Annotated in this window: 413 protein-coding genes, 6 tRNA genes, 1 other RNA gene, 3 pseudogenes and 1 riboswitch (1 of these 424 cut by a window edge); of the genes and pseudogenes, 232 read left to right on the top strand and 191 right to left on the bottom strand. The window is 72.0% G+C overall.

Going from position 1 to position 453,515, the window contains the following annotated elements; genetic code table 11:
* On the bottom strand, positions 1–1,317 hold the 5' portion of the coding sequence (locus ACIBSW_RS33255; protein WP_354726130.1) for a bifunctional metallophosphatase/5'-nucleotidase. 534 nt of this gene lie to the left of the window's left edge; 1,317 of the gene's 1,851 nt are visible here — the first part of the coding sequence; its start codon is at positions 1,315–1,317; its stop codon lies off the left edge, out of view.
* Positions 1,318–1,559: 242 nt separating this feature from the next.
* Here ACIBSW_RS33255 and pcrA point away from each other — a divergent pair, with 242 nt between their 5' ends.
* On the top strand, positions 1,560–3,956 hold the full coding sequence (pcrA, locus tag ACIBSW_RS33250; protein WP_354726132.1) for a DNA helicase PcrA: 2,397 nt from the start codon (positions 1,560–1,562) through the stop codon (positions 3,954–3,956).
* Between the two features lie 43 nt (positions 3,957–3,999).
* The gene (locus tag ACIBSW_RS33245) at positions 4,000–4,506 is read left to right on the top strand and encodes a hypothetical protein (RefSeq protein WP_354726134.1); all 507 of its coding nucleotides are present in this window, start codon (positions 4,000–4,002) and stop codon (positions 4,504–4,506) included.
* Positions 4,507–4,609: 103 nt separating this feature from the next.
* Here ACIBSW_RS33245 and ACIBSW_RS33240 read toward each other — a convergent pair whose 3' ends face one another.
* The gene (locus tag ACIBSW_RS33240) at positions 4,610–5,374 is read right to left on the bottom strand and encodes a M23 family metallopeptidase (RefSeq protein WP_354726136.1); all 765 of its coding nucleotides are present in this window, start codon (positions 5,372–5,374) and stop codon (positions 4,610–4,612) included.
* A 168-nt stretch (positions 5,375–5,542) separates the two neighbouring features.
* On the bottom strand, positions 5,543–6,256 hold the full coding sequence (locus tag ACIBSW_RS33235) for a M23 family metallopeptidase (RefSeq protein WP_354726138.1): 714 nt from the start codon (positions 6,254–6,256) through the stop codon (positions 5,543–5,545).
* Between the two features lie 437 nt (positions 6,257–6,693).
* On the opposite strand from ACIBSW_RS33235, the gene ACIBSW_RS33230 reads away from it, so the two are divergent.
* The 4 genes from ACIBSW_RS33230 (at position 6,694) to ACIBSW_RS33215 (ending at position 11,244) form a co-directional block, all read left to right on the top strand.
* Positions 6,694–7,098, top strand: a complete 405-nt coding sequence (locus ACIBSW_RS33230; protein ID WP_354726140.1) for a cobalamin B12-binding domain-containing protein — start codon at positions 6,694–6,696, stop codon at positions 7,096–7,098.
* A 471-nt stretch (positions 7,099–7,569) separates the two neighbouring features.
* Complete coding sequence (gene sucC, locus ACIBSW_RS33225) at positions 7,570–8,748, top strand: ADP-forming succinate--CoA ligase subunit beta (protein ID WP_354726142.1); 1,179 nt, start codon at positions 7,570–7,572, stop codon at positions 8,746–8,748.
* A 4-nt stretch (positions 8,749–8,752) separates the two neighbouring features.
* The gene (gene sucD / locus ACIBSW_RS33220) at positions 8,753–9,634 is read left to right on the top strand and encodes a succinate--CoA ligase subunit alpha (RefSeq protein ID WP_354726144.1); all 882 of its coding nucleotides are present in this window, start codon (positions 8,753–8,755) and stop codon (positions 9,632–9,634) included.
* Between the two features lie 161 nt (positions 9,635–9,795).
* Positions 9,796–11,244, top strand: a complete 1,449-nt coding sequence (locus ACIBSW_RS33215) for a DUF6350 family protein (RefSeq protein WP_354726146.1) — start codon at positions 9,796–9,798, stop codon at positions 11,242–11,244.
* A 69-nt stretch (positions 11,245–11,313) separates the two neighbouring features.
* Here the strand turns inward: ACIBSW_RS33215 and ACIBSW_RS33210 are convergent, their stop codons facing one another.
* Positions 11,314–11,571, bottom strand: coding sequence for a DUF4190 domain-containing protein (locus tag ACIBSW_RS33210; protein WP_354726148.1), 258 nt, complete (start codon positions 11,569–11,571; stop codon positions 11,314–11,316).
* Between the two features lie 165 nt (positions 11,572–11,736).
* On the opposite strand from ACIBSW_RS33210, the gene purN reads away from it, so the two are divergent.
* The 5 genes from purN to ACIBSW_RS33185 all read left to right on the top strand — a co-directional run bounded on the left by purN (position 11,737) and on the right by ACIBSW_RS33185 (position 16,960).
* Positions 11,737–12,354, top strand: a complete 618-nt coding sequence (gene purN, locus ACIBSW_RS33205; RefSeq protein ID WP_354726150.1) for a phosphoribosylglycinamide formyltransferase — start codon at positions 11,737–11,739, stop codon at positions 12,352–12,354.
* Positions 12,351–13,910 (top strand): bifunctional phosphoribosylaminoimidazolecarboxamide formyltransferase/IMP cyclohydrolase, encoded by a 1,560-nt coding sequence (gene purH, locus ACIBSW_RS33200; protein ID WP_354726152.1) that lies wholly within the window; start codon positions 12,351–12,353, stop codon positions 13,908–13,910. The genes purN and purH overlap by 4 nt, the downstream gene beginning before the upstream one ends.
* Positions 13,910–14,503 (top strand): pentapeptide repeat-containing protein, encoded by a 594-nt coding sequence (locus tag ACIBSW_RS33195; protein WP_354726154.1) that lies wholly within the window; start codon positions 13,910–13,912, stop codon positions 14,501–14,503. The genes purH and ACIBSW_RS33195 overlap by 1 nt, the downstream gene beginning before the upstream one ends.
* A gap of 102 nt (positions 14,504–14,605) precedes the next feature.
* Positions 14,606–15,556, top strand: a complete 951-nt coding sequence (gene mdh, locus ACIBSW_RS33190; protein ID WP_354726156.1) for a malate dehydrogenase — start codon at positions 14,606–14,608, stop codon at positions 15,554–15,556.
* 189 nt (positions 15,557–15,745) lie between these two features.
* The gene (locus ACIBSW_RS33185) at positions 15,746–16,960 is read left to right on the top strand and encodes an NADP-dependent isocitrate dehydrogenase (protein WP_354726157.1); all 1,215 of its coding nucleotides are present in this window, start codon (positions 15,746–15,748) and stop codon (positions 16,958–16,960) included.
* Positions 16,961–17,255: 295 nt separating this feature from the next.
* Here the strand turns inward: ACIBSW_RS33185 and galT are convergent, their stop codons facing one another.
* From galT to ACIBSW_RS33165, 4 genes are all read right to left on the bottom strand, one after another.
* Positions 17,256–18,347, bottom strand: a complete 1,092-nt coding sequence (gene galT / locus ACIBSW_RS33180) for a galactose-1-phosphate uridylyltransferase (protein ID WP_354726158.1) — start codon at positions 18,345–18,347, stop codon at positions 17,256–17,258.
* Positions 18,344–19,120 (bottom strand): DeoR/GlpR family DNA-binding transcription regulator, encoded by a 777-nt coding sequence (locus ACIBSW_RS33175; protein ID WP_184997549.1) that lies wholly within the window; start codon positions 19,118–19,120, stop codon positions 18,344–18,346. The genes galT and ACIBSW_RS33175 overlap by 4 nt, the downstream gene beginning before the upstream one ends.
* A 92-nt stretch (positions 19,121–19,212) precedes the next feature.
* Positions 19,213–20,127 (bottom strand): glycosyltransferase family 2 protein, encoded by a 915-nt coding sequence (locus ACIBSW_RS33170; protein WP_354726160.1) that lies wholly within the window; start codon positions 20,125–20,127, stop codon positions 19,213–19,215.
* Positions 20,127–21,077: a sulfotransferase gene (locus tag ACIBSW_RS33165; RefSeq protein ID WP_354726162.1), complete on the bottom strand. Its 951-nt coding sequence runs from the start codon at positions 21,075–21,077 to the stop codon at positions 20,127–20,129. The genes ACIBSW_RS33170 and ACIBSW_RS33165 overlap by 1 nt, the downstream gene beginning before the upstream one ends.
* A gap of 62 nt (positions 21,078–21,139) precedes the next feature.
* On the opposite strand from ACIBSW_RS33165, the gene ACIBSW_RS33160 reads away from it, so the two are divergent.
* Entirely contained in the window at positions 21,140–21,925 is a 786-nt protein-coding gene (locus ACIBSW_RS33160) for a WecB/TagA/CpsF family glycosyltransferase (protein ID WP_354726164.1), read from the top strand.
* Positions 21,926–21,964: 39 nt separating this feature from the next.
* On the opposite strand, the gene ACIBSW_RS33155 is transcribed toward ACIBSW_RS33160, so the two are convergent.
* The 8 genes from ACIBSW_RS33155 to cysC form a co-directional block, all read right to left on the bottom strand.
* The gene (locus ACIBSW_RS33155; RefSeq protein ID WP_354726166.1) at positions 21,965–22,963 is read right to left on the bottom strand and encodes a glycosyl hydrolase; all 999 of its coding nucleotides are present in this window, start codon (positions 22,961–22,963) and stop codon (positions 21,965–21,967) included.
* An 8-nt stretch (positions 22,964–22,971) separates the two neighbouring features.
* Positions 22,972–23,700 carry a methyltransferase domain-containing protein gene (locus tag ACIBSW_RS33150; protein WP_354726168.1) on the bottom strand — a complete coding sequence of 243 codons (729 nt, stop codon included), beginning with the start codon at positions 23,698–23,700 and terminating at the stop codon, positions 22,972–22,974.
* Positions 23,697–25,262, bottom strand: coding sequence for an MATE family efflux transporter (locus tag ACIBSW_RS33145; protein WP_354726170.1), 1,566 nt, complete (start codon positions 25,260–25,262; stop codon positions 23,697–23,699). Before ACIBSW_RS33145 ends, ACIBSW_RS33150 begins: the two co-directional genes overlap by 4 nt.
* The gene (locus ACIBSW_RS33140) at positions 25,259–26,137 is read right to left on the bottom strand and encodes a sulfotransferase (protein ID WP_354726172.1); all 879 of its coding nucleotides are present in this window, start codon (positions 26,135–26,137) and stop codon (positions 25,259–25,261) included. The genes ACIBSW_RS33145 and ACIBSW_RS33140 overlap by 4 nt, the downstream gene beginning before the upstream one ends.
* Positions 26,138–27,331, bottom strand: coding sequence for a hypothetical protein (locus ACIBSW_RS33135; RefSeq protein WP_354726174.1), 1,194 nt, complete (start codon positions 27,329–27,331; stop codon positions 26,138–26,140).
* A 32-nt stretch (positions 27,332–27,363) separates the two neighbouring features.
* Complete coding sequence (locus ACIBSW_RS33130) at positions 27,364–28,755, bottom strand: hypothetical protein (RefSeq protein ID WP_354726176.1); 1,392 nt, start codon at positions 28,753–28,755, stop codon at positions 27,364–27,366.
* A complete protein-coding gene (locus ACIBSW_RS33125; protein WP_354726178.1) occupies positions 28,752–30,566 on the bottom strand; it encodes a Wzz/FepE/Etk N-terminal domain-containing protein in 1,815 nt (604 codons plus the stop codon). Before ACIBSW_RS33125 ends, ACIBSW_RS33130 begins: the two co-directional genes overlap by 4 nt.
* A 109-nt stretch (positions 30,567–30,675) precedes the next feature.
* Positions 30,676–32,199, bottom strand: coding sequence for an adenylyl-sulfate kinase (cysC, locus tag ACIBSW_RS33120; RefSeq protein WP_354726180.1), 1,524 nt, complete (start codon positions 32,197–32,199; stop codon positions 30,676–30,678).
* A gap of 157 nt (positions 32,200–32,356) precedes the next feature.
* Here cysC and ACIBSW_RS33115 point away from each other — a divergent pair, with 157 nt between their 5' ends.
* From ACIBSW_RS33115 to ACIBSW_RS33095, 5 genes are all read left to right on the top strand, one after another.
* A complete protein-coding gene (locus ACIBSW_RS33115) occupies positions 32,357–33,694 on the top strand; it encodes a glycosyl hydrolase (RefSeq protein WP_354726182.1) in 1,338 nt (445 codons plus the stop codon).
* A 75-nt stretch (positions 33,695–33,769) separates the two neighbouring features.
* On the top strand, positions 33,770–34,684 hold the full coding sequence (locus tag ACIBSW_RS33110) for an ABC transporter ATP-binding protein (protein ID WP_184997538.1): 915 nt from the start codon (positions 33,770–33,772) through the stop codon (positions 34,682–34,684).
* Complete coding sequence (locus ACIBSW_RS33105; RefSeq protein WP_354726184.1) at positions 34,677–35,540, top strand: ABC transporter permease; 864 nt, start codon at positions 34,677–34,679, stop codon at positions 35,538–35,540. Before ACIBSW_RS33110 ends, ACIBSW_RS33105 begins: the two co-directional genes overlap by 8 nt.
* Positions 35,537–36,448 (top strand): ABC transporter ATP-binding protein, encoded by a 912-nt coding sequence (locus ACIBSW_RS33100; RefSeq protein ID WP_354726186.1) that lies wholly within the window; start codon positions 35,537–35,539, stop codon positions 36,446–36,448. Before ACIBSW_RS33105 ends, ACIBSW_RS33100 begins: the two co-directional genes overlap by 4 nt.
* A 1-nt stretch (position 36,449) precedes the next feature.
* A complete protein-coding gene (locus tag ACIBSW_RS33095) occupies positions 36,450–37,160 on the top strand; it encodes an ABC transporter permease (RefSeq protein WP_354726188.1) in 711 nt (236 codons plus the stop codon).
* 60 nt (positions 37,161–37,220) lie between these two features.
* Here the strand turns inward: ACIBSW_RS33095 and ppc are convergent, their stop codons facing one another.
* Positions 37,221–40,004: a phosphoenolpyruvate carboxylase gene (gene ppc / locus ACIBSW_RS33090; protein ID WP_354726190.1), complete on the bottom strand. Its 2,784-nt coding sequence runs from the start codon at positions 40,002–40,004 to the stop codon at positions 37,221–37,223.
* A 173-nt stretch (positions 40,005–40,177) separates the two neighbouring features.
* On the opposite strand from ppc, the gene ACIBSW_RS33085 reads away from it, so the two are divergent.
* Entirely contained in the window at positions 40,178–41,773 is a 1,596-nt protein-coding gene (locus ACIBSW_RS33085; protein ID WP_354726192.1) for a lysyl oxidase family protein, read from the top strand.
* 40 nt (positions 41,774–41,813) lie between these two features.
* Here ACIBSW_RS33085 and ACIBSW_RS33080 read toward each other — a convergent pair whose 3' ends face one another.
* From ACIBSW_RS33080 to ACIBSW_RS33065, 4 genes are all read right to left on the bottom strand, one after another.
* Entirely contained in the window at positions 41,814–42,896 is a 1,083-nt protein-coding gene (locus ACIBSW_RS33080) for a glycoside hydrolase family 6 protein (RefSeq protein ID WP_354730809.1), read from the bottom strand.
* Positions 42,896–44,845, bottom strand: a complete 1,950-nt coding sequence (locus ACIBSW_RS33075) for a galactose oxidase-like domain-containing protein (protein WP_404799530.1) — start codon at positions 44,843–44,845, stop codon at positions 42,896–42,898. The genes ACIBSW_RS33080 and ACIBSW_RS33075 overlap by 1 nt, the downstream gene beginning before the upstream one ends.
* A complete protein-coding gene (locus tag ACIBSW_RS33070) occupies positions 44,842–46,644 on the bottom strand; it encodes a glycosyltransferase family 2 protein (protein WP_404799529.1) in 1,803 nt (600 codons plus the stop codon). The genes ACIBSW_RS33075 and ACIBSW_RS33070 overlap by 4 nt, the downstream gene beginning before the upstream one ends.
* A 77-nt stretch (positions 46,645–46,721) precedes the next feature.
* On the bottom strand, positions 46,722–48,509 hold the full coding sequence (locus ACIBSW_RS33065) for a hydrogenase maturation protein (protein ID WP_354721098.1): 1,788 nt from the start codon (positions 48,507–48,509) through the stop codon (positions 46,722–46,724).
* A gap of 188 nt (positions 48,510–48,697) precedes the next feature.
* On the opposite strand from ACIBSW_RS33065, the gene mfd reads away from it, so the two are divergent.
* From mfd to ACIBSW_RS33045, 4 genes are read left to right on the top strand one after another with little or no spacing between them, the layout of a single operon-like run.
* A complete protein-coding gene (gene mfd / locus ACIBSW_RS33060) occupies positions 48,698–52,318 on the top strand; it encodes a transcription-repair coupling factor (RefSeq protein WP_354721096.1) in 3,621 nt (1,206 codons plus the stop codon).
* A gap of 51 nt (positions 52,319–52,369) precedes the next feature.
* Positions 52,370–53,146 (top strand): hypothetical protein, encoded by a 777-nt coding sequence (locus ACIBSW_RS33055; RefSeq protein WP_354721094.1) that lies wholly within the window; start codon positions 52,370–52,372, stop codon positions 53,144–53,146.
* On the top strand, positions 53,146–54,111 hold the full coding sequence (locus ACIBSW_RS33050) for a nucleoside triphosphate pyrophosphohydrolase (protein ID WP_354721092.1): 966 nt from the start codon (positions 53,146–53,148) through the stop codon (positions 54,109–54,111). Before ACIBSW_RS33055 ends, ACIBSW_RS33050 begins: the two co-directional genes overlap by 1 nt.
* A 10-nt stretch (positions 54,112–54,121) precedes the next feature.
* Positions 54,122–55,738 (top strand): DUF885 domain-containing protein, encoded by a 1,617-nt coding sequence (locus ACIBSW_RS33045; protein ID WP_354721090.1) that lies wholly within the window; start codon positions 54,122–54,124, stop codon positions 55,736–55,738.
* Positions 55,739–55,744: 6 nt separating this feature from the next.
* Here the strand turns inward: ACIBSW_RS33045 and ACIBSW_RS33040 are convergent, their stop codons facing one another.
* Positions 55,745–56,458 carry a hypothetical protein gene (locus tag ACIBSW_RS33040; RefSeq protein ID WP_354721088.1) on the bottom strand — a complete coding sequence of 238 codons (714 nt, stop codon included), beginning with the start codon at positions 56,456–56,458 and terminating at the stop codon, positions 55,745–55,747.
* 56 nt (positions 56,459–56,514) lie between these two features.
* Complete coding sequence (locus tag ACIBSW_RS33035; RefSeq protein ID WP_354721087.1) at positions 56,515–57,132, bottom strand: hypothetical protein; 618 nt, start codon at positions 57,130–57,132, stop codon at positions 56,515–56,517.
* A 169-nt stretch (positions 57,133–57,301) separates the two neighbouring features.
* Here ACIBSW_RS33035 and eno point away from each other — a divergent pair, with 169 nt between their 5' ends.
* The 8 genes and pseudogenes from eno to ACIBSW_RS32995 all read left to right on the top strand — a co-directional run.
* Positions 57,302–58,585, top strand: coding sequence for a phosphopyruvate hydratase (gene eno, locus ACIBSW_RS33030; RefSeq protein WP_354721085.1), 1,284 nt, complete (start codon positions 57,302–57,304; stop codon positions 58,583–58,585).
* 110 nt (positions 58,586–58,695) lie between these two features.
* On the top strand, positions 58,696–59,334 hold the full coding sequence (locus ACIBSW_RS33025; protein WP_404799528.1) for a septum formation initiator family protein: 639 nt from the start codon (positions 58,696–58,698) through the stop codon (positions 59,332–59,334).
* Positions 59,335–59,835 (top strand): DUF501 domain-containing protein, encoded by a 501-nt coding sequence (locus ACIBSW_RS33020; RefSeq protein WP_354721081.1) that lies wholly within the window; start codon positions 59,335–59,337, stop codon positions 59,833–59,835.
* Between the two features lie 11 nt (positions 59,836–59,846).
* Complete coding sequence (locus tag ACIBSW_RS33015; protein ID WP_354721080.1) at positions 59,847–60,350, top strand: amino-acid N-acetyltransferase; 504 nt, start codon at positions 59,847–59,849, stop codon at positions 60,348–60,350.
* Positions 60,351–60,358: 8 nt separating this feature from the next.
* The gene (locus ACIBSW_RS33010) at positions 60,359–61,273 is read left to right on the top strand and encodes a Ppx/GppA phosphatase family protein (protein ID WP_354721078.1); all 915 of its coding nucleotides are present in this window, start codon (positions 60,359–60,361) and stop codon (positions 61,271–61,273) included.
* 63 nt (positions 61,274–61,336) lie between these two features.
* Positions 61,337–61,855 (top strand): DUF6879 family protein, encoded by a 519-nt coding sequence (locus ACIBSW_RS33005; protein WP_354721076.1) that lies wholly within the window; start codon positions 61,337–61,339, stop codon positions 61,853–61,855.
* Between the two features lie 94 nt (positions 61,856–61,949).
* Complete coding sequence (locus tag ACIBSW_RS33000) at positions 61,950–62,279, top strand: PadR family transcriptional regulator (protein ID WP_184997518.1); 330 nt, start codon at positions 61,950–61,952, stop codon at positions 62,277–62,279.
* A pseudogene (locus ACIBSW_RS32995) lies at positions 62,276–62,452 on the top strand (HAAS signaling domain-containing protein); the annotation flags it as partial. The gene ACIBSW_RS33000 and the pseudogene ACIBSW_RS32995, both read left to right, overlap by 4 nt.
* A gap of 383 nt (positions 62,453–62,835) precedes the next feature.
* On the opposite strand, the gene ACIBSW_RS32990 reads toward ACIBSW_RS32995, so the two are convergent.
* On the bottom strand, positions 62,836–62,901 hold the full coding sequence (locus ACIBSW_RS32990; RefSeq protein ID WP_354721106.1) for a hypothetical protein: 66 nt from the start codon (positions 62,899–62,901) through the stop codon (positions 62,836–62,838).
* A gap of 478 nt (positions 62,902–63,379) precedes the next feature.
* Here ACIBSW_RS32990 and ACIBSW_RS32985 point away from each other — a divergent pair, with 478 nt between their 5' ends.
* The 11 genes from ACIBSW_RS32985 to ACIBSW_RS32935 all read left to right on the top strand — a co-directional run bounded on the left by ACIBSW_RS32985 (position 63,380) and on the right by ACIBSW_RS32935 (position 72,009).
* Positions 63,380–63,916: a hypothetical protein gene (locus ACIBSW_RS32985; protein ID WP_354721074.1), complete on the top strand. Its 537-nt coding sequence runs from the start codon at positions 63,380–63,382 to the stop codon at positions 63,914–63,916.
* Between the two features lie 71 nt (positions 63,917–63,987).
* Complete coding sequence (locus ACIBSW_RS32980; RefSeq protein WP_354721072.1) at positions 63,988–64,725, top strand: uracil-DNA glycosylase; 738 nt, start codon at positions 63,988–63,990, stop codon at positions 64,723–64,725.
* A 46-nt stretch (positions 64,726–64,771) separates the two neighbouring features.
* The gene (locus tag ACIBSW_RS32975) at positions 64,772–65,467 is read left to right on the top strand and encodes a DUF4129 domain-containing protein (RefSeq protein WP_354721070.1); all 696 of its coding nucleotides are present in this window, start codon (positions 64,772–64,774) and stop codon (positions 65,465–65,467) included.
* Positions 65,464–66,057 carry a hypothetical protein gene (locus tag ACIBSW_RS32970; RefSeq protein WP_354721068.1) on the top strand — a complete coding sequence of 198 codons (594 nt, stop codon included), beginning with the start codon at positions 65,464–65,466 and terminating at the stop codon, positions 66,055–66,057. The genes ACIBSW_RS32975 and ACIBSW_RS32970 overlap by 4 nt, the downstream gene beginning before the upstream one ends.
* 12 nt (positions 66,058–66,069) lie before the next feature.
* Entirely contained in the window at positions 66,070–67,080 is a 1,011-nt protein-coding gene (locus ACIBSW_RS32965) for a MoxR family ATPase (RefSeq protein WP_354721066.1), read from the top strand.
* 5 nt (positions 67,081–67,085) lie between these two features.
* A complete protein-coding gene (locus ACIBSW_RS32960; RefSeq protein WP_354721064.1) occupies positions 67,086–68,447 on the top strand; it encodes a DUF58 domain-containing protein in 1,362 nt (453 codons plus the stop codon).
* Position 68,448: 1 nt separating this feature from the next.
* Positions 68,449–69,012, top strand: a complete 564-nt coding sequence (locus tag ACIBSW_RS32955) for a hypothetical protein (protein ID WP_354721062.1) — start codon at positions 68,449–68,451, stop codon at positions 69,010–69,012.
* Positions 69,013–69,138: 126 nt separating this feature from the next.
* Complete coding sequence (locus ACIBSW_RS32950) at positions 69,139–70,494, top strand: NAD(P)/FAD-dependent oxidoreductase (RefSeq protein WP_354721060.1); 1,356 nt, start codon at positions 69,139–69,141, stop codon at positions 70,492–70,494.
* Between the two features lie 69 nt (positions 70,495–70,563).
* Positions 70,564–70,645, top strand: a tRNA-Leu gene (locus ACIBSW_RS32945).
* 132 nt (positions 70,646–70,777) lie between these two features.
* Positions 70,778–71,605, top strand: coding sequence for a Bax inhibitor-1/YccA family protein (locus ACIBSW_RS32940; RefSeq protein WP_354721059.1), 828 nt, complete (start codon positions 70,778–70,780; stop codon positions 71,603–71,605).
* A 92-nt stretch (positions 71,606–71,697) separates the two neighbouring features.
* The gene (locus ACIBSW_RS32935; RefSeq protein ID WP_354721057.1) at positions 71,698–72,009 is read left to right on the top strand and encodes a hypothetical protein; all 312 of its coding nucleotides are present in this window, start codon (positions 71,698–71,700) and stop codon (positions 72,007–72,009) included.
* An 85-nt stretch (positions 72,010–72,094) separates the two neighbouring features.
* Here the strand turns inward: ACIBSW_RS32935 and ACIBSW_RS32930 are convergent, their stop codons facing one another.
* The 3 genes from ACIBSW_RS32930 to ACIBSW_RS32920 form a co-directional block, all read right to left on the bottom strand.
* Positions 72,095–73,339, bottom strand: a complete 1,245-nt coding sequence (locus ACIBSW_RS32930) for an acetyl-CoA C-acetyltransferase (RefSeq protein ID WP_354721055.1) — start codon at positions 73,337–73,339, stop codon at positions 72,095–72,097.
* 67 nt (positions 73,340–73,406) lie between these two features.
* Positions 73,407–74,213, bottom strand: coding sequence for an SGNH/GDSL hydrolase family protein (locus ACIBSW_RS32925; protein WP_354721053.1), 807 nt, complete (start codon positions 74,211–74,213; stop codon positions 73,407–73,409).
* 26 nt (positions 74,214–74,239) lie between these two features.
* Entirely contained in the window at positions 74,240–75,343 is a 1,104-nt protein-coding gene (locus ACIBSW_RS32920; protein WP_354721051.1) for an SGNH/GDSL hydrolase family protein, read from the bottom strand.
* Between the two features lie 187 nt (positions 75,344–75,530).
* Between ACIBSW_RS32920 and ACIBSW_RS32915 the strand changes: the two genes are divergently transcribed.
* Together ACIBSW_RS32915 and ACIBSW_RS32910 are read left to right on the top strand one after the other, a co-directional pair.
* A complete protein-coding gene (locus tag ACIBSW_RS32915; RefSeq protein WP_354721049.1) occupies positions 75,531–75,887 on the top strand; it encodes a YkvA family protein in 357 nt (118 codons plus the stop codon).
* A 48-nt stretch (positions 75,888–75,935) separates the two neighbouring features.
* Entirely contained in the window at positions 75,936–77,294 is a 1,359-nt protein-coding gene (locus ACIBSW_RS32910; protein WP_354721048.1) for a cystathionine beta-synthase, read from the top strand.
* 43 nt (positions 77,295–77,337) lie between these two features.
* Here ACIBSW_RS32910 and ACIBSW_RS32905 read toward each other — a convergent pair whose 3' ends face one another.
* On the bottom strand, positions 77,338–78,225 hold the full coding sequence (locus ACIBSW_RS32905; protein ID WP_354721046.1) for a trypsin-like peptidase domain-containing protein: 888 nt from the start codon (positions 78,223–78,225) through the stop codon (positions 77,338–77,340).
* 227 nt (positions 78,226–78,452) lie between these two features.
* Here ACIBSW_RS32905 and ACIBSW_RS32900 point away from each other — a divergent pair, with 227 nt between their 5' ends.
* The gene (locus ACIBSW_RS32900) at positions 78,453–78,776 is read left to right on the top strand and encodes a hypothetical protein (RefSeq protein WP_354721044.1); all 324 of its coding nucleotides are present in this window, start codon (positions 78,453–78,455) and stop codon (positions 78,774–78,776) included.
* 252 nt (positions 78,777–79,028) lie between these two features.
* Here the strand turns inward: ACIBSW_RS32900 and ACIBSW_RS32895 are convergent, their stop codons facing one another.
* The 6 genes from ACIBSW_RS32895 to ACIBSW_RS32870 all read right to left on the bottom strand — a co-directional run bounded on the left by ACIBSW_RS32895 (position 79,029) and on the right by ACIBSW_RS32870 (position 84,206).
* Positions 79,029–79,553: a GNAT family N-acetyltransferase gene (locus ACIBSW_RS32895; protein ID WP_354721043.1), complete on the bottom strand. Its 525-nt coding sequence runs from the start codon at positions 79,551–79,553 to the stop codon at positions 79,029–79,031.
* On the bottom strand, positions 79,525–80,454 hold the full coding sequence (locus ACIBSW_RS32890) for a ribonuclease Z (protein ID WP_354721041.1): 930 nt from the start codon (positions 80,452–80,454) through the stop codon (positions 79,525–79,527). The genes ACIBSW_RS32895 and ACIBSW_RS32890 overlap by 29 nt, the downstream gene beginning before the upstream one ends.
* 272 nt (positions 80,455–80,726) lie before the next feature.
* Positions 80,727–81,716 (bottom strand): polyphosphate kinase 2, encoded by a 990-nt coding sequence (ppk2, locus tag ACIBSW_RS32885; protein WP_404799527.1) that lies wholly within the window; start codon positions 81,714–81,716, stop codon positions 80,727–80,729.
* Complete coding sequence (locus tag ACIBSW_RS32880; protein WP_354721039.1) at positions 81,716–83,140, bottom strand: CYTH and CHAD domain-containing protein; 1,425 nt, start codon at positions 83,138–83,140, stop codon at positions 81,716–81,718. Before ACIBSW_RS32880 ends, ppk2 begins: the two co-directional genes overlap by 1 nt.
* Before the next feature lie 243 nt (positions 83,141–83,383).
* Positions 83,384–83,707, bottom strand: coding sequence for a hypothetical protein (locus ACIBSW_RS32875; RefSeq protein WP_184997498.1), 324 nt, complete (start codon positions 83,705–83,707; stop codon positions 83,384–83,386).
* A gap of 76 nt (positions 83,708–83,783) precedes the next feature.
* Positions 83,784–84,206: an HIT family protein gene (locus tag ACIBSW_RS32870; RefSeq protein ID WP_354721037.1), complete on the bottom strand. Its 423-nt coding sequence runs from the start codon at positions 84,204–84,206 to the stop codon at positions 83,784–83,786.
* 24 nt (positions 84,207–84,230) lie between these two features.
* On the opposite strand from ACIBSW_RS32870, the gene ACIBSW_RS32865 reads away from it, so the two are divergent.
* The 3 genes from ACIBSW_RS32865 (at position 84,231) to ilvA (ending at position 88,119) form a co-directional block, all read left to right on the top strand.
* Entirely contained in the window at positions 84,231–85,382 is a 1,152-nt protein-coding gene (locus ACIBSW_RS32865) for a cystathionine gamma-synthase (protein ID WP_354721035.1), read from the top strand.
* Positions 85,383–85,402: 20 nt separating this feature from the next.
* Positions 85,403–86,770, top strand: coding sequence for an amidase family protein (locus ACIBSW_RS32860; protein ID WP_354721034.1), 1,368 nt, complete (start codon positions 85,403–85,405; stop codon positions 86,768–86,770).
* Positions 86,771–86,895: 125 nt separating this feature from the next.
* The gene (ilvA, locus tag ACIBSW_RS32855; RefSeq protein ID WP_354721032.1) at positions 86,896–88,119 is read left to right on the top strand and encodes a threonine ammonia-lyase; all 1,224 of its coding nucleotides are present in this window, start codon (positions 86,896–86,898) and stop codon (positions 88,117–88,119) included.
* A gap of 57 nt (positions 88,120–88,176) precedes the next feature.
* Here the strand turns inward: ilvA and greA are convergent, their stop codons facing one another.
* Positions 88,177–88,671 carry a transcription elongation factor GreA gene (gene greA, locus ACIBSW_RS32850; RefSeq protein WP_184997493.1) on the bottom strand — a complete coding sequence of 165 codons (495 nt, stop codon included), beginning with the start codon at positions 88,669–88,671 and terminating at the stop codon, positions 88,177–88,179.
* 115 nt (positions 88,672–88,786) lie between these two features.
* Positions 88,787–89,206 (bottom strand): DUF4307 domain-containing protein, encoded by a 420-nt coding sequence (locus ACIBSW_RS32845; RefSeq protein WP_354721030.1) that lies wholly within the window; start codon positions 89,204–89,206, stop codon positions 88,787–88,789.
* A 132-nt stretch (positions 89,207–89,338) separates the two neighbouring features.
* On the opposite strand from ACIBSW_RS32845, the gene mca reads away from it, so the two are divergent.
* The 4 genes from mca to ACIBSW_RS32825 all read left to right on the top strand — a co-directional run bounded on the left by mca (position 89,339) and on the right by ACIBSW_RS32825 (position 98,705).
* On the top strand, positions 89,339–90,199 hold the full coding sequence (mca, locus tag ACIBSW_RS32840; protein ID WP_354721102.1) for a mycothiol conjugate amidase Mca: 861 nt from the start codon (positions 89,339–89,341) through the stop codon (positions 90,197–90,199).
* Between the two features lie 80 nt (positions 90,200–90,279).
* Positions 90,280–90,573, top strand: coding sequence for a hypothetical protein (locus tag ACIBSW_RS32835; protein WP_354721100.1), 294 nt, complete (start codon positions 90,280–90,282; stop codon positions 90,571–90,573).
* A gap of 259 nt (positions 90,574–90,832) precedes the next feature.
* Positions 90,833–93,388, top strand: a complete 2,556-nt coding sequence (locus ACIBSW_RS32830; RefSeq protein ID WP_354721028.1) for a bifunctional diguanylate cyclase/phosphodiesterase — start codon at positions 90,833–90,835, stop codon at positions 93,386–93,388.
* A gap of 49 nt (positions 93,389–93,437) precedes the next feature.
* The gene (locus ACIBSW_RS32825) at positions 93,438–98,705 is read left to right on the top strand and encodes an SdrD B-like domain-containing protein (protein WP_354721027.1); all 5,268 of its coding nucleotides are present in this window, start codon (positions 93,438–93,440) and stop codon (positions 98,703–98,705) included.
* Here ACIBSW_RS32825 and ACIBSW_RS32820 read toward each other — a convergent pair.
* Positions 98,702–100,003, bottom strand: coding sequence for a DUF4143 domain-containing protein (locus ACIBSW_RS32820; protein ID WP_354721025.1), 1,302 nt, complete (start codon positions 100,001–100,003; stop codon positions 98,702–98,704). The two genes, ACIBSW_RS32825 and ACIBSW_RS32820, sit on opposite strands and share 4 nt — an antisense overlap.
* A gap of 106 nt (positions 100,004–100,109) precedes the next feature.
* Here ACIBSW_RS32820 and ACIBSW_RS32815 point away from each other — a divergent pair, with 106 nt between their 5' ends.
* The 3 genes from ACIBSW_RS32815 to purE are packed head-to-tail and all read left to right on the top strand — an operon-like array spanning position 100,110 to position 103,782.
* A complete protein-coding gene (locus ACIBSW_RS32815; protein ID WP_354721023.1) occupies positions 100,110–102,098 on the top strand; it encodes a thioredoxin domain-containing protein in 1,989 nt (662 codons plus the stop codon).
* Positions 102,099–102,127: 29 nt separating this feature from the next.
* Positions 102,128–103,279: a 5-(carboxyamino)imidazole ribonucleotide synthase gene (locus ACIBSW_RS32810; protein ID WP_354721021.1), complete on the top strand. Its 1,152-nt coding sequence runs from the start codon at positions 102,128–102,130 to the stop codon at positions 103,277–103,279.
* Entirely contained in the window at positions 103,276–103,782 is a 507-nt protein-coding gene (gene purE / locus ACIBSW_RS32805) for a 5-(carboxyamino)imidazole ribonucleotide mutase (RefSeq protein WP_354721019.1), read from the top strand. The genes ACIBSW_RS32810 and purE overlap by 4 nt, the downstream gene beginning before the upstream one ends.
* 21 nt (positions 103,783–103,803) lie before the next feature.
* On the opposite strand, the gene ACIBSW_RS32800 is transcribed toward purE, so the two are convergent.
* From ACIBSW_RS32800 to ACIBSW_RS32780, 5 genes are all read right to left on the bottom strand, one after another.
* Positions 103,804–105,789 (bottom strand): hypothetical protein, encoded by a 1,986-nt coding sequence (locus ACIBSW_RS32800; RefSeq protein ID WP_354721017.1) that lies wholly within the window; start codon positions 105,787–105,789, stop codon positions 103,804–103,806.
* Between the two features lie 111 nt (positions 105,790–105,900).
* On the bottom strand, positions 105,901–106,557 hold the full coding sequence (locus ACIBSW_RS32795) for a nucleotidyltransferase domain-containing protein (protein WP_354721016.1): 657 nt from the start codon (positions 106,555–106,557) through the stop codon (positions 105,901–105,903).
* 157 nt (positions 106,558–106,714) lie between these two features.
* Positions 106,715–107,728, bottom strand: a complete 1,014-nt coding sequence (locus ACIBSW_RS32790) for a pentapeptide repeat-containing protein (protein ID WP_354721014.1) — start codon at positions 107,726–107,728, stop codon at positions 106,715–106,717.
* A 163-nt stretch (positions 107,729–107,891) separates the two neighbouring features.
* A complete protein-coding gene (locus tag ACIBSW_RS32785) occupies positions 107,892–112,985 on the bottom strand; it encodes an SCO7613 C-terminal domain-containing membrane protein (RefSeq protein ID WP_354721012.1) in 5,094 nt (1,697 codons plus the stop codon).
* 128 nt (positions 112,986–113,113) lie between these two features.
* Positions 113,114–114,553: a UDP-glucose/GDP-mannose dehydrogenase family protein gene (locus ACIBSW_RS32780; protein ID WP_354721010.1), complete on the bottom strand. Its 1,440-nt coding sequence runs from the start codon at positions 114,551–114,553 to the stop codon at positions 113,114–113,116.
* Between the two features lie 175 nt (positions 114,554–114,728).
* Here ACIBSW_RS32780 and ACIBSW_RS32775 point away from each other — a divergent pair, with 175 nt between their 5' ends.
* The 3 genes from ACIBSW_RS32775 to ACIBSW_RS32765 all read left to right on the top strand — a co-directional run bounded on the left by ACIBSW_RS32775 (position 114,729) and on the right by ACIBSW_RS32765 (position 117,207).
* A complete protein-coding gene (locus tag ACIBSW_RS32775) occupies positions 114,729–115,883 on the top strand; it encodes an acyl-CoA dehydrogenase family protein (protein WP_354721008.1) in 1,155 nt (384 codons plus the stop codon).
* Between the two features lie 294 nt (positions 115,884–116,177).
* A complete protein-coding gene (locus ACIBSW_RS32770) occupies positions 116,178–116,540 on the top strand; it encodes a hypothetical protein (RefSeq protein WP_354721006.1) in 363 nt (120 codons plus the stop codon).
* Positions 116,541–116,769: 229 nt separating this feature from the next.
* Positions 116,770–117,207, top strand: a complete 438-nt coding sequence (locus ACIBSW_RS32765; protein ID WP_354721004.1) for a nucleotidyl transferase AbiEii/AbiGii toxin family protein — start codon at positions 116,770–116,772, stop codon at positions 117,205–117,207.
* Positions 117,208–117,268: 61 nt separating this feature from the next.
* On the opposite strand, the gene ACIBSW_RS32760 is transcribed toward ACIBSW_RS32765, so the two are convergent.
* The gene (locus tag ACIBSW_RS32760) at positions 117,269–118,564 is read right to left on the bottom strand and encodes a hypothetical protein (RefSeq protein WP_354721002.1); all 1,296 of its coding nucleotides are present in this window, start codon (positions 118,562–118,564) and stop codon (positions 117,269–117,271) included.
* A 59-nt stretch (positions 118,565–118,623) separates the two neighbouring features.
* Between ACIBSW_RS32760 and ACIBSW_RS32755 the strand changes: the two genes are divergently transcribed.
* Both ACIBSW_RS32755 and ACIBSW_RS32750 read left to right on the top strand, forming a co-directional pair.
* Entirely contained in the window at positions 118,624–119,139 is a 516-nt protein-coding gene (locus ACIBSW_RS32755; protein ID WP_354721000.1) for an acyl-CoA thioesterase, read from the top strand.
* A 16-nt stretch (positions 119,140–119,155) separates the two neighbouring features.
* A complete protein-coding gene (locus tag ACIBSW_RS32750; protein WP_354720999.1) occupies positions 119,156–121,099 on the top strand; it encodes an acetoacetate--CoA ligase in 1,944 nt (647 codons plus the stop codon).
* Here the strand turns inward: ACIBSW_RS32750 and ACIBSW_RS32745 are convergent.
* On the bottom strand, positions 121,070–121,798 hold the full coding sequence (locus tag ACIBSW_RS32745; protein WP_354720997.1) for a TIGR03089 family protein: 729 nt from the start codon (positions 121,796–121,798) through the stop codon (positions 121,070–121,072). The genes ACIBSW_RS32750 and ACIBSW_RS32745 overlap by 30 nt on opposite strands.
* Positions 121,799–121,970: 172 nt before the next feature.
* On the opposite strand from ACIBSW_RS32745, the gene ACIBSW_RS32740 reads away from it, so the two are divergent.
* Positions 121,971–123,116 carry a glycosyltransferase family 1 protein gene (locus ACIBSW_RS32740; RefSeq protein WP_354720995.1) on the top strand — a complete coding sequence of 382 codons (1,146 nt, stop codon included), beginning with the start codon at positions 121,971–121,973 and terminating at the stop codon, positions 123,114–123,116.
* Positions 123,117–123,162: 46 nt separating this feature from the next.
* Complete coding sequence (locus ACIBSW_RS32735) at positions 123,163–124,281, top strand: mannose-1-phosphate guanylyltransferase (RefSeq protein ID WP_354720993.1); 1,119 nt, start codon at positions 123,163–123,165, stop codon at positions 124,279–124,281.
* Between the two features lie 9 nt (positions 124,282–124,290).
* On the opposite strand, the gene ACIBSW_RS32730 is transcribed toward ACIBSW_RS32735, so the two are convergent.
* The 3 genes from ACIBSW_RS32730 to cofD are packed head-to-tail and all read right to left on the bottom strand — an operon-like array spanning position 124,291 to position 126,829.
* The gene (locus tag ACIBSW_RS32730) at positions 124,291–124,842 is read right to left on the bottom strand and encodes an NUDIX hydrolase (protein ID WP_354720992.1); all 552 of its coding nucleotides are present in this window, start codon (positions 124,840–124,842) and stop codon (positions 124,291–124,293) included.
* Positions 124,839–125,873 carry a coenzyme F420-0:L-glutamate ligase gene (locus ACIBSW_RS32725; protein WP_354720990.1) on the bottom strand — a complete coding sequence of 345 codons (1,035 nt, stop codon included), beginning with the start codon at positions 125,871–125,873 and terminating at the stop codon, positions 124,839–124,841. Before ACIBSW_RS32725 ends, ACIBSW_RS32730 begins: the two co-directional genes overlap by 4 nt.
* A complete protein-coding gene (gene cofD / locus ACIBSW_RS32720; RefSeq protein ID WP_354720988.1) occupies positions 125,870–126,829 on the bottom strand; it encodes a 2-phospho-L-lactate transferase in 960 nt (319 codons plus the stop codon). Before cofD ends, ACIBSW_RS32725 begins: the two co-directional genes overlap by 4 nt.
* A 117-nt stretch (positions 126,830–126,946) precedes the next feature.
* On the opposite strand from cofD, the gene ACIBSW_RS32715 reads away from it, so the two are divergent.
* From ACIBSW_RS32715 to ACIBSW_RS32705, 3 genes are all read left to right on the top strand, one after another.
* Positions 126,947–127,963: a hypothetical protein gene (locus ACIBSW_RS32715; RefSeq protein ID WP_354720986.1), complete on the top strand. Its 1,017-nt coding sequence runs from the start codon at positions 126,947–126,949 to the stop codon at positions 127,961–127,963.
* A 112-nt stretch (positions 127,964–128,075) separates the two neighbouring features.
* Positions 128,076–130,592 carry a bifunctional FO biosynthesis protein CofGH gene (locus tag ACIBSW_RS32710; RefSeq protein ID WP_354720985.1) on the top strand — a complete coding sequence of 839 codons (2,517 nt, stop codon included), beginning with the start codon at positions 128,076–128,078 and terminating at the stop codon, positions 130,590–130,592.
* 289 nt (positions 130,593–130,881) lie between these two features.
* The gene (locus tag ACIBSW_RS32705; protein WP_015619224.1) at positions 130,882–131,139 is read left to right on the top strand and encodes a WhiB family transcriptional regulator; all 258 of its coding nucleotides are present in this window, start codon (positions 130,882–130,884) and stop codon (positions 131,137–131,139) included.
* Between the two features lie 33 nt (positions 131,140–131,172).
* On the opposite strand, the gene ACIBSW_RS32700 is transcribed toward ACIBSW_RS32705, so the two are convergent.
* Entirely contained in the window at positions 131,173–131,658 is a 486-nt protein-coding gene (locus tag ACIBSW_RS32700) for a metallopeptidase family protein (protein ID WP_377885551.1), read from the bottom strand.
* Positions 131,659–131,833: 175 nt separating this feature from the next.
* Between ACIBSW_RS32700 and ACIBSW_RS32695 the strand changes: the two genes are divergently transcribed.
* The gene (locus ACIBSW_RS32695; RefSeq protein WP_354720983.1) at positions 131,834–132,199 is read left to right on the top strand and encodes a DUF3499 domain-containing protein; all 366 of its coding nucleotides are present in this window, start codon (positions 131,834–131,836) and stop codon (positions 132,197–132,199) included.
* Positions 132,200–132,202: 3 nt separating this feature from the next.
* Here the strand turns inward: ACIBSW_RS32695 and ACIBSW_RS32690 are convergent, their stop codons facing one another.
* Positions 132,203–133,000: a polysaccharide deacetylase family protein gene (locus ACIBSW_RS32690; protein ID WP_354720982.1), complete on the bottom strand. Its 798-nt coding sequence runs from the start codon at positions 132,998–133,000 to the stop codon at positions 132,203–132,205.
* Between the two features lie 154 nt (positions 133,001–133,154).
* The gene (locus tag ACIBSW_RS32685) at positions 133,155–134,591 is read right to left on the bottom strand and encodes an aldehyde dehydrogenase family protein (RefSeq protein ID WP_354720980.1); all 1,437 of its coding nucleotides are present in this window, start codon (positions 134,589–134,591) and stop codon (positions 133,155–133,157) included.
* Between the two features lie 76 nt (positions 134,592–134,667).
* On the opposite strand from ACIBSW_RS32685, the gene ACIBSW_RS32680 reads away from it, so the two are divergent.
* From ACIBSW_RS32680 to hpf, 14 genes are all read left to right on the top strand, one after another.
* Positions 134,668–135,984: a GAF domain-containing protein gene (locus ACIBSW_RS32680; RefSeq protein WP_354720978.1), complete on the top strand. Its 1,317-nt coding sequence runs from the start codon at positions 134,668–134,670 to the stop codon at positions 135,982–135,984.
* Between the two features lie 59 nt (positions 135,985–136,043).
* Complete coding sequence (gene adh / locus ACIBSW_RS32675) at positions 136,044–137,567, top strand: aldehyde dehydrogenase (RefSeq protein WP_354720976.1); 1,524 nt, start codon at positions 136,044–136,046, stop codon at positions 137,565–137,567.
* 3 nt (positions 137,568–137,570) lie between these two features.
* Entirely contained in the window at positions 137,571–137,945 is a 375-nt protein-coding gene (locus tag ACIBSW_RS32670; protein ID WP_354720974.1) for a DUF779 domain-containing protein, read from the top strand.
* Positions 137,946–138,013: 68 nt separating this feature from the next.
* The gene (locus ACIBSW_RS32665) at positions 138,014–138,700 is read left to right on the top strand and encodes an endonuclease V (protein WP_354729203.1); all 687 of its coding nucleotides are present in this window, start codon (positions 138,014–138,016) and stop codon (positions 138,698–138,700) included.
* 80 nt (positions 138,701–138,780) lie between these two features.
* Positions 138,781–140,160 (top strand): phosphomannomutase/phosphoglucomutase, encoded by a 1,380-nt coding sequence (locus ACIBSW_RS32660; protein WP_354729201.1) that lies wholly within the window; start codon positions 138,781–138,783, stop codon positions 140,158–140,160.
* Positions 140,161–140,210: 50 nt separating this feature from the next.
* Positions 140,211–140,393: a Trm112 family protein gene (locus ACIBSW_RS32655; RefSeq protein ID WP_023358964.1), complete on the top strand. Its 183-nt coding sequence runs from the start codon at positions 140,211–140,213 to the stop codon at positions 140,391–140,393.
* Positions 140,393–141,616 carry an SIS domain-containing protein gene (locus ACIBSW_RS32650; protein WP_354729199.1) on the top strand — a complete coding sequence of 408 codons (1,224 nt, stop codon included), beginning with the start codon at positions 140,393–140,395 and terminating at the stop codon, positions 141,614–141,616. The genes ACIBSW_RS32655 and ACIBSW_RS32650 overlap by 1 nt, the downstream gene beginning before the upstream one ends.
* Positions 141,613–142,575, top strand: a complete 963-nt coding sequence (locus tag ACIBSW_RS32645; protein ID WP_354729197.1) for a cation diffusion facilitator family transporter — start codon at positions 141,613–141,615, stop codon at positions 142,573–142,575. The genes ACIBSW_RS32650 and ACIBSW_RS32645 overlap by 4 nt, the downstream gene beginning before the upstream one ends.
* 22 nt (positions 142,576–142,597) lie before the next feature.
* On the top strand, positions 142,598–143,785 hold the full coding sequence (gene manA, locus ACIBSW_RS32640; protein WP_354729195.1) for a mannose-6-phosphate isomerase, class I: 1,188 nt from the start codon (positions 142,598–142,600) through the stop codon (positions 143,783–143,785).
* Positions 143,786–144,505: 720 nt separating this feature from the next.
* Positions 144,506–145,195, top strand: a complete 690-nt coding sequence (mtrA, locus tag ACIBSW_RS32635; RefSeq protein WP_184997454.1) for an MtrAB system response regulator MtrA — start codon at positions 144,506–144,508, stop codon at positions 145,193–145,195.
* A gap of 54 nt (positions 145,196–145,249) precedes the next feature.
* The gene (mtrB, locus tag ACIBSW_RS32630; protein ID WP_354729205.1) at positions 145,250–146,938 is read left to right on the top strand and encodes an MtrAB system histidine kinase MtrB; all 1,689 of its coding nucleotides are present in this window, start codon (positions 145,250–145,252) and stop codon (positions 146,936–146,938) included.
* Positions 146,935–148,752, top strand: a complete 1,818-nt coding sequence (locus ACIBSW_RS32625; protein ID WP_354729193.1) for an LpqB family beta-propeller domain-containing protein — start codon at positions 146,935–146,937, stop codon at positions 148,750–148,752. Before mtrB ends, ACIBSW_RS32625 begins: the two co-directional genes overlap by 4 nt.
* A gap of 9 nt (positions 148,753–148,761) precedes the next feature.
* The gene (locus tag ACIBSW_RS32620) at positions 148,762–149,586 is read left to right on the top strand and encodes a phosphoribosyltransferase family protein (RefSeq protein WP_354729191.1); all 825 of its coding nucleotides are present in this window, start codon (positions 148,762–148,764) and stop codon (positions 149,584–149,586) included.
* Between the two features lie 241 nt (positions 149,587–149,827).
* The gene (gene hpf, locus ACIBSW_RS32615; RefSeq protein ID WP_354729189.1) at positions 149,828–150,448 is read left to right on the top strand and encodes a ribosome hibernation-promoting factor, HPF/YfiA family; all 621 of its coding nucleotides are present in this window, start codon (positions 149,828–149,830) and stop codon (positions 150,446–150,448) included.
* A gap of 42 nt (positions 150,449–150,490) precedes the next feature.
* Here the strand turns inward: hpf and ACIBSW_RS32610 are convergent, their stop codons facing one another.
* Both ACIBSW_RS32610 and ACIBSW_RS32605 read right to left on the bottom strand, forming a co-directional pair.
* On the bottom strand, positions 150,491–151,624 hold the full coding sequence (locus tag ACIBSW_RS32610; RefSeq protein WP_354729187.1) for a GNAT family N-acetyltransferase: 1,134 nt from the start codon (positions 151,622–151,624) through the stop codon (positions 150,491–150,493).
* The gene (locus ACIBSW_RS32605) at positions 151,621–152,760 is read right to left on the bottom strand and encodes a GNAT family N-acetyltransferase (RefSeq protein WP_354729185.1); all 1,140 of its coding nucleotides are present in this window, start codon (positions 152,758–152,760) and stop codon (positions 151,621–151,623) included. Before ACIBSW_RS32605 ends, ACIBSW_RS32610 begins: the two co-directional genes overlap by 4 nt.
* 183 nt (positions 152,761–152,943) lie before the next feature.
* Between ACIBSW_RS32605 and secA the strand changes: the two genes are divergently transcribed.
* Positions 152,944–155,832 carry a preprotein translocase subunit SecA gene (secA, locus tag ACIBSW_RS32600; RefSeq protein ID WP_354729183.1) on the top strand — a complete coding sequence of 963 codons (2,889 nt, stop codon included), beginning with the start codon at positions 152,944–152,946 and terminating at the stop codon, positions 155,830–155,832.
* A 63-nt stretch (positions 155,833–155,895) separates the two neighbouring features.
* Here the strand turns inward: secA and ACIBSW_RS32595 are convergent, their stop codons facing one another.
* The 3 genes from ACIBSW_RS32595 to ACIBSW_RS32585 all read right to left on the bottom strand — a co-directional run bounded on the left by ACIBSW_RS32595 (position 155,896) and on the right by ACIBSW_RS32585 (position 157,333).
* Positions 155,896–156,480, bottom strand: a complete 585-nt coding sequence (locus ACIBSW_RS32595) for an Rv3235 family protein (RefSeq protein ID WP_354719980.1) — start codon at positions 156,478–156,480, stop codon at positions 155,896–155,898.
* Positions 156,481–156,587: 107 nt separating this feature from the next.
* Entirely contained in the window at positions 156,588–156,800 is a 213-nt protein-coding gene (locus ACIBSW_RS32590) for a helix-turn-helix domain-containing protein (RefSeq protein WP_354720156.1), read from the bottom strand.
* A gap of 26 nt (positions 156,801–156,826) precedes the next feature.
* A complete protein-coding gene (locus tag ACIBSW_RS32585) occupies positions 156,827–157,333 on the bottom strand; it encodes an Lrp/AsnC family transcriptional regulator (protein WP_354719982.1) in 507 nt (168 codons plus the stop codon).
* A gap of 93 nt (positions 157,334–157,426) precedes the next feature.
* Here ACIBSW_RS32585 and ACIBSW_RS32580 point away from each other — a divergent pair, with 93 nt between their 5' ends.
* Together ACIBSW_RS32580 and ACIBSW_RS32575 are read left to right on the top strand one after the other, a co-directional pair.
* Positions 157,427–157,849 carry a rhodanese-like domain-containing protein gene (locus ACIBSW_RS32580; protein ID WP_354719984.1) on the top strand — a complete coding sequence of 141 codons (423 nt, stop codon included), beginning with the start codon at positions 157,427–157,429 and terminating at the stop codon, positions 157,847–157,849.
* Between the two features lie 97 nt (positions 157,850–157,946).
* Positions 157,947–158,450, top strand: a complete 504-nt coding sequence (locus tag ACIBSW_RS32575; RefSeq protein ID WP_404799533.1) for a DUF6912 family protein — start codon at positions 157,947–157,949, stop codon at positions 158,448–158,450.
* Positions 158,451–158,456: 6 nt separating this feature from the next.
* On the opposite strand, the gene ACIBSW_RS32570 is transcribed toward ACIBSW_RS32575, so the two are convergent.
* Positions 158,457–159,509, bottom strand: a complete 1,053-nt coding sequence (locus ACIBSW_RS32570; protein ID WP_354719986.1) for a hypothetical protein — start codon at positions 159,507–159,509, stop codon at positions 158,457–158,459.
* A 126-nt stretch (positions 159,510–159,635) separates the two neighbouring features.
* On the opposite strand from ACIBSW_RS32570, the gene pruA reads away from it, so the two are divergent.
* From pruA to ssrA, 9 genes are all read left to right on the top strand, one after another.
* Positions 159,636–161,264, top strand: a complete 1,629-nt coding sequence (pruA, locus tag ACIBSW_RS32565) for an L-glutamate gamma-semialdehyde dehydrogenase (RefSeq protein ID WP_354719988.1) — start codon at positions 159,636–159,638, stop codon at positions 161,262–161,264.
* A 278-nt stretch (positions 161,265–161,542) separates the two neighbouring features.
* Positions 161,543–162,058 (top strand): PadR family transcriptional regulator, encoded by a 516-nt coding sequence (locus tag ACIBSW_RS32560; RefSeq protein WP_354719990.1) that lies wholly within the window; start codon positions 161,543–161,545, stop codon positions 162,056–162,058.
* A gap of 66 nt (positions 162,059–162,124) precedes the next feature.
* The gene (gene prfB / locus ACIBSW_RS32555; protein ID WP_354719992.1) at positions 162,125–163,237 is read left to right on the top strand and encodes a peptide chain release factor 2; all 1,113 of its coding nucleotides are present in this window, start codon (positions 162,125–162,127) and stop codon (positions 163,235–163,237) included.
* Between the two features lie 162 nt (positions 163,238–163,399).
* Positions 163,400–164,080: a cell division ATP-binding protein FtsE gene (ftsE, locus tag ACIBSW_RS32550; protein ID WP_184997442.1), complete on the top strand. Its 681-nt coding sequence runs from the start codon at positions 163,400–163,402 to the stop codon at positions 164,078–164,080.
* A 64-nt stretch (positions 164,081–164,144) separates the two neighbouring features.
* Positions 164,145–165,020, top strand: coding sequence for a permease-like cell division protein FtsX (ftsX, locus tag ACIBSW_RS32545; RefSeq protein WP_354719994.1), 876 nt, complete (start codon positions 164,145–164,147; stop codon positions 165,018–165,020).
* A 122-nt stretch (positions 165,021–165,142) separates the two neighbouring features.
* Complete coding sequence (locus ACIBSW_RS32540; RefSeq protein WP_354719996.1) at positions 165,143–166,405, top strand: M23 family metallopeptidase; 1,263 nt, start codon at positions 165,143–165,145, stop codon at positions 166,403–166,405.
* 57 nt (positions 166,406–166,462) lie between these two features.
* Positions 166,463–166,939, top strand: coding sequence for an SsrA-binding protein SmpB (smpB, locus tag ACIBSW_RS32535; protein ID WP_354719998.1), 477 nt, complete (start codon positions 166,463–166,465; stop codon positions 166,937–166,939).
* Positions 166,940–166,984: 45 nt separating this feature from the next.
* Positions 166,985–167,689 (top strand): cellulose binding domain-containing protein, encoded by a 705-nt coding sequence (locus ACIBSW_RS32530; protein ID WP_354719999.1) that lies wholly within the window; start codon positions 166,985–166,987, stop codon positions 167,687–167,689.
* A 54-nt stretch (positions 167,690–167,743) separates the two neighbouring features.
* Positions 167,744–168,122, top strand: a transfer-messenger RNA (tmRNA) gene (gene ssrA / locus ACIBSW_RS32525).
* A gap of 676 nt (positions 168,123–168,798) precedes the next feature.
* On the opposite strand, the gene ACIBSW_RS32520 is transcribed toward ssrA, so the two are convergent.
* From ACIBSW_RS32520 to ACIBSW_RS32485, 8 genes are all read right to left on the bottom strand, one after another.
* Positions 168,799–169,725 carry an NmrA family NAD(P)-binding protein gene (locus tag ACIBSW_RS32520; protein ID WP_354720001.1) on the bottom strand — a complete coding sequence of 309 codons (927 nt, stop codon included), beginning with the start codon at positions 169,723–169,725 and terminating at the stop codon, positions 168,799–168,801.
* A gap of 178 nt (positions 169,726–169,903) precedes the next feature.
* A complete protein-coding gene (locus ACIBSW_RS32515) occupies positions 169,904–170,554 on the bottom strand; it encodes a TetR-like C-terminal domain-containing protein (RefSeq protein ID WP_354720003.1) in 651 nt (216 codons plus the stop codon).
* A 519-nt stretch (positions 170,555–171,073) separates the two neighbouring features.
* A complete protein-coding gene (locus ACIBSW_RS32510) occupies positions 171,074–171,433 on the bottom strand; it encodes a transcriptional regulator (protein WP_354720005.1) in 360 nt (119 codons plus the stop codon).
* Positions 171,430–172,176, bottom strand: coding sequence for a hypothetical protein (locus ACIBSW_RS32505; protein WP_354720007.1), 747 nt, complete (start codon positions 172,174–172,176; stop codon positions 171,430–171,432). Before ACIBSW_RS32505 ends, ACIBSW_RS32510 begins: the two co-directional genes overlap by 4 nt.
* Before the next feature lie 86 nt (positions 172,177–172,262).
* Complete coding sequence (locus tag ACIBSW_RS32500) at positions 172,263–172,628, bottom strand: GntR family transcriptional regulator (RefSeq protein ID WP_354720008.1); 366 nt, start codon at positions 172,626–172,628, stop codon at positions 172,263–172,265.
* Complete coding sequence (locus ACIBSW_RS32495; protein ID WP_354720010.1) at positions 172,625–173,404, bottom strand: hypothetical protein; 780 nt, start codon at positions 173,402–173,404, stop codon at positions 172,625–172,627. The genes ACIBSW_RS32500 and ACIBSW_RS32495 overlap by 4 nt, the downstream gene beginning before the upstream one ends.
* 150 nt (positions 173,405–173,554) lie before the next feature.
* Positions 173,555–173,827 (bottom strand): Txe/YoeB family addiction module toxin, encoded by a 273-nt coding sequence (locus ACIBSW_RS32490; protein ID WP_354720012.1) that lies wholly within the window; start codon positions 173,825–173,827, stop codon positions 173,555–173,557.
* The gene (locus ACIBSW_RS32485; RefSeq protein WP_354720014.1) at positions 173,824–174,114 is read right to left on the bottom strand and encodes a type II toxin-antitoxin system Phd/YefM family antitoxin; all 291 of its coding nucleotides are present in this window, start codon (positions 174,112–174,114) and stop codon (positions 173,824–173,826) included. Before ACIBSW_RS32485 ends, ACIBSW_RS32490 begins: the two co-directional genes overlap by 4 nt.
* A gap of 242 nt (positions 174,115–174,356) precedes the next feature.
* On the opposite strand from ACIBSW_RS32485, the gene ACIBSW_RS32480 reads away from it, so the two are divergent.
* Positions 174,357–175,451, top strand: a complete 1,095-nt coding sequence (locus tag ACIBSW_RS32480; RefSeq protein WP_354720016.1) for a hypothetical protein — start codon at positions 174,357–174,359, stop codon at positions 175,449–175,451.
* Between the two features lie 151 nt (positions 175,452–175,602).
* Here ACIBSW_RS32480 and ACIBSW_RS32475 read toward each other — a convergent pair whose 3' ends face one another.
* On the bottom strand, positions 175,603–176,292 hold the full coding sequence (locus ACIBSW_RS32475; RefSeq protein ID WP_354720018.1) for a DUF6891 domain-containing protein: 690 nt from the start codon (positions 176,290–176,292) through the stop codon (positions 175,603–175,605).
* A gap of 192 nt (positions 176,293–176,484) precedes the next feature.
* Here ACIBSW_RS32475 and ACIBSW_RS32470 point away from each other — a divergent pair, with 192 nt between their 5' ends.
* Entirely contained in the window at positions 176,485–178,551 is a 2,067-nt protein-coding gene (locus ACIBSW_RS32470; protein ID WP_354720020.1) for a GGDEF domain-containing protein, read from the top strand.
* Between the two features lie 112 nt (positions 178,552–178,663).
* Positions 178,664–179,677, top strand: coding sequence for a lipase (locus ACIBSW_RS32465; protein ID WP_354720022.1), 1,014 nt, complete (start codon positions 178,664–178,666; stop codon positions 179,675–179,677).
* On the opposite strand, the gene ACIBSW_RS32460 is transcribed toward ACIBSW_RS32465, so the two are convergent.
* Entirely contained in the window at positions 179,652–180,458 is an 807-nt protein-coding gene (locus ACIBSW_RS32460) for an S-methyl-5'-thioadenosine phosphorylase (protein WP_354720023.1), read from the bottom strand. The genes ACIBSW_RS32465 and ACIBSW_RS32460 overlap by 26 nt on opposite strands.
* Positions 180,459–180,592: 134 nt before the next feature.
* Here ACIBSW_RS32460 and ACIBSW_RS32455 point away from each other — a divergent pair, with 134 nt between their 5' ends.
* Both ACIBSW_RS32455 and ACIBSW_RS32450 read left to right on the top strand, forming a co-directional pair.
* The gene (locus tag ACIBSW_RS32455; RefSeq protein ID WP_354720025.1) at positions 180,593–181,141 is read left to right on the top strand and encodes a YqgE/AlgH family protein; all 549 of its coding nucleotides are present in this window, start codon (positions 180,593–180,595) and stop codon (positions 181,139–181,141) included.
* 72 nt (positions 181,142–181,213) lie between these two features.
* A tRNA-Ala gene (locus tag ACIBSW_RS32450) sits at positions 181,214–181,286 on the top strand.
* A 534-nt stretch (positions 181,287–181,820) separates the two neighbouring features.
* Here the strand turns inward: ACIBSW_RS32450 and ACIBSW_RS32445 are convergent.
* The 3 genes from ACIBSW_RS32445 to ACIBSW_RS32435 form a co-directional block, all read right to left on the bottom strand.
* Positions 181,821–182,033 (bottom strand): Rieske 2Fe-2S domain-containing protein, encoded by a 213-nt coding sequence (locus tag ACIBSW_RS32445; protein WP_354720027.1) that lies wholly within the window; start codon positions 182,031–182,033, stop codon positions 181,821–181,823.
* A gap of 207 nt (positions 182,034–182,240) precedes the next feature.
* Entirely contained in the window at positions 182,241–183,458 is a 1,218-nt protein-coding gene (locus ACIBSW_RS32440; protein WP_354720029.1) for a hypothetical protein, read from the bottom strand.
* Positions 183,459–183,610: 152 nt separating this feature from the next.
* On the bottom strand, positions 183,611–189,544 hold the full coding sequence (locus ACIBSW_RS32435) for an RHS repeat-associated core domain-containing protein (protein ID WP_354720031.1): 5,934 nt from the start codon (positions 189,542–189,544) through the stop codon (positions 183,611–183,613).
* A 762-nt stretch (positions 189,545–190,306) separates the two neighbouring features.
* Between ACIBSW_RS32435 and ACIBSW_RS32430 the strand changes: the two genes are divergently transcribed.
* Positions 190,307–190,498, top strand: a complete 192-nt coding sequence (locus ACIBSW_RS32430; protein WP_354720032.1) for a hypothetical protein — start codon at positions 190,307–190,309, stop codon at positions 190,496–190,498.
* An 85-nt stretch (positions 190,499–190,583) separates the two neighbouring features.
* Positions 190,584–191,831: a hypothetical protein gene (locus ACIBSW_RS32425; protein WP_354720034.1), complete on the top strand. Its 1,248-nt coding sequence runs from the start codon at positions 190,584–190,586 to the stop codon at positions 191,829–191,831.
* Here the strand turns inward: ACIBSW_RS32425 and ACIBSW_RS32420 are convergent.
* A complete protein-coding gene (locus tag ACIBSW_RS32420; protein WP_354720036.1) occupies positions 191,820–192,314 on the bottom strand; it encodes a pyridoxamine 5'-phosphate oxidase family protein in 495 nt (164 codons plus the stop codon). The genes ACIBSW_RS32425 and ACIBSW_RS32420 overlap by 12 nt on opposite strands.
* A 227-nt stretch (positions 192,315–192,541) precedes the next feature.
* Here ACIBSW_RS32420 and ACIBSW_RS32415 point away from each other — a divergent pair, with 227 nt between their 5' ends.
* The 5 genes from ACIBSW_RS32415 to ACIBSW_RS32395 all read left to right on the top strand — a co-directional run bounded on the left by ACIBSW_RS32415 (position 192,542) and on the right by ACIBSW_RS32395 (position 195,053).
* Entirely contained in the window at positions 192,542–193,147 is a 606-nt protein-coding gene (locus ACIBSW_RS32415; RefSeq protein WP_354720038.1) for a hypothetical protein, read from the top strand.
* Between the two features lie 4 nt (positions 193,148–193,151).
* Entirely contained in the window at positions 193,152–193,508 is a 357-nt protein-coding gene (locus tag ACIBSW_RS32410; RefSeq protein ID WP_354720040.1) for a hypothetical protein, read from the top strand.
* Positions 193,509–193,599: 91 nt separating this feature from the next.
* Positions 193,600–194,028 (top strand): YbaB/EbfC family nucleoid-associated protein, encoded by a 429-nt coding sequence (locus ACIBSW_RS32405; RefSeq protein ID WP_354720042.1) that lies wholly within the window; start codon positions 193,600–193,602, stop codon positions 194,026–194,028.
* A gap of 4 nt (positions 194,029–194,032) precedes the next feature.
* A complete protein-coding gene (locus ACIBSW_RS32400; protein WP_354720044.1) occupies positions 194,033–194,344 on the top strand; it encodes a hypothetical protein in 312 nt (103 codons plus the stop codon).
* Between the two features lie 7 nt (positions 194,345–194,351).
* A complete protein-coding gene (locus ACIBSW_RS32395) occupies positions 194,352–195,053 on the top strand; it encodes a hypothetical protein (RefSeq protein WP_354720046.1) in 702 nt (233 codons plus the stop codon).
* Positions 195,054–195,057: 4 nt separating this feature from the next.
* Here the strand turns inward: ACIBSW_RS32395 and ACIBSW_RS32390 are convergent, their stop codons facing one another.
* Positions 195,058–195,438, bottom strand: coding sequence for a hypothetical protein (locus ACIBSW_RS32390; protein WP_354720048.1), 381 nt, complete (start codon positions 195,436–195,438; stop codon positions 195,058–195,060).
* 92 nt (positions 195,439–195,530) lie between these two features.
* Here ACIBSW_RS32390 and ACIBSW_RS32385 point away from each other — a divergent pair, with 92 nt between their 5' ends.
* Positions 195,531–196,436: an LLM class flavin-dependent oxidoreductase gene (locus ACIBSW_RS32385; protein ID WP_354720050.1), complete on the top strand. Its 906-nt coding sequence runs from the start codon at positions 195,531–195,533 to the stop codon at positions 196,434–196,436.
* 7 nt (positions 196,437–196,443) lie between these two features.
* Here ACIBSW_RS32385 and ACIBSW_RS32380 read toward each other — a convergent pair whose 3' ends face one another.
* Positions 196,444–197,091 (bottom strand): GntR family transcriptional regulator, encoded by a 648-nt coding sequence (locus tag ACIBSW_RS32380; RefSeq protein ID WP_354720052.1) that lies wholly within the window; start codon positions 197,089–197,091, stop codon positions 196,444–196,446.
* 74 nt (positions 197,092–197,165) lie between these two features.
* Here ACIBSW_RS32380 and ACIBSW_RS32375 point away from each other — a divergent pair, with 74 nt between their 5' ends.
* On the top strand, positions 197,166–198,467 hold the full coding sequence (locus tag ACIBSW_RS32375; RefSeq protein ID WP_354720054.1) for a PQQ-binding-like beta-propeller repeat protein: 1,302 nt from the start codon (positions 197,166–197,168) through the stop codon (positions 198,465–198,467).
* A gap of 7 nt (positions 198,468–198,474) precedes the next feature.
* Here ACIBSW_RS32375 and ACIBSW_RS32370 read toward each other — a convergent pair whose 3' ends face one another.
* The 13 genes from ACIBSW_RS32370 to ACIBSW_RS32310 form a co-directional block, all read right to left on the bottom strand.
* A complete protein-coding gene (locus tag ACIBSW_RS32370) occupies positions 198,475–199,983 on the bottom strand; it encodes an RICIN domain-containing protein (RefSeq protein ID WP_354720056.1) in 1,509 nt (502 codons plus the stop codon).
* Positions 199,980–200,651, bottom strand: coding sequence for a prepilin-type N-terminal cleavage/methylation domain-containing protein (locus tag ACIBSW_RS32365; RefSeq protein ID WP_354720058.1), 672 nt, complete (start codon positions 200,649–200,651; stop codon positions 199,980–199,982). Before ACIBSW_RS32365 ends, ACIBSW_RS32370 begins: the two co-directional genes overlap by 4 nt.
* A complete protein-coding gene (locus tag ACIBSW_RS32360) occupies positions 200,651–202,432 on the bottom strand; it encodes a putative Ig domain-containing protein (RefSeq protein WP_354720060.1) in 1,782 nt (593 codons plus the stop codon). The genes ACIBSW_RS32365 and ACIBSW_RS32360 overlap by 1 nt, the downstream gene beginning before the upstream one ends.
* Positions 202,433–202,490: 58 nt before the next feature.
* Entirely contained in the window at positions 202,491–202,718 is a 228-nt protein-coding gene (locus ACIBSW_RS32355) for a hypothetical protein (RefSeq protein WP_354720062.1), read from the bottom strand.
* Positions 202,719–202,720: 2 nt separating this feature from the next.
* Complete coding sequence (gene pilO / locus ACIBSW_RS32350; protein WP_354720064.1) at positions 202,721–203,323, bottom strand: type 4a pilus biogenesis protein PilO; 603 nt, start codon at positions 203,321–203,323, stop codon at positions 202,721–202,723.
* Positions 203,323–204,033, bottom strand: a complete 711-nt coding sequence (locus tag ACIBSW_RS32345; protein WP_354720066.1) for a PilN domain-containing protein — start codon at positions 204,031–204,033, stop codon at positions 203,323–203,325. The genes pilO and ACIBSW_RS32345 overlap by 1 nt, the downstream gene beginning before the upstream one ends.
* Positions 204,033–205,058, bottom strand: a complete 1,026-nt coding sequence (gene pilM, locus ACIBSW_RS32340; protein WP_354720068.1) for a type IV pilus assembly protein PilM — start codon at positions 205,056–205,058, stop codon at positions 204,033–204,035. Before pilM ends, ACIBSW_RS32345 begins: the two co-directional genes overlap by 1 nt.
* 17 nt (positions 205,059–205,075) lie before the next feature.
* Entirely contained in the window at positions 205,076–205,861 is a 786-nt protein-coding gene (locus tag ACIBSW_RS32335; RefSeq protein WP_354720070.1) for a prepilin peptidase, read from the bottom strand.
* 71 nt (positions 205,862–205,932) lie between these two features.
* A complete protein-coding gene (locus ACIBSW_RS32330; RefSeq protein WP_354720072.1) occupies positions 205,933–206,421 on the bottom strand; it encodes a prepilin-type N-terminal cleavage/methylation domain-containing protein in 489 nt (162 codons plus the stop codon).
* Between the two features lie 98 nt (positions 206,422–206,519).
* Positions 206,520–207,749: a type II secretion system F family protein gene (locus ACIBSW_RS32325; RefSeq protein ID WP_354720074.1), complete on the bottom strand. Its 1,230-nt coding sequence runs from the start codon at positions 207,747–207,749 to the stop codon at positions 206,520–206,522.
* A 3-nt stretch (positions 207,750–207,752) separates the two neighbouring features.
* Entirely contained in the window at positions 207,753–208,889 is a 1,137-nt protein-coding gene (locus ACIBSW_RS32320; protein ID WP_354720076.1) for a type IV pilus twitching motility protein PilT, read from the bottom strand.
* A gap of 127 nt (positions 208,890–209,016) precedes the next feature.
* Positions 209,017–210,699 carry an ATPase, T2SS/T4P/T4SS family gene (locus ACIBSW_RS32315; protein WP_354720078.1) on the bottom strand — a complete coding sequence of 561 codons (1,683 nt, stop codon included), beginning with the start codon at positions 210,697–210,699 and terminating at the stop codon, positions 209,017–209,019.
* Positions 210,700–210,720: 21 nt separating this feature from the next.
* Positions 210,721–211,704, bottom strand: a complete 984-nt coding sequence (locus ACIBSW_RS32310) for a GlxA family transcriptional regulator (protein WP_404799526.1) — start codon at positions 211,702–211,704, stop codon at positions 210,721–210,723.
* Positions 211,705–211,760: 56 nt separating this feature from the next.
* Here ACIBSW_RS32310 and ACIBSW_RS32305 point away from each other — a divergent pair, with 56 nt between their 5' ends.
* Both ACIBSW_RS32305 and ACIBSW_RS32300 read left to right on the top strand, forming a co-directional pair.
* Positions 211,761–213,080, top strand: a complete 1,320-nt coding sequence (locus tag ACIBSW_RS32305; protein ID WP_354720160.1) for an MFS transporter — start codon at positions 211,761–211,763, stop codon at positions 213,078–213,080.
* Between the two features lie 98 nt (positions 213,081–213,178).
* A complete protein-coding gene (locus tag ACIBSW_RS32300) occupies positions 213,179–213,709 on the top strand; it encodes a snapalysin family zinc-dependent metalloprotease (protein WP_354720082.1) in 531 nt (176 codons plus the stop codon).
* Between the two features lie 34 nt (positions 213,710–213,743).
* On the opposite strand, the gene ACIBSW_RS32295 is transcribed toward ACIBSW_RS32300, so the two are convergent.
* On the bottom strand, positions 213,744–214,046 hold the full coding sequence (locus ACIBSW_RS32295; protein ID WP_404799525.1) for an STAS domain-containing protein: 303 nt from the start codon (positions 214,044–214,046) through the stop codon (positions 213,744–213,746).
* A gap of 117 nt (positions 214,047–214,163) precedes the next feature.
* Here ACIBSW_RS32295 and fxsT point away from each other — a divergent pair, with 117 nt between their 5' ends.
* Complete coding sequence (gene fxsT, locus ACIBSW_RS32290) at positions 214,164–216,584, top strand: FxSxx-COOH system tetratricopeptide repeat protein (protein ID WP_354720086.1); 2,421 nt, start codon at positions 214,164–214,166, stop codon at positions 216,582–216,584.
* A gap of 9 nt (positions 216,585–216,593) precedes the next feature.
* On the opposite strand, the gene ACIBSW_RS32285 is transcribed toward fxsT, so the two are convergent.
* The 3 genes from ACIBSW_RS32285 to fxsA all read right to left on the bottom strand — a co-directional run bounded on the left by ACIBSW_RS32285 (position 216,594) and on the right by fxsA (position 219,961).
* Positions 216,594–218,222, bottom strand: coding sequence for an EAL domain-containing protein (locus ACIBSW_RS32285; RefSeq protein WP_354720088.1), 1,629 nt, complete (start codon positions 218,220–218,222; stop codon positions 216,594–216,596).
* Positions 218,223–218,331: 109 nt separating this feature from the next.
* Positions 218,332–219,798, bottom strand: coding sequence for an aKG-HExxH-type peptide beta-hydroxylase (locus tag ACIBSW_RS32280; protein ID WP_354720091.1), 1,467 nt, complete (start codon positions 219,796–219,798; stop codon positions 218,332–218,334).
* 7 nt (positions 219,799–219,805) lie between these two features.
* On the bottom strand, positions 219,806–219,961 hold the full coding sequence (fxsA, locus tag ACIBSW_RS32275) for an FxSxx-COOH cyclophane-containing RiPP peptide (RefSeq protein WP_354720092.1): 156 nt from the start codon (positions 219,959–219,961) through the stop codon (positions 219,806–219,808).
* A gap of 277 nt (positions 219,962–220,238) precedes the next feature.
* Between fxsA and ACIBSW_RS32270 the strand changes: the two genes are divergently transcribed.
* Both ACIBSW_RS32270 and ACIBSW_RS32265 read left to right on the top strand, forming a co-directional pair.
* Positions 220,239–220,406, top strand: coding sequence for a hypothetical protein (locus tag ACIBSW_RS32270; protein ID WP_354720094.1), 168 nt, complete (start codon positions 220,239–220,241; stop codon positions 220,404–220,406).
* On the top strand, positions 220,396–220,791 hold the full coding sequence (locus ACIBSW_RS32265) for a hypothetical protein (RefSeq protein ID WP_354720096.1): 396 nt from the start codon (positions 220,396–220,398) through the stop codon (positions 220,789–220,791). Before ACIBSW_RS32270 ends, ACIBSW_RS32265 begins: the two co-directional genes overlap by 11 nt.
* Positions 220,792–220,849: 58 nt before the next feature.
* Here ACIBSW_RS32265 and ACIBSW_RS32260 read toward each other — a convergent pair whose 3' ends face one another.
* Positions 220,850–221,134 (bottom strand): DUF427 domain-containing protein, encoded by a 285-nt coding sequence (locus ACIBSW_RS32260; protein ID WP_354720098.1) that lies wholly within the window; start codon positions 221,132–221,134, stop codon positions 220,850–220,852.
* Between the two features lie 154 nt (positions 221,135–221,288).
* Here ACIBSW_RS32260 and ACIBSW_RS32255 point away from each other — a divergent pair, with 154 nt between their 5' ends.
* Genes ACIBSW_RS32255 through ACIBSW_RS32245 form a run of 3 tightly spaced genes read left to right on the top strand, consistent with a single transcriptional unit; the run spans position 221,289 to position 224,376 of the window.
* Positions 221,289–221,873, top strand: coding sequence for a hypothetical protein (locus ACIBSW_RS32255; RefSeq protein WP_354720100.1), 585 nt, complete (start codon positions 221,289–221,291; stop codon positions 221,871–221,873).
* Positions 221,870–222,934, top strand: coding sequence for a hypothetical protein (locus ACIBSW_RS32250; protein ID WP_354720101.1), 1,065 nt, complete (start codon positions 221,870–221,872; stop codon positions 222,932–222,934). The genes ACIBSW_RS32255 and ACIBSW_RS32250 overlap by 4 nt, the downstream gene beginning before the upstream one ends.
* Positions 222,931–224,376: a hypothetical protein gene (locus ACIBSW_RS32245; protein ID WP_354720103.1), complete on the top strand. Its 1,446-nt coding sequence runs from the start codon at positions 222,931–222,933 to the stop codon at positions 224,374–224,376. The genes ACIBSW_RS32250 and ACIBSW_RS32245 overlap by 4 nt, the downstream gene beginning before the upstream one ends.
* 3 nt (positions 224,377–224,379) lie before the next feature.
* Here the strand turns inward: ACIBSW_RS32245 and ACIBSW_RS32240 are convergent, their stop codons facing one another.
* Both ACIBSW_RS32240 and ACIBSW_RS32235 read right to left on the bottom strand, forming a co-directional pair.
* Positions 224,380–225,234 carry a bifunctional DNA primase/polymerase gene (locus ACIBSW_RS32240; RefSeq protein WP_354720105.1) on the bottom strand — a complete coding sequence of 285 codons (855 nt, stop codon included), beginning with the start codon at positions 225,232–225,234 and terminating at the stop codon, positions 224,380–224,382.
* A 23-nt stretch (positions 225,235–225,257) separates the two neighbouring features.
* A complete protein-coding gene (locus tag ACIBSW_RS32235) occupies positions 225,258–226,265 on the bottom strand; it encodes a beta family protein (protein WP_354720107.1) in 1,008 nt (335 codons plus the stop codon).
* Positions 226,266–226,375: 110 nt separating this feature from the next.
* Here ACIBSW_RS32235 and ACIBSW_RS32230 point away from each other — a divergent pair, with 110 nt between their 5' ends.
* A complete protein-coding gene (locus ACIBSW_RS32230) occupies positions 226,376–227,689 on the top strand; it encodes an AAA family ATPase (protein WP_354720162.1) in 1,314 nt (437 codons plus the stop codon).
* Here the strand turns inward: ACIBSW_RS32230 and ACIBSW_RS32225 are convergent.
* Entirely contained in the window at positions 227,667–228,938 is a 1,272-nt protein-coding gene (locus ACIBSW_RS32225) for a hypothetical protein (RefSeq protein WP_354720108.1), read from the bottom strand. The two genes, ACIBSW_RS32230 and ACIBSW_RS32225, sit on opposite strands and share 23 nt — an antisense overlap.
* Before the next feature lie 140 nt (positions 228,939–229,078).
* Here ACIBSW_RS32225 and ACIBSW_RS32220 point away from each other — a divergent pair, with 140 nt between their 5' ends.
* Genes ACIBSW_RS32220 through ACIBSW_RS32210 form a run of 3 tightly spaced genes read left to right on the top strand, consistent with a single transcriptional unit; the run spans position 229,079 to position 231,749 of the window.
* Positions 229,079–229,465 (top strand): hypothetical protein, encoded by a 387-nt coding sequence (locus ACIBSW_RS32220; RefSeq protein ID WP_354720110.1) that lies wholly within the window; start codon positions 229,079–229,081, stop codon positions 229,463–229,465.
* Positions 229,462–230,628: a hypothetical protein gene (locus tag ACIBSW_RS32215; RefSeq protein ID WP_354720112.1), complete on the top strand. Its 1,167-nt coding sequence runs from the start codon at positions 229,462–229,464 to the stop codon at positions 230,626–230,628. Before ACIBSW_RS32220 ends, ACIBSW_RS32215 begins: the two co-directional genes overlap by 4 nt.
* Positions 230,625–231,749 (top strand): S8 family serine peptidase, encoded by a 1,125-nt coding sequence (locus ACIBSW_RS32210; protein ID WP_354720114.1) that lies wholly within the window; start codon positions 230,625–230,627, stop codon positions 231,747–231,749. Before ACIBSW_RS32215 ends, ACIBSW_RS32210 begins: the two co-directional genes overlap by 4 nt.
* On the opposite strand, the gene ACIBSW_RS32205 is transcribed toward ACIBSW_RS32210, so the two are convergent.
* Complete coding sequence (locus ACIBSW_RS32205) at positions 231,724–232,956, bottom strand: hypothetical protein (RefSeq protein WP_354720116.1); 1,233 nt, start codon at positions 232,954–232,956, stop codon at positions 231,724–231,726. The genes ACIBSW_RS32210 and ACIBSW_RS32205 overlap by 26 nt on opposite strands.
* 384 nt (positions 232,957–233,340) lie before the next feature.
* Between ACIBSW_RS32205 and ACIBSW_RS32200 the strand changes: the two genes are divergently transcribed.
* The 4 genes from ACIBSW_RS32200 to ACIBSW_RS32185 all read left to right on the top strand — a co-directional run bounded on the left by ACIBSW_RS32200 (position 233,341) and on the right by ACIBSW_RS32185 (position 239,502).
* Entirely contained in the window at positions 233,341–233,973 is a 633-nt protein-coding gene (locus tag ACIBSW_RS32200; RefSeq protein ID WP_354720117.1) for a hypothetical protein, read from the top strand.
* An 83-nt stretch (positions 233,974–234,056) separates the two neighbouring features.
* A complete protein-coding gene (locus ACIBSW_RS32195) occupies positions 234,057–234,803 on the top strand; it encodes an SDR family oxidoreductase (RefSeq protein WP_354720118.1) in 747 nt (248 codons plus the stop codon).
* 49 nt (positions 234,804–234,852) lie between these two features.
* Complete coding sequence (locus ACIBSW_RS32190) at positions 234,853–239,082, top strand: AAA domain-containing protein (protein WP_354720120.1); 4,230 nt, start codon at positions 234,853–234,855, stop codon at positions 239,080–239,082.
* Between the two features lie 36 nt (positions 239,083–239,118).
* Complete coding sequence (locus tag ACIBSW_RS32185; RefSeq protein ID WP_354720122.1) at positions 239,119–239,502, top strand: cupin domain-containing protein; 384 nt, start codon at positions 239,119–239,121, stop codon at positions 239,500–239,502.
* 3 nt (positions 239,503–239,505) lie between these two features.
* Here ACIBSW_RS32185 and ACIBSW_RS32180 read toward each other — a convergent pair whose 3' ends face one another.
* Positions 239,506–241,095 carry a restriction endonuclease gene (locus ACIBSW_RS32180; protein ID WP_354720124.1) on the bottom strand — a complete coding sequence of 530 codons (1,590 nt, stop codon included), beginning with the start codon at positions 241,093–241,095 and terminating at the stop codon, positions 239,506–239,508.
* A gap of 368 nt (positions 241,096–241,463) precedes the next feature.
* On the opposite strand from ACIBSW_RS32180, the gene ACIBSW_RS32175 reads away from it, so the two are divergent.
* The 4 genes from ACIBSW_RS32175 to ACIBSW_RS32160 all read left to right on the top strand — a co-directional run bounded on the left by ACIBSW_RS32175 (position 241,464) and on the right by ACIBSW_RS32160 (position 245,558).
* Entirely contained in the window at positions 241,464–243,230 is a 1,767-nt protein-coding gene (locus ACIBSW_RS32175) for an EAL domain-containing protein (RefSeq protein ID WP_354720126.1), read from the top strand.
* An 18-nt stretch (positions 243,231–243,248) separates the two neighbouring features.
* On the top strand, positions 243,249–243,638 hold the full coding sequence (locus ACIBSW_RS32170; RefSeq protein WP_354720128.1) for a cupin domain-containing protein: 390 nt from the start codon (positions 243,249–243,251) through the stop codon (positions 243,636–243,638).
* A gap of 241 nt (positions 243,639–243,879) precedes the next feature.
* Positions 243,880–244,965 (top strand): S-(hydroxymethyl)mycothiol dehydrogenase, encoded by a 1,086-nt coding sequence (locus tag ACIBSW_RS32165; protein WP_354720130.1) that lies wholly within the window; start codon positions 243,880–243,882, stop codon positions 244,963–244,965.
* Entirely contained in the window at positions 244,965–245,558 is a 594-nt protein-coding gene (locus ACIBSW_RS32160; RefSeq protein ID WP_354720131.1) for an MBL fold metallo-hydrolase, read from the top strand. Before ACIBSW_RS32165 ends, ACIBSW_RS32160 begins: the two co-directional genes overlap by 1 nt.
* Positions 245,559–245,561: 3 nt before the next feature.
* Here ACIBSW_RS32160 and ACIBSW_RS32155 read toward each other — a convergent pair whose 3' ends face one another.
* Both ACIBSW_RS32155 and ACIBSW_RS32150 read right to left on the bottom strand, forming a co-directional pair.
* Positions 245,562–246,908: an MGH1-like glycoside hydrolase domain-containing protein gene (locus tag ACIBSW_RS32155; RefSeq protein WP_354720133.1), complete on the bottom strand. Its 1,347-nt coding sequence runs from the start codon at positions 246,906–246,908 to the stop codon at positions 245,562–245,564.
* Positions 246,909–247,023: 115 nt separating this feature from the next.
* Entirely contained in the window at positions 247,024–248,094 is a 1,071-nt protein-coding gene (locus ACIBSW_RS32150) for a DNA polymerase ligase N-terminal domain-containing protein (RefSeq protein ID WP_354720134.1), read from the bottom strand.
* Between the two features lie 72 nt (positions 248,095–248,166).
* On the opposite strand from ACIBSW_RS32150, the gene ACIBSW_RS32145 reads away from it, so the two are divergent.
* The gene (locus ACIBSW_RS32145; protein WP_354720136.1) at positions 248,167–248,829 is read left to right on the top strand and encodes a helix-turn-helix transcriptional regulator; all 663 of its coding nucleotides are present in this window, start codon (positions 248,167–248,169) and stop codon (positions 248,827–248,829) included.
* Here ACIBSW_RS32145 and ACIBSW_RS32140 read toward each other — a convergent pair.
* Positions 248,822–249,205: a VOC family protein gene (locus ACIBSW_RS32140; protein ID WP_354720138.1), complete on the bottom strand. Its 384-nt coding sequence runs from the start codon at positions 249,203–249,205 to the stop codon at positions 248,822–248,824. The two genes, ACIBSW_RS32145 and ACIBSW_RS32140, sit on opposite strands and share 8 nt — an antisense overlap.
* 141 nt (positions 249,206–249,346) lie before the next feature.
* Here ACIBSW_RS32140 and ACIBSW_RS32135 point away from each other — a divergent pair, with 141 nt between their 5' ends.
* Positions 249,347–250,456 carry an FAD-dependent monooxygenase gene (locus ACIBSW_RS32135; protein WP_354720140.1) on the top strand — a complete coding sequence of 370 codons (1,110 nt, stop codon included), beginning with the start codon at positions 249,347–249,349 and terminating at the stop codon, positions 250,454–250,456.
* 123 nt (positions 250,457–250,579) lie between these two features.
* The gene (gene ctaD, locus ACIBSW_RS32130; protein WP_354720141.1) at positions 250,580–252,337 is read left to right on the top strand and encodes a cytochrome c oxidase subunit I; all 1,758 of its coding nucleotides are present in this window, start codon (positions 250,580–250,582) and stop codon (positions 252,335–252,337) included.
* A gap of 1,269 nt (positions 252,338–253,606) precedes the next feature.
* Here ctaD and ACIBSW_RS32125 read toward each other — a convergent pair.
* From ACIBSW_RS32125 to ACIBSW_RS32110, 4 genes and pseudogenes are all read right to left on the bottom strand, one after another.
* Positions 253,607–254,821, bottom strand: a pseudogene (locus ACIBSW_RS32125) (MFS transporter); the annotation flags it as partial.
* A gap of 68 nt (positions 254,822–254,889) precedes the next feature.
* Positions 254,890–255,465, bottom strand: a complete 576-nt coding sequence (locus ACIBSW_RS32120) for an isochorismatase family protein (protein ID WP_354720143.1) — start codon at positions 255,463–255,465, stop codon at positions 254,890–254,892.
* Positions 255,466–255,476: 11 nt separating this feature from the next.
* On the bottom strand, positions 255,477–256,763 hold the full coding sequence (locus tag ACIBSW_RS32115) for a nicotinate phosphoribosyltransferase (protein ID WP_354720145.1): 1,287 nt from the start codon (positions 256,761–256,763) through the stop codon (positions 255,477–255,479).
* Between the two features lie 46 nt (positions 256,764–256,809).
* The gene (locus tag ACIBSW_RS32110; RefSeq protein WP_404799524.1) at positions 256,810–259,344 is read right to left on the bottom strand and encodes a LuxR C-terminal-related transcriptional regulator; all 2,535 of its coding nucleotides are present in this window, start codon (positions 259,342–259,344) and stop codon (positions 256,810–256,812) included.
* A gap of 348 nt (positions 259,345–259,692) precedes the next feature.
* On the opposite strand from ACIBSW_RS32110, the gene clpS reads away from it, so the two are divergent.
* Complete coding sequence (gene clpS / locus ACIBSW_RS32105) at positions 259,693–259,983, top strand: ATP-dependent Clp protease adapter ClpS (protein ID WP_184997366.1); 291 nt, start codon at positions 259,693–259,695, stop codon at positions 259,981–259,983.
* A gap of 20 nt (positions 259,984–260,003) precedes the next feature.
* Positions 260,004–260,510 carry a DUF2017 domain-containing protein gene (locus tag ACIBSW_RS32100; RefSeq protein WP_354720149.1) on the top strand — a complete coding sequence of 169 codons (507 nt, stop codon included), beginning with the start codon at positions 260,004–260,006 and terminating at the stop codon, positions 260,508–260,510.
* Here the strand turns inward: ACIBSW_RS32100 and ACIBSW_RS32095 are convergent.
* Positions 260,507–261,367 (bottom strand): aldo/keto reductase, encoded by an 861-nt coding sequence (locus tag ACIBSW_RS32095; RefSeq protein WP_354720151.1) that lies wholly within the window; start codon positions 261,365–261,367, stop codon positions 260,507–260,509. The two genes, ACIBSW_RS32100 and ACIBSW_RS32095, sit on opposite strands and share 4 nt — an antisense overlap.
* A gap of 87 nt (positions 261,368–261,454) precedes the next feature.
* On the opposite strand from ACIBSW_RS32095, the pseudogene ACIBSW_RS32090 reads away from it, so the two are divergent.
* From ACIBSW_RS32090 to ACIBSW_RS32080, 3 genes and pseudogenes are all read left to right on the top strand, one after another.
* Positions 261,455–261,957 (top strand): annotated as a pseudogene (locus tag ACIBSW_RS32090) (Mov34/MPN/PAD-1 family protein).
* Between the two features lie 63 nt (positions 261,958–262,020).
* Positions 262,021–262,356, top strand: a complete 336-nt coding sequence (locus ACIBSW_RS32085; protein WP_354720153.1) for a MoaD/ThiS family protein — start codon at positions 262,021–262,023, stop codon at positions 262,354–262,356.
* A 3-nt stretch (positions 262,357–262,359) separates the two neighbouring features.
* Positions 262,360–263,325: a cysteine synthase gene (locus ACIBSW_RS32080; RefSeq protein ID WP_354720154.1), complete on the top strand. Its 966-nt coding sequence runs from the start codon at positions 262,360–262,362 to the stop codon at positions 263,323–263,325.
* A gap of 34 nt (positions 263,326–263,359) precedes the next feature.
* On the opposite strand, the gene ACIBSW_RS32075 is transcribed toward ACIBSW_RS32080, so the two are convergent.
* Positions 263,360–263,782 carry a hypothetical protein gene (locus ACIBSW_RS32075; protein ID WP_354729869.1) on the bottom strand — a complete coding sequence of 141 codons (423 nt, stop codon included), beginning with the start codon at positions 263,780–263,782 and terminating at the stop codon, positions 263,360–263,362.
* A 304-nt stretch (positions 263,783–264,086) separates the two neighbouring features.
* Here ACIBSW_RS32075 and ACIBSW_RS32070 point away from each other — a divergent pair, with 304 nt between their 5' ends.
* From ACIBSW_RS32070 to rdgB, 4 genes are all read left to right on the top strand, one after another.
* Complete coding sequence (locus tag ACIBSW_RS32070; RefSeq protein WP_354729867.1) at positions 264,087–264,833, top strand: MBL fold metallo-hydrolase; 747 nt, start codon at positions 264,087–264,089, stop codon at positions 264,831–264,833.
* A gap of 66 nt (positions 264,834–264,899) precedes the next feature.
* Entirely contained in the window at positions 264,900–266,108 is a 1,209-nt protein-coding gene (locus ACIBSW_RS32065; RefSeq protein WP_354729871.1) for a glycosyltransferase, read from the top strand.
* 24 nt (positions 266,109–266,132) lie between these two features.
* Positions 266,133–266,861, top strand: a complete 729-nt coding sequence (gene rph / locus ACIBSW_RS32060; RefSeq protein WP_354729865.1) for a ribonuclease PH — start codon at positions 266,133–266,135, stop codon at positions 266,859–266,861.
* Positions 266,858–267,469 (top strand): RdgB/HAM1 family non-canonical purine NTP pyrophosphatase, encoded by a 612-nt coding sequence (gene rdgB, locus ACIBSW_RS32055; protein ID WP_354729863.1) that lies wholly within the window; start codon positions 266,858–266,860, stop codon positions 267,467–267,469. The genes rph (ACIBSW_RS32060) and rdgB overlap by 4 nt, the downstream gene beginning before the upstream one ends.
* Here rdgB and hutH read toward each other — a convergent pair whose 3' ends face one another.
* The 6 genes from hutH to ACIBSW_RS32025 are packed head-to-tail and all read right to left on the bottom strand — an operon-like array spanning position 267,470 to position 275,081.
* The gene (hutH, locus tag ACIBSW_RS32050; protein WP_354729861.1) at positions 267,470–269,005 is read right to left on the bottom strand and encodes a histidine ammonia-lyase; all 1,536 of its coding nucleotides are present in this window, start codon (positions 269,003–269,005) and stop codon (positions 267,470–267,472) included. It lies immediately after the preceding gene.
* Positions 269,002–270,150, bottom strand: a complete 1,149-nt coding sequence (gene hutI / locus ACIBSW_RS32045) for an imidazolonepropionase (RefSeq protein WP_354729859.1) — start codon at positions 270,148–270,150, stop codon at positions 269,002–269,004. The genes hutH and hutI overlap by 4 nt, the downstream gene beginning before the upstream one ends.
* On the bottom strand, positions 270,147–271,421 hold the full coding sequence (locus tag ACIBSW_RS32040; protein WP_354729857.1) for a formimidoylglutamate deiminase: 1,275 nt from the start codon (positions 271,419–271,421) through the stop codon (positions 270,147–270,149). The genes hutI and ACIBSW_RS32040 overlap by 4 nt, the downstream gene beginning before the upstream one ends.
* Positions 271,418–272,593, bottom strand: a complete 1,176-nt coding sequence (locus tag ACIBSW_RS32035; protein ID WP_354729855.1) for an allantoate amidohydrolase — start codon at positions 272,591–272,593, stop codon at positions 271,418–271,420. The genes ACIBSW_RS32040 and ACIBSW_RS32035 overlap by 4 nt, the downstream gene beginning before the upstream one ends.
* Positions 272,590–274,221, bottom strand: coding sequence for a urocanate hydratase (gene hutU / locus ACIBSW_RS32030; RefSeq protein WP_354729853.1), 1,632 nt, complete (start codon positions 274,219–274,221; stop codon positions 272,590–272,592). The genes ACIBSW_RS32035 and hutU overlap by 4 nt, the downstream gene beginning before the upstream one ends.
* 11 nt (positions 274,222–274,232) lie before the next feature.
* Positions 274,233–275,081, bottom strand: a complete 849-nt coding sequence (locus ACIBSW_RS32025; RefSeq protein ID WP_354729851.1) for a MurR/RpiR family transcriptional regulator — start codon at positions 275,079–275,081, stop codon at positions 274,233–274,235.
* Between the two features lie 149 nt (positions 275,082–275,230).
* Between ACIBSW_RS32025 and ACIBSW_RS32020 the strand changes: the two genes are divergently transcribed.
* Both ACIBSW_RS32020 and ACIBSW_RS32015 read left to right on the top strand, forming a co-directional pair.
* The gene (locus tag ACIBSW_RS32020) at positions 275,231–276,034 is read left to right on the top strand and encodes an MOSC domain-containing protein (RefSeq protein WP_354729849.1); all 804 of its coding nucleotides are present in this window, start codon (positions 275,231–275,233) and stop codon (positions 276,032–276,034) included.
* Positions 276,035–276,077: 43 nt separating this feature from the next.
* The gene (locus tag ACIBSW_RS32015; protein WP_404799523.1) at positions 276,078–276,992 is read left to right on the top strand and encodes an expansin EXLX1 family cellulose-binding protein; all 915 of its coding nucleotides are present in this window, start codon (positions 276,078–276,080) and stop codon (positions 276,990–276,992) included.
* Between the two features lie 3 nt (positions 276,993–276,995).
* Here the strand turns inward: ACIBSW_RS32015 and ACIBSW_RS32010 are convergent, their stop codons facing one another.
* Together ACIBSW_RS32010 and ACIBSW_RS32005 are read right to left on the bottom strand one after the other, a co-directional pair.
* Positions 276,996–277,514, bottom strand: a complete 519-nt coding sequence (locus tag ACIBSW_RS32010; protein WP_354730418.1) for a GNAT family N-acetyltransferase — start codon at positions 277,512–277,514, stop codon at positions 276,996–276,998.
* Between the two features lie 73 nt (positions 277,515–277,587).
* Positions 277,588–277,671: transfer RNA gene (locus ACIBSW_RS32005), tRNA-Leu, on the bottom strand.
* A 140-nt stretch (positions 277,672–277,811) separates the two neighbouring features.
* Here ACIBSW_RS32005 and ACIBSW_RS32000 point away from each other — a divergent pair.
* A complete protein-coding gene (locus ACIBSW_RS32000) occupies positions 277,812–278,186 on the top strand; it encodes a nuclear transport factor 2 family protein (RefSeq protein ID WP_354730416.1) in 375 nt (124 codons plus the stop codon).
* Positions 278,187–278,256: 70 nt separating this feature from the next.
* Here ACIBSW_RS32000 and ACIBSW_RS31995 read toward each other — a convergent pair whose 3' ends face one another.
* The 6 genes from ACIBSW_RS31995 to ACIBSW_RS31970 all read right to left on the bottom strand — a co-directional run bounded on the left by ACIBSW_RS31995 (position 278,257) and on the right by ACIBSW_RS31970 (position 283,261).
* The gene (locus ACIBSW_RS31995; RefSeq protein WP_354730414.1) at positions 278,257–279,909 is read right to left on the bottom strand and encodes a methyl-accepting chemotaxis protein; all 1,653 of its coding nucleotides are present in this window, start codon (positions 279,907–279,909) and stop codon (positions 278,257–278,259) included.
* A gap of 76 nt (positions 279,910–279,985) precedes the next feature.
* Entirely contained in the window at positions 279,986–280,456 is a 471-nt protein-coding gene (gene bcp / locus ACIBSW_RS31990; RefSeq protein ID WP_354730412.1) for a thioredoxin-dependent thiol peroxidase, read from the bottom strand.
* Positions 280,453–281,433, bottom strand: a complete 981-nt coding sequence (locus tag ACIBSW_RS31985; RefSeq protein WP_354730410.1) for a hypothetical protein — start codon at positions 281,431–281,433, stop codon at positions 280,453–280,455. Before ACIBSW_RS31985 ends, bcp begins: the two co-directional genes overlap by 4 nt.
* On the bottom strand, positions 281,430–282,161 hold the full coding sequence (locus ACIBSW_RS31980) for a thioredoxin domain-containing protein (RefSeq protein ID WP_354730408.1): 732 nt from the start codon (positions 282,159–282,161) through the stop codon (positions 281,430–281,432). Before ACIBSW_RS31980 ends, ACIBSW_RS31985 begins: the two co-directional genes overlap by 4 nt.
* Complete coding sequence (locus ACIBSW_RS31975; protein ID WP_354730406.1) at positions 282,158–282,649, bottom strand: MauE/DoxX family redox-associated membrane protein; 492 nt, start codon at positions 282,647–282,649, stop codon at positions 282,158–282,160. The genes ACIBSW_RS31980 and ACIBSW_RS31975 overlap by 4 nt, the downstream gene beginning before the upstream one ends.
* Positions 282,650–282,721: 72 nt before the next feature.
* Positions 282,722–283,261 carry a sigma-70 family RNA polymerase sigma factor gene (locus ACIBSW_RS31970; RefSeq protein ID WP_354730404.1) on the bottom strand — a complete coding sequence of 180 codons (540 nt, stop codon included), beginning with the start codon at positions 283,259–283,261 and terminating at the stop codon, positions 282,722–282,724.
* A 146-nt stretch (positions 283,262–283,407) separates the two neighbouring features.
* On the opposite strand from ACIBSW_RS31970, the gene ACIBSW_RS31965 reads away from it, so the two are divergent.
* The 6 genes from ACIBSW_RS31965 (at position 283,408) to ACIBSW_RS31940 (ending at position 292,625) form a co-directional block, all read left to right on the top strand.
* Positions 283,408–285,093 (top strand): copper resistance protein CopC, encoded by a 1,686-nt coding sequence (locus tag ACIBSW_RS31965; protein ID WP_354730402.1) that lies wholly within the window; start codon positions 283,408–283,410, stop codon positions 285,091–285,093.
* A gap of 144 nt (positions 285,094–285,237) precedes the next feature.
* Positions 285,238–288,885: a hypothetical protein gene (locus ACIBSW_RS31960; RefSeq protein ID WP_404799522.1), complete on the top strand. Its 3,648-nt coding sequence runs from the start codon at positions 285,238–285,240 to the stop codon at positions 288,883–288,885.
* A gap of 300 nt (positions 288,886–289,185) precedes the next feature.
* Positions 289,186–289,776, top strand: coding sequence for an oligoribonuclease (gene orn, locus ACIBSW_RS31955; RefSeq protein WP_354730192.1), 591 nt, complete (start codon positions 289,186–289,188; stop codon positions 289,774–289,776).
* Positions 289,777–289,885: 109 nt separating this feature from the next.
* Positions 289,886–289,961: transfer RNA gene (locus tag ACIBSW_RS31950), tRNA-His, on the top strand.
* Positions 289,962–290,132: 171 nt separating this feature from the next.
* Entirely contained in the window at positions 290,133–290,366 is a 234-nt protein-coding gene (locus ACIBSW_RS31945) for a hypothetical protein (protein ID WP_354730190.1), read from the top strand.
* A gap of 12 nt (positions 290,367–290,378) precedes the next feature.
* Complete coding sequence (locus ACIBSW_RS31940; protein ID WP_354730188.1) at positions 290,379–292,625, top strand: tetratricopeptide repeat protein; 2,247 nt, start codon at positions 290,379–290,381, stop codon at positions 292,623–292,625.
* Between the two features lie 17 nt (positions 292,626–292,642).
* On the opposite strand, the gene ACIBSW_RS31935 is transcribed toward ACIBSW_RS31940, so the two are convergent.
* The 12 genes from ACIBSW_RS31935 to ACIBSW_RS31880 all read right to left on the bottom strand — a co-directional run bounded on the left by ACIBSW_RS31935 (position 292,643) and on the right by ACIBSW_RS31880 (position 308,699).
* Positions 292,643–293,473, bottom strand: coding sequence for an MHYT domain-containing protein (locus tag ACIBSW_RS31935; RefSeq protein WP_404799521.1), 831 nt, complete (start codon positions 293,471–293,473; stop codon positions 292,643–292,645).
* 170 nt (positions 293,474–293,643) lie between these two features.
* The gene (locus ACIBSW_RS31930; RefSeq protein ID WP_354730184.1) at positions 293,644–295,035 is read right to left on the bottom strand and encodes an FAD-dependent oxidoreductase; all 1,392 of its coding nucleotides are present in this window, start codon (positions 295,033–295,035) and stop codon (positions 293,644–293,646) included.
* 2 nt (positions 295,036–295,037) lie between these two features.
* The gene (locus tag ACIBSW_RS31925) at positions 295,038–295,838 is read right to left on the bottom strand and encodes an ABC transporter permease (protein WP_354730182.1); all 801 of its coding nucleotides are present in this window, start codon (positions 295,836–295,838) and stop codon (positions 295,038–295,040) included.
* Positions 295,835–296,698 (bottom strand): ABC transporter permease, encoded by an 864-nt coding sequence (locus tag ACIBSW_RS31920; protein WP_354730180.1) that lies wholly within the window; start codon positions 296,696–296,698, stop codon positions 295,835–295,837. Before ACIBSW_RS31920 ends, ACIBSW_RS31925 begins: the two co-directional genes overlap by 4 nt.
* A gap of 4 nt (positions 296,699–296,702) precedes the next feature.
* Positions 296,703–297,956 (bottom strand): spermidine/putrescine ABC transporter substrate-binding protein, encoded by a 1,254-nt coding sequence (locus ACIBSW_RS31915; protein WP_354730178.1) that lies wholly within the window; start codon positions 297,954–297,956, stop codon positions 296,703–296,705.
* The gene (locus ACIBSW_RS31910) at positions 297,956–299,089 is read right to left on the bottom strand and encodes an ABC transporter ATP-binding protein (protein ID WP_404799520.1); all 1,134 of its coding nucleotides are present in this window, start codon (positions 299,087–299,089) and stop codon (positions 297,956–297,958) included. Before ACIBSW_RS31910 ends, ACIBSW_RS31915 begins: the two co-directional genes overlap by 1 nt.
* Positions 299,090–299,098: 9 nt before the next feature.
* The gene (locus ACIBSW_RS31905) at positions 299,099–300,535 is read right to left on the bottom strand and encodes an aminobutyraldehyde dehydrogenase (protein WP_404799519.1); all 1,437 of its coding nucleotides are present in this window, start codon (positions 300,533–300,535) and stop codon (positions 299,099–299,101) included.
* 223 nt (positions 300,536–300,758) lie between these two features.
* Positions 300,759–302,819, bottom strand: a complete 2,061-nt coding sequence (locus ACIBSW_RS31900) for a cellulose binding domain-containing protein (protein WP_354724425.1) — start codon at positions 302,817–302,819, stop codon at positions 300,759–300,761.
* Between the two features lie 83 nt (positions 302,820–302,902).
* Positions 302,903–303,868, bottom strand: a complete 966-nt coding sequence (locus tag ACIBSW_RS31895) for an acetylxylan esterase (RefSeq protein ID WP_354724423.1) — start codon at positions 303,866–303,868, stop codon at positions 302,903–302,905.
* On the bottom strand, positions 303,862–304,347 hold the full coding sequence (locus ACIBSW_RS31890; RefSeq protein ID WP_354724421.1) for an NUDIX hydrolase: 486 nt from the start codon (positions 304,345–304,347) through the stop codon (positions 303,862–303,864). The genes ACIBSW_RS31895 and ACIBSW_RS31890 overlap by 7 nt, the downstream gene beginning before the upstream one ends.
* A gap of 12 nt (positions 304,348–304,359) precedes the next feature.
* The gene (locus ACIBSW_RS31885; protein WP_354724419.1) at positions 304,360–307,554 is read right to left on the bottom strand and encodes an ATP-binding protein; all 3,195 of its coding nucleotides are present in this window, start codon (positions 307,552–307,554) and stop codon (positions 304,360–304,362) included.
* Between the two features lie 44 nt (positions 307,555–307,598).
* The gene (locus ACIBSW_RS31880) at positions 307,599–308,699 is read right to left on the bottom strand and encodes a phytanoyl-CoA dioxygenase family protein (RefSeq protein ID WP_354724417.1); all 1,101 of its coding nucleotides are present in this window, start codon (positions 308,697–308,699) and stop codon (positions 307,599–307,601) included.
* A gap of 72 nt (positions 308,700–308,771) precedes the next feature.
* On the opposite strand from ACIBSW_RS31880, the gene ACIBSW_RS31875 reads away from it, so the two are divergent.
* Positions 308,772–309,800, top strand: a complete 1,029-nt coding sequence (locus tag ACIBSW_RS31875) for a LacI family DNA-binding transcriptional regulator (protein ID WP_354724415.1) — start codon at positions 308,772–308,774, stop codon at positions 309,798–309,800.
* 25 nt (positions 309,801–309,825) lie between these two features.
* Positions 309,826–310,008 (top strand): hypothetical protein, encoded by a 183-nt coding sequence (locus ACIBSW_RS31870; RefSeq protein WP_354724413.1) that lies wholly within the window; start codon positions 309,826–309,828, stop codon positions 310,006–310,008.
* Between the two features lie 6 nt (positions 310,009–310,014).
* On the opposite strand, the gene ACIBSW_RS31865 is transcribed toward ACIBSW_RS31870, so the two are convergent.
* On the bottom strand, positions 310,015–311,628 hold the full coding sequence (locus ACIBSW_RS31865; RefSeq protein WP_354724411.1) for a methyl-accepting chemotaxis protein: 1,614 nt from the start codon (positions 311,626–311,628) through the stop codon (positions 310,015–310,017).
* A 402-nt stretch (positions 311,629–312,030) separates the two neighbouring features.
* Here ACIBSW_RS31865 and ACIBSW_RS31860 point away from each other — a divergent pair, with 402 nt between their 5' ends.
* Both ACIBSW_RS31860 and ACIBSW_RS31855 read left to right on the top strand, forming a co-directional pair.
* Positions 312,031–312,459 carry a CAP domain-containing protein gene (locus ACIBSW_RS31860; protein WP_354724409.1) on the top strand — a complete coding sequence of 143 codons (429 nt, stop codon included), beginning with the start codon at positions 312,031–312,033 and terminating at the stop codon, positions 312,457–312,459.
* A 121-nt stretch (positions 312,460–312,580) separates the two neighbouring features.
* The gene (locus ACIBSW_RS31855) at positions 312,581–313,045 is read left to right on the top strand and encodes a hypothetical protein (protein WP_354724407.1); all 465 of its coding nucleotides are present in this window, start codon (positions 312,581–312,583) and stop codon (positions 313,043–313,045) included.
* Here ACIBSW_RS31855 and ACIBSW_RS31850 read toward each other — a convergent pair.
* The gene (locus tag ACIBSW_RS31850) at positions 313,031–313,975 is read right to left on the bottom strand and encodes a LysR family transcriptional regulator (protein WP_354724405.1); all 945 of its coding nucleotides are present in this window, start codon (positions 313,973–313,975) and stop codon (positions 313,031–313,033) included. The two genes, ACIBSW_RS31855 and ACIBSW_RS31850, sit on opposite strands and share 15 nt — an antisense overlap.
* A gap of 93 nt (positions 313,976–314,068) precedes the next feature.
* On the opposite strand from ACIBSW_RS31850, the gene ACIBSW_RS31845 reads away from it, so the two are divergent.
* Genes ACIBSW_RS31845 through ACIBSW_RS31835 form a run of 3 tightly spaced genes read left to right on the top strand, consistent with a single transcriptional unit; the run spans position 314,069 to position 315,866 of the window.
* Entirely contained in the window at positions 314,069–314,875 is an 807-nt protein-coding gene (locus ACIBSW_RS31845) for an alpha/beta hydrolase (RefSeq protein WP_354724403.1), read from the top strand.
* Positions 314,876–314,929: 54 nt separating this feature from the next.
* Positions 314,930–315,511, top strand: a complete 582-nt coding sequence (locus ACIBSW_RS31840) for a hypothetical protein (protein ID WP_354724401.1) — start codon at positions 314,930–314,932, stop codon at positions 315,509–315,511.
* Between the two features lie 28 nt (positions 315,512–315,539).
* Positions 315,540–315,866, top strand: coding sequence for a TraR/DksA C4-type zinc finger protein (locus ACIBSW_RS31835; RefSeq protein ID WP_354724399.1), 327 nt, complete (start codon positions 315,540–315,542; stop codon positions 315,864–315,866).
* On the opposite strand, the gene ACIBSW_RS31830 is transcribed toward ACIBSW_RS31835, so the two are convergent.
* Positions 315,867–316,277: an MmcQ/YjbR family DNA-binding protein gene (locus ACIBSW_RS31830; RefSeq protein WP_354724397.1), complete on the bottom strand. Its 411-nt coding sequence runs from the start codon at positions 316,275–316,277 to the stop codon at positions 315,867–315,869.
* 19 nt (positions 316,278–316,296) lie between these two features.
* The gene (locus tag ACIBSW_RS31825) at positions 316,297–317,379 is read right to left on the bottom strand and encodes a hypothetical protein (protein WP_354724395.1); all 1,083 of its coding nucleotides are present in this window, start codon (positions 317,377–317,379) and stop codon (positions 316,297–316,299) included.
* 41 nt (positions 317,380–317,420) lie between these two features.
* Between ACIBSW_RS31825 and ACIBSW_RS31820 the strand changes: the two genes are divergently transcribed.
* Genes ACIBSW_RS31820 through ACIBSW_RS31810 form a run of 3 tightly spaced genes read left to right on the top strand, consistent with a single transcriptional unit; the run spans position 317,421 to position 319,663 of the window.
* The gene (locus ACIBSW_RS31820; RefSeq protein WP_354724393.1) at positions 317,421–317,984 is read left to right on the top strand and encodes a 3'-5' exonuclease; all 564 of its coding nucleotides are present in this window, start codon (positions 317,421–317,423) and stop codon (positions 317,982–317,984) included.
* Positions 317,985–318,038: 54 nt separating this feature from the next.
* Positions 318,039–319,094, top strand: a complete 1,056-nt coding sequence (locus ACIBSW_RS31815; protein WP_354724391.1) for a calcium-binding protein — start codon at positions 318,039–318,041, stop codon at positions 319,092–319,094.
* 59 nt (positions 319,095–319,153) lie between these two features.
* The gene (locus tag ACIBSW_RS31810; RefSeq protein ID WP_354724389.1) at positions 319,154–319,663 is read left to right on the top strand and encodes a DinB family protein; all 510 of its coding nucleotides are present in this window, start codon (positions 319,154–319,156) and stop codon (positions 319,661–319,663) included.
* Between the two features lie 122 nt (positions 319,664–319,785).
* Here ACIBSW_RS31810 and ACIBSW_RS31805 read toward each other — a convergent pair whose 3' ends face one another.
* Together ACIBSW_RS31805 and ACIBSW_RS31800 are read right to left on the bottom strand one after the other, a co-directional pair.
* Positions 319,786–321,246, bottom strand: a complete 1,461-nt coding sequence (locus tag ACIBSW_RS31805) for a calcium-binding protein (protein ID WP_354724387.1) — start codon at positions 321,244–321,246, stop codon at positions 319,786–319,788.
* Positions 321,247–321,364: 118 nt separating this feature from the next.
* Complete coding sequence (locus ACIBSW_RS31800; RefSeq protein ID WP_354724385.1) at positions 321,365–322,105, bottom strand: arylamine N-acetyltransferase; 741 nt, start codon at positions 322,103–322,105, stop codon at positions 321,365–321,367.
* Positions 322,106–322,162: 57 nt separating this feature from the next.
* Between ACIBSW_RS31800 and ACIBSW_RS31795 the strand changes: the two genes are divergently transcribed.
* The 5 genes from ACIBSW_RS31795 (at position 322,163) to ACIBSW_RS31775 (ending at position 324,959) form a co-directional block, all read left to right on the top strand.
* Positions 322,163–322,690 (top strand): hypothetical protein, encoded by a 528-nt coding sequence (locus ACIBSW_RS31795; protein WP_354724383.1) that lies wholly within the window; start codon positions 322,163–322,165, stop codon positions 322,688–322,690.
* Between the two features lie 140 nt (positions 322,691–322,830).
* Positions 322,831–323,079 (top strand): hypothetical protein, encoded by a 249-nt coding sequence (locus tag ACIBSW_RS31790; RefSeq protein ID WP_354724381.1) that lies wholly within the window; start codon positions 322,831–322,833, stop codon positions 323,077–323,079.
* Positions 323,080–323,173: 94 nt separating this feature from the next.
* A complete protein-coding gene (locus tag ACIBSW_RS31785; protein ID WP_354724379.1) occupies positions 323,174–323,854 on the top strand; it encodes a helix-turn-helix domain-containing protein in 681 nt (226 codons plus the stop codon).
* 5 nt (positions 323,855–323,859) lie between these two features.
* Positions 323,860–324,555 (top strand): MIP/aquaporin family protein, encoded by a 696-nt coding sequence (locus ACIBSW_RS31780; protein WP_354724377.1) that lies wholly within the window; start codon positions 323,860–323,862, stop codon positions 324,553–324,555.
* Positions 324,552–324,959, top strand: coding sequence for an arsenate reductase ArsC (locus tag ACIBSW_RS31775; RefSeq protein WP_354724375.1), 408 nt, complete (start codon positions 324,552–324,554; stop codon positions 324,957–324,959). Before ACIBSW_RS31780 ends, ACIBSW_RS31775 begins: the two co-directional genes overlap by 4 nt.
* A 3-nt stretch (positions 324,960–324,962) precedes the next feature.
* Here ACIBSW_RS31775 and ACIBSW_RS31770 read toward each other — a convergent pair whose 3' ends face one another.
* On the bottom strand, positions 324,963–328,139 hold the full coding sequence (locus ACIBSW_RS31770; RefSeq protein ID WP_354724373.1) for an HAD family hydrolase: 3,177 nt from the start codon (positions 328,137–328,139) through the stop codon (positions 324,963–324,965).
* Positions 328,140–328,445: 306 nt separating this feature from the next.
* Between ACIBSW_RS31770 and ACIBSW_RS31765 the strand changes: the two genes are divergently transcribed.
* Positions 328,446–328,823 carry a hypothetical protein gene (locus ACIBSW_RS31765; protein ID WP_354724371.1) on the top strand — a complete coding sequence of 126 codons (378 nt, stop codon included), beginning with the start codon at positions 328,446–328,448 and terminating at the stop codon, positions 328,821–328,823.
* Here the strand turns inward: ACIBSW_RS31765 and ACIBSW_RS31760 are convergent.
* Positions 328,820–329,428: a hypothetical protein gene (locus tag ACIBSW_RS31760; RefSeq protein ID WP_354724369.1), complete on the bottom strand. Its 609-nt coding sequence runs from the start codon at positions 329,426–329,428 to the stop codon at positions 328,820–328,822. The genes ACIBSW_RS31765 and ACIBSW_RS31760 overlap by 4 nt on opposite strands.
* Positions 329,429–329,619: 191 nt before the next feature.
* Here ACIBSW_RS31760 and ACIBSW_RS31755 point away from each other — a divergent pair, with 191 nt between their 5' ends.
* The 4 genes from ACIBSW_RS31755 to ACIBSW_RS31740 all read left to right on the top strand — a co-directional run bounded on the left by ACIBSW_RS31755 (position 329,620) and on the right by ACIBSW_RS31740 (position 332,327).
* Positions 329,620–330,225: a lytic polysaccharide monooxygenase gene (locus tag ACIBSW_RS31755; RefSeq protein WP_354724367.1), complete on the top strand. Its 606-nt coding sequence runs from the start codon at positions 329,620–329,622 to the stop codon at positions 330,223–330,225.
* A 74-nt stretch (positions 330,226–330,299) separates the two neighbouring features.
* Positions 330,300–330,875: a hypothetical protein gene (locus ACIBSW_RS31750; protein ID WP_354724427.1), complete on the top strand. Its 576-nt coding sequence runs from the start codon at positions 330,300–330,302 to the stop codon at positions 330,873–330,875.
* A gap of 56 nt (positions 330,876–330,931) precedes the next feature.
* Positions 330,932–331,279 carry a PadR family transcriptional regulator gene (locus ACIBSW_RS31745; protein WP_354724365.1) on the top strand — a complete coding sequence of 116 codons (348 nt, stop codon included), beginning with the start codon at positions 330,932–330,934 and terminating at the stop codon, positions 331,277–331,279.
* A 31-nt stretch (positions 331,280–331,310) separates the two neighbouring features.
* Positions 331,311–332,327: a hypothetical protein gene (locus ACIBSW_RS31740; RefSeq protein ID WP_354724363.1), complete on the top strand. Its 1,017-nt coding sequence runs from the start codon at positions 331,311–331,313 to the stop codon at positions 332,325–332,327.
* Between the two features lie 42 nt (positions 332,328–332,369).
* Here the strand turns inward: ACIBSW_RS31740 and ACIBSW_RS31735 are convergent, their stop codons facing one another.
* From ACIBSW_RS31735 to ACIBSW_RS31725, 3 genes are all read right to left on the bottom strand, one after another.
* Positions 332,370–332,570 carry an NUDIX domain-containing protein gene (locus ACIBSW_RS31735; protein WP_354724361.1) on the bottom strand — a complete coding sequence of 67 codons (201 nt, stop codon included), beginning with the start codon at positions 332,568–332,570 and terminating at the stop codon, positions 332,370–332,372.
* Between the two features lie 9 nt (positions 332,571–332,579).
* On the bottom strand, positions 332,580–333,542 hold the full coding sequence (locus ACIBSW_RS31730) for a hypothetical protein (RefSeq protein ID WP_354724359.1): 963 nt from the start codon (positions 333,540–333,542) through the stop codon (positions 332,580–332,582).
* 121 nt (positions 333,543–333,663) lie between these two features.
* A complete protein-coding gene (locus ACIBSW_RS31725) occupies positions 333,664–334,644 on the bottom strand; it encodes a WYL domain-containing protein (RefSeq protein ID WP_354724357.1) in 981 nt (326 codons plus the stop codon).
* A 101-nt stretch (positions 334,645–334,745) separates the two neighbouring features.
* Here ACIBSW_RS31725 and ACIBSW_RS31720 point away from each other — a divergent pair, with 101 nt between their 5' ends.
* Positions 334,746–335,147, top strand: a complete 402-nt coding sequence (locus ACIBSW_RS31720; RefSeq protein WP_354724355.1) for a RidA family protein — start codon at positions 334,746–334,748, stop codon at positions 335,145–335,147.
* 26 nt (positions 335,148–335,173) lie between these two features.
* Entirely contained in the window at positions 335,174–336,001 is an 828-nt protein-coding gene (locus ACIBSW_RS31715; RefSeq protein WP_354724353.1) for a hypothetical protein, read from the top strand.
* Positions 336,002–336,023: 22 nt separating this feature from the next.
* On the opposite strand, the gene ACIBSW_RS31710 is transcribed toward ACIBSW_RS31715, so the two are convergent.
* Positions 336,024–337,355 carry an MFS transporter gene (locus ACIBSW_RS31710; protein ID WP_354724351.1) on the bottom strand — a complete coding sequence of 444 codons (1,332 nt, stop codon included), beginning with the start codon at positions 337,353–337,355 and terminating at the stop codon, positions 336,024–336,026.
* A 183-nt stretch (positions 337,356–337,538) separates the two neighbouring features.
* Here ACIBSW_RS31710 and ACIBSW_RS31705 point away from each other — a divergent pair, with 183 nt between their 5' ends.
* The 4 genes from ACIBSW_RS31705 to ACIBSW_RS31690 all read left to right on the top strand — a co-directional run bounded on the left by ACIBSW_RS31705 (position 337,539) and on the right by ACIBSW_RS31690 (position 339,878).
* Positions 337,539–338,639, top strand: coding sequence for a hypothetical protein (locus tag ACIBSW_RS31705; protein WP_404799518.1), 1,101 nt, complete (start codon positions 337,539–337,541; stop codon positions 338,637–338,639).
* A gap of 105 nt (positions 338,640–338,744) precedes the next feature.
* Positions 338,745–338,906: a hypothetical protein gene (locus ACIBSW_RS31700; RefSeq protein WP_354724347.1), complete on the top strand. Its 162-nt coding sequence runs from the start codon at positions 338,745–338,747 to the stop codon at positions 338,904–338,906.
* 115 nt (positions 338,907–339,021) lie between these two features.
* The gene (locus ACIBSW_RS31695; RefSeq protein WP_354724345.1) at positions 339,022–339,279 is read left to right on the top strand and encodes a hypothetical protein; all 258 of its coding nucleotides are present in this window, start codon (positions 339,022–339,024) and stop codon (positions 339,277–339,279) included.
* Between the two features lie 2 nt (positions 339,280–339,281).
* Positions 339,282–339,878, top strand: a complete 597-nt coding sequence (locus tag ACIBSW_RS31690) for a hypothetical protein (RefSeq protein ID WP_354724343.1) — start codon at positions 339,282–339,284, stop codon at positions 339,876–339,878.
* An 86-nt stretch (positions 339,879–339,964) separates the two neighbouring features.
* Here the strand turns inward: ACIBSW_RS31690 and ACIBSW_RS31685 are convergent, their stop codons facing one another.
* Positions 339,965–341,353: a hypothetical protein gene (locus ACIBSW_RS31685; protein ID WP_354724341.1), complete on the bottom strand. Its 1,389-nt coding sequence runs from the start codon at positions 341,351–341,353 to the stop codon at positions 339,965–339,967.
* A gap of 114 nt (positions 341,354–341,467) precedes the next feature.
* Complete coding sequence (locus ACIBSW_RS31680) at positions 341,468–342,409, bottom strand: hypothetical protein (protein ID WP_354724339.1); 942 nt, start codon at positions 342,407–342,409, stop codon at positions 341,468–341,470.
* A gap of 244 nt (positions 342,410–342,653) precedes the next feature.
* On the opposite strand from ACIBSW_RS31680, the gene ACIBSW_RS31675 reads away from it, so the two are divergent.
* Positions 342,654–343,172: a sigma factor-like helix-turn-helix DNA-binding protein gene (locus ACIBSW_RS31675; protein ID WP_354724337.1), complete on the top strand. Its 519-nt coding sequence runs from the start codon at positions 342,654–342,656 to the stop codon at positions 343,170–343,172.
* Entirely contained in the window at positions 343,169–344,323 is a 1,155-nt protein-coding gene (locus ACIBSW_RS31670; RefSeq protein WP_354724335.1) for a hypothetical protein, read from the top strand. Before ACIBSW_RS31675 ends, ACIBSW_RS31670 begins: the two co-directional genes overlap by 4 nt.
* Positions 344,324–344,357: 34 nt before the next feature.
* Here the strand turns inward: ACIBSW_RS31670 and ACIBSW_RS31665 are convergent, their stop codons facing one another.
* From ACIBSW_RS31665 to ACIBSW_RS31655, 3 genes are all read right to left on the bottom strand, one after another.
* Entirely contained in the window at positions 344,358–344,834 is a 477-nt protein-coding gene (locus ACIBSW_RS31665) for a DUF4352 domain-containing protein (protein ID WP_354724333.1), read from the bottom strand.
* An 869-nt stretch (positions 344,835–345,703) separates the two neighbouring features.
* Positions 345,704–346,978 carry a hypothetical protein gene (locus tag ACIBSW_RS31660; protein ID WP_354724332.1) on the bottom strand — a complete coding sequence of 425 codons (1,275 nt, stop codon included), beginning with the start codon at positions 346,976–346,978 and terminating at the stop codon, positions 345,704–345,706.
* 220 nt (positions 346,979–347,198) lie between these two features.
* Entirely contained in the window at positions 347,199–347,606 is a 408-nt protein-coding gene (locus ACIBSW_RS31655) for a hypothetical protein (protein WP_354724331.1), read from the bottom strand.
* Between the two features lie 189 nt (positions 347,607–347,795).
* Between ACIBSW_RS31655 and ACIBSW_RS31650 the strand changes: the two genes are divergently transcribed.
* Positions 347,796–348,512 (top strand): site-specific integrase, encoded by a 717-nt coding sequence (locus tag ACIBSW_RS31650; protein WP_354724329.1) that lies wholly within the window; start codon positions 347,796–347,798, stop codon positions 348,510–348,512.
* A gap of 35 nt (positions 348,513–348,547) precedes the next feature.
* Complete coding sequence (locus ACIBSW_RS31645) at positions 348,548–348,703, top strand: hypothetical protein (protein ID WP_354724327.1); 156 nt, start codon at positions 348,548–348,550, stop codon at positions 348,701–348,703.
* A 138-nt stretch (positions 348,704–348,841) separates the two neighbouring features.
* Here ACIBSW_RS31645 and ACIBSW_RS31640 read toward each other — a convergent pair.
* Positions 348,842–348,917: transfer RNA gene (locus ACIBSW_RS31640), tRNA-Lys, on the bottom strand.
* Between the two features lie 156 nt (positions 348,918–349,073).
* Here ACIBSW_RS31640 and ACIBSW_RS31635 point away from each other — a divergent pair.
* Both ACIBSW_RS31635 and ACIBSW_RS31630 read left to right on the top strand, forming a co-directional pair.
* Positions 349,074–350,333 carry an Ig-like domain-containing protein gene (locus ACIBSW_RS31635; RefSeq protein WP_354724325.1) on the top strand — a complete coding sequence of 420 codons (1,260 nt, stop codon included), beginning with the start codon at positions 349,074–349,076 and terminating at the stop codon, positions 350,331–350,333.
* A 139-nt stretch (positions 350,334–350,472) separates the two neighbouring features.
* Positions 350,473–351,720: an Ig-like domain-containing protein gene (locus tag ACIBSW_RS31630; RefSeq protein ID WP_354724323.1), complete on the top strand. Its 1,248-nt coding sequence runs from the start codon at positions 350,473–350,475 to the stop codon at positions 351,718–351,720.
* Between the two features lie 125 nt (positions 351,721–351,845).
* Here the strand turns inward: ACIBSW_RS31630 and ACIBSW_RS31625 are convergent, their stop codons facing one another.
* The 3 genes from ACIBSW_RS31625 to ACIBSW_RS31615 form a co-directional block, all read right to left on the bottom strand.
* On the bottom strand, positions 351,846–354,623 hold the full coding sequence (locus ACIBSW_RS31625; RefSeq protein ID WP_354724321.1) for a tetratricopeptide repeat protein: 2,778 nt from the start codon (positions 354,621–354,623) through the stop codon (positions 351,846–351,848).
* 151 nt (positions 354,624–354,774) lie between these two features.
* Positions 354,775–355,119, bottom strand: a complete 345-nt coding sequence (locus tag ACIBSW_RS31620) for a hypothetical protein (RefSeq protein WP_354724319.1) — start codon at positions 355,117–355,119, stop codon at positions 354,775–354,777.
* A gap of 40 nt (positions 355,120–355,159) precedes the next feature.
* Positions 355,160–355,591 (bottom strand): response regulator, encoded by a 432-nt coding sequence (locus tag ACIBSW_RS31615; protein WP_354724317.1) that lies wholly within the window; start codon positions 355,589–355,591, stop codon positions 355,160–355,162.
* 269 nt (positions 355,592–355,860) lie between these two features.
* Between ACIBSW_RS31615 and ACIBSW_RS31610 the strand changes: the two genes are divergently transcribed.
* Entirely contained in the window at positions 355,861–358,494 is a 2,634-nt protein-coding gene (locus tag ACIBSW_RS31610) for a transglycosylase domain-containing protein (RefSeq protein ID WP_404799517.1), read from the top strand.
* Here ACIBSW_RS31610 and ACIBSW_RS31605 read toward each other — a convergent pair.
* A complete protein-coding gene (locus ACIBSW_RS31605) occupies positions 358,443–358,793 on the bottom strand; it encodes a DUF2750 domain-containing protein (RefSeq protein ID WP_354728356.1) in 351 nt (116 codons plus the stop codon). The two genes, ACIBSW_RS31610 and ACIBSW_RS31605, sit on opposite strands and share 52 nt — an antisense overlap.
* Positions 358,794–358,910: 117 nt before the next feature.
* On the opposite strand from ACIBSW_RS31605, the gene ACIBSW_RS31600 reads away from it, so the two are divergent.
* The 3 genes from ACIBSW_RS31600 (at position 358,911) to ACIBSW_RS31590 (ending at position 361,029) form a co-directional block, all read left to right on the top strand.
* Positions 358,911–359,396, top strand: a complete 486-nt coding sequence (locus ACIBSW_RS31600; protein WP_354728354.1) for a GNAT family N-acetyltransferase — start codon at positions 358,911–358,913, stop codon at positions 359,394–359,396.
* Positions 359,397–359,505: 109 nt separating this feature from the next.
* The gene (locus ACIBSW_RS31595; protein WP_404799516.1) at positions 359,506–360,378 is read left to right on the top strand and encodes a hypothetical protein; all 873 of its coding nucleotides are present in this window, start codon (positions 359,506–359,508) and stop codon (positions 360,376–360,378) included.
* 153 nt (positions 360,379–360,531) lie between these two features.
* Positions 360,532–361,029: a hypothetical protein gene (locus tag ACIBSW_RS31590; RefSeq protein WP_354728350.1), complete on the top strand. Its 498-nt coding sequence runs from the start codon at positions 360,532–360,534 to the stop codon at positions 361,027–361,029.
* A 25-nt stretch (positions 361,030–361,054) separates the two neighbouring features.
* Here the strand turns inward: ACIBSW_RS31590 and ACIBSW_RS31585 are convergent, their stop codons facing one another.
* The 5 genes from ACIBSW_RS31585 to ACIBSW_RS31565 form a co-directional block, all read right to left on the bottom strand.
* Positions 361,055–363,640 carry a lipopolysaccharide biosynthesis protein gene (locus ACIBSW_RS31585; RefSeq protein WP_354728348.1) on the bottom strand — a complete coding sequence of 862 codons (2,586 nt, stop codon included), beginning with the start codon at positions 363,638–363,640 and terminating at the stop codon, positions 361,055–361,057.
* A 231-nt stretch (positions 363,641–363,871) separates the two neighbouring features.
* Complete coding sequence (locus ACIBSW_RS31580; protein WP_354728359.1) at positions 363,872–364,378, bottom strand: GrpB family protein; 507 nt, start codon at positions 364,376–364,378, stop codon at positions 363,872–363,874.
* The gene (locus tag ACIBSW_RS31575) at positions 364,375–365,478 is read right to left on the bottom strand and encodes a magnesium and cobalt transport protein CorA (protein WP_354728347.1); all 1,104 of its coding nucleotides are present in this window, start codon (positions 365,476–365,478) and stop codon (positions 364,375–364,377) included. The genes ACIBSW_RS31580 and ACIBSW_RS31575 overlap by 4 nt, the downstream gene beginning before the upstream one ends.
* A gap of 162 nt (positions 365,479–365,640) precedes the next feature.
* On the bottom strand, positions 365,641–366,378 hold the full coding sequence (locus tag ACIBSW_RS31570; protein ID WP_354728345.1) for an ABC transporter permease: 738 nt from the start codon (positions 366,376–366,378) through the stop codon (positions 365,641–365,643).
* A 3-nt stretch (positions 366,379–366,381) separates the two neighbouring features.
* Positions 366,382–367,353 carry an ATP-binding cassette domain-containing protein gene (locus ACIBSW_RS31565; RefSeq protein WP_354728344.1) on the bottom strand — a complete coding sequence of 324 codons (972 nt, stop codon included), beginning with the start codon at positions 367,351–367,353 and terminating at the stop codon, positions 366,382–366,384.
* 62 nt (positions 367,354–367,415) lie between these two features.
* Between ACIBSW_RS31565 and ACIBSW_RS31560 the strand changes: the two genes are divergently transcribed.
* The 4 genes from ACIBSW_RS31560 (at position 367,416) to ACIBSW_RS31545 (ending at position 370,537) form a co-directional block, all read left to right on the top strand.
* A complete protein-coding gene (locus tag ACIBSW_RS31560; RefSeq protein WP_354728342.1) occupies positions 367,416–368,372 on the top strand; it encodes a YafY family protein in 957 nt (318 codons plus the stop codon).
* Positions 368,373–368,565: 193 nt separating this feature from the next.
* A complete protein-coding gene (locus ACIBSW_RS31555) occupies positions 368,566–369,117 on the top strand; it encodes an NADAR family protein (protein WP_354728357.1) in 552 nt (183 codons plus the stop codon).
* A 31-nt stretch (positions 369,118–369,148) separates the two neighbouring features.
* Entirely contained in the window at positions 369,149–369,991 is an 843-nt protein-coding gene (locus ACIBSW_RS31550) for an LLM class flavin-dependent oxidoreductase (RefSeq protein WP_354728340.1), read from the top strand.
* Between the two features lie 57 nt (positions 369,992–370,048).
* Complete coding sequence (locus ACIBSW_RS31545; RefSeq protein ID WP_354728338.1) at positions 370,049–370,537, top strand: NUDIX domain-containing protein; 489 nt, start codon at positions 370,049–370,051, stop codon at positions 370,535–370,537.
* 6 nt (positions 370,538–370,543) lie between these two features.
* On the opposite strand, the gene ACIBSW_RS31540 is transcribed toward ACIBSW_RS31545, so the two are convergent.
* A complete protein-coding gene (locus ACIBSW_RS31540) occupies positions 370,544–371,083 on the bottom strand; it encodes a GNAT family N-acetyltransferase (RefSeq protein WP_354728336.1) in 540 nt (179 codons plus the stop codon).
* Positions 371,084–371,195: 112 nt separating this feature from the next.
* Between ACIBSW_RS31540 and ACIBSW_RS31535 the strand changes: the two genes are divergently transcribed.
* The 3 genes from ACIBSW_RS31535 (at position 371,196) to ACIBSW_RS31525 (ending at position 375,910) form a co-directional block, all read left to right on the top strand.
* On the top strand, positions 371,196–372,695 hold the full coding sequence (locus ACIBSW_RS31535; protein ID WP_354728335.1) for a beta-N-acetylhexosaminidase: 1,500 nt from the start codon (positions 371,196–371,198) through the stop codon (positions 372,693–372,695).
* 118 nt (positions 372,696–372,813) lie between these two features.
* The gene (locus ACIBSW_RS31530) at positions 372,814–375,249 is read left to right on the top strand and encodes a M48 family metalloprotease (RefSeq protein ID WP_354728333.1); all 2,436 of its coding nucleotides are present in this window, start codon (positions 372,814–372,816) and stop codon (positions 375,247–375,249) included.
* A 196-nt stretch (positions 375,250–375,445) separates the two neighbouring features.
* Complete coding sequence (locus tag ACIBSW_RS31525; protein ID WP_354728332.1) at positions 375,446–375,910, top strand: hypothetical protein; 465 nt, start codon at positions 375,446–375,448, stop codon at positions 375,908–375,910.
* On the opposite strand, the gene ACIBSW_RS31520 is transcribed toward ACIBSW_RS31525, so the two are convergent.
* The 3 genes from ACIBSW_RS31520 to ACIBSW_RS31510 are packed head-to-tail and all read right to left on the bottom strand — an operon-like array spanning position 375,886 to position 378,713.
* Positions 375,886–376,959 (bottom strand): YafY family protein, encoded by a 1,074-nt coding sequence (locus tag ACIBSW_RS31520; protein ID WP_354728330.1) that lies wholly within the window; start codon positions 376,957–376,959, stop codon positions 375,886–375,888. The genes ACIBSW_RS31525 and ACIBSW_RS31520 overlap by 25 nt on opposite strands.
* Before the next feature lie 56 nt (positions 376,960–377,015).
* Positions 377,016–378,065, bottom strand: coding sequence for a hypothetical protein (locus ACIBSW_RS31515; protein WP_354728328.1), 1,050 nt, complete (start codon positions 378,063–378,065; stop codon positions 377,016–377,018).
* 12 nt (positions 378,066–378,077) lie between these two features.
* Positions 378,078–378,713 carry a hypothetical protein gene (locus tag ACIBSW_RS31510; RefSeq protein ID WP_354728327.1) on the bottom strand — a complete coding sequence of 212 codons (636 nt, stop codon included), beginning with the start codon at positions 378,711–378,713 and terminating at the stop codon, positions 378,078–378,080.
* A gap of 428 nt (positions 378,714–379,141) precedes the next feature.
* On the opposite strand from ACIBSW_RS31510, the gene ACIBSW_RS31505 reads away from it, so the two are divergent.
* Genes ACIBSW_RS31505 through ACIBSW_RS31490 form a run of 4 tightly spaced genes read left to right on the top strand, consistent with a single transcriptional unit; the run spans position 379,142 to position 383,471 of the window.
* On the top strand, positions 379,142–382,096 hold the full coding sequence (locus ACIBSW_RS31505; RefSeq protein ID WP_354728325.1) for a nitrate- and nitrite sensing domain-containing protein: 2,955 nt from the start codon (positions 379,142–379,144) through the stop codon (positions 382,094–382,096).
* A complete protein-coding gene (locus ACIBSW_RS31500) occupies positions 382,096–382,515 on the top strand; it encodes a roadblock/LC7 domain-containing protein (RefSeq protein WP_184997136.1) in 420 nt (139 codons plus the stop codon). The genes ACIBSW_RS31505 and ACIBSW_RS31500 overlap by 1 nt, the downstream gene beginning before the upstream one ends.
* Positions 382,505–382,891 carry a DUF742 domain-containing protein gene (locus ACIBSW_RS31495; protein ID WP_354728323.1) on the top strand — a complete coding sequence of 129 codons (387 nt, stop codon included), beginning with the start codon at positions 382,505–382,507 and terminating at the stop codon, positions 382,889–382,891. Before ACIBSW_RS31500 ends, ACIBSW_RS31495 begins: the two co-directional genes overlap by 11 nt.
* Positions 382,872–383,471 carry an ATP/GTP-binding protein gene (locus ACIBSW_RS31490; protein WP_354728321.1) on the top strand — a complete coding sequence of 200 codons (600 nt, stop codon included), beginning with the start codon at positions 382,872–382,874 and terminating at the stop codon, positions 383,469–383,471. The genes ACIBSW_RS31495 and ACIBSW_RS31490 overlap by 20 nt, the downstream gene beginning before the upstream one ends.
* 18 nt (positions 383,472–383,489) lie before the next feature.
* On the opposite strand, the gene ACIBSW_RS31485 is transcribed toward ACIBSW_RS31490, so the two are convergent.
* Complete coding sequence (locus ACIBSW_RS31485) at positions 383,490–385,184, bottom strand: BTAD domain-containing putative transcriptional regulator (protein WP_404799515.1); 1,695 nt, start codon at positions 385,182–385,184, stop codon at positions 383,490–383,492.
* A gap of 165 nt (positions 385,185–385,349) precedes the next feature.
* Here ACIBSW_RS31485 and ACIBSW_RS31480 point away from each other — a divergent pair, with 165 nt between their 5' ends.
* The 3 genes from ACIBSW_RS31480 to ACIBSW_RS31470 all read left to right on the top strand — a co-directional run bounded on the left by ACIBSW_RS31480 (position 385,350) and on the right by ACIBSW_RS31470 (position 389,245).
* On the top strand, positions 385,350–386,159 hold the full coding sequence (locus ACIBSW_RS31480; protein WP_354719576.1) for a hypothetical protein: 810 nt from the start codon (positions 385,350–385,352) through the stop codon (positions 386,157–386,159).
* A gap of 77 nt (positions 386,160–386,236) precedes the next feature.
* Positions 386,237–387,295, top strand: coding sequence for a lactonase family protein (locus tag ACIBSW_RS31475; protein WP_354719578.1), 1,059 nt, complete (start codon positions 386,237–386,239; stop codon positions 387,293–387,295).
* Between the two features lie 246 nt (positions 387,296–387,541).
* On the top strand, positions 387,542–389,245 hold the full coding sequence (locus tag ACIBSW_RS31470) for a substrate-binding domain-containing protein (RefSeq protein WP_354719579.1): 1,704 nt from the start codon (positions 387,542–387,544) through the stop codon (positions 389,243–389,245).
* Positions 389,246–389,297: 52 nt separating this feature from the next.
* Here ACIBSW_RS31470 and ACIBSW_RS31465 read toward each other — a convergent pair whose 3' ends face one another.
* Positions 389,298–390,413 (bottom strand): PP2C family protein-serine/threonine phosphatase, encoded by a 1,116-nt coding sequence (locus ACIBSW_RS31465; RefSeq protein WP_354719581.1) that lies wholly within the window; start codon positions 390,411–390,413, stop codon positions 389,298–389,300.
* Positions 390,414–390,462: 49 nt separating this feature from the next.
* On the opposite strand from ACIBSW_RS31465, the gene ACIBSW_RS31460 reads away from it, so the two are divergent.
* Entirely contained in the window at positions 390,463–390,933 is a 471-nt protein-coding gene (locus tag ACIBSW_RS31460) for a MarR family transcriptional regulator (RefSeq protein WP_354719583.1), read from the top strand.
* Here ACIBSW_RS31460 and ACIBSW_RS31455 read toward each other — a convergent pair whose 3' ends face one another.
* Positions 390,934–392,103, bottom strand: a complete 1,170-nt coding sequence (locus ACIBSW_RS31455) for an ROK family protein (protein ID WP_354719772.1) — start codon at positions 392,101–392,103, stop codon at positions 390,934–390,936.
* A gap of 89 nt (positions 392,104–392,192) precedes the next feature.
* Here ACIBSW_RS31455 and xylA point away from each other — a divergent pair, with 89 nt between their 5' ends.
* Genes xylA through ACIBSW_RS31440 form a run of 3 tightly spaced genes read left to right on the top strand, consistent with a single transcriptional unit; the run spans position 392,193 to position 396,246 of the window.
* Positions 392,193–393,380: a xylose isomerase gene (xylA, locus tag ACIBSW_RS31450; protein WP_354719585.1), complete on the top strand. Its 1,188-nt coding sequence runs from the start codon at positions 392,193–392,195 to the stop codon at positions 393,378–393,380.
* A 21-nt stretch (positions 393,381–393,401) separates the two neighbouring features.
* Positions 393,402–394,817 (top strand): xylulokinase, encoded by a 1,416-nt coding sequence (gene xylB, locus ACIBSW_RS31445; RefSeq protein ID WP_354719586.1) that lies wholly within the window; start codon positions 393,402–393,404, stop codon positions 394,815–394,817.
* A gap of 10 nt (positions 394,818–394,827) precedes the next feature.
* Positions 394,828–396,246: an MFS transporter gene (locus ACIBSW_RS31440; protein ID WP_354719588.1), complete on the top strand. Its 1,419-nt coding sequence runs from the start codon at positions 394,828–394,830 to the stop codon at positions 396,244–396,246.
* On the opposite strand, the gene ACIBSW_RS31435 is transcribed toward ACIBSW_RS31440, so the two are convergent.
* From ACIBSW_RS31435 to ACIBSW_RS31405, 7 genes are all read right to left on the bottom strand, one after another.
* Positions 396,224–397,855: a glycoside hydrolase family 13 protein gene (locus ACIBSW_RS31435; RefSeq protein ID WP_354719590.1), complete on the bottom strand. Its 1,632-nt coding sequence runs from the start codon at positions 397,853–397,855 to the stop codon at positions 396,224–396,226. The genes ACIBSW_RS31440 and ACIBSW_RS31435 overlap by 23 nt on opposite strands.
* A gap of 19 nt (positions 397,856–397,874) precedes the next feature.
* Positions 397,875–398,570: an HD domain-containing protein gene (locus tag ACIBSW_RS31430; RefSeq protein ID WP_354719592.1), complete on the bottom strand. Its 696-nt coding sequence runs from the start codon at positions 398,568–398,570 to the stop codon at positions 397,875–397,877.
* A gap of 66 nt (positions 398,571–398,636) precedes the next feature.
* On the bottom strand, positions 398,637–399,563 hold the full coding sequence (locus ACIBSW_RS31425) for an MHYT domain-containing protein (protein WP_354719593.1): 927 nt from the start codon (positions 399,561–399,563) through the stop codon (positions 398,637–398,639).
* A gap of 155 nt (positions 399,564–399,718) precedes the next feature.
* Positions 399,719–399,862: a GPGG-motif small membrane protein gene (locus tag ACIBSW_RS31420; RefSeq protein WP_184997106.1), complete on the bottom strand. Its 144-nt coding sequence runs from the start codon at positions 399,860–399,862 to the stop codon at positions 399,719–399,721.
* Between the two features lie 44 nt (positions 399,863–399,906).
* Positions 399,907–400,650: a metallophosphoesterase gene (locus ACIBSW_RS31415; RefSeq protein WP_354719596.1), complete on the bottom strand. Its 744-nt coding sequence runs from the start codon at positions 400,648–400,650 to the stop codon at positions 399,907–399,909.
* Complete coding sequence (locus ACIBSW_RS31410) at positions 400,647–400,901, bottom strand: hypothetical protein (RefSeq protein ID WP_354719598.1); 255 nt, start codon at positions 400,899–400,901, stop codon at positions 400,647–400,649. Before ACIBSW_RS31410 ends, ACIBSW_RS31415 begins: the two co-directional genes overlap by 4 nt.
* Before the next feature lies 1 nt (position 400,902).
* Positions 400,903–401,487 (bottom strand): nucleotidyltransferase family protein, encoded by a 585-nt coding sequence (locus ACIBSW_RS31405; protein WP_354719600.1) that lies wholly within the window; start codon positions 401,485–401,487, stop codon positions 400,903–400,905.
* A 171-nt stretch (positions 401,488–401,658) separates the two neighbouring features.
* Here ACIBSW_RS31405 and ACIBSW_RS31400 point away from each other — a divergent pair, with 171 nt between their 5' ends.
* On the top strand, positions 401,659–402,471 hold the full coding sequence (locus ACIBSW_RS31400; protein WP_354719602.1) for a dTMP kinase: 813 nt from the start codon (positions 401,659–401,661) through the stop codon (positions 402,469–402,471).
* Between the two features lie 7 nt (positions 402,472–402,478).
* Here ACIBSW_RS31400 and ACIBSW_RS31395 read toward each other — a convergent pair whose 3' ends face one another.
* Positions 402,479–403,162: an SDR family NAD(P)-dependent oxidoreductase gene (locus ACIBSW_RS31395; protein WP_354719604.1), complete on the bottom strand. Its 684-nt coding sequence runs from the start codon at positions 403,160–403,162 to the stop codon at positions 402,479–402,481.
* A 550-nt stretch (positions 403,163–403,712) separates the two neighbouring features.
* Here ACIBSW_RS31395 and ACIBSW_RS31390 point away from each other — a divergent pair.
* Positions 403,713–404,714 (top strand): sigma-70 family RNA polymerase sigma factor, encoded by a 1,002-nt coding sequence (locus ACIBSW_RS31390; RefSeq protein WP_354719606.1) that lies wholly within the window; start codon positions 403,713–403,715, stop codon positions 404,712–404,714.
* Positions 404,715–404,795: 81 nt separating this feature from the next.
* Here the strand turns inward: ACIBSW_RS31390 and ACIBSW_RS31385 are convergent, their stop codons facing one another.
* From ACIBSW_RS31385 to ACIBSW_RS31375, 3 genes are all read right to left on the bottom strand, one after another.
* The gene (locus ACIBSW_RS31385) at positions 404,796–405,755 is read right to left on the bottom strand and encodes an NlpC/P60 family protein (protein WP_354719608.1); all 960 of its coding nucleotides are present in this window, start codon (positions 405,753–405,755) and stop codon (positions 404,796–404,798) included.
* Between the two features lie 12 nt (positions 405,756–405,767).
* Positions 405,768–405,893: riboswitch (cyclic di-AMP (ydaO/yuaA leader) on the bottom strand.
* Positions 405,894–406,113: 220 nt separating this feature from the next.
* The gene (locus tag ACIBSW_RS31380) at positions 406,114–406,440 is read right to left on the bottom strand and encodes a DUF3817 domain-containing protein (protein ID WP_354719610.1); all 327 of its coding nucleotides are present in this window, start codon (positions 406,438–406,440) and stop codon (positions 406,114–406,116) included.
* A gap of 17 nt (positions 406,441–406,457) precedes the next feature.
* Positions 406,458–406,883 (bottom strand): hypothetical protein, encoded by a 426-nt coding sequence (locus ACIBSW_RS31375; RefSeq protein ID WP_354719612.1) that lies wholly within the window; start codon positions 406,881–406,883, stop codon positions 406,458–406,460.
* Between the two features lie 91 nt (positions 406,884–406,974).
* On the opposite strand from ACIBSW_RS31375, the gene ACIBSW_RS31370 reads away from it, so the two are divergent.
* Both ACIBSW_RS31370 and ACIBSW_RS31365 read left to right on the top strand, forming a co-directional pair.
* Positions 406,975–407,232 (top strand): DUF6158 family protein, encoded by a 258-nt coding sequence (locus tag ACIBSW_RS31370; RefSeq protein ID WP_354719613.1) that lies wholly within the window; start codon positions 406,975–406,977, stop codon positions 407,230–407,232.
* 574 nt (positions 407,233–407,806) lie between these two features.
* Positions 407,807–408,619 carry an ANTAR domain-containing protein gene (locus tag ACIBSW_RS31365; protein WP_354719615.1) on the top strand — a complete coding sequence of 271 codons (813 nt, stop codon included), beginning with the start codon at positions 407,807–407,809 and terminating at the stop codon, positions 408,617–408,619.
* Positions 408,620–408,623: 4 nt separating this feature from the next.
* On the opposite strand, the gene ACIBSW_RS31360 is transcribed toward ACIBSW_RS31365, so the two are convergent.
* The 5 genes from ACIBSW_RS31360 to ACIBSW_RS31340 all read right to left on the bottom strand — a co-directional run bounded on the left by ACIBSW_RS31360 (position 408,624) and on the right by ACIBSW_RS31340 (position 412,831).
* Positions 408,624–408,926: an antibiotic biosynthesis monooxygenase gene (locus ACIBSW_RS31360; RefSeq protein WP_354719617.1), complete on the bottom strand. Its 303-nt coding sequence runs from the start codon at positions 408,924–408,926 to the stop codon at positions 408,624–408,626.
* 56 nt (positions 408,927–408,982) lie between these two features.
* Positions 408,983–410,716, bottom strand: coding sequence for an MDR family MFS transporter (locus ACIBSW_RS31355; RefSeq protein WP_354719619.1), 1,734 nt, complete (start codon positions 410,714–410,716; stop codon positions 408,983–408,985).
* Entirely contained in the window at positions 410,713–411,198 is a 486-nt protein-coding gene (locus ACIBSW_RS31350; RefSeq protein ID WP_354719620.1) for a MarR family transcriptional regulator, read from the bottom strand. The genes ACIBSW_RS31355 and ACIBSW_RS31350 overlap by 4 nt, the downstream gene beginning before the upstream one ends.
* 61 nt (positions 411,199–411,259) lie before the next feature.
* A complete protein-coding gene (locus ACIBSW_RS31345; RefSeq protein ID WP_354719622.1) occupies positions 411,260–411,880 on the bottom strand; it encodes a 50S ribosomal protein L11 methyltransferase in 621 nt (206 codons plus the stop codon).
* An 87-nt stretch (positions 411,881–411,967) separates the two neighbouring features.
* Positions 411,968–412,831 carry a BTAD domain-containing putative transcriptional regulator gene (locus ACIBSW_RS31340; RefSeq protein ID WP_354719624.1) on the bottom strand — a complete coding sequence of 288 codons (864 nt, stop codon included), beginning with the start codon at positions 412,829–412,831 and terminating at the stop codon, positions 411,968–411,970.
* A 240-nt stretch (positions 412,832–413,071) separates the two neighbouring features.
* Here ACIBSW_RS31340 and ACIBSW_RS31335 point away from each other — a divergent pair, with 240 nt between their 5' ends.
* Positions 413,072–413,734 (top strand): response regulator transcription factor, encoded by a 663-nt coding sequence (locus ACIBSW_RS31335; protein WP_354719626.1) that lies wholly within the window; start codon positions 413,072–413,074, stop codon positions 413,732–413,734.
* Positions 413,735–414,017: 283 nt separating this feature from the next.
* Positions 414,018–415,304, top strand: coding sequence for a hypothetical protein (locus ACIBSW_RS31330; RefSeq protein ID WP_354719628.1), 1,287 nt, complete (start codon positions 414,018–414,020; stop codon positions 415,302–415,304).
* Positions 415,305–415,321: 17 nt separating this feature from the next.
* On the opposite strand, the gene serA is transcribed toward ACIBSW_RS31330, so the two are convergent.
* Positions 415,322–416,533, bottom strand: a complete 1,212-nt coding sequence (serA, locus tag ACIBSW_RS31325; protein ID WP_354719630.1) for a phosphoglycerate dehydrogenase — start codon at positions 416,531–416,533, stop codon at positions 415,322–415,324.
* Positions 416,534–416,734: 201 nt separating this feature from the next.
* Between serA and ACIBSW_RS31320 the strand changes: the two genes are divergently transcribed.
* Positions 416,735–417,712 carry an ATP-binding cassette domain-containing protein gene (locus tag ACIBSW_RS31320; RefSeq protein WP_354719632.1) on the top strand — a complete coding sequence of 326 codons (978 nt, stop codon included), beginning with the start codon at positions 416,735–416,737 and terminating at the stop codon, positions 417,710–417,712.
* Positions 417,709–418,557 (top strand): ABC transporter permease, encoded by an 849-nt coding sequence (locus ACIBSW_RS31315; protein ID WP_354719634.1) that lies wholly within the window; start codon positions 417,709–417,711, stop codon positions 418,555–418,557. Before ACIBSW_RS31320 ends, ACIBSW_RS31315 begins: the two co-directional genes overlap by 4 nt.
* Here ACIBSW_RS31315 and ACIBSW_RS31310 read toward each other — a convergent pair.
* Positions 418,542–419,030, bottom strand: a complete 489-nt coding sequence (locus ACIBSW_RS31310) for a MarR family transcriptional regulator (protein ID WP_354719636.1) — start codon at positions 419,028–419,030, stop codon at positions 418,542–418,544. The genes ACIBSW_RS31315 and ACIBSW_RS31310 overlap by 16 nt on opposite strands.
* Before the next feature lie 89 nt (positions 419,031–419,119).
* Between ACIBSW_RS31310 and ACIBSW_RS31305 the strand changes: the two genes are divergently transcribed.
* Entirely contained in the window at positions 419,120–420,367 is a 1,248-nt protein-coding gene (locus ACIBSW_RS31305) for an FAD-dependent monooxygenase (RefSeq protein WP_354719638.1), read from the top strand.
* Here the strand turns inward: ACIBSW_RS31305 and ACIBSW_RS31300 are convergent.
* Entirely contained in the window at positions 420,336–421,463 is a 1,128-nt protein-coding gene (locus tag ACIBSW_RS31300) for a HAMP domain-containing sensor histidine kinase (protein ID WP_354719640.1), read from the bottom strand. The genes ACIBSW_RS31305 and ACIBSW_RS31300 overlap by 32 nt on opposite strands.
* A complete protein-coding gene (locus ACIBSW_RS31295) occupies positions 421,460–422,116 on the bottom strand; it encodes a response regulator transcription factor (protein ID WP_354719642.1) in 657 nt (218 codons plus the stop codon). Before ACIBSW_RS31295 ends, ACIBSW_RS31300 begins: the two co-directional genes overlap by 4 nt.
* Positions 422,117–422,240: 124 nt before the next feature.
* Between ACIBSW_RS31295 and ACIBSW_RS31290 the strand changes: the two genes are divergently transcribed.
* Genes ACIBSW_RS31290 through ACIBSW_RS31270 form a run of 5 tightly spaced genes read left to right on the top strand, consistent with a single transcriptional unit; the run spans position 422,241 to position 426,469 of the window.
* Positions 422,241–422,834 carry a hypothetical protein gene (locus ACIBSW_RS31290; RefSeq protein WP_354719644.1) on the top strand — a complete coding sequence of 198 codons (594 nt, stop codon included), beginning with the start codon at positions 422,241–422,243 and terminating at the stop codon, positions 422,832–422,834.
* On the top strand, positions 422,831–423,874 hold the full coding sequence (locus ACIBSW_RS31285; RefSeq protein WP_354719645.1) for a peptidoglycan-binding protein: 1,044 nt from the start codon (positions 422,831–422,833) through the stop codon (positions 423,872–423,874). Before ACIBSW_RS31290 ends, ACIBSW_RS31285 begins: the two co-directional genes overlap by 4 nt.
* Entirely contained in the window at positions 423,871–424,530 is a 660-nt protein-coding gene (locus tag ACIBSW_RS31280; RefSeq protein WP_354719647.1) for an ABC transporter ATP-binding protein, read from the top strand. The genes ACIBSW_RS31285 and ACIBSW_RS31280 overlap by 4 nt, the downstream gene beginning before the upstream one ends.
* A 2-nt stretch (positions 424,531–424,532) precedes the next feature.
* The gene (locus ACIBSW_RS31275; protein WP_354719649.1) at positions 424,533–425,714 is read left to right on the top strand and encodes an ABC transporter permease; all 1,182 of its coding nucleotides are present in this window, start codon (positions 424,533–424,535) and stop codon (positions 425,712–425,714) included.
* A gap of 59 nt (positions 425,715–425,773) precedes the next feature.
* Positions 425,774–426,469: an MOSC domain-containing protein gene (locus ACIBSW_RS31270; RefSeq protein ID WP_354719651.1), complete on the top strand. Its 696-nt coding sequence runs from the start codon at positions 425,774–425,776 to the stop codon at positions 426,467–426,469.
* 68 nt (positions 426,470–426,537) lie between these two features.
* Here ACIBSW_RS31270 and ACIBSW_RS31265 read toward each other — a convergent pair whose 3' ends face one another.
* A complete protein-coding gene (locus ACIBSW_RS31265) occupies positions 426,538–427,182 on the bottom strand; it encodes a class I SAM-dependent methyltransferase (protein WP_354719653.1) in 645 nt (214 codons plus the stop codon).
* A 39-nt stretch (positions 427,183–427,221) separates the two neighbouring features.
* Between ACIBSW_RS31265 and ACIBSW_RS31260 the strand changes: the two genes are divergently transcribed.
* From ACIBSW_RS31260 to ACIBSW_RS31250, 3 genes are all read left to right on the top strand, one after another.
* Positions 427,222–427,944 carry a hypothetical protein gene (locus tag ACIBSW_RS31260; protein WP_354719655.1) on the top strand — a complete coding sequence of 241 codons (723 nt, stop codon included), beginning with the start codon at positions 427,222–427,224 and terminating at the stop codon, positions 427,942–427,944.
* A gap of 98 nt (positions 427,945–428,042) precedes the next feature.
* Positions 428,043–430,640, top strand: coding sequence for a rifamycin-inactivating phosphotransferase (gene rph / locus ACIBSW_RS31255; RefSeq protein ID WP_354719657.1), 2,598 nt, complete (start codon positions 428,043–428,045; stop codon positions 430,638–430,640).
* A gap of 18 nt (positions 430,641–430,658) precedes the next feature.
* Entirely contained in the window at positions 430,659–431,372 is a 714-nt protein-coding gene (locus ACIBSW_RS31250; protein ID WP_354719658.1) for a VOC family protein, read from the top strand.
* Positions 431,373–431,409: 37 nt separating this feature from the next.
* Here ACIBSW_RS31250 and ACIBSW_RS31245 read toward each other — a convergent pair whose 3' ends face one another.
* Positions 431,410–431,640 carry a hypothetical protein gene (locus ACIBSW_RS31245; protein ID WP_354719660.1) on the bottom strand — a complete coding sequence of 77 codons (231 nt, stop codon included), beginning with the start codon at positions 431,638–431,640 and terminating at the stop codon, positions 431,410–431,412.
* Between the two features lie 69 nt (positions 431,641–431,709).
* Between ACIBSW_RS31245 and ACIBSW_RS31240 the strand changes: the two genes are divergently transcribed.
* The gene (locus ACIBSW_RS31240; protein WP_354719662.1) at positions 431,710–432,342 is read left to right on the top strand and encodes a TetR/AcrR family transcriptional regulator C-terminal domain-containing protein; all 633 of its coding nucleotides are present in this window, start codon (positions 431,710–431,712) and stop codon (positions 432,340–432,342) included.
* A gap of 92 nt (positions 432,343–432,434) precedes the next feature.
* Entirely contained in the window at positions 432,435–432,755 is a 321-nt protein-coding gene (locus ACIBSW_RS31235) for a hypothetical protein (RefSeq protein ID WP_354719663.1), read from the top strand.
* A gap of 67 nt (positions 432,756–432,822) precedes the next feature.
* On the opposite strand, the gene ACIBSW_RS31230 is transcribed toward ACIBSW_RS31235, so the two are convergent.
* From ACIBSW_RS31230 to ACIBSW_RS31220, 3 genes are all read right to left on the bottom strand, one after another.
* Positions 432,823–433,683, bottom strand: coding sequence for a hypothetical protein (locus ACIBSW_RS31230; RefSeq protein ID WP_354719665.1), 861 nt, complete (start codon positions 433,681–433,683; stop codon positions 432,823–432,825).
* A 552-nt stretch (positions 433,684–434,235) separates the two neighbouring features.
* Positions 434,236–434,308 (bottom strand) — tRNA-Arg (locus ACIBSW_RS31225).
* 69 nt (positions 434,309–434,377) lie between these two features.
* The gene (locus ACIBSW_RS31220) at positions 434,378–435,385 is read right to left on the bottom strand and encodes an alpha/beta hydrolase (RefSeq protein WP_354719667.1); all 1,008 of its coding nucleotides are present in this window, start codon (positions 435,383–435,385) and stop codon (positions 434,378–434,380) included.
* A gap of 169 nt (positions 435,386–435,554) precedes the next feature.
* Between ACIBSW_RS31220 and ACIBSW_RS31215 the strand changes: the two genes are divergently transcribed.
* The 11 genes from ACIBSW_RS31215 to ACIBSW_RS31165 all read left to right on the top strand — a co-directional run bounded on the left by ACIBSW_RS31215 (position 435,555) and on the right by ACIBSW_RS31165 (position 449,469).
* The gene (locus ACIBSW_RS31215; RefSeq protein WP_354719669.1) at positions 435,555–436,484 is read left to right on the top strand and encodes a single-stranded DNA-binding protein; all 930 of its coding nucleotides are present in this window, start codon (positions 435,555–435,557) and stop codon (positions 436,482–436,484) included.
* Positions 436,485–437,449: 965 nt separating this feature from the next.
* Positions 437,450–438,418: a cobalamin biosynthesis protein gene (locus tag ACIBSW_RS31210; RefSeq protein ID WP_354719671.1), complete on the top strand. Its 969-nt coding sequence runs from the start codon at positions 437,450–437,452 to the stop codon at positions 438,416–438,418.
* A 73-nt stretch (positions 438,419–438,491) separates the two neighbouring features.
* Complete coding sequence (locus ACIBSW_RS31205) at positions 438,492–440,045, top strand: cobyric acid synthase (RefSeq protein ID WP_354719673.1); 1,554 nt, start codon at positions 438,492–438,494, stop codon at positions 440,043–440,045.
* Positions 440,042–440,650, top strand: a complete 609-nt coding sequence (locus ACIBSW_RS31200; protein WP_354719675.1) for a hypothetical protein — start codon at positions 440,042–440,044, stop codon at positions 440,648–440,650. Before ACIBSW_RS31205 ends, ACIBSW_RS31200 begins: the two co-directional genes overlap by 4 nt.
* Before the next feature lie 40 nt (positions 440,651–440,690).
* Positions 440,691–441,764: a M48 family metallopeptidase gene (locus ACIBSW_RS31195; RefSeq protein WP_354719677.1), complete on the top strand. Its 1,074-nt coding sequence runs from the start codon at positions 440,691–440,693 to the stop codon at positions 441,762–441,764.
* A gap of 60 nt (positions 441,765–441,824) precedes the next feature.
* Entirely contained in the window at positions 441,825–443,174 is a 1,350-nt protein-coding gene (locus tag ACIBSW_RS31190; protein ID WP_354719679.1) for a dipeptidase, read from the top strand.
* A gap of 1 nt (position 443,175) precedes the next feature.
* On the top strand, positions 443,176–444,645 hold the full coding sequence (locus tag ACIBSW_RS31185) for an FAD-dependent monooxygenase (protein ID WP_354719681.1): 1,470 nt from the start codon (positions 443,176–443,178) through the stop codon (positions 444,643–444,645).
* Positions 444,646–445,144: 499 nt separating this feature from the next.
* Complete coding sequence (locus ACIBSW_RS31180) at positions 445,145–446,476, top strand: MFS transporter (RefSeq protein WP_354719683.1); 1,332 nt, start codon at positions 445,145–445,147, stop codon at positions 446,474–446,476.
* A gap of 211 nt (positions 446,477–446,687) precedes the next feature.
* Positions 446,688–446,894, top strand: a complete 207-nt coding sequence (locus ACIBSW_RS31175) for a hypothetical protein (RefSeq protein WP_354719685.1) — start codon at positions 446,688–446,690, stop codon at positions 446,892–446,894.
* Between the two features lie 495 nt (positions 446,895–447,389).
* A complete protein-coding gene (locus tag ACIBSW_RS31170) occupies positions 447,390–448,952 on the top strand; it encodes an ATP-dependent DNA ligase (protein ID WP_354719686.1) in 1,563 nt (520 codons plus the stop codon).
* Between the two features lie 172 nt (positions 448,953–449,124).
* Positions 449,125–449,469 carry a cupin domain-containing protein gene (locus ACIBSW_RS31165; RefSeq protein WP_354719774.1) on the top strand — a complete coding sequence of 115 codons (345 nt, stop codon included), beginning with the start codon at positions 449,125–449,127 and terminating at the stop codon, positions 449,467–449,469.
* 15 nt (positions 449,470–449,484) lie between these two features.
* Here the strand turns inward: ACIBSW_RS31165 and ACIBSW_RS31160 are convergent, their stop codons facing one another.
* Positions 449,485–449,916, bottom strand: coding sequence for a hypothetical protein (locus tag ACIBSW_RS31160; RefSeq protein ID WP_354719688.1), 432 nt, complete (start codon positions 449,914–449,916; stop codon positions 449,485–449,487).
* A gap of 10 nt (positions 449,917–449,926) precedes the next feature.
* Positions 449,927–450,751, bottom strand: a complete 825-nt coding sequence (locus ACIBSW_RS31155; RefSeq protein ID WP_404799532.1) for an SURF1 family protein — start codon at positions 450,749–450,751, stop codon at positions 449,927–449,929.
* 105 nt (positions 450,752–450,856) lie between these two features.
* Between ACIBSW_RS31155 and ACIBSW_RS31150 the strand changes: the two genes are divergently transcribed.
* Together ACIBSW_RS31150 and ACIBSW_RS31145 are read left to right on the top strand one after the other, a co-directional pair.
* A complete protein-coding gene (locus ACIBSW_RS31150; protein WP_354719691.1) occupies positions 450,857–452,317 on the top strand; it encodes a cobyrinate a,c-diamide synthase in 1,461 nt (486 codons plus the stop codon).
* Between the two features lie 491 nt (positions 452,318–452,808).
* A complete protein-coding gene (locus ACIBSW_RS31145; RefSeq protein WP_354719693.1) occupies positions 452,809–453,411 on the top strand; it encodes a TIGR03086 family metal-binding protein in 603 nt (200 codons plus the stop codon).
* Positions 453,412–453,515: the final 104 nt, after the last annotated feature.

The following is a 453,515-nucleotide window of genomic DNA, read 5'->3' as shown; positions in this document are numbered from 1 at the left end:
GTCGGCGATCACGTCGCCCAGCGGGGACTCGCCGTTGGCGCCGGCGGTGCGGGTGATGTCGCCCGTGATGGCGCCGACCACCCGGTTGGCGATCGGGGCGACCGCGGTGCGGTACTTGTCCGCGACCGCCTTCGCCTTCGCGTCGACCGTGGCCGGGTTCTTCAGGAACACGCCCGCGGCGTCCTTCAGCCAGCCGCCGTTGCCGTCGGGCACGCCGTTCTCCACGACGACGTTCTTGGCGGTGACCTCGGCGAAGCGGCCCGTGCGCCGGTCGACGGAGTAGTCGATGTCGGTGATCAGCTGGCCGTTGGTGCCGGCGCTGGTCACGACCGAGGTGCCCGCGGAGTTGGGCAGCGTGCACGAGTAGAACCGGTGCGTGTGGCCCGAGACCACCAGGCTGAACTCCGGGTTCAGGCCCGCGACGATCGGCACGATCGGGCCGGAGAAGCTGTTGCAGTCCGACGCGCCGGGAACCGGGACACCCTGGGAGGCGTTCTGCTGGCCGCCCTGGTGCACGAGCAGCACCTGCGCCTTGACGCCGAACAGCTTCAGCAGGTTGCCCCACTTGTTCGCGGTCGCGACCTCGTTCTCGAAGCGCACGTTCTTGATCCCGGCCGGGTTGACGATGCCGGGGGTGCCCTCGAGGGTCAGGCCGACGAAGCCGACCGGCACGCCGCCGACGAACTTGATGTCGATCGGCGGGAGGATCGGCAGGCCGGTCTTCTTGTTGATCGTGTTGGCGGCGAGGTAGGTGAACTTCGCGCCCTTGAAGCCGTCGCCGTCCTGGCAGCCGTCGGTCGGGTGGCAGCCGCCCCGCTGCATGCGGATCAGCTCGTCGACACCCTCGTCGAACTCGTGGTTGCCGACCGAGCTCACCTGGAGCCCGATCTCGTTCATCAGCTCGATCGTGGGCTCGTCGTGGAACGCCGCGCTGACCAGCGGGGTGCCGCCGATCAGGTCGCCGGCGCCGACGGTCAGCGTCGACCGGCCGTCCGCGGCCGCCTCGGAGCGCAGCTTCTTCAGGAAGGTCGCGAGGTATTCGACACCGCCGGCCGGCGTGCCGTTCACGGCCGCGCCGCTGCCGCCGGGCGGGTCGATGGCGCCGTGGAAGTCGTTGTAGCTCAGGAACTGGCCCTTGACCGTCTTGCCGGACAGTCCGTACGAAACGCTGGCGGGCGCCATGCCGGGCAGGTGCTGCGCGGCGGGGGCGGGATTCTCGGAGCGCGTCATCGGCAGGGTGGCGACGACGGCTAGAGCGAGGGCCGGTACGGCGAGATGACGCGTCGCGGCCCAGCCGCGGAGGCGGGGGTGGTCCATAGTATTCGGTCTCCCGATCGGGTCACGGATCAACCAACTGAGACAGCCTCGTGTATTGACGCTGGTCAGCGCTACTACTTCCGGGTGACAGCTTGGTTGCGGCGGCACCACGATGACCGGTCGGAAGACATTTGTCCGACCCCGTGGACCGCCCGGCTGCCCCGGGGAACATTGTCGGTGGTGCGGCATAGACTTGTCCGGCGATGCGAGCCCTTCCGGAAAATTCCCAGCCCCTGTTCGCAATGCCGCCTGTCCAGGACGGCGGATCGCCGGACCAGGGCGGTGCGCCCAAGCGGGCGGCGGCCCGCCGGCTCGACCCCGAGTCGCTGCTCGTCGGCCTCAACACCCCGCAGCGTGACGCCGTCACGCATGCCGGGTCGCCGCTGCTGATCGTGGCCGGCGCCGGGTCGGGCAAGACCCGGGTGCTCACCCACCGGATCGCCTATCTGCTGGCCGAGCGGGACGTGCATCCCGGCCAGATCATCGCGATCACCTTCACCAACAAGGCCGCCGGCGAGATGAAGGAGCGGGTCGCCGCGCTGGTCGGGCCGCGGGCCCGGCTGATGTGGGTGTCGACGTTCCACTCGGCGTGCGTGCGCATCCTGCGGGCCGAGCACGAGCACGCCGGGCTGAAGAGCACGTTCTCGATCTACGACGCCGACGACTCGCGGCGGCTGATGCAGATGGTGGCCCGCGAGCTGGATCTCGATCCGAAGCGCTACACCGCCCGCGGCCTCGCCGCCCAGGTGTCGAACCTGAAGAACGAGCTGGTCGAGCCCGAGGATTTCAAGAACCGGGCGAAAGGCCCCAACGAGCGCGCCGTCGCCGAGGCCTACGTGCTCTACCAGCGCCGCCTGGCCGAGGCGCACGCGCTGGACTTCGACGACATCATCATGGCGACCGTGCACCTGCTGCAGTCGCATCCGCACGTCGCGGAGGCCTACCGGCGCCGCTTCCGGCACGTGCTCGTCGACGAATACCAGGACACCAACCACGCGCAGTACATGCTGGTGAAGGAGCTGGCCGGGCCCGTCGACGGTGACGTGGCGCCGGGCGAGCTCTGCGTCGTCGGCGACGCCGACCAGTCGATCTACGCGTTCCGCGGCGCCACGATCCGCAACATCCTCGAGTTCGAGCGCGACTACCCCGATGCGCGCACGATCCTGCTGGAGCAGAACTACCGCTCCACGCAGACGATCCTGTCCGCGGCCAACGCGGTGATCGACCGCAACACCTCGCGCAAGCCCAAGCGGCTCTGGAGCGACCAGGGCGCCGGCGAGCAGATCGTCGGCTACGTGGCCGACACCGAGCACGCCGAGGCCGACTGGGTGGCCCGCGAGATCGACCGGCTCGGCGACAACCACGAGGTGCGCCCCGGCGACGTCGCGGTCTTCTACCGCACCAACGCCCAGTCGCGCGTCTTCGAGGAGGTGTTCATCCGCGTCGGCCTGCCCTACAAGGTGGTCGGCGGGGTGCGCTTCTACGAGCGCAAGGAGGTCCGCGACGCGCTGGCCTACCTGCGCGCGGTGGTCAACGACGACGACACGGTGAGCATCCGGCGGGTGCTCAACACCCCGCGCCGCGGCATCGGCGACCGGGCCGAGGCCTGCGTCGAGGCGCTGTCCACCCGCGACCGCATCTCGTTCGGCCAGGCCCTGCGCGGCGCCAAGGACGCGCCGGGCATCTCGACCCGCGCGGCGAACAGCATCGCCGACTTCGTGCGGCTCCTCGACGACCTGCGGGAGCAGTCCACGACCGCGCCGCCCGAGGAGGTGCTCGAGGCGGTGCTTCAGCGCTCGGGCCTGCTGTCCGAATTGGAGGACAGCCTCGATCCGCAGGACCAGGGCCGGGTGGAGAACCTGCAGGAGCTGGTCAGCGTCGCCCGCGAATACACCGAGCGGGTCGAGGCGCAGGCCGAACAGGACGACGCCGCGCCGGCCGCGACCCTGGCCGGCTTCCTCGAGCAGGTCGCGCTCGTCGCCGACGCCGACCAGATCCCCAGCGACGACCCGGAGCACCAGGGCGTGGTCACCCTGATGACGCTGCACACGGCGAAGGGCCTCGAGTTCCCGGTGGTGTTCCTGACCGGGCTCGAGGACGGCGTGTTCCCGCACATGCGCGCGCTCGGCGACAACGCCGAGCTCGAGGAGGAGCGCCGGCTCGCCTACGTCGGCATCACCCGGGCCCGGCAGCGGCTCTACCTGTCCCGCGCGGTGACCCGGTCGGGCTGGGGCCAGCCGCAGTACAACCCGCCCTCGCGCTTCACCGACGAGCTGCCGGCCGAGCTGGTGCGCTGGGAGCGCACCGCGGGTTCCTACACCTCGTGGTCCGGCACGGGCGGCGGCGTCGGCGGTCGCGGTGGGGGAGACCGCGGGCGCGGCGGAGGCTTCGCCGGGGGTACGCCCAAGGCGCAGCAGCTGGCCTCGCGGCTCGGTGTCGACGCCAGCAGGCTGACGACGGCTAGCGAGATGAAGCAGACGCCGAAGGTGGCGGCCGGCGACCGGGTCAACCATCAGCGCTACGGCCTCGGCCGGGTCGTGACGGTGGAGGGCCACGGCCCCGGCGCGCGCGCCCAGATCGACTTCGGTGACCAGGTCATGTGGCTGGTGCTACGCCACGCCCCGGTCGAGAAGCTCTGAATCGGGCAGTATTCCGGTTGACCGGGTCCAGCAAGATTCGAGCATGTCATCAGATATCGAAGGAATCATCACCACGACGGACCCGGCCGCCGGCCCGGAACTGCCGGCCGGTACCCGCGCGGTGCCGCTGTCCCGTCCCGGGCTGTGGTTCATTCCTCTCACCGACCCCGTGGTCGCGGCGCTGTCGGTCACGCCGGAGGACGCGGAGCTGGTAGCCGGCTTCTACCGCCTGACCGAGGGCGTCGCCCGCTGGGCTCGTGCCCTGTCCGAGCAGGGTCCGGTGCTCTATGTGCAGGGCGAGACCTGGGCCGGCGAGGGCTTCCAGGCCGCCATCGGCTGGGACCGGGGCAAGGTCTGCTACGACGCGGACTTCACCCGCGACCGGGACGGCGAGGGCGAGTACTGGTACGAGATCGTGGACCACTGCGATTCGGCGATCAACACCGGCCTGCGCTCGCTCGGCGTTCCGGTCGAGGAGGGTGACCACGACGAGTTCGACACCGCCGGTCTGACGCTGCATCGCAGCACCACCGGTTGGCTCACCCCGTGAGGTGAACTCGCTTCAGCGGACCAAAGCCCTTCACCAGCGGTGACGGGCTTTTCTCATGCCGAGGGCCCCGGCGAAGTGCGGTCGCGCGCCGGCAAACCAGGCCTTAGCCGCGGGAGGCGCAGCCGCCGAGGTCGACGCCGTGCTGCTGCATCCAGCGGGTCGGCTCGATGGGGTTCTGGTAGCTGCCCTTGTGCACCTCGAAGTGCAGGTGCGGGCCGGTCGAGTGGCCCGTGGAGCCCTCGTTGCCGATCTGGTCGCCGGCCTTGACGGTCTGGCCCGTCTTGGCCGTGATCGCCGACAGGTGGCCGTAGTGGGTCAGGTAGCCGTTGCCGTGGTCGATCAGCACCGCGTTGCCGTAGCCGTCCTCCGCGCCCGCCGACACGACCCGGCCCGAGCCCGCGGCGCGGATCGGGGTGCCGTGCGGCGCGGCCAGGTCGACGCCCGCGTGCAGGCGACCCCAGCGCGCGCCGAAGCAGGACGTCACCGAGCCCTCGGGCATCGGGTCGACCCACGGCCGCGGCTTGGGCTTGCGGCTCTGCGCGACGGCCGGCAGCCCGGTCTCCAGCGACAGCCCGTCGCCGGCGGCCCGCAGGCCGGCGTCGGCGTCGGACGCGAGCGGGATGCTCATCGGCTCGGAGGTCTTCAGCTGTGCCGCGGCCTGCGCGCGTTCCTTGGCGGAGGCCGGTGCTGACGAGGCGCTGTAGTAGACGCCCCCGACGCCCGCGGCGCCGATGCCGGCGACGAGCGCGGCCGCGATCAGGTACTGGCCCTTGCGGACGACCGGACCGGCCGGGTCCCGGTGGCTGTGCGAGTCGGCCGTCCGGCGGTGGCGACCCCAGATGTTCCCGTTGGCTCGATGCTGCTGCACGACGGGTTGATCCTCCAAGGGTCTCGGCGTCCGACACATGCCTGTCGGCACCGCACCGCGGATCTTGAGAAGAATGGGCGCGCCGCTACCGCCGGGGTTGCGGAGCGGGTGCGGGCACACGAAAACGCGGCCGGACCGTGAGGTCCAGCCGCGACGGGTCGTGCGGGATCAGGAGGCGCCGACTCCGTAGACCGACTCGATCCGGAGCTTGATGTCGACGCCCTGGTCGCGCAGGAAGACGATCGGGTCGGTCGGCGATCCGTCGACGTGCACCTCGAGGTGCAGGTGCGTGCCGTAGGAGTAGCCGGTGTTGCCGACCTCGCCGATGATCTGGCCGGCCTTGACGGTGTCGCCGGCCTTGACCATGAGCCGCCGGGAGTGCGCGTAGATCATCTCGGTGCCGTCGGAGTGCTTGATGGTGATGGCGTAGCCGTAGCCGCCGTTGTAACCCGCGGCGGTCACCTGGCCCGCGTGCACGGCCTTGTAGGGGGTGCCCTCGGGCGCCGCCAGGTCGATGCCGGCGTGCAGCTTGCCGAAGCGGACCCCGTAGGGCGAGGTGAACTGGTAGTCGTCGAGCGGGAGCAGCCAGGCTTCGGCCTCGGCCTGCTCGTCGGAGATCTTGGTGCTGGCGGTGCGGTCCTCGCCACGCGACGCGCGGTCGCCGGCCGAGCGGTCCGCCAGGGCGTCGCCCGCCTCGAGGTTCTGCAGGACGGACGGGTTGATGGTCTTGGCGTCCGGCAGCTGCGAGGCGGCGCCGAGGGCCACGACGCCGGCGCCGACGAAGGCGGAGGTGACCACGACCGCGTAGCGGCTGCGCGGAGGTGTGGGTACGCGGCGGCGGCCGCGATAGCGGTCGGGCTCAGACGACAAGCGCTGACGCACGAACAACCCTCCGTCGGTGGCAAAGAGCGGCAACCGCCAAGCTGGAACAGGTGCTGAACGGTGGTTTGCCGGGCGGTCGGTCCGGGGTTAACCAGTTGACAGCCGTGGGCCACGGTAACGAAACGCAACCCGAGTCACAAGTCGCAGCGCCAATTCCCTGACAGTTACGTGTCGGCATTCGGGGGCGATTGTCCGAGTTGGTTGCATTTCTGAGTAGGGGCGATGTTGGCTCTCCGTAACCGTGTTTTCAACACAAAGTCATGTGACGTGGAATACCTTTAACGGTGCTTGCTTAGTGGGGTCGGATGCTCTTGTGCCGGCAGGTAGTACGAGGCCGCGGCTTCCAGGGTTCAACCGCGGCGGGTTACCGTTCGTTCAGGTGGCAGTTCAGATGGGTCGGCCGGCAGCGCGGCCGGTATGCGCCGAAGGGGTCGCAGATGCAAGCACGAATCAGGGTCGTTGTGGCGAAGCCGGGGCTGGACGGGCACGACCGCGGCGCGAAGGTCGTGGCCCGGGCGTTGCGGGACGCCGGCATGGAGGTCGTGTACACCGGCCTGCATCAGACGCCCGAGCAGATTGTCGAAACGGCGATCCAGGAGGACGCGGACGCCATCGGGCTGTCCGTGCTCTCCGGTGCGCACATGACGTTGTTTCGGCGCGTAGTGGAACTGTTAGCGGAGCGTGATGCGGCCGATATCGTGGTATTCGGCGGCGGCATCATTCCAGCCGACGACATTGCCGAACTCGAGAAGATCGGCGTCGCGCATATCTTTACGCCGGGCGCCACAACCGCATCCATCATCGAATGGGTACGCGCCAATGTGGCCACGCCTGTAGCGTGACCATTTAACTGCGAAGAGTTAAGGGGAGAGGCCGGACGCACCCCTCACACGTCCGGCCTCTCTATGCACGATGCCCCGCCGCCACCCCTCGACCGACAGGGCATCGGCCGCTCTCATCGGCCGCTCAGCGCTCCGACATCACACTCAACGACGCCTCCTGGGCGGGGTTACGCGACCAGGGGCCACTTTTTCCCGTTTTTCCCGGACGCCCGCGCGAGGCCCCCGGTCGGCGCGCAGTCGCCGACTTCGCTGCGGACGGCGCCCGACTGGCGTAGAACTCGACCTGTGCCGTCTTGCACACCGCGCACCCGCGGCGGTGCGACCGGCGGCCGGGTGGCTAGGCTGCGAATTGAGGCCCTAGGGCCGACATTTCTCTCACGCTGGCGGCGACGCAACGACGCGCCGCGGACATCAGGTCGGGACGCAGGTACGCGGCTTGCCGGGGCAAGCGTCGCGAGCGAAAGGAGACACGTGGACCTGTTCGAGTATCAGGGGCGCGACCTGTTCGAACGGCACGGGCTGCCCGTGCTGGGCGGCGGCGTCGCCGAGACCCCGCAGGAGGCCCGCGCGATCGCCGAGCGCCTCGGCGGCCGGGTCGTGGTCAAGGCCCAGGTGAAGGTCGGCGGCCGTGGCAAGGCCGGCGGCGTCAAGCTCGCCGCCGACGCGGACGAGGCCGAGGCCCGCGCGGGCGACATCCTCGGTATGGACATCAAGGGCCACACCGTGCACAAGGTGATGCTGGCCGAGACGGCGGACATCAAGGAGGAGTACTACTTCTCCTACCTGCTGGACCGGGCCAACCGCACCTTCCTCTGCATCGCCAGCGTCGCCGGCGGCATGGAGATCGAGACGGTCGCCGAGGAGGACCCGGAGCGGGTCGCCAAGATCGCGATCGACGCCAACGAGGGCGTGAACGAGGCCAAGGCGCGCGAGATCGTCGCCGCCGCTAAGTTCCCGGCCGAGGTCGCCGAGCACGTCGTCGACATCGCGGTGAAGCTCTGGCAGGCCTTCGTGGCCGAGGACGCCACCCTGGTCGAGGTCAACCCGCTCGCCAAGGTCGGCGACGGCCGGGTGCTCTGCCTGGACGCCAAGATCACCCTGGACGAGAACGCCGGCTTCCGGCACGCCGACCACGAGGCGCTGGTCGACCAGTCCGCGGTCGACCCGCTGGAGCAGGCCGCCAAGGCCAAGAACCTCAACTACGTCAAGCTCGACGGCGAGGTCGGCATCATCGGCAACGGCGCGGGCCTGGTCATGTCGACGCTCGACGTGGTCGCGTACGCGGGCGAGGGGCACGGCGGCGTCAAGCCGGCCAACTTCCTCGACATCGGCGGCGGCGCCAGCGCGCAGGTCATGGCGAACGGCCTCGAGATCGTGCTGGGCGACCCGGCGGTCAAGTCGGTCTTCGTGAACGTCTTCGGCGGCATCACCGCGTGCGACGAGGTCGCCAACGGCATCATCCAGGCGCTCGCCCTGCTCGGCGAGCGCGGCGAGGCGGTCACCAAGCCGCTCGTGGTGCGCCTCGACGGCAACAACGCCGAGGCCGGCCGGGCGATCCTGGACTCGGCCGACAACCCGCTGGTGCAGCGGGTGGACACGATGGACGGTGCGGCCGAGCGTGCCGCCGAGCTCGCGGCTGCGGGGAAGTGACGACATGGCTATCTGGCTCACCAAGGACTCCAAGGTCATCGTCCAGGGCATGACCGGCTCGGAGGGTTCCAAGCACACCCGCCGGATGCTCGCCGCGGGCACCAATGTGGTCGGCGGCGTCAACCCGCGCAAGGCGGGCACGAGCGTCGACTTCGACGGCACGTCGCTGCCGGTCTTCGCCTCCGTCGGCGAGGCGATCAAGGAGACCGGCGCGGACGTGTCGGTCATCTTCGTGCCGCCGGCGTTCACCAAGGCCGCGGTGCTCGAGGCGATCGACGCCGAGATCCCGCTCGCCGTGGTGATCACCGAGGGCGTGCCGGTGCAGGACTCGGCCGCGTTCTGGGCGTACAACGTGGCGCAGGGGCAGAAGACCCGCATCATCGGCCCGAACTGCCCCGGCATCGCCTCGCCGGGCGCCTCCAACGCCGGCATCATCCCGGCCGACATCACGCCAGCCGGCCGCATCGGCCTGGTCAGCAAGAGCGGCACGCTGACCTACCAGCTCATGTACGAGCTGCGCGACTTCGGCTTCTCCACCTGCGTCGGCATCGGCGGCGACCCGATCATCGGCACCACGCACATCGACGCGCTGAAGGCGTTCCAGGAGGACCCGGACACCGACGCGATCGTGATGATCGGCGAGATCGGCGGCGACGCCGAGGAGCGCGCGGCCGAGTTCATCAAGGCCAACGTGACCAAGCCGGTGGTCGGCTACATCGCCGGCTTCACCGCACCGCCCGGCAAGACCATGGGCCACGCCGGCGCGATCATCTCCGGCTCGGCCGGCACCGCCGACGCCAAGAAGGAGGCCCTCGAGGCCGCCGGCGTCAAGGTCGGCAAGACCCCGAGCGAGACCGCGCGGCTCATGCGCGAGGTCATGAGCTGATTCGGGTACGGCAACAGGCGCGCCGCCGCGCGGATCTTCGGATTCCGTACGGCGGCGCGTCGCCGTTATGGGCGTTAGCGCCCCCGCCTGAGGAATCGTTAGGCGGCGCGCCGCCGTTTCTGCGTCGCCGCAGGCCGCCCGGCGTGGAAAAGTAGGCCGCGATGCCGACCACCCCCGACCTTCCCGATGGTCGACCCGCCGGCTCGGAGGACCAGTTCGAGGCCGCCGAGGCCGTTCACCTTGCCGCGCGCGAGACGGTGCCGGTCGATGTGCGCCCCTCGGCGCCCGCCGGCCATCCCACGGTGCGCGTCGATCCGGGTGACCGCGCGACCGTGCAGATCGACCCGCGCAACCACAAGACGGTCAGGCTGCCCGCCCAGCGCCGCCCGATCGACTCGCGGCGCCGCGCACCGCTGCTGGTCGCGGCCGCCTTCGCGACGTTCTGGGCCGCGCTGGTGTCCTACGTCCCGGTCGCCGCGGTCGTCGGGCTCGCCCGCACGCTGGAGGGGCAGGGCGGGCTCGGCGGCGCCTCGCACGCCGGCCTGGCGGGCTGGCTGCTCGGCCACGGCGTGCCGATCGGCACCTCCATCGGCCCGCTCGGCGTCGCGCCGCTGCTGCTGACCCTGCTGGCCGGCTGGCGACTCAACCGCGCCGGCCTGCACGTGACCCGCGCGATCGGCGCCCGGCGCCGCGGCTCGCCCCGGGCGGCGCTGCTGGTGGCGGCGACGATCGGCCTCGCGTACGCGCTGCTCGGCGCGGGCGCGGCGCTCGTGGTCGACGGCCGGGGCACGGAGGTGTCCGCGGGCCGCGCCGCCCTGAACTTCTTCCTCGCCGGGCTGGCGTTCTCCCTGATCGGCGCGCTGCGGGGCTCGGAGGCGCTGGTCGTGACCGCCCGCCGGATCCCGCCGGCGCTGCGCCACGGGCTGCGCGCCGGCGTGGTGTCGGCGCTGCTGATCCTGGCGGCGGGCGCGGCCTTCGCCGGGCTGTCGGTGGCGGTCGGCGGTGGCCAGGCCGCGGACATGATCTCCGCCTACCGGACCGGGGTGGCGGGTCAGGCCGGCATCACGCTGCTCAGCCTCGCCTACGGCGCGAACGGCGTGGTCTGGGCGGCGGCGTACCTGCTGGGTCCCGGCTTCCTGCTGGGCACCGACTCGGCGATCCGGCTCACCGAGGTGACGGTCGGGCCGCTGCCGACGCTGCCGCTGCTGGCGGGCCTGCCGGACGGCCCGATGGGCGCGAGCGGCGCGGCCCTGCTCGCGGTGCCGGTCCTCGCGGCGATGGCCTCGGGCTGGCTGCTCACCCGCCGGCTGGTCGGCGTGCACCGCGCCGCCGACGGCCACCCGGCACCGGGCCGCGGCCCGGGCGAGCCGGCGCCGGCCGAGCCGGCCTGGTCGCTGGTGCTCGGCGCGGCGGTGCTGTCCGGGCCGGTCGCCGGGCTGGTGCTCGGCGTGCTGGCCTGGATGTCGGGCGGGCCGCTCGGCAACGGGCGGCTCGCCGAGATCGGGCCGGTGCCGTGGCAGGTCGCGCTCGTCGCGACCATTGTGGTCGCGGTGTCCGCGAGCATCGGCGCGGCGGCGGGCCGGGCCTTCCGGGCCCCGACCGGCAAGTAGCGCGCGACCCCCGAACGACGACGGGCGCCCGGGCCGACGGCCCGGGCGCCCGTTGCGGCGCTACAAACGTCAGGCGCCGGTGATGTTGTCGTAACCACCGGTGGCGTAGAAGATGATCTGAACGACGAGCAGCACGGCGATGATGCCGAAGCTGACGAAGGCCAGGGTCGGCTGCTTGCCGACCTTGCGGGCCTCGAGCAGGCTCAGGATCGCGAAAACGATCGCGAGCGGGGTGCAGCAGAACGCGAACACGATGCCGAGGACGCCCCAGAGCGTCGTCTTGTCGTTGGCCGCGGGGGCCGGCTGTCCGTAGGGCGGTGGCGTCACGGCGAATCCTCCAGATAAATCCGTGCAGTGCGGTATGTGATGAACCAGGTGCGCACGTGGGCCATCACGTGAGCGGCCCGCAGCCTAACCGATGATCAAAGGTTTCCGCTGTCCTTGAAACGACCCGTTTACCGGCCCGAACCTGCTCGGCGATAGGGTGCTCGGGTGACAGACCCCGCGCCCGCCCGCCTGGTCGTCCTCGTCTCCGGCTCCGGCTCCAACCTGCAGGCCCTCCTCGACGCCGCCGCGGATCCCGCGTACGGCGCGAGGGTCGTGGCCGTCGGCGCCGACCGGGACGGCACGGTCGGACTCGACCGGGCGGAAAGAGCTGGCATTCCCACGTTCGTGGACTCGGTGAAGGCCTACCCGACCCGGGACGACTGGGACGCCGCCCTCGCCGACCACGTCGCCGCCCACAAGCCCGACCTGGTCATCTCGGCCGGCTTCCTGAAGCTGGTCGGCAAGGAGTTCCTGGCCGCGTTCGGCGACCGCTACGTCAACACGCACAACGCGCTGCTGCCGTCGTTCCCGGGCATACACGGCCCGCGCGACGCCCTCGCGTACGGCGTGAAGATCGCCGGCGCGACCCTCTTCTTCGTCGACGCGGGTGTCGACACCGGACCCATCATCGCCCAGGTCAGCGTTCCCGTGCTCGACGACGACACGGAGGAGACGCTGACCGAGCGGATCAAGGACGCCGAGCGCCGGCAGCTGGTCGAGTACGTCGGCCGGCTGGTCCGCGAAGGCTGGACCATCACGGACAGGAAGGTCTCCATCCCATGACCGCCGACGAAGGCCGCCGTTCCATCAAGCGGGCGCTGCTCAGCGTGTACGACAAGGCCGGGCTGGTCGAGCTCGCGCAGGCGCTGCACGCGGCCGGGGTGCAGGTCGTCTCCACCGGCTCGACCGCCTCGACCGTCGAGGCCGCCGGCGTGCCGGTGACCCGGGTCGAGGAGCTGACCGGCTTCCCGGAGTGCCTGGACGGCCGGGTCAAGACGCTGCACCCGAAGGTGCACGCCGGACTGCTCGCCGACCTGCGGCTGCCGGCGCACGAGGCGCAGCTCGCCGAGCTGGCGGTCGAGCCGTTCGACCTGCTGGTCAGCAACCTGTACCCGTTCACGCAGACCGTCGCCTCCGGCGCGAGCGTCGACGAGTGCGTCGAGCAGATCGACATCGGCGGCCCGGCGATGGTGCGCGCGGCCGCTAAGAACCACCCGTCGGTCGCCGTGGTGACGGCCGTCGCCGCGTACCCGTTGATCCTGGACGCCCTGCGGGACGGCGGTTTCACGCTGACGCAGCGCAAAATGCTCGCGGCCCGCGCCTTCGCCGACATCGCGGAGTACGACGTCGCGGTCGCCAACTGGTGCGCGACCACCCTCGCGCCGGCGGAGTGGCCGGAGTTCGCCGGGCTGGCGCTGCGCCGCGAGAGCGCGCTGCGCTACGGCGAGAACCCGCACCAGCAGGCCGCGCTCTACCTCGACCCGAACGCGCCCGCCGGGCTCGCGCAGGCCGAGCAGCTGCACGGCAAGGAGATGTCCTACAACAACTACGTGGACGCGGACGCCGCCTGGCGCTCGGCGAACGACTTCACCGAGCCGTGCGTGGCGATCATCAAGCACGCCAACCCGTGCGGCATCGCGGTCGGTGCCGATGTCGCCGAGGCGCACCGCAAGGCGCACGCGTGCGACCCGGTGTCGGCGTTCGGCGGGGTCATCGCGGTCAACCGGCCGGTGACCGTCGAGCTGGCGAACCAGCTCGACGGCATCTTCACCGAGGTCATCGTCGCGCCGTCGTTCACCGACGAGGCGCTCGCGGTGTTCCAGGGGAGGAAGAACCTGCGCGTGCTGGTCGCGCCGGCCTGGAGCCCGCCGCCCGCGGAGGTCAAGCAGATCGGCGGCGGCGTGCTGGTGCAGCTGTCGGACCGGATCGACGCCGCGGGCGACGACCCGGCGAACTGGACGCTGGCCACCGGCGAGGCGGCCGCGCCCGAGGACCTCGCCGACCTCGCCTTCGCCTGGCGGGCGATCCGGAGCGTGAAGAGCAACGCGATCCTGCTCGCGCACGACGGCGCGGCCGTCGGCGTCGGCATGGGCCAGGTCAACCGGGTCGACGCCGCGCACCTCGCGGTGAGCCGGGCCGGCGCGGACCGGGCCAAGGGCAGCGTGGCCGCCTCGGACGCGTTCTTCCCGTTCCCGGACGGCCTCGAGGTGCTGATCGCGGCCGGCGTCAAGGCGGTCGTGCAGCCCGGCGGGTCGGTGCGCGACAACCTGGTGATCGAGGCGGCCGAGAAGGCCGGCGTCACCGTCTACCTGACCGGCACGCGGCACTTCTACCACTGATGGACGTGGTCCGGAACGAGACCTTCTCCGGCGAGGACTGGGCCCTGGCCGAGGTGGAACGCGCACACTACGAGGACTGCGCGTTCCACGACGTCGACTGGTCGGAGGCGAAGCTCACCGGCTGCACGTTCACGCACTGCGAGTTCGGCAACGTGCGGTTCAACGCCACCGAGCTGACCGACTGCGCGATCATGCAGTCGGTGGTCCGCCGCAGCTCGTTCTTCGACGCGACGCTCGCGGGCTGCAAGCTGACCGGTACCCAGTTCCTCGACTGCGGGCTCCGGCCGCTCACCGTCGACGGCGGGGACTGGGGTTTCGTCTCGCTGCGCGGTGCCAACCTCACCGCCGCGCGGCTCGGCGGCCTGCGGCTGCGCGAGGCGGACCTCACCAACGCCGACCTCACCAGGGCGGACCTGCGCGGCGCGGACCTCTCCAACGCCCGGCTGCAGGGCGCGGTGCTCAAGGGCGCGGACCTGCGCGGCGCCGACCTGGACGGGGTCGCGCTGCGCGACGTGGACATCGACGGCGCGCAGATCGACCTGACGCAGGCGATGCAGTTCGCCGCCGCGTTCGGTGCGCGGGTGAGCGGTTAACGGAGTGGCTTACCTCGCCTATTCGGCCCTCCCGGGTAATGGACCGTTAACCGGCTGATACGGTCCGGAAAAAGTCGTCCCGCCGACTGGGAGTGAAGAGACATGGGCAAGAAGGTCACCGTCGTAGGCGCCGGTTTCTACGGGTCCACGACCGCACAGCGACTCGCCGAGTACGACATCTTCGAGACCGTGGTGCTCACCGACATCGTCGAGGGTAAGCCGGAGGGCCTCGCGCTCGACCTCAACCAGTCGCGGCCGATCGAGGGCTTCGAGACCAAGATCGTCGGCGCCACCACCGGGCCGAACGGCGAGGGTTACGAGGCCATCGAGGGCTCCGACGTCGTGGTCATCACCGCCGGCCTGCCCCGCAAGCCGGGCATGAGCCGGATGGACCTGCTCGGCGTCAACGCCAAGATCGTGCGCCAGGTCGCCGAGAACGTGGCGAAGTACGCGCCGAACGCCGTCGTCATCGTGGTGTCGAACCCGCTCGACGAGATGACCGCGCTCGCGCAGATCGCCACCCAGTTCCCGAAGAACCGGGTGCTCGGCCAGGCCGGCATGCTCGACTCGGCCCGCTTCACCAACAACGTGGCCGAGGAGCTGAAGGTCCCGGTGTCCAGCGTCACGACGCTGACGCTCGGCTCGCACGGCGACACCATGGTGCCGGTCCCGTCGAAGTCCTCGGTCAACGGCAAGCCGCTGGCCGAGCTGCTCCCGGCCGACAAGGTCGAGGAGCTCGTCACCCGCACCCGCAACGGCGGCGCCGAGGTCGTGGCGCTGCTCAAGACCGGCTCGGCGTACTACGCGCCGTCGGCCGCCGCCGCCCGGATGGCCAAGGCCGTCGCGGAGGACTCCGGCGCGGTCATGCCGGTCTGCGCCTGGGTCGACGGCGAGTACGGCATCTCCGGCGTCTACCTGGGTGTCGAGGCCGCGATCGGCGCCGAGGGCGTCAAGCGGGTCGTCGAGACCGAGCTGACGGCCGCCGAGCTGGCCGGCCTGAAGGAGGCCGCCGAGGCCGTCCGCGCCAAGCAGGCGGACGTCGCCGACCTCTGATCCACCGCAAGCGTGAAAGGCCAGGGCCGACGGCCCTGGCCTTTTTTGCGGCCCGCCGGACCGGCGTCGCGGCGGTAGCGCGATGATGGTGAGCGGACCCACAGCGCAAGGGCCGGGGGCGATCTCTCACCGGCCTGCAGTACGCTCGTACTGCTAAAACATGTGTCCCGGGAGAGGAGCGCCAGGTCGATGGCGAAGATCAAGGTCAACAACCCGGTCGTGGAGCTTGACGGCGACGAGATGACCCGGATCATCTGGAAGCAGATCCGCGATCAGTTGGTGCTGCCGTACCTCGACGTCAACCTCGAGTACTACGACCTGTCGATCCAGCACCGCGACGAGACCGACGACCAGGTGACCATCGACTCCGCCAACGCCATCAAGCGGCACGGCGTCGGCGTGAAGTGCGCGACGATCACCCCGGACGAGGCCCGCGTCGACGAGTTCGGCCTGAAGAAGATGTGGCGGTCGCCGAACGGCACGATCCGCAACATCCTCGGCGGCGTCGTCTTCCGCGAGCCGATCATCATGTCGAACGTACCGAGGCTGGTACCGGGCTGGACCAAGCCGATCATCATCGGCCGTCACGCGCACGGCGACCAGTACAAGGCGACCGACTTCGTGGTGCCGAGCGCCGGCAAGCTCACCGTCACGTTCACGCCCGAGGACGGCTCGGCGCCGATGGAGTTCCACGTCGCGGACTACCCCGGCGGCGGCGTCGCGATGGCGATGTACAACTACGACGAGTCGATCCGCGACTTCGCGCGCGCCTCGTTCCGCTACGGCCTGGCCCGCAACTACCCGGTCTACCTCTCCACGAAGAACACGATCCTCAAGGCGTACGACGGCCGGTTCAAGGACCTGTTCGCCGAGATCTTCGAGACCGAGTTCGCCGAGCAGTTCAAGGACGCCGGCCTGACCTACGAGCACCGGCTGATCGACGACATGGTCGCCGCCGCGATGAAGTGGGAGGGCGGCTACGTCTGGGCCTGTAAGAACTACGACGGCGACGTGCAGTCCGACACGGTGGCGCAGGGCTTCGGCTCGCTCGGCCTGATGACCTCGGTGCTGATGACCCCGGACGGCCAGACCGTCGAGGCGGAGGCCGCGCACGGCACCGTCACCCGGCACTACCGGCAGTGGCAGAAGGGCGAGAAGACCTCGACCAACCCGATCGCCTCGATCTTCGCGTGGACCGGCGGCCTCAAGCACCGCGGCAAGCTCGACGGCACCCCGGCGGTCACCGAGTTCGCCGAGACGCTCGAGAAGGTCTGCGTGGACACCGTCGAGGCCGGTCAGATGACCAAGGACCTCGCGCTGCTGATCTCCCGGGACGCCCCGTGGCTGACCACGGACGAGTTCATGAACGCCCTGGACGAGAACCTGGCGCGCAAGCTCGCCTGATCCCAGGTCCCAGGTCCCAAATGAGGAAAGACCGCCGGCGGAACGCCGGCGGTCTTTTTTTGCGATTCGGATGAATGCGGTAAATCGCATGTTTAGGATGCGTTACCAAGGGGCAGGGCATTCGTTCTCCCTGTAGAACGGATGACGGTCGCGTCGCTTCGCGAGTCGCCCGCCGGTCTGGCTGCCTCGTCCCGGGCGCCGACCGGTTTCTCGAAGCCGGCGCGATCAGTAGGCGCTTACGCCTGCCGTCCTTCCCTGCGGGGGGCCTTTGTCCCAGGCCCCCCGCCCCCCACACCTAGCGCGCGTCGCGCAGCAGCTGGGCCGCGGTCTCCGGGACGATGTCGTTCACGAAGGCGCCCATCGCGGACTCGGAGCCGGCCAGGTACTTCAGCTTGTCCGCCGCCCGGCGGATGCTGAACAGCTGCAGGTGCAGGTAGCCCAGTTCGCGGCCCGCGCCGGTCACCGCCTGGTGCCAGGCCGAGATGTAGGGCATCGGCCGGTCGAAGAGCGCGTCGAAGCGCTGCAGTATGTCCAGGTAGATCGGGCCGAACGCGTCGCGCTCCGGGTCCGTCAGCGCCGGGATGTCCAGGACCTGCCGGTTCGGGGCGAGCTGGATCTCGAACGGCCAGCGCGACGCGGCCGGCACGTACGCCGTCCAGTGCTCGTTGGCGGCCACCACGCGGACCTGAGCCTTCTGTTCGGCCTCGAGCACATCGGCATACAGGTTGCGGCCGCCGGTGCGCTCCGCGTGCCGCTGAGCGGCCCGGAGCGCGGCCTGGGTGTGCGGGGGGACCATCGGGTACGCGTAGATCTGCCCGTGCGGGTGGCTCAGCGTCACGCCGATCTCGATGCCGCGGTTCTCGAACGGGAAGACCTGCGCGACGCCCGGCAGCGTGGACAGCTCCGCCGTGCGGTCGGCGAGCGCGTCGACCACCGTGCGTACGCGCGCGGGCGTCAGCGCGCCGAAGGAGCTGTTGTGGTCGCTGGTGAAGCAGACGACCTCGCAGCGCCCGACGCCGGGCCGGACCGGCACCAGGTCGGTCAGCTCGGTGATCTCGTCCGCGTTGACCCGGTCGCTGAACGACGGGAACTGGTTCTCGAAGACGACCACGTCGTAGTCCGGCGCGGGGATCTCGCTCGCGAAGTCCGGCGTCGACGGGCAGAGCGGGCACTTGTCGCTCGGCGGCAGGAACGTGCGGGTCTGCCGGTGTGCGGCGACCGCGACCCACTCGTCGAGCAGCGGGTCGTACCGCAGCTGCGAGGTCGGCGGCGGTGGTGGCAGCCGCCGGGTGTCCGGCCACCCGCCCCGGTCGGCGTCCGGCGTCTCGTCGAAGTAGATGAGCTCGCGGCCGTCGCAGAGCGGGATCGCGGTCCTCTTGAGGATCATTGAGCGGTTACCACCATCAGCTCGTTCACCTGTTCCGCGAGGACCGCGCGCGCGGCCTCGTCCAGCTGGTCGTCCGTGATCACGACGTCGGCGCGGTCGAGCGGCACGATCGAGGAGATGCCGACCGTGCCCCACTTGGTGTGGTCGGCGAGCACGACCAGCCGCTCGGCCGCCTCGACGAGGGCACGGTTGACGTCGGCCTCCATCAGGTTCGGGGTGGTGTAGCCGGCCCGCTCGCTCATGCCGTGCACGCCGAGGAAGAGCACGTCGAGGTGGAGCGTGCCGATCGCGGCGACCGCAACCGGGCCGACCAGCGCGTCAGACGGCGTGCGCGTACCGCCGGTCAGCACGACGGTCTGGTCCGGGCGGCCGGCCCGGTAGAAGATGTCGGCGACCGGGATGGAGTTGGTGACCACGGTCAGCGCCGGCACGTCGACGAGCCGCTGCGCCAGCCCGGCGGTCGTGGTGCCCGCGGACAGCGCGATGGCGTCGCCGGGTGAGACCAGCGCGGCGGCGCGCATGGCCATCGCCGCCTTCTCGGCGCGCTGGCGCACCGACTTGGCCGCGAAGCCCGGCTCGTGCGCCGAACCAGGGCTCACCGTGGTGGCGCCCCCGTGTACCTTCGCCAACAGGCCCCGGTCAGCCAGGGACTCCAGGTCGCGGCGGATCGTCATGTCCGACACGCCGTACTCGACGGCCAGCTCGCTGACGCGTACGCCGCCCGCCGCCCGCACCCGGTCCAGGATGGCCGCCTGGCGCTGCTGGGCGAGCATCAGCACTCACCCGCATTGAGTCGTTCTAACCGCACGAATTCGAACACGTGCGAACACTACCTGCTGATCGGGTGTGCGCAAAAGAGTGTGTGTTAGATACCTCGGCCACGCTTGTGCAGCGCGGAGAGCACGTTCTCCACCCGCACCGCCCCCGCGATGGCCGCCAGGGCGATCGCGGTGCGCGGTTCCTTCCAGTTCGCGCGGACCGCCTCCTTGCTGAACTGCCAGGCCTGGCCGCGGTTGCCGGACGCCGCCGACCAGCACGCCAGCTGGCCGTAGACCCGGGCGGCGCCGGGCCGGCACCCGCTGATCTCCGGGTGGCGCTGCATCATCCAGCGCAGCGAGGAGATCTTCGTGGCGTACTCGTACGCGTAGTGCGAGGTCCGTCCCCAGAGCACCCGGACCAGCGGCTCGTCCAGGTGCACGATCGGCGCCCGGCGTGCCGCGCGCAGCAACAGGTCCCAGTCCTCGTTCTGGCTGCCCGGCGCGTCCTCGGCGACCAGCCCGATCGCGGACTCGGCCAGCGACTCCCGGCGCACCACGAACGACGACGAGTGCAGCATCGCCATCCGGGAGCGGGCCAGCTCGTCGACGGTCACCCGGCTGCGGCCGGCCAGCCGCGGGTTGGTCCTGCCCTCGTACTCGACCTCGATCGCGCAGGTGGCGAACTCGGAGTCCGGCTCGGCGAGCAGGGCGGCGATCTGGCGGCGCAGCTTGTCCGGCGCCCACCGGTCGTCGTCGTCGCAGAAGGCCACGTACTCGGTGTCCAGCGCCAGGATGCCGGTGTTGCGGGCGCCGGCCAGGCCGGAGGTCCGCCAGTTCGTCAGCACCAGCACCTGGGTGCCCTCGGTGGAGGCGAGCAGGTAGTCGGGCTCGGTCTGGTCGTAGACGACGACCACCTTCAGCTCGCCGGGGTAGCGCTGCTCGCGTACGGCGGCGATCGCCTTGCGGACTAGTTCGGGGCGGTTGCGGGTGGGGATAACGACACCGACGGACGGCCAGTTCATCACGCCTCCTGGAGCATCTCTGCGGGGTTGAGCGGGTAGCCGTACGCGCGCAGCATCGGCGCGCACACCGCACCGACGAGGCGCCGCTGCCCGCTGGGCAGCGAGCGCATCCAGGCGTCGTCGCGGCGCAGCGGCAGCCGCCCGACGCTGAAGCGCATCGGGTTTCCGGCGGCGCTGTGCCCGACCCGCAGGTCGGCGTACCCGTCGCCGAGGAAGGCCAGGTCGGCGTCGCTGACCGGGATGCCGGCGTACTCGGCCAGCCCGCGCAGCGCGGCCCGCGGGTCGGTGAGGAACTGTTCGTAGCGGATCCGCCGTACCGGGACGCCGCGCCGGGAGAGCAGCCCGAACGCGGCGTTGTGCGCGTTCCAGAGCAGGGCCGAACGGCCGGGGGAGTAGCGGGTCATCTCGTCGTTGCCGTCGGTCTCCGGCCGGGTGACGGTCTTGGTCCACGAGTACGCGACGCCGCGCGCGTCCCGGACCACGTGCACCACCCGCAGGTCCACGTCGTCCGCCCAGCGCAGCACGTGTGCGAGGGCGCTGTGCTTGGAGGAGTCGACGATGACCGCGGCGCCGGAGACCTCCGCGGCGGCCGCGTAGACCCGGGCGTAGTAGCTCGCGTATTCGCGTACGTCGGCGCGCTGCGCGGCGGGCAGGCCGGCGCTCGCCAGGCGGGGGATGTGCCGGGTGCGCTCCACGACGTCGCGCAGGGCGTGCACCCGCTCGACGTCCACGTTGGCCCAGCCGCCGAAGGCCGTGAGGCCGACGCGCCGCCAGAACGTGCAGGCGGAGAAGCGGGCGCCGCAGCCGCAGCGTTCGTCGTCGCGGATGTCGCGCTGCCACAGGTGGACGATTTCGCCGAGTGCGCACACGGAGGGGAGTTCGCCGAGGAGGCGTTCGACGAGAGTTGTCCCGCTTCGCCCTAACCCACCCAAATATAGAATTCGTGCCACTTTCGCCCGCCTTCGCTCGTTTCGCTCCTATAACGAGCGAGCAGGGCTGAAGGAGGCGTTGCATGACCATCGAGGCTTTCGACCGCGTCCAGCTGGACGGCACGGGAATCGACCGCATCACCGAGGAGGAGGTCGTCGCGGTCGTCCGCGAGGCGATCACCCACGGCCGGGGCGGACGCATCATCACCCCGAACGTCGACATCCTGCGCCGGGCGCAGATCGACCACAACGTCCGCGTACACCTCGACGACGCCGACCTGATAGTCGCCGACGGCATGCCGCTGGTCTGGGCCAGCAAGCTCACCGGAACGCCGCTGCCGGAACGGGTCGCGGGCAGCAGCCTGATCTGGTCGCTGTCCCGCGGGCTCGGCTACGACCGCCGGTCGATCTTCGTCATCGGCGGCGCACCCGGCGTGGACGGCGCGCCGGACGGCGCGACCCGGGCCGCCGACCGGCTCGCCGGGGAGTGCCCCGGGCTGCGGATCGCCGGCACCAGCTGCCCGCAGTTCGGCTTCGAGCGGAAGAAGCGGACCTACGCCAAGTTCCTGGCCGGGGTCGTCCGCGCCCAACCCGACCTGGTCTTCGTCGGCCTCGGCTTTCCCAAGCAGGAGGCGGTCATCACCCGGCTGCGCGCCGAGATGCCCAAGGCCTGGTTCATCGGCTGCGGCGCGGCGGTCAACTTCGTGGCCGGCGACATCGAGCGGGCGCCGCGCTGGATGCAGCGGACCGGTCTGGAATGGGCGCACCGGCTGGGCACCGAGCCCGGCCGGCTGGCGAAGCGCTACCTCAAGCACGACGCCCCGTACGCCATGCGCCTGCTCGCCGGCGCCGCAAGCCGGCGGCGATGAAGCCTGGTCGGACCGGGACCGGGCGTCCCGGTCCAACCGTCAGCTCGGATTGAAGTACGGGTCCCTCGTCAGCCGCGTGAAGGCGTCGAAGGCCGGCTGATCGCCGGCGAGCTGGAACTGCTGCTTCGGGCCGTTGCCCTCGGGATTGGACTCGAAGTAGACGACGCCCTTGATCTGCGGGTTCGCCTTGAAGGTGCTCGCGGCGTTGCGCAGCCAGGCGGCCCGGCCCGCGGAGCCCCAGGCCTTGGCCACCCCGAACTCGCCGACGATGATCGGCTTCGGCCGCTGGGCGGCCCACTGCAGGAACGGCCCCATCAGCTGGCCGATCGGCTGGAAGAGGTTGCCGGCGTACACGTCGACGCAGGTCCAGTCGACCTGGTCGTCGCCCGGGTAGAAGGCCGGCGCGTCGCCGCGGATGAAACCCTCCGCGGTCGGGCACCACACCCACGACACGTTCTCCACCCGCTGCTGGGCGAAGATCTCCCGGATGTGCTTGTACGCGGCGATGTAGTCCTCGCCGGACCACATCGTCGCGCGTAGGTTCGGCCGGTCCATCTCCCACCGGATCCGCAACAGCACCGGCCGGTCCACCGCGCGGATGGCCCGGGCCTGCTGCCGGATCAGGCGGTCGTGCTCGCCCGCGAGGATCGAGCGGTTGTCGCCGGTCGCCCAGCTCACCATCAGCGTCGCGCCCTGCGCGAGGAACTCCGCGTCCGACTCGGTGCCGACCATCTGCTCGAAGCGCCGGTAGGTGTTGACGATGTCCAGCGGCCGGCCCAGCTCCTCCTCCAGGCCGGCGACGGCCTCGACCCGGCCGACGTGGGTCAGCTCGTCCGGCTTGATCCAGGCGCCCAGGTAGGCGCCGGTCGCCGGCGCCCCGAACGGCCCCGACTCGAACGGTCCCGGGTTGACGGCCACCGCGACCGGCGGGCTGGTCAGGTCCGGTGCCGGCGGGGGCTCGGGCTTGTCCCGCCGGTGCGAGGTGCAGCCGGCGAGCACGAGGATGAGCAGGCCCAGCAGGGCGATGACGCGACGCATGGCAGCGGCTACCTCTTCCGGCGGGCCGTGTAGAGGACGTTGACCGCGAAGCCGTCCGCGCCCGGCAGCCGGCGCACGGCCGCGTCGGCGGCGCGGGCCAGCCGCAGGTTGTCCAGCGACTCGGTCAGCATGGAGAAGCCGCGCCGGTCGATGATCTCGAAGCCGTGCCGGTCGAACAGCTCCTCGACCTCGTCGTGGGACAGCTCGGCGAACCAGCGCTCGCCCGAGTGGCGCCGGGCCCGCAGGTGCCGCAGGGAGCCCGCGTTGCCGTGGTTCTCCACCACCAGTAGGCCGGAGTCGAACTCCGGCAGGGCCTTCGCGGCGAACGCGATCGCCCGGTCCCGCACGTCCGCGTGCACGTTGAGCAGCAGCCGGAACATCGTCACGATCGCCGGGTAACCGGCCGGCACCGGGCTCGGCACCGGGCCGTCCACCGGCACCTGGTGCCACTGCGCCCGCGAGCCGACCTCGGCCGCCTTCGCCATCATCTCGGCCGACGTGTCATAGCCGTGCGCGTCGCTGACCAGGCCGTGCAGCGTGCGGATCGCGCGCCCGGTGCCGCACGCGAAGTCGTGCTGCACCGGCGGGGTGTCGAACTCCCGCTCGACGAGCCGGCGCAGGTAGGCGCGCTGCCGCTCGTTGATCCGCGACGCGTAGCTGTCCGGCGCGTAGGTGACGTGCTCGTACTTGTCGACGGCGTTCGCGTCCTGGAACACCTTGGTGTATTCGGTGGTCAACCGGTCCTCCTCTGGATGAGCTTGCGGGGCTGGAAGGCGTCGAGGGCGAGGCGGCCGCGCAGCAGCCAGACGCCCGCCGCGTACGCGATGACGGCCGTGCCGACGGCCAGCGTGAGGCCGGCCGGCCCGGCGCCGGCCGCGCTGGTGACGAGCCCGGGAATCAGGCCGAAACAGGCGGCGGAGAGCCCGGCCGCGGTGAGCGTGCCCGTGCCGAACGGGTGCAGCCGGGCGGCCCGGCCCACCTGCACGAGCGGCAGCAGGTTGTTGGCGACCATCGCGCACGCCAGGCCGATCGCGGCGCCGAGCGCGCCGTACCGGGGGATCAGCAGCACGTCCAGGCCGATCGTCACGCCCAGCGCGATCAGGACGTTGACGAGGTTCCACGAGGTGCGCCCGGCCATCGCCAGGACCATGTCGACCATGCCGCAGCCGGTGGCGACCAGCATGGCGCAGGCCAGCACGACCACGACGTCGGCGCCCCGGGGGTACGCGTCGCCGAACAGTCCCAGGTAGACCGGCGCGAGCAGGATCACCAGGAAGTTGATCGGCCAGGTCACCAGCACCAGCCACCCGGTGGCGGTCTGGTAGAGGTGGTTGGCCGTCTCCCGGTCGCCGGTCGCGAGGGCCTCGGCCAGCCGGGGCTGCACCGACTGGGAGATGCCTTGGTTGGCGAACTGGATGAGCACCACGAACCGGCCGGCGACGGCATAGATCGCGGCGGCCGCCAGCCCGCCGAGGGCGGCGACCAGGAGCACGTCCACCCGCTGCAGCGCGAGCTGCGCGACGCTGGCCAGGGCCCGCGGGCCGGTGAAGCGCCAGAAGTCGCGGCGCAGCCGCCGGCGCTCGCCGCGCCGGGTCCGCGCCGGGTGCGGCCGGCCGGCCAGGTAGGTCCGGCGCAGCGCGAACGCCGCGAGCACCGTCACCGGCAGATACGGCACGGCCCAGGCGAAGGCGAACGCCGGCAGCGTCGCCACCATAGAGAGGCCGGCCACCCCGACCGCGCCGACGCACAGCAACTGCAGCGCGCTGCGCGTGATCCGGTCGAGGGTCACGGTCGGCCGCATGGCCTTGTACCCGCGGGTCGCGGTCAGCAGGGCGTCGGTGAGCGCGTGCAGCGGCAGGAAGACCGCCAGCACCCGCAGCCCGGTGGTGTGCGCGTCGACGACGTGCGGCGACTCCTGCGCGGTGAGCCCCGCGATCGCCGGCGCGCCGAACCACATCGCGAAGCCGAGTAAGAGGGCGCACCCGACTACGGCCGTGAGGCCGGTGCGCAGGCAGGCGCCGAGCAGGTGATCGTTGCCGGTGGCCCGCAGCCGGGCCGGCCAGTAGACCAGGCCGGTCTGCGTGCCGAGCTTGGCCAGCCCGCCGGCCAGCACGAACGCCGCCGTCGCGGCGAAGAACGCGCCGGCCTGCTCGGCGCCGAGCCCGCGCGCGACCACCCAGGTGACCACGACGCCGGTGCCGCCGGCCAGCGCGGAGCCGACCATGTTGGCCAGCCCGCCCCGCGCGACACCCTGTGTGGCTTTTCGGCGCGGCGGATCGGCGACCGCCGTAGCGGTCATGCCTGGCGCCAGATGGGCACTCGGCCCAGCCAGGTCGTCAAGGCCTCGTCGTGGCTCGCGAAGTAGTTCGTCAGGTCGCGGCGCAGGCCCGGGTCCATGTCGGCCTTGCGGGGCCGGGCGTTGTGCCGCTCGAAGGCCGGGCGCCCCAGGTCGAGGCGCAGCCCGAGGAACGAGCAGACCTCGTCGTAGATCTCCTCCGGCTCGGTGAAGAACCGCTCGCTCTCCACCACGTGGATGCGTTCCCGGCCGACGTGCTGCGCCATCACGCTCAGGTAGCGGGCGTACTCGCCCCGCGCGCGGTAGGCGTGGTGCTGGTGCGCGAACGAGTAGTAGGTCGGGTCGGTCGCCAGCTTGTGCTCCTGGCGGTGCAGCCGGGGCGGCTCCAGCGCGATCGCGTTGCCGAAGTCGCGCTCGTGCTCGAAGCCGCGGGCCAGCTCGTGATGGTGCTGCGAGTACGCCCGCTCCACCGGGTCGCGGACCAGCACCACGAGCTTCGCGTCGGGCAGGTCCGCGGCGATCCGGGCGGCCGCCTGCGGGTGGTACATGTAGTACGGGCTCGACTCGAAGGTCTGCGCCTCGACGCCGTACTTCGCGCGTACCCGATCGGCGCTGCGCTGCAGCGGGAAGTGACCCTTGTACCAGCCCTTGCCGCGCTCGTAGGACACGTCGAAGTAGTGCACGCCCTTGTGCAGCACGGCCTTGAGCACGGTCGGATGCGCGGCCAGCGCGCGATAGAGCGAGGTCGTGCCGCAGCGCTGGCCACCGCAGATCAGGAACGACGGTGTCATCCGCGCGGGCGCGGTGAGCCGGCCGTACGAGCGGGAACCCAGGTGCACGACCCGTTTCACCGGGCTCGGAACCTTGGAGACGTCCATTTACAGCTCCTCGACCCGGCGGATGAGCACCGGGAGCAGCCAGGTGCCGAGGACGCCCAGCCGGGCACCCGCCTCGGCCTGGCGATCGGTCAGATAGCGGGCGGCGAGGTCGATCAGGTACAGCAGGGCGGTGAGCTCGCGGGCCTCGTCGGCGACGCCGAACGCCGCGAGCAGCTCGCCGGCCCGGCGCACGGTCGCCTCGACCGCGTCCGTCGCGTCGCCGGTGGACTGGATCCGGCGCTGCAGCTCGTGATGCACGGCGTCGAAGCCGACGGGCACGCCCCGGGCGAACCGCTCCCAGTCCCAGACCAGCAGCGTGTCGGCGATGTTCGCCATGTTCCACGGTGCCCAGTCGCCGTGCCAGGCGCCGTACCGCAGCGTGTGCTGCCCGGCGTGGGTGGCCAGCAGCTCCGCGGCCGAGGCCAGCGCGGCGCCCTCGGGCCGGTCGCACACGGCCGCGAGCCGGCCACGCAGCTCGGCCCAGTACGCGCTGCCGACCAGGGTCCCGCTGGTGTATCCGTAGCAGCCGGCGATGTCCAGCATCGCCGCGGTCAGCCGGTGCGGGGAGAGCGGCGCGCGCGGCAGCCACACCGGCAGCGCCGACTGGACCAGCACCTGCAGGCCGCGCCACTCACCGGCGTGCAGCACCGTCGGCACGGTCAGCTCGGTGAGCCCGGCGGTGCCCAGCGCCCGCAGCGCGGCGGTCTCGGCCTGCACCAGGTGCTGCGTGAGCGGCCCGGTGCCGAGCTTGCCGAACGCGAACGTCTCGCCCTCGGGGGTGATCAGCTGCAGCACCGGCTTGCGGTTGGCCCGCGCCGGGCCGATGTGGATGCTGATCGCCAGGTCGCGCCCGAGCGCCTCGCGCAGGTGCCCGTCGATGCTCGCGGCGCTCGGGCCGGTGATCCGCACCCGGTCGCGCAGCAGCAGGCTCGACGCGCCGGAGCGTAGCGCGGCCACGACGGCGTCCCGCTTGAGCCGGGCGGTGACCGACTGCGGCTCGGCGTAGCGCCGCACCGCGGCCGCCGCCACCCGCCGGGACGTGTTCGGCACCAGCAGCCGGGGCCGGCGCGCGTCGGGCACCACCAGGTACTCGGCTATCTGCGCGCCCTGTTCGCCGGTGGTGTCGCACGGTGCCGGGTAGAGCAGCGCCAGTACCTCCGCCAGGTACTGCGCGCGCAGTGCCGCGTCTGCCACGGTCAGTTCCGCCGGAGCGGTCTTCACCGGACTCAAGTGCCATCCCCCTCGATCTCGTTACGCCAGAGCAGCGCGTAGGCCAGGAACATGAAGACCAGAGGGGTGGCCAGCGAGTTGTACCAGAGCATGGCCGAGAAGGAGCTCACGATCGCGGCGCTGCCGGCGATGCCGATCGGGGTGCGGTCGCGCCGGAACCGCCACAGGCCGTACGCGAAGAAGCCCAGGTAGGCGACCGTGCCGACGGTGCCGTGCGCGAACAACAGCTGCCAGAACTGCCCGTTGCCGCCGACGGTGAAGTTGCCGCAGCGCTCGCACTCGGAGCTCTCGCCGACCGCGATGGAGTTGCGGCCGCCGATGGTGTTGCGGGTCGAGCCGTAGCCGATCACGGGGGAGTCGATGAAGCCGTCGACCGCGCGCTCGATCAGGAAGGAGCGCACCCCGTTGGACTTGCCGTTGTCGAGCCGTGCGGTCACCGTGTCGCCGAGAGGGGTGGCGAACAGGGCGACCACCAGCGCGGCCGCGGCGAACGCGACCGCGCCGATGATCCAGATCCGGCCCATCAGCACGTACCGGACCGCGACGTAGACGACCACGACGCCGATGCCGATCCACAGGCCGCGGTTGAGCGAGACGACCGCCGGCACGATCGACACGGCCAGGCAGAGCAGCGCGAAGAGCTTGGCGCCGCGGCGCCCGGAGGCGAAGGCGGCGACGACGAGCCAGCCCATCAGCAGGCAGAAGTTGTTGCCCCAGGTGTTGGTGTAGCCCCACGGCGCGGCCGGGCGGGGCTTCTCGCCGCCGACCAGGTCCATGATCTGCGCCGCGTACGGGTGCACCAGCGACTGCACGAAGCCCTTGCTGCGCACGCCGTGCGGCAGCAGCCACTCCACCGGCGAGGTGAACTCGAAGCGCCCGGCCACCATGCCGAGCAGGCCGCCGAGCACCGTGATCACGAAGAGCCAGCCGAGCAGCCGGACCAGGCGCCGGCGGGGCAGCTCGGCCTCGGTCAGGTTGCCCGCGTAGACGAGCAGGACGGTCAGGGACGCGTACAGGCTGAGGCGGTAGACGACCGCGACCAGGCGGTCGGTCGCGGCCTCGGCCACCGTGCCGGAGGGGTCGGCGCCGAGCGCGGCGACGCTGACCACGACCGCCGTGAGGAACAGCAGCCACCAGGCGAAGCCGGGTGGCAGCCGCAGCGGCCGGCCGGCCGCGTGGCGGCGCAGCAGCAGCACCAGCATCGGCGCCGCCATGATCGGAAAGATCAGCACGCCGAGCCCGAGCGCCCACCACGCCGGGTAGAACGCGAGCACGCTCGCGAGCGGCCAGGCGGGCAGCGCGGTCGCCCGCCCGCCCGCGGCCGTGCCCGCGGGCCCGGCCGCCCTTGTGCTTAACGTGCCTGGGCCGCCCGGGACGACCAGCGTCACTTCTCTTCCGGCTGGTCGGTGTGCTTCTCGGCGGTCTTGATCTGCGTGCCGGCCTGCGGTTGCGGCGCGGCCTTGGCCTGCGCCGGCGCGTTGCCCTGCGGCCCCTTCGTGTTCAGGTCGAGGACGGCCGTGGGCTCGTCCATGGCGCCCTCGCGCGGCCGGACCGCCCCGCCGCCGCCCGGCGAGGGTGGCGTCCGCAGCGGCTGGGTCCGGTCGGCGTCCAGGAACGCGGTCTCGTCCGGCCGGGGCTCCCGGCGTTCAGCCTGGAGGGTGACGACCGGCAGGTTCTCCTCGACGCCGCGCATGCCGGTCAGCCGGGGCAGCACGACGGCGCCGAGCAGCGGCGTGCCGACCCGGCTCAGCTGCTCGGCCGCGTCCAGCAGCGCCGGCCGCTTGGCGCGGCGCAGCTCCACCGCGACGATCGCGGCGTCGGCGAGGCTGGCCAGGCTCTGCGCGTCGGCGCTGCTGCTGGTCGACGGTGCCTCGATGACCACGTAACCGGCCTGCCGGCGCAGCGCCTGCAGCGTGTCGCGCAGCCGCTGCGACTGCATCAGGCCCGCCGCCGTCGCGGCGCCGCCGGTCGTGATGACCCGCAGCGACGGGATGCGCGGGGTGCGCTGCATCGCCTTGTTCAGGCCGATCCGCCCGGCCAGCAGGTCGGACAGCCCGGGCATCGCCGAGACGCCGAGCATCCGCGCCAGCGGCGCGGCGTCGACCACGCTGTCCGGCAGGTGCGCGCCGATCAGCACGACGTCGCTTCCGGTACGCGCCAGCGCGGCGGCCAGGTTCGCGGCGACCAGCGTCGAGGCGGAGCCGCGGCTGGCGCCGGTGACGACGAGGATCTGGTCGCCGCTGTTCAGGCTCGCCAGGACCTCGTTGCGCAGCCGGTTGAAGACCCGCCCGCCCGGCCCGTACGGCTGGAGCACGTCGTCGAAGTGCGGCGCGGTCCGCTCGTCCAGCGCCGCGAGCACCGGCATCCGCCCGCGGTCCCGCACGTCCGCCGCGGTCTGCAGGCGACCGTCGAAGCGTTCCCGGGCGAACGCCAGCGCGAGCCCGACGAGCAGGCCGGCCATCCCGCCGGTGGCGATGTTGAGCAGCGCGTTCGGGCTGGTCGGCGCCTCGGGCTCGCGGGCGTCGCTGATGATGCTGCCGGCGCCGACGGTCGCCGTGGTCAGCTCGTTGAGCCGGGCGGTCAGGTTGTTCAGCTGGTTCTGCGAGTTGTTGCGCAGGCTCTCCAGGTTGCTGCGCTCGAAGCTGCCGTTCTCCGCCTTGGCCAGCCGGTTGTTGATGCCGGTCAGGTTCGTGGTGAGCTGCCTGACCTTGAGGGTCAGCGTCTTGATCTGCTGGTCCAGCCCGGCGCGGGCCGTCTCCTCGCGGTTGCGCAGGTACGCCTCCGCGAACGCGTGCGAGCCCTTCTGCGCGCCCGCGGGGGTGTCCGCCTCGAAGCGGATCACCAGGACGGTGGTGTTCGCGGGCACCTCGACGGAGACGTGGCGGGCGAGCTCGAGCGGCGAGAGCTCGGCGCGCAGCAGCGTCGTGGCCTTGACGGCGACCGCGCCGGAGGCGACGAGCTGCGCCTCGGTGTCCAGGTTGATCGTGCCCTTGGTGCGGCCGCCGGAGGCGTTGGTGTCGCCGGAGACGGCCTGCACGAGCACCGACGTGGACGACTCGTAGACCTTCGGCACGGCCTGGGTGACCGCGGCGCCGAGCCCGAGCCCCACCCCGCCGGCGGCGAGAACCACCCACCAGTGCCGGCGGAACACGCCCAGGTAGTGCGAGAGGTCGGCGGATACCGGGCGCGGAGCTTCCATCGGTAAGGCGGCCCTTTCGGGGTGAAGTGAGTACACAGCAATCGGGCTTTTCGCCCCCGAGGGGGTAAACGGCCCGTGCCCTGTTGCGTAACTACTCCACCGCGATCGGTTACTTCATATTTGGTTCCACCCAGCCGGTCTCCACCAGATAGGCCATCACGACATCGATGGCTTCGGGCACCGTCATGTCGGTGGTGTCCAGCGTCAGCTCGGCGTCGGCCGGCTCCTCATAGGGGTCGTCGACGCCCGTCATGCCGCGCAGCTGGCCGGCGCGGGCGCGGGCGTACAGGCCCTTGCGGTCGCGGCGCTCGCAGACCTCGAGCGGGGTCGCCACGTGCACCAGCACGAATCCGGCGCCCGCCTCGGTGGCCATCCGGCGCACCGCGGCGCGCGCGTCCTGGTAGGGCGCGATCGGGCAGGCGATGGACATGCCACGGTGCCGGGCGACCTCCGCGGCCACCCAGCCGATCCGCCGCACGTTGCGGTCCCGGTCGGCGCGGCTGAAGCCGAGCCCGGCCGACAGCTCCCGGCGCACGACGTCGCCGTCGAGGAACGTGACGGTCCGCTCGCCGTCCTCGCGCAGCGTGTCGGCGAGGCCGCGGGCGATTGTCGACTTGCCGGAGCCGGAGAAGCCGGTGAAGAAGACGACCAGGCCGCGGTGCCGCCGCGGCGGGCGCATCCGGGTCAGCTCCTTGGCGACGGCCGGCGGCGTGTGCCACTCCGGCAGCGGGAATCCGCGGTCGAGCAGATCGTCGATCTCGGCGGTGGTCATCGCCAGCCGCCGGTTGCGCGGCGGGATGTCGTCGCGCCAGCGCCACTGGCCGTCGCGGTTGTCGTAGGCCAACTCGCGGGGGACCAGCACGCGCAGGCCGGCGCCGGAGAGCATGTCCCCGGTGGACAGCACGTGGGTGACCCCGTACGCCGTCGCGACCCGGGCGCGCAGCAGCGCGTCGCGCATCTCGTCGTTGCGGGGCATCAGCGGCACCGCGACGATCGTGGCCGGCGGCATCCGGTCGCGGGCCGCGAAGATGGCGCGGACCAGCGCCTCGGGCGGCAGGCCGTCGGGCCCCGGGCCGGTCACCGGGATGATGATGAGCAGGTGCGCGGCGAGGGTGCGCGCGGCGTGCGCGATCTGCGCGAGCTGCGGGCGGTGCAGCGGCCGGTCGGCGATGACGCCGAGGACCCGGCCGGGCGGAAGCAGCGCGTGCACCTCGTCCGGGGTGCGCCGCAGGCGCTGGAACGGGCCGTGCCCGCCGTCACCCATCCGGCGTACCGCGCCGCCGATCGCGTACATGCCCGCGGTGGTCGGCCAGGCGTCGGTCACCTCGATCGCGGCGACCGGCGCGCCCTCGGGGTCGGTGAGCACCACCGTGCGGCGCAGCGGATCGTCGAGGTCGAGGCCGGTGGCGAGCTCGGCCGGTATCTCGCAGGTGACGCCGACCGGCCACGGTGTCCCGTCGGCGAGCCGGCCCCGGCGGCGCAGCGCCGTCAGGTCGGCGCGGCCGAGGAACCCGGTCAGCGGCGCATATGCGCCGGAGAGAAGTAATTCGAGGTCGGCGAGTTCGTGCCCGCGCGGCGTGTACGTCGGCGCGTCACGCAGCACGTCCTCTGGCAGCACAGAACCGTCGTTCACCTAAGACTCCCCCTGCAGCGACTTGAGGGACAGTTTCGCAGCCGGACTCCCCGCGGTCGAGCGGGGCTCGGCAGTCTGTCCGTTCCGGACCTTCGCCACGCGGGCAACCGGGCCGGGTAGTCGACAAAACGGACATTTGATCCAATACTGGGCGACCGTGAGACGTCGACCGCTCCGGGCCAGGCCCTTGCACATCATCGCCATGACGGTGATCTTCGCCCTCTCGCTGGTCGCCACCCTGTCATGGGCGTGGACCGGCGGCGTGGATCAACTCGGACTGCCGTTCGGCCCGGCAGACAATCCGGGCGCGGTGCCCGGCCGCACGCTGCCGCCGCTCGACGGCGGGCGGGTGCCGGCCGCGCCGGGCGCGTCCGCGCTGCCCGGCGCGCCGGGCGCGGTGCCCGGCGCCCCCGGCGCCTCGGGGTCCGCCGCCGTGCCGGGCGATCGCGCCTCCGCCGCGCCCGGCCCGCTGCCGTCGGGTGCCGCTCCGGCGCCGACCGCCGCCGGCGAGACGTGGTCCTCGGAGTCCGGCGCGCGGCGCTGCCGCACCGGCAGCAAGCTCGTGCCGACCTGCGGCGTGCTGTGGGGGGTCGCGCCCGGCGCCTTCACCGACGGGCGCGGCCAGCGGGCGCTGAAGCAGTTCGAGGAGAAGACCCAGCGCCACCAGGACGTCTTCCACGCGTACCACAAGGGCAACAAGCAGCTCTTCCCGACGCCGGCCGAGGCCGCGATCGCCCGCGAGCCGGGCCGCGAGCGCATCCTCTTCCTCAACTGGAAGCCGTCGGGCGCGTCCTGGGCCGCCATCGCCGCCGGCGACCGGGAGACCGACGCGTTCCTGGACCGGCTGGCCCGGCACATCAAGACGACGTTCCCCGAGCGTTTCTTCTTCACGGTGCACCACGAGGCCGAGGACAACGTCCGGGAGAAGGCCGGCTCCGGCTACCGGGCCAGGGACTACGCGGCGATGTACCGCCATGTGGTCGAGCGGCTCCGCGCCCGCGGCGCGGACAACGTGGTCACGGTGCTGGTGCACATGGCCTACGTGCCGCACACCAGCGAGAGCTGGTTCCAGAACATGTACCCCGGCGACGGCGTGGTCGACTGGATCGGCTTCGACACCTACGCCTACGGCGACCCCGGCTACGGGCACGGCGACTTCGCGGAGCTGCTGAACCGGCAGAGCTCGGCGCGCCCGAACTGGCCGGGCTTCTACAACTGGGCCACCCGCCGGCACCCGTCCAAGCCGCTGATGGTCGCCGAGTGGGGCGTCTGGACCTCGAAGCGCAACCCCGGGCACAAGGCGGAGTTCTACCGCGAGGTCGGCCGGCAGATCGCCCGGTTCCCGCGGATCCGGGCGATGGTGCACTTCGACACGCCGCGCAGCCAGAAGGGCCGCGACTCCCGGGTCGACGCGACGGCCGCGTCGCTGCAGGCGTATCGCGAGCTCGGCCGGATGCCGATCTTCCAGGTCGACGTCTCGCCCGCCCTGCCCTGAGGTGTAGGCGGTCTCAGGGGTGAGTCCGGGGTTCACCTGATCCGCAGCGGTGACAGCGCTTCCTAGGCTGTCGCTGTGAGCCTCATCGACACCCAAGGGTTGACCAAGACGTACGGCGGCAGGGTGACCGCCCTGCAGGACCTGACCGTCTCCGTCGAGCCCGGGATCATCGGACTTGTCGGCGCCAACGGCGCCGGCAAGTCGACCTTTATCAAGATCATGCTGGGTTTGATCGCGCCGACGTCCGGGCAGGTCCGGGTCTTCGGCATCGATCCCACCGTCGACCCCGACCGGGTCCGTGCCAAGGTCGGTTACATGCCGGAGCACGACGCGCTCCCGCCCGACGTCTCCGCCGCGGAGTTCGTCACCCACCTCGGCCGGATCAGCGGCCTGCCGCGTACCGCGGCCCGCGAACGCGCCTCCGAGGCGTTGCGGCATGTGGGGCTCTACGAGGAGCGCTACCGGCAGATCGGTGGCTACTCGACCGGCATGAAGCAGCGGGTGAAGCTCGCGCAGGCGCTGGTGCACGACCCCGACCTGCTGCTGCTCGACGAGCCGACCAACGGCCTCGACCCGGCCGGGCGCGACGCGATGCTGGCGCTCGTGCACCGCATCGGTACGGAGTTCGGCATCTCCGTCGTGGTCTGCTCGCACCTGCTCGGCGAGGTCGAGCGGATCTGCGACTCGCTGGTCGCCATCGAGGGCGGCCGGCTGCTGCGCGCCGACCGCATCTCGGCGATGACGGAGGCGAGCGACGTGCTCGCGGTCGAGGTCAGCGAGGGCACCGAGGAGCTGGCCGCCGCGCTGACGGCGCTGGAGCTGCCGGTGACGCGGGACGGCCGGTTGCTGCTCGTTCCGCTCGACCGGGAGGAGACCTACGACCGCATCCTGCGGGCCGTCGCCGACCTGGACCTGCCGCTGCACCGCCTGGACCAGCGACGCCACCGGGTGGCCGAGCTCTTCGCACCGAGGGAGACCGCCGATGTCTGAGTCCAGCGTCATCCACGACATCGGCTATCAGCGCTACACCGGGCCCCGGCTGGGCCGCGGCGCGGTGTTCGGCGCGATCTACGTGCACGGCGTGCGCGCGGCGTACGGCTTCGGCCGGTCTGCCAAATCCAAGATCTTCCCCTGGCTGGTCTTCGGCATCGTCACGCTGGTCGCGGTGATCATTGCGGCGGTACGGGCGCAGACCGGCACGGTGCCGCTCAACTACGTCCAGTTCGCCGACGCGATGAGCTGGCTGATCATCTTCTTCGTCGCGATCGTCGCGCCGGAGCTGGTCTCCCGGGACCTGCGCGCCGGGGTGCTGCCGCTCTACTTCAGCCGGCCGGTGCGCGCGGCGGACTACGTCGGCGCGAAGGTCGCCGCGATGGTGAGCGCGGTCTGGGTGCTGCTGGCCGGCCCGCAGCTGATCATGTTCCTCGGCGCCGCCTTCACCACCAAGGACGGCATGTCGGGCGTCTGGGGCGAGCTCGACGATCTGCTCTGGGGCTGGTCCTACAGCCTGCTCTGGGCGCTGTTGTTCACCGGGATCGGCCTGCTGGTCGCCTCGCTGACCGGCAAGCGCGCCTTCGCGGCCGGCGGCATCGTCGCCGTCTTCCTGATGACCACGCCGGTCGTCGGGGTGCTGGCGACCCTGCCGTCTCGGACCGCGCAGGAACTGGCCTTCCTGGCGAGCCCGATGACCCTGGTCAGCGGCGTCGCGCAGTGGCTGGTCCCGAACGCCAACACCGGCCTGCCCATCGGCCGCTTCGGCCCGGTCTACGCCATCGAGGCGGCCGTCCTGATCGTCACCTGCCTGCTGCTGCTACTGGCCCGCTACCGGAAGGTGGCCTCGCTGTGACCACGGTGGAACTTCAGAACGTGTCCCGCTGGTACGGCAACGTGGTGGCGGTCAACGACATCAGCATGACGCTGGAGCCGGGCGTCACCGGCCTGCTCGGCCCGAACGGTGCCGGCAAGACCACCGTGCTGCACATGATGGCGGGCTTCCTGTCGCCGTCGCGCGGCGCGGCGACCATCGACGGCGCGCCGACCTGGCGCAACCCGGAGATCTACCGCCGGCTGGGCCTGGTCGCGGAGCGCGAGGCGGTGCACGGCTTCCTCACCGCCCGCGAGTTCGTACAGGCCAGCGCCAAGATGCAGAAGCTGCCGGACCCGGCGGCCGCGACCGAGTGGGCGCTGCAGATGGTCGAGATGACCGACGCCGCGGACCGCCGCATCGAGACGTACTCCAAGGGCATGCGCCAGCGCACCCGGGTCGCCGCGGCGCTGGTGCACAACCCGCAGGTGCTGCTGCTGGACGAGCCGTTCAACGGCATGGACCCGCGGCAGCGGATGCACATGATGGACCTGCTGCACGAGCTGGGCGAGCGGGGCCACACGATCCTGTTCAGCTCGCACATCCTCGAAGAGGTCGAGCAGGTGTCGGGCACCGTCCAGGTGATCGTCGCCGGCCGGCTGGCGGCCTCCGGCGACTACCGCAAGATCCGCCGCCTGATGACGCACCGCCCGCACGTCTTCGCGCTGCAGTCCTCGGACGACCGGCGGCTGGCGGTGGCGCTGATCGGCGAGAAGTCGGTCACCGGCGTGGAGATCGACAACGTCGGCCTGACGGTCCGCGCCGGCGACTACGGCGGCTTCACCCGCGCCCTGCCGCGCATCGCCCTGGAGGAGGGCATCCGGCTGCGCAAGCTGCTGCCGTCCGACGAGTCCCTGGAGAGTGTCTTCTCCTACCTGCTGGAGGCCTGACGTGTCGACCGTTGCGTGGATCACCGCCCGCGGATTGTTCGGCCGGCGCCGGGTGCTTCTCCTGCTGCCCCTTCCGGCGCTGCTGATCGGCCTGGCCCTGCTCTGCCAGGCGTACGACGTCGACCCGGCGGAGTGGGGCGAGCCGGTGCTGGTCGGCCTCGGCCTGGCCGTGGTGCTGCCGGTGGTGTCCCTGATCGTCGGCACCGGCGTGCTCGGCTCCGAGGTGGACGACGGCACGATCGTGCACATCCTGACCAAGCCGCTGCCCCGCCGCGACATCATCCTGGCGAAGCTGGGCGTGGCGATCGTGGTGAGCGCCGTGACGGCGGCGGTGCCGCTCTTCGTGGCGGGCACCCTGGCCGGCTCGGCGCGCCTCGGCGCTTCCCTCGCGATCGCGGCGGTGGTCGGCGCCTGCGCCTACTCGGCGTTCTTCCTGCTGCTCAGCCTGCTGACCCGCCGGCCGGTGCTGCTCGGCCTGGTCTACATCCTGATCTGGGAGGGGCTGCTGAGCAGGTTCATCAGCGGCACCCGGGTGCTGTCCATCGAGCAGTACGTGATCACGATCGCGGACAAGATCGCCCCGACCGCGCTGTACGAGGCCGAGGTGTCCCTGACGGTCGCGGTCGTCATGTCCGCGATCTTCGTCCTGGGCTGCACCCTGGCCGCGGTCGACCGCCTCCGCAGCTTCAGCATGGCGGGCGAGACCAGCTGACCGGACGGCGACGGCCGGGCACCGCGAAGGGTGCCCGGCCGTCGATCGTGCGGGCGCGGATCAGCCGGTGTTGCGCATGCCGGCGGCGATGCCGTTGACCGTGGTCAGCAGGGCACGTTCCAGGGCCGTCGCGTCCGACGGCGACCGGCGGGCACCCGGCGCGCCGTCGGCGTCGTTCAGCTCGCGGTACTGCCGCAGCAGCGCCACCTGCAGGTGGTGCAGCGGCTCCAGGTAGGTGTCGCGGACGCTCAGCGTGCGCGACAGCTCCGGCTGGCTGGAGAGCAGCTCGTCGTGGCCGGTGATGGCCAGGATCTGCTCGACCGTCTTGGCGTACTCCCGCTCGATGGTGGTGAAGATGCCCTTGAGCTCGGCCGGCACCAGGGTGTCCACGTAGCGCCGGGCGATGTTCAGGTCCGTCTTCGTCAGCATCATCTCCACATTGGAGATGAACGTGCGGAAGAACTGCCAGTTCGCGAACATCTCCTTCAGGACGTCGGCGTGGCCGGCCTCGCGCACCGCGGCGAGGCCGGTGCCCACGCCGAACCAGCCCGGCACGATCTGCCGGGTCTGCGTCCAGCCGAAGACCCACGGGATCGCCCGCAGGCCGCCGAGGCCCGCGTCCGCGTTCGGGCGCTTCGCCGGGCGGGAGCCGATGTTCAGCGCGCCGAGCAGCTCGGTCGGCGTCGCCGCCCAGAAGTACGCCGGCAGGTCCGGGTTCTCCACCAGTGCCCGGTACGCGCCGAACGCGGCGCCCGACGCCGTGTCCATCGCCGCGTCCCAGCGGGCCAGCGAGGAGAGGTCGACCGACGGCGTGGTGTGCAGCAGCGTCGCCTGGAGCACGGCCGCGACGGTCAGCTCGAGGTTCTCCCGCGCCAGGATCGGCAGCGTGTACTTGTCGGAGATGACCTCGCCCTGCTCGGTGACCTTGATCGCACCGTCGAGCGTGCCGTACGGCTGCGCCAGGATCGCCTCGTGCGTCGGGCCGCCGCCGCGGCCGACGGTGCCGCCGCGGCCGTGGAACAGCCGGAGCCGGACACCGTGCCGGGCCGCCACGTCGCGCAGCGCCCGCTGGGCCTTGTGGATCGACCACTGGCTGGTGGTGATCCCGGCCTCCTTGTTGCTGTCGGAGTAGCCGAGCATGACCTCCTGCAGGTCGCCCCGGGCCTTGACGATCTCCCGGTAGGCCGGCAGGGAGAGCATCTCGTCCAGCAGGTCGCCGCCGGCGTCCAGCTCCGCCGGGGTCTCCAGCAGCGGCACGATGCCGATCCGGGCGCGGCCGGTGTGAATGTCGATCAGGCCGGACTCGCGGGCGAGCACCGCGGCGGCGAGCACGTCGTCGACGCCGAGCGTCATCGAGATGATGTACGACTCGACGACGTCCGCGCCGAACCGGTCCTGCGAGTCGCGGATCGTGTTGAACACGTCGAAGGTCTTGCGCGCCGAGTCGGTGAGCGGGGTGTCGGCGCTGGCCAGCGGTCGGCGCCCGGTCAGCTCGGTGGCGAGCAGCTTGGTGCGCTCGGTGCGGTCCAGCGACAGGTAGTCGTCCACCTCGCCGACCCGCGAGTACATCTGCGCGAGCACCTCGTGGTGCTTCTCCGCGTGCTCGCGCACGTCGAGCGTCGCCAGCCGCAGGCCGAAGGCGGAGACCGCGCGGATCGCCGACGCGACAGTGCCGACCGCGGTGAGCTGACCGGAGTTGCGGGCCAGCGAGGCGCGGATCAGCTCGAGGTCGGCGATCAGCTCTTCGCTGCCGAGGTAGTCGCGCCCCGGCACGTGCGCGGTGCCGCGGTGCAGGCGCTCGCGGGTGTTGGCGAGCTTGGCCTTGATGCAGCGGACCTTGAGCCGGTACGGCTCCTCGGCGTTGGTGCGGCGGAACCGGGGCGCGACCTCACGCAGCGCGTCGAGGTCGTTGGCGAGGCTGGCCGAGAGGTCGAGCGAGACCCCGCGCAGCCGGCGGGACACCGACAGCTCGTCGATGAGCGCGTCCATGGCCGCCTCGGTGGCCTGGATGCCGTGCTCGTGCTGGATCATCAGCACGTCCCGGGTGACGGCCGGGGTGACGAACGGGTTGCCGTCGCGGTCGCCGCCGATCCAGCTGCCGAACGTCAGCGGCCGCGCCGTCGGCGCGGTCTCCACGCCGAGCCGGCGCAGCGTCTCGGCGAGGTCGTCGAGCACCTGCGGCGCGGCGTCCGCGTACAGGTCCTTGAGGTAGTAGACCGCGTTGCGGGCCTCGTCGGTCGGGTCCGGCCGGTCCAGCCGCAGCTCGTCGGTCTGCCAGAGCAGGTCGATCAGCTCGGCGAAGCGCCGCGTCGAGGCGGTGGTGTCCGAGGCGCCGTACAGGACCGCGGCGCTCGCCTCGGCGTCCAGCGAGTCGGCGAGCTGGCGCAGCTTGGACAGGATCGAGCGCCGGGCGGCCTCGGTCGGGTGCGCGGTGAAGACCGGGCGGACGGCCAGCCGGCGCGCGGCGGCGGCGATCTCGTCGGCCGGCACGCCCTGCTCGGCGATCCGCTTGGCGGCCTGGTCCAGCCAGCCGCCGTCGCGGGCGCGGCGGCGCTGCAGGTCGCGGGCGCGGTGCACCTGCTCGGTGATGTTCGCGAGGTGGAAGTAGGTCGAGAACGCCCGGGCCAGCTTGGTGCCGGTCGTGACGTCCAGGGCGGCCAGGCGCTCGGCGGCGGCCGGTGCGTCGGCCCGGACCAGCGCCCGCACCTCCTCGACCAGGTCGAGCAGCGGCTTGCCCTCCTGCCGGGCGAGGGTCTGGCCGAGCAGGGTGCCGATGCGCCGGATATCGGCGCGCAGTGCCGCGTCGGGGCCGTCGGGGTCGAGCTGGCCGTGCTGGTCCGTCACCGGAGCGCTCCTTTTGCATCGCGTGCGGAAGGACGGCGCTGTCCCGACTCTGCCGATCGTATCGGTGAGCCGCCCAGCCTGCGTGTTTTGAGGTAAGTCTCATACGTCCTTACGTCCGCTTCACGCCTTTCGGGATTACCTGTGCGACACAAAGGTTTCGGGGAGGAAAAAGCATGACAAGCAGGACCCGAGTTCTGGTGGCCGGGGCCGTGGCCACCGCCGTCGGCCTGACCGCCGCCGGCATGGGGGTGGCGAACGCGGCCACCGATCCGCCGCCGCTCGCGTTCACCCGCGCCGCCGCCAGCGTGGTCGCCGAGCGCTACGTCTGGGGTGAGGACAGCTACCTCAACTTCGATCTGGGCGTACACGTGATCGCGGGCCAGGACCCGTTCGAGATCCGGGCGGCCCGCAAGTCCTACGCCGATCCGATCGTGGCCGAGCAGGTCGTGGTGAAGAACGGCAAGAAGAAGAACGTGGCGCTGCCCGCCGGGATGGTCACCGGCTGGGGTGGCCTGAAGGACTTCACCACGGTCACCATCAAGACCGCGGCGGGCGCCGAGGTCGCGAGCTACTCGACCGACTTCTGCCCGAACTCGTACGAGTCGGCGCGGACCCGGCGGGACGCGCCCGCCGAGACGCCGTACCCGCAGGGCTGCTCCGAGGACAACCCGTTCACGCTCGGCTCGGTCTGGGGCATCCAGGCCGGCTGGAACGCGCCGACCGCCAGCCTGCCCCGCACCGGCGACGTGCAGATGCCGGACGGCGACTACACGGCGACGGTCACGCTCAACAAGGTGTACCGGGACTACTTCAAGATCGCTGCGGACTCCGCGACGCAGACCGTCAACGTCAAGGTCGAGACGATCGACGAGGGTGAGGGCGCGCGGGCGGCCAAGGCACCCGCGTCGTTCAAGGCACGGGCCAAGGCGGCGCGGGCGGGCGACGACCCGACCGAGGCGGCCGCCGTCGCCGCGCACAGCGCGCACGCCGGCGAGGGCGACGAGTCCCGGCAGATCTCCGCGTACAAGCCGGAGTTCCGGCCGCCGGCGAAGAAGCCGAAGGCCGTCAAGGCCGCCAGCATCCCCAAGGGCCCGCGGCCCGACCTGCGCTCGCTGCCCGCCTGGGGCATCTCGCTGTCGCAGGAGGAGGACGGGAAGTCGTACGTCAACTTCGGCGCGACGGTCTGGAACGGCGGCACGTCGCCGCTGCTGGTCGACGGATTCCGGCAGACCGGCACCGAGCTGATGGACGCGTACCAGTACTTCTTCGACGCCAAGGGCAAGGAGGTCGGCTCGGTCGCCGCCGGCACCATGGAGTGGGACCCGCGCGAGGGGCACCGGCACTGGCACTTCACCGACTTCGCGCAGTACAACCTGCTCTCCAGCGACAAGAAGCAGACGGTGCGCAGCGGCAAGGAGGCGTTCTGCCTGGTGAACACCGACGCGGTCGACTACACCATCCCGAACGCCAAGTGGCGCCCGCAGAACACCGACCTCTCCAGCTCGTGCGGCCAGAACACGGCCGTCGCGGTGCGCGAGGTGCTCGACATCGGTAACGGCGACACCTACTCGCAGCAGCGGCCCGGCCAGTCGTTCGAGATCACCGACCTGCCGAACGGCACCTACTACATCGAGGTCAAGGCCAACCCGGTCAACCGCCTGACCGAGCTGAGCACGACCAACAACTCGTCGCTCCGGAAGATCGTCCTGGGCGGCACGCCGACCGAGCGCACCCTCGAGGTGCCCGCGGTCAACGGCATCGAGGGCTGACACGGCACCGGCCGGTCGCGGCACGCCGCGACCGGCCGGGTCAGGACGCCGGACGGGCGAGATCTAGGGCGTACCGGTCCCACCACTGCCCGGCCGGCGGCGCGCCGCTGCCGCAGGCGCCGTCGGACTCGCCCGGCCGCTTGACCCACAGGAACGCGTCGGCGAGCGGCACCCCGGTCCGGGTCGTCGGATCCTCGCCGAGTGCCCGCCCCGGCGGGTTGCACCAGTGCCGGTCGCCCGCGCCCTTCTGCGCGGGCCCGTTGCCGTTGCGGCTGGTGTCGACCACGAAGTGCGCGCCGCCGAGCAATGTGGACAGCCGGCTGCCGTACGCGATGTTGTCCGCGGTCGTCTCGAAGTTGGCCACGTTGAGCGAGAACCCGTACGCCCGGCCCAGGCCGGACTTGCGCATCGCGGAGACCAGCCGGGCCGGCTGGGTGATCCAGGTCGGGTTGCCCGCGTCGAGGTAGACCAGCACGCCCGGCACCGCCCGCAGCGCGTCGACCGCCTCGCCGAGCAGCGCGTACCGCTGCTCGGCATCCGCCTCGCTCAGGCAGCCCTGCACCGCCTGCGGGATCGCGTCGGGCTCGAGCACGATCAGCGCACCGTGCCCGCTCAGCGCGCCCGCCAGCGTCCGTACCCAGCCCCGGTAGTCCTCGGCGTCGGCCGCGCCGCCCGCCGAGTGGCCGGCGCAGTCCCGGCCGGGGATGTTGTAGAGGGTGAGCACCGGCAGCTGGTCGGCCGCGGCCGCGGCCGCGACCAGCGCCCGCGCCCGCTGCGCGTAGCCGGGCGCGGCGTCGGCGAACCACGTCGCGGTCGGCCGGTCGGCGATGCGCCGGATGATCCGGGCCTCGCCGGTACGCCCGGCGCGTTCCCACTCCGTGGCCTGTCGCGCGGCCGAGCCGTACGGATCGACGTACAGCCGGCGGTCCGCGAGCCGCCCACCGCCCTGCGGGACCTCGGTGACGGGCTCCCGCTGCTGCGCGGTCACCGCGGGACCGGTCACCACCGGCGAGTCCGCGCCGCGCATCGAGAGGGCCGCGATGGCGGCGATGACGAGCGCGAGGGAGAGGCCGGCGGCCAGCAGCGGCCAGCGCAGGCGTATCGAGCGGAGGTCCGGTGACATCAGCGCACCCGGACCCAGCGGCCGGTCGACGGCACGCCCTTGTCGTCGATCAGGAACAGCATGTACCAGCCGGCGGGTACCAGGCCCTTGGCCTGCGGGACGGTCACGGTGACCCCGCCGGGGGAGCGCACCAGGTCGAGGGCGACCGAGCGCTGGTCGACGTCGGTGACGTGGGTGACGGCGCCGGGCCGCAGCAGCCGGGCGGCGCGGACCCGCCCGGCGTCCGGCGTGGCGAAGTCGGCCTTCGCGCCCCGCTGCAGGGTTTCCGGCCCGGCGCCGACGGCCGGCCGCGGGCCCTTGAACAGGTACGGCGGCGAGTAGACCTCGATGCGCTGCTCGAACGTGCCGGGGTCCTGGCCGGCCCGGTCGTAGAGCGGGTCGCTGCCCAGGGTGATGACCCGGCCGTCGGGCAGCAGCAGCGCCTCGGAGTGGTAGTTGCGCCCGACCGTCGACTCGGCGGCCGTCTCGAACCGGTCCCGGGAGGGCCGGTAGATCTGCGCGTTGAACAGGTCGCTGCGGGTCTGGCCGCGGTACTCGCCGCCGCGGTAGCCGGAGGAGCCGCCGGTGGTCAGCACGGTGTCGTCGGGCAGTAGCACGGTGCTCAGGTAGCGGGCCGGCTGTGGCAGGTCCGGGCCGGGCCGGTAGGCGGGTTTCGGTTCGTCCAGGTCGGCGATCGCGGTGCGCCGGGTGGAGACCGGCGATTCGCCGATCTCGCCGCCGCCGAAGATCATCACCTTCTGGTCCTGTGCGGGTGGGAGCAGCACCGAGGAGCTGGTCTCGGTCATCCGCGCGTCGGGCAGTCCGGGTACGACCTGGAACTTGTTGTTCGTCAGGTCCCACAGCCCGGGCGTGCGGCCCTCGGTGTCGGAGCCGTAGCCGGAGTTCGAGCCGGAGAAGAAGAGCCGCCCGTTCTGCATGAGATGCAGGCCGGGGTAGGTGGGGAAGACCCGCTTGAGCTTCGGCGCGGCAACCCAGCGCTTCTGCGCCCGGACGTAGGTCTCGTTGTCGCCGGGCAGGATCCGGCCGAACTCGTCCAGCCCGGACACGGCCAGCACGTCGCCGTTCGGCATCTCGGCCAGCGTCGGGTACCAGCGGCTGCGGACCATGTCGCCGGTGCGCACGTAGCGCTCGGTCTGCGGGTCGAACTCGTACGACGTCTTGTCGCCGCCGTACTCCTGCTTCTCCCGGGTGATCTTGTCGGAGAGGCCGTAGATGTTGCGCTGGTCCAGGCCGGTCAGGCCGGCGACCGTGTACTGCGCCGGGTGGTCGACGATCGAGGCGTCGCCGGCGGCCTCGGCGTCGACCCAGACCTCGGCCGCGCCGGCGTGCGTCATCACCTTGTCGCCGTGCTTCATCGCGGTCGCCGCCGGGACGGTCACGTCGTCGCGGGTCAGGTAGGCGCGGCCGTCCTTGGCGGTCAGCCGGGTGCCCTTCGGGAAGACCCTCGGCCCGCCCGTCGGCGACTCATTCTTGATCTTCATTACCCCGGCGGCGTGCGTGATGTCCTTCTCCAGGACCTCGTACGACTTCGTCCCGCCCGCCACCAGCAGCTTGCCGTCGGGCAGGAAGGTGTGCCCGGCGCAGAACACGTCGGTCGGCGTCGGCACCTCGGCGAACGAGTCCCGGGCGGGGTCGTACAGGATCGACCGGAACGTGCCGGCCTCGAAGTTCTCGCGGTTGTTCCCGCTGCCCGCGATGATCAGCACCTTGCCGGTGCGCAGCAGCGCCGCGTGGATCGCGTTGACCCGGAAGTGGTGCGGCACCGGCAGCCGGGCCCAGTGCCCGTACCGCTGCTTGTACGCCAGCCGGTTGATGTTGAAGTCGTGCAGGGCGTCCGAGCCGAACGCCACCATCGGCTGGTTGACGAAGACGAGCAGGCCTAGGACGACGAGTCCGATCGCTCCGCTCAGCAGGCGGCGGGCCGTCGACGGGCGGGGACGGGGCTTCATGCGTACGACTCCACGGGTTCCTCGGCGGGTTTCTCGCTCGCGGGCGGCGGTACGGCCCGGCGGCGCTGGTGTTCCTGGCCGACCCAGATCGCGGGCGGCACCAGGCAGATCACGAGGTTGATGGCCGGCCAGGCCCACATCGCGCCGTGCACATGCGCGCCGATCGGCGCCGAGATCAGCAGCACGACGTAGAACGCGGCCCAGCGCAGCCCCGGCGCGAACGTCAGCAGCCGGTCCGGGCTGGCCGAGTCGCCCTTGGGCGTCACCACGAAGCCGGCGTTGCGGCGCAGCAGCGCGCCGAGGAAGGACGAGACGTACACCGGCGTGGACAGCGTCGACATGAGCATGCCGGCCAGCCCGGACGAGCCCGCGTCCTCGTGCGGGCTGGTGTTGTGCCGGCGGTTCCACACGTAGAGGCCGACCTGGAACAGCGCGGCGTCCACATAGAGCATCAGCCAGACGTGCATCGGCACCTGCACACCCTTGGCGCCCAGCACCAGATAGCAGACGGCGTTGGCGGCGCCGAGCAGCCAGGCCAGCGCGGTCAGCGGGTAGTACGACGTCAGCAACGCGTAGTGCAGGCCGCGCCGGAAGCCGAGCCGCCACATGAACTTCGCGAACGACGTGACGATGACCTCGTCGGTGCCGCGCGACCAGCGGTGCTGCTGGGTGAAGTAGTCGGTCCAGGACGAGGGGCCCTCGCCGACGGCGAGGACGTCGGGGGTGTACACGGAGCGCCAGCGTGCGCCGGTGTCGGGGTTGCGTCCACTGTGTACGACGAGGCTGGTGGCCATGTCTTCGGTGATGGAGTCCTGTAGGCCGCCGATGCCGCGGAGTGCGGAGATGCGTACGGCGTTGTTGGTGCCGACGAGCATGGAGACGCCGAGGCGGTTGCCGGCGCGCTGCAGCAGGGAGTGGAAGAGGTATTGCTGGGATTCGGCCCAGCGGGTCACGACGTTGTCGTAGTTGCCGTAGATCTGTGGTCCGACGACGAAGGCGACGTCGGGGTCGCGGAAGTAGCCGAGCAGCCGCTCGCAGAAGTTGGGTAGCGGCACGTGGTCGGGGTCGACGGAGACGAAGACGTCGTACTGGTCGCCGTTGGCGTCGACCCAGGAGTTGTAGTTGCCGTGTTTGGTCTTGGCTTTGAAGGCGCCGGCGGGGGTGTTGTACTCGGCCCGGCCTTTGCGGCTGAAGTGCAGCACGCCGATGCGTTCGCACATCTGCCGGACCTCGTCGTCGTTGCCCTCGTCGAGCAGCCAGACGTCGTAGCGGCCGGCGTGCCGGATCGCCCGGGCGGCGCGCAGGGTGCGTTCGACCATGTCGACGGGTTCCTTGCCGGGCACGATCGTGGTCAGGAACGCGACCCGCAGGGCACGGTCCGGGACCATCGGCACGGGATCGCGGGCCCAGAGCGTGGCCAGACACAGCGTCACCACGTTGACCAGCCGGAACAGCTCGATCAGCGCGGTCGCCACGATCATGACGACGGTGGCGGCGTACAGCCAGGTGTGCAGCCGCGGGTCCGGCACCTCGATCGAGGAGAGCAGCCAGGCGAAGAACGTGCTCTCGAACGCGAACGCGAAGAGCGTGATCAGCACGGTCGCGAACGGCCGGCGCCGGGCCAGCGGCCGCATCCTGACCCGCTGCGGTCCGTCGCCGGGCAGCTCGGCCGGCCCGGCCAGCACGCTGTAGCTGCTGTACTGGTACCGGCCGGGCAGCAGCACGGTCGGTGTGTTCAGGGCTCGCGCGAGCGCGGGGTCGACCGCTGCTCTGGCCGCGGCCATTCCTTCGCCGCTCATCGGCGTCCTCTCAAGCTTGGACCCGGCCATGGTGTTCTGGGCGTTCGCCCGCGGGCGAACGCCGTGCTCCGGTGTGCTCAGGCCGACATCGGCACGGCCGAGCGCACGCGCACCTCGGCCTCGGCCGCCGGTGCGCTCAGCGGGCGGCTCAACTGACGCGGACGCGCGGAGTGCTCCGCGTGCCGGGTCAGGAGCAGGCGTGCGGGGCTGTCCGCCGGCCGGGCCTTGCCGACGAATGCGCGCCGGGCGGCGGTGAAACCGGACCGGTCGCCGAACATGTCGCTGCTCATCTCCGCGAGCTCGCGGGCCTCGTACACGTCGAGGGGCACGCGCTCGCCCGCGAGCCGCTTCGCCTTGGCCGCCTGGCGGCGCCGCGCGTCCCTGGCGTCGGCCTGCCCGACGGCGAGCGCGGTCAGCCACTCGCCGTACGCCTCCGGGTGCCGGGGCCCGACCTCGTCGACCAGCCCGAGCGAGCCGGCCTGCTCGGCGCTGACCGGCAGCTTCGCGTCGATGAGCGCCTGCGCGGTGTCCGGCCCGACCCGCCGGGGCAGCGTGAAGGTGTGCAGCTCGGAGCCGTACAGGCCCATGTCGTAGTACGGGTTCAGGACCACGCCCTGGCGGGCCGCGACGATGTCGGCGCCCAGGCCGAGCATCACGCCGCCGGCGCCGGCGCTGCCCGCGTACGCGGCGATGACGACCTGCCGGGTGCAGGTGATGATCTCCCGGCACACCTCGTTCATCGCCTTGATGTTCGCCCAGGCGGCCACCGCGGGATCGCCGGCGGCGTCGATGACGTTGAGGTGGATCCCGTTGCTGAACGTGTCGGTGCCGCCGCGCAGCACCAGCACCCGGGTGTCCTGCGCCGCGGCGTGCCGGAGCGCGGCCAGCAGCCGGCGGCAGTGCCCGGTGGACATCGCGCCGTTGTAGAAGTCGAACGCCAGCCAGCCGACCGGACCGGAGCGCCGGTAGCGCACCTGCCGGTACGACGGCCCCTCGGGCTCGGTGCCCGGCGGCAGCGGCGAGTCGGCCACGCCGCGCAACCGCTTGCCGAGCAGGGTGGTCGCGGGCAGCTTGATCTGCCGGGACTGCGTGGCGTCACGCAGGTGGCCGAGCCAGACGCTGCCGTCACCGGTGCCGACCAGCACGGCACCCTGCCGCCGGCCGAGCAGCGCACCCGGGCGGGCGCCGCGGGCCAGCCCCGGGTGCGCGTCGTAGGCGAAGACGTCGAGCCCGGCCAGCGTCGTGCGCACGCCGGGCGCGCCGTCGGCGGCCCGGATCCGCCGGATGATGTGCTCGGTCGGCTGCGTCCAGTCGAAGGCGCGGTCCGCCTGCTGCATCGCGGGCCGGCTCCGGGCGCCCTGCACCTCGACGGTCAGCTCGGTCGCGGGCGACGGCCGGAACGCGGGATCCCCGGCCTTGGCGATCACCTCGAGGACGCACTCGACGGCCGCGTCGGCGACCGGTCCGTTGTAGAGGGAGGACTTGCGCGGCGCGGCGAGCGGCATCGGGAACGTGCGGGAGGCCCAGACCGGCCCGGCGTCCAGCTCCTCGACCGCCTGCAGGGCGGTGACGCCCCAGGTCGGCGCGCCGTCGGCGATGGCCCAGTCCAGCGACGACGGCCCGCGGTCGCCGACCGGGCCGGGGTGGATGATCACCGTGCGGTGGTGCTGCCAGACGGCGGCGGGCACCCGGTCCCGTAGGTACGGGCAGATGATCAATTCCGGCTGCGCGGCCTGCACACCGTCGACGATGTCCTGCGGTCCCGTGGCGAACAGGACACCGACGTCGTGGCCCGCCTCCCGCAGCGCGCACCAGACCCGCTGACTCAGACCGTTGAACGCCGAAACGAGCAGCAGAACCCGCACATTGCCTCCCCAGACAATTCCCCCATGGCGAACGGCAGCTTCCGCTACCTGTGCGATGCCATGTCGGACATGCGGTCCGATAACGGTCCGTCGTGCCGGAGTTGCCGGTAGGCGGACTAAGCTTGGGGCATACCCCCCGTCCAACTGGCGCCGGGGGTTTTCGATGTGCCTTCCGGGGGTCTTTTTCCATGCAACTCAGTGGCCTGATCCCGGCCGCCCTGCGTGATCGCGGGCTGGCCCGGGCCCGCGACCTTGCACACAAGGGCGGTGCCGACTCCGACGCGCTCGACCTGACCGCCCCCGCCTCCCTGCGCCCGTTCGTCGTGGCCGCCGTCGCCGGACCGGCAGAGACGGGCGGCGCCGGCCGCCCCGTGCTCGCCGTGACCGCGACCAGCCGCGAGGCCGACGACCTCGCCGAGGCGCTCGGCTGCCTGATCCCGCCCGACCAGGTCGCCGTCTTCCCGTCCTGGGAGACGCTGCCGCACGAGCGGCTCTCGCCGCGCTCCGACACCGTCGGGCGCCGGCTGGCCGTGCTGCGCCGCCTCGCACACCCCGGCGCCTCCGGCGCCGCGCCGGTGCAGGTCGTCGTCGCGCCGGTCCGCAGCCTGCTGCAGCCGCAGCTCAAGGGCCTCGGCGACCTCGAGCCGGTCGAGCTGACCCCCGGCGGCGACGCCGAGCTGGAGGGCGTCGCCCGGCGCCTGACCGACATGGCCTACGCGCGGGTCGACCTGGTCACCAAGCGCGGCGAGTTCGCCGTGCGCGGCGGCATCCTCGACGTCTTCCCGCCGACCGACGAGCACCCGTCCCGGGTCGAGTTCTGGGGCGACGAGGTGGAGGAGATCCGCACCTTCGCCGTCGCCGACCAGCGCACCATCGACGCGGTCGAGCGGCTCTGGGCGCCGCCGTGCCGCGAGCTGCTGCTGACGCCGTCGGTGCGGGCCCGGGCCGCCGAGCTGGCCGAGCAGCACCCCGAGATCGCGGAGATCCTCGACAAGCTGGCCGAGGGCATCCCGGTCGAGGGCATGGAGTCGCTGGCGCCGGCGCTGATGCAGGGCACCGACTCCATGGAGCTGCTGATCGACTGCATGCCGCGCGGCACCCACGTGCTGCTCTGCGACCCCGAGCGGATCCGCACCCGGGCGCACGACCTGACCCGTACCTCGGACGAGTTCCTCGAGGCGAGCTGGGCCGCGGCCGCCGTCGGCGGCGAGGCGCCGATCGACGTCGGCGCCGCCGCCTTCCGGACCCTCGCGGACGTACGCGCCCACGCGGCCGTCCTGCACCAGCCATGGTGGACCGTCTCGCCGTTCGGGCTGGCCGAGGCCGAGCCCGTCGAGTCCGAGACGCCGTGGCTGGAGACGCCGGCCGTCGACGTGTCGCCCGACGCCGGCGACGCCATCGCGCTGCCCGCCCAGCCGGTGCCGCTCTACCACGGCGACACCGCGCGGCTCACCGCCGACCTGCGGCGCTGGGCGGCCGACCAGTGGGCGATCGCGCTGGTCTTCGAGGGGCACGGCACCGCGCAGCGCGCCACCGAGCTGCTGCGTGACGCCGGCCTCGGCGTCACGCCGGTCGACGCCATCGCGGACCGCATCGAGCCGGGGCAGCTGCTGGTCACCTGCGGCGGGCTCAACCACGGCTTCGTCGACGAGGTTTCGCGACTCGCCGTCATCACCGGCAACGACATCAGCGGCGGGCGCGGGGCGTCCACCAAGGACATGCGCAAGATGCCGAGCCGGCGGCGCAACACGATCGACCCGCTGGAGCTGAAGCCGGGCGACTTCGTCGTGCACGAGCAGCACGGCATCGGCCGCTACGTCGAGCTGGTGCAGCGCACGGTCAACGGGGCCGAGCGCGAATACATGGTGATCGAGTACGCGGCCTCCAAGCGCGGCCAGCCCGGCGACCGGCTCTTCGTGCCGACCGACCAGCTCGACCAGCTCTCCCGCTACGTCGGCGGCGAGTCGCCCACCCTGCACAAGATGGGCGGCTCCGACTGGCAGAAGAGCAAGGCCCGCGCGCGCAAGGCCGTCCGCGAGATCGCGGCGCAGCTCATCCAGCTGTACGCGGCCCGGCAGGCCTCCAAGGGCCACGCGTTCGGACCGGACACCCCGTGGCAGCGCGAGCTGGAGGACGCGTTCCCGTACACCGAGACGCCCGACCAGATGGCCGCCATCGTCGAGGTCAAGCAGGACATGGAGCTGGCCGTACCGATGGACCGGCTGATCTGCGGCGACGTCGGCTACGGCAAGACCGAGATCGCGGTCCGGGCGGCGTTCAAGGCGGTGCAGGACGGCAAGCAGGTCGCCATCCTGGTGCCGACGACTCTGCTCGCGCAGCAGCACTTCAACACGTTCGCCGAGCGGATGAGCCAGTTCCCGGTCGCGATCAAGCAGCTGTCCCGCTTCCAGACGCCGAAGGAGGCCGCGCAGACGCTCGAGGAGGCGGCCAACGGGACCGCCGACATCGTCATCGGCACGCACCGCCTGCTGGCCGCGGCGACCCGCTTCAAGAACCTCGGCATGGTCATCGTCGACGAGGAGCAGCGCTTCGGCGTCGAGCACAAGGAGCAGCTGAAGACGCTGCGGGCTTCCGTCGACGTGCTGACCATGTCGGCGACGCCGATCCCGCGGACGCTTGAGATGGCGATCACCGGCATCCGGGAGATGTCGACCATCGCCACCCCGCCGGAGGAGCGGCACCCGGTCCTGACGTTCGTCGGCGGGTACGACGACAAGCAGGTCGCCGCGGCCATCCACCGCGAGCTGCTCCGCGACGGCCAGGTCTTCTTCCTGCACAACCGGGTGGAGTCGATCGACAAGGCGGCCCGGCGGCTGCGCGAGCTGGTGCCCGAGGCCCGGGTCGCGGTCGCGCACGGGCAGCTGGGCGAGGAGGCGCTCGAGCGGGTGATGGTCGGCTTCTGGGAGAAGGAGTTCGACGTCCTGGTCTGCACGACCATCGTGGAGTCCGGCATCGACATCCCGAACGCCAACACCCTCATCGTCGAGCGCGCCGACCTGCTCGGCCTCTCCCAGCTGCACCAGATCCGCGGCCGGGTCGGCCGCGGCCGCGAGCGGGCGTACGCGTACTTCCTCTACCCGCGCGAGAAGCCGCTGACCGAGACGGCGCACGAGCGGCTCGCCACCATCGCACAGCACACCGAGCTCGGCGCGGGCATGTACGTGGCCATGAAGGACCTGGAGATCCGCGGCGCCGGCAACCTGCTCGGCGGCGAGCAGTCCGGCCACATCGAGGGCGTCGGCTTCGACCTGTACGTGCGGATGGTCGGCGAGGCGGTCAGCGCCTTCAAGGGCGAGCGGCCCGAGGAGGAGCCGGAGGTCAAGGTCGACCTGCCGATCGACGCGCACCTGCCGACCGAGTACATCGCGGTGGAGCGGCTGCGCCTGGAGATGTACCGCAAGCTGGCCGAGGCCCGGGACAACGCCCGCCTCGACGAGGTGGTCGCCGAGATGACGGACCGGTACGGCGCGCCGCCGGACCAGGTCGCCAACCTGATCGCGGTGGCCCGGTTCCGGCTGGTCGCCCGCGCGTACGGGCTGACCGACGTCTCCGTGCAGGGCCGTCACCTGCGGTTCTCGCCGCTGCCGCTGCCGGACTCCAAGCAGCTGCGGCTCAAGCGCTACCACCCGGACTCGGTGTACAAGCAGGCCACCGATCAGGTCAGCGTGCCGCGCCCGAACACCCGCCGGGTGGGCGGCGAACCCCTGCGCGACCAGGCGTTGCTGCAGTGGTGTGGCCAGCTGCTCTCCGATGTGCTCGGCCAGGCCCCGGCCCGGGCGCGCGCATGACCGGAATTTCCGGGGGCGAGCGGTACCGGGCATACGGGGCGTGAGAGAGTCATGACCATGCAGCGTGCCCGCCGACTCGCATCCACCGCCGTCGCCGCCGCCCTCGTCGTGTGCGGCCTGTCCGCCTGCCAGGCCCAGCCCGACGTGGCCGCCTACGTGGGCAGCCTCGGCACGATCATGGCGGACGAGGTCACGGCGATGTACGACCAGGCGGAGCAGGACCTGACCGCTACCCGCGACGAGGTGCAGCAGCAGCAGGCCGGCGCGTCCGCCGAGCCGGTGCCGCCGGTGCAGGTGCCCTTCCAGCAGCAGGACGTTCTGAGCAACCTGCTCACCGTCGACATCCTGCAGAAGCTGGCCGCGGCGCACAACGTGCAGCCCGCCGCCGAGCCGACGGTCGACCAGGTCGCGAAGGCCACCAGCTACTCGCCCACCTGGGCATACACCGAGCTCTACGCGCAGGCATACCGGCTGCGCTCGGCGCTGCTGCCGGCGGTGGCGCCGGCCGAGCTCACGGACGCCGAGCTGCGCGCCGTCCACGACACGCTCAGCGCCGCCGCGCCGGGTCAGCTGGCGCCGTTCGAGCAGTTCAAGACCGAGCTCTCCGCGGAGAACAAGAAGGCGCTGCAGCAGAGCCTCGGCCTGCGCGACGAGGTCGAGAAGATCGTCGCGGCCGAGAACGTGACGCCGAACCCGCGCTTCGGCACCCAGGAGCTGGTCCTGCTGTCCGCGCCGACCGGCAACGAGACCCCGATCCCGCTGGTCACGGCGTCGCTCGACGCCGGGACCGGCCCGTCCGAGGCACCGTTCGTCACTCCCGCGTCCTGATGTCCACGGCCGGGCGCATCGTCCTGCTGGTCACCTCGCCACGGCTGCCGGCCGGTCTGCTCACGGCGACGGCCTGGGACCTGCTCCGCGCGCATCCCGTCTTCACGGCCGCCGACGGCGACCAGGTGCGGGCGCTGCGCTCCGCGGGCGTGACCGTCAGCGTCGTCGAGCCCGACCCGGAGGCGCTGATCGCGGCGCTGGCCTCGGATCCGACGGTGATCTGGCTGGGCGGCGCGGCCGGCGACGAGGACTTCGCCCGGCGCCTCGGCCTGCGGCTCGCCCGGGAGCCGGCCCTGGCCGAGCTCGAGCTCTGCTACGGCTCGTGGGACCCGCCCGGCGCCAGGCTGCTCGACGCGGTGGCCGTGATGGACCGGCTCGCGTCGCCCGGCGGCGACCCGTGGAAGCAGCAGCAGACGCACGAGAGCCTGGCGCAGTACCTGCTGGAGGAGAGCTACGAGGCGTACGACGCGATCGCCTCCGGTGACCTCGCCGCGCTGCGCGAGGAGCTCGGCGACGTGCTCCTGCAGGTGGTGCTGCACGCCCGGCTCGCCGAGAACCTGGGCCCCGACGAGCGCTGGAGCGTCGACGACGTGGCCGGCGACCTGGTCGACAAGATGGTGCGGCGCAACCCGCACGTCTTCGCCGGCGAGAGCGTCGGCAGCGTCGAGGACATCATCGACAACTGGGAACGCATCAAGAAGGCCGAGAAGTCGCGGGACTCGGTCCTCGACGGGATCGCGCTGAGCCAGCCCGCGCTGGCGCTGGCCGCGAAGATCTTGGAGCGGGCGTCCCGGGCCGGGCTGGACGTGCCGCTGCCGCCGGGCGCGGACCTCGGCGCGACGCTGCTGCGCCTGGTCGCCGGCGCCCGGGCGGACGGCCAGGACCCGGAGGCCGCGCTGCGGCAGGCGGCGCTCGCGCTCGCCGAGGAGATCCGCACGGCGGAGGTTGTCGCACCCCCCGAGTAGATTTCTCTGCATGCCGGAGTTCGTGCCGCTCGCGGAGCGCATCGTCGACGCCATCCTGGAAACCGATCCAGCGCTGGCGTCCTTCGCCGGTGACCACCGCTTCGATGATCGGCTGCCCGATCTGTCACCCGGCGCGGTCGCCGACCGGGTGGCAATGCTGCGCGACGCCGCCGACACGCTGGCCGGCATCGACCCCGACGCCTTCGACGAGCAGGATCGGGTCGACCACGCCATCCTGTCCGCGGTGGTCGAGCGCGGCATGTTCGAGCTCGGCGACATCCGCGAGCACGAGTGGAACCCGCTCGAGCACAATCCCGGCCCGCTGCTGCACACGCTGCTGGCCCGGCCGTTCGCCCCGGTCGAGGAGCGGCTCAGCAGCCTCGGCGGCCGGCTGGCCGCGATTCCCGACGCGCTCGCCACCGCCCGCGCGGTCCTGCGCGACGTGCCGCGGCTGCACGCCGAGGTCGCCATCGGCCAGTTCGCCGGCACGGCCGCCCTGATCCGGGGCGAGTTGCCCGGCCTGCTGGCCGGGGTCCCGTCCCTGCGCGGCGCGGTCGAGCCCGCGGCGGCCGCCGCGCTGGACGCGCTCGGCGAGTTCGACCGCTGGCTCAGGGCCGGCCTGGAGACCGGCGATCCCGGCCGCGATCCGCGGCTGGGCCGGCCGCTGTGGGAGGCCCGGCTCTGGCACACCCTCGACACCGAGCTGCCGGCCGCCGAGGTCCTGGCCCGGGCCGAGCGCAACCTCGACGAGGGCGGCGAGCGGCTCCGCGAGGCCGCCGCCGAGCTGATCGGCGGCCCGCCGACCGACGAGACGGTGCGCCGGGCGCTGGACACCCTCGCCGAGCGGCACCCGGACGACGAGACGATCGTCGACCTGGCCAAGGTGACGATGGCCGAGGCGACGGAGTTCGTCCGCGAGCACGACCTGATGACGCTGATCGACGACCCCTGCGTCATCGAGGAGATGCCGGAGTTCGCCCGCGGCGTCGCGGTGGCCTACTGCGACCCGCCGGGCCCGCTGGAGACGGCGGACGTGCCGACGTTCTACTGCATCGCGCCGGCGCCGGCCGACTGGCCGCGGGAGCGCGTGGAGTCGTTCTACCGCGAATACAACGATCACATGATGCGCAACCTGACCGTCCACGAGGCGATGCCGGGCCACTTCCTGCAGCTGGCGCACTCACGCCGGTTCCGCGCCGGCACCCGGGCGCGGGCGCTGGGCTTCTCCGGCCCGTTCGTGGAGGGCTGGGCGGTCTACGCCGAGGAGCTGATGGCCGGCCTGGGCTTCGGCGGCGCGCCGGTGCGCCTGCAGCAGCTCAAGATGCAGCTCCGGATGTCCCTCAACGCGATCATCGACCAGCTGGTGCACTGCGAGGGCCTCGGCGAGCAGGAGGCCATGGCGATGATGACCGGCCGGGGCTTCCAGGAGGTCGGCGAGGCGGCCGGCAAGTGGAAGCGGGCGCTGCTCACCTCGACCCAGCTCTCCACCTACTTCGTGGGCTACACGGAGGTGTCGGCGATCGCGGCGGCCCGCCCGTTCGGCGCAACGCCGAAGGCCTGGCACGACGCCATGCTGGCGCACGGCTCACCGCCGCCGCGCCACCTGCGCACGCTGCTCGGCGTCTGACGGGCGCTACGGCCGGTCGGCGCCCGCCTGGCCGCGGCGGTCCACGAGCTTCGCCCGCTTCGGCACCTCGAACATCTCGTCGGCGACCTTCTCCGCGTAGTGGGTCATCGCCACCTCCACCCGGACCGAGTTCAGGAAGCCGCTGAAGCTGCCGAGCGCGCCCTCGTTGGTGATGCACGTGGTGAAGTCGCGGGTCGCCGCGCCGTCCACCCCGGCGAGCCGCACGCACGTGGCGTGCCTTCCCGCGATGGTCGTGTCGTGCTGCACCACTTCGACGTCGTTGTCCAGTACGGCCGCGTTGAGCAGCGCCAGCACGGTCGACGGCAGCACCATGCCGGTGGCGTCCGCGCCCTCGAACACCTTGGCCGGCGGCGGGCTCGTCGGCGTCGCCGGCGCCGTCAACGTGCACGTCGTCGCGTTCGCACCGGTCTTGCACCGGGTCGTCGCGTCCGCCGTGACGGTCACCTTGCCGCCCGGGTACACGTACGCCGAACGGGTGGGCTGCTGCGCCTGCGCGACCGTCGCCGTACCGCCGCCGGACAGGTGGTAGCTCGCCTCGTAGGTGAGCGCGGCCGCGCCGGACATCTGCGCGGCCAGGTCCGAGACCAGGTCGTTGCGGGCCAGGCCCTGGCCCGGATCGTCCAGGTCCGAGCAGCCCGCCGTGGTGGCGGCGCACAGCGCGAGCACGGCCGCTACGGCCCGTCGGCGGGAGAGAAGCACGTGCCCACCTTTGCCGATGGCCGCAACCTCGCGCAAACCGGTATCCAGGGCGGAACCTACGCGCGGGTGCGGGACAGCAGCTGCTGCCGCATCACGTAGCGGCGGATTATCCGGGCCTGGCTCTCGTCCGGCTCGAAGACGGCCACCATCTCCACCGACATCGGCCCCGGCGGCACCCGCTGCGGCAGCGCCGCGACCTTGGTCGCGACCGCGTCGAGCACGACCAGCTCGGTGCCGAGCTGGATCTCCAGCCGCAGGTCGTCCCCGCCGTTGACCTCGGCACCCGCGAAGTGGCCACGCATGCTGTGCTCGCTGATGTCGCGGATCCAGCCGCTCGCCTCGGGGAAGCCCGCGCGGCGCAGGCGCACCTGCTCGCCGCCGCCGCCGCGGACGAAGTTGCGGTGCTGCTCGACGACGGGCTGCCGCTGCGCCTCCACCTCGATCATGTTCTCCTCGACGTCGAGCACCCGGCACGACAGGGCGTACCGGCCGCGCGGCGCGGCCGACCAGCGCAGTGCGACGGCCGAGCCGACGCCGGGAACGGCGTCCCGCGGTGCCGACAGGATGAGTCGCGCGCCCTCGGCGTCCACGACACGGACGCGGGCGGTCGGCTCGTCGGAGACGGACATCTCGACGTACGAGCCGGCATCGGGGAGGAGCGGAAGTGTGGTCATGGCGATTAGCGAGATCGGCAGTTTCGCGACCCGCTTGAGGCATGTGACGGCTGAAGTTCACCGGCCGCCGCCACGGCGGCCACAGCGAGTCGATACGCTCTAGCGCGTGGTGGGCCGCAGGGTCGCGGTCTGGAATCTATTCATACGAGCATGAGGAGCGACACGACACATGGCCACCATTGAAGCGATCGTCGCCCGCGAGATTCTCGACTCTCGGGGCAACCCGACCGTCGAGGTCGAGGTGGGTCTTGACGACGGCACGATCGGGCGCGCCGCGGTGCCGTCCGGCGCCTCCACCGGCGCCTTCGAGGCGATCGAGCTGCGCGACGGCGACAAGGGCCGCTACCTCGGCAAGGGTGTCGAGAAGGCGGTCAGCAACGTCGAGGACAAGATCGCCGACGAGCTGCTCGGCTACGACGCCAGCGAACAGCGCCTGATCGACGAGAAGATGCTCGCCGTCGACGGCACCGCCGACAAGTCGGAGCTGGGCGCCAACGCCATCCTCGGCGTGTCCCTCGCGGTCGCCAAGGCCGCCGCGCTCTCCGCCGAGCTGCCGCTGTTCCGCTACGTCGGCGGACCGAACGCGCACGTGCTCCCGGTGCCGATGATGAACATCCTCAACGGTGGCGCGCACGCCGACTCGAACGTCGACGTGCAGGAGTTCATGATCGCCCCGATCGGCGCGCCGTCCTTCCGCGAGGCGCTGCGCACCGGCGCGGAGGTCTACCACGCGCTCAAGTCCGTGCTGAAGAAGAAGGGCCTCTCGACCGGCCTGGGCGACGAGGGCGGCTTCGCGCCGAGCCTGCCGACCAACGCCGCCGCGCTGGACCTGATCGCCGAGGCCGTGCAGGCCGCCGGCTTCAACCTCGGCACCGACATCGTGCTGGCGATGGACGTCGCGGCGACCGAGTTCCACAAGGACGGCGCCTACGTCTTCGAGGGGTCGCCGAAGTCGACCGAAGAGATGATCAACTACTACGCCAAGCTGGCCGAGACCTACCCGATCGTCTCCATCGAGGACCCCCTCGACGAGGAGGACTGGGCCGGCTGGACCGCGCTGACCTCGCAGATCGGCGGCAAGGTGCAGATCGTCGGCGACGACCTGTTCGTGACCAACCCGACCCGCATCGGCCGGGGCATCGCCGAGGGCGCCGCGAACGCGGTCCTCGTCAAGGTCAACCAGATCGGCTCGCTGACCGAGACCCTCGACGCCGTCGACCTGGCGCACCGGGCCGGCTTCAAGACGATGATGAGCCACCGCTCGGGCGAGACCGAGGACACCACCATCGCGGACCTGGCCGTCGCCGTCGGCAGCGGGCAGATCAAGACCGGCGCGCCGGCCCGTTCGGACCGGGTCGCCAAGTACAACCAGCTCCTGCGCATCGAGGAGGAGCTCGGCGATGCCGCGCGGTACGCAGGGGCGGGCGCGTTCCCCCGTTACCGCACCGCGTGACCCTGCGTCGATAGATCATGGAGTTGTGGCTCCGCGTTTCGTGGGCATAGTGTCCTGAGGCAGGTGCCGCAACTCCATGGTCGTGGCGAGCTCCGGGGGAGGGGCAGGGTATGACGCAGCGCCGCATGCCCAACTCCCATGGGCTCAGCGGACAGGGGCCGTCGCGGCGGTCCACCGGACACGCGGGACGGCCCGGTAGTCGTGCGACCGCCCGGCCGAGCCGCACCCGCGACACGTCGGACACCCGGATCGAGCCACGCCGGACACCCGCCGCCCGCAACACGGCCGGCATCCGCTCCGGCAGCCGGCCCGCCACCGCGCGCCGCACGGCCGCGACGGGCGCCACCAAACGCACGGTCGCGACCCGGCCCCGCGCCTTCACCGGCCGGGCGACCGTCCTGATCGTCGTGCTGGTCACCCTGGCACTGGCCTACACGTACCCGGTCCGCGTCTACCTCGCGCAGGAGTCACAGATCGCGCAGATGCAGGCCGATCAGGCCGCGCAGCAGGCCAAGATCAAGGGCCTGAGCGACGAGGTCGAGAAGTGGAAGGACAACGAGTACGTCCGCATCCAGGCCCGGGAACGGCTCTTCTACGTGCGCCCGGGCGAGGTGCCGCTGCTCGTGCTGAACGACCCCGAAGGCGCCGCCCGCGCCGCGGGCAGGACCTCGGCGTCGGACGCCCCCGACCGCTGGTATGACACGCTCTGGGGCAGCGTCACCGCCGCCAACGCAGAATCCCGAAAGTAGATGACGACTCCTTCCGAGGCCGATCTCGAGACCGTCGCCCAGCAGCTGGGCCGCACCCCCCGAGGCACCCGCGCCGTCGCGCACCGCTGCCCCTGCGGCAACCCGGACGTGGTGGAGACCTCGCCGCGGCTCGACGACGGCACCCCGTTCCCCACGCTGTTCTACCTCACCTGCCCGCGCGCGACGGCGGCCTGCAGCCGGCTGGAGTCGGGCGGCGTCATGCGCGAGATGCAGGACCGGCTCGCCACGGATCCGGACCTCGCGAAGCGGTACGCCGAGGCGCACGAGGACTACCTGCGGCGCCGCGAGGCGGTGGAGCACGTCGAGGAGATCGGCAAGGTTTCCGCGGGCGGCATGCCCGACCGGGTGAAGTGCCTGCATGTGCACCTCGGCCACGCCCTGGCGGCGGGGCCGGGCGTGAACCCGTTCGGCGACGAGGTCCGCGAGGCGGTCGGGTCGTGGTGGACAGGCGGTCCGTGCGTACGGCCGCAGGCTGAATAAACTCTTCTCTCATGCAGGTCGAGATCCGTCGGGCGCGCACCTCCGATGTCCGGGCGATCCGGGCGCTGGTGGACACGTACACCTCGGATCGCCGGCTGCTCAGCAAGGCCACCGTCACGCTGTACGAGTCCGTGCAGGAGTTCTGGGTCGCCGTGGACACCGACGGCGACCGGGTGGTCGGCTGCGGCGCGCTGCACGTGATGTGGGAGGACCTGGCCGAGATCCGCACGGTCGCGGTCGACCCGGTCTGCCGCGGCCTCAAGATCGGCCACCGCCTGGTGTCGGAGCTGCTCGGCGTCGCCCGCGAGCTCGGCGTGGCCCGGGTCTTCTGCCTGACGTTCGAGACGCGCTTCTTCGGCTCGTTCGGCTTCACCGAGATCGACGGCGCGCCCGTCCCGCACGGCGTCTACGAGCAGCTGCTGCGCTCGTACGATGAGGGCGTCGCCGAGTTCCTCGATCTTGAGCGGGTGAAACCGAATACCCTCGGCAACACCAGAATGCTCCTCCACCTCTAGGAGAACGTGTGCGGGTCGCGGCCATCGACTGCGGAACCAACTCGATCCGGCTGCTCATCGCGGACGTAGGCGGCGGGCCCGGCGGCGGACTGTCCGATGTGGCGCGCCGGATGGAGATCGTCCGGCTTGGCGAGGGCGTGGACCGCACCGGCCGGCTGGCGCCGGAGGCGATCGAGCGCACCCGGCGGGCCCTGCTCGGTTACGCGGCGGAGATCGCCGAACTGGGCGTCTCCCGCGTGCGCATGTGCGCGACGTCGGCCTCCCGGGACGCGTCGAACGCGGCGGACTTCGCGGCGATGGTCCGCGCCGTCCTCGGCGTCGACCCGGAAGTGATCACGGGGGACGAGGAGGCCCGGCTCACCTTCGCGGGCGCGGTGAACGGCCTGGCGGTGCCGGCGCCCTACCTGGTCGTGGACATCGGCGGCGGCTCGACCGAGTTCGTGGTCGGCGAGGCCGAGGTCGAGCACGCGATCTCGATGGACATCGGCTGCGTCCGGATGACCGAGCGTCACCTGCACGGCGACCCGCCGACGCCGGCGGAGATCGCGGCCGCGGAGGCGGACATCACCGCGGCGGTCGACACCGCCCTACGCGCCGTGTCGGGCCGCGGCGCGGCGACGCTGGTCGGCCTCGCCGGTTCGGTCACCACCGTCGCGGCCCTGGCGATGCACCTGCCCGGCTACGACGCGGCGCGTATCCACCACTCCCGGATCGCCTACGACGACGTGGCGAAGGTGACGTCCGACCTGCTCGGGTCGACGGTGGCGGACCGCCTCGACCTGCCGGTGATGCACCCGGGCCGGGCCGACGTCATCGGCGGCGGCGCCCTGATCCTGCGCACCATCATGGAACGCGCGGGCATGACGTCCGTGGTGGCCAGCGAACACGACATCCTCGACGGCATCGCCTTCTCCCTGGCGTAGCCGACCACCACGGCCGATCCGCGGCCTGTATCGAGGTCTGAAGGCTATGGAAGGAGACCTAGGGTGCGTCTGCTTCAAGGCCCGGACTTCGAGGAGCTGTTCCGGACGTTTGAGCACTCCGCGTTCCACCTCGAAGTCGAGGATGCGTATCACACGCCGGAGGAGTCGGAACCCTTTCAGAAGTTCCTGGCCGGTGAGCCTGACGACTTCACCTGGCACGGCTCGTGGCTGGATCTGATCCGGAAGGCGACGGCGACCGGACGACGGGTAGAACGCGTCCGGATTGTTTCGGTGCCGCACGTCGACTACACGCGATGGGGGCTGACCGTGGCTCCGCTGAACATCGAGGCCGGCGAGGACATCCGATGGCTGCCGCGTCATCGGTTAGGTCAGCTCGATGTGACTGCTGACGACTTCTGGCTGATCGACCGGCAGCGGGTCGTCTTCACCGTCTTCGCCTCGGACGGGACGTTCTCCGGCGGTGCCGAGACTGTGGATCCAGTGATCGTGGACCGCTGCAACCAGGTCCGTGATGCGCTCTGGTCAATCGCGATTCCGCATGCCGACTACGTGAAGAGCTGAGCGGACCCGTTGGTCACAGGCCACGGCAGCGCCGGGTAAATCTGCGGGTGCCGATCTTTGACACTACTTCGCATCGCGAAGTAGTGTGCATCGCGTGGATACCACACAGCTCCTCAAGGGAGTGCTGGATCTCGCCTGCCTCGCCGCCCTTCGCGAGGACGACGGCTACGGCTACGACATCCTGCGCCGCCTGCGCATCGCCGGACTGACCGACGTCGGCGACGCCTCCGTGTACGGGACCCTGCGCCGGCTCTTCAACGCCGGCCTCCTCACCACCTACGTGGTGCCCAGCGACGAGGGCCCGCACCGCAAGTACTACGCGCTCAACGCCGCCGGCCGCGCCGAGTTGCAGCGGTCCGGCAAGATCTGGCAGGGCTTCGCATCCACGATGAACGATCTGCTTCGCGAGCGGGAGACGCCGTGACCACCACAGCTCAGGACGAGATCAACCTCTACGTGTTCGCGGTCCGGTCGGCGCTCGGCGACCTGCCGGAGTCCCTTCGGGACGAGCTGCTCGAGGACCTGCCGGAGCACCTGGCCGAGGTCCTCGCCGACGGCGGCGGCACGCTGGCCGAGCGGCTCGGCAGCCCGGAGGCCTACGCGGCCGAGCTGCGCGGCACCGCCGGCTTCGTCGGCGGGTTTCCCGACCCGCCGAGCCGCACACACCAGCTCTTCGAGCTGCGCGACCAGGCCCTGGTCCGGCTGAACGCCGTCGACGTGCGGCTCGGGCCGCTGCTCGGGTATGCCAAGGTCAGCGAGTTCCTGGTCCTGCTCCGGCCGGCCTGGTGGGTCCTGCGCGGCTACCTCGCGGCGATGGTGCTGGCCTGGATGCTCGACGACAGCGGACAGCCGATCGGGCTGCTGCCGCGGATCGGCGGCAGCGAGGTCGTCGCCCTGCTGCTGCTCGGCGCCGGCGTCCTCGGCTCGATCTGGCTCGGCCGGCGTTCGCAGGGGCTGACCAAATGGCCGCGCATGTCGCTCTACGCCGCGTCGGTGATTCTCGTGCTGGTCGCGCTCGGCGGATTCACGTCCGCCGACAGCAGCACCCGCGATTCCTACTACACCGACGTCAACTACGACAATCCATACAGCAACATCGAGGACCTTTTCGTGTACGACGAGCAGGGGCGCCTGGTCGACAACGCGCGGATCTTCGACCAGAACGGCGAGCCGTTGCGCCTCGGCAACCCGTACTGCACCGACGAGAACGGCGTCTACACCGAGGTCGAGACGCTCACCTATCCGTATTGTCCGAGTCGGGCGCCGTACCGGCTGCCGGCGCCGGCCGATCCCGCGGCCAGCGCCGGTCCCGCCCCGAGCGCCGAACCGGTCGAAGAGGCGTCGCCGGGCGGCTCCCGGGTCAGCCCTTCGGCCACTCCCGAACCGGGTCCTTCGGCCAGCGCGGCGGCACCTTCGGTCGCGCCGAGATGAACCTGGGGTGACGGGGTCGCGGGGTGGCCTGCCAATCGCTAGGTTGTGCTGCGATCGGCCGACCCCCTCGGCCGGACCTCGAAAGGAACCATTGTGAGCAACCCGGTTGCGTCTCCGCCCCCTGCCGGCGACGGCTTCCCGCCGCCCGTTTCCGAGGGCGCCGGCGCTCCCGTGCCGAACCAGCCGTTCGGCGCCCCGGCCGAGGGTCAGCCCGTCGGCGACCCGGCGCAGCAGGGCTTCGGCACCCCGGCGACCTTCCCCGTCGAGCCGGAGAAGAAGAAGAGCACCGCCGCCAACCTTGCCCTGCGCATCGTGGGCATCATCGTCGTCGCCGTGATCATCTTTGTCGGCAAGACCTACCTGTTCGGCGACAAGGCGAAGGACGCGGCGGTCGGCGACTGCGTCGCCTCCTCGCAGGACGTCAAGGTCGACGAGGAGACCGAGGCGCAGGCCGAGGTCGTCGACTGCGCGTCGAAGGAGGCCGCGTTCACCGTGGTCGGCCGGGTCGAGGGCGAGACCAACACCGACAGCAAGTCGTGCGAGAAGTACTTCAAGGAGAACGAGGAGTACTACGTCTACAGCAGCACCGCCGGCGGCGGCTACCTGCTCTGCCTGCGCCCCAAGGCCTGATCTTCACCCGTACGGCGGGAGCATCCACCCCGGGTGTTCCCGCCGCTGCGTGCGGTGCTGTGCTTGACCGCGTGCACAGCCGTACCCCGCAGGAGGTCGCCGCCCACGCGGCCGCGGCGGCCGACCTGCCCGCCGTCGACGCCGGCGTCGCCGACTGTTTCGCCTGCCCGCGCCTGGTCGCCTGGCGCGAGGAGGTCGCGGCCGTCAAGCGGGCCTCCTTCCGCGACCAGGACTACTGGGGCCGCCCGGTGCCGGGCTTCGGCCCGGTCGACGCCACCATCGCGATCCTCGGCCTCGCGCCCGCCGCGCACGGCGGCAACCGCACCGGCCGCATCTTCACCGGCGACCGCTCCGGCGACGTGCTCTTCGCGGCCCTGCACCGGGCCGGCCTGGCCAACCAGCCGACGAGCGTCGCCGCCGACGACGGCCTGGCCCTGCACCACACCCGGATCTTCGCGGCGGTCCGCTGCGCCCCGCCGGACAACAAGCCGCTGCCCGCCGAGCGGGACGCCTGCGCGCCCTGGCTGCACCGTGAGCTTGATCTCATCCGGCCGACGTTGCGGGTGGTGGTCGCGCTCGGGGCGTTCGCGTGGGCGGCCTGGTGGCCGGCGATGACCGCCGTCTACGGCGTCCGGCCGCCCGTGCCGCGCCCAGCCTTCGGGCACGGCGCGCAGGTCAGCGTCGCCGGCGCGCCCGACCTGCTCGGCTGCTACCACGTCTCGCAGCAGAACACGTTCACCGGCCGGCTGACACCCGGCATGCTCGACGATGTCTTCGCCGATGCGAAACGCCGCGCGGGCCTGGCATGATGCGGAGTCTGCCGAAATTTCGGAGCATCGAAACCTAGGGCTCGAATTGGACCTCGCCGCACTCCGTCGCTGGTGGCCGCTGGCCGCCGTCCTCGGGCTGCTCTTTCTCGCCGCGCTGGCGGCCACCCACTCGGCGCCGCAGCTCGAGCGCTTCAACCCCGACGCCGCCCCGGCCACCGAGGCCCCGCCGCTGCTGCCACCCTCGCGGGAGGCGGTCGTCCGCCCGTCCGCCGAGCCGGTGGCCGGCGGCGACCTGCCCGACTGGGTCGGCCGGGTGGCGCTGGTCGTGCTCGGGGTCCTCGCCCTGGCGGTTCTCGGGCTCGTCGTCTGGGCCGTGCTGCGCCATCAGCTGGGCCGTCGCGGCACCCGCAAGGGCCGGCGCGACACCCGCCGCCCGGAGCCGCGCACCGCGGAGGACCTGGTCGCCGCCCTCGACGCCGGCCTGCAGGAGCTCTCCGACACCGACCGGGATCCGCGCCGGGCGGTGATCGCCTGCTGGGTCCGGCTCGAGGACGCCGCGGCCGCGGCTGGCACGCCGCGGCACGCCGGGGACAGCCCCACCGACCTGGTCGCCCGGCTGCTCGCCGAGCAGCGGGTCGACGCGGCCGTGCTCACCCCGTTCGCGGCCGTCTACCGGCAGGCCCGCTACGCGACGCACACCGTCGACGACCAGATGCGCCGCCAGGCCCGCACGGCGCTGGAGCGCCTGCGCTCCGACCTGGGCGCGGGGGTGCCGTCATGAGTTCGGGCGGGCTCGAGGAGCTGTTCGGGGGGCGCGCCGACGACGTGTTCGTCGAGGAGCCCGTCGAGGTCGTCGAGAAGCCGCGCTCGAGGGCCGGATGGATCTTCCGCAACGTTGCGCTGATCGCGGTGGCCACCGTCGTCACGGTCGCCGGGCTGCGGTCCCGGGGCATCAGCGTCTCGATCCTGCTGATCGTGGCGGCTTTCGTGTCGCTTCGCCTGCTGATGCTCGCGGTGTCCGAAGTGGCCCCACCGGTGCTGCCGCGCCGCTCCGGGTCGCGCGGCGCGGACGAGGCCGGCCACCGGTCGGCCGGCATCGACACCCTGCGCGCCGCGGTACGCCGCTGGGAGCGGCAACTGGACTGGTCGCAGAGCGACGCCGAGGCGTTCTCGCGTAACGTCCTGCCCGTGCTCGCCGAGCTCGCGGACGAGCGGCTGCGGCTCAAGCACGGCATCACCCGGTCGTCGGATCCGCGGCGCGCCCGGGAGCTGCTCGGCGAGCCGCTGTGGGAGTTTCTCGGCGCGCCGGGCCGGCGCGGGCCGAAGGCGCGCGACCTCGCCACCTACGTCGATGCACTAGAGAGAATCTGAGAGGGTGGTTCGGTGACGGACGCGAGCGTGGAGATCCTGCCGCCGTACGAGGTGCACAGGCTGGCCGGCGCTGTCCTGGACTCGGTCGGCAGCGTCGTCGTCGGCAAGCGGGACGCCCTCGAGCTGGTGCTGGCGGGCATTCTGGCCGGCGGCCACGTGCTGCTGGAGGACCTGCCCGGTCTCGGCAAGACGCTGACCGCCCGGTGCTTCGCGCAGGCGCTCGGGCTCGACTTCCGGCGGCTGCAGTTCACCCCCGACCTGCTGCCGGCCGACGTGACCGGCTCGTTCCTCTATGACCAGCGCAAGGGCGACTTCGCCTTCCGCGCCGGCCCGGTGTTCACGAACATGCTGCTTGCCGACGAGATCAACCGGACGCCGCCGAAGACGCAGGCGGCACTGCTCGAGGCGATGCAGGAGAAGCAGGTCTCGGTCGAGGGCGTCACCTACCGGCTGGACCCGCCGTTCCACGTCCTGGCCACGGCCAACCCGATCGAGTACGAGGGCACGTACCCGTTGCCCGAGGCGCAGCTGGACCGCTTCATGCTGCGCGTCTCGTTCGGCTACCCGACCCGGGACGAGGAGTGGGAGGTGCTGCGCCGCCGGATGTCCCGCCGCCAGGAGGACGCGCAGCTCGCGCCCGTCGTCGACGCCCGGCGGCTGATGGCCATGCAGGCCGCCCTCGAGCACGTCGCCGTCGAGGACTCGATCGGCCGCTACATCGTCGCGCTGACCTCCGCGACCCGCGAGCACGCCTCGGCGCTGGTCGGCTCCTCGCCGCGCGGCTCGCTGGCGCTGCTGCTGCTGGCCCGGGCCCGCGCGGTCATGGCCGGCCGCGACTACGTGGTGCCCGAGGACGTCAAGGACGTGGCCGTGCCCGCGCTCGCGCACCGGATCACGCTGCGGCCGGAGATGTGGCTGCGCCGCGTCGACCCGTCCTTCGTGGTCCAGGAGGTGCTCCAGGCGGTGCCGGCGCCGGCCAGCGGCGCCCTGCCCACGTACGCGGGCGGGTACGCCGAACAGTGACGACCATGGAGCCGCCGCCGCTGCGTGCCGCCGTACCCCCCGGGGTGGCGGCGGCGGAGGAGGCGTGGGCGGCGCCGGCCTGGGTGCCCACCCGGGCGCTCGGCCGCACGGTCCTGCTCACCGGCCTGCTGCTCGTGCTCGGGGTGGCGCTGGGCCGGGTCGACCTGGTGCTGATCGCGGCGCCGTTCGCCGTCGGCGCGGCCATCGGCCTGCGCCGGATGCCCCGCTCGGCGCCCGAGCTGACCATCGAGGCGGCCGAGGAACACGTCGTCGAGGGCGGCCGGGTCGAGGCCGGGCTGACCGTCGCGAACCCCGACGTGATCACCTACGACCTGGTCGTGGTCCGCGCCCGCACGTCGCCGTGGCTGGAGCTGGAGAACTCCGACCGGCCGTTCGCGATCACCGTCGCGCCGGACGGCTGGACCGGCGTCGAGCTGCCCGGCCCGGCGCTGCGCTGGGGCCGGCACGACGTCGGGCCCGCCGCCGCCCGGGTCGCCGCCTGCGGCGGCCTGCTCGCCTGCCGGCCGGTGGTCACGCCGGCCCGGGGCGTGCGCGTCTTTCCCGAGACCGAGCCGTTCGCGGCCACCGAGGCGATGCCCGCGGCGGCCGGCCTGGTCGGCAACCACCGGTCCCGGCGGCCTGGCGAGGGCGGCGAGCTCGCCGGCGTGCGCCCGTTCGCGCCCGGCGACCGGCTGCGCCGCATCGACTGGCGGGTCTCCCTGCGCACCCGGGACCTGCACGTGGCCTCGACGCTCTCGGACCGCGACGCCGAGGTGCTGCTCCTGCTCGACGTGCTCGGCGAGGCCGGCGCGTCCGAGGGGGTCAAGGGCCGGGCGTCGGTGCTCGACACGACGGTGCGCGCCGCCGCCGCGATCGCGGAGCACTACCTGCAGCGCGGCGACCGGGTGTCGCTGCTGGAGTACGGCTCCACCGCACGCCGGCTGCGGGCGGCGACCGGCCGCCGGCAATACCTGACGGTGCTCGAGTGGCTGCTCGACGTGCGCGCCGACAACAACGACGCCGAGGGCCCGCACGAGCACGTCTTCGGCGCGCACCACGTGTCGCCGGACGCCCTCGTCGTGGTGCTCACGCCGCTGGTCGACCCGCGCTCGGCCGACATGCTGGCCGGGCTGACCCAGTCGGGGCGCTACACGGTGGCCGTCGACACGCTCCCGGCCGATGCCGCGCCGCCCAGCCGCGGTCCGTGGACGCCACTGGCCACGCGGCTCTGGCGGATGGAGCGGGAGAACGTGCTCGGCCGGCTGCGCGAGCACGGCGTGCCCGTGGTGACCTGGGCCGGGACCGGCAGCCTCGACCTGGTGCTGCGCGACGTGTCCCGGCTCGCCTCCGCACCCCGGGGGCGCTGACATGCTCAGAGGCGTCAACCGGCGGATCGAGCGGGCGCGCACGGCGGCGGTCCGCGCCACGGTGCTGCCCCTGCTGGTCCGGTGCGGCATCGGGCTGGTCCTGTTCGCCGCGATGGCCGTCGCCTGGCCCGCCGGCCTGGTGGCGAGCCGCTACCTGGTGCTGCTCGGCGTCGTCGCCGTCTACCCGGCGTTCGCGCCGCGCGGCCGCGGCGTCACCGTCGCGGTCCTGGTGGTGGTCGGCGGCTGGATCCTCGACACCACCTGGGGCGACGCCCGGGTCGCGCTCTGGCGGGTGCTGAGCATCGCGACCCTGCTGTACCTGGGGCACACGCTGGCGGCGCTCGCGGCGGTCCTGCCGTACGACGCGATCGTCAACGTCGACGTGGTCGCCGCCTGGCTGGGGCGCGCGCTGCTGGTGGTCCTGATCTCCGCGGTGCTGACCGTGATCGCGCTCGGCCTGACCGCGGAGCTGGCCGGGGGCGCGTTCGTCATCGCCACCCTGGTCGGGCTCGGTGCGGCCGTCGGCCTGACGCTGCTGCTGGCCCGGATGCTGCGCCGAGCGTGATCATGAGGCAACCCTAAGTTCACAGTGAAATGAAACCGAAACTTGTTTGTTACGGCGCTTGACGGACGGGTTTGTCATTGGTCACAGCGCGAGGCAACTGGGCGCCCCAACCGGGAGAATGGATCCGTGAAACCGCAGCGGATCGTCGTCGTCGGGGCAGGTCACGTGGGGCTCTACGCCGCACTGCGCCTGTCGAGGAAGCTCAGCGCGCGCCAGGCCGAAGTGATCGTCATCGACCCTCAGCCGCACATGACCTACCAGCCGTTCCTGCCGGAGGCCGCCGCGGGCAACATCTCCCCGCGTCACTCGGTGGTGCCGCTGCGCCGCGAGCTCAAGCGCTGCCGGATCGTGTCCGGCGAGGTCACCAGGATCGAGCACGCCCGCAAGACGGTCACCGTCCAGCCGATCGAGGGCCCGGTCAAGGAGATCGCCTACGACCACGTCATCGTCGCGCCGGGCTCGGTGTCGCGCACCCTGCCGATCCCCGGCCTGCGCGAGAACGGCATCGGCTTCAAGACCATCGGCGAGGCCATCTACCTGCGTAATCACATCCTCGACCGGCTCGACATCGCCGCCGTCACCCCGGACCCCGAGGTGCGCCGGGCGTCGCTGACCTTCGTCTTCGTCGGCGGCGGCTACGCGGGCATCGAGGCGCTGGCCGAGATGGAGGACGTCGTCCGCGACGCCTTGAAGTACTACCCCGAGCTGCGCAAGGACGAGGTCCGCTTCGTTCTGGTCGAGGCGACCAACCGGATCCTGCCCGAGGTCGGACCCGACATGGGCGCATACGCCGCCCGGCAGCTCGACCGGCGCGGCATCGACCTGCGCCTGGACACCCGGCTTGAGTCGTGCGCGGGCGGCCTGATCAAGCTCTCCGACGGCGACACGTTCCGCGCCGAGACCCTGGTGTGGACGGCCGGCGTCAAGCCGTCGCCGATGCTCGACAACACCGACCTGCCGCGCGGCCCCCGCGGGCACCTAACCTGCCTGCCGACGCTGCAGATCGTGGACGGCGACACGGTCCTCGACGGCGCGTGGAGCGCGGGCGACTGCGCGCAGGTCCCCGACCTGGCCAACCCGGGCGCCTGGTGCTCGCCGAGCGCGCAGCACGCGGTCCGGCAGGCGTCGCAGCTGGCCGACAACATCCGCGCCGTGGTCATCGGGGCCACCCCCAAGAACTACCGCCACAAGTACGCGGGCAGCGTCGCCAGCCTCGGCCTGTACAAGGGCGTCGCGAAGATCTACGGCATCAAGCTGAAGGGCTTCCCGGCCTGGCTCATGCACCGCACCTATCACATGAGCCGCATCCCGTCGTTCAACCGCAAGGTGCGCGTGCTGGCCGACTGGACGCTGGCGTTCGTGCTCAAGCGCGAGGTCATCTCGCTGGGTCAGCTCCACGCGCCCCGCGAGGAGTTCACCCACGTGACGCCGCCGCTGGGCGACGGCCGCGCTGCGGAGCCGGTGGGGGCCGGCACCCGCTGAGCGACCCGGCAGGAGTCCGGCGTTCTGCGGGGCTGACCGCACCGGCTACGGTGAGCAGCAGAGCATCCCGCCCGGGTGGTGGAACGGCAGACACGGCCGCCTTAAAAGCGGCTGCCCAAAAGGCGTGCGGGTTCGAGACCCGCCCCGGGCACGCTCATCGCCGCGGTCAGTTCATGTTTTCAGGCTGCTCACAGCGATCACGCACGCCATCGGGTCGCCGATGCGCTTACCCTGGTAGCGCACGCCCCTTACGTGCCTCAACCTCAAAGGGAGGCTGGACACAGTGAAGACTTCAAACCCGGTGCTCTCGCGCCTCGGCGAAGCGGCCGAGCGCGAGCGGTCGGCCGGCTACAACGCGGCCGGACCGTACGGACCGGCCGCCGGTCAGCCGGGTTACGGTCAGCCGTACCCGACGGCCGAGGGATTCCCGGCCATGGCGCCGGCCGTACAGCCCATGACCGTCGACGACGTCGTGGTGAAGACCGTGACGCTGCTGGGCATCACCGGCGTCTCCGCCGTCGCGGCCTGGAACCTGGTTCCGGACTCGCTGCTCGGGCCGGCCTGGATCGGCACGGCGATGGTCGGGCTCGTTCTGGGCCTCATCATCTCGTTCTCCCGGGTGGCGAACCCGGCGCTGGTCGTCACGTACGCGGTGATCGAGGGCGCGTTCGTCGGCCTGGTCAGCAAGACGTTCGAGTCGCTCTACAACGGCATCGTGCTGCAGGCGGTGATCGCCACCTTCGGCGTCTTCTTCGTGATGGCCATGCTGTACAAGGTCAAGGCCATCCGGGCCACCCCGAAGTTCCGGCGCGGCATGTACGCGGTGATGTCGGGCCTCTTCGCGGTCATGCTCATCAACTTCGTCCTGTCCCTCTTCGGCGTGACGACGGGGCTGCGCAGCGCCGGCGCGCTGGGCATCGTCTTCAGCCTGGTCTGCATCGTCGTGGCGTCGCTCAGCTTCATCCTCAGCTTCAACGAGGTCGAGGAGGGCGTCCGGCTGGGCCTGCCCCAGCGCTACTCGTGGACGGCGGCGTTCGGCATCCTGGTCAGCCTGATCTGGCTGTACATCGAGATCCTGCGCCTGCTGAGCTTCCTGCAGGGCGACGACTAACCGTCGCGAACAAAGCGTCTGACCCGGCAGCGCCCGGCCGTCTCCCCACGGCCCGGGCGCTGCCCCTTTTCGCGCCCGGATAGGGTCCGTGGGTGGACGACTTCCAAGCGGCGGTGCAACGGCTGCTGGCCCAGGTGAGTCACTGGGAGGCGGGACGCTGGGGCGCGGTCGCGGGCACCGCCGGGTGCACCCGCGGCGACCTGATGCACGGCCTGGTGCAGCGCCTCGCCGACCTCGGCGCCGCCGCGGAGAACCGACGGCACCGGCCGGTGCCGCGCCTGGCGGACACCACCCTCCCGGACCAGGTCCGGGTCATGGCCGACGACCTGCTCGCGGCCGGCCCGCCGCAGGAGACGCTGGCCGCCGCCGCCGAGGCGGTCTCCACGACCCGCGCGGGCCTCTGAGCCGGCCGCCACCCGGGGCGGAAATGAAATCCGCCGGGCCCGACGCCGTAAAGGCAGTCGAACCCGGCGGGGGATACAGAGAGCGTCAGCTCAGCCGCTCGAGCACCATCGCCATGCCCTGGCCGCCGCCGACGCACATCGTCTCGAGGCCGACGCTCTTGTCGTGCCAGTCGAGCGAGTTCAGCAGCGTTCCGGTGATCCGGGCGCCGGTCATGCCGAACGGGTGGCCGATCGCGATCGCGCCGCCGTTCACGTTCAGCTTGTCCAGCGGGATGCCCAGCTCCCGGTAGGAGGGGATGACCTGGGCCGCGAAGGCCTCGTTGATCTCGACCAGGTCGACGTCGTCGATGGTCATGCCGGCGCGCTTCAGGGCCTGCCGCGTCGCCTCGACCGGGCCGAGGCCCATGATCTCCGGCGACAGGGCGGTCACGCCGGTGGAGACGATCCGGGCCAGCGGGGTGATGCCCAGCTCGCGGGCCTTGGTGTCGCTCATGATGACCACGGCGGCCGCGCCGTCGTTCAGGGGGCAGCAGTTGCCGGCCGTGATCCGGCCGTCCGGGCGGAAGACCGGCTTCAGGCCCGTCACCGCCTCCACCGTCACGCCCGGGCGCGGGCCGTCGTCGGCCGAGACGACCTTGCCGTCCGGGGTGGTGACGGGGGTGATCTCGCGCTCCCAGAAGCCGTCCGCGATCGCCTTCTCCGCCAGGTTCTGGCTGCGGACGCCGAACTCGTCCATGTCCGCGCGGCTCACGTCGTACGCCTGCGCCAGGTTCTCCGCCGTGTAGCCCATGCCCAGGTAGATGTCCGGGAGCTGGCCGTCCTCGCGGGGGTCGTGCCACACGCCGCCGTTCTTGACCGCCGCCGTGTTGCGGGCGCGGGCCTCGGCGAACTTCGGGTTCTCCCAGCCGCCGCCGACCAGGGCCTGCGCCTCGGGCGGGAGGCCGTCGGAGTTGCCGCGGGCGAAGCGGGAGACGGTCTCGACGCCGGCCGAGACGAAGATGTCACCCTCGCCGGCCTTGATCGCGTGGAAGGCCATCCGGGTGGTCTGCAGCGACGAGGCGCAGTACCGCGTCACGGTGGCGCCCGGCAGGCCGTCCAGGCCGAGCAGGGTGGCGACCACCCGGGCCATGTTGAAGCCCTGCTCGCCGCCCGGCAGGCCGCAGCCCAGGTACAGGTCCTCGATCAGGGCGCGGTCCAGCTGAGGCACCTTGTTCAGCGCGGCATCGACGATCGTGGCGGCGAGATCGTCGGGGCGGAGGTCCTTCAGCGAACCCTTGACGGCGCGACCGATGGGGGAGCGTGCGGTGGCGACGATGACAGCTTCCGGCATGCGACCAACGTTAACGCCCCGGTAACTTAACGGGGAAGCGTTACTTCGTCACACCGAAATGTCGGATTTATTCGAGTGCGGTGCGGCGGCCCGCGGCCTGCGCCGCGTCCAGCACCGCCGGGAAGAGGGCGTGCGCCCACACCCGGTAGCCGTCCGCGGACGGGTGGAAGCCGTCGTAGCAGAGGGTTCCCGCGTCGGCCCGGAACACCGCGCCGGTCTCGCCGGCGAGGTCGACCACGACGCCACCAGCGGAGGTGACGGCGGCGCTCTGCGCCCGGGCCACGCGGCGCCCGACCCAGCCCGTGAGCTGGCGCAGCGGCGGCGCGATCGAGCGGACCGCGCCCAGGTCGGGGCAGGTGCCGACGACGACCCGGACGCCCGCGTCGCGCAGGCGGCGCACGGCGTCGCCGAGGTGCGCGCCGGACTCCTCGGGGCTGTGCAGGCCGGTCGCGTCGTTCGCGCCGATCAGCACGACGGCCACGTCGGGGCGCTCGCCGAGCAGGGCCCGGGCCACCTGGGTGGCCAGGTCGGCCGACCGGGAGCCGGCCACGCCGACGCTGGAGAGCAGCACGTGGCGCTGGCCGGCCTCGGGGGTGCCCTCGGCGAGCAGCCGGGCGAGCTGGCCGCCGACGGTCTCCGACAGCCACTCGACGCCGACGCCGACCGCGGCCGAGTCGCCGAGCAGCACGAGCCGCAGCGGTGGCGCCGCGGACGGGCCCATCGAGGTGCGCAGGGCCAGGCCCATGGTCGGCTTGGCGTACCGGCGGGTGCGCGCCGCGATCGCCTCGCCCGCCAGCAGCGCGACACCCCCGACGGCCCCGGCGAACAGCGCGGCCGCCGTAGCCCTGCCGACCCGTCCCGCCAGGCTCGTCATGTCGCCTCCCTGCCGCAGTAGACCCGTCAGTCGACGGCTGCTGGATGATCCTCAGGTGTCCACCCTACGGCGCTCGCGGCCGACCGGCCGGACGCGCTGACAACACGCCCCTGCTCCGGCTCCGGCCGGGTCGCGCGGTGGCCGAAGCGCAGCCGGGGCTCGCCGAACCAGGGGTGCCGGCGCAGCAGTGCCCAGCGGCCGGCGGGACCGCGCTCGCTGCCGTCGACCTTCACCGCGCTGACCTCGGTGCCCGCCGCGCGGACCGCCTCGTGTGCCGCCTGCGGCAGGCTGCGCACGCCGTCGGGGCCGGCGGCCGGGGCCCGGTCGTCCTCGCCGAGGGTCGCCATCAGGGTCGGCATCATGACCGCGGCCGCCCGGGCGTACCCCTCGACCGAGGGGTGGAAGCGGTCCGAGCCGAACATCCGGCCCGGGTCGGCCTCGAACGCAGGGCCGAGCAGGTCGCCGATCGACACCGTCCGGCCGCCGGCCTCGACCACCGCGACGGTCTGCGCGGCCGCCAGCTGCCGGCTCCACCGGCGGGCCAGCCAGCGCAGCGGCGGCTTGATCGGCTGGATCGCGCCGATGTCGGGGCAGGTGCCGACGACCACCCGGCAGCCGACGGCGCGCAGCCGGCGGACGGTGTCGCTGAGGTGACGGACGGCGGCCGTGCGGGCCGAGAAGTGGGTGACGTCGTTGCCGCCGACCAGGATGACGGCGATCTCCGGCTGGTGTTCCAGGGCGGCGTCCACCTGGTAAGGCAGGCCGGACGACATCGAGCCGACCACGGCGAGCCGGTGCAGCCGGACCGGCCGGCGCAGCCGCCGGGAGACGCCGGTGGCCAGCAGCGCGCCGGGCGTCTCCCGCGGCCGGTGCACGCCGTAGCCGGCCGCGGAGGAGTCGCCGAGGACGACCATGCTCAGCGGGCGTCCGGGGAACTTGGGGCCGTACAGCCCGTCGCCGCGCGGCGGGGGAGCCTCGGCCATCGGAATGACCTTGCGGACGCCGGCCGCCTGCCGCAGCAGCACGCCGGCCGACAGGAGGGTGAGGCCCGCCGCGGCGCCGGTGACAGCGCCCGCGATCCGGCCGGCCCGCCGGAGTCGCCGCCGGTCCGCCTCCGTCCAACTGCGCACCTGAGCCACGCTGTCCCTCGCTCTCGCTCGGTGGGGAACTGCCCGTCAGCCGTCTATGAAGGCCCGGCCGCCGGCGATGGTGGGGCCTTCGAGGTTAACGCGCACATGCGACAACAGTCTGAACTCCCCGCCGAGCGGGTATGTCTGGCGGGTAGTCGTCATGCTGGTACTAGCGAAAGGGGACGACATGGCCAGGAAGCTGCACCGTACCGCCGCCTTCACGGCGCTGGCGAAGGCCCTCACCTCCGGGGCGCGCGGCGGGCCGTCGATCGGCAAGCGGCTGGCCGCGTTGCCCCGGATGTTGAAGGCCACCGCCAAGGGCCAGTACGACGGCGGCATGCGGGTGGCGATGATGGCCGCCGCGACGGCGTACATCGCCTCGCCGATCGACGTGATCCCCGAGGCGGCGCTGTTCGTCTTCGGGCTGGGCGACGACGCCATCATGATCACGTGGCTGGCGGGCGCGGTGCTCGCCGAGACCGGGCGCTTCCTCGAGTGGGAGAAACAGCGTGATGCGGTCCTGCCCGGATCGGTGGTCGACTGAGCCGTAGGCTGACGCGGTACAGGTCAGCACCCAGAAGGGCACAGCGACGTGCGGTACTACGACAATGTCGTCGACATCATCGGGGACACCCCCCTGGTTCGGCTGCGCAACGTCACCGAAGGCATAGCGGCGACAGTCCTTGCCAAGGTCGAATACATGAACCCGGGCGGATCCGTGAAGGACCGCATCGCGCTGCGCATGATCGAGGACGCCGAGAAGGCGGGGCTGCTCCGCGAGGGCGGCACGATCGTCGAGCCGACCAGCGGCAACACCGGGGTCGGGCTGGCGCTGGTCGCGCAGCTGCGCGGGTACAGGTGCGTGTTCGTCTGCCCTGACAAGGTCAGCGAGGACAAGCAGAACGTGCTGCGGGCGTACGGCGCGGAGGTCGTGGTGTGCCCGACCGCGGTGGCGCCCGAGGACCCGCGCTCGTACTACAACGTCTCGGACCGGCTGGCCCGGGACATTCCCGGCGCCTGGAAGCCGGACCAGTACAGCAACCCGGCGAACCCGCGCTCGCACTACGAGGAGACGGGCCCCGAGCTGTGGAAGCAGACCGAGGGCCGGATCACCCACTTCGTCGCGGGCGTCGGCACCGGCGGCACGATCAGCGGCGTCGGCCGCTACCTCAAGGAGCAGGGCGAGGTGCGGGTCGTCGGCGCCGACCCCGAGGGCTCCGTCTACTCCGGCGGTACCGGCCGGCCGTACCTGGTCGAGGGCGTCGGCGAGGACTTCTGGCCCGAGACCTACGACCGGGGCATCTGCGACGAGGTCATCGAGGTGTCCGACTCGGACTCCTTCGAGATGACCCGCCGGCTGGCCCGCGAGGAGGGCCTGCTGGTCGGCGGCAGCTGCGGCATGGCCGTGGTCGCGGCCCTCGAGGTGGCCCGCAAGGCCGACCCGGACGACGTGATCGTCGTGCTGCTGCCCGACGGCGGCCGCGGCTACCTGTCGAAGATCTTCAACGACACCTGGATGGCCCGCTACGGCTTCCTGGCCACCGGCGACGGCGAGGCCACGGTGGCGGACGCGCTGGGCGCGAAGAGCGGCGCGATGCCGCCGCTGATCCACGTGCACCCGACCGAGACGGTCCGCGACGCGATCGACTACATGCGCGAGTACGGCGTCAGCCAGCTGCCGGTGCTCAAGGCCGAGCCGCCCGTCGTCACGGGCGAGGTGGCCGGCTCGATCGCGGAGAAGGCGCTGCTGGACGCGCTGTTCACCGGCGCGGCGCACCTGCACGACACGATCGAGCGGCACATGGGCGACCCGCTGCCGATGATCGGCGGCGGCCAGCCGGTGAGCGCGGCGGTCGCGCTGCTGGAGAAGGCGGACGCGGCGATGGTGCTCGTCGACGGCAAGCCGGCCGGCGTACTCACCCGGCAGGACCTGCTGGCGCACCTGTCCTGAGCCCGAAGCTGACCGGCCCGCTCGCACCGCGAGCGGGCCGGCGCTATGCGAGCTCGGTCGGCACCGTCACCACGTCGACGAAGGCGTTCTTGCGCAGGACGGTGACGGGCAGGTCGGCGCCGATCGTCGGGCCCAGCATCAGGCGCTGCAGGGCCTGCACGGACTGCACCGGCTCGCCGCCCGCGGTGACCAGGATGTCGCCGAGGTAGATGCCCGCCGTGCCGGCCGGGCTGCCCGGCACCACCTCGACCACCCGCAGGCCCAGCTTCTGGCCCAACCGCCCGGCGACCGGCGGCGGCAGCGGCACGGGCACCCCGGCGACGCCGAGCCATGCCCGGCGTACCCGGCCCGAGGCGACCAGCTCGCCGATGATGTGCCGGGTGGTCCTGTTGATCGGCACGGCCAGGCCGAGGCCGTAGCCCGCGACCGCGGTGTTGACGCCGACGACGGCGCCGGTGAAGTCGGCCAGCGCGCCGCCCGAGTTGCCCGGGTTCAGTGCCGCGTCGGTCTGGATGACGTTGTCGATGATGCGGACCCGGCGGCCGTCGCGGGCCGGCAGCGACCGGCCCAGCCCGGAGACGACGCCGGCGGTGACGGACCCGGCCAGGCCCATAGGGTTGCCCACCGCCACGACCAGCTGGCCGATGCGCAGGCCGTCGGCGTCGCCCAGCGGCGCGGAGGGCGCGCCCGGGCTGTGCACCCGGACGACGGCGAGGTCCGAGAGCGCGTCGACGCCGACCACGTCGAACCGGGTCTCGGTGCCGTCGGCGAAGTCGGCGGTGCCGCCGCCCGCGCCGGCGACCACGTGGGCGTTGGTGAGCAGGAATCCGTCGTCGGTGAAGGTGACCGCCGAGCCGGCGCCGTTACCCCGTGGGGTGCGGACCGACAGGGCGGCGACGGACGGCAGGAGGTTGGCGGCGACGCCGGTCACGACACGGCTGTAGGCATCGAGTGCCTCGGCTTCGACACCCGTGTGTTCGGTATCCATGCTCGGCAGAACGCCGGGCCGTCGCCATCGATGCCCGTGCGGCGTCCGCCCACGGCGAAAAGAGACCGTCACAGATAGTTGCGAAGGTCGCACAGACAGTCCGACCGGCGGTGGGCGTGCGGGGGTTGTATGTGTAGCGACAGAGCTGACCAGACGGGAGGGTGGATTGAATGGTCATCGCCGACCAGGCTGTACCGGCCGACATCGTGGACCGCCTGCTCTGGGACGAAGCGCAGCGGATGCTGGGCCGGCACGCCGAGGCCGGTCATGACGGCAACTGTGTCTGGTGTGGATGGCGATGGCCCTGCGCGCCCCGCCGCGTCGCCGAGCGCGCCGAAACCGCCGCCCGCCGCCCGTGGCGGGAGGCCTGGACGCTGCGCCACGACCTGAACAGCATCCGCGGCATACCGGGAGTCCGCCTCGGGCTGGAGGACAACCGAATCCGCCGCGAAAACCCCAAGACCGACGAACTTAATCGAGGCTGTTTCGACTGAAGACCATGAACGTCAGCCGGTAGCTTGACCGTCCCCCGGCAAGAAACCGAACCATCGGATCGGCCGACGTTCGACCGCGGTGATGTCGCTGTGCCCCGCCAGCACACCGGCGTCCCGCGCCCGGACCCGCCCAAGAACCGTTTCGACCGGCACGCCTCCGCCGGTCGGCGCCTCCGGCCAGGCGCCAAATCCGGTTCGGGCGGGCGCGGTTGGCGGGAGTGCGTGACCACAGGTTCCCCCGCATTCACTCGGTCATGCACTCCCGCCCGCCACCCCGGCGACCCGCCGGCCGTAGCGGACCTGCGGCACCGGCTCGCCGCCCATCTCCTCGGTGCGCGTGACACCGTCGGCGACCCAGCCGCCGCGCTCGTAGAAGCGCCGGGCGCGGGCGTTGGCGGCGAGCACCCAGAGCACCGCCCGGTCGCCGATCAGGGCGAGCGCGGGCAGCGCGTCGCGCATCAGCAGCAGCCCGACGCCGGTGCCGACGTAGGCCGGGTCGGCGTGGATCGCCGACAGCATGCCGACGCCGTCCTCCTCGCTCGGGCCCAGGTAGGTGAAGCCCGCCAGCGTCACGCCGTCGACCGCGACCGTCAACCGGTGCGTCTCCCGCTCCCACTTCCACCGCTCGGCCCACCACTCGCCCAGCGCCTCGGGCGAGCCGTACGCCAGCGCCGCGGGGGAGAGGATGTCGGCGTACGCGGTCGCCCGCGAGTGGAAATGCAGGGCGCCGATGGCGGGCATGTCGCCGTCAGCCGCGGGACGAAGGCGCACGCTCATTGTTCGAACCTAGCCGCGGCGGCACCGGCACCCGCAGCAGGTCCTCGGCGAGCACGATGTCGCCGTCGAACTCCGCCCGGGCCTCGTCGAGATAGCGCGCGCTGTCGGCGTACCGCTGGGAGAAGTGGGTGAGTACCAGCGTGCGTACGCCCGACTGCCGGGCCACCGACGCGGCCTGGCCCGCGGTCAGGTGGCCGACCTGCGCGGCCATCGCGGTGTCCTCCGCCAGGAAGGTGGACTCGATGACCAGCAGGTCCGCCCCCTCGGCCAGCCGGAACACGTTGTCGCACATGCCGGTGTCCATCACGAAGGCGAAGCGCTGGCCCGGCCGGGGCACGCTGACCTGGTCGAGGGTCACCCGGCCGGCGGAGCCGGTGCGCTGCAGCTCGCTGATCGCCGGGCCGGCGATGCCGTGCGCGGCGAGCAGCGACGGGACCATGCGGCGGCCGTCCGGCTCGGCCAGGCGGTAGCCGTAGGTCTCGATCGAGTGGCGCAGCGGCAGGGCCGTGAGCAGGCCCGCGGAGGTCTCCGCGCGGAAGTCGCCGGAGACCGGGGCCGGCCGGACGTCGGCGACGTCGTAGAAGCTCGTGGCGTGCCGCAGCCGGTCGAAGTACTCCCGGCCGCCGGCCGGGAAGTGCACGGGTACCGGGTGCCGGACCTTGTCGAGCGAGATCCGCTGGATGATCCCGGGCAGGCCGAGCGAGTGGTCGCCGTGGAAATGGGTGATGCACACCCGGCGCAGCGGGGTGACGGCCAGCCCGGCCAGCAGCATCTGGCGCTGGGTGCCCTCGCCGGGGTCGAAGAGGATGACCTCGTCGTCCCAGCGCAGCAGGTAGCCGTTGTGGTTCCGGTGCCGGGTCGGCACCTGGCTGGCGGTGCCGAGGACGACGAGCTCGCGCATGATCACCCCTCGGGCATGAAGCGACCCCCGGGGATTTCCGCGCGCAGCGCGGTCCGGTCGGACTGGGCCGGATCCCCGGGGGTCGGGTGGCTACCTGAAATTCGCCGCACCGCTGCCACACGGTCTCGACGCTCGTACGAAGCTGTCAAGGACAGCGGCTAGCGGACAGCCACCTCACGAGTCCCGTTGCTATACAACTTCGGACCACCTCCCTTCACGTGTACGGCCACGTTAACCACTCCGGCGCCGGCGGTACAACGCTTTAATGGTCACTAGAGACGGGGGAATACCCGTGGGGACATCTCGGTTCCCTCCACCGCCAGCGAGGCGGGCCCCACGATCTGCGGGTCCGGGGTGCCGATGACGTCGGTGTCCTTGTCGTCGTAGTCGAAGCGGTCGAGTACGAACCGGATCGCCTCCAGCCGGGCCCGCTTCTTGTCGTTGCTCTTCACCACGGTCCACGGTGCGTCGGCGGTGTCGGTGTAGAAGAACATCGCCTCCTTGGCCTCGGTGTAGTCGCCCCACTTGTCCAGCGACTCGAGGTCCATCGCCGATAGCTTCCACTGCCGCACCGGGTCGACCTGGCGGATCGCGAATCGGGTGCGCTGCTCGCCCTGCGACACCGAGAACCAGAACTTGATCAGGTTGATGCCCGAGCGCACCAGCATCCGCTCGAGGTCCGGTGCCTGGCGCATGAACTCCAGGTACTCGACGCGGGTGCAGAAGCCCATGACCCGCTCGACCCCGGCCCGGTTGTACCAGGAGCGATCGAAGAGCACGATCTCCCCGGCCGCCGGCAGGTGCTTGATGTAGCGCTGGAAGTACCACTGGTTGCTCTCGCGCTCGCTGGGCTTGCCCAGCGCCACCACGGACGCGCCGCGCGGGTTCAGGTGTTCCATGAAGCGCTTGATCGTGCCGCCCTTGCCGGCGGCGTCGCGGCCCTCGAAGAGGAACACCATCCGCTCGCCGGTGCGCTTGCACCACTTCTGCAGCTTGAGCAGTTCGATCTGCAGCAGGCGCTTGTCATGGTCGTATTCGGCCCGGGCCATCCGGGCCTCGTACGGGTAGTCCTCGCGCCAGGTGTCGACCGGGCTGCCGTCGGAGTTGAGCAGCACCGGGTCGTCGTCATCGTCGTCGGCGACCCGGAAGCCGGCCAGTTCGGCGATCGGGCCCTGGTAGGGCCTGGTGACCTGCTCGGCGTCCCACTGGTGCCCGTTCGGCTGCTGTTGCTCCTCGGCCTGCATGGGCTCTGCCTTACCCATCAGCGCAGCCAGGCACGCACCTTCCCGCGGCGGGAGGCCTTGATCGCGGCCGGTAGCTCGCGCAGGGTCGCCTCGCCGACCTGCTCCTGCCGGCCGTAGAGGACGCCGTAGCCGAACGCGTCCGGCGCGGTCCGGGCCACGTCGCGCAGCACCTCCCGGGCGACCACCGAGTCCTGGTGCCCGCCCAGCACGTCCTGGAGCCCGGTCAGCGCCTTGACCAGGCGCCTGCCCGGCTTGCCGGCATCCCCGGCGTAGACCTCGACGCCGTACCGGGCCTGCTTGTATGCCTTGCGGGCCTCGTGCAGCTCGGCGTCGACCCCGTCGGCGGTGGCCTCGTCGAGCAGCCGGTCGGCCTTGCGCAGCGCCTTGCCGGCGCGGCGCGGCGCGTCCTCGTCGTCCGGCGCCGGGTCGTCGACGAGCTCGTCCATCGCGTCGAGCAGGGCCAGGTAGCGGTCGCTGTCCAGGGCCGCGACCAGCTCCTCCTTGCCGCGCGCCACATCGGCCTCGAGGCGCTCGCGGATGCCCGCCGCGACCTCCGGGAACTCGCCCGCCATGGCCAGCAGCTTGTGGCTGAGCACCTGGCCGTCGCGGACGGCGCCGAGGCGGTCGGCGAGCCACTTCAGCTCGGCCTTGAGCGCCGTCGCGCGCTCGGGGTCGAACGAGCCCTTGAACGTCTTCAGCGTGCTGCGCAGGCGGCGGGTCGCCACCCGCATCTTGTGCACGGACTCGGCCGCGCCCGCGCGTACCCCGGCGTCCTCGTTCTCGACGGCCTCGCGCTGCTCCCGGGCGTACCGGAGCACGGGGTTGATCTTCTTGTCCGTCCTGCCGGGTGCCGCGAGGCGGTCGCCGAGCGCGCGGGCCAGCTTCGACGGGCCGGCCGCCGGGGTGGCGCCGGCGGCGCACAGCAGAGCTTCTAGGGCGTCGAGCACCTCCGGGCCGCCGTCGACCAGCTCCACCTCGAGCTCCTGCCAGCGCTGCTCGCCGTCGTCGGTGTCCGCGCGGACGTCGTCCTGCGCGATGAGCGCCAGGGTGCGGTCGTCGGCGTCGCGCAGCGACGTCTCCACCCGATGCGTGCGCAGCCGGGCGACGGGCCGCAGCGGCCGGGTCCGCACGATGGTGCGGACCTCCGCGATCAGCTCGGCCGGCACGTCGTCGCCGTCGGTCAGCGGCAGCCGGTACTCGGTGCGGCTCGCGCCGTCTCCCGGGGTCTTGAGGTGCCAGCCGGCGTCCTCGCCGCCGGTGCGCCGGCGCAGGGTGCGACGGTGGTGTGCCAGCCGCAGATCCTCGGTGTCGAAGTAGGTCGCGTCGAGTTCGTGGGTGTCCGCCGCGCCGCGCCGGAGGACCCCGGCGGCGCCGTCGAGCGGCGGCAACGTGAAACCGGCGGGGACGTCGTATTTGCGTTCGGTTTCGGTCGCCGTCTGCATACCTTTCAATATGCCTGGTGTGGTGGTGGCTGAGCTATCTCTGCGGCGAAACGGCCCGGGATTCCCAGGTCATTCTGGGCTTCGATCCAGCGGTTTCCCAGGCAACGACCGCACACTGGAGCCAGGCCCCTCTGGGGTCCGGCGCTCGTCCCCCGTGCGAGCGCCGGGTCCCTCAGGCCTGACGAGAGCGCCGCCCCGACCGCCGCCCCGGTCCGGGGTGGCGCTCTTTCTTCGTCCGCGGCGTCAGACCGCCGCCTCGTCGCGGCTGCGGAGGTACTGCGCCCGCGAGTAGTGCGCGGCCGCGGCGCCGTAGTACATCGTCGCGAGCGTGACGTGGAAGCTGTTGTCGGTCAGGGCGTTCTTCGCGTTGGCGGTCTCCGACCAGCGGATCTCCGCGTCCGAGGCGCTGATGCCGCGCCGGGCGCAGCGCTGGCTGTACAGCTCCTTGCCCTGCCGGAACGTCTCGAGCGCGCTCTCGGCCTGCTTCATCATCGCCCGGGCCGTCTCGATGAGGGCCTCGGCAAGAGTCCAGGCGGCGCGTTCGTCCTCGTTGTTGAACCTGGGCACGGTGTACCTCCCCTGCCGACCCTCCTGATTTGTCCTCTTGTTCAGTGTGTGAGCGGCGTCGGAGCCTGTCGATCTTTTACACCCGCAAGAAGGACGAGGCCGCTATCCGGTCGGCGTACGACCGGGCCTCCTCGTCGGAGTCGTACCTGTGCCGGGGCCAGAAGAAGCCACGCAGGCCGTCGCCCTTGGTCCGGGGCACGACGTGCGCGTGCAGGTGCGGCACCGACTGCGACACCACGTTGTTCATCGCCACGAACGTGCCCTGCGCGCCGAGCGCCGCCGGCACCGCCGCCGCCACCCGCTGCACCAGGGCGAAGAAGCCGGGCAGCAGCTCGGCCGGTAGTTCGGTGAGCTGTGAGACGTGCGTGCGCGGCACCACCAGCACATGGCCCTTGAAGACCGGGCGGATGTCGAGGAAGCCGACGCCGTCCGGTGAGTCGACGACCTTGAACGCGGGAACCGTGTCCGCCACGATCGGGCAGAAGAGGCAGCCGGGCATCAGGGCAGACTAGCCTTGCGATTCATGACGGGTAACACGTACGGCTTCGACACCCTTGCCATCCACGCGGGGCAGGATCCCGACCCACGGACCGGGGCCGTCGTGCCCCCGATCTACCAGACCAGCACCTACGCGCAGGACGCCGTCGGCGCGCCCCGGCTCGGCTACGAGTACAGCCGCTCGGGCAACCCGACCCGCGACGCCCTGCAGGAGTGCCTCGCCGCGATCGAGGGCGGCCGGCGCGGCCTCGCCTTCGCCAGCGGTCTCGCGGCCGAGGACACGCTGCTGCGTACCGTGTGCCGGCCCGGCGACCACGTGGTGATCCCGGACGACGCCTACGGCGGCACCTACCGGCTCTTCGCCAAGGTCGCCGAGAAGTGGGGCATCGACTGGACCGCTGTGCCGCTCGGCGACCTGGACGCGGTACGCGCCGCGTTCCGGCCCGGGCACACGCGGCTGATCTGGGCCGAGACCCCGACCAACCCGCTGCTGAACATCGCCGACGTCGCCGCGCTCGCCGGGCTCGCGCACGAGTACGACGCGCTGCTGGCGGTCGACAACACGTTCGCCTCGCCATACCTGCAGCAGCCGATCGGCCTCGGCGCCGACGTCGTCATCCACTCGACGACCAAGTACCTCGGCGGGCACTCCGACGTGGTCGGCGGCGCGCTGATCGCGGCCGACGACGGCCTCGGCGACGAGCTGGCCTTCCACCAGAACGCGATGGGCGCGATCAACGGCCCGTTCGACGCCTGGCTGACGCTGCGCGGCATCAAGACCCTCGGCGTACGGATGGACCGGCACTGCGACAACGCCGAGCGCATCGTCGGGTACCTGCGCGACCACCGCTCGGTCGGCCAGATCCTCTACCCCGGGCTCGAGTCGCATCCCGGACACGAGACCGCCGCGAAGCAGATGTCGCGCTTCGGCGGCATGATCTCGTTCCGCGCGGCCGGCGGCCCTGAGCAGGCGATCAACATCTGCAACCGGACAAAGCTCTTCGTGCTCGCCGAGTCGCTCGGCGGCGTCGAGTCGCTGATCGAGCACCCGGGACAGATGACACACCTGTCAACAGCCGGTTCCCCGCTTGAAGTACCCGCCGATCTCGTGCGACTGTCTGTCGGCATCGAAACCGTTGACGATCTGCTCGCGGATCTGGAGCAGGCGCTCGGCTAGGTCTACAGACGGAGCGGGCCATGGAAAACCTGGCGACCACCTGGGTGGGTGCCACGGCGAAGCAGATCTCGCGCGCGGTCCGGCGCGGTGACACGACCGCGACCCAGGTCGTCGCCGATCACCTGGAGCAGATCGCGATCTCCGATCCCGCGCTCAGCGCGTTCCGGGTGGTGCGCGCCGGCGAGGCGATCGCCGAGGCCGAGAAGGTGGACGACCAGGAGGACCTGGCGAACCTGCCGCTCGCCGGGGTGCCGGTCGCGGTGAAGGAGAACACGCCGGTCGCGGGCCTGCCGACCTGGCACGGCTCGGCGGCGGCCCGCACGGCCGTCGCCGAGGACGACCACGAGGTGGTGCGCCGGCTGCGCGGCGCCGGAGCGGTGGTCGTCGGGGTCACCCGGATGCCCGAGATGGGCCTCTGGGCGACCACCGACGGCCCGGACGGCCCGACCCGCAACCCCTGGTCGCTGGACCGCACGCCCGGCGGCTCGTCGGGCGGCTCGGCCGCGGCCGTCGCCGCCGGCCTGGTGCCCATCGCGCACGGCAACGACGGCCTCGGCTCGGTGCGCATCCCGGCGGCCTGCTGCGGCCTGGTCGGGCTCAAGCCCGGCCGCGGCGTCGTGCCCTGCGACCTCGGCGTCGACGGCTGGCTCGGCCTGGTCGAGAACGGCATCCTGGCCACCACCGTGTCCGACGCCGCGCTCGGCTTCGGCGTGATGGCCGGCCGGGCCCCGGCGAAGCTCGTTCAGCCGAACCGGCTGCGGGTCGGCGTCTCGCTGCGCTCGCCGGTTTCCGGGGTACGCCCGGACGGGCCCAACCGCGACGCCGTCGCCACCGCGGCGAAGCTGCTCGTCGCCGCCGGGCACGACACGGTCACCGCGGATCCGGCCTACTCGACCGGCACCGGCCTGAGCGGCCTGGCCACGTGGTTCGCCTGCGCATACCGCGAGGCGCAGGCGTCCGGGGTCGACACCAAGACGTTGCAGCCGCGCACCCGGCGGCACATCCGCCTGGGCGGGCTCATGGAGAGGCGGGACTGGGCGCGGCAGGGGCCCCGCGACGCCTGGCGCGAGCAGAGCATCCGGTTCTTCGCCGACCACAACGTCGACGTGCTGCTCACCCCCGCGCTGGCGGCGACGCCGCCGCCCGCGGACGGGCACAGCACCGGCAGCTGGCAGCGCAACATGCGGGTCAACATGCGGTACGCGCCGTACGCCGCGCCCTGGAACATCGCCGGCCTGCCCGCGATCGTGGTCCCGGTCGGCCTGCGCCCGGACGGGCTGCCGGTCGGCGTGCAGCTGGTCGGCCCGCCGGACTCGGAGCTGCTGCTGCTCGCGATCGCCGGACAGTTCGAGGTGGCGAACCCCTGGCCTCGTCACGCCTTCGTCTGACGGTAGTGGCACGATCGAGGGCATGAGCGACTGCACCGCAGCGAAGCAAGGGCCAGGAGCGCATGCCGAAGATGGCACAGCATGAGCGACTGCACCGCAGCGAAGCAAGGGCCAGGAGCGCAGGCGTGAACGAACTGTTGGAGCTGGCCGACATCGAGGCCGCCCGGGACCTGCTCGCCGGGATCGTGAAGACGACCCCGCTCGAGTACTCCATGCCGCTGAGCACCAGCCTCGGCGTGCCGGTCTGGCTCAAGTGCGAGAACCAGCAGCGTGCGGGCTCCTACAAGGTGCGCGGCGCGTACACCCGGATCTCCCGGCTGACCGACGCCGAGCGCGCCCGGGGCGTGGTCGCCGCCAGCGCGGGCAACCACGCGCAGGGTGTGGCCCTCGCGGCGGGCATTCTGGGCGCGAAGTCCACGGTCTTCATGCCCGAGGGCGCTCCGCTGCCGAAGGTCTCGGCCACCAAGGGCTACGGCGCCTCGATCGAGTACGCCGGCACCACCGTCGACGACGCGCTGACCGCGGCCCGGGAGTTCGCCGCGGCGACCGGGGCGGTCCTGATCCACCCGTTCGACCACCCGGACGTCATCGCCGGGCAGGGCACCGTCGGGCTGGAGATCCTCGAGCAGTGCCCCGACGTCGGCACGATCGTGACCGCGGTCGGCGGCGGCGGGCTGATCTCCGGGGTCGCGGTCGCGGCCCGGGCGCTGCGGCCGGACATCCGGATCATCGGCGTGCAGTCCGCGGGCGCCGCCGCCTATCCGCCCTCACTGGCGGCGGGGGAGCCGCAGACGCTCGAGCGGTCCGCCACGATCGCCGACGGCATCGCGGTCATGCGCCCGGGCGTGCTGAACTTCGCGCACGTCAGCAAGCTCGTCGACGACGTGGTCACGGTCACCGACGAGGACCTGTCGGCCGCCCTGCTGGTGCTGCTGGAGCGGCACAAGATGGTGGTCGAGCCGGCCGGCGGCGCGTCGGTCGCCGCCCTGCTCACCGGCAAGGTCGAGTTGCGGCCGCCGATCGTGGCGATCCTGTCGGGCGGCAACATCGACCCGATGCTGCTGCTCCGGGTGATCGAGCACGGCCTGGTCTCGGCCGGCCGCTTCCTGCGGCTCTCGGTGCGCACCGGCGACCAGCCCGGCGAGCTGGCCCGGCTGCTCGCGGAGATCGCCGAGCAGCGGGCCAACATCGTCGACGTCGCGCACTCGCGGCAGAACCCCCGGCTCAGCTTCGGCGAGGTCGAGGTGCAGCTGTCGGTGGAGACCCGCGGCCCGGACCACTCGGCGGCGCTGATCGGCGCCCTGCGCGGCTCGGGCTACACGGTCACCCTGCTGTCCGGTACGCCCTGATTCCCAAAACATGATCCCCGGACCGCCGCGCGGCCCGGGGATCGTTGTTTGTGCCGGTCAGGCCCCGAACGGGGCGAATTCCACCACCGTGACCTTGATGTCGGCGCCGCTCGGCGCGGTGTAGGTGACGGTCTGGCCGGGCCCGGCGCCGAGGATCGCCTTGCCGAGGGCCGACTCGGGGCTGTACACCGTGTAGTCGGTGGTGGCGGCGATCTCGCGGGAACCGAGCAGGAACGTCTCCGTGTCGGTCTTGTCGTCGTCGAAGTAGATCGTGACGACGGTCCCGGGCGCGACGGCGTCGGCGCTGGGCGCGTCGCCGACCTCGGCCTTGCGCAGGAACTCCTTCAGGTAGAGGATCCGGCCTTCCTGCTTGCCCTGCTCCTCGCGGGCGGCGTGGTATCCGCCGTTCTCCCGGAGATCGCCCTCCTCACGGCGGGCGTTGATCTCGGCGGCGACGGCCGGCCGGGCTGCGATCAACTCGTCGAGCTCGGCCTGCAGCCGGTCGTAAGCGTCCTGGGAGAGCCAGGTCTTCGACGCCTCTGAACTGCTCACAGACTCTTCTCCTTGGGGCGAACAGGCGTACGGAGCGAATCACTTAGCTTACCAGCGGTGCGCAGGGTGGCCGGAGAGGCGAAACTTGCCCACGTTCCGCCGAACGGGTGGTCGCTCAGCGCGCGGCCGCGCAGCGCAGGACCTCGCCGACGGCGGCCCGGGCGGTGGTCGGCACGGTCTCGGCCGCCTCGATGACCCGCGCCGAACCCTCGGCGCTGACCGTCACCGTGGCGCGGCCCACCTCGGCGCCGTCGTAGCTGCGCGCACGCAGGCCGCAGGTCGCCGACCCGCCGGCCGGTACCCGGACGGTGAACTCGACGGTGATCCGGGAGTCGGTCACGTCGGACCAGCCGACGATCTGGGCGTCGTAGTCCGGATCGCCGAACCGCCCGTAGAGGCGGACGGCGAGGAATCCGACAGCGATCGCGGCGACCAGGGTGAGTGCGATGGGCGCGAACAACCGGCGGCGCCCGTCGCGGCGCCGCCCGTAGCGGCCCGGCGGGAATACCGGGGTTGTGGCGCGCGTCTCGCTCACCAGAGGGCCCTCTCCTGCGAAAGTTGTCGGTGCGATCGGCCAGAATGGCCAGGTCCATCTTCGCAGCCGGCACCGGGGGTCCTCTACGAGGCCCGGTCGAGGGAGACAGCAGTGGCTGAGCAGTTGCGTCTCATGGCGGTGCACGCGCACCCCGATGACGAGTCCAGCAAGGGCGCGGCCGCCATGGCCCGCTACATCGCCGAGGGCGTCGAGGTGCTGGTCGTTACGTGTACGGGCGGGGAACGCGGCAGCGTGCTCAACCCGAAGATGGACCGGCCCGAGGTGCTCGCCGACATCACCAACATCCGCCGCGCCGAGATGGACCGGGCGCGCGAGATCCTCGGTGTCGAACAGGCCTGGCTGGGCTTCGTCGACTCGGGCCTGCCCGAGGGCGACCCGTTGCCGCCGCTGCCCGAGGGCTGCTTCGGCCTGGTCGACCCGGCCGAGGGCGCGATCCCGCTGATCAAGCTCATCCGCGAGTTCAAGCCGCACGTCATGACGACCTACGACGAGAACGGCGGCTACCCGCACCCCGACCACATCATGTGCCACAACATCTCCGCGGTGGCCTTCGACGCGGCCGGCGACCCCGAGCGGCACCCCGAGCTGGGCGAGCCGTGGCAGCCGCTGAAGCTCTACTACAACGCGGGCTGGAGCCGGGCGCGGATGATGGCGCTGCACGAGGCCATGCTCGCGGCCGGCCTCGAGTCGCCGTACGCGGAGTGGCTGGACAAGTGGGAGGACCGCCAGGACCGCGGTGACAAGATCACCACCAGGGTCGAGTGCGGCGAGTACTTCGAGGTGCGCGACGATGCCCTGCGCGCACACGCGACCCAGGTCGATCCGGACGGCTTCTGGTTCCACGTGCCGATGGACCTGCAGCAGAAGGTGTGGCCGACCGAGGACTTCGAGCTGGCCCGCTCGCTGGTCGACAGCCCGATACCGGAGTCCGACCTGTTCGCGGGCATCCGGGAGCCGGTCGAGGCGCGGTAGGGCGTAACGTGAACGGTGTGAACTTCGTGGTGGCGGTCAACAACTTCGGTGATACCCGATCAGGCGGCCTGGCCGGCCCGATGGGCCTGTTCATCATCGTGCTGATGGCCATCGGCACGGTGCTGCTGATCCGCAGCATGAACAAGCGTCTGCGTCGGCTTCCCGACAGTTTCCCGGATCCGGCCGCCGCCCGGCGTGCGGCCGAGATCACCCGGCTCGAGGCGGATCTTGAAGCCCCCGACGCCGCCCCGCGCGACGCCGACCGGGGTCCGGCTGCCTCTGATGTGGAGAATGTGCCGGAGGAAGCCGAGGTCAAGGCCGCTGAACCGGGCGATTCGCCGCGCGCGAGCGGCGGCCCGGCTGAGCACGCTTAGTTACAGCGCGCCGAATTCCACTTTGTCAAGAGCCAAGTCTGGCCGCGGCCGCCGGGCCGTCCCGGATGGAGCATCGACAGTGCTCTTGCGTCAAGCCCTGTTGCGTTCTGCCGGATTGGCTTAGCCTTCCGCCGGGGGGCTTTGATGTCCCTCAACCCTGCGCGGAAAGGGGGCTGACGGTGACCATCCTCCGCCCCGAACTTCCTCCACTGCAGATGCACGTGCATTCGCCAGTGCCGCTGGTCAGCGGGGGGCTGGCATGACCGGGCAGCCCGCTCCCGTGCCCGCGCAGCGGCGCGAGCGACCCCCCGGCAAGGCCGGCCCGGTGTCTCGACCCAAGGCCGGTCGGGTCCTTACCCGGATCATCGTCGCCGCGGCCGTCGCCGCCTCGGTGCTCGGCGTGATGATCCCCCTGCCGCGGCCCACGATCGTGTCCCTGTCGCCTGCCGGCGGGGTCGGCGTCGCCGTCCTGCTGGTCGCCGCCGCTCAGCTGGCGCGGCTCCGCGCCCGGATCGGCCGGGGCGCCGTCAGCATCACCTGGGGCGAGACCGCGTTCATCCTCGGCTTCGCCCTCGCACCGCCCGGCTGGCTGCCCGCCGCGACCCTGCTCGGCGCGGCCGGCGCCTGGCTGCTCATCACCTGGCTCAACGACCAGCGGATCCTCGCCGACCTCGCGCACCTCGCGGCGTCGGTGAGCCTCGGCGCCGCCGGGGCCACCGCGGTCACCTACGCGATCGCCGGGCCGACGGCGCCGCTCGAGAGCGCCCGGGCGCAGGCCGCGCTCATCGCCGGCTCGGTCGTCTACCTCGTGATCACCCTCGGCCTGGCCGTGCTGAGCCTCTCGCTGCACCGCGACGCCTCGCCGCCGCAGCTCGCCGTCCGTGCCCTGCACGCCAAGCTGCCGATGTTCGTCGGCAACGTGCTGGTCGGTCTCCTGACGCTCTTCGCCCTGGTCAACGAGCCGGTCTGGCTGCTCGCCCTGCCGCCCGCGCTCTGGCTGCTCCAGCGCACCTACCGCTACCACCTGCGCGCCGAGGAGGAGCGCCGGATCTGGGAGGCGTTCGCCCGCGCCACCCGCACGCTCGGCGGCGCGAACGAGCGCGCCGTCGCCGCGGCGGGGCTGCGGGGCGCCCTGGACGTCTTCGGCGCCCGCCGGGTGGAGATCGAGGTGCTCCAGCCGCGCGGCGCCAGCCCCCGGCGGTACGCGGCCGACGGCGCACCGCAGGAACAGACGCCGGGCGCACTGCCGGGACCGGTGATCACCCAGGCGATGACCGTCGGCGGCGCACCGGTCGGCGAGCTGACCGTGTGGCTCGCCGAGCCGACCCTGCCCGTTTCGCGCGACGAGCTGGTCGTCTCCGCGTACGGCGACGCGCTCGCCGGCGCGCTGCACGACGCCGCCGCGCACGAGCGGCTGGCCCGGCTGGAGGCCAAGGTGGCCCACGACGGCGTGCACGACCCGCTGACCGGCCTCGCGAACAGATCCGCGCTGATCGCGGACGGCGACGCGATGCTGCAGTCGCTCCACCGCGACCGGCAGGTGGCCCTGCTGCTGCTCGACCTCAACGAGTTCCGCGAGGTCAACGGCACCCTCGGCCACCAGGCCGGCGACGCCATGCTGTGCACGGTCGCCGAGCGCCTCGCCGACCTGGCCCGCGAGCACGAGCTGGTGGCGCGCCTCGGCGACGACGAGTTCGCGATCCTGCTGCCGACCGTCGCCATGCTCGCCGACTCGGCGACGCCGCTGCACGAGATGCCCAACCCGATGCCGCAGGCCGTGCGCCGGGCGAGCGAGGTGGTCGACCTGCTCGGCCAGCCGATGGAGGTCGGCGGCGTCCGGCTGGTGACCGAGGTCGCGGTCGGCGTGGCCGTGGCCCAGGCGGGCTGCGCGGACCTGGCCGAGCTGATCCGGCGCGCCGGCATCGCCCTGGACCAGGCCAAGGAGCTGAAGGTCGGCGTGGCCGCGTACGACAGCGCCCGCGACGCCAGCAGCACCGACCACCTGGCGCTGACCGCCGAGCTGCACGACGCGCTGGCCGCGGACGACCAGCTCCTGCTCGTGCTGCAGCCCGAGGTCGACCTGGCCACGGGCGCGCCGACCGGCGTCGAGGCGCTGGTCCGCTGGCGACATCCGCGCCGGGGGACGCTGAGCCCCAACGACTTCATCGACACCGCCGAGCACGGCGAGCTGCTCGGCCCGTTCACCCGCTACGTGCTGGACCACGCGCTGGCCGCGGCCGCGGAGTGGACCGGACAGGGCCTGGACATCCCGGTCTCGGTCAACATCTCGGCGCGCAGCCTGCTGGACGCGAGCTTCCCGGCACAGGTCGCGGACGCGCTGCGCCGCCGCGGCATGGGCCCCGGCCAGCTGGTCCTCGAGATCACCGAGTCGGTGGCGGTCAGCGAACACGAGATCGTGGACGAGGTGATCGCCGCGCTGCGCAACCTGGGCGTACAGATCTCGGTCGACGACTTCGGCACCGGCTTCTCGTCGCTCTCCTTCGTGACCCGGGTGACCGTCGACGAGCTGAAGGTGGACCGCTCCTTCGTGACCGGCATGATCGACTCGCCCGCGGCCGCCGCCGTGGTCCGCGGCGCGGTCGAGCTGGGTGCCCGGCTGGGCGCCCGGGTCGTGGCCGAGGGCGTGGAGACCAGCGACCAGCGTGCGGCCCTGCTGGCGCTGGGCTGCATCTCGGCGCAGGGCTACCACTTCAGCCGGCCGTTGCCGGCGGACAAGATCGTCGGCATGCTGCACCAGCTGACCCAGGCCGCCCCGTCGAACATCGTCCCGCTGCGCGCCGATGGGGCTTCCTGATCGGCTATTGTCGCATTTCGGACTTATGTCGTGACTAACGTAACCAGGTGTGATTCGTGCCTTTGTCGCGGACGGCGTCCGCAGGTGCCTTGTTCCGGCGGTCGCGGTAGCCGCCGCGGCGGCGCTCGGCGTGTGCGCTCCCGCCGACCCGGCACGCGCCGAGCGGCCGGCACTGGGCCGAGCCGGAGCGACGCTCGCGGTCGACCTGGTGCACCAGGGCGCGGCGAGCGTGCCCGCCGGCACGACCACGACCTATCTCGTCCGGTACTCCTGCTCATCGGCGACCGTCGACTGCGCCGGCCCGGCGCTGACGGTGACGATCCCGACAACGCTGAACGCCCCGACCGGAATCAGCGCGGGCGCGTTCGTCGGCACCGGCGGGTACAGCGCCGCCACCCGCACGATCACCTGGCCCTTCACCGGACCGATCACGGCAGGCGCGTCGGGCGAGGTGCAGTTCAACGCGCAGATCCCCAACCTGTACACCGGCGCGGACGAGGTGATCACGCCGACCGCGAAGTTGTCGGCGGACAACGCGGCGACGGTCACGGACACCGATCCGATCACCGCCATCGCCGCGATCAAGACGATCCTCAGCGTGACCCCGAGCGTGTCCAGCGCCGTCACCTATCTCGACGCCGCCACGCTGATCACCCTGAGCCCCTGCATCGACACCGACCCGATTCTCAGCGGCACGGTGGCGCTGCAACCGGGCACCCTGACCCTCACCCTGCCGAAGGGCGCCACCGTGTGGAACGCGGACGGCGCGACCGTCAGCGGCACCGCCGCCAGCGGGTTCACCCTCACCTGGGCCGGAGTGGAGGGCACCACCACCTGCCGCACCTCCGCGTACAAGAAGACGCCGCAGATCGCGTTCCCGACCGGGGCCTTCGCCGTCGGGCAGACCTGGTCCGCTCCGGCGCGGTTCGAGGCCGTCGCCTTCGGCGGCACGGACACGACCGTGCTCACCGCGACCGCGGCCGGCAAGCTGAGCGCGTCGCCGCTCGGCACGTTCAGCAAGACGCACAGCGGCCGGGCGAGACTCGACGCGGCCAGCGGCGACACCACGTCGGAGTACGGCTTCCAGAGCAGCGCGCAGAACAAGTCCACCGGGGCGGCGACCAACGTCGTGCTCGACGACCCCATGCCGGAGGACTTCGACCTCACCCGGGTCACCGGCGGGCCTGCGCCCACCAAGGTCGAGTACCAGACCAGAACCGACCCGTCCTGGCGCGCCGCGCCGCTGCCACCGTTCCCGGCCACGAGCCTGAACCTGGGCGCCGGTGACAAGGTCACCCGGGTCCGTCTCACCTGGGCGAGCGTCGCCGGGGGCACGACGGTCTTCATGACGGCCTACGGCACCACGACCGGGCTGCCGGTCGGTGGAAAGATCACCGACTGCACCGACGGCAGCATGGTGCTGTCCGGGCTGACCATCGTGGGCCGGCCCTGCTTCACCGAGGGCATCCTGTCCGCGGTCCCGAACCTCGTCCTCGGCCTCAAGGTCGTCGGGTCGCCGCCGCCGCTGCAGCCGGGCGACCGGCTCGACCTCGACCTGACCAACACCAACCGGGCCTCACCGGACTCGACCATGGCGGTCCTGCCGGCCAACGCGATCGTGCTGCCGCCCGGCGTCACCTATGTCGACGGATCCATGCGGAACGAATGCACCAAGAGCCGGACCCTGAACGTGCCGACGGTCACGGTCACCGACGACTGGAACGGCACCGGCCGGCAGCGGGTGACCTTCACCTATGCGCAGGGCGAGACGCTGGGAATCGGCGTCAGCGAGTGCAAGCGGCTGACCGTCACCGTCCAGCCCGGTACCGCGTTCGGTCCGAAGTCGATCGACACCTACCTGTGGGACCAGAACCGGCCGTGGGGCGCCGAGTTCAACGCCCCGGACGTCGACGACATCAACGACAACAAGAACACCGGCGAGAACGTGGTGAAGGTGAGCACCCCCATCACGATCGCCTCGCTCGGCGCGGTCGCCGCGGTCAAGGGTGTGCGGGGATCGCTGGACACCACCTACATGAGGTACCCGCAGGTCGGTCACTCGCGCCCGGACCAGGCCACGTCGTACTCCCTCGACCTGGTCAACACCGGCACGGTCGCGCTCACCGACGGAGTGGCCTACGACGTGCTGCCGCGTCCGGATGACGGCCGGGGCAGCACGTTCCGGCTCGACCTGACCGCGCTGCCCACCGTCCAGGACGGCCTGACCGTGGCCTACTCCACCTCGGCCAACCCGTGCCGGCCGGAGCTGGGCATCAGCGCCGGCTGCGTCGACGACTGGGACGCGACGGCGAACGACCTCGGCGCGGTCACCGCGCTGCGGTTCACCACCGACCCCGGTGTCGGGATCGCGCCCGGTGCGAGGCTCGGCGCGACCTGGCCGATGCACGTCCCGTCGGGCCTGGCCGCCACCGACACCGCGTACAACTCCGTGAGCGCATCGATCAGCCGCGCCGACGGCATCGGCGGGCCGTTCACCGTGAGCCCGGTGAAGGTGGGCACGGTCGTCGTGGAGTCCGGGCTGTCCGTGAGCGTCCCGGCGGTCGGCGGGCAGCACCATCCAGGCGAACTGCTCACCGTGCCGGTCATCGTGACGAACGCCGGCCCGACGACGTCACCGGGCACCACCCTGACCCTCACGGTGCCGCCGGAACTGACCGAACCTGTCGCGTCCGGCGCGGGGTGGATCTGCCAGCCGCCGGCGGGTGACCAGATCGTCTGCGCCTACTCCGGCGACCACCCGGTCGGCACCACAACGGTCAACCTGACCGGCGTGCCGAGCAAGGCGGCCAACCTCCTCATCGGCGCGGAGCTCACGCAGGCCGGGTACGACCCCGATCTGGCCGACAACAGCTCCAGCACGACGGTGATCATTTTCCAGAACGTCCGGATCAGCGGGCACGTTTTCCACGACGCCGACAACGACGGCGTCCGTGACGCGGGTGAGAGCCCCGCGGGCGGGGTCACCGTCGAACTGCTCAGCAGCACGGGTGCGGTGCTGGAGAGCGTCGGCACCGACCCGGTCGGCTACTACGGATTCGCTGTCGGCGCCGGCATCTACTCCCTGCGCGTGCCGGGTCCCGGTCCCGCGGTCAGCACACCCGGAGGTGCCCAACCGCCGGAGTTCACGCTGATCATGGGCGGCAAGAAAGTCCAGGACTTCGGACTCGCCCCGCCGACGGACCTGAGAGTCACGGCGTCCGGCTCCTCCGGCCGCGTCGGCGATCCGGTGTCCGGCCTCTTCACCCTCACCAACACCGCGGTCATCCCGGCGGCCGGCGTCGCCGTCGAGTTCACCGTGCCGGCGAGCGTCTCGCCGGTGAACGTCCTCGCCACACCCGGTTGGACCATCACCCGTGGCCCGGGGGCAACGTTCACCGCGGTGGCCACCAGCGACCTGGCCGCGGGCGGGGCCGTCACGTTCACCGCGGTGGGTGTCGCCACCGTCGAGGGGGACCACACGTTCTCGGCCGTGGCCACGACCGACACCTACGAGATCGACACCGCTGACAACAGGGCTTCGGCGACCTCGACCGTCACGCCGGCCGCCGACGTCGAGATCACGCTCAGCACCGACGACGTCATCGCGGTCACCGGGGACGTCGGCACCGTCACGGCGACCGTCATCAACAACGGTCCGTCCACCGCGGCCGCCCCGACCATGACCGTCACCCTGCCCGCCGGATTACGGGTCGCGCCGGGCGCGGCCATCGTGGCACCCGCCGGGTGGACCGTTGCCGTCGGTCCCGCGGACGGCGACGTACAGACCGTGACCCTCACCTCCGACCACGGCCTGCGGCGCGCCGAGTCCGAGTCCATCGACATCCCGGCCAAGGCGATGGTCACCGGCCCGTGGTACGTGCGGGCCGTCGTGGCCTCCGCGACCTACGACCGGATCCCGGCCAACAACGAGTACCAGCTGCGGCTGCCGGTCGCCGCCCGGGCCGACCTCGCGGTCACGGTCGACACGGCGAACGCCCCGCGGCTGCGGGGCGGATCCGGATCGCTGTCGGTCGGACTCACCAACCTGGGCGTCGATCCGGCCGAAGGCGCGGTCGTGACCGTCTTCCTGCCGGCCGGACTCGCGCTCGCCGAGCCGCCACAGCCGCCGCCGGGCTGGACCGCCGCGGTCAACGCCCAGCTGGTCACCTTCACCAGCACCGGGGAGGTGTCGGTCGGCCCGGCCGTGGTCTTCACCCTCGCCGTGCGCGGTGTCGCCCCGACCGCGCCGCAAGCGGTCGTGAGCGCCGGCGTCACGGCGACGACGGCGGACCCGGTGAACGCCAACAACACCGCCACCGGTCCGGTGACCGTTCGGCCGGGATCCGATGTCGTCGTGAATCCCGTCGTCGTAGATCCCGAATTCGGCAATCCCGGGGAACCCGACCCTGCCCTGCCCCGGCCGACGGCCGACATGGCGGTCACGCTCACCAAGCCGAAGCCGGTGCGCACCGGCGGTTCGGGCGAGTACACCGTCGTGGTGGCCAACAACGGGCCCAGCGCCGCCGCCACGCCACGGGCCACGGCCACCCTGCCCGCGAAGATCCACTGGAGTGCACCCCGGGTGGCGCCGCCCGGCTGGACCGTCACGGTCGCCGGTAGCACGGTGACATTCGCGGCGGCCTCGCCCATGGTGGTCGGTCGTACCGTCTCGTTCGGCATTCCCTTCGACCATGCCCTGGCCGGCGCTTACGCCATCACCGCCACCGTCGGGTCCGCGACGGACGACCCGGTAGGAGTCAACAACGCGGCCCGTACGTCGCTGTCGGTCGGCCCGATCGCAGACGTCTCGGTGCTCGTCGACACGCACTCCGCGCCGGTGGTGCCCGGTACGGAAGGCTCGCTCGCGGTCACCATCGCCGACGCCGGGCCGGACGACGCCGAGGCCCCGGTGTTCACCATCACCCTGCCCGCCGGACTACACCGGAACGGTCAGGTCACGCCTCCGGCCGGCTGGATCATCACGGACAGCGGCCAGCGGATCACCATCCGGTCCAGCCGGATGGCGACCGGCTCGGCGGTCACGGTCGGCATCGCCGTGGAGGCCGCCAGCGCGGGCGTGCATGCCGTGACCGCCACCGCGCGGTCGACCACCCTCGACACCCGGCCGGCCGACAACCTCGACAGGGAACTGGTGACCGTTGCCGCCGCGCCGGTCGCCGGGAACGGCGGGGGAGCCAGCTCGCTCCCCGTCACCGGTGTCGCGGTCACCGGGATCGGCTGGCTGGCCGTCGGACTGCTCACCGTCGGGTTCGCGCTGCGGGCCGCTGCGGGCCGGCCGCGCCGGCGCCAGGGTTAGGCCTGGCTCATCGGCGTCACGGTCACTTGTTGTGCCCACAAGCTGGCGATTGGTACGGCGACCACCCGTTCGGCCAGCTGGAAGACGCGAGGGCCGGTGTGCAGGACGACACCGGCCGCGAAGGTTGAACCGATGCGTTCGGCGAACCATTCCAGGTGCCGAGCGTCGGCGGCTGAGGGGGCGGCGGTGGCTTTGACTTCGACAGCGATCATTTGGCCGTCTCTGGCTTCGATGAGCAGGTCGACCTCGTGCCGGCCGTTCGCATCGCGATAGTGGAACAGCTCAGCGCCAACAACGCTGGCAGCACACTCGGCTCGCAATTGGGCGGCGACGAGGGTGTCCAGGACGCGCCCGAGGAGGTCGCCATCGCGCAGAACGCGGCGCTGGTCGATGCGGAGCAGCGGGCCGAGCAGGCCTGGGTCGGTGAGGTACCGCTTCGGTAGCCGCACTGCGCGATCCATGCGGTTGCCGGCCCAGGCGGGCACGCGTTGCGTGATCATGAGTGTGTCGAGGAGGTCGTCGTAGCCGACCGCGCTGTGTCGGGTGATTCCGGCGGCGTCGTAGAGCAGTTTGTGGTTCGGCACGCCGGCGGTGTTGGCGGCAAGTGCTTGCAGATATCTACGCATCAAGACCGGATCTCGGGAGATGCCGAGCGCTGCGGCCTCTCTGGTGACCAGATGATCGACATAGCTGGTCAGCCAACGGTCGCGCGCCCGCTCGGTGGGGGCGCGGAGGGCTTCCGGCCAGCCGCTGGTGAGTGCCTCTGCCACATACCGGTGCACGTCCCACTCGGCCGAGGGGTCGCTGAAGCCGTCGGCGCCGTCGGCGAGGATTCGGTCGATCAGTGATGGCGCGGCCGGATCACCATGTCGCTCTCGACCTACGAGCGGGTGCATCGTCAGCCGGACGATCCGACCAGTGGCGGGCCAGCCCGCGGTGGTCAGGTCGGTCTGTGAGGAACCGGTGAGAACGAACCGGCCGGGGCGCGGATCGTCATCGACAGCCCGCTTGACCGCGCCGAGGACCTCGGGGACCAGCTGCCACTCATCGACGAGAATGGGCTCGTCGAGAGCACGGAGTGCGGCGTCGGGGTCGGCCCGAACGACCGCGGCCTGAGCAGGGACGTCCAGCCGCAGGATGGAACGGCACAATCGCCGCGTCGTGGTGGTCTTTCCGCAGGCGCGCGGGCCGACGACGAGCGTGGCGGGATGAGTCGCCAGGATCTCGGCGAGCTCTGTGTCGGCGATGCGAGGGACGTAGGTGTTCAGCGAAGACTCCCGCCAGTGACGATCTAGCACACCCTGCGGTGCCTATTTAGCACACCAGTCACTTCCTATATAGCACACGTCTCCGCGAAGCGTGGCAACGAGCCGGGTACCCATGGCGGCCGTGAGAGGGTGAGGCATGGCCAACCGTCTCGCTCGGGCGACGTCGCCCTACCTCCTGCAGCACAAGGACAACCCCGTCGACTGGTGGCCCTGGTCCGACGAGGCGTTCGCCGAGGCGCGCAAGCGCGACGTGCCCGTGCTGATCTCGGTCGGCTACGCCGCCTGCCACTGGTGCCACGTGATGGCGCACGAGTCCTTCGAGGACGAGGCGGTCGCCCGGCTGGTCAACGACGGCTTCGTCGCCATCAAGGTCGACCGCGAGGAGCGCCCCGACGTCGACGCCGTCTACATGACCGCCACCCAGGCGATGACCGGCCAGGGCGGCTGGCCGATGACGGTCTTCGCGACCCCCGACGGCGAACCGTTCTTCTGCGGCACCTACTTTCCGAAGGCCGGCTTCACGAACCTGCTGGCTTCCGTGGTCACCGCGTGGCGCGACCAGCGCGAGGCGGTGACCACCCAGGGCGCCGCGGTGGTGCAGGCGATCGGCGGCGCGCAGCTGGTCGGCGCGCCGACCGCGCCGATCTCCGCGGGGCTGCTCGACGCCGCGGCGGCCCGGCTCGCCGAGGAGCACGATTCCGCGTACGGCGGGTTCGGCGGCGCCCCGAAGTTCCCGCCGCACATGGACCTGCTGTTCCTGCTGCGTCACCACCAGCGCACCGGCGCGGAGAACGACCTGGAGATCGTCCGGCACACGGCGGAGCAGATGGCCCGCGGCGGTCTCTACGACCAGCTCGCGGGCGGCTTCGCGCGGTACGCGGTGGACAACACCTGGACCGTGCCGCACTTCGAGAAGATGCTCTACGACAACGCCCTGCTGCTGCGGGTGTACACCCAGCTCTGGCGGCTCACCGGCGACGCGTTCGCCCGGCGCATCGCGGACGAGACGGCGGCGTTCCTGCTGCGCGACCTGGCCACCCCGGCGGGCGGGCTGGCGTCGGCCCTGGACGCCGACACCGACGGCACCGAGGGGCTGACCTACGCGTGGACGCCGGCCCAGCTGAACGCGGCCCTGGGCGATCCCGACGGCGAATGGGCGGCCGACCTGTTCCGGGTGACCACCAAGGGCACGTTCGAGCACGGCAGCAGCGTCCTGGTGCTGGCCCGCGACATCGACGCCGCCGATCCGGAGCTGGTCGCCCGCTGGCGGGACGTCCGGGCCCGGCTGCTGGCCGCGCGCGCCGAACGCCCGCAGCCGGCCCGCGACGACAAGGTCGTGGCCTCCTGGAACGGCCTCGCGGTCACCGCGCTGGCGGAGTACGCGCAGCTCACCGGCGGCTCGGGCGCCGAGGCCGTCGAGCTGGCCACGGTGCTGGCGGAGCGGCACGTGGTTGACGGCCGGCTGCGCCGGGTCTCCCGCGACGGCGTGGTCGGCGCCCCGGTCGGTGTGCTGGAGGACTACGGCTGCGTGGCCGAGGCGTTCTGCGCGGTGCACCAGCTGACCGGCGACGGGCGGTGGCTGACCCGGGCGGGCGAGCTGCTCGACGTGGCGCTCACCCGGTTCGCGACCGGGTCCGGCGGCTTCTACGACACGGCGGACGACGCGGAGCGGCTGGTGGCGCGGCCCGCCGACCCGACCGACAACGCCACCCCGTCCGGGCTGGCCGCGCTCTGCGCCGGCCTGGTCGGCTATGCGGCGCTCAGCGGCGAGACCCGGTACCGGGAGGCCGCGGACGCGGCGCTCGAGACCGCGGGGCCGCTGATCCAGCGCCATCCGCGGTTCGCCGGCTACTCGGCGACGGTGGCGGAGGCGATGCTCGCGGGGCCGTACGAGATCGCCGTCGTCACGCCGGACCCGGCGGGCGACCCGCTGGTCGCGGCCGCGCACCGGCACGCGCCGCCGGGGACGGTCGTGGTGGCGGGGGAGCCGGGCCGCCCGGGCGTACCGCTGCTGGCGGACCGGCCGCTGATCGACGGCGCCGCGGCCGCGTACGTCTGCCGGGGTTTCGTCTGCGACCGCCCGGTGACCTCCGTCGCAGAGCTGGTGGACCGCCTGTCCGCATAGGGTGGGCGGCTCGTTAGGCTGGCGGCGAGATGGATACCCGAACCGGTCTGCCCGTAGTCGGCATGGTGGGCGGAGGCCAGCTGGCCCGGATGACCCACCAGGCCGCGATCGCCCTCGGCCAGTCGCTGCGCGTGCTCTCCGAGTCGCCCGACGACAGCGCCGCGCTCGTCGCCGCAGACGTGCGCATCGGCACGCACACCGACCTGGCCGCGCTGCGCGAGTTCGCCAAGGGTTGCGACGCCGTCACCTTCGACCACGAGCACGTGCCGACCGAGCACATCGCCGCGCTCGCCGCCGAGGGGGTCAAGATCTACCCCGGCGCGACCGCGATCCTGTACGCACAGGACAAGCGCCAGATGCGCGAACGGCTGAGCGCGCTCGGCGCCCCGGTGCCCCGCTGGCGGCCGGTGAGCTCGGCACGGGAGATCGCCGACTTCGCCGACGCCGGGGCCGGCTGGCCGGTGGTCGCCAAGGCGGTGCGCGGCGGCTACGACGGCCGCGGCGTGTGGATGCTCGACGATCTCGCCGCCGCGGAGGAGCTGGTCGCCACCGGCACCGAGCTGATCGTCGAGGAGCGGGTGGCGCTGCGGCGCGAGCTGGCCGTGCTGGTCGCCCGGTCTCCGTTCGGGCAGGTGGCGGCCTACCCCGTCGTCGAGACCGTGCAGCGCGACGGCATCTGCGTCGAGGTGCTCGCGCCGGCGCCGGACCTGCCCGAGGCCCTCGCCGTCGGCGCGCAGCAGCTCGCCATCGACCTGGCCAACGCGCTCGGCGTCGTCGGGCTGCTGGCCGTCGAGCTCTTCGACACCGGCACCGGCGTCGTGGTCAACGAGCTGGCCATGCGCCCGCACAACTCCGGTCACTGGACCATCGAGGGCGCCCGCACGTCCCAGTTCGAGCAGCACCTGCGCGCCGTCCTCGACTATCCGATGGGCGAGACGTCGCTGGCCGCGCCCGCCGTGGTGATGGCCAACGTGCTCGGCGGCGAGCCCGGCGGCATGTCCATCGACGAGCGGCTGCATCACCTCTTCGCCGCGGATCCGGGCGCCCGCGTGCACCTCTACGGCAAGCAGGTGCGGCCCGGCCGCAAGATCGGGCACGTCACGGTGCTCGGTGACGACATGGCGCAGGTGCGCGCGCGGGCCGTGCGCGCCGCCCGCTGGCTGCAGGAGGGCAAACAATGACACCGGTAGTCGGCGTGATCATGGGCAGCGACTCGGACTGGCCGACGATGGAGGCGGCGGCGGAGGCCCTCGCCGAGTTCGAGGTGCCGTTCGAGGTCGGCGTCGTCTCGGCGCATCGCACGGTCCGGAAGATGGTCGACTACGCGACGTCCGCGGCCGACCGCGGCCTCAAGGTCATCATCACCGGCGCGGGCGGCGCGGCACACCTGCCGGGCATGGTCGCCTCGATGACGCCGCTGCCGGTCATCGGCGTGCCGGTGCCGCTGAAGTACCTGGACGGCATGGACTCGCTGCTGTCGATCGTGCAGATGCCGGCCGGAGTTCCGGTGGCGACGGTCTCGATCGGCGGCGCGCGCAACGCGGGCCTGCTGGCCGTCCGCATCCTGGCCGCCTCGGACCCGGTGCTGCTCAAGCGGATGCAGGCCTTCCAGGCCGGCCTCGAGCAGGTCGTCGCGGACAAGGACGCGGCGCTAAGGGCCCGCCTGCTACCCGATGCCGGTTAGTCAAGCGGGCCCTGCGCGGGACTAAACCTCCTGGAAGGTGAAGTACTGCCACGCGCCGTAGGTCGTCTGGTTGGCGCTGTCGCCGGAGTCGCCCGTGACGTACACGGAGCGGACCCGGAAGCGGACGTCGCGCGGGTGTGCGCCGGTCAGCTTGGCCACCGACGTGCCGTCGGCGTCGACCGCGACGAACCGCGAGCTCCAGGCGCGCCACTCGCCGTCGGCGTGGAACTGGACGACGAGCTTCTGCCTGCGGCCGGGGTACGCGGTCATCGTGGTTGTGAACTGCGGCGTCGTGTCCCGGTGGAAGTAGTGGTACTCCGTCGACTCGATCATGCCGGTCAGGTAGTGCTCCGAGACGGTCGTGCTGATCGCGACCCGGGTGCGGACGTCGGAGGTCGCCGTGGCCGGCGCGTACCGCGCGTCGCCGGCGAACTTGGCGGTCACCGTGGTGTTGCGGGTCAGCGGGATGCGGGCGGTGATCTTGCCCGCGTCGTTGACGGCCGCCGACTTGATCAGCCGGTTCGGCTTGTCGCCGTACGGGTCGGCCCAGATCTCCACGGTCCGGTTGGTGTGGGTGGCGCCCAGCTGTGCGGTGAAGGCGACCGTGCTGCCGTACGCGAAGACCGCGCCGTCGCGGTTCAGGGTCAGCACGGGCGCCTTCCGGGAAACCGTGACGGTGGTCTTGGCCGAGGCGGCGCCGTACCGCTCGTCCCCGGCGAACGCGGCCGTGTAGACGACCTCACCACCGGCGTTCGGCGTGTCGGTGCAGCCGTACCCGCCGGCGGCGTCGGTCACCGCGGTGCACACCCGGGCCTTGGCGGACTCCAGGTCGGTGCGGCTCACGACGATCTCGGTGCCGGCCGGGAGCGAGCTGGTGCCGCTGACGGTCAGCGGCTGCGCGCGGTCGGCGGCGGCCGGCGCGCTCACCGTCAGCGCCGGCGCCGGCGTCGGCGCCGGCGTCGGCGCCGGGTCGTTCAGCACCCAGAGCCGGAACTCGCCCCGGTACCTGGCGACCGCGAACAGCCGCGGGCCGGCCGGCTCCCAGGCGATGCCCCGGTCCTGGATACCGTCGCGGGGCGGCTCGCCCGAGCCGTCGGGCAGGCCACCGGCCTCGGGCAGGCGAATCGTCTGCGCGGCGGAGGTCTGCTCGCCCTCGAAGACGTAGACGTCGTCCCCGGTCGCCTGATTCGCCACCGAGATCGCGATCCGGCCGTCGGTGTTGACGTCGACGCCGTTGGCCCGGGTAAGCGCCGGATAGGTCACCGTGGTCGCCAGGTCGCTGATCCGAACCTGCGACTCGGTTCCGTCGGCGGCCCGGACCAGGTGACTGCCGTCGGCGGTGAAGGCCGACTCCCGCACCTTGCGCCCGGTACCGTCGGCCCGCCGGGCCTCGCCCTCCGTGCCGGACGAGACGTCGTACACCCAGAAGTCGGCGGAGTCGCGGTCGGACACCACGAGCGTGCCGGGCGCGGCGGCGCTGGCGTGGACGAACGGGTCGGCCTGGAGCCGTTCGGCGGTCAGGCTGTCGGGCAGGTGCACGGTCCCGTCGGCAGGGTCGACCGAGCCGAAGTTGCCGTTGTCGCCCTCCATGAAGCCGAACCACAGCTTGCCGCCGGCGGGCGCGACGGAGTACGGGTACCGGTCGCCCACCGGGTAGCGGGCGGTCTCCCGCACCGTGTCCGTGGCGACGGCCGCGATGGCGTGCCCGCTACCCAGCGCGGCGTACAGCTCGCTGGAGTCGGCGGAGAGGGCGAGGCCGTCCACCCGCCCCATGCCGGTCAACTCGCCGACCACGACGCCCCGGTAGTCGGTGGCGACGATCTTCCCGCCGGTCGGGTCGCTGATGAAGACCCGCTTGTGCACGCCGTCGACGACGACGTCGCCGAACGAGGCGATCGAGAGGTCGACCTGGGAATCGGCCAGCGCGGCACCGGTGGTCGCGCCGAGGGCCAGGATGGACGATCCACAAAGGACCGAGGCCGCAAGCGCGGCCTGCAACTTACGCATATTGGTTCCCCCATGATCAATACAGTGGTCGCAGCCTACGTTCCCATCGAAGGGCATGAGATCGACCAAAAGGACGAGTCGGTTGCGGCTCGTCGTGAGATTCCGCTTAGCTCAGGCCCGATAGCCGTCGAACAGTGGTCCGCCGGCGCGGGCGAGGACCTCGACGGCGAGCGCCGCCGGCTCGTCGCGGGCGGCCAGCCAGCGCGCGGCGAACGCCGGATCCAGCTCCCTGAGCTCCCGCAACAGCCACTTACCTGAGCTGAGCCACCTGCCGGCGAACGCCAGCGCGGCCCGCCCGGCCTCGAACCAGAGCGTCGCGGCGATCACGGACCGTTCGCCCGGATCGGTGGCGTGCCGGTGATCGTCGAGCAGGTCGGTGAGGCCGTACCGGAGCCGGTCCCGCTCGGCCGGGGTCAGCGGCGGCGGCCCGTCGGCGAGCACGCGGGCGCAGCGGGCCGCGAGCTCGCCCGGGTCGCCGACCAGCGGCACGCCGTGGGCCAGCATTCGGTGCGTGCTCGGCTTGCGGGCGGCCAGCTCGCGCTCCAGGAACCCGGCCAGGCGTTCGGGGGTGTGCACGAACAGCTCCACCGGCCAGCCGCGGAAGTGCAGGCTCTCCCGGAATCCCGGGCCCGCCTCGTTGAGCACCACGATGTCCAGATCGGACCCGGCGGTACGGTGCGGTCCGACCACGCTGCCGGTGAGCACCGCCCAGGCGGCATCCGGAAAGCGGCCGGCGACAAGTTCACGGGCAACACCCAGCGGATCCATGGCGAGATCCTGCCGCACCGGACGGCTGGCTGCTCAGGCAATTACAAGCGAACGTTTACCCCCGGGGGGAGTCGAACCTGCGCTATCGCCTCCGGAGGGCGACGCGGCCGAGTTGTCCGCTGCGTCGATGACCAGCGGGGTAGCCGTGGCCCCGGGGTTAGGAACTGGAGCGTGGCTCCCGTTGCAGCAATACGTGCTGGGGTGATTCATGTACACCGGGCGGGGTTGGGTCGCGGCGCGGGTTTCCCGGTGGTGCGAAACCTTCTGGCCACTTGGTGTGCTGGTTCCACCGGGCGCCGGTGAGGTCGGCATCGTCGAGGCAGGCGCCGCTGAGGTCGGCACCGCTGAAGTCGGCGTTTCGAAGGTCTGCGCCTGCGAGGTGAGCGTCGTTGAGTTTGGCGTTGGTCAGGCTCGTGCCCACCATGTGGGCGTTGCGGAAGTCGGTGCCGTTGAGGTACGCGTCGTCGAGGCGAGCGTTGGGCATCCAGGCGTGGGTCAGGTTGGTGTATTGGCAGACGAGCCCGCGCCAGTCTCGGTTGCCCATGCGTGCATGGCTCAGGTCGCTGAAGGACAGGAAGGGATCCCAGGTCTTGTGCGGCTGCGGCCGCCGGGCGATGGCGTAGAGCGCGATCTGGACGTCACCGCCGCGCGTCCCGGGCCACGGCGGGCCTTCGTTGGCAGGAACGGGTTCGTGCTGATGGCTTGTGGGGTTGGCGGCTGTCCACGGCGCTTGAGTACGGATGAACGCGCTGATGATCGCCGTGATGGTGTTCCGGTCCTCGACCGAGTTCTTGGCCACCCGCTCCAGTGCGAAGACGCCGCCGATCCGAGCGTCCATTCTCGCCCCGGCGAGCTGGTCTACTGCCTTGGTGATTCGTTCGGTGATCTGCCCATGGCGGCTGATGTTCACCTGCCGCCAGGTCGCCAACGCGCCCGCGACGAGAATCAGACCGGCGAATGCTTGCAACAGCGTCGCCCGGGTCGCGTTCTGAAGCTGTGCTTGGGCTTGTTGAAGGACTACCCGCTTCTCGGCATCGGTGATCGCGCTGAGGTCGGAGTCGGAGAGGGGCGGGTGTAGCCAGATTGGAACCACAAGGATCGCCGCGAACGCAACGGCAACGGCCACAGAAACAACGACGCCGGTAACGAGCCACGCCGGGGGGCGCTTCATCAATGTGTGCCTTTCCTTGTCGGCTCTGTCTGGATGACGGATGCGGTCTTCGCGGGTGGCGGCACCAGCAGGCTGCGGCCGGTGGTCAGCCAGATCCAGCGATTGCCGTACGTCGAGGTGGCGGGCGTTCGCGTCACGCCGCCTGGGTGCACCCGTCGCTTGGCTAGCGCATGCTGACCAGGGCGCCGCGGACGCGCTCCTGGGTGCGGCGGCGGTTCTCGTTGGTGGCGCCCAGGAAGAGCAGGATCACGCCGACCGGGACCAGGATCAGCCAGGGGCCGACCAGGGTCGCTGCGAAGTGGATTGTCGCGATTGCCGTGGCGACTGCGCCGACCACTACCGGGGCCTGCTGGCGCTGGCGGGAGCCGATGATCAGGGTGGCCACCGCGCCGAGCAGCAGGAGCAGTTCGCGCAGGTCGCCGGCGTCCGTGGCGATCACGATTCCGATCGTCGGCACGAACGCCGCCAGCAGCGCCGGCCCGTACGCCGCCCAGCTGCTCAGGTCCGGGCGCTGGCGGGACTCCAGGATGCCGACGAGCAGGGCGAGGGCCGCGAAGGGCAGCGTGTACGCCTCCGGCAGGGCCACCTCGGCGATCGCGATGAACAGCCAGATGCCGATGATCTCGAAGCCGACGGAGAGCCAGAACAGGTTGCGACGCTGGTTCGGGGTGCGGCCCGGGCGGATCGCGGCGAGGCCGAGCACCGCGCCCCACGCGGCCAGCAGCGCCGCGAGGTGAGCCGGGGAGTTGTAGGCGAGCGCGCCGGCGAGCAGGGCCGACGCGTAGCCGCTCCACTCGACGGTGGTGGCCTCGCGGCGGTACTCGGGCAGGCCGAGCCGCGGCAGGGCGGCCTCGAGCACCAGTAGCACCGCGCCGACCGCCAGCACCCCGAACGCGGCCCACTCCGGGGCCAGCCCGGCGACCAGCGCGACCGTCAGCACGAAGAACTGGCCCATCACCGCGGCGAAGAGCCAGCCGAGGATGCGGGCGTGCTGGCTGCGGCCGACCAGCGCACCCACCAGGCCGACGCCGATCGCCGAGCCCAGCGTGAAGAGGGTGAGCTGCTGGGTGGCGAGGCTGCCGGCCAGCCCGGCGCCGCCCGCGAGCAGGCCGATCACGAAGACGATGTTGCGGGTCGTGCGCAGCAGGGTGGCCCGGGTGGCGACCGGCGGCGGGGTCAGCGCCAGCCCCAGCATCGAGATGGTGAAGACCACCAGCGCCGTGGAGGTCGAGGCCGGCCACTGCGCGTTCAGGGCGATCGGCGCGATCAGCAGGGTGACCGCGAGGCCGGGCAGGATCACCGGTACGGCCTCGGCGGGCTTGGCGCCGAAGCCGAGGGCGGCGAGCGCCGCGGCGATGGTCAGCAGCACCGCGGCGAGCACGCTGGTGCCGTCGACGCTGCCGGGGTCGGGGTTGGCCAGCGCGGCGACCGGACCCTCCCAGATCGCGCCGAGCTGCGCCAGCGGGTCGAAGAGGGCGGCACGCAGCGCCGGCGCGATGGAGATGAGCGCCAGGACTGTCGGCAGGGCTGCGACGAGCACCGCGCCGGTCGCCGGGTCGACCAGCCAGCGGCCGCGCAGCCCGCTCGGCCGCATCTCGGTCCAGCGGGGGCGCACGTAGCCGCGCTCGCTGCGGCGGCGGTTCGGCGCGACGGTGAGCCCCGGCGCCGGGATGGAGCCGCGCAGCAGCTCCGCGAGGACGCCGAGCAGGGCCGCGGTCGCCGCGTACAGGGCGGTGGGGTAGTCGCTCGGCACCGAGGCAAGCGCCGTGATCGTGGCGCCGCCGACCAGCCCGATCGTGGCCCAGGGCAGGTACTGCGGCACCCAGCGGGCCACGAGCGCCAGCAGGGCCAGCATGAGGCTGGAGCCGGCGAGCGCCGCGGTGAGCACCACCTGCGCCGAGTTGCCCTGGTCGGCCGCGATGGCGGCGAGCACGCCGGGGGCCGCGAGCAGCGCGCCCGCGGTGGCGGCGCCGCCGATCTGGGCCCGGTGCCGGGGCATGCCGGTGTCGTCGAGGGCGAGGTTGACCACCTCGTCGCGGTTCGCGGTCTCGGCCCACTCGCTGCGCGCCCCCGGCGACAGGTCGGCCCGCGACATCCAGGCCACCAGGACGCCGGCGAACATGATCAGGCCGAGCGCGATCGCCGTCGACCAGGGCCGGACCAGGCCCGCGCCGACGGCGTGCAGCGCGACGACCGCGGCGACCCCGGCCCGGGTGAGCGCGGCGCGCGGGTCGGTCGCGGCGACCGCGGCGATCCCGTACCCGAGGGTGACCGCGCCGCCGATCAGCAGCGGCGACCACCAGGGCAGGCCGAACGCGGCCGGCGCGCCGATCGTGGCCAGGGCGGCGCAGACCGCCTCGACGTCGTAACGGGTCGGGCGCGGCAGCGCGACGGCGGCCGCCAGCGCGATGATCACCAGCGCGACCGGAGCCTGCCAGGCGCCGTCCGGCGGGGTGGTGGAGTACGCGGTGACGTCGGAGGCCCAGATCGGGCCCGGCGCCGCGATGATGCGCAGCCCGCCGCCGATCGCCTGCCAGCCGGCGATCACCAGGACGACCAGGCCCGCGGCGCCCAGGCCGCGCACCGGCCCGCGGCTCCACTCCTCGGGCAGCGCGCGGACGCCGAACGCCACGATCAGCACGACGATCGCGGCGACCGCGAGCGGCGAGTCGGGGAAGGCCAGCGCGGCGACCCGGGCCAGCGCCCCGCAGACGGCGACGGTGGCCGCGGCGGCGGCGATGTCGGGGCCGTCCACCATCCGGTCGGCGCGCCGGCCGGAGTCGATCGACTTGGCGAAGAACAGCAGGCCCGCGGCGGCCAGCAGCAGCGCGCCGACCCAGACGTCGGGCGCGGTGGCGCCGGGCGCGAACAGCGCGGCGATCGCCATCGCGGCGGCGCCGCCGGCGGCACCGCCGGTCATCGGCAGGCTGATCTCGCGGCGGGCCACCTGGAACACCGCGGCGTAGGTGAGCGTGCCCGCCACGGCCAGGAAGCCCAGCGCCAGCGCGGGTACGGTCACCGCCTCGGTGGGCGGCGGGCCGCCGCCGGGGTCCTTGGTCGCCAGCACGGCGGTCACCACGGCACCCGGTATCGCCAGCGCGGCCGCGCCGGCGGCCCAGTCGCCGACCAGCCAGGCGTACAGGCGTACCGGAATCTGGCGGGCCGCGACCGCGACCATCACGCCCGCGCCGGCGATCGCGGTCAGCACCGCGGCGGTGAGCCACGACGCGCTCAGCGCGGCGCCCGCGCCGAAGAGGCCGACCACCCCGGCGGCCGCGATGTGCGCGATGGCGATCCGGCGGGTCGGCGCGAGCAGGCCTGTGCCGCCGAGGCCGATCGCGGCGAGCACCAGCGGCCAGGGCGCCTCCGACCAGGGCATGCCCAGCGACGCCGGCACGGCGAGGGCGGTCAGCGCGACGCCGGTGACGGCGCCCTCGTGCCGGTACTCGGCGGGCAGGGCGAGCGCGGCGGCGACGGTCAGCAGCAGGGCGCTCAGGGCCAGCAGCCAGCCGGACTGGCCCGCGGCCTCCGCGATGCGCCCGGCATAGGCCGCGGTGTCGGCGTTCCAGACCGGCCGGGCGGCCTCCACCGGTGCGATCGCCGCGCGCAGGACGTCGACCGCGACGAAGAGGCCGATCAGCGTGAGCGCGCCGGCCGAGGCGTACTGCGGTCCGCGGCGGACCTCCTCGGGCACCGTGCGGACCACGGCGCCGGTGACCGCGACCGCCGCGGCGGCCGCGGCCAGGGTCCAGGCCGGCGACGCGACGGTGGCGATCCGGGCGACGGCGGCGATCACGGCCAGCGCCAGCACGCCGCCCGCGATGTTGCGGGCGAGGATCCGCTGCACCAGGCGGGCGGCGGCCGAGATGGTCAGCGCCGCCAGCACCAGGATCAGGCCGGAGCGCACCGCGTCCGGCAGGGCGTCCGCGGTGAGCAGGGCGGCGCCCGCGTAGACGAGCGCGCCCGCGGCGGCGACGCAGAGCAGGCCGAACGTCAGGCCGCGCAGCAGGCCCGCCGACGGCGGCGTGGCGGGCGGGGCGAGCGGCACGGAGCCGGCGGCCGCGGCCCCGGCGGGCCGGGGCCCGGGGAAGATCCTGGTCGGCAGCCACCGCCAGCGGCGGCGGCCGCTCAGCCCGTCGATGATCAGGTCGGGCTCTTCCGGCAGCGACTCGGGCCGCGGCGGCGCGTCCTCGTAGGCGGCCGGGTCGGCCGGGTCGGCGTCCCGGGCGGCGTAGTCCGCCGCGCCGGCGCGCCGCGCGTCGGCCGCGGCGAGGGTCTCGCGGTCGGCCGGGACGGGCCGGCCGAACGGCCAGCGCGGCACCAGCCGGCCGTGGCGGATCACCGTGGTGAGCAGCAGCAGGTCGATCAGCGCGACCGCGGTCAGCGCCAGCGCCCAGCCGGCCGCGCTCTCAATCGCCGGGTACGCCAGCAGCGGCGCGACCGGCTGCACGGCGACCACGGTGGCGTAGCGGGGCGCGGCGAGCCGGGTGACGCCCGCGTAGAGGAACGACACCACGGCGGTGATCAGCAGCGTCACGCCGAGGAACACCGTCGCCGGTATCGCGGCGCCGCCGAACAGGCTGCCGCCGCGCAGCGCGAACAGGGTCATCGGCAGCAGCACGAGGCCGACCGCGGCCAGCGTCTCCGCGGTCGAGGTCAGCCCGCGGCGCGAGATCGCGGGCGCGAGCCCGAGCGCGGCCGCGGTCGCGATGGCGAGGATGAACACCCGGCCGAACGTGTTGCTGGTGGCGCCGGCGAAGACGATGGCGGCGACGCCGAGCACGAGGGCGCTGAGGCCGAGCAGGATGTTCTGCACCGACTGTGAGGAGGTCTCGGGCCCGTGCGCCACATGAAGGTCCGGCTCGGGCGCGAGCGGCGCGACCCGGGGGCGGCGGCGCGGCGGCGGCGGCGGTGGCAGGGCCGGGCGCTCGGTCGGCGGTGGGTCGTCGACCAGCGTGGTCACGCCGTCGGTCGCCTCGCCGGGCGGGCCGGTGCGCGGGGTGCCCGGCTCGGACCAGCCCGGCGCGCCCGTCGCACCCGTCGCCTCGCCGGGCCGGCGGCGGACCTTGCGGGCGGTCTTGGCGGCCCGCTTCTTCTGCTGGTTGGCGTGGGCCAGGATGTCGCGCTGGAACTGCGCCGCCTGGATCTTGCCGGCGATCTGGGTCCGTTCCTTGGCCGCGGCCATGTCCCGGATCTTCAGGTCCGCGATCGACGCGTCGATGCGAGCGAGCTCCTCGTCGTAGCCGTCCTGCGCCACGGCACCTCCTCGACCCGTCACATGCGAAGCAACCGACACCTCATTAGAACAGTCTCAGGCAGGTCGAGATCAATGGAAACGGCCGCGAACCCGACAGGTTCGCGGCCGGAGGCCGTGTCAATACGCCGTCAGAGTGCCGGTGCCGGCCGCCCCATGCCGCGGTACTGCCAGCCGGCCCGCGCCCAGAGCACGGAGTCGAGACAGTTCCGGCCGTCGATGACGCGCCGCTCGGCGACCAGCTCGCCGAGCACCTGCGGGTCGGCGTTGCGGAACTCGGCCCACTCGGTGAGCACGCAGACCAGCTCGGCGCCGGTGACCGCGTCGGACATCGAGCTCTCGTAGTGCAGGCCCGGCTGGGCGGCGCGGGCGTTCTCCATGCCCTGCGGGTCGTACACCCGGACGTCCGCGCCGGCCTTGGCGAGCCCGGCCGCGACGGCCAGCGACGGCGCGTCGCGTACGTCATCGGAGTTGGGCTTGAAGGCGGCGCCGAGCACCGCGATCCGGGTGCCGGAAAGGTCCGGCCCGGCCGGGCCGGAGCGGCGGCCGAGCAGCTCGGCGGCGAGCTGGAGGACCTTGCTGCGGCGGCGCAGGTTGATCAGGTCGACCTCGTGCAGGAAGCGCAGCGCCTCGCCGGCGCCGAGCTCCTGCGCGCGGGCCTGGAAGGCGCGGATGTCCTTGGGCAGGCAGCCGCCGCCGAAGCCGACGCCGGCCTGCAGGAAGCGGTTGCCGATCCGCGGGTCGTAGCCGATCGCCCGGGCCAGCTGGGTGACGTCGCCGCCGGCCACCTCGCACACCTCGGCCATGGCGTTGATGAAGCTGATCTTGGTGGCGAGGAACGCGTTCGCGGCGACCTTGACCAGCTCGGCGGTCGCGAAGTCGGTGACCACCAGCGGCACCTCGCGGTCCTCGGTGGCGGCCAGGTCGAAGACGCCCTTGTGCGCGGCGTACAGCATGCCGTTGGCCCAGTCGGACTTCACGCCGACCACGATCCGGTTGGGCCGCAGCACGTCCTCGACGGCGAAGCCCTCCTGCAGGAACTCCGGCGACCAGGCCACCTCGATGCCCAGCTCGGGGTCGGTGTGCTTGGCGACGAGCTGCTCGATCCACTCGGCGGTGCCGACCGGGACGGTCGACTTGCCGACGATCAGGGCGCGGCGGGTGAGGTGCCGGGCGAGCTTTGTGACGGACGTCTCAACGTACGAGAGATCGGCGCCCATCCCGTCCGCCCGCTGGGGCGTTCCGACGCAGATGAAGTGCACGTCGGCGAAGTCCGCGACCTCCTCGTACGAGGTGGTGAAGCGCAACCGGCCCGCGGCGAGGTTGGACCGCAGCAGGTCGTCGAGCCCGGCCTCGTGGAACGGCATCTGCCCGGCGGCCAGCTTGGCGATCTTCGCCTCGTCGACGTCGAACCCGAGCACCTCGTAGCCGAGCTCGGCGAAGCAGATGGCGTACGTCGCGCCGAGGTAACCCGTGCCGAGAAAGGCCAGGCGGGGCCGGGCGGCGCCGGACGGCGGCTCGACCTCGGGGAAGGCCGGCACGCTCTGATGGGTCGGGTACGGGATGGTCACGAGGAGAAACTCCACTCACAGGGGGCGCCGGAGGGGGTGCCTGCGCCGAAACGTGGCATTCACCTTCTCATGGCGGTGCACGCTCGATCCGTCCACCGTCCGCGGCGAAGGATAGTGCGCGTACCCTACGCGTCGGTAACATGGGACGGGGAGCCGTAGAGGAAGGGCCACAGCCATGTCTGATTTCGACGTTTACCAGCTGCCGGAGGACCACGAGACCATCCGTGCGGCCGTACGCGAGGTCTGCGACGCGCGCGTGGCGCCGAACGCGGCCGAGGCGGACGAGAACGCCGAGTTCCCGAAGGCGTCCTACGACGCCCTGCGCTCCTCCGACTTCCACGCGCCGCACATCCCCGCCGAGTACGGCGGCGCCGGCGCGGACGCGCTGGCCACCGCCATCGTGATCGAGGAGGTCGCCCGCGCCTGCGCCAGCTCGTCGCTGATCCCGGCGGTCAACAAGCTCGGCACGATGCCGCTGCTCCTGTCCGGCTCCCCGGAGATCAAGGAGCGCTACCTCACGCCGGTCGCGGCGGGCGACGCGATGTTCTCGTACTGCCTGTCGGAGCCGGAAGCCGGCAGCGACGCGGGCTCGATGACCACCCGCGCGGTCCGCGAGGGCGACTACTGGGTGCTCAACGGCGTCAAGCGCTGGATCACCAACGCCGGCGTCTCGGAGTACTACACGGTCTTCGCCGTCACCGACCCGGGCGCCCGCTCGCGCGGCATCTCGGCGTTCGTCGTCGAGAAGTCCGACGGCGGCGTCAGCTTCGGCGCGCCGGAGAAGAAGCTGGGCATCAAGGGCAGCCCGACCTGCGAGGTCTACTTCGACAACGTCCGCATCCCGCTGGACCGGATGATCGGAGCCGAGGGCACCGGCTTCGCCACCGCCATGAAGACCCTGGACCACACCCGCGTGACGATCGCGGCGCAGGCGCTGGGCATCGCGCAGGGCGCGCTCGACTTCGCCAAGGGCTACGTCAAGGAGCGCACGCAGTTCGGCAAGCCGGTCGCGGACTTCCAGGGCGTGCAGTTCATGCTCGCCGACATGGGCATGAAGCTCGAGGCCGCCCGGCAGCTGACCTACGTGGCGGCGGGCAAGAGCGAGCGCGGCGACGCGGACCTGACCTACTTCGGCGCGGCCGCGAAGTGCTTCGCCTCGGACGCCGCCATGGAGATCACCACGGACGCGGTCCAGCTGCTCGGCGGCTACGGCTACACCCGCGACTACCCGGTCGAGCGAATGATGCGCGACGCCAAGATCACCCAGATCTACGAGGGCACCAACCAGGTCCAGCGAATCGTCATGGCACGTCAGCTCCTCAAGGGCTGAGCCGGAGGCGTATTGGCAGGTCAGAGCGGTGCTGATCCCCAGGTGGTCAGCACCGCTCGGGGTGTCACGTCGACGGCGCGTAAGTAGCTGACGCGGTGGCTAGTCTGCGCGAAGCGACGACCAGCGAGGTCTTCATCTCTGGCTGGACGGACCGCGCTCCTGCGGCTGTGGGTCAGTCCGGTCCTCCCTCCGCAGGTGCGACTTGCCTGGGAGGCGCAGCATCCGGCGCCGGCGATAGACTCTGGGTCGGATCCTGACCGTTTGCCGGGCACGCGGATGAAGGGTAGCGGGGTTGTGGGCGAGCTGACCGAGCCTGGGCGAGGCGCGCCGCGCGGGTCGCGGTATGCGGATCAGCGGCCGTATGTCGTCAGCGAGCGGCTTGATGATCTGCATGGGCCGGTCACCGGCCAGGTTGTGCTCAGCCAGCGACTCGATTGGTCCGGGCGTGCACGATATGACCTCGAGAATCCGCGCCGGCTAGCCAGCATGTATGAGACCGTCCTGCGTGAAGCGACGACCAGCGAGGATCTGCATCTCTGGCTGGACGGACCGACGCTGCTGCGGCTGTGGGCTGGGTTGGTCCTTCCTCCGCAGGTGCGACTTGCCTGGGAGGCGCAGCATCCGGTGCTTGCCGAAGCCCGCCGAGCAGCCGCGTAGTGCCTCACGAGGCGGAGCCCCTGCACCGTCTTATCGCCGAGATCGGTCTGCGCGCGGGTGGTCCGTTCGGTTTCGCGTTGGCCGGCGGGCACGCCGTCGCGGCGCACGGCATCATCGACAGACCGAGTGAAGACGTCGACCTCTTCGCTGACTGGCAGCGTCGCGCTGACTTCCTACCGCCGTTGACGCGGTCATCGCCGCCTACGAAGGCGAAGGATTCGACGTCATCATGGTCGACCTCCGTTTGGAGACCTTCGTCCGGCTGCACCTCAGTCAAGCCGCCGCCCCGGATCAACAGCACCGGGTTGAACTCGTTGCAAACTGGCGCGCCCAACCACCCGTTGAGATGCAAATCGGTCCGGTCCTGCATCCCGACGATGTGATGGCGGGCAAGATGGACGCCCTTTACAACCGCGCTGCGGCGCGGGACTTCATCGACCTCGATGCCGCCATAACCCGCGGCCGCTATACCTCGGAACAGCTCTGCGCACTGGCCTCGAATGCTGACGCCGGCTTCGACAGGCAGTTCTTCGCACAGATGCTCGGCATGATCGGTCGCTTCGACGATCAGGACCTCCTCGACTACGGACTCGAACCCGCTCAGATTGCGACGATGCGTGAGCGTTTCCGACTCTGGCAGGGCGAGCTTCAGCCGCCATCAGGCTGAGGCGGTTGATCCAACGGCGATGCTGCGGCGCTGCCAGGGTCCGTGGTGCGTGCCTGGACGGTCAGGGCTTGTCTGGGGTGGGTAGGGGTGTTGGGCGGGTGTCGTCGGCGGCCTCGTCGGCGGGGCGTTCGAGGTTGGTCACGGTCATCGCGCGGCGGTCCTGAGTGGGGCCGGTCGGGTCCGGCGCCGGCACACCCAGCTGGGTCGTCGGGTCCGCGCCGGGATCGGGCCGTTCGGTGCCGGCGATCGACATCGGCTTGGTGGTCTCCTCGGTCTTCTCACCGGGCGGGCTCACGACGGTGGCCTCGCCCGGCGCCGGCAGCGTCAGCAGCTCGGTGCGGTCCTCGGGCGGAGCGACGGTGCCGGCCCGGATCACCTGCGTCCGCTCGCCGGCATCGGCGCTGTCCGCGTGCGGCGCGGGCACCCGCAGCACCTGCGTCGAGTCGCCGTCCGCGGCGGCGGGCGCCCGCAGCACCTGCGTCTGCTCCCCGGAATCGGCGCCGGCCGGAACCGGAACCACCAGCCGGGTGGTCGCCTCGCCGTCCGGCTCGGCCGCCGCGCCCGCGACGTCGTGCGTGACGTCGTCCGAGCCGGCCTCGGCGACGACCTCGGTCGGCTCGTCGGCCTCGGCGACAATCTCGGTCGGCTCGTCGCCGGTCCGGAGCAGTGTGGTCGTCTCCTCCGACGGCGGGGCGCCGAGCCGCATGACCGTGGTCTTCTCCTCGTCGTCGTCCACCGCGACGGGCCGGGCCGGCGACAGCAGGGTCGTCGGCTCGGCGGGCACGACGACCTGAGTGGCGTCCGCCGGCGGTGCCCAGGACCGCGGCGGTGGTGGCATCCGGGGCGCCTGGCGCTGCTGGGGGATCACCGACGTCGCTTCCGCGGCCATCGGGGTCCCCGCCACCCGGGCCGCGCCGCGCGCGCCGCCGATCGTGCCGATCAGCAGGATCTGCGGCGGCTCGTATGCCCGCCACCGCCGCGCGCTCAGCGCCGTGCACAGCAGCGGCACGGCCAGCAGCACCGCCAGCCCGTACCCGGGCGTGCTGACGTCGAAGCCCTCCTTGGCCACGTTCGCCGGCCAGACGGCCGCGTAGGAGTCGGGCGCTATCCGGGCCCAGGCGCCGACGGTCGCGAAGACGAGGCCCGCCAGCGCCGGGCCGGCGGGGGAGATCGGGGCGAAGAGCAGGATCGCGTACGCCGCGCCCGCGAGCAGGAGCAGCAGCACGCCGGAGAGCGACTCGATGCCGCCGTTGTCGCGCGCCCGGCCCGTCAGGTCTTGGTCGAAGCCGACGCCGCACAAGATCCAGATCGCGGGGGCGAGCACGAGGGCATAAATGATCGACCGTAGATGGCGCACGCCCGGCACCGTACCCGCCTGCGGCAATGCTCAGAAAGGGCCGCCGTAACGTAGCGGCCATGAGTGACCATCCCGTGGGACGGCTGACCTCGCACTCGCGGGTCACCCTCAGCCGAATAATGATCGCCACCGACGTGAATCTGTACGGCACGGTGCACGGCGGAGTCCTGATGAAGTTCGTCGACGACGTCGCCGGCGCGGCCGCGGCTCGGCACAGCGGCGGCACCGCGGTCACCGCCGCGATCGACGAGATCCTGTTCATGGAGCCGGTGCGGGTCGGCGACCTCGTGCACGCGTACGCGCAGGTGAACTGGACCGGAAGCACGTCGATGGAGGTCGGCGTCAAGCTGACCGCCGAGCGCTGGGACACCGCCGGCGGCGAGCCGCTCAAGGTGGCCACCGCGTACCTGGTCTTCGTCGGGGTGGACGTCTCCGGGCATCCGCGGGCGATCCCGCCCGTGTTGCCCGAGTCGCCGGTCGACGAGCGCCGGTTCCGTGAGGCGATCATCCGGCGGGAGCACCGGCTGGCCCGCCGCAAGGCGATTCAGGACGCTCGGTCTACCCCGGTTGAGTAGACGTTAGGGTGGCGGCATGACGACGGGCACGGTGCTGTGGACCCCGCCGGCGGACGTTCTCGAGACGTCCCGGATGGGGCGGTTCATGACCTGGCTACGGACCGAGCGCGGCGTGGACGCGGCGGACTACGCGCAGCTGTGGCAGTGGTCGGTGACCGACCTCGAGGGCTTCTGGCGGGCGGTCTGGGACTACTTCGACGTCATCGCGCACGCCGAGCCGTCGGCGACGCTGCCCGATGCCGCGATGCCGGGCGCGCGGTGGTTCCCCGGCGCCACGCTCAACTACGCCGAGCACGTGCTGCGGATGCCGGGGCTCGGCGACGACGATCCGGTCGTCATCGCGTACTCGCAGACCCGCGAGCCGGTCACGCTCACCGCGCGGGAGCTTCGTGACCAGGTCCGGCGGGTCGCCGCCGGCCTGCGCCGGCTCGGCGTCGGGCCCGGCGACCGGGTCGCGGCCTATGCGCCCAACATCCCCGAGACGTACGTGCTCATGCTGGCGACCGCCGCCCTCGGCGCGGTGTTCTCGTCGTGTGCGCCGGAGTTCGGCTCGCGCAGCGTCATCGACCGCTGGACCCAGATCGAGCCGAAGGTCCTGGTCGCGGTCGACGGCTACCGCTACGGCGACAAGGCGGTCGACCGCCGCGAGGAGGTCGCCGCGATCCGGGCGGCCCTGCCCAGCGTCGAGCACCTGATCACGATCGGCTACCTGAACGGCGGCGGTGACTGGGACGGCCTGGACGGCGACGAGCCGCTGGCCTTCGCGCCGGTCCCGTTCGACCACCCGCTCTACGTGCTCTACTCGTCCGGCACGACCGGGCTGCCGAAGCCGATCGTGCACGGGCACGGCGGCATCCTGCTCGAGCACCTGAAGATGCTGGCGCTGCACCACGACCTCGGCCCGGGGGACCGGTTCTTCTGGTTCACCACCACCGGCTGGATGATGTGGAACTTCCTGGCCTCCGGCCCGGCGGTCGGCGCGGCGATCGTGCTCTTCGACGGCCACCCCGGTCACCCGGGCCTGGACGCGACGTGGCGGCTCGCCGCGGACGCGGGGGTCACCTACTTCGGCACGTCGGCGCCGTTCCTGATGGCCTGCCGCAAGGCCGGGGTCGTCCCGCCGGCAGGAGCGATCCGCGCGGTCGGCTCGACCGGCGCGCCGCTGCCGCCCGAGGGCTTCCGCTGGGTCTACGAGGTGCTCGGCGACACCCCGCAGCTGCAGTCGCTGTCCGGCGGCACCGATGTCTGCACCGGCTTCGTCGGCGGTACGCCGCTGCTGCCGGTGGTCGAGGGCGTCATCTCGTGTCGGGCGCTCGGCTCGCGGGTCGAGGCGTACGACCCCGAGGGCAAGCCCGTCATCGGCGAGCTCGGCGAGCTGGTCATCACCGCGCCGATGCCGAGCATGCCGGTCGGCTTCTGGAACGACACGGACGGCCGGCGCTACTTCGAGGCCTACTTCGACGTGTACCCGGGCGTGTGGCGGCACGGCGACTGGATCACCATCGGCGAGGACGGCAGCTGCGTCATCACCGGCCGCTCCGACGCCACCCTGAACCGGGGCGGCGTGCGGCTGGGCACCGCCGAGTTCTACTCGGTGGTCGAGGGCGTCGCCGGCGTCGCCGACTCCGTCGTGGTGCACCTCGACGCCGACGGCCAGGACGAGCTGCTGCTCTTCGTGGTCCTGGCCGAGGGCGCCGAGCTCGACGACGAGCTGCGCGGCCGGATCCGGGCGGAGCTGCGTGCCGCGCTCTCGCCGCGGCACGTCCCCGACGAGATCCATCAGGTACGCGCGGTGCCGCGCACGCTGTCGGCCAAGAAGCTGGAGGTACCGGTGAAGCGGATTCTCACCGGCACGCCGGCGGACCGGGCCGCGGCGCGGGGCGCTCTGGCCAATCCCGAGTCCTTGACCGCGTTCGAGGAGCTCGCCGCGTCACGTGAGGCGGTGCGTGACCCGCTCTGACTCGCTGCGACTCTCCACCTTGGCCGGATCGAGGTTGGCGCACAGCACGATGCTCGCGCCGGCGAGCAGCGGCGCCAGCAGCCAGTCCGCCGGGTCCGGGTAGGCGCCGGCGTCGACCAGCACCCGGTCGCCGGGCTTGATGCCCAGCTCGGTGGCGCGCTCGGCGGCGGCCCGGCACACCGTGAGGTGGCTCTCCTCGTACGGGCCGGCCAGCGCCCGGTCGTTGGGGTCCACGGAGGCCGAGGCGACGAACCGGTCGCCGAAGCCGCGCACCTCGACCGTGTAGTCGAGGAAGCCCGCCGGCACCTCGCGCAGCGGGGCGGCGAGCGGCAGCAGGCCCGTCGCGTAGCGGTCGCCGGTGCCCCAGGCCGCCGCCGTGCCGGCCCGCTCCGGGTTGGTGAAGAGCGCCTCCACCGGCTGCGGGTCCGGGCCCAGGTCCGCGGCGAGGCCGGCCGCCCACGCGCCGAGCAGCACGGCCGCGGTCTGCCAGTGCGCCGGCAGCAGGACCGCCACCGCGTCGCCGGAGCCGAGGCCGACCCCGTCGACGAGCAGGTTGGCGGTCTTGGCGACCCAGTTGTCCATGGTCAACCCGGACAGCTCGGTCCGGTCGCCGCTGGCGTCGTCGTACCAGGTCAGCACGGGGGCGGTCGGGTCGCGGCGCACGGCGGCCGCGAGGGCCGCCGGAATCGTCTCAATCATCGCTGCCGACGATAGTCTGTTCACCGTACGTAACGAGATGATCTCGGGTCGGCGTGGCCGCGCGAAGCACGGGCAACGGCGCGATCTCTTCAGGTGTCGCGGTCGACACGGGACCCATCGAGCGGCGTACCCTTGCCAGTGGTCTGGCCCACTGCCCCCGAGGAGTTGCTACGTGACCGCCGGTCGTCCGCCACGAGTCCTCGTCGACGCCACTAGCGTCCCCGCCGACCGGGGTGGTGTCGGCAGATACGTCGACGGACTCCTGGGCGCCCTCGGCGCGATCGGGCCCGACCGCCTGGACCTCGCCGTGGTGGCGCAGCGTTCGGATGCGGAGCGTTACGCCCGGATGCTCACCTCCGCCGAGGTGATCGCCGGCCCGTCGGCGGTCGCGCACCGGCCGGCGCGCCTGGCCTGGGAGCAGACCGGCCTGCCGCTGCTGGCCCAGCAGGTCGGCGCCAAGGTGCTGCACTCGCCGTTCTACACGTGCCCGCTGCGGGCGGGATGCCCGGTCACGGTGACGGTGCACGACGCGACCTTCTTCACCGAGCCGGAGCATTACGACAACACGAAGCGCACATTCTTCCGCAGCGCGATCAAGACGTCGCTGCGCCGCGCCGCCCGGGTCATCGTGCCGAGCAAGGCGACCCGCGACGAGCTGATCCGGCTGCTCGACGCGGACCCCACACACATCGACGTGGCCTACCACGGCGTCGACCAGACGGCGTTCCACGCGCCGACCGAGGAGGAGAAGGCCCGGGTCCGGGCCCGGCTCGGCCTCACCGACGCGGGCTACGTCGCGTTCCTCGGCGCCAAGGAGCCCCGCAAGAACGTCCCGAACCTGATCCGCGGCTGGGCCCGCGCGGTGGTCGACTGGCCGCACCCGCCGGCGCTCGTCATCGCCGGCGGCCAGGGCCACGACGACGACATCGACCGGGCGGTGGCCGAGGTGCCGTCGCACCTGCGCCTGCTGCGCCCCGGTTATCTGCGCTACGCGGACCTGCCCGGCTTCCTCGGCGGCGCGCTGGTGGCCTGCTACCCGTCCTTCGGCGAGGGTTTCGGCCTGCCGATCCTCGAGGCGATGGCATGCGCCACGCCGGTACTGACCACGCCGCGGCTGTCGCTTCCGGAGGTCGGCGGCGACGCGGTCGCATACACCACCGAGGACCCGGACCGCATCGCCGAGGACCTCGCCGACCTGCTGCACGACGAGCCGCGCCGGCTCACGCTGGCCAAGGCGGGCTTCGACCGCGCCAAGGAATTCAGCTGGACGACCAGCGCCGAAATGCACGTCGCGACCTGGAACAGGGTGGCACCGTGAGGGGTTCGACTCCCGAGCCCGTCATTGATCGTTACACTGCGTGCGCATGAGTGAGAACCCGGGAACCCTGTACGCCGTAATTCCCGCAGGTGGCAGTGGTACCCGTCTATGGCCGCTTTCCCGGGCCGGTCACCCGAAGTTCCTTCATCCGTTGACCGGCACCGAGGCGTCGCTGCTGCAGGCGACCGTCACCCGGCTCGGCCCGCTGACCGAGCCGAGCCACGTCCTGATCGTCACCGGGGTCGCGCACGCGGCCGCGGTGGCCCGCCAGCTGACCGAGCTGCCGGAGGAGAACATCGTCGTCGAGCCGTCGCCGCGCGACTCCTGCGCGGCGATCGCCCTGGCCGCCGCGGTGATCGCCCGGCGCGACCCCGAGGCGATCATGGGCGCGTTCGCGGCCGACCACCTGATCTCCGATAACGACCGCTTCCTCGGCGTGATCCGGCGTGCGATGGTCGGCGCCCGGCAGGGCCTGCTGATGACGCTGGGCATCACCCCGACCCGCCCGGAGACCGGCTACGGCTACCTGCAGTGCGGCGGCCCGGTCCTCGACGCGGACGGCGTGCTCGCGGTCGAGGAGTTCAAGGAGAAGCCCACCTACGACGTGGCGGAGAGCTACGTGAAGTCGGGCAACTACCTGTGGAACGCGGGCATGTTCGTCTGGCGGGTCGACGTCTTCCTGGCGGAGCTGGCGCGCCAGCAGCCGCAGCTGCACGCCGGCATCGCCCGGATCGCGCAGGCCTGGGACACACCGTCCCGCGAGGAGGTGCTCGGCGAGGTCTGGCAGACCCTGCCCCGCATCTCGGTCGACTACGCGGTGATGGAGGGCGCGTCCGCGGTCGGCCGGGTCGGCACGGTTCCCGGCGACTTCGGCTGGAACGACGTCGGCGACTTCCACACCCTCGGCGAGGTGCTGGCCGCGGACGGCGCCGGCAACGTGGTGGTCGGCCACGACGTGTCGGCCCGCCCGGACGTGCTGCTCCGCGAGGCGGAGAACCTCGTCGTGGTCCCGAACTCCGGCCGCCTGGTCGCCGCGCTCGGGGTCCGCGACCTGATCATCGTGGACACCCCGGACGCGGTCCTGGTGTGCCCGCGCGACCGGGCCCAGGAGGTCAAGTCCCTGGTGGACGAGCTCAAGGAGAAGGGCGACCTGCACTACATCTGACGGGCCGGGTCACAGCCGGGCGAAGGCGGGCGCGAGCTGCTGCACCACGCCGTCGGCCAGGGGCGTCGGCAGCGCGTCCGCCGTGAACCACGCCAGGTCCGCCGATTCGTCGCTGATCTGCTCGACCGCGCCAGCCGGGCAGACGGCGAGGAACCGCACGTCGAAGTGGTACGACGGCCCGGCCGGCGCGCCGTCGGCCGGCGCGCAGCGCACGGCGTGGATGTCGACGTCGATCGGGTCCGGGTCGAGTCGCAGGCCGGCGATGCCGGACTCCTCGCGGGCCTCGCGCAGCGCGGCTTCCGCGAGGGTGCCGTCGGCGGGCTCGCAGTGGCCGCCGACCTGCATCCACATCCCGAGCCGCCCGTGCAGGCACAGCAGCACCCGGCGCCGCTCGTCGACGATGAGGGCGCTGGCGGTCACGTGCCCGGGCCGGTGCGCCCGGGTCAGCGCGACCGGCCCGGCGCCGAGCAGCTCGAGGGTCCGCTTCCGGGCCAGGTCGGCGGCCTCCGAGGTGGCCCGCCATCGGCCCAGCGTGTCCTGGGCGTCCCGCAGCAGGGTCATCGCGGCGTCCCCACGGTGACGGTGGCGCCGGCGTCCGTGTACGCGACGGCCGACGACAGCCCTTCGGCGGCCAGGGCCGCGCGCAGCCGGTGCAGGTCGGCGCCGAAGCGCATGAGCGCGGCCGCGTTCGCCGCCGGGGCGGCGCAGGTCAGCACGCCGGGCGGTCCGGTATCGATGAGGGTCCCGTCGGCGATCACACCGGACACCTGTGCCCTGGCCCGCTTCACCGCGGCTGCCCAGCCGTCGCCGGAGTCGGCCGGCGCGTCGTCCGGCAGCGTCGCCGCCGCGCGCAGCCCGTCGGCCCGCGCCTCGGCCGTACCCAGGGAGAACATGTCGCTGGCCGCGTCCCGCAGCAGGGCGACCGCGCCGGGGGTCCCGGCCGCGCCCGCGCCCGGATAGCCGCGGACCACCGCGACCGGCACCTGGTCGCACTTGCCCTTGACCAGCTCGCCCGCCGCCGCCAGCTCGTCGATCACGGCCATCTGGGTGAGCTCGAGCTCGTTGCCGTACGGGTCGATCTCGCCGCGGTGGTCGCGGAACGGCTCGATGCCCGCCGCGCCGAGCGCGACGTCCGTCAGGCCGTTGCGCCACGCCCGGCCCATCGTGTCCGACACGATCACGCCGACCCGCAGGCCCCGCGCCGCCAGCGCCGCGTGCAGCGCCCGGGCCGAGGCGTCCGGGTCCGCCGGGAGCAGCACCAGGTGGGTCTTGTCGACGTTCGACGCGTCGATGCCCGCCGCCGCCATCACGAAGCCCTGGTGGGTCTGCACGATCGCGGTCGGCCCGCGCCGGGCCACCACCCGCCGGGTCTGCGAGGCCAGGGCCGCCTCGCGCGCCGCCTCCCGCTCCGGGCCGTCCGCCGGCACCTCGACCAGCCGGCCCTCGGCCTTCGACACGATCTTGCTGGTGACGACCAGGACGTCGCCGTCGCGCAGCCAGTGCGCCTTCGCGGTGATCAGGGCGGCCAGGTCGTCGCCCGCGGTCACGTCGCCGATGCCGCGCACCGGCAGGACCTCGAGGCCGTCGATCAACGCGCCACCTCCGCGAGCTCGAGCGCGTGGGCGACCATCGCCGCCGTCGCGTCCTCGTCCGTCATCCAGAGCGGTACGGCCCGGGTGTGCACTCCGGGCACGGCGGTCGCCTCGTCCGCGGTGTCGACCAGCCAGCCGTCCAGCAGGCCGCCGTCGCGGCGGGCGCCGTAGAGCCCGGCGACCCCGGCCGCGCTCACCTCGGCGCCGAGCGTCGCCAGGCAGCGGTCGGCCATCCCGCGCACCGGGGCGCCGCCGATGATCGGCGAAACCCCGACGACCGGCGCCGGGCCGGTCGCGACGGCCTCCTTGAGCTGCTGTACGGCCAGGATCGGCGCGATGCTGACCACCGGGTTGCTCGGGGCGACCAGCACCACGTCGGCGGCGGCGATCGCCTCCAGGACGCCCGCGGCCGGCTTGGCGGTCTCCGCGCCGACGAAGACGAACCGGTGCGTCGGCACCTCGCCGCGGTGGCGCACCCACCACTCCTGGAAGTGGATCGCCTTGCGCTCGCCGTCGACCTCCGCCACCACGTGGGTCTCCAGGCGGTCGTCGGTGGCCGGGAGCATGGTGATGCCGGGCTGCCAGCGGTCGCACAGCGCGGTGGTGACCGCCGACAGCGGGTAGCCGGCGTTCAGCATCGTCGTGCGTACCAGATGGGTGGCGATGTCCTTGTCGCCCAGGCCGAACCAGGTCGGCTCGGCGCCGTACCGGGTCAGCTCCTCCTTGATCGCCCAGGTCTCGCCGACGCGGCCCCAGCCGCGCTCCGGGTCGGCCGCGCCGCCCAGGGTGTACATGACGCTGTCGAGGTCGGGGCAGATTTGCAGGCTGTGCATTCGCACGTCATCGCCGACATTGACCACCGCCGTAACCTCGGCGCCGATGCGCCGCGCATGTGCGCGCACGCCGATCAGGAACCGGGCGCCGCCGATCCCTCCGGTAAGGACCACGATCCGCATTCGGCCATCCTTGCGCACCGCGACCGGATTCGTGGCCACTGGGTACCGGGTGTGACGTGTGTATCCGGTCTAGGCTGAGCCGACCCGCCCACATCCGAAGCGTCAAGGAGTCCAGCCGTGACCAGCACACCGTCGCCGCAGCCGCCCGGGCGACCGGTCCTCCAGGTGATCCGGCCGCTGCGTGATCTCGCCGCGCTGGCCCTGGTGGGCGCCCCTGCCGTCTGGCTTTTCGTGGCGATCATCCGCCTCATCCCGTCCGGGGTCGGCCAGGACTTCCTGACCCGGACGCAGAACGCCTTCTACAGCTTCGTCAACATCGAGCACATCGTGCTTCCGCTGGCGGCGGTGCTGCTGGCGACGCTGGTGCAGCCGGCGCACAAGCACGCCAAGCTGATCACGGTCGTCGCGCTGGTGGAGTACGCGGTCGCGGGCTTCTTCGGCATCCTCTTCGGCTTCCTGATCGCGCTGGTCCGGCTCGTGGACTGGAGCGTCCGGGTGGCGTTCGAGGAGTTCCTGGTCCGCTCGGCGTGGCTGGCGGTCTTCGCCGCGGCGGCGTACGCGGTGTTCCTGATCTGGCGCAACCTCTACTACACGCCGCGGCCGAAGGCGCAGCCCGGCGTCTACGGCCAGCCGCCGCAGAACTGGCAGCCGCAGCACCAGCAGTACGGCCAGCCCGGCTACCCGCCGCCCGGCTACCCGCAGCCCGGTCAGCCGCCGGCCGGCCCGACCCAGCCGGTGCAGACCCAGCCCGCCTACGGCCAGCCGGGCTACGGCCAGCCGCAGCCGCAGCCCGGGCAGTGGGGCCAGCCGCAGACCCAGCCGGCCTGGGGCGCGCCGCAGGAGACCGTCCCTACGTCGGCGCCGCCGACCCAGCCGGCCTGGGGCGCGCCGCAGAACACCGTCCCCACGTCGGCGCCGCCGACCCAGCCCGTCTCGGCGCAGCCGGCCTCCGGCGGCGCCCCGCCCGGGCCGTTCGCGCCGCAGCCGGGCCACCCGCAGGCGCCCGGCGCCTACGGCCCGCCGTCCTACCCGCCGCCGGGCGGCCCCGCCGATGCGACCCAGGCGATGCCGCATCGCGATGCGGAGGACGACCGCACCCAGATCGTCGGCGAGGAGCATCCGCCCCGCCAGTGACCGGCCCGTCGGCGGCGCCCCAGGCCGGGGCGCCGCCGATCGTGTTCCACGCCACTGCGGCTACCAGGTCGCCTCGAGCGCGGCCGGCATCTTTCCGGCCTAGGCTGCACGGGTGGCAGATGTGACTGAGGCCAGCGTCCGACGCGCGCTCAAGCGTGCCTCCGACGGCAAGGCGGTCGATGCCGACGAGGCGACGGCCCTGCTCGCGGCCGAGGGGCCGCTCCTGGACGACCTGCTGGCGATCGCCGGCGGGGTGCGGGACGCGGGCCTTCGTGAGGCCGGCCGGCCCGGCGTCGTCACGTACTCGAAGAAGGTCTTCATACCGCTGACCCGGCTCTGCCGGGACCGCTGCCACTACTGCACGTTCGCGACCGTGCCGCACCGGCTGCCGGCGGCGTTCCTGGAGCGCGACGAGGTGCTGGCGATCGCCCGGGAGGGCGCCGCGCAGGGCTGCAAGGAGGCCCTGTTCACCCTCGGCGACCGGCCCGAGGAGCGCTGGCCCGCGGCCCGGCAGTGGCTGGACGAGCGCGGCTACGACTCGACCCTGGACTACGTGCGTGCCTGCGCGATCGCCGTCCTCGAGGAGACGGGCCTGCTGCCGCACCTGAACCCGGGCGTGCTGAGCTGGGCCGAGCTGCAGCGGCTCAAGCCGGTCGCGCCGAGCATGGGCATGATGCTGGAGACGACGGCGACCCGGCTCTGGTCGGAGCCGGGCGGGCCGCACTACGGCTCGCCGGACAAGGAGCCCGCGGTCCGGCTGCGGGTGCTGGACGACGCCGGCCGCGTCGGCGTCCCGTTCACCACCGGCATCCTGATCGGCATCGGCGAGACGCCCGCCGAGCGGGTCGACGCGATCTTCGCGATGCGCCACACGGCCCGCGAGTTCGGCCACGTTCAGGAAGTCATCATCCAGAACTTCCGCGCCAAGCCGGACACGGCGATGCGCGGCATGCCGGACGCCGAGCTCCGCGAGCTCGCCGCGACGGTGGCGGTCGCCCGGATCATCCTCGGCCCGCGCGCCCGGATCCAGGCGCCGCCGAACCTGATCGCGGGGGAGTTCGCCCTGCTGCTGCGCGCGGGCATCGACGACTGGGGCGGCGTCTCCCCGGTGACGCCCGACCACGTCAACCCCGAGCGCCCGTGGCCGCAGATCGAGGCGCTGCGGCAGCACTCGGCGCAGGCCGGCTTCGAGCTGCGCGAGCGCCTGACCATCTACCCGGAGTACGTCCGGCGCGGCGAGAACTGGCTCGACCCGCGGCTGGCCGCGCACGTCGCCGCGCTCGCCGACCCGGCGACCGGGCTGGCCCGCGAGGAGGCCATGCCGGCCGGGCTGCCGTGGCAGGAGCCGGACGACGCCTACGCGGCCGGCGGCCGGACCGACCTGTTCGCCGCCATCGACACCGAGGGCCGCACAAGCGACCGCCGCGGCGACTTCGACAGCGTCTACGGCGACTGGGACGAGGTGGCCTCGCACCTGTCCGCGGAGGCGGTCGCCGCCGGCCAGGGCAAGGTGGTGCCGCGGGTCGAGTCCGACGTGCTGGCGGGCCTGCGGCTGGCCGCCGAGGACCCGGGCGCGCTGCTCGACCCGGCGCACGAGGTCAAGGCCATGGCCCTGTTCAACGCCGACGGCTCCGCGCTGGACGAGCTCGTCCGCCTCGCCGACGACCTGCGCCGGCAGGTCAACGGCGACGACGTCACCTATGTGGTGAACCGGAACATCAACTTCTCGAACGTCTGCTACGTGGGCTGCCGGTTCTGCGCGTTCGCGCAGCGCGAGAAGGACGCCGACGCGTACCGGCTGTCGGTCGAGCAGGTGGCCGACCGGGCCGAGGAGGCGTGGAAGGACGGCGCCACCGAGGTCTGCATGCAGGGCGGCATCGACCCGAAGATGCCGATCACCGCGTACGCGGACCTGGTCCGGGCGGTGAAGCGCCGGGTGCCCGGCATGCACGTGCACGCGTTCTCGCCGATGGAGATCGTCACGGGCGCGGCCAAGGCGGGCGTCTCGGTGCGCGACTGGCTGACCGAGCTGCGCGAGGCCGGCCTCGACACGATCCCCGGCACGGCCGCCGAGATCCTCGACGACGACGTGCGCTGGGTGCTGACCAAGGGCAAGCTGCCGGCGTCGGCCTGGATCGACGTGGTGACCACGGCACATCAGGTGGGCCTGCGCTCCAGCTCGACGATGATGTACGGCCACGTCGACCACCCGCGCCAGTGGCTGGGCCACTTCCGGGTGCTGGCCGGGATCCAGGATGTGACCGGCGGCTTCACCGAGTTCGTCGCGCTGCCGTTCATTCACACCAACGCGCCGATCTACCTGGCCGGGATCGCCCGGCCCGGGCCGACCTGGCGGGAGAACCGGGTCGTGCACGCGATGGCGCGGATCCTGCTGCACGGCCGGATCGGCAACATCCAGTGCTCCTGGGTGAAGCTGGGCGACGCGGGCACCACCGCGATGCTCAACGGCGGCTGCAACGACCTCGGCGGCACGCTGATGGAGGAGACGATCTCGCGGATGGCCGGGTCCGAGCACGGCTCCGCCCGTACGGTCGCGCAGCTGAAGGAGCTGGCCGCCGCCGCGGGTCGTCCCGCCGCGGAGCGCACGACCGTGTATGGCCGCCGGTAGTCATCAGGTCACAAAATGGGGTAATTTGGACTCGACGCGCCGACCTCGCGTTACCTTCCGGTGGCCCCGAGAGATAGGGCTGGAACGGGACCACGAGGCGGCGACGGAGCCTCGAGGAAACGGGCCTATTTATCAGGTTCGGCTTGACGACGCACGTCTTACACGCGTGTAATTTCGGTGGGGTTGTGGGAATGACGGGTCGCGAACCGTCACTTTCCGCAAGAAACACGCCGCGTGCGTGGGGGGTCAGCGCGGGCATCGCTGCCGGCGCGGAAAAGGAGGCACGCCGATGGAAGCGCAGGTTGAAGGGGTGGACCTGCTCGGGGATGCGCCCGAGTGGCAGGAGCGGGCGCTGTGCTCGCAGACCGATCCAGAGGCTTTCTTTCCGGAGAAAGGCGGTTCGACCCGCGAGGCGAAGCGGATCTGTGGCCGCTGCGACGTCAAGGCCGAGTGCCTGGAATACGCGCTGGGGCACGACGAGCGCTTCGGCATCTGGGGCGGACTCAGCGAACGCGAACGGCGCAAGCTGAAGCGGCGGGTCGCCTGATCGGAGTATTCCTGCCGACGCCGGGGGGCCGTCTCAGGAAAGCTCGTCAGGATCCACGCCGAGCAGGTTGGCTACCTGCTCGATGATCACATCGTGAACGAGGTCGGCGAGGTCCTCGCGGTCCATCGCCCGGAACTCCAGCGGCCGCCGGTACAGCACGATCCGCGGCGGCAGCTCCTGGCGTCCCGGACGACCCGGCAGCAGCCGGGCCAGGGGCACCTCGCCGTCCTCGAGCACATCCGAGTCGTAGACGTTCAGGTCCGGCGGCACATCCTCGACGGCGAACTCGACGCCCGCCAGCTCCTTGGCATAGCGCCGCTCGAGGCTCTCGACGGTGTCCAGGACCAGGTCGTCGAAGATCTCGGCCTTGGTGCGCGCGAGCGGCACGGTCGCCGGCACCAGGCGGCCGCGGAGCCCACGTCCGTGCCGGTCCCGGCGAGCGGGTCGCCCGGGTCCGGCGGCGCGGGCGGATCGGCCGGGATCCGAGCCGGACCGGCGGCGGTCGGGGCTGGTAGTCACGCCAGCCAGCCTAGCCCGCGCGGGCCGCCGGAGTCGGTCAGGCCGTGCCGGGCGCGTTTCCCCCGGCGAATTCGTCCCATTGGGACGGCGTGTCGGTGCGCCATGTCAAAATCGTGATGGATGGCGGGTCGGCGTGTCGCGGCTGTGCGCCGCCGCGGGGAGATAACGTGCCGCCGTGAGGTCACCACGGCGCTGCTCCCGCAACGGCTGTCCACGACAGGCGGTCGCCACGCTGACCTACGTCTACAACGATTCCACCGCGGTCGTCGGACCGCTGGCCGCCTTCGCCGAGCCGCACACCTATGACCTCTGCGAGCCGCACGCCCGCAGCCTGACCGCGCCCCGCGGCTGGGAGCTGGTGCGCCACGACGGCGACTTCGCCCCGCCCCCGCCCACCACGGACGACCTGGTCGCCCTGGCCGACGCGGTCCGCGAGGCGGCCCGCCCGGCGCCGCCGCCGCGCCCGGAGGCCCACGACCATCTGCCGGGCCACCAGACCGGCCGCCGCGGCCACCTGCGCGTCATACCGCCCTCGCACTGAGCGTCAGGGCAGCGCCACCAGGCGGTGGCGGCCCTTGAGCCAGGGGAGCAGCTGCTCGTAGGCGGCGACCGTCTCCGGCTGCCCGTAGTCGTGCGAGAGCACGATCGCGCCGTCGTGCACGTGCTTCTTCACCGCGCGGACGACCTTCGCCCGGTGCGCCGCGCCCGACTCGCCGCCTCGGTGCTCCCAGTCCCGCGGATCGACCTGCCAGTAGATGGACCGCATGCCGAGGCGGGCGCCGGCCGCGACGAAGGCGCCGGTGAAGTTCCCGCCGGGCGCCCGCACGTACCCGATCCGGGCGCCGGGCACCGCCGCGCGGATGGCGTCGTTGGTGCGCCGCAGGTCCGCCTCGATCACGCCCGGCTTGCGCTTACCGAGAGTCAGGCTGTGCCGCCAGGTGTGGTTACAGAGGGTGTGTCCCTCGGCGGCGATCCGCCGGACCAGGCCGGGATGGGCCGCGACGTTCCGCCCCACCAGGCAGAAGGTCGCCTTCACCCCGTGTTTGCGCAGCAGGTCGAGCAGCCGCGGCGTCTGCACGGGATCGGGGCCGTCGTCGAAGCTCAGCGCGACCCCGGCGTCGCCGGTCCTCATCAGGCTGTCGGCCGGCCCGCGCCGGCCGGCCGGCTTCTTGCGTACCGGCGCGGCCGGCCGGGTGCGGGTCGAGGGCGGGGTCTTCGGCGGGGCCGACGCCTGCGGCGACGCGGACGTCACGGCGCCGACCCGGACGCTCTCGCGGCCCGGGCCGCAGCCGGAGACGGCGGCCAGCGCGAGCCCGATCACCAGCACCATGCGGGTACGCATAACACACGAACTCCGTCCGAGGGGTACAAACGAGGACGGGAACCACTATGGTCCCGCGAACCCCCGGAAACATCGATCACCCGCAGGCGTGGCACTGATCGGGGAGACGACAAAGCGGCGGCCCCCGGGCCGGGGACCGCCGCTCAGCTCCGTCCTACAGGTCCACTCCGGTCAGCACCATGACGCGGGGCTCCGTGTAGTCGTCCATCGCGCTCGCCAGGCCCTCGCGGCCGACGCCGCTGCCCTTCATCCCGCCGTACGGCATCTGATCCGCCCGGTACGACGGGACGTCGCCGACGATCACGCCGCCGACCTTCAGCTCCCGGTGCGCGGCGAACGCCGTCTGGATGTTGTGGGTGAAGACCCCGGCCTGCAGCCCGTACGCCGAATCGTTGATCGCCGCGAAGCCGGCCGCGTCGTCGGCGACCTCGGAGACCACTAGCACCGGGCCGAAGACCTCCTCGGCGACCACCTTGGCGCCGGGCGGCACGTCCGTGAGGACCGTCGGCGGGTAGGTCGCGCCCTCGCGCTTGCCGCCGACGACCACCGTGGCGCCGGCCGCCACCGCCTCCTGCACCCAGTCCTCGACCCGCCGCGCGGCGTCCTCGCTGATCATCGGGCCGACCTCGACGTCCGGGTCGTTCGGGTCGCCGGTGCGCAGCGCGGAGACCGCGTCGGTCAGGCGGGGCAGGAAGCCGGTCAGCCCGGCGTGCACGTACACCCGCTGCACCGAGATGCAGCTCTGTCCGGCCTGGTAGGTGCCGAACGCCGCTACCCGCTGCGCCGCCCAGTCCAGGTCCGCGTCGCTGCCGTAGTCCGCGCAGAGCAGCACGGCCGCGTTGCCGCCGAGCTCGAGCGTCACGTGCTTCTCCGGCACCGCGCGGCGGATCTGCGCGCCGACCGGCCCGGATCCGGTGAACGAGACGATCGGCAGCCGCGGGTCCGCCACCAGCGCCGCGGCCCGCTCGTTCGGGACCGGCAGCACCGAGAACATGCCGGCCGGCAGGTCGGTCTCGGCCAGGAGCTCGCCGAGCAGCAGGGCGGTCAGCGGGGTCGCGGGCGCGGGCTTGAGCACGATCGGCGCGCCGACCGCGATCGCCGGGGCGATCTTGTGCGCGACCAGGTTCAGCGGGAAGTTGAACGGCGAGATGCCCAGCACCGGGCCGCGCGGCACGCGCTTGACCACCGCGATCCGGCCGGTGCCGCCGGGGTCGGTGTCGAGCCGCTGCAGGTCGCCGGCGAACCGGCGGGCCTCCTCGGCCGCCCAGCGGAACACCGACCGGGCCCGGTCGGCCTCGATCCGCGCCCACTTCAGCGGCTTGCCGTTCTCGGCCGTGATCAGCGCGGCGATCTCCTCGCGGCGCTCGGCGAGGCGGGCCGAGACGTGGTCGAGGGCCGCCGCGCGGACGTGCGCGGGCAGGGCCGCGGCCCGGTCGGCGATCTCGGCCGCCGCCGCGACGGCGGCCTCGACCTGCTCCGGCCCGGCCCAGGTGGTACGCCCGACCACCCGGCCGTCGTACGGGTGCGTCACCGTCACCTCGTCGTCGCCGTGCACCGCAACGCCGGCGACATAGAACGCTGTCGTCTCCACCACCGCAGCCTATGCCGCCGCGGACGGTTGTCGCCGGGCGTGATGCAGGACACGATGGACGGGACTGGAGGTGCGCATGTCGAACCCGTGGCTCGCACTCACCCTCGGCGACGACCCGACCGAGCACATCGGCCAGGTGGGCCGGGCACACGAGCGTTTCCTGACCGGCGAGCAGGCCGGGACGCAGGTGCGGCCCGTCGTGGCCGACTCCTGGCGGCGCTCCGCGGGCGCGCTGGTGAGCCCGGACGGCACCGCGCCCATCGAGCTGAGCGACGGCGAGCTCGAGGCCTACCGCGCGGCGCATCCGCTGGCCCGGGTGCTGCCGATCTTCCGGGACCTGCTCGGCGGGCTCACCGACGACGGCGGGCACCTGATGGCGGTCTGCGACGCGCACGGCCGGCTGCTCTGGGTCGAGGGCGCCGCGGGGGTGCTGCGCGGCGCCGAGTCGATGAACTTCGTGCCGGGCGCCCGCTGGGACGAGGCGCACGCCGGCACCAACGCGCCCGGCACGGCCCTGGCCGTCGACCACTCGTTGCAGATCTTCGCCACCGAGCACTTCACCCGCGGCGTGCAGCGCTGGACCTGCGCGGCCGCGCCGATCCACGATCCCGCGACCGGGCGGCTGCTCGGCGCCATCGACGTCACCGGCGGCGACCACCTGGCCAACCCGCACAGCCTCGCGCTGGTCCGGGCCACCGCGCTCGCGGCCGAGGCGTACCTGCGCGCGCACCTGCCGGAGCCGGCGAACCTCGCCGCGACCGTCTCGGTGTCCGGGCGCGAGGAGGCCATCCTCTCGGTGGGCGGCCGGCGGCTGCGGCTCGGGCGCCGGCACTCGGAACTCCTGGTCCTGCTCCTCGTGCACCCGGAGGGCCGGACGGGAGACCAGCTCGGCTTCGACCTGTACGCCGAGGAGCTCAACCCGGTCACCGTCCGCGCGGAGCTCTCCCGGCTGCGCCGCATCCTCGGCCCCGAGCTGCTGGACTCGCGGCCCTACCGGCTGCGCGGGCACGTCGAGGCGGACTTCCTGACCGTGACGCGGCTGCTGGAGCGGGGCAGGGTCGCCGACGCGCTCGACGCGTACGCGGGCCCGTTGCTGCCCTCCTCGGACGCGCCGGGCATCGTCCGGCTGCGCCGGCTGATGGACTCCCGGCTGCGGGCGGCGGTGCTGACCGGCGGCGACCCGCGGCTGATCCTGGCCTTCCTCAGCGCGCCCTGGGGCGCCGACGACCTGGAGATGTGGGAGGCGTACGCGACCGCGCTGCCACCCGGCTCGCCGGCCCGCCCGCTGGCCATGAACCGGGTCGCCCAGCTGGCGGCCGAGTACGGCCTCACCCTGGCCGGGCGGCCCGCCCGTAGCCTCCGTGCAACGTCTGTGCAACGTCTCCGTATCTAGCGTCCTGCATATCCGCGTCGCCCAATGTCGGGCGGCGGCCCAGGTATGGAGGACCCCCCGTGACCATCTACTCCCCACCCGGATCAGACGGCGCGATCGTCAGCTACGAGTCGCGGTACGACCACTGGATCGGCGGCGAATACGTGCCGCCCGCCGAGGGCCGGTACTTCGAGAACCCCTCGCCGGTCAACGGACAGAACTTCTGCGAGATCGCCCGCGGCACCGCCGCCGACGTCGAGCGGGCCCTTGACGCGGCGCACGCCGCGGCCGACGCCTGGGGCCGGACCTCGGTCGCCGAGCGTGCCAACATCCTCAACAAGATCGCCGACCGGATGGAGGCGAACCTCGAGCAGCTCGCCGTCGCCGAGACCTGGGAGAACGGCAAGCCGGTCCGCGAGACGATGGCCGCCGACCTCCCGCTGGCGATCGACCACTTCCGCTACTTCGCCGGCGCGCTGCGCGCGCAGGAGGGCACCCTCGGCGAGATCGACGACGACACCATCGCCTACCACTTCCACGAGCCGCTCGGCGTCGTCGCGCAGATCATCCCCTGGAACTTCCCGATCCTGATGGCGGTCTGGAAGCTCGCGCCCGCGCTGGCCGCCGGCAACGCCGTCGTGCTCAAGCCGGCCGAGCAGACCCCGGCCTCGATCCACCTGTGGATGTCGCTCGTCGCCGACCTGCTGCCGCCGGGCGTCGTCAACATCGTGAACGGCTTCGGCGTCGAGGCCGGCAAGCCGCTGGCGTCCTCGAAGCGGGTGGCCAAGGTGGCGTTCACCGGCGAGACCACCACCGGCCGGCTGATCATGCAGTACGCCTCCGAGAACATCATCCCGGTGACGCTGGAGCTCGGCGGCAAGAGCCCGAACATCTTCTTCGACGACGTCAGCGCCGCCGACGACGACTTCATGGACAAGGCACTCGAGGGCTTCGCGATGTTCGCCCTCAACCAGGGCGAGGTCTGCACCTGCCCGTCCCGGGCGCTGATCCAGCGCGGCCACTACTCCGACTTCCTGGCCGCGGGCGTCAAGCGGATCGAGAACCTGAAGCAGGGCAACCCGCTGGACACCGACACCCAGGTCGGCGCGCAGGCCTCCAACGACCAGCTCGAGAAGATCCTGTCCTACTTCGACATCGGCCGGCAGGAGGGCGCCAAGGTCCTCATCGGTGGGTCCCGCGCCGACCTCGGCGGCGACCTGTCCGGCGGCTACTACGTGCAGCCCACCATCTTCGAGGGCGCCAACTCGATGCGGATCTTCCAGGAGGAGATCTTCGGGCCGGTGGTCTCGGTGACCTCGTTCTCCGACTACGCCGACGCGATCAAGATCGCCAACGACACCCTGTACGGCCTCGGCGCCGGGCTGTGGACGCGCGACATGAACACGGCGTACCGGGCGGGCCGGGAGATCAAGGCCGGCCGGGTCTGGACGAACTGCTACCACCTGTACCCGGCGCACGCCGCGTTCGGCGGATACAAGCAGTCCGGCATCGGCCGGGAGAACCACAAGATGATGCTCGACCACTACCAGCAGACGAAGAACCTGCTGGTCAGCTACTCGCCCAAGGCCATGGGCTTCTTCTAGGCCATGGGCGCCCGAGTAGACGTGACCCCCGCCGCGGCCGAACTCTTGCGGTCGCTGCGGGGGCAGCACGGCCCGCTGATGTTCCACCAGTCCGGCGGCTGCTGCGACGGCAGCTCACCGATGTGTTACCTCGAGGGGGAGTTCCGCACCGGAGCGAGCGATGTGCTGCTCGAGGAGCTGCGAATCGACGGCGTGGACGAGCCGATCTCCTTCTGGATGAGCACCTCGCAGTTCGAGGTCTGGAAGCACACCCACCTCACGGTGGATGTGGTGCCGGGCCGGGGCAGCGGCTTCAGCCTGGAGGCGCCCGAGGGGGTGCGCTTCCTGATCCGCAGCCGCGTGCTCACCCCGGAGGAGTTGGCGGCGCTCGCGTCGTGAGCCCGGGCCGGCCGCGGTGTGGGAAACCACCCCGCGGTCGGCCCGCGGCTGCGCTAGCGTCTGCGCCCGTGACCGGTTCCCCGCGTACGGAAGCAGAGGCCCTGGCCGTGCAGGACGCCCTGCGTCCACAGGTGATCGGCGGGCCCGGCCCGGCCGATCCGGCGACGGTCGCGGGGCTGGACGTGGCCTACCACGAGGACGGCGAGCGGCTCGCCGCGGCGATCGTCGTGCTCGACGCGCGGACACACGCGGTCCTCGACAGCGCGGTGGTGCACGGCCGGCCCGCGTTCCCGTACGTGCCCGGGCTGTTCGCGTTCCGGGAGGTGCCGGCGCTGCTGGAGGCGCTGGACCGGCTCCGCGTCCGGCCGGAGGTGCTGATCTGTGACGGGCACGGCCTGGCGCATCCGCGCCGGTTCGGGCTGGCCTGCCACCTCGGCGTGCTGACCGGGCTGCCGTCGTTCGGCGTCGGCAAGACGCCGCTGGTCGGCGCGTGGGAGCCGGTCGCCGAGCGGCGCGGCGCCCGGTCGGCGCTGGTCGACGGCGGCGAGGCGGTCGGCGCGGTGCTGCGGACCCGGGACGCGGTGAAGCCGGTCTTCGTCTCGGTGGGGCACCGGATGGACCTGGACACCGCGTGCGGGCTGACGCTCGCCCTGACGCCGCGGTTCCGGCTGCCGGAGACCACCCGGGCCGCGGACCGGGCCTGCCGCGACGCACTGGTGTGTGGACCCGCAGGTGTAACGGTCCCGAGACGGTGACGCCGCGTCGTTGGGACCCTTTGGTTACCAACGCTCCGTTACTCTCGGCGAGTCTGAATTGCCGTGCCGAGGAGTGAGCGTTGACTGATCTGTCCCAGCTGGTCAAGGCGTACGACGTCCGTGGCGTCGTGCCGGATCAGCTCAACGAGACGGTGGCCCGCGCGCTGGGCACGGCGTTCGTGGAGATGCTCCGGGATTCCGGCGACGAGGCCGAACGGATCGTGATCGCCCACGACATGCGCGAGACCGGCCCCGCGCTGGCCGCCGCGTTCGCCGCCGGCGCCAACGAGGCCGGCGCGGTCGTCGTGCACATCGGGCTCGGCTCGACCGACCAGCTCTACTACGCCTCCGGCGTGCTGGGGCTGCCCGGCGCGATGTTCACCGCCAGCCACAACCCGGCGCAGTACAACGGCATCAAGCTGTGCCGCTCGGGTGCCCGGCCGGTCGGCCAGGACAGCGGCCTGATCGTCGTCCGCCGGCACGCCGAGGAACTGCTCGACGACGTCGACGCGGTCGGCGAGGTGCCGTCGGCCATCGAGCGCCGCGACCTGCTGGCCGACTACGTCGGGCACCTGCGCTCGCTGGTCGACCTCTCCGGCATCCGCCCGCTCAAGGTGGTGGTCGACGCCGGCAACGGGATGGGCGGCTTCACCGTCCCGGCCGTGCTCGGCGACCAGGTGCTGCCGGCGCTGCCGCTGGAGATCGTGCCGCTCTACTTCGAGCTCGACGGCTCGTTCCCGAACCACGAGGCCAACCCGCTCGACCCGGCCAACCTGGTCGACCTGCAGGCCGCGGTCCGCGAGCACGGCGCCGACCTGGGTCTCGCGTTCGACGGCGACGCCGACCGTTGCTTCGTCGTCGACGAGAACGGCGACCCGGTCTCGCCGTCGGCGGTCACCGCGCTGGTGGCGAAGCGGGAGCTGGCCAAGTTCCCCGGCAGCACGGTCATCCACAACCTGATCACCTCGGCCGCCGTGCCGGAGATCATCAAGGAGAACGGCGGCGTGCCGGTGCGCAGCCGGGTCGGCCACTCGTTCATCAAGGCCGAGATGGCCCGGACGAACGCCGTCTTCGGCGGCGAGCACTCGGCGCACTACTACTTCCGCGACTTCTGGTTCGCCGACACCGGCATGCTCGCCGCGCTGCACGTCCTGGCGGCGCTCGGCGGGCAGCAGCGGCCGCTGTCGGCGTTCGCGGCGGAGTTCGAGCGCTACGTCGCGTCGGGCGAGATCAACTCCAAGGTCGCCGACGCGGCGGCCAAAGTCGCCGAGGTGCGTGCCGCGTTCCCGGACGCCACATTCGACGACCTGGACGGCATGACCGCCGAACTCGCCGACGGCTCCTGGTTCAACCTGCGCGCGTCGAACACCGAGCCCCTGCTGCGCCTCAACGTCGAGGCGGCGAAGCCGGACCGCATGGCGGCGCTCCGCGACGAGGTGCTCGCCATCGTTCGCAGTTAGGATCACCTGGATCCACGACACTGTCCGCGTACGCCTTAAGGAGCCGTTCTGTGGCCCTCGACCCGCAGTTGCTGGAGATTCTGGCCTGCCCGGACACACACCACGCGCCACTGGACTACGACGCCGGTGCGCAGACGCTGACCTGCACGGAGTGTGGTCGCGTCTTCGAGGTGCGCGACGACATCCCGGTGCTGCTGCTGGACGAGGCGACCACGCCCGGAAAGGCCTCTTGATGGCGGGCCCGTTCGACGGTACGGCCGGCCTCACCGGACGCCGGGTGGCGGACGAGGCGCTGCTCGAGGACGAGAAGGCGATGGCCGAGAACGACCCGGGCGGCATGCTGCGGGCCACCGCGTCCGCCGGGGCCCAGGTCCGGGAGTCGGCGGCGCTGGCCGCCGAGGCCAACCTGAGCGCGCTGGCCGACGAGGGCCGACCGCGCGCGGTCGTCGTCGCCGGCATCGGCACCGCCGGCCTGACCGGCGGCATCCTCGCCACCGTCGCGGGTCCGCGCTGCCCGGTCCCGATCATCGGGCACCGCAGCGCGGGCGTGCCCGGCTGGGTCGGCGCGGCCGACGTGGTCATCGCCGTCTCCGCCAGCGGCCGCAGCCCCGAGGCGCTGGCCGCGGCGGACGCCGCGGCCCGCCGCGGCGCGCGGCTGGTGGCGATCGGCAACCCCGACTCCGAGCTGCAGGCGATGGCCGAGCGGGCCCGGGCGCCGTTCATCCCGGTGCCGCGCCGGGCGCCGGCCCGGGCCAGCCTCTGGGGCCTGGCCGTCCCGGTCCTGCTGGCGGCCCGCAGCCTCGGCCTGGTCAAGGTCAACGAGGCCGACCTCGCGGAGACCGCGGCCCGCCTCGACGCCGACGCCGAGCGCTGCCGGGTCAGCGCCGAGTCCTTCGTGAACCCGGCGAAGTCCCTGGCACTCGGCCTGGCCGGCTCGATCCCGATCGTCTGGGGCTCGTCGCCGCTGGCCACGGTCGCCGCCCGCCGCTTCGCCGACACGCTGGCCGCGAACGCCCGCTACCCGGTGATGGCCGGCGCGCTCGGCGAGGCCGGCCGCGGCCGGGTCGGCCTGCTCGACGGGCCGTTCGGCGGCCTGGCCGAGTCGGTGCACGACATCTTCGCCGACCCGGACGCCGAGGCCGAGACGGCCACCCGCCTGCGGCTGGTGGTGCTGCGCGACGGCGGCCTCAACCCGGAGGAGGAGGCCGACGAGCCGGTGGCCGTCGAGGAGCGCCGCGCCGACGCGGTGCAGACCCTCGCGGAACGCCGGGGCGTGCGCTGCGACGTGGTCACCGCCGAGGGCGGCTCCGCGCTGGAGCGGCTGGCGTCGCTGGTCGCGGTGCCCGACTTCGCCTCGATCTATCTGGCGCTGGCGCACGGCCTCGACCCGATGGCGGTCCCGGCGATCAACGAGATGAAGGAACTGAGCAACCCGATACCCGAGGGCCTGCAGTGAGTGCGGGCGGCGGCACCAAGGCGATCGTCGCGGCGCTGGGCGCCAACCTGGGCATCGCGGCAACGAAGTTCGTCGCCTGGGCGCTGACCGGCTCCTCCTCGATGCTGGCCGAGGCCATCCACTCGGTCGCCGACTCCGGCAACCAGGCGCTGCTGCTGCTCGGCGGCAAGCGGGCGACCCGCAAGGCGACACCGCAACACCCCTTCGGGTACGGCCGTGAGCGCTACATCTACGCGTTCATCGTCTCGATCGTGCTGTTCAGCGTCGGTGGCCTCTTCGCGCTCTACGAGGCGTACCACAAGCTGCACGACCCGCACCCGATCGAGAGCTGGCAGTGGGTGCCGATCGCGGTGCTGATCGTCGCCATCGGCCTGGAGACCTTCTCGTTCCGGACGGCGATCAACGAGTCGAACCTGATCCGCGGCAAGGCCTCGTGGGTCTCCTTCGTGCGCCGCGCCAAGGCACCCGAGCTGCCGGTCGTCCTGCTCGAGGACGCCGGCGCGCTGCTCGGCCTGGTCTTCGCCCTCTTCGGCGTCTCGTTGACCCTGGTCACCGGCGACGGCACCTGGGACGGCATCGGCACCGCGGCCATCGGCCTGCTGCTGGTGTCCATCGCGATCGTCCTCGCGATCGAGACCAAGAGCCTGCTGCTGGGCGAGGGCGCGAACCCCGAGGACGTCACGAAGATCGAGCAGGCCGTGCTGGCCGGCTCCGGCGTCGAGCGCATCATCCACATGAAGACGCTCTACCTGGGCCCCGACGAGCTGCTGGTCGCCGCGAAGATCGCGGTGCCGCCGGCGGAGAACGCGGCCGAGGTGGCGCGGCACATCGACGAGTGCGAGGCCCGGATCCGCGAGGCGTTGCCGGTCGCCCGGGTGATCTACCTGGAGCCGGATATCTACCACCCGGAGGCGGCGTCCTCGTCGTCCGAGACCGCCGCGGAACCCGCGACGGCGTAACCGCACAGGAACGAGGCCGGCTGTGGCTGCTGTCTTCCCACTTCGCGGCGTCGTCCGCCCGTACGCCTGGGGCTCTCGTACGTCGATCGCCGAGCTGCAGGGCCGGCCGTCGCCGAGCGACACCCCCGAGGCGGAGCTGTGGCTGGGCGCGCACCCCGGCGACCCGTCGACGGTCACCGGCCCAGACGGCCCGATCAGCCTCGCCACGCTGATCGAGGAGGACCCGAAGGGTCAGCTCGGCGCGGAGGTCGTCGACGAGTTCGGCGCGCGCCTGCCGTACCTGATGAAGGTCCTGGCCGCGGCGGCCCCGCTGTCGCTGCAGGCGCACCCTGACGCGGAGTACGCGCGGCGGGCCTACGCGGCGCAGGAGGCGGACCCGGACGCGCCGCGCAACTACACGGACGCCCACCACAAGCCGGAGATGCTCGTCGCGCTCACGCCGTTCGACGCGCTCTGCGGCTTCCGCGCGCCGGACGTGTCGGCGGCGCTGCTCGCGGACCTGAACATCCCGCGCCTGGCGCCGGTGATCGCGGCGCTGCGGACCGGCCCGGCGGGCCTTCGTGACGCGGTCCGCGACCTGCTGACCTGGCCCGCGAGCGACCGCCCCGCCCTGATCGACGAGGTGGTCGCGGCGGCCCGGGCCGCGGTGCCCGCCACGCGCGGCCACGAGCTGGCGATCGACCTGGCCGGCCACTACCCGGGCGATCCCGGCGTGCTGGTGGCGCTCCTGCTCAACCACGTCCGGCTGGCGCCCGGCGAGGCGATCTGGATGCCGGCCGGCAACCTGCACGCATACCTGCACGGCACCGGCATCGAGATTATGGCCGCCAGCGACAACGTCCTGCGCGGCGGCCTGACCCCGAAACGGGTGGACGTGGAGGAGCTCCTGCGCGTCCTGCGCTTCGAGGTCCTCGACGACCCGATCCTCCCGGCGACGGAGGTGGCACCGGGCGTCACAACCTGGCAGGTCCCGGCCCGCGAGTTCGCCCTCTACCGGCTGACGCTCACGCCGACGACGCCGCCGCTACGCCTGCCGGGCACCGGCCCCCGCATCGTCCTCGGCACCCGGGGCGACGTCTTCGTGGCGGAAGCGGTCGACGGCACGCCGACCGAGGTCCTGCCGGGCACCGCGGCCTACGTCCCAGCCGAGACCGGCCCCGCCACGGTCGCCGGTGTAGGCGAGGTCTTCGTAGCCTGCCCCGCCCCCTAACCAACCACCCCGCCGCCTAGTCCAGACGCCGCCCGCCCTGCCGCCCGGCCGCCCGCCCTGCCGCCCTGCCGCCCGGCCGCCCTGCCGCCCTGCCGCCCGGTCTGCCGTCCGCCCTGCCGCCCGGCCTGCCGCCCGGCCTGCGGACCCGGGGTGCCCGCTTCGCCGCCGGCTTCCCTGCGATCTCTCCGCCTGGCGCGCGCGTTGTCGACGACGAAGGGGTACGAAATAGGAAATTTCCGGATTTGCTTGACAGGGTTGTGTGCGGAGTGTGAATCTATAAACACGCAGCGTCATTGGTGATCGGGGGGTCCCACGGGCGCGCGCGGTACCAAACCGGGGGGATGAACGGGGCGACGGATCTTTGATCCGCCGCCCCGTTCGCTGTGTGGACGATCTCCGCCCGGCGGCCGGTCCCGGTGGCGCGACGCCGCGCTCACCGGCCCGATGTGCCGGTCGACCCGATCCTGCGTCTGTCGACACGCCGCCCGTACCTGATGGTGGTCCGATGTCCGACAAATCCCCGCCCATACCCGATAGTGGCCCGATGTCCGCTCGACCCGCCTCGGACCGCCAACCGCGACATCCACTCTGAGCGCCCCCCTTTGGCCTGGCTTTTTGGGGGTTGGGGGGCAATGATCAGCAGCGCTACCGCCGGCTGATCGTCAGTTGATCGCCGGGCGGTCACACGGGCCGAAAGGGGACAGTGCAATATTGGATCGCATGAGAGCCCGGGTACTCGTCGTCGATGACGACCCAGCGCTGGCCGAGATGCTCGGCATCGTCCTGCGCAGCGAAGGTTTCCTGCCGTCCTTCGTCGCCGACGGCGAGCGCGCCCTCGCCGCGTTCCGGGAGAACCGGCCCGACATCGTCCTGCTGGATCTGATGCTGCCCGGCATGAGCGGCATCGACGTGGCCCGGGCCATCCGGACCGAGTCGGGCATCCCGATCGTCATGCTGACGGCCAAGAGCGACACCGTCGACGTGGTGCTCGGGCTGGAGTCCGGCGCCGACGACTACGTGGTCAAGCCGTTCAAGCCTAAGGAGCTGGTCGCGCGGATGCGTGCCCGGCTGCGCCGGGGCGAGGACGCCGCGCCCGAGCTGCTCACCATCGGGCCGCCCGGCAACCAGATCACCATCGACGTGCCCGCGCACACGGTCGCGCGCGACGGCGAGGAGGTGAAGCTGACGCCGCTCGAGTTCGACCTGCTGGTCGCGCTCGCCCGCAAGCCGCGCCAGGTCTTCACCCGTGAGGTGCTGCTCGAGCAGGTCTGGGGCTACCGGCACGCGGCGGACACCCGGCTGGTGAACGTGCACGTCCAGCGGCTGCGCGCGAAGATCGAACCGGACCCGGAGCGGCCCGAGATCATCCTCACGGTGCGCGGGGTCGGCTACAAGGCGGGAACCGGATAGCGGCCCGGAGGGGCTAACCTTGCCCCCGATATGCATGCTCCCGCCTGGCTCCCGATGCCCGTCCGCCGCACCCTGCGCCTGGTGCGGCGGGAGTGGCGCATCGGCGTGCGCCGGGGCCGGCGGGTCGCCGCGCCCGCGCGCCGGGCCTGGCGCCGCTCGCTGCACCTGCGGGTCGTCACCCTGACGCTGGTCGCGTCGAGCCTGCTGGTGGGCGCGTTCGGGTGGTTCATCGCGAACCGGAGCACGCAGATCCTGCTGGATCGCGCCGAGGACGAGGTGCACGCCCAGATGCTGGGCAAGGTGGAGTACGCGTACCAGCAGCTCACGGTGCACCGGCAGGTGTTCGACCGGACGCTGCCGGCGACGATCATCGACACGGTGAACCGGCTCGCCGACGGCGACTCGGCGGAGAGCGGCGGGGCGATCGTCTCGCTGCGCGCCGACAACTTCCCCGAGCTCAAGCCGGTCACCTCGGTGAAGGTGGACACCACCTCCCTGATCACCCCGGACATGGTGCGCGCCGTCGCCGACGGCCAGGTCGCACAGCAGATCCGGACCGCGACGATCGGCGGCGTGCGGACCAAGTACCTGGTCTACGGGTCGCCGGTGCCGACCAGTTTCGGCCACGTCGAGCTCTACTACCTGGTCCCGCTCACCACCGAGGACCAGGCGGCCAACGAGATCCGGACCACCGTGCTGGTCACCGGCATGACCCTGGTCATCCTGCTCGGGGTGGTCGCGGGCCTGGTCACCCGAATGGTGGTCACCCCGGTGCGGGTCGCCGCGCGCACCGCGCAGCGGCTCTCGGCCGGCCTGCTCGACCAGCGCATGAAGGTCGACGGCGAGGACGACCTGGCCCTGCTGGCGGCCTCGTTCAACCAGATGGCGGCCAACCTGCAGCGCCAGATCGTGCGCCTGGAGGAGATGTCCCGGCTGCAGCGGCGCTTCACCTCCGACGTGTCGCACGAGCTGCGCACCCCGCTGACCACCGTGCGGATGGCGGCCGACCTGCTCTTCTCCGAGCGTGAGGACTTCGACCCGGCGGTGGCGCGCAGCGCCGAGCTGCTGCAGGCCGAGCTGGACCGCTTCGAGAGCCTGCTGACCGACCTGCTGGAGATCAGCCGCTTCGACGCGGGCTTCGCCGCGCTCGACGCCGAATACACCGACCTGGTGCCGATCGTCGAGCGGGTCGCGGAGCGCCTGACCGGGCTCGGCGAGCGGGTCGGGGTGACCATCGACCTGCGGCTGCCGGGGACGCCGGTGATCGCCGAGGTCGACCCGCGCCGCATCGAGCGGGTGCTGCGCAACCTGGTCGGCAACGCCGTCGAGCACGGCGAGGGCCGGCCGGTCGAGGTCACCCTGGCGACGGACGAGGCCGCCGTCGCGGTCACCGTCCGGGATCACGGCGTCGGGCTCAAGCCCGGTGAGGAGCGGTTGGTGTTCAACCGGTTCTGGCGTGCCGACCCGTCCCGGGCCCGGCAGACCGGCGGCACCGGGCTGGGCCTGTCGATCGCGGTCGAGGACGCCCGGCTGCACGGCGGCTGGCTGGAGGCGTGGGGCGAGCCGGGCGGCGGCGCGCAGTTCCGGCTGACCGTGCCGGTGCGCTCCGGCGACCGCCTGGTCGCGGCGCCGCTGCCGCTGATTCCCCGCGACCGCGCCGTCGACGCGCAGCCCGTGGCGCTCGAGGCGGCGCCCGCGCCGGACGACGACGTCGCCGGCGAGCCCGCGGGGGTGGCCCGATGAGGGCCCGCCTGCGCGCCCTGCTGGCCGCGCCGCTGCTGGCCGCGCTCCTGCTCGGCGGCTGCGGCATCCCCGACGGCACGGACGTGCGGCGCATCGGCCCGGGCCCGTCGACCGGGACGTCCGCCGGCGACGACGTCGCGCCGACCCGGCACGGCCGGGAGAGCACCCTGGAGCCGAAGACCTTCGTCCAGTACTACCTCGAGGCCGCCGCGGGGGATCCGAGCGGGGCGATGGAGCGGGTCAAGGAGTTCCTGTCGCCGTCGGCCGCCGCCAAGCTCAGGGCGCCGCTGCCGGACATCCGGGTGGTGCACCTGGTCGAGGACCCGCTGGTCAACCCCGGCAGCGACGCGGTGACCCTGCGCGCGCAGACCATCGGCGTGCTGGGTCACAACGGCACCCTCGACCCGAGCTCGGACGTCCGGAAGATCGAATACAAGCTCACCGTCGGATACATCAGCGGCAAGAACGGGCTGTTCGTGACGAACGCGCCCCCGGTGCTGCTGATCAGCGACAGCGCGCTCAACGCCTTCTACGACCGCCGCAACCTCTACTTCTGGAATCTCGAGCAGACCGGCCTCGTGCCCGACGTGCGGTACCTGTCCAAGGACCTGCCGTCGGAGCAGGCGCCCAACGAGATCCTCAAGTGGCTGATCGAGGGCCCGTCGCAGCTGCTCGAGGACACCGTCGTGGAGCTGCCGGAGGGCACCGCGCTGGACGGCAACGTGCCCGCGGTGAGCGACGACACGCTGCAGATCAACCTCAGCGGCCAGGCGGTGCAGCCCCCCGACGATCCGGACGCGCTGGACCGGCTCCGGCGCCAGCTCATGTGGTCGCTGCGGCCCAACCTGCCCCGCACGCTCAAGCTACGGGTCGGCAGCCAGGAGCAGCACAGCTACGACGGCAACGAGTACCTCACCAGCAACCTGGCGTACGCGCTGGTGTCGCGGCCGGAGCGCTTCCTGATCTACAACGGCCAGGTGCGCCGGATGTCGCGCTTCGCGAACCCCACCGACCCGGTGCCGGTGTTGCGCCCGGAGGCCAACCGCAACGTCCGGGCCGCGGCCCTGGCCGCCTCGGGCGACCGCCGGTTCGCCGCGCTCGTGGTCGACGCCGGCGAGCGGCAGGAGCTGCGCGTCGCCGCGGCGCCGGCCGGCGAGCAGGCCGAGCTGGCCCGGGTGCGCCTGCCCGGCGGCAGCCCCGGCCAGCCGGTCTGGGCGATCACCTCGGACGACCCGCACATCCCCGCGGTCGGACTGATCACCGTCGGCGGGCGGCTGTACAGCTTCGCCTCCGACGGCTCGCCGGTCGCCGCGGTGGCCGTGCCGGGCGCGTCCTCGGGCATCACCGCGGTCGCGGTCGCGCCGGACGGCCGCCGGATCGCGCTGGCGGCCGGCGGCCGGGTCTTCATCGCCGCGCTGGCGACCAACGGCGACGGCGTGCAGGTACGCCAGTCGCGGCACATCCTCACGTCGCCGCTGCGCCAGGTGACCGCGCTCGACTGGAGCAGCGAGACCTGGCTGACCGTCGCCGGCGCCCGGGCGGACCGCAACCGGGTGGCGATCTTCGAGGTGACGATCGACGGCACCCAGGTCTCGGCCCGGCTCGACGACATCGGCACCGCGAACGTCAGCTACCTGGCGGCCTACCCGGTCGGCCCGACGGCGAGCAAGGACAGTTCGGACAACGTGGCCTACGTGGCCAACGGCGCCGCCTTCGACGTGCAGTACGGGCCGGTCCGGATCGTCGTGGGTGATCTCGCCGAGCCGAATCCGCCGTCCGGCGTGGCGCCCACCGCGCCGTTCTTCCTGCGCTGAGCGTGCCGCGTGGTCCGGTCGTGGTCGTCCGGTCTCGGCGCCGACCTGGCCGACCTGATCCTGCCGGGTTCCTGCGCCGGCTGCGGCGCCGAGCGGGTGCCGCTGCGCGCCGGGGTGTGCGCCGGCTGCGTCGCCGCGCTGGAGGCCCTGACGCCCTTTCCGACGGCCCCGGTGCCCCCGCCGCGCGGTATGCCCGCCTGCACGGCCGTCGGCGCGTACGAGGGCGCGCTGCGGGGCGTGCTGCTGGCGTACAAGGAGCGGGGCCGGCACCGGCTCGCCGGGCCGCTGGGCGCGCTGCTCGCCGTCGCGGTCGCCCGGGCCGCGCCGCGGGGCGTGCCGGTGTGGCTGGTGCCGGTGCCGTCGACCGCGAGCGCGGCGCGCGAGCGGCACGGCGATCACATGGCGCGGCTCGCCACACAGGCCGTGCGACGCCTGCGCGCGGCGGGCTGGGAGGCTGGTGTCGGCCGGCCGCTGCGCGCGTTGCCACGGCCGGACTCCGCGTCACTGCATGTAGCGGCCCGGGCCGCCGCGGCTGAGAGTTCCCTGCGAATCAAGGGTACTCGGATCCGCGTTTTGCGACGCCGACCGACGATGAGAGGCACCCTGATAGTGGTTGACGACATCGTCACCACCGGGGCCACGCTGGCAGCGGTAACAAGTCGTCTCCGGGAGGCGGACATGCAGGTCACGGGTGCTGCGGTGCTCGCTGCGACCAGGCTGCGCGGCGGCCGGGCGCCGACCGGGGTACCGGCCGCCGACGGGGCACCGCCAGGGCCGAAAGTCCCCGCGTCCGTTCCCCGAACGAGGGGTGACGAGCGGGCGTCGGCAGGTTAGCGTCTAGTGACGAGGGTAAGCGTCCGCACTTGCCCGCCACCGGCGCGAAGCCCGCGGTCCCTGCAAAGGGTCCGGCCCGCCGCACCGGAAAGGAGCGTCCCCGTCCGCCGATGAGGCCTGATGCGTGGCTCGCTCCGCGATCCGGGCATCGCCGAAGTCAGCACACCACCTCGCAGTACGGCGCCCCCGACACCCCGTCGTCCGGGCGCCCGCAAGATCGAAACGTTGGGGGAGGTCACGAGTGGACATTGTCGTCAAGGGCCGCAACGTAGAGGTTCCTGATCACTATCGGGAACATGTCGCCGACAAGCTGGCAAAGGTCGAACGCTACGACCAGAAGCTGATCAGAGTCGACGTGGAGCTCTTCCACGAACGCAATCCCCGGCAGTCCGACAACTGTCAGCGCGTGGAGATCACCGTGGTGACCCGCGGACCGGTGATCCGCGCGGAGGCCACCGCCAAGGACTTCTATGCGGCACTGGATGTCGCGATCAACAAGCTTGACGGGCGCCTGCGGCGCGCGGCCGACCGCCGCCGAGTGCACCGCGGACGGCACGCGCCGGTATCCGTCGCCGCCGCCACCGCCGGGCTACCCACCGACCTGCCGAGCCTGGCGCAGGCCAACGGGGACTCGCACGCGGCGACCGACCTGATGGAACACGACGACAGCCAGCCCTGGCGCATCGTGCGGGAGAAGGAACACTCCGCCGACCCGATGACCGTCGACGACGCCCTCTTCCAGATGGAGCTCGTCGGTCACGATTTCTACCTGTTCCATGACAAGGAGAGTGGTCGGCCCAGCGTCGTCTACCGGCGTCGCGGGTATGACTACGGCATTCTCAGCCTGGAGAGCACCGGATAGCTGGGAAGAGGCCCCCTGGCTGGCGTGCGGCCATCCCGCGCGTCAGCCGTCGAGGCGCGAACCCTCCGTCAGCAGGTCCTCCGCGACCAGCGCGAACTGCACGTCGTCGTTGCGCCGGCCATCGTTGCCCGGCAGCCGCGACCGCAGGTATGCCTCGCGCTTGAACCCGGCCTTCTCAAGCACCCGCTGCGAGCCCAGATTCGTGGGCAGCGCGCCGGCGATCAGCCGCGCGATGCCCGTCTCGGCGAACGCCCACAACGAGACGAGCTGGGCCGCCCGGGTGGGGTAACCGCGCCCGCGCCAGGCCGGCATCATGCTGTAGCCGATCATCGCCTGGCCGGTGCTCGGCTCCTGGTAGTACAGGCCTATGTCGCCGGTGGGCGTGCCCGTCGCGGCGTCGACGATGACCAGGTCGGCGCGCTCTCCGGCCAGCCAGTGCGATTGCGCGCAGGCGCAGCGCCGGAGGATCTTGTCGCGGCTGGGCGCCACCGGCGGCACGGTGGTCGCCACGACGTCCGCCAGGCCGTGCAGCTCGGCGATGAAGTCCACGTCGCCGGGGACCAGTGGCCGCAGCGTCACCACGCCGTCGGTCAGCTCGCCGCCGGGCAGGTCCGGCAGCGCCCGCTCGGCGGGCCCGGGCTCGTCGCCGGCCAGCCGCGCATAGGCGAGCAGGTCGTCCCGGCCGCCGTCGCGGTTGGGCAGCACGCCGCGGCGCACGCCCTCACACGCGAAGCCGTTGGCGAGCGCGACCCGCTGGCTGAGCGGGTTCTCCCGGTGGGTGAGCAGCTCGATGCGCTCCATGCCGGTGTGGAACGCGTGCTCGGTCAGCGCCCGGACGGCCGCGGTCGCCACGCCGCGCCCGCGCGCCCACGGGCCGACCCAGTAGCCGAGCTCGGCCTGGCCCCGGTTCGGTACCACCTTGTCCAGGCCGATGCCGCCGAGCAGGCGGTCGGTGGCCGGGTCGGCGATCGCGTAGAGCCCGCCGCCAAAGGCGAACATGCCGGGCGCGACGTCGCTGACGTAGGACTCGGCCTGCGCGCGGGTGAACGGCACCGGCAGCGGCGGCAGGAAGCGCTGCACCGCCGGGTCGGCGTAGCCGGCCAGCAGGTCGTCGACGTCGCGTCGCGCGAAGCCGCGCAGGCGCACCCCCTGGCCTGGGATGGTGGGAACGATCATGCCGACTCACCCTTCAACAGCGAACCGACCCAGCAGTCCCGCCGTACTCCGTTGATCTCCAGAGCCTGCCTCAGCATGCCCTCCATCGTGAAGCCTGCCTTCTCCGCGGCCCTTCTCGAGGCAACGTTGCCCACCTCGGCGCGCCACTGGATCCGGGACAGCCCCAGCGCCTCGAAGCCCCAGGCGCAGACGGCCCGGGTCGCGGCGGTCGCGTAGCCGCGCCCGCGCGCCCACGGCGAGATCAGGTAACCGACCTCGGCCACCGCCGGATCGCCGGGAAGGATGTGCAGGTCGACCGAGCCCGCGTACGCGCCGGCCTCGTCCGCTATCGCGAAGACCGCCTCGGTGCCCCGGGCCCACCGGTACGGCACGGTGCGGCCGACGTGCCGGCCGGCCTCCGTCTCCGTGTACGGCTGCGGCACACCGCCCCACCGGACGACCTCGGGGTCGCTGCGGGTCGCGACGATTCGGGACACGTCGCGCTGTTCCGGCGGCCGCAGGGTGAGCGCACCCGCCGGCAGCGTCGGGTGCGCCCCGCCGAACGTGCGCGCCGCCCGGCGTACGGGATCGGGGACGTCCGTGCCCGCGGCGGTGAGGTCGCCGGGCAGCAGGGCCGCCAGCCACCGCTCCCGGCCGGCCCCGCCGTCGGCGGGCTCCTCGCCGATCATCCGGAAGCCGAGCCGGAGCGCGGTCAGCCGGGAGGCGTGGTTGCCGATCGTGGCCCGCCAGTCGACGCGGGCCAGGCCGAGCCCGTCGCCGAAGGCCCAACCCAGCAGCGCCCGGGCGGCGCGCTCGGTGACCCGGTTGCCCCGGGCCCAGGGCGCGGACCAGTAGCCGAGCGCGGCCGTGCCGGCGTCGCGGTCGACCGCGTTCAGGGCGACGCTGCCGGCCAGAGCGTGCTCCCCGCCGGCCGCCGGGTCGAAGATCCCGAGGTGCAGGGCGGTGCCCGCGGCGAGCAGCCGCGGCGCGAGGCCACCGACGAAGGCCTCGGCGTGCGCCGCCTCGTACGGCCAGGGCAGCCCGGAGACCCGGCGGTGCAGTTCGCGGTCCTGACAGGCCCGGTGCACCGCCCGGGCGTCGTCCGGCCGCCAGGGCCGCAGTAGCAGTTCGCCGGCGCGGATCTGGACCGTCTCCACGCGGCCATCCTGCCCGACACGCCCCAGGCCGCCAAAAGGTTGCAGCGCTCCCGCGGATGCGCTCTCAGCGAACTTCTTACCCCTTTTAGACCATTTTGCGAGTTTGGCAGGAGGCTCGGGTCACGGTCGCCCAGAGAAGACGCCTACGATGGTTCGGCAGACCGTCTAGGGGAGCGTTGACCCGTGTCGATTTTGGAAAAATTCCTACGCGCCGGCGAAGGCCGCATGGTGCGACGGCTCAAGGCGATCGCTAACGCGGTCAACTCGATCGAGGACGAGTACACCGACCTCAGCGATGACGAGCTGCGGGACTGTACCCAGCAGTTCAAGGATCGCTACGCCGACGGCGAGTCGCTCGACTCGTTGCTGGTCGAGGCGTTCGCGGTGGCCCGCGAGGGCGCCCGCCGAGTGCTCGGCCAGCGGGCGTACGACGTCCAGCTGATGGGCGGTGCCGCCCTGCACTTCGGCAACATCCCCGAGATGAAGACCGGTGAGGGCAAGACCCTGACCGGCGTGTTCCCCGCCTACCTCAACGCGCTCAGCGGCGACGGCGTGCACATCATCACGGTCAACGACTACCTCGCGCAGCGCGACGCCGAGTGGGTCGGCCGGGTGCACGTCTTCCTCGGCCTGAGCGTCGGCGTGATCCTGCCGAACCGGCCGGCCGCCGAGCACCGCGCCGCCTACGAGTGCGACATCACGTACGGCACCAACAACGAGTTCGGCTTCGACTACCTGCGCGACAACATGGCGTGGGCGGCGAGCGAGCTGGTGCAGCGCGGCCACAACTTCGCCATCGTCGACGAGGTCGACTCGATCCTCATCGACGAGGCGCGTACCCCGCTGATCATCTCCGGCCCGGGCGAGCACTCCGCCCGCTGGTACGGCGAGTTCGCCGCCCTGGTCGGCCGCCTGCAGAAGGGCACCGACGGCGAGGGCGACTACGAGGTCGATCACGCTAAGCGCACCGTCGCGATCACCGAGCGTGGCGTCGCCCGGGTCGAGGACCGGCTCGGCATCGACAACCTCTACGAGTCGGTGAACACGCCGCTGGTGGGCTACCTGAACAACGCCATCAAGGCCAAGGAGCTCTACCGCAAGGACAAGGACTACATCGTCGACGAGAACGGCGAGGTCCTGATCGTCGACGAGTTCACCGGCCGCATCCTGCACGGCCGGCGCTACAACGAGGGCATGCACCAGGCCATCGAGGCGAAGGAGGGCGTGGAGGTCAAGCAGGAGAACCAGACCCTGGCGACCGTCACGCTGCAGAACTACTTCCGGCTCTACAACAAGCTCGGCGGCATGACCGGTACGGCGCAGACCGAGGCCGGCGAGTTCAACCAGGTCTACAAGGTCGGCGTCGTCTCCATCCCGACCCACCGCCCGATGATCCGCATCGACCACCCGGACGTCATCTACAAGACCGAGAAGGCCAAGTTCAACGCGGTCATCGAGGACATCGCCGAGCGGCACGCGACCGGCCAGCCGGTCCTGGTCGGCACGGTCTCGGTGGAGAACTCCGAGATCCTCTCGACGCTGCTGCGCAAGCGCGGCATCCCGCACAGCGTGCTGAACGCGAAGTTCCACGCGCAGGAGGCGACGATCATCGCCCAGGCGGGCCGCAAGGGCGGGGTCACGGTCGCCACCAACATGGCGGGCCGCGGCACCGACATCCTGCTCGGCGGCAACCCCGAGTTCCTCGCGGCGAGCGAGCTGCGCCAGCGCGGCATCGACCCGGTCGAGGACCCGGAGGAGTACGCGAAGGTGCTCGAGGAGATCCTTCCGACCTGGAAGGAGGCCTGCGAGGCCGAGGCCGCCGAGGTGATCACGGCCGGCGGGCTCTACGTGCTCGGCACCGAGCGGCACGACTCCCGGCGCATCGACAACCAGCTGCGCGGCCGTTCCGGCCGGCAGGGCGACCCGGGCGAGTCCCGGTTCTACCTGTCGCTGCAGGACGACCTGATGAAGCGGTTCCGGGCCGGCGCGGTCGAGGCGGTCATGGAGCGCTTCAACATCCCCGAGGACGTGCCCATCGAGTCGAAGATGGTCACCCGGCAGATCCGCAGCGCGCAGACCCAGATCGAGGGCCAGAACGCGGAGATCCGCAAGAACGTCCTCAAGTACGACGAGGTGATGAACAAGCAGCGCATGGTCATCTACGCCGAGCGCAAGCGCGTGCTCGACGGCGAGGACATGCACGACCAGGCCGAGCACATGATCAACGACGTGGTCGCGGACTACGTCAGGGCGGCCACCTCCGAGGGTTACGCGGAGGACTGGGACCTGGACCAGCTCTGGGTCGGCCTCAAGCGCCTCTACCCGGTCGGCGTCACCATCGACGAGCTCGTCGAGGAGTCCGGCGGGGAGCGCGGCACCCTCGACCAGGAGTTCGTGATCGAGGAGCTGAAGAAGGACGCCCTGGCGGCCTACGCGGCCCGCGAGGAGGAGCTGGGCGAGGAGGCGGTCCGCGAGCTCGAGCGGCAGGTGCTGCTCGCGGTGATCGACCGCAAGTGGCGCGAGCACCTCTACGAGATGGACTACCTGCAGGAAGGCATCAGCCTGCGGGCGTACGCCCAGCGCGACCCGGTGGTCGAGTACCAGCGCGAGGGCTTCGACATGTTCAACCAGATGATGGAGGGCATCAAGGAGGAGGCCGTCGGCTTCCTCTTCAACCTCGAGGTGCAGGTCGAGGAGACGCCCACCGTCACGGTCGACCCGACGCAGGCGGTTCCGCTGCCGGGCTCGCAGTCGGCCGACGAGTCCCGCGTCGAGGTGAAGGCCAAGGGCCTCGGTGGCCCCCGCCGGCCGCAGGGCCTGCAGTACACGGCCCCGACGATCGACGGCGCGGCCGGTGCCGGCGCACCGCAGATCCAGGAGCAGCAGGCTCCGGCCCTCGGCCTCGGCGGGTCACCCGTCGTGCCGGCCGGGCCCGCGCACACCGGCGCGCACCGCGCCCGGCCGTCCTCCGGCCAGGCCGAGGCGAGCAACGGCCCGTCCCGGAACGCGCCCTGCTACTGCGGCTCCGGCAAGAAGTACAAGCGCTGCCACGGCGCTCCCGGCGCGGTCTGATCCGTACCGCTTTCCCGGCCCGCAGGCGCTCCGCCTGCGGGCCGGTTCCGTTCCGGGGGCCGCTCAGATCAGCCGGAGTGCGGTCGCCACCCAGGAGGCCTCGTGCAGCTCCAGGCGCAGCGCCATGGCCCAGACCCGGTCGGCGATCATCAGGACCACGGCCGCCTCGACGGCGCCCGCGCGGGGCTCGCACAGCCGCAGCCTGAGCACCGCCACCGGGGCCGGGCGGCGGGGGCGCGCACCGCCGGACGAGGAGGCCAGCCTGACCCCGGCCACTCGCTGCGCGCCCGAGAGGCCCTCCGCCACCACCGTGGCGGCCTCGCGCGCCTGCGCGAACCGGCGCAGGTGCGCCGGCGGGCGGTAGCCGTTGAACACTTCGACGCAGAGCTTGACGAATCGACGGACCGCCAGCTTGGCGTCGGCCGAGACGCCGGAAACGACGGTGCGGATCACGGGCGGCGGTGACTCGGCGGCGGTGGCCGGGCGGGTGTCGCCCGCGATCAGGCGGGCCCAGTCAAGGGCCAGCTGGTCCGGCGACGGCAGGCTCGCCGGGTCCCGTTCGTCGTCGAAGGGCGGCTCGCGGCGGGGCGCCGGGCGGAGTCTTATCGCCGGTCTGGGACCTTGCCTCGTCACCTCGATCGTCGACATGCGCCCGCCAATCCTTGCGTTTGCCTTCGTTTGCCTTCGATAGCGAGTGTGGCCGAGCGGGTCGAGGCGCGTCAATGCCAGGTGCGAGGCTGTGGACAGCGGTCCGTTCAGTCGAGGTCGCGGTCGGTGAGCGGATTGCGCTCGACCCAGGCGGCGGTTTCGGCGTATTTCTGCTCGATGTACTGTTCGAACCGGGCGCGCTCCACCCGCCACTGCCCGCGCCCGCCGACCTTGATCGCGGGCAGCTCGCCGCTGCGGACCATGTGGTAGACCTGCGAGTCCGAGACGTTCAGTTCGGCCGCTACGTCGGACAGCAGCATGAACCTGGACTCCACGCCTGATCTCCCTAATCCTCCGGTGACAGTAGTTTGCCACCGTTTGCCTGCGGTGGCTGTCCTGGTTCCCCCGCCGAGAGCGCGCGACCGGGCAGCGGGCTCGAGTAGACGACGCTGGTCGTCACCGCGCCGAGGCCCGAGATGCGGCCGGTGACCTCCTCGAGGTGGCGCATCGAGCGGGTCAGCACCTTCAGCACGAAGCAGTCCTCGCCGGTCACGTGGTGGGCCTCGATGATCTCCGGCGTGGTCTCCAGGAGGGCGTGGAACGGCCGGTAGTTGCCGGTCGGGTAGCGCAGCCGGACGAACGCCATCACCTGCAGCCCGACGCGCTCCGGGTCCACCGCGGCGCGATAGCCGGCGATGACGCCGGCCTCCTCGAGGCGCCGGACCCGCTCGGCCACCGCGCTGGGTGACATCGCGACGACCCGGGCGAGGTCGGCGTACGAGGCCCGGCCGTCGCGCTGGAGCTCCGCGAGCAGGCGCCAGTCCGTCCAATCGAGCGTGGGATCCACGGGCATGGCGGCAAACTACCGTTGATTCGAGCGCGGGAGCAATCAAACGCAGTGCTCGGGCGGTGCCCCGGGCGTCTCGCCGCCAATACCGTTCTGGACATGAAGATGACCCCCGAGCGGGCCGCCGAGCTCTTCGCCGAGCGGCTCGCCACGCAGACCGACGTATCCGACGTGCAGGCCGCGATGGCCACCCCGGCGCCCGGCTTCGTGCTCGTCGACACCCGGTCGGCCGCCGCCTGGGCGCAGGGCCACCTACCCGGCGCGGTGCATCTGCCGGGCGCCGACATCGCCGAGCGGGCCGCCGAGGTGCTCGACCCGGCGGTGCCGGTGGTGACCTACTGCTGGGGGCCCGGATGCAACGGGGCGACCAAGGCCGCGCTCGCGCTCTCGCTGCGGGGCTACCAGGTCCGGGAGATGATCGGCGGCGCCGAGTACTGGATCCGCGAGGGATTCCCGCTGCGGACGCCGGCCGGGGACGTGGCCCGCGACGCCGACCCACTGGTGATCGCCTGCGGATGCTGAAAAACACCGAAAGGGGCACGACCCGGGAAACGTGCCTCCGGTAGCCTCCCCGGCGGTGTATTACGGGGGACGGGCGACCGCAGGGGGAATTTTGCCGATCACCGATCTGGTCCGGGTCTACGTGCCGGCCACCGTGCCGATGCTGGCCGACATGCGGGTTTCCGGGCAGCTCGGCGCGGGTCCGGCGGTGGCGCACGCGGTCACCCCCGCGCTGCGCGAGTGGTACGCGGAGGGCGACGAGGAGGAGCTGGAGTACGTGGCGTTCACCCGCGCCGCCCAGGCCGCCCTGCAGCTGCTGCGGCACGACCCCGCCGCGCCGCGCCGCCGGGTCGTCGTCTCGGCCGACGTCGCCTCGACCGCGCTGGTGCGCGAGGACGTCGAGCTGGGCTCCAGCACGGTCCGGCTGCCGCAGGCGATCTCGCTGAAGGAGGTCGCGTCGATCCACGTCGACGGGGTCGCCGCCGCGGAGGAGGTCGGCGCGGCCGCCGAGGTCGTCGAGGAGGCCCTGGCCGGCGATCCCGACGCCCAGTTCACCGTCGACGGCGCCGAGGACCACGAGCTCGAGTGGTACGCCGTGAGCGAGCTCGACGAGCTGCTCTAAATCCGCTCAGTCGTCCTTGCCCGACGGCACCTTCTGCGGCTCCTCGGCGCGAGCCTCCCGCTCGATCTCGTCGGGGTCGGCCACCGCCTCGGTCTCCGGCTCGTTCTTCGCCTCGGTCTCCGGCTCCGCCTCGGCGGCCGGCGCGGCGCCCATGGTCCGGCCCACCGCGATGATCGCCGTGAACGCGCCGACGAACGTGACGATCAGGGCGCTGTTGAGACGCGCGGTGCTCAGCATCTGCTGGACGGTCAGCTCCAGCTCGCTGACCTTGCCGGCCAGCTCGAGAACGCGGGAGCCGGCCGTGCGGGTCAGCACCTCGCCGACCATCAGCAGCAGGCCGGGCCCCGCGCCGGCGAGGGCGTACAGCGGCCAGCCGACGTCGTCGCCGGTGCGGGCGCGGGCCCGGCGCAGCACGCGGTAGGCCACGACGGCGCCCGCCAGGCCGCCGAGGACGGACTGGAGCAGGCTGAACCAGCCGGCCGCGCCGGCCTGTGACTCGGCGGTGTCGCCGGCACCGAGCGCCGGCAGCAGCGAGTCCTGCAGGAAGCTGAGCACGACGCCCACCAGGAAGACGGCCACCGCGCCCCAGCACGCCGCCGTGACCACCCGGGTGTGGCGCAGTCCGGCCAGCGCGCCGCCGATCGTCGCCGCGGCCGCCACGGTGCCGCCGACCACCGCGTACAGCCAGCCCTCGGTGTTGATCGTGATGATCGAGAGCGCGCCGAGCGCGCCGATGCACAGCCCGGTGCCGGTCGCGATGGCGAACCGGACGGTGACGCCGAGGGCGCGGCCCGGGCGGGTCAGCAGGGCGAGGACGGCGAGCGCGACGGCCGCGCCCGCGACCAGGCTCGCGGAGACCGCACCCGGCATCGCGTACGCGGTGGAGGTGACCTCCATCTCGGCGTCCGCGCGGCCGGTGATGGTGGCCCGGGCGGACCACAGCATCCCGGCCATCCAGAGGGCGCCGACGCCCGCCAGGAGCAGGCCGTTCGAGGGCGCCCGTTCCGGGCCCCCGTGGGCGCTTGCGGCCGCCTTGACCTCGCTGTCCGCCTCATTCATGGGCCTCAGGGTACGCGGCCCGCGGTGCGCTCCGAGGCCCCGGCCAGGCCGTTGGCTGCGTGCGAGGATGGAGCACGACACACGATGTCACCACAAGCGAGAACCCACGAGGTCGAGGAGTACGTGATGGACGCCCAGCTTGCCGTGCCGGAGCCGAGAAACGAGCCGGTTCGCAGTTATGCACCCGGTAGCCCCGAACGGGATTCGCTGCGGGCGCGGCTGGACGCGCTGGCCGGTGAGCGGCTGGACCTGACCATGACCATCGGCGGCGAGCGGCGGATGGGCGGCGGCGACCGGATCGACGTCGTGCAGCCGCACAAGCACAGCCACGTGCTCGGTGTGGCCGGCAACGCCACCCACGCGGACGCGACCGCGGCCGTGGCGGCCGCCAAGCGCGCGGCGCCGGGCTGGCGCGCCCTGCCGTTCAGCGAGCGCGCCGCGGTCTTCCTGCGCGCCGCCGAGCTCCTCGCCGGCGGCTGGCGCGACACCCTCAACGCCGCGACGATCCTGGGTCAGTCCAAGTCCGTGCAGCAGGCCGAGATCGACGCGGCCTGCGAGCTGATCGACTTCCTGCGCTTCAACGCCGCGTTCGGCCAGCAGATCCTGGGCGAGCAGCCGCAGTCGTCGCCCGGCGTCTGGAACCGCTTCGACCACCGCCCGCTCGAGGGCTTCGTCTACGCGATCACCCCGTTCAACTTCACCGCGATCGCGGGCAACCTGCCGGCGGCGCCCGCGCTGATGGGCAACACGGTGGTCTGGAAGCCGTCGCCGACCCAGCAGTTCGCGGCGCACTTCACCATGCGGCTCTTCGAGGCGGCCGGCCTGCCGCCGGGCGTGATCAACATGGTCACCGGCGACGGGCTCGCCGTCTCCGACGTCGTGCTGGCCGACCCGGACCTGGCCGGCATCCACTTCACCGGCTCGACGGCCACCTTCCGGCACCTGTGGCGCGAGGTGGGGTCGAACATCGACCGCTACAGGACGTACCCGCGGCTGGTCGGCGAGACCGGCGGCAAGGACTTCGTCTTCGCGCACGCCAGCGCCGACGCCGACATGCTGCACACCGCGCTGATCCGCGGCGCTTACGAGTACCAGGGCCAGAAGTGCTCCGCCGCCTCGCGGGCCTACGTGCCCCGCTCCATCTGGGAGGGCGGCCTGCGCGACCGGCTCGCGGCCTCCGTCGCGTCCATCCGGTACGGCGATGTCACCGACCTGTCCACCTTCGGCGGTGCGGTCATCGACGGCCGGGCGTTCGCCAAGCACGCCGCGGCTCTCGACCGGGTCAAGAACAGCTCCTCCTGCACCGTCCTGGCGGGCGGCACGGCCGACGACAGCGAGGGCTACTTCGTCGCGCCCACGCTGGTGGAGTCGTCGGACCCGGCGCACGAGCTGTTCACCACGGAGTACTTCGGCCCGATCCTGGGCGTGCACGTCTACGACGACGGCGGCTTCGAGGCCGCGGTGGCGCAGGCCGAGTCCGTTTCCCCGTACGCGCTGACGGGCTCCATCTTCGCCACCGACCGCACCGTGGTCGACTGGGCCGCCGGTGCCCTGCGCAACGCGGCGGGCAACTTCTACATCAACGACAAGCCGACCGGTGCGGTCGTCGGGCAGCAGCCCTTCGGCGGCGCCCGGGGCAGCGGCACCAACGACAAGGCCGGATCGGTGCTGAACCTGCACCGGTGGGTCTCGCCGCGGACGATCAAGGAAACCTTCGAGGCTCCGACCGAGTGGCGTTATCCCCATATGGGTTGATTATTGCGTTTTGGGGGCCGCTGCGTGTTCTTCACGTGGCGGTCCACCGCGCAGGGGCCCAAAATATGTCTACTTTGTGGTCGTTACCGCCCTGCAGCGCCGTCTGACCGTTTTCGTGAACCATTGTACCGCGCGAGACTCCCGCACACCGAGAAAACGCCCGGTCCCGACCCTCGTGGTCGGACTGTCTGTGCGGGACAGTCGCTTGTGGAGACGCAAATTGGACGGATCGGGCGAAATCCTGGACGCCGCGACGACAAAGTGGCAGCTTAGAAGGCATGCCCGACTCTCAAATCAATCCCACGGCTGCCGCCCTGCTGGGCCTGCTCCACGAGGGCCCGATGACCGGTGGACAGCTCATGGCGGCTGCCGAACGCCGCCTCGGGCCGTACTGGTCGATGACGCGGAGCCAGGTCTACCGCGAACTGCCGGTGCTCGCCGAGATGGGCTTCGTCCGCCTCGGCAAGCCAGGACCACGGTCCAGTCAGCCCTATGCGATCACCGCCGCCGGCAAGCGTGCATTCAGCCGGTGGCTAGCCGAGGCCCCGGGCCGCGACGCGATCCGGAATCCGGTCGCCCTGCGGGTCGCCTTCGGCCAGCAGCACTCCGGCAACCAGCTCAAGACGCTCTACACGGGCGCCAACGAGTATCACTCCGAGGCTCTCGCGATGGCGCGGGAGCAGGCCAAGGAGGCCAAGAAGGCGGGCGACGCCTATGGCGCGGCCGCCCTCGAGTTCGCGGTCGCGTACCACAAGGCGGCCCTGAGCTGGCTCAAGGTTGCCCCTGGCGAGTAACGACGGATTCACGAACTACCGGCCGCCCGGCCGGTTGACCGGCCGGGCGGCGTATTCTCGACAGTCGTGAGTGCAGCCGACTTTCCTGAACAGCTCAAAGCCCTCGACGCCACCCTGCGCAACATCGAGAACGTCCTCGATGTGGACAAGCTGCGCCGTGACCGGGTGGAGCTCGAGGAGCAGGCCTCCGCCCCCGACCTGTGGGACGACCAGGCGCGTGCCCAGGAGGTCAACTCCCGGCTCTCGTACCTGACCGGGGAGATCTCCCGGATGGAGCGCCTGCGGCAGCGCATCGACGACGCGGAGCTGCTGCTCGAGATGGCGCAGGAGGCGGGCGACGAGGACTCGGTCGCCGAGGTCGGCCAGGAGCTCGTCTCGCTGACCAAGGCCGTCGAGGAGATGGAGGTCCGCACCCTGCTGTCCGGCGAGTACGACTCCCGCGAGGCCGTCGTGGCCATCCGCGCGGGCGCCGGTGGCGTCGACGCCGCCGACTTCGCCGAGATGCTGATGCGGATGTACCTGCGCTGGGCCGAGCGCCACGGCTACCCGACGGAGGTCTACGAGACCTCCTACGCCGAGGAGGCGGGCCTCAAGTCGGCCACCTTCGCCGTCAAGGTTCCGTACGCGTACGGGACGCTCAGCGTGGAGTCGGGCACCCACCGGCTGGTCCGGATCAGCCCGTTCGACAACCAGGGCCGCCGGCAGACCAGTTTCGCCGGCGTCGAGGTGATGCCGGTGGTCGAGCAGACCGACCACATCGACATTCCGGACAATGAGCTGCGGACCGACGTCTACCGTTCGTCCGGGCCTGGTGGACAGAGCGTTAACACCACCGACTCCGCCGTGCGCCTCACGCACATTCCGACTGGCATCGTCGTGACATGTCAGAACGAGAAATCGCAGCTTCAGAACAAGGCCTCCGCGATGCGGGTGCTCCAGGCGCGACTGCTCGAGCGCAAGCGCCAGGAGGAGGAGGCGAAGATGGCCGGCCTCAAGCAGGACACCACCGGATCGTGGGGCGACCAGATGCGCAGCTACGTCCTCCACCCGTACCAGATGGTCAAGGATCTGCGCACTGAGCAGGAGACGGGCAATCCTTCGTCGGTCTTCGACGGCGAGCTGGACGAGTTCATCGAGGCCGGCATCCGGTGGCGCAAGCAGGCGCAGATCAAGGGGTGATCATGGGGGTGCGGCGCCTGAACGAACGGTCAGGCGGCGCCCGCCGGGACGGTGGACCGGGCTGCCCGCATGGCGGAGTTCCGCCATGTCGACACCATCCGCACGAAAATCCAGTGACCGCCGGGGTTGGAGTTTTCGTTACACCGCGTAGACTCTCGACCCGTGATTCAGCTCGAGAACGTGACGAAGACGTATCCGAAGGCGTCTCGGCCGTCGTTGGACGATGTCAGCGTCGGTATCGAGAAGGGTGAGTTCGTCTTCTTCATCGGCCCCTCCGGTTCCGGCAAGTCGACGATCATCAAGCTCCTGCTGCACGAGGTGGCACCCTCGCGCGGCCGGGTCGTGGTGAACGCGAAGGATGTCACCACGATGCGGTCGTGGAAGATCCCGCACTTCCGCCGCTCTATCGGCTGTGTGTTCCAGGACTTCCGCCTGCTGCCCAACCGCACCGCGTACGAGAACGTGGCGTTCGCCCTTGAGGTGATCGGCAAGACCAAGGCCGTCGCCCGCCGGGTGGTGCCCGAGGTTCTCGAACTGGTCGGCCTGGGCGGCAAGGAGCACCGCTACCCGCACGAGCTGTCGGGCGGTGAGCAGCAGCGTGTCGCCGTGGCCCGGGCGTTCGTGAACCGGCCGCTGATCCTGCTGGCCGACGAGCCCACCGGTAACCTCGACCCCGACACCTCCATCGAGATCATGCGACTGCTGGACCGGATCAACCGGACCGGCACGACGGTCGTGATGGTCACCCACGACTCCAACATCGTCAACCAGATGCGCCGCCGGGTCATCGAGATCGAGAGCGGACGTATCGTTCGCGACCAGGCCCGCGGCGTCTACGGCTGACAAGCCGGGCACCGACACCCATTGCTTCTTGATGTAAGCCGCGGAGTCCCGGAAGGAACCCCCGATGCGTTTCAAGTACGTCCTCAACGAGGTGCTGGTCGGTCTGTGGCGCAACGTCACGATGACCATCGCGATGATCATCACCATGTCGGTGTCGCTGACAATGCTCGGCGCCAGCGTGTTGATGTACATGCAGGTCGACCAGATGAAGACCTACTACTACGGTGAGATCGAGGTGTCGATCTTCCTGCGTGAGGATGTCACCGACGCGCAGCGTCAAGCGATCGACCAGGCGATCAGCGGCGACCCGCTGGTGCTCAACAAGTCCTACGAGACGCGGGAACAGGCGTTCGAGAAGTTCAAGGTGCTCTGGCGCGACTCGCCCGACTTCGTGAAGTCGGTCGGCCCGGACAGCCTGCCGGAGTCGTTCCGGGTCAAGCTGAAGGACCCGGAGCAGTACCAGGCGTTCTCGGAGCAGATCAAGGGCCTACCGGGCATCCAGGACATCGTCGACCAGCGTGAACTGCTGGACAAGGTCTTCAAGATCTTCAACGCGATCCAGGTGATGGCCCTGGTGGTGGCCGCCTTCATGGCGCTGGCGGCGCTGTTGCTGGTCGGTAACACCATCCAGGTCGCGGCGTACAGCAAGCGGCGCGAGGTCGCGGTCATGAAGCTCGTCGGCGCCTCGAACTGGTTCATCCAGGCACCGTTCGTGCTCGAGGCGGTGGTGGCCGGCCTGATCGGCGCGGTCCTGGGCTTCGTGTTCATCTTCGTCGGCAAGGTCGTGCTGCTGGACGGCCGGCTGCAGGCGCTGACGAACGTGCTCACCCCGATCCCGAACGGCAACGTGTGGCTGATGCTGCCGCTGCTGGCCGCGGTCGGTGCCGGCGTCAGCGCGATCACCGCTTGGATCACCCTGCGGTTCTACATCAAGGTCTGAGGCCTCTCATACCCTGATCGCCGCGCATCCCTTTCGGGTGATGCGCGGCGATTATGGTTTTCCGGCGTTTAACGGCGTGATCTAGCGGATTGTCACTAATAGTCGGAGTACGGTGACTCTTCGTGGAGTCCTCCCGTCGTCGACATCGCCGCCTCACCGCCGCCCTGGCCGCCTGTCTGAGCGTGCTCTGCGCCGCCGGACTCGCACTCGCCGCGCCCGGCGCGGCGGCCGCCGACCCGAAGGACGACGCCAGACGCGCCGCGCGTGCCGTGAACCGGGCGGAGGCGATCCTCGAGACCGCCACCGTCACCGCCCGCAGCGCCGCACGGCGCCTGGAGGCCGTGACCGCCGCCCTGCCGTCGGCCCGGAACAAGGTCGCCGTCTCCCGCGGCCTGGTCGTCGCCGCCTCGGTGGAGGCCGGCACCGCCCGCCGCCGGGCCGACATCGCCCGCGCCACCTACGGCCGCGCCGCCGGCCGCTTCGAACAGGCGCAGAAGCGGCTCGACGTGGCGCACGACCGGGTCGGCGCGATCGCCACCGCGTCGTACAAGGGCGGCAACTTCGCCACCCTCAACGTCCTCATCGGCGCCCGCGGCCCGCAGGACGCCATGGACCGCCTCGGCATGGTCGACCAGGTCATGCGCAAGCAGCAGGAGAGCGTCGACCAGTTCCTCGTGGCGCGCCGGGAGGCCCGTACCGAACAGGACCGGGCCGGGCTCGCCAAGCGGGCCGCCGAGGAGGCCGAGCGCAAGGCCGCGGAGCGGCTGAACGCCGCCAGGACCGCCCAGGTCGCCGCCCAGCAGGCCCGCGCCGCCATCATCCGGCTGGCGCAGAGTCGCCGCGCGGCGCTGACCACCGCCCGCTCGCAGCGCAACGCCGTGCTCGCCCGGTACGAGGCCGCCCAGGCCGAGGAGGCCCGCATCCAGGACGCGCTCCGGGTCTGGGACAGGAAGACCGGGCACGGCGAGTACCTCGGCGGCAAGCTGCTGATGCCCGTGCACGGCTGGAAATCCAGCGACTTCGGCTCCCGCTTCGACCCGTACTACCGGGTCTGGCAACTGCACGCGGGCACGGACTTCGCCGCCGGGGGCGGCACCCCGATCCACGCGGCGGCGAGCGGCCGGGTCGTGCAGGCGGGCTGGAACGGCGGGTACGGCAACTACACGTGCATCAACCACGGCCGGCGGCAAGGCCGGGGCTTCTCCACCTGCTACGGCCACCAGTCCAAGATCCTCGTCCACGTCGGCGAGTTCGTCCGCCGCGGCGAGGTGATCGGCCGGGTCGGCACCACCGGCGCCTCGACGGGCTTCCACCTGCACTTCGAGACGCGCTTCGGCGGCACGCCCAAGAACCCGCTGAACTATTTACCCGGATGCCTCTGCTGAGGGTCCGCGGGTAGCATTCGGCCGGACCTTTCTCTTCACACTCTGCAGGGGGCACCGATGCCGCGCGAACAGGGGCGCAAGGTCGTGGCCTCGAACCGCAAGGCACGGCACGACTACGCCATCCTCGACACCGTCGAGGCCGGCATGGTGCTGACCGGCACCGAGGTCAAGTCGCTGCGCGCCGGCCGGTCGTCGCTGGTCGACGCGTTCGGCCACGAGAACAACGGCGAGATCTTCCTGCACGGGATGCACATCCCGGAGTACACGCAGGGCACCTGGACCAACCACGAGCCCCGGCGGGTACGCAAGCTGCTCCTCAAGCGCGCCGAGATCCACAAGCTGCTGGGCAAGCTCCGCGAGGACGGCCTCACCCTGGTCCCGCTCTCGGTCTACTTCAACAACGGGTACGCGAAGGTCGAGCTCGGCCTGGCCAAGGGCAAGAAGTCGTACGACAAGCGCCAGGACCTCGCCACCCGCGACGCCCAGAAAGAGATCAATAAGGCGATGGGCCGCCGTAGCAAAGGCATGAACTGACGGGTAATGTCGCCGCGGCCACCCGTCGCGCGAAGGGACCGCAGTTTGTCCGCCAAGCACTCCACGCCCTATCCCCTGCGGCGGTACGGCTTCATCGGCGGGGCGTCGACGCTCCTCGTGGTCATGGTCGCCTGGGTCGCCGTACGGGCGGTCGGGCCGACCCAGGACGAGCAGCTCGGTACGCCGCTGATGGTGCAGCCCACCATCGCCGTCGCCGAGACCGACAACGGCCCCACGGTGATCCCCTGGGGCTCCCCGGCGCCCTCAGGGTCCCAGTCCGCGGCACCGACCCTGTCCGTGGCGCAGAGCGCCTCCCCGACGCCGTCGAAGTCCTCGGCCGCGCCGACGACGACCGCGCCGAGGACGGCCACGCCGAAGCCGAACACGCCGAAGCCGACCGAGAAGGCGACGACCAAGCCGGCACCCCCGCCGCCCGCGTCGTTCACCGCCCGGTACTCGGTGGGCGCCAGCTGGGACCGCGGCTTCGTGGCCATGGTGCGGGTGACCAACACCGGCACAACAGCCCGAAACTGGACAGTGACCATTAGTTACGAATCGCGCGCCGAGGTCCGGATCACCAACGCCTGGAACGCCCAGCTCGACCGCCAGGGCGACACCAGCGTGCTCACCGGCGGCCCGCTGGCCCCGGGTGCCTCCTTCAGCTTCGGCTTCGAGGCATCCAAGCAGGTCAGGAACAGGATCCAGCCCACCGGCTGCACCGTCGACGGCACGCCGTGCCGCCTCGACTGATACCGGAGTGAACCGTCGGCCCGGACGCGTTAGAGTTGTGCGGGTACATGACTGGGGGGTGACTGGTTTCGACTTCGTACGTGGAGACAGGGGAAGCGAGCCGAGGAAGCCGACGTCGTCTCGAGAATCGGTCGTCGGAAAACAATAAGCGCCAAGCAGAACAGCGCTGACTCTTACGCTCTCGCCGCCTGAGGCGAGTAGCGGAGTCTGTCGGTCTGGGAGTACCTCCGGCCCAGTAACCGGCATCAGCTAGGAGGTTGGCCAACCGGACCCGGTCGCGGGGTCCGTACGGCGAGATTAATCAGCGACTGGGCCCGTCACGGCAACTTGCTCACGTGATCGCCGGGGCCGAGTAGAGGCATAGTGAGCTGCGCTCGGAGAAGCCCTGACAAAGCAACGAAGGACCCGGGTTCGATTCCCGGCACCTCCACGAGAGAGGGCTTACTTGAACCCGCGACGGCGGGGGAGGGTTCGCTCGAAGCGGCGGCACCACCCACCAGGGTGGCGCCGCCGCTGTCGTTCCTGGCCTCGGCGACCAGCGGCGACACCACCTCGGCCAGTTCGTCCGCCGCGACATACGGGCCGTTCTCGTCGGCTGGCTCGCACTGACGTGGCCCCCTACTACGTGATGGCATTGGGTCGATCCTTCTCGACCGCCTGGCTGCGGCGGGCATCCGGACCTGTGCCGACTACGCCGGCCACCGGATCGACCGCTCCGGAGCGCGCGCCACGGTTTACCTCGTCCGGTCCGATGGTGGGGCGGTTCTGGTGCAGGGCATCGGCCCCGATAAGGCCATAGCTCTCGATGCTTGGCGCGCCGTCCTGTTCCGGGCCCGCTAGCGAAACTCCTGACACGTCGGCACCGATCCTGGACCGAGCGAACAACGGCATCGAAGCGTTCGATGCTGATGCCAGGAGTTGGGTCGGCGGCGACGCGTCCAGGCCGCTGCTCAGGCTGGGGGTGAACCCCGTTGGCTTCGGTCGTGGAAACGGGACCCGAACTGGCGCCTATGGGCCCGCCTTGAAGATGTCGGCGGGATGCTGTCGCGAATGTATGGACGTGGTCGTCCTCGTGCCGTGAGGCGGTGTTGTCGGAGGGCGGCCTGAGTTCAGACAGCGAGGGTGCTCAGGTCGTGGTGCGCTGCCCACTGGTCGAGGGTTGTCGTGGTCAGGCCGTAGCGGGCGGCGTGGTGGGGGCGCGCGGGGTAGCCGACGCGGTCGGTCCAGGTGTCACCCCACGCCGTGGGTGCACCCATGCGCTGCTCCTGCTCTTGCAGGGAGAGGTAGACGGCCTCGACTTTGCGGCCGGCGGCCGTGGTGAGGGTGTCGGCGATTTCGGTGTGCGTCAGCGCGTCGCCGGCCAGGTCGATCTCGGCTTCGTGGAACTTGCCGGGCTCGGCCACGGCGGCGGCCACAGCTGCTCCGAAGTCGTCCGCGCAGATGAGCTGCAGTACGGACTGCGGGCTCGCAGAGGTGACCAGCTTGCCCTGAGGCAGCTCGGGGAACTGGGTTCCCTGCTTGGGCGGTAGGAAGTTGTCCATGAAGAAGGCGGGCTTGAGGATGGTCCAGTGGTCGAGGCCCGCCTGCCGGATCGCGTCCTCCGCGGCCTCCTTCTCGTCCCAATACGCCTTCATCACCGGGTCGGTCACCTCGATGTCCGGGTGCTGGCTGCGCCACCCGGTCGCGGACACCGACGTGTGGATGATCTGAGTGACGCCGGCCCGTTTGGCGGCGGTGGCGATGTTGCGGGCCTTTCGCTGCTCGGCGCCGGGGTCGGCCGGGTCGACGCCCGGGACCTGCACGGAGAAGACGGCGTCGTGTCCGGCGCTGGCCGCCTCCAGGGATGCGGCATCGTCCAAGTCACCGGTCGCGAGGGCGACGCCCTGTTCGGCGAGCGCCTGGGCGGCGGCCGACGAGGGGTTGCGCACGAACGCGGTCACGGGGTGTCCCGCACGCAGGAGTGCCTGGACGGCGGCGCCGCCCTGCATCCCGGTTGCTCCGGTGACCAGCACTTTCGCCTTGTTCTCGGATGTCACAGCACGCCCTGCCTTCGGTTGATCTCGTGGTAGCGGTGTACGGGCACGACGACCCATCAACTAGAGACGCTACAGTATCGAGTCAGTGGCGTATCTAGTTTGTGAGCTGCCTGACCGCAGGTCGGCCGATGGTCGCCGAGCAGGCATGGTGTGGAATCGAGCAGTGAGCCGGAAGGGTTCAGCTGGAGGGGGTGCCGCCGACCAGGGGCAGCAGCACCTGGTCGACCAGGCGAGTAATCCCCTGGACATCGAGAACGGCGCCGAGCAGGTCTTCCTGCAGGACCAGCACCCCGACCACTGCGGCGATCTCCAGCCGGCCCGGCGCCAGTAGAAGCTCAACCCGCTCCGCAGTGAGCTCGCCGCGCTCCTGCGCGCGGCGCAGGCAGGAGACGATTCCCTCGCGCTGTCCGGCGATGTACCGCTCACGCAAAGTGTCGGCAATCTTGGGGTGAGAGGCGGTGGCGGCGGCCAGCACAGCCGAGAAGCGACGCTCGCGGGGGTGCAGGCACGCGGAACTGTGGGTCAGAGTCGCGACCAGGTCCTCGCGCAGTGTCCCGGCGGCCGTCACCTCGGTCGGGACATCAGGAAGCATGATGCTTTCCAGGGCGTCGGCGACCAGGTCCTCGCGCGTGGCCCAGCGACGGTAGACGGTGGCCTTGGCCACCCCAGCGCGCGCGGCCACCGCACCCATGGTCAGGTCCGCGTACCCGCTCTCCACGATCAGGTCGAGGACCGCCTCGATGATGCGGGCATTCCGCGTCTCGTCACGGGCAGGCCCGAAGGCGCCACCGGGACGCTGGCGTCCAGCGGGGCGGGTCGACCTGGTCATACGCGCGACGGTACTGCATCCACCTCCCCTGCCACCCAACCCTCCAGCCCTTACCCACGGGAGGCCGGCGGGCGGCCTTGGCGCCGCCTACTTACACCACAGCATCGAGCGAGGAACCCCTATGTGAAGGTGCCGACTCGACCGCTAACTCGACGCCAGATCAGAGCGGGTCCCAAACTCACGCCCGATGAAATCCGCATGCAGATACCGGGACCCAACCTTCCGCCCAAACGGGTCCAGTACTCGCGCTCAGAACCACCCCGTGATGCCGGATAGTGCGATCGCGTGGCGGGCCGTGCATCACGAATAGTCCCTGAGGCCCTCCTGTCCGCGGAAAGCGCGGACCGGGGGGCCTCGTCATGTCTGCTCCGGGGGCCGAGCCCCCGGAAACCCCGCGGTGTGGTGGTGGCGCTGGTCGTCTCGGATTCAAGTAGGCGGTGCGCTTGTCCACTGCAAGATCAGGTGATGCCCCGGCCGGATAGCCGGGGCATCACCGTGTTGGGCGGACGTTGCCGGTGCTCAGGCGTCCGGTTTCCGGCGGTGGCGGAGCACCAGCGCCTCGAGCGCGCGAAGTTCGGCGGCCAGGGCGTTGCGGCCGGCGGGCGTGATGGCGATCCAGGTTCTCGGCCGGCGGCCCTCGTATCCCTTCGTCACGTCGATCAGACCGGCCTCGGCGAGGACCGCGAGGTGGCGGGAGAGGTTGCCTCCGGTCAGAGCCAGCATGTCGCGCAGATAGGTGAACTCGACGCGCTCGGCTTCCGCCGTGATGGTCAGGATGCCAAGGCGGTGTCGCTGGTGAACGGTGTCGTCGAGTGCCTGGGTCGGGTGCGGCGGCGGATCCGCGTCCGTCACTTCGGAAGAGCCCGGTGGCACGGTCATGCGTGGGTTCGTCGTGCCCGCGTCGTGGCGACAACTCCGGCGGTGAGCAGGACAAGGGCGGGCAGAAGCACGGTCGGAAGATACCCGACACTGGGGAAGTCGTCATTGAATGGTGCTGTGTTGACATACACCGGTGCCAGGGCCAGGGAGACGACCAGCAGTCCGCCGGCTATGGCGAGCAGGCGGCTGCGTTCCAGCCGGGCCAGGACCAGCAGGCCGACCGCGACCACAAGGACCGGAATCAGCCCCAGGTTGAGCAGCACGTAGATCGGGAAGAACACCAGCCGGACGGCCTCCGACACCGCGGTAGCGGTGCCGGTTGCCAGAAACTGCAGTACCGGGCCGAGCGCCAAGCCGCCGAGCACTCCGAAGATCCCGGCAATCAGGTAGTTCCGCGTCGGGGTCTGGACGCCCACTTTGAGTGCGCGCTGGCGGTACCACGCCAGCGTGCCGAGATATCCGACGAGAAGGGCGGCGAGCCAGTACCAGCCGATGGCCTCCGAGTTTTGAAGCAGGTCGCCACCGAGTGCGGCGAGTACGGGATTCTCGTACTGCGGCCGCAGGGTGTCCGGACCGATGGAGTCGAGGTAGAGCGGCGCTGAGGTCAGCGTCAGCGCCCCGAAGGCCAGCAGCGGAAACGCGTTCGCCTGCCGGTCGCGGCGGACGGCACCCCGAATACGCGTGAGATCGGCCAGTAGCTGCTCAGGGTGCCCGGTCTCGCGGTCTCGTGCGAACTCAACCATGTGATGCCTCCTGTGTGCGACTGCAATAAGTTTGGATCGCAAACAAGATGAGCGCAATAGCTTCGTGGCATGACTTTTCAGCGTGGTTATGGGGTCGGGGCGTGGCCTAGTGCTGCTTGGACGATCTGGATTGCTTCGGTGGGGTTGATGCCGAGGCTGGTGGTGACGGCGGCGTAGTCGCGGGCTGCGCGGTGGGCCTGCTCGCGGGCGTGTTCGCCGGCGGCAGAGACGAAGGAGCCGGCTCGGCCTTGGGTTTCGATCAGGCCCGCCTCCTCCAGTTCGCGGTAGGCCCGGCCTACGGTGTTCACGGCTAGGCCGAGGTCGGCCGCGAGTCGGCGAATCGTCGGGAGTCTTGTGCCGACGGCGAGGGTGCGGTCCTGGATCTGGCGCGCGAGTTGGGCGCGGAGCTGCTCGTACGGCGGCGTCGGCGAGGACGCGTCGATGACGATCATCGGGTTGCCAAGGCTCGGCGGGCCGTCGATTCGACGCCCATGGTTCGGAGCTGGATCAGGGCGAACGCGAGGACGCCGGCCACCACGAGTGCCAGGGCGGCCGCGTTCCACCAGCCGAGGGACTCGCCGTACAGGAAGATGGCCGGCAGCGACCACACCAGGCTTGGGGTGACGAGGGCGCGGGCGTCCTCGACCCGCATGATGACGTCGGCCGTGAGGGACGCCTCGTCGTCCGCTACGGCCGGGCTTGCCAGCACCTGGCGCAGCTGCATGACGGTGCCGGCGCCGGCTACGGCGAGGCCGATCAGGACGACCGTCGCCCCGTTTCGCAGGGCCGTGTCCGGAATCGGCAGCACGCTCACCGCGAGCAGCATCGCGGCGGTGAAGGTCGCGATCGTGAAGACGACATAGGGCCAGCGCAGCACCGCCACCCAGCCGAGCTCGACCGGGTGGGCCACCCGCCGGACCAGCTGCGCACCGGCCTGCCGGTCGGCGCGCCGTACCCACCAACCGAGCAGCCACTGTGCCACGAGCAACCCGATCGCCAGTACCGCGAGCGCCGCCAGCTGCGGCCAGGAGGACGTGACGGTGGTGGGCAGTCCCAGCGCGTGGGTGAGCGCCGCGCCGATCAGGAACGCGGCCAGCAGGATGCTGTTGGCCAGCTTGGCCTGCCGTCGCACCGCCAGCCGTGCCGCGAGCAGCGGAGTCGGCTCGGCGTCGGCCAAGCCGTGCTGGGCCAACCACCGTTCGACCTCAGTGTGCTCTGCCGGGTGCATGCCGCCACCTCCTAATGTCGCAATCCTTGTCTCAACAAGATGAGTCATAGCATGCGACAATGTCAACCCCGGCTGCCGACGCAGGCGTCCAACCAGGCTCGCGGGCATGAGCCGTCTCTGGCCTGGGGTGGGGGTGTTCGGGCGAAGCCCTTACTTGTCCGTGTAGTGGGCGTGGCAGGCTGCGATTTCGAGGTCGGTGCCTCGAACTCGGTAGATGAGCCGGTGTTCGTCGTTGATGCGTCGTGAGGACCAGCCGGCGAGTGGGCCCTTCAGCATTTCAGGCTTACCGATCCCGGTCCCTTTTGGATCTCGTTGAACGTCGATGATCAGTTTGCTGATGCGGCGGGCCATCTTCAGGTCCCGCTGAAGCCAGCCGTCGTAGTCCTGCCAGGCGTTCGGGGTGAAGACGACACGCAGGCTCATGCCGCGTCCCGGCCGGCGGCCGGGGGAGTGGACTCGGGGTCGAGCAGTGGGTGCTCCTCCACGAGGCCGGCGTCGGCCTGGGTGATGCTCTCCAGGAGGCGGCGAGCGTTCGAGGCTGGGCCGAGTGCGTGCAGCGTCTCGTTCATGGCGTTCCACTCGTCGAGGGAGACCATGACGACGGCCTTACCGCCGCCGCGCGGGATCACGCACTCCTCGGCGTCATCAATGACTGCATCCACGACGGCGGCCAAGTTCTTGCGAACGTCACTGATCGTCAGCACCTTCATGCCAAGCCCTTCCCGTCGAATAGCGTACTCTTGAACGTACGCCACGACGTACGCTCGTGCAATCGAGGGCCGAAGGTTTGGGCTGACTCGAACGTGAGATCGGAGTCCTGCGGGCGACACGCGTCCGCGAGGTTCGGGCTTGGGATCTCGGGTCTCGTGGGGTCTCCGGGATTCGCAAGATCCTTTACGATGGCGGTCTTGTCGTTCGTTCGGGGAAAATCTTGCGTACTCACATTGGACGGTTGGGCGCGTTGCTGCTCGCCGTCGGATTCCTTATTCCCAGTGGGCCGGCCGCCGCGGCTCCGGCGGCCGGGGGTTCGCTCGCCTACGGCAACGTCACCATCTCCGGGGCGGCCGGTGAGCGGGTTGATGTCGTCTTCGCCGTCCGTAACGACGGTGACTCGCCGATCTATGGCGCGCGCATCGACCTGGCCCTGGGTGAGAACCGGCTCACGCCGCTGTTCGACGCCGCGAACTGTTACCACCCCGAGGCGGCGCGCCTGGCGTGCGACTTCGCCGGGACGTTCGCCCCGCACACCGCGTACCGGCTGGTCCTGCCCTTCCGGGTGGTGGACAGGTATCCGCATCAGATCGTTCCGGGGGTCTATTACTGGGACACCTTGCCGGAGCGGCCGGCGGGCGGGAGCGGGACCGAGCTCGTGCTGGATCCGCCGCTGGGTCCGCTGCCGGCCGACGCGCCGCCGACCGGCCACGGCCCTGGATATTGGGTCCTCATGGACATCACCGGTGGCGCGGCACCGGATGTCGCGGTGACGTCGGAGGCTGGGGTTTCGGCGGCGATCGGCGACGTCATCCGTCCGGTGTTCACGGTGCGCAACGTTGGCGCGATGAGCATCAATCTTCCGCGGCCGTGGCCCGACACGGAGCCGGTCGTCCGGCCGCGGCACCCGCTGCTGCGCGTCGCGATCCCGGACGGCGCCGTGGTCGTCGCCGTCGCGGACGGCTGCGAGCGGATTTCCGAGGACCAGGGCGGGTACGACTGCCGCAGCCCTCGCGAGATCCCCGCGGGCGGCACCGTCGAGTTCCCGTTCGAGCTGCGTCTCGATGCCGACCTGGTAGATGCGGAGGCGGTCGGCACGACCGTCGTTCCCGACGACGGCGTCGCGGCGAACAACGTCGCCCGGTTCATCATCAACCCGACGGCGGGTACTCCCTCCGCGTCGCCGAGTACGCCGTCGGCCGGGCCGACGGGTGCTGCCGGGGGGAGCGGCGGATCGCTGCCGATCACCGGCCCGGGCCCGGTCCTGCCGATCGCCGCGGCGTCGCTCGCCGCAGGCGTCGCTCTGCTCGTCGGGGCACGCCGCCGGCGTAGCTAGGACCTAAACCCGGCCGGGTGGCCCCTGGTCCGCGGGAGCGCGGGCCGGGGCCATTCGTCTTTCTGCCCCGGATGCGTGGAGAGCGGATCCTGATGGTGATCTCGGACCCTGCTCGGCGCTGTTCGCCTCCTCGGTGGTGGCGAACTTTTCCCTACCGGTCGGCGTGAGTGGCGAGCGGCGCGTACCAGTTGGCGCCGGTGAGCAGGATCCGGGTGGCCTGGTCGCGGTCCCATTCGACCCGCATGCCGTGCCGGCGGAGCACCGGAAAGACCAGGTCGTCCAGCATGTGCTCGACGTCGGCCAGGTAGCGGGACCGCTTCTCGTCCTCCGTCAGGGCGTCGTAGGCGGCCTTGTCGAAGTCGGCGGGCGGATATGCGCCGTAGCCGAGGTAAACCGAGCCGTCGGTGCTGGCGACCAGGGACTCGGTGTCCTGCTGGTGGTACCAGAGGTACCCGTGCCAGTGCCGTGACTCGTCGCGCTCGTCGTGGATCTCGGTGGCAGCGCAGGTGCCGCAGCAGGCGAAGTCCTCCCTGGCCAGCACGCCGAGCCGGTTGAGCTCGGCGAAGGCGACCGTCAGGTTGCTCCGCACCTCACCCCACTCGCGCTGCTGGGCCCGGCGGACGTCGAGAGCCTTCTCGTACGCCTCCGTGAGCTCCTCGTCGGTGACGCCCTGGCGGGAGTCGTCGTCCTCGAGGTAGTCCAGGAAGTCCCCGGCGTCGTCCTGTCCGCGTACGACCCAGGACCAGATCTCGTCCTCGATCTCCCCGCGCGCGGGCTCCGCGAACCGGTCGGGCAGGGGACGGAAACCGTCAGGACGGTCGTTGTAGGCCCATTCGCTCACGCGGCGATCATGGCACGAGCGCCTTGATCTGCGCGAATGGGCACTTTCGGCCTGATCACTCCGTTTGTGTCTGCCTGTGCGGTGTCTACGACCGGCGATGCTCCCGCTCTGCTCCCGCGACGCCATTCAGTCGCGGCCTTAGCTACCGATGAGTAGGTCTGAACGGATCTTTCCCAGCGGGAGTGGGTGGACATGACGACGGCGCCAGGGGCCGGTGGCGTTCCGCGCCGCCGCCTGCGTACCGTCCGGGGCGGGGCGGCGCTCAGCATGGTCGTGCCGTTCTGCGTCCTGCCCTACCTCGCCACCACCTGGTCGGCCGGGCACCGCCCGGCCATGCTGGCGATCTGTCTGACGATGCTGCTGCTCGCCGGCGTTGCCTTCGTCCGCGCGCCGATCGTCGAACGGTCGGGGCGCCGCGCCCCGGTCCAGATGACCGGGATCATCCTCAACGTGGTCGGATTCGCCGCGCTCGAGCTGCTCGACGGCGGGCCGCGGACCACCCTCGGCGCGCTGCTGCCGCTCCTGATCATTCTCCTGGCGGTCGGCATGCCGGTGCGGCCGTTCCTGGCCGTCGCGGCGATCGCCGCGGCCGGATACTGGGCGGCCGCGCTGATCGGCGGCCCCGACGAGCACGTGTACGCGCTGATCTACACCATCCACGTCGCCGGCATCTCGGCGCTGACCATGCGGTACTCCGCGGCCATGGTGTCGCTCAAGCGTCGCCTCAGCGACCTGTCCAGGATCGACCCGTTGACCGGCCGCCTCAACCGCCGTGGCTTCGAGGAGCGCCTGACGGCCGAGCTCGCCGAGGCGGACCGCACCGGCGAGGGCGCCGTGCTGCTCCTGGTCGACCTGGACGGATTCAAGGAGATCAACGACCGGTACGGCCACCAGGCCGGCGACGACATGCTGGCGTGGACCGGCCGTACCCTCGTCGATCAGTTGCGCGCGCACGACGCCGTCGGCCGGGTCGGCGGCGACGAGTTCGCCGCGGTGCTCGGCGGCATCGACGCCGACGGCGTGCCCGTGGTGCTCGAACGCGTGCGTGCCGCGCTGCGGTACGGCGCCGGCGCCGGCATCGGGTACGCCTGCTATCCGAGCGAGGCGAGCACCCCGGAGGCCCTGCGGGAGCTCGCCGACCAGCGTGTCTACAGCGACAAGGCCGAGCACGACCGGCGGGTGCCGGCGGAGGCGGCGGTCGCCGGTGTACGCGGCGACGGCCGGCGGCGCCAGTCGGCCACGGTCGCCCGGCACGAGCGCCGCCGCCGCGCGATCACCGACTCCGGGCGGGTCGGCATCTTCACCTCCGTCATCGCGCTGTTCTACCTCGCGCTGTTCGCCGCCGGTGAGCCGCACCGCTGGCTGATGGCCGCGCTGCTCCTGGCCTCCTGCACCGTCGGGCTGGCCACCTGGGCGTGCTCGGCCTGGCTGGCCCGGAACCTGGCCGTCGGGAAGATCATGATGGTGGTCGGGGTGGTGCAGTTCATCCTGTGCATGGCCGTGATCTGCCTCGACGGCGGCGTCAGCGGTACCCTCGGCTTCGGCATGCTCACCTCGATGCCGCTGGTCGCCCTGGTCACCCCGGAGGTCGGCCGTACCCTGCTGCCCCTGACGACGGCCTGCTACCTGGCCGCCGCCGTGCTGGTCGGCGTGCCCAGCCCGTGGTACGTCGTCTCCCACCTCGGCGGCGCGCTGATCGTGTCCCTGGCCTTCGCCGCCCGGGGCCGCGTCGCCGCCGCGCAGCGGCACCGGCTGCGCGAGCTCTCCCGGGTGGACTCCCTGACCCGATGTCTCAACCGGCGCGGCTTCAACGAGCGCTCCGCCGCCGAGCTGGCGCACGCCCGGCGGGCACACCGCGACGTTGCGCTGCTCATCCTCGACCTCGACCGGTTCAAGGAGGTCAACGACACCGAGGGCCACGCGGCCGGTGACGAGTTGCTGTGCTGGGTGGGTGCAACCCTCAAGGAACGGTTGCACCCGCACGACGTGGTGGGCCGCCTCGGCGGCGACGAGTTCGTCGTCCTGCTCGCCTCGCACGCCGCCGAAGAGACCGAGGCCGTGGCCGGCGACCTCGCGGCCGCGCTGGCGGAACGCATCGAGGTCAGCATCGGCGTCGGCATTCTCGGCCGCCATGGTGCCGACCTCGACGAGCTGTACAGCCACGCCGACGCCGAGCTGTACCGGCAGAAGCTGGCCAGGGGGCGTGGGCGCAGCCGCCGCCCGTCGCACCCGTCGGGTGACGGCGTGCTCGCCGCGTAGGTGCGCCCAGGCCTGTTCGCTGAGAGCGAAATTCTGGCCGCCACTGTGCGGATGCGTGGCTCGTTCCATCGGTCGAGTACCCGGTAGCCACTCCACGAGGAGCCCACAGCACATGCTTCGCGCGTTGCTGGCCGCCGCCGTCGCCGGCCTCGTCGCCGGGGCCGCGTTCGCCGCACCGGCCGGCGCCACCCGGCCGGGTCCGCCGCTGTCCGAGCCGGCGGCCCGGCTCGCCGCCTCCCTGCACTGCGTCGGGGATCCGGCCGCCAGTGCCCGCTCCGGCCGTACCCCCGTGCTCATGATTCATGGCACCACGTCGAACTTCCGTGCCAACTTCTCCTGGAACTGGGATCGCGCCTTCGCCGGCGAAGGACGCGCCCGCTGCTACGTCGACCTGCCCGACAGCGGCAACGGCGACATCCAGGTCGCGGCCGAGCACGTCGTGCACGGCATCCGCCGCCTGTACGCGGCCACCGGCTCGCGCATCGACCTGCTCGGGCACAGCCAGGGCGGCATGATCGGCCGCTGGGCGCTGAAGTACTGGCCGGACACCCGCGGCATGGTCGACGACTACGTCTCGCTCGCCGCGTCCAACCACGGCACGACCGTGTTCGCCGTACAGTGTGCGACCACCCCGACCTGCACGGCCGCGAACTGGCAGCAGCGGACCGATTCGAACTTCCTGGCCGCGCTCAACCGGGGCCCGCAGACCTGGCCGGGCATCAGCTACACCCAGATCTACACCCGCCACGACGAGATCGTGGTCCCGAGTGGCTCGTCCTCGCTCCCGCCGGCGCCCAACGTCAGCAACATCGCGGTGCAGGACCTGTGCCGGTACGAGACCGTCGAGCACTTCGGGATGGCCTACGACAACGCCGCGTGGCTGCTGGGCATGGACGCGCTCGTCCACCCGGGCCCGGCGCTCCTGCACCGGACCAGCCCGGCAACCTGCGGCCGGCCACTCATGCCCGCGGTCAACCCGGTGACGTTCCTCAGCGACGCGTCCGCCGCGCTGACACAGTCCGTCGCCTCGACGGCCGCCGCGCCCGTCCTGCCCGAGGAGCCGCCCCTGCGCTGCTACGCGGCCCCGGCCTGTCCCCGGCTCAGGGCAGGTCGAGCGGGAGCTTGATCCCGTCGAGGGCGCTGCCGCAGGCGCAGGCGCGCTCGGTGGGCAGCAGGCCGACGGCGTCGAGCAGCACCCGCCGGAGCTTCGCGGTGTTCTCGTTGAACACCTTGAATACCTCCTCCTGGGTGACACCGTGGCCGCTCTCGACGCCCGCGTCCAGGTCCGTCACGAGCGCGATAGCGGTGTAGCAGAGCGCGAGCTCCCGGGCGAGAACGGCCTCCGGATGCCCCGTCATGTTGACGATGGTGCCGCCGATCGAGGTGAACCAGCGCGACTCCGCCCGGGTCGAGAACCGGGGCCCCTCGACGACCACCATCGTGCCGCCGTCCACCGGGCTGAGCTCCGCGCCGGCCCGCAGGACCGCCCGCCGGCCGTCGGGGCAGTACGGGTCGGCGAACGAGACGTGCACCGCGCCCGCGTCGTAGAACGTCTGCTCCCGCCCGCTGGTCCGGTCGATGAGCTGGTCAGGGACGACGAACGTGCCCGGGCCCAGCTCCGGGAGCAGGCCGCCGACCGCGCAGGGCGCGATGATCTGCCGTACCCCCAGCGAGCGCAGTGCCCACAGATTGGCCCGGTAGGGGATCCGGTGCGGGGGGAAACGGTGATCGCGGCCGTGCCGGGGCAGGAACGCGACGCGCCGCCCGCCGACCTCCGCGACGGTGATCGGATCCGAGGGCGGACCGTAGGGCGTGGACACCTGATGCTCGGTCGCGCCGTCGAGGAGCGCGTAGAGCCCCGATCCACCGATGACGCCGATGTCCGCCTCTAGGGGTCGCTCGTTCATGCGCAGACCTTATCGGTGGCCTGAAACCCAGGCTAATGTGCCAAGCATGGCGTTGACCGAGGGCCTTTCGCGACCGAGGGTGGGCTGCCGTGTTCAGTGAAGAGCAGCGCATCGGAGGTCGGTCTGTGGAGTCGATGACCGGTCAGCTGCTGGTCGCAACCCCGACCCTGAAGGACCCGAACTTCGACCGCACCGTGGTACTGCTGGTCGCCCATGAGACCGGTGGGGCGCTCGGGGTGGTGCTGAACAGGGCGACCGAGGTGCCGGTCGCCGACGTCCTGGGCAACTGGGGCGAGCTGGCCGGCGACCCGGCGGTGCTCTTCGAGGGCGGCCCGGTGCAGCCCGAGTCGGCGATCTGCCTGGCCCGGACCCGCCCGCAGGTGACCAAGCGGGTGTCGGGCTTCCACCAGGTGGCGGGCGCGCTGGGCACGATCGACCTGTCGGCGGACCCCGACCTGCTGCGGGAGAGCGTCGCGGGGATCCGGGTGTTCGCCGGATACTCGGGGTGGTCGCCGGGTCAGCTGGAGGACGAGATCTCCGCCGGCTCCTGGTTCGTGTTCGACGCCCTTCCGGGTGACCCCTTCGTGAACCGGCCCGACGATCTGTGGGCCATGGTGCTCAGGAGGCAGGGCGACATCCTGGCGGCGGTGGCGCATTTCCCGCCGGACGTCTCGCTGAACTGAAGGGGCCTGCGCACGGGGCCGCCGGGCGGTGTGTAATATTCCGTGAGTGCCCGGGAGTCCCGGGGACGACAAGGGGCTGTGGCGCAGCTGGTAGCGCACCACACTGGCAGTGTGGGGGTCAGGGGTTCGAGTCCCCTCAGCTCCACCCTTCTGAGCAGGAAAACGCACCGTTCCTCTATCCTAAGAGGACGGTGCGGTTTTTTTTGTGCACGCATGCGAGCACTGGGCAGGCCTCGGGGGATGCCCGCCGACGAGGCCCACTCGCTCCTCGGAAGCGCATATATATTGGCTCTGACCTGCGGAAACGCTGGTTCTGCGAAGGTGTTCGCAGGTGACCGCAGCTCTTGACGCTCCACCCAGCGGGCGAGATTGAGTGACTCAAATCACATCAGTGGTTGCCTTCAATGGCAGGCGGCCATCCGCCGGGCGACGCGGGGCAGCGACAGCTGCGGCAGTGTGATGGCGGAGGTGCGGCAGGACTACGCGGGACAACCGCAGACCACTATCCCTGCGCCTGCTCCTCGCACAAGATCAGCACAGAGGCGCCACAGTCACTCCTTCCGGTTCCATTCGGATGCATCAAAGAACCGCTTGGAACCCAACTGACCTGGCTATGCAGCTGCCGAACTCTGGCCCAATCCGGGCACGAGACCTGTGGCTAACGCAGGCGTACGGCGTATTAGGCCAGGGGGCAGAACTGGAGAGCGGGGGACGAAATGCCAACAGGCTGCCAGGTCCGGCGGCTGTTCGGCCATCGGGGCGGCGGCCGGGTCGAGGTTGGCGTAGTTCCCGAACCGGACAAGAGCTCGTGCGCCCGGTGCTTGCAGACGTCGTAGAACGCGCGTAGCCGCCCCGACCGGTCGCGGACGAGCGCGATCGGCATGCCCGCCACCGTCGCCGCGACCTAGCTGCCCGCGGCCCGCACCTTCTCGACGTGACAGATCGGCTGCCAGGTCCGGCCGAAGATGGCCCTCATGTCCTCGCGACGCTGACTGCCGCGGCACGACCGTTCAAAGTCGACGGTCGAGCCCGAACATCTGCGTTCCGTCCAGCGCGGTAGCGCTCCCCGGAGCTAATCGGGAGTCAGCGTGCCAGCACCTCAGGCGATCCACGCCTGCAGCGCACGGCGGTCGGCCGGGAGGCCGAAGTGTGCCAGCAGTTGCTTGGCCATCGCGCCGTCTCGCCAGATCTCGCCGTCGACGAGCGCGCGGGCCGCCATCCGCTGCGATTCGGTCAACGCCGTCCCCGGGGTCCCCCGGGGGATCCCGCCGGGAAAGGCGGCGTCGAGCAGCGCTCCGAGCAGGGTGAAGCGATCGTTGCCACGACGCGTGCCAGCTACCCGACGGGACAGCACTTCCACCCGGTCCGGCGCCGTCTCGGGACTCAGCCGCGCCACGGTCAGGGCCGCCATGGTCGATATGTCACCGTCAAGAAACGGCCAGTTGGGCACCGGCGCGTCGGCTTCCAGCATGCAGCTGTAAAGGTCTTCGATCAGGGAACGGTCCGGGCGAGCCAATACTCGCGTAAGGCCGATCACGGCTGACCAGCGCTCTGCGAGGTTCTCCGTGGCGCGCCGGGTGGTGAGCGCGCCGCTCAGGGCGTCGTCGGGCTGCCCGGCACAGAGCCCGGCCGCCACAGAGGCGGTTGCCGCCACGAACGGACTCGGATCACCGGCGATCACCCGGGTCAGCGCCGGGATGATCTGGGCGCTCTCCTCCGGAAACCAGGCCAACAGGTGAGAGGCGTAGAGACGGACCGCCAGGTGCGGGTCGGTCAGCGCCGCCAGGTAGACCGGCACGCCGGCCCGCACGGCGTCGTACGCGGCCAAGTCGATGACCAGCTGGTTGCGGTCCTCCTCGACATCGCCGAAGAGCGCCCGCCTCCTGCGGGCCCGCTGCTCCTGCTCGTCCGCGGCAGCCGCCACCCACTCCGCCTGTTCCTGCTCAAGTTCGTCGACCGTCAACGCGGCCTTACGAGCGACCTCCGCACGCATCGCGGCAATGTCCGCCACCTCGGTGAGCCAGTACTCCTCGTCGCCGATGGCGATCTGAGCTAGCACCTGGCACGCCGCGAACCGGTCCGGGGCACTCTCGTCCGCCACGATGTCGATGAGCAGGCGCGCCGCGACGACGCTGGCCGCGCTGCGCGTGCCCTGCGAGACGAGACGATCGGCAAGCTCTTTGTAGGCCGCCCGCCGGGCAGGCGCATCCGCCGATCGAATGGCTTCAAGCGCCGAGGGAATCTCCCCGGTGTCCCCGTAGATGTCGGGGAGTTCTGCCCAGTTCACAGACGATGCGCGATCTCGCGGGTCAACCACACCGGCACTCTAGCAACGCCGTTCTGCTGCCGACCAACCGTGACGCACGAGTGGGGCCCGCCCATATAGGCCGGGCAGGCCCCACTCTCATTCGAGCGCTATGGCTCGCAACGCAAGCCCGGCATAACGCCGAGAATCGCTAATGCCTAGCCTCAGGCCAGGGGCATCGAATACCCCGACGGAGCCTGACATTCCGGCATGGCGCCGGCATAGTCCACGGCGCAGGGGCCATACCTCGTCACAAAGTACAGATCGCCGAGTATGCCGATGGCACCCATCGCGCCGGCGGCCCTGGGCATGGCTCCCGCAGAGCCCGGAACCTTGCCTCCTCCGGACGGCGCCTTAGCACCCGACGGGGTGCCACCACCACCGGACGGCGGTGCCTTGCTCACGAACGCACGCTTCGGCGCGACAGGTGCCGACTGAATCTTGGCACTGGAGTTGTCTTTGCCGTAGACGGCTTCGTTCCCCGGTCCCGCGCTGTAGACGATTCTGATCTTCATCGCCTTGGAGACCTTGTCCAGGAATTTGTTGCAGCCGAAGGCACCCCCGGTACCAGCGTCGCAGGGCATGACACCTTCCTTGTTGACCTGAATGACCAGCGTGTAACCGGGCTTCAGCTTGCCGTTATCGTCAAAGAAGGCAACGACTCGCCTCTCTACGTGCTGGTCCACCTGGCCGCTCTCACCGGGGAGCATCCCGCCGCCGCTGCGAATCTGCTCGTCCGAGGCGACCAGCTTTCCCTGCTGGTCATAAACGGTCGCTGAGCCGAACAGGGTCTTCTCGGTGACCCGGAATCCCGCGTCCGGGTCGTAGTTGCCGCCCTTCGGTGGCTTCACCGTCTTCCAGTAGTGCTCCATCCAGGAACCCGCCCGCGTCGGCTTCGGCGGCGCATTCACGACCCGCCACTGGCCACCCTTGACCCGCCAGGCCTTGCCCTCCTTCGCCAGCAACTGGCCTTCGTTGCTGCCGTCCCCGATGAGCGGCATACGGCCGTCCGGGTCGGAGAGCGTGGCTGGCGAGTTGTTCGCATACGAGTACGCGTTCCACTGCTGCGGGTCGGTGAGGTCCTGCACCGGGTCGACCGAGATGAACCGGCCCAGGGCGGGGTCGTACTCGCGAGCGCCGATGTGAACCAGGCCGGTCGGATCGTTGTCGCCGCCGACGAAGCCCTTCTGGTTGGGCCAGACCGGGTTTGCGCCACGCGCACCGCCGTACGGCGTCTGTCGCCGGATGCCCACCTGCTGCGTGGCGGCGTTGACGGTGACCTGCTGCGTGCCGTGGTGATCGCTGAAGAGCCAGCTCAGTACGCCGGTCGAGGTACGAGACGCCACGGCCTTGCCCGCGAAGGCGTAGTAACGGGTGGCCGACATCGTGGCCGAGGTGCCGGTGCCGGTACGCCTGACCTCCATGCCGGGCAGGTAAAGGGTGGCGCCGGTGGCGTCTCGCCGGATGAGGCGGCTGCCCTCGGCGTCGTAGATGTTCGTGCCGAGATTGACGCCGTTCTCGGTGACTGAGGTCAGCCGCCCCTCGGGGTCCCATTGCAGGCTCTGAGTCCCCGCCGAGCCGGGCCGGCTCGCCATGTTGCCCATGCCGTCGTAGCCGTAGGACACCGTGGTGCCGGTGGTGGCCCCCGGCGCCGTGGTGGTCATTCCGGTGACCGCGTGCGGGCGCACCACACCCAGGCCGGACGTCGGCACGGCGTAGCTGCGCACGGTGTCACCGGCCGCGGTGTGCGACACCTCCCTGGTCCGATTGCCGACGTCATCGATCGTCCAGTCCAACCAGTACGGTGCCGCTCCGCCCATGGATGCCGTGGACGGAGTGGCGGTCTGGCAGTTCACCGCCGTCGCCGGGGTCCACGCGCCAGTAAGGCGGCGCAGGCGGTCGTGCTGGAAGCACTGGTAGTCCGCCGACCCGACGGCCGGTGTGTCGGCGACGCCGACGATGTTCCCGATCGGGTCGTAGGCGTACTTGCGTTGCGAGACGCTGCCCGTTGCGGTCTCCGGCTTGACGGTGACCGTGTCTACCTGGCGGGTGTAGACGTTGTAGGACATGGCCTGCTCAGTGAAGACACCACCGGCGGTCTTCAGGGTGGTGACCGTCGGTTCTCCGTACGCCGTGTATTGCTGGCCGGTCACGTACGAGGCGACCGAACTCCACCCACTGCCTAGCGTCCTGGGCAACCCGGACACAGCGTCGTATCCGAGGGTGACCTGTTCGTCGGCCAGTCCGCCGGCAAAGGGGAAGCTGATGCTGGTGGGCTGCCCGGTGTACGGCGAATACCCATACCCGAAGACATAGGTCCCGGCGAGCTTCTCCTCGGATGCGGGGATCACATGGTTGACGCCGGAGGGCTGGTAGCGGTCGGTGAAACCGCGAACCTGCCATTTGTAGGCGTCCGAACCGACGTAGCGGATGCTCTGGGTGAGCTGACCACGCACGATGATGCCGGTGTAGAGCCGGTCGTAGATCCACTCGGCCCGCTTGGTGGCTGTGGTGGCCGGTGCCACCGGCGGCACCCAGACAGCGGTCTTACGACCCAGCGAGTCGTAGCTGTAAAGCAGCGTCTGGCCGCCGGCTTCGATATCGGTGAGCTCGTTGGCGTCGTTGTAGCGCGAGATCGTCAGGCCCTTGTCGGGATCCCGGGCCTCGATCTCCCGGCCCTTGATGTCGTACTTGCGGGACCATTGGTTTCCGGCCGTATCGGTGATGGTGAGCGGCTTGTCGCGGTGGTCGTAGGTGTACTTGGTACCGAGGTATGCGCCGGCAGCACCGGACGAGGTGGTGTGCTCACGAAGCTCCACCATCCGGCCCTGGGCATCTTCGATCTTGGTCGTGACGGTTCCACCGGCGGGCGGGATCGTGATCGTGCGGTCGCCCTCGGCGAGGGTGGTGGTGCGCCACCGCTCGACGATGTTGGTGACCCCGTCACCGGACTGGAAGATGCTGTCGGTGACCCGGTCTGCCCGGTCGTACAGGGTGCGGGTCTGCGACGGCACCGACCACTCCGGTTCCCACCACAGCGTCCCGGACGGATCCCCCGGCTCGGCATGGGCGCCGTATTCGAGCTCCGTGCGGCCGTGTGCGTCGTACAGGACATCGGTGACGGTCCGCCCACCGCCCACCGCTGACGCCTGCGTTTGACGCGGACGCAGGAAACCGTCGAGGATTTCGTACGTCGTGAGGTAGTTGCCGTTTGCGTTGAGCGCCTCGGTCTTGGTGTACGGGTATGCGGACCGCGTGGCGGAGTAGACGTAGGTGTAACGCTCCTGCGGCTTGTCCGGGTAGGTCGCGCGCGACCAGCCCGGCCCCCAGACCTTCGAATTGCGACCCAGCGAGTCGTAGACCGTCTCGGTGATCTTCCCGTTGGGGTCGGTCACCTTGGTCGGCGTCCCCCAGTACGGGCTCTGTTGGGTGGTGGTGACCCAGCCAAGATGGTTGGTGCTGGTGACGGTCGTGGTTGGCCCGCCACCTGCGGAGTAGGTCACCGTCGTGGTGTTGTTCTTGATGTCGGTAGCGCTGTTCTCCCGGCCGAAGACGTCAAATCCGGTTTGGCTGACCGTCTGCCAGACGGTGCCGCCGGCAGCGGTCCAGTCCTTCAGGCCGTCGACCCGGGTGGCGTCGCCGTAGACCGGTGCGGTCGCCGCGTCCGTGGCGCCGTCGTAGTACGTCATCGAGTCCGAGATCATGTGGTCCGGGCTCGTTGGTGCGGTACCGCAGGGCAGCGCCGTGGCCGTGGTCCGGCGTGGCAGGGTCACGATGTTCTTGGCGGTGTTGCGGCTGTACGCGAACGTGGTGCACTTCTCGTCGCCGCTCTTGGCGATGTCGCCGTCGTCCTGCGTGCTGACGATCGTGCCGTACGTGTCGTCGAACGTGCTCTGGCTGCTGGTGGTCCGCCATCCCCGCGTGCCGTCGACGCCGAGCGCGGTTGCCTGATAGACGGCCTTGGTGTTCACGAAACGCGCGGTGACGGTGTCGCCGTTGATGGTGCGCGTGGCGGTGGGCGCCGAACGCCACGGGACGAAGACACTCTTGCTGACCGGCTTGTCCGTGCTGCCGTTGTAGGTCACCCGCTCGCGCGTCGTGCCGGCGAACTGATCCTCGTCGTAGACCGTCTCCGACCCGAGCGATGCGGGTACCGTCACCGAGCGGGTGCCTCCCGACGGCGCGAGCTTGTCCCCGTGCATACCGCGCAGGTAGGTCGTACGGGTCAGCGTCTTCGCCGTGTCGCCGACCTGCATCTCCACCGTGCCGAAGCCCCGGTACTGGTTCCAGGTCTTGTACTTCGGCTTGCCGAGGCCGTCATCGTCCGCGAAGTGCCACGCCGGCGAGCCGATGTAGTTGTAGTAGGTGTTCTTGGTCGGCGCTTGATGACCGTCGGCGAGTTGCACGTCGGTCTCGCTGACCTGGCGCACCACGTACTTGTGCCACCACTCGGTGATACTCGGGCCGTCATGGTCGTACGGGTCCGGGCCGATGACCGGGTAGCAGAGCCTGGTGTTGTTGTGCGGCGACTCCGGCAAGTCGGACGCCGAGCAATCCGGCAGCGAATACGTGATCTGAACCAGGGCGCCGGTCTCGGTGCGGATGCCCGCCAGCCGGTGCCAGTTGTTGGTGGTGTTGGTCTGGGTGAGCACGCGGTTCCTCATGGCGACCGGTTCGAAGGTGACCGGCGGCTCGGCCGTCGCGGTACCGGCAAGGCCCGTGTGCACAACCGAGGCGAGCCAGAGGCCGGCCTTCGTCCCGTCACCGGGCGACGGGTAGCTGTGCGTCAGTGTCCACGACTCGACGTCCTGCCAGGCCGGGGTGGTGACGGTGGTGTCCCAGACCCGGGTCGTCACCTTCGCCAGGCGCTTGGTGGACCAGAACGTCGGCGTGAAATCGTTGCAGGTGGTGGCGTCGGCCTTGCACTCCTGGTCCCACGGGACGTCCGGCCACGATCCGTCGTGCTCGGCGCAGTCGGACAGGCACCGGTCGCCGGGGGTGAACACCACCTGTGCCGTCGGCGTGACGGAGCGGTCCGCGCTGCCGTGGTCCCAGGTGCCGTAGTCGATCCGGCTCAGCGTGCCGCCACGCACGTACGACACGTTCTTCGACTCGGTGACCTCGGCGGCGTACTGGTTGGTCTCCTTGGCGTACCAGTAGGACATCGTGTTGCCGCGGGAGTCCACGACGTAGTCCAGATTCCACCGCCACGCCTGCGTGCAGTCGGAGTCCGAGAACGCCGTCGCATGACACGGCTCACCGCTGTGGTTGCCGTATACCGGAACGGTCCACGCCGAGTTGGTGTCCGCCGATTGTCCGGGCAGGTTGTTGAGCCCGAAGTAGTACTGCGTGCCGTCGTTGGTGGTGACTCTCCAGTGCTCGCCGTCATTGTCGCCGTTCGTGCCGCCGGTCAACCGCTCGATCTTCGAGCCGTCCTCGGAGCGGCCGTGCCACCCCTTGCCGGACTCGTAGACCAGCTCGGTGCTCTCACCGTTAAGCGACAGGACGGCGTTATTCGACCGCCAGCACAGGTCGCCCGTCTGCTGCGGGTTGTTCGGCGAGTCAGCCTTGTCCGAGACGCACGGTACGTACCGACGCTCGATGAGGCCCGGCCAGAACTCGAAGCCCTCGCCGATCCAAGACGGCTGGTTGTTCGTCGCGGACGAGCGTCCGTCGACGCTGGACGACGAGTACGACAGACCGGCCTTTGGCTTTAATCCGCCCGCGACGGTCGGCGCGTCCAACGGATACGACCAGCTGAACGCGCCGGACGAGTCACCGGCCGTCCATGACGAGGACGCCGCCAGGCCGGTGGCCGAATAGTCGCCGTCGCTGCCCGCAGGGGCGGCTGCCAGCGCTACCAGCATGGCCGACGATGCCGCCGCCCCTCGTGTCCCGGCCGACTGCGCGGCCTCGACCGATGCCTCGGCGGAGATCACACCACTGGCTGTGTCGTTCCGCGAGTCCAGCGGCGTAGCCGCGCACTCGCGCTTCTCGGGCGTGCTGATCGCGCACTCCGGCAGGCTCCACAGCCGCAGCCGAGACGCCCACTCGGCGCCGTACGCGTGCCGAAAGCCGGAGTAGTCGACCTGCACCACGGCCTCGCCGGCCGAGGTATCAGCCGGTGCGACGACACGGGTGACTACACCATCACGCCACCTGGCCGGGATCCTGGCACGATCCAGCACTTCCACCGAGACGCTGGAGAGTCGATCTCCGGCTGCGCCCTTGGCTCGGCCAACCGAGACCGGTAGGTTGCCGGCCCTGCGCACGGCCGATCGTGTCGCGGTCGCCTTGGCGGCGTTGCCCGGCAGATCGACTTCAACTACGCCCGGCTTCGGCCACACCGGATCCGAAGCCGAAAACTGCCGCACCTCAGCCTGTTTGAAGCCGACACCACGCACCTCGCCGCCGTGCGAGTCGATCTTTTCGACCTGTCCCTTGAGACGCTGCGGCTTCGGCTCTGCGTGCACCGGCGTCGGCGCGAACATCGACCCCGCCAGAGCCCCAACCAGGCTGGCGGCGAGGGCCGCTGTGCCCCATCGGTGGTGTTTCGTTCTTGGTATCGGTCCCGAAATTGACCTTCCACCCATGAGGGCTTCTCCCTGTGACGGTTGGTGAGACGCTGCGCCGGGATCGGGCGCAGCGGGACATGGAGACGAGAGACCGCCGGACCGGCCGGCTCAAGCCCCGCCGGTCGATCGGGCAGTACGCAAAGTGATAGGGGAACAGACAAGCGAGCCAGTCGGTCGATGGACACCGAGGATGATCATCGATTGTTGCCAGCACCTTAGATGATCGGGCGTCGAGTCGGGGGGCACCGAACCTCGGAATTGATCATGGACAGACGTTCTCGGCCGGTGCGTAGAGGACACAACCTCATCGGCGCCGAGTTCGACCTGACCGGCTTGGAGGTGATCTCCTCGCTGGACAAGGCCAGGCGGATCGGCCAGGTCACCATGATGGCTTCGGCGCCGAAGCCGGGCGAGGTCATCTACAAGGCCGCGCTGTTGCGGGTCGCCATCGTCGACAAAGCCGGCCAGCGCCCGTAGCCGCACCCGGTGATGCCCCGGCCGCCGGCCGGGGCATCACCCTGCAAGAGCACGCGGATGGCGTCGCTCTGGGATCATCGGCGCCATGCGCAAGATTGCTGTGGCGTTGGTCCTGGTCCTGGCGGCATCGGGGTGCGCCGTCCCGGGCGGCTCGGCGAAGAACCCGGTGCTCTCCGCGCCCGCCGCCGGCCCGCCGCCCGGAGCCGCCGGCAGCGACGCGCCGTCGCCGGCCGCGTCGGCACCGGCCGCGTCGGCACCGACCTGGCGCCTGGCCGCGGTGCCAGAGCTGGCCGGGCCGACCAGCGGGCTGTCGGACGTCGTGTCGGTGGACGCCACGCACGCGTGGGCCGTCGGCAGCGAGGCCTACTCGCCCGAGCGGCCGGACGACTCGGGTACCCCGCTGATCCTCCAGCGGGACGCGGCGGGCTGGGCGCGCGCGCAGCTGCCGCCGATCGCCTGGCACGGCCGGTTCGGCCTGGTCGCGGCCGACTCGCCGGCGAACGTCTGGGCGGTCGGCAGCACTGCCGCCCCCACCCCCGAGGAGCAGGCGACGCACATCCTGCGTTACGACGGGACCGCCTGGCGCGAGGTGCCGTTCCCGCGCGGCGAGGAGAAGGGGATCCCGCTGATCACCGGGCTGACCGTCGCGGGTGGACAGGCCTGGGTGGTAGGCAATGACCAGAGCGATGTGATCATCGAGCAGTGGGACGGCCGATCCTGGCGGTCGCACCAGTCGCCCGCCGAGTGCCGCACCGGCGGCACGTCCTTCGGCGGCATGCCGAACTTCTGCACCGTCACCGCGGTCAAGGCCTTCGGCCCGGATGACGTCTGGGCCGCTGGCAACGGCGCCTGGAAGGGCTTCAAGGGCCCGCTGCTCTTCCACTGGGACGGCTCGATCTGGCGCACGGTCCAGGTGGGCATCAACGAGCAGGAGTCCTCGTTCGACGCGATCGACGGCCGCTCGTCCGCTGAGCTGTGGGCGGTCGGGGACGGCGGGCTGGCCGTGCGCGGCGGCGGTGGGCTCTTCGAGGTGCTCCGGGACGTGCCCGACGGCGCGCTGCCGGACGTGGCGACGGACCCGGCAGGGGTGCCGTGGCTGATCGAGAACACCCAGGCGCCCAGCGCGAGCCTCGCCGCGTACCGCACGGGCGCGTGGGTCGGCGCGCCCGCGCCGCAGCCGCCGGACGCGGTCGGCATGAGCCTGCACGGCATCGCCGGGACCCCGGGCAGTCCGCTGATGTTCGCGGTGGGCTCGGCGGATCTACCCACCGAACCGCGCTACCTACGGGCCGTCGTACTCGAGTACGTTCCTACCGTTTCGTCAGTTTTGTGACTGTTCCGCGAGCTTCTGCAGGAACCGGGGCAGGCGGCCGGCGTTGAAGTCGTAGAAGCGGGCCCAGCGCGGCGCGATCGCGATGCGGGCCATCTGCGGGTACATCAGGCGGACATTTCGCTCGAACTCGGCCGCGGCCTCGTCGCCCATGGACTTGCGGGCGGCGGCCAGGTACTCCGGGACCACGCCGTCGACGATCTCGATCTCCGCCCGGCCCCGGATCGAGAGGGCGCGGGCCTGGCCGGGCGTGTTCCCGCCGTCGATGGAGAGGGCGACGTCCGGGCGGGCGGTGAGTGCCGAGACCTTCGGCGCGGTCGCGGCGGTGGAGACCACGAACTCGGTGCCGGTCCAGAAGTAGCCGACCGGGATCACCCGGGGCGTTCCGTCCTTGCCGGTGTAGGCGAGGTGGGCGGCCGAGGTGGAGTCGAGCAGTTCCTGCGCTCCGGCCGTGGACAGCTCATCCTCGATCTCCTGCCGTTTCATCCGCGTCCTTCCGCATCGCGAGAACTTCCATATAGGAGGAAACCTACCGGTTGTTAGACTGTGCCGCCTGCGACCACGGCTGCGAAACGGGCAGGACTGTGACGGGTCGACCCAGGGCACCCCACGGCGGCGGGACCGGCGAAGGCGGAGAACCGCCGAGACGCCGGGGATCGGACGGGGACGCGGCGGGGCCGCGCGCGGCCGGCAATGTGGCCCAGGCGCAGCAGATGATCGCCCGGGTCCTACGGCAGGGGCGGGCAACGGCAGACGGCGGCACGCCGGGCCGGGACGACACCGGGCCCTCGGCTCCGGCCGCGCATCCGGACGACATCAGGCTTGCCGAGATCATGCGTCGTCGCGATCAGCTCGGCGCGGATCCGCCGACATTCAACATCGCGGCCAATGACGCTGCTTACGGCAGCCATGGTGCGCACACCGAAGGTCGGCACGGCCCCGGCATTCCGCTGCCGAGAGATCCCGGCCGGCGGACGATCGAGGGCCGGATCTACGGCGACAGTCCCTGGCAGAACCCGGAGAACTGGTCTTACCGGTGGTCCGATCCGTCGACCATGAATCGGACCGTCAACGACTACGTCGAACGCAACTGGGACCGGATCCGCGACGATCTGGCGCTCGAAGGTGCGCACGACAGCAGCTTCGACGCGGGGCACCGTGTCGGTCAGGGGTACTACAACGACGGGATGTACGGCGCCGGACCCCGGAATTCGCACTATTCCGAGACCAGCTTCGTCAAGGTGAGGATCCGGCTCGTCCCAGGGTCGGATCCGCCGGAGCTCTTCATACTCACGGCCTTTCCGCTGGGGATAATGTGAGTTGATGGACATCTCCCGCCTTCCGGAGCCGATGCGCGCGCGAATCGAGGCGCGGAATGCGCTCTCGTCGCTCGACCGGGTCCGCGAGTTCCTGGGTAGCCATGTCCTGGACGCCGACAGCCTCGACGAGGTCCGCGCGGATCTCCGGCGGACGGCGCATTTCGGCACCACGCGGCATCACGGGGATCTGGCCGCCCTCGAAGCTGTCGTGGCAGAGCAACATCCCCCGGGCACGCTGGCGCGGCTGGTCGGGTGGGAGGCGAACTGGGTCCTCGACGATCCGTCGGACGCCGGGGCGGCACTGTTTCTCGGTGATCTCGCCAAGATGCTGCGCGAGGTGATCGGCGAGGTGGAGCGGTAGGGGTCGATCCGGCGAGGGCCCCGCCGCGGGGTGTCGCGTTGGTAGAGTCCAGCCAGTTCTCGTTGGTCCTTCGTGGGTCTGGAGGCGGTGGATGACGACCGGGTTGTCCGATGAGGGCGGCATCCTCGACCCGGACGGGGCGAGGGACTATCTGCGGGACTGGCAGGGCCGTGTCGATCGGATGGCCGTCGACGCGCAGGCCGTGAGCGAGCGCCTCGAGAGCCTGCGGGTCACCGCCGAGGACGCCAACGGGATAGCCGAGGTCACCATCGATTCCACCGGTGCGCTGGTGGACATCCGGTTCAGCGAACGGATCCAGCACGCCCAGCCGGACGTCGTGTCCCGGGCGGTGCTGAGCGCGGTCCGCGAGGCCCGGTCCAGCGCCGCCGACCGGTCCCGGCAGATCGTGCGGGACGTCATGGGTGGCGAGTCGGTGGCGGGGCGGGCGATCGCCGACCGCATGGCCGAGCGGCTGCGCGGCCCGGACGCGGGCGGTGCCGGGCCCGGCGTGGCGGGGTGACGCGGTGGCGGACGAGTTCTCCGTTGACGTGCGGCAGCTGCGGGAGCACGTGGCCAGGGTCGACGCGGTGCAGCGGCGGTTCGGTGCGGTGAAGGCCGCCAGCGCCGCCATCGCCCGGGACGACGCGGCGTACGGGCTGCTGTGCGGGTGGATCTCCGGGATTCTGCAGGGGCGGCATGCCACCCAGGACGAGCTGATCGCGTACGTGGAGGAGAACCTGCGGCTGGCGACGGATGCGCTGGCCGGGGCCGGGCGGGACTACGACCGGGTGGACGAGGCGGCGGCGGAGCGGGTGCACCGGGCCGGGCGGGTCTGAGGCCGCGATGGCCGACGAGTCGCTGGTCGCGGACGTCACGTCGACGCGTACGGCGTGGACGGGGGTTTCGCTGGTCGGCGGCTTTCAGGGGCTGCGGCAGGCGGTGGACGGCGGCGGGTGGGTCGATCAGGCGCTCGCCGGCGGGTCGCTGGCGCTCGAGGCGACCGCGGCCGTGCTCGACCCGTTCAGCACGTTGCTGTCCAGCGGGCTGGGCTGGGCGATGGAGTACTTCGAGCCGCTGCGCGAGATGCTCGACCGGCTCGCCGGGATACCGGACGCGGTCGCCGCGCACGCCGTGACGTGGCAGAACATGGCCGGCGCGCTGGAGGAGATGGCCGTCGACCTGCGGTCGTGTCTCGCCGCGGACCTGCCCGACTGGCGGGGGCCGGCCGCGGCGGCGTACCAGGGGCTGATGGGGAACAACGTCGAGGCGATCGGCGGCCTGGGTGTGCTGGCGGCGACGATGTCCTCGGCGACGCGGGCGGCGGGCAACCTGGTGTCGTTCACCCGTGAGCTGGTGCGCGACCTGATCGCCGACCTGGTGGCCCGGGTGATCGTGTGGGCGGCGGAGTCGCTGCTGGTGGTGACGATCCCGGTGGTCGCCGCGCAGATCGCGTCCGCGGTGGCCAAGTGGGCGGGCCGGATCACCGGCTACACGAGCGCGCTGATCACCAGCCTCACCAACCTCACCCGGCTGCTCGAGGGGTAGCCGGTCAGCAGCGGCCGCGGCCGCGGGTCCGGTCCAGGGCCGCCAGTACCGCGTCCGCCGCCCGCGCCAGGATCATCGCCTCGACCGGGCCGGCGGGGCCGGGCCGCTCCAGCCACAGCGTCACGGTGCCCACCGCGATCGACATCCAGCACGCGTCCGGCGCCTCGGCGCGCCACTCCGTCCGGCCCGCGTGGGTCACCCGGATCCGGACCCGGCGGGCCGGGACCAGCAGCCGGGCGGGGCAGTCCGCCAGGATGGCCGCGCCGCGGATGATCGGCTGCAGCTCCGCCCGCCCACCCGCCAGGGAGTCGAAGTACGAGATCACCCGCAGCGCCGCGCCGGCGTCGGCGTCGATCGCGGCCAGTCGCAGGGCCAGGTCCTCCATGCTGCCGAGGCTAGTGAACGATCACGTACGCCGACAGCGAAACCGGGCCGCCGGGGTCAGCGCGCCGCGGTGCGGACGGCCAGAATCGCGAAATGGCCGACTTCGCGCTCCAGGCTCAGCCCACCTCCGCCGCCGACTGGCTGGACCTCGCCCGCCGCGCGGAGGAGGCCGGCTTCGACACGCTGCTCGCGGCGGACCATCCCGGCTCCTGCGCCGCGCCGTTCGTCGCGCTCGCCGCGGCCGCCGCCGTCACCACGCGCATCCGCCTCGGCTCGAATGTCTCGAACGCCGCCGTCCGCGAGCCCATCCTGTTGGCCGCGGACGTCGCCACCCTGGACGTGGTCTCCGGCGGCCGGGCGGTGCTGGGCCTCGGCGCCGGGCACACGCCCGCCGAGTGGGAGGCGATCGGCCGCAGCCGGCCGGACGTGCGCGGCCGGGTCGAGCGCTGCATCGCCGTCGCGGAGGCGACGATGGCCCTGCTGGCCGGCGACAAGGTCACCGTGGACACCCCGGTGCTCACCATGTCCGGTGCCGAGCTCGCGGCGCCGCGGCCGGTGCAGGAGCGGATTCCGCTGACCATCGGCACCGCGAACTCGCGGCTGCTGCGCTGGGCCGGCGAGCACGCGGACATCGTCGGCCTGACCGGCTTCGGCCGTACGCTGGCCGACGGGCATCGGCACGAGGCCCGCTGGCGGTTGTCCGACATCGACGCGCAGGTGGGGCTGGCGCGCGACGGCGGCGACGCGACCCTGGAGGCGCTGGTGCAGCAGGTCGAGATCACCGACGACGCGGGTGCCGCGCTCGCCGAGAACGCGGGCGAGCTCGGGATGACCGAGGCCGAGCTGCAGGCGGTGCCGTTCGTGCTGGTGGGCACCGCGGACGAGATCGTCGCGGCGGTGCGGGCGCATCGCGAGCGGTGGGGGATCACCCGCTACGTGGTACGCCGGCCGGGGCTCGAGGCGCTCGCCCCGCTGCTGCCGCGGCTGGCCGAGCTGTAGGGCCCGGTCAGTCGTCGAGGAGCACGCGCTCGACCTCGGCGCGATGGTCCACGAAGATCCGGCGGTAGCGTTCCAGCGCACCGGCCGTGTTGCCCGCGTCGAGCAGCTCCAGGATGTCGTCGTGGCCGGTGACCCAGGTCTGCCAGAGGCCGTCCTCCGAGCCCGCCAGGATGCGGGTCGTGCGGGCCACCACCAGGTCGAGCATCACCTGCAGCTCACGGTTGCCGCTCGCCTGGATCACGATGGTGCTGAAGTCCGCGCCGGCCTCGCCGGCCGCCAGCACGTTGCCCGTGCGCACGCACTCCGTGAACTCCTTCTGGCGCTGGCGCATCAGGTCGATGTGCGTCTCCGTCAGGTGGTGCACGCCCCACGCGAAGCCGGCGCAGGCCAGCACCTGCATCACGTCGATCAGCTCGAGCGCGTTCTGCTGGGTCACCCTCGTGACGTGCCGGGTGCGGTTCGGCGCGATGTCGATCAGGCCCTCGACCGACAGCTGGGCGATCGCCTCGCGCACGGGTGTGATGCTGACACCGAGGCGGCCGGCGAGCTCGGCGTCCTTGATCAAAGTCCCGGGAGGCAGCTCTCCGGTGACGATCTCGTTACGCAGCTGGCGGACGACCGCCGCCGTGCGGGTCGGCGGGACCGTGTAGGACATACCGGCAGCCTACCCACAGTGATGATCGGGTTCGAACCGTACCCTGCGCGGGCTTACCGGGGCATGCTTGGCACGTGGCTGACGCCGTACCTCTCATCGATCTCGATGTTGCGCCCCGCGCGCCGGCCGACGCCGAATCGCCGGGACCGCGCATCGCCGTGCCGCGGCCGGCCCTCCTGCTCGGTGTCCTGGTGGCGGCCCTGCTGACGCTAGCGGCGGCCACCGCGCCGCCGCCGGCCATGCGGCCGGTCCTGGCCGCCGGCGGCACCGCCGCGGCGGCCTTCACCCTCGGCCCGGACGCCCTTTACACGGCCGCGTTCGGCCAGAACCCGAACAGCGAGTCCGGGGTACGCCGGTACGCGCTCCCGGGCGGCGAGCAGGTGTGGGCGACGTCGCTGCCGCAGAATGTGCAGAACCTGGTGCTCGACGGTGGGATCCTGCTGGCCCGCTCCGGCGCCGAGCCGCGGGTGTCGTTCCTCGACGCGCGGGACGGCCGGGTCCTCTGGCGGCTGGACGCGCCGAACACGTCGGTGATCACCATGACCGGCGGCCGCGCGCTCCTGCGGGCGGACACCGAGGACGGGGGCACGGAGCTGCGGCTCGTCTCCGCCCGTACGGGTGCGACGGATTGGACCCGGATCATCGACGGCGTCGGCGAGATCCGCAACGACGACCTCTTCGAGGACGACCCGGACCGGATCGTTTTCGTCGGGGTCGACGGCCGCGTCACCACGCTGCGGTTCGCCGACGGGACCGTGCTCGGCGCGGGAGACCTGGGCGTTCGGCTGCCGATGGAGTTCACCGACGACTACCTCACCGGCTTCGTCGGAGTCACCGTCTCCGGCGACCGGCTGTACCTGTCGCGCGGCGACGACGGCCACGCCTCGCTGACGGCGTTCGGGCTGCCGGACCTGGCCGAGAGGTGGCGGACGGTGGACGGGCCGGCCGGGTGGGTGAACGACTGCGGGCCGGTGCTCTGCGTCTCCGACGGCGCCCGGCTCAGCGGCCTCGACCCGGCGGACGGGTCGGTGCGCTGGTCCGACCCGGCCTGGGGCGGCGCCTCGTCGCTGGGCGACGGGACGCTGCTCGCCTACGACCGGCAGGAGGAAGCCGGGTCGGCGATCCTCGACGCCCGCACCGGGGCGGTGCGGCGCGAGCTCGGCCATTCGATCGTGATCGGCGGCATGGAGCTGCGGGCGGACACCGAGATCCTCGGCCGGACCTGGGTCAACGTCGCGGACCCGGCCGCCGGCGACGGCGCGGTGCACACGGTCGGCGCGCTGGACACCGCCGCGCCGTACGGCTGCACGGCGCTGGCGGTGTACCTGGCGTGCCCGACGAGCGCCGGGCCGACGACGGTCTGGCGGATTCCCTGACCCCGGCCTACTTCTCCACGGTGTTGGTCAGGGTGTCCGGATCGGTGAGGTTCGCCGGAGCGTTCCACTTCTGCAGCAGGCTGCCGTCGCAGGCGGCGACCTTCGTCTTCGCCGTGCCGTCGCCGTGGGTGTCGGGGGTGTCCACCGTCAGGTCGGTCGGGGTGAGGCAGTTGCCCTCGAAGTCGACGACGGTGTAGCTGGTGGCGTAGGTGCCGGTGTCGCCGAGGATCTTCCACTTCATGTCGTTGTCCAGCGTGCCGCTCGTGGCGCAGGCCTTCACCGTCACGTACCTGTTCACGGCGGTGGACAGCGGGCTGCGCAGACAGACCCCGGGGCTGCTGGTGCCGGTCGTGCGGATCCGTCCCACGTCCGCACTGGTCTCGGAGGCGGACGGCTTCGGCATGGTCCATCGCTGGTTCCACGAGACGTCGCCGTTCGGCGCCTGCTTGCAGAACCACACGATCATGTACGACATGTTGACGTCGTGGTTGGTGACGTCGAGGCACCGGCTGAACTGCTTGAAGTTGATCAGCTGACCGGTGGCGGACTCGCCCGTCGGGGTCTTGGCCGCGGCCATACCCGCACCCACGGAGGCCTGCGGCCGGAACACCCGCTGGTCGGCGCCGCCGCCGCACGCGCCGATCACGAGCGAGCCGCCGGCCTTGCCGGGAGTGCTGAGGTTGAGGCAGAAGCTGTCGAGATCGACGCCGTTCGTGGTGCTGCGGAAGTTCGAGCTGTTGTCCAGGCTCCACTGCTGGCGCGCGGTCTTCAGGGCCTCGCACGGCTTGAACGTCACGAGGTCACCGGACTTGCGGGGGATCGGAGCGTCGAGGCACATCCCGTTCAGGGCTGTCGGGCTCTCCGAGTTGACCAGCTTGATGTAGAGGAATTCGGTGTACGCGAACCGCTGGTCGGTGCTGATGGTGTACACCAGCTTGCCCTTGCTGTCGAGCTTGCGCTCGCACTCCTCCATCTTGACGGCCGCACCCACGGCCGGCCTCCGGGTGCCGCCGGAGTCCATGCACAGGTACGGGCTCGTCGGCTGGTCGAGCCGGATGTTGCCGCCGCTGATGTTCTCGTTGGTCGTCTTGAAGGTGTACGTCGCGTTCAACGTACGGGTGTCCGAGGCGCCCGTACCGGTCACGGACAGTTGGGCCGTCACGGGTATGGCGTTCGGGGGACAGCCCAGGTCCGCGCCGGACGCACCGAAGTACCTGATGCTCACGGTGTACGGCGGGTTCGTGCCGGCCGGGCTGGCCATCTCGCACGGCGGCAGCTTCGTGTAGTCGCCCAGCGAGGTGCGGATCTGGCCGAGCGCCACGTCGATGCCGCTGCGGGCGGCGTCGAGCGCGCTGTTGCGGCTGGAGACCGTGGCGGTGCTGCCGGCCTGTAGGACGACGATGGGGACCATGACGGCGCTCAGCCCCATGACCACCGTCGTCAGGAGCATCGCCAGGGGCAGCGAGCCCCGGTCGTCGGTGTCGTGGCGCGGTCCCGGCCAGCGTAGGAACCTCATGGCGTCGGCCTTCCCTCACTACATCCGTTGCTCTGTGTGGCCTTCGCGGAATTCACCGCGGAGAAGGTCGTGTCCACCGTGGCGGTGTTGGTCCCGACGCGTGTCGTCAGCCTGAACCGAAGCCGCTGGAAGGCCGTCTTGAAGTCCTGGCCGGCGCTGGCGGTCGCGTACGGCATGGCACCGACGTTCTGGGTGTCGAACGGCGGATCCGTGCCCTCGACGAGATTCGAGGCGATCGTCGCCCACGCGCTGGTGGCAGGCTTCGGGCTGCCCGTCGGCCAGGTGCCCCGGGTCCACCGGATGAGCTGAAGGACCCCGGTGCCGTCCTGTCCGCCGGTCGGTTGCGCCGTCGTGTCCAGGCGCAACCGGTTGCAGCGGGTGGGGTCGGCCTCGGCGAACTCGACATACCAGGTGTGTGAGTCCACCTTCGCGGGTGTGCCGATCCAGGACGCGTAGCGCAGCTCCCGATCGAAGCGCTGGAACGCCACATGCAGCTGCGACTGGGCGACGGCCGAGTTCTCGATCCGGTTGTTCGCCCAGTAGACCTGGGCGATCGCCGTGGTGAAGACCACCATGACGATGGCCATGACGCTCATCGTGACCACCATTTCGATGAGCGTGAGGCCCTCATCGTCGCGCCGCGGCGCCGCCTCGACGTTCCGGCGCATCACTTCACCGTCCAGGTGAACATCAGCACGGAGGTCTTGCTCCCGTTCGTGACGGTGAACCGCACCGGGTAGGTGTCCCGCCGCGTCGGGCTGCCGGTCACCGTGCCGCTGACGGTCATCGACAGTCCGGGCGGCAGCCCGGTGGCGGTCCAGCGCGGCGAGGAGCTGAGCGCCATGTCGGTCTTGGCGGTCAGGTTCACCACGGCGCCGAGCACGGTGGTCTGGTCCGGCATGGACGGGCTCGGCGACGTCACCCGCGCGCCGCCGCAGCGCTTCATCAGCCAGACGACCTCGGTGGACGACTTCTTGCCGGCGCTGTCGGTGACGGTCATCGTGCTGACGTAGCGGGTACAGGAGGTGGGCCTGCCCGTTACCGCTCCGGTGGACGAGTTGATCGACAGTCCGGGCGGTAGGTCCTGCGCCGTCCAGGCGTAGGGCGTCTTGCCGCCCAGTGCGGTCATGGTGATGTTGACACTCGCGTTCAAGTTCACGGTCATCGGGTTCTTACGATTCGCCGTCAGCGCGGTTCCTGGTGGCGGAGTTCCGACGATCCAGACGAACGACGTCGACTCCGTCCTGCCGTTGGCGTCCGTGACGGTGACGGTGACGCTCTGCGCCGACGCCGTCGTGACGGTGCCCGTGATGACCCCGGTCGCCGGGTTGATCGTCAGCCCGGCCGGTAGGTCCAGGGCCTCCCAGGCGTAGGTTGTCCGGCCACCTGCCGCCAGGACGGCCCGATTCACGGTGTCGCCGACCTGGCTCGTCTGGTCGCCGGGGAAGGCGACCGCCAGCTGCGGGTAGACGGTGAGGGTGAGGGTGAAGGTGTCGGACTCGTCCGCGCTGTCGGTCACCTTCACCGGGATCGGGTAGGTGCCGGTCGCCGTCGGGACACCGGTGAACGCGCCGGACTCGGGCACGATCGCCAGGCCGGGAGGCATCTTGGCGGGATCGGCCGACCAGGTGAGCATCCCGGGCGCACCGCCCTTGCTCAGCATCTGCAGGTTCAGTTCGTCGTTCCCGTCCACCTCCTCGTCCACGTAGGCGAACGCGGTGCTGGGACCGAGGATCGTGGGCGGTGGCGTGTTGAGACTGAACACCGGGTCGGCGCCGATGCTGGCGAGCGTCGAGGCGACGTACATGCACTGGTTCGCGGCGGTGTCGTTGCAGCTGTTCGCCGTCCAGGTCACCGAGACCACGACCCGGATGTACTCCGCGTCGCCCGCGTTGGCGGTCTTCGCGCAGTCCTGCGCCGAACCGCCCGCGGACTTGCTCTGCCAGCACCTACCCACGAACCACTGCTGGTCATAGGACTGGCCGGACAGCGACACGCTGACGGGAACGGTGGGCAACGGCGCCCGCACTCCCAGCGGCGGGCTGGCCGCGGAATCCCAGGCCTCTACCATCGTGGCCAGCTCCAGGGCCAGCTTGGTGGGCTTGTCGTCCGGAGTCTTTCCCGCCTTGGCGAGGTCCGACTGTTGCCGGGTCTCCAGCTCGCTGCGCCCCTGCACCAACGACGCGGGTTTGATCGCGCGTACCCGCTCCACCGCGTCGTTGGCCACCTGCACGGCAGACTGCATCGAGCGCTGCTTGCCGACCACGACGACGGATTTCACCATGAACGGTGTGGCGGCGAGCATGACGGTGCTGATGATGGTGAGGGCGATCAGCACCTCCATGAGCGAGAAGCCTTCGTCGCCCGGGCAGGCCGGCGTCAGTCGAGACGACCGGGGCGCCTGGGGTGCCCCGGGCCGCGCGCTGGCGCGGTCCTGGCCGGCTGACATGCTTCTCCGTCCTGTGGTGGCATCGGCGTCGCGTGGCGATCCCGATTTCTCGTGCGACTTATCGGCCGCGCCGGGCCGAACCTGAGTTGGATCTCGGATCGACCTCCACCAGCAGCCGCCGGTCGACGCCGGCCTCGTCGAGGATGCGTTCCACCGCGGCGATGGACAGCCAGTCGATGACGTCCTCGCCGTGCACGATCCGGTACCACCGGGTCTGCCGGCGGCGTACCACCTCGACCCGCCAGGCGCCGTCGGGTGTCTGCATGCCGCCCTCGACGTCAACCACGCTCAGTCCGAGGTGACGACCGGCGCTCCGGCGCCGGGCGGCGGCGCCACGAACGCCTTGACCGTGAGGCTGAGGCTCATCGGCCGCCCGTTGCCCATCTCCTCGCCGCCCTCGCTGCTCAGGTCGGCGGTCTCGATCAGCACCGCCCGCTTCTGCGCGGAACCCTGCAACCGTTGGAGGAAGGCGCCGAGCCGGGAGGCGGTCCCCTCGGCGGTGAGCTGGATCGGCAGTGCCCAGACCCCGGGCGCGGACTCCTCCGCCTCGGGCTGGCCGACGGTGATGCCGCTGACGTCGACGTCGACCACGTTGCCGGACGCCTGCAGCTGGCGCAGGAACGCCGGAACGCCGGAGTCCGGAGGCAGCGCGGTGGCGAGAGCCTTGTACTCCTTGGTCAGCTCGTTGATCCCGGCCTGATCGGCCGCCAGTTTGGCGTTCTGCTTGCGCAGCTTGGCGGCCTGGGTGACGTACGCGTCGGTCTGCTCCTCGAGGTCAGCCGCCTCGGTGTGCTGCGGGTTGACCAGCAGCAGCCAGGTGAGGACGACGAGCAGGGCGACGATGGCTACGCCGGCGATCACCCACAGCCGCTCCGCGTGGCGGGTACCCATCAGTTGCCTCCCTTGCACTCGGTGGTGAACCGGCCGCAGAGTGCCGCCTGCGTGATGTCGGCGGTGAGGCTGAACGAGACACGGTCGTCGTCGTTCTCCTCCTTCGTCACGCTGGTGACGTAGGGGTTCGCCAGCACCGTCTCCTTCGCGAGGGCGTCGACGTATGCGGCGACCGCGCGCTTGTCCGGTCCGGTTCCGGTCACGATCAGGGAGCCGACCAGGGGCTCGGTGCTGGTGCCGGGCAGCGGGTTGGCCTTGGCCGAGCCGCTGCCGTCGGCCGTGTTGAGCCGGCCGTTCACGCCTTCGACCTCGACGCCCGACCGGATGCCGGTCTGGCGCACCCGGTCAAGCAACGCGTCCCAGTCGAGGTCGTTCGCCATCACGGACTCGAGCTGGCCGTTGAGCGTGGCGATCCCGTCCTGTATCCGGACGGTCTCGGAGTACTCGGCCTGTTCGCGCTGCAGGTCCGCGACCGTGACGCTGGCGGCCTCAAGATCCTTCTCGGAGGCCTGCGTCTGCTGGTATGCCGCGGTGAACCAGGCGGCGCAGAGCCCGGCGACGAGGAGGACCACGACGGCGACCCAGAGCCCGGCGCGGCGGGCCCGCCGCGCGGCGGTGATCTCCTCGGGCAGCAGACTCGCCGAGATCGTCAGGATCCGGTTGACCCGCTGCGGGGACACGGCCGGGTCGATCGGCAGCAGGGTGGTCATCAGGCCGCCGCTCCCAGGGTCAGGCCGACCGAAACCGCTGCCGACGGCACGAAACTGTCGAATCCGCGCTGGCGGGCCTCGCGCGTGTCGCGCAGGCGGCCGGCGGCGTCGGCGTACATGACCTGGACGCCGAGTTGCTTCTGGATGTGGTCGGCCAGGCCGGGCATCAGGGCGGTGCCGCCGCAGAGCGACACCCGGGTGACCTGCTTCTGCCGCTCGCCGGACGCGAGGTAGGTGAACGAGCTGCGCAGCTCGTTGATCAGCGGGCGGATCGCGTCGGCGACCGCGACCGCGGTGTCCGGCCGGTCGTCGCCGTGCAGGCCGAAGCGGCACTTGAGCGCCTCGGCCTCGGGCGTGGGGATGCCGAGCCGGGTGGCGATGCTCTCGGTGACCTCGGTACCGCCGCGCGGCACGGTACGCACGATCAGCGGCTCGCCGTCGGCGTGCACGACCACGCTGGTGACCTCGGCACCGATGTCAACGATGGCCTCGACCTGTGCGTCCAGCCGGGAGGCGGCGCGGAGCATCGCGAACGAGGCCAGGTCGACGTCGACGACGTGCAGGCCGGCCTTGTGCACCGCCTGCACCAGCGCCAGCACGGCGTCCTTGGGCATGGCGATGAGCAGGCCGCGCACGGTCGGGTTGTCACCCGGCTCCTCGAGCGGGCGAAAGTCCAGCAGCGAGCGTTCGACCGCCAGCGGCAGCATGTCGCGCACCTGGAACGGCAGCGACTTGCGCATCTCCTTGGCCGGCAGGTTGGAGACGGAGACCTCGCGGACCACCAGCTGCGGGTTGGTGACGCCGAGCACGACCCGCTTGGTGTTGAACTTGCAGGCGGCCCAGAGCTGCTTGAGCGCGGAGGTGAGCGCGATCGGGTCCTCGAGGATGCCGCCCTGGACCGTGCCGTGCGGGAGGGGCACCTGGCCGAAGTTGGTCAACGAGTACTCGTCCTTCGAGCGGCGGACCTCCACGGCACGTATGGACGACGAGCCGATGTCCAGCCCGATCGGATTGACGCCAGCCATCGGTTTCCTTCCTTGGCTTAGGCGGTGGGGATGAGCAGGGACGTGTACCAGTTGGTGATCGGCGCCGCGGCGAAGACCGCCAGGAACGCGCCGGCGAGCATGTACGGGCCGAACGGGATGCGGCTCTTGCGTCCGGCCAGCCGGGTCGCCATCAGCACGACGCCGACGAGGCCACCGAGCAGGAACGCCGCGAACGCGCCGACGGCCACCGGGCCCCAGCCGAGCCAGCCCAGGTAGAAGCCGAGCAGCGGGGCGAGCTTGACGTCGCCGCCGCCCATTCCGCCGAAGTGGGCGAGCCCGCGGTAGAGGATCCAGAGCAGCGCTGCCGCGGCAAGCCCTCGCACGATCGGGGCGAGGCCGTCGCCGAGCAGCGCGGCCGGCACCAGCAGGGCCAGTGCGACCAGGTAGGACGGCAGCACGATGGCGTTCGGCAGCCGCATCACGTCGAGGTCGATGAGGGCGAGCGCGATCGCGATGGCGGCGAGGTAGAGGTAGGCCGGCAGCGCCCAGGAGGGGCCGAACTTCGCCGCTACGGCCACGAAGAGCGCGGCGGTGCCGGCCTCGACCAGGGGGTAGCGGACGCTGATCGGGGCGCGGCAGTCGGCGCAGCGGCCGCGCAGCAGCAGCCAGCCGAGTACCGGCAGGTTGTGCCGGTTACGGACCGCGGCGCCACACTGCGGGCAGTGCGATCCGGGCCGGACCAGGGACTCGTCCCGGGGGACCCGGTGGATCACCACGTTCAGGAAGGAACCCACCGCAAGGCCGAGCAGGGCCACGATGCTGAGCAGCATGGGCTGAGACACGGCGTCCTCCTCGGTGGTGGGAATGGGTGGCGTCACCGGCCGGTGACGCCACCCGTGGCGCTGTTACCCGATCAGCAGGTGGTGGGGTTCATGGTGCCGGTGCCTTCCTTGACCGAACCGCCGGCCGAGCTGTCGTACAGGTACCACTTGTTGCTGCCGCCATCGTTGATCGCGCAGAGCTTGTAGGTCTTGCCGCCGGCGACTGCGACGTAGGCCAGGTGGGTCTTGTCCGACAGGGTGATCGTGGCGTCGGTACCGGCGGCGCTGGCCTTCGGAAGCGTCAGCGTCGACGTCGCGGCGGAGCCGGACTTGTTGTCCTGTTCCTTGCTCGGGGTCGGGTACGTGTTGCCGTTGTTGGTGTAGTACTGCTCCACCGCGCTGACCGCGCCGCGCACGTCGGACTGGGCCGACTTGTCGGCCGCGCCCTGGCGGTAGTTCAGGTAGACCGGCACGGCGATGGCGACCAGCACGCCGATGATGACCACGACCACCAGAAGCTCGATGAGGGTGAAGCCCTCGTCCTGCTTCTTGGCACGCAGCCGGGCGATGATGTCCTGCATTGGGGATGCCTCCAGTAGGCGTCAGGGGTGGGGCGTATCGGTGGGGCTGTTCGGGCTCGGGCGCCCGACGTCGACCGGAGACCGGTCACTCCAGGGGGTCAGCCCTGGATGTTCTGATAGATGGTGAACATCGGTAGGTACAGACAGATCACCATTCCGCCGACCACGGTGCCCATGACGAGAACCATGATCGGTTCGATCGATGCAGTTAGTGAGTCGGCCGCGCTGTCGACCTCTCGGTCATAGAAATCGGCAACCTTGTCGAGCATCTGACTGATCTGACCGCTTTCTTCCCCGACCTCGATCATCTGCGTGACCATCTCGGGGAAGACCTTGTGGTGGCGCAGCGCCGAGGACATCGTCTGACCGTCGCGTACGGCGGACTGGACATCGCGCATGGCGATGTTGATGACCTCGTTGCCGGTGGTCTCGCCGACCACGGACAGTGCCTGCATGACGGGCACGCCGACGTTGAGCAGCAGGCCGAGGTTGCGCGAGAACCGGCTCATCGCGAGCTTGCGGAACAGCGACCCGAAGACCGGCAACCGGAGCTTCAGCCGGTCGACCTTGAGCCGGAAGTCCTCGCTCTCCCGGGACTTGCGCTTGTAGAGGATCGACCCGCCGATGCCGAGTCCCACCACGAGCGGACCGATCCACCACATGTTGTGGCTCGTGTCGACCAGGAACTGGGTGATCGCCGGCAGCTCGCCGCCCAGGTTCTTGAACATCTGTTCGAACACCGGGACGATGAAGATCAGCACGGCCGCGATCAGCACGAACGTGAAGGCGAGCACGATCGCGGGGTAGGTCAGCGCGCTCTTGATCTTGCCGCGGAGCGCGGTGTCCTTCTCCAGGCTCTCCGCGACCTGCTCGAGGGCGCGGTCGATCATGCCGCCGGTCTCGCCGGCGCGGATCATCGCGACCATCAGGCGCGGGAAGATCCGGTCGTGCTTGCCCATGGCGGCCGAGAGCGACACGCCGCCCGCGACGTCCGAGCTGATCTCGCCGACCGCCCGCTTGAGCGCCGGCGCCGAGGACTGCTCCTCGAGGATCGCCAGCGACCGCAGCAGCGACATGCCCGAGGAGGTCATGGTGGCGAACTGTCGGGAGAAGACCGCGAGGTCCTTGAGCTTGACCCGGTTGCCCAGGCCGGGAATCTTGATGTCCGCGTTGAGTCCGACGCCGGCCGCGCTCAGCTCAAGCGGCACCTCGCCGCGCTGCCGAAGCAGCTGCGTCGCCGCGGCCTCGTTCGCGGCATCCACCTTGCCCTTGGTCTTGCGACCGTGCGAGTCGATGCTGCTGTAGCTGAACGTCTTGGTGGCCGGCATACGTCACATCCGTCCGATCAGCCGCTTGAGCTCTTCCGCGGAGTGGCAGATCTCGAGGGCGGCGTTCATCGTGACCAGGCCCTCGCGGACGCGGTCCGCGAGGTGCTGGTCGAAGGCGAGCATGCCGTCGTTGCCGCCGGCCTGCATGAACGACGGGATCTGGTGCGACTTGCCCTCGCGGATCAGGCTCCGGATGGCTGGCGTCGCGGTGAGGATCTCGCAGACCACCGTTCTGCCCTTACCATCGGCGCGCGGCGCCAGCGCCTGAGTGACGACGCCCTGGAGGCTCGCCGCCAGCTGCGCGCGGATCTGGAGTTGCTGGTGTGGCGGGAAGATGTCGATGACGCGGTCGATGGTCTGGGTCGCGCTCTGCGTGTGCAGGGTCGCCAGCACCAGGTGACCGGTCTCGGCGGCGGTCAGCGCCGTCGCTGTCGTCTCGAGGTCGCGGAGCTCGCCGACGAGGATGATGTCGGGGTCCTGGCGCAGCGCGTGCTTGAGCGCCTGCGGGAAGGTCTCCGTGTCGGAGCCGACCTCACGCTGGTTGACCAGGCTGCGCTTGTGCGGGTGCAGGAACTCGATCGGGTCCTCGATGGTGATGATGTGCGCCGAGCGGCTGCGGTTCGCCAGGTCGAGCACCGAGGCGAGGGTGGTCGTCTTGCCGGATCCGGTCGGGCCGGTCACCAGCACCAGGCCGCGCGGCAGGTGTGCGAAGCGGGCGACGGACTCGGGCATGCCCAGCTCGTCCAGCGGTTTGATCTTGTGGGGGATGGCCCGGAAGACGGCGCCGCACGAGTTGCGCTGGATGTAGAGGTTCCCGCGGAACCGGGAGACGCCGACGATGCTGTGCGCGAAGTCCATCTCCTGGACGCGCTGGAACGTCTCCCACTGCTCCGCCGAGACGGCCGCGCGGGCCAGCAGGGCGGTGTCGGCGGAGTTGAGCTTGCCGTAGCCGGGCAGCGGGGTCAGGCTGCCGTCGACCCGGATCATCGGCGGGGAGCCGACGGTCAGGTGCAGGTCGGAGCCGCGGGATTCGACGAGGCTGATCAGCATCTGGTCCAGTACCGCCAGATCACCCCCGCCGGGCGCGGCCGGGTCAACCGGCCCCGCCTGATGCGGGATCTCGTGGTCGAGCGTGTACATGGGCTGCACCGGCAATCTGGTCGTGAAAACTGAATGCCCTTCTCATTCGGCATGCCGCAGAGATGGTTTAGGGTCTTTTTCACGAAAAATGCGCGAGCTTCCGCACGGTGGCGTACTCTCCGCCGGCTCAGATTGCGACGCGGGAGACCTCCCGGATCGACGTGAGGCCGCCGGCCGCCTTGGCCAGGCCGTCCGAGCGCAGCTCGTACATGCCCTGGTCGAGGGCGACCTCGCGGATCTCGTTGGAGGAGGCCCGGCGGATGGTCAGCGACTCGATCTCGGGCGAGATCGGCATGACCTCGTGCAGCGCGAGCCGCCCGCGGTAGCCGGTGTTCGCGCAGTTGCGGCAGCCGACCGGCCGGTAGAGCGCCTCCGGGATCCGGAGGTCCTGCAGCGGCCAGCGGGCGCCCTCCAGCTCCTCCTCGGTCGGCAGGTACGCCTCCTTGCACCAGTCGCAGAGCCGGCGGGCGAGCCGCTGTGCCAGCACGCAGTCCAGCGACGAGCCGACCAGGAACGGCTCGATGCCCATCTCGGTGAGCCGGGTGACCGCGCCGGGCGCGTCGTTGGTGTGCAGGGTGGAGAGCACGAGGTGGCCGGTCAGCGAGGCCTCGGTGGCGATCTGCGCCGTGTTGCTGTCCCGGATCTCGCCGATCAGTACGACGTCGGGGTCGGAGCGCAGGATGGCCGGCAGCACCGCGGCGAAGGTCAGGCCGGCCTTGGCGTTCACCTGGACCTGGTTGATGCCGCGCAGCCGGTACTCGACCGGGTCCTCGACCGTGATGACGTTGATCTCGGGCTTGCTGATCCGGCCCAGCGTCGCGTACAGGGTGGTGGACTTGCCGGAGCCGGTGGGACCGGTGACCAGGACCATGCCGTGCGGCTTGCTGAACGACTCCGCGAAGCGGTTCAGGTTGTGCTGGGTGAAGCCCAGCTTGGTCATGTCGAGGTCGATGCCGCCGGTGTCGAGCACCCGCAGGACGATCTTCTCGCCCCACACGGTCGGCAGGGTCGCGGTACGCAGGTCGACCTGACGGTCCCGGATCAGGACCGTGATGCGGCCGTTCTGCGGCACCCGCTTCTCGGTGATGTCGACGCCCGACATGATCTTCAGGCGCGAGGTCAGCGCCGCCATGCCGCCGCGCGGCACGGTGTCGAGCTCGTGCAGGACGCCGTCGATGCGGTAGCGCACCCGCATCTCGTCCTCGCCCGGCTCCAGGTGCAGGTCGGAGGCGCGGTTCTGGATCGCCTGCTCGATCAGGTTGTTGACGTAGCGCACGATCGGCGCGTCGTCGACGCTGGTCGCCTGCGCGGCCATGGGCTGGTCGTCGAGCGACTGGTCGGCCATGTCGCCGAGGTCGCTGTCCTCGCGCTGCAGCCGCTCGATGATCCGGCGGACCTCGCTGCGGGCGACCACCACCGGGCGGATCGTCATGCCGGTGGAGGCGCGGACGTCGTCGAGCGCCACCACGTCGCCGGGGTCGGTGACGCCGACCACGAGTTCGCCGTCGGCCATCGACAGGCCGAGCACGCGGTGGCGCAGCACGACGGCGAGCGGGATGCGCTTGAGCGCGGCCGGTTCGGGGGTGTAGCCGACCAGGTCGAGGGTGTTGATGCCGAACGCGGCCGCGGCCGCCTCGGTCAGCTGCTCCTCGGTGACGACCTGGTCGTTGATCAGGACCGCGCGCACCGACCGGCCGCTGCGCTGCGCCTCGTCGGCCGCGGCGTCCACCGCGGCCGGGTCGATGCCGATCTGCTTGAGGGCGTCAAGCAGTGGGCGGAAGGTCTGGTCCACGTTCGTCCCATCGGACACTTACCGCGTTATCTGAGGCGGCTACGTCTGACGGAATGTCCGGCGGTAGGCCGTCGGCGGCACCCCGATCGTGGCCTGCAGGTGCTGCCGTAGCGCCGTGGCGCTGCCCAGCCCGGAGCGCCGGGCGACCAGATCGACGCTCAGGTCGGTCGACTCGAGCAGCAGCCGGGCGTGCGCGACCCGCTGCCGCAGCAGCCACTTCTGCGGGCTCAGCCCGGTCTCGTCGCGGAACCGGCGGGTGAACGTGCGCACGCTCATCCGGGCGTGGCCGGCCATCTCCTCCAGGCTCACCGGCTCGGCCAGCCGGCGCAGCGCCCAGGCCCGGGTCGGCTCGGTGCCGCCGCCGGGCGCCGCCGGCACCGGCTGCTCGATGTACTGCGCCTGCCCGCCGTCGCGCCACGGCGGCACCACGCAGCGGCGGGCGGCCTGATTGGCCACCGCGGTGCCGTGGTCGTTGCGCACGACGTGCAGGCACAGGTCGACGCCGGCGCCGACGCCCGCCGAGGTGAGCACGTCGCCGTCGTCGTGGAACAGCACGTCGAAGTCCCAGTCGACCCGGGGATAGAGGCGGCGCAGGCGCCGGGCCCAGGCCCAGTGGCTGGCCGCGGTGCGCCCGTCGAGCAGGCCGGCCGCGGCGAGCACCGAGGCGCCGGTGCAGATCGAGATGATCCGGGCGCCGCGCGCGTGCGCGGCGCGCAGCGCGGCGGTCACCTCCGGGTCGACCTGGCCGGTCGTCAGCACCGGGCCGCCGCTCACGCCCGGCACCAGGACGGTGTCGGCCGTGGCGAGCGGCGTGAGGTCGTGGTCCGGCACGACCTGGAAGCCGCCACGCTCGGGGCGCACCGCCCGGCCGCCCGGCGCGCAGGTGGTGACCGAGTAGAAGGGCCGGTCGCCGGGGTCCCGGGCGGCGCCGAAGACCTGCGGCGGCACGCCGAGGTCGAAGCCGACCACGCCGTCGAGGGCCACCATCGCGATCGCATGGGTCATGGCCTGATTCTTGCGCATCATGGCTCTCCGGCCACTCGTCGGACCGGCTCGCGTTCCGCAGAATTGGTCTGGTGATCACTCGCCGCCCGCACCCCGCCTGGTACGTCGCCGCCGTCGCCTTCGTCGCCCTGGTCGGCGCGGCCGGCTTCCGCGCCACGCCGTCGGTGCTGCTCCGGCCCCTGCACGAGGAGTTCGGCTGGTCGCTGGGGACCATCTCCGCGGCCGTCTCCGTCAACCTGCTCCTGTACGGCCTCACCGCCCCGTTCGCGGCGGCGCTGATGGAGAAGTTCGGGATGCGCCGGGTGGTGGCCGCCGCGCTGGTGCTCGTCTCGGCGGGTAGCGGCCTCACGGTCTTCATGACGCAGAGCTGGCAGCTGGTCCTCTGCTGGGGCGTGCTCGTCGGCCTCGGCACCGGCTCGATGGCGCTCGCCTTCGTCGCGGTCGTGGCGAACCGCTGGTTCGTGGCCCGGCGCGGGCTGGTCGTCGGCGTGCTGACCGCCGGCGGCGCCGCCGGCCAGCTCGTCTTCCTGCCGGTGCTGGCCCGGCTGACCGGCGAGTTCGGCTGGCGGGCCGCGGCGCTGACGGTGGCGGCCGCGGCGTTGAGCGTCGTGCCCCTGGTCTGGTGGCGGCTGCGCGACCGGCCCGCCGACCTCGGCGTGACCGCGTACGGTGCCGGGCCCGGCGACCCGGCCCCGGCGCCGGTGGCGCCCGGCGGCGCGGCCCGAGCGGCGCTGCGCGCGCTCGGCCAGGCCGCGCGGACCCGGCCGTTCTGGCTGCTCGCGGGCGGGTTCGCGATCTGCGGCGCGACCACCAACGGGCTCGTCGGCACCCACTTCATCCCGGCCGCGCACGACCACGGCATGACCGAGACGACCGCGGCCGGCCTGCTGGCCCTGGTCGGCCTCTTCGACATCGTGGGGACGATCGCCTCGGGCTGGCTCACCGACCGGGTCGACAGCCGCTGGCTGCTGGGCGGCTACTACGCGCTGCGCGGGCTGTCCCTGCTGGTGCTGCCGTCGCTGTTCGCCGCGACCGCGCACCCGAGCATGGTCGTCTTCATCCTCTTCTACGGCCTGGACTGGGTCGCGACGGTGCCGCCGACCGTCGCGCTCTGCCGCGAGTACTTCGGCGCGAGCGGCGCGGTCGTCTTCGGCTGGGTCTTCGCGTCACATCAGTTCGGCGCGGCCCTCGCGGCGACCGCGGCGGGGCTGGTCCGCGACCGGCTCGGCGACTACGACGCGGCCTGGTACGCCGCCGGCGCCCTCGCGCTGGGTGCGTCGCTGCTCTCGCTGATGCTGCTGGCGGGCCGGCGCCGCGGCGACGTCGGCCCGGCCGGCCCCGGCATCGGCGTGGCCTACCCGGCGGCGCCCGCCGCGCCGGCGGCCATCACATGACGATGAGGCCGCAACCGGTATGACCTAGCTGCATCGATAATCGTCTCTCAATGGCTACGGTGTGGACACCCGTCCCACCACCCCCAGGGAGGTCATCGATGCTGCGTAAGAGACTGTCCGCCGCGCTGGTAGCCGTCGCGATGCTGATCGGCCTACAGGTCGCCACGGCCGCGCCGGCCGCGGCGGCGGCCCGGATCCTGTACTACGACGCCAGTCAGGCACAGGAGTTCGTGGCGGTCGTCCACCAGGGCGCACAGATCTGGAACAGCAAGGTCACGAACGTCCAGCTCCAGCCGGTCCCGGCGGGCCGGACCCCGAACATCCGGGTGTACGCGGACAACGGCTGGCCGCGTACCTACTCGACGTCGCTCGGCAACGGGCGCTGGTACATGGGCCGGGAGGCCGTGAACGACGGCTACTACACCCCGAGGATCGCGGCGCACGAGTTCGGCCACATCCTCGGCCTCCCGGACCGCCGTACGGGCCTGTGTGCCGACCTGATGTCGGGCAGCAGCGCGCCGGTCGCCTGCAAGAACGCCAACCCGAACGCCACCGAGGCGGCGACGGTCAACAACCTCTTCCGCTCGGCGGCGGCGGTACCGGCCCGCGAGTACGTCTGGGCCGGCTGACGGCACACCCCCGGCCGGGCACCGGGCGCGCGGTTCACTCGCTGAGCTCGACGACCTCGAGCAGGCCGCTCAGCACGAGGATCTGGCGCACCGCGGGGCTCGGCCGGGCGAGCCGGAAGCCGATACCGGCGTCCCGGGCCCGCTGGAAGCCGAAGGTCAGCGCCCCCAGCCCGGTCGAGTCGATGAAGGACAGTCCGGACAGGTCGACCACGATGGTTCGCGGCCGGCTCTCGAGAGCCTCCTCCAGCGAGACGCGGACCTTTCCCACGTTGAGGACGTCCACCTCGCCGCGCAGGGCGACCGTCACCACGTCGTCCTCGCGCTCGAGACTCGTCACAGGTTCCTCGGACACCGGTGCCTTTCCGATCGGCTTTAGCTTCCGCTGTGGTGGCGGTTCCACGTACGGTAGTCGGGACCACGACAGTAGACGGCCGAGTCACCTGGGGAGGGCGGCGTGCCGATCCAGGGTGGCCTGCCGCCGCGCAATCCGCATTTCGTAGGTCGTGAAAGGCTCCTCGTCGAGGTGCGCAACTCGCTCGGCGACGGCCCGGTGGCCCTGCTGCCTGCGGAGGGACACGAGATCGGCGGCAGCGGGCGCACCCAGCTCGCCGTCGAGTACGTCTACCGGTACGCCGACGACTACGACCTGGTCTGGTGGATTCCCGCCGAGCAGACGGCCGGCATGCGCGCCGCCCTCGTCGGCCTGGCCCAGGAGCTGAAACTGCCCGAGGCCCGGGACCTCGAGTCGACGCTGCTCGCGGTGCGCGACGCCCTGAGCCGCGGCGAGCCGCACCGCAACTGGCTGATCGTCTTCGCCAACGCGAACCGGCCCGAGGACATCCGGCCCTACCTGCCGGACGGCGCCGGGCACGTGCTGGTCACCTCCCGCAACCCCCGGTGGTCGGCCGAGGTCGCGCAGGCGGTCCCGGTCGCGGCCTTCGACCGTACGGACAGTGTGGACCTGCTGCGGCTGCGCGGCCCCGAGCTGTCGACCGACGACGCGGAGCTGCTGGCCGAGCGGCTCGCCGACGTGCCGATGGCGCTCGACCAGGCGGCCGCGGTGCGCAGGGCGACGGGCTGGAGCGCCGCGGAGTATCTGCGCCGCCATGCCGAGCGCTCCGAGGAGCTGGCCTTCCCGACGCCGATCCGGGTGGCGTGGGGGCTGTCCGCGGACGCCCTGTCCGAGGCGTCGCCGGCCGCGTACGAGCTGCTCGAGCTCTGCGCGTTCCTGGCCAGCGCCCCGGTGTCGTGGGAGCTGCTCTGGGCCGCCCGGGGCCGGGTCTCGGCCGAGCTGGACCGCACGGTCCGCATCGAGCGGCGGCTCAAGGCCGCGCTGCGCCTGATCGGCCGGTACGGGCTCGCCGACCTCGATCCGCCCGGCGAGAGCGTGCTCGTGCATCCGCTGGTCCGCGGCATGGTCGGCCAGCAGCTCAGCTCGGAGCGGCACGCCGCGCTGCAGCGTTCGGTGCGCGCGATGCTGGCCGCGGCCGACCCCGGCGACCCGGACAACCCGGCGCACTGGCCGCGGTACTCGGCGATCGTCGCGCACCTGGTCCACGCGGACGTGCTCGGCGGAGAGGCCGAGGAGATCCGCCAGCTGGTGATCAACTGCATCCGGTACCTGTACGCGCGGGGCGACTGGGACTCCAGCCGGGAGCTGGCGGCCCAGGCGGTGGCCCGCTGGCGCGACGACCTCGGCGAGGTCGACGAGCAGACGCTGCTGGCCTCGTTCCACCTGGCCAACGCCCTGCGTTCGGTCGGGCGCACGGCGGAGGCCCGGGACCTGAACGCGCGGACGCTGCGCTCGCAGCGCGAGGTGCTCGGCGCGGACGACGAGACCACCCTCGCGACGGCGAACAGTGTCGGCGCCGACCTGCGGATGCAGGGTCACTTCGGCCAGGCCCGCCAGCTCGACGCGGACAACCTGGTGCGCTACCGCCGCCTGTTCGGCGAGAGCTTCCCGACGGCGCTGCGCTGCGCCAACAATCTCGCGGTCGACCTGCGGCTGCTCGGCGACTTCCGGGGCGCGCGGGCGCTGGACGAGCAGGTGCTGCGGCACCGTCAGATGATCTTCGTGGAGGGGCATCCGGAGACGCTGTCCTCGCGGGCCGGGCTGGCGTTCGACCTGGTCGGCCTGGGCGACTACGCCGGCGCGACCGAGGTGCTGAACGGCGGGCACGCCGAGGCACTCGGCCCCGGGCACCCGATGGCGCTCTGGGCCGGCCGGTTCGCGGCGATCGCGGCCCGGCGCTGCGGCCTGCCGCAGGCCCGTGAGCTCGCCGAGGCCAACGTCGAGCTGTTCCGGCAGCGGTTCGGCGACCAGAACGTCGAGACGCTCGGCGCGGTGGTGTCGCTGGCCAACTGCGCCTGGGCGAACGGCGACCTCGACGGGGCGCACCGGCTGCTGGAGCGCGCGGTCGCCGACTACCGGACGGTGCTCGGCGCCGAGCACCCGTTCACGCTGGCCGCGGCGACCAACCTGGCCGGCGTCGTGCGTGCCACCGGCCGGTTCGAGCAGGCACGCGCGATGGACTCGGAGGCGCTCGGCGGGCTGCGGCGCAGTGTCGGCGCGGACCACCCGTTCACGCTGAGCTGCGCCAACGGGATGGCGGCCGACCTGGTCGCGACCGGCGAGGCGCAGCGGGCCCGGGAGATCGCGGTCGACACGCTCGCGCGCTCCCGCGTGCAGCGCGGCGCGGAGCATCCGCACACGCTGGCGTGTGCGTTCAACGTCTCGCTCGACTCCGGCGACGAGCTGTCGACCCAGCTCGCGATCGACGAGCTGCAGAAGTACTGCGGCGACAGCCACCCGCTGCTGACCCGCGCGCTGGCGGGCGTGCGCCTCGAGACGGAGATCGAGCCGCCGCCGCTGTAACGGGTCAGGTCAGGACGAGAGCGCCGACTGGCGGTTCAGCAGCGCGGTCAGGTCGCCGGCCGGCATCGGCCGGGCGAAGTGGTAGCCCTGCGCCTGCGCGCACTCGAGCTCGCGCAGGCGGGCGGCCTGCGCCGCGTCCTCGACGCCCTCGGCGACCGGCGCCAGGTTGAAGGTCCGGGCGATCTGCAGCACGGCCTCGGCGACCGACGCGCCGTTCTCCTGCATGGCCTGCACGAACGACCTGTCGATCTTCACGACGTCGACGGGCAGCCGGCCGAGGTGGCTCAGCGACGAGAAACCGGTGCCGAAGTCGTCCAGCGCGATCCGGACGCCGAGCGTCTTCAGCGCGCTCAGCACCCGCGCCGACTCGGTCAGGTCGACCAGCGCGACCGACTCGGTCAGCTCCAGGATCAGCAGCGACGGCTTGAGGCCGGTCCGCTCCAGCACGGAGCGGACCTCGTCGACCAGGTCGGGCTTGCCGAGCTGGCTGGCGGAGAGGTTCACGTTGAGCTCGAAGCCGGGCATCTGCTCCTGCCACTTCGCGGCCTGCATGCAGGCCTGCTCGAGCACCCAGCCGCCGAGGCGCGGCAGCAGGCCCAGCGACTCGGCCATGTCCAGGAAGGCGGCGGGCGGCAGCATGCCCCGCTCGGGGTGGTTCCAGCGGACCAGTGCCTCGACGCCGACCGTGTTCTCGCCGTTCAGGTCGACGATCGGCTGGTAGTGCACCTCGAACTCTTCGTCGTCGAGGGCGCGGCGCAGGTCGGCCTCCTCGCGGCGGCGCTGCTCGGCCCGGGCGAACTGGGCCGGGTCGAAGCGGCGGGCGACGCCCTTGCCCTCGTCCTTGGCCTGGTAGAGGGCGAGGTCGGCCTCGCGCATCAGGTCGTCGACCGCCATGCCGCTGCCGCGGGTCAGGGCGATGCCGGCGCTGGCCGGGATGGTCAGCACGGTGTCGCCGACCACCAGGGGCTGTGCCAGGTCGCGCAGGATCCGGTTGGCCACCGTGTCGGCGATCGTGTCGTCGGCGAGCCGGGGGAGCAGCACCACGAACTCGTCGCCGTCGAGGCGGGAGACGGTGTCGTTGTTGCGCACGTTCGCGGTCAGCCGCTCCGCCGCGGTGCGCAGCAGCTCGTCGCCGGTCGCGTGCCCGTAGGCGTCGTTGACCTCCTTGAACCCGTCCAGGTCGACCAGGATCACGGCGGTCATGGTGTCCTCGGCGGTCGCCAGCGCGTCGACGGCGTGGTCCAGGAACAGCTTGCGGTTGCCGAGCTCGGTCAGCGGGTCGCGGCTCGCCTGGTGCGCCAGCTGGGCGCGCTGCCGGGTGAGGTCCCGGACGAGGCCCTCGGTGGTGCGGGCGCCGAAGAACTGGCGGAGCAGGATGGTCGCGGCGACGGCGATGACGAGCCAGGTCAGCGCCGGGCTGATGCCGTTCCGGGCGGACCAGTAGCCGGCCATGACGACCGCGCCGGCGACCGGCAGGAACTGCAGCAGCGGCCAGCGGCGGGCGAGGACTGTCACGCCGATGCCGAGGAGGATGACCGTGGCGAGGCCGGCGATCAGGTCGGGCAGGCCGGCGCCCGGTTCGCCCAGGTCGGCGAACATCGCCGGCCACGCGAGCAGCAGCAGCGATGTGAAGATCATGGAGTGGTCGACACCGCGTCGCACACTATCCATGGTCTTGTCGATCGGACCCATGACCCACCTCCAACAGGGGGTCTCATCGGTGCCGCGTTGCCCGATCTGAGCGAACTTACGAAGAAAGCCAGGTCGCGAGCGTGATGGGGTCGACATTTCGGTCGTTCAGCGCGCGGTAGGCGGCCGCGAGGACCTCCGGCTCGGCGCTCAGGCCGCCGGCCAGGACCAGACCCGCCCAGGCCGCGTCGTCACCCGGAACCGACATCAAACTCCCGGCGTACGCGCGCACGGCCGCATCCCGCTCGCCCCGGACGTACGCGAGATCACCGCCCGTCCCGTACGCCGGCTCGCCGCGGAGCACGGCGTGCGCCAGGTCCAGCCGAGCGCTCGCCTCCAGCGCCCGGCGCGGGGCCGCGCGCAGGCGGGACGCGACGCGCGGCGGGGAGTCGCCGCGGCGCCACGCCCCGGCGAGGGCGCGGGCATCCGCGGGGTCGACGCTCAGGTTCCGCAGCCGCCAGCGCAGGCGGTGGTCCGCGTTCGCGCCGGCTGCGAGGCGCGCCGCCGCGGGCGCGACCGGCTCGTCCAGCCAGGGCAGCGCCTCGGCGCGCAGCGCGGTCACGAACCGGCTGCCCGCCGCGGTGAGCCCGCCCCCGGACAGCAGCTCGTCCGCCGCGGTGACCACGGCCGAGCGCCACCTGGCGAACTCGAAGGCGTCCAGCGGATCGTCGGCGTGTGCCCGCCGGAAGCGGGCGACGCTCAGATAGGCATAGGCGCCGTGCAATATTCCGGAGGCGGGGCGGGGGTCGTCGCGCCACGGTGAGTAGCCGAGGGCGTCCGGCTCCTCGTGCAGGTCGAAGAGGTAGTTCACCGCGTTCAGGACGCTGTGCTGGGTCTCGTGCAGCAGCCCGACCGCGAGCGCGGTGGCGTCGGCGGGCTCGGACATGGCGACGGCGCCGAACGCGTCCGCGGAGGTCGCGCTGATGCCCCGGGCGGCCGGATCGGCCTCGACGGGGACGACGCAGTCCAGGACCGCGGCCAGCACCTCGGCCTGCGGCCGGGCCCGGCCGACCAGCAGCCGCCAGGCGCCGGCGAAGAGCTCCTGCCAGCGCGCCGCCTGCGCGTCGGTGAGCCGGCCGGCCGGCGTCAGCCCGAGCCGGGACCGCAGGGGATCCCGGTCCTCGACCCGCACCGAGATCGACAACCCGTCGTGTGCGGCGGTGAGCAGGCGCCCGGCCCGGCCCGGCGCCGCGGCGAGGTCCGCCAGGTATCCGTCATCTGCCTTTTCGGGCAGACTTCCGACCCGCAGCGCGCTCAGGTAACTCGCCGCCCACACCCCGGTCAGCGGCCGGGCGAGCAGTTCGCGTACCCGCGGGGGATCCGAGCGCTCCTGCGCGACCAGGCTCGCGAGCCCCGGCGCCGGAGCGGTCGCGGCGATCTCGCGCAGCAGCAACAGGTGGCGGCTGAGCTGGGCGCGGCGGAGCTCGCCGACGGTCGCGGCGTCGGGGCGGCCCGCACCGAGCGCGGCGAAGGCGCCGTCGCTGAGCCGGTGCGGGCGCGCGCCGGCGATCCCGGATCGCGTCATGATCCCCTCAGAGCGCCGAGTTGAAGCCGGCGATCGGTTCGCCCGGCCGGACCAGGTCGTCGGCGAGCCGGCGCAGGCAGTTCGCCAGCGCCGAGTCGTCCGCCGGGCCCGGCGCGGCGTCCGCCGCCAGCTCCGCGAGCGACAGCCCGGATACGTCGATCATGGCCGATCGCCACTCGCGTACCGGACCCGTGGTGTTTGTGCCCCCGTCCACGGATACCTACTCTCAGTATTCGTCGACACTGTTTGCCGACCGACAAGTATCAATGTATTGCCGCAACATTACGGCGGTCGTCGGGTCGGGTGATGTCGGCAAGATACCGGAGGCTGCGGTCGCCGGGTTTGACGTGGCGTGATCTCATAGGGACGCCAACACAGCGAAAGTCGGCAACGGAGGACAAACTGTGCTGGGACGGAAAGTGGAGGACGCGGAGGACAGCGTGCGTGAGATCGATGAGGCGGTCGAGCAGACCGCCGACACCGATGCGGCACCGGAGCAGCCGGTGATGCCGTCGCCGCCGTTCCCCACGTTCCAGAGCCGCCCGACGCTGCCGCATCAGGTGCCGGGCGTGGGTTTCGAGAGCGGGCGGGACAGCCGTGCCCGCTGAGGACTCCCCGGCGCGCCTGCCCCGGCGTGGGCCCGCGCCGCCCGTCGACCAGATGGACAACGCGGAGCTGGCCCGCCTGATCGAGGCCGAGCACCCCTATCGCGGCAAGGCGCTCTTCGAGCTGTCGGACCGGATCCCGGTCGACGACGACGCCGCGACGAAGGTGGCGATGCTGAGCCGGCTGACCTCGCTGCGGACCGCGCGGCTCTTCGACCGGGTCTCGCTGGCGTGGTCGGCGATCATCGCCCTGCTGGCGGCGGAGACCCCGCACGCCCGGTCCTCGGCCTACGAGGCGTTCTACGCGCTCGCGCCGGCGGAGCAGGCCGACATGCTGGACTACCTGGAGGTGTCGGCGATCGAGGAGGCCCACCCCCGGATCGGCTAGGCGGCCCGGATCGGATAGGCGGCGCGGACCCGAGTCGAGCCCGCGCCGGCGGTGAGCGTCAGGCTTCGACCTTGACCGTCTTCTTGAATGCGACCCGGTCGCGGACGGCCTTGGCGTCGGGCTTCGGCTCCGGATAGAACCAGACCGCGTCCTGGGTGACCTGCCCGGCGGACTCGAGGGTGTAGTAGGAAGCCTTGCCCTTCCACGGGCAGACGGTGTGCGTATCCGACGGGCGCAGCACGTCCTCGCGCAGCGAGGAGCGCGGGAAGTACGTGTTGCCCTCGACTACCACGGTGTCGTCGCTCTCCGCGATGATCTCGTCGTTCCAGATGGCCTTCGGCATACCCCGAACGTAGCGCGCCGCCTGGGTGCTGTCCGATACGCGCGATTTATTCACCTCCCGTGGGTGAAACGTGCTGACTCGTCCCCACATTGCCTGCGTCCTGTATGAAGATCTAAAGTCGATCCGCAACGAATCCCCCACGGAAGCGGCCGCCATGAACCGCCTGAGCACGCTGCCGAGCGCCCGCGAGCAGGCGCGTCGCACCCTGCTGCTGATCGGTGCGCCCGCCGCCGCGAGCCTGATCGTGGACGTGCACGGCGCGCTCTTCGACGGGGACCTCTCCACCGCCGCGCTGGCCGCGCTGCTGCGCGAGGAGGAGCGGGAGTTCGCCGAGGACGTGCCGGCCGCGTACCGGATCTGCCCGGCCCTGCTGCCGGACCTGACCCCGGCCCGCGGCCTGTTCACCCTCTCGACCTGGCCGGTGACCGGCCGGATCGCGGCGCCGGTCGCCGACGAACTCGCGGCGGTCGTCCGGATCGCCGAATTCATCGCCATGCGCGAAACCGCCGGCCGCGCGGCGGCCGAGCTGCTGCGCCGGCTCGCCGAGCGGGTGCCCGGCGGACCGGAGGCGTACGCGGTGCAGAACCCGGCGGCGCTGGCCGACGCGGCCCGGACCGCCCTCGCCGGCGTAGCGCTCACGCCGCCGCCGGAGGAGACCATCCGGCGGTGGAGCGAACTTCCCGCGCGGCAGCAGCTCTTCGGCGTGCGTGGCCTGCCGCACCAGCGGGGCCGCCGGTGAGCGCCGCGCTCGACCGGCTGCGCGGCGGCGCACCGCCCAAGCGGCACAACGCCCGCACCATCGCCGCGCTCACCGGCAACCCCGGCTGCACCCGCCGGGCCGTGCTGGACGCGGCCGGCGTGGACAAGCCGAAGCTCGCCCAGGCGATCGGCTTCCCCGGCAACTTCGGCCAGTCCCGCTTCGCGCTGGCCCGCGGCAACGGCTTCGAGGCGATGCTCAAGGCCGACGGCTGCGCGCTGCTGCTCTCGGTGCTCGCCGACTGCCTGCGGCTCGAGCCCGCCACGGTCAGCTACGACGACCTCGGCGAGGACGCGGACGACACGCTCGCGGCCCGGCACGGGCGCACCCGCAGGCTGCTCGCGCAGGCCGCCGGTGCCGCGCTCATCGACCACCCGCTGCTCACCCTCGACGTCGCCGGCCAGCGGGTCTTCCTCGAGCCGGACCTGATCGCGTTCCAGGTCGAGGGCCGCCTGCACGTTGTCGAGATCAAGTCGTTCGCGATCGTGGACGGCCAGGCCGACAGCGCCAAGGTCTCCGCGGCCGCCGTGCAGGCCGCCGTCTACGTGCTCGCGCTGCGCCGGCTGCTCGAGGAGCTGGGCCACGACCCGGAGCTGGTCAGCCACGACGTCGTGCTGGTCTGCACCGAGAACTTCTCGCTCAGCCCGGCCGCCGTGGTCCTCGACGTCCGCAAGCAGCTCGCCACCCTCAAGCGCCAGCTCACCCGCCTGGCCTCGGTCTCGGCGCTGGCCGCCGCCCTGCCGGAGTCGGTCAGCTTCGATCCGGTGCTGCCCAGCGCCGACCTGATCGCCGCGCTGGCCCAGGTCGAGGCCAGCTACGCACCGGAATGCCTCTCGGCCTGCGAGCTGGCCGTCTACTGCCGGCACGAGGCCGCCGGGAGCACCGCGGCGCTGGGCCGGCCGGTCCGGGACGCGCTCGGCGGCGTCGGCACCGTCGACGAGGTGCTCGCCCTCGCGACCGGCGACCGGGCGCCGACCGCGGAGCAGGCCGAGGCCGCGGCGCTGCTGCGGGCCGCCGCGCGCCTGCGGGCCGAGCTGGAATGAGTACGCTCACCGCGCTCGCCCGCGCGCAGGCGTACGCGCAGGGCCGGGCGCAGCGCACCGCGACGGTACGCCACCTGCACATACACCCGCGCCCGCTGGTGATCATTCCGCTGGCGATGGCCGGCGAGGCGAACGCGCCGCTGGCGGCGATGGTCGGCAGCGCCGAACGCGATCCCCGGCTGCTGGTGGTGGCGCAGCCCCGCAACCGGGACCACCGCTTCGCGTTCGCCGCCGAGCTCGCCGACGTGCTGGTGCCCTACGTCGACGGCTTCGCGGGTGCGACCGAGCCGGTCGCCGTCGACCGGGGGCGCGACGTGCGGTACCGCTTCACCGACGCGCCGCAGCTCTGGGTGCCCAACACCGGCGGCGTCGACTTCCTGCGCCTGTTCGGCCGGTCGACGCGCTTCCGCACCACCGAGGGCGAGTACGCGGTCCCGCCCTCGGTGCCGCTGCTCGGGCGCTGGCTCACGTTCTTCGCCAACTCCGCCGAGCTGCCGGGGTCGTCGTTGCTGCTCAACGCCGTACAGGCGCTGGGTCTGCACTGGGCGACCGGGCAGAGCGGCGCGGAGGACGCCCAGCTCGCGGCCCTGCTGGGGTGGATCTCCCCGCCGCCGGGCAGCACCGGGGCCGAGGCCGCGCGCGCGGCCGAGGACCCGGCGGTGTCCCCGCCGGCCGGCCCGGCCACCGACCCGTCGTTCGACAACCACGTGCTGGCGCCGCTGATGTCTACGGCGTCGCCGGACGTCGCGGCCCTGACCGAGGTGCTGCGCGCCCAGCTCCTGCCCACCTGGCAACTCATGTGGCGCGCCCTCGACCTGCTGCGCGAACTGCCGCCCGGCTCCCGGGTGGCCGGCCGCTGGGACGGCGACCGCGACACCTACTCGGGCTTCGTGCAGCACCTGGCCGACGGCGGCCCGCCCCAGCCCCGGCGCGACGGCGCGGTCGCGGCCGCCGCCCGGCTGCACCGCCTGGAGAACGCCGCCACCCGGTACGCGGTGCAGCGCGCCTTCGACGACCCGCTGGTGATGGCCGAGTACCGGCTGACCGGCGCGGCCTTCGCCGGCGAGGTGACGCTGGCCAAGGCGGACCGGATCGACGACAGCGGCAAGCGCCCGGTGCTGCGCCCCCGGATCATGGTGGTCACCTCCGAGCCGGTACGCGTAGAGAAGGGCGCGACGCTGACCTCGCCGGTCCGGCCGGGCCAGAAGGCGCTGGTCGTCTCGGTGACGGCGGTCGACGACGCCAAGACCGAGGTGCTGCTCGAGCTCTCCGGCGGGATGGGCCGCAAGCTGGTCGCCGAGCCCGGCAGCGTGCCCGGGGTCGGCGAGCGGCTGCTGTTCACCACGCTGAGCGAGGCCTACCGCCCGGGCGGCGCCTTCCCGGACCCGGACCAGACCCCGTGGACACACGGCGGCCCGCCGTCATCGGAGCCGCGCGACTAGCTTTCACGCGACCCTGCCCCGGACCGCGTCCAGCGGCCGGAGCCGGCCCGCGCCGAGGCCGGAGCGGATCGTGCGGGCCGTCTCGGCGCGGCCCAGGCCCGCCCAGCGCGCCGCCGCGGTCAGCTCGCCGGTCACCGCCGCCGCGTCCAGCAGGCCCGCGCCGACGAGCCGGCCGAGCGCGAACGCCGCCCGGTTCAGGGTGTCGTTGCGGGTGCCGACGGGCGCGTTGGCGACGCGGGTCGTCTCGGCTTCCAGGGCGACGGCCGCGTAACGGTCGGGATGGACGATCGCGTCCCGGCCGGCCTCGTGGATCGCGGACGGCGGATCCGGGCCGGCGACCAGGTCCCGCAGCGCCGCCGGGACGTCCGCCGGATCGCCGGGACGCATCACCCAGTAGTAGACGGTGCCGTTCGCGTGCCGCGACGGCGGCGCGATCACGTAGCCGCCCGACCCGCGCCAGTCGACGCCGGGCAGCAGGCGCACGCGGTTTCCGTACCCGATCGGGGAGAACCAGAAGTGCCAGCCGCCGCCGCCCGTCCGGACCTGGGGCCCCCGCGGCAGCTCGCCGCCCAGCAGATGCCGCAGGCCGTGCCAGCCGCCGGGGGAGTCGACGTCGGCGACGTCCATGACGACGCCGGTGCGCAGCCCGACGTTGGCCTCCGGCCACCGCGCCCACCACATCTCGATGCGCCGCGGATCGACACTGGCCTCGGTCAGGCCGTGCCGCAGGCGCGGATGCTTGCCCGGCCGCTCGCAGCCGGCCCGGCCGCAGGAACATGTGCCGTCGGCCGCAGGCGTGTGCACCGGCAGGACGGGGATCCCGTGCCGGGCGTAGGCGAGCGCCGCGTCGAACAGCATTGGCACAAGTGTACGAAAACTCGTCAGGGTGGCGCCAGGGCCTGGAGCACGTGCGCGATGTGGTGCGACGTGCTCCAGGCCATCCAGCTCGCCGGGCTGCCGCCGCCCCGCGCGCTGCGGGCCTGCCGGGCGATCTGCGCGTCGCCCCAGGAGAAGCGCGCGCCGGCCGCCGGCCACTGTGGCGAGGCGACCAGGGTGCGGCACAGGTCGTGGCACCGGTCGTCGCTGCGCCCGCCGCGCCGGGCCCAGCGGTAGATCCACCAGTCGCGGTCGGCGGTGTAGCGCAGCGTCGGCAGCTGCCGGTGGCTGATGCCCAGCCTGCGTACCGGGGAGGTGACGCCGTAGTCGGCGTAGCCGATGCCCGGCTCGCTGAGCCGGGCCCAGACCTGCGCGTCGAGCCGCCCGACCGTGACCGGTTCGTCGGTCGGCAGGTCGTCGAGGTTCGGCGGCATCGCGCCGGCGGCGATGGTGACCGACCGCCAGGGCGACGCCCGCGCCCAGCGCAGCACGCTGCGGGCCCGCTCCTCGAACCGGTTCGCGTGCGCGGTGCAGGCGGTCTCGGCCAGATCGATCACCAGATCGACGCGATCGAACTCGAGGCCGGCCCCGGCGAGCATCCGGTCGGTGAGCGCGGTCGCGGTGAGCGCGTTGCGGGCGTCGAGGTGCGGCTGGAACCGCAGGACGGCACGCATCAGGTGCATGCGCGCGGCCAGCCCGTGCTCCAGCAGCCGGCGCGGACTGTCGTACGCCCGGAGCACCGGCAGCATCGCCACGCCGACGTCGGCGAGCTCCTCGGCGAGGTCGAGCGGCGGCGAGGAGAGCGGATCGCCGGAATCCCCGATGGCGCCCAGGTCGACGGCGATCGCGCCGGTCCGCGGCGGCATCTTGCGGACCAGCTGCGGTAGCTGCTCGGTCGGGGAGAGTTCGATGATGGGCATCACCAGCTTCGCCGCGTCGGCGTCGAGATGATGCAGGGCGGCGAGCTCACCACGACGAGGTCGCAGGATAGGCCTGTAGACACCATCGGTCATTTACTCAAGGTATCGTCGGATACTCGACAGGTAACAATGTGGACGGGTTTACTCACATCTGGTGACGATCCTGCGTCGCGGGCGTGACGGGATACGGTGCGTCGGTGACCCTGTCCTCCGAGACCCCCGCCGCCGAGGCCACCCGCGTGGTGGAGGCGGTGCTGCGGGACCTGGCGACGACCGAGCACCGCGGCGTCGTCGTCGACTCACCGCCCGGCGCGGGCAAGAGCACCCTGGTCGTCCGCGCGGCGGGCGTACTGGCGGCCACCGGAACGTCCCTGATGATCGTGGCGCAGACCAACGAGCAGGTGGACGACCTGATCGCCCGCCTGGGCGCGGCGTCGCCGACCCTGTCGGTCGGCCGGCTGTCGGCGGTCGACTACGCGGCGACGGAGCGGGTCCGCGCACACCCCAGCTGCCGGGTCGGCGCCAAGGTGGCGGACCTGGGCGGCCCGCCGGTGACGATCGGCACGGCCGCGAAGTGGGCGACGGTCACCGAGGGCAGCTGGCCGTGGGCGATCGTCGACGAGGCGTACCAGATGCGCTCGGACGCGCTGCTGCGCGTGGCGCCGCGCTTCGAGCGGGCGCTCTTCGTCGGCGACCCCGGCCAGCTTGACCCGTTCTCGACGGTCGAGGTCGACCGCTGGACCGGCCTGTCCTGGGACCCGATGCAGAGCGCGGTGGCGGTGCTGCTGCGCCACAACCCGCAGCTGCCGGTGCACCGCCTGCCCGTCTCGTGGCGCCTGCCGGCGTCCGCGGCGCCGGTGGTCGCGGCGGCGTTCTACCCGTTCACCGGCTTCCGCTCGGGCACCGGCCCGGGCGAGCGGACCCTGAGCTTCGCGGCGCCGGCCGGCACCGACCTCGACGCGGTGCTGGACACCGCGGCGGCGACCGGCTGGGGCCTTCACGAGCTGCCGGCGCGGTTCACGGTCCGCACCGACGCCGAGGCCGCGGCGGCGTGCGCGGACCTCGCGGCCCGCGCGCTGACCCGGGACGCGGTGGCCGTGTCGGAGGCCGGCTCGGCGCCGCTGACCGCGTCGCGGATCGCGATCGGCGCGGCACACCGGGACCAGGTCGCGGCGATCCGCGCCCTCCTGCCGGAGCACGCGCGGGACATCACGGTGGACACCGCGAACCGCCTGCAGGGCCGCGAGTACGACCTGACGGTCGTGCTGCACCCGCTCTCCGGGCGCCGCGACGCCACCGCCTTCCACCTGGAGTCGGGCCGGCTGTGCGTGCTCACCTCCCGGCACCGGCACGCCTGCGTGGTGGTGGCCCGGGCGGGCATCGCGGAGCTGCTGGACGCGCACCCGTCGACCGAGCCGGTCCACCTCGGCGTGCCGGTGAAGTTCCCGGACGGCTGGGAGGCGAACCAGTCGATGCTCGCCCACCTCGCCGGGCTCACCGCCCCAGCCACGCGTTGATCCTCGGGGCGCAGGCCCGCTCGGCCGCCGCCCAGGACAGGCCGAAGGCCTCGCCCGACGCCTGCTCCGGCCCGCGCCCGCCGTGCGCCATCCGGTCGAAGAAGTCGAGCATCCGCGCCTCACCGAACGTCTCGCTCAGGCAGCGCATCGCGAAGAACCCCATCCCGTAGTAGCCGCTGCGCAGCGCCGACGAGTGCGACCACTCGAGGTCGAGTTGCCGCGTCCAGCGGAGCTTCACCGCCAGCGCGCGGGCGTCGACGGCCCGGTCGTACGCCGACACCGGCCGCCCGGTCCACGCCACGTACTCGGCGATGCCCTCGGTCGCCCACTCGCCGACGCGGGTCGACGGGCCGTACCGGGTGGCGAGGTGCGCCATCTCGTGCCGGAGCACGTTCTCGCCCTTCGCGCCGGGGCGGACCTTGGTCGTGTCGATGACGATGAAGCCGGAGGTGTCGCTGGGGCGCAGCGCGTACCCGAGTACGTCGCGGTCGGTGAAGGCAGAGAACCACGTTCGCCACTCGGACCGGCCGGCCAGGAACACGAGGTAGCTGCCGACCCGCGGCTCGGTCAGGGTGAACCGGTCCGCGACGACGGCCGCTCGCTCGGCCGCGGCCAGCCACGCCTCCGGCCGCGGCCCGGCACGCGGCGCCGCGACGACCACCCGGCGGCCGGCCGCGAAGGTGAGGGTGCCGCGTTCCCAGGGCGTCGGACGGCTCGGCAGCCCGGCCGCGCCGTCGAAGGCGAACCGGGTGAGCACGGCCCGGTTCCCGGCGACGCGCCAGGTGGTGCTCGCCGTCAGGTGGTCGGTGCTCCGCCTCGGGGCGCAGTCCGGGCCGGTGAAACAGACCCGGATCCCGACGTCGGTCTCCCACACCTGGGCGTCCTGGCCGGCGCGGAGGTCGGCCGGGTCGGGCACCCAGCCGGAGATGCGCAGGCCGCGAAGGTTTCGGTACAGGCGGTGCAGCTCGGCGGTCAGGGGCGGGTCGACGTCGCGCAGCCAGGCGCGCTCGTCGCCGGCGATCAGGGCGGCGGCCTGCTGGGCGAGCGTCCTGCGGATGATCTCCTCGGCGTGTACGGCGGACGCTCCGCGCTGCGGCGCCGGGTCGAGGGGGCGGGCGGCGCGGGCGCTGTCCGGCTCCAGGCCGGCATCCGGTCCGGGTAGGCCCAGGCTTCCGGAGACCAGGACCAGGACCAGGGCAAGGAGGGACCACGGGTGGCGTCGCCGACCGTATATCTGGTGCCCACTCACAGTGTTGGACATTACCGTCGGCCTATGGCGAAATCATCCCTCCATCGTGGATCTTCTGGGTAATCGTGGGGCAACGGAATGTCGTAGGCCTTCGGTATTCTGGGCGGGTTCTCGGGCGGGGGCCGGCGCGGGAGGCTGCGATGGGCGACGGATCGATCAACGTGGAGACCGGTGGGCTGGATCAGTTCGCCGGTGACGTGGGGTTCTATGCCGTCGAGGTCGATCCGACGGATGTCGATCGGGCCCGGCGGTCGTTCTCTGCGGGGATCACGTTTGGCCAGCGGAATGCGAGTGTTCCGTTGCTGAGGACCAAGGAGAATTACGGGAAGGCCCTGGCCGACTCCCTTACCAATCTTGGTCGTTTCGTGGAGGCGGCGAGGATTCTGGCGGAGGCCGCCGAGCAGGCGGCGCGGGACTTCCGGGCCGTCGACGATCGGTCCGCGCGCAGCGTCGACAGCATCAACCACCTGCTGACGGCCGCGACCGAGCGGGCACGGACGGTCCGCGACGGCGGGACGACGCCGTGAGCGACGGAGTCTTCGTTCCGAGTGGAGCGACGCCCTGGTCCGCCTACAACACGCCGCGGATCTGGGCGATGGTGGAGGGCGAGGATGATCCGGAGTCGTGGCGCCAGGTCGCGGCGCTCGCCGCGATGGCCGGACTCCTCGACGATCAGCGCAAACGCTTGCAATCGGCCAAGGAATCCTTGGCGCGAGCCTGGCCTCCGGAGCAGAACAAGGCCGCGGCGGCCTTCGTCGACGTGATCGATGACCTGCTCCTCAACATGGCGGAGAACAAGCGGATCGCCGACTCGAACGCGGGTGCTCTGAGCCAAGTGCTTGAGGCGCTGCGGCAGGCGAAGACGGCAATCGAGCCGCTGTATCAGTCATATCTCGACAAGAGCGACGACTGGGTGCCGGGTTGGTGGGACAAGGCCGAGGACGAGCTGGACGAGAAGGCGCGCGAGCAGATGCGCGGGGCCGAAAGGATCGTGGCTCACCCTGACAACACGATCAGGCCACCGGATCTCTATGAGTTCAAGCCGCGCGCCGTTGTCAGTGATCCCGTGGCGGACCCCCGTCAACGCGGATCAGGCCCCGGCGGACCATCGGCGGCCGGAGGGTTGGGCGGCGTTGTCGACGTTCCCCATGATCCGCCTCCTCCGCTGCCGAATTCCGGCTTAGCGGGGCCCAACGGTGCGACGCCAGGACCGGCGTTGGCCGAGGTGATCACCTCGCCGGGTCTGCCGCCGCCGGGCACTGGGACTACGCCGCAGTCATCCCCGGCCCCACCGGGTCTGGTTATTGGTGGCGGTCCGCCAGGTGCAACCGGCATCGGTGGCTTGCCTGGCGCGGTGCGCCCTCCCCTCGGCCGAGGCGGCCAGCGCACGCCCGGTGGTGGAGGTGTTTCGGCCAAACCGGTGCCGCCGTCCTGGTTACCGCAGGGCTCCGGGCCAACCGGTGCTCGTGCGAACGGCCAGCCGAGCCGCGGCGGCGCAGGGCAGGGCGCGGTCCTGCCGGGATCGCCGGCGGCCGGGTCCCGTAGCCGCGGCGGCGAGCGCGGTGAGCCGTCGTCCTTCGATCCCGACAACCCTTGGGTAACCGCGGAGGGGGTTCCTCCCGTGATCGAGCCCTCGCGGGTGCAACCCCGTCACGATCCTGGACCCGGCGTCATCGGTTGGCATGAGTGACGACTCCATTCTCCGGTCGAGCCGCAGCGGCGATCCTGACGTCCCTGATCACACTCGCCGTGTGTTCGCCGCCGGCGCACGCTGATCAGACCCGGGACCAGCAGTGGTATCTGAAGAAGTTGCGCGTGCAGGAGACGCACCTGTCGACCAAGGGAGCAGGCGTCACCGTCGCCGTGATCGACAGTGGGGTCTGGGCTGCACATCCGGATCTGAAGGGCGCCGTGCTGCCCGGGTTCAACGTGTTGGGCAAGGGCGACGGCCGCAACGATCTCGAAGGTCACGGCACGCAGATGGCGGGCATCATTGCTGGCCGAGGACGACCCGGCGGTGACGGAGTTCTGGGTATCGCGCCCGCTGCGAAGATCCTGCCGGTGTCACCGGCCGGCAGCCCATTGGTAGTCAGCAAGGCGATCGATTGGGCGGTCGAGCACGGAGCCAAGGTAATCAATATGTCGTTCCTCACCGTTGGAAGCGACGGTTTGGCGGCGGCGATCAAGAAGGCCGCCGACGCGGATGTCGTGCTGGTCGCCGGCGCGGGAAACAACCGCGAGGCCGACGCCGACAGCGTGTATCCCGCCGCATACCCCGAGGTGGTTGCCGTCGGAGCCACAGACCGCGCGGGGAAACACGCGTCCTTCTCCCGCGAGGGTCCACAGCTCGATCTTGCTGCACCCGGTGCTGATGTGGTGGTGGCGAACGGCGACGAGGACAAGCCGTATGAGCGGGTCGAGGGCACGAGCGTTTCGGCCGCGATCGTTTCTGGGGCCGCTGCTCTGATCAGGTCCGAATATCCCGAGCTGTCCGCCGCCCAGGTCGTGAAGGCCTTGGAGTCCGGCGCCGTGGACAAGGGGCCCGCCGGCCGCGACGACGCCTACGGCTACGGCGAGTTGGATCTGGTGGCCGCGCTCGACGTGGCCGCCTCCCTGACACCCGGCTCCGCCGCCTCGGCATCGAGCGCCGCCCCGCCCGCCGCCGGCCCGGCCGAGGACGATTCCGGTATCCCGCCGGTCGTCATCGCCGGTGTCGGTGTCCTGGTTCTCGCGGGCGTAGCGCTGGCGTTCGCGCGGCGTCGCTCCCGGTCCGCCAGATCCCGGATCAGCGGTTCACCCAGCCCGCGATGATCGGCCGGCAGGCGCGCTCCACCGCATCCCACGGCACACCCAGCGCCGACCGCGAGGCCTCCTCCGGCGACTCGCCCCGCCGTACTACCTCCGTGAAGAACCTGAGCAGCCTCGGCTCGCCGTACTCCTGCGCGATGCAGCGCATGGCCAGGAATCCCATCGCGTAGAACCCGAACCGCTCCGAAGGGTCCGTCGACCACTCGAGATCCAGCCTGCCGCGCCAGCCGGTGTGCTCGACGTGCCAGCGCGCGTCCAAGATGAGCTCGTAGGACTTCACCGGCCGGCCCGCGTACGCGATGTACTCGGCCATCCCCTCGACCGCCCACTCGTCGCCGTTGTCCAGCGTTCCGAGCAGCGTCGCGATGTGGCCCAGTTCGTGGCGGAGCAGGATCTCGTCCGCGAAGTCCGCGCCGAGGCCGGTCGCGTCGACCACGGCGAACGCCGTCGATTCGCTGGTTCTGTCGACGAAGGCGGCGGCCTCGCGGTCTGTGCCGACCGCCGTGTTCCACTCGCGCGCCCCGGCCAGGAACACCAGGTAGCGGCCCGGTTTCGGGTCGGTCAGGGCGTACCGGTCGGCGACCTGGGCGGCGCGTTCCGCGGCGGGCAGCCAGCGCGCCGGCTCGGCGCCCGGCAGGTGTTGCGGCGCGGCGACCACCACCCGCGTGCCGGTGGCGAACGTCAGCGTCTCGCTCTTCCACGGCACCGGGCCGTCGGTCGTGGACTGCTCGAAGCCGGTCAGGACCGCGCGGTCCCCGCTCACCGTCCATTTCGTACGGGCGGAGATGACGTCGCCGAGCGGAACGTAGGTCTCCGGCGTTCGGGTGCACGTCGGCGCCGCGAAGCAGACCCGGATCTGTACCTCCGCGTCCCACACCGGTCCGCCCGCGACCCCCCGGGTGCGGGGCAGCCAGCCGGACACCTGCAGTCCGCGCAGGTTCGCGTACAGGCGGGCCCAGTCTCCGGAGAGGGGCTCCTCGACGGTGCTCAGCCATGCGGTCCGGTCGCCGCGCAGCAGCGCGGCGCCCTGGCGGTCGAGGGCGGCGCGGATCGATCTCTCGGCGCTCTGCGAGCGGGACGCGGCGGCGCGGCTGTAGGTCAGGCTGAGGGCGAAGAGGCCTCCGCAGAGCAGCGCCAGCACCCCGAAGGCGGCCACCCAGCGGTCTGTGCGCCGGGTGGACGGCCGCGCGATGTTGGCCTCGCCGATCACAGCCGGGCACCCTACCAACTGGCGTGCGCCGCGACGAGGGGTCGAGCACGGTCCGTAGCTGTTTGCAGGACGGTCACCCGCTCGAAATGTGGGAGCGGTCTACTGTCAGATAGAGGACAGATCAGCGATCTCACATGCAACTTGCACGAGCGGTTCGCCGTGCAATTTGCATGTGATGCGGGTCACGGACCTGCTGATCCACCTCTGCGGCAACAGTATGGCTGTCCTGCTTATTTTCATTCATGGATGTTTTTGAAAACTGGTCCTGATTGTCTTCCTGTCGATCTCCGGGAGTGGAACTCTTCTAGCCAGACGTAGCGCCAGCGACACGGACGGTGGTGGTAGCGAATGCGTCCAGACGTTCTGGTCGGTCCTAGTGAGTGGGTGGTCGAGCAATTCGGCGACAAGATTGCCGGGGAGCTCTGGACCCGGGTACCCGAGGCGTTGAGCACAGCCATCGACCGTGAGGTCAACGCTCACCCCGCCACGACGACTACCACGGAACGAGTGTTAGCGAACCCGCGTTGGCCGTTGCCGTACGAGGAGCTGGTCCTCTTCCTCGGCACGCTGCCCGGCGCGGAGGTGATCACCGTCCCCAAGTCCGTCTACCAGCTCGTCGTCATCAACGGCCATGTGGTGGTGCCCTGGTGCTACGGCCAGTCGGCGCGCATGTCGATGCGCGACGCCGAGGTGGGCCGCTCGTTCGGCCGGCTCGCCCGCGAGCTGCTGCGCCGCTTCGGCCCGCCGTGGCGTCGCTCGCAGGCCGAGGCGCCGCTGCCGCTCGACGCGGTCGATGAGCGTGAGGTCGCCAAGATCTGCGCGGCCATCGCGATGATCGAGCCGACGCCCGAGGTCGTGATCGCCGGGTACGCGGGCGCCGCCAACCTCGGGCTGCTGCGGGCCTGCCTCGGTGAGATCAAGTCGACCGCGAACGGCTCGCTGAGCTGGAGCCACCTCGACGACCTGCCCCTGCCTCCACCGGTCATCCCGCGGCCCCGCCGCATGCGTTTCCCCTGACGCGTCGCCGATCCCGTCCGCTGCCCGGCACCATCGGGCGGCGGACGGTCTGCGTTCGGGGCGCCGGGCTGGCTGGCTGAGGCATGGCCTCCTACGTGGTGACCGGCGGCGGGCGCGGCGTCGGCCGGGCGATCGTCGAGCGGCTGGCCGACGCGGGCCACGACGTCGCGGTGCTCGAGTTCGACGCCACCGCGCTGAGCTGGGCGTACGGGCGGATCGTGCCGGTGATCGGCGACGCCGCCGATCCTGCGGTCGCCGAGCGGGCGGTGGACGCGGTGCCCGCGCCGCTCGCCGGCTGGGTCAACAACGCCGCGGTCTTCTCCGACGTGTGGCTGCACGAGGCCGCGCCGGACGAGGTGCTCGCGCTGATCCGCCGCAACCTCGCCCCGGTGGTGGTCGGCAGCGCCGCCGCCGTCCGCGCGTTCCTGCCGCGCAACGCCGGCGCGATCGTGAACGTCTCCTCGCACCAGGCGCAGCGGGTGGTCCGCGGCGCGCTCGCGTACGCCACGGCGAAGGCGGCCGTCGAGGGGCTGACCAGGGCGCTCGCGGTCGACTATGGACCGCGCGGCATCCGGGTCAACGCGGTGGCGCTCGGGTCGATCACCACCGAGCGGTCCGAGGCGTACCTCGCCGGGCTCACCCCGGCCGGTGCCGAGCGCTTCGCGCGGGAGATCCGGCTGCTCCAGCCGCTCGGGCGGATGGGGCGCCCGGAGGAGGTCGCCGATGTGGTCGCGTTCCTGCTGTCGGAGTCGGCGAGCTTCCTCAACGGCGTGGTGCTGCCGATCGACGGCGGTCGCGCGGCGCAGGGCCGGGACCCCGAGGAGGCCTGACCGCGCCGTACCGAGCGGGTGGCTGCGTACGTCGGATAACCTGCGAAGAATGTCCCCGCCGCAGCCGGAGTCGTACACGGTCATCCGGGATCGGGCCGTCTCCGTCGCGGATTACCTGCTCGCCGTCCGCGCGCACATGGAACGCCCCGCGCGTACCGTGCCCGCCGACGCGCACCGCCTCGACGCCCTGCCGGCGCACCCGGCGGTCGAGCTCGGGCCGGCGCCCGACGGCACCGGCTGGCTGCGCGTCGGCCTGCCGGACCTGCCCGGCCCGGTCGCGGTGCCCGCCGAGCTCCGCCGCCGGCTCAACGAGATCAGCGCGACCGACGAACCCAAGGCTGACGACGCCGACGCGGGCTTCGAGGCCTGGCGCGATCAGGTCTGGCGGCCGTGGGCGCTGCTCAGCCGCGAGGCCGAGAAGACCCGCACGCTGCACCGGCAGCTCTTCGACCTGATGCACCAGATCGACATGAACGCCGCGACCACCGAGCTGGTCTGGGGCCACGGCATCCTGGAGACCGCCGTCGGCGACCAGCGGGTCCGCTATCCGCTGGTCGCGACCCCGGTGATCATCGAGTACGAGCCGGACCGCTCCCTGATCACCGTCTCGCCGCAGGGACCGTCCCGGCTGCAGACCGACGCGCTCGCCGGGCTCGACGAGCGCTACCTCGGCCAGCTGCTCGCCCTGGCCGGCCCGGCCGGCACCCTCGAGGTCGACCTGTGGAGCGACACCGAGCGCCGCGAGTTCTTCGAGCGCGCCCTCGGCCGGCTCGGCTACGAGCGCCGGGTGGTGGCGCCCGGCGAGAGCGCGACCGGGCCGCACCTGGTCGACGCCGGGGTCCTCTTCGCCCGGCCCAGGCAACGGCTGCTGCGCGGTTTCCTCGAGAGCCTGCGCGACCGCCTGCTGGCCGGCGAGACGGGCAGCATCGGCGCGCTGGCCGCGATCGTCGCGCACGAGCCGAGCCGGCTCCGGATGCCCGACGACCGGCCCGACGACTGGCACCGGGTCGGCGAGCGGCTGCTCATGCCGCTGCCGACCAACGCGGCGCAGGAGTCGATCGCCCGCCGCCTCGCTCTGCACCGCAACGTCGCCGTGCAGGGCCCGCCCGGCACCGGCAAGACGCACACCATCCGCAACCTGATCTGCCACCTGATGGCCAACGGCAAGCGGGTGCTGGTCGTCGCGCAGAAGGAGGACCCGCTGCGGGTGCTGCGCGACGGCCTCCCCGAGGAGGTTCGGGCGCTCTGCCTGGCCGTCCTCGGCCGCACCACCGACCAGCTGGTCCAGCTGCAGCTCGCCGCGCGCGAGCTCTCCGACCGGGCCGCCACCCTGGACAAGACCGCCGAGGCGGCCCGCGTCGAGCGGCTCACCCGCCGCCTCGAGGGCGCCGAGCGGGACCTGGCGACCGCGCTGGGCGGCCTGCGGGCGATCGCCGAGAACGAGGCCGCGACGTACCGGATCGACGGTGTTGATCTCTCGCCGGCCGACGTCGGCGCCTGGCTGCGGGAGTGGGCCGCCGCCGACGGCGGCATTCCCGACCCGGTGGCGCCCGCCGATCCGCCGCCGCTGTCCGCGGACGAGTTCGCGGCGCTGCTCGACCTCGCCGCGCGCCTCGCGCCCGCGGACCGGGCGGCCGCGCTGCGCCCGCTGCCGGACGTCGCGGAACTGCCCGACGCGCAGACCGCACTGCGGGCGCGAGCCGACCGCGACGCGGCCGCCGACCGCGCGTCGCGCCTGGAGCTGGCCGGCGTAGACACCGATTCCGTACGCGCACAGGGGCCCAGCCTCGTATCCGAGCTGCTCGAGGGGCTGCGGGACGCGGTGGCGTGGCTGCACCGGCGCGAGGGCACGTGGACCGACCGGCTCGGACGCCTGCTGTCCGACCCGCACTGGGCCACGATGTGGACCGACCATGTCCGCGCGACCGGCGAGCTGCAGCGCGCGCTGGCCGAACTCGCCCGTGTCCTCGGCGGGCACCGCGTCACCGCCGCCGACGCGCTGATGGCCGAGCCGAAGCGGCTCCTCGGCGGCCTCGGCGAGCTGCGGCAGCGGTTCGCCGCGGGCAAGGGCGTCAACCGGCTGCTGCAGGCCGGGCTGTGGCGCATCGCCGACGAGGTGCGCGTCGACGGCGAGCCGCTGCGCACGGTCGAGGACGCCGACCTGGCCGCGGCCTGGATCCGCCGGGCGCAGGCGCAGCGCCGGCTGGGCGAGCACTGGGCCGAGTGGATCCGGCGGCTCGGCATCCCCGAGCGCGAGGGCGACCCGGAGGTGTGGGCGGGAACGCTGCTCGCCGAGGCCGAACGCTCCCTCGGCTGGGACGCGCGCCAGTGGCCCGAGCTCTCCGCGCGCCTGCGGGTGCTCGTACCCCAGCAGGAGCTGGAGCTGGACGCGGCCCGGCTGGAGCAGGTCTCGGCCCTGCTGGACGACAGCCCGGTGGTCTTCGAGCTCGACGAGCTGGACGCGTGGGACCGCGCGGTCGCCGACGGCCTGGTGCCGTGGCCGGAACTCGCCGCGGCCTGGTTCGACCCCGAGCTGGCGCAGTGGGACGCCCTGCACGCCGAGGCGCGCCGGCTGGTCTCGCTCCGGCCCGACGCGGCGCGCTACGCCGAGCTGCGGGACCGGCTGGCGCGGGTGGCGCCGCAGTGGGCGGGCCAGGTCGAGGACGGGCTGGTGCCGGCCGTCTCCGGCGCCGCCTGCCTGCGGGCCTGGCAGTGGCGGCAGGCGCAGACCTGGTTCGACCAGGTGGTCGGCAGCGTCGATCCGGCCGTGCTGAACCGCCGGGTGGAGCTGGGCCGCGACAAGATCCGGCGGCTCACCGGCGACCTGGTCGTCGCGTCAGCCTGGCTCGAGGTGGCCCGGGCGCTCGACGACCGGCGGCGGGCCGCGCTGGCCGACTGGACCACCGCCCTTCGCAAGATCGGCAAGGGCACCGGCCGCACCGCGGCGGCCTGGCAGGCGCACGCGCAGAAGGCGATGGCGTCCGCGGTCGAGGCCGTGCCGGTCTGGGTCATGTCGGTGGACCGGGCCATCGAGCAGTTCGCCGGCGGCGCGCACTTCGACGTGGTGATCGTGGACGAGGCGTCGCAGGCCGACCTGTTCGCGCTGCCGGTGCTGTCGCTGGCCGAGCGGGCCGTGGTGGTCGGCGACGACCAGCAGATCGGGCCGCAGCTCGGCTTCGTCGGCTCGGTGTCCGCGCTGATCCACAGCCACCTCGGCGACGTGCCGTCCGCCGAGCACTTCGACCCCGAGTCCTCGCTGTACGACCACGCGGTGCGCCGCTCGCCCGAGCGGATCCTGCTCACCGAGCACTTCCGCTGCGTGCCGCAGATCATCGAGTTCTCGTCCCGGCACTACTACGACGGCAAGATCCAGCCGCTGCGCGCGGACCGCCCGCTGTCGGTCCCGGTGCGCGCGGTCTTCCTGCCCGACGGCGTGCGCCAGCCGCTGGCCCCGTACGGGGACGTGAACCTGGCGGAGGCCGACGCGCTGGTGAAGCAGGTGGCCGCGCTGGTCGCCGACCCGGCGTACCGCGGGCGGAGCATCGGCGTGATCAGCCTGCTCAGCACCAGCGGCCAGGCGAACTACCTGCTGGGCGCGCTGCGGGAGGCGATCGGCGAGGACGAGATGGAGGCGCGCCGGCTGCGGGTCGGCGACGCGTACACGTTCCAGGGCGACGAGCGCGACGTGGTGCTGGTGTCGATGGTGGTCTCCGACAACGACGGGCGGCCGGCCGCGTTCACCAAGCGCGAATATCACCGCCGGGTCAACGTCGCCGCGTCCCGGGCCCGCGACCAGCTCTGGATCTTCCACTCGGTCCGGCCGTCGTCGCTGCTCGCCGACGACGCGCGAGGGCTGCTGCTGAACTACGCCCTGAACCTGCCGGCGCAGACCACGGCGCCGGACCTGGAGCTGCTGTGCGAGTCCGACTTCGAGCGCGAGGTGCTGCGCCGGCTGGTCAAGCGCGGCTACCGGCCGACGCCGCAGTTCCGGATCGGCGGCTACCGGATCGACTTCGTCCTGAACGCGCCGGACGGGCGCCGGCTGGCGATCGAGTGTGACGGGGACGCGTACCACGGGCCGGAGCAGTGGGAGGGCGACATGCGCCGGCAGGCGGTGCTGGAGCGGGTCGGCAACTGCGTCTTCGTCCGCATCCGCGGCAGCATCTTCGCCCGCGAGCCGGAGGCGGCCCTGCGCCCGCTCTGGCAGCGCATCGAGGAGCTCGGCGTCGCGCCCTGGATCCCCGACGAGCCGCCGGCCGGCGAGGACGCGTCTTTCTAGGTTTCCGCGCGGGCCGTCAGGGCGGACGATGGCCGGATGAGTAACGTTCCGATCTCCCTCGCCGCGGCACTCGCCTCGTTCGACGACCTGTGGAGCCCGCGCATCGTCACCCGCGTCAACGACTACGACGTCCGCGTCGCCAAGGTGCTCGGTGAGCACCTGTGGCACACCCACGACGATACCGACGAGTTCTTCCTCGTCCTCGACGGCGAACTGCGCATCGCCCTGCGCGACCGAACCGTCGTGCTGAACAAGGGCGACGTCTTCACCGTGCCGCGCGGCACCGAGCACAAGCCGTCCTCGCCGGGCGGCGCACAGATCCTGATGTTCGAGCCCGCCGGCACGCCGACCGTCGGCGACCGGCACGACGAGATCCCGGACCACGTCGACGCGACCACCGGACACGACCTGCGGCTCTAGGCCCTAGGCCGGGACCGCCTCGATCCGGGCCTTCACCCGTGAGTGCTCGGCGAGCAGGTTGAGCAGCCCGGGACCGTCCAGCAGCTCGACCGGCCGGCCGGCGACCGTCTCGTGCGCGGTCGCCTGGTACCCGTCGAGGGCGACCAGGATCCCCTTGGTCGCCCCGGCGGCGGCCACCCGGTCGGCCAGCTCGGTCACGTCGTCCGGGCCGGCCGGCGTGCCGCGTACGGCGTGGATCACGACCGGGCCGCCGAACAGCGGCCGCCGATCCGTGGCCAGCCAGCGCGGGCCCGGCTCGGCCTCGCCCATCTCCAGGCCGAGGTTGCCGAAAAGGTCGCGGAGCAGCTGCTCGTACTCCCCGGCCGGCATGGTCGCCAGGTTCGGCCGCTCGTCGATGTCGGCGAGCACGTTGAACTCGCCGCCGAAGTCCTGTTCGGCCCCGGCGCCGAACTCGATCACGGGCGGAACGCCCTCCAGCTGATCCGGCCGGGGTGAGATCCCGGCGCGCAGGTGCTCGAGGCAGGCGACCGCGTCGACCCGGCGCAGGTTGATCCCGGCGAACGTGTCCCGGTCGGTGCGGACCGACACCAGGCAGGGGCGCACGAACTGGCCGGTGCGCCGGTCGATGGTGTCCACGATGCCGTTGAACAGCACCTCCGCGACCAGCCCGCCGCGGTCCGCCTCGACGATCTCGTGCACGGTCCGCAGTGCCACCATCGAGATGATCTCGGTGTAGCGCCGCCGGATCTCGGCCTCGTCGCGCGGCACCGCCGTCAGGTCGTCGCGGACCCGGTCGTGGCGGTACTCCTTCACCACCGGGACCACCTCGACCGGCGGCAGGTGGTACTCGACCAGCAGGTGCCGCTGCTCCGGCAGGTAGGCGAGCCGGAAGTGCTGCGGGAAGTCGTCCGGGTAGACCGAGTTGCCCAGCACCATCGCGAAGTACTCGACGACCGAGGCCGGATCGGCGGAGGCCACCGCGGCCGCGAAGCGGTCGACCTCGGCGTTGTACGAGATCAGCTTCGCCTCGTGGCGCCGGCGGTTCTCCTGGTACTGCCGCTCCCGGGCGGCCAGCTGCCGCAGCCGGCGCTGCTCCGCGCCGGCCCAGCGGTCGCGGGCGTCCTGGAACGCCAGCTTCGCCGCGGCGAGGTGCTGCTGGTGGCTGCGCTCGCCGCCCAGGATCCGGCCGACGCCGCGCGGCTCCGGCGGCGTGTAGCTCTCCCACCTGGGCTCGGGCAGCGGCCGGCCCAGCCTGCCCGGATCGAACGGCGGCACCCGCACCGGCTTCTTGAACCGGTCCAGGTCGATGTGGTCGTCGACATCCAGCGTGGACAGCAGCAGCAGGTCGAGGTCGGTCAGCCGGGCCCGCACGTCCGCGTTCGCGGCGGCCGCGGCGGCGGCGCGCGCCTCCGCGTACAGCCGGCGCCGCTCGCGATGCCGGGCCGCGTCGGCGGCGGCCCGCTGCGCCGCGGCCTCGGCGAGCTCGGCGTTGCGCCGGATCAGCTGGCGCTGCTGCTCCGCGGCGGTCTGCGCCCGGTGCGCGGCGGCGTCCTGCGTCGCCTGCGCCCGCTGCATGTCCCGAATGATGCCCATACGTCGTCGTCCTCGCTCATCTGTCCGAAGGGCCACCATATCCACGGCCCGCCGATCTCGTTACGGGATGCATATCCGTCACAGCGTTGTGTACACCTGCGGCCCGAGCGTCGCGGTAGGTTCCACAGTCAACACTGGCAGTGACTGTCTGTCATGGACCCGCAGGTCAAGGGCGGACGTTGCGGCGCTGCATGGCCGTCATCCGATCAGTTAAATTCACACTCTGAACGGTGGAGAAACCGCAGTTCTTTGTTTTGTTGGGCCAGCTACGAAAACATTGTCGCGGGTGTGGGCTGTTACATCGACCCGTGACGGGTCGTAATAGGTCAGGGACATCGGCTCACTCGGGCGGGAGGTAACGGCGGCGCATGACGGCACCTGAGGAAGGCTCACCACGCCCCCGCGCGCTGCGCGACCGTCCCGCCCGCCGTACCCGGATGAGCCCCAACCAGGGCCCTCAGCTGCCGCTGCCCGAGCCGCGCCCGCCCGCCGACGACGAGGCGTGGTTCAGCTACCGGGCGGTCGGCGAGGAGATCGTCTGGTCCGACGGGCTCACCGCGCTGCTCGGCCGGCCCCCGGCGGGCACCGGGCTGAGCCGGCAGATCCTCGCCCGGCACGTGCACGCCGAGGACCACGCCAAGGCGCTCGGCGCGGTCACCCAGGCCTGGACCACCCGTGAGCCGGTGCGCACGACGATCCGGCTGCTGCGCACCGACGGCGGCTGGTTCGACGTGGACTGCCGCCTCGAGCCGATCACCGACCCGGATGGCACCGTGCGCGGCATCCGCGGCCAGCTGCGCGACGTCTCCGTCCGTGAACGCGCCCGGCGCGAGGTGGCCCGGCTCAGCCGCCGGGGCGAGACCGTGCGGGCGTCCGTGGTCGAGCGCGACCCGGCGACCGGGCTGCTGACCCGCGGCCGCTTCGCCGACGAGCTGGACCGGGCGCAGCGGCGCGGCGGCGGGGCGGTGCTGGTCATCCGGGTCGAGCCGGACCACGCCGACGGCGTGCGCGCGGACGGCAACGCCGAACTGCTCCAGCGGGCCGCCCGCCTGCTGGAGGGCCTCGCCCGCCCGGACGACCTGCTGGGCCTCGCCGGGCCGAACGAGATCGCGGTGCTGCTGACCGGCGCCTCGTGGGTGATGGCCCGGCGCCAGTCCGACCTGTTCGTCGAAGCGCTTCGTACGCAGTCCTTCGTGCTGCCGGAGGCCTGGCTGCGCGCCCGCGCCTGGGGCGGCCTGGTCCGGTTCCGCCCCGACGGCGAGGCCGGCAGCCACGACCTGCTGATCGACGCCGACCACGCGTGGCGGCTGGCCCGCGAGGCCGACCGGCCGGTGACCCTGGTCGCCGACCCGGTGGCGGTCCGGGCCCGGCAGGGTTTCTACCGCGACCGGGTGGCCGGCGCGCTCGGCACCGACCGGTTCACGCTCTTCGCCCAGCCGATCCTCGAGCTGCAGACCAACCGGGTGCTCCGGCACGAGCTGCTGCTGCGGGTCCTGGACGAGGCGGGCGCGCCGCAGTCGCCGACCCAGGTGCTCGACGCCGCGGAGCGCCTCGACGCGATCTACGACATCGACCTGTGGGTGGTCGAGCGGGCGCTGGAGCTCGCGGCCGCGCGCGGCGACCTCAGCCTGCAGATCAACCTCTCCGGCCGCTCGGTGGGCGACCCCCGGCTGACCGCCGAGGTGGAGACCCTGATCGAGCGGTACGGGGTGAACCCCGAGCAGCTGACGTTCGAGATCACCGAGACGGCGCTGATCGGCAACCTGAGCGAGGCGCGCCACTTCGCCGACCGGATCCGCGACCTGGGCTGCCAGCTGGCCCTGGACGACTTCGGCTCGGGCTACGGCTCGTTCCGGTACCTGCGGCTCTTCCCCATCGACCTCGTCAAGATCGACGGCGAGTACGTGGTCAACCTCGTGCACAACGCGGAGGACCAGGTGCTGGTCCGGGCGCTGGTGCAGGTCTGCCAGGCGTACGGGATCCACACGGTGGCCGAATTCGTCCAGGACGAGCCGACCCTGCGCATGCTGCGCGAGCTGGGCGTCGACTACGTGCAGGGCTACCTGATCGGCCGGCCGGCGCCAGCCGAGGAGCTGCGCCCGGCCTCGAGACTGCGGCGTTCAAAGCGCACCTGATCTGGGTATCAGTTGGTCATGGAGCACTTCACGATCGCCACCGTTGCCGAGAAGAACCCGGACTTCCGCCGCGTGCTGTGGACGGGCAAGCACACCCAGCTCGTGGTCATGACGATCCCGCCGGGCGGCGAGATCGGCGAGGAGGTCCATGAGGTGGACCAGATTCTGACCTTCGTGAGCGGCGTCGGCGAGGCCGTCGTCAGCGGCGCGACCCGCAAGGTCGTCGCCGGTGATCTCGTGGTCGTCCCGGCCGGCCACAAGCACAACTTCACCAACGAGGGCCCCAACCCGCTCGTGCTTTACACGATCTACGGCCCGCCGGAGCACTCGGACGGCGCGGTGCACAAGACCAAGGAGGAGGCCGACCGGCTCGAAGAGGCGGGCAAGGACGAGCCGCCGGCGGCCTGACACAGGCGCGGACAATACAGCGCCGGGGTCGGCCGAGGCCCCCCAGCCAGCCGGCCCCGGCGCTGTATCGGAGTGGAAAGTCCGTGCGGAACCCTACTCCCGAGGGTTCACGAACGTCGATTGACGTGCCCGATTGTTTGGCCACAGTTTCCCAAAGATTTTTGCGCAAGATCGAACCACCCCGGCCCCCGCCGTCCACTTAGCGGTCCTCGATCGCGGCTCGAGATGAGAAAGTGTGCTCATGAGCCAGCGAGTCAACGGAGTCATCGCCCGGGCCAAAGGCGCGCCCGTCGAGGTTGCCACCATCGTCGTGCCGGATCCCGGCCCCGGCGAGGCCGTCGTCAAGATCCAGGCGTGCGGGGTCTGCCACACCGACCTGCATTACCGCGAGGGCGGCATCAACGACGACTTCCCGTTCCTGCTCGGCCACGAGGCCGCCGGGATCGTGGAGTCGGTCGGCGCCGGGGTCACCGACGTCGCGCCGGGCGACTTCGTCGTCCTGAACTGGCGTGCGGTCTGCGGCAACTGCCGGGCCTGCCGCCGGGGCAAGCCGTGGTACTGCTTCAGCACACACAACGCGACGCAGAAGATGACGCTCGAGGACGGCACCGAGCTCTCCCCGGCGCTGGGCATCGGCGCGTTCGTGGAGAAGACCCTGGTGCACGCGGGCCAGTGCACCAAGCTCGACCCGCGGGCCCGGCCCGCCGCCGTCGGCCTGCTCGGCTGCGGCGTGATGGCCGGCATCGGCGCGGCGATCAACACCGGCGGGGTGACCCGGGGCGACTCGGTCGCCGTGATCGGCTGCGGCGGGGTCGGCGACGGCGCGGTGGTCGGCGCCGCCCTGGCCGGCGCGACGACGATCATCGCGATCGACACCGACGACCGGAAGCTGGAGTGGGCGCGCGGCTTCGGCGCCACCCACACGATCAACGCCCGCGAGGCGGACGTGGTCGAGGCCGTGCGGGAACTCACCGGCGGCAACGGCGCCGACGTGGTGGTCGAGGCGGTGGGCCGGCCCGAGACGTACAAGCAGGCGTTCTACGCCCGCGATCTGGCCGGCACCGTGGTCCTGGTCGGCGTGCCGACCCCGGAGATGACCATCGAGCTGCCGCTGCTGGACGTCTTCGGCCGCGGCGGGGCGCTCAAGAGCAGCTGGTACGGCGACTGCCTGCCGACCCGCGACTTCCCGATGCTGACGGAGCTCTACCTGCAGGGCCGGCTCGACCTGGACGCGTTCGTCTCCGAGGAGATCCGTCTCGACCAGGTAGAGGACGCGTTCGCCAAGATGCACACCGGCGGCGTCCTGCGTTCGGTGGTGCTGTTCTGATGCGGATCGCCCATGGCGTGACGAACGGGACGTTCTCGCTGGACGGCGAGGTTTTCGAGGTCGACAACAACGTGTGGGTGGTCGGCGACGACGACGAGTGCGTGGTGATCGACGCCCCGCACGACGTACCGGCGATCCTGGAGCTTGTCGGGACCCGCCGGGTCGTCGCGATCGTGCTCACCCACGCGCACGACGACCACGTCCGGGTCGCGCCCGAGCTGGCGCGGCGGACCGGCGCGCCGCTGCTGCTGCACCCGGCGGACGAGGTGCTGTGGAAGCTGGTGCACGCGGGCGAGCCGCTGCCGGCGCCGCTCTCCGACGGCCAGGAGATCGCCGTGGCCGGCGGCGTGCTCCGGGTGCTGCACACCCCGGGACACAGCCCGGGCGCCGTCTGCCTGTACGCGCCCCTGCTGGACTGCGTCTTCACCGGCGACACCCTGTTTCAGGGCGGGCCGGGCGCGACGGGCCGCTCCTACAGCGACCGCCCGACGATCGAGCGGTCGATCAAGGACCGGCTGCTCACCCTGCCGCCCGACACGGTCGTGCACACCGGGCACGGCGCGGACACCACCGTCGGAGCGGAGATGTTCTGAGCCTCAGGCGGCCCGGGCGTAGGCCGGGACGCTGCGGTCGGCGAGCAGGTCGAGGCTGAGGGCGGCGGTCCAGCTGAACGTCGGGGCGCCGATGCCCTCGCCGGTGACCGGGTGGAAGTACTCGAAGTGACCGGCGGAGTGCACCAGCCGGACCATGGCCGTCCGCAGGTCCTCGGCCTCGTCGTGGTAGCCGTGCACGAGCATGCCGCGGCGCAGCAGCCAGTTGATGTTGATCCAGATCGGCCCGCGCCAGTACCGCAGCGAGTCGAACTCCGGCGCGGTCCGGTCGTGGCTCGGCACCGGCAGGCCGGTCCGCTCCGGCAGGCCGAAGCGCGGCGACGCGGCCTCGGCCATGATCGCGGCCGCCTGCCCGGCGGGCAGCCCGGGCAGCATCAGCGGCACCAGGCCGTTGACACACCGGGCCGGGCTGAGCGTACGGGTGCGCACGTCACGGGCCCGGAACGTCTGCGTGTGGGCGTCGAACAGGTGCTCCGAGATCGCCTTGGTGATCCGCTCGGCGCGCCGGCGGTGCACCTCCGGATCCGCGCCGACGACCCCGGCGATGTGCACCAGGGCGTGCTCGGCCGCCGCGAGGATCGAGTTGAACGACGGGCACTCGACCACGAACGCGTGCCGGTCCGCGAGGTCGGTGTCCGCGTAGCCGCCGTCGCGGTAGCCGAGGACCAGCCCCAGGTACCGCGCGTAGTCGACGTCGGTCGGCCGGTGCGCCGCGTCCGCGTTCTCGATGTCCCGGCGGGTGTACCGGGTGAGCAGCTCCAGGTCGGCGGGGACGGCCGACATCGCCGCGTCCCAGGACGGGCTGTTGTCGAGCCCCGATTCCCACGGGTGCACGATGCTGGCCAGCCCGTCGCCGCCGGCGTCGCGGCGACCGGTGAGGTACTCCTGCTGTGCGACGAGGCGTGGGTAGAGCCAGGCCAGCTGGTCGCCGGCCGCGCGGGCGCACTCGGCGCCGTGCGAGGCGGCGCGGCGGTAGACCTCCCACGCGGCGATCGCGTGCAGCGGCGGCTGCACCAGCCCGGTGCTGCCGCGCGCGGGGCGCCCGGCGTACGCGGGGACGTCCCAGAAGCCCGGACCCGGGAAGTAGTCCTCCTCGGCCGTGCCGGGGTCGAAGACGATGTGCGGCACCCGGCCGTCGGGCCACTGCGCCTCGAAGAGGCTGCGCAGGTCGCGCCAGGCGCGGGTGGGGTTCACGTAGGCGAGCCCGATCGCGATGAACGCGGCGTCCCAGCTCCACTGGTGCGGGTACAGGCGCCGGGACGGGACCATGTGGTCGTGTGACCAGTTGGTTTCCAGGACCTGGGTGGCGGACTTCCAGAGCTCAGCAGACATGTCCGTGCTCGCAAGGGGGGTCGGGTCGGGCGCCGGGCGGTGCCTCATGTATAGCCCTTTCCGCCGCTCGATCGGTAACCAAACTAGATCGGACGACGCGGGCCGGACTGAAGGACTATCGAGGGTCGATCGAGCGCCAGAGCCGGCTGCGGCGGCCCGGCAGGTAGGGGGAGTCGAGGCGCTTCGCGACGACGCCGGGCAGGCCCTGTGCCCCGGCCGCCTCGAGCGCGAACGCTCCGCCGCCGGCGAAGTAGGGCGGCGTCTGCCAGTTGCCGCCGGCCAGCTCGAGCCCCTCCAGCAGCTCCCGCCGCTCGGCATAACGGACCAGTTCCACCGTGGAGTGGCCCTCCAGCCAGAGCAGGTCGTAGGCCAGGAACTGCACCGGCGTGCGCTCGGCGGCCCGCCGCGCGGCCGCGGCGTCCCGCGGCGCCTTGCGGCGTTCCAGCAGCTCAGGACCGACTCGGGCGCCGTCGAAAGCCACGATCTCGCCATCCAGTACGGCCTCGAGAGGCGCGAGGGCCTCGCCGAGCGGCCGCAGCTCCGGGTACCAGGACGTGACGTCCGCGCCCTCGGCGTCGCAGATTCTGACCCGGCCACCGGAGACGAACACGCACGCGCGGCGACCGCCCCAGCTCAGCTCGTACCCCCAGTCGGGGTCGTCGGGTGGTAGCCCGGCGGCCGGGGTCGCGAGCATGGGCTCGACCGTCTCGGGCATGCTCTGCCAGCCCGGCTCCGGCGGGTCCATCCGGCGGACCATCCAGTCGTTGCCGCCGGTCCGGAAGAACACGTACCGCCCGCTGGTGCGGTCGCCGTGGAACGTCACGCCGATCTCGTCGTCGCGCCACTTGCCGGTCTCGAAAGTCCCCCGATCGTGGATGATCATCTTTCCGCCGCCGTACTCGCCGGCCGGGATCTCGCCCGCGAAGTCCAGGTATTCCAGCGGGTGGTCCTCGGTGTGCCGGGCCAGGTGGTTGCGGGCCCGGTCGCGCGGCAGGCCGCGCGGGACGGCGAACGAGACGAGCACGCCCTCGCGCTCCAGCCGGACGTCCCAGTGCAGGCTGCGGGCGTGGTGCTGCTGGATGACGAACCGGTTGCCGGTGGTCCTGGGCGGCCGGGCGCGGGGCACGGGCTCCGGGGTGCGCCGGGCGTCCCGCCGGCGCCGGTACTCGTCCAGTTGGTCGGTCATATCGCGATTGTCCGCCGGAATTACACCGGCGTCATTCGCAGACTTGTCGTACCCCCGTGCCAGGGTCGACTCATGTACGTCGAATGGGCCGCGGAGTTGCCGCACGTCATCGCCTGGCGCAGCACCGTGCCGCCCGGCGCCGTCAAGCGCATCCTTCCCGACGGCTGCCTCGACCTGATCTGGCAGGACGGCTCGGTCTTCGTCGCCGGCCCGGACACCACGGCCCAGGTGGGCACGGCCCAAGCGGCCAGCCGGCTCTTCGCGCTGCGCTTCGCGGCCGGCACCGGTCCCGGCGTGCTCGGCGTCCCCGCCGACGAGCTCACCGACCGGCGGGTCCCGCTCGACCAGCTCTGCGCGCCCGCCGAGGTCAGGGCGCTGGCCGAGGCCGACGACCCGATCGCGGCGCTGGCGGGGTTCGCCCGGCGGCGCTGGCGGGATCCGGACACCTCGATGGTCGCGGTCGCCGCCGGCGCGCGGGCCGGACGGCCGGTCGGCGCGATCGCCGACGAGTGCGGCCTCAGCGCCCGCCACCTGCAGCGCCGGTGCCGAACCGCCTTCGGATACGGGCCGAAGACGCTCGCCCGGATCCTGCGGCTGCAGCGGGCGGTCGGCCTGGCCCGGTCGGGCCGCCCGTTCGCCGACGTGTCCGTCGTCGCGGGCTACGCCGACCAGGCACACCTGTCCCGCGACGTGCGCGCGCTGGCCGGTGTTCCGCTCGGCGAGCTGGTCAGTTAGGTGCGAAGAGGTCGATGCTGTTTCCGTCCGGGTCGGACACGACGGCGTAACGCTGACCCCAGAACGCGTCCCACGGATCCTTCCGGGAGCGGTACCCGGCGCCGACCAGGTCGGCGTGCACCTTGTCCACTTCGGCCGGATCGGCGCAGCGGAAGGCCAGGGAGACGTTTCCGCCGCCCGGCGTGAAGTCGGGATCGAACGAGAGAATCGTCTCGTGGGTGTCGATGAGCAGCCGGAGGCCGCCGGGCAGCTCGGTCTCGGCGTGCGGTTCCCGCTCCGCGCCGGCCGGGAATTCCAGTCCCAGCCGGCGATAGAACGCGAGTGACTTCTCCATGTCGGCCACCGCGAGGCCGACCGCATTGAAGGTGGGTGTCATGGCAAGGACGCTACGACCATCTCGGACCGGTCGTCTTGAACAAATCGGACGCGACCATGATCGTGGGTTCCGCGCTTCGACGGCGGCGGGTAGTGTCTTGGCTCCGGCGCGTATCGAACACCCCTCGGAGGCGTTGCTGCGATGACCTTGCGCATCCTCGTCGTGGGCGCCGGCATCAGCGGCCTTGCGGCGGCCCGAGGGCTTCGCGTAGCGGGTTTCCGCCCGGACGTCGTCGAGGAGCTTCCGGCGACGACGATCCCCGGCGCCGGCATCTACCTTCCCGGCAACGCGTCACGGGCGCTGCGGCTGCTCGGCCTCGACGCGCCGCTGCGGCCGCTCGGCGACCTGATCTTCCGGCAGGTCTTCCAGGACTCCGCCGGCGGTCAGCTGTTCGAGCTGGACGTCGCCGCGCTGTGGGCGGGCGTCGGCGAGAGCCGCGCGCTGTCCCGCGGCGATCTCCAGCAGGTCCTGCTCACCGGCGTCGGCGGCGAGGTGCGCTACGACACCGCGGTCCGGGACCTGGAGATCATCGACGGCGGCGTCAAGGTCGAGTTCGACAGCGGCGCCGTCGCCGAGTACGACCTGGTCGTCGGCGCCGACGGCCGGCGCTCCACGATCCGGGCCAAGGCCGGGCTGGGTGGGCCGGCGACCCCGACGGGCCAGATCGTCTACCGCAGCGTGGTCACCGGCGGCCCCCCGGTCAGCGACTGGACGGCCCTGCTCGGGCGCCGGTCCCAGTTCGTCGTGATGCCGATGGGCGGCCGCCGGCTGTACTGCCACGCCGACGAGACGGCCGAGCCCGGCGCGCCCAACCCGGCGGACCCGGTGGCCCGGGTGCGCGAGCTGTTCCGGGGCTTCGGCGGCCCGGTGCCGGCGATCCTGGAGGCGCTGGAGAAGGTGCAGGTCGCCCGCACCGACGAGGTGGTGCTCGAGGGCTGGTCCAAGGGCCCGGTCCTGCTCGTCGGTGACGCCGCTCACGCGACCGCGCCGACGCTGGCGCAGGGCGCCGCCATGGCGTTCGAGGATGCCGTGGTGCTCGGCGAGGTGCTCAAGGCCGGCGCCGACGACGTGCCGGCGGCGCTGCACGCGTACGAGAAGCGGCGCGCGGGCCGATGTGACCAGGTCAGGGGCTGGACCCAGGAGCGCGACCGGACCCGCGATGTGCCGCCCGCGCAGCGCGACCCTATGCTGCGGACGCGGGGCCAGTCGATCTTCGCAGATCAGCTACGGGGACTTGTCGAACCGTTCTGAGATCTGGGTGAGCTTTGGTCACCCCGCGCCCGCCGGGGGTCGGCGGGGGACTATTCTGCCTGCGAGGTACGCCTTTCCACTCGGGTGTACGCAGTGGGACGAACGAGACACCGGAGGCTATCCGTGACGACCGTTGCGCCTAAGCCGATCGTGACCCGGCCATGGCCGGTCCGACAGCAGGTGAAGGGCTCGGCCCTCGCGCGGATCCTGCGGACGACGGACGCGAAGCAGATCGGGATCATGTACATGATCACCGCCTTCGTGTTCTACATCCTGGGCGGGTTCATGGCCCTGCTGATGCGCACCGAGCTGGCTCAGCCGGGCATGCAGGTCCTGTCGCCGGAGCAGTACAACCAGCTGTTCACGATGCACGGCACGATCATGCTGCTGTTCTTCGCGACGCCGATCGTGTTCGCGTTCGCGAACTTCGTGGTGCCGATCCAGATCGGCGCGCCGGACGTGTCGTTCCCGCGGCTCAACGCGTTCGCCTACTGGCTTTACCTGTTCGGCGGCATCATCACGATGAGCGGGTTCCTCACGCCGCAGGGCGCGGCCGACTTCGGCTGGTTCGCGTACACGCCGCTGAGCGACTCGCTGCACTCGCCGGGCTTCGGCGGCAACATGTGGGTGGTCGGCCTGGCGATCTCGGGTCTCGGCACCATCCTCGGCGGCGTCAACATGATCACGACGATCATCACGCTGCGCGCGCCCGGCATGACGATGTTCCGGATGCCGATCTTCACGTGGAACATCCTGGTCACCAGCCTCCTGGTGATCATGGTCTTCCCGTTCCTCGCCGCGGCGCTGTTCGCCCTGGCCGCCGACCGCGTCCTCGGCGCGCACGTCTTCGACGTGGAGACCGGCGGCCCGATGCTGTGGCAGCACCTCTTCTGGTTCTTCGGCCACCCCGAGGTCTACATCGTCGCGCTGCCGTTCTTCGGCATCATCACCGAGGTCATCCCGGTCTTCAGCCGCAAGCCGGTCTTCGGCTACAAGGGCCTGGTCGGCGCGACCCTGCTGATCGCGGCGCTGTCGATGAGCGTGTGGGCGCACCACATGTTCGTCACCGGCCAGGTGCTGCTGCCGTTCTTCAGCTTCCTGAGCTTCCTCATCGCGGTCCCGACCGGCATGAAGTTCTTCGTCTGGATCGGCACGATGTGGCGGGGCCAGATCAGCTTCGAGACCCCGATGATGTTCGCGCTGGGCTTCCTCGTGACGTTCCTCTTCGGCGGCCTGTCCGGCGTGCTGCTCGCGGCCCCGCCGATCGACTTCCACGTCTCGGACTCCTACTTCGTCATCGCGCACTTCCACTACGTGCTCTTCGGCACGATCGTGTTCGCGGTGTTCTCGGGCATCTACTTCTGGTTCCCGAAGATGTTCGGCCGAATGCTGGACGACCGCCTCGGCAAGATTCACTTCTGGCTGACGTTCATCGGCTTCCACGCCACGTTCCTGGTCCAGCACTGGCTGGGCGCGGAGGGCATGCCCCGCCGCTACGCGGACTACCTGGCCGCCGACGGCTTCACCTTCCTGAACTCGTTCTCGACGGTCGGCTCCTTCATCCTCGGCGCCTCGACCCTGCCGTTCATCTACAACGTGTGGAAGTCCTACAAGGTCGGCCAGCTCGTCACGGTCGACGACCCGTGGGGCGCCGGCAACTCGCTGGAGTGGGCGACCAGCTCCCCGCCCCCGCTGCGCAACTTCGACAAGATGCCCCGCATCCGCTCGGAACGCCCGGCCTTCGACGCGAAGTTCCCGGAACTCGCCGCCGGCTCCCAGTCGGTCGCGGGCCCGCCGGAGGGCGGCGCCCGCCCGCTGACGGCCGAGTCGGACGGCGGCGCGACCTACCAGGAAGACCTGAGCGACCACGGCAAGCACTGACCGCCGCCCATGAACCACTGACGACCCGCCCCCGGCCTCCACCACGGAGCCGGGGGCGGACCCGTTCCTACCCCACCTCCCGCGCGGCGCGAGGTCAGGCGGGGGAGATCGCCGCCCGGGACTCCTGGGCCACCGGCGGCCCGCGCGGTGCCGCCTGTCCCGGCCCTGTTCTCACCCCACCCTCCGCGCGGCGCGAGGTCAGGCGGGGGAGATCGCCGCCCGGGACTCCTGGGCCACCGGTGACCCGCGCGGTGCCGCCTGTCCCGGCCCTGTTCTCACCCCACCCTCCGCGCAGCGCGAGGTCAGGCGGGGGAGATCGCCGCCCGGGACTCCTGGGCCACCGGCGACCCGCGCGCCGTCGCCCGTCCCGGCCTCGCGACCAGCCGGGCTCCCCGGACCACCCACTCCGACCACCGCGGGAGAGCGGACCACCCACCCCCGGGCCCGCCGAGGCCGTGCGGCTCAGGACGTTTGCCCTCAGACGTGGAATCGCTGCGGCCGGTCAGATCTTGTTTCCCGGAGCTGGTCGGCCCGCTCCCATCCGGTCACGGCCTCGCGGCAGGGCGGGCCTGTGGCAGGGCGGGCCTGTGGCAGGGCGGGCCTGTGGCCGGGCGGGCCTGTGCAGGGCGGCCCCGCCCACTGACGGCCGAGCCGGATGGCGGCGCTACCTACCAGGAAGACCTGAGTGACCACGGCAAGCATTGACTGCATGCCTGCGTTGCTAACGGCCCGGACTCAACACCATGGAGCCCGGGATGGACCGTTCTCCACCCCGACCGCCCGCAGCGCGATCGGCTTGCAGCCCGAGCTTCTGTGCAGGTTCCGGGGTCGGTGCGGACCTCGCGCTGAGCGCCCGGCCTTCGACGCGACTCTTCCGCTGGCGACAACCGCGCAAGCGAGAGTGGGTTCGGTCAGCGCCCGCCCGCGGCGTCAGGGCGCCAGGAACTCGCCCGGCGGGCCCGGTGCGGCGGATGCCAGCGCGGCATCGGACTGCGGAGCACCGACCGCCGAACCACCCGGGCCTTCAGACCCGTCTGGGCCGCCTCCGGAAGCGGAGCCGGCCTCTGAGGCCGAGCGGGCCGCCGGAATGGAGCCGGCAGCGGGAGCGGAGCCGGCTGCGGGAGCGGGCCCGGCTGTGGGAGCGAGGTCCGCTGCAGGAGCGGGCGCGGCTGTGGGAGTGAGGTCCGCTGCGGGAGCGGGCCTGGCTGTGGGAGCGAGGTCCGCTGTGGGAGCGGGCCCGGCTGTGGGAGAGGGCCCGGCTGTGCGAGCGGGGTCGGCTGTGGGGGCGGGGTCGGCTGGGTGCGCGGTGGTCGTAGTGCGGCGGCGTTGGAGTTCGGCCGGCAGGGTCAGGGCCGCTACCAGTAGGCCCACGCCGCCGACGGCCGCGAAGCCCCAGGCCGGGGACCAGGTGTCCATCACCACGCCGGCCAGCGGGGCGCCAAGCGCCACTCCGACCGTCAGCGACGAGTTGTGCATCCCCATCGCCTCGCCGCGGGCCGAGGCCGGGGTCAGCCGGCTCACCGCGTCCGCCGTCGCCGTGATGGTCGGGGCGCACAGGGCGCCCGCGGGGAGCAGCAGCAGGCCCAGCAGCCACCAGTGCCCGCCGGCCAGGCCCACCGGGATCGTCAGCAGCGCCATCGGCGCGAACAGCGTCAGCGGGGACAGGCCCTGCCGCACGGTGCCGTAGGCGAAGCCGCCGACCAGCGAATAGGCCGCCCACATGCCGAGCACGGCGCCGGTCCACTCGACCTCGCCGGCGTTCTGCAGCACCGCGACCACCGCCACGTCCGTGCCGCTCAGCACCAGCGTCGCCGCGCTGCTGATCGCCAGGACCGCGACCAGCCGGGGGCGCAGCCAGGTGCTGCGGTGCACCCGCTCGCCTGCGGAGATCGGGGCCTCGTCCTTGCCGCGGACCGGCGGGTTCAGCAGGTACAGGCCGACTCCGGAGATCAGGATGCCGGCGCCGACGGCCAGCATCCCGGCCCGGGCGCCCGCGGTCGTGCAGATCAGGACGCCGAGTGCGGGGCCCGTCATGAACGACAGCTCGGTGGTGATGGAGTCCAGGGCGAAGGCCGGCAGGCGGTGGGACTCGGGCGCCAGCGCCGCGATCGACTGGCGGGCCACCGCGAAGGCCGGCAGGGTCAGGAAGCCGCCGAGGAGGGCGGCGAGCAGCAGCGCCCAGTAGGGCATGGCCTGCGCCGACGTCCAGAAGACGACCTCGGCCGCCGTGGTGAGCAGCAGCACCGGGCGCAGGCCCTTACGGTCGGTCATCCGGCCCATGACCGGGGCGCCGATGGAGCTGCCGATCGTGAAGGCCGCGCCGACCAGGCCGGCCTTCGCGTAGCCCAGGTGCAGGTCCTGGGTGACGTGCAGGGTCAGGGTGACCGTGCCCGCCGTGATCGGGATGCGGGCCAGCGTCGCCACGATGAGCAGCGAGCGGATGCCGCGCAGAGCCAGCGTCTCCCGGTAAGGCGTCAGTGTCATAGCGGTCCTAACCTCCGCGGGACAGTCTGCGCCAGGGGTACGACAACCCCAACCCGATTAGACCGAGGTCACGTCGCGAGGACCACCGGAGTGCCGGTGGTACGCACCTTGGCCTGCGTGAACTGGGCCAGCGCGGCCGTCGTGGTGGCCGCCGCCACGCCCGCGGTCAGGTCCAGCAGGACCGTCGTGTCGAAGCCCGCGGCGGCCGCGTCCAGCGCCGTCGCCCGTACGCAGTGGTCCGTGGCGATGCCGACCACGTCGACCTCGGTCACGTCGCGGGACCGCAGCCAGTCCGCCAGCCGTTCGCCGTCGGTGGTGTTGCCCTCGAAGCCCGAGTACGCCGCTGCGTGCGCGCCCTTGTGGAAGACCGCCTCGACCCGGTCCGTCCGCAGCGCCGGGTGGAAGTCGGCGCCCGCCGTGCCCACTACGCAGTGTGACGGCCACGAGTCGACGAAGTCCGGGTGCGCGCTGAAGTGCGCGCCCGGATCCACGTGGTAGTCCTTGGTCGCCACGACGTGGTCCCAGGCGCCGTCGGTCAGCGCCGACGTGATCTGTTCGGCCACCCCGGCCCCGCCGGGTACGGCGAGCGAGCCGCCCTCGCAGAAGTCGTTCTGTACGTCGACGATGATGAGCGCGCGCGACATGTCATGCCCTCTCAGGAGGTCGGTATCACGGTGACCGGGATCGCCGGGTCGCCGGCGGACAGCTTCAGGCCTTCCCAGGGGATCGAGATCAGGCACTGGCGCAGGTGGCTGCGGGACTCCGCGAGCGTCGGCGTCGGCAGGATCTCGCCGGCCGCGACGAACGAGCGCTGCAGGAGCCGGTCGTTGGCGACGTGGTCGGGCACGCCCTGGGACACCACGATCTCCTCGGTGGCCGTGCCCGTCGGCTTGTGGCGCCGGATCGCGGTCTTGCGGCCGCCGACCGTCGCCTTGTTCTCCGAGCGCTTGACCACCGCGCGGCCCTCGACCTCGACCAGCTTGTAGACCAGCCCGGCCGTCGGCGCGCCGGAGCCGGTCACCACGGCCGTGCCGGCGCCGTACATGTCGACCGGCTCGGCGGCCAGCGTGGCGATCGAGTACTCGTCCATGTCGCCGGAGACGATGATCTTGGTTTCGGTGGCGCCGAGGGAGTCGAGCAGCTCGCGGGAGTGCTGGGCCAGCACGGACAGGTCGCCGGAGTCGATGCGGACCGCGCGCAGGCCGGGCCCGGCCACCGCGATCGCGTTGCGGATGCCTTGTGCGATGTCGTAGGTGTCCACCAGCAGCGTCGTGCTCTTGCCGAGGGCCGCCACCTGCGAGGCGAACGCCGCCGGCTCGTCGTCGTGCAGCAGCGTGAACGCGTGCGCCGACGTGCCGGTGGTCGGGATGCCGTAGCGGCCGCCGGCCGCCAGATTCGAGGTGGAGGCGAAACCCGCGAGATAGGCCGCGCGGGCCGCGGCCACGGCGGCCTCCTCATGCGTACGCCGGGAGCCCATCTCGATGATCGGCCGGCCCCGGGCGGCGGTGACCATCCGGGCCGCGCCCGCCGCGATCGCGCAGTCGTGGTTGAGCACCGACAGGATGAGCGTCTCCAGCACCACGCACTCGGCGAAGCCGCCGGACACCGTCATGATCGGCGAGCCGGGGAAGAACAGCTCGCCCTCCGCGTACCCGTCGATGTCGCCGGCGAAGCGGTAGTCCGCGAGCCAGGCCGCGGTGGCCTCGTCGACGATCCCCGAGCCGAGGAGGAACTCGATGTCGACGGCGGTGAAGCGGAAGTCGCGGATGAGCTCCATGAGGCGCCCCTGGCCGGCGGCCACGCCGTAGCGGCGCCCGGTGGGCAGCCGCCGGGCGAACACCTCGAAGACGCTGCGGCGGTTCGCGGTGCCGTCCTTGAGGGCGGCGCCGACCATGGTCAGCTCGTACTGGTCGGTCAGCAGCGCGGGCGCGAAAGGGGTCACCGGCTCACCTTAGGCGGACGCGCCGGGCCCGGTCCGCCCGCGTTCCCTATTGCGGGAACAGGCGCAGCGCGGGGGCCAGCTCCACCCTCCCGTTCACGCCCAGCTTCGTGTAGACCCGCTGCAGGTGGTTCTCCACCGTGCGTGGCGACAGGTAGAGCCGGTCGGCGATCTCCCGGCTCCGCACCCCCTCGGCGGCCAGCTCGGCCACCTGCCGTTCGCGCACGGTCAGCGCGGGCTGGATCGCCAGCAGCGCGGGCGTGCGCATGGTGCCGCACCGGCCCAGGACGTCCGCCATCAGCGTGCTCGCGGCCAGCGCCCGTGGGTCCCGGGCCTGGCGGAAGATCCGGACCGCGCCGGCCGCGGCCTCCGCCGCGAAGAGCTGGTAGCCGAGCACGGCGAACTCGCGGGCGACCGCGAACAGGTCCTCGGGCGCCTCGTCCGCGCAGGCCCGGGCGTGCCGGATCAGCAGCGGCGCGGCGGCCCCGCCGACGGTGGAGCCCAGGGCGGCCATCCGGTCCGCGGCCAGCTCCGGGCGCCCGAGCCGGACCAGGTCGTAGAGGGCGAGCAGCTCGTGGGCGTGGAAACCGTCGGCCCGTGCCCGGGACGCGGAGCCGCGCAGCACCTGTACGGCCGGCGCGATCTCGCCCCGGCAGGCCAGCGTCCACGCGCGGGCCTGCTCCCACCACGGGTAGAAGAGCCCGACGGCGCCGCCCGCGGCCGACTCCGCGGTGGCCAGCGCGTCGACGGCCAGCGAGACCTGACCGAGCAGCGCCGCCACGTTGGCGCGGGCGAAGTGCGCGCCGCCGTCGTACACCCGGGCCGGGGCGAGCGCCGCGCAGGCCTGCTCGGTGGCGCGCAGCGCCTCGTCCGTGCGTCCGCGCAGCAACGCGGCCCGGGCCTGCAGCAGCGACACCCAGCCGGAGCCGAAGCCGAAGCCGCCGGCCTGCGCGAGGCGGGCGAACTCCGCCGCCAGGATCCGGTCGATGGCGCTCAGGTCGAGCGAGACGCTCACCATGGTGCCCTCGGCCATCTGCAGCGCGTACTGCACCGCGGGGGTCTCGCGCCGCCAGGCCGCGGTGTCCGCGACGACGGCGGCGATCAGCTCGGCGCTGCCGCCCGGGTCGCCGCCCGCGGCCGCGAGGAACGCCAGCACGCAGCGGGCGAGCGCCCGGGTCGCGGTGCTCGCCGCCGGCTCGTCGAGCACGCCGCGGGCCAGCGCGCGGGCCGCCCCCAGCTCGTCCAGCTGCAGCCGCAGGAACGCCTCGAGCGCGCGTACCCGGGCGGCCTCGGCCGGCTCGTCCGGCTTGGCGACGGCGAGCGTGTCGGCGGCGTCGGTCCGGCCGAGCCCGAGGAACTCGACGGTGGCGCGGGAGGTGAGCGCCCGGGCGCTGTCGTCCGGGGTGGCGTCCAGGACGGTGAGGGCGTCGTCCGGCTGGTCGGCGAAGAGCAGCACGGCGGCGAGCAGCTCGGCGGCCGGGAAGCCGCCGCCGGCGTCGTAGGCCGCCTCGGCCAGGCGCAGCGCCAGGCCGATGTCGAAGCGGTCGAACGCCTGCCGGGCCGCGCCGATCAGCAGCCCGGCGTCCTGCGCCGTACCGGAGTCGAGCCGCCAGACGGCGATCCGCAGCAGGTCGTCGTGGCGCCGGGCGCCGGTGCCCTCGACCAGGTCGGCGAGGCCGGCCAGCAGCCGCCGGGAGCGGGTCACCGGGCAGCGGCGCCGGACCACCTCGCCGTAGAGGGGGTGCGCGAGCCGGACGTCGCGGCGGCGCTCGTCGGCGACCACCCGGATCAGGCCGCGCTCCTCGGCGTCCTCCACGTCCCGGGGCTCCGCGCCGCCCAGCAGCAGCGCCAGCCCGAGCGGCTCGCCGAACGAGACCAGCTCGAGCACGTCGCGTACGCCGGCCGTGAGCCCGCCGATCCGCGCGTCGACCAGGTCGGCGAGGCTCGGCGCCAGCGTCAGGCGGCCGGTCCAGCGCCAGAACCCGTACGTCTGGACCAGCTCGCCGCCGCCGACCGCCGCCAGCACCAGCTCGCGCAGCAGCAGCGGGTTGCCGCCGCCCAGGCGGGCGAGCCGTTGCGCCGAGCCGGCCTCGACCGGCCCGCCGACCAGCGCGATGAGCAGCTCCCGCGACTCCTCGTCGGTGAGCGGCGCCAGCTCGGCGTGGCTGAGCAGGCCTTCGGTCCATAGTGCGCTGATCGGCGTCGGCACCGGCTCGGCGATCCGCAGCGCGCCGAGCAGCGTGGCGCCCTCCCGGACCAGCAGGTGGGTGAGCGCGGCCGAGGGCGGGTCGAGCAGGTGCGCGTCGTCGATCGCCAGCACGATCGGCCGGTCGCCCGCCGCTGTCTGCAGGCCGTCGACCGCCCAGCGCAGCAGCCCGGCCGAGGAGAGCCCGGCGGGCACGTCGGGCGGCAGGATCTGCGCGAGGCCGCCGAACGGCAGCCCGGAACTGGCGATGTTGGCCGACGCGCAATGCACCGAATACTGTTCCGCGGGCAGCATTGAGACCGCCTGGTGCAACAGGCGACTCTTGCCGATGCCGGCGGCCCCACTGAGGATCAGGCCGCGGTCCGAATCGATCGTCACGGCACTCGTGAGACGGGCCAACTCGTCGGCGCGACCGACGAATTCCCAGTGCTCCACCGAGCCAGCATATCGAGATCCGTCATCTTCAGGTCACGCTCGTACTACGTTCGAAAATGAGTATCCGAGGTCGAAACGGTGAGTATTCAGACATCTGTCTGGGCCTTCGGTGGTCCCATACGGTTCGGCGGTGCCGGCGTTACTGCCCGGGCCCAGCCTGGCGGGGCGGGCCCGGGCGCCCGCCGCGATCTTCCCGGGCCGGCGGTCCCGCCGGGTGCGAAGGCGGTCCCGCGCAACGCGCATGCGTCGGCGGTTCGACCCCCGGCCGAATCGGCGTGGCACGATGGGGGGATGGCGTTGCCTCAGGTCGCTCCCGCAGAGACGCCGCAGATCGAGGAGGTACCCGCCGATGACCGGCCGTGGGTAACGATCGTCTGGGACGATCCGGTCAACCTGATGTCGTACGTGACCTGGGTCTTCCAGAAGTTGTTCGGCTACAGCCACGACAAAGCCGAGCAGCTCATGATGGACGTGCATAACAAGGGCAAGGCGGTCGTCTCCGCCGGCGCGCGCGAGCGCATGGAGATGGACGCCTCGCAACTCCACGGCTACGGTCTGTGGGCAACGGTTGACCGGGCGTGAGTTGGCAGGTGGACTGACAGATGTTCCGACGCAACGGCAGCCAGTGCGTTGCCATGTTCGCCGTCGACGAGGTGCGCGTGCTGCGCAAGGTCGCCGGCGAGATCGTGGGACTGCTGATGGACGGCTTCGACCACACCGATCCGGTGGTCGGCCGGCTCTTCCCGGACATCTATCCCGACCGGCCCGAGGACTCCGCCGAGTTCCGCCTCTACACCGAGGGTGACCTCAAGACCGGCAAGATCGACCAGGCCGGCGCCATCCTCGCCGCGCTGCCCGACGACGGCCCGGGCGAGGTGCGCCTGGACGGCGAGGAGGCCGAGGCCTGGCTGCGCGCGATCAACGACGCGCGGCTGGCCATGGGTACCCGGCTCGACATCAAGGGCGACACCGACCTGAACGACGAGCTGGACGAGGCCGTCATCCACGACCCCGCGTCGAGCCGGGTCTTCCAGCTCTCCGTGTACGCGTACCTGGGCTACCTGCAGGAATCCCTGCTGAACGCGCTGCCGGAGATCGACGAAGACTAGGCCGCGTCGAGCCGGGCCTGCTCGGCGACGGTCAGGGTCAGCTCCGGCGCCTGGGCGGAGTCGATGATCGACTCGGGCCGGCTGGCGCCCGGGATCGGGACGACCCGTGGGCCCTTGGCCAGCATCCAGGCGAGCGCCACCCGCTGCGGGCTCACCTCGTGCGCGGTGGCCACCTCGGCGAACGCGCCGAAGCGCGCACCGAGCTCGCCGGCCCGGGCGATGCCGCCGAGCGGCGAGTACGGCAGGAAGGCGATACCCAGCTCGTCGCAGAGCCGCAGCTCGGGCTCCGACGAGCGGAACGCGGGCGAGAACTGGTTCTGCACCGCGGCGAGTCGGCCGCCGAGGATCTGCCGCGCCTGCCGGATCTGGTCGACGTCGGCGTTCGAGATGCCGGCCAGCCGGATCTTGCCCTCGTCGAGCAGCTCGCGGACGGCGCCCACCGACTCCTCGTACGGGACCCGGGGATCCGGGCGGTGGAACTGGTACAGGCCGATGGCGTCGACGCCGAGCCGCTTCAGCGAGCCCTCGACGGCCTCGCGCAGGTGTGCGGGGGAGCCGTCGACGGTCCACGAGCCGTCGCCGGGGCGCAGGTGCCCGCCCTTGGTGGCGACCAGCACGCCGGAGGCGTCGCCGCCCCAGCTCGCCAGCGCCTGCGCGATCAGCGTCTCGTTGTGCCCGACCTCGTCGGCGTGGATGTGGTAGGCGTCGGCCGTGTCGATCAGGGTGACGCCGGCGTCGAGCGCGGCGTGGATGGTCCGGACCGAGCGGCCGATCTCGGGGCGTCCCTCGATCGACATCGGCATCGCGCCGAGCCCGACGGCGCCCACCTGGACGTTTCCGATTCTTCGCTGCTTCATCACCAAGGCATACCCCGGTCGTCGATCGGTACGCGCGTGAGCACGGCCACCCCCGGCCCGGCGCCGGGCCACGGTAATGTGAACGGTGTGCTGACCATCGACAGCGCGATCGTTGCCGCGATCGTCGCCCACGCCCGCCGGGACCACCCCGACGAGGCCTGCGGCGTGGTCGCCGGAGCGATCGGCAGTGACCTGCCCACCCGGCACATCGCGATGGACAACGCGGCCCGCTCGATGACGTTCTACGAGTTCGACTCGATGGAGCAGCTGCGGGTCTGGCGCGAGATGGACGACAACGACGAGGAGCCGGTGGTCATCTACCACTCGCACACCGCGACGGAGGCGTACCCATCCCGCACCGACATCTCGTTCGCCGGCGAACCGGGTGCCCATTACGTGCTGGTATCGACCCGCGAGCCGGACTCCGAGGAGATCCGGTCGTTCCGTATCGTGGACGGTGTGGTGACCGAAGAAGAGGTCAACATCGTGGATGCGACGGTGGACGCGTGAGTGGGAGTGCGGACGGCTACGCCGTCCAGTCGTACATGTTCGGGCAGAGCCCCGCATCGGTCTACTACGAGTGTCGCTGACGCGACGCTTCCGACCTGCCCCCGAACTCTTTCGACTTCTCTTTTCCTAGGAGCATCTCAGCCATGGCTATCGAAGTTCGCGTCCCGACCATCCTGCGCAGCTACACCGGCGGCTCGAAGGTCGTCGAGGGTTCCGGTCAGACCCTGTCCGGCCTGATCGACGACCTCGACGCCAAGCACTCCGGCCTCAAGGGCCGGCTGCTCACGCCCGAGGGTGGCCTGCACCGGTTCGTCAACATCTACGTCAACGACGAGGACGTCCGTTTCCTGGGCGCGCTCGAGGCGAAGCTGGCAGACGGCGACGCCGTGACGATCCTGCCGGCCGTTGCCGGCGGCGCCCTGGGTTTCGCCGCCGCGGCGGCCCTGCTCGGCAGCGCGAAGCCGACCGAAGGCCAGTAACCGATGGCTCGCTACGAGAGCCTGCTGGACGCCTGTGGGGGCACGCCGCTGGTCGGCCTGCCCCGCCTCTCGCCGACGGTGCCCGAGGGGGCACCGCCGGTGCGGCTCTGGGCCAAGCTGGAGGACCGCAACCCGACCGGCAGCATCAAGGACCGTCCCGCGCTGTTCATGGTGCGCGAGGCGGAGGAGTCCGGGCGGCTCCGCCCGGGCGACACGATCCTGGAGCCGACCAGCGGCAACACCGGCATCGCCCTGGCCATGGTCGCGAAGCTGCGCGGCTACCGGCTGGTCTGCGTGATGCCGGAGAACGTCTCCTCGGAGCGCGTGCAGCTGCTCCGCATGTACGGCGCGGAGATCATCTTCTCGCCGGCCGCGGGCGGGTCGAACCAGGCGGTCGCGGTGGCGAAGCAGATCGCGGCCGAGCACCCCGACTGGGTCATGCTCTTCCAGTACGGCAACCCGGGCAACGCCCGCGCGCACTACGAGACCACCGGGCCGGAGCTGCTGCACGACCTGCCGACGATCACCCACTTCGTGGCGGGCCTCGGCACCACGGGCACGCTGATGGGCGTCGGCCGGTTCCTGCGGGAGAAGGTCGACGGCATCCAGGTCGTCGCGGCCGAGCCGCGCTACGGCGAGCTGGTCTACGGCCTGCGCAACATCGACGAGGGCTACGTGCCCGAGCTGTACGACGAGACGGTGCTGACCCGGCGCTTCTCGGTCGGCACCCGCGACGCGGTGCTGCGGACCCGGCAGCTGGTCGAGGTCGAGGGCATCTTCGCCGGCTTCTCCAGCGGCGCGATCCTGCACGCGGCGCTGGCGGTCGCCCACGAGGCGGTCAAGGCCGGCAAGCGCGCGGACGTGGCGTTCGTGGTCTGCGACGGCGGCTGGAAGTACCTCTCGACCGGCGCGTACGGCGGCACCCTCGGCGAGGCCGAGGAGGCCCTCGAGGGTCAGCTCTGGGCGTGAGTTTCGGCGGCGCGACCCCGGTCGCGCCGCCTACTCAGTAGGCCGCGGCCAGCATCAGGTCGGCGGCCAGCGGGACGGCCGCGCCCAGCAGCAGCAGCCAGGGCAGCACCCGCCGGTGGATGGAGAGGAACGCGCCCACCGAGAACGCGACGCTGACCATGCCGAGGATGGCGAGCACGGGCACGTACCACTCGGGCACGCCGCCGCCGATCTGCGACACCATCCCGCGCACGCCGACGCCGACCCCGCCGAGGCCGAGGAACGACGCGTACACCGACATGGCCAGCAGCCGCCGGGCGCCCGGCGCGGGATCGTCGGCGGCCGGGAAGCGGAAGTAGGCCTCGTCCTGCTCGGGCGCGCCCGCCGCGCCGGGCGGATACGACTCCCATCCGAACGGGACCACGTCCGGCGCGGGGGAGTCCTGAACCGGAACCCGGGTCCGTCGCGGTTCTTCCACGCCCGTCGTCGCCACACTGCCTCCGATTTGACCGGTGTTGTTACTTCACCCTGTGCAACGAAATTGACTCACTTGGCGTAACGGACAAGAAAATGACCCAGCTCACGGCGCGTGTGACTTACGTTGTCGATTTGGCGACAAATCGATCAGACGTTTATGTGACGTGCTGGTCCCGGCGTAGGCTGCGCAGCGTGATTGACTGGTCTGCCGTCTCGACCGAGGGCCGATTCTTGGGGGCAAGCGTCTTTCAAGGAGCAGGAAACTTGGCCGAGCGGACGACCGAGCGTGAACCAGAGGTACCCATATGCGACTGACCGTTCTCGGCTGTGCCGGCAGTTTTCCCGGCCCCGAGGCGGCTTGTTCCGCCTACCTCGTCGAGGCCGATGGCTTCCGGCTGCTGATCGACTTCGGCTCCGGATCGCTTTCGGCGCTTCAGCGCTACGCGGGCATCGGGGCCGTCGACGCCATCCTGCTGACCCACCTGCACTGCGACCACATGCTGGACGCCTGCACCTACGTGGTCGTGCGCCGCTACGCGCCGGGCGGCCCGCTGCCCCCGCTGCCGGTGTACGCGCCGATGGGCGCGGCGGAGCGCATCTCGGCGGCGTACAGCACGGACAACGAGCCGGTCGACGACGTGTACACGTTCTACGCCCTGCAGCCCGGCACCTTCCCCATCGGCCCGTTGACGGTCACCGTCGACCGGGTCAACCATCCGATCGAGACGTACGGCGTCCGGGTCGAGCACAACGGCGGTGTCCTGGCGTATTCGTCCGATACCGCTCCGTGTGATTCGCTGCTGCGCCTGGCGCAGGGCGCGGACCTCTTCCTCTGCGAGGCCAGCTACCTCGATGGCGTCAACAACCCGCCTGACCTGCACCTGACCGGCGGCGAGGCGGGCGAGGCCGCCACCAAGGCCGACGTCCGCAAGCTCCTGCTGACCCATCTCGTACCCGCCTGGGTCAGCGAGGCATCTACTGTGGAGGCCGCCTCGGCGGCTTACGCGGGTCCGGTGGAGGTCGTTCGGCCGGGCGCCCGCTACGATCTCTGAGCCTGCCGAGGGGACGGCACGACGGACCACCGACAAGTGACTCTGGAGTGGGCTTGCATGAGCGGGTTGCGCATCGTCCGACTGGCGAACTTCGTCTCACCTCGGTCGGGCGGGTTGCGCACCGCGCTGCGTAACCTCGGCGCGGGCTACCAGAGTGCCGGTCACGAGCCCATCCTGATCGTTCCCGGGCGCGAGCGCTCCGACAAGATGACCCCGCAGGGCCGCGTCATCACGCTGCCGGGACACCGCCTGCCCCGTACCGGCGGCTACCGGGTGCTGGCCTCGCGCCGCGAGCTGACCCGGCTGCTCGACCACCTGGAGCCCGACCGCCTCGAGGTCTCCGACCGGGCGCCGCTGCGCTGGACCGGCCGCTGGGCCCGCGATCGCGGTGTCGGCTCGATGATGGTGTCCCACGAGAGCCTGGCCGGCCTGCTCGGGGTCTGGGGCATGCCGGCCCGCGACGCGCTCGCCGACCGGCTCAACCGGCGCGCCGCCGAGGCCTTCGACCAGATCGTCTGCACGACCGCGTTCGCCGCGGCCGAGTTCCGCCGCCTGGGCGTGCCGAACCTGGTGGAGGTGCCGCTCGGCGTCGACCTGCGCCAGTTCCACCCCAGCCGCGCCGACGCCGCGGTCCGTTCGCGCTACGCCCGCCCCGACGAGCTGCTCGTCGTCTACTGCAGCCGGTTCTCCGCGGACAAGCGCCCCGAGCTGGCCGTCGACACGGTCGCCGCGCTGCGCGCCGCCAAGGCACCGGCCGTGCTGGTCATGGCCGGCGACGGCGCCCGCCGCGCCGCGCTGGCCTACCGGGCCGCCCGGCTGCCCGTGCGCTTCGCCGGGCACATCGCCGACCGCGACGACGTGGCCGCACTGCTGGCCAGCGCCGACGTCGCCGTCGCGCCGGGCCCGGTCGAGACGTTCGGGCTCGCCGCGCTCGAGGCCCTGGCCTGCGGCACGCCGGTCGTGGTCAACGCGGCCAGCGCCCTGCCCGAGGTCGTCGGCGAGGCGGGCATGGCGGTGCCGGGCACCCCGGAGGCCTTCGCCGAGGGCGTACGCAAGCTGATGGACCGTCCGGAGGACGAGCGGCGCGCCGCCGCCCGGGCCCGCGCCGAGCTGTTCGGCTGGCCGCAGGCCGTCGAGGGCTTCCTGCGCGCGCACGACGCCTCGCCGTCGGCCCGCGGCGCGATCGTGGCCCAGCAGGTGCCCGTGGCGTCCGGGCGGGCGCTGCGCCCGGCCGTGCCGGCGGTCGCGGCGGCGGCACCCGGCGACGCCCGGTAACGCCGATCCCCCTAGGCTCTTGGCATGGCGCGACCTGACGGCCGAGAGCCCGGCCAACTACGACCCGTGACCCTGACCCGCCGGTGGAGCATCCATCCGGAGGGATCGGTGCTCGTCGAATTCGGCGACACCCGGGTCCTCTGCACGGCCAGCGTGACCGAGGGCGTGCCGCGCTGGCGCAAGGGCTCCGGCCTCGGCTGGGTCACCGCGGAGTACGCGATGCTCCCGCGCGCGACGAACACCCGCGGCGACCGGGAGAGCGTCAAGGGCAAGGTCGGCGGCCGCACCCAGGAGATCTCCCGGCTGATCGGCCGCAGCCTGCGGGCCTGCATCGACCTGAAGGCGCTCGGCGAGAACTCGATCGTGCTGGACTGCGACGTGCTGCAGGCCGACGGCGGCACCCGGACCGCGGCGATCACGGGTGCCTACGTCGCGCTGCACGACGCGGTGACCTGGCTCGCCGAGCGCAAGTCGCTGGCGGGCAAGCCGGCCGCGGTCATGCACCGCTCCATCCAGGCCGTCAGCGTCGGCATCGTCGACGGCGAGCCCCGCCTCGACCTGATGTACCTCGAGGACGTCGCCGCCGAAGTGGACATGAACGTGGTCTGCACCGGCGACGGCGACTTCGTCGAGGTGCAGGGCACCGGCGAGGCGAACGTCTTCCGCCGCGACCAGCTCGACGCGCTGCTCGACCTCGGCGTCCTCGGCTGCGCCGAGCTGGCCGCCGCGCAGCAGAAGGCCCTCGCCTCGTGACCGCCCGCCTGCTGCTGGCCACGGCGAACCCGAAGAAGCTGCTCGAGCTGCAGCGGATCCTCGACCAGGCGCTGGGCTCCGGCGGCGTCGAGCTGGTCGGGCTCGGCGACTTCCCGGGCTACCCGGAGGTGCCGGAGACCGGGCTGACGTTCGGCGAGAACGCGCTGATCAAGGCCCGCGAGGGCGCGTCGCGCACCGGCCTGCCGACCGTCGCCGACGACTCCGGCCTGGCGGTCGACGCGCTCAACGGGATGCCCGGCGTCTTCAGCGCCCGCTGGTCCGGCGGCGGCGACGACAACGCCAACCTGGACCTGGTGCTGGCCCAGATCGGCGACGTCGCGGACGAGCACCGCGGTTGCGCGTTCGTCTGCGCGGCGGCGCTCGTGCTGCCCAACGGCCGCGAGCACCTGGTCGAGGGGCGGCAGCGCGGCCAGATCCTGCGGGCGCGGCGCGGCACCGGCGGCTTCGGCTACGACCCGGTCTTCCTCGGCGACGGGCAGCGCAAGACCAACGCGGAGCTGAGCCCGGCCGAGAAGGACGCGATCAGCCACCGCGGCCAGGCGTTCCGTGCCCTCTCCAAGGTCATCGCCAAGGAGCTTCCCCGGTAGTCACCGCAGCGGGCCGACCGCGGTCTCGATCGCGCCCCGCAGCGCCTGGCCGGAGACGACCCCGCGGGCCTGCTCCATCACCGGCGCGAGGAACACGTCCGGGCCGGGCTCGCCGGCGAACGCGGCCACCGCGGCGACGGCCTCCCGGCCCGCGGGCGACGGCGTCAGCGGCGCCCGCAGCTGGATGCCGCGCACCGCGGCGATCAGCTCGACCGCGAGCACGCTGGTCAGGTTGTCGAGGATGGTCCGCAGCTTCTTCGCCGAGGCCCAGCCCATCGAGACGTGGTCCTCCTGCATGCCGCTGGTCGGCAGCGAGTCCACCGAGGCCGGGCTCGCCAGCCGCCGGTTCTCCGCGACGATCCCCGCGGCGGTGTACTGGGCGATCATCAGGCCCGAGTTGACGCCCGCGTCCGGCGCGAGGAACGGCGGCAGTGACCGGTTGCGGGTCACGTCCAGCAGCCGGTCGACGCGGCGCTCGGCGATCGCGCCGACCTCGGCCGCGGCGATGCCGAGGAAGTCCGCGGCGAAGCCCAGCGGGGCGCCGTGGAAGTTCCCGGTGGACTCGACCCGGCCGTCGCCGAGCACCACCGGGTTGTCCACCACCGAGCGCAGCTCCCGCTCGGCGGTGGTCCGGGCGAACTCGCAGGTGTCCCGGGCCGCGCCGGCCACCTGCGGCGCGCAGCGCATCGAGTACGCGTCCTGCACGGCGTGCGCCAGGTCGTCGCGGTGCGAGTCCATGATGGCCGAGTCCTGCAGCAGCCGGTGGATGTTCGCCGCCGAGTCGGCCTGCCCGGGGTGCGGCCGGATGGCGTGCAGCTCGGGCATGAAGGGCCGGTCGGAGCCGAGCATCGCCTCGATCGCCAGGGCCGCGGTCACGTCGGCCATCGCGAACAGGTGGGACGCGTCGTCGACCGCGAGCAGCAGCATGCCGAGCATGCCGTCGGTGCCGTTGATCAGCGCCAGGCCCTCCTTGGCGGCCAGCTCGAGCGGCTCCAGCCCGGCGCCGTGCAGCGCGTCGGCGGCCGACATCCGGGCGCCGTCCTTGCCCAGCACCCAGCCCTCGCCGAGCAGCGCCAGCGCGCAGTGCGCGAGCGGCGCGAGGTCGCCGGAGGCGCCCAGCGAGCCGTGCTCGGGCACCCACGGCGTGATGTCGTTGTTGAGCAGGTCGACCAGCCCTTGCGCGAGCACCGGCCGGACGCCGGACAGGCCCATGGCGAGCGAGCGCACCCGCAGCAGCATCATCGCGCGGACCACCTCGCGCGGCATCGGCGCGCCGATGCCCGCCGCGTGCGAGCGGATGAGCGCGTGCTGCAGCTCGGCCCGGCGCTCCGGTGCGATGGAGGTGTTCGCCAGGGCGCCGAAGCCGGTCGACACCCCGTAGACCGGGCGGCCGGAGGCCTCGATCGAGTCGACGATGTCGCGGCTGCGGGCCATCGCCTCGCGCGCGGCGTCGGTGAGCTCGACCCGCGCGTCGTGGCGGGCGACCGCGACGACGTCGGCGGGCGTGATGCCGGTGGGTTCCACGAATACTGTCATTGGGGCACTCCGTCGTGCAGAACTGTCTTGATCAGGGGAACGCCCGGCCGGTAGGCCAGGTGCAGGTAGGAGGGGGCGTCGAGGACGACGAGGTCGCCGCGCGCGCCGGCGCGCACGACGCCGACGTCGTCGCGGCGCAGCGCCCGGGCGCCGCCCGCGGTCGCCGACCACAGGGCCTCCGCCGGCGTCATCCGCATCTCGCGGACGGCGAGCGCCAGGCAGAACGGCATCGAGGACGTGTACGACGAGCCCGGATTGCAGTCCGTCGCCAGGGCGACGGTCACGCCGGCGTCGAGCAGGCGGCGGGCGTCCGGGTACGGCGAGCGGGTGGAGAACTCGGCGCCGGGCAGCAGCGTCGCGACGGTCTGCGAGCCGGCCAGGGCGGCGACGTCCGCGTCGCTCAGGTGGGTGCAGTGGTCGGCGCTGGCGGCGCCGAGCTCGACGGCGAGCCGCACGCCCGGCCCGGCGACGAGCTGGTTGGCGTGCACCCGTGGGGTCAGCCCGGCCCGCGCGCCCGCGGTCAGCACCTCCCGGGCCTGGTCGCCGTCGAAGGCGCCCCGGTCGCAGAAGACGTCGATCCATTTCGCGTACGGCGTGACGGCCTCGAGCATCGGCCCGGTGACCAGCGCGACGTAGCCGTCGGGGTCGTCGGCGTACTCGGCCGGGACGACGTGCGCGCCGAGGAACGTGGTCTCGTCGGTGAGCCGCCGGGCGATCCGCAGGCTGCGGGCCTCGTCCTCGACGCTCAGGCCGTAGCCGCTCTTGATCTCGACCGTGGTGGTGCCCTGCCGGCGCGCCTCCAGCACGAGCCGCCGCGCCCCGGCCAGGAGCTCGTCGTCGCCGGCCGCGCGGGTGGCGGCGACGGTCGTGCGGATGCCGCCGCCGGTGTACGGCTCGCCGTTCATCCGGGCCTCGAACTCGCCCGCGCGGTCGCCGGCGAACACGAGGTGCGCGTGGCTGTCCACGAAGCCGGGTATGACCGCGCCGCCGCCGGCGTCGAGGCGCTCGTCGGCGTCGGGTGCGCCGCTGCGGGGCCCGACCCAGGCGATCCGCTCGCCGTCGAGGACGACGGCCGCGTCGCGCAGCACCCCGGTCTCGGGATCGTTGGTGACCAGCTCACCGATGTTGGTGACCAGGAGACTCATGTCAGGGCCTTCCGGAGGGCGGCGGCCACGTCGAAGCCGGTGTGCCGCCGGTCGTCCACGATGAGGCGGCCGTCGGCGACCACGTGGGTGACGTCGGCGGCGGTCGCCGCGAACACCGCGCCGGCCGGATCGACGCCGGCCGTGCGGACGCTCTCCAGCGAGACCGCGACCAGGTCGGCCCGGTCGCCGACGGCGATGCGCCCGGCGTCGGTCCAGCCCAGCGAGCCGTGCGCGGTCGCCGCCGCGAGCAGCTCGGCCGGGGAGAAGTGCCCGCGCCGCTCGGTGGCGAGCCGCTCGTCGAGCTCGACGCCGCGGGCCTCCTCGAAGAGGTCGATGACGGCCTGGCTGTCGCTGCCGAGGCTCAGCGTCACCCCGGCGTCGGCGAGGTCCCGGCCGCGGCCGATGCCGTCGGCCAGGTCGCGCTCGGTGCTCGGGCACAGGCAGACGTTCGTGCCGCTGCCGCCGAGCGCCTTGACGTCGGAGTCGGTGAGGTGGGTCGCGTGCACGGCGGTGGTGCCCGGGCCGAGGATGCCGTGCCGCAGCAGCAGTTCGGTCGGTGTGCAGCCGTGCACGGCCCGGCACTGGTCGTTCTCGGCGCGCTGCTCCGACAGGTGCACGTGCAGCGGTGCGCGTCCGGCGAGCCCGGTGAGGAAGCGCGCGGGCACGGCCCGCACCGAGTGCACCGCCGCGCCGATCAGCGCGTGCGGCGCCGGCCGCAGCGCGGCGACGCGGTCCTCCCAGCCGTCCAGGCCCCGGTCGCCGAAGCGGCGCTGCACGCCCTCCAGCGGCTTGCCGTCCACGCTGGACGTCAGGTAGAGCGTGTCCAGCAACGTGATCCGGATGCCGGCCTCGCGGGCAGCCTCGATGAGCGCGTGCCCCATCGCGTTCGGATCGTCGTACGGGGTGCCGTCCGGCCCGTGGTGCAGGTAGTGGAACTCGCCGACGCAGGTGATGCCGGCCATTGCCATCTCGCCGTACACGGCCCGGGCCAGGGCGAGGTAGCTGTCCGGGTCGAGGCGCCCCGCCACCGAGTACATCAGCTCGCGCCAGGTCCAGAAGCTGCCGCGGTCGCCGTGTGTGCGGCCGCGCAGCGCCCGGTGGAACGCGTGCGAGTGCGCGTTCGCCAGCCCGGGCAGCACCAGGCCGGGCAGCCGGGTGCCGTCGGCCGGCGAGTCCGGGGTCACCGCGGTGAACCGGCCGTCGCTCACCTCGATCCGTACGTTGCGCGCGACGGCGCCGTCGACCCAGGCGTGCTCGGCGAAGTAGGTCATGTCAGCTCCGCGAGTACGGCCGCCAGCGCCTCGACGCCGGCGCCGCAGTCCTCGTCGGACGCGTGCTCGGCGGGTGCGTGCGAGACCCCGGTCGGGTTGCGGACGAAGAGCATCGCGGTCGGCACGTGCGCCGACAGCACGCCCGCGTCGTGACCCGCGCCGGTCGGCAGGATCGGCGCGCCGCCGAGCAGGGCGGACAGCCGCGCGGCCAGCGAGGTGTCGAACGCGACCTCCGGGGAGACCGACTCCGGCTCGACGCTGACCTGCGTGCCGTCCTGGCCGGCCCGCTCCACCGCCTGCTTCACCACGGCCTCGACCAGGCGTTCCATGGTCGGGGTGTCGGCCGCGCGGGCGTCCAGCCAGCCGCGGACCAGCGACGGGATCGCGTTGGTGGCGTTCGGCTCGACCGAGACCCGGCCGATCGTGGCGTGCGCACCGGCGAGCCGCGCCTCCCGGTCGGCGGCCAGCACCGTGTGCGCGAACGTCAGCATCGGGTCGTGCCGGTCGATCATCCGGGTGGTGCCCGCGTGGTCGCCGTCGCCGGTGAAGTCCATCCGCCAGCGGCCGTGCGGCCAGATCGCGCTCGCGACGCCGACCGGCACCTCCAGGGCCCGGCCCTGCTCGATGTGCAGCTCGACCACCGCGGCCACCCGGGAGGCCAGCAGGGGCTGCGCACCCGCCGGCCGGGCGCCGAGGGCCTCACCGAACGTCACGCCGTCGCGGTCGCGCAGCGCAGCCGCCCGGTCCGGGTCGATCGCGCCGGTCATCAGCCGCGAGCCGAGGCAGGGCACGCCGAAGCGGCCGCCCTCCTCCTCGACGAAGGCGGCGACGCCGATCGGCCGCGCGGGTGCCATCCCCCGCTCCCGGAGCAGGTCGACGGCGAGGAACGCGCTGACGATGCCGAGCGGCCCGTCGTAGCCGCCGCCGTGCGGCACCGAGTCGAAGTGCGAGCCGGTCAGCACGGTTCCGGGCGCCCACGGCGTGCCCCACCAGGCGAACAGGTTGCCGTTGCCGTCCTCGGTCACGGTCATGGCCCGCCGGTCCGCCTGGTCGCGGAACCAGTCGCGCAGCATCAGCTCCGGCTCGCTCAGGGCGTACCGGAGATAGCCGCCGTTGGTCTCGCGGCCGATCGGAGCGATCTCGGCCCAGAGCCGCGCGAAGGCCGCGCTCATGAGTCCCTCATCGGGATGTGTACCTCCGCGGCGGCCGCGGACTCGTAGCCGGCGTCGACGTGCCGGATCACGCCCATGCCGGGGTCGTTGGTGAGCACCCGCTCGATCTTCTGGCCGGCCAGCGCGGTGCCGTCGGCGACGCAGACCTGGCCGGCGTGGATCGAGCGGCCGATGCCGACTCCGCCGCCGTGGTGGATCGAGACCCAGCTGGCCCCGCTGGCAGTGTTGATCATGGCGTTGAGCAGCGGCCAGTCCGCGATCGCGTCCGAGCCGTCCAGCATCGCCTCGGTCTCGCGGTACGGCGAGGCGACCGAGCCGGAGTCGAGGTGGTCGCGGCCGATGACCAGCGGCGCGGAGACCTCGCCGCGGGCGACCATGTCGTTGAAGCGCACGCCGGCCTTGTCCCGCTCGCCGTAGCCGAGCCAGCAGATCCGCGCCGGCAGCCCCTGGAACGCGACCCGCTCGCCGGCCATCCGGATCCACCGGGCCAGCGGCTCGTTCTCGGGGAACAGGTCGAGCACCGCGCGGTCGGTGGCGGCGATGTCGGCCGGGTCGCCGGAGAGTGCCGCCCAGCGGAACGGGCCCTTGCCCTCGGCGAACAGCGGCCGGATGTACGCCGGCACGAAGCCTGGGAAGGCGAACGCCCGCTCGTAGCCGCCGAGCTGGGCCTCGCCGCGGATCGAGTTGCCGTAGTCGAACACCTCGGCGCCGCCGTCCAGGAAGCCGACCATGGCCTCGACGTGCGCCGCCATGCTCGCTCGGGCCCGCTCGGTGAACTCCTCCGGCTTGGCCGCGGCGTACTCGGCGTAGTCGGCCACGTCGACGCCGATCGGCACGTAGCTGAGCGGGTCGTGCGCGCTGGTCTGGTCGGTGACGATGTCGATCGCCACGCCCCGGCGCAGCAGCTCGGGGAAGACCTCGGCGGCGTTGCCCACCACGCCGATGCTCCGCGCCACGCGGTCACGTTTGGCCGCCTCGGCCTGCGCGACGGCGTCGTCCAGGTCCGCGGCGACCGTGTCGAGGTAGCGGTCCTTGACCCGGCGGCGCAGCCGGGACTCGTCGACGTCCACGATCAGGCAGGCGCCGCCGTTCATCGTCACCGCGAGCGGCTGCGCGCCGCCCATGCCCCCGCAGCCGGCGGTGAGCGTCAGCGTCCCGGCCAGGTCGCCGCCGTAGCGCTTGGCGGCGACGGCCGCGAACGTCTCGTAGGTGCCCTGCAGGATGCCCTGGGTGCCGATGTAGATCCAGGAGCCGGCGGTCATCTGGCCGTACATGGTCAGGCCGAGCTTCTCCAGGCGGCGGAACTCCGGCCAGGTGGCCCAGTCGCCGACCAGGTTCGAGTTCGCCAGCAGCACCCGCGGCGCCCACTCGTGGGTGCGGAACACGCCGACCGGGCGGCCCGACTGCACGAGCAGCGTCTCGTCGTCGGCGAGCACGTCCAGCTCCCGCACGATCGCGTGGAACGAGGGCCAGTCCCGGGCCGCGCGCCCGGTGCCGCCGTAGACCACCAGGTCCTCGGGGCGCTCGGCCACGTCGGGGTCGAGGTTGTTCATCAGCATCCGCTTGGCGGCCTCCTGCGGCCACCCCTTGGCGGTACGGGCGGTGCCGCGGGTCGCTCGGATCGACATCGAATGCTCCTTCACGCTTCGAAGATGTGCCGGCGGGAGGCGGTCGCCTCGAACTCCTCCAGGCGGGCCTGTGTCTGCTCGGGCGCGGCGTCGCACATCGCCTGCAGCAGCACCATCGCCATCGCCATCGGGCCGGTGTGCAGGTCGAACACGAGCTGTGTTCCGACCGGCGCGGGCAGGACGACGTCGGCGTGCTCGGCGGCCGGGCTGACCGCCGAGTCGGTGAGCGCCACGACGGCCAGGCCGGCGCCGCGGGCCTCTCGGATCAATTCAAGTGTCTCCCGCGGATAACGCGGCAGCACGATCGCCAGCATCGCAGTCGCGCCGGCCGCGCGGGCCTGATCCAGGCGGTCCAGCAGCATCGTGCCCCCGCCGTCGAGGACCCGGACGTCCGGCAGCACCTTGGCGGCGAAATACCCGAAGTACGCCGCGAGCGGGCCGGCCGCGCGCATGCCCAGCACCGGCAGCGGTCGGCTGGCCGACAGCAGCCCGGCCGCCCTGCGCACCGCGTCGAGGCTGCTCAGCTCGTCGGCCATCTGCTCGAGGTGCCGCGTCTCGGCGCGCAGCGCCCGCTGCGTCGCGTTGTCGCCGTTGTCGGCCGGCGCGGCGCCGACGCCGACCAGGGCGCGCAGCTCGCGCCGCAGGGCGGGGTAGCCCGGGTAGCCGAGGGCCATGGCGAACCGGGTCACCGACGGCTGGCTCACCCCGGCCAGCTCCGCGACCTCGGCCGCGGAGAGATAGGCCGCGGAGGAGGCGTGCTGGACGAGGCTGTGCGCGATCCGCCGCTGCGTCGGTGTCAGCCGGGCGCCCTGGAAGAGATCCAGCACCCGTTCGGCCGTCCTGACAGCTCCGTCATTCACAACTGCAGACTATGCATGAAAACTTTCACTGCCTAGGGGGTGGACCGCATTGCGCGAAATCGGCGGCCCCGCCGCCCCGGCGATCGTGACCCCGCCGGCCGGCCCGGCGGCGGACCACGGGTGCGCGGCCACCCGCCTACGCTGGTCGGATGCGGATCAGCTCGCTGCACACGTACCCGGTCAAGGGTGGTCACCGCCTGGACCACGACGAGGCGCTGGTGGAGCCCTGTGGCCTCGCCGGCGACCGCCGGTGGATGCTCATCGACCCGGACGGGGTCGGCATCACGCAGCGGGCCGCGCCGGAGCTGACCCGACTGCGGCCGGTGCCGCGCGCCGGCGGGCTCGAGCTGAACGGCTTCCACGTCGACGAGCCGATGGATGGTCCGAAAGAGACAATCCGGGTCTTTAGCTCTAAACCCCCACTTGCCGCGCGTATCGCGGAGCCCGCCACGGAGTTCGTCTCCGCCTTCCTCGGCCGGCCCGCCCGGCTGGCCTGGCTCGCCGACACCACCGCCCGGCCCATCGCGGCGCACGCGCTGCCCAGCGACCGGGTCAGCCTCGCGGACGGCTACCCGCTGCTGCTCACCAACGCCGCCTCCCTCGACGCGGTCAACGACTGGCTGCTCGAAACCGGCGACGAGCCCGTGCCGATGACCCGCTTCCGGCCCAACGTCGTCGTCGCCGGCGCGCCGCCCTGGGCCGAGGACGACTGGCTCGGCTCCCGCCTGCGGATCGGCGACGTGACGTTCCGCGCGGCCGAGGCGTGCCGGCGCTGCATGGTGACGACCATCGATCAGGAGACCGGCGAGGTGGGGCGGCAGCCCCTGCGCGTGCTCGGCCGCCACCGCCGGTTCGCCGACGGGCTGCGCTTCGGCATCAACCTCATCCCGGACCTGGCGCCGGGGCGCACCGGGGTAATCCGGGCGGGGGAGACTTCCTTAGCTCTGTCTTAGGAGGGTTGCCCGCGGGCGGCGCGGCCGCGAAGGATGCGTCAGCGTGACCGGTCATCGCCTTCTCGCACCCCGCTGGCTCGCCACCGGGGGCGCCGTGCTGCTCGCCGGCGTCCTCGGCGTCGCCATACTGCTGCAGAACGGCGGCTCCGCGTGCGCGGCCCCGCCGAGCAGCGCCAAGCACAAGGGCAAGGCGACGTTCTACGACCTGGCCGGCACCCAGGGCAACTGCTCGACCAAGCCGCCCGCCGACGACCTGTACGTCGCGCTCGGCCGCACCGAGTACTCGGGCGCGATGGCCTGCGGCGCCTACCTCGACGTGACCGGCCCCAAGGGCAAGGTCCGCGTCAAGGTCTTCGACTCCTGCCCGCCCTGCGCGGCCGGCCACCTCGACCTGAGCCGCACGGCGTTCAACCGGATCGGCAAGGAGATCGACGGCATCATCCCGATCACCTACCGGGCGGTGCCGAACGCGCCGGCGCCCGGCCCGCTGAGCATCACCTTCGTCGAGGGCACCTCGCAGTACTACTGGGCCGTGACGATCGACAACCACTCCAACCCGATCAGGTCGGTGCAGGCCAAGGGTCCGGGCGGCGGGTGGAAGAAGGCGGCGCTGCAGGACTACAACGTCTGGATCATCGACGGGCAGACGGGCTCCGGCCCGTTCCAGGTCCGCATGACCGACATCTACGGCAAGACCATCACGGCGAAGAACATCAAGCTGCAGCCGCAGAAGCGCCAGACGACCTCCGTACGGTTCGCGACCGGCTCGTCCACCGAGGCGGCACCCGCCGCCCCGGCGAAGAAGAAGCCGTCGCCGTCACCCTCGAAGGCCTCGCCGTCGCCCAGCACCTCGGCCTCCTCGGCCGCCCCGCTGCTGGAATCGACGACGCAGGCGGCGGCACCGGCCCAGGACGAGGTCGCCCTCGCCGCGGCTGAGCCCATGGCCTCCTGTGGTTGATCCTCAGCGCAGGTCGAGCCACATCAGGACCTCGTCGCGGTCGTCGCCCGGCGCCACCCGCAGGGCGCCGGGCATCCGGCCGACCTCGGCGTACCCGAGGCCGCGGTAGAACGCGTCCAGGCCGTGGCCGTCCCGGAGGGTGACCTGCAGCCCGGCCAGGCCCATCTTGCGACCGACGGCGGCGGCCTCCCGCATGAGCGCGACGCCGTACCCCCGGCCCTGGCTGCCCGGCGCGACCATGACCCGCTTGAGGACGCGCCAGTGCGCCTTGAGCCCGAACCGGTTGTCGGCGACGAACAGCAGCGCCACCAGCCGGTCGCCGTCCAGCCCGACCAGCAGCCGGTCGAGACCGGCCTCGACCCCGGCGAACGCCGCCTCGGCGACCGGCCGCACGTCGTCGGCGGTGACCGGCGCGACGAAGCCGACGGCGCCGCCGGCGTTGGTGACCTCGGTCCAGAGCTCGACGATCCGCTCGCGCAGCGCATCGGTCAACGGCGGATCAAGCACGAACGACAACGTCATACCCGCCATCCTCGTGCGTGTCGCAGTGCACAGCGGCGAAGGCGCGGAGGATGGTGCGCGACGACACAGGGGGTGCGGAAGGCGGGACTCGAACCCGCACACTCTCTCGAGTACTAGGACCTAAACCTAGCGCGGCTGCCAATTACGCCACTTCCGCCTAAATTGCCTACCGGCAATTCTTGGGGATGAGTGTAGACGGTGGCCACGTATTTGACCTTCCCCGCCGTCCTGGACAGCCCTCGGTTCGGAAGTTAGTGTCGTTCGCACCTAATCAATTTGTTGACTATTGGAGTGATCGTGCACCCGTTTCGCGCCGCTGTAGAAGCACGGGACATCGACGCCGCCGTCGCGCTCCTCGCCGACAACGTCGTCTTTCACAGCCCGATCGCGTTCACCCCGTACGAGGGGCGGGCGGCCGTGGCCGTCGTCCTGCGCGCGGTGATCGAGGTCTTCGAGGACTTCACCTACACCCGGGAGATCGGCGCGCCGGACGCGGCCGATCACGCGCTCGTGTTCCGGGCGAACGTCGGTGAGCGGAAGGTCGAGGGCTGCGACTTCCTGCACCGCGGCGAGGACGGGCTGATCGACGAGTTCACCGTGATGGTCCGGCCGCTGAACGGCGCGGTGGCCCTCGCCGAGGCGATGAAGGCGAAGCTCGCCGCGGGCCGCTGACACGGCACGGCGGCCGCCTTGCGGATCGAGCCGCATGACGGCCGCCGTGGGTCGGCGGTCCCCGGAGGGATCAGTAGCGGAACATCGCCAGGCTCTGCTGTAGCTCGTGTGCCACGCGGGCCAGTTCGTCGGCGGCCTGGGCCGTGTTCGACGCCGCGTTGGTCGTCTCCGCCGCGGCCTCGGCCACCTCGGCCACGTTCGACGAGATCTGCTGGGAGCCGACCGCGACCTCGCCGACGTTGCGGCTCATCTCGTTGGTGGTCGCCGTCTGCTCCTCGACGGCGGCCGCGATCGCCGACTGGGTGGCGTTGATCTTGTCGATGACCGAGCCGATCTCGGCGATAGCCGCGACCGCGGCCGACGAGTCGGCCTGGATCGCGCCGACCCGGGTCCGGATGTCCTCGGTCGCCCGGGCCGTCTCCTGGGCCAGCTCCTTGACCTCCCCGGCGACGACCGCGAAGCCCTTGCCCGCGTCGCCGGCGCGGGCGGCCTCGATGGTCGCGTTGAGGGCGAGCAGGTTCGTCTGCTCGGCGATGCCCGTGATGATCTTGATGACGGAGACGATCTCGGCGGAGGACTCGCCCAGCTTCTGCAGGATCGCGCCCGCGTCGCCGGAGATGCGCACGGCCTGACCGGCCACGTCGGCCGCGCTGGAGGTGCTGAGCGCGATCTCGGTGATCGAACTGCCGATCTCCTCGGCGCCGGCGGACACCGTGGCGATGTTGCTGCTGATCTGCCCGGAGGCGGCGGACACCGCCTGCGCCCGGTCGGCCGAGCGGGCGGCGGACGAGTTCATCTGGCCGGCGACCGCGGTCAGCTCCTCGGAGGAGGAGGCGAGCGTGGTGACGTTGACGGAGATGTCGCGCATGGTCGTGGTGAGCCGGTCGAGCGCGGTGTTCAGCGCCTCGGCCATCCGGCCCACCTCGTCGCGGCCCCGGACCTTCAGGCGCTGGTCCAGCCGGCCCTCGGCGAGCGCCTCCAGGATCTTGACGGTGTCCCCGAGCGGCCGGGCGATGGCCCGGCTGACCACCAGCGCGATGACCACGGCGAAGGCCAGCGCGACGCCCATCAGTGCCGTGGTGAGCAGCTGCGCCGACGTGGCGTTGCTGCGGGCCTCGGCCATCTGCCGCTGCGCGGCCTTGTCCTCGATGGCGGCGAGGTTGTTCAGCGCCACCGTGATCTTGCTGGTGAGCGGGTCGATGTAGTTGTTCTGCACGCCGAGGTAGGTGCCCAGGCTGTTGGCCTTGGCCGCCGGCACGAGCCGCTCGTCGCGGATCATGCGGTACTCGGCCAGCCCGTCCGCGAACGTGGTCATGTCGGTCTTGGTGCCGGCCGCCGGGTTCTTCGCGTACGCCGCCCAGTTGGCGTCGATGGCGGCGTCCAGCCGCCGGATCGCCGTCTGCACGCTGCTGACGTCCGAGAGCGCCGAGCGCAGGATCAGCTTGGTCGACAGCAGGTTCGCCTGCTGAACGTCGGCGCGGACCTGGCCGATCCGGGCGACGGACTGCAGGTTGTCGCCGTACATGGACTCGAGGCGGCCGTTCGCGCTGCTCAGGGCGATGCCGCCGGCGCCGCCGATGGTCACCACCAGCAGGCTGAGCACGCCGAAGGAGACGAACAGCTTCTGCGATACGCGCAGGTTGCGCAGCAGGCCGCCACGCGCGCCGGGCTCAGCGGCGTGGGTAGCTTTGCCCGGGCGGCGCGGGAGCTTGAACTTCGGCATCGGCGGTCTCCGTAGGGGGTGGTTGCCGCTCTTAATCGGCACCGCTCCTTGGAATCCGCGAATTTTGCCGTACTAGTCAGTCGACGCCGAGGTCGCGGCGCAGCTTGGCGACGTGGCCGGTCGCCTTGACGTTGTACAGGGCCCGCTCGATCGCGCCGTCCTCGTCGATGACGAACGTCGAGCGGATCACCCCGGTGACCGTCTTGCCGTACAGCTGCTTCTCGCCGAAAGCGCCGTAGGCGGTCAGCACGCTCTTGTCCTGGTCGCTGACCAGCGGGAAGGTGATCGAGTCGCGCTCGCGGAACTTGGCCAGCTTGGCCGGGGTGTCCGGCGAGATGCCGACGACCTCGAAGCCGGCCGCCTGCAGGGAGCCGAGGGAGTCGCGGAAGTCGCACGCCTGCTTCGTGCAGCCCGGCGTCATCGCGGCCGGGTAGACGTACAGGATGACCTTGCGGCCGCGGAGGTCCTTCAGCGTGAGGGTGTCGCCGGTGTCGGTGGGCAGGGTGAACTCGGGGGCCGGGTCACCCGGCGCGAGGCGCTCAGTCATGCGTCCGAAGATATCGGTGCCGCCCGCAGCCGCAGCACCCCCGTCGCCGCCATTCCCACCCCGGTGCCGATGGCCACCAGCACCGCCGCCCGGGCGAGCCAGGACGGGCCCGGGAACAGGACCACCGCCTGGCCGAAGACGCCCGCGTCGGCGAGGCCGCCGAAGACCGCCAGCACGACGCCGGCGAGGGCGAGCAGGAACGGCGCCCGCCCGAGCCAGGTCAGCACGCCTGCGGCCACGGTGAGCGCCGCGGCGACGTAGACCGGCGCCTGCCCTTCCACGCCGACGCTGGTGCGCGCGGCCGCGTACCCGAGGGTGATCATGCCCCCGGCGGCCGCGGCCGGGCCGATCCAGCGCTGGCGGCGCAGGCCGAGGGCCGCACACCCCGCGCCGAGCGCGAGCGCGCCCGCCCACCACAGCCAGGCGGGCGGGGGCGGCTCCCAGGTCAAGGTCCCGTGCACCTCGAGCGGGCGGGCACCCGCGCGCAGCGGCACCACCCAGTCGCGCAGCTTGTGGCTGCGCGAGTCGTCGGCGCGCGCCTGCGGCGGGTCCTCGCCGAGCCACATCGTGCGCTGGTCGTGCCAGCGCACGACCGGGTCGGTGGAGACGCGGCGCCACTGCGGGGCCGCGGCCGGCGAGGCGCCCGGCGGCACCGGGGTCTCACCGTCGAGGGTCTGATTCCGGTACGTGGCCGGCGAGTTGACGTTCTCGAACGCGCCGTCCGGCCGTACCTCGAGGTAGGGCTCGCCGTCGTAGCCGAGCACCTCGACGGTTCGGCCGGTCCGGTTGACCAGCTCGAGCCGCGCGCCCGCCTCGACGGCCCGGACCGTCAACCCGGGCTCGGCGGGACTGATCCCGCTGACCCGGGTTCGGTACGAGGTCGCGTCGGGCGCGTCCCCGCCGTGTGCGAACGCCGGGCCGGCCGGCAGCAGCAACGCGCCGGCCAGCACGGCGCCGAACAGGGCGGAACGCCTCACGCGCCGGCCGCCTCCACCGCCGCGGTCAGCCCCTGCGGCGTACGGTCGGTCAGGTCCTTGCCGCCGACCCGCACGGTCGGCGTGCTGTTCACGTCCCGCGAGGCCGCCGTGCCGGTGACCTTGGTGGCCCAGGGGTAGTACGTGCCCTCGTTGACCGCGTCGGCGAACGCGGCGTCGGTCAGGCCGACCGACCGGCCCAGCTCGATCAGCTTGTTGTTGTCGAGGCCCGGCCCGCCCTCCTTCGGCTGGTTGGCGAAGAGCACCCGGTGGTACTCGGCGAACTTGCCGCCCTGCGCGGCCGCGGCCGAGGCGCCGGCGGACCGGGTCGAGTACTCGGTGGTCGAGGCGTGGTCCAGGATCGCGATCGGGTGGTACCACACGGTCACCTTGCCGTCGGCGACGAGCTGGTCGATCGTGGTCTGCACCGAGGCCTCGAACTGCCCGCAGGCCGGGCACATGAAGTCCTCGTAGATGTCGATCTTCACGGGGCCGGTGCCGACCGCGAACGCCGTACCCTCGTCGACCGCGACGCTCGGCGTCGTGAGGCCCGCGGTCTTCTCGTCCTCCTGGCTGGCGGCGAAGCCCCAGCCGATCAGGCCCGCGATGATCAGCACGGCGACGACACCGAGGCTGGTCCAGAGCGTGACCCGCCGGCGGCGCTCGCGCGCCAGCTGCTCCTGCACGACCCGCTTGGCCTTGTTGCGGTCCCGGTTGTTCTTGCCGCTCACTCTTCCCCCATCAGGACGCCGTCGATCGAGTAGCGGGTCCGCGGCTTGGCCAGCAGGATCCCGGCGAGCAGGAGAAAGCCCAGGTCGCGGACGACGTCGAGCAGGTACTGCGGTGCCTGACCCGCGCTCAGTGTCCCGCCGGAGCTGAAGCAGCCGCAGTCGATCTGCAAGCCCTGTGACCAGGCCCAGGAGATGCCCGCGATGAAGATCAGCAGCAGCGCGGCCGAGATGCCGGCGATGAGCCGCACCGCGATTCCCGCCAGCAGCAGCAGGCCGAGCGTGATCTCCAGGAACGGCAGGGCCGCACCGATGACCTTGGCGACCTCATACGGAAAGATCTCGTACGCGTTCACCGCGCGCCCGGAACCAGCCAGGTCGCCGATCTTCAGCAGGCCCGCGCCGAGCCACACCGCGGCCAGGCCGAGCCGGGCCGCCGTCGAGATCCAGGGCCATGCGGCCGTCATCCGGGCGGACTGCCTCGTCTCCATGCTCACGCCCCCTTAGTCGGCGCTCGCGGTTCGCCGGTTCCGCCGAGTGCCTGTGTATCGGCTGAGTGCCGATCAGCTCGCCTGCGCCGCGGCGACCGCGGTCACCAGCTCCTCGCGGGCGCGGGCCACCCGCGACCGGATCGTCCCCACCGGGACCTCCTCGACCTCGGCGGCCTCCGCGTAGGACATGCCGAGCACCTGCGTGAGCACGAACGCGGTGCGGCGCTCCTCGCCGAGGCGGCGCAGCAGGTCGGCGGCGCTGAGCCGGTGCGCGGGGTCACTCTGCCGGGGGATGTCGGTCCAGGCCTGCGCGGCGAGCCGGGCGTCGAGGCGGCGCCGGCGCACGACGGCCCGCAGATGGTCGGCGCAGACGCGCCGGGCGATGCCGAGCAGCCAGGTGCGCACCGCCGCGCGCCCCTCGAAGGCGGGCAGCGCCTTGAAGGCGCGCAGGTAGGTCTCCTGGGTGAGGTCGTCGGCGGCGCCCGGGTCGACCAGCGCGGCGGTGAACCGCCACACCTCGGCCTGGGTGCCGCGGACGAACGCGACCTGCGCGCCGGCGTCGCCGGCCCGCGCCCGCAGCGCGAGCGAGTCGAGTGCTTCAGCCGCCGTCACAACCGGAGATGGTACGCCCGGGCGCAATTGTCAGCGGTTCTGGGAACTATCGTCACCTTGCCGACGACCACCCTCCAGCCCTCACTTTCCGCCTCGCGCGCGACCGCGCCGCGGGGCCCGGCGAGCCATCGGGGAGCATTGCACCCATGAACGTTGATCTGTCCGGGGCCGGCGACCGACTCCGGCCGGGCGCCCGGCGGCTCGCGGCCGCCGTACTCGGGCTGCTGGCCGGGCTCTTCTGCGTCCTGCTCGGTCCCGCGGCCCCGGCCGCCGCGCACGCCGCCCTGGTCGCCAGCGACCCGGCGAGCGACACGATCGTCCCGGACGCCCCCAACAAGGTCACCCTGACCTTCAGCGAGTCGGTGCAGCTGATCTCCGGCAAGATCCAGGTGCTGGCCCCGGACGGCAGCCGCGCGGACCAGGGCGAGCCGCAGGCGACCGGCGGCACGGTCGTCATCCCGCTGCGCTCGGGCGGCGGCCGCGGCACCTATCTGGTCAGCTACCGGGTGGTCTCGGCCGACAGCCACCCGGTCGCCGGCAGCCTGACCTACTCGGTCGGCGCGGCATCGACCCCGCCGAGCGAGTCCGGCAGCGCCGAGTCGGTCGACCCGGTCGTGCGCGGCCTGATCCCGGTCGGCAAATACCTCGGGTACGTGGGCCTGGTGCTGCTCGTCGGCCCGGTGCTCGTGCTCGCCCTGCTCTGGCCGCACCGGCTCTCGCGCCGCGGCCCGGCCCGGCTCGTCTGGACCGGCATCGGGCTGGTCGTCGGCAGCACGGTGCTGGCGCTCTGGCTACAGGCGCCGTACACGACCGGATCCGGGCTGTTCGACGTCAGCGGCGCGGACCTGCGGGACGTGCTCGGCAGTACGTTCGGCGCGGTCATGCTGGTCCGGCTCGGCGTCGTGGTCGCGGCTGCGTTCCTGCTGCGCCCGCTGCTGAACGGCGAGGGCGGCGGGTCCAAGGCCGACCTGGCGCTGCTCGGCGTGCTCGGGGTGGCGGCGCTGGCGACGTGGCCGCTGACCGGGCACCCGACCGCGTCCCCGGTCGCCGGGGTCTCCGTCGTGGTGGATGCGATCCATCTGGGCGCCATGGCGGTCTGGCTGGGCGGGCTGGTCATGCTCGCCGGTTACCTGCTGCGCCTGGCCGACGAGCGCGAGCTGGGCGCGATCCTGCCGATCTGGTCGCGCTGGGCCGCGACCGCGGTGGCCGCGCTGATCATCGCCGGCTCGGTGCAGGCGCTGATCGAGGTCGCCTCGCTCGAGGGCCTGGTCGAGAGCACCTACGGCCGGCTCATCCTGGTGAAGATCGCGCTGGCCGGCGTGGTGATCGGGATGGCGGCCTACTCGCGCAAGCTGGTCCGCAGCCGCCAGGCCGAGTCCGGGCCCGGGCCGTTGCGCCGCATCGTGATCGCCGAGCTGGCCGTCACGGCGGTCGTGCTGGGCGTGACCGCCGCGCTGGTGCAGATCCCGCCGCCGCGTACGGCCAGCGCGGCCGAGAGCGCCGGCACCTCCACGACGATCTCGCAGACCGTCGCGGACGACTCGGTGTCGCTGCAGGTCGACGTGTTCCCGGCGACCGTCGGCAACAACTCCCTGCACCTGTACGCGTACACGCTGGACGGCAAGCCGCTGCCGGTCGTGGAGTGGACGGCGACCGCGGCGCTGCCAGCCAAGGGGATCGAGCCGATCGAGGTGCCGCTGCTGCGGATCACCGATTTCCACGCTATCGGGGACATCGCGCTGCCGGCCGCGGGGGAGTGGACGCTCAAGTTCACCGTGCGTACGAGTGAGATCGACCAGTCCACGCTGACGATGACCGTCAAGATTTCCTAGCTCGCGTACTCCCCGATGGCCCGGTCTGCGGACGCAGACCGGGCCATCGTCATACCTCTCGGGGCCTAACTAACGGTTTATCCATTTTGGTGTTATTTAGGTCTGTATGGTCTGCGCAGTACCACCGAGAAGAGGGAGATCGCGATGCGGGTGTTCCGCACGATCCTCGGCATGCTGTTGCTGACCGTCGGGCTGCCGACGCTGCTGGCGGGCGCCGCGTTCTGGGTCGCCATGCAGCACCGGGACCCGGACGGCGCCTTCACCGGCGACCTGCAGCGCGTGGCCACGTCCGGCTATGCCGTCGTGGTGGACGATTTCGACGGCCTGCTCGCGAAGGACGCGCCGTTCGCCCGCCTCAGCGACACCCGCCTGCGCCTGACCGCGGAATCCGGCGACGCCCCGGCGTTCCTCGGCATCGCCCCGGCCGCCGACGTGAGCCGCTACCTGGCCGACGTGCCGCAGATCGCGGTCGCCTCGATCGATCTCGGCACGGGCGCGTTGCCGGTGACCTTCGACCTGCGCCCCGGCACCGTCGCACCGGAGCAGCTCCCGGACCGCCAGACGTTCTGGCTGGAATCGGGTCTCGGCACCCTGAACTGGAAGCCGGCGGCGCTGCGCAACACCGACTACAGCCTGGTGGTGATGAACCCGGCGGCCCAGCCGGGCGTCCGCCTGGAGGCCACGGCGGCCGTCGTGCCGGCGTGGCTGAACCAGGTGACCTGGGCCCTGCTGATCCTGGGCAGCATGCTGCTGATGATCGGCATGATCGTGCTGGGCTGGCCCTCCCGGCGCCGCGAGGTGGTCTACATCGTGGAGCCGAGCCAGGTGCCCGACCTGATGCAGGCGATCGGCGCGCCGCTGCCGCTGAGCCGCACCGGCGGCGGGCGCCATGCGGGGACGCACCGGCCGCGGACCCTGGCCGACTCTCAGCCGCGCTCCCGGCCGCCGGCCTGGCCGCCGTCCTCGTCCTCGGCCGGTCGTGATCCCGTCATCCCGCTGCCGGCGGCGCCGGTCTCCGGTGCCGAGACCTCGACCATCCCGGCCGCCGCGCACACTCCCACCTCTGCTGCTGCCGCCCCTGTTGCTGCCGCCGCTTCGCCGGCGCCGGGTGAGCCGCTCAGTCTGATCGCGGGCGAGCCGGCGCCGGAGTCTCCGGGCGAGTCGGCGCCGGTGGGCTCGTCGACGGATCCGCTGTTCGGCCGGCTGGCCGACCGGCCGGGACGGCGTCGACCGGCGCCGCAGCCGACCGACCTGCCGATCTTCCAGGCGTCCGCGGTGGGTGCCTGGGTGGCGGAGACGGCCGCGGTCCGCGCCCGGGAGGCAGAGGCACTCGCGGAGGCGGCGCTCAGCTCCGCCCGCAAGGGCCCTGTGGAGGCCTCCAAGCCGGACACGGCCGCCGTGACCACCCCGGCGCCGGACGGCGGCGACGTTGCGGTCGCCGACAACGCCACCATCCCGGCCGATGCCGAGCCGGCGCGGATGAAGACCGCTCCCAAGGCCGGTTCCCCGGCGGCTGCGACCGCCAAGAGCGGTTCCTCGACGGGTGATGCTGCGAAGGCCGGTTCCTCGGCGGCCGATGTCGCGAAGGCCGGTTCCGCGGCGGCTGCGGTCGCCAAGAGCGGTTCCGCGGCGGCTGATGTTGCCAAGGCCGGTTCCCTGGCGGGTGCGGTCGCCAAGAGCGATTCGCCGGTGGCTGACGTTGCCAAGGCCGGTTCCTCGGCGGCTGCGGTCGCCAAGAGCGGTTCCCCGGCGGCTGCGGTCGCCAAGAGCGGTTCCCCGGCGGCTGATGTTGCCAAGGCCGGATCGCCGGTGGCTGACGTCGTCGCGAATAGGCCGACCCCGGCCGTCCCGGCCGCTGCGGCCCCGGCGGGGAAGAAGGCCGGATCGGATGCGGCCGGCGCTGCCCCGGTCGAGGCGGTGCCGGGTCGGAACCTCGCCGCCGGCGCCCCGGCGGCGGGCAGCGCGGGACGGCCGGCCACGGCCGCGAAGTCCGAAGAGCCGAACGTCATCGCCGCCGTGGCCGCGCGCCTGCAGCCGGTCTCCGGCATCGCCGCCCAGGCTCCGGCAGAGCCGACCACGCCCCGCACCGACGTCGCGACCCCCGGGCCGTCCGCGCCCATGGAGGCCGCGGCGAAGGCCGGACCGGCCGCGCCCCGGGTCGCCGAGGTCAAGGCGAAGGAGGTCACCCCGTCCGGCGGCGACAGCGTTCCCGCGGTCTCCGGCGAGACGGCCGGCTCCACCGCGGCGAAGGCGGCCCGGCCCGCCGCCGTGACGCCGAGGAATGCCCTGTTCGGCGGCGCGTCCACGCAGGGCTGGGCGGCCACCGGCCTGACCCGGGCGGACTCCGGTCGCATCGGCCTGCCGAAGCCCTCGGCAAAGGACGCCGCCCCCGCGCCGGGGGTGCGCCCGGCCGACGAAAAGCCGGTGACCCGCGAAGAGCCCGCGCCGACGGGGACCGCGACCGGTGCCTCGCCCGCCGCGGGTGCGCGGCCGCCGGCGCAGGCCCCGAAGCCCGACCCGACCCGGCCGGCATCGGCGACGCCGGCCCGCCCCGCGGCGACCACGAAGACGCCGCCACCGGCCGGTACCGCCGCGGGCACGGCCGGATCGGCGGCCCCGGCGCAGTCGACCGGCCCGAGCAGGTCGGGCGGGCAGGGCACCTCGGCCGCCCCGCACCACGTCGCGCCGGCCACGCCCGGTTCGGCCGGCAAGGCGGCCACACCGCCCCCGGCGGGTGCCAGGACGGCGGCCCCGGCTCCGTCCGGTGCCAAGACGGGCGCGCCCGCGCCTTCCGCTGCCAGTACAGGCGCGCCGGCCACGTCCGGCGGCAAGGCGCCCACCTCGGCCCCGGCCGGTGGCAAGCCCGCCACGGTTGCGCCGTCCGGTGCCAAGCCGACCACCCCGGCTTCGCCCGCCGTGAAAGCCGCCGCCGCGCCGCCGACCGCGGTTAAGTCCGCCACGCCGCCTGCCGCCGTGAAGGCCGCCACGCCGGCCGGCGCGGTGCGGAGCACGACGCCGACGCCGACCCGCCCGGCGCCCACCGAGCCCAAGCCGACGCCGCCGACCAGCCCGTCCCTGCCCCGGCCTGCGGTGCCCGGGCCGTCGCGGCCGACCGATCCGGACCGCGAGCCCTCCCCGGCCGGCCGCGGCCCCGCCGTGATTCGCTCCGCGACCCCGGCCGCACCACGATCGGCCGCGGCTGCCGAGCCCCGGCGCGACGTCCAGCCCTCGCCGACCCGGCCGGTGAACCCGACCGGCGCGATCGCCGACGCCGCCCGGCCCGCGCCCAAGACGGACCCGCGCATCGCCGAGCAGCGCAACGCCGGCCTCCGCCCGATGGCCGAGCCGGCGAAGACGACGACAGGGAGCCAGCCGGCGACGGCCGGGACCCAGCGGACGACGACAGGGAGCCAGCCGGCGACGGCCGGGACTCAGCGGACGACGACAGGGAGCCAGCCGGCGACGGCCGGGACTCAGCGGACGACGGCGGGGACTCAGCGGACGACGGCGGGGAGTCAGTCGGCGACGGCCGGGACCCAGCCTGCCGACCAGGCCGGCGCTCAGGCGGCGAACGCCAAGGCGGAGGCCGACGGCAAACCGGCGACGCGCCTGAGCGACTACAAGGCGGAGGTCGCCGAGCTGCTCGGCGGCGACGCCGCGGCCCGCCGGCGCCGGCGGGCCACCACCGCCTCCGGCCTGCCGACGGCCGATCCCGCGACCCAGGTTCCACCGATCAAGCTCACCCGCCCGCCCCGCAAGGGCGGCCCGCGCCGGCAGCCCACCGAGGAGTAGCCGGCGACGAAGCTGGGCGGCCGCGGCACACCACCACGCCAAGCCGCGGCCGCCCGCCCCGACTACCGAAAGGGCCCTCCGCGCTGCCGACGCGGAGGGCCCTTTACCGGGGGAACGGAGTAACCGATTGGGGGTTTCGTCCGTTAAGAACAGTTTAAACCCTGCTAGGCGGAACTGGGTAGCCCTATCCCGAATACGGGTTATCTAGGGTGAAACCGGCCCCGTGCGGGTGTTGCGCCCGCGCGGGTGGGTGGAGCGGACGCGGCGGCGCGCTGTCCGCTCGACGCGTAGGCTGGCCCTGTGGCGGATCTTCTGGTGTGGATGGACTGTGAGATGACGGGTCTCGACCTGGGCAAGGACGCCCTGATCGAGGTGGCCGCGCTGGTGACCGGGCCCGATCTCGAAATTCTCGGCGAGGGCGTCGACCTCGTCATTCACGCCGACGACGCGGCCCTCGACGCGATGCCCGAGGTGGTGCGCGAGATGCACGCCAAGTCGGGCCTCACCGACGAGGTGCGCAGGTCGACGGTCACCATGGCCGAGGCCGAGGACGCCGTCCTGACGTACATCAGGGAGTTCGTGCCGAACCCGCGCACCGCGCCCCTCTGCGGCAACTCGATCGCCACCGACCGCGGCTTCCTCGCCCGCGACATGCCGACGCTCGACGACTTCCTGCACTACCGCATGATCGACGTCTCGTCGATCAAGGAGCTGACCCGCCGCTGGTACCCGCGGGTGTACTTCGGCCAGCCGCAGAAGGGCCTGGCGCACCGGGCCCTGGCCGACATCCGCGAGAGCATCCGCGAGCTGGAGTACTACCGCCGCACCGTCTTCGTCCCGCTGCCCGGCCCGGACGTCGACCAGGCCCGCGCCATCGCCGCCGAGCTGTAGGGCGAACGTCGGGCACGCCGCGCGGTAACCCGGTCGACGACCGGGTGGGTGTTGCCGCTATGCTTGTCCGGCACCCGCCGCGGAAGTCCTTCCACGGCGCGGCGGCATGGTGGTCGTAGCTCAGCTGGTAGAGCACCGGGTTGTGGTCCCGGGGGCCGCGGGTTCAAGTCCCGTCGATCACCCCACTGAAAGTCCAGGTCGAAGCGCCTGATCGCGAATGCGGTCAGGCGCTTCGCCGTTCGGGGCCGAGGCGGTGCTTCGCACCGGCGGGGTGTCGTGTGGGTTGCGGAGGACCGCTAGTCTGCGACTCTGCGTGTTGCTGCCACAGCTTGTGGTGATCAACTGGGGAGTGGCCCATGGTGGATGTGATCGTGGCGGCGTTGGAGGCCGAGCCCGGGGTGTGGCAGACCAGCATCGGCCAGGACCTGCGGGACACGGGCGCGGCGACCGACGAGCAGGTTCTCGCGGCCGCGCGCGAGCTGCTCGCCCTGGCGGGTGCGGCCGGGAGTCAAACGTTCCGGGTGGATGCCTCGCACGCCAAGGGCTTGCAGGTCGGGGACCACAACACCCAGACCGACACCTTCAACTGACCTGGCCCGCTGATGGACGCCGCGCACGCCAGGGGTGTGCAGGCCGGCGACGGCAACGTCCAGCACAACTACTTCGGACGGCGGCCGGTCGTGACCTGGCCCTGCCGGGTCGGGGCGGTCCCCCGGCTGGCCCACCAGCGGCAGCGGCGCCCGGCCGACGATCTGCTGGCCGAGGTGACCGCGGGCGGTGCCACGGCGGTGGTGTGTCAGGTGCTGTCCGGGATGGGCGGGGTCGGCAAGACCCAGCTGGCGGCGAACCTGGCCGAACACCTGTGGCAGCACAGGACGGTGGATCTGCTGGTGTGGGTGACCGCCGGCAGCCGCGAGACCGTCGTGAACAGCTACGCGCAGGTCGCCGCCGATGTCACCGGGGCCGAGGACCCGGACCCGTTGCGGGCGGCGCAGCGGTTGCTGGCCTGGCTGGCCGGCACCGACCGGCGGTGGCTGATCGTCCTCGATGACGTCGCCGATCCGCAGGATCTGGCCGGGTTGTGGCCACCGGACACCACCTCGGGGCGCACGGTGGTCACCACCCGCCGCCGGGACGCGGCGTTGCTCGACGGCCGGCACCTGGTCGACGTGGGCATCTTCACCGAGCAGGAAGCCGCCGACTACCTGCGGGGGCGGCTCGTGGACAGCCCGCACCAGCTCGATGAGGCGGACCAGCTCGCCGCCGACCTCGGCTTCCTGCCGCTGGCCCTGGCGCAGGCGGCGACCTACCTCCGGGACCAGGATCTGACCTGCGCCGGCTACCGGCAGCGGCTGCGCAACAGACGGCTCGACCGGCTGCACCCGAAGGCGCTGCCCGACGGACAGCAGCAGGCTGTCGCGGAGACGTGGGGCCTGTCGATCGAGCTGGCCGACGCCGACACCGACGGGCTGGCCGGGATCGTGCTGCAACTCGCCGCGATCCTGGACCCCAACGGCATCCCCACCAGCATCTTCAGCGCCGGAGCGGCGCTCGGCCATTACCGGGACCGCCTCGGCCGTGACGTCGACGGCGACGACGCCCACGACGCGGTGCGCGCCCTGCACCGGCTCGGCCTAGCCGACACCACCTGCGACCCCGACCTGGGTGCCGGCCTGCTGCGGGTGCATGCCCTGGTCCAACGTGTCGTCCGCGAGGCCACCCCGGAACCACAGCGACCGGTGTTGCCACACACCGCCGCCGATGCCCTCCGGAAGGTGTGGCCCGGCATCGAACGCGACACCGCCACCGCCCGGCTCGGGCAGCTGCTCCGGGCGAACACCACCACCCTGACCGCCGTCACCGGCGAACGCATGTGGCACACCCTCGCCGGCGTCGCCGGCGCCCACCCGGTGCTGTTTCGCACCGGCCGGAGTCTCGGCGAGATGGGCCTGGTCGCCGCTGCCCGCGATCACTTCCAGCAGTTGTACGCCGATAGCGCCCGGGTACTCGGGCCGGACCACCCGGACACCCTGACCGCCCGCCAAGGCTTCGCCTACTGGCGTGGAGCGGCGGGGGATGTGGCCGGCGCCGTCGTCGCGTTCGAGTCGTTGCTGGCCGACCGGGGCCGGGTGCTCGGCCCTGACCACCCGAACACCCTGACCACCCGCCACAACCTCGCCTACTGGCGTGGTGCGGCGGGGGATCCGGCCGGTGCCGCCGCCGCCCTCGAGCCGTTGCTGGACGACTGCCTGCGGGTGTTCGGGCCGGACCACCCGGACACCCTGACCGTCCGGAGCAATCTCTCCCGATGGCAGGGCATGGCGGGCGACGTGGCCGGTGCCGCCGCCGCCCTTGAGTCCCTGCTCGCCGATCGGGTGCGAGTGCTCGGCCCGGACCACCCGGACACCCTGACCGCCCGCCACAACCTTGCCGGCTGGCGGGGTGAGGCGGGGGATCCGGCCGGTGCCGCCGCCGACTTCGAGTCCCTGCTGGCCGACTGTCTACAGGTGCTCGGCCCGGACCACCCGGACACCCTGACCACCTGTGGCAACCTCGCCCGGTGGCGGGGTGTGGCAGGGGATGCGGCCGGTGCCGCCGCCGCCTTCGAGTCGCTGCTGGACGACTTCCTGCGGGTGCTCGGCCCGGACCATCCGCACACCCTGACCACCCGCAGCAACCTTGCCGGCATGCGGGGTGAGGCGGGGGACCCGGCCGGGGCTGCCGCCGCGTACGAGTCGCTGCTGGCCGACTGCCTGCGGGTGTTCGGCCCGAGCCACCCGCACACCGTGACGAACAGCCGAAACCTCGCCTACTGGCGGAGGAAGGCGGCAGCTACAAGGGACGGCTGACAACGCCACAGCTGTTGTTACTGGTTGGTGCGGTCGCGGAAGGTCCAGGCCGTGCTGGTCGTCGGCGTGCGCAGGCTGCCCGCCCGTGGTGCCGGAACCGGCGGAGCGACGGTTCCGCTCTGCTCCAGCCGCGAGGCCAGGTAGGCCGCGGCCGCCCGGTCCTCGTCGGTCGGGGCCGCCATCAGGGCGTAGGCCAGGCCGAGGACGCCGAAGATGACCGCGAGTCCGATCGGGATGAGCAGCGTGCCGGCGGTCGCACCGGACGGCGGGTCGAGGCCGGCGGCGGTCGGCCGCACGGACATGGCGGACATGCCGGTGAAGTGCATGCCGTTGACCGCGACGCCCATGACCAGCGCCGACGCCACGATCGCCGACGGGCGCCGCACGGTCATGGCGAGCCACAGCGCCACCGTCGCGGCCACCACCGCGATGATCACGGCGGCCACGACGCGGCTGGTCAGGTACTCGATGGTGCCGTCGAGGCGCATCGCGTACATGCCGGTGAAGTGCATTGCGGCGACGCCGAGGCCGGCGAAGAGGCCGCCGATGATGAAGCGGACGGCGTGCGTTCTGGTGCCGCGGGCGACGATGAACAGGCCGATGCCGACGGCCGCGATCGCGAGGACCGCGCTCAGGGCGGTCACGGTCACGTCGTAGCGGATCGGCATGTCGGTGACGCTGAAGCCGAGCATCGCGACGAAGTGCATGGTCCAGATTCCGGTGCCGCCGATCGCCACCGCGGCGAGCGTGAGCCACCACGTACGCCAGCCCGCGCTGTGCGCCGTACGCACCCGCGAGGCGCAGATCAGCCCGAGCAGCGAGCCGAGGACGGACAGCGTGTAGCTCACGGTCGGTGTGATCCAGCCGTGTTCGAAATGATGGATCTGTGCCACCCGGTACAACCCCCTTGATTGACGTGCCAGAGGCATCGTGCCTGGTGCGGGTGATTTCTGCAGGGCAGTGTGAGACAGGTTGCGGCCGATGAGTGGGTGTCCCATCGGCTGTTCGGTCGCGATGATCAGGAGTCGAAGCCGAGGCCGACCCGGTCCAGGGCGCGCAGCCAGGCGTTGCGGCGGCCCTCGTGGCGGTCCGCTCGGGCGATGGACCAGCGGGTCAGCTCGATCACCCCGGTGCGGACCGGCTCCGGCGGGAACGGGATCGGCTTGCGGCGCACCATCTTCAGCTCGGTCCGCTCGGTCGGCCGGTTCGTGAGCAGGTCCAGCATCACGTTCGCGCCGAAGCGGGTCGCGCCGACGCCGAGGCCCGTGTAGCCGGCCGCGTACGCCAGGCGCCCGCCGTACGCCGTACCGAAGAAGCTGCTGAACCGGCTGCAGGTGTCGATGACGCCGCCCCATTTGTGGGTGAAACGCACGTCCGCGAGCTGTGGGAAGGTCTCGGCGAAGTGGTCGGCGAGCACGGCGAACGTCGCCTCGCGCTGGTCGCGTTCGGGGCTGATCCGCCCGCCGGAGTAGTAGATGGCGTCGTAGCCGCCCCAGAGGATCCGGTTGTCCGCGGTGAGCCGGTAGTAGTGGAACTGGTTGCCGCCGTCGCCGACGCCCTGCCGGTGCCGCCACCCGATCGCCGCGAGCTGGCCGGCGGTCAGCGGCTCGGTCATCAGCGCGTAGTCGTAGATCGGCACGACGTAGTGGTGCAGCCGGCGGAGCAGGCCGGCGTGCGCCCCGGTGGCCAGCGCGACGTGCGCCGCGTCGACCCGGCCCCGCCAGGTGTGCAGGCGCAGCCCGCCCCGCGCCGCGGTGATCCGCTCGACGGGTGAGTTCTCGTAGATGCGCACGCCGAGGTCGAGGCACGCCCGGCGCAGGCCCCAGACCAGCCGGGCCGGGTCGATCATCGCGCAGCCGGTGCGGTCCCAGACCCCGCCGAGGTAGGTGGGCGAGCCGACCTCGGCCCGGACCTGCTCGCGGTCCAGCAGCCGCACGTCCAGGCCGCGGGCGGCGGCCTCGTCGTGGTACGCGGTCAGCTCCCGCAACTGCCACTCGGCCGTGGCGACCAGCAGCTCCCCGGTACGGGCGAAGTCGCACCCGATCCCGTACCGCTCGACGGTCTCCTCGATCTCGTCGAGGTTGCCGCGCCCCAGCCGCTCCAGGGTGTCCATCTCGTCGGGGAACCGGCTCAGCCCGTTGTCGAACCCGTGGGTGAGGCTCGCCGAGCAGAAGCCGCCGTTGCGCCCGGACGCGGCCCAGCCGGCCGTGCCCGCCTCGACGATCACGACGTCGCGCCCGGGGTCGCGTTCCTTGGCGAGCAGCGCCGTCCACAGCCCGCTGTAGCCGGCGCCGACCACCGCCAGGTCCGCGGAGTCCACGCTGTGCAGGGGCTCCGCGGCCGGCGGCGCGCCGGCCTGGCCCAGCCAGTACGGCTCGGGCGCGGCGTCGGCGAGCGAGGAGTTCGCCACGGTCAGCGTCGCCGGGACCGGATGCTGGTCACCACCGCGATGAGCACGCCGGTCATGAAGATCAGCGTGCCCATGACGTTGACCTGCGGCGGCAGGCCGACCCGGGTGGCGCCCCAGATCCACAGCGGGAACGTGACGGTGGTGCCCGCGGTGAAGTTGGAGACCACGAAGTCGTCGATCGACAGGGCGAAGGCCAGCATCATGCCGGAGGCGACGGCGGGCAGGATGATCGGGAAGGTGATCCGCCAGAACGTCGTCCACGGGCTCGCGCCCAGGTCGGCGGCGGCCTCCTCGATCGAGCGGTCCAGGGTCAGCACCCGGGCACGCACCACGACCGCGACGAACGAGATCGAGAACATGATGTGCGCGATCGTGATGGTGGTGACGCCGAGGCCGGCGCCGAGCGACACGAAGAGGGTCAGCAGCGAGGCGCCCATCACCAACTCCGGCGAGGACATCGTGGCGAACATGACCAGGTTGACCGTGCCCGAGCCGCGGAAGCGGTGGCGGCCGAGCGCGTACCCGACGCCGGTGCCGAGCGCGCCGGCGATGACCGCGGTCAGCACGGCGACCACCAGGGAGATCACCAGCGCCTTGGTCAACTCGTCGAGGGCGAAGACCTGGCCGTACCACTTGAGGGTGAAGCCCTCCCAGGTCTGGTTGTAGCGGCCCTGGGTGTCGTTGAAGCCGAACAGGATCATGATGAGCACCGGCAGCGTGAGCCACGCGATGATCACCCAGGTGTAGATGTGCAGCGCCCGGCCGCCGCTGATCCGCGGCCCGCGGGAAGCGACCTGGGTCATCGTGCCGCCACCTTCATGACATCCTCCGTGCCCAGCGCCTTGGCGTACGCGAAGACGCCGATCAGCAGCACCGCCATCAGCGTGAACGACAGGGCGGATGCCGTCGGATAGTTGGAGCTGACCAGGTACTGCGACTGGATGACCTGCCCGATCATCGTGGTCGTCGAGCTGCCCAGCACTGCCGAGTTGACGTAGTCGGAGCTGGCCGGCACGAACGTCATCAGCACGCCGGCGAAGACGCCGGGCAGCGCCAGCGGGAAGATCACCTTGCGGAACGCGGTGGCCGGGTCGGCGTACAGGTCCCGGGCGGCCTCGACGACGCGCGGGTCGATGCGCTCCAGCGCCACGTAGATCGGCAGCACCATGAACGGCACGAAGTTGTACACCAGGCCGCCGATCACCGCGGCCGGCGTACCGAGGATGTGGAATGTCTCGGGCAGCAGGCCGAGCTGCTTGAGCGGGCCGAGCAGCATGCCCTCGTCGGTGAGGATCTGCCGCCACGAGATGGTCCGCAGCACGAAGGAGACGAAGAACGGCAGCAGCAGCAGGAAGAGGTAGGTCGGCTTGCGCCGCCCGCCGTAGAAGGCGATCCAGTACGCGACCGGGAAGGCCACCACGATCAGCACGATCGTGGTGATCGCCCCGTAGATCAGCGAGCGCACCAGCTGGACGCGGTAGTTCGTGATCGCGTCGACGTAGGTCTGCCAGTGGCCGGTGAAGACGTACCCGGAGACGACGTCGCCCTCCTGCAGCGACAGGGACAGCATCGTCACCATCGGTATCACGAAGAAGAGCAGCAGCCACAGGCCGCCCGGCAGGATCTGCAGGTAGGGCGCCAGCACGCGCCGGGTCCGGTACACGGCGTCAGGCCAGCACGATCGGTTCGAAGATGCTCTGGTACTCCTGCTGCTCGGCAACCGTCTTGAAGTCCCGGTAGTAGTGCAGGTTCGCGTAGTCGGTTGGCGCGGGGAAGACCAGCGGGCTGACGGCGACGGCCTCCATGGCGGCCTTGTCGTCGCCGGAGAGCTTGGCCGCGTCCTTCTTGATCTGCTGCTGCGCGGCTGGCACCGGGCAGACGAAGTTGATGTACTCGGCCAGCGTCGCCGCGTTCTCGACCTCGTAGAAGAAGTCCATCAGCTTGATCGCGTCGAGCGGGTTCTGCGCCGTCACCGGGATCGCGAAGTTGTCGGTCCAGAGGGTGCCGCCCTCCTGTGGGATGACGAACTTGAAGTCCGTTCCGTCGGAGACGTTCTTCTGGAAGACGTCGCCGGACCAGGCCTGGGTGATCCAGACCTCGCCCTTGCCGAGCGCGTCGATGTAGCTCTGGTCGTAGTAGTTGCGGACCATGCCGGCGCTCTTCTGCTCCTTGAGCTTCTCGGCGGCCTTGCGCCAGTCGTCCGGCGTCGACTCACCGGGTTTGATGCCGGCCGCCATCATGCCGAAGTTGCCCAGCTCCTGGGTGTCGGAGAACATGCCGACCTTGCCCTTGAAGGCCGGGTCCCAGAGGTCGGCGAGCTTGGTGATCGGCCGGCTGACCTTCTTCGGGTCGTACGCGATGCCGGTCATCCCGGAGGTCCACGGGATGGTGTAGACGTTGCCCTTGTCGAAGGCCTCGTTCGAGTACGCCTTGTCGGCGTTGGCCACGTAGTTCGGCAGCTTCGAGTGGTCCAGCGGCGCGAGGAAGCCCGAGTCGACGAACTGCTTGAACTGGATGCCGTTGGTGATGACCATCAGGTCGTAGCCGATGGACTGGCCGGCGGCGAGCTGCGGCTGGACCTTGGCGAACCAGGGCCCCATCTCCTGGATGACCTCCTGGTAGTTCACCTTGACCCCGGTGGCCGCGGTGAACTTCTTGAGCTCGGGCTGCTTGGGGTCCATGTAGAGCGGCCAGTTGGCGAAGTTCAGCGTGCCGGTGCTGGTCTTGCCGGCCCAGTACTTGGCGACGGCGTCCGGCGGGGGTGCGCTCTGCGTCGACTGACCGGTGCCCTTGACGCCGCACGCGGACAGCGCCGCGCCGAAGGCCGCGAGGCCGGACATGCGCAGGGCGTCACGCCGGCCGAGCCGCCGCTGGGTCATCCCGCGGATCAGGGCGGGGTCGGGGGAGAACGGCTGACTCATCAGACTCCGATCGGGTACGAGTGCTGGGGACTCCAGGTGAGGAACACCCGGTCGCCGGGACCGGCCAGGTCCTCGGCGGAGTACGCGTTCTGGTCGAAGACCACGAGGTCGGGGCCCACCGAGGTCTTCACCGTGTAGTTGGTCGAGGTGCCGTGGTAGACCACGTCGGTGACGACGCCGGTGAGCACGCTGTCGCCGGTTCCCGTCGGCGCGGCCTGCGACAGGTCGATCTTCTCGGGCCGGACCGAGACCTCGATCTCGTCGCCGGTCGCCATCGCGCCGGACACCGGAACCAGTACCCGTTCGCCCTCGCCGTACGCCAGCACGGCCACGCCGTCCGCGATGCTCTCGACGACGCCGTCGAGCAGGTTCGACGTACCGATGAAGCCGGCGACGAACCGGGTGGCCGGCCGCTCGTAGATCTCCCGCGGCGAGCCGAGCTGTTCGATGCGCCCGGCGTCCATGACCGCGATCCGGTCGGACATCGTCAGCGCCTCGCCCTGGTCGTGCGTCACGTAGACGAACGTGATGCCCACCTCGCGCTGGATGCGCTTGAGCTCGACCTGCATCTGCTGGCGCAGCTTGAGGTCGAGCGCGCCGAGCGGCTCGTCGAGCAGCAGCGCCCGCGGCCGGTTGACCAGCGCCCGGGCCAGCGCGACCCGCTGCTGCTGGCCGCCCGACATCTCCCGCGGCGCCCGCTTCTCCATGCCGGTCAGCGAGACGATCTCCATGATCTCGCCGACCCGGCGGCGGATCTCGCCCTTGTCGACCTTCTTGCGCTCCAACCCGAAGGCCACATTCTGGTACGCGTTCAGGTGCGGGAAGAGGGCGTAGGACTGGAACACCATGTTGACGTCGCGCTTGTTCGGCGAGACCCGGGTGACGTCCTTGCCATCGAGGTACACCGTGCCGCCGGTCGGCTCCTCGAAGCCGGCGATCATCCGCATCGTGGTGGTCTTGCCGCAGCCGGAGGGTCCGAGCAGGGAGAAGAACTCGCCCGACCCGATGCTCAGGTCCAGGCGGCGCACGGCCTGCACCTTCTCGCCGTGCGACAGGTACTCCTTGTGGACGCCGGCCAGTTCGATCGCGGGCCGGGCGACGTCGTCGCCGGGGTCTTCGTTCACGATGGACATTCGTACCTCTCAGCCGAGGTGGCTCATCACGTGTTTGATCCGGGTGTATTCCTCGAAGCCGTACATCGAGAGGTCCTTGCCGTACCCGGAGTGGCCGAAACCGCCGTGCGGCATCTCGGAGACGAAAGGCAGGTGCGTGTTGATCCACACCGCGCCGAAGTTCAGCCGGCGGGTGACCCGCATGGCCCGGCCGTGGTCGCGCGTCCACACGCTCGCGCTGAGCCCGAAACGCACGTCGTTGGCCCACCGGACGGCGGCGTCCTCGCCGGTGAATTCCTGGACGGTGATGACCGGGCCGAAGACCTCGTCCTGGATCATCTCGTCGTGCTGCAGCAGGCCGGCGACGACGGTCGGCTCGACGAAGTAGCCACGGTCGCCGACTTGCCCGCCGCCGGTGACGATCCGTGCGTGGTCCGGCGCCCGGTCCAGGAAGCCGCGGACCCGAGCCAGCTGGGCGGCGTTGTTGACCGGCCCGAAGTAGGCGTCCGGGTCGGCGGGCCCGCCGACCCGGGTCTGCTTGGCCGCGGCGGCCAGCGCGGCGGTGAACTCGGCGGCGATCCGGGCGTCGACCAGGACCCGGGTGGCCGCGGTGCAGTCCTGCCCGGCGTTGAAGTAGCCGGCGCCGGCGATGGCCGCGGCGGCCGCCTCGATGTCGACGTCCTCGAAGACGATCACCGGGGCCTTGCCGCCGAGCTCGAGGTGCACCTTCTTGAGGTCGGCGGCGGCCGCGGCGGCGACCTCCATGCCGGCCCGGGTGGAGCCGGTGATGGACACCAGCTGCGGCGTGGGGTGAACGACCAGGGCCCGGCCGGTGTCGCGGTCGCCGCACACGACGTTGAGCACCCCCGGCGGCAGGAACTCGGCGGCGATCTCGGCGAGCAGCAGCGTGCTGACCGGGGTGGTGTCCGAGGGCTTGAGCACCACGGAGTTGCCGGCCGCGATCGCGGGCGCGAACTTCCACACGGCCATGACCATCGGATAGTTCCAGGGCGTGACCTGCGCGCAGACGCCGATCGGCTCGCGCCGGATCCACGACGTGTGGTCGCGCAGGTACTCGCCCGCGGACCTGCCCTCGAGCACCCGCGCGGCCCCGGCGAAGAACCGCAGCTCGTCGAGGAGCGGCGCCATCTCCTCGTTTCGCGTCGCCTCGAGCGGTTTGCCGGTGTTGCGGCATTCGGCCGAGATGAGCTCGTCTGCCCGGGCCTCGACGGCGTCGGCGATCCGCAGCAGCGCGCGCTGCCGCTCGGCGGGCGTGGTGTCGCGCCAGGCCTCGAAGCCGGCCTCGGCGGAGGTCATCGCGGCGGCGACGTCCTCGGCGGTGGAGACCGGCGCGTGCGCGTACGCCTCTGCGGTACACGGGTCGACCACCGACGAGGTCTCCCCGCCGGCCGGGTCGACATAGGACCCGCCGATGAAGTTGCGGAGGACCGGTAGGTCAGTGCTCACGAGGTGGCCTCCCGCCCGGGGCTGTGACAGCCCCCACACGAAGAGGTGGACCTTGACATAGTCAAAGCCCTAAAAACAAGGGAATCCGAAGGATTTTGCAAAGATGAAACGGAATCAGATGCGTGCATACGCGTCAGCCACGTAATCCGGCGTCGGGCGGCCGGAATCGCCCGGTTTCCGCACCCGGCCCGGACGGATGCGCTCCGTCCGGGCCGTCGGCCGGTCAGGCGGTCGAGCAGACGGTGCCGTTGAGGGTGAACGCGCCCGGCGGCACGTTCGGCCCGCTGTAGGCGCCGACGAACCCGACGGTGGTGGTCCCGCCCCCGGCGGCGAGCGTGCCGTCACTGGTCACCCGGACCTTCGTGCCGGTCTGTTCCCAGCTGGCGTTCCACCCGCTGGACACGCTCTGCCACCTGGTCGGCCAGGTGAAGGCCAACGTCCAGCCGCCGACCGGGCTGGCCGAGTTGTTGGTGATGTCGATCTGCCCGACGAACCCGTTGCCCCAGTCGGTGGTGTTCGTCAGCCGTACCGTGCAGGCCGACTCCACCGGGCCGGTGGTGGTGAACGTCAGCGGCAGCGACGACAGCGACGTGCCGCCCGCGGTGTCGCGGGCCAGCACGTTCACCGTGTACCGGCGGCCCGGCTCCAGGTTGCGCACGGTGAACGACGTGCCGGTCGTCTCGCCGAGCTGCTCGGCGGCGCCGCCGTTCTGCCGGTAGAGCTCGTACTTGGCGATCGGCCGGCCGCCGGCCTGCGCGGCGGGCCAGGAGATCGTCGCGGTCCGGTCGGTGACCGCGCCGGCCACCGGGCGGCCCGGCGCCTGCGGCGCGGCACCGCCGGCGTTACCCGGGCGCAGGGTCAGGAGCGTGAGCGAGTACGCCGGGAGCGTCTGCGCGGTGGCCGTGCCCGCCGGCGCGGTGTGCACCGCGTCGGCCCCGTTGGTGTAGGTCGCCACCGTCGGCACCGCACCCGCCGGCGTCCAGCCGTGGTAGCGCAGGTCGACCGTGTGCGCGCTGTCCGGGTCCTTGTTGACCAGCAGGACGGCCAGATCGCCGTTGGGCCGGCGGGACGCGTGCGCGCTGACCAGCGGATTGCTCGCCCCGGCCCGGACCAGCTGGTCGCCCGCGCGGGCGAAGGACCCCATCAGCCTCAGGGCGTGGTACGGCGCGAACGGCGTGTTCATCGGCGGCTCACAGACCGAGCCGTCGGACGTGCAGCCGCCGCTGGAGAGCAGCCCGAAGTCGCCGTAGTCGCGCTGCCCGGCGACGGTCGACACGGTGCCGATCCCGTTGTGCACGTTCCACCACTGCACGGTGAAGACGCCCTGCTCCAGCAGGCCGCTGTAGACGTCCGCGAGGAACAGCGCGCCCGGCTGGGTGTTCTGGCCGACGCCGACGTTGAGCTCGGTCATGCTGATGCCGATGCGGCCGGCGTTCGCACCCGCGTACCGGGCCAGCTGGCCCCGGAGCAGGTACATCGCGTCCTCGATGTGCTCGGTCCTGCTCAGCGACTCGGCGGCGGTGCCGCCGCCGGGATACCAGTGGACGTCCACGAAGTCGATCGACGCGCCCGCGCGGGTGAGCACCTCGGCGTTCCACGTGCCCTGGTCGCCGGTGCCGACGATGCCGTCGGGCCAGTTGCCGGGCATGGTGAGCACCGCGCCGACCTTGATGCTCGGGTCGACGGCCTTCATCGCCGCCGCGTACGCGACCACGTGCGCCGCGTACTCCTTGGGGCTCTTGTCGGCGTGGTCGTCGGCCTCCCAGGCGGCGCCGTAGTGGCCGTTGCCGTAGTTCTCGTTGCCGATCGTCCAGTAGGTCGCGCCGTAGCCCTTGGTGACGTTGGCGTACCGCACCCAGTCGGCCGCCTCCTGCGCGGTACCGGTCCCGTAGTTGGCGATGATCATCGGCTGGGCGCCGGTCCGCTTGACCCCGGCCATGAACGTGTCGAAGTCGGTGTTCGGCGCGACGTAGCCGCCGGGCGCGGTGTGGTCGCGCCAGTGGTAGATGTCGGCGTAGGAGCCGCCCGGGTACCGGAGCATCTGCACGCCGGCGTCCTTGAGCAGGCCGGAGACGGCGGTGGTGCCGAGCTCGGCGTCCCAGATGGCGTGGTTCACGCCGAGCGCGGTGCCGGGCACGGTGGCGAGGCCGGCCCGGACGTCGACGTCGACCGCGGTGTCGGCCGCGACGGGGGCGGCCTGTGCGCCGGGCGGCGCGGCGGTGGCGGTGACCGCCACGAGCAGGACGGCGCTCGCGAGGGCGCGCCGGAGGGTGGAGGAATGCACGGCTGTCTCCATGGGTGAGAGCGGGGACGATGGGAGCGCTCCCATAGTCGGCACCTAAAGAGACGTCTGTCAATGATCGGTGGCTACCCGGCCAGGTGTTCGCGCAGGAACTCCAGCGCGCGGACCTCGTCGAGGATGCCGCCACCCTCGTGGCCGTTGTACTCCCAGAGCTGCATCCGGCGCGGCCCGGCGTACTCGTGGAATGCGCCGTAGACGGTGGACGGCGGGCACGTCGCGTCCATCAGCGCCACCGAGAACAGCGCCGGCGCGCCCGCCCGCCGGGCGAGATTGACCCCGTCGAAGTACCCGAGCGTCCGGTGCACCCGCTCGACGCTCTCCCGGTGGGTCTTGAGGTAGTCGGCGATCTCCCGGTACGGGTACGAGTCGGTGATCCGGGTGGCGCGCGGGAAGTCGCAGAGGAACGGCACGAACGCGACGGCCGCCGCGAGATCGGCGCGCAGCCCCGCGACGGCGATCGCCAGCCCGCCGCCCTGGCTGCCGCCGAGCACGGCGACCCGGCCCGCGTCGACCTGCGGCAGCGACCGGGCGGCGTCGACGGCCCGCACCGCGTCGGTGTACAGCCGCCGGTAGTAGTAGCCCGCCGGATCCAGGATGCCGCGGGTCATCACGCCCGGCACCTGCGGGCCCGCCGGCGCCGGGTCCGGTGTCTCGCCGACGCTCCACCCGGAGCCCTGGCCCCGGGTGTCCATCTGTAGGTGCGCGAAGCCGGCCGAGGCCCAGAACAGGTTCTCGCAGGCGTGCCCGCGGCCGCCGCCGTAGCCCACGTACTGCACCACCGCCGGCAGCGGGCCGGCGTGCCCGGCCGGCACCCGCAGCCAGGCGCGGACGTCCTGACCGGCGTAGCCGCGGAACGTCACGTCGTAGGTGTCGATGGTGCGCAGGCCGGTCGCGACCGGCTCCAGGCGTACGCCGATGTCGTGCCCGGCGGCCTCGGCCAGCGTGCCGGCCCAGAACGCGTCGAAGTCCGACGGCTCGATCTGCGCGCTGCGGTACGACTCGAGCTCGTCCAGGGGCAGATCGGTCAGCATGGCTGTTCCTCCAGGTGGAACCCGTTCTCGAGATAGGCCGCCGTGCCCCGGTCGCGGGCGCTGACCGCGGCGGCCAGGCGCCGAGCCAGCAGCTCCGGGAGTCGCTCGCCGGCCTCCCGCTCGGTGCACCAGGCCCAGCCGCGCAGCTCCGCGGCGGGCAGCCGGATCAGCGCGGCCTGCTCCGGCGCGAGGACCCCGCCGTCGAACACCAGCATCAGGCCCTCGGTGCGCTCCGGCCGCGGCGGCACCCAGTCGGTCACCAGCAGCCGGCCCGGCCGCACCGGCAGGCCGAGCTCCTCCTCGATCTCGCGTACGGCCGCGGCGTGCGGCGACTCGCCGGCCTCCACCGTGCCGCCCGGGATCTCCCAGTGGGCTTTGTAGGTCGGCTCGACGAGCAGGACCCGGTCCCGGCCGTCGGAGAGCAGCACCCCGGCGGCCATCCGCTTGCGGGGGAGCGTTGCGGTGAAGTCATCGGACACGAGTCAGCTCCATCAGGGCACCCTAGGTTCGGCGCCGAGCACTTCGAACAGGTGACGCCGCATGGGATTGTCGGAAATGTCCGGCATGATCACATTGAGTAGGTCGGCGGCCAACGCGCGGCCACTGTCATCCTGTGAAGCCAGGTCGATCAGGAGCCGTTCGCTCTCGGCGGCGCTCCGGTACAGATCGCCCGCCAACAGCCGCCCGAAGATCGTCGCCAGGTTCCGGCCCGAGGGCGTGGCGGCTTCGTCGATGAGTTGCCGGACCAGCAGGCGCCGTCGTCTTGGCTCGGTCGTGAGCGCTAACGCCCATCTGTACTGCGCGGCGCGCAGCTCGCCGGCCTCCGGGTCGGCCGGCGACAGGAGGAGCTGCAGGAAGAGCGCCGTCTCGGAGACCAGGAATGGCTGGCCGTCGATCTGGTGCAGTTGCGGTATTTCCGCGGTCTGCCAGAACGGCATCAGGTCGTAGAGGTGCTCGCGCACGTCGTGGGCGGTCTGTACGAAGGCTGATCCGCGCAGTGACCGTCCCACGTGGCTCTCGGCCGGAACCGACACGTCCGGCGACAGCACCACCCCGGGGTCGTCGGGGCGGCGGGTGGCCGGCCGGACCTCCGGCGGCCACGGCAGGGACTCGTAGACGCTGATCGCGGTGCCGTCCTCCGGGCGTACCTCCAGGCGGGTGGGGTCGGCGTCCAGCCGCCACGCCACGCGCAGCGCCTGCCACAGCCGCTTGCGGTCCTCGGCCTCGAGCTGGCTCTGCCAGAGCAGCGCCTGCCGCCGCCAGTTCACCACGACCGGTTCGCCGACCAACTCGACGGCGTCCACCGGCCCGTCGTTCAGCAGCACCGCGAAGCAGACGAGGTTCGCCGAGAACGCCGCGTGCCGCGCCGCCGACGGCGTCCGGTACGGCTCGTACGCGCTCCTGCTCCAGGTCGGGTGCGGGTATCCGGCGTCGGGCAGCAGTTCCAGGACCAGTTCCCGGCAGGCCTGCCGCTGCCCGGCCGGCAGCCCGGCGAGCAGCCGCCGGCAGAAGTCCCACAGCGGGGCGCGCCGGGCGATCGTGACGAACGACGTCGCCGAGTGCAGCGGGCCGGGGTCGATGACGCCCTGGCGGCGCCGCTGGTGCACCCGCTCCTCGGCCAGGTCGACCAGGTACGCCACGATCTGGCGGGCGGCCAGGAAGTCCCCGAACGTGGCGTGCAGGAACTCGAAGCTGCGCTCCGGCCCGCCGGTGTCCCGGGTGGCCCGGGACTCGTGCACGAAGAAGAAGCGGCCGACCATCAGCTGGCCGACGGTGAGGGCGCGGTGTTCCGCGCCGGCGTGCGCCGGGCGCAGGTCACGCTCCCAGAGCAGTTGCGGTATGTCGGCGTCCAGCTCGGCTTCCAGGATCACGTCGCCGCCGCGGTTGAGGATGGCGATCGCGACAGCGCCGAGGCGCCGCCACTCCGCCTCGATCTCCTCGCGCCGCCGGTCGTCGGTGTGGTTCCGGTGCTGCTTGTCGACCTCCCGCTCGACGAAGTCGGCGAACAGCCGCTCGTAGAGGTCGACCAGGCGGATGCCGTCGGCGGACTGCAGGGCGTTGGCGCCCGCGTCGTAGAGCGCGAGCAGGAGCAGCAGCAGCGGCTGACTCGCCAGCTCGCCGTGCAGGAGAACCGTCTCGGCGGACAGTGGGCGGAGGCTCCGGGCGGCGAGCCCGGCGGCGTTGTGCGCGTTCCACACGTCGAGCCAGGCCCGCACCTGCGGCTCATCGAACGGCTCGAGGCGCAGCACCACAGTGTCACTCGGGAAGCGCGCGCGGTCGGCGACCACCGTGCGGCTGGTGACCAGCACCGCGACGGGCCGGCCGAGCTCGCCCTCGCGCTGCTGGAAGCGCCGGATCTGGTCGAGATAGTCGGCCCGGTTCATCCCGGTGGCCTGCAGCAGCTCGTCGAAGCCGTCCAGGATCACCACCGGCAGCGCGTCGCCGGCCCGCCGGGCGAGATCGGGCCAGGAGACCCGCTCGCCCAGCATCTGGTGCACGGCCTCCTCGATCTGCGCCTGTACCGAGGAGTCGGCGGGCACGTTGCGCAGCTCGACCCGGACGACCAGGAAGTCGGCGGCGGGCAGCCGCGCGGCGAGCGTCCTGGTCAGCGCGGACTTGCCCGAGCCGGGCTGGCCGAGCACCACGAGCGGGTTCACGACGGCGTCCGGGCCGGTGAGGTGCGCCAGCAGGAAGCCCTGCACGTCGTCGACGGCGGTGGACCGTTCCCACCACGCCTCGGTGGCCGGCAGGTCGTAGGGCCCGGCGACCGCGGCCCGGCCGTGCGGATTGATGTAGCCGTCACCGAGGCTCGGCAGCACCACGTGTTCGTGCGCGTGCGCGGAGCCGAGAATGGCCGACTCCAGCCCGCTCCGGTACCGCCGGCCGAGCCCGGTGAGCACGGCGTCGACCGCGACCGCGCCCGACACCGCGCGCAGGTCGGCGAGCCGCGCGGACAGGTCGGACACCGAGTCGCGCAGCAGGGTCCGGGTCGCCTGTGCCTCGACCATGCCGGCCCACACGCCGAACTCGGGCGCCTGGGTGATGAGGGCCCGGTACGCCTGCGTGTACCGCTCGACCGCCGCCCGGCGCACCTGCTCGTCGACCGCCCGCAGGGTGCGCTCGACCGCGTCGTCCTGCCCCTCGAACGCGCTCAGCCCGCCGAGGAAGTCGCGCAACGCGGACGACGCCGACCCGAAGTACTCCGCCAGGGCGTCGAGTGTCGTCTCGAACGGACGGTGCGGCGCGGGCATCGGCGGCGGCGTGTCGACCAGCACCTGCACGAGGTCCGCGTACCGGGTGCTCGCCGCGGTCGAGGTGGCGACGGCCACCTGTTCGCCGGCGGAGAGCCCCGCGAGGGCCAGGTCGACCTCGGGGTGCTCGGCCAGGACGGCGTCGAGCGCCTCGTAGAACGCGGTGACCACGATGATCGCGTGCGCCGCGACGAGTCGCTGCGTACGGTCGAAGCGGCGCACGCCGCTCACCCGCTCGCGCAGGCCCGTCGCCAGCGCGTTCCCCCAGGTGATCAGCTCGCCGCGCAGGGCGAAGAAGTCGTTGGCGCCGAGGCTGCCCACGGTCACGGCGGCCGCGCCCGCCCCGGTCACCGCGCTCAGCGCCTTGATCAAAGGGCTGTCGGCGGCGCCGAGGAGCCGGGCGGCGTCGGCGTAGCCGAGCGGGCGGGAACGCATCTCCCGCAGGGTAGTTCCAGGGTGGACGCGTGGGCAACAAACCGTCAGGCGACCGTCGCGCGCCGTCGATCCTGTGCGCGCAGGGCCTGCCGGAACCTGTCCTCCTCCCACCCCTCGGCCAGCGCCTGCCGGACGAGCTCGGCCTGTGTCCGCGGTGCGAGGCCGCCGACTGGCTGGTCCCGGTCGAGGTTGGTGGGGAACGCATAGCCCTCCGCTGAGGCGGCGACGACGTTCTCCACCGAGCCGGCGTAGGCACGCAGCACCGGGTAGAGCGCGGTCGTGATCGCGACCCGGTCGACGGTCTCCATGGCCCGGCCGAAGGCGGACGAGACCTGCAGCAGGTTCGCCATGCGCCGGATGCCGGCGGACCGGTTGGTGCCGGCGCCGTGGAACAGCGCCGGGTTGAAGAAGGCGGCGTCGCCCTTGGCGAGCGGCAGCTGCACGCGGTGGTCGTCGAAGTAGGCGGTGAACTCCGGCTGGTGAAACGCGACGTAGCCGGCCGGGTACTTCTGCGAGTGCGGCAGGTAGAGCGTCGGGCCGCTCTCCAGCGGCATGTCGACATGCGCCACCGCGCCCTGCAGGGTCAGCGCCGGCGACAGCGCGTGCACGTGCGCCGGATACCGCAGCGCCTGCTCCGCAGACATGAACCCGAGGTGGTAGTCGCGGTGCGCAACCTGTGCGACGCCGCCGGGGTTGACCACATTGACCTGCGAGGTCACCTGGTAGCCGGCGCCCAGCCAGGCCCGGCAGGCCAGCGCGAGCGTGTCGTTGTCGTAGTAGGCGGCGAACGCGGCGGGGTCGCGCAGCGCGAACTTGTCCAGCGCGCCCCACACCCGGTCGTTGGCGCCGGGCTTGGCGAAGTGGTCGCCGCCGGCCACCCCGGCGGCCCGCTGCTCGGAGATCAGCTCGGCGAACACCGCGCTCGCGCGGTCCACCACCGCCGGCGCGAACGCACCGGCGAACATCACCACGCCGGGCCCGTCCATCAGCGCCCGGGCGAGTTCCGCCCGAACCTCCGGAGTGTCGGCGAGCTTGCCGGGATAGATGAGCACGTTGTCGACGACATCGACGGCGTGCGGGTAGTCGGCCGGTTCCGTCTTGGTCTCGCAGACGGCCCGGAAGTCCTCCAGTCGGCAGGTTGTCATGCGGCAACGCTAGATCCGGCAACAACCTCAAAGACCCTTGAAAACCCCTCAAAAACCCATCACCGTGTACGCGTGAAGCACCCGTACCGGATCCGCGAGATCGCCGCGCAGTCCGGCCTCAGCGAGGCCACCGTGGACCGGGTGCTGCACGGGCGCGGCGGGGTCCGGGACAGCACGATCCGCGAGGTCCGGCAGGCGATCTCCGACCTGGACAGGCAGCGCGCCCAGGTGCGGCTCGGCGGCCGCACCTTCATGGTCGACGTGATCGTGCAGGCGCCGCCGCGGTTCTGCGCGGCGATCCGCGCGGCGCTCGAGGCGGAGCTGCCCGGCCTGCGCCCGGCGGTGATCCGCGCCCGCTTCCACCTGCTGGACCACCCGTCGGCGGCCGACGTGGTGTCGGTGCTCGAACGGGTGGCCCGCGGCCGGTCGCACGGCGTGATCCTGAAGGCCCCGGACCGGCCCGAGATCGTCGCGGCCGCGCGCCGCGGGAACGTACCGCTGGTCACCCTGGTGACCGACCTGCCGGCCAGCCCGCGCGTCGCCTACGCGGGCATCGACAACCGCGCGGCCGGCGCCACCGCCGCGTACCTGATCCAGCAGTGGCTGGCCGACCGGGCCGGCGACATCCTGGTGGTGCGCGGGCACGGCTCCTTCCGCGGCGAGGACGAGCGGGAGATGGGTTTCCGCGCCGAGCTGCGCGGCCGGGGTCCGCACCGCCGTCTGTTCGAGGTCGTCGACGCCGAGGACAGCGCCGACGCGGTCGGCGCGGGCATCCGCGAGGTGCTGGCCGGCAACCCGTCGGTCCGCGCGATCTACTCGCTGTACGCCGGCGCCGGGGGCAACTCGGCGGTGGTGGCGGCGTTCGCCGCGCGGCGCCGGCCCTACGACGTCTTCGTGGCGCACGACCTGGACGAGGAGAACACCGCGCTGCTGCGCGAACGGAAGCTGTCCGCGGTGCTGCACCACGACCTGCGTACCGATCTCCGGCGGGCCTGCCACGCGATCATGCAGGCGCAGGGCGCACTGCCCGGCCCGATCCGCACCAACCCGTCGGCCATCCAGGTGATCACGCCGCACAACGCGCCACCGGTGGAGTTTTGAGCGCGGACGCTGCGAGAATGCCGGGATGGAGGATGTGCGAACCACCTCAGAGGACGACATCCGGGCCGGCGGCGCAATGAGCCGGCGACTCTTCTTCGGCCGCGCGCTCGGGCTCGCCGGCGCCGCCGGCGCGCTGCTCGCTCTCACCGGCTGCCCCGGCGGCGACGGTGACGACGACGATGGCGACGACGGGGACGACGACGACTGATCGCCTTTAGAGCTTGAAGGCCGCCACCAGCTTGCGCAGCTCGACGGCCATGGTGGCCAGGTCGGTGGCGGCGGTCTGTGAGCGGTTGACGCCCGCGGCGGTGCTGTTCGCCGCCGCGGCGACGTCGGCGATGGTGGCGCTGATCTCCTCGCTGGCCGCGGAGGCCTCGGCGACGTTGCGGCCCATCTCGGCGGTCGTGGCGCTCTGCTGCGCCACGGCGGCGGTGATGAGGTCCTGGTACCCGCTGATCCGGCGGATGATCGTCGCGATCTGCTCGATGGCGGCGACCGCGCCGGCGGTGTCGGTCTGGATGACCTGGACGCGCTCGGTGATGTCGTGGGTGGCGCGGGCGGTCTCCTGGGCCAGGTCCTTGACCTCGCCGGCCACGACCGCGAAGCCCTTGCCCGCCTCGCCGGCGCGGGCCGCCTCGATGGTGGCGTTGAGCGCCAGCAGGTTGGTCTGCTCGGCGATGTTGGTGATCGCGTTGACGACCGCGCCGATCTCGGTGGAGGACGCGCCGAGGCGGGCCACGGTGGCCGTGGTCGCCTCGGCGACGGTGACCGCCTCGACGACGACGGCGGCGGCCTCGGTGGCATTCGTCGAGATCTCGCCGATGGAGTCGTCCACCCGCGCGCTGCCGACGGTGACCGTGTGCACGTTGGCCGAGACCCGCTGGGCGCTCTGCGCGACCTCCTCGGCCTGCGCGCTGGTCTCCTCGGCGAGCGCGGCGATCTGAACGGCGGTCGCCGACAGGTCGGTCGAGGCGCCGGACATGTGCTCGGCGTGCCCGGACAGCGCGCCGATGGTCTCCCGCAGCGCGCCGGCGGTCTCGTTCAGGGCGTGGCCCAGCTCGGCCAGCTCATCCTTGCCGGCCACCTCGGCGTGCGCGGTGAGGTCGCCGGAGGCCAGCCCGCGCAGGGCGCGCACGACCTCGCGCAGCGGCCGGACCACCGAGCGGGTGGCGGCAACGCTCATGGCGACGGCGGCCAGCAGCGCGACACCGAGTGTGGAGAGCAGCACCACGATGCTGGTGCGGCGCAGCTTCGTCATGAAGGCGCTCTCGGCGGTCATCCGGGCGTCCAGGTCGGCCTCCAACGTGTCGGTCACCTCGGAGATCCGGTTGTAGATGTCGTGGGTGGCCCCCTCGTTGAAGCTCGACTTGGCCGCGGTGATGCCGGTCCGCGGGTCCTTCTCGATCTGCTTCAGCAGGACGTCGTCCTCGGCGAAGTAGGCGTCCCAGCCCGACCTGAGCCGGTCCCACAGGTCGCGCTCGTGCCCGGTCTGTGCCTCGCCCCCGGCGTGCTCCAGCAGCTCGTAGACGGCCTTCTTCGACTCCAGCAGGCCCTGGCGGTTGTAGCCCTTGGCGCCGGTCGCGGCCGTGTAGCCGTCCGTGGCGATGTCCAGGATGGTCAGACCCTGCCAGCCGCTGATGTCGGCGAGATGCAGCCGCGCCGCGGCGACATGGTCACGGACCTCGACCAGTTCGGTGTAACGCTGCTGGGCGTCGCTGGTCTTCTCGAGACCCCACGCACCCATCGCGGTAGCGACCACGATCAGCGCGGAGACCATGGCGAACGCCAGCGGCATTCGCACACCTACCCGCAGATTTGCGATACGCATCTGGACTCCTCTGGCCGACGCGACGTCTGTTGCCCCGCCAATCGGCGACGGCGCGCGGCCATCCGAGAGGAAGCCCTGCGTCATGACGCAGGTCACGCCCCGAAACTTATGTATGCCTAAGCTGCCCTCCCCGCGGTGACGACAATGCGCCCGCGGGCACCGCCGTGTCCGCTCGGATGGGGTGTGCCAGGACGCATCGGCACCCTCGCCCGGCCGAAAGTATGGTGCGCAACCGGTAGGCAACCTCCTGGGAACGATGGGCGCACCGAACGACCGCGAATCTCTTTCATGTGACCGGCCAACGGGGGCCGGACCGGATGGGGGAGATTCAAAGTGGCTCGCAAGACGGTGCGCAAGGTTGTTTCGACGGTCGGCGTCATGCTGGCGGGTATCGGAGCCTCTATGGCTGCCGCGGCCGTGACCGCCGCGCCCGCACAGGCCGCGCCGGTCGCCACCTCTACCCTGCAGTCGCAGCTGGTGACCTACACCAACAACACCCGCGTGCGGGCCGGCTGCAAGGCGATCCGGGTCGACGCCCGGCTGCTGAAGGCCGCGCGCGGACACAGCGCCTACCAGGCCCGCACCAAGAAGATGAGCCACGTCGGTTCGGGTGGTTCCACCTTCATCCAGCGCGGCGTGCGGGCGGGCTTCGCCCACCCGCGGAGCGAGAACGTCGCGTACGGCTACCGCACCGCGTCGGAGACGATGAAGCGCTGGATGGCCAGCCCCGGGCACCGGGCGAACATCGTCGACTGCAAGGCCAAGACGTTCGCGGTCGGCGTGGCCTACGCCAGCGACGGCGCCCCGTACTACACCCAGATGTTCGGCTGAGTCTGATAGCTCACACCTGACCCACACGAGCCGCCCGGCGCCACGCCGGGCGGCTCGCCTCGTCACGGCAATGGTGAGGATCTCCTCGACATCGAGACGGGGCGGGCACACACTGACCCGTGTGATCGACAACGCCGCGTTCGACGCGGCCCGCCGCCGGGCCACCGCGCGTGACGGGGTACTCACCGGCCAGTACGTCCTGGTGGACGGCGAGCTGCTGGCGCAGGCGTACGGGTGTTGGGAGCCCGACGGCGTTCACGTGGTGGTGAACGCCGACTCTCCGGGTGCGGTACAGGACCGCCCCGGTAGGTGGATCGTCCAGGTGCCGCACGAACGGATCGCCATGTCCGTTTCGTTCACGACGCAGGCCCGGCACCGCGCCGGCGGCATGCTGGAGCTGACGGCCCGCGACGGTGACGCCGTCCGCGCGACGTGGTGGCGCGGCCCGAACCACAGCGACAGCCGGAGCATCCCGGACGGGTTCATGTGGGAGAAGAACGACGACTACTACTACGGAACGGTCGGGTGGGGCGACCTCGACGACCTCACGGTCTCCGTCGAGGTCCATTCGTCAGACCGAACCTGACTCCGGGGCCGGCAGCCAGGTCGTGCCCGGATCCGCCGGCACGGCGGGCCAGCCGGGGGACAGCTCGTCCACCGCCGCGTGCAGGGCCCGCAGCCCGGGGTGGTCGGTGCCGGCGCGCCAGATCATCGCCCAGGGGAAGAGCGGGACCGGATCGACGACCGGGCGCAGCACGCCGCCGGGCACGGCGGGCTGGGTGCTCATCACCAGGATCGGCCCGCTGCGGCCCGCCAGGTGCTGTGTCAGCTCGTCGACGCCGTGCACGTGCGGGTGGGCGCCGGCCGCGTCGACGCCGAACGGGGCGAGCAGCTGCAGCATCGCGTGTTCCCAGCCGGGAGTGGCGTGGCTGCCGGCGCGGAAGCACACGCCGGCACCGCCCAGCGCCCGGAGCGGGACGGCGTCGTACGCGGTGAGCGGATGATCCGCGGGCAGCAGCACCGCGAGCGGCTCGTGGCGCACCGGGCGGTGCCGCAGCCCGTCGAGGCGGTGCGGGATTCGGCCGAAGGTGACGTCGAGGCGCTCGGCGAGCAGCAGCGGCACCGCGTCGTCGGTGCCGGTGTGGAAGCGGGCGAAGAACTCCACCTGCGGGGAGCGGCGCCGGGCGGTCGCCAGGACCAGGGCCGGGGTGAGCCCGGCGCCGACCACGTCGACGGTCAGCGAGCTCGGCTCGCCGTGCAGCTCGCGCAGCGTGGTGTCGTGCAGCGCGAGCAGCTCCCGCGCCCGGCGCAGCAGCGTGTGCCCGGCCGGCGTCAGCACGACCCGCCGGGTGGTCCGATCCAGCAGGCGCACCCCGGCCCGGTCCTCCAGCCGCCGGACGTCGCGGCTGAGCGCCTGCTGCGCCAGGAACAGCCGCTGCGCGGCCCGGCTGAAGTGCAGCTCCTCCGCCACCACGACGAAGTGACGCAGCAGCCGGATGTCGAGATCCTCGGGCACACCTCCGTTGTACTCGATTCACACACTCAGCGCGTCAATCGGCCGCCAACAGGTGTTGGCGTTCGGACCGCCACCCGGCCCACGATCGGAACCATGACCACCATGACCCGAACCCTGCCCGTACCCGGTGGACGGATCCACTACGAGGTGCGCGGCAGCGGACCACTGCTGCTGCTGGCGGCCGCGCCGATGGGCGCCGACGTGTTCGCGCCGATGGCCGACGCGCTGTCGGACCGGTACACCGTCGTCACCCACGACCCGCGCGGCGTCGGGCGCAGCCCGCTGGACGACCCGGCGCAGGACTCGACGCCCGAGCTGCGGTCCGACGACGTGATCGCGCTGCTCGACGCGCTCGGGGCCGACTCGGCCGACATGTTCGGCACCAGCGGCGGCGCGCTGACCGGCCTGGCGCTGGCCGTACGGCAACCGGGGCGGCTGCGCACCCTCGTGGCGCACGAGCCGCCCGTGCTGCGGCTGCTCCCGGACGCGGCGGCGCAACTGGCCGCGGTCGAGGACACCGTGGCGGCGTTCCACCGCGACGGGCTGGGCGCGGCGTGGCAGCGATTCATGGAACAGGCCGGCTACGACGGCGAACACCCCGACGAGGACCCCGGCGAGCACGAACCCTCGGAGCAGGATCTCGCCGACGGCGCCCGGTTCTTCGCACACGAGCTGTGGCACACCACGAGCTACCTGCCGGACGTCGCGGCCCTCGCCGCCGGCCCGGTCCGGGTGGTGGTCGGGCTCGGCGTCGAGTCACACAAGCTGTTGACCTGCCGAACGTCCGTGGCGCTGGCCGAGGGACTCGGCACCGCACCGGCCGACTTCCCCGGCGAACACACCGGCTTCGCCGACCACCCGGCCGCATTCGCCGAGGCGTTGCACGCGACGCTGCGGTAACGATCGTCGGCGATAGGGTTGTCTGCTCACGACGTCGAAGGGACGCCCCGCCGCATGAAGATCACCGCAGCGCAGGCCGACGAGTTGCTCGCCGGTGCCTGGTTCGAGGATTACGCGAGCGAGGTCGAGCTGTACGAGGAGCCGGTCACGGTCGACGAGTTCGACGTGGCGGCCCGCCGCGACGAGCTGGGCGACACCGAGATGGTGCTGTTCGGCGGCGGGCTGACGGTCCGCGGCACCCTCGATCTCGGCGAGGACATCCACTCGATCTATGCGGTGCGCGGGCACCTCCGGGCGCGACGCCTGATTCTCGGGGACGCGATCCTGGTCGTCGACGGCAAGGTGGAGATCGGCGAGTGGATCCTCGGCGGGCAGACCCAGGGCCTGTTCGACGTCGGCGGCCGACAGATCGAGTCGGACGCGGACGCGATGCTCGCCGACATCCAGGCGCCGGTCATCGTGATCTACGACCGCGGTCGCGGCGTGCTGGTGCTCCGCGAGAACGGCGAGCCTCGGGAGAAGGAGCACCTGGTGGCGCGGGCGCTCGAAGACCTCGACCCCGACTCGCGACCCGATCCGCTGATCGGCGACCGGCTGCGGGAAATACTCCTGGCCGGCGAGCCGATCTTCCGCTGACCCCGGAACGCGTCGTTACGCTGGCGGGATGGTTCGGGATGAGCTGCTGCGGCTGCGAGCGAACGCGGAGGCCGAGGCGGCGACCCTGGCCCAGGACCTGCAGGCACTGTTCACGGCGTCGCGGGATTCGAACGCCGACGACGAGCACGACCCGGAGGGCGCCACCATCGGCTTCGAACGCGCCCAGCTGACCGCGTTGCTGGCCGCCGCGCGGAACCGGATCGCCGAGATCGACGACGCGCTGCACCGGGTCGACACGGCGACCTACGGCGTCTGCGAACGATGCGGGCAGCCGATCGCCGAGGAACGGCTCGCCGCGCGGCCGTTCGCCCGCCGCTGCATGGCATGCGCATAGTCAGCCGCCGGCGATCACTCGCCTGGCGAGGAACTTCGGGGCCATTTCGCAGTAGCTGTCGGTGATCAGCTCGGCGACCTCAGCCCAGTCCGTATGGTCGTCGAGAAAGACGGCCGCGACGTTGTGGCCCCACGGCGCCCGGAAGAACGGGAAGCCGCGTGCGGTCAGGCCGAGCAGGTCGTCGAGGGGCACCCGAAACGTCAGCACGGTCGGTGCCTCGCCCGCGACCACATGCTCGGCGTAGACCGGATAACGTTCGAGATCCGGCGTGTAGACGTGTGCGATCGTCCGCGTGCGGATCCGCCATCGGACGCCGATCCAGGCCGCTTCCTCGTAGGCGTCGGGCAGCCGCCGGCAGATGGGCCGCAGCCGGTCGAGGATTTCCGGTGGCACGTCTCCAGGGCCGGACATGGACCGACAGTAACGGCTGTCAGGGCTCGGCTACGAACGTACGCATGGTTTCGGGATTGAAGGGGAGCCCGTAGGAGAGCACCAACCCCATGAAATTGCCGAACACCGGGGCCCGGCCCCATCCCCAGGTGCCGGGAGAGTCGGCCAGGGCACGCACGAGACGCCGCTGCCGCGCGTCGAGATCGGCGAAGCGAGCCCCTTGGGCGAGCCGCCCGTCGGGGAAGGCGCGCCGAAGCGCCTCGCCGACGACCGGCAGCGACTCCGGGCCGCTGACCGCCGGAATCCGCGCCAGGAGCGCGTCGAACGCCGCCTCGGCGTGCGCGTCGCCGACCTGGCGCAACGCCAGCCCGGCGAGGCCGGACAGGTCGCCGTCGAGGTAGGGAATCTCCCGCTCGCTGGGCCGGTCCCCGCCGGCCCAGCTCAGCAGCTCGGTCACCGCGGCCGGGTCGGCCGCCGGCCCGCGCAGCCGCGCGTGCGCGACGGCCGCGCCCCACCGCACCAGCTCCCGGTCGTCGGTCAGCGCGGCCCGGACTACCCGCTCAGCGGCCCCGACCAAACCGAGCGCGACCAACGCCGTCGCGCCGGTCGCCGCCCGGCGGTCGCCGACCGCGGCCACCAGCGGGCCGGTCACCGCCACCGCGTCCTCACCGAACCACCCCAACGCGTACGCGGCAGCGAGCCGAACCGCCGGCTCCTCGTCGACCAGCAGTGCGCAATACAGCGGTACGCCGGAACGGACCGCGTCGTAGACCCGAAGCTCGACGTCCGCGAGCGCCCGCCGCCGGTAGGAGGCAACGGGGAACGGGTCGGGCAACCACGACTCGTCGTATCCGATCGCCAGCGAAGTCAGCAGGCTCAGGAGCTCGTTGCGCTCACGCGTGCCCGGGTCCGCGAGCAGCTCGATCAGGAACGGCACGGCATGAGCGCTCGCCTCGTACCGCGTACCTTGGTGAAAGATGTTGCCGTAAAGGCCCCGGCGCGCGTTCTGACGCGCCGCCGGGTCGGTGTCCCGCAGCGCCCGAATGAGATCCGGTACGTCCGCCGCGGACCCGTAGGCGTGCTCCAACCCCGCCCACGCCACACCGTCAAGCCCCTCCAACACGAGCGGCAACATACCGCGGCCCACCATTAGAGTGCTCACCCGTGAATGAGCCTTCTGAACGGTTCCTCAATGTCGTCGACGTGGAGGCGACCTGCTGGGCCGACGGCCCGCCGCGCGGTGAGTCGAGCGAGATCATCGAGATCGGGATCTGCGTGGTCGACACCGCCGACTGGCGGCGGGTCGAGAAGCGGCGAATTCTGGTACGGCCGCGCCGGTCGCGGGTCAGCGCGTTTTGCACCGAGCTGACCGGGCTCACTCAGGCCGATGTGGATGGTGCCGCGGACTTCGCCGCCGCCTGCGCTCAGGTCCGGGACGAGCTGCGCGGACGCCACCGCACCTGGGCGAGTTGGGGCGAATACGACCGGCGCCAGTTCGAACGCCAGTGCGTCGGCGGCGCCGGATATCCGTTCGGCACCCGCCATATCAACGTCAAGGAACGGTTCGCGGCCGTATTCGGCCTGCGCCGGGAGGTCGGCATGAGCCGGGCCCTCGCGCTCGCCGGCCTGCCGCTGGAGGGACGCCACCACCGCGGCGACGACGACGCATGGAACATCGGCGCGATCGTCGCCGAGCTGGCCCGCCGGGGACAGCCGGTAACCGGCTGATCAATCTATGATCGCGACCATTGCACCGTCCACATTCAGCACGGGGGAAATTTCATGGCGTCTGCAACTCATCTGTCCCGAATAGGGATGGTCCTGCTCACCACGATCGGCGTCGGCGTGCTCGCCTCGCCCGCCGAGGCGGCGTCCACCGGCGTGGTCCGCGTGGTCAAGACGACCGAGGTCGAGTACAAGGCCGCCGTCGGCAAGGCGAACAAGATCGTCATCACCCGCTCGGGCCGTACCGTCACCATCGACGACAACGTCCGGATCAAGGCGGGCAAGGGCTGCAAGGCCGTCCGGGGCGACAAGACCAAGGTGCGCTGCAAGCTGCCGAAGAACCCGACCAGGGTACGAATCTACAGCGGCACCAGGAACGACACCGTCACCAACAAGACGGGCATCGCGTCGCTGCTCGACGGCGGCAGCGGCAGCGACAGGCTCTACGGCGGCGCGGGCGGCGACGTGCTCACCGGCGGCACCGGCAACGACACGCTCCACGGCCGGGCCGGCAACGACAGGCTCTACGGCAACGAGCACGCCGACAAGCTGTACGGCGGCGACGGCAACGACGCCCTGGAGGGCGGCCTCGGCAACGACCTCCTCTCCGGTGGCGCCGGCGACGACCGCCTCGAGGGCGACGTCGACCCCGAGGACTCGCACGGTTCGTATGGCGCCGACGTGTTGCTCGGTGGCTCCGGCCGCGACACCGTCGACTACTACCGCGCGCAGGCGACCGTCGACCTCGACGGCGCGAAGGGCGACGACGGCGCGCCCGGCGAGCGGGACACCGTCGGCACCGACGTGGAGAACATCACCGGCGGCGACGGCGACAACGTCTTCACCGGCAACGGCGCCGCCAACCGCCTCACCGGCGGCGAGGGCAAGGACGTCTTCCACGGCGGCGGCGGCAACGACGAGCTCTACGGCAGCTACGGCTCCAACCGCCTGTACGGCGACGCCGGCGACGACACCATCTACACCCGCTACGTCGGCGACGAGCCGCACACATACAACGCCGACGAGGTCGACGGCGGCGCGAACACCGCGGTCGGCGACCTGTGCCACGTCAGCCCCATCGACGTGGTCGCCGGCTGCGAACGGCTCGGCTGAGACACACCGGCGGGCCGGCGCCGTCCGGCCCGCCGGGCTCATCGACGGAGAATGGTGCGATGACGATGCCGTTCCCCTCGCCGACGATCCCCGCGACTGGGCAGACCGAGGTGTTTCTGCGGTACCTCGACTACTTCCGGGAGTCGGTGCTGTCGAAGGTCTCCGCGCTGCCCGACGAGGAGTTGCGCCGCAGCAGGCTTCCGTCCGGGTGGACGCCGCTCGAGCTGCTCAAGCATCTGCGCTACGTCGAGCTGCGGTGGATCGAGTGGGGATTTCAGGGCCGCGACGTCGGTGACCCGTGGGGTGACCGGCGCGAGGACCGGTGGCATGTCGCGCCCGACGAGACCCGCGACGATCTCGTGGCGGCGCTGCGCGCTCAGGGCGCGCACACCACGGCCGTGGTCGCCGGCAACGATCTCACGGCCGTCGGGGCGCCCGGCCCGCGCTGGGACGGCGCGCCGCCGGCGACGCTGGAGCGGGTGCTGTTCCATCTCCTGCAGGAGTACGCCCGGCACGTGGGGCACCTCGACGTCGTCGCCGAGCTCGCGGGCGGCCCGGTCGGCGAGTAGCCCTCACAGGTCGGCCGGCCTCGCCGAGGCGGTTCATGCTCTGCGGAGAGTCCGACCGGGCACCGTGGGATTCTCGCCGCGAAGCGCCGAGCCGATCCGATCGTCACGCCAGCGTGAACTCTTCAGCGGGACACCGGATCTGGCCAGTAGAGCTCGGCGTACTCGCAGTTGGTCGTGACGTCCGTCGCGTCCGCCCAGCAGTTGTCGCCGGTCTGGGTGGCATTGTCACCGCCGTCCAGGTGGTCCGATTCCGGGTATGAACCCCCACCGGTGTCCAGCCAGTCGTCGCCCGCCTCGCCGTACAGCGTGTCCGCGCCGCTGTCGCCGGAGAGCAGGTCGTCGCCGGCGCCGCCGCGGAGTACGTCGTTGCCGTTCTCGCCGAAGAGCCGGTTGGCGGCGGCGTTCCCGGTCAGGCGGTCCGAGCCCTGGCCGCCGGTGACGATCTCGACGTCCGAGCCGACCGTGTCGTGCTCGCCCGCCTGGCCGTCGTCCCGGGGCGCGCCGTCCAGGTCCACGGTGATCGGCCGGGTGTACTGGTAGTAGTCGACGGTGTCCACGCCGGCGCCGCCAAGCAGGACGTCCGCCGCGGCGTCCGGCGAGTCGTAGTCGCCGTAGAGCACGTCATTGCCGTCGCCACCCTCCAACCGGTCCTGTCCCGCGGCGCCCGAGAGGACGTCGTTGCCGCCGAGGCCGCGCAGCGTGTCGTTGCCGGGGCCGCCCTCCAGCAGGTCGAGGCCGGAGTGGCCGGTGAGGCGGTCATTGCCGTCGCCGCCCGTCAGCCCTTCGATGTCGGCCAGGAGTGTGTCGCGCTCACCGGCCTCGCCGTCGTCTCCCTTGGCGCCGTCGAGGTCGGCGGTGATCGCCTTGCGGCGACCCTGGTAGTAGACGAAGTCGACGCCGCTGCCCCCGCTGATCAGATCGGCGCCGGTGCTGGAGGACGGAATCGGGTTCTGGTGCAGCCAATCCTGGCCGGCCCCGCCGTACTCCTTGTCGTTGCCCTGCTCACCGGAGATGTTGTCGTTGCCGGCCTCGCCGTACAGGAAGTCGTTGCCCAGGCCGCCGTTCAAGAAATCGTTGCCGGCGCCACCGTGCAGCCGGTCGGCGCTGTCTCCACCGTCGACACGATCGCCACCGCCGCCGCCCCAGATCTGATCCTTGCCGGCGCCGCCGCTCAGCAGGTCGGCGCGGGGACCGCCGGTGATCCGGTCATTGCCGTCACCGCCGCTGGCGGTCATCGGCAGGTCGGTCTTGTTGACCACCGAGTCGTTCTTGGCGCCGAGATAGACGCGGATCCGGACGGGCGCCTTCCGGGTGGTGCAGCGGACCTTGGTCTTGTCGATCTTCTTGCAGCCCTTGCCCGGCTTGACGGCGACCACATCGTCGATGGTGACGGCGTTGCCGGAGCGGGTCGCCACGACCTTGTTGGTGGTCTTCGACCCGGCCTTGTACTGAATCTTGGTGCCTTCCACCACGGACGCGACGCCGGCGGCGGCCGCCTGCGCGGGCGCGACGAGGAGACCAACCGTGGTCGCGGACGTGAGCAGGGCCAGGCCGGCACAGCCGTACCAGAAAGAACGAGACACCGAAATCCCTTCGGGGTGCGAAGACCGTCAGGATCATAGATGTCCGTCGTGACGAGCGCTGCCCCGTCGCCGCCGCTCCGCCCCGGGCGGGTGCCGGTTTCGACCGGGACCGAGGTCGCTATGCCACGGCGCGGTCGAGGACCACGCCGAAAAGATCGCGGTAGGCGGCGAGCAGGTCCGCGTCGCTGTCCAGCGCCGTCTCGGTCCGGCCCTCCTGGTTGGTACGGATCAGATTCCGCCCCGAGATGGTGATGCGGCCTTCCCCGTCGAGGCGGGTGCAGATCGTGCCCTTCCGGAAGTGCGAACCCGGCCAGGTCTGCTGCCACCAGCAGGCTGGCTCGAAGTCGCCGAGGTCACGCGCGCGCGGCTCGACCTGGTACTCCGGCTTCCCGTCCCGGCTGACCAGCAGGTCACCGTCCGGCGCCGGGGCGACGACGAAAACCCCGCCCGGGTCCTTCTGCTCGCCCCGGTCGCTCACTTTCAACGGGTACGCCGAATGGGCCCCGAATCCGACGTCGAACAGCCACCGCTCGCCGTCCTGATCGGTCACCAGCAATGCCAGGTGATCGAAGATCGGCCCGAACCGTTCGCCGTTGTGTACCCGCGCACCGACCCGCGCCACGGCGTACCCGAGTTCTTCCAGCACGATCGCGATCGCGCCGTTGAGCTCGTAGCAGAAACCGCCCCGCCGCCGCCGTACGATCTTGTCGAAGAGGTCTTCGGGTTTGAGTGAGACCGTCTCGCCGAGGTGGATGCCGAGGTTCTCGAACGGCACCGCCGCCTGGTGGGCACGGTGCAATTCGCGCAGCGAGGCGCTCCGGTCCGCGCCGATCCGGTCGAGGTATGCGTCAACGTCCATGCCCCAAGCCTCCGACGTCAACCCCGCTTCAAGTCAAGCTGCACAGGAGGGTCTGTCATGAGCCGCCGGCTGACCGCCGTCACCACCACCACACTCCTCGACCACCGCCTGTTCGAGCTTGTCGACGAGGATCACGGCGAGGCGCTGGAGGCTCCGCATCGAACCGGTGGCTGGGTCACCGCCGGACGCTCCAGCGTTCTGGTGGAGACCCCGTATGACAACCTCGACGCGATCCTCCGCCTGGAGGAGTGGGACGGCGAGCCCGGCCCCGAGCCGGACGACGACCGTGGACCGTGGGACGACGTCGTCACGGTCGGCATGGAGTGTTCATGCCGCAACGGGACCATCGGGATCAACCAGATCACCGCGGGGTGGGACGACAGCGGGTTCGCCCTCAGCAGGCCCGGCCGCTATCACGTGCGCCTGGCGTGCCGAAACGGCGGGGCCGCAGAGCAGGCCTACCGCGACGTGCTGGCGACCTTCGACGAGGCGGACTGGAACGGCGCGGCCTGCGCGCAGGCCACCCGCGCGATCGCCGTCAAAGAGGAATACCTCGTCCGCTTCTGGCCCGCCGAGACAGATTGAGCCGTACGGGGCCGTCCGGACAACCGCCCGGCCGCGTCCGGGCATGTCCGGACAACCCCGGCGAGCCTTCCGGTACGAGCGCAGGCGCCGGATCGTCTCGGCGGACGTCATCACGACGCGCTCTCCGAGAGGACATGGGTATGACCATCGCCAAGCCCGATCACCGCAGCCGCAGCCGGCGCAACCTGCTGCGAACGTTCAGCCTCGTCGCGGCCATGGCCGCCGGCCTGACCGGCATCGCGGCGGTGCACGTCGCCGCTTCCGCCGGTGCCGGCACGACGGTCGAGGCGGGCAGGACCGGCCCCGGGGGATGGCTGGACGTGTGGTGCACCGAACACGGTGGCGGCATGTCGACCAACCCCGACGGGACCGAGACCTGCAACCTGTAGCTCGACCCGCTTTGCCTGGCGCCCGGGGGCAGCTTGACCTGCTGCCCCCGGGCCGGCCTTGACTCCGCGAACATGCTCACCGATTATTGAGTCAATGAATGCTGAGCCGTCTTCGTTGCGGGCGCGCGCCCGGATCCACGCCGCCCTGGGCGACCCCGCCCGGCTGGCGATCGTGGACGCCCTCACCCTCGGCGACGCCTCACCCGGCGAGATCGGCCACCACCTCGGCATGCCGACGAACCTCGTCGCGCATCACCTCAAGGTGTTGCAGGAGGCCGGGCTCATCGCCCGGTCCCGCTCGGAGGGCGACCGCCGCCGCACCTACCTGCACCTGCTACCCGGCGCCCTGGCCGCGCTCACCCCGCCCCGACTCGACGGCGCCGACCGGGTGGTGTTCGTGTGCACCCACAACTCGGCCCGCTCCCAACTGGCCGCCGCCCTGTGGCGCGACCGCATCGGCGGAACCGTCGCCTCCGCCGGCACCCAGCCGGCATCCCGGGTGAACCCGCGGGCCGTCAGGATCGCGCGCCGGCACGGACTCCGGCTGGACCCCACCGGCACGGCACACGTCGCCGACGTCGTCCACGACGGGGACCTGGTGATCGCCGTGTGCGACAACGCGCACGAGGGCATGACCGGCCCGGCCCGGCCCCGCCTGCACTGGTCCGTGCCCGATCCCGCCCGCGTCGACACGGATGACGCCTTCGAGTGCGCCTACGCCGATCTCGCCGGCCGCATCGACCGCCTCGCGCCCGCACTCACCCCGGCCCACTGACCCCCATGCATGAGATCACCCTGTGGCGGCGCCTGCTCGCCGAGTTCGTCGGCACCGCGCTGCTGGTCACCGCCGTCGTCGGCTCCGGCATCATGGCCACCACGCTGTCCCCGAACGACGTCGGCCTGCAGTTGCTGGAGAACTCGATCGCCACCGCGTTCGCGCTCGGTGCCCTGATCCTGACGTTCGGCCCCGTCTCCGGCGCACACTTCAACCCGGTCGTGTCGGCCGCCGACTGGGTTCTCGGCCGCCGCACCCGCACCGGCCTCACCGGAACCGACCTCGCCGCGTACGCGCTCGCGCAGACCGGTGGCGCGGTCGCCGGGGCCGTGCTGGCCAACCTGATGTTCGACCTCGCCCCGGTCACCTTCTCCACCAAGGAGCGCGCCGAGGGGCATCTGTGGCTCGGCGAGGTGGTGGCCACCGCCGGCCTGCTCCTGCTGATCTTCGCCCTGGCCCGCTCCGGGCGCGTCGCGGTCGCACCCGCCGCCGTCGGCGCCTACATCGGCGCCGCCTACTGGTTCACCAGCAGCACCAGCTTCGCCAACCCGGCAGTCACGGTCGGCCGCGCCTTCACCGACACCTTCGCCGGCATCGCCCCGAGCTCGGTACCCGGATTCGTCGCCTTCCAGATCATCGGCCTGTTCGCCGGAGTCGGCCTGCTGTCGGCCCTGTATCCCGTGAGGAGCCCGCGATCATGAGTGACCGGCCCACCGTTCTGTTCGTCTGCGTCCACAACGCCGGCCGCTCCCAGATGGCCGCCGGATGGCTCCGCCACCTCGCCGGCGACGCCGTCGAGGTCCGCTCCGCCGGCTCCGCGCCCGCCGACACCATCAACCCGGCCGCGGTCGAGGCGATGCACGAGGTCGGCATCGACATCACCGACCAGACCCCCACCAAACTCACCTGGTACGCGGCACAGGAGTCCGACGTCATCATCACCATGGGTTGCGGCGACGCCTGCCCCGTCTTCCCGGGCAAGCGCTACGAGGACTGGAAACTCGATGACCCGGCGGGCAAGGGCGTCGACGCCGTCCGCCCGATCCGCGACGAGATCAAGGCCCGGATCGAGGCGCTGCTGGCCGACCTGATCCCGGCTGGCTGACGGTCACCCCGCCTTGGGGTCTGCGGAGCGCGGCCCGGCGTCGTGCGTGCGGTATTCGCCGGGGAAGGAAACGGGCGAGGCCGCGGTGACGGTGAACTCCTGGCCGTTGTGCTGCGCCGTCATCGGATTCCCGCTTCGCAGGGAGTAGGTGACGAGATACTCCTCGATGTCCACCTCGAGCAGCGATCCGCGGATCTGTAGCGGAATGCGCAGGCGGCTGGAGCGCGTGGGCAGCATCGGGGAGAACTGTGGGTGTCGTCCGCGCCAGCGGTATCCGGCGAATGCGTACACGAGTGCCATCCAGGTGCCGCCGGCGGAGGCGACGTGGACGCCGTCTCGCAGATTGCCCGCGGTGTCGGCCATGTCCACCGCCGCGGCGTCGAAGAGATACTCCTCCGCGCTGCGGTACTTGCCGACATCCGCCGCCGCGATCGCCTGGATGCACTCGGACAGCGACGAGTCCCCGGTGGTCAGCGGGTCGTAGTAGTCGAAGATCTGTCTCCGCTCCTGCGCGGTGAATCGATCGGGCAGGAGCACCGTGGCGAGGACGACGTCGGCCTGTTTGATCACCTGGTGGCGGTAGATGACCAGCGGGTGGTAGTGCAGCAGGAGCGGGTAACGATCCATGGGCGTCCCGGCGAAGTCCCACGGTGCCTGGTCGAGGAAGCCGTCGTCCTGGAGATGGACACCGGCCTGCTGGTCGTACGGGACGTAGATCTGCTCGGCGGCGCGGCGCCAGGTCTCCGGCTCGCCGTTGCGTAGCCCGGTGCGATCCACTATCCGGCGGTAGTCCGACGGGGACTCCACCCGTACGCGGTCCACGGCCTCCACGGCGATTCGCAGGTTCTCGGCGGCCATGAGGTTGGTGAACAGGTTGTTGTTCACCACCGTGCTGTACTCGTCGGGCCCGGTCACCTTGTGGATCACGAACCGGCCGTCGCGGCGCTCGGAGAAGAAGCCCAGGTCCGTCCACATGCGCGCGGTTTCGACCAGGACCTCGATGCCGTGTCTGAACAACAGGTCGATGTCGCCGGTAACGCGGACGTACTGGTCGATGGCGTACGCGACGTCGGCATCGATGTGGTACTGGGCGGTGCCCGCGGCGTAGTAGGCCGAGGCCTCCTCGCCGTTGATGGTGCGCCACGGGAACAACGCCCCGGCGCAGCCGACCTCGCGCGCCCGGCGGCGGGCGGCCGGAAGCATCCGCACGCGGTGCATGAGCAGGCTGCGGGCCACGGCCGGCGCGGTGTGGATCAGGAACGGCAGCACGTACGCCTCGGTGTCCCAGAAGTAGTGGCCCTCGTAGCCGGTGCCGGTCAGGCCCTTCGCGGGTACGCCGTGTCCCTCGGTGCGCGAGGTCGCCTGCATGATGCTGAACAGGTTGAAGCGCAGGGCATGCTGCACGGCGGGGCGGCCCTCCCACGCGACGTCGCTGCGCGCCCAGAATTCGCCGATCCGAGCCTCGTGCTCGGCCAGTACGGCCGCGTAGCCGGCGGCCCGAGCCTCGAGCAGCGTCGCCTCGGCGAGGCTGGCCAGATCCGTCACCTCCTCGGCGTCGTAGTGGTAGGCCAGCCATTTGGTCAGCGTGGCGGCGTGCCCCGGCCGGACGTCGACGTCGAACACGACGTGGGCGCGGTCCGCGTCGAGCGTGGTACGCACGTACGCGATCGCACTCCCGTCGAATTCGTGGTCCATTCCGGCCGCGACGACGAGCCCGCTGCGCAGTGTTCGATAGGTCCGGATGACCCGGGCGTCCTCGACACACTCGACGTCGGGCGTGAGCGCCTCCCCGGTGAGGGCCCGGCTCCGCCTCGGATCAGCCGCCGTTTCCTGGGCCGCGGGATGACGTGCGACCAGTTCGGAGGAGAGCGTCAGATGCCCGGGGGCGTCGAGGGCGGTCAGTTCGTATCGAATGCAGGCCAGATGCCGCTGAACCATCGACACGAACCGCGTGGTGCGCAGCCGGAACCGCCGGCCATCCACCAACTGGTAGACCACCGAGCGGTCCAGGACGCCCCGCCGCATGTCCAGCGCCCGCTCGAATTCCCGGACCTCGGTCGTCTCGCAGGTCACCGGGTCATCGTCGACGAGCAGGCGGATCGTGGTGCCGTCGGGAACCGGCAGGATGGTCTGGCCGGTGCTGGCGAATCCGTGCGCCGTCTCCGGGTACACGATCGGCCAGGTCTCGTGGAAGCCGTTGAGCAGGGTCGTCGGCCGGTAGGACGGCTGCCCCTCCTCGAACGAGGCCCGGATGCCGAGAAATCCGTTCGATACCGCGAACAGCGTCTCGGTCTGTTCGACGTAGTCGGGGTTGTAGACGCGCTCCACCATGCGCCAAGGATCGGGCGGGTAGTCACCGGTGTCCGCGATGATCCGCCGTGCCGCGGCCACCAACCGGTGGTCCCGCGGACCGGCCCGGTGCACCTCGGCGGTGGAGTCGGCGAGCAGTTCGCCGACGTCGGCGACCACGATGTCGGCGCCGTGAGCGGCCAGTTCCTCCGGGTGCCCGTTCCGGTCGACCCCGACGATGAGCCCGAACCCGCCGACCCGGCCGGCCTCGACACCCGCGACGGCGTCCTCGACCACGACCGCCCGCTCAGGCGATACGCCGAGCCGGCGGGCGGCTTCCAGGAAGCCGCCCGGCGCGGACCTTTTCCGCAGCCGCAGTGCCGGCGTCGTCTCGCCGTCGACCTGGATGTCGAACAGATTGGTGATGCCGGCGCGGTCCATGACCCGGGCGAAGTTGCCGCTGTTCGACACCACCGCGGTCTTGAGCCCGGCCTCACGCAACTCCCGCACCCAGGCGACAGACCCTGGGAAGACCTCCACGCCGGTCCGCTGCACCTCGTCGTCGACGAGCGCCCGCTCTCGGTTTCCCAGGCCCCAGACCGAATTCTCGCCCGGCGGGGAGTCCGGGGAGCCCTCGGAGAGCTCGATCCCGCGGGCGGCCAGGAATCCGCGTACGCCTTCCTGGCGCGATCTGCCCTCGACGTAGGTGGCGTAGTCGGACGCCTCGTCGAACCAGTCGCTGCTGCTGCCGTGTCCGGCATCCCAGCTACGCAGGAAGTCGTCGAATGTCCGCTTCCACGCCGCCGCATGAAGGGGACGGGTGGCGGTCAGAACCCCGTCGAGATCGAACAGAACCGCCTCGAAATCGTCGAGGGCAACTGAGGACGGCATCGTGATCCTCCCGCTCGAGACGGCGACGAGGCCGCGACGGGTGGCGCTGATTGAGTCTGAGCCGGTGACGAACCGAGAAGGGCCCGGCCGGGCGCTTCGCGATCAACTCGAAGATCAGAAGCCTGGCTGACAACAGATTACCAAGCCAAGGTCCATGCCGAGGGCATTACCGGCCCTGTTGCACAGCCGCTGCCGAGATCAGCGCGTCGACACGCCGGGTGGGGGACAGCGGCACACACTCAGACCATGACAGGACGAAAACCCCCGGGTCCATTCCGGCGGTGGGCGCGCGGGAATCCGAGCGATGTGATCGATGTGTTCGTCTACGTCGTGGTCTTGAACCTCGCCATCGAGTACGTCCCGTCGGTGATCAGCGAGGGTTTCACCCTGTCGTTGCTCACCGCCGTCCTGCTCAAGGTCGTGTTGGAGGTCGTACTCGCGCTCAAGGGCAGGGTCGTGAACCGATTTCACAGCGCGACCACCCCGAGCGGCAAGGTGGCCACGGTGCTCCTGCTCTGGCTGGTGGCCGCCGGGAGCAAGCTCGTTGTGCTGGAGCTTGTCGATGTCGTCTTCGGGGACGCCGTGAGCCTCGGCGGATTCGTGTCGGTGACGCTGTTGGTGATCGCCCTGCTCGTCGCGCGGGCTGCGGTACGTCGCCTGCTGGAGAACGGGTCGGTGACCTAGGCGCAGGTGTGCTGCCAGTTCCAGCCGATGAAACTGTGGCGCAGGCGCACCGCCTGGGTGCAGGTCGCCGACCCGTCACCGTTCAGGACCACCGAGGTGTCGTGGACGTTGGCGTAGTAGGTGCCCGTCGGATCGAAAATGCCCCGGTAGGAGAACTCCGCGTGGCTGGCGTAAGTGGCGGCGCCGCACTCGGCCTGGCACCCGCCGTTGCTGCTGGTGGCCGTCACCGACCAGCCGGCGTTCCACGGCTCGCGGTTGTGATGTGTCGACATCGTGGTGGAGCCGACCGTGCTGTCGGTGTAGAGCGCGGTCATCAGGATGCGGCAGCAGTCGTACATCTCGGACGAGGTGCGGTACGTCGCCGTCGCACTGAACGCCTTCGCGGCCGGTGCCGCCACGAACTCGACCGGGCCCCGGACGACCTGGCAGTTCGCGCCGATGGTGACGGCCTGCCGGGCGATCCGGCCCGCCGGAGGTGCGGGCAACTCGCTGGTGAGGAGCACCGCGCCGCACTCCTCGGCCGCCGCCGGAGCGGCATCGGCCGGGCCGGCCGCGACGACGAGCCCGGTGGCGACCGTCAACAGGATGGTGATCTCAGGTCGCACGTGTCTCCTCAGCCCGGGGTCTGCGTACACATTATAAATAGATGTTGGTTGATATCTGTACGCATGGGTGCAATGCTGAGGATGGGAGCGCTCCCATCCCCCGAACGCCGAAGAGTGGAGGACGAACCGTGCGTACACATGAGTCCCATCAATCCGGCCGGCAATCCCGCTCAGCCGTCCGAGTGCTTGTCGTGCTGCTCGCCATGGTGGCCAGCCTGCTGCCCTGGTCCGGCGCGGCCCAGGCACACGGCACCATCATCAACCCGCAATCGCGCGCCTACCAGTGCTGGAAGACCTGGGGAAGCCAGCACATGAACCCGGTCATGCAGACCCAGGACCCCATGTGCTGGCAGGCGTTCCAGGCCAACCCCGACACGATGTGGAACTGGATGAGCGCGCTGCGGGACGGCCTCGGCGGTCAGTTCCAGGCCCGCACCCCCGACGGTCAGCTGTGCAGCAACGGCCTCGCCCGGAACAACAGCCTGAACACGCTCGGAGCCTGGAAGACGACCAACGTCAGCCGCAACTTCACCGCGCAGCTGTACGACCAGGCCAGCCACGGCGCCGACTACTTCCGCGTCTACGTCAGCAAGCAGGGGTTCAACCCGGCCACCCAGCGCCTCGGCTGGGGGAACCTCGACTTCATCACGCAGACCGGCAGGTACGCGCCGGCACAGAACATCTCGTTCAACGTCTCGACGTCCGGATACACCGGGCACCACATTCTCTTCGTCATCTGGCAGGCCTCGCACCTCGACCAGGCCTACATGTGGTGCAGCGACGTGAACTTCGTCTGACCGCACACCGACCCAGGGCGTTGGCGGACGTCCTGGGCCGAAAACCTCAGGAACCGGCGAGGTGAGAAGCGATGTTGATTTCCCGGGCGGGTCTCGCGCGGTGGTACCGGAGCCGCTTCCTGTGGGCGGCGGTGAGCCTGGCGGTGTCGGCAGGTGCGGTCGTGCTGTTCAGCTCGGCTGCCCCGGACGCCCAGCCGGCGAGTCTGCAGGAGCAGATCGTCGCCCGGATGCGTACCACGCTCGAACAGTCCAACCCGGAGCAGCACAATCACGCCGGACACGGTGTCCAGCAGGCGGCCACCGAGGAGAAGCCGGCGGTGATCTGCGGGGTCCGCGTCTACGGCCATGAGCCCGCCGGGGCCACCACGCTCGCCGAGGTGAAGACGGTCTACGGCTTTCACCTCTGCGGGGTCGCCGGGCAGAAGCACCCCTGGGACGTGGCGGTCAAGCTGGCCGGCCCGGTGATCCTGGACATGTCCACGGAGCCCGTGGGCATCCAGGTCGTCGAGGCGACCGCCGACACCAGGTTCGTCGACCGGCTGCGCGAGATGTTCCCGGCCAAGTACGCGGAACTGGCGCAGAAGGAGGCGCTGTCCGACTCGGAGATGGCCGACCTGCGCCGCCGGTACGACGCCGCCGCCGGGCTCTGACCACACCGCACGGTACGGCCTCCGCATATACTTCCTATCGGTATATGCTTCCCGTCATGACTGATCCGGCCATGCGTGAGCCGACGTTCCTGGTGCTCACCGCGCTCGCGGTCGAGCCACTGCACGGCTACGCCGTCATCGAGGACGTCCGGCGCATCACCGGCGGACGGGTCACGCTGCGGGCGGGCACGCTCTATGCCGTGCTCGACCGCCTCCGCGGTGACGGGCTCATCGAGGTTGAGCGCGAAGAGGTCGTCCAGTCCCGCCTGCGGCGCTACTACCGGCTCACCGCACTCGGCGAACGACGGCTGGCCGAGGAGAGCAAACGGCTGCTGCAGCGTGCGACGGTCGCCGACCGGCGACTCCGCGAGCGCCGTATCCGGCTCGGCAACGCGCCGGCCTGAGGTCCCGATGATGAGTGGAGACAGGGATTCCATGACCGCGCACGACGAGCTCGAGGGCCGCTACCGCCGCCTGATGGCGGCCTACCCGCTGCGACACCGGCGGGAGTACGAGGAGGAGATGGTGGGCGTGCTGCTGGCCGGGGCCGAGCCGGAGCAGCGCCGGCCGAGTGCCCGGGACCGCGCCGACATTCTGGTCAATGCGCTGGCCGTCCGCGTACGTGGATGGGCCGGCGACCTGGGTGATCCAGCGTGGCGCCGGGCGGCGTCCGCGGTCCAGGTCGTCGGGGCGCTGTTCCTGCTCATCGTGGGCATTCGCTGGGTGCTGCCCGGCCTGACGTTCTACCCCGGGGTGGACGCGCTGGAGATCGCCCGGCCGGCCGTCTGGGCGGTCGTGTTCGCCCTGGCGCTGGCCGGCCTGCGCCGCCTCGCCGCCGGCATCGCGCTGGCCGGCGCCCTCGTCGAGATCGCGCACGTCGCACAGTGGTACGGCTACTCGCCGAGCCAGGTCCTGCGATCGAGTTGGCTGGTGACGGTGGCGCTGCTGGTCGCGGTCTGCTCGGCGTGGCTCGCCGTCGGCGTGCGGGTCGCCGCGCCGCGCGGCCTCTGGTGGTTCGGCGCGGCGCTGGCGCTCGCGGGCTGCGCCAGCGTCGCCGACCAGTACCAGGGCATGTTCCACGGATTCAGCTACGCGGTCACGATGAACGACCAGTTCCTGTTCCGGTACGCCGCGCCGCTCTACCTGGCCGCCGCGGCGCTCGCCGGGTGGGCCTGGTGGCGGCAGGGCAGCCTGGTCCGCCGCCGGATCCTGGCGCTGACCGCACCGGTGGCCGCCATCGCCACGATGGTCACCTACGGTTTCGCCGGCTTCATGTACTCCAGCCAGCAGTTCCCCTCGCCGATCCTGCTGCGCCCGTTCCAATGGGCGATTCTGCTGGCGACCCCCGTGGTGGCGTTCGCCGTGGCGGTGGTCGCGCTCAACCGCTGGGAGCGGCTGAGCGCGCTGGTCGAGCTCGGCCGCCGAGCCGAAACGCCTGAGCCGCGGGTCTAGCGGCCGCGAAGCATGTCGGCGAGGCCGGCCGGGTAGAGCGGGCTACCTGCGTTGAAGGAGCTCGACGCCGAGCTCCTCGCGCAGTTCGCGACGCACGGCCGCCTCTGCCGTCTCGCCGAAGTCGATGCCCCCGCCCAAGGGGCGGTAGAACGTCTCATCCTTTGTGGAGTCGTAGTACTCGAACACGAGCAAGTCCTCACCACGACGTGGCACGGCAACGGCGATCGGGCGGATTGACGACATCCGCCGACGCTAACGGTCGAAGAGCAGAGTCGTCAGTTCCGCTGTGCCCTGGCGCAGGACGCCCGGGCCGGTGCTGCCTTCGATCAGCACGCGGCGGCATCCGTCGGCTTCCACGTAGATCAGCCCCGCAGGCAGGTGCAACACGGCGAAGCGGCTGCTCGGGGTGGTGCAGGCGGAGGCCGCACCGGCGGCCGTCAGTACACGCCTGACCGCCGCCCACCGCCCGGCAGCGAGCCTGCCACCCGACTCGAACGTACCGCCGGGCTTCCCGACGCCCTGCTCGCTCGGGGGAACCCGGTAGACGCAGACGCCCACCTCCGCCTCGTCGGCGGGAAGAGGATCAGGGGTGTTGTCCTTGCCGCCGCCTGACTGACCGACCATCCACACCACGTCCGACCATTGCTGGCTGCATCCGCTGGCCACGGCCTCGTCCGACTCGATCTCGCGCAGCACACGCGTGGTGACTCGCTGAGTCCGCAACTGTTCGTACGCGGTCCGGAACTCCTGGCGTGGCTTGCGGCAGGCGTCGGTCGGAACACCTGGGCGTACCCACCTACCCTGGCCATCCAGCAGCACGAGCCACGGGACGAACGGCAACTCCAAGGTGCAATCGCTCGCCGTAGCGTCATCGTCGGGCAGCCGGAGGGCGCTCACCAGTGCGGTCACGTCATCCGCCCGCTCCTCCACGGCGACCAGGTCGGAGCCGCCACTCGGCCGCCGTTGCGGCACGGTACGGCAGACGACCGCGGCCACCGGCTCGAACCCCGCGTCCATGCGAGGCAGCGACAGCGCATCCTGGCCGCCGTCGCCGTCCGCCGGCGAGGCGGCGGCGCATGACTCCCAGCGTGCGTGAACGGTCAGCGCCCCCGCCGATCCCACCGGACCGCCGTCGCCCGCCACGGTGCCGGCGCAGCCGCCGGTGGCCAGCACCACCGCCAGGCCGATGACCAATGTCGCTGTCCGGCCGGCCATGGGTCCTCCCGAGGTCGTTGTGGTGTCCCGACCGCGCTCTGACGATGACCTGCCGCCACGCGTTCCACCTCGCGGCGAAGCGATACCAGGGCTACGCCGCGGCACTGGGCGAAGCCGGTGCTTACTCTCCGGGCTCCGCGTAGCGGGCGACGAGTGCGGTGGCGCGGTCGCGCAGGGAGGCACGTAGCCATTGCGGGGCGATGGCTTCCGCCTTCATGCCGAGCTGCCACAGGGCCCATTCGGCGTGCCGGGCGTCCTGGAACGCCACCTCCATCCGCAGCCAGCCGTCAGGCTCGGGCTGCTCTGCGCGTACGGCCAGCGCGGCGCCCGCCAGGTGCTCCCGCTCCTCCGGGTGCGCCCGGAGGAGCACGGTGACCTGGTCGCCGCCGGCCCGGAAGCGGGTGGCACGCTCCTGCCAGGCCCGGTCCAGGTCGACCCCGTCGGGTCTCTGGGCGGGCTCGTCGAGCTTCTCGGCGGCCAGGATCCGGGACAGCCGGTAGGTGCGGTCCGCGCCGGACCTCGTGGCGAGCAGGTACCCCCGGTCCTGGACGGTGACCAGGCCGATCGGGTCGACGGTGCGCCACCGCGGGGTGCGGTCGGCGGCGGCCGCGTAGTGGATCCGCAGTCGGTGTCCCGCGAGCACGGCGCGCCGCACCTCCGCCACGACCGTGTCGGGCAGTTCGTCGCCGACCAGCCGCCGCGAGAGGAGGTCGGTCTCCGGGTCGATCAGCAACCGCTGGACCGCGCCCGCCGCGCTGGCCCGATGGCTCTCGGGCAGCGCGTCGACCACCTTGAGCATCGCCGAGGTGAGCGCCGGGCCCAGGCCGAACGCCTGCGCGCCGCGCCGTGATCCGGCGACCAGCAGGGCCAGCGCCTCGTCGTGATTGAGCCCGGTGAACTCGGCCCGGAAGCCGGGCAGCAGCGCGAAACCGCCGTGCCGGCCGCGCTCGGCGTAGACCGGGACCCCGGCGACGGACAGGGCCTCGATGTCGCGCAGCACGGTGCGGGTCGACACCTCCAGCTCGCGGGCGAGCGCGGGCGCGGTCAGCCGACCGTGCTGGCGCAGCAGCAGCACCAGCGAGACCAACCGGTCGGCGCGCACCCGAGAACACTATCGGAATACACGACACAGGGTGTCGTGATTCTCGGGGAGGCTCATCCACGCGTCGCCAGAGCGGCGGCGATGGATCGGATGGAGCGGACATGGCATTGGAACGAACCGCGGTCAACCCGGTGAAGTGGTCGGTGGCGATGGGATTCAACCAGGGTGAGGTCGTGTCCGGACACAGCCGGACCCTGTACTGCGCCGGGCAGACCGCGACGGACGGGGACGGCAGGACCCGGCACCCCGGTGACATGGGCGCGCAGCTGGCCCTCAGCGCCGACAACCTGGCCGCCGTTCTCGACGAGGCCGGCATGTCCCTGGCCGACCTCGTCAGCCTCAAGATCTATACGACCGACGTCGACGTGTTCTTCGAGCACGAAGCGGTGCTGCAGGCGCGGCTGGGGGCCGCCGGCGCGGTGCCGACCATGACGCTGCTCGGCGTGACCCGGCTGGCGCTGCCCGAGCTGATGGTCGAACTCGAAGGCACCGCGGTCACCTGACGCCGGCGTGTGTTGGACTGGGTGGCGTGTTGATACGTCCCGCAGAACTGGCGGCGATCCGTGCCGGCGACATCGACGTGGCGTTCCGCCGGTGGGAACAGCCTCGGCTCAGGGTCGGCACCCGGATGCGTACCGCGATCGGACTGGTCGAGGTCACGTCCGTCGACCGCGTGCCGGTGAGCTCGCTGACCGCCGCGGACGCCCGCCGGGCGGGCGCGGCGTCGCTCGCCGCGCTCCGCCGCGGGCTGGACCGCGTGCACCCCGACCGGCCGGTGTATCGGATCGGGCTACGGTACGCGGGCGCCGACCCGCGGCACGCGCTGCGGGAGGCGGTACCCGACGCCGCGGAGATCGACGCGATCGTCGCGTGGCTCGACCGGCTCGACCTTTCCGCGCCGACTGGGCCGTGGACCCGGGCGACGCTCCTGCTGATCGACGAACTGCCGGCCACCCGGGCGCCCGATCTCGCACAACGGATGGGGCGAGACACCGCGTCGTTCAAACAGAACGTGCGCAAGCTGAAGGAGCGCGGCCTGACCGAATCGCTCGACATCGGATACCGACTCTCGCCGCGTGGCGCCGCCGTCCTGGACCACGAGGGCCACCCCCGGCCGGCCCAGGCTCGGTCGGTGCCGGAGCCGGGCATCCCGCTGCCACACATCGGCGCCGCCGCGACACGTGCGCTTACCGCGCACGGCGTGGTCCGGCTCGAACAGGTGGCCGGCCTCAGCGAGAGCGACGTGCTGGCGCTGCACGGAGTCGGGCCTTTTGCCGTTCGCCACCTGCGAGCGGCGATGGCCGCGGCCGGGCTGTCCTTCCGCGACGATCCGGGAGCCACGCCAGAGACGTCCTGACATCCATACGGCAACGTGGTCACTACCGAGGACGGGACGCCGCTGCCGGAAGAACGGCCGGTGTGCGGTCTTCGGAGTCGGGGCTGGAGGCGGAGGCGTCGACCAAGTCCTCGGCGGGGACGTGCACCGCGAGGAACCGTCGTGCCTGCCGGGTCGATCGGTGCACCCCGATGGTGGCCGCCACGATGATGCCGGCGATCACCAACCAGCCGGCGGAGCCCCAGTTCATCGCGAGGAAGGTGTACACCGCGGGCGCCCACACCTTGCCGAGAGTGCCGCTCAGGTTGCCTGCCCCCTGGTAGGCGCCGCGCTGGCGCGGGTCCATCAGTTCGGCCTCGAACGTCCAGTTGGCAGCCGAGAGGTAGAGCTCGGCCCCGGTCACGGTGACGTGCCCCAACCAGACCAGGGCGATCGTGACCCAGCCGATGGTGTCATGGGTCGCCAGCGTTATCAGGCAGGAGATCACGAAGAAGGCCGACGACACCCGGACCGCCTTCAGCGCGGTGGATATGCCGGTGACTCCGCGTGCCGCCACCATCGGCAGGAAGATGCACATCACCGTGTTGGTGCCGAACAGGAAAGCCAACAGCACCCGGGGTGCGTCGGTCTCCTCGATCAGCCACAGCGGGATCACCACGTTGAGCAGCACCTGGTTGGTCCAGAACACCCCGACGAAGAAGTTCGTCAGGAGCCAGCCGGGGTTGCGCAGCGGTCCCGGCCCGGGAACCTTGACCTTGCGGTCCTCGGGGGTGCGGTTGTCGTGCGCGGCCCGTGGCAGCCGGGTCACGGCGGCGGCGTTGACCAGGAAGACAACGGCGGTGAACCAGGGCAGCGAGTGAAGGACGACGTTGGAGTGGAACGCCAACGCGATTCCCCCGACGACAGAGCCGAGAGTGAAGCCGAGGTTGAGCGCGGAGTACATGTAGGCCCGTGACTTCACCCGCTCATCGGGCGGCAGGACGTCAATCGTGTACGCGCCGTACGCGATGCCGCCGAGGGCGCCGATGACCTCCATGCCGACGGCCATGGCGACGTAGCCGTGGAAGTCGGTGATGAAGGGCCATACCGCGAACATCGCCGCCTGCCCGGCCGCGCTGACGGCCCACATCTTCTTCGGCCCGAAGCGGTCGACCAGCTTGCCCATCGGCAACGCCGCGAGGAACGCGGCGATCCCCGCGCAGGTCAGGCCGAGACCAACGTGGGCGGCGGACAGCCCGACGATCTGGGTGAAGAAGACCGCCGAGCCAGTCAGGAAGGCGCCTTGCCCCAGGGCGAAGAGCAGTGACTGGATGGAGAGCCGACCGGCCAGAGACGACGGTGGACGCGCTTGGCGGAGGACGGCATCGAAGATCATCCGTAAAGTCTCCGGGTCCAGCTGGCGGATGTCGCGCCATTTCTGGGGGCTGGGGGTGAAATCCCCGGCTAGCCGGCATTGATCGAGCTAACGATGCCGCATCGGTCGATCCAAATCGGATGCCGAAGATGCAATCTTGTTGCAAGATCTTTCATATCTGTTACCGCAAGCCTTGATCTTGTGATGGGAGAAATCTTGAAAACGGGGATTCAAGTTCGCGGCGGTGTGCGGGCGTTTTCGCTGGCCACGATGGCCGGCGTCCTATGCGGAGCGGTGGTGGTGGCGCCGCTGTCCATGACTCCCGCGATGGCTGCATCGCTGGCGCCCGCCGTCGACGCCGACCTCGACGGCGACAATCTCACCGACCTGGTCGCCATCGGCGGTGACCATGGCATCGCCTCCGGCCTCTGGCTCGCGTCGGGCAAGGGCAACGGGCGGATCGCGCACGCCGCGGCCAACATCGGAGCCCACGGCAACGGCGTGTTCAGCCCCGGCACCGTGGGAAGCCCGACCGACTTCGATGGCGCGCAGGTCCTCACCGGGCACTTCTTCGGTACCGACCTGCAGGACGTTCTCGTCTACTACCCGCCCGCCCACACGAGGGCTCCGGGTGGGGCGGTCGTCCTGCGCGGCAACGGTGACGGGTCGACGATCGAGGCCGAATTCGACCAGAATTACCACAACATCAGTGCGGGCACCTTTACCGGCATCGACTGGGACGACTTCCAGACGATCAACAACCCGATTCAGCTCGCCAATGCCGGTGCTCACGGCACGACCTATCCGGATCTGATCGGGATCGCCGGTAAGGACGACGGCAGCAGCTTCCTCACCTATTACCCGAACAACGGAACCACCGGCGGTTACGGCGAGGTCTTCGCCCTGTCGGTCCCGACGCCGACCGGCGGCACCGACTGGAACACCTGGAACATCGCCACGGCCCAGACCGGGTCCGGAACCGCGCTGTTCCTCCGGCAGGCCTCCTCCGGCAAGCTCTTCCTTTGGAACGACTTCACCCGGACGGCCGCCGGTACCGCCGAATACACGCCCTACCTGCTGTCCGACACCTTCCACACCGGTGAAGACGTCACCCTGTACGCCGCCGACGTCGACAGCGACGGCACCGGCGACCTCTGGACCGTCCGCGACCGCGGCGTAGCCGTCGCGTGGCTGGTGGACAACCTCGACAGCGCCGCGTCCACCGGCACCGTCACCGCGCAGCGGCGCCAGAAATTGCTTACCGAATGCTTCGGCAAGCGCGTCAGGTCCAAGACGAGAGTCTGACGACGCGGGCAGAACCGGGCCGTGCCTCCGCGGAGGCACGGCTCGTCCCGGCGCGTCCACCGGACTCGACAAGCGCGGCGAGTCTACGAGAAGGGCTGATCTGACATGTCTTCTTCGCTTCCCTGGCCGCGCATCGTCGCGGTGCTGGCCGGGCTGTCCATACTGGGCGGCTGGTTGTGGGATTCGCTGCTGCTCTGGGCGCTGGCCGCCGCGCTGGGCACCGTCGCCCTGGTAATGAACAACCGAGCCAAAAGCCCGCGCAGATAGGCGCACACACCACACGCCATCTTCGTCGCGCTCCACGACGACCGGCACGGTTTCCTGACCTGATCCTTACAAACCGCTCGCGGTTCTCTGACAGTCGGTCCCGAAGATCGTCGGCATGAGACGAAACCTCGCCGTCGCGTTGGCGGCCGCCGTGCTGCTGACCGGCGGCTGTGCCCGTCACCCCGCGGCCACCGATTCGGCCCCGACCCAGCGGCCGCCGGTGGACGCTCCCGCGTCGCCCTCGCCGCGTGGCACGACCGGTGCGTCGGCCACCACCTCGAGCGCCAAGTCGAACGCCGACGTCGGCGGCCTCCTCGATGAGATCGACCGGCAACTGCACGGCGACGACCAGCCGGCCCAGGACCAGGACTGAGAATGAGGACACTGATGAACCGCACCCTGCGTACCGCCGTGGCGACCACCGCCGCGTTCGCCGTCGCCCTGGTCGCCGCAGCGCCGGCCCAAGCCGCGGAAAGGCCACTCGACAAGGCTAAGACCGTGGTCACCGCCCGGATCGACAAGCGCCTCGCCGCGCTCAAGCGGTTCGACACCACGCTGGGCAAGGCCGAGCGGGTCCAGAGCGCACACCGCGCCACGCTGGCCAAACTGATCGACGACCAGACGGCGGGGCTCACCGCCCTGCGTACCAAGGTCGCCGGCGAGACCACCGCGGCCGCGGTGAAGGCCGACGCTCAGAGCATGGTGAACGACTTCCGCGTCTTCATCCTGACCGGTCCCAAGGTCCGGCTCACCGCGGCGATCGACACCGAACTGGCCGTGGTCGACAAGCTGGACGACCGCTCGGACGTCGACCAGGCCAAGCTCAAGTCGGTGACGACGGCCGTGAACGGCCAGGTCGACAAGCTGCTGGCAATCCAGCCCGGACCGGACGGCGACGCGATCCGCGCCCAGGTTCAGCCGATCCGCGAGGCGGCCCGCAGCGCCCGGACCACGCTGCGATCACTGAAGTGACCGGCCCGGTCCGGGCGGCACGCCGCCCGGACCGGCGCCAACCGGCCCGCGGTCCCGGTGTGTGCCGCAGTCTTCGGCCCAGCGGCTCATGTCTTCCGGACCGCTTGCCACGCCGCGTCGAGCAGCGCGAATATCCGGTAGAGCGCGTATGCCGCCCACCCGGTGGCCAGGGGAACGCTGAGGAGGATCACCGCGTCGCCCAGGTACCGGGTGTTCTCCAGCATCCAGCCGCCGGCCAGCAGGACGGAGCCCACGACGACGGCCCAGGCCAGGACGCGGCCGGTCTTGGTCAGCGAGATCCACAGGCCGGCGTTTCCGGCATCGCCCGGCTCCACCGGGTCACCGACCTGGGACTGCACGGCCAGGCTGTCGACGTCCCGCGCGGCGGCCCGGTCGGCCTCATGAGGTGACTCACTCAGCACTGCCGACACGGCGCGCAGGTCGTTGTGATCGCGAAGCCGTCCGGTCCGCGGATCACCGAGCAGCGCCACGGCGTGCGGGAAGCCGAGCAGCCACGCCTTGCCGTAGCCCCGTTTCGCCCCCGGCGGCAGCACGACGGCTTTGCCGTCGTGCATGTCGGCGCGGTGGGCGCGGTCCTCGATCACCCACACTTCTGTGCCGGAGATCGCCAACTCGGTGTCAACGAGGATGGTGGCGTGGCTGAACAGCGTGACGAACTGGGCGTACGCGGCGATGACCGCGACCAGGCCCAGCACCGCGACCGCGGCGCCGAGCAGCTCGTGTTGCCGGGCCGCGAGGCCGGTGAGCAGCAGCGCGGGGAGAACCGCGAACAGGTACCAGCCTACGAACAGCAGGAAGCGCCGCCGGTTCAGCCAACGCTGCGTCCGCATCCCCGCCGCGCCGGGCGGGAACGCGGGGAGAGTTCTCCAGCCGTTCGGCCGTTCCCTGGCGACTTCGTTCAGCCGTTCCCTGGCATCCTCGCTCAGCAGCACCAGGCTGAGGCGGTAGACCCGGACTTCCAGGCGGTCACCGGCCAAGCTCGCGAGGTCGCGGACGAACTGCTTCTCCTCGATCTTCTGGTCGCCCAGGTCGAACAGCCGCAGCGCCGGCCGTCCCTCCACGGTGGCCTGCAGGTCGCGCGGGGAGTCCAGGCTGACGCCCGGTTCGGGCACGAGGTAGAGCGCGGGAACCACCCGGCGAGCCCGCCCCTCGGTCTCCCGGTTCTCGATCACCACCGCCGAGATCTCGGCCCATCGCAGGTCACGCCGGTACCGGCCGATCCGCACCGTCCAGCCGTCCCGGTCGACGTCGACCTGAAACCGCTCCAACGCGTACCAGAGAAGGCCGGCCGCCAGGAGCAGGACGGCCAGCGAGACCACCCCGATGTAGAACCGCCCGGACACCGAGCCGCCGGCGGTGAACTGCAAACTCACCAGATAACCGGCGAATCCAGCCATCAACGCCGCGAAGACCACCGCGAACACCCGGGAGCTGGCTGGACGGCGCAGATTCACCCATTCATCATGATCCAAACGGGCAACTCAACCCGTCCTGGGCCTTCAACCGACACCAGGCAAGACGCTCGGCTGGCCATTGATCACCGCGATCGGGGCCGGCGCAGCGATCGTCTAGCCGAGTTGAGGGTGGTGCGGGCCGCCCAGTTTGACGGAGATGGCGTCCACGAGCCTGCGGTAGCGGGCGCCGTCCGGCGCCGTCGGGTCGTCCTCGTCGGCTTCGGCGGCGACCTCGTCCAGAATGAAGGCCGATTCGGTCAGCTGGAGAAGGAGATCCGTCCAGCGAGGGCCGGTCAGCGCCATCCGGGCATGGGTCCGGCCGACGTTCGTGCCCGCGCGCAGCAGACGCTGCTGACGGCCGGTCAGCGTGATCGGGTAGGTGCGGTCGGGGCGCAGGCCGAGCTCGTTCAACGCTTCCAGGCTGACGTCACCGAGGCCGCGATAGTCGATGGCGTCCGCGGCCACGGTGAACTCGCACCAGGACGACCAGCCCTGCTCGTCGTCCGGGGCGCTGAAGGAGATGGGGTCGCTTGCCTGTTGTCCCCTGTCGTCGACTCGGGCCCGCCAGCGGTAGTCCCCGCCCGGCGCCAACTCGCCCGGTTCGAACGTCAGGATCTCCGCACCGTAAACGAGGCCGGGGTCGTCGTCGCCGAGCTGCTGATACTGGTAGACGATCGCTTCGCCCGGCCCGGCCGTCGCCGACACGCTGGTCAGCGTCGAGGCGACCACCGGCCGCCCGGGACCAGCGGCACAACCGGCGGGGTCTGCCATGATCGGTGGGGTCCGCGCCGGCCGGTTCTGCGCGTCCGGCCACCACAGCTTCGGGTCCGCGGTCGTGCCGTCCGGCCGGCTGCAGACCATCGCGAACGTGGTGTTCTCGACGTGGCGGTACTGCTCGGCCAGGTCCTGCGCCGCCTTGCGGCACTGCGCGTACAAGGCCTGGTCGTCGCCGGGCCCGGCCTGCGCGGGCACCGACCCGGCCGCGGCGAGCACGATCACGAGAGCGGCGATCCCCGCCGGCCACCGCAGCACCGTACGCATACGCCCAGCACCCACCGCCGCCTCCTCCCATGCACCCGACGCCCGCCACCCCATCGGCAGCCCGCCGCCGGATTTCAAGGAGACAGCTCTGACGGCAGGTGAGTCAGCGACACGGATGCCGGGTTCATCTTGTCGAACCGCTGATCTATACAGGCGGTGGGGATCAAGATTCGCCGCGCCGCATCATGCTCTCTGCGATAGACGGCAACGCGGCAGGAGGTGACGGGAGCGAACGGGGTCGCGTGTGCGTGTATCCGGTATGAAGACTGAAACGGCCGCCGGCCCGGGGGTCGCCGGCGCGTCGGCGGCCTCCTTCGAGAGCTTCTACGCTGCCACGGCCGATCGGGTCTATCGCGCGTTGGCGGTCACCCTCGGCGACTCCCAGCTGGCCCGCGAGGCGACCGACGAGGCGATGGCCCGGGCCTTCGTCCGGTGGCGGCAGGTGGCGACGGTCGAGAACCCCGGTGGCTGGGTCTTTCGGGTCGGGCTGAACTGGGCCACGTCGTGGCGGCGAAAGCTGCGGCGTGAGCGGGTCCTGCCGCAGGCCGAACACGGTCTGCCGGTCGTGCTCCCAGCGGAACCCGACGGCGCCGATGCCATGGCCGCCCTGGCCCGGTTGGGTGTGGCGGCCCGGGCGGTGGTGGTCTGCCGGGTTCTCTTCGGCCTGTCGACCGTCGAGACCGCCAGGGTCCTGCATGTCGCCGAGGGCACCGTCCGCAGCCGTCTGTCCCGGGCGATGACGGTGCTACGCCGCGAATTGAGTGAGGAGAACCGGTGACCAGCGAGATCAAACTGCCGTCTGAGCTCGAGGACGCGGTACGCACCAGTGCCGCGAACGCTCCGGCTCTCGTCCCCGACCGCACCGCGGTCTACGCACGGGCCCGGAAGATCCGCCGCCGGACGGCGGCGGTGCGGGCGCTCGCCGCGGGGGTCGTCGCGCTCGCGCTCGGCGCGTCCTATCCGCTCGTGCACGCCCGGCTGGCACCCGAGATCACCGACGGTGGCCTGACAGGCGGACAGCCGATCGGTCTCTGGCAGAACCGGGACGCACCGCCCTTGACCGCGGGCGGCCAATCCGGCGTGCACGTCCCCGGTTCGGGCGGCGAGATCGCGGCGCAGCTACGGACCGTCGACGGCCGGAACGTGATCGTTCCGGTCAGCGACCCCCAGCCCGGCCTGTCGCAGGGGAGCTACCTGGGGCCGGCCCCGCTCGACGGCGGCGGCCTCGCCACGATCGGCTACGCCCCGTCGGGCAGGAAGAACTCCATCGGCAAGCTGACCGTCGTGGTGCTCGACGCCGCGGGCCGCACGGTAGCGTCGCGCCCGGCCCCGGACATCCGCAGCGAAATGCCACGGCCGATGCCGATGACCGGCAACGCGACCACGCTGTTCTGGTGGGCGTTCGAGCAGGCGGGCAAGCCGGGACAGGAGCGCTTCTGGCCCGTTCTCAATCGCTACGACATCCGCACCGGCCGGCTGGCCGAGCGGGCCCCCGCGGTCGGCGGCAACGGCTACCAGTTGCCCTATTTCGGGATGCAGGCCACCGCGGCCCGGATCATCAGCTGGCCGGCCGTGGGCGGCCAGACCTGCTCGGCCGACATCGCGGACGCCGGCACCGGGGAACGTGTCAGCGTCCTGCGACCGGTCATCGAGGACTGCAGCGACGTCTATTTCGCGCTCTCCCCGGACAACCAGCAAGTCGCTGCTCTGGTGACCTACCGCACCCCGAGCACCTGGACGCAGCGCGTGCTTGTCCTCGACGCGCACACCGGCCGAATCCGCAAGGAAGTCCAGACACCGGCCCTCGCCGCCGGCGCCGACCGGAGCCAACTGGTCAGCGGCCTCGACTGGCTGGGGCACAAGACCATCCGGTACGCCCGGGGCAGTCTGGCCGGCGGCAACCCGATCCTGCTCCGGATCCGGCCGTGAGAGCGGCATGGTTCCCGGCTGCTGAACAGTTCCGTCAGTGGAGGAGCCAGTCCGCGGTCTGCTCCGACGAACGCGGGTCGAGGCTCAGCCGGAACCGGGTGATGTCGACGTCGGCCGGCACCTCGAAGACGACATAGCGGTTGACCGACCAGCTCGGTGCGAGGTTGCTCGCGAACGGACTCTTGCCGTTCGTAAGCTCGGCGTTGTGGCCGTACGCGCGGTCGTCCCGGTCGACGAGCCAGCTGTGCTCCTCGATGTCGCTGCGGAAACTGGCCCGGCCCGTGTTCTCGACCCAGAGGGTGACCGTGACGAGCCGGTGGCCGGGCTCCGACCCGATCCGTACATCGTTCTCGCTGGACATCATGGTGACGACCATCTGTTCCCGCGAGTCGCCTCGCAGCAGCACTTTGCCCCCGCGGGGGGCGGCCGCACCCCCGGGCTCGGGTACGCCGGGCACGGCCCGGACCACGCCGGCGACGATCCCGGCGAGGGCCAAGGCGAGGGCGATCACGGCTATGACGGTCAGTCGTCTGCGCGTCGGCCGGGAGGCGGCCGCGGCCAGTGCCGGTGATGCGACGACCGGTGATGGGGGAGGAGGTGCCGGAGGCGGCGCGCCCAGCCGGTCGGCGACGGCACACCTGCGGCGCGCGACCCAGACCGCTCCGACGGCCACGGCCACGGTGGCGGCCGCTGTCGCCGCCCAACGGGAACGCAAGGTCACGGTCGCAGGTATCGGCGCCGTGAGCGCGGACCTGAGCCGATCGTGTCATTCGCGGGGCGGTGCGGGCGGGACAGCGGGCCGAGCCAACTACCGCCCGCAGACTCGCCAACTTGGCCCGCACACCGGATATTCGCACACATGTTCTATCCACAGCCTGTGGACGAGCGCCGGGCAGTGTCAGCATCTCCAGATCACGCATGGATCACGCACGGACCATGCGTTCGGCTACCGGCCGTCGCCATGTGAACGAACAGCGGACGCGCTGGCGGTGTCGATACGCGGTGGATGCATCGCAACCGATGTTCTCGGCGTTGCCTGACTGGCCGAGCCGCCACCGACCCGGGCGGACTCCTCGACGACTCTGTCCGAGCCGGGGAGAAAGTCTGTTCTTAGACCCACTGATCTGCCGATGACAGAGCACTCGATCATGCTGAGTCTGATTCTGTTTGGTCGCTGAACCAACTACCGGAGACCTCTTCAGTCATCGACGACCGCCACGCCGTGACATCGACGCCCTACGAAACACGACCTAGACCGCGCCGGCAACGTGACGTCGGCGGCGAGCTCACCTACCGCCGCTGATTGCGTACCGGCGATCGTCGAACGAGGCCGGACCGGCCACGGAGCAGGTGACTCCGGGGCCGGTCCGGTGCCGAGGTTCAGCCGAGACGGCGGATGAAGATGTCCGGTGCGTTGTTGGTGTCGCCGGGCACGAGATTCGGGTCGCTCGAGGCGAACTTGAGATGGGTCCCGTCCCGGCTGAACGCCGGGCTGACGGCGTAGCTGGAGTCGGTGCCGCCCGCCACCCGCGTGGTGGTGCCGTTCTGCCGGTCGTACAAGTACACGCCGCTCATCCAGCCGCTCCCGCCCGGAACCAGGTTGCGCGCGTTCGAGCGGTAGCTCACGTACCGGCCGTCGGCGCTGACCACCGCATTGAACGAGGACTTGTCCGGCTCGGTGCCATCGTGGCCGGCCGAGACGAGCGTCGTGTTCCCGGTCGTACGGTCGAGCAGGAAGATACCGACGTTCTTGAGCGACGCCGGGAGGATGCCGGTGCCGTAGGAGTTGAACGCCACGAAGCGGCCGTCGGCGCTCATCGACGAGCTGTAGGCAGACGTGATCAGACGGGTCGTGCTGTCGTCCTGCCGGTCGTACAGATAGAGATCCCGGTTCAGCACCTCGTCGGGGCGGCCACCCGCCAGGTTCGTTGCCCCGCTGGTGTAGGTGATGTACCGGCCGTCCGAGCTGACGTCCAGATCCAGGGTCGACTTGTTCGCCGGGTTTCCGTCGTCGTCGTGCGAGACCAGGGCGAGACGCCGATCCGCCAGGTCGTACACGTAGACCTGAGAACTCGGGCGAGCGCCGACCTGGGGGCCCAGGTCGGATGCGTTGGAGCGGAACGCGATGCGGCGGCCGTCCGCGCTGATCACCGGCATATCGGAGGAGCCGTCCCCGCTGGTGAGATCCGGGCCGGCCGACACCAGTGTCGTCGTGCCGGTCTCCCGGTCATAGACGAGAACGTCAGCCCTGCCGTTGTCGTCGCCGGGGACGAGGTTCGACGCGTCGGTGGAGTAGACGATGTACCGGCCGTCGCCGCTGATACTCGGCTCGTACGAGTAACCATTACCCTGGGTGCCGTCCGCCGCGACCGACACCAGGGTGGTCTTGCCGGTCTGGCGGTCGCGCAGGAAGACATCCGTGTTGTCGTTGGCGTCGCCGGGCACAAGATCGGTCGCCGGCGAGTAGAACGCGACGTACCGGCCGTCGTCGCTGGCCGACCCGTGGATCGCGCCCCCTTTGCCGGTGTGCCCATCCGGCGTGACCGAGACGGCGCTGACCGAGGGGTCCGGGGAGGGCTCGGCAGCGCGGGCCGCGGCGGCCGCCGTCGCGGCCAAGACGCCACCGAGGCCCACGGCGAGCAGACGCCGATGCATGGCGAATGATTTACGCACATTTATCCTTTCGCCCGCCGCATACCCGCGGCGAACCTGGTCCGAGGATTGCCTAACAATAGGTTGATCTCTATTTCCGTCCGCGGCCGGGCCGGATTGAATCCGCAGGCTTCGGGCTGCCTTAGACGGCCTGGGATGTGGCCCTTCAGCATTGTGGAACTCGATGCAAGGCGACGGCGGCCGGTTCTTTGCCGGGCCGGTGTCAAATGGGATGTCCCCTCAGGGCAGCCGGCAGCATGGCGTGGGCCACACCGGACAGCGTGCGCTCATTGTGGAAATCCTTTCGTTGCCGGCGTTCGCTGCCGGACGTCTGCCGAAGACGATCCGGCCCCGGTGCCGGCTGCGGAAGGCCCTGCGGGGTTATCCGGACAAGCCCGTACGAGGTCAGGCCGCCGAGGGGTGCCTCGGGGCGCGGTGCCCGGAACTGACGGTCGGGTTCCCGGTGCCGCGCCCACCCGCCGAGGTCGTCGGCGGAACCGCAGCAGACGTGCTCGACGGCCATGCCCGTCAATGTCGGGAACACGGGAGGAAACTGCATGCGAAACACCACGTAGGCGGCTGTCACATATCGGCCCGAGGCCGAGGCAGCGGCTTGGGACATCGCCGTCATGGACGCCGTCCTCGCCACCCGGGAATTGCTGGGCGCCGGCCGGGGATCAGCGAGGCCAAAGGTGATGGTGCTCACCAGTCCCGGCCGCAGAGCAGGGTCGAAGTCGAGTCCTGGGCCCGTCCGGCAGCCACGTGGTGAGCTGTTCGTGGTCCTCGGCGTTGCGACCTGACCGGCCGGCACATCACCGACATGATCACGGCGATCGGTGCGGCCACGAACCGGTACGGGCGTACCCCGTCTCCGTCGACGCTGCATCGCATCCGGGCGACCCTGCGTTCGGCGCTTAACGCCGCCATCCGCGAGGGCCTGCTGCGCGATAACCCGGCCCGCTATGTCGAGGTGCCCTCGCCCCGGCGCCCGCACGCGCTGGTCTGGACGGCGCAGCGGGTCGAAGCGTGGCAGAAGACCGGGGAGCGGCCGGCGGTAGCGGTGTGGACGGTCGAGCAGACCGCGATGTTCCTGTCCTTCGTTGCGCAGGACCGCCTGGCGGTGATGTGGTGGCTGATCGCGCTACGCGGCCTGCGCCGCGGTGAGGCCGCAGGGCTGCGCTGGGCGGACGTCGACCTCGAGGCCGGAGTCGCGATGATCGAGCAGCAGCGCATCGCCAACGGCCACCTGGTGACCGTCGGACCGCCCAAGACCGCCGCGAGCCGCCGCCTGGTCGCGCTGGACCGGTACACCGTGCGGCTGCTCCGTGAACACAGACGGCGGCAACGGGCCGAGCAACGCGCGGCGGGCGGAGCGTGGCAGGACTCCGGGTATGTGTTCGTCGCCGACGGCGGGGCGCCGCTGCACCCGGACTTCCTGACTCGCCGATTCCCCCATCTGGTCGGGGAGTCCGGGCTACCGCCGGTCCGGCTGCACGATCTGCGCCACGGCGCCGCGAGTCTCGCGCACTGCGCCTGAAGACGGTACAAGCCCAGCTGGGGCACAGCAGCATCGTGCTGACCGCCGACACCTACACCAGCGTCCTGACCGACTTGCTGGCGTATGCGGCCGAAGCCACCGCAAGGCTCGTGCTCGCCGCCACGGTCCGCAAACCGGGCGCCGGCACCGCCCCACCGACCACCCGGCGAAATCCGCTGAGCCGACCGTGATCGTCTCCTCGGAACGCCCAGCGGGCAGGCGTTCCAGACACCGCAAGGACGGCAAACGGGGTCGCCCACACCCGTCCCACCGACGTCCCACAAAGATCAAGGCCGTATAGCTCGGAAGCTATACGGCCTGGTGAAGCATGGTGCGCCGCGTAGGACTTGAACCTACAACCCGCGGATTAAGAGTCCGCTGCTCTGCCAGTTGAGCTAGCGGCGCTCGCTGACAACGCAGAAACATTAACACGGCCTCCCGGGCACCCTGAAATCGGGCCGCCTGCATGATCGTTGGAGCTAAACCCGCCCTGAGGATGACACCGGATGTTGCGCGGATAGGGCAGGATGTGCCAGCCGGAACGTGAGAACGGGGCACAGAATGGTCAGCATGCGGCGCTCGGTCGTGGCGGTAGTTGCGTTGGTGGTGGTTGCGCCGCTGGCGCTGGCTGCCTGTGGCGACGGGGACAAGCCCACCGCCGCCTGGGTGGGTACCGGTGCCTCGCAGGCTCCGCCGTCCGCCGGAGCCGTGCCCGAGTCCGGCTCGACCGGTCCGTTGTCACTGAGTGTGACGCCCGCCACGGGCAAGAAGGGCGTGCCGGTCAGCGCTGAGATCGGTTTCACGGTCTCCGGTGGCAATGTGACCACCGTCGCGCTCAAGGATTCGTCCGGCAAGGCCGTCGACGGCGCGCTGCGTGACGACGGTTCGGCCTGGGTGCCCAGCAAGCCTCTCAAGACCAGCAAGCGGTACGACGCGACGGTCACCGCCGTCGACGCGGCCGGGCAGACCAAGACCGCCTCCACCAGCTTCACCACCATGGGCCGGCCCGGCAAGCAGACGGGTACCGGGCTCTACCTCTTCGACGACCACACGTACGGCGTGGCCATGCCGGTCGTCGTCGAGTTCAACCCGGGCATCAAGAAGAAGGACCGGGCCGCCGTGCAGAAGCGGATGTTCGTCAAGACCGAGCCGGCGCAGCCCGGTGTCTGGTCGTGGACGGCGAGCGGCACCCAGGCCTACTACCGCGCACCGGACTACTGGACGGCCGGCACCAAGCTCAGCGTGCGCATCGCCGTCGGCGGGCTGCCCACCGGCGGCGGGCGCTACGGCGACCAGGACCGGGGCGCGGTTGCCAAGATCGGGCGCAGCTTCGTCATGAAGGTCGAGAACAAGACCAAGAAGATGACCGTGGTCCAGGACGGCAAGACGGTCCGCACGATCCCGGTCAGCCTCGGCAAGTCCAGCACCCCCTCGTCGAGCGGCACCATGGTCGTGATGGAGAAGAAGGCGGCCACCGTCTTCGACACCACCGCCGAGCTGGGGCCGAACGAGGGCTACCGGACCGAGATCGAGTACGCCCAGCGCATCACCTGGAGCGGCCAGTACATCCACTCGGCCCCGTGGTCGGTCGGCTCGCAGGGCCGCCGGAATGTGTCACACGGGTGTGTCAACGTATCCCCGTCGAACGCCCGCTGGCTGTTCGACAAGACCCTGATCGGTGATCCGATCACCGTTCGGGGTACTGGGGACAAGTTGGCCGCCGGCAACGGCTGGACGGCATGGGACCTGAGCTGGAAGGACTTCGTGAAGGGCAGCGCCCTGCCGGTGCCCGCAGATTTGGCGGCCCGGGCCACCGCCTGAACCTCGGTACGCAGCGTGATTCTCAGCACCTATCCAGGTCCGGCCCCACTCTCCGGGGGTCGCGGCACGAATCCGGGATTGGTGGCCCGGCATTCATGGAGGAAGATTGGCGCCTGACGACGGCGCGCTGAGAGGGATCATGGGACTTCGTGGAGAACGGTCCGTGTCCGGCCCGGCCGGGCGGCGGCCTTGGCGGACGGCCGCTGCGGCGCTGGTGGCCGCGAGTGTGCTGGTCACCGCCGGGTGCAGCGGCGACAAGGGCGACTCGCCCGCGTGGCAGGGTGGCGCCGCGGGTGACGGCCCGGCCTCGGCCTCTCCCTCGCCGCAGCCGACGCTGAGCACGGTCGCGGTGACGTCGCCGGCCGCGGACGCCAAGGACGTCGTCGCCTCGACCGAGATCAAGTATGAGACCGAGGACGCCGAGAACACCTCCGTCGAGGTCAAGGACGCCGACGGTGGCGAGGTCAAGGGCGAGCTCGACAAGGACGAGAAGGTCTTCCGGCCGGCCAAGGCGCTGGGCTGGGGCAAGACCTACACGGTGACGGTCAACGGCACCGCCTCGGGTGACAAGGGCGGCACGACGAGCAGCAACTTCACGGTGATGAAGAAGCCGTCGAAGCTGGTGCGGGTGACGAGCTTCCTCGGCGACGGTCAGACGGTCGGCGTCGGCATGCCGCTGATCGTCAGGTTCGGCCGTTCGGTCCCGGCCAAGTACCGCGACGACGTCCAGCTCCGCATGCCGGTGACGGCGACGCCGGAGCAGGAGGGCATCTGGCACTGGATCAGCCCGACCGAGGTGCACTACCGCCCGAAGACGTACTGGAAGGCCAACACCAAGATCTTCTACAAGGTGCAGCTCGCCGGCGTCCCGATGGGCGACGGCTGGTATGGCCGCTCCGACCTGACCGTGGACATCAAGACCGGGCGCGCGCTGGTGATGACGGTCTCCAACAAGACCAAGAAGATGACCGTCAAGCAGGACGGCAAGGTCATCAAGACCATCCCGGTCAGCCTCGGCAAGAAGAGCACCCCGTCGTCGAGCGGCACGATGGTCGTCATCGAGAAGAAGGCGCACACGGTCTTCGACACGCTGGCAGAGCTGGGCCCCGAGGAGGGCTACCGCACCAAGATCGACTATGCCCAGCGGATCACCTGGAGCGGCCAGTTCATCCACGCCGCGCCGTGGTCCGAGGGCGTGCAGGGCCGGGCCAACGTCTCGCACGGCTGCGTGAACGTCTCGATGGCCAACGGCAAGTGGCTGTTCGGCCGCACGATGCTCGGCGACCCGATCACGGTCAGCGGCACCGGGGAGAAGCTGAAGAACGGCAACGGCTGGACCGACTGGAACATGAGCTGGGACGAGTACAAGAAGGGCAGCGCGATCTGATCGCGAGGCACACCGCGTGACGCGGGCCGGCCGGTCTCCGGTCGGCCCGCACGCGTTTCAACAGTGCCGGGCAGCGGGCGGGCGGGGAGACGCCGTGACCCGGGCCGGGTCGCCGCGGGTTCCGCTCAGCTGTCCGCGGCGACGCGGGCCAGGTCGCTGCGGAGCTTCGCGCGGATTTCCGCGCTGTCCGGGTGGTCGATCTCCTCGTAGATGTCCAGCGCCTGGCGCCAGGCGTCGTGTGCCGGCGCCGGGTCGCCGGCGGCCAGGTGGGTGTCGCCCAGGTGGGTCAGGATGACCGCCTCGAAGCGGCGGTCGCCCTGCTCGCGGAACAGTTCCCGGGACCGGCGATAGCAGGTCAGGGCCGCGGCGTAGGCGCCGAGATGGTGGTGCACGTAGCCGACGCTGTCCCAGGAGTGCGCCGCGCCGGGCCAGTTGCCCACCTCCTCTTGGATGGCCACCGCACGCTCGCAGTACTCCAGCGCCACCGCGTAGTTGCCCATGGTCACGTGGCACCAGCCCAGGTTGTTGAGCGCGCTCGCCTCGCCGGGGCGAAAGCCCTGCGCCTGGTACCCCTCCAGGGCCAGTTGGGCCTGCTCAAGCGCCTCGTCGTAGCGGCCGAGCGACCGCGCGGTCGCGCCCAGGTTGAGGTGGACGACGGCCCGTTCTTCGGCGTCATCGTGGTCGTCGAGCAGCTCCAGGGCGAGGGTCAGGTGGCGGTGTGACGGCTCGGGGCGGCCGAGCTCGCCATGGGCGTGCCCGAGGCGGTAGTGGACCCGGGCCAGCCGGACCGGGTCGTCGGAGCCCTCCGCGACCGCCAGCGCGACGTCCAGGCAGGCGATCCAGTCCCGCTCGTTCCATTCCCGCGCGAAGAACGTGGCCAGCGCCCACGGCAGCAGAAAGGAATGGTTGTCGAAGCCCGTCGCCCCGGCGAGGTCGACAACGGCGCGCAGCGGCCGCTGCTCGCGGGCGAACCAGGCCAGTGCGGCGGCCATGTCGGCCAAGGGCTCCGGCGTCACGCCGACGGCCATCGGATCGGGCCGGTCGCGCAGCTGCGAGCGGTTCGGGTAGAGCAGGCGGTCGCCGGCCAGCGCGGTGTGCAGATAGAAATCCAGCACCCGGTGGGTCGCCGCCCGGCGGTCGGCTTCCGGGTCGATCCGGTCGGTCAATTCCCGCGCGTACGCCCTGAGCAGGTCGTGGCAGCCGTACCGCCCGGCCGGCTGCTCGGCCAGCAGGTTGGCCTGAATCAGCCGGGCCAGCAGCGGCCGCACCTCGTCCGTGCGCAGCCCGGCCAGGCTGGCGACGGCGTTGATGCCCGCGTCCGGGCCGGGCAGCAGGCCGAGCAGGCGGAACAGGCGCGCACCGGCCGGGTCGAGGGTGCGGTAGGACCAGGAGAACACCGCCCGCACGTCGGTGGCGGGGTCGGAGTCGGCCAGCGCGTCCAGGCGGTGCCGGGCCTCGGTGAGCTCGGCGGCGAGCGTACCCAGGGAGAAGTTCGGGTGGGTCGCGGCGCGGGCCGCCGTGATGGCCAGGGCCAGCGGCAGGCCGGCGCAGGCCGTCAGGATCCGGTCCACGGCGTCGGGGTCGTCCTTGATCCGGTGCTCGCCGACCCGGCGGGCGAGCAGTTCGCGGCCCTCGGCGCCGGACATGGTGTCCAGGCGCAGCGGCCGGGCGCCCTCGGCGGCGATCAGGCCCGACAGCGAGGCGCGGCTGGTCACCAGGGCGAGGCAGCCGGCCCCGCCGGGCAGCAGCGGGCGGACCTGCGCGGCGTCGGCCGCGTTGTCGAGCAGGATCAGCATCCGCCGGTCGGTCAGCCGGCTGCGGAAGAGCGCGGCCTGCGCCGAGACGTCGCCGGGGATCCGCTGGGCCGGCACGCCGAGCGCCTCTAGGAATCCGCGCAGCACCTCCGTCGGCGCGGCGGGCGGGCCGGCCGGGTCGAAGCCTCGCAGGTTGACGTGGAGCTGGCCGTCGGGGAACCGGTCCCGGACCTCGTGCGCCCAGTGCACCGCCAGCGTGCTCTTGCCGACCCCGGCGGTGCCGGAGACCACGGCGACGACCGTTCCCTCGGCCTCGTCCAGGAACTCGTCGAGGGTGGACAGCTCGGCCTCGCGGCCGGTGAATCCCCGGACGTCGAGCGGCAGCTGTCGCGGCACGTGCGCCTCGGCCGCCGGGCGGCGCGGGGCGGCGGCCTGGTGTGCGGTCTCGAGCTCGGTACCCGGCGCGGCGCCGAGCTCGTCCCGGAGCCGCTGCCGGATCCGGCGGTAGCAGGCCTGCGCCTCGGACTGCCGGCCGTCGGCGCGCAGCGCCCGGATCAGCACCGCCGCCAGCGACTCGTCCAGGGGGTGTGCCTCCAGCAGTGGCCGGACCAGGTCGGCGACGGCGCCGGGCGGCGTGCCCAGCTCGAGCTCGATCGTGGCCAGGGCCAGCGTCGCGGACAGCCGCTGCTGCTCGCACTCGTCGCGCACCCGCGCGGCCCACTCGCCCCGCAGGCCGGCGAGCGGCTGGCCGTGCCAGAGCCCGAGCGCCTCGCGGAGCAGGTCGGCGGTCTGCCCGCGGCTCTGGGTCGCGCCGCGGGAACGCGCGACGAGGCGCCGGAACCGGAGCAGGTCGAGAAGTTCCGGCTCGACGCACAGGGCGTAGCCGCCGTCGCGGAACTCGAGGCGGGCGGCGTCACCCAGCGTCTCCAGCGAGCGGCGCAGCCGCAGCACGTGGGTGTGCAGCGCGTTGCGCACCGTCCTCGGGGGATTCTCGTCCCAGATCCGGTCGATGAGGACGTCGACGGGCACGGTGCGCCCGGCGTCGACGGCGAGCGCGGCGAGCACGGCGCGCTGCTTGGCGGGTCCGAGGTCGAGGCGCCGCCCGTCGACGAGGAGCTCGACCGGCCCGAGGATGCGCAGATCCCACATGGCCCGGCGGCCCCCCGTTCCGGTTCGGCATTTCAGCCTTCATCAATCCGGATTTCAGAGTAGTCGGGCACGCTACTCAATGGCTCGACACCAACGGGGGTGGGTGGAGCCGTTCGGTGATCGCCGGCGGCTCCGCCCAGGGCCGGGTCGTTCACCGGGGCTGGATGAGCCACCTCCAGGCCCGGCGGAGACCGTCGGCGAAGTTGGCGTCGCCGTCCGCGACCGGGTCCGCCGAGGGTTCCCTCAGCTCACCGGCCGGCACCGAGATGATCACGCCGCGCTCGAAGATGCCGTCGACCTGGCTCGCGCTCGCGTAGCGGTGGCCGTCCGACGTCTTCAGGACCAGGCCGTGGAAGATGTCCTCCGGCCGGTCCGCCAGGACGTGTGCCACCGTGCCGGCGCTGTCGCCCGCGCGGTCGTAGACCGGCGTGCCCTCGGCGAGGACCACGAACGATTGCGGTGCCCCGAGGTCCTCGGGTGCGTTGTTCTGCGACATGCCCTTCGGATACCCCGGCGAGGGCCGCTGTAACCGCAGGTCAGTCGCCGGGTGGGAGCAGCGCGACCTCGCCGTAGAAGCGGTCGATGGTGCGGACCGTCGCCTCGAACTCGTCCAGGCCGAACGGCTTGGTCACGTAGGCGTTCGCGCGCTGCTGGTAGCTCGACGCGATGTCCGGCGCCGCGCCCGACGTGGTCAGGATGACCACCGGGATGGCCTTCAGCCGGTCGTCGGACTTGATCGCGGCGAGGGTCTCGCGCCCGTCCATGCGGGGCATGTTCAGGTCCAGCAGGATCAGGTCCGGGCGCTGGGCGCTCTCGTACGGGTGCGTGCGGAGCAGATAGTCCAGCGCCTCGCGGCCGTCGGCGACGCGGTTGACCGTCGCGCCGCGCTCCGGGCTCTCCAGCGCCTCCATGATCATCAGGGCGTCGGCGTCGTCGTCGTCGACGACCAGGATCTCGAGAGTCCGCACCGGTGCACCCCTTTTTGTTTGCAGTCTGGCAAGCATAGAGGCAGGGTGCCTACGGGACCACTCGTCGCCGGCGCGAGTTCGTGGCGAGAAGAGACATGTTTCACCGGCCGTTGCGGCAACCTCCGCGAAACGCCAGGTCACTGACCGTAGATCAAATGTAGGGAATCGCGCACGCAAAGTAGTTCCGCCGCGGGATGCACCGATCGACGGTCGGCTCTCGTCACCTCAGCGTGGGAGATCATCGGAAGAGGCGGAGGCCGGGGCGGATCGTGGTGCGGCTCGTCGTGGTCGCACTGGTCCTCTGCGGCATCGGGGTCGGGGTCGTGGAGGCGTACATCGAGTCGGTGCCGATGTCCGCGCGGGCGGCCGAGCCGCAGGCGTCGACGCTGTACTACCGCGACGGCCGTACCATCCTGGCCCGGGTCGGGACCACCGACCACAGTGAAGTGCCGCTGTCGGCCGTGCCGCCGGCGGTCCGGTCCGCGGTCCTGGCCGCCGAGGACCGCGACTTCTACGACCACGGCGGCGTCTCGGTCCGCGGCGTCCTGCGCGCCGTCGTCGCCGACGTCGGCGGTAGCCGGCAGGGCGCCTCGACGATCACCCAGCAGTACGCCCGCAACGCCTTCCTCACCCAGGACGTGTCGGTGGAGCGCAAGGCGAAGGAGTTCGCGCTCGCCATCCGGCTGGAGCGCGAGCACACCAAGGACGAGATCCTCGAGCGCTACCTCAACACCATCTACTACGGCCGCGGCGCGTACGGCATCGCGGCGGCCGCGAACGCCTACTTCGGGATCACGCCGGACCGGCTCACCGCCGCGCAGGGCGCCGTGCTCGCCTCGGTGATCAAGGATCCGTACGGCTTCGACCCGGCGAACGACGCCGAGGCCGCTCGGACCCGCTGGACCTGGATCATCAAGTCGCAGCGCGAGCTGGGCTGGCTCGCCGAGGAGCCGCACTATCCGCCGGTCAACTCCGCGACCGAGGGCGTACCCGGCGCCAACGGCCTGGTCATCGACCGGGTCGAGGGCGAGCTGGCCGCGCACGGCGTCACGCCGCGCGCCCTGCACACCCAGGGCCTGTCGATCACCACGACCCTGGACCCGGCCGTGCACGGCGCGGCCGTCAACCAGGTCGCGGCCCACCTGGCGGGCCAGCCGAAGGACCTGCGGGCCGCGCTGGTCGCGGTCGACCCCGCGACCGGCGCGGTACGGGCGTACTACGGCGGCGACCAGGGGCGCGGCTTCTTCGACGACGCCTCGGCGGCGCACCCGGCGGCCTCGACGTTCAAGCCGATCGTGCTCGCCGCGGCGCTGAGCAAGGGCATCGGCTACCTGTCGCGCTGGGACGGCAGCTCGCCGCGCGTCTTCGCCGGCCGGCTCGGCGTGCCGCTGGTGAACCGCGGCGACCGGCAGTGCCCGAGCTGCACCCTCGAGAAGTCCATGGTCGACTCGCTCAACACCCCGTTCTACGCGGTCACCGAGGAGATCGGCGCGGCCACCGTCCGGTCCATGGCGTACGACCTGGGCGTCGCGAGGACGTACGGCGGCGAACCGACGCTGGTGGACGCCAAGGGCGACCCGACGCCGGGCCGGACCCGCTCGGACATCGCGATCGGCCGCTATCCGGTCACCCCCGGCGACCTCGCCTCCGTCTACGCCACCTTCGCCGCCGGTGGCGTCCGGCACGACCGGTACTTCGTGGAGAGCGCGACCGCGCCCGACGGCCGGCAGCTCTGGGCGGCCGTGCCCGTGGCGAAGCGGGTGCTGGACAGCAAGGCCGCGGCCGACGTCACCACCGTCCTCGGCGCCGTGGTGAAGGGCGGCGACGTGCTGCCGGGCCGGCCCGCCGCGGGCAAGGCCGGCGCGCAGCCGTGGGGCGACACGAAGGACAACCAGGACGCCTGGATGGTCGGGTACACGCCGGAGCTGGCCACCGCGGTCTGGCTCGGCAAGGCCCGGCCCGGCCCGATCCGCGACTCGGCGGGCGCCGCGATCAAGGGCGAGACCGTGCCCGCGCGGCTGTGGCGCGACTTCACCCGTGACGCGCTGGACGGCACGCCGAGCAGGTCCCTGCCGAGGCCGGCGCACGTCGGCCGGATCGACGTCGGCGACGCCGGGCGTGCCAAGTCCGTCGGTCAGCGCAAGGACGAGGATCAGAAGCCGGCGCCCGGCGTGCCGGTCGTGCACACCGCCGGCAAGGGCAAGCGGCTCGCGCTCACCTTCGACGACGGGCCGTCGCCGTACACGGCGCAGGTCCTCGACCTGCTCGCCGAGCAGCAGGTCAAGGCCGTCTTCTGCATGGTCGGGGAGGAGGTCGAGAAGCACCCGGAGCTGGTGCGGCGGATGATCGCCGAGGGGCACCTGCTCTGCAACCACTCGTGGAAGCACGACGATCTCGGCAAGCTCACCGCGGCGGCGGCCCGCGACGACATCGTCCGTACCGACGAGGCCATCGCCGCTGCCGCGCCGGGCGCGACGGTGCCGTACTTCCGCGCGCCGTACGGCTCGTGGGGCCGGTCCGCGAAGGTCGGCAACGACCTCGGCCACACGCCGCTCGGCTGGGTCGTCGACCCGGACGACTGGCTGCTGCCGGGCGCGCAGACCATCGCCGACCGCATCGAGAAGCAGCTGACGCCGCGCGCGATCGTGCTGGTGCACGACGGCGGCGGCGAGCGTGAGCAGACGGTGGCGGCGCTGACGAAGCTGATCCCCAAGCTCAAGCGCGCGGGCTGGAGCTTCGATCTGCCGGAGCGGACGGTCGAGTCACGCCCGCTGCCGCCGGCACCGGAGTCCTCGTCGGCCGCGGTGTCCCCGCGGCCGACGGCCGGCGCGGGCCGGGGCCGTTCCGGCGGTCAGTCCAGCTCGTCGAACCAGCCGGCGACCCGGGCGGGTGCCACGTCGTAGCCGGTCGCGAGCGGGCCGGCCCAGTTCACCCCGACGAGCAGCCCGTCGCGGCGCAGGCCGGGCAGCCAGCCGTCGAGCCAGTCGTGGACGGGGATCTCCACCACCTCGAACCCCCGGTACGCCGCGACGGTGTCGAGGACCCGGCCGGCCCGGGTCGGCTTGGACCAGAACGGCATGGCCCGGTTCCCGGCGGCGTCCCGGGGCGCGGGAAAGCCCGCGGCGTCCCGGATCGACCAGACCCGGCGTTCCTGAGGCACCTCGCGGCGGAACGCCGCCGAATGGGCCGCGCTGAGCGACATGCCATCCCCCTCTGTAACCGATACTTCACCTATCGTCCCTGACTGGGGCGTTCAAGGTGATTTGAACCATTAAATCCGAGTCGTTGGCTCGATCTGCGCCGCCGTATGTTCCCAGCCATGGACATCAGAGCGGCGACACCGCAGGACTGGCCCCGGATCTACCCGTTCTGGTCGCGGATCGTGGAGGCCGGCGAGACGTACGTCTACCCGCTCGGCCTCGGCTCGGACGACGCGCGGGCGCTGTGGATGGAGTCGGCGCCGGGGCTGACCGTCGTGGCCGTCGAGGGTGACGACATCCTCGGCTCGGCGAAGATGGGTCCCAATCGGCCGGGGCGCGGCGCGCACGTCGCGACCGGAAGTTTCATGGTCAACCCGGAGTGGAGCGGTCGCGGTGTCGGCCGGGCGCTGGGCGAGTACGTCATCGACTGGGCGCGCCGCGAGGGTTACCACAGCATCCAGTTCAACGCGGTGGTGGAGAGCAACGCGCCCGCCGTGCACCTCTGGCAGGCGCTCGGCTTCACGATCGTCGGCACCGTACCGGAGGCATTTGATCATCGGACGAACGGACTAGTGGGTCTCCATATAATGGTCAAAAAGCTATAAAACGCCCAAAACGCCGTCTAATTGGGCTCTACGGGTAAAAAGGTCCCATAACCTCCTGAGCATGCCGGCCGTCAGGCCCGGCAGCTGACTAGCTTTCGGAGGATCTGGGATGAGCAAGGGTCGTCGAATCGGAGCCCTCGCGGCTGCCGCCGCTTCCACCATCGGCATGGCGTCGCTGGTGGCGCCGACCGCCGCGGAAGCGTCGCCGCGTGGCCCGGTGCCCGTGTCCAACGGGATCCGGACCGTCCGGGCCTTCTCGCCCACCTGGGTCGGCATCCGCTGGGCCACCGACCGCCGCATCTGCGACGTCGAGGTCCGGGTCTACAGCCGCGGCGTGTACGTGGGCTACCCGGGTGCGCGCCGGTTCACCTCCTTCTCGCGGAGCGACACGCTGTTCCCGGGGCGCAGTGACGTCACGACGTTCCTGGTGAACCCGCAGTTCCGTCGCCCCGGCATCGCGCGGCTGAGCGCCGTCATCGAGTACGACAACTGCGGGCGCCGCGACCGCACGATCCGCAGGACGTTCAACCTGGCCATGCCGGTCGTCGTGTTCGCCGGCGGGGGTCACCCGGGCGGCGGGGGTCACCCGGGCGGCGGGGGCCACCCGGGCGGCGGGGGCCACCCGGGCGGCGGCGGACACCCGGGCGGCGGCGGCCACCCCGGTGGCGGTCAGCAGGGCGGGGGCCAGCAGGGTGGCGGTCAGCAGGGCGGGGGCCAGCAGGGCGGGGGCCAGCAGGGTGGCGGTCAGCAGGGTGGCGGTCAGCAGGGCGGGGGCCAGCAGGGCGGGGGCCAGCAGGGTGGCGGTCAGCAGGGTGGCGGTCAGCAGGGCGGGGGCCAGCAGGGTGGCGGTCAGCAGGGCGGGGGCCAGCAGGGTGGCGGTCAGCAGGGTGGCGGTCAGCAGGGTGGCGGTCAGCAGGGCGGGGGCCAGCAGGGTGGCGGTCAGCAGGGCGGGGGCCAGCAGGGTGGCGGCCAGCGCGGGTAATTACTGACGTCCTTGTTGTGCAGATAAATGCGTGGTCGGCCATCTGGTCGACCACGCGTTTTGTCGTGGTCTTGCCTTTTTGAAAGTGACCTCTATACGCCCGGAATCGCAATATCATGCGAATTGTTAGGTTCCGAGGCGTTTGGAGAGCTGATGAGTGGGATCCGGCGAACCGCCGTACTGGCGACCACGCTGCTGGCGGCGACAGCCCTGACCGCGACCCCGGCCGCCGCGGGACACCACGGCCCGCGCCCGGTGGTACACCGGCTCGAGGTCGTCATGGCGCACCAGCCGACCTGGGTCAAGGTCTGGTGGGCCACCGGCAAGAGGATCTGCGATGCCGAGGTGACCGTCCGGGCCGAACGAGTCGGGATCACCTACCCGGAGAACACCGGCACCTACACCTCGTTCCGGCGCGACTCCGACCTCAACCCGGGTCGGCCCGACTACACGGCGTTCAAAGTGGACGCGGCCTACAAATGGAACACGATGGTGCCCATCGAGGCGACATTGATCTACAACACCTGCGGCGAACACGCGGTCGAGAAGGCCAATGTCTACTGGCTCCGGCTGCCCGTGCTGCGCAACCCCGATCACCACGAACCGAGGGATCCTTACGCGCGGCCGGCGGGGGCGGCCGACCGCGCGTAAGGACCGTCTCGGACGGACCCGCCAGCTAGCGGGTCGCCATGATCAGTGCGGCCGGGTCGGCGCAGACCAGCCGCAGCGCCTGGGCCACCACGGCCGGGTCGTAGGTGGAGGCGTGGAACGTCGCCTCCAGGTGCAGCACGCCGCCCATCTCGGACGTGGTGAGCGTGATGCCCTCCGGCCCGTTGAGCGTCGGAACGCTCTGGTTCACCCGGCCGGCGACGTCGACCGCCCAGGGCAGGTCGGCCAGCACGTCGTGGCGCCCCTGGTTGCTGAACGTCAGCCGGGGCCGCGGCTCGATCGGCGCCTCGGCCGGGTACGGATCCGGCAGGCCCGGCGCCCCGGTCACCGCGATCTTGCCCTCGCGCAGCAGCATCATGGTCAGGATCCGGCCGGTGGCCAGCTCCGCCTTGAGCGTGGTGTGAATCGACTGCGGGTCGGTCAGGCTCGGCGGGCTCAGGTACGGGCCCATGCAGAAGTTGCTGTCGATGCTGACGCCCTTGTCCACGTACCGGCGGGCGTCGGCCAGGAACGTGCCCCCGGACTCGTCCGGGTTCAGCCCCAGCTCCCGCAGCGCCGCGGTGAACGCCGCGAACGTGATCGCCGACGTGGTGACCCCCGGCGAGTACTGGTCGCGCCACACCCGCATCTTGCCCAGCACGTCGGCGGAGCGGGCGGTCTCGACGGTCAGGCTCGCGGCCCAGGGCCGGGTCGCGGACGGCTCCTGGTGCGGCGGCCGGGCGAAGCTCAGCCCTTCGCGCCAGCTGCCCGGCTTGGTGCCGAACTGCTTCCACCAGGCCTTGGGTAGCGCCCAACGGTGCCGCGTCGACGGGGCGATCGTCGCCGCCCGCTCCTCGCCGGCCGCGCGGACCAGCTCCCGCAGCAGCGTGTTGACCGGACCGGCGTCGCCGTACGCGTGCGCCACCTTCATCGCGACGTAGCCGCCGCCGGCCAGGATCCGTACGGGGTGGTGTGCCCGCTGCTCCGCCTGCAGTTCCCGGGTCATCGCGTCGAAGTCGACGGGCCCGTCGCCGAGGTCGGTGACGGCCTCGCGGACGTAGGCGGCGAACGCCGCCGCGTCCATGTGCTCCCAGCGCGCGCCGGCGCGGTCGAGCCGCGACACGGCCCGGTGGGTCGGGTCCGCGGCGTGCAGCCCGATGAGCGCGTTCCGCAGCCGCTCGGCGGTGACGCCGGTCAGCGGGCCGACGGTCCGGATGTACTCCAGCGGCAGCCAGGAGCGTTCGCGCAGGGTCAGGCTGGTGGTGGCCATGATGTTCTCCTCGAGAGGGGTACGGGCGAAGACGACCCGGAGCACGGTCGGCGCGACCAGCACGGTCTCGGCGGCCATCACCAGCGCCACCCAGGTGACGAGCTCGGTGAGGCTGCCGCGGCTGCCTCCGTACCAGGCGGCGGCGAGCTCGGCGGCGCCGGCGAAGACCGAGAAGATGCCGGCTCCGCGGAGCCGGCCCTGCACCCGGGAGATCGCCAGGAAGAAGTGGTGGAAGACGAACGGCAGGTAGGTCAGCGCCAGGATGGTCAGCGCGGTTCCGGCGCTCTCCGCGTAGCCCGCACCGAAGAGGCCCATGATCGGCTTCGCGGCGACGGCGACCACCAGCGAGGCGGGCAGGCCGACGCCGAGGCAGATGAGCAGGCCCATCCGGACCTTGGAACGCAGCGCGTCCCGGTCGCCGCCGGCCACCGCGAAGAGCGTGAGCGCGACGTTGCCCGGGACCATGGCGAGGAAGGACAGCACCATGAAGGCGGTGTAGAAGGACGCGTTCGCCTCGGCCGACAGCACCGCGGTGACGACCAGCGGCAGCGCCGCCCGCGGCAGGTAGGTGGCCAGGTTCAGCAGGTTGTGGTCGAACGTCGACCGGCCCCGGCCGCGCAGCAGCGACGCTCGTGGGCGTACCGAATCGATCATGCCCTTGCGCCGCAGGGCGCGGGCGAGGATCGCGACCGACGCGACCGCGCCGGCGATCCAGGTGAGCAGCAGCTCGCCGCCGGTCAGGGTGAGCGGCAGCACGGCGACGGCGCCGAGCAGGGCCAGCTTGATCACCGAGAACCAGGCGTTGCGCATCAGCTGCATCGGCCCCTGCAGCAGGCCGACCAGGGCCTCGTCCAGGACCAGCGTCATCGCGTTCAGCGCGATGCCGAAGACCAGCAGCACGGTGGCGGCCGTGCCGCCGAGCGCGTTCTGCAGGCCGGGCAGGGCCAGGTGGGCGAGCGCGACGTAGACGAGGCCGCCCACGGTGGCGGCGCCGCCGGCGACCAGCAGGCAGGTGGAGATCAGATCCCATTTGCGGCCGCGCAGCGTCGGCAGGTCGGAGATCAGCATGGTGCCCATGCCGAACATCCCGATCGTGCCGATCAGCGTCATCGCCGAGACCGCGGCGGAGGCCTGTCCGACGGCCTCGGCGGGCGCGGTCCGGGCGGCCAGCCACCAGTACGCGAAGCCGAAGAGCGAGGTGATCGCGGTCGTCGCCATCAGCGAGCCGGCGTTCAGGAACAGGTCCAGATGCCCCCGCAGGGCGGCCACCAGGCCGGTGCGGCCGGGCGCCTCGGCGCCGGCGTCCAGGCTCCGCGGTTCGGCCTCGGTAACCGTGCTCTCCACCCAGCAGCCCCCAGTGCAGTGATCGAAGCCAAACGGTAGTTACCTTGCGTGTTCGGCTGCCAGGGCGAAGCGGTGCACACTCGGGACCTGTCCGGAGTGGAGATCATGCGGACCGGTTGACGGGTCCGTGACCGTTCGGTGGAGTTTTGTTACTCGGGTGACCTCAGGCGTTATGCCTGGTCACAGCCGCAACGTCCGATGTCGGGTACGGGCTCGGACACGCAGAGTGACCTACTCTTCCCAGACCGGAACCGAGGGTAGGCCGCGGGCCGCGCGGGCCGCGTCGATCAGCTCCTGGATCAGGTCGGTCTTACCCTGCGTGTACGCGTCGCCGGGTCCGTACCGGTCCATCAGCTCGCGCTTGAGGGCCGCGTAGCGCTCGCGGTCCGCGGGGTGCGCGATCAGGTGGTCGCGCAGCAGCCGCTCGTTGCGGGTCGGCCAGCTCTCCGCGGTCACCACGTGCAGGTGGTAGCCCGTGCTGTCGTAGTCCTCGCGCCGGTAGAGGAGCCGCCCCGGCATGCCGGAGCGCGCCACCTGGTAGCCGTACGTCGTCAGCGCCTGGTGGTTCACGTCGTCGAGGTGATCGACGCTGGCCATCAGGTCGATGATGGGCTTCGCGGGCAGGCCGGGCACCGCGGTGCTGCCCACGTGCTCGACGTCGATGAACAGGGGCGCCAGCACCAGGCAGGCCCGCCGGCCGAGGACGGCCCAGCGCTCCTCGGGCTCCGCGATCGTCACAGCCAACCCGCCTTCTTCAGCCTGCGGTGCAGCAGCACGGCGGCGGTGGCCATCAGCAGCAGCGCGCCGAGGTAGCCGTACCGCCACTGCAGCTCCGGCATGTACTCGAAGTTCATGCCGTACACCCCGGCGATGGCGGTCTGCACGGCCGCGATCGCCGCCCACGAAGCGATCTTGCGCATGTCGTTGTTCTGGTCGACCGAGACCTGCGCCAGCCGCGCCTGCAGGATCGAATTCAGCAGGTCGTCGAAGCCGGCGACCCGGTCGACGGCCCGGGCGAGCCGCCCGCGCAGGTCGATCAGGTACGGCTGCAGTTCCGCCGGAACGACGCCGCGGTCGAGTAGCCGTTGCAGCGGCTCCTGCAGGGGTATCACGGCGCGCTTGAACTCGACCATCTCCCGCTTGAGCTGGTAGATGTGCGCGATGTCCGGCGGCCTGCTCGCGGAGAAGGCGACCTCTTCGAGGGCCTCCAGGTCGTGCTCGACGTGGCCGGCGACGTCGAGGTAGAGGTCGACCATGCGGCTGCAGACCGCGTACACGACCGCCCACGGCCCCTGTGCGAGCAGGGCGGGACGTTGCTCGAGCTCTTCGCGTACGGGCTTGAGCGCCCCCGCCGCGCCGTGCCGCACGGTGATCACGAACCGCGGCCCGACCAGCACGGTGACGTCGCCGGTGTCGACCACCTCGGAGGTCGCGGTGAGCTCGGTGTGCTCGACGTAACGCGCGGTACGCAGCACGAGCCGGGTGACGTCGCCGAGCGTCTCGGCGGCCGGCCGGTGCCCGGCGGCGGCGGCCTGCTCGGCGGTGAGCTCGTGCAGCCCGAAGACCCGGGCGATGGCGGCCATGGTGGCCTCGTCCGGCTCGTGCAGGCCGAGCCACACGAACGCGTCGCGCTGGCGGCGCGCCTGCCGGGCGGCGTCGGCGTAGTGCACCGGCCCGGGTCGCCTGGTCCCGTCGTGATAGACGGCACAGTCGACGACCGCGTCGGGGTTGCCACGCCGCGGCTGCGGGATCGCGCGCCGGGGCCGGTTCAGGCCCTCGATCAGTCGGCCGAACGTACGCGGGATCAGCGGCACCTCGCGCCGCCCTCGCCCGAACATCGCCCGTGGTCCCCCGTCGCTCGCAGCACATGCGGGAACGACGGTAACCGTTCCGCGCCGCCCCGCGCCGCACAGTCCGGCGCCTGGGCGCACTGGACGGGATCCGCGGGGCGCGGATCCCGTCCAGTTTCCATGATCTGAACGCCGTGGCAAGTGGGCCGCTCAGTCCGAACGATTCATCGCCCGGACACCGACGAGCAGGCCGACCGCGCCGACGCCGGCCGCGGCGATCGCGCCGGTAACGGTCGTGTTCGCCCAGACGTCGCCGGCGAAGAGGGCGCGTTCCGCGTCGACGACGTAGGTGAGCGGGTTCCATGTCGACAGGGTCTGCAACCAGCCCGGGCCCTCCGACACCGGCAGCAGCATGCCGGCGAGCAGCAGCAGCGGGAAGAGCAGCGTCTGCTGCACGGTCCAGAAGAGCCACTCCTGGTTCTTGGCCGCGAGCGCCAGCGTGTACGACAGCGCGCCGAGCCCCAGGCAGAAGACGCACAGGATGACGAGGCCGAGCAGCGCGCCGCCGAGGTGCAGCTCGAAGCCGAACGGCAGGCAGATCGCCACGATCACCGCCGCCTGGGCGATCACCGGCACGATCTCCTTGAGCGCGCGCCCGATCAGCAGCGCGGGCCGGCGCAGGGGAGTGACCAGCATCCGCTCGTGCGAGCCGGTCTGGATCTCGAAGAGCAGGTTCGAGCCGGTCATCGACGTGCCGAACAGGCAGGACATCACCACGATGCCGGGCACGAACCACTGCAGCGACAGGTCGTCGGGCAGCAGCGGCGCGAAGAGGCCGAGGAAGACCAGCGGCTGGACCATGGAGAAGACGATGCCGAACGGGTTGCGCAGCATCGGGCGCAGCTCGCGGCTGAAGACGACGCCGGTGTCGGTGACGAGGTTGGACATGGCTCAGGCCTCCACGAGTGCGTTGTCGCGTTCGGTGGTCTCGGCGGCCGCGCCGCCCTCGCGCAGGCTGCGTCCGGTCAGGGTGAGGAAGACGTCGTCGAGGGTCGGGCGCCGGACCTCGACCTCGGCCGCCGGCAGGCCCGCGGCCCGCAGGTCCTCGAGCAGGTCGGGCACGAGCCGGGGCGCGTTCGGGACCGAGATCGTGAGCCGGTTGCCGTCGCGCCGCAGGGTGTGCGCGATCCGCGCCGAGGCCGCCGCCGCGTCGACCTCGTGGTCGAAGCCCAGGATGATCCGGTCGCCGACGTGCTCGGTCTTGAGCCGCGCGGGGGTGTCGTCGGCGATGATCCGGCCGTGGTCGATCACGATGACCCGCTCGGCCATCGAGTCGGCCTCGTCGAGGTAGTGCGTGGTCAGCACGATCGTGGTCTCGTGCCGCTCGCGCAGCCGCAGGATGTGTTCCTGCAGGTTGGCGCGGTTCTGCGGGTCCAGCCCGGTGGACGGCTCGTCGAGGAAGAGCAGCTCGGGCGCGTGGATCAGGCCCATGGCGATGTCGAGCCGGCGGCGCTGGCCGCCGGAGAGCGTCGACACCGTCCGGTCGGCGACCTCGCCGAGGCCGAGCGAGTCGATCAGCTCGGCGGCCCGCCGCCGCGCCGCGACTACCTTCATTCCGTACGCGCGACCCTGGCTGATCAGTTCGTCGCGGCCCCGCTGGCTGTGGCCGGCGCCGTTGCCCTGTCCGATGTAGCCGATCCGCCGCCGCACCTCGCGCTGGTGGCGGACCACGTCGAAGCCCGCGACCCGCGCGGTGCCGGAGGTCGGCGCGATGAGCGTGGTGAGCATGCGCAGGGTGGTCGACTTGCCGGCGCCGTTCGGGCCGAGCAGCGCGACCAGCTCGCCGGGGGCGACGGTGAGGTCGATGCCCTGCACGGCGCGTACGTCCTTGAAGTGCCGGGTGAGCTCGTGCGTCTCAATCATGGGTCCAACGCTAGGGTTCATAGCGGCCAGTTTTGGACCGCAATTGGAGCGAGACTGAATCCATGGCGAACACGAGTGCACGGATGCTGCGGCTGCTCTCCCTGCTGCAGACCCATCGCTACTGGCCCGGCACCGAGCTGGCCGAGCGGCTCGAGGTCAGCCCCCGCACGCTCCGCCGCGACGTCGACCGGTTGCGGGAGCTGGGCTATCCCGTCGACGCGGCCCGCGGCGTCGCCGGCGGATACCAGCTGCAGGCGGGTGCGGCGGTGCCGCCCCTGCTGCTCGACGACGAGGAGGCGGTCGCCATCGCGATCGGCCTGCGTACGGCGGCGGCCGGCGCGGTGGCCGGCTTCGAGGAGACCTCGGTGCGCGCGCTGGCGAAGGTCATCCAGCTGCTCCCGCCCCGGCTGCGCCGGCGCATCGACGCCCTGCAGGCCGCGACCGCGCCGGGTGTCTTCGGCGGCGGCCCGACGCTGGACGCGCGGACCCTGACCACGCTGGCGATGGCCTGCCGCAGCGAGGAGCGGCTGCGCTTCGGCTACACGCCGCGCGACGGCGAGTCCGCGACGCGCCACGTCGAGCCGCACCGCCTGGTGTCGCTCGGCCGCCGCTGGTACCTCCTGGCCTGGGACCTGGACCGGGGCGACTGGCGCAGCTTCCGCGTCGACCGGCTTGCGGAGCCGGCCGCGACGGGCGCGCGCTTCCGCCCGCGCGAGATACCCGGCGGCGATCCCGTCGCCTGGATGCGCGCCCGGCTGGCCGCGGTGCCGAACCGCTACGACGTGTCCGTGGTGATCCACCGGGCGGCGGAGCCGGTGCGGCAGTTCGTCGGCCAGTGGGCGACGGTCGAGGACGTGTCGCCGGCCGAGTGCCGGCTGCGGATGCGGGTGGACGACCTGAGCTGGCCGGTCATGATCCTCGGCGCGATGGGCGCGGACTTCACGGTGGAGTCGCCGCCGGAGCTGCCGGCCCGGATCCGTGAATCGGCCGAGACCCTGCTGCGCGGCACCGCCGGATAGATGGACGGATCGGCGCCCCCGTGGCGCCGATCCGCACGATGAATCTATCGATCGCCACCGACACTTCTGCCCGGTGTTTGCGACTTAGCTTATATAAATCTCAACTAATATTTCCACGGTCCGATGTGGTGGCTCCGGGGTAAATCGCGATGAGGATGTCAGGGGCGGGCGGCATAATTCCGGCGTGAGCGAAATGCCGGGCACCGTCGACGACGTGATCGAGCTGGCCCGGTCGGGCCAGCGGGTGAAATACCTGTTCTTCTGGGGCCACCGCCCGCAGCGGGACGGCTCCATCGGCACCGGCTGCCTCAGCCAGTGGTGGCCGTCGGCCTTCACCGTGGACGGCGTCCGGTTCGCCACGGCCGAGCACTACATGATGTGGCGCAAGGCTCTGCTCTTCGGCGACGACGACGCCGCGCGCCGCATCGTCGCGGCGAGCCATCCACGCCAGGCCAAGATGCTGGGCCGGCGGGTGCGCGACTTCGACGAGGGGACCTGGGCCGACCAGCGCCGCGCCATCGTGGTCGACGCGAGCGTCGCCAAGTTCGGCCAGCGGCCCGAGCTGCGCGACTTCCTGGCCGGCACGGGCGAGCGGGTGCTGGTCGAGGCGAGCCCGACCGATCGGATCTGGGGCATCGGCCTGGCGGCGACGGACGAGCGCGCCGCCGACCCGGCTCGGTGGCGCGGGCTCAACCTGCTCGGCTTCGCGCTCATGGAGGCGCGCGCCCGCCTCGGCGATCGCTGAAATTGTCACAGGCATCGAGGACGATGGCCCCATGACGAAACTCGGCGCCGTCTTCCTGCCCTCCAACCCGCCCGAGCGCCTGCGCGACATCGCCCGCGCCGCCGACGGGGCCGGCCTCGAGCAGCTCTGGCTGTGGGAGGACTGCTTCCTCAACGGCGGCGTCGCCGCGGCGTCGGCGGCCCTGGCCTGGACCACCCGGCTCCAGGTCGGCATCGGCATCGTGCCGGTGCCGTTCCGCAACGTCGCCCTCGCGGCGATGGAGATCGCCACGATGCGCCGGATGTTCGGCGACCGGGCGATCGTCGGCATCGGCCACGGTGTGCAGGAGTGGATGGCACAGGTCGGCGCCAAGGCGGCCTCGCCGATGACCCTGCTGCGGGAGCACGCGACCGCGCTGCGCGCCCTGCTGCACGGCGAGACCGTGACCACGCGGGGCCGCTACGTGCGGCTCGACGCGGTCGCGCTGGACTGGGTGCCGGACCCCGCGCCCGAGCTGCTGTTCGGCGCGACCGGGCCGAAGACGCTGCGGCTCTCGGGCGAGCTGGCCGACGGCACCATCCTGACCGGCGGGACGTCGCCCGAGGGCGTGGCGGCGGCCCGCGCGCAGATCGCCGGCCGCGACGGACACGAACTGGTCGTGTTCCTGCCGGCCGCGACCGGGCCGACGGCCGAGAGCCGGATCGCGAGACAGCAGGAGAGCTCCGGCATGGACTTCGCCGGTGCGGCCGGGGACGCCAAGGCTGTGGCGGCGGCGATCGAGCGCTTCGCCGAGGCCGGCGCGACGACGGTGGTGCTGCAGCCGACCGCCGACGACCCGGAGCCGGAGGGGTTCGTCCGGTTCGTCGCGGAGGAGGTCCGCCCGCTGATCGGCTGACAACACGCTGCGCGGCGTGGTCGGTGGTGTCGGCCGGTGGGCATTATCTTGTCCGGCATGCCCATTTCGCCGTATATCAAGAGCCTCCGTGAGGTCGTCGGGCACCGCCCGCTGCTGTTGCCCGGCGTCACCGCCGTCGTCTTCGACGACGCCGGCCGGCTGCTGCTGGGGCAGCGCTCCGACAACGGCCGCTGGGCGCTCGTCGCCGGGTGCATGGACCCGGGCGAGCAGCCGGCCGAGACCGTGGTCCGCGAGGTGTACGAGGAGACGGCCGTACACGTCGTGCCCGAGCGGGTCACCAGCGTGCTCACCCAGCCGCCGAACATCTACCCGAACGGCGACCAGACGGAGTTCGTCGACATCACCTTCCGGTGCCGCGCGGTCGGCGGCGAGGCCCGGGTGAACGACGACGAGTCGCTGGCCGTCGGCTGGTTCGGCCTGGCGGACCTGCCACCGATCTCGGAGCTGGCCCGCCAGCGCATCGAGTGGGCGCTGCTGCCGGGCCCGGACGCGTGGTTCAGCGCCCCGGCCGTGCAGAGCCTCTGACGCGGTTCAGAGCGGGCGGGCCAGGACGAAGTCGTCGTGCCAGAGCTCGCCGACCAGGAAGCGCTTCGTGCCGATGGTCTCGAAGCCGTGCCGGGTGTAGAACCGCACGGCCCGCGCGTTGCGCTGATTGACGCCGAGCCAGCAGTGCCGCGCCCCGGTCGCCGCGGCCGCCGCGAGCGTCGCGGCCATCAGGGCGCCTGCGACGCCGGAGCCGTGACTGTCCGCGTCGACGTAGAACTTGCTGAGTTCGATGGCCGGGCCGGGCCCCGCGGCCGCGACGGTGCACGCCAGCGCCGGATCGGCAATCGGCCCGGCGACCAGCATGGAATAGCCGATCGTGGCGCCGTCCTCCTCGGCCAGCAGCAGGCTCCGGGCCGGATCTGCCAGATACTTGTCGAAGCTGGACAGTGCCAGGTGTTCCTCGATGAACGCGTCGATGTCGGCCTGCAGCGTGCCGGGCGGCGTGGCCAGCCCGAAGGTGCGCGCCGCGAGCTCGTGCAGAGCGGTCGCGTCCGCCGGGACGGCCGGCCGGGTGGTGGTCGCCATGGCGCCACGATAGCGGCGGCGTGACGCGCTTCATGGCGGCACCCCGGAAACTGGAAACAGGGTTTAGAGTCGTGCCGACCGATCGGCGGTCGGGAGACGGGGAGGCGCAACGGTGAGCGAACCGGTATTCGAGCGCAGAGGGCTCGGCGACGTGATCCCGGCGCCGGCGCAGGTGCGGCCCGACCCGGCCGCGACCTTCACGATCGATGCGGGTACGGCGATCCGCACCGCGCCGGGATCGGCCGAGGCGCGACGGGTCGGCGAGCAGCTGGCGGCCCTGCTGCGGCCCGCGACCGGCTTCGCCCTGCCGGTCGGCGAGGGGCCCGGCGCGATCGCCCTGCTGCTCGACGGCGATGACTCGCTCGGCGACGAGGGCTATCACCTGGTGGTGGACGCGGCCGGTGTGACGGTGCGCGCCGCCGCGCCCGCCGGGCTGTTCGCCGCCGTGCAGACGCTGCGGCAGCTGCTGCCGGCCGCGATCGACTCGGCCACGCCGCAGCGGGGCGCCTGGGTGCTGCCCGGCGGGGAGATCGTCGACCGGCCCCGGTTCGCCTACCGCGGCGCGATGCTCGACATCGCCCGGCACTTCTTCACCCCGGACGAGATCAGGTCCTACCTCGACGCGATCGTCCAATTCAAGATCAATCACCTGCATCTGCACCTGACGGACGACCAGGGCTGGCGGATCGAGATCGACGGCTGGCCCGCCCTGACCGAGATCAGCGGCGGCGAGGGTACGGGCGTCGACGGGACCGGGCCCGGCTTTCTCACCAAGGCCGACTATGCCGGGATCGTCGCGTACGCGGCCGAGCGGTTCGTCACGATCGTGCCCGAGATCGACATGCCGGGCCACGTCAACGCGGCGCAGCACGCGTACCCGGAGCTGACCGCGGACGGCCTCGCCGTGCCGCAGCGCACCGACCGCGAGGTCGGCTACAGCTCGTTCGTCGCGAACCAGGAGAACACGTACGCGTTCATCGAGGACGTCCTGCGTGAGGTCGCCGCGCTGACGCCGGGTCCCTACCTGCACATCGGCGGGGACGAGGCGCAGGCCACCACGCCCGAGGACTACCGCACCTTCATCCAGCGGGTGCTGCCGCTGGTCGCCAAGCACGAGAAGCGCGTGATCGGCTGGCACGAGATGGCCGGCGTGGAGCTGCCGGAGACCGCTATCCCGCAGTACTGGCGGATCGAGGCGACCGACGACGGCACGGCCCGCGCGGCGGCGAACGGCAGCAAGGTGATCATGTCGCCGGCCGACCGCACCTACCTGGACATGAAGTACGCCGCGGACAGCCCGCTCGGCCTGGACTGGGCGGGCCACATCGACGTCGAGCGCGCGTACGGGTGGGACCCGGCCGACCGCCTGCCCGGGGTCGGCGAGGAGTCGCTGCTCGGGGTCGAGGCGCCGCTGTGGTCGGAGACCCTGCGCAGCCTGGCCGACGTCGAGACGATGACCTTCCCTCGGCTGCCGGCGATCGCGGAGATCGGCTGGACGCCGCGGGACGGCCGCGACTGGGAATCGCTGCGGGCCCGCCTGGCCGCGTTCGCGCCGCGCTGGCGCAACCAGGGCGTCGCGTTCCATCCGTCGCCCGAGATCCGCTGGAACTGAGCTCGGTGACCGGAATGTGTTTTTCGGGCGGGATTTCCGCACGTCCGATCCGTTGATCATGGCTGACGGCCGAGCGGCGGATGTCGGGCCGTCGGAGGCCACCCCTAGGCTTGCCCGCGTGCAGAAGAGGGTGCTGGCGTCGGCGACCGGGCTTGCTGGATTCCTGATCGTCGCGGGCGCGCAGCTCGCGCTCGTCGTGGTGCCGGTCCTGCTGCTGCTGTCGATGCTTCCGGGCCGCACCGCGCTGCGGCTCGGCGTTCCGGTCTGCATCGCCACCGTCGGCGTGATGGCCTACGCGACCTGGCGCGCCCTGCACACCCGGCGCCGGGAGCCGATCGGCATTCCGGTGGCCCGCGCCGACGCGCCGGCGCTCTGGGCGCTGCTCGACGGCGCCGCCGCGGCGGCGGGCACCCGGGCACCCGACCGGGTCACGATCGTCGCCGACGCGACCGCGAAGCTCATCGAGCGCACCCACCTGCTCGGCCTGATCGGCGGCCGCCGCGACCTCTACCTGGGCCTGCCGCTGCTGCAGGCCTGGGACGAGGCGCACCTGCGTGCGGTCGCCGCGCACGAGCTCGGCCACTTCTCGCCCCGGCTGGGCCGGCTGGCGCCGCTGGCCTACCGGGGCCGGGTGGCGGTCGCCCGGACGGTGCCGCGCATCTCGCGCCGCAACCCGGCGGGCCCGCTGCTGCTGACCTACGCGAAGTTCTACCGCCGGGTCGACGCGCCGTTCAGCCGGGCGCAGGAGCTGGCCGCGGACCGGATCGCGGCGGAATACGCGGGCCGCACCACGGCGATGGCCGTGCTGCGCGACCTGCCCGCCCTGGACGCCCTCCAGCGGATCTTCCACGCCGAGTACCTCGGGCCGGGCTGGCAGGCCGGTCACGTGCCGGACGACATCTTCGGCGGCTTCCTGCGGGTGCTGGCGGCCCGCGCGAACGACATCGCGGTCCTGCGCGCCCGCGACCCGGGAACGCCGCCCGCCTGGGACACCCACCCGCCGGTGGCGGACCGCCTCGCCGCCCTGTCCCTGACCGAACCCCCGAACCCGACGCCCGCCGCTCCGACCGCGCAGTCCGCCGCTCCGACCGCGCAGTCCGCCGCTCCGACCGCGCAGTCCGCCGCTCCGACCGCGCAGTCCGCCGCTCCGACCGCGCAGGCCGGCACTCCGACCGCGCAGGCTGAGGTCCCGGCTGCACAGGCTGGAGCCCTGGCTGCACAGGCTGGAGCCGCGATTGCACAGGCTGGAGCCGCGATTGCACAGGCTGGAGCCGCGAGTGCGCAGGCTGACGCCTCGACCGCGCTGGCCGGTGCTGCGACCGGGCAAGCCGATGTCTCGACCGCGCCGACCGGCGCTCCCAACGCGCAGGACAGTGCTCCCAACGCGCAGGACAGTGCTCTGATCGCGGAGGTCGGAGCCCTGACCGCGCAGGCTGGAGCTTCGACTGTGCCGGCTGGAGCTTCGGCAGCGCAGGCCGGCGCTTTGATCGCGGAGGCCGGGGCTGCGCCGGCCGGCGCGTTGATCGCGCAGGCTGGAGCCTCGGTTGCGGAGGCGGCCGGGCCGATCGGGCCGGCCGAGGAGCCGGGTGCCGGGGCTACCGGCGCAGCGGGCCAGGATGTGCGGGCCTCCGTCGGTGCCAGCGACGGTGCCGGGCTCGGCGCGCCCGCCGGGGAGCTCGTTCCCGACCTGCCGGGGCTCGGCCGCGCGCTGCAGGGCGTCGCGTTCCCGCCGCAGGGCCGCACCACCGTCGACTGGGACGCGTTCTTCGGCGTGGCCCGGACCGCCGAGATGCAGCGCGAGGCCGACGCCGCCCTGGCCACGATCTCGCGCGCCGCGGGCGAGCCCGTGGTGAACGCCGCCGACGTGCTGGACCTCGCCGCGGACGGCCGGCTGCACAAGGCCGCCGAGTCCGTCTTCACCGGCCTGTCCGGCTCCGAGACCGCCCGCAGGGTGGCCGAACTGGTGACGCTGCTGCTCGCGCTGGCCGCCCTGCGCAGCGGCGCCGCCCGCTGGCGGCACAGCTGGACCGGCTCCGCCGAGCTCGTCGCCGCCGACTCCTCACACCTCGACCTCGGCGGCCTGGCCGCGCAGGCGAGCGACCCGGCGACGGTCGCCGCCGCCCGGGAGCGGCTTGCCGCCCTCGGCATCGACGCCGCGGCCGCGCCCGGCGCGGAGGTCGCGCAGGCCCGGCCGGAGGTGGTCGGCGGGGTGGTCAACCTGGTGGTCGACGGCGCCCGGACGGACGTGCTGATCGTCGACACCGGGCTGTTCCTGGTGCCCGGGCTGCCGCGCTCGCAGAACGGCTCCGCGAAGCGGCGGCTGGCGCGGTTCGCCGCGGCCGACGCGCCCCAGCGCGATGCCGACGTTCCGGGCAGCCGGTTCGTGCCCTATGCCGACATCGCCGGCGCCATCCGGGCCCGGCGCCGGAGCTGGGACCTCAGCCTGCGCGACGGCGGCACGCTGCGGCTGCGGACCGCGCTCGACTCCGACGAGCTGCCCGGCGGCTGGGCCGCGCTCGACGACGCCGTAGCGTTTCTGTCCCGTACCAGATAGTCACCCTCCCTGCTGAACCGTTCGCGGCCCGGAAGCGTGCTGCTTGGTAGTGGGTCGCATGCCCGACTCACGAGTAACCGAGTTGTCACCGGGCGTCATGATGGGTTCGGCGTCATCCGCTTACCGTTCGCCCTAATGGGGTAGAAGCAGGCCGAACGGGAAGCGATGATTGTCACTGACAGGGGGGAGGGGCGCTATGGATCGGGGACCGATGGCGCTCTTCGGGGCCATCGTCGCGATAGGCCTCGGACCGGCAATGTGGCTCGGCGCGCAGTTCGGCCAGGTGTCTCAGACACCGGACCGGCCGGCGTCGTCCGTGACCGTCCAAGAGAACGGCACGCCGCGTGGCGGCTTCGGCGCCGGCGACTCGCCGACCGACACCGAGGTGATCGACACCGGGACCGATCCCGGCAGCAAGCCCAGGTCGACCAGGACCGCGCGTCCCACGCCGACCTCGGTCAGCCCGTCTCCGTCCGCGTCGGTCACGTCGCCGACCCCGCCGGTGCGGACGTCGTCGCCGACCCCTTCGAAGACGGCCGGCGACGGGGACGACCCGTCGACGAAGCCGACCACCACCGCGCCGACCGATCCTGACGTGCCGCCGTCCTCACCCACCGAGGTGGAGACCCAGCAGGTCTACGTCGAGGCGTCGACGGCCTGATCCCGTCCGGCCGGCGCGGCGAGTTCGCCCGCCGGCCCGGTCGGGTCGGTGGTGTCGCCCGTGGACGGAGGGTTCGCTGCGAGGTAGGTGTCCGCGAGGCGGCGGGTGGTCTCGGCGAAGCGCTCGCGTAGCTCCGGCGGGTACAGCACCTCGGCGTCGCCGCCCAGCTTCAGCAGCTCCGTGTGGCCGTGCGCTGTCGATTCGATGGGCACGATCGTGGTCAGCCGGCCGTCGTCGCCGACCGGGCCGGCCGAGTCGTGCGCCACCCGCGACATCTCCGGTGCGAAGAGGTACCTCATCCGGTCGAGGGCCGCGACCGTCATCCGCACCGTCGCCTGCGCGGTGTAGACGCTGCGCTCGTACCGCTCGGTCCAGGCGCTCCAGAACGAGGCGAGGTCGAAGTCCGGCGGGCGCCGCGCCGGCTCGTCGAGCAGCGCCGCCTCCAGGACGTTCGCCACCCGGTACGCCGTGACCCGGTCGCGGGACAGGGCCACGAGATACCACCGGCCCGCCTTCAGGACCAGGCCGAGCGGCGACACCGTCCGGTCGACCTCGCGGGGCGCCTTCCAGCGCCGGTAGCGGATCTCGAGCAGCCGCTCCCGCCAGACCGCGTCGGCCACCGAGGCCAGGTGCGGTGTCGGCTCGTCGGCCCGGAACCAGCCGGGCGCGTCCAGGTGGAAGCGCTCGCGTACCCGATCGGCGCGGTCCGCCAGCTCGCCCGGCAGCGACGCACGCAGCTTGAGCTGCGCGGCCGCCAGGACCGAGCCGAGGCCGAGCTCCGCGGCCGGCCCGGGCATCCCGGCCAGGAACAACGTCCCGGCCTCGTCGCCGGTCAGGCCGGTCAAGCGGGTGCGGTAGCCGTCGAGCAGCTGATAGCCGCCCGCCGGCCCCCGGTCGGCGTAGATCGGCACGCCGGACGCGCCGAGCGACTCGACGTCGCGGTAGACCGTCCGCACGGACACCTCGAGCTCGCCGGCGAGCTCCTGCGCGGTCATCCGCCCACGCGCCTGCAACAACAGCAGCAGACTGACGAGCCGGGACGCGCGCATCAGCCCAGCATGGCACCGGCCGCGTGCCCGGGGGCACGCGGCCGGAGCGCCCGCGGCTACAGGCTCAGGATGCGGTTGAGGATGTCCCGGTACCCGCGCAGCTGCAGGCGCAGCCGCTCGGTGTCCTCGGTGTCGTCGATCAGGTCGTCGCGCTGCGCCTTCAGCCCGGCCGTCAGCTTGTCGACGGCCTCGTCGATCAGCGTCGTCGCCTCGGCGGCCGCGTCCTTCGGGCTGTCGACGAAGTGCAGCTGCACCTCGCGCCAGCGCTCCTGGAACGACCTGGCGTCGTCCGCGCCGAAGATCGTCTCGGCCTTGGCGACCGCGGCGGTCGCGGCCGCACCGACCGGCACCGGTACGGCGGCAACGGCCGTGTCGGCCGCGGCGGGCTCGTCCGTCGCGGGGGTGTCGTCGGCCGCGAGCGGGGCGTCGGTCACCGGGACGACGGCCTCGGGGGCGTCGACCCGATCTTCATCCGTGGGCTCGTCGGCGTCGGCCGCGCGGGTCTCGTCGTCGGCCGACGCGTCGGCCTCGGCCTCGTCGGTGGGCTCGCTGACGGCCTCAGTACCGTCGACGTCCTTCTCGGCCTTCTCCTCGTCCTCGTCGTCGTCCGATTCGGCCTTGTCGGAGTCGCCCTCGCCGGACCGCGCCCGCGCCTCCTCGGCGTCCTCGTCCTCCTCGGACGCGTCGCCCTTGGCCGGTTCGTCCAGCGGGACGTCGACATCGTCGGCCGGTCCGCCGTGGTCGTGTGCGTCCACCCGGTCCTCGTCATCGAGCCGGGTCTCCGCCGTTTCCGTGGCGGCGGGGCTGCCCGCATACGGGGTGTCCGCGGTGGTCACGGTGCCCCACCGATTCTCCGGGGGAGACGCGACGCCGACAGCGGTGGTCCGCTCCTCGGCCCGGGTCGTGTCGTCCTCGTCAACCGCGTCGGCGGCCGGGTCGCGCGGCTCGTCGTCGGCCGCCGCGTCGCCGGTCGACGGCGTGTTCGACCAGGGCGACGGCGGACGCTGGTTCGGCACCGCGACCGGGTCGGACTGGACCCGGTCGGGCCTCTCGTCGTGCGCCAGCTCGTCGTCGGCTTCGCGCGCGTCGTTGGAGAAGAATCGCATGGTCAGGGCTCCTCAGCGGCTCGTGGCGTCGGGACGCGAGCCCGCGACGTCGCTGTCGTGGTTGTTGATCTTCTGGTTCGGTACCGCCGGTGGGGACTCGGCGCTGTCGGTCCGGACGGGGTTCTCGCCGAGCAGGTCGGCGAAGAGTGCGCGGTAGTGGACCAGGGCCTGCCGCAGGTCCTCGGTGTTCGCCTCGCCGGCCGCGTTGCGCTCGCTGATCGCGTGCGCGTCGCGGTAGTGCTCGAGGGTCCGTGCATGCGCGACGGAGAGGTTGGCCAGCTGGTCGTCGTAGTCGCCGGTCGGGTAGCCGCGCTCGGCGATGAGCCTGGTGACCAGCCCGTCGGCGGTCGACACGGCCTCGCCGGGCGAGTCGACGAACTGGATCTGTACCTCTTCCCAGGCGAGCGAGTACTTCGCCTTCGACTCGGCGGACAGCTCCTTGAGCTCGAGGTCGGCGTGCCGCTTCTCGCGTTCACGGAGCTCCCGCTCGCCCTCGGAGCGGCTGTCGGCGTCGCCGACCACCTTGTCGTACTCGGGGCCGAACCGGGTTTGGAGCTGCTTACGGCGGCTGGCGCGTACGCCGTAGACGGTGGCGGCGGCGACCAGCAGCGCGACGACGATGAGAATGATCACGACAGTGGGGGACATCGGATTCCTCCTTCTTCACCCCTGGATATGCCCACCCAACCAGGGTCATCAATCCGATTCGACAGCCCGGCGTGAAAACCCTCCGTCTGTGTGGCCGGAGAACCCGATTCGGTGTGGACCGTCGCCGGCCCGGCGGCGCCCCTCGACTGACCGGAAGCGGACAAGTCGCCCGGCGACCCCGGCGCGGCCGGGCCGGTGCGGGGCTGTTTGTCGTGAGATTTGCCAAAGAGCGACCTGTTACGCATGTCGTTCCCCCAGGACAATTAGGACAGTCCGCTTTATTATGGCACGTACTGGAGCTAGCTCCGATCGCCTCCATTACGTATCCTGCCGAAGGCGTGCTCAGCTCGAAAACGGCCGTTAACAAGCGTCGACGGTCGTGATCGGCCTGCGCTGCGCAGGTCCTGCATCCCCTCGGGCGGAGTCTGATGAGAACCCGCAACTGGTCGATCCGTTCGAAGATCATCGCGATGGTGGCGGTGCCGCTGGCGGCACTGCTCGCGCTGTGGATCTTCGCGACGGCGCTGACCGTCGGTCCGGCGCTCAACCTGATGTCGGCACAGACCCTGCTGGACACCGTCGGCGCCCCCGGCGAGGTGCTGACCGGCGAGCTGCAGCGCGAGCGCCGGCTCTCCGTCGAGTTCCTCTCGGACCCCAAGAGCAGCGCCGCCGCGCTCGCCGCGCAGCGCGCCGCCACCGACCGGGCCGCCGCCGACTTCCGGCGCACCGCGGCCAGCGACGAGGCCCGGGGCGCCGCGACCGACACGCTCGAGACCCGGATCCGGCAGGTCTTCTCCGACCTCGACGGGCTGGCCACCAACCGCCAGCACATCGACCGCCGCGCGGTCGACCCGATCGGCGCGCACAACCTCTACAACGGCATGGTCGACGGCACGTTCCAGATGTACGCGGCGCTCGCCACGTTCAACGACGAGCGCATCGATCGCCAGATCCGCGGCCTCACCATGATCGGGCGCGGCCGCGAACACCTCAACCGCACGGACTCGCTGGTCGCGGGCGCGTTGGCGGCCGGCAAGCTCAGCCCGGCCGGCCGCACCGAGCTGCTCCAGTCGATCGCCACCTCGCGCTACCTGCTCACCCAGGGCGTCCAGGACCTGCCCGACCGCGACCGCGCGGCGTACCGGCAGGTCAGCAACGGCGCCTCGTTCAACCGGCTCCGCGAGCTGCAGGACATTCTGGTCAGTGACAGCCGCCCCGGCCTCGCGGTGCCGGTGCCGGCCGCGTCGTGGCAGCCGGCCTTCGACACCTCGGTGCAGCAGGTGCGCGCGTTCGAGATCAACGCCGCGGACTCGCTCGCGCAGGAGGCCATCCCGGTCGCCACCAAGGTTCTCATCCGGCTCGGGCTGGCCGGCCTGCTCGGCCTGATCGCGGTCGTCATCTCGGTCGTGGTGTCGCTGCGCGTCGGCCGCTCGATGGTCGGGCGCCTGACCCGGCTGCGCGGCGAGGCGCTGGAGATGGCCACCGAGCGGCTGCCGTCGGTCGTCCGGCGGCTGCAGCGCGGCGAGGCGGTCGACGTCGAGGTCGAGACCCCGCCCATGGAGTACGGCCGCGACGAGATCGGCGAGCTCGGCCGCGCGTTCAACGAGGTGCAGCGCACGGCCGTGCAGTCGGCGGTCGAGGAGGCCAACGTCCGGCGCGGGATCAACGAGGTCTTCCTCAACATCGCCCGGCGCAGCCAGACCCTGCTGCACCGCCAGCTGGCGCTGCTCGACCGCATGGAGCGGCGCGAGACCGAGCCGGACGAGCTCGAGGACCTCTACCGCGTCGACCACCTCGCCACCCGGATGCGCCGCCACGCCGAGGACCTGGTGATCCTGGCCGGCGCCGCGCCCGGGCGCGGTTGGCGCAACCCGGTGCCGGTGATCGACGTGGTCCGCGGCGCGATCAGCGAGGTCGAGGACTACAAGCGGGTCGACATCGTCTCGATCGAGAGCGCCGCGGTGCTCGGCCGGGCCGTCGGCGACGTCATCCACCTGGTCGCCGAGCTGCTGGAGAACGCGGCCTCGTTCTCCCCGCCCCGCACCCGGGTCCAGGTCGTCGGCCAGGTCCTGCCGAACGGCTACGCCCTGGAGATCGAGGACCGCGGCCTCGGCATGTCGCCGGAGGGGCTCGCCGAGGCCAACCGCAAGCTGCTCGAGCCGCCCGACTTCGACCCGGCGGACAGCGCCCGGCTCGGCCTCTTCGTGGTCGCCCAGCTGGCCAACCGGCACGGCATCCGGGTGTCGCTGCGCACGAGCGGCTACGGCGGGGTGACCGCGGTCGTGCTGGTTCCGGGCGATCTCGTCACGCCCGGACCGGGACGCAACGCGCTGCCGATCGGGCCGTCGCCGGCCGACAAGTCCTGGGACCGCCCGCTGGTCGGCACCGGCACCGAGGATCCCTCGCGCCCCTCCCTCGCGGAGCTGCAGTGGCAGGGCACCGAGGAGCTGCGTTCCATCTCGGTGGCCGGCCGGCCGGTGACGATCAACGGAACCGCCACGACCGGACCGGACCTGGCGGACCTGGCCGACACGGCCGTCGACCTGCAGCGGCCGGCCCCGCCGAGCGGGCCGAGCCCCAGCGCGGTGGTCGACGGGCTCACCGAGGACGGCCTGGTGCAGCGCCGCCGCACCCGGCCGCGCCCCGCGAAGGGCGGGCCCGCGGCGCCGCCGGCACTGCTTCCGCCGAACCTGACCTCGCCCGCCGGTCTGACCCCGATGGAGCTTCCGCCGGCCGGCAACGGGCTGACGGGCGACCTCCCGCTGCGGCACGGCGACGGTCCGACGGCCCTGCCCGGCCCCGCCCCGGCGCCGCTCAGTCCCCGTATCCCCGCGCCGCGCGCCGAGCCCGACCCGATCGTTCCCGCGGCGGACGCCGGCCCGTCGGGCATCGAGTCCGAACTGTTCGGGCCCGACCCGTTCGCGGCGGATCTCCTCGCGCCGGGCATCGAGCCCGCGGCGGATCTCGTACCGCAGGGCGCCGACGAGTCGCCGGAGGAGCTCGACGAGGCGCTGCTGCCTAGGCGGGTACGGCAGGCCAGCCTCGCGCCGCAACTGCGCGGCCCGGTCGCGGAGCGCGTCACCGCCGGCACGTCCCGTTCACCGGAGCAGGTACGCAGCCTGATGAGCGCGCTGCAACGCGGCACATCGGAGGGCCGCCTCGCGGCGGCCGCGCTGAACGCCGGAAAGGGCCCGGCGAAACCAGACGAGACATCAGTCACTGACAAACAGGAGACGTTGGGGGCGCAGGCGTTGTCGGAGGCGGCTACCGTCACGTTCCCGGCGGTGCAGAGCCCGGTGGCGGCCGGGATTTCCGCAGGTTACGACAGCGCGCCCGATGAGAACCACGAGAACCCTGAGAACCGGCCGGAGAAGGACGCATAGTGGCACACACGACGAACCACCAGAGCGCCAACCTCACCTGGCTCCTCGACGACCTCGTCGAGCGGGTGCCGTCGGTGCAGCAGGCGGTGGTGCTGTCGGCGGACGGGCTCATGATGGGCGCATCCGCCGCTCTGAGCAGGGAGGACGCCGAGCATCTCTCCGCGATGGCCGCCGGCTTCCAGAGCCTGGCCAAGGGGGCGAGCCGACACTTCCGGGCCGGCCCGGTACGCCAGACCGTCGTCGAGATGGAGGACGCGTTCCTCCTGGTCACGGCGGCCGGACTGGGCGCCTGCCTGGCGGTGGTCGCGACCAGCGACGCGGACCTGGGCCTGATCGCGTACGAGATGGCCATGCTCGTGGTCCGGGTCGGCCAGACGATGGACGCACCCGAACGACCCAACGGGTCCCATGCGCGGTGACCCGTTCCGCGCGCCGCACGACTGGCTGGACCACGACGCGGGTCCGGTGGTCCGGCCGTACGCGATGACGCAGGGCCGGGTCGCCCCGGCCGGCGGGGAGTTCGACCTCGTCGCGTTCGTGGTGGCGACGATGAACCAGGCGGCACCGTCGCCTTCTTTACAACCGGAGCATCATGCGATCGTCGGCGCGGCGTGCGAGCCGACGCCGATTGTGGAACTAGCCTCCAAACTGGACCTCTCCCTCGGAGTGGTCCGGGTTTTGCTGGGTGATCTACGCTCAGCGGGACTCATTTCGCTCTACGAGCCCCCAGCGGCCTGTCAGCCGCACGACGTCGACGTACTCAAGGCGGTTGTCAATGGACTCCGTGCGCTCTGACCGAGACGGCACGCGCTCTCGCATCCCGGTCGCGCTCAAGATCCTCATCGCCGGCGGGTTCGGTGCGGGCAAGACCACGATGGTCGGCTCGGTCAGCGAGATCCGGCCGTTGCAGACCGAGGAGGTGCTGACCGGCGTCGAGGGCGCCGACGACACCTCCGGCGTCGAGGGCAAGCGAACGACGACGGTGACGATGGACTTCGGTCGCATCACGATCACCGAGGATCTGCAGCTCTACCTCTTCGGCACGCCCGGGCAGGACCGGTTCTGGTTCCTCTGGGACGAGCTGTCGCAGGGCGCGCTCGGCGCCGTCGTGCTCGCCGACACCCGCCGCCTGGCGGACTGCTTCCCGTCGATCGACTACTTCGAGCAGCGCGGCACGCCGTTCGTCGTCGCCGTGAACTGCTTCGACACGGAGCGCCGGTTCGGCGCCGAGGCAGTCGGCCGGGCGCTCGACCTCGACCCCGACGTTCCGGTGGTGGAGTTCGACGCGCGCCAGCCGCTGGCCGCCCGCAACGTCCTGATCGAGCTCGTCGAGTACGTCGCCCGCCGGCAGTTGCTGGCCGCCGGCTCCCGCTGACGGTCCCGCGCCGCCGGCTCAGCCGTGCGGCGCCGAGTGCGGCGAGCGCCAGCCCGACGGGGTGTCCAGCGCGGCCGGCGGCAGGCAGATCAGCCGGCCGGCGAGCCGGGCGACCGTCCGCGCGGGCAGGACGCCGCGCGCGATCAGCTCCTCGGGCCGGGCGTACGGCCCGCGGTTGAGGCGGTCCATCACGATCCGGTGCGCCTGCTCCGAGCTCAGGTCGGGGAGCCGGGCCAGCTCGTGCCCCGGCACGTGGTTGACGTCGACGAGCCCGCCGTCGTCGAAGGCGCGCAGCAGGTCCGGCCGGCCGATGCCCAGCTGGCGGGCGCGGGCCGGGTCGAAGAGCGCGAACTGGCGGGCCTGCTCGCGCAGGTTCCGGGTCTTCGGGGTGTCGCCGGGGTGTGAGGCGAGGACCGCGCCGTGCACTGAGGCGGCGACGGCGATGCCCATGATCATCAGGGCGCCGATCCACTCCGCCGTGCTCAGTTCGGTGCTCTCGACCGGGGTGGGGTCGATCGCGGCGAAGATGACCGCGACCACGAACAGCACGCCGTAGCCGGCCGCGACCAGGAACTGGCGCCGGTCGCGGCGCCGGGCGCCCGCGTACACGAAGTAGATCCAGCTGCCGAACGAGCACAACAGCAGCGGGATCAGCGCGGCGAAGATGACCTCGCCGACCGGGAACCGCCGGCGCGGCGCCGCGTACGCCGGCGGCGGGGGTGCGGCGGCACCGCCCCACGGCAGCGGCGGGTGGCCCGGCGACGCGGGTGCCGGCACGATCGCGGTGGGGTCCGGCGGGACGTACTGCTGTACGTAGGCCGACGGCGACACGACGAGCGAGCCGGAGGCGACCGGGGTGGCCGGCGCGGGCGGCGGGCCGGCCGGCACCGGGATGTCGTCGCTCGCGGCCCACGGGTCGACGGGCTCGGAGTAGAAGGGCTCGCCGCGCAGGATGCGCCGGTGCGTCTCCTGCATCCGCTCGCCCGGCTCGACGCCGAACTCGTCGAGGAAGTACGCGCGGGCGTCGCGGAACACCGCCAGCGCCTCCGCCTGCCGCCCGCCCTGGTGCAGGGCGATCATCAGCTGGGCCCGCAGCCCCTCGCGCAGCGGGAACTGCTCGACCAGCCGGACCAGGTCCGGCATGAGCCCCGTGTGGTTGCCCCGGGCCAGCTCGATGTCCGCCCACTTCTCCCAGGCGGTGGCCCGGGCGTCGGTCAGCCGGTTGCGGGCGGCCTCGAAGACCGGCCCCGACAGCCCGGCGAGCGCCTCGCCCTGCCACAGCCCGACCGCCTCGCGCAGCGTCTCGCCCGCCTCGACGAGCTGCCCGGCCCGGCGCTGCGCGGAGGCCCGGGCGAGGCCGGACTGGAACCGCTCGGCGTCCAGCGTCCCGGGGTCGGCCCGCAGGACGTAGCCGCCGTCGGTCAGCGCGATCAGCTCGCCCGGGGTACGCGGCGAGCGGTCGGGCTCCAGCACCCGGCGCAGCCCGGCCACGTACTTCTGCACGACGTTGGCGCCGTTCTCCGGCGGCCCGTCGCCCCACACCGCGTCGACGATCTGGTGGGTCGGCACCGGCCGGCCCGCCTCGAGCAGCAGGACCGCGAGCACCGCACGCTGCTTGGCGGGGCCCAGATCGAGCCGCTCGTCGCCGCGCAGGGCCCGGACCTCGCCGAGGATCTCGAACCTCAGCGCGAGGCCCGCGGGCGCGTCTGTCACGGCGCCAACCCCCTTGAGCGGCACGTATGTGAAACGGCAGCGGAACGGCAGCCGGCAGCAGCATAGCCGCAGAGCGATGGCAGCACTGTCCCAGAGGCTTCAATGCGTCAACCCGACAGGCGGACCGGGAGAACCCGGCCGCCGCGTTGAGAAAGCGATGAGCCGATGAATCTTCGCAAGGCTCGGCCGGCCGCCTTCGCCGCCCTTGTCGCCGCCTTCGCCGCCGCCACCGGCGGCTGCCTCGCCGAGTCCGCACCGGACCCGGCCGCGTCCGCCTCGCCGGCGCCGCTCCCACCACGGGAGGCGCTGCTCAAGTCGCTGCCGGACGCCGGCACCGGCAGCTTCCGCTTCGCCACCAAGGGCGGCGGGATGTCGGCGTCCGGGGCCTTCGACGGCGCCCGGCACAGCTACCGGATCGACCTGCGCTACCGGGAGCCGGAGTTCGGCTTCACGCTGCACTCCGACTTCCTGGTCGTCGAGGAGCAGACCTGGATCAGGATGAAGTTCACCGACGCCGAGGGCCTCGTCGGGCTGCCGAAGCTGCCGAAGAAGTGGATGCTGATCGACCCGGCGCGGATCGAGAACAAGGACGACATCCCGCTCGGCTACGACGCGGATACGGACCCGGGCGAGGCCGGCGCCGTGCTCCGGTCGGCGGTCGAGGTCCGGCAGACCGGTGCGGGCGAGTTCGCCGGTACCACCGACCTCACCCGGCAGGGCGATCTCGAGATCGTCGAGCCGGACCGGCTCGCGGCGCTCGGCGCGCGGGCCAGGGCGGTGCCGTTCGAGGCAACCGTCGACGGCCAGGGCCGGCTGGTCTCCGCGGTCGTGAAGATTCCGGCGGCCGGGAAGTTCAAGGCCTCCAGGTACGAGGTGACCTACACCGACTTCGGCAAGGCGCAGGCGCCGACGGCACCCGCGGCCGATCAGCAGCAGAAGGCCACTGAGGCCGCGTACGAGCTGTTGAATAACTGATCAGGCCGCTGGCGGCGGTCGCGCGGGGTGTGACGGGGGTCCGCGCGGCTGCCGCTGCCGCGTGGTTGGATCGGGGCATGGGCGCGAACGATGAATACGTCTTCGTCGGCTGCTACACGGGGGAGAGCGGCGGCGAGGGCGAGGGCATCGCCCTGCTGCGCCGCGATCCGGCCACCGGCGACCTGACCCGGCTGGGCGTCGTCGCCCGCACTCCCTCGCCGTCCTTCCTGGCCCTGCACCCGCGGCTGCCGGTGCTGTACGCGGCCAACGAGCTGGACGCCGGCAAGGTGAGCGCGTTCGCGATCGGACCCGATGCCTCGCTGACCCCGCTGGCGGTGCGCTCGACCGGCGGCGCGGCGCCGTGCCACCTCGCCGTCAGCTCCGACGCCCGGCACCTGCTGGTGACCAACTACGCCGGCGGCAGCGTCGCGGTGTTCCCGCTCGACGCCGACGGCGTACCGGGTGAGCACTGCGACCTGCTCCACCTGCAGGGCCGGGGCCCGGTCGCGGACCGCCAGGAGGGCCCGCACCCGCACATGGTCGCGCCGGATCCGAACGGCCCGGACGTGCTGATCTCCGATCTCGGCTCGGACCGGGTGTGGCGGGCCCGCCTCGACCCGGTCTCCGGCCGGCTGGTCCTGGCCGGCCCGGCCGTCGTCGCGACGCCCGGCACCGGCCCGCGCCACCTGCTGCGCAGCTCCGACGGCGCGCTGCTGCTGGTCGGCGAGCTGGCCGGCGAGCTCACCTGGTTCCGCCCGGACCCGGCCGACGGCGGCCTGCGGCAGGCCGGCGGCGCGGCGACGAGCGCCGCGAAGCCGAACCACCCGTCGGAGCTGACCGCCGGTCGCGACGGGCGCTTCGTCTACGTGGCCAACCGCGGCCCGGACACCGTCTCCGTCTTCGCCTGGGAGCCCGAGGGCGGCACGCTGGTCGCCGAGGTCGCCGCCGGCGGCGTCTGGCCGCGGCATATCGCCCTGCTCGGCGACCATCTCTATGTAGCGAACGAGCGCTCACACAACGTCACGATCTTCCGCATCGACCCGAACACCGGCGTTCCGCAGTCGCAGGGCGAGCCGGTGGGCGAAGGCAGTCCGACGTGCCTGTTGCGCTGGAGCGGTATCCAGGTCAGTAGGTGACCGATAGCGGACGGGGGCGCCGAGGGGCGCTAATGGTCGAAAACTGGCATATCCCGCCAAGATCCGCACACGCCTTGGATGTGCTTCGTTACACAAAGTGAATTAGGTAACTGGAATTTCCAATCCGAGTAAGTTTCGTCCGAACGTATATGGCATTCAGGTCCGGAGATGCGCAGTATGGAGCGCGTGTCAGGCCGCCATCGCAGAAACATCAATCTCAGGGGAGCCGGCGTCGTCGCATCTGCGATGGCGATCGTGGTCGTCCTCGCCGGTTCCTGGCTCGGCTATCAGAGTCTCGCTGATGCCGGGTGCACAGGTCAGATCAAGCTGACCGTTGCAGCCGCCACCGAGATCGCTCCCGCCGTGGAACAAGCTGCCCAGCAGTGGACAGCCGGCGGTGCCAACGTCAACGGAACCTGTGTCGCCGTGAGCGTGTCCGGCGTCAACCCCGCCACCACGGCCTCGGCAATCGCGGCCAAGCACGGCGTATCCCTCACCGGTATCGGCTCCGGCGGCAAGTCCGCCGTCCTGCCGGACGTGTGGATCTCGGACTCGTCGACTTGGCTGCTGCGCCTGCGGTCGGAGGCTTCCGGCTTCGTGCCGACCGACGGCAAGTCGATCGCGAAGAGCCCCGTCGTGGTCGCCATGCCCGAGCCCATCGCGCAGCAGGTCGGCTGGCCCGACAAGAAGCTGTCCTGGCGGGATCTTCTCCAGAAGATGACCACCGGCAACTCGCTGCGGACCGGCATGGTCGATCCGACCCGCGACTCGGCCGGTCTCGCCGGCCTGCTCGCGCTGGGCGCCGCCGCCGGCACCGGTCCCGAGGCGAAGGCGACCCAGGTCGGTGCGCTGCGCGCCCTGGCCGCGGGCAGCTCCTCGCTGCGCGACGACCTCATGCAGAAGTTCCCGCGGTCGCTCGACGCGGCCGACCTCGCCAGCGCCGTGAGTGCCGCGCCGCTGTCCGAGGAGGACGTGATCGCGTACAACGCGGAGCGTCCGCAGGTGAAGCTCGCCGCGCTCTACCTCGACGCGACCCCGTCGCTGGACTACCCGTTCGCGGTCATGCCCGAGGTCGACCTGACCAGGTCCGCGGCCGCCACCGGGCTGCGCGAGGCGCTGCAGCGGCCGGCCTTCAAGGACCAGCTGGCCTCGGTCGGCCTGCGTGGCCCCGACGGCACGGTCGGCGCCGGCTTCTCCGGGCCGGTCGGCGCGCCGCAGGCCAGCCCGCCCGCCGAGGCGCCGGCGACCGGCGGCGGCACCGAGGGCACCGCCGCGGCGGGCCTCGACGCCGGCGCGATCAACCAGGTGCTGGGCAGCTGGGCCGCCATCACCCTGCCGGGCCGCGCGCTCGCCGTCTTCGACGTGTCGGGCTCGATGCTCGACGAGGTGCCGACGGCCGGCAACGTGGACCGTGCCACGGTGACCCGCGCCGCGGCGTCGCAGGGCCTCGCGCTCTTCGACGACAAGTGGGCGGTCGGCGTCTGGCTCTTCTCGACCGAGATGGTCGGCAAGCGGCCCTGGAAGCAGATCGTGCCCATCAGCCCGCTCACGTCCAAGCGGTCCGAAATCCAGGCGTCGATCGCGCAGATCAGGCCGAAGCGGGGCGGCGGCACGGGTCTCTACGACACCGCGCTGGCCGCGTACAAGAACGTGCAGGACAGCTGGCAGGCCGGCCGGGTCAACTCGGTGCTGCTCTTCACCGACGGGCAGAACGAGAACAAGGACGGCATCAGCCAGAAGACCCTGGTCACCGAGCTGAAGAAGCTCGCCGACCCGAAGCGCCCGGTGCGCATGGTCATCATCGGCATCGGGCCCGGTGTCGACCGCAACGAGCTCGAGATCATCACCGACGCCACGAGCTCGGGCGGCGTCTTCATCGCCCAGGACCCGGCGAAGATCGGTGAGATCTTCCTCGAGGCGATCTCGGCCCGCGCGGGTGCCGCGCGCTGACGCTCGCAACGCCGTAGACGGCCGCCGGATCCCTCAGGGTCCGGCGGCCGTTTCAATTCACGTCCAGGCAGACGGCCACCGCGTCGTCCTCGAGGTCGCCGCCGACGAACGCCCGCAGGTCGCCGAGCAGCGAGCGCACCGCCTGCAGGGGAGCGAGCGACCCGGCCCGCCGCACGAAGCGGTGCAGGGCGGCCTCGCCGTAGCGGCTGGTGCCCGTCGCGGCGTCGAACACGCCGTCGCTGACGATGAGGAGCCGGTCACCGGTGCGCAGGGCGAGGGACTGCGGCACGTACTCCGAGGACTCGAACATGCCGAGCGGGAACTGTTGCTCGAGCGGCTGGTCCAGGACCTCGCGGTCGCGCAGCAGCAGCATCCGCGGCGATCCCGCGTCGACCGCCAGCAGCTCGCCGGAGTTCAGGTCCAGCTCCAGCATCAGCGTCTCCACGTACCGGTCGCCCCGGTGCTGCGCGAAGACCGCCTGGTCGGCCAGGGAGGCCTGGTCGGCCAGCGGCAGCCCGGCGCGGCGGGCGTTGCGCAGCGCGTACGTGGCCAGCGAGGTGAGCAGCGCGGCGCTGGTGCCCTCGCCGTGGCCGTTGAGCACGCTCAGGTAGAGCCGGCCGTCCTGCTCCGCCCAGTCGAAGCTGTCGCCGCGGACCGCGTACGAGGGCTCGAGCTGGCCGGCCAGGCTGAACGACGGCCCGGTCCGGCTGCGCCCCGGCAGCAGCTCCCACTGCATCTCCGCGGCCAGCGTGAGCCGGGTGGTGCGGGCCGCGGCCGTGTACCGGTCGGTGCCGGCGGCCGCCGCCTGCAGCTCGTGCGCGAGCAGCGTGGCGATCTCGGCGAGCTCACCCCGGGCTTCCGCCGAGTCGGCGCCGGGGTGGCAGCGCAGCACGCCCATGCGCTCACCGCGCCCGGTCACCGGAAGGTAGCCGAACTCGCCGTCCCGGACCTCGGACTGGTGGTCGAACGAGCGCCAGGCCGGTTCGCCGGGTTTGCGCACCGGCGGGCCGCCGGTCAGCGGCAGCAGGGCGGCCAGGCGGTAGTCGACGAGCAGCAGCTCGATGTCGACGGCGTAGTCCCGCGCCAGCGCCTCGGCCAGGCATTCGACGATGCGGTCGGCCGGCGCGTCGGTCAGTGCGCGCCGCGCGGCGATCAGTCGGTCGGACAAGCTTCACCACCTCGACAGTCTGGGTATCACGGGTAGTCTCTGCTGCACCATGGCCGAACACCACGGGCCGGCGGGGCCGGACCCGATGCGTGCCGCGGCGGTCGACGACGCCGCGCCCGTCCTGCTGGCCGCGTGGGACGCCGCCCGCGAGCGGATGACACCCCGGCTCTCCTCCTCCCAGCTGAACGCCCTGCTGGTGATCGAGCGCGAGCCGGGCGTCAACCTGCGCGGCCTGGCCGGACAGCTCAAGATGATTCTCTCCTCGGCGAGCCGGCTCTGCGACCGCCTGGTCGCCTCCGGCCTGGTCGAGCGGGTGCCGGGCCGGGCCGATCGGCGGGAGATCGCGTTGTATCTGACGCCGTCGTCGCGGGAGTTCCTGGAGCGCCTGCGGGCCACCCGCCGGGAGCTGCTCGCGGACGTGCTGGCGCGGATGACCCCCGCGGGCCGCGCGGCGCTGGTGCGCGGCCTGACCGAGTTCGCCGCGGCCGCCGAGCCCGACACCGCCGCCCGTACGGCCTGATCACTGCCGGCGGGCGAGCCACGCGGCGGGGTTGTCGAGCAGCCCGCGGATGACCGAACCCGCCGCGCCGCGCATCGCGGCGTCGGGGCCGAACGTCGCGGCGCGCAGCAGCACCGGCGACCAGGCCGCGGTGAGCACCCGCCGGCCGGCCTCGGCCGCGATCGGTTCGCGCAGCCAGGGCAGCAGCGAGGCGTAGCTGCCGCCGAGCACGATGGTCTTCACGTCGAGCAGGTTGACCACCGCGGCCACCGCCGTGCCCAGCGCCCCGCCGGCCGCGGTCAGCGCGCTCAGCGCGGCGGTTCCGCCGCCGGCCGCGGCGCGCGCCAGGTCCTCGACGCCGGTCACGCCGGCGGCCCGCAGCACGGCCTCCTGCCCGGCGTACTGCTCGAGGCAGCCGCGGGCGCCGCAGCGGCAGGCCGGGCCGTCGGGGTTGATCGGGATGTGGCCGATCTCGCCGCTCCAGCCCCGGGTGCCGCGGTAGAGCGCGCCGTCCAGCACGATGCCGGCGCCGATGCCGATCTCGCCGGAGATGTAGACGAAGTCGCGTGGTGGGTCGGCGGTGCCGAGCTCGCTGAGGGCGGCCAGGTTCGCCTCGTTGTCGACCGCGACCGGCAGGTCGCCGAGCAGGTCGCCGACCGCGACGTCCTGCCAGCCGAGGTTGGGCGCGATCCGGACGACGCCGTCCGCGGTGACCAGGCCCGGCACGGCTAGGGCCGCGCCGGCGACGGTGAGCCCGTCCGCCTCGGCCAGCGCCCGCGCCCGGGCCGCGAGCCGGCCCAGCGCGGCGAGGGCGGTGCCGGGATCGGTCAGGCGCTGATCGCCCGCCTCGACGAGGCGGTGCCGGAGCGTGCCGGCCAGGTCGACCACGCAGGCGGCCCGGTAGTCGACGTTGATCTCGCACCCGAGCCCGGCCGGGCCGTCGGGGGCGAGGGTCAGCCCGACCGCGGGACGGCCGGCGCCGCTGCGCGGCGCGGGCTCGACCTCGGTGAGCAGCGCGCCGGTGACGAGGTCGTCGACGAGCGCGGAGACCGTGGCCCGGGTCAGCCCGGTAACCCCGGCTACCGATGCCCGAGATATCGGATCTGTGCTGTTCGCCACGGTTTGCAGAACGAGCGCGAGATTATGGGCCCGCACGCTCGACTGCCGGACCGGCGAACCCGTCGCACTCATCATTCGGCCGGTCACGCCCTTGACAATGCCACACCGCGCTCAAATAATTCAACCAATAAACAAATCAGCTCTGTTACGTGGAGGTAACCGTGTCGGTCCAGCCCACCCGCGACGACAAGTTCTCCTTCGGTCTCTGGACCGTCGGATGGCAGGCCCGGGACCCGTTCGGCGAGGCCACCCGGGGCCCGCTCGACCCGATCGAGGCCGTGCACAAGCTCTCCGAGCTGGGCGCCTACGGCATCACGTTCCACGACGACGACCTCGTGCCGTTCGGCTCCGACGCGCAGACCCGCGACGGCATCATCGCCGCCTTCAAGAAGGCCCTTGAGGAGACGGGCCTGGTGGTGCCGATGGTGACCACCAACCTGTTCACCCACCCGGTCTTCAAGGACGGCGGCTTCACCAGCAACGACCGCGGCGTGCGGCGCTACGCGCTGCGCAAGGTGCTGCGCAACATGGACCTGGCGGCCGAGCTGGGCGCCAAGACCCTGGTGCTCTGGGGCGGCCGCGAGGGCGCCGAGTACGACGCCGCCAAGGACATCCACGCCGCGCTCGACCGCTACCGCGAGGCGCTCAACCTGCTCGCGCAGTACTCCGAGGACCGCGGCTACGGGCTGCGCTTCGCCATCGAGCCCAAGCCCAACGAGCCCCGCGGCGACATCCTGCTGCCGACGGCCGGCCACGCCATCGCCTTCGTGCACGACCTCGAGCGCCCGGAGCTGTTCGGCATCAACCCCGAGGTCGGCCACGAGCAGATGTCGAACCTCAACTTCGCGCACGGCATCGCCCAGGCGCTGTGGCACGGCAAGCTCTTCCACATCGACCTGAACGGCCAGCACGGACCCAAGTTCGACCAGGACCTGGTCTTCGGCCACGGCGACCTGCTCAACGCGTTCGCGCTGGTCGACCTGCTCGAGAACGGCGGACCCGGCGGCGGGCCCACCTATGACGGCCCCCGGCACTTCGACTACAAGCCCTCGCGCACCGAGGACTACACCGGCGTCTGGCATTCGGCCGAGGCCAACATGCGGATGTACCTGCTGCTCAAGGAGCGGGCGCAGGCGTTCCGCGCCGACCCGGCGGTGCAGGAGGCGCTCGCGGCCAGCAAGGTCCTCGAGCTCTCCACCCCGACGCTGGCACCCGGCGAGACCTACACCGACCTGCTCGACGACCGCGCGTCCTTCGAGGACTACGACGTCGACGCGGCCGGCGCGCAGGGCTACCACTTCGTCCGGCTGCACCAGCTCGCCATCGATCACCTGCTGCGCGCGAACTGACCCGAACGGACGGTGAATCCCATGACACTGGTAGCCGGGATCGACTCCTCCACCCAGTCCTGCAAGGTCGTCATCCGTGACGCCGAGACCGGCAAGCTGGTCCGGCAGGGGCGGGCCGGCCACCCCGACGGCACGGAGGTGCATCCCGACGCCTGGTGGACCGCGCTGCGGCAGGCGATCGACGAGGCCGGCGGCCTGGACGACGTCGCCGCCGCGTCCGTCGCCGGCCAGCAGCACGGCATGGTGGTCCTGGACGAGTCCGGCGAGGTGGTGCGCCCGGCGCTGCTGTGGAACGACACCCGCAGCGCCGGCGCCGCCGCCGACCTGATCGAGGAGCTCGGCGGCGGCGACAAGGGCCGCCGGGCCTGGGTCGACGCCGTCGGCATCGTCCCGGTCGCCAGCTTCACGCTGACCAAGCTGCGGTGGCTGGCCCGCAACGAGCCGGAGAACGCCGCCCGGGTGGCGGCGGTCTGCCTGCCGCACGACTGGCTGACCTGGAAGCTGTCCGGCGCGCACGGCCTGGACGGCCTGCGCACCGACCGCAGCGACGCCAGCGGCACCCTCTACTGGTCGGCCGCCGCCGAGCAGTACCGGCCCGACCTGCTCGAGCTGGGCTTCGGCCGGCGGATCCGGGTACCGGAGGTGCTCGGGCCGACCGGCGTCGCGGGCACGTTGCCCAACGGCGCGCCGCTCGGGCCGGGCGCCGGCGACAACGCCGCGGCCGGCCTCGGCGCGGGCGCCCTGCCGGGCGACGTGGTGATCTCCATCGGCACCTCCGGCACCGTCTTCGTCTCCTCCGACGTCGCGCCGGACGATCCGAGCGGTGCCGTCTCCGGCTTCGCCGACACGACCGGCCGGTTCCTGCCCATCGTCGTCACGCTCAACGCGGCCCGGGTGCTCGACGCGGCGACCCGGCTGCTCGGCGTCGACCACGAGGAGCTGTCCCGGCTCGCGCTGTCCGCGCCCGCCGGTGCGGACGGCCTGGTGCTGATCCCGTACCTGGAGGGTGAGCGCACCCCGAACCGGCCGAACGCCACCGGTGCCATTCACGGGCTGACGCTACGCACCTCGGACCCAGCGCACCTGGCCCGGGCGGCGGTCGAGGGCATGCTCTGCGCGCTCGCCGACGGGCTGGACGCCCTGGTGGCGCGCGGCGCGACGGCCAACCGCATCGTGCTGGTCGGCGGCGGCGCGCGCAGCGAGGCGGTCCGCCGGATCGCGCCGGCGCTGTTCGGCCTGCCGGTGCTGGTGCCGCCGCCCGGCGAGTACGTCGCGGACGGTGCCGCCCGCCAGGCCGCCTGGGTCGCCCTCGGCGGCGAGGCGCCGCCGGCGTGGTCCGCCGAACCGCCCGAGGTGTACGAGGACGAGAGCGTCCCGCTGATCCGGGAGCAATACGCTTCGGCACGGGAGGCGGTGATCGACAAGGTATCCCGCTAACCTCGTCCGCGTGAGCTTGCGGGGAGGACCGGCACATCGCGCGTACAGCGTGGTCGTCTTCGTCATCCTCGCGTCCCTGGACAACGTGGCGATCAACCTCGTGCCGCCGCTGTACGGCAGCATCGGCGACGAGTTCGACGTCGGCGAGGGGCGGATCGCGCTCGCCACCACGGTGATGTTCCTGATCAGCGCGGTGGCGGCGATCGGCTGGGCGTACGCGGGCGACCGCACCAACCGCAAGCCGGTGCTGATCGCCGGCACGCTGATCTGGGTCCTCGGCACCGCCTGGTCCGGCCTGGCCGGCAGCTACTCGTCGTTCCTGCTGTCGCAGGTGTTCGCGGCGATCGGCCTGGGCGGCGTGGCCAGCGTCAGCTTCTCCGTGGTCAGCGACCTGATCTCGCCGCGCCGCCGCGGCCTGGTGATGAGCTTCTGGGGACTGTCGCAGGGCATCGGCACGCTCGCCGGGACGCTGGTCGGCGGCCTGCTCGGCGCGACCGACTGGCGGCGGCCGTTTCTGATCGTCGCCGTTGCGGGCCTGATCGCCACCCTGGCCTACCTGCTGACCTACGACGTCCCGCGCGGCGACAGCCAGCCGGAGCTGCGGGGCGTGCACTACGAGGAGCGGATCCACCGCGACGACCTGCCGCGCATCCTGGGCCGGCGCACCAACATCTGGCTGATCCTGCAGGGCTTCTCCGCGCAGATCGCCTTCGGCTCGCTGGTCTGGCTGCCGGTGCTGTTCCGGGCCCGCGCCGAGGACCAGGGCTACTCGGCGCCGACCGCGGTGATCGTCGGCAGCGTCTTCGCCACGATGTTCCAGCTGGGCGGCGCGCTGTCGATCCTCGGCGGGCTGGTCGGCGACCGGCTGCAGCGCCGCACGCCGCGGGGCCGGGCCCTGGTCGCGGCCGTCGGCGTCCTGGCCGCGGTGCCGTTCTACGTGGTGCTGTTCTTCGTCCCGTTCCACATCGACGTGCCGGACGGTGGCAGTACGGGTGCCGTGGTGGGCGCGATCCTGCGCAACGTCTACACCGAGCCGACCGTCGGGCTCAGCCTGGCCACCGCGATCTTCGCCCTCGCGCTCACGTCGGCGAACTCGCCGAACTGGTTCGCGCTCATCGCGGACGTGAACCCGCCGGAGCATCGCGGCACCGTCTACAGCCTGGGCAACCTGGTCAACGGCTTCGGCCGGGCCGGCGGCAACGCGCTGATCGCGGTGGCGTTCCGGGGCCTGTCCGGCGCCTTCCCACCGCCGCTGAACTACGCCGTCGGCCTGGCCGCCTTCCAGTTCTTCTTCGTGCCGACCGGCGTCATGTACTGGCTGGCCAGCCGGACGGTGGCCCGGGACATGGCGGACACCCACGCCGCCCTGGCCGAGTACCGGGCCAAGGAGGAGGCGCAGGCGCGGATCAGGCCTGCGCCCACACCGTGACGTCCTGTGGCACGCGGCCGTCGGCGGTCAGCGGCTCGCTGGACAGCTGCACCCGGGCGCTGAGCGGCAGCTCGGCCGGCGTCGCGCCGTAGTTGGTCAGCACCAGCAGGTCGCCGTTGCGGAACGCCAGCACGTCGGCCGGGGTGTCCACCCAGGTCAGCGCCCCGGTGCCGAGGCCGTGCCCGGCACGCAGGCGCAGCGCGGAGCGGTACAGCTCGTAGGTGGAGCCGGCGACGCCCCGCTGGCGGTCCAGGGCGTACTCGGCCCAGGTCGCCGGCTGCGGCAGCCAGCTGGCGTCCGACGGGCCGAAGCCGTACGAGGGCGCGTCGGCCTCCCAGGGGATCGGCACCCGGCAGCCGTCGCGGCCGCGCTCGGCGTGCCCCGACCGCTCCCAGGCCGGATCCTGGCGGAACTCGTCGGGTATCTCGGTCGCCTCCGGCAGCCCCAGCTCCTCGCCCTGGTAGAGGTAGGCGGAGCCGGGCAGCGCGAGCATCTGCAGCGTGGCCGCCCGGGCCCGGCGCAGCCCGAGGCCGGCGTCAGGCTGCGGGTCGCCGATGCCGATGCCGTGCCGGCGCGGCTCGCCGACCGGGTAGCCCAGCCGGGTCGCGTGACGCACCACGTCGTGGTTGGAGAGGACCCAGGTGGTGGGCGCGCCGACCGAGGCGTTCGCCGCCATGGTGGAGCCGATGATCCGGCGCAGCGGGTCGGCGGACCAGGGCGCGTCCAGGTACTCGAAGTTGAAGGCCTGGTGCATCTCGTCCGGGCGCACGTACCGGGCCAGCCGCTCGGCCGGCTGCACCCAGGCCTCGGCCACCAGGATGCGCTCGCCGGGGTACTCGTCGAGCAGCGCGCGCCACCGCTGGTAGACCTCGTGCACGCCGTCCTGGTCCCACATCGGCGGCGGCGGGGCGCCCTCGGGCGCGAGGCCGCCGAGGATCGCGCCGGCGTACTGCCAGTCGGCCAGGGTGGCGTCCTTGATCAGGCCGTGCGCCACGTCGACCCGGAAGCCGTCGACGCCGCGGTCGAGCCAGAAGCGCAGCACCGCCTCGAACTCGGTGCGGACCTTGCCGCTGCCCCAGTTGAGGTCGGGCTGGGAGACGTCGAACAGGTGCAGGTACCACTGGCCGTCGGCGACGCGCTCCCACGCCGGGCCGCCGAAGACGCTGTGCCAGTCGTTCGGCGGCTCGGCGCCGTCCGGTCCGCGCCCGTCGCGGAAGATGTATGCCTCCCGCTCCGGGCTGCCCGGCCCGGCGGCCAGCGCGGCCCGGAACCAGGCGTGCTCGTTCGAGGTGTGGTTGGGCACCAGGTCGATGATGACCTTGAGCCCGAGCGTGCGGGCCTCGCCGATCATCTTGTCCGCGTCGCCGAGGTCGCCGAAGCGCGGATCGACGGCGCGGTAGTCGGCTACGTCGTAGCCGGCGTCGTGCTGCGGCGACGGGTAGAACGGCGAGAGCCAGACCGCGTCCACCCCGAGGTCGCGCAGGTCGCGCAGGCGCGCCGTGATGCCCGGCAGATCGCCCATCCCGTCGCCGTCGCTGTCGGCGAAGGAGCGCGGATAGATCTGGTAGATGACGGCGCTGCGCCACCAGTTGTCTGTAGGGGAGGGCATGTCACCCAGGCTAGTCGCGCTATCCGTCGAGAATCGCGGCGAAGCGCTCCTCCGCTAAATCGAGCTGGTCCAGGATGTGGTCCTTGGCGGCGACCGAGAGCGGGGTGTCCGGGCGACCGACCAGCTCGCGCAGCTTCGGCACCAGCGGCCGGTACTTGATCGCGGAGCTGCGGGCCTTGTCGTAGGTGGTGTGTATGACCCCGACGCCGTTGTCGGTGAAGTCGGACACCTTGATGACCCGGGCCCACGGGTCGCGCTCGAGGCTGTCCGCGACGTGCGCCCGGTACTGCTCGTGCTTGTCGTACTCGGGGTCGTACTCCGGATTGGTGACCGAGCGGACCAGCTCGGCCGTCCGGGGGTTGAACCGGCGGGCCAGCTCGGCGACGGCGGCGTCCGCCAGCACCTGGTGCCCGAGCGTCTCGGGCAGGCCGGCCAGCTCCGCCGGATGGTCCTCGACGGCGTCGTGCAGCAGCGCCGCCGTCAGCACGTCGACGTCGTGGATCCCGTAGTACCGCATGATCCGGATCGCCACCCGCAGCAGATGGTTGAGGTACGGCTCCCGGACGCGGCGGTCCTCGGCGTGCAGCCGGGCCGCCAGCTCCAGCGCCTCCTCGAGCTGGCGCCGGTCGCCGGCCGGCAGCTCCTCCAGCTCGAGGGCGAACCGCTCGCGGAGCCCGGCCTCGCCGTAGACCTCGGTGATCGCGTGCAACGGCATCGAAAGCAGCATCCTTGGCGCCATGCCGAACAGGTATACCGGACGGAGGCCCTCCGTGTGCGCCGCTCAGGAAGGCACGTCGAGCAGCGGCTCCTCCGTGAGGGGCTTGGCCCGCGGCGGGACCGGGCGCGGCGAGGGCCGCGTGCCCGGCGACGGGCGGCTGCCGGGCGCGCGCCGCATCGCCGACATCGACGCCTGCTTGAGCGACCAGGGGTTCTCGGCGTGCATCCCGCGGTGCGGCTTGCCGTCGCCCTCGGTGAACTCCTCCTCGGTCATCGCCTGCAGCGCGCTGAGCGCGACGCCGAGGATCGTGGCGGCGCTGATCAGGGTGATCGGCACGATCATCAGCAGCGGCCGGATGCCGCTCACCGAGGTGGATACCTCGGTGCTGAGCTCGACGGTCATCGCGGCCATCCCGGTGTAGTGCATCCCGCAGACGGCCAGGCCCATGATCGAGGCGGCGCCGACCATCGGGCGCCACCCCTGTACCGAGACGGCGAACCACAGCGCGGCGGTGCACGCGGCGACGGCGATGACGCCGGAGGCCACGACCAGCGGGGTGTCGAAATGGATCCGGCCGGACACGTGCAGGCCGATCATGCCGGTGTAGTGCATCGCCAGCACCCCGGCGCCGGTCAGGACGCCGGCCAGCAGGGTCTTCAGGACGCTGCGCCGGCCGTGGCCGACCACCAGCAGGCCGAGGCCGACGGCGACCACCGCCAGCCCGAGGCTGACCATGGTGAGCAGCGGGTTGTAACGCACCGGGCTCTCCGGCACGTCGAAGCCCAGCATCGCGGTGAAGTGCATGAGCCAGATGGCCGCCCCGCCGATCGCGAACGCGGCGATGATCAGCCAGCGGTTGCGGCGGCCGCGGGAACGGGCGCTGCGGGCACGGCCGGTGGACAGCAGTCCGAGGAAGGAGCCCAGGACCGCGACCAGGTAGGCCGCGACCGGGTTGAAGGCTCCGTAGGTGAAGTGATGGACCTCGGCCACTGCGTCACACCCTTGCGAAATGTCGGGAACAAGACGCAGTGGATTGAGCCATAGGTCCGATGTGGGGCATCGCACGTCGTGTGCGCCCCGCTACACGCAGAGACCCGGGGCCGCAACGAATGCGCAGCCCCGGGTCGTTAGTAGTTGGCTACCGATCAGGTGAAGATGCTGACACCGCCGGGACCGACAAGCAGCCCGACGATGATCAGGACGACACCCCAGAGGATCTGCCGCCGAAAGAGCGCGAGGACGCCGGCGACCACGAGAATGACTGCGAGGATCCAGAGCAACAGTGACATGCTGATCGAGTACCCCGGCCGCTCGAATCGAAAACCTTGCCGGCTCAGACGGAAACGAGGCCGGCGTCGACGTCGCCGGAGAGCAGCTGGTACACGTTGTACGCCTGTTTGATCACGGGGTGCGACACGTTGCGGACCGGCACGCCGCCGGGCGTACGCCCGCGCTCGGCGCCGTGGTGCGCGTGCCCGTGCAGGGCCAGCGAGGTCGGCGCCGAGTCGATGGCCAGCCCGAGCAGGTACGAACCCAGGAACGGGTAGATCTCCAGCGGCTCGCCGGCCAGGGTCTCCGGCACCGGGGAGTAGTGGGTCAGCGCCACCAGCGCGTCGCAGTCGAGTCCGCGCAGCGCGTCGCCGAGCCGCTCGGCGCTCGCCTCGGTGGTGCCGACGAAGTCCTTCATCTCCCGCTCGCCGAACTTGCTGGCGCAGGCGCCGGCGAAGCCGCCGCCGAAGCCCTTGGCCCCGGCGATGCCGAGCCGGTGCCCGTGCAGCTCCAGCACGATGCCGTCGCCCTCGAGCACGGTCATGCCCGCGTCCCGCAGCACGTCGGTGACCTGCGCCTCCTGGTCACTCTGGTGGTCGTGGTTGCCGAGCACGACGACGACCGGCACGCCGAGGTCGCCGAACTCCGTCGCCATGCACCGGGCCTCCTCGACCGTGCCGTGCCGGGTCAGGTCCCCGGCGATCAGCAGCGCGTCCGCGACGCCCGGCAGCTCCTCCAGCGCGGGCCGGTAGCGGCCCAGCACGTCCTTGTCCACGTGGACGTCGCCCACCGCCGCGATCCGGATCATGAAATCTCCTCAACCTCGCTGGGTGCCGCGGCGCGGATGATGCCGATGTCGCAGGCGATCTCCACGTCCGGGAACTTCGCGGAGATCTGTCGGCAGATCTCGTCGCGGCGCTGCGGGCTCTCCACCTCGCCGCCGAGCACCAGCACGTGTTCGCGGCGCTGCAGGGTGATGCCCTGTTCGGCGATCGCCCCGCTCTCGGTGAGCAGGCGCTGGATCTCCGCCTCCAGGTACTCGTCGAGCTGTGGTGTCATCTCATCCCCCAACTGTCAGGTCGGCTTCCCCCGGTAGCGCGACCACGTCTAGGCGGTCCAGCAGGACGAGGAACGCCTCCGCGTACGGTGATCTCACGGTCTCCGCGCGTACCCGGTCCCAGTCGATCTGCTCGCGCAGCGAGCGGGCGACGGGCAGTCCGGTGGCGAAGTCGCAGTAGTGCTGGGTGTAGCTGAGCAGCTTGTGGATCATTAGCTGGGTCGCCGAGAGCACTGGCATGTTGATCGCCTCGACGGGGCGCATCACGGTGTCGCGCAGGGTCGCGTCGGTCACCGGCGACTCGACCGGCCGGTAGATCAGATCCACCATCCGGTCCTCGTCGTAGACCTTGACCAGCCAGTCCTCGGGCGGCTGCTGCACCTCGAAGCCGACCGCGGACAGCTCCTCGAGCGCACGCGGCTTGTCCTTCTCGCGGATGAGAAAGTCGACGTCGTGGTCGCTGGAGTGCCCGCCGTGCGCGTACACCGCGAAGCTACCGCCGAGTGCGAACGGGACCTCGGCCTGCTTCAGGACCGACGCCACCCGTTTGAGCGTGTTGACCAGGCCCTGGTCCACCCGGTGCGGCATGCCGTCCCCCTGAGTCCTCGGTGTGTGTTTGCCACTCCAGCGACTACCCGAGCGGTCGACCCCTCACACCCGCGCAGCACGCGGTGCCAAGGCCAAAATACCCATTTTGTACGAGTACAGCGTCGTCCACGCCAGAACCGTCCGTGACTCCCACAGGTACCGTTGGTGGATATGGTCCCCGACCCCGATTCCCTCCAGGTGTCCCGTTCCGGCGGCGGACGCCTGCGCACGGTCGCTCTCGTCGGCATCGACGGGTCCGGTAAGACCACCCAGGCGCACCGGCTGGCCACGGCGTTGGCCGCCCGCGGCCTGCCCGCGACCTACCGGCGCAACGCCGGCGGCCGCCGCTGGTTCGGCCGGCTCGCCGTCGCCCTGGGCCGCACGGACGGCGAGCACCTGCTCGGCCGCCGGGCCATGCTCTTCGTCGAGTCCGTGCTGCGCTGGCTCGCCATCCTGCGGACCCTGCTGCGCCGCCGGATCACCGGCGAGATCTCGATCATGGACAGGTACGCGGTCTGCCAGTACGCGAGCATCCGCGCGCACGCCAAGACCCCGCGCCCCGGCCGGCTCAACCGCGCCGAGCGCCGGGCCCGGCTCGCCTACCGGGTCTTCCCGAAGCCGGACGTGACGTTCCTGCTCGCGGTCGACCCGGCGATCGCGTACGACCGGATCGAGCGGCGTGGCTACGACCACGAGGAGTTGGCGTACCTGCGGGCGGCGTCGGCGGCCTACGAGGCGCTGCCGGAGCGCCCCGACTTCGTGGTGATCGACGCGAACGGGACCCCGGACGAGGTGGCCGCGGCCCTCATCGGCCACCTGACCGCGCCGCCGCCGGCCGCGGTGGTCCCGCCGGCGCGGGTGCCCGCCGAGCGCCGTGGCCCGGCCGCGGCGCTCGTGGCGCACGCCCGCGTGCTGTTCCTGGCCGGCGCGACGCTCGCGGCGTCGGCGGCGGCGCTGACCTACCAGCTGGCCGAGGGGTTTTAGGGCCCGCTCAGGCCCGGCCGTAGACGGGCACCGTCGCGCCGCTCATCGGCCTCGACCCGTCGTCGGCCAGGAAGGCGATCACCTGGGCGATCTCGGCCGGCGCCACCCAGCGCGAGAAGTCCGCGTCCGGCTGGCCGGCCCGGTTGGCGGGGGTATCGATGACGCTCGGCAGCACTGTGTTGCAACGCACATCGCTCTTTCGATACTCGACCGCGACGGCGTTGGCGAAGGCGAGCACCGCGGCCTTGGCGGTCGCGTACCCGGCCGCGCCGGCGAACGGGGCCACGGCCGCGCGGGACGAAACGCACACCACCGAGCCGCCGCCGGCGTCCACCAGGTGCGGCAGCGCCGCCGCCGTCACCAGGTACGTCGGGCGCAGGTTGGCCCTGATGACCGCCTCGAAGTCCTCGATCGCCGTCTCGTGCACGAGGCCGCCGCCCGCGTACCCGCCGACCAGGTTGACCACGGCGCGCAGCGGCGCGCCCGGCTCACCCGCCGCGACGGCCACGGCCGCCCGTACGTCCTCGGGCGCGCTCAGGTCGGCCGTGATTCCCATCACGCCCTCGGGGAGCCGCCCGGTCGAGCCGGCCCGGACGGGGGCCACGACCCGCCAGTTCTGATCCCGCAAGACCTCGACGACGGCCTCACCGAGCCCGCCGACCCCACCCGTAACCAGCACGCTGCGCTCCATGGGGCTCACGTTAGCCGTGTGTTTTTGCTCACCATCGCGGGGATGGGCCGAAGGGCGCGGCGGCCGAACCGAACGGCCGTCATCCATGCGTGTGTCACCCTCGCGGGCTAGTGAACTGCGGCTCGTCGTGGCGCATCGTGGCAGTTGGTCCCGGTCCGAGCAGCGGCGGGATCTTTTGCCGTGTGCATTTGCTTCAGGCCCGGCGACAACCTGTCGATGCAGGATGTGAACCCATTTGGCTACCCGGCCGTACTGGGTAGTGACGAGCATCGCAGGGAGACGCGTGATGCCCGTCGCTGTGACGAATGAGGGGCCGATGGTGTCATGTAGTAGGCGCGAGGGTATTGCGCGTATCGACGCATCCACGCCGGGTGCGGCTCCGAATGCCTCTGAGAGGGCCTTCCTCAGTAAGTATGCATGCGGCTCTCAGGTGACACTCAGACATTCGTGACACTTTCGAACCACCAGCCGGAATCAGTACACGCCGTCTTCTGTTCATGTAGGTGTCCGCACCGCAAAGCACGAGCAGCGGACGTTACGGGGAAGGCTGATGGACGCAGGTATTGCCCGTAACAGGGTTAGTGAAGGCAACGAGGGGACCGTGGGCAACGTGGAGAAGAACACCGTGATGCGGACCGACCAGGTCGCCGAGGAGCGCGACCTCGTCGGAGTCTACCTGCACGAGATCTCCCGGACGCCGCTGTTGGATGCTGCCCGGGAGGTCGACCTCTCCAAGGCAATCGAGGCCGGGCTCTACGCCGAGCACCTGCTCGACAGCGGCGAGCTCCGTCGCGGCGTGAGCCGGGAGGAACTGGAGCGACTGGCCACCGAGGGTAAGCGGGCGAAGGATCTCTTCATCCGCGCGAACCTGCGACTCGTCGTGTCGATCGCGCGTCGCTACGTGCGCTCGGGCATGCCGATGCTGGACCTCATCCAGGAGGGCAACACCGGCCTCGTCCGCGCCGTCGAGAAGTTCGACTACGAGCGCGGCTACAAGTTCTCGACCTACGCCACGTGGTGGGTCCGCCAGGCGATCAGCCGGGCGATCGCCCAGCAGGAGCGCACCGTGCGCCTGCCCGTGCACCTGGTCGAGGACGTCAACCGGATGCGCAACGTCACCCGCCAGCTCGTCCGCGAGCTCGGCGCCGACCCGGAGCCGGCGCAGGTCGCCGCCGCGCTGGGCGTGACGGTCGAGCGCGTCACCGAGCTGACCCGCTGGGCCCAGGACACCGTGTCGCTGGACACCCCGGTGGGCGACGACGGCGACACGAACCTCGGCGACCTCGTCGCCGACAGCGACGCTCCGTCGCCGGAGGAGATCGTCCTGACCGCGCTGGAGCGTCAGCGCATCGAGGGCCTGCTGAACCACCTCGACGACCGGTCGGCGGGCATCATGCGCGCCCGGTACGGCCTCGAGGACGGCCGCGAGCACTCGCTGACCGAGGTGGCGTCGCGCTTCTCGCTCTCCCGCGAGCGGATCCGCCAGCTCGAGATCCAGGCGCTCGGCCGGCTGCGCGAGCTGGCCCGGGCCGAGGGCCTGCAGGCCGCGTAACCGAAGGCGACACCAGCCCACGATCACGAAGAAGGCCGGCACCCCCGAGGGGGCGCCGGCCTTTCGCTGTTCCTGACCCGCTCAGGTGACCCGGCCGTAGCCGTTCGGGGTCATGATGTTGATCGACCGCTTCTTCACGGGCTGGCCCGCTCGGGAGGCGTCGATGATCTGGCCGCCGCCGACGTAGATGCCGACGTGGCCGTTGCTGCGGTAGAAGACCAGGTCGCCCGCCTTGAGGTCGGACTTGCTGATCCTGGCGGTCGCGCTGTACTGCGCCGCGGCGTTGTGCGGCAGCGACTTGCCGGCCGCCCGCCAGGCGGCGGAGGTCAGGCCGGAGCAGTCGTAGCCGTTCGGGCCGTCGGCGCCGTAGTCGTACATCACGCCGATGGCGTTGAAGGCGAACGTCACCGCCTTGCCGGCCGAGCCCGCGATGTTCGGGATGGGTCCCGTGTACCTGCTGCCGGACTCGGTCGCCGAGCCGAACGCGGCGGTGCGCATCGCGTAGAGCTTCTTGAGGTCGCCCTCGATCTTCTTCTGGCGGTCCGACAGCTCCTTCAACTCGGCGGCCTGCTTGTCCTGGGTCGCCTTGAGGGCCGTCTGCCGCTCGGTGAAGTTCTGCGTCGCGTCGGTGTACTTCGCGACGTCCCGGCTGCGGCTACGGGAGATCTGCTCGAGGATGCTCATCCGGGCGATGAGGTCGTCGCTGCCTTCGAGCATGACGTTCATCGTGCCGACGTTGCCGATCTTGTAGGCCGACGACGCGATGGACTTCATCTGCGCGTTCGCCGTCACCAGGGCCACCTTGGCGGGCCCGAGCGACGCGATGAGCTGCTTCTCGTCAGCCTTGGTCTTCTTCAGGCTGATCTTCATCTTGTTGTACGACTCGACGACGTCCTCGAGCTGGTCGGACGCCTTGTCGATCTTCTTGGTCAGCTCGGCCTTCGACGGTTCCGCGTGAGCCGCGGTCGCGGAGGTGCCGGTGATCGCGATCGCCAGGACGGCGACCGCCAGCGCGCGGAGCCTGGTTCGGGCGTGTGGCAACGGTACGTGGCCTTTCTTCCGCTTGGCCGCCTACCGGGTTAGCTGACGGATTCGGGCGGGAAGAAGGCCCTACCGCTTGCGCGGATTCACCCCGATGCTGCTCGGTGGTTCCCCGGTTCGTCGTGGCGGAAGCGGTGACCCTGGGGGATCGGGGCCGTCCCATTTCCGCCGACGAGGATTCGACGGCGCTGGCCGGCGCCACCGAGGGGAGTGGCTGCGGACCGGACCAACCGCATTAACTTATCGGCGCGCGGCATTAACACAAGAGCCAGAAGAGTGACTTGCGCCAATGATCACAAACATCGGAATGATCCGGATAGCGGGCGGCGACAAGGCCGATTCGCAGAGTGACTTTTACCTACTCTGCCATGACCGGTGGGGCTTCAACACCCTCGACGGCCCACTTGTGCGTGACGACCCGTTCGGCCCAGAACGAGAAGAACGGGACCGTGCCGGCCAGCATCACGAGCAGCATCCGCCGCAGCGGCCACCCCACGCGGCGGCTCAGGTCGAACGTGGCGGCCAGGTAGAGCATGTACAGGAAGCCGTGGAACGGCCCGACGGCGGCGACCACCGTGTCGTCGTCGCCGATGTACTTCAGCGGCATGCCGATCACGACGAGCACGATCAGGACCACGCCGACGATCCAGGCGATGATCCGGTAGCGGGTGAGGGCTCCCTGCACGATCCACGTCCTTTGGTTCAACTGGTCTTGGTGCGGCGTCCGGGATAGTCGCCGGGCCGGGCACCGGGGTGTGCGGCCAGCCAGCTCAGGTACTCGTTGTACGCCGCCAGCTCGGGGTCGTCGTCGGCGGGTGCCGCCCCGGCCACCGGAACCCGGACCGGGCGGCGCACCGTGACCGGCTGCTCGCCCTGCGCGTCCGGCTTCGGCTCCGGCGCGTCCTGCGCCGCCGCGCGGCCCGCGCGGCGCTCCTGCTGGACCTCGCGGAACCACAGGAAGACGACGAACGCGGCGAACACCGGCCATTCGAAGGTGTAGCCCCAGCTGATCGCGTTGCCGCCGGTGGCCCGGCTGAACTGCCACCAGCCCAGGCCCAGGAATCCGGCGACGAGCACCAGGGCGAGGGCGTGGCGCGCGATCCACGCGGGGGTCCACAGCCTCCTCATGTCGCTCAGCGTACCGGCGCGGGTTTGGCGGCATGATGATCGGGCAACCGGGTTGCGTAGGCACGTTCCGCGAATCAAGGCAGGTGGCGTCATGACGGACACCCGGCTCGGCCCCGACGACGACGCGCCCGTCGTCTTCGAGACCGGCATCGATCCCGCGGGCCTGGCGGACGACGACCTGCTGCGGGAGCTGGCCAGCCTGCACCGGACCCGGCTCGACGCGCTGCGGCACGCACCTGAGGCGGCGCTGGCGACGCATCTGCGGCGCACGGCCGAGCTCGAGACCGAGTACCTGGCCCGGCATCCCGGCCGTGAGATCGATCCGTCCCGGCTCACCCAGGACTTCTGAGGGAGTCGTCGCGGGTGTGGTCTGGGTCACAACGGCTACCGGAATCACCGCACCCCGCCGACGGTTGGGTTGGATGTCGGTGCGATCAGTGTCCCCGGGCCTCACCCTTTGCCTTCGCGGAATACCGTTCGGCTGGAGCCGCGTTGAGCCTTTCGCCGAGAGGCGACCTGCGCACCGACATCTTCATCTGCGCCGCTCCTGGGTTCCGGGGGCGGCGCATTTGTTTTCCGCGCGGGGTTCGGTACGGCCGGATTTCGGGTAGTTGATCTCCATGGCCCACGACCATGCCGATCAGCGCGCCGCCGCGACGCCGGGAAGCCGCCGCCGGGGCGCCCCGCGTCCGCCCTCGCGCGGCCGCGGCGAGCGGCTCGGATCCGCTCCCGGTGCGCCGCGGGAGGGCGGACCGTACCGCCCCGATGGGCACTCGGTAGTGGACACGACTTTCGTGTTCGCCGATGCGCATGGCAATATCGGGCAAATGTCAGCCCCGCAACGGAGCTCCGGGCGGCTCGCCTCGCATCGCGTTCCGCCGGCCTCCGGCACCCCGGGAAATCCTGTCGGCCAGACCCGCGCCGTGAGTCGTGGTCGCGTACCCCTGCCCGCGAAGTCCGGGTCGGCGGCCGGGGCCGTGACCGGCGAGCTGGTGGTGCCCGAGACCCCCGTCGTCGATCTCGTCCCGGTGGTCCGGCCGGGCGACGGCCTGTCCGCCGGACCGCATCCGGTGGAGCTCGCCGGGCTGCTGCACGAGCTCTCCGTCCGCATCCTCGGCGCCGACGACGTGCCGCAGGCACTGGACCGCCTCGCCGCCTTCGTGGCCGCCGCCGTCCCCGGCGTGCTGCGCTGCTCGGTGGCGCTGATCGGCGAGGGCGGCCCGCTCATGCTGGCCGCCTCCAGCGCCCGGGCGAAGGCCCTGGACGACCGGCAGTACGACACCGGGAACGGCCCGGGCCTCGAGGCCGCCCGCAACCGCGTGCTGGTCACCGCGGGCGAGCTGCAGTCCGACCCGCGCTGGCCCGAGCTCGCCGAGTGCGCCCGCGCCGAGGGGGTGTGCGGCGTCGTGTCGTTCCCGCTCGACGTGCAGCGCACCTCGGTCGGCTCGCTGAGCCTCTTCGTCGGTCAGCCGGGCGGGATCGCCCCTGACCTGCTGCTGACCACCATGGCGGTGGTCAACCAGGCCGAGGTGCTGCTCGGCGAGCTGCGCCGGCGCGAGGGGCTGAGCGAGGGCGCCACCGTCGACCGGGCGGCCGGCGTGATCATCGCGCAGCGCGGATGCGGCGTGCAGGAGGCCTACGACGTGCTGCGGGAGACCGCGCAGCGCCTCGGCATGGACCGCCGGGCGGTCGCCGAGCGGCTGATCGCGGCGGCCGCCCGCAACGCGGAGGGCTGACGAACTACTTCGACACGCGCTGGACCACCTCGAACTCCAGCAGGCTGGCGCCCGAGGCGACGGGGCGGGCGCGCTCGCCGGCGTGTGCCGCGCGGCCCGATCCCGCGGACCAGGCCTGGAAGTGCTCCTCGGTCTCCCAGCGGGTGTACACGAAGTACCGGGTCTCGCCGCCGACCGGGCGCAGCAGTTCGAAGCCGAGGAAGCCCTCGGCGTTCTCCACCGCGCCCTGGCGCGCGGCGAACCGCTGCTCCAGCTCCGGGCCGGCGCCCTCGGGCACCTCGATTGCGTTGATCTTCACGACTGCCATACGACAAAGGGTACGAGCGCGTGCTGCGCCCGTACCCGATGGTCGTGGGTCCGTCGTCAATAAGAGCTTTTGATCTCCGCGTTGGGGCCGGCGCCGACCTCGCCCGGCACGCCGTTGCAGGCGGCCGCGGCCGCGGCGTCGTCGGCGCGCTGCTGCTGCGCCGACCGCTGGGCGAGCGGGATCTCCGGCAGGAAGAGCACGACGATCAGGCCGATCAGCATGATGGCCAGCGCCATCAGGTAGACCACCTGGAAGCTGTCGGCGAAGCCGGCCTTGAACGGGTGCGCCATGACGTCGGACAGCCGGCCGATGAACGACGTGTCGCTCAGGCCGTCGCCCTGCGCCTGCTGGAGGATCTGCTGCTGCGCCGGGTCCGCTGCCGCCTGCTGGTACGCGGGCGTCTCCCGCGCCGCCGTCAGCTCGTCGTTGATGTTTCCCGGCAGCACGTTGAAGAGCACCGACAGGAAGATCGCGGTGCCCAGCGTGCCGCCCATCGACCGGAAGAAGGTGACCGTGCTGGTCGCGACGCCGATCTCCCGCGGCGACACCGCGTTCTGCACCGCGGTGATCATCGGCTGCATGTTGCCGCCCAGGCCGAGGCCCATCAGCACCATGATCAGCATGGTGCGCCACAGCGGGGTGTCCGCGTCGATCAGCGCGAACAGGGCCAGCGCGACCGCCATCAGCACGCTGCCGATGATCGGGAAGATCCGGTAGCGGCCGGTCCGGGCGATCAGCTGGCCGGCGGTGATCGAGCCGGCCATGATGCCGGCCACGAACGGGATCATCTGCAGGCCGGCGACGGTCGGCGAGGCGCCCTTCACGATCTGCAGGTACAGCGGGACGGTCATCAGGCCGCCGAACATCGCGATGCCCAGGATGGTGCTCGAGGTGGCGCCGACGGCGACCGTGCGGTTGTTGAACAGCCGCAGCGGCAGCATCGCCTCGTCCTTGTACGCCCGCTCGGCGAAGACGAAGGCGACCAGGCCGAGCGCGCCGATCACGTAGCAGAGGATGGCCTTCGGCGAGTCCCAGTGCCAGGTGCGGCCCTGCTCGGCGACGGTCAGCAGCGGCACCAGGCCGACGATGAGGAAGAGCGCGCCGGGCCAGTCGATGCGGTGCGGGGTGCGGATGTGCGGCAGGTGCAGCACCCGGGCCACGACGATCATCGCCGCGGCGCCGATCGGCACGTTGATGTAGAAGACCCAGCGCCAGCCGTCGACGCCCAGGATCGTGTCGGCGCCGGCGAAGAAGCCGCCCAGGATCGGGCCGACGACGCTCGCGGTGCCGAAGACGGCCAGGAAGTAGCCCTGGTACTTGGCGCGCTCGCGGGGCGGCACGATGTCACCGATGATCGCCAGGGCCAGCGACATCAGGCCGCCGGCGCCGATGCCCTGGATCGCGCGGAAGGCGGCCAGGCCGTACATGCTCTGCGCGAGGCCGCAGAGGATCGAGCCGACGATGAAGACCGCGATCGCGAACAGGAAGAACGGCCGCCGGCCGTAGATGTCGGACAGCTTGCCGTACAGCGGGGTCGAGATCGTCGACGTGATCAGGAACGCCGTGGTCGCCCAGGCCTGCAGGTTGAAGCCGTTGAGGTCGTCCGCGATGGTCTTGGTCGCCGTTGCCATGATCGTCTGATCGAGGGCGGCGAGGAACATGCCCATCATCAGGCCGGTCAGGATGGTCAGGATCTGCCGGTGGGTGAATTCCACCGACGGCGTGCCGGCGCCTGGTGCGCCCGCCGCCGATCCGTCCGCCGCCGATGCGGTGGTGCCGGAGTCACTCACGCGTTCTCCCGTGCTGATACGGCCGGGTCGCTGCGCAGGAGCGCCGCGACGGAGCTGTTGAATTCTGCGAACAGGTCGGCGAACGCGGTCACGCGCTCGGCCGGCCAGCCGCTCAGCGCCTCGCTGAGCAGCGCGTGCCGCGCCTCGCGCAGCCGTTGGCAGGCCGCGTGGCCCGCCTCGGTGACGGCGAGTCGCGAGACCCGGCCGTCGGCCGGGTCGGCCTCGCGGCGGGCGAGGCCGGCCTTGACCAGCTGCGCCGCCTGCCGGCTGACCGTCGAGGGGTCGGCGCCCTTCACCTCGGCGAGGTCGGTGACCCGCATCGGCCCCAGGTGCAGCATCGGGAGGAGCAGCATGAGCGCGGAGAACTCGGCACCGAGGTCTCCCGCGTTGAGCATGCCTTTGGCGCGGGTGCCGAGCCGGGCGAATCGCACAATCTCGTCGGCGAGCCGTCCGGTGGAATCACCGTCGTCCGATTTCGTCACGCGCACCTCCCGTCGAGATGCCTGCAGCCTACAGCTTGTTGGTTGGTGAAAGCATTTCCGGTCAGGCTCGGGCCCGCAGCTCCCAGACGCCGGTGACCAGCGACTCGGTCTCCTCCAGCGCGGCCGGCACCGGCACGACGTACTCCGCGACCCGGTCGAACAGCCGCTCCGGGAAGAACCCCCGGCCGGGGTCGCCGACCAGGACCCGGGCGCCCTCGCGGCCCGCCCGGCGCAGTCGCGTCGCCATCCGGTCGGCGACGCCGCGGGTGTAGAAGACGTCGCCGGCCAGGATCACCTCCGCGGCCGAGTCCGCCTGTGCGACGTCCGCGACCCGGGTGTCGACGGCCGCGTCGTTCGCCGCCGCGTTCCGGGCGGCCGCCCGCGCCGCCCGCGGATCGACGTCCAGCGCCGTGACGCGGGCCGCGCCCGCCCGGGCCGCGGCGATCGCCGCGACGCCCGAGCCGGTGGCGATGTCGAGCACGGTCCGGCCCCGCACGATCTCGGGGTGATCCAGGACGTATCGGGCCAGCGCCTGGCCGCCGGCCCAGACGAACAGCCAGAACGGCGGCGGCACGTCGCTGCTGAACGCGCCGCCGTTCTCGTCGAAGAGACCCACCTTGCCGTCGGCCAGGTGCAGCGAGATCTCCGGAGCCAGGGGTACGGGCAGCAGCGTCGTGTGCACGCGGCGATTCTTCGCGGTTTCCGCCGTGGGCGCCTGCTATTTGACCCGCGTCACGTCACCGCGGCCCGGGCGCTTCGGTCCGCGACGTCACTGCGGCCGGGCGGCGAGTTCCGTGGCTCGGCGTAGCAGGTCGGTGACGGAGCCGGGCTGGTGTGTCTCGCCGGCCGCGGCCAGGATCGCCGCCACCGCGCCGTCCACGGCGGCGTCCGAGCCGTCGTAGCGCAGCAGCTCCAGGAACAGGGCGCGGGTCTCCGCGGACGGCTCGACGCCCAGGCCCTCGGCCAGCCGCCGGCGGCAGAGGTCGTATGCCCGCAGCGCCGCCACCCGGTCGCCGAGCGAGCGGTGCGCCGCCATCGTGATCGTCCAGCCGCGCTCCGCGATCGGGTCGATGCCCACCGCCCGGCCCGCCAGCTCCAGCGCCGTGCTCGGCTCGCCGGCCGCCAGGGCGAGCCCGCCCGCGTCGAGCAGCGTCGCCACCAGGCGGGTCCGGTAGCGCTCGCGGGCCTCGGCCGCCCACTCCGGGTGCTCGACGTCCTCCAGTAGCGGCCGCCCGGCCAGGTGGGCGGCGGCGGTCAGCGGCCGCAGCGCCCGCCCCGCCGTGCGGCCCGAGGCCGCCGCGACCAGCTCGTCGAAGCGAGCCACGTCCACCCGCACCCGCTCGTCGACGAGCGCGTAGCCGCCGTTGCGGCTGGTGATCGCGGAGTCACTGGTGTCGCCCGCCGGGTCGAGCCGATGCCGCAAAAGGGACACGTAACCGTCCACCGTGGTCCGGTGGCCGGCCGGCGGCTCGCCGGACCAGAGCAGTTCCGCCAACTCCGCGCCGTTCGTCTCGCCACGGAGCGCGAGAAGTGCCAGGATCTGTCGAGGCTTCTCGCCACCGAAGTCCTGACCCGTCAGGCGCACACCGCGGGTGCGGACCTCGAGTCGACCGAAGAGCTGGATTTCGTACATGGCGTAAGACCCTGTCCCGGACTCGGCCGCGCGACAAGCGGCCGCCGCGTCGTTCCGCACCCCGAAAGCGAGGGGTCCTGTCCACCGAAGATACGAGTTATGGCGGCCGCTCGGCCTCATCCGGACGGCGGGCGTACCGCCCGATCGGCTTGGCTCGTGTGTGCTGTCCGACTGTTGGTACGCCTTGGCTTCGGCTGAGAGACACATAGACTTCCAGCGCTGGCGGATCAGGAGGCGCGAATGGTGGGCGAGGCGATCACGGTGCTCGTGGTTGATGGGCATCAGACATTCGCCGAGCTGCTCGGCGTGGCGCTGGCCGGGCAGCCGGAGCTGCGGTACATCGGTCATGCGCGCACCGGCGAGCAGGCCATCCGGCTCGTGCAGGAGCTGCGGCCCAACGTGGTACTGCTCGATCCGGACCTTCCGGACGCGGACGGGATCGCGATCGCGGAACTGCTGCGGCACCGCCAGCCGGACACCCGGTTCGTGGTGCTGACCGCTAACAACGAGTCCGCCCTGGTCGGCCGGGCGACGGCGGCCGGCGCGTCGGGGTTCCTGTCGAAGAACGGCCCGCTCGGCGACGTGCTTAACGCGGTGCACACCGCGCACGGCGGCGGCATGACGGTCTCCACCGACATCCTGGCGCGGCTGCTGCGCAGCACCTCGCCGGTGGTCGGGCCGCGGGCCGGCGGGCTGACCGCGCGCGAGCGCGAGGTGCTGGTCCTGATGGGCTCCGGGCTCGACCCGCGGGCCATCGCCCGGCGGCTCGGCATCAGCGTCCACACCTGCCGCGGCTACGTGAAGGCGGTGCTGGGCAAACTCGGTGCGCACAGCCAGCTGGAGGCGGTCGCGGTCGCCACCCGGCGGGGCCTACTCAGCCCGCAGAAAAATAACGGAGAGTAATTCACGATAGTACTCATCCGATACGCCGCGGCATCCGTACTTCTCGCTGGAGCGCCCCCAGGAGTCGACGGCGCCGGCGCGGGTTGGAGGACATCGCGTGGAACCAATACACGCCGGTTCGTCCGATGTGCCCGTCCCGGCGGCGGGTCTCCTGTCCGACTCGGGCGCAGGCTGGGCCAACCGCGACGGCGCGGCGCGTGGCCGCGGGCGCGAGCCGGATCCGGCGCCCTACCGGCGGCCCCCCGCCGCGAACTCGTTCCGTGACGACGCTGATGAGGAAGACATGGCCGACTCCCAGCAGGGCTGGAGTGCTTTCGGTTCGCCCGCCACACCCTCCTCCGCGGACGAGCACGGCACACCCGCCGACCCGCCGGCGCCCAAGTACGGCCCGGCGCCGCCGGCCGGACCCGGCCGCGCGTCGTTCGGCTTCACCGCCGGTCCGATCAGCGGCAACCACAACGCCAGGACCGCGCCGGCCACCGGCGCGCAGTTCCCGCCCGCCGTCCCGCCGCCCGCGCCCCGCAAGCCGGAGCCGCGGATGCCGGAGCCGCGCCTGCCGGAGCCACGGCTGCCCGAGTCCCGGTCGCCAGAGTCCCGGTCGCCCGAGCCGCGGTCGCCCGAGCCGCACCCGGTCCGCTCCGTCACCGGGGAATCCGTGCTGGCCAGATCCCGCCAGGCCCGGACCCCGTACGCGGTGGGCGAGGACGAGGGCATCGGCGACTTCATCGGGGGACCGGGCCGGGAGATCCGGCCGCACCGCGCCGCCCGCCACCCGCACGCGACCGGCGAGCAGGCCATCCTGACCGGGCCTACCGGCGGCGGCGGCCGGGGCGTGTTCTTCGCCGGCGTCGCGCTGAGCGCGGCCGTCCTGTTCGGCGGCGTCATCGCCGGCGTCTCGTACTTCTCCGGCCCGGACAAGAGCCTCACGTCGGTGCTCGAACTCGGCGCGGGCAACTCCGGCGACCGGACGGTCACCGCGCCGGTCGACGGCCGTACGGTGGCCTCCTTCGAGCTGGCCACCGCCGCGACCAAGCTGACCATGCGCAGCGAGGACCTCGGCGAGGACCTCTACCGGATCTCGACCGCCGAGGACGCCGGCATCCTGCCGCAGGCCGTGGTCGACAAGGACCGGGTGCAGCTGAAGCTGGTTCCCGGCGGCGACGGCGGCTCCGGCGCGGTCGAGGTCGTGCTCTCCACGAAGGTGATGTGGAACCTGCGCCTGTCCGGCGCCGTCGACGAGCAGCGCATCGACTTCGCCGGCGGCGCGATCGGCGCCATCGACCTGATCGGCGGGTCCCGGGTCACCGAGATCGCCCTTCCGGAGCCGGCCGGCACGGTGGCGCTGAAGATCACCGGAGTCATCGACGAGCTCGCGCTGACCTCACCACAGGGCAACCCGGTCCGGGTGAAGATGCAGGGCGGCGCGAAGACGGTCGCGGCGGGCGCGCGGACGCTGCGCAACGTCGAGCCGGGTTCGACGCTGACCCCGAAGGGCTGGGCGACCAACGACCGCTACGACGTGACCGCGGAGACCCGGGTCACGCTCCTGTCGGTCGAAACCGTCGAGTAGCGCGACCCGGACCGCCCTCAGAGGACCCGGAGCCGCACCGTCTGGCTCATGCCGCGCAGCCGGTCGAGCACGTCGGCGCTGTAGCTGCCGCCGATGTCCGTGATCAGGTAGCCGTACTCGCCGCGGGTGCTCAGCAGCTGGCCCTCGACGTTGACGCTGTGCTCGGCCAGGATGCTGTTCACCTGTGCCAGTACGCCCGGCATGTTCAGGTGCACGTGGATGATCCGGCTCGTGCCGGTGGCGGACGGCAGCGCGATGGTGGGCAGGTTGACGCTCAGGGTGGTGTTGCCCTCGCGCACGAAGAGCGCCAGCTTGTTCGCGACGAAGTCGCCGATGTCCGACTGCGCCTCCTCGGTGGACCCGCCGATGTGCGGGGTGAGGATGACGTTCGGCAGGCCGCGCAGCTCGGAGACGAACTCGTCGCCGCGGCCCTTCGGCTCGGTCGGGAAGACGTCGACGGCCGCGCCGACGAGGTGCCCGGCGGCCAGCGACTCGCGCAGGGCGACGTGGTCGACCACGATGCCGCGGGACAGGTTGAGGAAGATCGCGCCCGGGCGCATCCTGGCGAACTGCTCGGCGCCGAAGAAGCCGGCGTTGCCCGGCCGCCCGTCGACGTGCAGCGTCACCACGTCCGAGGTCGCCAGCAGCTCGTCCAGGCTGGCGCAGCGCTGAGCGTTGCCCAGGGCCAGCTTGTCCGCGGTGTCGTAGAAGGACACGTGCATGCCCAGGTTCTCCGCGAGCACCGACAGCTGGGTGCCGATGTTGCCGTACCCGACGATGCCCAGGCGGCGGCCGCGCACCTCGTGGCTGCCGACGGCGGCCTTGTCCCAGACGCCCTCGTGCATGAGGTTGTTCTTCTCGGTCAGCCGGCGGGTCATCGCGATGATCTCGGCGAGTGCCAGCTCGACCACCGAGCGGGTGTTGGAGAAGGGCGCGTTGAAGACGGCGATTCCGGCCTGCGACGCGGCGGCGAGGTCGATCTGATCGGTGCCGATGCAGAACGCGCCGATCGCGACCAGGCTGTCCGCGGCCTCGAGGACCTTCGCGGTGACCTGCGTCTTGGATCGGACGCCGAGCAGCTGCACACCCCGGATGCGCTCGATCAGCTCGACCTCGTCGAGGGCGTTGCGGACGGACTCGACCTGGTAACCCGCCGCCTCGAGCCGGGACACCGCGTCCGGGTGAATGCTCTCGAGCAGCAGGACTCGCACGTTGGCTTGGTCGGTCATCACTTTCCGTTCATGTCGGGAGGACCATCCGGGCCGCCACACCGAAGCCCAGTTCACAGACGACCCAGCCTAATGCCCCGGATTGCCCGGCCCCCGGTGGTGTGCCGGAGCTCCCACCTGGCGGTCAACCCGTCACCGCCCGGCCGCAAAGTGTCACACCCACCCGGCACGATGCCAGGATGTTCGGCGAAGGGAGATGACATGAGCGCACCGGCCATCGAGACATCGGGTCTCGTCAAGGCGTTCGGCGCCAACCGCGCGGTCGACGGCGTCGATCTGACCGTGCCGACCGGCACCGTCTACGGGCTGCTCGGCCCCAACGGCGCCGGCAAGACGACCGTCGTCCGCATGCTGGCCACCCTGCTGAGACCCGACGGCGGCCAGGCCCGGGTCTTCGGCCACGACGTGCTGCGCGAGGCGGACGCGGTCCGCGCCCGGGTCAGCCTGACCGGGCAATACGCCTCGGTCGACGAGGACCTGACCGGCACGGAGAACCTGGTCCTGCTCGCCCGGCTGCTCGGTCACGGCCGGACGGCCGCCCGCGAGCGGGCCGCCCGGTTGCTCGACGCGTTCGGGCTGACCGACGCGGCGGCACGCCAGGTGAAGAAGTACTCCGGCGGCATGCGGCGGCGCATCGACATCGCCGCGAGCATCCTCAACACCCCCGACCTGCTCTTCCTCGACGAGCCGACGACCGGCCTCGACCCGCGCAGCCGAAACCAGGTGTGGGACATCATCCGGGTCGTCGTGGCGAACGGCACGACCGTGCTGCTCACGACGCAGTACCTGGACGAGGCCGACCGGCTCGCCGGCCGCATCGCGGTGATCGACCACGGCAAGGTCATCGCCGAGGGCACGCCGGGCTCGCTGAAGGCCTCGATCGGCGCCGGGACGGTCCACGTGCGGCTGCGGGACACCGCGCAGCGCGACGAGGCCGCCCGGCTGCTCGCCGCGGCGCTCGGCACGACCGTGCAGCAGGAGGCGGATCCGGCCGCACTGACGGCGCGGGCCGCCGGGTCCGGCTCGGAGCGGGGCGCGGCGGAGCAGGCGTCCCGGGCCCTCGCGGCGCTCGCCGACGCCGGGATCATCGTGGACGACTTCTCCCTCGGCCAGCCGAGCCTCGACGAGGTCTTCCTGGCGCTGACCGACCGCCCGGCGACACACGAGGTGATGGCATGAGCGTTGTCACCGGTGCCGAGGCGACCGCCGTCTACGCGCCTTCCGCGGAGACGTTGGGTGCCGTCCTGGCGCGGGGCGATCGGCCCCGGCGCCCCAGCGCGTGGGCGGCGTCCGTCACCTTCGGCTGGCGCGCGATCCTGAAGATCAAGCACGTCCCCGAGCAGCTCTTCGACGTGACCGCGTTCCCGATCATCATGACGCTGATGTTCACGTACCTCTTCGGCGGTGCGCTGGCCGGCTCGACGGAGGAGTACCTGCAGTTCCTGCTCCCCGGCATCATGGTGACCAGCGTCGTGATGATCACGATGTACACGGGCGTGGGCCTGAACACCGATATCGAGCGGGGCGTGTTCGACCGCTTCCGCTCGCTGCCGGTGTGGCGGCCGGCGGCCCTGGTCGGCATGATCTTCGGCGACGTGCTCCGCTACATCCTGGCGGCGACGACGATCACCGTGGTCGGCCTGGTCCTCGGCTTCCGTCCCGAGGGCGGCCTGCCGGGCGTGCTGGCGGGCGTCGGCCTGCTGGTGGTCTTCTCGTTCGCCTTCTCCTGGGTGTGGACCATGTTCGGGCTGTTCCTGCGCTCGGAGAAGTCGGTCATGGGCGTGAGCATGCTGGTGCTCTTCCCGCTGACCTTCCTGAGCAACGTGTTCGTCGACCCGGCGACCATGCCGGGCTGGCTACAGGCGTTCGTGAAGGTCAACCCGATCACCCACCTGGTGGCGGCGGTCCGCTCGATGATGGCGGGCCGCTGGGACCTGGGCGAGATCGTGTGGGTGCTCGCGGCGAGCGCGGTGTTCATCCTGATCTTCGGCCCCCTGACCATGAGGCTCTACAACCGCAAGTGATCGGGCGCGTCTGTGCGGGTCGGGTCGGGGTGTGGGCGGTCGCCGGCGACGGCGGACATGAAGTCGGCGATCAGGTCGATTTGGGCGTCGTCGTAGCGCTGGAGTAGGTCGATCATGTGCTGGGCCTGGCCGGCGTAGTGCGGTTGCACCTGGGCCGCGATCTGGGCGGCGTTCAGGGACACGATCACCTTGCGGCGGTCGTGCGGGTCGCGCTCGCGGCGGACGAAGCCCGCGCCCTCCAGGCGGTCGAGCACCCCGGTGACCGTGCCGGTCTTCAGGCCGGTGAGGTCCGCGAGGCGGCCCGGGGTCAGCGGGCCGTGCACGTCGAGCAGCGTCATGAACTGCGCGTCGCTCGGGCCGAGCTTCAGCCGCTCGGCGACCTGGTGGCTGAAGAGGACCGCCGTCGCGATCACGCGCCGGGTCGACTCGACGATGACCAGTTCCCGCTCGGCCCTTAGACCTCTCGTGGACACAAGTATCTCGCAATCGCTAGTATCTCGGCTGGACGAGATAATCGGCGGTACGAGGGATTTTCCCACGACGAGCGGGGGAGTGTGGCGCGGTGGGTGTGACGGAAGTGCGGACGGCGATGATCGTCGGTGGCGGGGTCGCCGGGCCGGTCGCCGCGATCGGGCTGCGCCGGGCCGGCATCGAGGCGACGGTCTACGAGGCGTACGACCGGCAGGCCGACGGCATCGGCGGCGAGCTCATGCTCGCGCCCAACGGCATGGCGGCCCTCGCCGCGGTCGGGATCGCCGACGTGGTCGCCGCGGCCGGCGTGCCGACGCCCCGGATGGTGATGGAGACCGGCACGGGCCGGCGACTCGGGCAGTTCGAGGACCTGCCCGGCCTGCCGGCCAGCCGGACCTTCACCCGGGCGCGGCTGTACCGCGCGCTGATCGACGCGGCCGTCGCCGCCGGCGTCCGGATCGAGTACGGCAGGCGGCTGACCGGGTTCACCGACGGCCCGGGACCGGTCGTGGCGAGGTTCGGCGACGGGACCACGGCCGAGGGCGACGTGCTGATCGGCGCCGACGGCATCCGGTCGACCGTCCGGGGGCTGCTCGACCCGGCGGCGCCGCGGCCGCGCTACAGCGGACTGATCGGCCTCGGCGGCTGGGTGCGCGACCCGGGGCTGCCGTCCACCGACGGCGCGATGCACCTGGCCTTCGGCCGGCGGGCCTTCTTCGGCTACCGCGTCGGCGACGACGGCGAGTCGGGCTGGTTCGCGAACGTGCGCTCCGCCGAGATGATGACGGCGGCGCAGGCGCGGGAGATCCCCGAGGCCGAGTGGCTGCGGCGCCTGCGGGCGCTGTTCGCGGACGACACGCTGCCGGCGCTGCGGATGCTCGGGCAGGTCGAGCCCGGAGAGTTGATCAATGTGGGCGGCCTGCAGGACATGCCGCCGGTCCGCACCTGGCACCGCGGCCGGGTGGTGCTCGTCGGCGACGCCGCGCACGCGACGACGCCGAGCTCGGGGCAGGGCGCCTCGCTGTCGATCGAGAGCGCCGTCGAGCTGGCGCGCTGCCTGCGCGATCTGCCGGTGCCGGACGCCTTCGACGCGTACGAGGGGCTGCGCCGGGCCCGGGTCGAGCGGGTCATCGCGAGGACGGCCCGGATCAACAACGACAAGGCGCCCGGCCCGGTCGGCCGGGTGCTGCGGGACCTGCTGTTCCCGGTGGCGATGCGCACGTTCTACAACCCGGAGAAGATGATGGGCTGGATGCATCGCCACACGATCGACTGGGACGCGCCGGTGGCGAAGACACCGGCGATCGCTACTGCCAGGGGCGGGCGGCCGGCAGGGTGACTGTGACGACGAGGCCGCCGGCGTCGCGGGGGGTGGCGTTTACCTCGCCGCCGTGTGCGCGGGCCACCGCCCGCACGATCGACAGGCCCAGGCCGACGCCGGGGCCGGCGAGCCGGTCCTTGCCGAGGCGGCGGAACGGCTCGAAGAGCGTCTCGACCTCGTAGCGGGGCACGACCGGGCCGGTGTTGCTGACCTCCAGCGTCGCCAGGTCGTCCTTTGTGTAGGTGGACACCCGGACCCAGCCGCCGTCGGCCAGGTTGTGCCGCACGCCGTTGTCGACCAGGTTCTGCACCAGCCGTTCGAGCAGGACCGGGTCGCCGACGGTGGCGGCCTCGGCCAGCTCGACCTCGATGTCGTCCGCGCTCACGTGCGAGGCGATGTCCGCGAGGTCGACGTACGAGCGCTCGGTCAGCTCCCGCTCCGAGCGGGCCAGGGTGAGCAGCCCGTCGATCAGCCGGCCGTGCCGGTCGTTGATCGCCAGCAGGGTCGTGCCGAGCTGGCGTACCTCCACCGACGCCGACTCCTGCTGCAGCGCGACCTCCAGCAGGGTCCGGTTCAGGGTCAGCGGGGTGCGCAGCTCGTGCGACGCGTTCGCGATGAACCGCCGCTGCCCGTCGAACGAGCGGTCCAGCCGGGTCAGCATCAGATCGAACGTGTCGGCCAGCTGCTTGATCTCGTCGTCCGGGCCGGTCATCGCGATCCGCTCGTGCAGGCCGCGGTCGGCCGCCGGTGACTCGGCGATCCGCCGCGCGGTCTCGGTGATCCGGTGCAGCGGCTGCAGCATCCGCCCGGCCACCAGCCAGCCCAGCGCGATCGCGACGGTACCCACCACCAGCAGGGCGATCCCGCCCTGGGTGAGCAGCACGGTCAACGCGTCCTCGCGGGTCTCCCGGACGACCTCCTGGAAGTAGACGTCCGGCTTCGGCAGAGCCGGATCCGGGGCAGGAACCCCGACGTTGGTCGACCCCCGGATGACCGCCTTGCCGGGCAACTGCTGCCAGACGAGGACATAGGTGACGCCGAGCATCACCACGCCGAAGGCCATGAAGAGGCTGCCGTACACCAGGGTCAGGCGGCCGCGCACGGTCAGTCTCATCCGATCCGATACCCCACTCCGGGCTCCGTGAGCAGCACCGGCGGGTTGCCGAGCTTGCGGCGCAACTTCAGGATCGTCATCCGTACGGCGTGGGTGAACGGATCCGCGTTCTCGTCCCACGCCTTCTCCAGCAGCTGTTCCGCCGACACCGCGGTGCCGTCGGCCCGCAGCAGCTCGGCCAGGACCGCGAACTCCTTGCGGGACAGCGGCACGTACCGGCCGTCGCGGAAGACCTCGCGCCGGTGCGGGTCCAGGCTGATGCCGGCCCGGCGCAGCACCGGTGGCGCGGCCGGGCGCGACCGGCGGCCGAGCGCGGCGACCCGGGCGGACAGCTCCCGGAACGCGAACGGCTTGGGCAGGTAGTCGTCCGCCCCGAGCGCCAGCCCTTCGACCCGGTCGTCGATCTCGGCCGCCGCCGTCAGCATCAGGATCCGCAGGGTCGCGTCCCGCCCGGCCAGCTGCCGGCACACCTCGTCGCCGTGCACGAGCGGCAGGTCCCGGTCGAGTACCAGCACGTCGTAGTCGTTGACCTGGGCGCGTTCGAGCGCGGCGGCGCCGTCGTAGACCACGTCCACGGCGTGGGCGTCGTGCCGAAGGCCCTCCGCGACGGCATCGGCCAGCAGCGGCTCGTCCTCGACCACCAGGATGCGCATGCCTCCATGGTGACCCACGGTCATGTCACGTGGGCGTCATCGTTTTGCGTGACGGTGGGGAAACCCGCCGGGGGCTTCACTGCTTCCCGTGGCGGCCGCCCGGCCGCCGACGAGGGAGAAGACGATGCGGAGCTGGAGGATTCTCGCGCTCGGCCTGCTGCTCACGGCAACGGCCGCCGGGTGCGGAAAGGCCGCCGCCGGTGACGGGGTTGCCTCGGTCGGTGGGACGCCGACGGCGTCGGCCACGGCCGACGCGCCCGATCAGGGGGACGAGGACGCACCGCTGAAGTTCTCGCAGTGCATGCGGGAGCAGGGCCTGACCTGGTTCCCCGACCCGAATACCGACGGGGGAATTCAGATCAGACCCCCCAAGGGTACGGACAAAGCGAAGATCGACGCGGCCATGGAGGCGTGCAAGAAGTGGGCGCCGAACGGCGGCGACCACGGGCCGGCCGACCCGGAGATGCTCGAACAGGCCCGGCAGATGGCGCAGTGCATGCGCGAGAACGGCGTCGAGAAGTTCCCGGACCCGAAACCCGACGGAAGCATCCAGATCGACGGCAGGAAGGTCGGCATGGGCCCCGGTGACCCGACGTTCGACAAGGCCGAGGAGGCCTGCTCCAAGTTCCGCCCGACCGGACCCGGATCCGGCGTGAACACGCACAAGGACACGTCCGGCGGCGGTTCGTCCCTCCAACTCGACTCGGAGCGGGGATGAGGCGCCGGCTGGCCGTCGCCGCCGCCGCGGCGGTGGCGCTCACCGCGGGCGCCGCGGCGGTCGTCGTGGCCGGGCTGCCGGACGGTCAGGCGGAGGCGGAGGCGTCGGTGCCCCCGCTGACGGCCGAGGTGAAGCGGGAGACGCTCGTCGACACCCAGGACGCCGACGGCGAGCTCGGGTACGGGGACACGACCGCGCACGCCGCCCGGCTGTCCGGGACGGTGACCTGGCTCGCCGCGGCGGAGTCGACGGTGCGGCGCGGCAGGCCGCTCTACCGGGTGGACGACGACCCGGTGGTGCTGCTGTACGGCTCGCTGCCCGCGTACCGGACCCTGTCGGCGGGGGACACCGGCAGGGACGTCAAGCAGTTCGAGAAGAACCTGTGGGCGCTGGGGTACCGCGGCTTCACCGTCGACCGGACGTACTCGTCGGCGACGGCTTCCGCCGTACGGGATTGGCAGGACGATCTCGGGCTGGCGGAGACCGGAGAGGTCGACCCGGCACGGATCGTCTACGCGCCCGGCGCGGTCCGGGTCGCCGCGCACTCGGCGGCGCCGGGCGCCGCGGCGCAACCCGGCACCGCGCTGCTCGACACGACCGGCACCGGCCGGGTCGCCACCGTCGAGCTGGACATCGCCGACCAGCGGCTGGCCCGCAAGGGCGCCGCCGTGCGGGTGACCCTGCCGGACGGCACCGAGGCGCCGGGCCGGATCACGGAGGTCGAGACGGTGGTGACGCCCGCCGAGGGGCAGGAGGACGCGAGCACCAGCCTGTCGGTCACCATCGCCTTCGAGAAGGCCCCGAAAGGGCTGGACCAGGCGGCGGTCACCGTGGCGTTCACCGCGTCCGAGCGCAAGAACGTGCTGACGGTCCCGGTCTCGGCGCTGCTCGCGCTCGCCGAGGGCGGGTACGGCCTGCAGGTCGTCGAGGGCGGCTCCGCGCGCTACGTCGCGGTGGAGACCGGCCTGTTCGCGAACGGCCGGGTCGAGGTGTCCGGCGGCGGCATCAAGGACGGCATGACGGTGGGGATGCCGGAATGAGCCAGGTCATCGAGCTCGCCGGCGCGACCAAGTCCTACCCGGGCGGGGTGACCGCGCTCGACTCCGTCGACCTCGGCGTCGAGTACGGCGAGCTCGCCGCGGTCGTCGGCCCGTCCGGCTCGGGCAAGTCGACGATGCTGCACCTGATCGGCACGCTCGACCGGCCGTCGGCGGGCACCGTACGCATCGACGGGCACGACGTGGCCCGCCTGTCGGACCGGCAGCTCTCGGCGCTGCGGGCCCGCCGGATCGGGTTCGTCTTCCAGCAGTTCCATCTCGCGCCCGGCCGCACCGCCGTCGCGAACGTGGCCGACGGACTCCTGTACTCAGGCGTACCTAGGCGAGAGCGCGAGCGGCGCGCGGAGGCCGCGCTGCACCGGGTCGGTCTCGGCGGCCGGCTCGGGCACCGGCCGCACCAGCTGTCGGGCGGCGAGCGGCAGCGGGTGGCGATAGCGCGGGCGGTGGCCGGGGAGCCGGCGCTGCTGCTGGCGGACGAGCCGACCGGAAACCTGGACTCGGTCGCCGGATCGGGGGTGGTCGAGCTGCTGCGGGAACTACACGCCGGCGGCACGACCGTGCTGGTGATCACGCACGACCGGGAGCTGGCCGACGAGTTGCCCCGGCAGATCTCGCTGCTCGACGGGCGGGTGATCTAGCCATGGTGCTGTCACCTGCCCGGCTGCGCGGCTCGGACCTGGCGCGAGTCGGCCTGTCCGGGCTGCGGGCGCGTCCGTTGCGGGCGGTGCTCTCGGCGCTGGGCATCGCGATCGGCATCGCGGCGATGACCGCGGTCGTCGGCATCTCGTCGTCCAGCCGCGCCGACCTGGACCGCGCGCTGGCGGCGCTGGGCACGAACCTGCTGACCGTCGGGCCGGGCAACACGATGTTCGGCGAGAACGCGACCCTGCCCGACGAGTCGGTGTCGATGATCTCCCGGATCGGCCCGGTGTACGCGGTCGCGGCGATCGGTGCGGTCTCCGACACGGCGGTGTACCGCACGGACCGGATCCCGACGGCACAGACCGGCGGCATCTCGGTCGCGGCGGCCCAGCCGGCCCTGCTCTCGACCGTCGGCGCCTCGGTGGCGTCGGGGAGCTGGCTGAACGCGGCGACCGAGCGGTACCCGGCGGTGGTGCTCGGCGCGACGGCGGCGCGGCGACTCGGCGCGGTCCCGTCGATCTACCTGGGCGGGCGCTGGTTCACCGTCGTCGGGGTGCTCAAGCCGGTGCCGCTGGCGCCGGAGCTGGACTCGGCCGCGCTGGTGGGCTGGCCGTCGGCCGCGGAGTACCTGAAGTTCGACGGGCACCCGACGACCGTCTACACGCGATCGGCGGACGCGCAGGTCAACGCGGTGCGCGGGGTCCTGGCGGCGACCGCCAACCCGTCGAACCCCAATGAGGTCAAGGTGTCCCGGCCGTCGGACGCGCTGGCGGCCCGGCGCGCCACCGACCGGACCTTCACCCAGCTGCTGCTGGGGCTGGGCGCGGTGGCGTTGCTGGTCGGCGGGATCGGGGTGGCCAACACCATGGTGATCTCCGTGCTGGAGCGGCGGGCCGAGATCGGCCTGCGCCGGTCGCTCGGCGCGACGCGTGGGCAGATCCGGGTGCAGTTCGTCGCGGAGTCCATGCTGTTGTCGCTGGCCGGCGGGGCCGCGGGAGTGCTGATCGGCTTCGTGGTCACGGCGTTCTACGCGTCGACGCAGACCTGGCCGACCGTGGTGCCGCTGTGGGCCCTGTGCGGCGGGGTCGGCGCGACCGTGGTGATCGGGGCGGTGGCCGGGTGGTATCCGGCCGTCCGCGCGGCGCGAATGGCACCGACGGAGGCGCTCGCCGCCGCCTGACCACCGGCCCCGCCCGGCCGCCGACGTGCGGCCGGGCGTGGGCCTCCTATCCTCGCCCCATGAGGGTGGCTGAGATCCGTCGATACCCGGTCAAGTCGATGCTCGGCGAGGTCGTGCCCGGCGCCGAGGTGGACGGCCGGGGCGTCGTCGGCGACCGCCGCTGGGCGGTGCGTGACCCGGACGGCAAGTTCGGCAGCGGCAAGAACACCCGTCGCTTCCGGCGGATGCCGGGGCTGTTCGGGCTGCGCGCGTACGCGGGGAATCCGCCCGTCGTCGAACTGCCGGACGGCCGCCGCTTCGCCGCCGACGACCCGGCCGGGCACCGGGCCGTCGGCGAGGCACTCGGCCGGACCGTGACGCTGGCGCCGGAGGGTGACGTCCCGCACCACGACGAGGGCCCGGTCAGCCTCGTCACCACCGCGGCCATGCGCCGGCTCGCCGAGCTGAGCGGCGGCGAGGGCGTCGAACCGCTGCGGTTCCGGGCCAACCTGCTGATCGAGGTTCCCGGCAGCGGTTTCCCCGAGGACGGCTGGCTGGGCCGCGAGCTGCGGGTCGGCCCGCAGGTCGTCCTGCGGCCGGTGCGCCCGCTCACCCGATGCGTGATGATCGACATGGCCCAGGACCGGGCCGGCGAGCGCAACGACCTGCTCAAGACCCTCGCCGACCACCACGACCTGACCTTCGGGGTGTACGCCACGGTGGAGCGGGCCGGTCGGATCATGGTCGGCGACGAGTGCTCCTGGGCGAACTCCTGAAGGCCGACGAGTACGAGGTCGACGACTACCGCCGCATCGAGGCCACCCTGGCATCGGGCGACGCCGCCTCAGTGACGCGGACGCGCGATCAGCATTCCGCCGGTCATGGTCTCGTCGGGTTGGTGCAGCGTGCTCACCTCGACGCGAAACCCGGCCTGGTCGAGCCACTCGGCGACGCGCTCGACGGGGCGGCGGTGCACGTACACCCGCATCGGGTGCCCGCCGTAGCCCTCGGTCCGCAGTGTCGAGTCGTCGCCGACGAAGAATCCGAGCAGCAGCGCACCCTCGGGCCGCAGCACGCGGCGGAACTGACGGAACGCGGCGCGGACCTCCTCGTCCGGGACGTGGATGATCGCGAACCACGCGACCAGCCCGGCGACGGAGGAGTCGGCGAGGTCGAGGTCGGTCATCGAGCCGACGTCGAACCGGATTTCGGGGTGGTCCCGGCGGGCCATGGCGATCATGCCGGGGGACAGGTCGACGCCGAACGCGGGCAGGCCGAGGCCGCGCAGGTGCGCGGTGACCCGCCCGGTGCCGCAGCCGACGTCGGCGACCGGGCCGCCGCCGGAGTCGCGCACCAGCTCGGCGAAGAGCGCCAGCAGGTGCCGCACCACTGGCTGTTCGTTCAGGGAGTCACGGAACAGCTCGGCGTAGCTCGCCGCCGCGGTGTCGTAGGACGTGCGGGTGTCGGCCAGCCAGCCGGTGTCCGTCATGGCGCCAGACCTTAGACCAGGCGTGGCAGAGTCGTCCGCATGACCACCGCGAGGGACTCCTTCAGCTTCCCGGGGCCGTGGCTGGGTGGCGTATCCCTGATCGCCGGGCCGCTCCTGCTGCTGACGGGCACGCTCCTGCGCCTCGGCGTCCCGTTCTTCTTCCCGCACCAGCTCTCCGCGTACGGCGAACAGCCGGCGCTGATCGCCACCGCGTACGCGATGTTCCTGGCCGGCACGATCGCGCTGTGGCCGGGTGTCGTCGCGGTCGCGGCGCGGATCGGGGTCACTCGGCCCGGGTGGGCGGTGTGGGGCGGCGCCCTGGTGGTCTTCGGACTGTTCGCCCGCGCTTTTCACTACGGGGTCAACACGTTCGCCTTCGCGCTGGTCGACAGCGCGGGCGTGAACGCGGCGACGCAGGCCGTCGGCGCCTATTACGGGCGCCGGGAGTGGGTCGTGTCGAGCCTGACGGTCGCCGTGATGGCCGGCTGGATCGTCCTGGCGATCGGGTGCTTCCTGTCCGGCACGCTGCGGGCGCTGCCGGCCGTCGCGCTGGGGCTGACGTCCGGCCTGATGATCGGGGTGCTCAAGGGGAGCACCTGGGCCTCGGCGGTGCAGGTCGCCGGGCTCGCCGTGGCGTTCGTGCCGCTCGGCGTGACGCTCCTGCGCGGCGCCGACCGGCCGTCCAGGCGCGCGGTCCTGCGGACGGTACCGCTGGTCCTGTTGTTCATCGCCGGTTCGATCGTCCTCGGACAGCTCGGCTGACGATTCCGCAGGACGGCCCGGGCTTGAGGGCTTGTCTTCACCCTATAGCGCAGTGGTGGGCTTGCGGCAAGACCCGCGCCGAGGCGCAGAATCGGTCAATGATCGAGCGGTACGTGATGGATCTTCAAGAGGTCGGCGAGTCGCAGGTCGCGGTCGTCGGCGGCAAGGGCGCGCACCTGGGTGAGCTGTCGCGGATCGAAGGCATAACCGTGCCGGCCGGCTTCTGCGTGACCACGGACGCCTTCCGGCGGGTCATGGCCCAGCTGCCGTCGCTCGACGATCAACTGGATCGGCTGTCGCGGCTGGACCCCGACGCCCGGGACGCGATCCGCGCGCTCAGCGCGGAGCTCCGCCGGACGATCGAAGGAGCCGGCGTCCCCGACGACGTGGCGGCGGCGGTCACCGGCGCGCTCGCGCGGCTCGGCGGGCAGGCGGCCTACGCCGTCCGCTCCAGCGCGACGGCGGAGGACACGCCGACGGCCTCCTTCGCGGGCCAGCAGGACACATACCTGAACGTCGTCGGCACGGCGTCGATCCTCGAGCACCTCGGCCGGTGCTGGGCGTCGCTGTTCACCGAGCGGGCCGTGACCTACCGCATGCGCAACGGCTTCGACCACCGCAAGGTCCACATGGCCGTCGTCGTGCAGCGGATGGTCCTCCCGTACGCGTCGGGCATCCTCTTCACGGCCGACCCCGTCACGGGTAACCGGAAGGTCGCCGCCGTGGACGCCGGGTTCGGGCTCGGCGAGGCGCTGGTCTCCGGCCTGGTGAACCCCGACGTCTTCAAGGTGCGCGACGGCGAGGTCGTCGAGCGGGCGGTCGCCGCCAAGCGGCTGGCCATCCACGCCCGGCCGGAGGGCGGGACGCGGGAAGAGGCGATCGACCCGCGGCGGCAGGAGCAGCCCGCGCTGACGGACGCGCAGGCCGTGCGGCTCGCGGGGCTCGGGCGGCGGATCGAGGCGCACTTCGGCCGCCCACAGGACATCGAGTGGTGCCTGGTCGACGATGACTTTCGCATCGTGCAGAGCCGGCCGATCACCACGCTGTTCCCCGTGCCCGAGATCGGCGACGCGGAGAACCACGTGTACATCTCCGTCGGCCACCAGCAGATGATGACCGACGCCATGAAGCCCCTCGGCGTCTCCATGTGGCAGCTGACGGCCATGGCGCCGATGCACGAGGCCGGCGGGCGCCTGTTCGTCGACGCCACCAGGCTGCTGGCCGCGCCGGCCAGCCGCGCCGGCTTCCTGGAGCTCGCCGGCCGGTCCGATCCGCTGATCAGGGACGCCCTGGAGACCGTCCTCGAGCGCGGCGACTTCGTCCCGGCGCTCGCCGACTCCGCGCCCGTCCGGCCGCCGCTGCACGGCGGGTCCGGCCAGATCGAGACCGATCCGGGCATCGTCACCGAGCTGATCGAACGCAGCCGTACGTCCACCGCCGCCCTGGAGCACGACATCCGGGCGAAGACCGGGCCGGCGCTCTTCGACTTCCTGCTGGAGGCGATCCAGGAGCACAAGCGGGTCCTCAGTGAACCGCTGAGCATCCAGGCGATCATGGCGGGCATGGAGGCCACCTGGTGGCTCAACGACCGGCTGCTGGAATGGCTGGGCGAGAAGAACGCGGCCGACACGCTCACGCGGTCGGCGCCCGACAACGTCACCTCGGAGATGGGACTCGCGCTGCTCGACGTCGCGGACGTGATCCGCCCGTACCCCGAGGTGGTCGCGTTCCTGCAGAACGCCGGGGACGAGGGATTCCTGGACGAGCTGCCGAAGCTGCCGGGCGGGACCGAGGCGCGCGACGCCATCGAGGCATATCTCGACCGGTACGGCATGCGCTGCGTCGGCGAGATCGACATCACCAGGCCGCGCTGGAGCGAACGACCCACCACGCTCGTGCCGCTGATCCTCGACAACGTGAAGCTGTTCGAGCCGGGCGCCGCCGCGCGGCGCTTCGAGCAGGGCCGGCAGGAGGCGCGGGACAAGGAACGGGAGCTGCTGGAACGGCTCCGGGCCCTGCCGGACGGCGCGGCGAAGGCCGACGAGACCAAGCGGATGATCGACCGGGTCCGGACCTTCATCGGCTACCGGGAGTACCCGAAGTACAACATCATCGCCCGCTACTTCGTCTACAAGCGAGCCCTGCTGGCGGAGGCCGAGCGCCTGGTGCGGGCCGGCGTGCTCACCGCGAAGGAGGACATCTACTACCTCACGTTCCAGGAGCTGCACGACGTCGTACGCACCAACCGGTCCGACGATCGGCTCATCCGGGAGCGCAAGGAGGCGTTCCGGGCGTACCAGGGGCTCAGGCCGCCCCGGGTGCTCACCTCCGACGGCGAGGCCATCGCCGGCGCCTACCGGCGCGACGACGTGCCGGCCGGCGCCCTGGTCGGCCTGCCGGTCTCCGCCGGAACCGTCGAGGGCCGGGCCCGCGTCATCCTCGACATGGCGGATGCCGACCTCGAGGCCGGCGACATCCTGGTCACGGCGTACACGGATCCCAGCTGGTCGCCGCTGTTCGTCGCGATCGCGGGCCTGGTGACGGAGGTCGGCGGCCAGATGACACACGGCGCGGTGATCGCCCGCGAGTACGGGCTGCCGGCCGTCGTCGGCGTGGCCGATGCCACCCGGCTGATCCGGGACGGGCAGCGGATCCGCGTACACGGGACCGACGGATACATCGAAATCCTGCAGTGACACGGGCAGGATGGGTGCATGACCGGTTCACTGCGGGCCGTGGCGCTGGACGCCCCGGACATCGAGCGCCTGGCCACGTTCTACGAGCAGCTCGCCGGCTGGCGGCGCGTGTACGGCGACGACGACTGGATCACGCTGAACACCGATGACGGCTGGCGGATCGGCCTGCAACTGGCCACCGACCACACGCCGCCGCGCTGGCCGGGTCAGGACCGCCCGCAGCAGGCACACCTCGACTTCCGGGTGCCGGACATCGACGTGGCGGCCGAGCGCGCCCAGGAGCTCGGCGCCACGCTGCTGCGGCGCAACGAGCGGTGGCACACGCTGGCCGACCCGGCCGGCCACCCGTTCGACCTGTGCGTCAACCCGGACGACCCGCGGACCACCCTGATGGGGGTCATGCTCGACTGCCCCGACGCCAAGGCGCTGAGCCACTTCTACGCGGAACTGCTCGGCAAGCCGGTGACGTACGAGGCGGACGGGGTCGCCATGATCGGCGAGGACGGCGCGCAGCCGGTGCTGTTCCAGCAGGTGGAGGGGTATGTTGCGCCGCGCTGGCCGGATCCGGCGTACCCGCAGCAGCTGCATCTCGACGTGACCGTGCAGGACTTCGACGTGGCGGAAGAGAGCGCGGTGGGCCTCGGCGCCACCCGCCTGGACGGGGGCGGGCCGAACTGGCGCGTGTACGCCGATCCGGCCGGCAAGCCGTTCTGCCTCGTGCGGAACGAATAGCCGGTTCCCGGCAGCGGGCCGCTCGTGTGCGGGCCGATCACGGCTCCCGGTTGAAAAGCGCGGCGATCCGGCGCTGCCAGGCCGGCATGAACCGCGGCGGGCGGGCAGTCGAATGGTTCCAGCTGTGGTTCAGCGAAGGGCGGCGGGTGGCACTGCGGCGACCCGCCCGGCCGTGGACCGGCGTGCCCTGGTGTCCGGCAGGCCGGTCGGTGTGCGCAGGCACCCCGGGGACGCGGTGGGTCGCCCAGTGCAGCAGCTTGCTCGCCATCACCATCTCCTCCTCTATCAGTGATAGAGAAACCCTAGCACTGATAGAGTGCCGCCGGGAGGTACCGAATTGGCGCTGGATCGACAGCGGATCGTCGCCGAGGCCGTCGCCCTGCTGGACGCCGACGGTCTCGACGGTGTGACGACCCGCAAACTCGCCGCGCGGCTCGGCGTGCAGTCGCCGACCCTCTACTGGCACCTGCCCAACAAGGCGGCCCTGGTCACCGCGATCGCCGACGCGATACTCGACCAGGAGTTCGGCGACATGTCACCGCCCGAGCCGGACCAACACTGGCAGGACTGGTTGACCGGCCTGGCGGAGCGGCTGCGCCGCGCGCTGCTCGCCCATCCGGACGGCGCCCGGGTCGTCTCCACCTCCCAGCTCTCCGTCACCATGGCGGCGATCTCCGAACTGGCCATGAGCACCCTGGTGGCGCGCGGCATCCCGTTGCGGGAGGCCCGCGTGATCGTCCTGACCGTCGAGCGCTTCACGGTCGGCCACGTCCTCGAAGAGCAGGCACCGCGCCCGGACGCGGAGGCGCTGAAGAACTTCGACATGGCCGCGTTCGCCGAGCGGCACCCGACCGCGGTCACCGCCATCGCCGAGTACTTCCAACCCGGCCGCACCGTGGACGACCTGTTCCGGGACTGCCTCGAGGTGGTCATCGAGGGCGCCGCGGTCAAAGCCCGGGCCGCCTCCTGACCGATCAGGCGCTGGTCGACTGTGGACGGTGTCCGGGTCGGTCGAGCCTGGCGGAACAAGCATCGGGGCCTGTGGTGGTTAGGCTGATCGACATGTCATCGGAGGATCTGCGCGGCTGGGACTACTACCGCACCGGGGTGCGGTCCCTGCGGATCGTCGCCGGCGCCTTCCTGCTTGCCCTGGCCGCCACCGGGCTGATGGCCCTGGAGGTGCAGGTGCAGGTGGTCGGCAGGATCGCGGCGGCGCTGCTCTTCATCCTCGTGATTGCCTTCATTTTCACGATGCCGCTGTTCCTGCGGGCGTCGAAGATCAACGCAGACGCGGCACGGGAGCGGGGCGGATACCAGATCGACGGCAGCACGACGTTGCTCCGAATGATCATTTCGGACGCGTTCAAGGGCTTCCGAAACTGAATCGGTCAGTTGCTCTTGTCCACCGGCGGCCGCCGTGTCGTCCGGGTGGCCGCCGGTGGATCATGGTTTACCAGGTGGGATTCGTCGGCGCCGTGGTGGCGGTCGGCATCAGAAATGCGGTGGAGAACGGCTCGGTGCGGGCACGCATGTCGGCGTACGCGGTGAGCAGCAGCGGCGGGAAAAGCGTTCCGGCGACCACCGAGAAGAGGGAGGTCACCACCGCTTCCGCGATGATCGAGGCGACGGTCATCTGACCCTGCGCGGCGAACCCGCCGGCGCCGCCGAAGATCGCGGCGAAGATGGCCGAGACGATCGACGAGGCGACGTTGACACCGAATCCGAGGCCGGCGATGGTCGCGATGCGGGAGACCGACGTGCCGAGGTCGGCGTGGAACAGCTGGAAGCAGCGGCCGATGCCGACGCCGCGTTCCACCATGACGACGGCCGTCAGAATCGACACCACCGCGGCGATGTAGACGCCCGGCAGGATGCAGAAGATGAACCCGAGCACCACCGCGAAGCCGGCGAGGATTCCCCAGCCGAGCATCGCCGGAACACGACGCAGGCTGGCCATCAGCGCGGCGCCGATCGACACCGGCTGCCCGGTCACCTTCTGGATCATGAGCTGGTAGGCCGCCCCACTCACCACCAGGCCGGCCAGCCCGGCGACGAGCGCCACCGGGATCAGCACCAGGAACGGGAGGAAGAGTTCGCCCAGGTCGATGTCGCCGGGTACGCCGCTCTGGGCGGAGGCGGTGGCGGCATTGAGCTGGTCCATGAAGGAGAGTTGGACCGCGACCATCACGATCAGCACCGGGATCACCCAGATCAGCTGAATCAGCGCCACCGGCTGCCAGACGGCCTTCAACAGCGCGAAGCTACGGCTCCACCAGCCGGCGAAGTCGGGGCTGACCAGCGGGTCGGTCACCCCGGTCTGGTACCCGGGCGGAATCGGGTAACCCGGCGGAACGCCGTACCCGGGCGGCGGCGCGTAGTAACCGGGAGGTGGCCCGTACCCGGGCGGCGGCGCGGGGTAACCGGGAGGTGGCACGTACCCGGCGGGCGGCGCGGAATAACCCGGCGGTTCCCAGGATCCGGGCGGAGCCGGGAGGTGGGGCTGCGTGGGGTCTCCCGGGGGCGCGCTGCCGGGTCCGTAGGGCGGGGAGGTGGGGACGCCGCCCGGCGGGGGCGCGGCGGGCTCGGCCGACCGGTCCCCGTCCCGTGATGGTGCGGGCACACCGTCTGGGGTTGACGGCTCGTCAGGCTCGCCCGTACCCCTGGAATTATCGGTCAACGTCGCTCTCCTCGCACAAGATCAGAGGCGACACCATAGCGGCCGGGGTGCTCCGCCCGCTGTCCCATAACGGCGGCCACGGCCGCGCTGCGGCGTCGCCGCACTCGGGCGACGCGACCGGCGCCTGCTCCACGAGTCGCACCATGCGGCCCTGGTAAAGATCGCTGATCAGGCCTCTGAGTTGGGCGCGCCCGGCAGGATTCGAACCTGCGACCGACGGATTAGAAGTCCGTTGCTCTATCCGCTGAGCTACGAGCGCCTGGCCGGCCCACAGGCTGGGCTGGCCTGCACATACTAGAGTTTCGCCGCCGCCCGGTCGAGCGGGATGTCAGTGAGTCGTCGCGCCCGCTTTGTCCTCCGGGGCGGGCGGTACCGAGACCTCCGGCGTGCCCTGCGGCGGTACGAACGCGTCCACCCATCTGCCCAGCTCGCGGAAGACCTCCGTGCGGACGTCCTTGCCGGAGAGCGTGAGGTCGTGCAGGCCGCCGTCGAATCGGGCGATCATCACCCGTGGTCCGAGGCGCGGCGCCCAGCGCACGATGTGTTCCACGTCCAGGACCGCGTCGGAGACCCGGACATCCTCGGTCCAGTCGCGGCCGCGGAAGGTCCGGGTGGAGCAGGCTACGAGCACAGGTGCGTCGATGGCCAGCCCGGCGCGCAGGCGGGCCTGGCCGCGCCGGATCGCTTCAAGCCATCCCGTACGCACGGGAAAGCCGTTCAGTGGCTTCCACGCGAGGTCGTACGTCCACTCGCCACGGTAATCGCTGTGCAGACTCTGGCCGTACAGGCCGAGGGTGGGGACGGGCACCGCCCGGTAAGGCCTGCGGCCGGCCCGGCCGACGATCTTCATCAGTGGCCTGCGTAGCAGCCACGGCACGTTGAAGTCGAAGAACGGGCTGTTCAGGAACAGTCCGTCGACGAGGCCCTGTCCGCTGCGGGAGTGCGCCCAGAGCGACGTGACCAGGCCGCCGGTGGAGTGGCCGGCGACCAGCAGCTGGTCGTGGCCGTCCACCTCGCGGATGATCCGGACCGCCTCGTCCAGTTCCGGGTAGTAGTCGGTGAGGCTGCGGCAGAAGTTGGGCGTCTGGTGCTCGAGCAGGCTGCGGCCGTACTTGCGTAGGTCGAGCGCGTAGAAGTCCCAGCCCCGTTCGACGAAGAAGTCGGCCAGGTGGGTCTGGAAGAAGTAATCCACGAATCCGTGCACGTAGAGCACCGCGCGGCGCGACGGGGTGTCCCCGCGGCGGCGGACGAGGGTCGCGATGACGGCGCCCTCGTCGTCGGTGCCCAGGTCGATGGTGTGTCGCTCGTACGGCAGGCCCAGGACGTCGGTCTCCACGCCGTTAGGTTACCCACGCGTAGGGTTCTTGGCGCTATACCAGAGCCGACCGATCTTGAGTGGTTATCCACATTCTGCCGTTGTCCACAGGCCGGAAGGGCTTTCGAAGCGGACATCCGGGCGTTCGATGCACGCTGCTTCCCAGATTCCCCACGTCGAAGGAGAAGCAGTGTTCGAGACAAACGTGGTAGTCGTCGGAAATGTCCTCACCGCGCCGGAGTGGCGCCGCACCACCAGCACCAACGCGCTGGTCGCCAACTTCCGGGTGGCGTCGACCGCGCGGCGGCTGGATCGGGAGAGCGGCCGCTGGGTGGACGGCAACCAATTCCGCGTACGGGTCAACTGCTGGCGCCGCCTCGCCGAGGGCGTGGCGTCCTCGGTGACGGTCGGCGACCCGGTCGTCGTGGCGGGTCGCCTCTTCACCCGCGACTGGACCGACGCCGACGGCAACCTGCGCACCACGTACGAGATGGAGGCGGTGTCGGTCGGCCACGACCTGGCCCGCGGCCGCGGCCGTTTCCTGCGCAACAAGCCGGCCGCCGCGACGAGCACGGTGGAGACGGCGGAGGCCGAGGGCCAGGTTCGCGGCGAGGCCGCGGAGCCAGTCTCCGACGAGGAGGCCCCGACCGTGTACGGAGAGGGCGTCCTCGACGGCGACGAGCCGACGTTCGAGGACGTCCCCGCGGGGCTGGCCCTGCGCGGCGGCAGCCTCGAGCCGTTCGATATCGACATGACGGTCCCGCCGATGGACGAGCCCAGGTCCTCAGATGTGCCCAGTTCCTCGGGCGAGCCCGGCTCTCCGGGTGTGCCCGGGTCCTCAGATGTGCCCAGTTCCTCGGGTGAGCCCAGCTCTTCGGGTGTGCCCGGGTCCTCAGATGTGCCCAGATCCTCGGGTGAGCCCGGCTCTCCGGGTGTGCCCGGCTCTCCGGGTGTGCCCGGGTCTTCGGATGAGCCCGGTTCTTCGGGCGAGGTCGGCGGCTCGGGGGCGCCCGGGCCGTCGAGAGGCTCCGATGAGCTCGAGGCGGAGACTGCGGGCGAGGGCGGCGGGCGGCGGGCCGGTCGTGCCCGCAGCAGTCGGCGGCAGCCTGTGCCCGCCTGAGGTCTGCTGAGCTGCCGCCGCTGCGGGACCGGCATCCCCCGTGGGTTCCGCAGCGGCGGCGCCGGACCGGCCCTCCCTTCCATCCATCCGGCCGACAACCGTCGCCTGGCGCCGTCCTCCGCGGCCGCCATTGCGTGGGAGTTCGGGCGGTGCGCACCGTTGTGGGTGTGGATGGCCGAGGGCCGGCCGGCCGATGGGCCTCGCCGGGGGCCAGCGCGAGGTCCATCGGCCCGGCGGGTGGGTGCCCGGTTGACGGGCACCGCTCGCCCATCCCCCTGCCGCGCGGCGCTCGCCGCCGCCGGCGGCCCGGCCGTCGCCGTTCGACGGCGGCCGGGCCCTGAACCGCGGCGGCGGAGAGTCTCCCCGTCCTCCGCCGCCGCTCGCATACCCGGTCGATCCGGCGCCCCGGGGTTAGCGCCGAGAACGACCGGCCCGGCGGGTGGGTGTTCGGTGGTCGGCACCCACCCGCCATCCGGGCCGCCCGGCCCGCGCCCCGGGGCGCTCCCCGAAACCCGCCCGGAGGCGCATCCGCCCAGCACGGCGGAACCGCGCCAACGCGGGCCGGGCGGCATCGGCCGGCCGCCGCCCCAGTCGCCGGGGCGGCGGCCGGCACGCGCCGCACTGCTGAACCGGCCGGCGGGCGTGCCAGCCGAGCACGCGGCGCGGCGCCGGCCGCCATAGGCATGGAGGGACTGGGCAGCGCCGGGTGCGGCCGGTGCTTGCTACGGGGCGGTGTTGGTCGGCACTCGGCGCGGTGCCGAGCCTGGTCGGCCGCCGGGTATCGGCTGACATGTGTCTGCGGTGCCCGGGCCCAGGCGTCGGCTTGTGTGTGGGCAGTGCCCAGAGCCGGTCGCCGGGATGGCGGTCGGTATGCGGTGCGGTGCCAGGAGAGGGGAGAAGTGTGGGTGGAGCGGATGGCTGAGGGATGGGCTTACTAGGGTGGGCGAGTGGGAGGAACTGGGCGAATGCGGATCCTGAAACCGGGCGCCGGCGCTGCCGATGCCGTCGGGCTGCTCGCGGGCTATGCCCTGGACGCGGTGCTCGGTGACCCCCGGCGCCTGCACCCGGTGGCCGGCTTCGGCCGGGCCGCCGGCGAGTTGGAGCGTCGCCTCTATGCGCCGAAGCGCCGCGCCGGGGCCGCTTTCACCGCCGTCGCGGTCGGTGTTCCGGTCGCGGCCGGGATCGCCGCCGCCGCGCTTACCCGGCGGCGGCCCGTGGCCCGGGCCGTGCTGGTCGCCGCAGCGACCTGGACCGTCCTGGGCGGGCGCACGCTGCGCCGCGAGTCCGCCGTGATGGCCGGGCACCTGGAGCGTGCCGACCTGCCCGCCGCGCGTGGGCGGCTCAGCCACCTCTGCGGCCGCGACCCCGCGGCCCTCGACGAGCCCGAACTCGCCCGCGCCACCGTGGAATCGGTCGCCGAGAACACCTCCGACGCGGTCGTCGCGCCGCTGCTCTGGGGTGGGCTGCTCGGCCTGCCCGGGCTGCTCGGCTACCGGGCCGCCAACACGCTCGACGCGATGGTCGGGCACCGGTCTGCGCGGTACGCCCGGTTCGGCACCCCGTCGGCGCGCCTCGATGACGCGCTCAACCTGCTGCCGGCCCGGCTCACCGGGCTGCTCACGATTGCCGCCGCACCGGTGGCGCGGGGCGAGAGCGCGGAGGCCCTCCGGGTGTGGCGGCGGGACCGCAACGATCACCCCAGTCCGAACGCCGGGCAGTGCGAGTCCGCGATGGCCGGCGCGCTCGGCGTACGGCTGGGTGGGCGCAACGTCTACTTCGGACGTACCGAGACCCGGCCGTTGCTGGGTGACGGGCCGCGGCCGTCCGCCGGCGATCTGCGCCGCGCGGCCCGGATCTCCGGCGCCGTCGGCGTCGGCGCCGTGGCGCTTGCCGCGGGCGTCGCGCTGCTCCGGTCCGGGCTGGTGCGCCGATGAGCGAGCCTGCGAGCGAATCATCAACGCTGCGCCCGACGAATGTCATCGCCGTGGCGCCGGCGGAGGCGATGGCATGAGCGGGGGGCTGCTGGTCGCGGGGACCACTTCGGACGCGGGCAAGAGCGTGCTCACCGCCGGGATCTGCCGGTGGCTGCACCGCCGCGGCGTCAAGGTCGCGCCGTTCAAGGCGCAGAACATGTCCAACAACTCCGTCGTCGTGGTCGGCGCCGACGGGCGCGGCGGCGAGATCGGGCGCGCACAGGCCATGCAGGCCGCCGCGTGCGGGATCGCGCCGGACATCCGCTTCAACCCGGTGCTGCTCAAGCCCGGCAGCGACTACTCCAGCCAGGTCGTGCTGCTCGGCCAGGCCGTCGACACCGTGACGGCGGGCAACTATCGCTCTCTGCGGCCGCGGCTCGCCGAGGCCGCGCACGCGACGTTGGCGGAGTTGCGCGCCGAGTTCGACGCGGTGATCTGCGAGGGCGCCGGCAGCCCGGCCGAGATCAACCTGCGGGACGGCGACTTCGTCAACATGGGCCTGGCCCGGCACGCGGGGCTGCCGGCGATCGTGGTCGGCGACATCGACCGCGGCGGGGTCTTCGCCGCCTTGTTCGGCACGGTCGCGCTGCTCAGCGCCGAGGATCAGGCGTTGGTCAGCGGGTTCGTCATCAACAAGTTCCGTGGCGACGCGGGCCTGCTGCGACCGGGGCTCGACATGATCACCGCTGCCACCGGGCGGCCCGTGCACGGCGTGCTGCCGTTCAACCTGGACGTGTGGCTGGACGCCGAGGACTCCCTGGCGTACGGGCGGGTGCTCGGCCGGCCCGCCGCGCCGCGCGGCACCGAGTGGCTGCGGGTCGCGGTGGTCCGCCTGCCGCGCATCTCCAACGCCACCGACGCCGAGGCCCTCGCCACCGAGCCGGGCGTCCAGGTCCGCCTGACCATCGAGCCCGCCGAGATCGCCGACGCCGACCTGGTCGTGCTGCCCGGTTCCAAGGCGACGGTCAGCGACCTGGCCTGGCTGCGCGAGACCGGCCTGGCCGAGACGATCCGCGCGCACGCCACGGCGGGCAAGCCGCTCCTCGGGATCTGCGGCGGGTTCCAGATGCTCGCCGGCACCATCCACGACGACGTCGAGAGCCGCCGCGGCACCGTCGCCGGCCTCGGCCTGCTGCCGGTCGACATCACGTTCGGCGAGCGGAAGACCCTGGCCCGGTCGCGGGGCGCGGCCTGGGGGCAGGTCCCGGTCAGCGGCTACGAGATCCACCACGGGTACGTGTCGGCGGGCGACCCCGAGCCGCTGCTGCGGTACGCGGACGGCGCACCGGAGGGCGCGGTCGTCGGGGCGATCTGCGGCACACATTGGCATGGCGCCTTCGAGTCGGACGAGTTCCGCCGCCGGTTCCTGACCGAGGCCGCCCGGCAGGCGGGCCGGTCCGGCTTCGTGGTCGCGCCGGACACCCGGTTCGCGCAGGTACGCGAACGCGCGCTCGACGTGCTCGGCGACCTGGTGGAGGAGCACCTCGACACGGATGCGCTCTGGCGACTCATCGAAACGGGGCCACCGGACGGCCTCCCGTTCATCCCGCCGGGAGCACCCGCCGTCCCGGGAGCCCTCGCCGGATGAGTGCCGAGACCTATGCGGCCCTGGCCGAGCGGATACTCGCCACCGAGCCCAGGCTCGGTCCCGTGCGGCTGGTGGCCGTCGACGGGCCCAGCGGGGCCGGCAAGAGCAGGTTCGCCGGACGGCTGGCCAAGGTCGCCGACATTCCCGTCGTGCACACCGACGATCTGCTCGACGGCTGGGACGACCAGTTCACCTTCTGGCAGCGGCTCGAGGAACAGGTGCTCGATCCGCTGCGGCACGGCCGGCCCGCCAGCTATCGCCGCTACCTCTGGCACCGGGGGGCGTTCGGCGCGGACCCGGTCACCGTCGAGCCCGCTCCGGCCGTACTGCTGGAGGGCGTGACCGCCGCGCGGCGGGTGATCCGGCCGGAGCTTTCGTACTCCGTACTGGTGACCGCGCCGCCGCAGTTGCGATGGCGACGTGCCATAGCCCGTGACGGGCGCGACGATGTTGCGTTTCGGGCGTACCTTGAGCGCTGGCGCGCAAACGAGGACGAGCACTTCGAGTCGGACGAGACCGCGGCGCATGTGGATCTTCTGGTCGACGGCGCGGCGGAGGGTGCCGACGATCGCTACGTTCGGCTCTGGCCGGCGCCGGCGGACTGAACCATGATCAGCCGTGAGAGCGGCGGAACGGGGACGGACGATGACGACGACCGACGACAGCCGCCCGGCGCGGCGCCGGATCACGCTGACCGGCATCAGCTCCCGGGCCTGGGAACACCCCGCCGACCGCGGCGCCCTTACCGCCCTGCGTGAGCTGCGCGGCTTCGACGACGTCGTGAAGGCGTTCTTCGGCATGTGGAACGAGCGCGGCTTCCGGCTCTCGTACCTGGCCGGTGCCATCCGCGTCGACCACCGCCAGTACCCGCGGGTCTACCAGCGCTTCACCGAGGCGGCCGCCACGCTCGACGTGGCCGAGCTGCCCGAGCTCTACGTGGAACAGTCGCCGATGATCAACGGTCAGGCGATCGGCATGGACAAGCCGTTCATCGTGATCACCACCGGGGCGGTCGAGAAGCTCGACGACGAGGAGCTGCGCGCCCTGCTCGGCCACGAGATCGGCCACGTGCGCAGCGGCCACGCCGTCTACAAGACGATCATGATGATCCTCACCCGCTGGGCCGCGAGCCTGGCCTGGATGCCGGTCGGCGCCATCACGCTGCGGGCGATCATCGTGGCGATGTACGAGTGGTGGCGCAAGGCCGAACTCTCCGCCGACCGGGCCGGCCTGCTCGCCGGCCAGGACCCGGCCGCCTCGCTGCGCCTGCTGATGAAGCTCGCGGGCGGCGGCGACCTCTCGCAGATCGACACGGCGGCGTTCCTGGAGCAGGCCGCCGAGTACGAGGGCGGCGGCGACCTCCGCGACAGCATCCACAAGCTGGGGATGACCGCGTGGAGCACCCACCCGGTGCCGGTCGCCCGGGCCAGCGAGCTGCGCCGCTGGATCGACGCCGGGGACTACGGCCGGATCCTCGAGGGCGACTATCCGCGCCGCGACTCCGACGGCAACGCCTCGGTCACCGAGGACGTCAAGGCGGCCGCGGACTCGTACCGGCAGACCTTCAACACCTCACAGGACCCGCTCGTCGGCCTGCTCCGCAAGCTCGGCGGCGGCGCCGCCGACATGGCCGGATCCGCGGCCCGGGGCGCCCGCAGCTGGGCCGGCCGGGGCCGCGGCGGCGAGGGGGAGACGCCTCCGGCGCCGCCGGAGAGCTGACTATCCACAGCCCTTGAGGTGAGCCCCCGGCGCCCGGCCCATCCCGCCTAGGATCGCCTCATGAGCCTGACAGAAGACGAACTGCGCGCCGCGATCACGCGGGAGCTGCCCGGTGTCCGTGCCGACCTCGAGCGGCTGGTCCGCATCCCCGGGATCGCATTCGACGGCTTCGACCACTCGCACGTCGAGCGGTCCGCCGAGGCCGTCGCCGAGCTGCTGCGCGGCTGCGGCCTCGAGGTGCAGATCGTCCGCGGCTCGGGCCAGCCCGCGGTCATCGGCCACAAGACCGCCCCCGCGGGCGCGCCGACCGTCCTGCTCTACGCGCACCACGACGTGCAGCCGGCCGGCGACCCCGCGCTGTGGACCAGTGACCCGTTCGAGCCCGTCGAGCGCGACGGCCGCCTGTACGGCCGGGGCGCCGCCGACGACAAGGCCGGCGTGATGGCGCACGTCGCGGCGCTGCGAGCGTTCGGCGACCGGCTGCCGGTCGGCGTCGTGGTCTTCGTGGAGGGCGAGGAGGAGTTCGGCTCCGAGTCGCTCGACGAGCTGCTCGTCGAGCACCGGGACACGCTGCGCTCCGACGTCATCGTCATCGCGGACTCCGGCAACTGGGACATCGGCGTGCCGGCCCTGACCACCTCGCTGCGCGGCCTGGTCAACTGCTTCGTCGAGGTCAGCACCCTCGGCGCGGCCGTGCACAGCGGCATGTTCGGCGGCGCGGTGCCGGACGCGCTCACCGTCCTGGCGCGGCTCATCGCCACCCTGCACGACGAGAACGGCGAGGTCGCCATCGACGGCCTGATCGGCCGGGAGAACGCCACCGTCGACTACCCGGAGGACCGCTTCCGCCACGAGTCCGGGATCCTCGACGGGGTCAAGCTGATCGGCCAGGGCCGGCTCACCGACCGGATCTGGTCCAAGCCGGCGGTCGCGGTGCTCGGCATCGACGCCCCGCGGACCGACGGGGCACCCAACGCCCTGGTGCCCAAGGCGAAGGCCAAGCTGAGCGTGCGGCTGGCGCCCGGCGACGACTGGCAGTCGGCGTACGCGGCGATCCGCGCCCACCTCGAGAAGTTCGTGCCGTGGGGTGCCCAGGTCGAGGTGACGCTGGAGAGCGGGGGAGCGCCCTGCGTGATCGACGCGACCGGGCCGGCCTACGACGCCGCGCGGTCCGCGTTCCGCGACGCCTGGGACGGCGTGGCCCCGGTCGACATGGGCGTCGGTGGCTCGATCCCGTTCATCGCCACGTTCCAGGAGCTCTTCCCCGGTGCGGCGATCCTGGTGACCGGCGTCGAGGACCCCTACGCGGCCGCGCACGGCCCCAACGAGAGCCTGCACCTCGGCGAGTTCGCCCGGGTCTGCCTCGCCGAGGCGCTGCTCCTGCGCAACGTGGGCGCGCTGGGCAAGTGACATGACCGACGAGCTGAGCTGCGACGTTCTCGTGGTCGGTGCCGGGCCGACCGGGCTGATGCTGGCGAACTGGCTGGTGAAGCTCGGCGTCCGGGTGATCGTCGTGGACGGCAAGGACGGACCCACCCGGGAATCGCGGGCGTTGGTGGTCCAGGCGCGCAGCATCGAGGTGTACGACCAACTCGGCCTCGCCGACGCGGTCCTCGATGCGGCGCACCGGGCCGAGGCGCTCGCACCGGGCTTCGGCCGCCGCGTCTTCGGCCGGATTCCGCTCGGGCCGCTGGGCGGCGACGTCACGCCGTACCCATGGATCGAGGTCCTGGAGCAGAGCCGCAACGAGCAGATCCTGTACGCGAACCTGCAGGCGCTCGGCGGCTCGGTCCGCTGGGGCGAGCCGGTGACCAAGCTGACCGGCGGCCCGGACGGCGTCGAGGCGGTCGTCGGAGACACCACGATCACGGCCCGCTTCTGCGTCGGCGCCGACGGGGCCAACTCGGTGGTACGCAAGTCGCGCGCCATCGCGTTCGACGGCGTCACCAGCCCGCACACGTTCTACGTCATCGACGCGACCGAGGTGGCCGGCCTGGTCGACGACGCGATCAACGTGCGCCCCGGAAAGGCGGACTTCGTCCTCGGCTTCCCGATGCGCGGCCATGGCAACTGGCGCCTGATCGGCCTGGTCCGCGACGAGGACGCCGACGGCAAGCTGGCCGAGGACGACGCCCGGACCAGGATGGACCGCGACTTCTCGGTGACGTACGGGCAGTCCCGCTGGTTCGCCACCTACAAGGTCCACCACCGGGTCGCCGGCAGCTTCCGGGACGGCCCGTTCTTCCTCGCCGGCGACGCGGCGCACGTGCACTCCCCGGTCGGCGGCCAGGGCATGAACACCGGCCTGCAGGACGCCCACAACCTGGCCTTCAAACTGGCCGACGTGGTGCACGGCCGTGCCGCCGACGCCTGGCTGGACCGCTACGAGGCCGAGCGCCGGCCGGTCGCGAAGACCCTGGTGGCGACGACCGACCGGCTGTTCGGCTTCATCACCTCGCAGAAGACGTCGCTGAGCGTCCTACGCCGGTTGGCCGTGCCGGTCCTGGCGTCGATCGGCGTCCGGGCGCTGCCGCGCACGGCGGGCGGCTCGCGCTTCTTCGAGTACGTGTCGCAGATCCGCATCCGCTACGAAATGACCCCGAACGAACAGTCGGACCCGGTCGTCGGCCGCCGGCTGCAGTGGGCAGGAGGCAACTTCGAGGTGCTGCGCGCCCTGCAATGGCAGATTCACGGGTACGGCGGACTGACCGAGTCCGACGCGCCGGACCTGGGGCTGCCCGTGCACATTTTTGACGCCGCGCCGCAGACGAAGCTGATCCCGGGACAGCTCTACCTAGTAAGGCCGGACGGGTTCGTCGCGGCGCAGGCGACGCCGGCGGCGGCGGCCGAGGTATTCCGGCGCGCGATGCCGCCGCGATAACCGCCCGCGGCCGCCCCACCGCGCATGACCTCCAGGCCGCGCCACCGCCCCCGGCGTATTCCGCCGTCGGCCTCCGCCGGGCTGGCAGGTGTTTGTGCGGTGGCGGCGGCTTCGCGGTGGGGGCCATTGCTCGCCGGGAGTTGGTGTTTGCGGGTGTGGGGTGAAGGCCCAGCTGTGGGCGTTTGCTCGCCGGGAGCCTGCGGTGGTGGCTTTCGCTGGGTGTTTGCTCGCGGGGAGCCTGCGGTGGTGGCTTCGCTGTGGGTGCCTTGCTCGCTAGGAGCTGTTGGAAGTCCGCGGGCGCCCGCGCGGTGGGTGCTTTGCTCGCCGGGATCGTCGCCGACCTCGGCGGCATTGGCGCCGAGGGCTGGGTCGGCGCTGCCAACGCCCGGCGCATCCGAGCTGCTCGCCCGGGTGCGCTTGGATGAACGCGCCTCGACATTGACGAACCGCCCTCACCCGTAGGTGCGCTGCCGTATCCGCCGGAAGGACCCGTCACCCCATGGCCAACAACGCGTACACCGACTCGCCGGCTGCCCGCGAGGCCCTGCAGCGCCGAACCCTGCGCGTCGTCATGACCTCCCAGGTGTTCGGCGGTGCCGGGCTCGCCGCCGGGGTCACCGTCGGCACGTTGCTGGCCGCGGACATGCTGGGCACCAGCAGCCTGTCCGGACTGCCGGTGGCGCTGTTCACGGCCGGGTCCGCCGCTGCCGCCCTGCTGGTCGGCCGCCTCTCGCAACGCCTCGGGCGCCGCGCCGGTCTGACCGCCGGGTACGCCGCCGGCGCGATCGGCGGCGCCGGAGTGGTGCTGGCCGCCGCCGTCGACAGCGTCCCCCTGCTGCTGGTGTTCCTGCTCGTCTACGGTGCGGGTACCGCCACCAACCTGCAGGCGCGCTACGCCGGCGCCGACCTCGTCGGCCCGCAGCGCCGGGGTCGCGCCGTCAGCTCCGTTCTCGTCGCCACCACCCTCGGCGCGGTCGCCGGCCCGAACCTCGTGGCCATCACCGGCGACGTCGCCCGGCAGGCCGGCATCCCGGCCCTGGCCGGCCCGTTCGGCCTCGCCGCGATCGCATACGCCGTCGCCGGCGCGGTTCTGTTCGCCCTGCTGCGCCCGGACCCGCTGCAAATATCACGCCGCATAGCCGCCGCCGAGCCGCCGGATACGGCTGTCGCCAAGCTGCCGGACACGGCTGTCGCCGAGCCGCGGGTTGCGGCTGCCGCCGAGCTGCCGGTCGCTGCCATCGCCGGACCGCAGCGAACCCTTGGCAGCGAGCCGTCCGCCGGCGTCATGGCTGGGGCGACCACGATGGTCCTCACCCAGCTCGTGATGGTCGCCGTCATGGCGATGACCCCGATCCACATGCGGGCACACGGCCACGACCTGCACGCGACCGGCCTCGTCATCGCCGTCCACATCGCCGGTATGTACCTGCCGTCCCCGCTGACCGGCCTGCTCGTCGACCGCGTCGGCCGCGTACCCGTCGCGGTGGCATCCGGGCTGACGCTTCTCGTCGCCGGTGTGGTCGCGGCGAGCGCGCCCACCGACTCGGTCGCCGTCCTTGCTCTGGCTCTTGCCCTGCTCGGCCTGGGCTGGAACCTCGGCCTGGTGTCCGGCACCGCCATGATCACGGACGCGCTGCCGTTGCAGACCCGGGCCGGAACGCAGGGAGCCGTCGACCTGTGCGTCGCGCTCGCGGGGGCGGGCGGCGGCATCGCCAGCGGCATGATCCTCTCCGCCACCAGCTACGCGACCCTCGCCCTGGGCGGCGGGCTCGTCGCGCTCGCCATCATCCCGCTCATCGCGCGCCGACGACCGACCGACGCCACCGCTTAGCCCGGGCTGACCCGCCATCACATCCGCCGCACACCGCGCCCGCCGCGTCAGCGCACTGCCGGGCCGCCGGGCTGCCGGGCTGCCGGGCGTCGGCCGTCGGGCTGCCGGGCGTCGGGCTGCCGGGCGTCGGGCCGTCGGGCGTCGGGAACAACCGGCCAAGGGGCGCGGCGAGTCGGGTGCGCGCAGAGATCAGTCCTGTTAGGATTCGAACATGAGTTCGAATGACGCTATCGCGGCACTTCGCGCCGCAGGCAGTGCTCTGGGGGACGTCGACGTCTCCGGGTGGGATGAGGCCGCCCTCAGCGACAAGCTCGCCGAGTTGTCCGACGCCCTCTGCCAGCTTGATGCGCAGGTCAGCCGTGTCGCCGACGCGGTTCGCGCGCGTGGTTTCCGGGTCGCGGAGCCGGTCGCCGCCTGACTGCGCCCTGTTTCCGGTTCTGCTGCCCGGCGGATCCCGTCGTCGCGATCCGCCCGGCGCCAGTCCCACAGCCGGACCGGCCGCGGCCCGGTCCCGGCTCCGAGAATCAAACCTGCCTGGGTGACCTGGCCTCGCGAGCCGGGGCTCCCTCGTTCCGACTGTCCGCCGCGTCACGCCGGGTTCGCCCGGCTCCAGCTCGCTCGGCCCGTCGTCGTCACCGGCGCAGCACAGGCCGAGCCTCGCGAGCGCCAGCTGCTGCGGCACCCGCAGCGCCGGTCTGGGCCACTGCGGGTCTGGGCCACTGCGGGTCCGGGCCATTGCCGGTCCGGGCCACTGCCCGTGCCTCCGCGCGGGCCGTTTAGCCGCCGAACCGGCCGGCCTCGGCGGGGTAGGCCGGCCGGTTCGGCCAGCTTGGGTCCGATCGGGGCCGGTGCCGACCGCTTCACGGGGGAGCGTGTCGTCGCCGGCCCGCGAATGTCGTAGGGGGCTGCCAGGATGGGGTTCGTGCAGTTCCTCGACCTGGCAGCCACCTCGGCAGCCGTCTCCGCGACATCCGGCCGCAAGGCCAAGATCGACCTGCTCGCCGCCGCGCTGCGTCGCCTCGACCCCGGCGAGCTGGCCGCAGGTTCCGCCTACCTTGCCGGTGAGCTGCGACAGCGGCAGACCGGCGTCGGCTACGCCGGCCTCCGGGACCGGCCCGCACCGGCCGCCGAGGCCAGCCTCACGGTGGCCGAGGTCGACGCGCGGATCGCCGAGATCTCGGCGGTCTCCGGGGTCGGCTCGCAGGCCCGTCGCCGCGAACTGCTCGCCGGGCTCTTCGGCCGGGCGACGGCCGACGAGCAGCGGCTGCTGGTCGGCCTCTTCAGCGGCGAGATCCGCCAGGGCGCGCAGGCAGGCCTGCTGGCCGACGCCATCGCGCGGGCCGCCGAGGTGCCCATCGCCGAGGTCCGCCGGGCGCTCCTGCTCTCCGGTGACCTCAAGCAGGTAGCCGTCGCCGCGCTGACCGGCGGGTCGGCGGCGCTCGCCGACTTCAGCCTGCGGGTCGGCACGCCGCTCACCCCGATGCTGGCCGGCAGCGCCCCGGACGTCGGCGCCGCGCTGCTGGCGACCGGGGCGCCGGCCACCGTCGACGTCAAGCTCGACGGCATCCGCATTCAGGTGCACCGCTCCGGCGACGAGGTGGCCGTCTTCACGCGCAGCCTCGACGACATCACGTCCCGGCTGCCCGACGTCGTCGCGGCCGTCCGGGCGCTGCCGGCTCGGGAGATCGTGCTCGACGGCGAGGCGATGGCCCTCGACGCGCTGGGACGACCCCGGCCGTTCCAGGAGACGTCCAGCCGCGCGGCCACCCGCGGTGCCCGCCGCGGCGGCGCGGCCGGGCCGAGCGCGGGCCCGGCGCTGGTTCCCTACTTCTTCGACCTTCTGCACCTGGACGGCACCGACCTGCTCGACGAGCCCGGCCGGGTGCGCTGGGCGGCCCTCGCCGACGCACTGCCCGCCGACCTGATCGTCGACCGCCGCACCGTCGAGACCGAGGAGCAGGCCGCCGAGGCCTTCGCGGCCGCCCTCGCCGCCGGCCAGGAGGGCATCGTGGTCAAGGCGCAGGAGGCGCCCTACGACGTGGGCCGCCGCGGTGCCGCCTGGGTCAAGGTCAAGCCCCGGCACACCCTCGACCTGGTCGTGCTGGCCGTCGAGTGGGGCCACGGCAGGCGTCAGGGGTGGCTGTCCAACCTGCACCTCGGTGCCAGGGACTCGCACACCGGCGGGTTCGTCATGCTCGGCAAGACCTTCAAGGGCCTCACCGACGAACTGCTGCGCTGGCAGACCGAGCGATTCAAGGAACTGGCGATCGACGACTCCGGCTGGGTGGTCACGGTCCGGCCCGAACAGGTCGTGGAGATCGCCTTCGACGGCGTGCAGACCTCCCCGCGCTACCCCGGAGGCGTGGCGCTGCGATTCGCGCGAGTGCTGCGCTATCGCGACGACAAGCGCGCGGAGGAGGCGGACACCATCGACATGGTCAAGGCCCTCGGTATGCCGGCGAGTCCGGACGTGTGAGCCGGCCAGGGGCCGCCGCGAGTCCAGACGTGTGAGCCGGCCAGGGGGCCGCCGCGAGTCCAGACGTGTGAGCCGGCCAGGGGAGCGCCGCGAGTCCAGATGCGTGAGCCGGCCAGGGGGCCGCCGCACATGCCGCGGCAGCCGGTGGCCCTAGGGTTCCAGTGTGGAGATCATGTCGTTCGATGTCGTGGCGGGGCGGTCCGTGGATGCCTATGGCAGCGTGGGAGTGACCGCTCAGACGGTCTTACGCGGGGACGCGTTCGCTGTCACGGTGCTGCACGTCGCGGCGGGTGGTGAGGTGGGCAATCACCCGGCGCCGATGGATCAGCTGATGATGATCACGGCAGGCCGCGGTGCCGTGCGGACCGGCGGTGCGGGCTGGGAAGACGTCAGCTCCGGGCAAGCGGTGCTGTGGCGCGCTGGTGAGGAGCACACCACCAGGGCAGTGGAAGAGATCACAGCCGTCGTGATCGAAGTGCCGGCCGCGCCTCTCGTGCGGTCGCAACGACACGATTGAGCTGTGAGAGTCGCCCTACAGCGCGGCCAGGGATCGGACGTAGTTGACCTGCTGATGGACGTACGTCACCTGGGACGGGTCCGTCACCGGGATGCGGGCGACGTACTGGCGGGTGGCGTTGGTGACCGTCACCTGCACGGTTCCGCGCGGGATGGTGACCTTGACCAGCAGGAACAGCAGGCTGAAGACCGTCAGCACGCAGAAGCCCACGATCGCGGCGACGATCGCCCAGGTCGGGATCTTCTGCTCGCTGTGCCAGTAGTCGTTCACGGTCCAGGTCGAGCCCGCCAGTGGGATGTCGCCCGCCGGCGTGTGCACCACCGTCGACGTCACGCCCATGTCGCCGATCTGGATGACCACGGGGCCGGGCACCATCATCGGGTCCACCGGCGGGGGCGGCGCCGGCACGCTCCACGGGTCGCTCGCGGTCGGGTCCGGGAAGGTCACCCGACAAACCCTAGTCGGGCGCGCGCGTGCTGGGAACGGTCGTCAGCCGCTGGTCCGCGGCGGCGACCCGGTCCTCGCGCTGCTTCGGTGCGTCGCCGTTCGCCTCCTTGCGGGCCTGCCAGCCGTACGCCAGCAGCGCCATCACGGCGAACAGCCACCACTGGACCGCGTACCCGCCGTTCTGCCAGGAGTCCTCGTGGTCGATCGGGATGGGCTCGAAGCCCGGTGCCGGGTCGCTGAGCAGCACGTACGCCCCGTACACGGGGAAGGGCAGCTCCTTGGCCAGCTTGGGCACCGCGATGCGCCGGGTGTCGATCCGGCCGTTGCGGTGCTCGATCGGCGCCGGGCGGCTCTCGGACAGGTGAACCTGGCCGACGACGGTGACCTCGCCCGTCGGCGGGGCCGATGCCACGGGGGGCGAGACGGCGTCGCCGTTCGCGGACGGTACCCAGCCGCGGTCGACCAGGACGGCGGTGCCGTCGGCCAGCACCAGCGGCGTGACGATCTCGAAGCCCACCGCGCCGTCGACCGTACGGCCGCGGGCCTGGATCTCGTGCGCCGGGTCGTAGCGTCCGGTGACGGTGACCTTCGTCCAGGCCGCGTCCTTGCCGGGCCCCGCGCCCGGCGTGCCGGGCGTGGTCGGCCTGGTCAGCACGGACGTCAGCGGAACCGCCGGGATGGAGTCGGCCGCGTCGATGCGGGTATTGATCGCGCTGCGCTCCTGGTACCGGTGCAGCTGCCAGTTGCCGAGCATCACCATGACCACCGACGCGGCCACGGTGAGCGCCGCGCCGGCCAGCCAGCGGGGCGTCAGCAGGAACCGGTACACGATCAGAGGCTACCCGGCTCCCGTCGGCGGCTCGCGTCTGGCAGGTAGGGTGCGATGTCCGGCCGTCAATATCACGTTGCCGCTGATTTCCGTATCCCCGAGGGAGCCATGATGTCCGCCCACTCGCGCGTGGTCGTGAGCGCACCCTCGTCGGGGCATGGCAAGACCGCTATCGCGGTCGGCCTGCTCGCCGCCTGCAGCGCCCGGGGTGTGCCGGCCGCCGGATTCAAGGTCGGCCCCGACCACACCGACGCCGCCTACCTTGGCCTGGCGGCCGGCCGGCCGGGTCGCAACCTGGATCCGCGCCTGGTCGGCGCGCAGCGAATCGCTCCGCTCTTCGCGCACGGCGCGGCCGGATCGCAGGTCGCGGTCATCGAAGGCGCGATGGGCCTGTTCGACAGCCTGACCGGACAACCCGAGATCGACGGTACGGCCGCAGTCGCCGCCGCCCTGCGCGCGCCGGTGATCCTGGTGGTCGACGTGGCGGCGATGGGCCACTCCCTGGCGGCGCTGGTGCACGGGTTCCGGATGTTCGACGAGATGGTGCACCTCGGCGGCGTCATCCTGAACCGGGTCGCCTCGCCGCGGCACGAGGAGATGCTCCGGACGGCGCTGGACGACATCGGCATGCCGGTGCTGGGCGCACTGCGCCGCGGCGACCTCCCGGCCGTCCTGCCGGCCCGCGCGCAGGGCTCGGTACCGGTCGCGCACCACAGCGTGGAGGCGGTCCGCGCGGTGCGCCGGCTCGGCGAGGCCGTCGCGAGCGCGCTCGACATCGACCGGGTCCTCGCGCTGGCCGACGGGGCCCCGCCGCTGCCCGGCCAGGCCTGGTCGCCGATCGAAGCTCTGGCCGACGGCGCCGGCGAGCCCCCGGTTCCACCCGAGAACCGGCCGGTGGTCGCGCTGGCCGGCGGGCCGGGAGCCGTCTACACGTACGTGGAGGCGGCGGAGCTGCTCACCGCGGCCGGCGCGGACGTGGCGATCGTGGACCCGCTGCGCGACGAGGCCCTGCCGGTGGGCACCCGGGCGCTGATGATCGGCGCCGCGCTGCCCGAGGGCTACGCGGAGGAGCTCTCCGCGAACCGTCGGCTGTGCGCGGCGGTGAGCCAGCTGGCACACGAGGGCCGCCCGATCATCGCCGAGGGCGTCGGCCTGCCGTGGCTGGGCCGCGACTTCGACGGCCGCCCGATGTGCGGGGTACTGGACGTGTCGGCGCAGACCGCGGGGGTGACGATCGCGGGCTACCGCGAGGCGACGGCGCCGGCGACTTCCCCGCTGGCCCCGGCGGGCGCCCGGATCACCGGGTACAAGCAGCACCGGGCGGTCGTCGCGCCGCGCGCCGGGCAGGTGCCGGCGTGGACCTGGGCGGGCGGGAACCCGGAGGGTTTCGTGTGGCGGCAGGTGCACGCGTCGCAGCTCGGGCTGCACTGGGCGGGCGCGCCGGAGATCGCGCGCCGGTTGGTCGCGGCCGCGCTGACACCCGCGCCGGGCATGGGCCCCGCCCAGCCGGAGGACGACGACTCCGGCGAGCAGACCCTCTCCCTCTCCGCGATCACCCCACCACAGGCCTGATCCGCCCGAGCGGCCCCAGTGAGTGTGGGCCGGGAAGGGAGCGTGGCGGTCGCGCGGTGAGCGCGATCGTGGCAGGGAACCCGCAGAGCCTGGGTGGCTGCGGTGAGCGTGCAGAGCCTGGGTGGCTGCGGTCAGCGTGCAGAGCCTGGGTGGCCTGGGGGAGCACGAAGAGCCTCGGTGGCTGCGGTGAGCGTGCAGAGCCTGGGTGGCTGCGGTGAGCGTGCAGAGCCTGGGTGGCTGCGGTGGGCGCGGAGAGCCTGGGTGGCTGCGGTGGGCGCGGAGAGCCTGGGTGGCTGCGGTCAGCGTGCAGGGCCTGGGGGAGCACGAAGAGCCTCGGTGGCCGTGGAGAGGCCGGAGTGGGCGGGAGACGACAGCCGCCTGGAGGGTGGCGTCTGCCGGTTCCGCCCCCGCTGCGAAGACCCACTCGGAGTCCGGCGATTGTCGCACCCCGGCCGTACGGTGAGGGTGTTCCGCGAGAAGGGAGCATCGCCGTGGCTGATCGTGTCCCCCTGGATTTCTCACCACCGGTTCGCCAGATCCGGGCACTGCTGCTGGGCGTCACCGACGACCACCTAGGCTCCCCGACACCCTGCCCCGGCTGGACGGTCGGCGACCTGCTCGATCACCTGACGGGGCTCTCCTGGGCGTTCACTCAGGCCGCGCAGAAGACCGATGCGCCCGGCTCCGACTCCCCGCCGCCCCAGCCGTCGGCCGCCAACCTGGCGCCGCACTGGCGCAGCCGGCTCCCGGTCGTTCTCGAGGACCTGGCGATCGCGTGGCGGTCGCCGGCGGCGTGGGAGGGCACGGCCCGGGCGGGCGGCGTGACCATGCCGGCCGCCGCGATGGGCACGGTCGCGATCAACGAGTTGATCATGCATGGGTGGGACCTGGCCCGGGCCACCGGGCAGGAGTATGCCGCGGATCCGCGGATCCTGGAGCAGTTGATCGAGTTCCTGTCCCAGGGCCCCCGTGAGGGCACACCCGGCCTGTTCGGCCCGGTCGTGGACGTCGACGACGAGGCCGACCTGCTGGAGCAGGCGGTCGCCCTGGCCGGCCGCAACCCCCACTGGCGACCGACCTCGTCGGCCCACTGAAGGCAACGCCGGGCTTTGGCCGGCCGCGGCCAGTGCTGGGCCGGTCTTGTTGGCGGGCCGCAGCTCGGTCTGGCGGCTGACCTTGTTGGCTGGTCGCGGACCCG

The sequence above is a fragment of the Actinoplanes sp. NPDC049668 genome (assembly GCF_044465445.1).
Classification (GTDB): domain Bacteria; phylum Actinomycetota; class Actinomycetes; order Mycobacteriales; family Micromonosporaceae; genus Actinoplanes.
Note: the sequence above shows the minus strand (reverse complement) of the source record. Positions and strands in the feature narration are given on the sequence as shown.

Coding starts and splice junctions, on each gene's coding strand:
- bcp (WP_354730412.1), bottom strand. CDS start 280,456: ATGACTGAGCGCCTCGCGCCGGGTGACCCGGCCCCCGAGTTCACCCTG.
- ACIBSW_RS32495 (WP_354720010.1), bottom strand. CDS start 173,404: ATGCACCCGGCAGAGCACACTGAGGTCGAACGGTGGTTGGCCCAGCAC.
- ACIBSW_RS32880 (WP_354721039.1), bottom strand. CDS start 83,140: ATGCAGACGGCGACCGAAACCGAACGCAAATACGACGTCCCCGCCGGT.
- ACIBSW_RS33020 (WP_354721081.1), top strand. CDS start 59,335: ATGACGACTCCTTCCGAGGCCGATCTCGAGACCGTCGCCCAGCAGCTG.
- ACIBSW_RS31860 (WP_354724409.1), top strand. CDS start 312,031: ATGGCTGCCGCGGCCGTGACCGCCGCGCCCGCACAGGCCGCGCCGGTC.
- ACIBSW_RS31460 (WP_354719583.1), top strand. CDS start 390,463: ATGGCCGAACACCACGGGCCGGCGGGGCCGGACCCGATGCGTGCCGCG.
- ACIBSW_RS31480 (WP_354719576.1), top strand. CDS start 385,350: ATGAATCTTCGCAAGGCTCGGCCGGCCGCCTTCGCCGCCCTTGTCGCC.
- ACIBSW_RS31400 (WP_354719602.1), top strand. CDS start 401,659: ATGGTCCCCGACCCCGATTCCCTCCAGGTGTCCCGTTCCGGCGGCGGA.
- ACIBSW_RS32590 (WP_354720156.1), bottom strand. CDS start 156,800: ATGCTGCTGTCCGACGTAGCGGCCGAACTGAACGTCTCGGACTCGCAG.
- ACIBSW_RS31830 (WP_354724397.1), bottom strand. CDS start 316,277: ATGTCCGGCCCTGGAGACGTGCCACCGGAAATCCTCGACCGGCTGCGG.
- mdh (WP_354726156.1), top strand. CDS start 14,606: ATGGGCAAGAAGGTCACCGTCGTAGGCGCCGGTTTCTACGGGTCCACG.
- ACIBSW_RS31390 (WP_354719606.1), top strand. CDS start 403,713: ATGGACGCAGGTATTGCCCGTAACAGGGTTAGTGAAGGCAACGAGGGG.
- ACIBSW_RS32865 (WP_354721035.1), top strand. CDS start 84,231: ATGACGGGTAACACGTACGGCTTCGACACCCTTGCCATCCACGCGGGG.
- ACIBSW_RS31735 (WP_354724361.1), bottom strand. CDS start 332,570: ATGTCGTCAATCCGCCCGATCGCCGTTGCCGTGCCACGTCGTGGTGAG.
- ACIBSW_RS31375 (WP_354719612.1), bottom strand. CDS start 406,883: ATGAGGAGGCTGTGGACCCCCGCGTGGATCGCGCGCCACGCCCTCGCC.
- ACIBSW_RS31770 (WP_354724373.1), bottom strand. CDS start 328,139: ATGCCGTCCTCAGTTGCCCTCGACGATTTCGAGGCGGTTCTGTTCGAT.
- ACIBSW_RS31795 (WP_354724383.1), top strand. CDS start 322,163: ATGAGCCGCCGGCTGACCGCCGTCACCACCACCACACTCCTCGACCAC.
- ACIBSW_RS32080 (WP_354720154.1), top strand. CDS start 262,360: ATGGCTCGCTACGAGAGCCTGCTGGACGCCTGTGGGGGCACGCCGCTG.
- ACIBSW_RS32235 (WP_354720107.1), bottom strand. CDS start 226,265: ATGACCGATGGTGTCTACAGGCCTATCCTGCGACCTCGTCGTGGTGAG.
- ACIBSW_RS31660 (WP_354724332.1), bottom strand. CDS start 346,978: ATGCATCGGCGTCTGCTCGCCGTGGGCCTCGGTGGCGTCTTGGCCGCG.
- ACIBSW_RS33155 (WP_354726166.1), bottom strand. CDS start 22,963: ATGCGTCGCGTCATCGCCCTGCTGGGCCTGCTCATCCTCGTGCTCGCC.
- ACIBSW_RS31595 (WP_404799516.1), top strand. CDS start 359,506: ATGAGCAAGGGTCGTCGAATCGGAGCCCTCGCGGCTGCCGCCGCTTCC.
- ACIBSW_RS32020 (WP_354729849.1), top strand. CDS start 275,231: ATGCGGATCAGCTCGCTGCACACGTACCCGGTCAAGGGTGGTCACCGC.
- ACIBSW_RS32175 (WP_354720126.1), top strand. CDS start 241,464: ATGACGGCACCTGAGGAAGGCTCACCACGCCCCCGCGCGCTGCGCGAC.
- ACIBSW_RS31560 (WP_354728342.1), top strand. CDS start 367,416: ATGGCGAACACGAGTGCACGGATGCTGCGGCTGCTCTCCCTGCTGCAG.
- ACIBSW_RS31290 (WP_354719644.1), top strand. CDS start 422,241: ATGCGGAGCTGGAGGATTCTCGCGCTCGGCCTGCTGCTCACGGCAACG.
- ACIBSW_RS31885 (WP_354724419.1), bottom strand. CDS start 307,554: ATGCGTTCCCGCCCGCTCGGCTACGCCGACGCCGCCCGGCTCCTCGGC.
- ACIBSW_RS31415 (WP_354719596.1), bottom strand. CDS start 400,650: ATGATCCGGATCGCGGCGGTGGGCGACGTCCACGTGGACAAGGACGTG.
- ACIBSW_RS31185 (WP_354719681.1), top strand. CDS start 443,176: ATGACCGACGAGCTGAGCTGCGACGTTCTCGTGGTCGGTGCCGGGCCG.
- ACIBSW_RS31470 (WP_354719579.1), top strand. CDS start 387,542: ATGGCGATCGTGGTCGTCCTCGCCGGTTCCTGGCTCGGCTATCAGAGT.
- ACIBSW_RS32470 (WP_354720020.1), top strand. CDS start 176,485: ATGACGACGGCGCCAGGGGCCGGTGGCGTTCCGCGCCGCCGCCTGCGT.
- ACIBSW_RS31335 (WP_354719626.1), top strand. CDS start 413,072: ATGGTGGGCGAGGCGATCACGGTGCTCGTGGTTGATGGGCATCAGACA.
- pilM (WP_354720068.1), bottom strand. CDS start 205,058: ATGGCTGGCGTCAATCCGATCGGGCTGGACATCGGCTCGTCGTCCATA.
- ACIBSW_RS31775 (WP_354724375.1), top strand. CDS start 324,552: ATGAGTGACCGGCCCACCGTTCTGTTCGTCTGCGTCCACAACGCCGGC.
- ACIBSW_RS32705 (WP_015619224.1), top strand. CDS start 130,882: ATGGAAGCGCAGGTTGAAGGGGTGGACCTGCTCGGGGATGCGCCCGAG.
- ACIBSW_RS32680 (WP_354720978.1), top strand. CDS start 134,668: ATGTCGAACCCGTGGCTCGCACTCACCCTCGGCGACGACCCGACCGAG.
- ACIBSW_RS31370 (WP_354719613.1), top strand. CDS start 406,975: ATGACGGACACCCGGCTCGGCCCCGACGACGACGCGCCCGTCGTCTTC.
- ACIBSW_RS31245 (WP_354719660.1), bottom strand. CDS start 431,640: ATGGCGAGCAAGCTGCTGCACTGGGCGACCCACCGCGTCCCCGGGGTG.
- ACIBSW_RS32095 (WP_354720151.1), bottom strand. CDS start 261,367: ATGAAGCAGCGAAGAATCGGAAACGTCCAGGTGGGCGCCGTCGGGCTC.
- ACIBSW_RS32415 (WP_354720038.1), top strand. CDS start 192,542: ATGATCGCCCGGGTCCTACGGCAGGGGCGGGCAACGGCAGACGGCGGC.
- ACIBSW_RS31250 (WP_354719658.1), top strand. CDS start 430,659: ATGACCGGTTCACTGCGGGCCGTGGCGCTGGACGCCCCGGACATCGAG.
- ACIBSW_RS31280 (WP_354719647.1), top strand. CDS start 423,871: ATGAGCCAGGTCATCGAGCTCGCCGGCGCGACCAAGTCCTACCCGGGC.
- ACIBSW_RS32155 (WP_354720133.1), bottom strand. CDS start 246,908: ATGTCTGCTGAGCTCTGGAAGTCCGCCACCCAGGTCCTGGAAACCAAC.
- ACIBSW_RS33035 (WP_354721087.1), bottom strand. CDS start 57,132: ATGACCACACTTCCGCTCCTCCCCGATGCCGGCTCGTACGTCGAGATG.
- pcrA (WP_354726132.1), top strand. CDS start 1,560: ATGCCGCCTGTCCAGGACGGCGGATCGCCGGACCAGGGCGGTGCGCCC.
- ACIBSW_RS31260 (WP_354719655.1), top strand. CDS start 427,222: ATGACCACCGCGAGGGACTCCTTCAGCTTCCCGGGGCCGTGGCTGGGT.
- ACIBSW_RS32300 (WP_354720082.1), top strand. CDS start 213,179: ATGCTGCGTAAGAGACTGTCCGCCGCGCTGGTAGCCGTCGCGATGCTG.
- ACIBSW_RS31180 (WP_354719683.1), top strand. CDS start 445,145: ATGGCCAACAACGCGTACACCGACTCGCCGGCTGCCCGCGAGGCCCTG.
- ACIBSW_RS32220 (WP_354720110.1), top strand. CDS start 229,079: ATGGGCGACGGATCGATCAACGTGGAGACCGGTGGGCTGGATCAGTTC.
- ACIBSW_RS33080 (WP_354730809.1), bottom strand. CDS start 42,896: ATGTCACCGGACCTCCGCTCGATACGCCTGCGCTGGCCGCTGCTGGCC.
- ACIBSW_RS31690 (WP_354724343.1), top strand. CDS start 339,282: ATGAGGACACTGATGAACCGCACCCTGCGTACCGCCGTGGCGACCACC.
- ACIBSW_RS32505 (WP_354720007.1), bottom strand. CDS start 172,176: ATGGTTGAGTTCGCACGAGACCGCGAGACCGGGCACCCTGAGCAGCTA.
- mca (WP_354721102.1), top strand. CDS start 89,339: ATGGCGGTGCACGCGCACCCCGATGACGAGTCCAGCAAGGGCGCGGCC.
- ACIBSW_RS31975 (WP_354730406.1), bottom strand. CDS start 282,649: ATGGAGACGAGGCAGTCCGCCCGGATGACGGCCGCATGGCCCTGGATC.
- ACIBSW_RS31720 (WP_354724355.1), top strand. CDS start 334,746: ATGGCATTGGAACGAACCGCGGTCAACCCGGTGAAGTGGTCGGTGGCG.
- ACIBSW_RS31275 (WP_354719649.1), top strand. CDS start 424,533: ATGGTGCTGTCACCTGCCCGGCTGCGCGGCTCGGACCTGGCGCGAGTC.
- ACIBSW_RS31540 (WP_354728336.1), bottom strand. CDS start 371,083: ATGGCGACCACCACCCGGCCGGCCGTCCCGGCGGACGCGACCGCTCTG.
- ACIBSW_RS32035 (WP_354729855.1), bottom strand. CDS start 272,593: ATGAGCGCGGCCTTCGCGCGGCTCTGGGCCGAGATCGCTCCGATCGGC.
- ACIBSW_RS31940 (WP_354730188.1), top strand. CDS start 290,379: ATGGACGCCGCGCACGCCAGGGGTGTGCAGGCCGGCGACGGCAACGTC.
- ACIBSW_RS32775 (WP_354721008.1), top strand. CDS start 114,729: ATGTCTGATTTCGACGTTTACCAGCTGCCGGAGGACCACGAGACCATC.
- ACIBSW_RS32455 (WP_354720025.1), top strand. CDS start 180,593: ATGACCGGTCAGCTGCTGGTCGCAACCCCGACCCTGAAGGACCCGAAC.
- ACIBSW_RS31210 (WP_354719671.1), top strand. CDS start 437,450: ATGCGGATCCTGAAACCGGGCGCCGGCGCTGCCGATGCCGTCGGGCTG.
- ACIBSW_RS32255 (WP_354720100.1), top strand. CDS start 221,289: ATGAACCGCCTGAGCACGCTGCCGAGCGCCCGCGAGCAGGCGCGTCGC.
- ACIBSW_RS31300 (WP_354719640.1), bottom strand. CDS start 421,463: ATGAGACTGACCGTGCGCGGCCGCCTGACCCTGGTGTACGGCAGCCTC.
- ACIBSW_RS32755 (WP_354721000.1), top strand. CDS start 118,624: ATGAGTGACCATCCCGTGGGACGGCTGACCTCGCACTCGCGGGTCACC.
- ACIBSW_RS32040 (WP_354729857.1), bottom strand. CDS start 271,421: ATGACCTACTTCGCCGAGCACGCCTGGGTCGACGGCGCCGTCGCGCGC.
- ACIBSW_RS32735 (WP_354720993.1), top strand. CDS start 123,163: ATGAGTGAGAACCCGGGAACCCTGTACGCCGTAATTCCCGCAGGTGGC.
- ACIBSW_RS32395 (WP_354720046.1), top strand. CDS start 194,352: ATGGCCGACGAGTCGCTGGTCGCGGACGTCACGTCGACGCGTACGGCG.
- ACIBSW_RS32245 (WP_354720103.1), top strand. CDS start 222,931: ATGAGTACGCTCACCGCGCTCGCCCGCGCGCAGGCGTACGCGCAGGGC.
- ACIBSW_RS33070 (WP_404799529.1), bottom strand. CDS start 46,644: ATGAGCGGCGAAGGAATGGCCGCGGCCAGAGCAGCGGTCGACCCCGCG.
- ACIBSW_RS33215 (WP_354726146.1), top strand. CDS start 9,796: ATGCCGACCACCCCCGACCTTCCCGATGGTCGACCCGCCGGCTCGGAG.
- ACIBSW_RS31150 (WP_354719691.1), top strand. CDS start 450,857: ATGTCCGCCCACTCGCGCGTGGTCGTGAGCGCACCCTCGTCGGGGCAT.
- ACIBSW_RS32870 (WP_354721037.1), bottom strand. CDS start 84,206: ATGCCCGGCTGCCTCTTCTGCCCGATCGTGGCGGACACGGTTCCCGCG.
- mtrA (WP_184997454.1), top strand. CDS start 144,506: ATGAGAGCCCGGGTACTCGTCGTCGATGACGACCCAGCGCTGGCCGAG.
- ACIBSW_RS33230 (WP_354726140.1), top strand. CDS start 6,694: ATGCAAGCACGAATCAGGGTCGTTGTGGCGAAGCCGGGGCTGGACGGG.
- ACIBSW_RS31635 (WP_354724325.1), top strand. CDS start 349,074: ATGGTCAGCATGCGGCGCTCGGTCGTGGCGGTAGTTGCGTTGGTGGTG.
- ACIBSW_RS31945 (WP_354730190.1), top strand. CDS start 290,133: ATGGTGGATGTGATCGTGGCGGCGTTGGAGGCCGAGCCCGGGGTGTGG.
- rph (WP_354719657.1), top strand. CDS start 428,043: ATGATCGAGCGGTACGTGATGGATCTTCAAGAGGTCGGCGAGTCGCAG.
- ACIBSW_RS31605 (WP_354728356.1), bottom strand. CDS start 358,793: ATGTCGCTCAGCGCGGCCCATTCGGCGGCGTTCCGCCGCGAGGTGCCT.
- ACIBSW_RS32165 (WP_354720130.1), top strand. CDS start 243,880: ATGAGCCAGCGAGTCAACGGAGTCATCGCCCGGGCCAAAGGCGCGCCC.
- ACIBSW_RS32120 (WP_354720143.1), bottom strand. CDS start 255,465: ATGTCGCGCGCGCTCATCATCGTCGACGTACAGAACGACTTCTGCGAG.
- ACIBSW_RS31330 (WP_354719628.1), top strand. CDS start 414,018: ATGGCCGACTCCCAGCAGGGCTGGAGTGCTTTCGGTTCGCCCGCCACA.
- ftsX (WP_354719994.1), top strand. CDS start 164,145: ATGCGTTTCAAGTACGTCCTCAACGAGGTGCTGGTCGGTCTGTGGCGC.
- ACIBSW_RS33015 (WP_354721080.1), top strand. CDS start 59,847: ATGCAGGTCGAGATCCGTCGGGCGCGCACCTCCGATGTCCGGGCGATC.
- ACIBSW_RS31865 (WP_354724411.1), bottom strand. CDS start 311,628: ATGCGTATCGCAAATCTGCGGGTAGGTGTGCGAATGCCGCTGGCGTTC.
- ACIBSW_RS31870 (WP_354724413.1), top strand. CDS start 309,826: ATGGAGGATGTGCGAACCACCTCAGAGGACGACATCCGGGCCGGCGGC.
- ACIBSW_RS31745 (WP_354724365.1), top strand. CDS start 330,932: ATGACTGATCCGGCCATGCGTGAGCCGACGTTCCTGGTGCTCACCGCG.
- ACIBSW_RS31655 (WP_354724331.1), bottom strand. CDS start 347,606: ATGACGGCGATGTCCCAAGCCGCTGCCTCGGCCTCGGGCCGATATGTG.
- ACIBSW_RS31515 (WP_354728328.1), bottom strand. CDS start 378,065: ATGCGATTCTTCTCCAACGACGCGCGCGAAGCCGACGACGAGCTGGCG.
- ACIBSW_RS33075 (WP_404799530.1), bottom strand. CDS start 44,845: ATGAAGCCCCGTCCCCGCCCGTCGACGGCCCGCCGCCTGCTGAGCGGA.
- ACIBSW_RS32800 (WP_354721017.1), bottom strand. CDS start 105,789: ATGCGTAAGTTGCAGGCCGCGCTTGCGGCCTCGGTCCTTTGTGGATCG.
- ACIBSW_RS32510 (WP_354720005.1), bottom strand. CDS start 171,433: ATGACCGTGCCACCGGGCTCTTCCGAAGTGACGGACGCGGATCCGCCG.
- ACIBSW_RS32345 (WP_354720066.1), bottom strand. CDS start 204,033: ATGACCACCCTGCTGCCGATCGACCCGGCCGTGTCCCCGCAGCGGGTC.
- ACIBSW_RS31995 (WP_354730414.1), bottom strand. CDS start 279,909: ATGCCGAAGTTCAAGCTCCCGCGCCGCCCGGGCAAAGCTACCCACGCC.
- ACIBSW_RS33055 (WP_354721094.1), top strand. CDS start 52,370: ATGACCATGCAGCGTGCCCGCCGACTCGCATCCACCGCCGTCGCCGCC.
- hutU (WP_354729853.1), bottom strand. CDS start 274,221: ATGTCGATCCGAGCGACCCGCGGCACCGCCCGTACCGCCAAGGGGTGG.
- ACIBSW_RS32240 (WP_354720105.1), bottom strand. CDS start 225,234: ATGCTGTTCGACGCGGCGCTCGCCTACGCCCGGCACGGGATCCCCGTC.
- ACIBSW_RS32260 (WP_354720098.1), bottom strand. CDS start 221,134: ATGCCGAAGGCCATCTGGAACGACGAGATCATCGCGGAGAGCGACGAC.
- ACIBSW_RS32085 (WP_354720153.1), top strand. CDS start 262,021: ATGGCTATCGAAGTTCGCGTCCCGACCATCCTGCGCAGCTACACCGGC.
- ACIBSW_RS31895 (WP_354724423.1), bottom strand. CDS start 303,868: ATGCTGACCGATCTGCCCCTGGACGAGCTCGAGTCGTACCGCAGCGCG.
- ACIBSW_RS32490 (WP_354720012.1), bottom strand. CDS start 173,827: ATGAGCCTGCGTGTCGTCTTCACCCCGAACGCCTGGCAGGACTACGAC.
- ACIBSW_RS32465 (WP_354720022.1), top strand. CDS start 178,664: ATGCTTCGCGCGTTGCTGGCCGCCGCCGTCGCCGGCCTCGTCGCCGGG.
- ACIBSW_RS32485 (WP_354720014.1), bottom strand. CDS start 174,114: ATGAAGGTGCTGACGATCAGTGACGTTCGCAAGAACTTGGCCGCCGTC.
- ACIBSW_RS31880 (WP_354724417.1), bottom strand. CDS start 308,699: ATGACAACCTGCCGACTGGAGGACTTCCGGGCCGTCTGCGAGACCAAG.
- ACIBSW_RS32140 (WP_354720138.1), bottom strand. CDS start 249,205: ATGACACCCACCTTCAATGCGGTCGGCCTCGCGGTGGCCGACATGGAG.
- ACIBSW_RS32385 (WP_354720050.1), top strand. CDS start 195,531: ATGGCCGACTTCGCGCTCCAGGCTCAGCCCACCTCCGCCGCCGACTGG.
- ACIBSW_RS33025 (WP_404799528.1), top strand. CDS start 58,696: ATGACGCAGCGCCGCATGCCCAACTCCCATGGGCTCAGCGGACAGGGG.
- ACIBSW_RS31285 (WP_354719645.1), top strand. CDS start 422,831: ATGAGGCGCCGGCTGGCCGTCGCCGCCGCCGCGGCGGTGGCGCTCACC.
- ACIBSW_RS31360 (WP_354719617.1), bottom strand. CDS start 408,926: ATGGCAGTCGTGAAGATCAACGCAATCGAGGTGCCCGAGGGCGCCGGC.
- cofD (WP_354720988.1), bottom strand. CDS start 126,829: ATGCGGATCGTGGTCCTTACCGGAGGGATCGGCGGCGCCCGGTTCCTG.
- ACIBSW_RS32895 (WP_354721043.1), bottom strand. CDS start 79,553: ATGAGCGTGCGCCTTCGTCCCGCGGCTGACGGCGACATGCCCGCCATC.
- ACIBSW_RS31395 (WP_354719604.1), bottom strand. CDS start 403,162: ATGGAGCGCAGCGTGCTGGTTACGGGTGGGGTCGGCGGGCTCGGTGAG.
- ACIBSW_RS31405 (WP_354719600.1), bottom strand. CDS start 401,487: ATGCCGCACCGGGTGGACCAGGGCCTGGTCAACACGCTCAAACGGGTG.
- ACIBSW_RS31200 (WP_354719675.1), top strand. CDS start 440,042: ATGAGTGCCGAGACCTATGCGGCCCTGGCCGAGCGGATACTCGCCACC.
- ACIBSW_RS31575 (WP_354728347.1), bottom strand. CDS start 365,478: ATGTTCGGGCGAGGGCGGCGCGAGGTGCCGCTGATCCCGCGTACGTTC.
- ACIBSW_RS32650 (WP_354729199.1), top strand. CDS start 140,393: ATGGCGGGCCCGTTCGACGGTACGGCCGGCCTCACCGGACGCCGGGTG.
- ACIBSW_RS32280 (WP_354720091.1), bottom strand. CDS start 219,798: ATGACGCGATCCGGGATCGCCGGCGCGCGCCCGCACCGGCTCAGCGAC.
- ACIBSW_RS32160 (WP_354720131.1), top strand. CDS start 244,965: ATGCGGATCGCCCATGGCGTGACGAACGGGACGTTCTCGCTGGACGGC.
- ACIBSW_RS32325 (WP_354720074.1), bottom strand. CDS start 207,749: ATGCCGGCCACCAAGACGTTCAGCTACAGCAGCATCGACTCGCACGGT.
- ACIBSW_RS32310 (WP_404799526.1), bottom strand. CDS start 211,704: ATGCGCAAGAATCAGGCCATGACCCATGCGATCGCGATGGTGGCCCTC.
- ACIBSW_RS32610 (WP_354729187.1), bottom strand. CDS start 151,624: ATGATCGTTCCCACCATCCCAGGCCAGGGGGTGCGCCTGCGCGGCTTC.
- ACIBSW_RS31570 (WP_354728345.1), bottom strand. CDS start 366,378: ATGTCCAACCTCGTCACCGACACCGGCGTCGTCTTCAGCCGCGAGCTG.
- ACIBSW_RS31650 (WP_354724329.1), top strand. CDS start 347,796: ATGATCACGGCGATCGGTGCGGCCACGAACCGGTACGGGCGTACCCCG.
- ACIBSW_RS32010 (WP_354730418.1), bottom strand. CDS start 277,514: ATGACGTTGTCGTTCGTGCTTGATCCGCCGTTGACCGATGCGCTGCGC.
- ACIBSW_RS31520 (WP_354728330.1), bottom strand. CDS start 376,959: ATGCGCGCGTCCCGGCTCGTCAGTCTGCTGCTGTTGTTGCAGGCGCGT.
- ACIBSW_RS31910 (WP_404799520.1), bottom strand. CDS start 299,089: ATGTCCATCGTGAACGAAGACCCCGGCGACGACGTCGCCCGGCCCGCG.
- ACIBSW_RS31455 (WP_354719772.1), bottom strand. CDS start 392,103: ATGAGTGCGACGGGTTCGCCGGTCCGGCAGTCGAGCGTGCGGGCCCAT.
- ACIBSW_RS32100 (WP_354720149.1), top strand. CDS start 260,004: ATGTTCCGACGCAACGGCAGCCAGTGCGTTGCCATGTTCGCCGTCGAC.
- ACIBSW_RS31475 (WP_354719578.1), top strand. CDS start 386,237: ATGGGCGCGAACGATGAATACGTCTTCGTCGGCTGCTACACGGGGGAG.
- ACIBSW_RS32955 (WP_354721062.1), top strand. CDS start 68,449: ATGCTCAGAGGCGTCAACCGGCGGATCGAGCGGGCGCGCACGGCGGCG.
- ppk2 (WP_404799527.1), bottom strand. CDS start 81,716: ATGGGTAAGGCAGAGCCCATGCAGGCCGAGGAGCAACAGCAGCCGAAC.
- ACIBSW_RS31340 (WP_354719624.1), bottom strand. CDS start 412,831: ATGTACGAAATCCAGCTCTTCGGTCGACTCGAGGTCCGCACCCGCGGT.
- ACIBSW_RS32070 (WP_354729867.1), top strand. CDS start 264,087: ATGCGACTGACCGTTCTCGGCTGTGCCGGCAGTTTTCCCGGCCCCGAG.
- ACIBSW_RS32185 (WP_354720122.1), top strand. CDS start 239,119: ATGAGTAACGTTCCGATCTCCCTCGCCGCGGCACTCGCCTCGTTCGAC.
- ACIBSW_RS31785 (WP_354724379.1), top strand. CDS start 323,174: ATGAATGCTGAGCCGTCTTCGTTGCGGGCGCGCGCCCGGATCCACGCC.
- ACIBSW_RS31705 (WP_404799518.1), top strand. CDS start 337,539: ATGGGAGAAATCTTGAAAACGGGGATTCAAGTTCGCGGCGGTGTGCGG.
- ACIBSW_RS32365 (WP_354720058.1), bottom strand. CDS start 200,651: ATGCGCCGGAACGTCGAGGCGGCGCCGCGGCGCGACGATGAGGGCCTC.
- purH (WP_354726152.1), top strand. CDS start 12,351: ATGACCGCCGACGAAGGCCGCCGTTCCATCAAGCGGGCGCTGCTCAGC.
- ACIBSW_RS31590 (WP_354728350.1), top strand. CDS start 360,532: ATGAGTGGGATCCGGCGAACCGCCGTACTGGCGACCACGCTGCTGGCG.
- ACIBSW_RS31675 (WP_354724337.1), top strand. CDS start 342,654: ATGAAGACTGAAACGGCCGCCGGCCCGGGGGTCGCCGGCGCGTCGGCG.
- ACIBSW_RS31695 (WP_354724345.1), top strand. CDS start 339,022: ATGAGACGAAACCTCGCCGTCGCGTTGGCGGCCGCCGTGCTGCTGACC.
- ACIBSW_RS32730 (WP_354720992.1), bottom strand. CDS start 124,842: ATGACCCTGCTGCGGGACGCCCAGGACACGCTGGGCCGATGGCGGGCC.
- ACIBSW_RS33245 (WP_354726134.1), top strand. CDS start 4,000: ATGTCATCAGATATCGAAGGAATCATCACCACGACGGACCCGGCCGCC.
- ACIBSW_RS32170 (WP_354720128.1), top strand. CDS start 243,249: ATGGAGCACTTCACGATCGCCACCGTTGCCGAGAAGAACCCGGACTTC.
- ACIBSW_RS31965 (WP_354730402.1), top strand. CDS start 283,408: ATGAACGTTGATCTGTCCGGGGCCGGCGACCGACTCCGGCCGGGCGCC.
- ACIBSW_RS32150 (WP_354720134.1), bottom strand. CDS start 248,094: ATGACCGACCAACTGGACGAGTACCGGCGCCGGCGGGACGCCCGGCGC.
- ACIBSW_RS32790 (WP_354721014.1), bottom strand. CDS start 107,728: ATGAAGCGCCCCCCGGCGTGGCTCGTTACCGGCGTCGTTGTTTCTGTG.
- ACIBSW_RS31265 (WP_354719653.1), bottom strand. CDS start 427,182: ATGACGGACACCGGCTGGCTGGCCGACACCCGCACGTCCTACGACACC.
- serA (WP_354719630.1), bottom strand. CDS start 416,533: ATGACCGACCAAGCCAACGTGCGAGTCCTGCTGCTCGAGAGCATTCAC.
- eno (WP_354721085.1), top strand. CDS start 57,302: ATGGCCACCATTGAAGCGATCGTCGCCCGCGAGATTCTCGACTCTCGG.
- ACIBSW_RS32625 (WP_354729193.1), top strand. CDS start 146,935: ATGAGGGCCCGCCTGCGCGCCCTGCTGGCCGCGCCGCTGCTGGCCGCG.
- hutH (WP_354729861.1), bottom strand. CDS start 269,005: ATGACAGTATTCGTGGAACCCACCGGCATCACGCCCGCCGACGTCGTC.
- ACIBSW_RS32925 (WP_354721053.1), bottom strand. CDS start 74,213: ATGACGAGCCTGGCGGGACGGGTCGGCAGGGCTACGGCGGCCGCGCTG.
- ACIBSW_RS31490 (WP_354728321.1), top strand. CDS start 382,872: ATGGACTCCGTGCGCTCTGACCGAGACGGCACGCGCTCTCGCATCCCG.
- ACIBSW_RS33175 (WP_184997549.1), bottom strand. CDS start 19,120: ATGCTCGCCCAGCAGCGCCAGGCGGCCATCCTGGACCGGGTGCGGGCG.
- ACIBSW_RS31420 (WP_184997106.1), bottom strand. CDS start 399,862: ATGTCACTGTTGCTCTGGATCCTCGCAGTCATTCTCGTGGTCGCCGGC.
- ACIBSW_RS31195 (WP_354719677.1), top strand. CDS start 440,691: ATGACGACGACCGACGACAGCCGCCCGGCGCGGCGCCGGATCACGCTG.
- mtrB (WP_354729205.1), top strand. CDS start 145,250: ATGCCCGTCCGCCGCACCCTGCGCCTGGTGCGGCGGGAGTGGCGCATC.
- ACIBSW_RS31295 (WP_354719642.1), bottom strand. CDS start 422,116: ATGCGCATCCTGGTGGTCGAGGACGAGCCGCTGCTGGCCGATGCCGTC.
- ACIBSW_RS33085 (WP_354726192.1), top strand. CDS start 40,178: ATGACAAGCAGGACCCGAGTTCTGGTGGCCGGGGCCGTGGCCACCGCC.
- ACIBSW_RS32180 (WP_354720124.1), bottom strand. CDS start 241,095: ATGGGCATCATTCGGGACATGCAGCGGGCGCAGGCGACGCAGGACGCC.
- ACIBSW_RS31175 (WP_354719685.1), top strand. CDS start 446,688: ATGAGTTCGAATGACGCTATCGCGGCACTTCGCGCCGCAGGCAGTGCT.
- ACIBSW_RS31630 (WP_354724323.1), top strand. CDS start 350,473: ATGGGACTTCGTGGAGAACGGTCCGTGTCCGGCCCGGCCGGGCGGCGG.
- ACIBSW_RS32500 (WP_354720008.1), bottom strand. CDS start 172,628: ATGATCGTCATCGACGCGTCCTCGCCGACGCCGCCGTACGAGCAGCTC.
- ACIBSW_RS32830 (WP_354721028.1), top strand. CDS start 90,833: ATGACCGGGCAGCCCGCTCCCGTGCCCGCGCAGCGGCGCGAGCGACCC.
- mfd (WP_354721096.1), top strand. CDS start 48,698: ATGCAACTCAGTGGCCTGATCCCGGCCGCCCTGCGTGATCGCGGGCTG.
- clpS (WP_184997366.1), top strand. CDS start 259,693: ATGGCGTTGCCTCAGGTCGCTCCCGCAGAGACGCCGCAGATCGAGGAG.
- ACIBSW_RS32380 (WP_354720052.1), bottom strand. CDS start 197,091: ATGTCCTACACGGTCCCGCCGACCCGCACGGCGGCGGTCGTCCGCCAG.
- ACIBSW_RS32145 (WP_354720136.1), top strand. CDS start 248,167: ATGTACGTCGAATGGGCCGCGGAGTTGCCGCACGTCATCGCCTGGCGC.
- ACIBSW_RS31205 (WP_354719673.1), top strand. CDS start 438,492: ATGAGCGGGGGGCTGCTGGTCGCGGGGACCACTTCGGACGCGGGCAAG.
- ACIBSW_RS33050 (WP_354721092.1), top strand. CDS start 53,146: ATGTCCACGGCCGGGCGCATCGTCCTGCTGGTCACCTCGCCACGGCTG.
- ACIBSW_RS32320 (WP_354720076.1), bottom strand. CDS start 208,889: ATGTACACGCTCGACCACGAGATCCCGCATCAGGCGGGGCCGGTTGAC.
- rph (WP_354729865.1), top strand. CDS start 266,133: ATGGCGCGACCTGACGGCCGAGAGCCCGGCCAACTACGACCCGTGACC.
- ACIBSW_RS32750 (WP_354720999.1), top strand. CDS start 119,156: ATGACGACGGGCACGGTGCTGTGGACCCCGCCGGCGGACGTTCTCGAG.
- ACIBSW_RS32960 (WP_354721064.1), top strand. CDS start 67,086: ATGGAGCCGCCGCCGCTGCGTGCCGCCGTACCCCCCGGGGTGGCGGCG.
- ACIBSW_RS33145 (WP_354726170.1), bottom strand. CDS start 25,262: ATGACCGCTACGGCGGTCGCCGATCCGCCGCGCCGAAAAGCCACACAG.
- ACIBSW_RS31710 (WP_354724351.1), bottom strand. CDS start 337,355: ATGATCTTCGATGCCGTCCTCCGCCAAGCGCGTCCACCGTCGTCTCTG.
- ACIBSW_RS32745 (WP_354720997.1), bottom strand. CDS start 121,798: ATGATTGAGACGATTCCGGCGGCCCTCGCGGCCGCCGTGCGCCGCGAC.
- ACIBSW_RS31495 (WP_354728323.1), top strand. CDS start 382,505: ATGCGCGGTGACCCGTTCCGCGCGCCGCACGACTGGCTGGACCACGAC.
- ACIBSW_RS32360 (WP_354720060.1), bottom strand. CDS start 202,432: ATGTCAGCCGGCCAGGACCGCGCCAGCGCGCGGCCCGGGGCACCCCAG.
- ACIBSW_RS33125 (WP_354726178.1), bottom strand. CDS start 30,566: ATGGAAGCTCCGCGCCCGGTATCCGCCGACCTCTCGCACTACCTGGGC.
- ACIBSW_RS32460 (WP_354720023.1), bottom strand. CDS start 180,458: ATGAACGAGCGACCCCTAGAGGCGGACATCGGCGTCATCGGTGGATCG.
- ACIBSW_RS32915 (WP_354721049.1), top strand. CDS start 75,531: ATGGCCAGGAAGCTGCACCGTACCGCCGCCTTCACGGCGCTGGCGAAG.
- ACIBSW_RS33195 (WP_354726154.1), top strand. CDS start 13,910: ATGGACGTGGTCCGGAACGAGACCTTCTCCGGCGAGGACTGGGCCCTG.
- ACIBSW_RS31550 (WP_354728340.1), top strand. CDS start 369,149: ATGACGAAACTCGGCGCCGTCTTCCTGCCCTCCAACCCGCCCGAGCGC.
- ACIBSW_RS32420 (WP_354720036.1), bottom strand. CDS start 192,314: ATGAAACGGCAGGAGATCGAGGATGAGCTGTCCACGGCCGGAGCGCAG.
- pruA (WP_354719988.1), top strand. CDS start 159,636: ATGGACGCCCAGCTTGCCGTGCCGGAGCCGAGAAACGAGCCGGTTCGC.
- ACIBSW_RS33045 (WP_354721090.1), top strand. CDS start 54,122: ATGCCGGAGTTCGTGCCGCTCGCGGAGCGCATCGTCGACGCCATCCTG.
- ACIBSW_RS33160 (WP_354726164.1), top strand. CDS start 21,140: ATGACCATCGAGGCTTTCGACCGCGTCCAGCTGGACGGCACGGGAATC.
- pilO (WP_354720064.1), bottom strand. CDS start 203,323: ATGGGTACCCGCCACGCGGAGCGGCTGTGGGTGATCGCCGGCGTAGCC.
- ACIBSW_RS31845 (WP_354724403.1), top strand. CDS start 314,069: ATGACCACCATGACCCGAACCCTGCCCGTACCCGGTGGACGGATCCAC.
- ACIBSW_RS31925 (WP_354730182.1), bottom strand. CDS start 295,838: ATGACCCAGGTCGCTTCCCGCGGGCCGCGGATCAGCGGCGGCCGGGCG.
- sucD (WP_354726144.1), top strand. CDS start 8,753: ATGGCTATCTGGCTCACCAAGGACTCCAAGGTCATCGTCCAGGGCATG.
- ACIBSW_RS33105 (WP_354726184.1), top strand. CDS start 34,677: ATGTCTGAGTCCAGCGTCATCCACGACATCGGCTATCAGCGCTACACC.
- ACIBSW_RS32195 (WP_354720118.1), top strand. CDS start 234,057: ATGGCCTCCTACGTGGTGACCGGCGGCGGGCGCGGCGTCGGCCGGGCG.
- fxsA (WP_354720092.1), bottom strand. CDS start 219,961: ATGATCGACGTATCCGGGCTGTCGCTCGCGGAGCTGGCGGCGGACGCC.
- ACIBSW_RS32370 (WP_354720056.1), bottom strand. CDS start 199,983: ATGAGGTTCCTACGCTGGCCGGGACCGCGCCACGACACCGACGACCGG.
- ACIBSW_RS31410 (WP_354719598.1), bottom strand. CDS start 400,901: ATGACACCACAGCTCGACGAGTACCTGGAGGCGGAGATCCAGCGCCTG.
- ACIBSW_RS31525 (WP_354728332.1), top strand. CDS start 375,446: ATGGATCGGGGACCGATGGCGCTCTTCGGGGCCATCGTCGCGATAGGC.
- ACIBSW_RS33170 (WP_354726160.1), bottom strand. CDS start 20,127: ATGAACTGGCCGTCCGTCGGTGTCGTTATCCCCACCCGCAACCGCCCC.
- ACIBSW_RS31810 (WP_354724389.1), top strand. CDS start 319,154: ATGACGATGCCGTTCCCCTCGCCGACGATCCCCGCGACTGGGCAGACC.
- purE (WP_354721019.1), top strand. CDS start 103,276: ATGACACCGGTAGTCGGCGTGATCATGGGCAGCGACTCGGACTGGCCG.
- ACIBSW_RS31170 (WP_354719686.1), top strand. CDS start 447,390: ATGGGGTTCGTGCAGTTCCTCGACCTGGCAGCCACCTCGGCAGCCGTC.
- ACIBSW_RS32690 (WP_354720982.1), bottom strand. CDS start 133,000: ATGCGTACCCGCATGGTGCTGGTGATCGGGCTCGCGCTGGCCGCCGTC.
- ACIBSW_RS31800 (WP_354724385.1), bottom strand. CDS start 322,105: ATGGACGTTGACGCATACCTCGACCGGATCGGCGCGGACCGGAGCGCC.
- ACIBSW_RS33140 (WP_354726172.1), bottom strand. CDS start 26,137: ATGGACGTCTCCAAGGTTCCGAGCCCGGTGAAACGGGTCGTGCACCTG.
- ACIBSW_RS31730 (WP_354724359.1), bottom strand. CDS start 333,542: ATGGCCGGCCGGACAGCGACATTGGTCATCGGCCTGGCGGTGGTGCTG.
- xylB (WP_354719586.1), top strand. CDS start 393,402: ATGACACTGGTAGCCGGGATCGACTCCTCCACCCAGTCCTGCAAGGTC.
- ACIBSW_RS31700 (WP_354724347.1), top strand. CDS start 338,745: ATGTCTTCTTCGCTTCCCTGGCCGCGCATCGTCGCGGTGCTGGCCGGG.
- ACIBSW_RS32795 (WP_354721016.1), bottom strand. CDS start 106,557: ATGGATCCGCTGGGTGTTGCCCGTGAACTTGTCGCCGGCCGCTTTCCG.
- ACIBSW_RS32815 (WP_354721023.1), top strand. CDS start 100,110: ATGGCCAACCGTCTCGCTCGGGCGACGTCGCCCTACCTCCTGCAGCAC.
- ACIBSW_RS32970 (WP_354721068.1), top strand. CDS start 65,464: ATGAGTTCGGGCGGGCTCGAGGAGCTGTTCGGGGGGCGCGCCGACGAC.
- ACIBSW_RS31435 (WP_354719590.1), bottom strand. CDS start 397,855: ATGCCCTCCCCTACAGACAACTGGTGGCGCAGCGCCGTCATCTACCAG.
- ACIBSW_RS31835 (WP_354724399.1), top strand. CDS start 315,540: ATGGTTCGGGATGAGCTGCTGCGGCTGCGAGCGAACGCGGAGGCCGAG.
- ACIBSW_RS31840 (WP_354724401.1), top strand. CDS start 314,930: ATGAAGATCACCGCAGCGCAGGCCGACGAGTTGCTCGCCGGTGCCTGG.
- ACIBSW_RS31235 (WP_354719663.1), top strand. CDS start 432,435: ATGTCATCGGAGGATCTGCGCGGCTGGGACTACTACCGCACCGGGGTG.
- ACIBSW_RS32670 (WP_354720974.1), top strand. CDS start 137,571: ATGGGCGCCCGAGTAGACGTGACCCCCGCCGCGGCCGAACTCTTGCGG.
- ACIBSW_RS33185 (WP_354726157.1), top strand. CDS start 15,746: ATGGCGAAGATCAAGGTCAACAACCCGGTCGTGGAGCTTGACGGCGAC.
- ACIBSW_RS31815 (WP_354724391.1), top strand. CDS start 318,039: ATGGCGTCTGCAACTCATCTGTCCCGAATAGGGATGGTCCTGCTCACC.
- ACIBSW_RS32810 (WP_354721021.1), top strand. CDS start 102,128: ATGGATACCCGAACCGGTCTGCCCGTAGTCGGCATGGTGGGCGGAGGC.
- ACIBSW_RS31565 (WP_354728344.1), bottom strand. CDS start 367,353: ATGATTGAGACGCACGAGCTCACCCGGCACTTCAAGGACGTACGCGCC.
- ACIBSW_RS32930 (WP_354721055.1), bottom strand. CDS start 73,339: ATGCCGGAAGCTGTCATCGTCGCCACCGCACGCTCCCCCATCGGTCGC.
- ACIBSW_RS32835 (WP_354721100.1), top strand. CDS start 90,280: ATGGGCCTGTTCATCATCGTGCTGATGGCCATCGGCACGGTGCTGCTG.
- ACIBSW_RS31790 (WP_354724381.1), top strand. CDS start 322,831: ATGACCATCGCCAAGCCCGATCACCGCAGCCGCAGCCGGCGCAACCTG.
- ACIBSW_RS32585 (WP_354719982.1), bottom strand. CDS start 157,333: ATGCCCGTGGATCCCACGCTCGATTGGACGGACTGGCGCCTGCTCGCG.
- ACIBSW_RS32560 (WP_354719990.1), top strand. CDS start 161,543: ATGCCCGACTCTCAAATCAATCCCACGGCTGCCGCCCTGCTGGGCCTG.
- ACIBSW_RS31740 (WP_354724363.1), top strand. CDS start 331,311: ATGACCGCGCACGACGAGCTCGAGGGCCGCTACCGCCGCCTGATGGCG.
- ACIBSW_RS31780 (WP_354724377.1), top strand. CDS start 323,860: ATGCATGAGATCACCCTGTGGCGGCGCCTGCTCGCCGAGTTCGTCGGC.
- ACIBSW_RS31600 (WP_354728354.1), top strand. CDS start 358,911: ATGGACATCAGAGCGGCGACACCGCAGGACTGGCCCCGGATCTACCCG.
- ACIBSW_RS32595 (WP_354719980.1), bottom strand. CDS start 156,480: ATGTCGACGATCGAGGTGACGAGGCAAGGTCCCAGACCGGCGATAAGA.
- ACIBSW_RS31545 (WP_354728338.1), top strand. CDS start 370,049: ATGCCCATTTCGCCGTATATCAAGAGCCTCCGTGAGGTCGTCGGGCAC.
- ACIBSW_RS32405 (WP_354720042.1), top strand. CDS start 193,600: ATGACGACCGGGTTGTCCGATGAGGGCGGCATCCTCGACCCGGACGGG.
- ACIBSW_RS32135 (WP_354720140.1), top strand. CDS start 249,347: ATGACCTTGCGCATCCTCGTCGTGGGCGCCGGCATCAGCGGCCTTGCG.
- ACIBSW_RS32425 (WP_354720034.1), top strand. CDS start 190,584: ATGCGCAAGATTGCTGTGGCGTTGGTCCTGGTCCTGGCGGCATCGGGG.
- galT (WP_354726158.1), bottom strand. CDS start 18,347: ATGATCCTCAAGAGGACCGCGATCCCGCTCTGCGACGGCCGCGAGCTC.
- ACIBSW_RS31270 (WP_354719651.1), top strand. CDS start 425,774: ATGAGGGTGGCTGAGATCCGTCGATACCCGGTCAAGTCGATGCTCGGC.
- ACIBSW_RS31505 (WP_354728325.1), top strand. CDS start 379,142: ATGAGAACCCGCAACTGGTCGATCCGTTCGAAGATCATCGCGATGGTG.
- ACIBSW_RS32515 (WP_354720003.1), bottom strand. CDS start 170,554: ATGACCAGGTCGACCCGCCCCGCTGGACGCCAGCGTCCCGGTGGCGCC.
- ACIBSW_RS32410 (WP_354720040.1), top strand. CDS start 193,152: ATGGACATCTCCCGCCTTCCGGAGCCGATGCGCGCGCGAATCGAGGCG.
- ACIBSW_RS31915 (WP_354730178.1), bottom strand. CDS start 297,956: ATGAGTCAGCCGTTCTCCCCCGACCCCGCCCTGATCCGCGGGATGACC.
- ACIBSW_RS32860 (WP_354721034.1), top strand. CDS start 85,403: ATGGAAAACCTGGCGACCACCTGGGTGGGTGCCACGGCGAAGCAGATC.
- ACIBSW_RS31620 (WP_354724319.1), bottom strand. CDS start 355,119: ATGTCGCAGAACAACGCACCCGAGGACCTCGGGGCACCGCAATCGTTC.
- hutI (WP_354729859.1), bottom strand. CDS start 270,150: ATGAGTCTCCTGGTCACCAACATCGGTGAGCTGGTCACCAACGATCCC.
- ACIBSW_RS32570 (WP_354719986.1), bottom strand. CDS start 159,509: ATGAATGAGGCGGACAGCGAGGTCAAGGCGGCCGCAAGCGCCCACGGG.
- ACIBSW_RS32285 (WP_354720088.1), bottom strand. CDS start 218,222: ATGATCTTCACATCGCTGCTGCTGCTCGCGTGGCCGGCGATGTTCGCC.
- ACIBSW_RS31510 (WP_354728327.1), bottom strand. CDS start 378,713: ATGTCCCCCACTGTCGTGATCATTCTCATCGTCGTCGCGCTGCTGGTC.
- ACIBSW_RS31190 (WP_354719679.1), top strand. CDS start 441,825: ATGAGCCTGACAGAAGACGAACTGCGCGCCGCGATCACGCGGGAGCTG.
- ACIBSW_RS32765 (WP_354721004.1), top strand. CDS start 116,770: ATGGTCGACCTCCGTTTGGAGACCTTCGTCCGGCTGCACCTCAGTCAA.
- ACIBSW_RS32580 (WP_354719984.1), top strand. CDS start 157,427: ATGAAGATGACCCCCGAGCGGGCCGCCGAGCTCTTCGCCGAGCGGCTC.
- ACIBSW_RS32890 (WP_354721041.1), bottom strand. CDS start 80,454: ATGCGCGAGCTCGTCGTCCTCGGCACCGCCAGCCAGGTGCCGACCCGG.
- ACIBSW_RS31960 (WP_404799522.1), top strand. CDS start 285,238: ATGCGGGTGTTCCGCACGATCCTCGGCATGCTGTTGCTGACCGTCGGG.
- ACIBSW_RS31165 (WP_354719774.1), top strand. CDS start 449,125: ATGTCGTTCGATGTCGTGGCGGGGCGGTCCGTGGATGCCTATGGCAGC.
- smpB (WP_354719998.1), top strand. CDS start 166,463: ATGCCGCGCGAACAGGGGCGCAAGGTCGTGGCCTCGAACCGCAAGGCA.
- ACIBSW_RS32190 (WP_354720120.1), top strand. CDS start 234,853: ATGTCCCCGCCGCAGCCGGAGTCGTACACGGTCATCCGGGATCGGGCC.
- ACIBSW_RS31555 (WP_354728357.1), top strand. CDS start 368,566: ATGCCGGGCACCGTCGACGACGTGATCGAGCTGGCCCGGTCGGGCCAG.
- ACIBSW_RS32900 (WP_354721044.1), top strand. CDS start 78,453: ATGGTCATCGCCGACCAGGCTGTACCGGCCGACATCGTGGACCGCCTG.
- ACIBSW_RS31320 (WP_354719632.1), top strand. CDS start 416,735: ATGAGCGCACCGGCCATCGAGACATCGGGTCTCGTCAAGGCGTTCGGC.
- ACIBSW_RS32390 (WP_354720048.1), bottom strand. CDS start 195,438: ATGGAGGACCTGGCCCTGCGACTGGCCGCGATCGACGCCGACGCCGGC.
- ACIBSW_RS31430 (WP_354719592.1), bottom strand. CDS start 398,570: ATGCCGTTGCACGCGATCACCGAGGTCTACGGCGAGGCCGGGCTCCGC.
- ACIBSW_RS31625 (WP_354724321.1), bottom strand. CDS start 354,623: ATGTGGGATCTGCGCATCCTCGGGCCGGTCGAGCTCCTCGTCGACGGG.
- ACIBSW_RS32330 (WP_354720072.1), bottom strand. CDS start 206,421: ATGCAGGACATCATCGCCCGGCTGCGTGCCAAGAAGCAGGACGAGGGC.
- ACIBSW_RS31315 (WP_354719634.1), top strand. CDS start 417,709: ATGAGCGTTGTCACCGGTGCCGAGGCGACCGCCGTCTACGCGCCTTCC.